This window comes from Chryseobacterium luquanense (genome assembly GCF_026460945.1).
GTDB lineage: Bacteria > Bacteroidota > Bacteroidia > Flavobacteriales > Weeksellaceae > Chryseobacterium > Chryseobacterium luquanense.
In genome coordinates this window covers 346,028-771,752 of record NZ_JAOVZV010000001.1, presented here as the reverse complement: position 1 = coordinate 771,752, position 425,725 = coordinate 346,028, and the positions used below count along the sequence as shown (strand labels likewise).

Annotated in this window: 365 protein-coding genes, 2 tRNA genes, 2 pseudogenes and 1 CRISPR repeat array (1 of these 370 only partly in view); of the genes and pseudogenes, 233 read left to right on the top strand and 136 right to left on the bottom strand. The window is 33.4% G+C overall.

The window, feature by feature from the left end:
• The first annotated feature begins 149 nt into the window (after nucleotides 1-149).
• The 4 genes from OEA66_RS03500 (at nucleotide 150) to OEA66_RS03485 (ending at nucleotide 5,034) form a co-directional block, all read left to right on the top strand.
• On the top strand, nucleotides 150-1,505 hold the full coding sequence (locus OEA66_RS03500; protein WP_267280058.1) for an AAA family ATPase: 1,356 nt from the start codon (nucleotides 150-152) through the stop codon (nucleotides 1,503-1,505).
• A 417-nt stretch (nucleotides 1,506-1,922) separates the two neighbouring features.
• A complete protein-coding gene (locus tag OEA66_RS03495) occupies nucleotides 1,923-2,882 on the top strand; it encodes a T9SS type A sorting domain-containing protein (RefSeq protein ID WP_267280057.1) in 960 nt (319 codons plus the stop codon).
• Between the two features lie 236 nt (nucleotides 2,883-3,118).
• On the top strand, nucleotides 3,119-4,231 hold the full coding sequence (gene prfB, locus OEA66_RS03490) for a peptide chain release factor 2 (protein ID WP_267280056.1): 1,113 nt from the start codon (nucleotides 3,119-3,121) through the stop codon (nucleotides 4,229-4,231).
• A gap of 86 nt (nucleotides 4,232-4,317) precedes the next feature.
• The gene (locus tag OEA66_RS03485; protein WP_267280055.1) at nucleotides 4,318-5,034 is read left to right on the top strand and encodes a DedA family protein; all 717 of its coding nucleotides are present in this window, start codon (nucleotides 4,318-4,320) and stop codon (nucleotides 5,032-5,034) included.
• 163 nt (nucleotides 5,035-5,197) lie between these two features.
• Here OEA66_RS03485 and OEA66_RS03480 read toward each other — a convergent pair whose 3' ends face one another.
• Together OEA66_RS03480 and OEA66_RS03475 are read right to left on the bottom strand one after the other, a co-directional pair.
• A complete protein-coding gene (locus OEA66_RS03480) occupies nucleotides 5,198-6,064 on the bottom strand; it encodes an alpha/beta hydrolase (protein WP_267280054.1) in 867 nt (288 codons plus the stop codon).
• A 192-nt stretch (nucleotides 6,065-6,256) separates the two neighbouring features.
• Nucleotides 6,257-6,661 (bottom strand): hypothetical protein, encoded by a 405-nt coding sequence (locus tag OEA66_RS03475; RefSeq protein ID WP_267280053.1) that lies wholly within the window; start codon nucleotides 6,659-6,661, stop codon nucleotides 6,257-6,259.
• Nucleotides 6,662-6,885: 224 nt separating this feature from the next.
• On the opposite strand from OEA66_RS03475, the gene OEA66_RS03470 reads away from it, so the two are divergent.
• The gene (locus tag OEA66_RS03470) at nucleotides 6,886-7,794 is read left to right on the top strand and encodes a DUF808 family protein (RefSeq protein ID WP_267280052.1); all 909 of its coding nucleotides are present in this window, start codon (nucleotides 6,886-6,888) and stop codon (nucleotides 7,792-7,794) included.
• A gap of 53 nt (nucleotides 7,795-7,847) precedes the next feature.
• Here OEA66_RS03470 and OEA66_RS03465 read toward each other — a convergent pair whose 3' ends face one another.
• The gene (locus OEA66_RS03465) at nucleotides 7,848-10,325 is read right to left on the bottom strand and encodes an AAA family ATPase (protein WP_267280076.1); all 2,478 of its coding nucleotides are present in this window, start codon (nucleotides 10,323-10,325) and stop codon (nucleotides 7,848-7,850) included.
• A 19-nt stretch (nucleotides 10,326-10,344) separates the two neighbouring features.
• A complete protein-coding gene (locus tag OEA66_RS03460; protein ID WP_267280051.1) occupies nucleotides 10,345-11,409 on the bottom strand; it encodes a PKD domain-containing protein in 1,065 nt (354 codons plus the stop codon).
• Between the two features lie 123 nt (nucleotides 11,410-11,532).
• Between OEA66_RS03460 and OEA66_RS03455 the strand changes: the two genes are divergently transcribed.
• The 26 genes from OEA66_RS03455 (at nucleotide 11,533) to OEA66_RS03335 (ending at nucleotide 36,397) form a co-directional block, all read left to right on the top strand.
• Nucleotides 11,533-12,183: a C40 family peptidase gene (locus OEA66_RS03455; protein ID WP_267280050.1), complete on the top strand. Its 651-nt coding sequence runs from the start codon at nucleotides 11,533-11,535 to the stop codon at nucleotides 12,181-12,183.
• Nucleotides 12,184-12,185: 2 nt separating this feature from the next.
• On the top strand, nucleotides 12,186-13,121 hold the full coding sequence (locus OEA66_RS03450; protein WP_267280049.1) for a type VI secretion system baseplate subunit TssG: 936 nt from the start codon (nucleotides 12,186-12,188) through the stop codon (nucleotides 13,119-13,121).
• A 44-nt stretch (nucleotides 13,122-13,165) separates the two neighbouring features.
• Complete coding sequence (locus OEA66_RS03445; RefSeq protein ID WP_267280048.1) at nucleotides 13,166-14,089, top strand: TssN family type VI secretion system protein; 924 nt, start codon at nucleotides 13,166-13,168, stop codon at nucleotides 14,087-14,089.
• A 26-nt stretch (nucleotides 14,090-14,115) separates the two neighbouring features.
• Nucleotides 14,116-14,544, top strand: a complete 429-nt coding sequence (locus OEA66_RS03440) for a DUF3592 domain-containing protein (RefSeq protein ID WP_267280047.1) — start codon at nucleotides 14,116-14,118, stop codon at nucleotides 14,542-14,544.
• A gap of 66 nt (nucleotides 14,545-14,610) precedes the next feature.
• Nucleotides 14,611-15,771 (top strand): hypothetical protein, encoded by a 1,161-nt coding sequence (locus tag OEA66_RS03435; protein ID WP_267280046.1) that lies wholly within the window; start codon nucleotides 14,611-14,613, stop codon nucleotides 15,769-15,771.
• 34 nt (nucleotides 15,772-15,805) lie between these two features.
• On the top strand, nucleotides 15,806-16,318 hold the full coding sequence (tssO, locus tag OEA66_RS03430; RefSeq protein WP_267280045.1) for a type VI secretion system TssO: 513 nt from the start codon (nucleotides 15,806-15,808) through the stop codon (nucleotides 16,316-16,318).
• Between the two features lie 7 nt (nucleotides 16,319-16,325).
• Complete coding sequence (locus OEA66_RS03425) at nucleotides 16,326-16,895, top strand: hypothetical protein (RefSeq protein WP_267280044.1); 570 nt, start codon at nucleotides 16,326-16,328, stop codon at nucleotides 16,893-16,895.
• On the top strand, nucleotides 16,892-17,581 hold the full coding sequence (locus OEA66_RS03420) for a hypothetical protein (RefSeq protein ID WP_267280043.1): 690 nt from the start codon (nucleotides 16,892-16,894) through the stop codon (nucleotides 17,579-17,581). Before OEA66_RS03425 ends, OEA66_RS03420 begins: the two co-directional genes overlap by 4 nt.
• A 32-nt stretch (nucleotides 17,582-17,613) precedes the next feature.
• Nucleotides 17,614-18,015 (top strand): GPW/gp25 family protein, encoded by a 402-nt coding sequence (locus OEA66_RS03415; protein WP_267280042.1) that lies wholly within the window; start codon nucleotides 17,614-17,616, stop codon nucleotides 18,013-18,015.
• Between the two features lie 15 nt (nucleotides 18,016-18,030).
• The gene (locus OEA66_RS03410) at nucleotides 18,031-19,857 is read left to right on the top strand and encodes a type VI secretion system baseplate subunit TssF (protein WP_267280041.1); all 1,827 of its coding nucleotides are present in this window, start codon (nucleotides 18,031-18,033) and stop codon (nucleotides 19,855-19,857) included.
• Between the two features lie 68 nt (nucleotides 19,858-19,925).
• Nucleotides 19,926-20,390 carry a hypothetical protein gene (locus tag OEA66_RS03405; protein WP_267280040.1) on the top strand — a complete coding sequence of 155 codons (465 nt, stop codon included), beginning with the start codon at nucleotides 19,926-19,928 and terminating at the stop codon, nucleotides 20,388-20,390.
• 11 nt (nucleotides 20,391-20,401) lie between these two features.
• Nucleotides 20,402-21,769: a DUF5458 family protein gene (locus OEA66_RS03400; protein WP_267280039.1), complete on the top strand. Its 1,368-nt coding sequence runs from the start codon at nucleotides 20,402-20,404 to the stop codon at nucleotides 21,767-21,769.
• A 523-nt stretch (nucleotides 21,770-22,292) separates the two neighbouring features.
• Nucleotides 22,293-22,679 carry a type VI secretion system tube protein TssD gene (gene tssD / locus OEA66_RS03395; protein WP_267280038.1) on the top strand — a complete coding sequence of 129 codons (387 nt, stop codon included), beginning with the start codon at nucleotides 22,293-22,295 and terminating at the stop codon, nucleotides 22,677-22,679.
• A 180-nt stretch (nucleotides 22,680-22,859) separates the two neighbouring features.
• Entirely contained in the window at nucleotides 22,860-23,255 is a 396-nt protein-coding gene (gene tssD / locus OEA66_RS03390; protein WP_267280037.1) for a type VI secretion system tube protein TssD, read from the top strand.
• Between the two features lie 116 nt (nucleotides 23,256-23,371).
• Entirely contained in the window at nucleotides 23,372-23,758 is a 387-nt protein-coding gene (gene tssD / locus OEA66_RS03385) for a type VI secretion system tube protein TssD (RefSeq protein ID WP_267280036.1), read from the top strand.
• 85 nt (nucleotides 23,759-23,843) lie between these two features.
• On the top strand, nucleotides 23,844-25,775 hold the full coding sequence (locus OEA66_RS03380; RefSeq protein ID WP_267280035.1) for a type VI secretion system Vgr family protein: 1,932 nt from the start codon (nucleotides 23,844-23,846) through the stop codon (nucleotides 25,773-25,775).
• 2 nt (nucleotides 25,776-25,777) lie between these two features.
• Complete coding sequence (locus tag OEA66_RS03375; protein ID WP_267280034.1) at nucleotides 25,778-27,283, top strand: hypothetical protein; 1,506 nt, start codon at nucleotides 25,778-25,780, stop codon at nucleotides 27,281-27,283.
• A gap of 91 nt (nucleotides 27,284-27,374) precedes the next feature.
• A complete protein-coding gene (locus tag OEA66_RS03370; RefSeq protein WP_267280033.1) occupies nucleotides 27,375-28,379 on the top strand; it encodes a hypothetical protein in 1,005 nt (334 codons plus the stop codon).
• A gap of 111 nt (nucleotides 28,380-28,490) precedes the next feature.
• Nucleotides 28,491-29,495, top strand: coding sequence for a hypothetical protein (locus OEA66_RS03365; RefSeq protein ID WP_267280032.1), 1,005 nt, complete (start codon nucleotides 28,491-28,493; stop codon nucleotides 29,493-29,495).
• Between the two features lie 36 nt (nucleotides 29,496-29,531).
• Nucleotides 29,532-30,008: a DUF4280 domain-containing protein gene (locus tag OEA66_RS03360; RefSeq protein WP_267280031.1), complete on the top strand. Its 477-nt coding sequence runs from the start codon at nucleotides 29,532-29,534 to the stop codon at nucleotides 30,006-30,008.
• Between the two features lie 2 nt (nucleotides 30,009-30,010).
• A complete protein-coding gene (locus OEA66_RS03355; RefSeq protein ID WP_267280030.1) occupies nucleotides 30,011-32,893 on the top strand; it encodes a hypothetical protein in 2,883 nt (960 codons plus the stop codon).
• Complete coding sequence (locus OEA66_RS03350) at nucleotides 32,880-33,827, top strand: hypothetical protein (RefSeq protein ID WP_267280029.1); 948 nt, start codon at nucleotides 32,880-32,882, stop codon at nucleotides 33,825-33,827. Before OEA66_RS03355 ends, OEA66_RS03350 begins: the two co-directional genes overlap by 14 nt.
• Nucleotide 33,828: 1 nt before the next feature.
• Entirely contained in the window at nucleotides 33,829-34,758 is a 930-nt protein-coding gene (locus OEA66_RS03345) for a hypothetical protein (protein ID WP_267280028.1), read from the top strand.
• Nucleotides 34,759-34,846: 88 nt separating this feature from the next.
• Entirely contained in the window at nucleotides 34,847-35,005 is a 159-nt protein-coding gene (locus OEA66_RS03340) for a hypothetical protein (protein ID WP_267280027.1), read from the top strand.
• A gap of 104 nt (nucleotides 35,006-35,109) precedes the next feature.
• Entirely contained in the window at nucleotides 35,110-35,262 is a 153-nt protein-coding gene (locus OEA66_RS20495; RefSeq protein ID WP_375379283.1) for a transposase, read from the top strand.
• Nucleotides 35,263-35,476: 214 nt separating this feature from the next.
• Nucleotides 35,477-36,397, top strand: a complete 921-nt coding sequence (locus OEA66_RS03335; protein ID WP_267280026.1) for an acyltransferase family protein — start codon at nucleotides 35,477-35,479, stop codon at nucleotides 36,395-36,397.
• On the opposite strand, the gene OEA66_RS03330 is transcribed toward OEA66_RS03335, so the two are convergent.
• From OEA66_RS03330 to proS, 7 genes are all read right to left on the bottom strand, one after another.
• A complete protein-coding gene (locus OEA66_RS03330; protein ID WP_267280025.1) occupies nucleotides 36,398-37,411 on the bottom strand; it encodes a glycoside hydrolase family 43 protein in 1,014 nt (337 codons plus the stop codon).
• 44 nt (nucleotides 37,412-37,455) lie between these two features.
• Entirely contained in the window at nucleotides 37,456-37,806 is a 351-nt protein-coding gene (locus tag OEA66_RS03325; protein ID WP_267280024.1) for a prevent-host-death protein, read from the bottom strand.
• A 104-nt stretch (nucleotides 37,807-37,910) separates the two neighbouring features.
• The gene (dnaJ, locus tag OEA66_RS03320) at nucleotides 37,911-39,032 is read right to left on the bottom strand and encodes a molecular chaperone DnaJ (RefSeq protein ID WP_267280023.1); all 1,122 of its coding nucleotides are present in this window, start codon (nucleotides 39,030-39,032) and stop codon (nucleotides 37,911-37,913) included.
• Nucleotides 39,033-39,111: 79 nt separating this feature from the next.
• Nucleotides 39,112-39,648 carry a nucleotide exchange factor GrpE gene (locus tag OEA66_RS03315; RefSeq protein ID WP_267280022.1) on the bottom strand — a complete coding sequence of 179 codons (537 nt, stop codon included), beginning with the start codon at nucleotides 39,646-39,648 and terminating at the stop codon, nucleotides 39,112-39,114.
• Nucleotides 39,649-39,977: 329 nt separating this feature from the next.
• The gene (locus OEA66_RS03310) at nucleotides 39,978-41,300 is read right to left on the bottom strand and encodes an Nramp family divalent metal transporter (protein WP_267280021.1); all 1,323 of its coding nucleotides are present in this window, start codon (nucleotides 41,298-41,300) and stop codon (nucleotides 39,978-39,980) included.
• Nucleotides 41,301-41,422: 122 nt separating this feature from the next.
• Entirely contained in the window at nucleotides 41,423-42,721 is a 1,299-nt protein-coding gene (locus tag OEA66_RS03305; protein ID WP_267280020.1) for an OmpA family protein, read from the bottom strand.
• A gap of 125 nt (nucleotides 42,722-42,846) precedes the next feature.
• Nucleotides 42,847-44,322 carry a proline--tRNA ligase gene (gene proS / locus OEA66_RS03300; RefSeq protein ID WP_267280019.1) on the bottom strand — a complete coding sequence of 492 codons (1,476 nt, stop codon included), beginning with the start codon at nucleotides 44,320-44,322 and terminating at the stop codon, nucleotides 42,847-42,849.
• Between the two features lie 146 nt (nucleotides 44,323-44,468).
• On the opposite strand from proS, the gene OEA66_RS20440 reads away from it, so the two are divergent.
• Both OEA66_RS20440 and OEA66_RS03290 read left to right on the top strand, forming a co-directional pair.
• Entirely contained in the window at nucleotides 44,469-45,584 is a 1,116-nt protein-coding gene (locus OEA66_RS20440) for a prolyl-tRNA synthetase (protein ID WP_311136910.1), read from the top strand.
• A gap of 28 nt (nucleotides 45,585-45,612) precedes the next feature.
• Nucleotides 45,613-47,040, top strand: coding sequence for an OmpP1/FadL family transporter (locus OEA66_RS03290; RefSeq protein WP_267280018.1), 1,428 nt, complete (start codon nucleotides 45,613-45,615; stop codon nucleotides 47,038-47,040).
• Nucleotides 47,041-47,121: 81 nt separating this feature from the next.
• On the opposite strand, the gene OEA66_RS03285 is transcribed toward OEA66_RS03290, so the two are convergent.
• The gene (locus tag OEA66_RS03285) at nucleotides 47,122-47,838 is read right to left on the bottom strand and encodes a ZIP family metal transporter (RefSeq protein ID WP_267280017.1); all 717 of its coding nucleotides are present in this window, start codon (nucleotides 47,836-47,838) and stop codon (nucleotides 47,122-47,124) included.
• Between the two features lie 262 nt (nucleotides 47,839-48,100).
• Nucleotides 48,101-48,826 carry a class I SAM-dependent DNA methyltransferase gene (locus OEA66_RS03280; protein ID WP_267280016.1) on the bottom strand — a complete coding sequence of 242 codons (726 nt, stop codon included), beginning with the start codon at nucleotides 48,824-48,826 and terminating at the stop codon, nucleotides 48,101-48,103.
• Between the two features lie 122 nt (nucleotides 48,827-48,948).
• Between OEA66_RS03280 and OEA66_RS03275 the strand changes: the two genes are divergently transcribed.
• The 3 genes from OEA66_RS03275 (at nucleotide 48,949) to OEA66_RS03265 (ending at nucleotide 51,597) form a co-directional block, all read left to right on the top strand.
• Nucleotides 48,949-50,118 carry a THUMP domain-containing class I SAM-dependent RNA methyltransferase gene (locus OEA66_RS03275; RefSeq protein ID WP_267280015.1) on the top strand — a complete coding sequence of 390 codons (1,170 nt, stop codon included), beginning with the start codon at nucleotides 48,949-48,951 and terminating at the stop codon, nucleotides 50,116-50,118.
• A 3-nt stretch (nucleotides 50,119-50,121) separates the two neighbouring features.
• Nucleotides 50,122-50,520, top strand: coding sequence for a branched-chain amino acid ABC transporter substrate-binding protein (locus tag OEA66_RS03270; protein WP_267280014.1), 399 nt, complete (start codon nucleotides 50,122-50,124; stop codon nucleotides 50,518-50,520).
• 72 nt (nucleotides 50,521-50,592) lie between these two features.
• Complete coding sequence (locus OEA66_RS03265) at nucleotides 50,593-51,597, top strand: glycosyltransferase family 2 protein (RefSeq protein ID WP_267280013.1); 1,005 nt, start codon at nucleotides 50,593-50,595, stop codon at nucleotides 51,595-51,597.
• A 192-nt stretch (nucleotides 51,598-51,789) separates the two neighbouring features.
• Here OEA66_RS03265 and OEA66_RS03260 read toward each other — a convergent pair whose 3' ends face one another.
• Nucleotides 51,790-53,019: an aminotransferase class I/II-fold pyridoxal phosphate-dependent enzyme gene (locus tag OEA66_RS03260; RefSeq protein WP_267280012.1), complete on the bottom strand. Its 1,230-nt coding sequence runs from the start codon at nucleotides 53,017-53,019 to the stop codon at nucleotides 51,790-51,792.
• Between the two features lie 146 nt (nucleotides 53,020-53,165).
• Between OEA66_RS03260 and OEA66_RS03255 the strand changes: the two genes are divergently transcribed.
• Entirely contained in the window at nucleotides 53,166-53,624 is a 459-nt protein-coding gene (locus OEA66_RS03255) for an Lrp/AsnC family transcriptional regulator (protein WP_267280011.1), read from the top strand.
• A gap of 166 nt (nucleotides 53,625-53,790) precedes the next feature.
• Here the strand turns inward: OEA66_RS03255 and OEA66_RS03250 are convergent, their stop codons facing one another.
• On the bottom strand, nucleotides 53,791-54,822 hold the full coding sequence (locus OEA66_RS03250) for a bestrophin family protein (protein WP_267280010.1): 1,032 nt from the start codon (nucleotides 54,820-54,822) through the stop codon (nucleotides 53,791-53,793).
• 92 nt (nucleotides 54,823-54,914) lie between these two features.
• Complete coding sequence (locus OEA66_RS03245) at nucleotides 54,915-56,987, bottom strand: alpha-ketoacid dehydrogenase subunit alpha/beta (protein ID WP_267280009.1); 2,073 nt, start codon at nucleotides 56,985-56,987, stop codon at nucleotides 54,915-54,917.
• 226 nt (nucleotides 56,988-57,213) lie between these two features.
• On the opposite strand from OEA66_RS03245, the gene dnaE reads away from it, so the two are divergent.
• From dnaE to OEA66_RS03230, 3 genes are all read left to right on the top strand, one after another.
• Nucleotides 57,214-61,884, top strand: a complete 4,671-nt coding sequence (gene dnaE, locus OEA66_RS03240; RefSeq protein WP_267280008.1) for a DNA polymerase III subunit alpha — start codon at nucleotides 57,214-57,216, stop codon at nucleotides 61,882-61,884.
• Nucleotides 61,885-62,209: 325 nt separating this feature from the next.
• Entirely contained in the window at nucleotides 62,210-65,761 is a 3,552-nt protein-coding gene (locus tag OEA66_RS03235) for a T9SS type A sorting domain-containing protein (RefSeq protein ID WP_267280007.1), read from the top strand.
• 318 nt (nucleotides 65,762-66,079) lie between these two features.
• Complete coding sequence (locus OEA66_RS03230; RefSeq protein WP_267280006.1) at nucleotides 66,080-68,380, top strand: fibronectin type III domain-containing protein; 2,301 nt, start codon at nucleotides 66,080-66,082, stop codon at nucleotides 68,378-68,380.
• A 134-nt stretch (nucleotides 68,381-68,514) separates the two neighbouring features.
• Here the strand turns inward: OEA66_RS03230 and OEA66_RS03225 are convergent, their stop codons facing one another.
• A complete protein-coding gene (locus OEA66_RS03225) occupies nucleotides 68,515-68,676 on the bottom strand; it encodes a hypothetical protein (protein ID WP_267280005.1) in 162 nt (53 codons plus the stop codon).
• Between the two features lie 44 nt (nucleotides 68,677-68,720).
• Nucleotides 68,721-69,548 carry an ion transporter gene (locus tag OEA66_RS03220; protein WP_267280004.1) on the bottom strand — a complete coding sequence of 276 codons (828 nt, stop codon included), beginning with the start codon at nucleotides 69,546-69,548 and terminating at the stop codon, nucleotides 68,721-68,723.
• Nucleotides 69,549-69,606: 58 nt separating this feature from the next.
• On the opposite strand from OEA66_RS03220, the gene OEA66_RS03215 reads away from it, so the two are divergent.
• On the top strand, nucleotides 69,607-70,704 hold the full coding sequence (locus OEA66_RS03215) for a Nif3-like dinuclear metal center hexameric protein (RefSeq protein ID WP_267280003.1): 1,098 nt from the start codon (nucleotides 69,607-69,609) through the stop codon (nucleotides 70,702-70,704).
• A gap of 2 nt (nucleotides 70,705-70,706) precedes the next feature.
• Complete coding sequence (locus tag OEA66_RS03210) at nucleotides 70,707-71,483, top strand: zinc ribbon domain-containing protein (protein ID WP_267280002.1); 777 nt, start codon at nucleotides 70,707-70,709, stop codon at nucleotides 71,481-71,483.
• 266 nt (nucleotides 71,484-71,749) lie between these two features.
• Here OEA66_RS03210 and OEA66_RS03205 read toward each other — a convergent pair whose 3' ends face one another.
• Complete coding sequence (locus OEA66_RS03205; RefSeq protein ID WP_267280001.1) at nucleotides 71,750-73,528, bottom strand: AMP-dependent synthetase/ligase; 1,779 nt, start codon at nucleotides 73,526-73,528, stop codon at nucleotides 71,750-71,752.
• Between the two features lie 240 nt (nucleotides 73,529-73,768).
• Here OEA66_RS03205 and OEA66_RS03200 point away from each other — a divergent pair, with 240 nt between their 5' ends.
• Both OEA66_RS03200 and OEA66_RS03195 read left to right on the top strand, forming a co-directional pair.
• Nucleotides 73,769-74,908 (top strand): acyl-CoA dehydrogenase family protein, encoded by a 1,140-nt coding sequence (locus OEA66_RS03200; RefSeq protein WP_267265009.1) that lies wholly within the window; start codon nucleotides 73,769-73,771, stop codon nucleotides 74,906-74,908.
• 24 nt (nucleotides 74,909-74,932) lie between these two features.
• A complete protein-coding gene (locus OEA66_RS03195) occupies nucleotides 74,933-75,298 on the top strand; it encodes a hypothetical protein (RefSeq protein WP_267265010.1) in 366 nt (121 codons plus the stop codon).
• Nucleotides 75,299-75,438: 140 nt separating this feature from the next.
• Here the strand turns inward: OEA66_RS03195 and OEA66_RS03190 are convergent, their stop codons facing one another.
• Complete coding sequence (locus OEA66_RS03190; protein WP_267280000.1) at nucleotides 75,439-76,317, bottom strand: DUF4349 domain-containing protein; 879 nt, start codon at nucleotides 76,315-76,317, stop codon at nucleotides 75,439-75,441.
• A gap of 434 nt (nucleotides 76,318-76,751) precedes the next feature.
• Between OEA66_RS03190 and OEA66_RS03185 the strand changes: the two genes are divergently transcribed.
• Nucleotides 76,752-79,049, top strand: coding sequence for a reprolysin-like metallopeptidase (locus OEA66_RS03185; protein ID WP_267279999.1), 2,298 nt, complete (start codon nucleotides 76,752-76,754; stop codon nucleotides 79,047-79,049).
• A gap of 187 nt (nucleotides 79,050-79,236) precedes the next feature.
• Here OEA66_RS03185 and OEA66_RS03180 read toward each other — a convergent pair whose 3' ends face one another.
• A complete protein-coding gene (locus tag OEA66_RS03180) occupies nucleotides 79,237-80,832 on the bottom strand; it encodes a peptide chain release factor 3 (RefSeq protein WP_267279998.1) in 1,596 nt (531 codons plus the stop codon).
• A 245-nt stretch (nucleotides 80,833-81,077) separates the two neighbouring features.
• On the bottom strand, nucleotides 81,078-82,274 hold the full coding sequence (locus OEA66_RS03175) for an MFS transporter (RefSeq protein ID WP_267279997.1): 1,197 nt from the start codon (nucleotides 82,272-82,274) through the stop codon (nucleotides 81,078-81,080).
• A gap of 193 nt (nucleotides 82,275-82,467) precedes the next feature.
• Between OEA66_RS03175 and OEA66_RS03170 the strand changes: the two genes are divergently transcribed.
• The 8 genes from OEA66_RS03170 to OEA66_RS03135 all read left to right on the top strand — a co-directional run bounded on the left by OEA66_RS03170 (nucleotide 82,468) and on the right by OEA66_RS03135 (nucleotide 95,227).
• Entirely contained in the window at nucleotides 82,468-83,298 is an 831-nt protein-coding gene (locus OEA66_RS03170) for a CPBP family intramembrane glutamic endopeptidase (RefSeq protein WP_267279996.1), read from the top strand.
• Between the two features lie 83 nt (nucleotides 83,299-83,381).
• The gene (rdgB, locus tag OEA66_RS03165) at nucleotides 83,382-83,951 is read left to right on the top strand and encodes an RdgB/HAM1 family non-canonical purine NTP pyrophosphatase (protein WP_267279995.1); all 570 of its coding nucleotides are present in this window, start codon (nucleotides 83,382-83,384) and stop codon (nucleotides 83,949-83,951) included.
• A 120-nt stretch (nucleotides 83,952-84,071) separates the two neighbouring features.
• Nucleotides 84,072-84,986 carry a ribonuclease Z gene (locus OEA66_RS03160; protein ID WP_267279994.1) on the top strand — a complete coding sequence of 305 codons (915 nt, stop codon included), beginning with the start codon at nucleotides 84,072-84,074 and terminating at the stop codon, nucleotides 84,984-84,986.
• Nucleotides 84,987-85,113: 127 nt separating this feature from the next.
• A complete protein-coding gene (locus OEA66_RS03155) occupies nucleotides 85,114-85,887 on the top strand; it encodes a TIGR02757 family protein (protein ID WP_267279993.1) in 774 nt (257 codons plus the stop codon).
• A gap of 11 nt (nucleotides 85,888-85,898) precedes the next feature.
• Complete coding sequence (locus OEA66_RS03150) at nucleotides 85,899-86,429, top strand: DUF1003 domain-containing protein (protein WP_267279992.1); 531 nt, start codon at nucleotides 85,899-85,901, stop codon at nucleotides 86,427-86,429.
• A gap of 169 nt (nucleotides 86,430-86,598) precedes the next feature.
• Entirely contained in the window at nucleotides 86,599-88,977 is a 2,379-nt protein-coding gene (locus tag OEA66_RS03145; protein ID WP_267279991.1) for a choice-of-anchor L domain-containing protein, read from the top strand.
• Between the two features lie 266 nt (nucleotides 88,978-89,243).
• Nucleotides 89,244-92,753: a choice-of-anchor L domain-containing protein gene (locus tag OEA66_RS03140; RefSeq protein WP_267279990.1), complete on the top strand. Its 3,510-nt coding sequence runs from the start codon at nucleotides 89,244-89,246 to the stop codon at nucleotides 92,751-92,753.
• A gap of 125 nt (nucleotides 92,754-92,878) precedes the next feature.
• Nucleotides 92,879-95,227 carry a choice-of-anchor L domain-containing protein gene (locus tag OEA66_RS03135; RefSeq protein ID WP_267279989.1) on the top strand — a complete coding sequence of 783 codons (2,349 nt, stop codon included), beginning with the start codon at nucleotides 92,879-92,881 and terminating at the stop codon, nucleotides 95,225-95,227.
• Between the two features lie 53 nt (nucleotides 95,228-95,280).
• Here the strand turns inward: OEA66_RS03135 and rsmA are convergent, their stop codons facing one another.
• Nucleotides 95,281-96,051, bottom strand: coding sequence for a 16S rRNA (adenine(1518)-N(6)/adenine(1519)-N(6))-dimethyltransferase RsmA (rsmA, locus tag OEA66_RS03130; protein ID WP_267279988.1), 771 nt, complete (start codon nucleotides 96,049-96,051; stop codon nucleotides 95,281-95,283).
• A gap of 91 nt (nucleotides 96,052-96,142) precedes the next feature.
• On the opposite strand from rsmA, the gene OEA66_RS03125 reads away from it, so the two are divergent.
• From OEA66_RS03125 to OEA66_RS03075, 11 genes are all read left to right on the top strand, one after another.
• Complete coding sequence (locus OEA66_RS03125) at nucleotides 96,143-97,039, top strand: cell division protein FtsX (protein WP_267279987.1); 897 nt, start codon at nucleotides 96,143-96,145, stop codon at nucleotides 97,037-97,039.
• A gap of 2 nt (nucleotides 97,040-97,041) precedes the next feature.
• Nucleotides 97,042-97,338, top strand: coding sequence for a DUF3098 domain-containing protein (locus tag OEA66_RS03120; RefSeq protein WP_267279986.1), 297 nt, complete (start codon nucleotides 97,042-97,044; stop codon nucleotides 97,336-97,338).
• 97 nt (nucleotides 97,339-97,435) lie between these two features.
• Nucleotides 97,436-98,254 (top strand): undecaprenyl-diphosphate phosphatase, encoded by an 819-nt coding sequence (locus OEA66_RS03115; protein ID WP_267279985.1) that lies wholly within the window; start codon nucleotides 97,436-97,438, stop codon nucleotides 98,252-98,254.
• A gap of 180 nt (nucleotides 98,255-98,434) precedes the next feature.
• A complete protein-coding gene (gene truB / locus OEA66_RS03110) occupies nucleotides 98,435-99,136 on the top strand; it encodes a tRNA pseudouridine(55) synthase TruB (protein ID WP_267279984.1) in 702 nt (233 codons plus the stop codon).
• Between the two features lie 76 nt (nucleotides 99,137-99,212).
• Complete coding sequence (locus tag OEA66_RS03105) at nucleotides 99,213-99,722, top strand: hypothetical protein (RefSeq protein WP_267279983.1); 510 nt, start codon at nucleotides 99,213-99,215, stop codon at nucleotides 99,720-99,722.
• Nucleotides 99,722-100,444: a 23S rRNA pseudouridine(2604) synthase RluF gene (gene rluF, locus OEA66_RS03100; protein WP_267279982.1), complete on the top strand. Its 723-nt coding sequence runs from the start codon at nucleotides 99,722-99,724 to the stop codon at nucleotides 100,442-100,444. The genes OEA66_RS03105 and rluF overlap by 1 nt, the downstream gene beginning before the upstream one ends.
• A gap of 421 nt (nucleotides 100,445-100,865) precedes the next feature.
• Nucleotides 100,866-102,665, top strand: coding sequence for a 30S ribosomal protein S1 (rpsA, locus tag OEA66_RS03095; protein WP_267279981.1), 1,800 nt, complete (start codon nucleotides 100,866-100,868; stop codon nucleotides 102,663-102,665).
• A gap of 170 nt (nucleotides 102,666-102,835) precedes the next feature.
• Nucleotides 102,836-105,439, top strand: coding sequence for a T9SS-dependent M36 family metallopeptidase (locus OEA66_RS03090; RefSeq protein ID WP_267279980.1), 2,604 nt, complete (start codon nucleotides 102,836-102,838; stop codon nucleotides 105,437-105,439).
• Nucleotides 105,440-105,565: 126 nt separating this feature from the next.
• Complete coding sequence (locus tag OEA66_RS03085) at nucleotides 105,566-108,175, top strand: T9SS-dependent M36 family metallopeptidase (RefSeq protein ID WP_267279979.1); 2,610 nt, start codon at nucleotides 105,566-105,568, stop codon at nucleotides 108,173-108,175.
• Nucleotides 108,176-108,294: 119 nt separating this feature from the next.
• Nucleotides 108,295-109,278 (top strand): EamA family transporter, encoded by a 984-nt coding sequence (locus OEA66_RS03080; protein WP_267279978.1) that lies wholly within the window; start codon nucleotides 108,295-108,297, stop codon nucleotides 109,276-109,278.
• Nucleotides 109,279-109,491: 213 nt separating this feature from the next.
• Nucleotides 109,492-110,487, top strand: coding sequence for an alpha/beta fold hydrolase (locus OEA66_RS03075; protein WP_267279977.1), 996 nt, complete (start codon nucleotides 109,492-109,494; stop codon nucleotides 110,485-110,487).
• Nucleotides 110,488-110,711: 224 nt separating this feature from the next.
• Here OEA66_RS03075 and rplS read toward each other — a convergent pair whose 3' ends face one another.
• Nucleotides 110,712-111,065 (bottom strand): 50S ribosomal protein L19, encoded by a 354-nt coding sequence (rplS, locus tag OEA66_RS03070; protein ID WP_267265038.1) that lies wholly within the window; start codon nucleotides 111,063-111,065, stop codon nucleotides 110,712-110,714.
• A 463-nt stretch (nucleotides 111,066-111,528) separates the two neighbouring features.
• Here rplS and OEA66_RS03065 point away from each other — a divergent pair, with 463 nt between their 5' ends.
• Nucleotides 111,529-112,230, top strand: a complete 702-nt coding sequence (locus OEA66_RS03065) for a CoA transferase subunit A (RefSeq protein WP_267279976.1) — start codon at nucleotides 111,529-111,531, stop codon at nucleotides 112,228-112,230.
• A gap of 117 nt (nucleotides 112,231-112,347) precedes the next feature.
• On the opposite strand, the gene OEA66_RS03060 is transcribed toward OEA66_RS03065, so the two are convergent.
• Both OEA66_RS03060 and OEA66_RS03055 read right to left on the bottom strand, forming a co-directional pair.
• Complete coding sequence (locus OEA66_RS03060; protein ID WP_267279975.1) at nucleotides 112,348-113,028, bottom strand: DUF3575 domain-containing protein; 681 nt, start codon at nucleotides 113,026-113,028, stop codon at nucleotides 112,348-112,350.
• A 173-nt stretch (nucleotides 113,029-113,201) separates the two neighbouring features.
• The gene (locus tag OEA66_RS03055; RefSeq protein ID WP_267279974.1) at nucleotides 113,202-115,007 is read right to left on the bottom strand and encodes an ABC transporter ATP-binding protein; all 1,806 of its coding nucleotides are present in this window, start codon (nucleotides 115,005-115,007) and stop codon (nucleotides 113,202-113,204) included.
• A gap of 122 nt (nucleotides 115,008-115,129) precedes the next feature.
• Between OEA66_RS03055 and OEA66_RS03050 the strand changes: the two genes are divergently transcribed.
• Nucleotides 115,130-115,783 carry a CoA transferase subunit B gene (locus tag OEA66_RS03050; RefSeq protein WP_267279973.1) on the top strand — a complete coding sequence of 218 codons (654 nt, stop codon included), beginning with the start codon at nucleotides 115,130-115,132 and terminating at the stop codon, nucleotides 115,781-115,783.
• 267 nt (nucleotides 115,784-116,050) lie between these two features.
• On the opposite strand, the gene OEA66_RS03045 is transcribed toward OEA66_RS03050, so the two are convergent.
• Nucleotides 116,051-116,860, bottom strand: a complete 810-nt coding sequence (locus OEA66_RS03045; protein WP_375379289.1) for a DUF4197 domain-containing protein — start codon at nucleotides 116,858-116,860, stop codon at nucleotides 116,051-116,053.
• A gap of 105 nt (nucleotides 116,861-116,965) precedes the next feature.
• On the opposite strand from OEA66_RS03045, the gene OEA66_RS03040 reads away from it, so the two are divergent.
• From OEA66_RS03040 to OEA66_RS03020, 5 genes are all read left to right on the top strand, one after another.
• The gene (locus OEA66_RS03040; protein WP_267279971.1) at nucleotides 116,966-119,206 is read left to right on the top strand and encodes a glycoside hydrolase family 20 protein; all 2,241 of its coding nucleotides are present in this window, start codon (nucleotides 116,966-116,968) and stop codon (nucleotides 119,204-119,206) included.
• 59 nt (nucleotides 119,207-119,265) lie between these two features.
• A complete protein-coding gene (locus OEA66_RS03035; RefSeq protein ID WP_267279970.1) occupies nucleotides 119,266-120,261 on the top strand; it encodes an isoaspartyl peptidase/L-asparaginase family protein in 996 nt (331 codons plus the stop codon).
• Nucleotides 120,262-120,356: 95 nt separating this feature from the next.
• The gene (locus tag OEA66_RS03030) at nucleotides 120,357-121,019 is read left to right on the top strand and encodes a copper homeostasis protein CutC (protein ID WP_267279969.1); all 663 of its coding nucleotides are present in this window, start codon (nucleotides 120,357-120,359) and stop codon (nucleotides 121,017-121,019) included.
• Between the two features lie 9 nt (nucleotides 121,020-121,028).
• The gene (locus OEA66_RS03025; RefSeq protein ID WP_311136909.1) at nucleotides 121,029-123,512 is read left to right on the top strand and encodes a beta-mannosidase; all 2,484 of its coding nucleotides are present in this window, start codon (nucleotides 121,029-121,031) and stop codon (nucleotides 123,510-123,512) included.
• Nucleotides 123,513-123,733: 221 nt separating this feature from the next.
• On the top strand, nucleotides 123,734-124,231 hold the full coding sequence (locus OEA66_RS03020; RefSeq protein WP_267279968.1) for a DinB family protein: 498 nt from the start codon (nucleotides 123,734-123,736) through the stop codon (nucleotides 124,229-124,231).
• Nucleotides 124,232-124,449: 218 nt separating this feature from the next.
• On the opposite strand, the gene OEA66_RS03015 is transcribed toward OEA66_RS03020, so the two are convergent.
• The 6 genes and pseudogenes from OEA66_RS03015 to lptB all read right to left on the bottom strand — a co-directional run.
• On the bottom strand, nucleotides 124,450-125,550 hold the full coding sequence (locus OEA66_RS03015; RefSeq protein WP_267279967.1) for a hypothetical protein: 1,101 nt from the start codon (nucleotides 125,548-125,550) through the stop codon (nucleotides 124,450-124,452).
• Complete coding sequence (locus OEA66_RS03010; protein WP_267279966.1) at nucleotides 125,551-126,504, bottom strand: helix-turn-helix transcriptional regulator; 954 nt, start codon at nucleotides 126,502-126,504, stop codon at nucleotides 125,551-125,553.
• Nucleotides 126,505-126,909 (bottom strand): peptidoglycan DD-metalloendopeptidase family protein, encoded by a 405-nt coding sequence (locus OEA66_RS03005; protein WP_267279965.1) that lies wholly within the window; start codon nucleotides 126,907-126,909, stop codon nucleotides 126,505-126,507. It lies immediately after the preceding gene.
• 25 nt (nucleotides 126,910-126,934) lie between these two features.
• A complete protein-coding gene (locus OEA66_RS03000) occupies nucleotides 126,935-128,665 on the bottom strand; it encodes an ABC transporter ATP-binding protein (protein WP_267280074.1) in 1,731 nt (576 codons plus the stop codon).
• 166 nt (nucleotides 128,666-128,831) lie between these two features.
• The gene (locus OEA66_RS02995; RefSeq protein WP_267279964.1) at nucleotides 128,832-129,413 is read right to left on the bottom strand and encodes a hypothetical protein; all 582 of its coding nucleotides are present in this window, start codon (nucleotides 129,411-129,413) and stop codon (nucleotides 128,832-128,834) included.
• A 359-nt stretch (nucleotides 129,414-129,772) separates the two neighbouring features.
• A pseudogene (lptB, locus tag OEA66_RS02990) lies at nucleotides 129,773-130,498 on the bottom strand (LPS export ABC transporter ATP-binding protein); the annotation flags it as partial.
• A 159-nt stretch (nucleotides 130,499-130,657) separates the two neighbouring features.
• Between lptB and priA the strand changes: the two are divergent.
• The 5 genes from priA (at nucleotide 130,658) to OEA66_RS02965 (ending at nucleotide 138,413) form a co-directional block, all read left to right on the top strand.
• On the top strand, nucleotides 130,658-133,105 hold the full coding sequence (gene priA, locus OEA66_RS02985) for a replication restart helicase PriA (protein WP_267279962.1): 2,448 nt from the start codon (nucleotides 130,658-130,660) through the stop codon (nucleotides 133,103-133,105).
• A gap of 159 nt (nucleotides 133,106-133,264) precedes the next feature.
• Nucleotides 133,265-134,734: a D-alanyl-D-alanine carboxypeptidase/D-alanyl-D-alanine endopeptidase gene (gene dacB, locus OEA66_RS02980; protein ID WP_267279961.1), complete on the top strand. Its 1,470-nt coding sequence runs from the start codon at nucleotides 133,265-133,267 to the stop codon at nucleotides 134,732-134,734.
• A 79-nt stretch (nucleotides 134,735-134,813) separates the two neighbouring features.
• Complete coding sequence (locus OEA66_RS02975; protein ID WP_267279960.1) at nucleotides 134,814-136,736, top strand: M1 family aminopeptidase; 1,923 nt, start codon at nucleotides 134,814-134,816, stop codon at nucleotides 136,734-136,736.
• 60 nt (nucleotides 136,737-136,796) lie between these two features.
• Nucleotides 136,797-137,207 (top strand): hypothetical protein, encoded by a 411-nt coding sequence (locus OEA66_RS02970; protein ID WP_267279959.1) that lies wholly within the window; start codon nucleotides 136,797-136,799, stop codon nucleotides 137,205-137,207.
• A 291-nt stretch (nucleotides 137,208-137,498) separates the two neighbouring features.
• Nucleotides 137,499-138,413, top strand: coding sequence for a T9SS type A sorting domain-containing protein (locus OEA66_RS02965; RefSeq protein ID WP_267279958.1), 915 nt, complete (start codon nucleotides 137,499-137,501; stop codon nucleotides 138,411-138,413).
• Between the two features lie 47 nt (nucleotides 138,414-138,460).
• Here OEA66_RS02965 and OEA66_RS02960 read toward each other — a convergent pair whose 3' ends face one another.
• Nucleotides 138,461-139,330, bottom strand: a complete 870-nt coding sequence (locus tag OEA66_RS02960; RefSeq protein WP_267279957.1) for a cupin-like domain-containing protein — start codon at nucleotides 139,328-139,330, stop codon at nucleotides 138,461-138,463.
• Nucleotides 139,331-139,492: 162 nt separating this feature from the next.
• Between OEA66_RS02960 and kbl the strand changes: the two genes are divergently transcribed.
• The 5 genes from kbl to gldG all read left to right on the top strand — a co-directional run bounded on the left by kbl (nucleotide 139,493) and on the right by gldG (nucleotide 144,426).
• Nucleotides 139,493-140,689, top strand: a complete 1,197-nt coding sequence (gene kbl, locus OEA66_RS02955) for a glycine C-acetyltransferase (protein ID WP_267279956.1) — start codon at nucleotides 139,493-139,495, stop codon at nucleotides 140,687-140,689.
• Between the two features lie 132 nt (nucleotides 140,690-140,821).
• On the top strand, nucleotides 140,822-141,199 hold the full coding sequence (locus OEA66_RS02950; protein WP_267279955.1) for a hypothetical protein: 378 nt from the start codon (nucleotides 140,822-140,824) through the stop codon (nucleotides 141,197-141,199).
• A 184-nt stretch (nucleotides 141,200-141,383) separates the two neighbouring features.
• On the top strand, nucleotides 141,384-141,932 hold the full coding sequence (locus tag OEA66_RS02945) for a CopD family protein (RefSeq protein WP_267279954.1): 549 nt from the start codon (nucleotides 141,384-141,386) through the stop codon (nucleotides 141,930-141,932).
• A gap of 93 nt (nucleotides 141,933-142,025) precedes the next feature.
• A complete protein-coding gene (locus OEA66_RS02940; protein ID WP_267279953.1) occupies nucleotides 142,026-142,754 on the top strand; it encodes an ABC transporter permease in 729 nt (242 codons plus the stop codon).
• Between the two features lie 4 nt (nucleotides 142,755-142,758).
• Entirely contained in the window at nucleotides 142,759-144,426 is a 1,668-nt protein-coding gene (gene gldG / locus OEA66_RS02935) for a gliding motility-associated ABC transporter substrate-binding protein GldG (RefSeq protein ID WP_267279952.1), read from the top strand.
• A 403-nt stretch (nucleotides 144,427-144,829) separates the two neighbouring features.
• Here gldG and OEA66_RS02930 read toward each other — a convergent pair whose 3' ends face one another.
• On the bottom strand, nucleotides 144,830-145,498 hold the full coding sequence (locus OEA66_RS02930) for a TlpA family protein disulfide reductase (protein ID WP_267279951.1): 669 nt from the start codon (nucleotides 145,496-145,498) through the stop codon (nucleotides 144,830-144,832).
• Nucleotides 145,499-145,814: 316 nt separating this feature from the next.
• Here OEA66_RS02930 and OEA66_RS02925 point away from each other — a divergent pair, with 316 nt between their 5' ends.
• Nucleotides 145,815-146,489 (top strand): YceI family protein, encoded by a 675-nt coding sequence (locus OEA66_RS02925; RefSeq protein ID WP_267279950.1) that lies wholly within the window; start codon nucleotides 145,815-145,817, stop codon nucleotides 146,487-146,489.
• 121 nt (nucleotides 146,490-146,610) lie between these two features.
• On the opposite strand, the gene OEA66_RS02920 is transcribed toward OEA66_RS02925, so the two are convergent.
• The 8 genes from OEA66_RS02920 to OEA66_RS02885 all read right to left on the bottom strand — a co-directional run bounded on the left by OEA66_RS02920 (nucleotide 146,611) and on the right by OEA66_RS02885 (nucleotide 152,986).
• Nucleotides 146,611-147,249: an ATP-binding cassette domain-containing protein gene (locus tag OEA66_RS02920; RefSeq protein ID WP_267279949.1), complete on the bottom strand. Its 639-nt coding sequence runs from the start codon at nucleotides 147,247-147,249 to the stop codon at nucleotides 146,611-146,613.
• The gene (locus OEA66_RS02915; protein ID WP_267279948.1) at nucleotides 147,236-148,147 is read right to left on the bottom strand and encodes a hypothetical protein; all 912 of its coding nucleotides are present in this window, start codon (nucleotides 148,145-148,147) and stop codon (nucleotides 147,236-147,238) included. Before OEA66_RS02915 ends, OEA66_RS02920 begins: the two co-directional genes overlap by 14 nt.
• 170 nt (nucleotides 148,148-148,317) lie before the next feature.
• Entirely contained in the window at nucleotides 148,318-149,055 is a 738-nt protein-coding gene (locus OEA66_RS02910) for an SDR family oxidoreductase (protein ID WP_267279947.1), read from the bottom strand.
• Between the two features lie 111 nt (nucleotides 149,056-149,166).
• A complete protein-coding gene (locus OEA66_RS02905) occupies nucleotides 149,167-149,739 on the bottom strand; it encodes a Crp/Fnr family transcriptional regulator (protein WP_267279946.1) in 573 nt (190 codons plus the stop codon).
• A gap of 87 nt (nucleotides 149,740-149,826) precedes the next feature.
• The gene (locus OEA66_RS02900; protein ID WP_267279945.1) at nucleotides 149,827-150,642 is read right to left on the bottom strand and encodes a DUF2314 domain-containing protein; all 816 of its coding nucleotides are present in this window, start codon (nucleotides 150,640-150,642) and stop codon (nucleotides 149,827-149,829) included.
• 161 nt (nucleotides 150,643-150,803) lie between these two features.
• Nucleotides 150,804-151,727 (bottom strand): tetratricopeptide repeat protein, encoded by a 924-nt coding sequence (locus tag OEA66_RS02895; protein WP_267279944.1) that lies wholly within the window; start codon nucleotides 151,725-151,727, stop codon nucleotides 150,804-150,806.
• A gap of 106 nt (nucleotides 151,728-151,833) precedes the next feature.
• Complete coding sequence (locus OEA66_RS02890) at nucleotides 151,834-152,523, bottom strand: hypothetical protein (RefSeq protein WP_267279943.1); 690 nt, start codon at nucleotides 152,521-152,523, stop codon at nucleotides 151,834-151,836.
• 34 nt (nucleotides 152,524-152,557) lie between these two features.
• Nucleotides 152,558-152,986 carry a DUF4268 domain-containing protein gene (locus tag OEA66_RS02885; protein ID WP_267279942.1) on the bottom strand — a complete coding sequence of 143 codons (429 nt, stop codon included), beginning with the start codon at nucleotides 152,984-152,986 and terminating at the stop codon, nucleotides 152,558-152,560.
• A 162-nt stretch (nucleotides 152,987-153,148) separates the two neighbouring features.
• Between OEA66_RS02885 and OEA66_RS02880 the strand changes: the two genes are divergently transcribed.
• From OEA66_RS02880 to OEA66_RS02855, 6 genes are all read left to right on the top strand, one after another.
• On the top strand, nucleotides 153,149-153,556 hold the full coding sequence (locus OEA66_RS02880; protein ID WP_267279941.1) for an RrF2 family transcriptional regulator: 408 nt from the start codon (nucleotides 153,149-153,151) through the stop codon (nucleotides 153,554-153,556).
• 87 nt (nucleotides 153,557-153,643) lie between these two features.
• The gene (locus OEA66_RS02875; protein ID WP_267279940.1) at nucleotides 153,644-154,336 is read left to right on the top strand and encodes a phosphoadenylyl-sulfate reductase; all 693 of its coding nucleotides are present in this window, start codon (nucleotides 153,644-153,646) and stop codon (nucleotides 154,334-154,336) included.
• A gap of 25 nt (nucleotides 154,337-154,361) precedes the next feature.
• Nucleotides 154,362-155,270: a sulfate adenylyltransferase subunit CysD gene (cysD, locus tag OEA66_RS02870; protein ID WP_267279939.1), complete on the top strand. Its 909-nt coding sequence runs from the start codon at nucleotides 154,362-154,364 to the stop codon at nucleotides 155,268-155,270.
• A 136-nt stretch (nucleotides 155,271-155,406) separates the two neighbouring features.
• On the top strand, nucleotides 155,407-156,648 hold the full coding sequence (locus OEA66_RS02865; protein ID WP_267279938.1) for a sulfate adenylyltransferase subunit 1: 1,242 nt from the start codon (nucleotides 155,407-155,409) through the stop codon (nucleotides 156,646-156,648).
• A gap of 21 nt (nucleotides 156,649-156,669) precedes the next feature.
• On the top strand, nucleotides 156,670-157,554 hold the full coding sequence (locus OEA66_RS02860; RefSeq protein ID WP_267279937.1) for a sulfite exporter TauE/SafE family protein: 885 nt from the start codon (nucleotides 156,670-156,672) through the stop codon (nucleotides 157,552-157,554).
• Between the two features lie 84 nt (nucleotides 157,555-157,638).
• Complete coding sequence (locus OEA66_RS02855) at nucleotides 157,639-157,929, top strand: putative quinol monooxygenase (RefSeq protein ID WP_267279936.1); 291 nt, start codon at nucleotides 157,639-157,641, stop codon at nucleotides 157,927-157,929.
• Nucleotides 157,930-158,119: 190 nt separating this feature from the next.
• Here OEA66_RS02855 and OEA66_RS02850 read toward each other — a convergent pair whose 3' ends face one another.
• Complete coding sequence (locus OEA66_RS02850) at nucleotides 158,120-159,394, bottom strand: T9SS type A sorting domain-containing protein (protein WP_267279935.1); 1,275 nt, start codon at nucleotides 159,392-159,394, stop codon at nucleotides 158,120-158,122.
• 197 nt (nucleotides 159,395-159,591) lie between these two features.
• Nucleotides 159,592-160,872, bottom strand: coding sequence for a T9SS type A sorting domain-containing protein (locus OEA66_RS02845; protein WP_267279934.1), 1,281 nt, complete (start codon nucleotides 160,870-160,872; stop codon nucleotides 159,592-159,594).
• Nucleotides 160,873-161,125: 253 nt separating this feature from the next.
• Between OEA66_RS02845 and OEA66_RS02840 the strand changes: the two genes are divergently transcribed.
• From OEA66_RS02840 to OEA66_RS02800, 9 genes are all read left to right on the top strand, one after another.
• Nucleotides 161,126-163,261, top strand: coding sequence for a TonB-dependent receptor plug domain-containing protein (locus OEA66_RS02840; protein WP_267279933.1), 2,136 nt, complete (start codon nucleotides 161,126-161,128; stop codon nucleotides 163,259-163,261).
• A gap of 11 nt (nucleotides 163,262-163,272) precedes the next feature.
• Nucleotides 163,273-164,358 (top strand): HmuY family protein, encoded by a 1,086-nt coding sequence (locus OEA66_RS02835; RefSeq protein ID WP_267279932.1) that lies wholly within the window; start codon nucleotides 163,273-163,275, stop codon nucleotides 164,356-164,358.
• A gap of 29 nt (nucleotides 164,359-164,387) precedes the next feature.
• Nucleotides 164,388-165,266 carry a heme/hemin ABC transporter substrate-binding protein gene (locus OEA66_RS02830; RefSeq protein ID WP_267279931.1) on the top strand — a complete coding sequence of 293 codons (879 nt, stop codon included), beginning with the start codon at nucleotides 164,388-164,390 and terminating at the stop codon, nucleotides 165,264-165,266.
• Nucleotides 165,250-166,290: a FecCD family ABC transporter permease gene (locus OEA66_RS02825; RefSeq protein WP_267279930.1), complete on the top strand. Its 1,041-nt coding sequence runs from the start codon at nucleotides 165,250-165,252 to the stop codon at nucleotides 166,288-166,290. The genes OEA66_RS02830 and OEA66_RS02825 overlap by 17 nt, the downstream gene beginning before the upstream one ends.
• The gene (locus tag OEA66_RS02820) at nucleotides 166,290-167,060 is read left to right on the top strand and encodes a heme ABC transporter ATP-binding protein (protein ID WP_267279929.1); all 771 of its coding nucleotides are present in this window, start codon (nucleotides 166,290-166,292) and stop codon (nucleotides 167,058-167,060) included. Before OEA66_RS02825 ends, OEA66_RS02820 begins: the two co-directional genes overlap by 1 nt.
• The gene (locus OEA66_RS02815; RefSeq protein WP_267279928.1) at nucleotides 167,061-167,711 is read left to right on the top strand and encodes a class I SAM-dependent methyltransferase; all 651 of its coding nucleotides are present in this window, start codon (nucleotides 167,061-167,063) and stop codon (nucleotides 167,709-167,711) included. It begins immediately after the preceding gene.
• Nucleotides 167,712-167,716: 5 nt separating this feature from the next.
• Complete coding sequence (locus tag OEA66_RS02810) at nucleotides 167,717-168,745, top strand: hemin-degrading factor (RefSeq protein ID WP_267279927.1); 1,029 nt, start codon at nucleotides 167,717-167,719, stop codon at nucleotides 168,743-168,745.
• Between the two features lie 417 nt (nucleotides 168,746-169,162).
• Nucleotides 169,163-170,035, top strand: coding sequence for a ChaN family lipoprotein (locus OEA66_RS02805; RefSeq protein WP_267279926.1), 873 nt, complete (start codon nucleotides 169,163-169,165; stop codon nucleotides 170,033-170,035).
• 220 nt (nucleotides 170,036-170,255) lie between these two features.
• Nucleotides 170,256-170,885, top strand: a complete 630-nt coding sequence (locus tag OEA66_RS02800; RefSeq protein ID WP_267279925.1) for a peptide deformylase — start codon at nucleotides 170,256-170,258, stop codon at nucleotides 170,883-170,885.
• Nucleotides 170,886-170,913: 28 nt separating this feature from the next.
• On the opposite strand, the gene OEA66_RS02795 is transcribed toward OEA66_RS02800, so the two are convergent.
• The gene (locus OEA66_RS02795) at nucleotides 170,914-171,366 is read right to left on the bottom strand and encodes a hypothetical protein (RefSeq protein ID WP_267279924.1); all 453 of its coding nucleotides are present in this window, start codon (nucleotides 171,364-171,366) and stop codon (nucleotides 170,914-170,916) included.
• A 547-nt stretch (nucleotides 171,367-171,913) separates the two neighbouring features.
• Between OEA66_RS02795 and pheT the strand changes: the two genes are divergently transcribed.
• From pheT to OEA66_RS02780, 3 genes are all read left to right on the top strand, one after another.
• The gene (gene pheT, locus OEA66_RS02790; RefSeq protein WP_267279923.1) at nucleotides 171,914-174,316 is read left to right on the top strand and encodes a phenylalanine--tRNA ligase subunit beta; all 2,403 of its coding nucleotides are present in this window, start codon (nucleotides 171,914-171,916) and stop codon (nucleotides 174,314-174,316) included.
• A 72-nt stretch (nucleotides 174,317-174,388) separates the two neighbouring features.
• Nucleotides 174,389-175,465: a hypothetical protein gene (locus tag OEA66_RS02785; protein ID WP_267279922.1), complete on the top strand. Its 1,077-nt coding sequence runs from the start codon at nucleotides 174,389-174,391 to the stop codon at nucleotides 175,463-175,465.
• An 84-nt stretch (nucleotides 175,466-175,549) separates the two neighbouring features.
• Nucleotides 175,550-175,960 (top strand): META domain-containing protein, encoded by a 411-nt coding sequence (locus tag OEA66_RS02780; RefSeq protein ID WP_267279921.1) that lies wholly within the window; start codon nucleotides 175,550-175,552, stop codon nucleotides 175,958-175,960.
• A 53-nt stretch (nucleotides 175,961-176,013) separates the two neighbouring features.
• Here the strand turns inward: OEA66_RS02780 and OEA66_RS02775 are convergent, their stop codons facing one another.
• The 7 genes from OEA66_RS02775 to OEA66_RS02745 all read right to left on the bottom strand — a co-directional run bounded on the left by OEA66_RS02775 (nucleotide 176,014) and on the right by OEA66_RS02745 (nucleotide 181,441).
• A complete protein-coding gene (locus OEA66_RS02775) occupies nucleotides 176,014-176,253 on the bottom strand; it encodes a DUF8828 family protein (RefSeq protein ID WP_007845674.1) in 240 nt (79 codons plus the stop codon).
• A gap of 39 nt (nucleotides 176,254-176,292) precedes the next feature.
• A complete protein-coding gene (locus tag OEA66_RS02770) occupies nucleotides 176,293-177,576 on the bottom strand; it encodes a hypothetical protein (RefSeq protein WP_267279920.1) in 1,284 nt (427 codons plus the stop codon).
• Nucleotides 177,577-177,690: 114 nt separating this feature from the next.
• Nucleotides 177,691-178,581, bottom strand: coding sequence for a 3-hydroxybutyryl-CoA dehydrogenase (locus OEA66_RS02765; RefSeq protein WP_267280073.1), 891 nt, complete (start codon nucleotides 178,579-178,581; stop codon nucleotides 177,691-177,693).
• Entirely contained in the window at nucleotides 178,581-179,006 is a 426-nt protein-coding gene (locus OEA66_RS02760) for a hypothetical protein (RefSeq protein ID WP_267279919.1), read from the bottom strand. The genes OEA66_RS02765 and OEA66_RS02760 overlap by 1 nt, the downstream gene beginning before the upstream one ends.
• Before the next feature lie 30 nt (nucleotides 179,007-179,036).
• Nucleotides 179,037-179,915 carry a CGA/CIA family class A beta-lactamase gene (gene bla-A, locus OEA66_RS02755; protein ID WP_267279918.1) on the bottom strand — a complete coding sequence of 293 codons (879 nt, stop codon included), beginning with the start codon at nucleotides 179,913-179,915 and terminating at the stop codon, nucleotides 179,037-179,039.
• A 66-nt stretch (nucleotides 179,916-179,981) separates the two neighbouring features.
• Nucleotides 179,982-180,422: a DUF5362 family protein gene (locus OEA66_RS02750; protein ID WP_267279917.1), complete on the bottom strand. Its 441-nt coding sequence runs from the start codon at nucleotides 180,420-180,422 to the stop codon at nucleotides 179,982-179,984.
• 56 nt (nucleotides 180,423-180,478) lie between these two features.
• Complete coding sequence (locus tag OEA66_RS02745) at nucleotides 180,479-181,441, bottom strand: Gfo/Idh/MocA family protein (protein ID WP_267279916.1); 963 nt, start codon at nucleotides 181,439-181,441, stop codon at nucleotides 180,479-180,481.
• A 121-nt stretch (nucleotides 181,442-181,562) separates the two neighbouring features.
• Between OEA66_RS02745 and OEA66_RS02740 the strand changes: the two genes are divergently transcribed.
• The 6 genes from OEA66_RS02740 to OEA66_RS02715 all read left to right on the top strand — a co-directional run bounded on the left by OEA66_RS02740 (nucleotide 181,563) and on the right by OEA66_RS02715 (nucleotide 187,421).
• Nucleotides 181,563-182,213 carry a protein-L-isoaspartate(D-aspartate) O-methyltransferase gene (locus tag OEA66_RS02740; protein WP_267279915.1) on the top strand — a complete coding sequence of 217 codons (651 nt, stop codon included), beginning with the start codon at nucleotides 181,563-181,565 and terminating at the stop codon, nucleotides 182,211-182,213.
• 361 nt (nucleotides 182,214-182,574) lie between these two features.
• Nucleotides 182,575-182,970 (top strand): DUF1801 domain-containing protein, encoded by a 396-nt coding sequence (locus OEA66_RS02735; protein WP_267279914.1) that lies wholly within the window; start codon nucleotides 182,575-182,577, stop codon nucleotides 182,968-182,970.
• Between the two features lie 129 nt (nucleotides 182,971-183,099).
• Nucleotides 183,100-184,074: a 2-hydroxyacid dehydrogenase gene (locus tag OEA66_RS02730; RefSeq protein WP_267279913.1), complete on the top strand. Its 975-nt coding sequence runs from the start codon at nucleotides 183,100-183,102 to the stop codon at nucleotides 184,072-184,074.
• 146 nt (nucleotides 184,075-184,220) lie between these two features.
• A complete protein-coding gene (locus OEA66_RS02725) occupies nucleotides 184,221-184,520 on the top strand; it encodes a hypothetical protein (RefSeq protein WP_267279912.1) in 300 nt (99 codons plus the stop codon).
• 230 nt (nucleotides 184,521-184,750) lie between these two features.
• A complete protein-coding gene (locus OEA66_RS02720) occupies nucleotides 184,751-186,745 on the top strand; it encodes a S9 family peptidase (protein WP_267279911.1) in 1,995 nt (664 codons plus the stop codon).
• A 184-nt stretch (nucleotides 186,746-186,929) separates the two neighbouring features.
• Nucleotides 186,930-187,421 carry a DNA-deoxyinosine glycosylase gene (locus OEA66_RS02715; RefSeq protein ID WP_267279910.1) on the top strand — a complete coding sequence of 164 codons (492 nt, stop codon included), beginning with the start codon at nucleotides 186,930-186,932 and terminating at the stop codon, nucleotides 187,419-187,421.
• 38 nt (nucleotides 187,422-187,459) lie between these two features.
• Here the strand turns inward: OEA66_RS02715 and OEA66_RS02710 are convergent, their stop codons facing one another.
• Nucleotides 187,460-188,152: an AIM24 family protein gene (locus OEA66_RS02710; RefSeq protein WP_267279909.1), complete on the bottom strand. Its 693-nt coding sequence runs from the start codon at nucleotides 188,150-188,152 to the stop codon at nucleotides 187,460-187,462.
• A 197-nt stretch (nucleotides 188,153-188,349) separates the two neighbouring features.
• Here OEA66_RS02710 and queA point away from each other — a divergent pair, with 197 nt between their 5' ends.
• From queA to OEA66_RS02670, 8 genes are all read left to right on the top strand, one after another.
• Nucleotides 188,350-189,399: a tRNA preQ1(34) S-adenosylmethionine ribosyltransferase-isomerase QueA gene (gene queA, locus OEA66_RS02705; protein ID WP_267279908.1), complete on the top strand. Its 1,050-nt coding sequence runs from the start codon at nucleotides 188,350-188,352 to the stop codon at nucleotides 189,397-189,399.
• Between the two features lie 91 nt (nucleotides 189,400-189,490).
• Nucleotides 189,491-190,525, top strand: coding sequence for a dual-specificity RNA methyltransferase RlmN (gene rlmN, locus OEA66_RS02700; protein WP_267279907.1), 1,035 nt, complete (start codon nucleotides 189,491-189,493; stop codon nucleotides 190,523-190,525).
• 137 nt (nucleotides 190,526-190,662) lie between these two features.
• Nucleotides 190,663-190,953: a hypothetical protein gene (locus tag OEA66_RS02695; protein WP_267265115.1), complete on the top strand. Its 291-nt coding sequence runs from the start codon at nucleotides 190,663-190,665 to the stop codon at nucleotides 190,951-190,953.
• Between the two features lie 69 nt (nucleotides 190,954-191,022).
• Nucleotides 191,023-191,901, top strand: coding sequence for a YjiK family protein (locus OEA66_RS02690; RefSeq protein WP_267279906.1), 879 nt, complete (start codon nucleotides 191,023-191,025; stop codon nucleotides 191,899-191,901).
• Nucleotides 191,902-191,973: 72 nt separating this feature from the next.
• On the top strand, nucleotides 191,974-192,951 hold the full coding sequence (locus tag OEA66_RS02685; RefSeq protein ID WP_267279905.1) for a polyprenyl synthetase family protein: 978 nt from the start codon (nucleotides 191,974-191,976) through the stop codon (nucleotides 192,949-192,951).
• A gap of 725 nt (nucleotides 192,952-193,676) precedes the next feature.
• Nucleotides 193,677-196,109: an alpha-ketoacid dehydrogenase subunit alpha/beta gene (locus OEA66_RS02680; protein ID WP_267279904.1), complete on the top strand. Its 2,433-nt coding sequence runs from the start codon at nucleotides 193,677-193,679 to the stop codon at nucleotides 196,107-196,109.
• A 99-nt stretch (nucleotides 196,110-196,208) separates the two neighbouring features.
• Nucleotides 196,209-196,697 carry a toxin-antitoxin system YwqK family antitoxin gene (locus OEA66_RS02675; RefSeq protein ID WP_267279903.1) on the top strand — a complete coding sequence of 163 codons (489 nt, stop codon included), beginning with the start codon at nucleotides 196,209-196,211 and terminating at the stop codon, nucleotides 196,695-196,697.
• 20 nt (nucleotides 196,698-196,717) lie between these two features.
• The gene (locus tag OEA66_RS02670; RefSeq protein ID WP_267279902.1) at nucleotides 196,718-197,101 is read left to right on the top strand and encodes a hypothetical protein; all 384 of its coding nucleotides are present in this window, start codon (nucleotides 196,718-196,720) and stop codon (nucleotides 197,099-197,101) included.
• Here OEA66_RS02670 and OEA66_RS02665 read toward each other — a convergent pair.
• Nucleotides 197,098-197,487 carry a winged helix-turn-helix transcriptional regulator gene (locus tag OEA66_RS02665; protein WP_267279901.1) on the bottom strand — a complete coding sequence of 130 codons (390 nt, stop codon included), beginning with the start codon at nucleotides 197,485-197,487 and terminating at the stop codon, nucleotides 197,098-197,100. The genes OEA66_RS02670 and OEA66_RS02665 overlap by 4 nt on opposite strands.
• Nucleotides 197,488-197,808: 321 nt before the next feature.
• On the opposite strand from OEA66_RS02665, the gene OEA66_RS02660 reads away from it, so the two are divergent.
• Complete coding sequence (locus tag OEA66_RS02660) at nucleotides 197,809-198,870, top strand: NADH:flavin oxidoreductase (protein ID WP_267279900.1); 1,062 nt, start codon at nucleotides 197,809-197,811, stop codon at nucleotides 198,868-198,870.
• A gap of 455 nt (nucleotides 198,871-199,325) precedes the next feature.
• Here OEA66_RS02660 and OEA66_RS02655 read toward each other — a convergent pair whose 3' ends face one another.
• On the bottom strand, nucleotides 199,326-200,528 hold the full coding sequence (locus OEA66_RS02655; RefSeq protein ID WP_267279899.1) for a C1 family peptidase: 1,203 nt from the start codon (nucleotides 200,526-200,528) through the stop codon (nucleotides 199,326-199,328).
• A gap of 369 nt (nucleotides 200,529-200,897) precedes the next feature.
• Between OEA66_RS02655 and OEA66_RS02650 the strand changes: the two genes are divergently transcribed.
• The 20 genes from OEA66_RS02650 (at nucleotide 200,898) to OEA66_RS02555 (ending at nucleotide 227,395) form a co-directional block, all read left to right on the top strand.
• Nucleotides 200,898-201,416, top strand: coding sequence for an RNA polymerase sigma factor (locus OEA66_RS02650; RefSeq protein ID WP_267279898.1), 519 nt, complete (start codon nucleotides 200,898-200,900; stop codon nucleotides 201,414-201,416).
• Nucleotides 201,417-201,427: 11 nt separating this feature from the next.
• Nucleotides 201,428-203,965 (top strand): vWA domain-containing protein, encoded by a 2,538-nt coding sequence (locus OEA66_RS02645; RefSeq protein WP_267279897.1) that lies wholly within the window; start codon nucleotides 201,428-201,430, stop codon nucleotides 203,963-203,965.
• Between the two features lie 66 nt (nucleotides 203,966-204,031).
• Nucleotides 204,032-206,797: a hypothetical protein gene (locus OEA66_RS02640; protein WP_267279896.1), complete on the top strand. Its 2,766-nt coding sequence runs from the start codon at nucleotides 204,032-204,034 to the stop codon at nucleotides 206,795-206,797.
• A gap of 3 nt (nucleotides 206,798-206,800) precedes the next feature.
• Entirely contained in the window at nucleotides 206,801-211,339 is a 4,539-nt protein-coding gene (locus OEA66_RS02635) for a TonB-dependent receptor plug domain-containing protein (protein ID WP_267279895.1), read from the top strand.
• Between the two features lie 46 nt (nucleotides 211,340-211,385).
• Nucleotides 211,386-212,972 (top strand): vWA domain-containing protein, encoded by a 1,587-nt coding sequence (locus OEA66_RS02630; RefSeq protein WP_311136908.1) that lies wholly within the window; start codon nucleotides 211,386-211,388, stop codon nucleotides 212,970-212,972.
• A 118-nt stretch (nucleotides 212,973-213,090) separates the two neighbouring features.
• On the top strand, nucleotides 213,091-213,594 hold the full coding sequence (locus OEA66_RS02625) for a GbsR/MarR family transcriptional regulator (protein ID WP_267279894.1): 504 nt from the start codon (nucleotides 213,091-213,093) through the stop codon (nucleotides 213,592-213,594).
• A 90-nt stretch (nucleotides 213,595-213,684) separates the two neighbouring features.
• A complete protein-coding gene (locus OEA66_RS02620) occupies nucleotides 213,685-214,047 on the top strand; it encodes a hypothetical protein (protein ID WP_267279893.1) in 363 nt (120 codons plus the stop codon).
• A gap of 64 nt (nucleotides 214,048-214,111) precedes the next feature.
• Nucleotides 214,112-214,456 carry a hypothetical protein gene (locus tag OEA66_RS02615; RefSeq protein WP_267279892.1) on the top strand — a complete coding sequence of 115 codons (345 nt, stop codon included), beginning with the start codon at nucleotides 214,112-214,114 and terminating at the stop codon, nucleotides 214,454-214,456.
• A gap of 6 nt (nucleotides 214,457-214,462) precedes the next feature.
• Complete coding sequence (locus tag OEA66_RS02610) at nucleotides 214,463-214,864, top strand: hypothetical protein (RefSeq protein ID WP_267279891.1); 402 nt, start codon at nucleotides 214,463-214,465, stop codon at nucleotides 214,862-214,864.
• Nucleotides 214,865-214,965: 101 nt separating this feature from the next.
• The gene (locus tag OEA66_RS02605; RefSeq protein WP_267279890.1) at nucleotides 214,966-215,355 is read left to right on the top strand and encodes a hypothetical protein; all 390 of its coding nucleotides are present in this window, start codon (nucleotides 214,966-214,968) and stop codon (nucleotides 215,353-215,355) included.
• Nucleotides 215,356-215,372: 17 nt separating this feature from the next.
• Nucleotides 215,373-216,185: a DCC1-like thiol-disulfide oxidoreductase family protein gene (locus tag OEA66_RS02600; protein ID WP_267279889.1), complete on the top strand. Its 813-nt coding sequence runs from the start codon at nucleotides 215,373-215,375 to the stop codon at nucleotides 216,183-216,185.
• Nucleotides 216,186-216,277: 92 nt separating this feature from the next.
• Nucleotides 216,278-216,727: an SRPBCC family protein gene (locus OEA66_RS02595; RefSeq protein ID WP_267279888.1), complete on the top strand. Its 450-nt coding sequence runs from the start codon at nucleotides 216,278-216,280 to the stop codon at nucleotides 216,725-216,727.
• Nucleotides 216,728-216,780: 53 nt separating this feature from the next.
• The gene (locus OEA66_RS02590; protein ID WP_267279887.1) at nucleotides 216,781-217,512 is read left to right on the top strand and encodes a YqjF family protein; all 732 of its coding nucleotides are present in this window, start codon (nucleotides 216,781-216,783) and stop codon (nucleotides 217,510-217,512) included.
• A gap of 467 nt (nucleotides 217,513-217,979) precedes the next feature.
• Nucleotides 217,980-219,422 carry an alpha-L-fucosidase gene (locus OEA66_RS02585; protein ID WP_267279886.1) on the top strand — a complete coding sequence of 481 codons (1,443 nt, stop codon included), beginning with the start codon at nucleotides 217,980-217,982 and terminating at the stop codon, nucleotides 219,420-219,422.
• Complete coding sequence (locus OEA66_RS02580; protein ID WP_267279885.1) at nucleotides 219,422-222,079, top strand: beta-glucosidase; 2,658 nt, start codon at nucleotides 219,422-219,424, stop codon at nucleotides 222,077-222,079. The genes OEA66_RS02585 and OEA66_RS02580 overlap by 1 nt, the downstream gene beginning before the upstream one ends.
• Nucleotides 222,080-222,313: 234 nt before the next feature.
• Complete coding sequence (locus OEA66_RS02575) at nucleotides 222,314-223,624, top strand: PQQ-dependent sugar dehydrogenase (protein WP_267279884.1); 1,311 nt, start codon at nucleotides 222,314-222,316, stop codon at nucleotides 223,622-223,624.
• A gap of 121 nt (nucleotides 223,625-223,745) precedes the next feature.
• Nucleotides 223,746-224,018, top strand: a complete 273-nt coding sequence (locus OEA66_RS02570) for a hypothetical protein (RefSeq protein ID WP_267279883.1) — start codon at nucleotides 223,746-223,748, stop codon at nucleotides 224,016-224,018.
• 176 nt (nucleotides 224,019-224,194) lie between these two features.
• Nucleotides 224,195-225,583, top strand: a complete 1,389-nt coding sequence (gene lpdA / locus OEA66_RS02565; RefSeq protein ID WP_267279882.1) for a dihydrolipoyl dehydrogenase — start codon at nucleotides 224,195-224,197, stop codon at nucleotides 225,581-225,583.
• Between the two features lie 275 nt (nucleotides 225,584-225,858).
• Nucleotides 225,859-226,473 carry a PH domain-containing protein gene (locus OEA66_RS02560; RefSeq protein WP_267279881.1) on the top strand — a complete coding sequence of 205 codons (615 nt, stop codon included), beginning with the start codon at nucleotides 225,859-225,861 and terminating at the stop codon, nucleotides 226,471-226,473.
• A gap of 115 nt (nucleotides 226,474-226,588) precedes the next feature.
• Nucleotides 226,589-227,395 carry a patatin-like phospholipase family protein gene (locus OEA66_RS02555; protein ID WP_267279880.1) on the top strand — a complete coding sequence of 269 codons (807 nt, stop codon included), beginning with the start codon at nucleotides 226,589-226,591 and terminating at the stop codon, nucleotides 227,393-227,395.
• 287 nt (nucleotides 227,396-227,682) lie between these two features.
• Here OEA66_RS02555 and ade read toward each other — a convergent pair whose 3' ends face one another.
• The 5 genes from ade to OEA66_RS02530 all read right to left on the bottom strand — a co-directional run bounded on the left by ade (nucleotide 227,683) and on the right by OEA66_RS02530 (nucleotide 231,791).
• Nucleotides 227,683-229,311: an adenine deaminase gene (gene ade / locus OEA66_RS02550; RefSeq protein WP_267279879.1), complete on the bottom strand. Its 1,629-nt coding sequence runs from the start codon at nucleotides 229,309-229,311 to the stop codon at nucleotides 227,683-227,685.
• Nucleotides 229,312-229,381: 70 nt separating this feature from the next.
• Nucleotides 229,382-229,816: a hypothetical protein gene (locus OEA66_RS02545; protein ID WP_267279878.1), complete on the bottom strand. Its 435-nt coding sequence runs from the start codon at nucleotides 229,814-229,816 to the stop codon at nucleotides 229,382-229,384.
• A 66-nt stretch (nucleotides 229,817-229,882) separates the two neighbouring features.
• The gene (locus OEA66_RS02540) at nucleotides 229,883-230,371 is read right to left on the bottom strand and encodes a hypothetical protein (protein WP_267279877.1); all 489 of its coding nucleotides are present in this window, start codon (nucleotides 230,369-230,371) and stop codon (nucleotides 229,883-229,885) included.
• A gap of 23 nt (nucleotides 230,372-230,394) precedes the next feature.
• Nucleotides 230,395-231,114: an ABC transporter ATP-binding protein gene (locus OEA66_RS02535; RefSeq protein WP_267279876.1), complete on the bottom strand. Its 720-nt coding sequence runs from the start codon at nucleotides 231,112-231,114 to the stop codon at nucleotides 230,395-230,397.
• An 83-nt stretch (nucleotides 231,115-231,197) separates the two neighbouring features.
• Nucleotides 231,198-231,791 (bottom strand): hypothetical protein, encoded by a 594-nt coding sequence (locus OEA66_RS02530; protein ID WP_267279875.1) that lies wholly within the window; start codon nucleotides 231,789-231,791, stop codon nucleotides 231,198-231,200.
• 620 nt (nucleotides 231,792-232,411) lie between these two features.
• Between OEA66_RS02530 and OEA66_RS02525 the strand changes: the two genes are divergently transcribed.
• Both OEA66_RS02525 and OEA66_RS02520 read left to right on the top strand, forming a co-directional pair.
• On the top strand, nucleotides 232,412-232,555 hold the full coding sequence (locus OEA66_RS02525; RefSeq protein ID WP_267279874.1) for a hypothetical protein: 144 nt from the start codon (nucleotides 232,412-232,414) through the stop codon (nucleotides 232,553-232,555).
• A gap of 246 nt (nucleotides 232,556-232,801) precedes the next feature.
• Nucleotides 232,802-233,404, top strand: coding sequence for a hypothetical protein (locus OEA66_RS02520; protein WP_267279873.1), 603 nt, complete (start codon nucleotides 232,802-232,804; stop codon nucleotides 233,402-233,404).
• A gap of 152 nt (nucleotides 233,405-233,556) precedes the next feature.
• Here OEA66_RS02520 and OEA66_RS02515 read toward each other — a convergent pair whose 3' ends face one another.
• Nucleotides 233,557-234,132: a YciE/YciF ferroxidase family protein gene (locus tag OEA66_RS02515; protein ID WP_267279872.1), complete on the bottom strand. Its 576-nt coding sequence runs from the start codon at nucleotides 234,130-234,132 to the stop codon at nucleotides 233,557-233,559.
• 343 nt (nucleotides 234,133-234,475) lie between these two features.
• Between OEA66_RS02515 and OEA66_RS02510 the strand changes: the two genes are divergently transcribed.
• Nucleotides 234,476-235,228 carry an SDR family oxidoreductase gene (locus OEA66_RS02510; RefSeq protein WP_267279871.1) on the top strand — a complete coding sequence of 251 codons (753 nt, stop codon included), beginning with the start codon at nucleotides 234,476-234,478 and terminating at the stop codon, nucleotides 235,226-235,228.
• A gap of 76 nt (nucleotides 235,229-235,304) precedes the next feature.
• Here OEA66_RS02510 and OEA66_RS02505 read toward each other — a convergent pair whose 3' ends face one another.
• A complete protein-coding gene (locus OEA66_RS02505) occupies nucleotides 235,305-235,535 on the bottom strand; it encodes a hypothetical protein (RefSeq protein ID WP_267279870.1) in 231 nt (76 codons plus the stop codon).
• A gap of 23 nt (nucleotides 235,536-235,558) precedes the next feature.
• Complete coding sequence (locus tag OEA66_RS02500; RefSeq protein ID WP_267279869.1) at nucleotides 235,559-236,023, bottom strand: PA2169 family four-helix-bundle protein; 465 nt, start codon at nucleotides 236,021-236,023, stop codon at nucleotides 235,559-235,561.
• 395 nt (nucleotides 236,024-236,418) lie between these two features.
• On the opposite strand from OEA66_RS02500, the gene OEA66_RS02495 reads away from it, so the two are divergent.
• A complete protein-coding gene (locus OEA66_RS02495; protein WP_267279868.1) occupies nucleotides 236,419-236,982 on the top strand; it encodes a Crp/Fnr family transcriptional regulator in 564 nt (187 codons plus the stop codon).
• 142 nt (nucleotides 236,983-237,124) lie between these two features.
• Here OEA66_RS02495 and OEA66_RS02490 read toward each other — a convergent pair whose 3' ends face one another.
• The gene (locus tag OEA66_RS02490) at nucleotides 237,125-237,532 is read right to left on the bottom strand and encodes a hypothetical protein (protein WP_267279867.1); all 408 of its coding nucleotides are present in this window, start codon (nucleotides 237,530-237,532) and stop codon (nucleotides 237,125-237,127) included.
• Between the two features lie 26 nt (nucleotides 237,533-237,558).
• Nucleotides 237,559-238,827, bottom strand: a complete 1,269-nt coding sequence (locus OEA66_RS02485) for an NAD(P)/FAD-dependent oxidoreductase (RefSeq protein ID WP_267279866.1) — start codon at nucleotides 238,825-238,827, stop codon at nucleotides 237,559-237,561.
• A gap of 393 nt (nucleotides 238,828-239,220) precedes the next feature.
• On the opposite strand from OEA66_RS02485, the gene OEA66_RS02480 reads away from it, so the two are divergent.
• Together OEA66_RS02480 and OEA66_RS02475 are read left to right on the top strand one after the other, a co-directional pair.
• Nucleotides 239,221-241,362 (top strand): catalase, encoded by a 2,142-nt coding sequence (locus OEA66_RS02480; protein WP_267279865.1) that lies wholly within the window; start codon nucleotides 239,221-239,223, stop codon nucleotides 241,360-241,362.
• Between the two features lie 30 nt (nucleotides 241,363-241,392).
• A complete protein-coding gene (locus tag OEA66_RS02475; protein WP_267279864.1) occupies nucleotides 241,393-242,559 on the top strand; it encodes a zinc-dependent alcohol dehydrogenase in 1,167 nt (388 codons plus the stop codon).
• Nucleotides 242,560-242,645: 86 nt separating this feature from the next.
• Here the strand turns inward: OEA66_RS02475 and OEA66_RS02470 are convergent, their stop codons facing one another.
• Nucleotides 242,646-244,736 (bottom strand): TonB-dependent receptor domain-containing protein, encoded by a 2,091-nt coding sequence (locus tag OEA66_RS02470; protein ID WP_267279863.1) that lies wholly within the window; start codon nucleotides 244,734-244,736, stop codon nucleotides 242,646-242,648.
• A gap of 570 nt (nucleotides 244,737-245,306) precedes the next feature.
• Here OEA66_RS02470 and OEA66_RS02465 point away from each other — a divergent pair.
• Complete coding sequence (locus OEA66_RS02465) at nucleotides 245,307-245,498, top strand: cold-shock protein (RefSeq protein WP_267279862.1); 192 nt, start codon at nucleotides 245,307-245,309, stop codon at nucleotides 245,496-245,498.
• Between the two features lie 190 nt (nucleotides 245,499-245,688).
• On the opposite strand, the gene OEA66_RS02460 is transcribed toward OEA66_RS02465, so the two are convergent.
• The 13 genes from OEA66_RS02460 to OEA66_RS02400 form a co-directional block, all read right to left on the bottom strand.
• A complete protein-coding gene (locus OEA66_RS02460; RefSeq protein WP_267279861.1) occupies nucleotides 245,689-246,510 on the bottom strand; it encodes an alpha/beta fold hydrolase in 822 nt (273 codons plus the stop codon).
• Nucleotides 246,511-246,760: 250 nt separating this feature from the next.
• Nucleotides 246,761-247,276 (bottom strand): DsbA family protein, encoded by a 516-nt coding sequence (locus OEA66_RS02455; protein ID WP_267279860.1) that lies wholly within the window; start codon nucleotides 247,274-247,276, stop codon nucleotides 246,761-246,763.
• A 3-nt stretch (nucleotides 247,277-247,279) separates the two neighbouring features.
• Complete coding sequence (locus OEA66_RS02450; protein ID WP_267279859.1) at nucleotides 247,280-247,741, bottom strand: redoxin domain-containing protein; 462 nt, start codon at nucleotides 247,739-247,741, stop codon at nucleotides 247,280-247,282.
• A 4-nt stretch (nucleotides 247,742-247,745) separates the two neighbouring features.
• A complete protein-coding gene (locus tag OEA66_RS02445) occupies nucleotides 247,746-248,447 on the bottom strand; it encodes a YoaK family protein (RefSeq protein WP_267279858.1) in 702 nt (233 codons plus the stop codon).
• A 25-nt stretch (nucleotides 248,448-248,472) separates the two neighbouring features.
• Nucleotides 248,473-249,519, bottom strand: coding sequence for a cupin domain-containing protein (locus OEA66_RS02440; protein WP_267279857.1), 1,047 nt, complete (start codon nucleotides 249,517-249,519; stop codon nucleotides 248,473-248,475).
• Between the two features lie 296 nt (nucleotides 249,520-249,815).
• Nucleotides 249,816-250,784, bottom strand: a complete 969-nt coding sequence (locus tag OEA66_RS02435; protein ID WP_267279856.1) for an NAD(P)H-quinone oxidoreductase — start codon at nucleotides 250,782-250,784, stop codon at nucleotides 249,816-249,818.
• Nucleotides 250,785-250,812: 28 nt separating this feature from the next.
• On the bottom strand, nucleotides 250,813-251,256 hold the full coding sequence (locus tag OEA66_RS02430; RefSeq protein ID WP_267279855.1) for a lipocalin-like domain-containing protein: 444 nt from the start codon (nucleotides 251,254-251,256) through the stop codon (nucleotides 250,813-250,815).
• A 51-nt stretch (nucleotides 251,257-251,307) separates the two neighbouring features.
• A complete protein-coding gene (locus OEA66_RS02425) occupies nucleotides 251,308-251,865 on the bottom strand; it encodes a hypothetical protein (protein WP_034974811.1) in 558 nt (185 codons plus the stop codon).
• Between the two features lie 551 nt (nucleotides 251,866-252,416).
• Entirely contained in the window at nucleotides 252,417-252,968 is a 552-nt protein-coding gene (locus OEA66_RS02420) for a putative antibiotic biosynthesis monooxygenase (protein ID WP_267279854.1), read from the bottom strand.
• A gap of 23 nt (nucleotides 252,969-252,991) precedes the next feature.
• Complete coding sequence (locus tag OEA66_RS02415; RefSeq protein ID WP_267279853.1) at nucleotides 252,992-255,205, bottom strand: hybrid sensor histidine kinase/response regulator; 2,214 nt, start codon at nucleotides 255,203-255,205, stop codon at nucleotides 252,992-252,994.
• Between the two features lie 333 nt (nucleotides 255,206-255,538).
• Complete coding sequence (locus tag OEA66_RS02410) at nucleotides 255,539-256,234, bottom strand: LytR/AlgR family response regulator transcription factor (RefSeq protein WP_267279852.1); 696 nt, start codon at nucleotides 256,232-256,234, stop codon at nucleotides 255,539-255,541.
• Between the two features lie 154 nt (nucleotides 256,235-256,388).
• Nucleotides 256,389-256,862, bottom strand: a complete 474-nt coding sequence (locus OEA66_RS02405) for a Dps family protein (protein WP_267279851.1) — start codon at nucleotides 256,860-256,862, stop codon at nucleotides 256,389-256,391.
• Between the two features lie 240 nt (nucleotides 256,863-257,102).
• Nucleotides 257,103-257,999, bottom strand: a complete 897-nt coding sequence (locus tag OEA66_RS02400) for a helix-turn-helix domain-containing protein (protein WP_267279850.1) — start codon at nucleotides 257,997-257,999, stop codon at nucleotides 257,103-257,105.
• A 185-nt stretch (nucleotides 258,000-258,184) separates the two neighbouring features.
• Here OEA66_RS02400 and OEA66_RS02395 point away from each other — a divergent pair, with 185 nt between their 5' ends.
• From OEA66_RS02395 to OEA66_RS02335, 13 genes are all read left to right on the top strand, one after another.
• Nucleotides 258,185-259,036, top strand: a complete 852-nt coding sequence (locus OEA66_RS02395; RefSeq protein ID WP_267279849.1) for an aldo/keto reductase — start codon at nucleotides 258,185-258,187, stop codon at nucleotides 259,034-259,036.
• A gap of 26 nt (nucleotides 259,037-259,062) precedes the next feature.
• A complete protein-coding gene (locus OEA66_RS02390; protein ID WP_267279848.1) occupies nucleotides 259,063-260,199 on the top strand; it encodes an aldo/keto reductase in 1,137 nt (378 codons plus the stop codon).
• A gap of 26 nt (nucleotides 260,200-260,225) precedes the next feature.
• Nucleotides 260,226-260,642 carry a cupin domain-containing protein gene (locus OEA66_RS02385; RefSeq protein ID WP_267279847.1) on the top strand — a complete coding sequence of 139 codons (417 nt, stop codon included), beginning with the start codon at nucleotides 260,226-260,228 and terminating at the stop codon, nucleotides 260,640-260,642.
• A gap of 73 nt (nucleotides 260,643-260,715) precedes the next feature.
• Complete coding sequence (locus OEA66_RS02380; protein ID WP_267279846.1) at nucleotides 260,716-261,381, top strand: carboxymuconolactone decarboxylase family protein; 666 nt, start codon at nucleotides 260,716-260,718, stop codon at nucleotides 261,379-261,381.
• 51 nt (nucleotides 261,382-261,432) lie between these two features.
• On the top strand, nucleotides 261,433-262,071 hold the full coding sequence (locus OEA66_RS02375; RefSeq protein WP_267279845.1) for an NAD(P)H-binding protein: 639 nt from the start codon (nucleotides 261,433-261,435) through the stop codon (nucleotides 262,069-262,071).
• 10 nt (nucleotides 262,072-262,081) lie between these two features.
• Nucleotides 262,082-262,540, top strand: a complete 459-nt coding sequence (locus OEA66_RS02370; protein WP_267279844.1) for a cupin domain-containing protein — start codon at nucleotides 262,082-262,084, stop codon at nucleotides 262,538-262,540.
• 29 nt (nucleotides 262,541-262,569) lie between these two features.
• Nucleotides 262,570-263,553, top strand: a complete 984-nt coding sequence (locus tag OEA66_RS02365; RefSeq protein ID WP_267279843.1) for an aldo/keto reductase — start codon at nucleotides 262,570-262,572, stop codon at nucleotides 263,551-263,553.
• A gap of 21 nt (nucleotides 263,554-263,574) precedes the next feature.
• Nucleotides 263,575-264,048: a nuclear transport factor 2 family protein gene (locus OEA66_RS02360; RefSeq protein ID WP_267279842.1), complete on the top strand. Its 474-nt coding sequence runs from the start codon at nucleotides 263,575-263,577 to the stop codon at nucleotides 264,046-264,048.
• A 2-nt stretch (nucleotides 264,049-264,050) separates the two neighbouring features.
• Nucleotides 264,051-265,127: an alpha/beta hydrolase gene (locus tag OEA66_RS02355; RefSeq protein WP_267279841.1), complete on the top strand. Its 1,077-nt coding sequence runs from the start codon at nucleotides 264,051-264,053 to the stop codon at nucleotides 265,125-265,127.
• Between the two features lie 260 nt (nucleotides 265,128-265,387).
• Nucleotides 265,388-266,008 carry a flavodoxin gene (locus OEA66_RS02350; protein WP_267279840.1) on the top strand — a complete coding sequence of 207 codons (621 nt, stop codon included), beginning with the start codon at nucleotides 265,388-265,390 and terminating at the stop codon, nucleotides 266,006-266,008.
• A 27-nt stretch (nucleotides 266,009-266,035) separates the two neighbouring features.
• A complete protein-coding gene (locus OEA66_RS02345; RefSeq protein WP_267279839.1) occupies nucleotides 266,036-266,779 on the top strand; it encodes a carboxymuconolactone decarboxylase family protein in 744 nt (247 codons plus the stop codon).
• 16 nt (nucleotides 266,780-266,795) lie between these two features.
• Nucleotides 266,796-267,278 (top strand): cupin domain-containing protein, encoded by a 483-nt coding sequence (locus OEA66_RS02340; protein WP_267279838.1) that lies wholly within the window; start codon nucleotides 266,796-266,798, stop codon nucleotides 267,276-267,278.
• 638 nt (nucleotides 267,279-267,916) lie between these two features.
• Nucleotides 267,917-270,670 carry a fibronectin type III domain-containing protein gene (locus tag OEA66_RS02335; protein WP_267279837.1) on the top strand — a complete coding sequence of 918 codons (2,754 nt, stop codon included), beginning with the start codon at nucleotides 267,917-267,919 and terminating at the stop codon, nucleotides 270,668-270,670.
• A 109-nt stretch (nucleotides 270,671-270,779) separates the two neighbouring features.
• Here OEA66_RS02335 and OEA66_RS02330 read toward each other — a convergent pair whose 3' ends face one another.
• From OEA66_RS02330 to OEA66_RS02315, 4 genes are all read right to left on the bottom strand, one after another.
• The gene (locus tag OEA66_RS02330) at nucleotides 270,780-273,287 is read right to left on the bottom strand and encodes a hypothetical protein (RefSeq protein WP_267279836.1); all 2,508 of its coding nucleotides are present in this window, start codon (nucleotides 273,285-273,287) and stop codon (nucleotides 270,780-270,782) included.
• A 141-nt stretch (nucleotides 273,288-273,428) separates the two neighbouring features.
• The gene (locus tag OEA66_RS02325) at nucleotides 273,429-273,794 is read right to left on the bottom strand and encodes a response regulator transcription factor (RefSeq protein ID WP_267265177.1); all 366 of its coding nucleotides are present in this window, start codon (nucleotides 273,792-273,794) and stop codon (nucleotides 273,429-273,431) included.
• On the bottom strand, nucleotides 273,787-275,295 hold the full coding sequence (locus tag OEA66_RS02320) for a sensor histidine kinase (RefSeq protein WP_267279835.1): 1,509 nt from the start codon (nucleotides 275,293-275,295) through the stop codon (nucleotides 273,787-273,789). The genes OEA66_RS02325 and OEA66_RS02320 overlap by 8 nt, the downstream gene beginning before the upstream one ends.
• Before the next feature lie 205 nt (nucleotides 275,296-275,500).
• The gene (locus tag OEA66_RS02315; RefSeq protein ID WP_267279834.1) at nucleotides 275,501-277,627 is read right to left on the bottom strand and encodes an ATP-binding protein; all 2,127 of its coding nucleotides are present in this window, start codon (nucleotides 277,625-277,627) and stop codon (nucleotides 275,501-275,503) included.
• A 255-nt stretch (nucleotides 277,628-277,882) separates the two neighbouring features.
• On the opposite strand from OEA66_RS02315, the gene OEA66_RS02310 reads away from it, so the two are divergent.
• Together OEA66_RS02310 and OEA66_RS02305 are read left to right on the top strand one after the other, a co-directional pair.
• Nucleotides 277,883-278,452 carry a CinA family protein gene (locus OEA66_RS02310; RefSeq protein ID WP_267279833.1) on the top strand — a complete coding sequence of 190 codons (570 nt, stop codon included), beginning with the start codon at nucleotides 277,883-277,885 and terminating at the stop codon, nucleotides 278,450-278,452.
• 273 nt (nucleotides 278,453-278,725) lie between these two features.
• Entirely contained in the window at nucleotides 278,726-279,220 is a 495-nt protein-coding gene (locus OEA66_RS02305; protein ID WP_267279832.1) for a phosphatase PAP2 family protein, read from the top strand.
• A gap of 174 nt (nucleotides 279,221-279,394) precedes the next feature.
• On the opposite strand, the gene OEA66_RS02300 is transcribed toward OEA66_RS02305, so the two are convergent.
• Nucleotides 279,395-280,525 (bottom strand): serine hydrolase domain-containing protein, encoded by a 1,131-nt coding sequence (locus OEA66_RS02300; protein ID WP_267279831.1) that lies wholly within the window; start codon nucleotides 280,523-280,525, stop codon nucleotides 279,395-279,397.
• A gap of 103 nt (nucleotides 280,526-280,628) precedes the next feature.
• On the opposite strand from OEA66_RS02300, the gene OEA66_RS02295 reads away from it, so the two are divergent.
• From OEA66_RS02295 to OEA66_RS02285, 3 genes are all read left to right on the top strand, one after another.
• Nucleotides 280,629-280,910, top strand: coding sequence for a hypothetical protein (locus OEA66_RS02295; RefSeq protein ID WP_267279830.1), 282 nt, complete (start codon nucleotides 280,629-280,631; stop codon nucleotides 280,908-280,910).
• Between the two features lie 146 nt (nucleotides 280,911-281,056).
• Complete coding sequence (locus OEA66_RS02290; protein WP_267279829.1) at nucleotides 281,057-283,057, top strand: PAS domain-containing sensor histidine kinase; 2,001 nt, start codon at nucleotides 281,057-281,059, stop codon at nucleotides 283,055-283,057.
• A gap of 112 nt (nucleotides 283,058-283,169) precedes the next feature.
• Entirely contained in the window at nucleotides 283,170-283,355 is a 186-nt protein-coding gene (locus OEA66_RS02285) for a hypothetical protein (RefSeq protein ID WP_267279828.1), read from the top strand.
• Nucleotides 283,356-283,549: 194 nt separating this feature from the next.
• Here OEA66_RS02285 and OEA66_RS02280 read toward each other — a convergent pair whose 3' ends face one another.
• On the bottom strand, nucleotides 283,550-285,337 hold the full coding sequence (locus tag OEA66_RS02280; protein WP_267279827.1) for an FAD/NAD(P)-binding protein: 1,788 nt from the start codon (nucleotides 285,335-285,337) through the stop codon (nucleotides 283,550-283,552).
• Between the two features lie 233 nt (nucleotides 285,338-285,570).
• On the opposite strand from OEA66_RS02280, the gene OEA66_RS02275 reads away from it, so the two are divergent.
• From OEA66_RS02275 to OEA66_RS02260, 4 genes are all read left to right on the top strand, one after another.
• Entirely contained in the window at nucleotides 285,571-286,023 is a 453-nt protein-coding gene (locus OEA66_RS02275; RefSeq protein ID WP_267279826.1) for a ferritin-like domain-containing protein, read from the top strand.
• Between the two features lie 231 nt (nucleotides 286,024-286,254).
• On the top strand, nucleotides 286,255-286,494 hold the full coding sequence (locus tag OEA66_RS02270; protein WP_267279825.1) for a hypothetical protein: 240 nt from the start codon (nucleotides 286,255-286,257) through the stop codon (nucleotides 286,492-286,494).
• A 268-nt stretch (nucleotides 286,495-286,762) separates the two neighbouring features.
• Nucleotides 286,763-288,229: an OmpA family protein gene (locus tag OEA66_RS02265; RefSeq protein ID WP_267279824.1), complete on the top strand. Its 1,467-nt coding sequence runs from the start codon at nucleotides 286,763-286,765 to the stop codon at nucleotides 288,227-288,229.
• 178 nt (nucleotides 288,230-288,407) lie between these two features.
• Nucleotides 288,408-288,776, top strand: a complete 369-nt coding sequence (locus OEA66_RS02260; RefSeq protein ID WP_267279823.1) for a response regulator — start codon at nucleotides 288,408-288,410, stop codon at nucleotides 288,774-288,776.
• On the opposite strand, the gene OEA66_RS02255 is transcribed toward OEA66_RS02260, so the two are convergent.
• Nucleotides 288,773-290,107, bottom strand: coding sequence for an alpha-amylase family glycosyl hydrolase (locus OEA66_RS02255; protein ID WP_267279822.1), 1,335 nt, complete (start codon nucleotides 290,105-290,107; stop codon nucleotides 288,773-288,775). The two genes, OEA66_RS02260 and OEA66_RS02255, sit on opposite strands and share 4 nt — an antisense overlap.
• A gap of 240 nt (nucleotides 290,108-290,347) precedes the next feature.
• Here OEA66_RS02255 and OEA66_RS02250 point away from each other — a divergent pair, with 240 nt between their 5' ends.
• A complete protein-coding gene (locus OEA66_RS02250; RefSeq protein WP_267279821.1) occupies nucleotides 290,348-291,118 on the top strand; it encodes a glycosyltransferase family 32 protein in 771 nt (256 codons plus the stop codon).
• A gap of 223 nt (nucleotides 291,119-291,341) precedes the next feature.
• Here OEA66_RS02250 and OEA66_RS02245 read toward each other — a convergent pair.
• Nucleotides 291,342-291,415 (bottom strand) — tRNA-Arg (locus OEA66_RS02245).
• Between the two features lie 48 nt (nucleotides 291,416-291,463).
• Between OEA66_RS02245 and OEA66_RS02240 the strand changes: the two genes are divergently transcribed.
• The 3 genes from OEA66_RS02240 (at nucleotide 291,464) to OEA66_RS02230 (ending at nucleotide 295,438) form a co-directional block, all read left to right on the top strand.
• Nucleotides 291,464-292,510: an ABC transporter substrate-binding protein gene (locus OEA66_RS02240; RefSeq protein ID WP_267279820.1), complete on the top strand. Its 1,047-nt coding sequence runs from the start codon at nucleotides 291,464-291,466 to the stop codon at nucleotides 292,508-292,510.
• Between the two features lie 236 nt (nucleotides 292,511-292,746).
• Complete coding sequence (gene mtgA, locus OEA66_RS02235; RefSeq protein WP_267279819.1) at nucleotides 292,747-293,391, top strand: monofunctional biosynthetic peptidoglycan transglycosylase; 645 nt, start codon at nucleotides 292,747-292,749, stop codon at nucleotides 293,389-293,391.
• 13 nt (nucleotides 293,392-293,404) lie between these two features.
• Nucleotides 293,405-295,438 carry a transporter-like protein gene (locus OEA66_RS02230; protein ID WP_267279818.1) on the top strand — a complete coding sequence of 678 codons (2,034 nt, stop codon included), beginning with the start codon at nucleotides 293,405-293,407 and terminating at the stop codon, nucleotides 295,436-295,438.
• Here the strand turns inward: OEA66_RS02230 and OEA66_RS02225 are convergent.
• From OEA66_RS02225 to OEA66_RS02215, 3 genes are read right to left on the bottom strand one after another with little or no spacing between them, the layout of a single operon-like run.
• Nucleotides 295,416-295,712 (bottom strand): hypothetical protein, encoded by a 297-nt coding sequence (locus OEA66_RS02225; RefSeq protein WP_267279817.1) that lies wholly within the window; start codon nucleotides 295,710-295,712, stop codon nucleotides 295,416-295,418. The two genes, OEA66_RS02230 and OEA66_RS02225, sit on opposite strands and share 23 nt — an antisense overlap.
• 4 nt (nucleotides 295,713-295,716) lie before the next feature.
• Nucleotides 295,717-296,796, bottom strand: coding sequence for a DNA replication/repair protein RecF (gene recF, locus OEA66_RS02220; protein ID WP_267279816.1), 1,080 nt, complete (start codon nucleotides 296,794-296,796; stop codon nucleotides 295,717-295,719).
• 3 nt (nucleotides 296,797-296,799) lie between these two features.
• Nucleotides 296,800-297,555 carry a UbiA prenyltransferase family protein gene (locus OEA66_RS02215; protein WP_267279815.1) on the bottom strand — a complete coding sequence of 252 codons (756 nt, stop codon included), beginning with the start codon at nucleotides 297,553-297,555 and terminating at the stop codon, nucleotides 296,800-296,802.
• A gap of 18 nt (nucleotides 297,556-297,573) precedes the next feature.
• On the opposite strand from OEA66_RS02215, the gene OEA66_RS02210 reads away from it, so the two are divergent.
• The 15 genes and pseudogenes from OEA66_RS02210 (at nucleotide 297,574) to OEA66_RS02140 (ending at nucleotide 313,352) form a co-directional block, all read left to right on the top strand.
• Nucleotides 297,574-303,552 (top strand): alpha-2-macroglobulin family protein, encoded by a 5,979-nt coding sequence (locus OEA66_RS02210; protein WP_267279814.1) that lies wholly within the window; start codon nucleotides 297,574-297,576, stop codon nucleotides 303,550-303,552.
• 41 nt (nucleotides 303,553-303,593) lie between these two features.
• On the top strand, nucleotides 303,594-304,082 hold the full coding sequence (eco, locus tag OEA66_RS02205; RefSeq protein WP_267279813.1) for a serine protease inhibitor ecotin: 489 nt from the start codon (nucleotides 303,594-303,596) through the stop codon (nucleotides 304,080-304,082).
• Nucleotides 304,083-304,242: 160 nt separating this feature from the next.
• On the top strand, nucleotides 304,243-304,698 hold the full coding sequence (locus OEA66_RS02200) for a DUF1569 domain-containing protein (RefSeq protein WP_267265243.1): 456 nt from the start codon (nucleotides 304,243-304,245) through the stop codon (nucleotides 304,696-304,698).
• 1 nt (nucleotide 304,699) lies between these two features.
• A complete protein-coding gene (locus tag OEA66_RS02195; RefSeq protein WP_267279812.1) occupies nucleotides 304,700-305,227 on the top strand; it encodes a hypothetical protein in 528 nt (175 codons plus the stop codon).
• A 6-nt stretch (nucleotides 305,228-305,233) separates the two neighbouring features.
• Nucleotides 305,234-305,704 (top strand): hypothetical protein, encoded by a 471-nt coding sequence (locus tag OEA66_RS02190; protein WP_267279811.1) that lies wholly within the window; start codon nucleotides 305,234-305,236, stop codon nucleotides 305,702-305,704.
• 2 nt (nucleotides 305,705-305,706) lie between these two features.
• The gene (locus OEA66_RS02185; protein WP_267279810.1) at nucleotides 305,707-306,105 is read left to right on the top strand and encodes a hypothetical protein; all 399 of its coding nucleotides are present in this window, start codon (nucleotides 305,707-305,709) and stop codon (nucleotides 306,103-306,105) included.
• Nucleotides 306,106-306,116: 11 nt separating this feature from the next.
• A pseudogene (locus OEA66_RS02180) lies at nucleotides 306,117-306,486 on the top strand (VOC family protein).
• A gap of 76 nt (nucleotides 306,487-306,562) precedes the next feature.
• Complete coding sequence (locus OEA66_RS02175; RefSeq protein WP_267279809.1) at nucleotides 306,563-307,012, top strand: VOC family protein; 450 nt, start codon at nucleotides 306,563-306,565, stop codon at nucleotides 307,010-307,012.
• Between the two features lie 250 nt (nucleotides 307,013-307,262).
• Entirely contained in the window at nucleotides 307,263-307,655 is a 393-nt protein-coding gene (locus OEA66_RS02170; protein ID WP_267279808.1) for a DUF1398 domain-containing protein, read from the top strand.
• Between the two features lie 106 nt (nucleotides 307,656-307,761).
• Entirely contained in the window at nucleotides 307,762-308,436 is a 675-nt protein-coding gene (locus tag OEA66_RS02165) for a DUF2490 domain-containing protein (RefSeq protein ID WP_267279807.1), read from the top strand.
• A 104-nt stretch (nucleotides 308,437-308,540) separates the two neighbouring features.
• Entirely contained in the window at nucleotides 308,541-310,151 is a 1,611-nt protein-coding gene (locus OEA66_RS02160) for a Na+/H+ antiporter (protein WP_267279806.1), read from the top strand.
• A 106-nt stretch (nucleotides 310,152-310,257) separates the two neighbouring features.
• Nucleotides 310,258-311,280: a glutaminyl-peptide cyclotransferase gene (locus OEA66_RS02155; protein ID WP_267279805.1), complete on the top strand. Its 1,023-nt coding sequence runs from the start codon at nucleotides 310,258-310,260 to the stop codon at nucleotides 311,278-311,280.
• A 91-nt stretch (nucleotides 311,281-311,371) separates the two neighbouring features.
• Nucleotides 311,372-312,277, top strand: a complete 906-nt coding sequence (locus tag OEA66_RS02150; RefSeq protein ID WP_267279804.1) for a hypothetical protein — start codon at nucleotides 311,372-311,374, stop codon at nucleotides 312,275-312,277.
• Nucleotides 312,278-312,310: 33 nt separating this feature from the next.
• Entirely contained in the window at nucleotides 312,311-312,925 is a 615-nt protein-coding gene (locus OEA66_RS02145; protein ID WP_267279803.1) for a deoxynucleoside kinase, read from the top strand.
• Nucleotides 312,926-313,001: 76 nt separating this feature from the next.
• Nucleotides 313,002-313,352 carry an ArsC/Spx/MgsR family protein gene (locus OEA66_RS02140; RefSeq protein ID WP_267279802.1) on the top strand — a complete coding sequence of 117 codons (351 nt, stop codon included), beginning with the start codon at nucleotides 313,002-313,004 and terminating at the stop codon, nucleotides 313,350-313,352.
• A 78-nt stretch (nucleotides 313,353-313,430) separates the two neighbouring features.
• Here OEA66_RS02140 and OEA66_RS02135 read toward each other — a convergent pair whose 3' ends face one another.
• Nucleotides 313,431-313,736: a DUF493 family protein gene (locus tag OEA66_RS02135; protein ID WP_267265655.1), complete on the bottom strand. Its 306-nt coding sequence runs from the start codon at nucleotides 313,734-313,736 to the stop codon at nucleotides 313,431-313,433.
• Nucleotides 313,737-313,775: 39 nt separating this feature from the next.
• On the bottom strand, nucleotides 313,776-314,453 hold the full coding sequence (locus OEA66_RS02130) for a DUF4197 family protein (RefSeq protein ID WP_267279801.1): 678 nt from the start codon (nucleotides 314,451-314,453) through the stop codon (nucleotides 313,776-313,778).
• Nucleotides 314,454-314,895: 442 nt separating this feature from the next.
• Here OEA66_RS02130 and OEA66_RS02125 point away from each other — a divergent pair, with 442 nt between their 5' ends.
• From OEA66_RS02125 to OEA66_RS02080, 10 genes are all read left to right on the top strand, one after another.
• On the top strand, nucleotides 314,896-317,718 hold the full coding sequence (locus OEA66_RS02125; RefSeq protein WP_267279800.1) for a SusC/RagA family TonB-linked outer membrane protein: 2,823 nt from the start codon (nucleotides 314,896-314,898) through the stop codon (nucleotides 317,716-317,718).
• A 10-nt stretch (nucleotides 317,719-317,728) separates the two neighbouring features.
• Nucleotides 317,729-319,150 carry a RagB/SusD family nutrient uptake outer membrane protein gene (locus tag OEA66_RS02120; protein ID WP_267265658.1) on the top strand — a complete coding sequence of 474 codons (1,422 nt, stop codon included), beginning with the start codon at nucleotides 317,729-317,731 and terminating at the stop codon, nucleotides 319,148-319,150.
• Between the two features lie 70 nt (nucleotides 319,151-319,220).
• Complete coding sequence (locus tag OEA66_RS02115; RefSeq protein ID WP_267279799.1) at nucleotides 319,221-320,606, top strand: glucoamylase family protein; 1,386 nt, start codon at nucleotides 319,221-319,223, stop codon at nucleotides 320,604-320,606.
• Between the two features lie 229 nt (nucleotides 320,607-320,835).
• Nucleotides 320,836-321,537, top strand: a complete 702-nt coding sequence (locus OEA66_RS02110) for a carboxylesterase family protein (protein ID WP_267279798.1) — start codon at nucleotides 320,836-320,838, stop codon at nucleotides 321,535-321,537.
• A gap of 46 nt (nucleotides 321,538-321,583) precedes the next feature.
• Complete coding sequence (bglX, locus tag OEA66_RS02105) at nucleotides 321,584-323,911, top strand: beta-glucosidase BglX (RefSeq protein WP_267279797.1); 2,328 nt, start codon at nucleotides 321,584-321,586, stop codon at nucleotides 323,909-323,911.
• 381 nt (nucleotides 323,912-324,292) lie between these two features.
• The gene (locus tag OEA66_RS02100) at nucleotides 324,293-324,679 is read left to right on the top strand and encodes a hypothetical protein (protein WP_267279796.1); all 387 of its coding nucleotides are present in this window, start codon (nucleotides 324,293-324,295) and stop codon (nucleotides 324,677-324,679) included.
• Between the two features lie 403 nt (nucleotides 324,680-325,082).
• The gene (locus OEA66_RS02095; RefSeq protein ID WP_267279795.1) at nucleotides 325,083-325,637 is read left to right on the top strand and encodes an RNA polymerase sigma factor; all 555 of its coding nucleotides are present in this window, start codon (nucleotides 325,083-325,085) and stop codon (nucleotides 325,635-325,637) included.
• 11 nt (nucleotides 325,638-325,648) lie between these two features.
• Nucleotides 325,649-325,996, top strand: coding sequence for a hypothetical protein (locus OEA66_RS02090; protein ID WP_267279794.1), 348 nt, complete (start codon nucleotides 325,649-325,651; stop codon nucleotides 325,994-325,996).
• 89 nt (nucleotides 325,997-326,085) lie between these two features.
• Nucleotides 326,086-326,358, top strand: a complete 273-nt coding sequence (locus OEA66_RS02085) for a hypothetical protein (protein WP_267279793.1) — start codon at nucleotides 326,086-326,088, stop codon at nucleotides 326,356-326,358.
• 201 nt (nucleotides 326,359-326,559) lie between these two features.
• The gene (locus tag OEA66_RS02080; protein ID WP_267279792.1) at nucleotides 326,560-327,207 is read left to right on the top strand and encodes a DnaJ domain-containing protein; all 648 of its coding nucleotides are present in this window, start codon (nucleotides 326,560-326,562) and stop codon (nucleotides 327,205-327,207) included.
• Between the two features lie 40 nt (nucleotides 327,208-327,247).
• Here OEA66_RS02080 and OEA66_RS02075 read toward each other — a convergent pair whose 3' ends face one another.
• Complete coding sequence (locus OEA66_RS02075; RefSeq protein WP_267279791.1) at nucleotides 327,248-327,403, bottom strand: hypothetical protein; 156 nt, start codon at nucleotides 327,401-327,403, stop codon at nucleotides 327,248-327,250.
• A 237-nt stretch (nucleotides 327,404-327,640) separates the two neighbouring features.
• Between OEA66_RS02075 and gcvP the strand changes: the two genes are divergently transcribed.
• Nucleotides 327,641-330,499 (top strand): aminomethyl-transferring glycine dehydrogenase, encoded by a 2,859-nt coding sequence (gene gcvP, locus OEA66_RS02070; RefSeq protein WP_267279790.1) that lies wholly within the window; start codon nucleotides 327,641-327,643, stop codon nucleotides 330,497-330,499.
• Between the two features lie 229 nt (nucleotides 330,500-330,728).
• Here gcvP and OEA66_RS02065 read toward each other — a convergent pair whose 3' ends face one another.
• The 16 genes from OEA66_RS02065 to OEA66_RS01990 form a co-directional block, all read right to left on the bottom strand.
• Nucleotides 330,729-331,664 (bottom strand): eCIS core domain-containing protein, encoded by a 936-nt coding sequence (locus OEA66_RS02065; protein ID WP_267279789.1) that lies wholly within the window; start codon nucleotides 331,662-331,664, stop codon nucleotides 330,729-330,731.
• Between the two features lie 215 nt (nucleotides 331,665-331,879).
• Nucleotides 331,880-332,152 (bottom strand): zinc finger domain-containing protein, encoded by a 273-nt coding sequence (locus OEA66_RS02060; RefSeq protein WP_267279788.1) that lies wholly within the window; start codon nucleotides 332,150-332,152, stop codon nucleotides 331,880-331,882.
• A 10-nt stretch (nucleotides 332,153-332,162) separates the two neighbouring features.
• A complete protein-coding gene (locus OEA66_RS02055; protein ID WP_267279787.1) occupies nucleotides 332,163-332,882 on the bottom strand; it encodes a hypothetical protein in 720 nt (239 codons plus the stop codon).
• A gap of 289 nt (nucleotides 332,883-333,171) precedes the next feature.
• Nucleotides 333,172-333,948 carry a LuxR C-terminal-related transcriptional regulator gene (locus OEA66_RS02050; protein WP_267279786.1) on the bottom strand — a complete coding sequence of 259 codons (777 nt, stop codon included), beginning with the start codon at nucleotides 333,946-333,948 and terminating at the stop codon, nucleotides 333,172-333,174.
• A 264-nt stretch (nucleotides 333,949-334,212) separates the two neighbouring features.
• Nucleotides 334,213-334,926, bottom strand: coding sequence for an ankyrin repeat domain-containing protein (locus OEA66_RS02045; RefSeq protein ID WP_267279785.1), 714 nt, complete (start codon nucleotides 334,924-334,926; stop codon nucleotides 334,213-334,215).
• Nucleotides 334,927-334,990: 64 nt separating this feature from the next.
• Nucleotides 334,991-336,085: a TlpA disulfide reductase family protein gene (locus OEA66_RS02040; RefSeq protein ID WP_267279784.1), complete on the bottom strand. Its 1,095-nt coding sequence runs from the start codon at nucleotides 336,083-336,085 to the stop codon at nucleotides 334,991-334,993.
• A 170-nt stretch (nucleotides 336,086-336,255) separates the two neighbouring features.
• The gene (lipB, locus tag OEA66_RS02035) at nucleotides 336,256-336,987 is read right to left on the bottom strand and encodes a lipoyl(octanoyl) transferase LipB (protein ID WP_267279783.1); all 732 of its coding nucleotides are present in this window, start codon (nucleotides 336,985-336,987) and stop codon (nucleotides 336,256-336,258) included.
• Nucleotides 336,988-337,019: 32 nt separating this feature from the next.
• Nucleotides 337,020-337,754: a tryptophan synthase subunit alpha gene (trpA, locus tag OEA66_RS02030; protein WP_267279782.1), complete on the bottom strand. Its 735-nt coding sequence runs from the start codon at nucleotides 337,752-337,754 to the stop codon at nucleotides 337,020-337,022.
• A 70-nt stretch (nucleotides 337,755-337,824) separates the two neighbouring features.
• Complete coding sequence (gene trpB / locus OEA66_RS02025) at nucleotides 337,825-339,015, bottom strand: tryptophan synthase subunit beta (protein ID WP_267279781.1); 1,191 nt, start codon at nucleotides 339,013-339,015, stop codon at nucleotides 337,825-337,827.
• Nucleotides 339,016-339,046: 31 nt separating this feature from the next.
• Complete coding sequence (locus tag OEA66_RS02020; protein ID WP_267279780.1) at nucleotides 339,047-339,721, bottom strand: phosphoribosylanthranilate isomerase; 675 nt, start codon at nucleotides 339,719-339,721, stop codon at nucleotides 339,047-339,049.
• An 18-nt stretch (nucleotides 339,722-339,739) separates the two neighbouring features.
• A complete protein-coding gene (trpC, locus tag OEA66_RS02015) occupies nucleotides 339,740-340,519 on the bottom strand; it encodes an indole-3-glycerol phosphate synthase TrpC (RefSeq protein ID WP_267279779.1) in 780 nt (259 codons plus the stop codon).
• Nucleotides 340,520-340,529: 10 nt separating this feature from the next.
• On the bottom strand, nucleotides 340,530-340,913 hold the full coding sequence (locus tag OEA66_RS02010; RefSeq protein ID WP_267279778.1) for a hypothetical protein: 384 nt from the start codon (nucleotides 340,911-340,913) through the stop codon (nucleotides 340,530-340,532).
• A 1-nt stretch (nucleotide 340,914) separates the two neighbouring features.
• Nucleotides 340,915-341,904, bottom strand: coding sequence for an anthranilate phosphoribosyltransferase (trpD, locus tag OEA66_RS02005; protein WP_267279777.1), 990 nt, complete (start codon nucleotides 341,902-341,904; stop codon nucleotides 340,915-340,917).
• 84 nt (nucleotides 341,905-341,988) lie between these two features.
• Nucleotides 341,989-342,657: an endonuclease/exonuclease/phosphatase family protein gene (locus tag OEA66_RS02000; RefSeq protein ID WP_267279776.1), complete on the bottom strand. Its 669-nt coding sequence runs from the start codon at nucleotides 342,655-342,657 to the stop codon at nucleotides 341,989-341,991.
• A 6-nt stretch (nucleotides 342,658-342,663) separates the two neighbouring features.
• The gene (locus OEA66_RS01995) at nucleotides 342,664-343,230 is read right to left on the bottom strand and encodes an anthranilate synthase component II (RefSeq protein WP_267280072.1); all 567 of its coding nucleotides are present in this window, start codon (nucleotides 343,228-343,230) and stop codon (nucleotides 342,664-342,666) included.
• A 228-nt stretch (nucleotides 343,231-343,458) separates the two neighbouring features.
• Nucleotides 343,459-344,877 carry an anthranilate synthase component I family protein gene (locus tag OEA66_RS01990; RefSeq protein ID WP_267279775.1) on the bottom strand — a complete coding sequence of 473 codons (1,419 nt, stop codon included), beginning with the start codon at nucleotides 344,875-344,877 and terminating at the stop codon, nucleotides 343,459-343,461.
• Nucleotides 344,878-345,211: 334 nt separating this feature from the next.
• On the opposite strand from OEA66_RS01990, the gene OEA66_RS01985 reads away from it, so the two are divergent.
• From OEA66_RS01985 to OEA66_RS01965, 5 genes are all read left to right on the top strand, one after another.
• Nucleotides 345,212-345,421: a hypothetical protein gene (locus tag OEA66_RS01985; RefSeq protein ID WP_267279774.1), complete on the top strand. Its 210-nt coding sequence runs from the start codon at nucleotides 345,212-345,214 to the stop codon at nucleotides 345,419-345,421.
• The gene (locus OEA66_RS01980) at nucleotides 345,421-345,789 is read left to right on the top strand and encodes a c-type cytochrome (protein WP_267279773.1); all 369 of its coding nucleotides are present in this window, start codon (nucleotides 345,421-345,423) and stop codon (nucleotides 345,787-345,789) included. Before OEA66_RS01985 ends, OEA66_RS01980 begins: the two co-directional genes overlap by 1 nt.
• Entirely contained in the window at nucleotides 345,790-346,716 is a 927-nt protein-coding gene (gene rlmF, locus OEA66_RS01975; protein WP_267279772.1) for a 23S rRNA (adenine(1618)-N(6))-methyltransferase RlmF, read from the top strand.
• A gap of 333 nt (nucleotides 346,717-347,049) precedes the next feature.
• On the top strand, nucleotides 347,050-348,747 hold the full coding sequence (lysS, locus tag OEA66_RS01970; RefSeq protein WP_267279771.1) for a lysine--tRNA ligase: 1,698 nt from the start codon (nucleotides 347,050-347,052) through the stop codon (nucleotides 348,745-348,747).
• A gap of 114 nt (nucleotides 348,748-348,861) precedes the next feature.
• Nucleotides 348,862-349,680, top strand: coding sequence for an OmpA family protein (locus OEA66_RS01965; RefSeq protein ID WP_267279770.1), 819 nt, complete (start codon nucleotides 348,862-348,864; stop codon nucleotides 349,678-349,680).
• A gap of 5 nt (nucleotides 349,681-349,685) precedes the next feature.
• Here OEA66_RS01965 and OEA66_RS01960 read toward each other — a convergent pair whose 3' ends face one another.
• Both OEA66_RS01960 and OEA66_RS01955 read right to left on the bottom strand, forming a co-directional pair.
• Complete coding sequence (locus OEA66_RS01960) at nucleotides 349,686-350,696, bottom strand: cytochrome d ubiquinol oxidase subunit II (protein WP_267279769.1); 1,011 nt, start codon at nucleotides 350,694-350,696, stop codon at nucleotides 349,686-349,688.
• Entirely contained in the window at nucleotides 350,693-352,036 is a 1,344-nt protein-coding gene (locus OEA66_RS01955) for a cytochrome ubiquinol oxidase subunit I (protein ID WP_267279768.1), read from the bottom strand. The genes OEA66_RS01960 and OEA66_RS01955 overlap by 4 nt, the downstream gene beginning before the upstream one ends.
• Before the next feature lie 230 nt (nucleotides 352,037-352,266).
• On the opposite strand from OEA66_RS01955, the gene gyrB reads away from it, so the two are divergent.
• The 5 genes from gyrB to OEA66_RS01930 all read left to right on the top strand — a co-directional run bounded on the left by gyrB (nucleotide 352,267) and on the right by OEA66_RS01930 (nucleotide 359,968).
• On the top strand, nucleotides 352,267-354,201 hold the full coding sequence (gyrB, locus tag OEA66_RS01950) for a DNA topoisomerase (ATP-hydrolyzing) subunit B (protein WP_267279767.1): 1,935 nt from the start codon (nucleotides 352,267-352,269) through the stop codon (nucleotides 354,199-354,201).
• 136 nt (nucleotides 354,202-354,337) lie between these two features.
• Complete coding sequence (locus tag OEA66_RS01945; RefSeq protein WP_267279766.1) at nucleotides 354,338-356,233, top strand: DUF3858 domain-containing protein; 1,896 nt, start codon at nucleotides 354,338-354,340, stop codon at nucleotides 356,231-356,233.
• Nucleotides 356,234-358,171 carry a DUF3858 domain-containing protein gene (locus tag OEA66_RS01940; protein WP_267279765.1) on the top strand — a complete coding sequence of 646 codons (1,938 nt, stop codon included), beginning with the start codon at nucleotides 356,234-356,236 and terminating at the stop codon, nucleotides 358,169-358,171.
• A 76-nt stretch (nucleotides 358,172-358,247) separates the two neighbouring features.
• Nucleotides 358,248-359,072 (top strand): PdaC/RsiV family protein, encoded by an 825-nt coding sequence (locus OEA66_RS01935; protein ID WP_267279764.1) that lies wholly within the window; start codon nucleotides 358,248-358,250, stop codon nucleotides 359,070-359,072.
• 44 nt (nucleotides 359,073-359,116) lie between these two features.
• Nucleotides 359,117-359,968, top strand: a complete 852-nt coding sequence (locus OEA66_RS01930) for a diacylglycerol/lipid kinase family protein (protein ID WP_267280071.1) — start codon at nucleotides 359,117-359,119, stop codon at nucleotides 359,966-359,968.
• Nucleotides 359,969-360,119: 151 nt separating this feature from the next.
• Here OEA66_RS01930 and OEA66_RS01925 read toward each other — a convergent pair whose 3' ends face one another.
• On the bottom strand, nucleotides 360,120-361,400 hold the full coding sequence (locus OEA66_RS01925) for a dicarboxylate/amino acid:cation symporter (RefSeq protein ID WP_267279763.1): 1,281 nt from the start codon (nucleotides 361,398-361,400) through the stop codon (nucleotides 360,120-360,122).
• Nucleotides 361,401-361,725: 325 nt separating this feature from the next.
• On the opposite strand from OEA66_RS01925, the gene OEA66_RS01920 reads away from it, so the two are divergent.
• Nucleotides 361,726-362,691, top strand: coding sequence for an NAD-dependent epimerase/dehydratase family protein (locus OEA66_RS01920; protein WP_267279762.1), 966 nt, complete (start codon nucleotides 361,726-361,728; stop codon nucleotides 362,689-362,691).
• An 84-nt stretch (nucleotides 362,692-362,775) separates the two neighbouring features.
• Nucleotides 362,776-363,528 (top strand): polysaccharide deacetylase family protein, encoded by a 753-nt coding sequence (locus OEA66_RS01915; RefSeq protein ID WP_267279761.1) that lies wholly within the window; start codon nucleotides 362,776-362,778, stop codon nucleotides 363,526-363,528.
• Between the two features lie 67 nt (nucleotides 363,529-363,595).
• Here the strand turns inward: OEA66_RS01915 and OEA66_RS01910 are convergent, their stop codons facing one another.
• Together OEA66_RS01910 and OEA66_RS01905 are read right to left on the bottom strand one after the other, a co-directional pair.
• A complete protein-coding gene (locus tag OEA66_RS01910; RefSeq protein ID WP_267279760.1) occupies nucleotides 363,596-364,801 on the bottom strand; it encodes a metallophosphoesterase in 1,206 nt (401 codons plus the stop codon).
• Nucleotides 364,802-364,874: 73 nt separating this feature from the next.
• On the bottom strand, nucleotides 364,875-365,942 hold the full coding sequence (locus OEA66_RS01905) for a 3-oxoacyl-ACP synthase III family protein (RefSeq protein WP_267279759.1): 1,068 nt from the start codon (nucleotides 365,940-365,942) through the stop codon (nucleotides 364,875-364,877).
• 100 nt (nucleotides 365,943-366,042) lie between these two features.
• On the opposite strand from OEA66_RS01905, the gene OEA66_RS01900 reads away from it, so the two are divergent.
• The 6 genes from OEA66_RS01900 (at nucleotide 366,043) to rny (ending at nucleotide 370,655) form a co-directional block, all read left to right on the top strand.
• Nucleotides 366,043-366,612, top strand: coding sequence for a hypothetical protein (locus OEA66_RS01900; protein WP_267279758.1), 570 nt, complete (start codon nucleotides 366,043-366,045; stop codon nucleotides 366,610-366,612).
• A 3-nt stretch (nucleotides 366,613-366,615) separates the two neighbouring features.
• Nucleotides 366,616-367,347 carry a bifunctional demethylmenaquinone methyltransferase/2-methoxy-6-polyprenyl-1,4-benzoquinol methylase UbiE gene (ubiE, locus tag OEA66_RS01895; RefSeq protein ID WP_267279757.1) on the top strand — a complete coding sequence of 244 codons (732 nt, stop codon included), beginning with the start codon at nucleotides 366,616-366,618 and terminating at the stop codon, nucleotides 367,345-367,347.
• Nucleotides 367,348-367,350: 3 nt separating this feature from the next.
• On the top strand, nucleotides 367,351-368,133 hold the full coding sequence (porT, locus tag OEA66_RS01890) for a type IX secretion/gliding motility protein PorT/SprT (protein ID WP_267279756.1): 783 nt from the start codon (nucleotides 367,351-367,353) through the stop codon (nucleotides 368,131-368,133).
• A gap of 137 nt (nucleotides 368,134-368,270) precedes the next feature.
• A complete protein-coding gene (locus tag OEA66_RS01885) occupies nucleotides 368,271-368,573 on the top strand; it encodes a hypothetical protein (protein WP_267279755.1) in 303 nt (100 codons plus the stop codon).
• Complete coding sequence (locus tag OEA66_RS01880) at nucleotides 368,573-368,860, top strand: cell division protein ZapA (RefSeq protein WP_267279754.1); 288 nt, start codon at nucleotides 368,573-368,575, stop codon at nucleotides 368,858-368,860. The genes OEA66_RS01885 and OEA66_RS01880 overlap by 1 nt, the downstream gene beginning before the upstream one ends.
• Before the next feature lie 226 nt (nucleotides 368,861-369,086).
• Complete coding sequence (gene rny / locus OEA66_RS01875) at nucleotides 369,087-370,655, top strand: ribonuclease Y (protein ID WP_267279753.1); 1,569 nt, start codon at nucleotides 369,087-369,089, stop codon at nucleotides 370,653-370,655.
• Between the two features lie 129 nt (nucleotides 370,656-370,784).
• On the opposite strand, the gene OEA66_RS01870 is transcribed toward rny, so the two are convergent.
• Both OEA66_RS01870 and OEA66_RS01865 read right to left on the bottom strand, forming a co-directional pair.
• Nucleotides 370,785-371,654, bottom strand: coding sequence for a sugar phosphate isomerase/epimerase family protein (locus OEA66_RS01870; protein WP_267279752.1), 870 nt, complete (start codon nucleotides 371,652-371,654; stop codon nucleotides 370,785-370,787).
• 4 nt (nucleotides 371,655-371,658) lie between these two features.
• Entirely contained in the window at nucleotides 371,659-372,126 is a 468-nt protein-coding gene (locus tag OEA66_RS01865; RefSeq protein ID WP_267279751.1) for an acyl-CoA thioesterase, read from the bottom strand.
• A gap of 115 nt (nucleotides 372,127-372,241) precedes the next feature.
• Here OEA66_RS01865 and OEA66_RS01860 point away from each other — a divergent pair, with 115 nt between their 5' ends.
• Nucleotides 372,242-372,595: an arsenate reductase family protein gene (locus OEA66_RS01860; RefSeq protein WP_267279750.1), complete on the top strand. Its 354-nt coding sequence runs from the start codon at nucleotides 372,242-372,244 to the stop codon at nucleotides 372,593-372,595.
• A gap of 220 nt (nucleotides 372,596-372,815) precedes the next feature.
• Complete coding sequence (locus OEA66_RS01855) at nucleotides 372,816-372,983, top strand: hypothetical protein (RefSeq protein ID WP_267279749.1); 168 nt, start codon at nucleotides 372,816-372,818, stop codon at nucleotides 372,981-372,983.
• Between the two features lie 334 nt (nucleotides 372,984-373,317).
• Here OEA66_RS01855 and gcvT read toward each other — a convergent pair whose 3' ends face one another.
• The 3 genes from gcvT to idi are packed head-to-tail and all read right to left on the bottom strand — an operon-like array spanning nucleotide 373,318 to nucleotide 375,403.
• Nucleotides 373,318-374,394, bottom strand: coding sequence for a glycine cleavage system aminomethyltransferase GcvT (gene gcvT / locus OEA66_RS01850; RefSeq protein ID WP_267279748.1), 1,077 nt, complete (start codon nucleotides 374,392-374,394; stop codon nucleotides 373,318-373,320).
• Between the two features lie 14 nt (nucleotides 374,395-374,408).
• On the bottom strand, nucleotides 374,409-374,885 hold the full coding sequence (locus OEA66_RS01845; RefSeq protein WP_267279747.1) for a hypothetical protein: 477 nt from the start codon (nucleotides 374,883-374,885) through the stop codon (nucleotides 374,409-374,411).
• Nucleotides 374,886-374,893: 8 nt separating this feature from the next.
• Complete coding sequence (gene idi / locus OEA66_RS01840; RefSeq protein WP_267279746.1) at nucleotides 374,894-375,403, bottom strand: isopentenyl-diphosphate Delta-isomerase; 510 nt, start codon at nucleotides 375,401-375,403, stop codon at nucleotides 374,894-374,896.
• A 239-nt stretch (nucleotides 375,404-375,642) separates the two neighbouring features.
• Here idi and OEA66_RS01835 point away from each other — a divergent pair, with 239 nt between their 5' ends.
• Entirely contained in the window at nucleotides 375,643-376,044 is a 402-nt protein-coding gene (locus OEA66_RS01835) for an LNS2 domain-containing protein (protein ID WP_179474488.1), read from the top strand.
• Between the two features lie 99 nt (nucleotides 376,045-376,143).
• Nucleotides 376,144-377,103: a D-2-hydroxyacid dehydrogenase gene (locus tag OEA66_RS01830; RefSeq protein WP_267279745.1), complete on the top strand. Its 960-nt coding sequence runs from the start codon at nucleotides 376,144-376,146 to the stop codon at nucleotides 377,101-377,103.
• 50 nt (nucleotides 377,104-377,153) lie between these two features.
• Here OEA66_RS01830 and mscL read toward each other — a convergent pair whose 3' ends face one another.
• Complete coding sequence (mscL, locus tag OEA66_RS01825; RefSeq protein WP_267265720.1) at nucleotides 377,154-377,543, bottom strand: large conductance mechanosensitive channel protein MscL; 390 nt, start codon at nucleotides 377,541-377,543, stop codon at nucleotides 377,154-377,156.
• Between the two features lie 134 nt (nucleotides 377,544-377,677).
• Here mscL and OEA66_RS01820 point away from each other — a divergent pair, with 134 nt between their 5' ends.
• Entirely contained in the window at nucleotides 377,678-379,192 is a 1,515-nt protein-coding gene (locus tag OEA66_RS01820) for an NAD(P)H-hydrate dehydratase (RefSeq protein WP_267279744.1), read from the top strand.
• Nucleotides 379,193-379,218: 26 nt separating this feature from the next.
• Here OEA66_RS01820 and lgt read toward each other — a convergent pair whose 3' ends face one another.
• The gene (lgt, locus tag OEA66_RS01815; RefSeq protein WP_267279743.1) at nucleotides 379,219-380,490 is read right to left on the bottom strand and encodes a prolipoprotein diacylglyceryl transferase; all 1,272 of its coding nucleotides are present in this window, start codon (nucleotides 380,488-380,490) and stop codon (nucleotides 379,219-379,221) included.
• A gap of 26 nt (nucleotides 380,491-380,516) precedes the next feature.
• A complete protein-coding gene (gene yidD, locus OEA66_RS01810; RefSeq protein WP_267279742.1) occupies nucleotides 380,517-380,759 on the bottom strand; it encodes a membrane protein insertion efficiency factor YidD in 243 nt (80 codons plus the stop codon).
• 178 nt (nucleotides 380,760-380,937) lie between these two features.
• Between yidD and OEA66_RS01805 the strand changes: the two genes are divergently transcribed.
• On the top strand, nucleotides 380,938-382,215 hold the full coding sequence (locus OEA66_RS01805) for a replication-associated recombination protein A (RefSeq protein WP_267279741.1): 1,278 nt from the start codon (nucleotides 380,938-380,940) through the stop codon (nucleotides 382,213-382,215).
• A 54-nt stretch (nucleotides 382,216-382,269) separates the two neighbouring features.
• Here OEA66_RS01805 and OEA66_RS01800 read toward each other — a convergent pair whose 3' ends face one another.
• The 3 genes from OEA66_RS01800 to OEA66_RS01790 all read right to left on the bottom strand — a co-directional run bounded on the left by OEA66_RS01800 (nucleotide 382,270) and on the right by OEA66_RS01790 (nucleotide 385,506).
• Nucleotides 382,270-382,707: a hypothetical protein gene (locus OEA66_RS01800; protein WP_267279740.1), complete on the bottom strand. Its 438-nt coding sequence runs from the start codon at nucleotides 382,705-382,707 to the stop codon at nucleotides 382,270-382,272.
• 114 nt (nucleotides 382,708-382,821) lie between these two features.
• On the bottom strand, nucleotides 382,822-385,023 hold the full coding sequence (locus OEA66_RS01795) for a DUF2339 domain-containing protein (protein WP_267279739.1): 2,202 nt from the start codon (nucleotides 385,021-385,023) through the stop codon (nucleotides 382,822-382,824).
• A 63-nt stretch (nucleotides 385,024-385,086) separates the two neighbouring features.
• A complete protein-coding gene (locus tag OEA66_RS01790; RefSeq protein ID WP_267279738.1) occupies nucleotides 385,087-385,506 on the bottom strand; it encodes an acyl-CoA thioesterase in 420 nt (139 codons plus the stop codon).
• A gap of 135 nt (nucleotides 385,507-385,641) precedes the next feature.
• Here OEA66_RS01790 and dnaA point away from each other — a divergent pair, with 135 nt between their 5' ends.
• The 4 genes from dnaA (at nucleotide 385,642) to OEA66_RS01770 (ending at nucleotide 388,940) form a co-directional block, all read left to right on the top strand.
• Nucleotides 385,642-387,096: a chromosomal replication initiator protein DnaA gene (gene dnaA / locus OEA66_RS01785; RefSeq protein ID WP_267279737.1), complete on the top strand. Its 1,455-nt coding sequence runs from the start codon at nucleotides 385,642-385,644 to the stop codon at nucleotides 387,094-387,096.
• A gap of 104 nt (nucleotides 387,097-387,200) precedes the next feature.
• Entirely contained in the window at nucleotides 387,201-387,671 is a 471-nt protein-coding gene (locus OEA66_RS01780) for a low molecular weight protein-tyrosine-phosphatase (protein WP_267279736.1), read from the top strand.
• A 24-nt stretch (nucleotides 387,672-387,695) separates the two neighbouring features.
• On the top strand, nucleotides 387,696-388,394 hold the full coding sequence (locus OEA66_RS01775; RefSeq protein WP_267279735.1) for an SAM-dependent methyltransferase: 699 nt from the start codon (nucleotides 387,696-387,698) through the stop codon (nucleotides 388,392-388,394).
• Nucleotides 388,395-388,562: 168 nt separating this feature from the next.
• Entirely contained in the window at nucleotides 388,563-388,940 is a 378-nt protein-coding gene (locus tag OEA66_RS01770) for a hypothetical protein (RefSeq protein WP_267279734.1), read from the top strand.
• A gap of 65 nt (nucleotides 388,941-389,005) precedes the next feature.
• On the opposite strand, the gene OEA66_RS01765 is transcribed toward OEA66_RS01770, so the two are convergent.
• Nucleotides 389,006-389,884: a DUF4349 domain-containing protein gene (locus OEA66_RS01765; protein ID WP_267279733.1), complete on the bottom strand. Its 879-nt coding sequence runs from the start codon at nucleotides 389,882-389,884 to the stop codon at nucleotides 389,006-389,008.
• 69 nt (nucleotides 389,885-389,953) lie between these two features.
• Here OEA66_RS01765 and OEA66_RS01760 point away from each other — a divergent pair, with 69 nt between their 5' ends.
• Nucleotides 389,954-391,021, top strand: coding sequence for a DUF2891 domain-containing protein (locus OEA66_RS01760; RefSeq protein WP_267279732.1), 1,068 nt, complete (start codon nucleotides 389,954-389,956; stop codon nucleotides 391,019-391,021).
• Between the two features lie 56 nt (nucleotides 391,022-391,077).
• Here the strand turns inward: OEA66_RS01760 and OEA66_RS01755 are convergent, their stop codons facing one another.
• Nucleotides 391,078-391,629: a ferritin gene (locus tag OEA66_RS01755; RefSeq protein ID WP_267279731.1), complete on the bottom strand. Its 552-nt coding sequence runs from the start codon at nucleotides 391,627-391,629 to the stop codon at nucleotides 391,078-391,080.
• Between the two features lie 219 nt (nucleotides 391,630-391,848).
• Nucleotides 391,849-392,553: a class I SAM-dependent methyltransferase gene (locus tag OEA66_RS01750; RefSeq protein WP_267279730.1), complete on the bottom strand. Its 705-nt coding sequence runs from the start codon at nucleotides 392,551-392,553 to the stop codon at nucleotides 391,849-391,851.
• A 97-nt stretch (nucleotides 392,554-392,650) separates the two neighbouring features.
• Here OEA66_RS01750 and OEA66_RS01745 point away from each other — a divergent pair, with 97 nt between their 5' ends.
• The 4 genes from OEA66_RS01745 to OEA66_RS01730 all read left to right on the top strand — a co-directional run bounded on the left by OEA66_RS01745 (nucleotide 392,651) and on the right by OEA66_RS01730 (nucleotide 396,955).
• Nucleotides 392,651-393,157: a DUF6438 domain-containing protein gene (locus OEA66_RS01745; RefSeq protein ID WP_267279729.1), complete on the top strand. Its 507-nt coding sequence runs from the start codon at nucleotides 392,651-392,653 to the stop codon at nucleotides 393,155-393,157.
• Nucleotides 393,158-393,263: 106 nt separating this feature from the next.
• Nucleotides 393,264-394,406, top strand: a complete 1,143-nt coding sequence (locus OEA66_RS01740; RefSeq protein ID WP_267279728.1) for a vWA domain-containing protein — start codon at nucleotides 393,264-393,266, stop codon at nucleotides 394,404-394,406.
• Nucleotides 394,407-394,736: 330 nt separating this feature from the next.
• On the top strand, nucleotides 394,737-396,191 hold the full coding sequence (locus OEA66_RS01735) for a sigma 54-interacting transcriptional regulator (RefSeq protein ID WP_267279727.1): 1,455 nt from the start codon (nucleotides 394,737-394,739) through the stop codon (nucleotides 396,189-396,191).
• A 206-nt stretch (nucleotides 396,192-396,397) separates the two neighbouring features.
• Nucleotides 396,398-396,955, top strand: coding sequence for a DUF4956 domain-containing protein (locus OEA66_RS01730; protein ID WP_267279726.1), 558 nt, complete (start codon nucleotides 396,398-396,400; stop codon nucleotides 396,953-396,955).
• A 40-nt stretch (nucleotides 396,956-396,995) separates the two neighbouring features.
• On the opposite strand, the gene OEA66_RS01725 is transcribed toward OEA66_RS01730, so the two are convergent.
• From OEA66_RS01725 to OEA66_RS01705, 5 genes are all read right to left on the bottom strand, one after another.
• Complete coding sequence (locus OEA66_RS01725; protein ID WP_267279725.1) at nucleotides 396,996-398,879, bottom strand: PEP/pyruvate-binding domain-containing protein; 1,884 nt, start codon at nucleotides 398,877-398,879, stop codon at nucleotides 396,996-396,998.
• A 283-nt stretch (nucleotides 398,880-399,162) separates the two neighbouring features.
• Complete coding sequence (locus OEA66_RS01720) at nucleotides 399,163-400,752, bottom strand: MFS transporter (protein WP_267279724.1); 1,590 nt, start codon at nucleotides 400,750-400,752, stop codon at nucleotides 399,163-399,165.
• Nucleotides 400,753-400,860: 108 nt separating this feature from the next.
• Complete coding sequence (locus tag OEA66_RS01715) at nucleotides 400,861-401,982, bottom strand: HlyD family secretion protein (protein ID WP_267279723.1); 1,122 nt, start codon at nucleotides 401,980-401,982, stop codon at nucleotides 400,861-400,863.
• Nucleotides 401,983-402,110: 128 nt separating this feature from the next.
• The gene (locus OEA66_RS01710) at nucleotides 402,111-403,421 is read right to left on the bottom strand and encodes a TolC family protein (RefSeq protein WP_267279722.1); all 1,311 of its coding nucleotides are present in this window, start codon (nucleotides 403,419-403,421) and stop codon (nucleotides 402,111-402,113) included.
• Nucleotides 403,422-403,513: 92 nt separating this feature from the next.
• Complete coding sequence (locus OEA66_RS01705) at nucleotides 403,514-404,356, bottom strand: helix-turn-helix domain-containing protein (protein ID WP_267279721.1); 843 nt, start codon at nucleotides 404,354-404,356, stop codon at nucleotides 403,514-403,516.
• 370 nt (nucleotides 404,357-404,726) lie between these two features.
• Between OEA66_RS01705 and OEA66_RS01700 the strand changes: the two genes are divergently transcribed.
• The 4 genes from OEA66_RS01700 (at nucleotide 404,727) to cas2 (ending at nucleotide 410,561) form a co-directional block, all read left to right on the top strand.
• Nucleotides 404,727-404,801: transfer RNA gene (locus OEA66_RS01700), tRNA-Ile, on the top strand.
• A gap of 191 nt (nucleotides 404,802-404,992) precedes the next feature.
• Nucleotides 404,993-409,258 (top strand): type II CRISPR RNA-guided endonuclease Cas9, encoded by a 4,266-nt coding sequence (gene cas9 / locus OEA66_RS01695; RefSeq protein ID WP_267280070.1) that lies wholly within the window; start codon nucleotides 404,993-404,995, stop codon nucleotides 409,256-409,258.
• A gap of 19 nt (nucleotides 409,259-409,277) precedes the next feature.
• Complete coding sequence (gene cas1, locus OEA66_RS01690; protein ID WP_267279720.1) at nucleotides 409,278-410,171, top strand: type II CRISPR-associated endonuclease Cas1; 894 nt, start codon at nucleotides 409,278-409,280, stop codon at nucleotides 410,169-410,171.
• A gap of 51 nt (nucleotides 410,172-410,222) precedes the next feature.
• Nucleotides 410,223-410,561, top strand: a complete 339-nt coding sequence (gene cas2, locus OEA66_RS01685; RefSeq protein ID WP_232705642.1) for a CRISPR-associated endonuclease Cas2 — start codon at nucleotides 410,223-410,225, stop codon at nucleotides 410,559-410,561.
• A 57-nt stretch (nucleotides 410,562-410,618) separates the two neighbouring features.
• Nucleotides 410,619-417,981: a CRISPR direct-repeat array (repeat unit 47 nt; unit sequence GTTGTGTTGTATCCCAAAGATACTTAAAAATGAAAGCAATTCACAAC).
• A 76-nt stretch (nucleotides 417,982-418,057) separates the two neighbouring features.
• On the opposite strand, the gene OEA66_RS01680 is transcribed toward cas2, so the two are convergent.
• Nucleotides 418,058-420,469, bottom strand: a complete 2,412-nt coding sequence (locus OEA66_RS01680) for a hypothetical protein (protein WP_267279719.1) — start codon at nucleotides 420,467-420,469, stop codon at nucleotides 418,058-418,060.
• Nucleotides 420,470-420,802: 333 nt separating this feature from the next.
• Here OEA66_RS01680 and typA point away from each other — a divergent pair, with 333 nt between their 5' ends.
• On the top strand, nucleotides 420,803-422,611 hold the full coding sequence (gene typA, locus OEA66_RS01675; RefSeq protein WP_267265748.1) for a translational GTPase TypA: 1,809 nt from the start codon (nucleotides 420,803-420,805) through the stop codon (nucleotides 422,609-422,611).
• 179 nt (nucleotides 422,612-422,790) lie between these two features.
• Nucleotides 422,791-424,395, top strand: coding sequence for a glycoside hydrolase family 10-like protein (locus OEA66_RS01670; RefSeq protein WP_267279718.1), 1,605 nt, complete (start codon nucleotides 422,791-422,793; stop codon nucleotides 424,393-424,395).
• 64 nt (nucleotides 424,396-424,459) lie between these two features.
• Here OEA66_RS01670 and metG read toward each other — a convergent pair whose 3' ends face one another.
• Nucleotides 424,460-425,725, bottom strand: partial view of a methionine--tRNA ligase gene (gene metG, locus OEA66_RS01665; protein ID WP_267279717.1) — the 3' portion only. Its footprint extends 771 nt past the window's final position; only the last 1,266 of its 2,037 coding nucleotides appear in the window; its start codon lies off the right edge, out of view — the gene reads right to left on this strand; the stop codon is at nucleotides 424,460-424,462.

Below are 425,725 nucleotides of genomic sequence, written 5' to 3'. Positions count from 1 at the left end.
AATGAATTATGAATTATGAATTATGAATTATGAATTATGAATTAGTTTTGTCTAACTTCTAACTTCTAACTTCTAACTTCTAACTTCTAACTTCTAACTTCTGTCCCAGCTTTCAAAAAAATCATTAAATTTGAATTAAAGATGTTTGTATGAAGTTAATCCAGCTTGCAAAAGAATTGAATGTTTCCGCAGAAGCTATCAAACAGTTTATTCAGGATTTTGATCTTGATTTGATTGATTGTATTTCGACCAATTTTGAAGTAAAAGAAGATTTTGAAAAATTTGCCCGCGAAAATGTAGATTTTCTGAAGCAGTATGAAGAAGATTTAGATGAAAACAAAACCGTCGAGCAAATCGCAGAAACAATAAATCAGCCTAAAGATAAAATTGAAAAAGCCATTGAAGAAAACCCGTCAAATATTTTTGATAACGGATTTTTCCGTTCATCGATTTCAAGTTACGGAATTGATCAGAAATTAGGTGGCAACTACAAATTCGTTTACAATTATTTTGGCAATAAAACCAAATTACAGCAAAGAGATTTTATCGGTTACCGAGATTTGTTCTTTTATATTTCAAGTGTTTTGGAACCGTTTTTAAATCCTCAACAAATCAAAGATTGGGGAATCAACAGACCTGCAGGAATTATTTTATATGGACCTCCCGGAAGCGGAAAGATTTTTTGGGCAAACAAAATTGCTGAAATCATTAGTTATAAATTTAAAGAAGTCAAAAAACATTATCTCGGAACTTCTTTTGTGGATGGAAATGAAACCAACTTCAACGATTTTCTGGTGAAAATGATGAAAGAAGATAAAGTTTTGCTTTTCTTAGAAGATTTTGACGAAATTATGATGGCAAGAAAAGCTGAAAATGATGTTGCTTCCTGTAATCTTGAATCTCAGGAAGTAATTCTCCATTACATTTCAAAGTTTGAAAGCGAAGAAGTATTAATGGTTGGTTCAGCAAATACTGTTGCAGATATTGACGAAGAAATTCTTGCACCCGGAAGATTTGATGTTCTGGTTCCTGTTTTCCCGCCAAATGCATCAGAAAGGTCAGAGATTATTTTGTATTCTATGACTAAAAATCTCGATAAAGATTCACTCCTTTTCAAAATTCTTAAAAACAATAAAGCAGATAAAATTCCTTTCTGGAATAATATTGCCTCAAAAATGAAAGTTTTCAGCAATACCATGTTGATTGATTTTACTCAAAGTTTAAAAAAGCGTATTAAAAATCGTTATCAAAGAGTGAAAAATGAGAAAATGGTTATCGATGAGGTTCTTTTGAACGGAGCCTTAAGAGATGCTGCTGCGAAATTGACTGAAGAATATCTTACTCAGATTGCCCAATTTTTGAATGATGTCATTATTAATAATCTTGATGATTTCCAAATGAGAATTCATGCTTTAAAATCTGAACTGGAAACTTATCAGGCAGTTGAAACACCGAGAAGAGAAATTGGTTTTCAACATAATGATGAACACGAAAATAAGAAATAGATTCTCGTTTTAATTAAGAAATTATAGACTTCCATTACTGTTTGATTAAAAAATAGTAATGGATTTTTTTTGTTTTAAATCTTAAATAATCTGGAACATCGAACTTTCAATTTAATATCATTTTCTTTCGTAAATATTGTTAAATTATTACTTTTTGATTATTGTAAATTTTTCACAGTATTTCTGTATTCTGTAAATTTTCTGTTTTTATTTTAAGTTTTTGCTGTCATAAATTATAGTTAACTGTTTAGATGTTGCTTTTGTATCAATTCTATAAGCGGTGAGTATGTGTTGAGTATGTACTTTCTACGCTCAGAGTAGTGCTTTTCAGAGGTCATCTAATATATTTGTTGAGGTTTTGATTCTAAAAGAAGCTTAACTTATTCTAAAAACTAATCTACATTAAAATAAAAAATTATGAAAAGAAAGCTACTCTCTTTAGGGGTTATTTTAACTTTAGCTCAGTTGAATGCACAAACTTATCAATCATTAACGGTTACGGGATTTAATGCAGATGTTATTGCAAACGGAGTGGGTCCGTCTTTGAATTCAACAACAATGAGTTTAGATAAAGACACCGATAATTTCGCATATATGTCTAGAGATTTTAAAGTAAATTCTTCGGCTACAGCTTTAACTTACGGATTACCGGAAAATGGTTTGATTACTTCTGCGGTAGCAACAACAAGCGGATTGACTTATCAAATGGCTTCTTATTCAGGAAATAATTCTTTGAGACTTCCCAATGCGAATGATGCAGGTACGCTAACTTTTGCAACACCAAAAGCTGCCAATAATCTTTACGTTTTGGCGGTGAGCGGAAGCGGAGATTCAACGGGTGATATTACCGTTAATTTTCAGGATGGAACCACACAGGTTTTTTCCAGTACAAATTTTCAGGATTGGTATGGTGGAACTAATGCAGCAATTCAAGGGATTGGTAGAATCAACAGAGCTACCAATGTATTAGATGCAGCAGGTGGTACAAATCCAAGAATTTATCAGATTACATTGGCGATAAGTACGGCAAATCAAAGTAAACTGATTACTTCGGTTACCGTTAAAAAAACATCTACGGCAGCAACCGTCATTAATGTATTTGGAATTTCTGCGCAGGTTGCTAATTTATCTGTTTCTGATGCAAAAAAAGTTAAAGAAAAATCGGTTTACCCTAATCCGTTCTCAAGTGAGTTGAATTTGGCGAATGTTTCAGAGGTAAGTTCAATCGAAATTTTAGATTTTTCAGGAAAATCAATTAAAACTAATATTCAGCCTGAATCAAAATTAGATCTTTCGTCTTTAGATAAAGGAAATTATATTTTGGTACTAAAAAATAAAAACGGAACATTAACATCTCAAAAAGTTGTTAAAAAATAAGATAGAGTTTTTTTCACTTTGATTATTATATAATTTACAAGCAATCATTGTGCAATAAGCCGGTTTTAATTAATCGGCTTGTTTCTTTTTAATAGCCCTACATTTTTTAAGATTTTAATAAATTTTAAAATGAGGTTACTAGTTTGAAATTTATTTCCAGCAATTACTATTACTTATTACACATTACCAATTACTCATGATTTTATCCGTAAATTTGCTTTTCAAATTTTTTAGTTTTGATTAACAACGACCATATAAAAGAAGTTCAGTCCAGGATTGAAGATTTACACAGATATCTTCAGATTGACAAAAAAAAGATAGAGATTTCAAACGATGATGAAAAAACTGCGGCTCCTGAATTTTGGGATAATCCTAAAACAGCAGAAGTTTTCCTGAAACAGCTTCGCTCCAAGAAAAAATGGGTAGAAGAATATGAGGAAATCAATACTCAGTTTGAAGATTTGCAGGTTTTATTAGAATTTGCCAAGGAAGATCCCGATTCAGAAAAAGAATTAGACGAAACTTTCCCGCAATTGCTAGAAAAAATCGAAAATCTTGAGTTTAAAAACATGCTTTCCAACGAAGGTGATGAGCTTTCGGCAGTTCTGCAAATTACAGCAGGAGCAGGAGGAACAGAAAGTTGCGATTGGGCTGCAATGTTGATGAGAATGTACACCATGTGGGCAGAAAAGCAAGGATATAAAATTAAAGAACTTAATTATCAGGAAGGTGAAGTTGCAGGAGTGAAGACAGTGACTTTAGAAATTGATGGTGAATATGCTTTCGGTTATCTTAAAGGTGAAAACGGTGTTCACAGATTGGTAAGGATTTCTCCTTTCGATTCTAATGCAAAACGTCACACGAGTTTCGTTTCGGTCTATGTTTATCCTTTGGTGGATGATACGATTGAAATTAACATCAATCCTGCCGATATTTCATTTGAAACGATGCGAAGTTCCGGAGCAGGTGGGCAAAACGTAAATAAGGTGGAAACAGCGGTTCGTCTTCGTCACGCTCCGACAGGAATTATCATCGAAAACTCAGAATCCCGTTCTCAGCTTCAGAATAAGGAAAAAGCAATGCAGCTTTTGAAATCCAGATTATACGAAATGGAATTAGAAGAACGTCTGAAAGCAAGAAACGAAATTGAAGCCGGTAAAATGAAAATAGAGTGGGGAAGCCAGATTCGTAATTACGTAATGCATCCTTACAAATTGGTGAAAGATGTGCGTTCGGCTCACGAAACTTCAGATGTTGATGCGGTAATGAACGGAAATCTTACTCCTTTCTTAAAAGCGTATCTTATGGCGGATGGAACTGCGGTTTCAGATGACGATTTAGATTTATAAAAATCATGTTTACATTTAAGTTAAAATATGCTAATATATTTCCTTTTAAAAGGTATTAAGCTTACTTTTGCGTCATAGCTATATATATGGAAGACATTAATACTTGGAGAGATTTATTAAACCCCGAACTTTATATTAAGATGGGTGGGTTTTGGCTGATTTTATTCATCGTTTTTGCCGAAACTGGTTTATTTGTAGGGTTTTTCCTTCCGGGAGATTCACTGCTTTTCGTATCAGGAATTTATGCTGTAGACATCATAAAAGAAACTTTTGGTTCTACAGGGAGTGACTTTTTAGATACAACTATTTTGGCGACTGCCGTTGCTATTGCTGCTATTGTGGGTAATCAGGTAGGGTATTGGTTTGGAAGAAAAACGGGGCCGGCTTTATATAACAAAAAAGATACAATGCTTTTCAAGAAGAAATATTTGTATCAGGCGCATGACTTTTTTGAAAAAAACGGTGCTTTAGCAATTATCATGGCGAGATTTTTACCTGTTGTAAGAACTTTTATGCCGATTGTTGCTGGGATTGTGAAGATGGATAGAAAACAGTTCGTAAGAGATAATGTTATTGGAGGCGTACTTTGGTCATTTATCTTAATTTTTGCTGGTCATTATCTTGATAAATTATTCATGGATCAGTTCGGAATTAATCTGAAAGAAAAGTTAGAATTCATTATCATTATTATCGTATTGGTTACAACAGTTCCTGTAATACTTAAATTTGTTTTTGGTGCACCAAAAGAAAACCCGAAACTAGAAGATGAAGTTTTGGATGACTTAATTGACAAAGAAAAATAATCAACTTAAAATAATAGAAATAACCTGCATTTTGCGGGTTATTTTTTTGATTTGAATGAGTTTTATCTCATGCAGATTTTACAAATTCAACAGATTTATTTCAGGGTAAATTATCTGTTAAATCCCTTAATCGGCGAGGAAAATTCCAATTGAGTGATTTAATTCAATTCTTTATCCACTCCAAAATATTTGGATAAATAATGCTGTCTCTTTTTTTCTTATTGAAAAATCTAGGAGCATGACCGGTTTTATCCATAAAAACCAATTTATGCGGAATATTCATTTTCGTTAAAACAGAATCTAAAGCCAAACCTTGTTTTTGATTGACTAAAAAATCCTGGTTTCCCTGAAACAAAAGTGTCGGAACATTGGTAACATTGGCAATCGGACTTGCTTTTTGAAAATCTTCAGATAAATTTTTACGGTGAAATTTAGCTCCAACCATTTTTTGAACGGTTCCCGAAGTATATTTTGAGTAAAATGAATTCAGGTATTCCTGAGAATAAAAATCTGTCGGACCGCTCAAAGAAATTATCTTTTTTATTTTATCAGGATTTTGATAGCCGTAAAGTAATGCTAAATGTCCTCCTGCACTTTCACCGAGTAAAATGTAATTATTGGGAAGCAATTCAGATTTTTCTGAGAGAGAATTGAATTTTTCAATCGCAGAGTTGATGTCTTCAAGCTGTTCTTTATACGTTAAATGCTTTGAAACCAGTCTGTAATTTATATTAATGCTCGGAATCTGATTTTTAAAAAGCATTTTTTGAATTTGAATCATATGTTCTTTACGCCCGTATTTCCAGGCGCCACCGTGAACAATCAAAACAACAGGTGAATCTTGCGGATAATCTGAAGGAAGAAATACATCCATTTTCTGACGTTTGTGTTCGCCATATTTCAGATTGTAAATTTTCTGTTCGTTATTTGTTCCCACCCAAATTTTAAATTTTCGGGTATTACAAGAGTTTAAAACCAAGCCAATTAACCCTAAAACAAAGAAATGGTAATTGCGAATCAGCTTTTTCATAGAGTAAAGGTAAGGAGAAAATGATTTTAATGATAATCTAAAGATATGATTTTTACTGTCTGTTTAATTTTTTAGACGAAATTTCAAAATAATTATTGAGACGGAGACATGACGAAGCGATGACGGAGAAACCTCGAAAGAAAATCGGCTTCAAAACCAAAAAATATGCTGACTGTTTAATTTTCAATCTGACTAATTCATTTTAACAAAATGATTTTTGTGGTCTGTAAGATATTCTTTCGGAAAGTAAATCCAGCCCGACATATATTCACAATCTATATTTACCAAAGTCTGTTTGATGATTTTATTATTTTCCTTTAAAACAATTGAATATCCGTAACCACAAGGTTGTATGCCTGATTTATATTTGAAAATCCATTGTTTTTGAATTTTAATTAAAGTCTCAGGATCATCAATATAAAAGTTTTTAAAATCGTCTATAATTTTGCCTTCAATTTGGTGACCTTCAAGTCTATATTTTCCTGATTTTAAATCATAATTTTCAAAAAATAATATAGGTTCTGCCAATTTTTCTTTGCAACTTGAAAATAGTACAAGTGCAATTAGCGTAATTAAAATTTTCGGAAATATTTTCATTAAAATAAATTTAAGCAAAAACTTTTTAAGATTGTTCGCAATTTGTCATCAGTAAGAAGGCTTGTGTTTCTATGTTAAGTTTACGCCTTTGTATAACTTTAGAAACATTCATAATTTTAAATTCTTTGTTTGACTTTGCGTTAAATTAAAGATTGGTTTATAATCCCAAATTAAATCTATATTTTTGTAAGACTTAACATTTATTAAAAAAATATTAAAACACTATGGCTTCTGGTTTTTTTGCGATTTTAGATGATATCGCTGCTTTGATGGATGATGTAGCAGTCACGAGTAAAATTGCGACTCAAAAAACAGCAGGAATTTTGGGTGATGACCTTGCCGTAAATGCTGAAAAAGCAACAGGTTTTCTTTCTTCAAGAGAAATTCCCGTATTAATGAAAATTATGAAAGGGTCGTTTATCAATAAACTGATTATTGTTCCTTTTGTTTTTCTGCTGGAATGGCTGTATTCGCCTGCAATAAAGATTATTTTAATCATTGGTGGGTTTTATCTTGCTTATGAAGGCGTCGAAAAAATTGTCGAATTTTTGTTTCACAGAGATAAGAAGGGGCATGAAGTTATCAAAGAATCTGATGATGTAGTTGAAGAGGGTGAAGTGGCTGAAAAAGCTAAAGTAAAATCTGCAGTGACCACCGATTTTATTTTGTCTCTTGAAATTGTAATTATTGCATTAGCTGCAGCAAAAGATGGCTACGAAGCATTAAAATCACAATTTAATCCTTTTCTTGTAGAGATTGTTACTGTTTCAATTGTTTCAATTATCGCAACAGTCGGTGTTTACGGAATTGTAGCATTAATTGTAAGAATGGATGATGCTGGTTTTAAATTAATCAAAAAAAGCAACGATAAAGGCTTCTTTGGAAAACTGGGACATTTGCTTGTAAAGGCACTTCCTTGGGTAATAAAATCTTTAGGAATTATCGGAACAATTGCATTGATTTTGGTAGCAGGAGGGATTTTTGATCATAACATCAATCAGCTTCATCACGCTTTACCAACTTGGCACGAAACGTTGAAACAGGTTTTGTTTGGTTTGGCAGGGGGATTAATTGCTTTGTTTGTAATTACTGGTGGAAAGAAAGTTTATTCATTAGCACAAAGAAATAAATAAACAGACACTTCCATTTATTAAATTAGATAAGTGGAAGTGTATTTTATCAAAAACTATTCATTGGTTTTTCTCCAAATCAATTCTCCTTCAGCAATTGAAACTTCAATATCATCACCATCTTTAAATTCTCCCGAAACAATTTTTTTGGCCAAAGGTCTTCTCAATCTTCCTCGTATAACACCTTTTAATGGTCTTGCTCCATATTTAATATCATAACCTTCGAGTGATAAAAATTCTTTTGCTTCCTGAGCAATATTTAAATTAATATTTAGTCCTTTTGCTAAATCCAGCAATTCTTTTTTCAAGTGAATCTCAAATATTTTCAGTGCATTATCTTTACTAATTGGTGCAAAAGGAATGGTTTCTGTCAATCGTCCCAAAAATTCCGGACGGAAAAAACGACTCATCATTTCCAATAATTTAGAAGATTGTGGGATTTCTCCATTTCCAAAAGATTCAACAATAAATTCTGAACCGATATTTGAAGTAAATAAAATAATAGCGTTAGAAAAATCACCTTCTTTTCCTAATCTATCATGTAATTTTCCTTCATCCATAATTTGAAGGAAAACATCAAAAACCGATGTGTGAGCTTTTTCAATTTCATCAAAAAGAACAATAGAGTAGGGTTTTTGTCTGATTTTATTGACCAAAAGTCCGCCTTCTTCATAACCGACATATCCTGGAGGAGCACCATATAACAAAGCTGCAGAATGCTCTTCTTTGAATTCCGACATATCAAAACGGATAATGGCATTTTCATCCTGAAAAAGAAATTCTGCTAAAGATTTTGCTAATTCTGTTTTTCCGGTTCCGGTTGGTCCTAAAAAGAAAAATGAACCTATGGGTTGTCCTGCCTTGCTTAATCCTGAACGGGTTTCTAATACGGCTTCTGATACAATCGTAATGGCGTGATCTTGCCCGACAACTCTTTTAGCCAAAACATCTTCCATCTCATTAAGTCTTTGTTTTTCCTCTTCTTTCAGCTTTCCTGTTGGAATATTTGTTTTTTGAGAGATAATCAAAGCTAAATCGAAATCGGTAATATTTGTTCTTTTTTCCTGAGCAATTTTCTCAGTTTTTTCGATAAGATTTCTTGCAAATGCTAAAAGTTCGTCTGTATTTTCAAATTCGGGAAGCTCATTTTCTTCCTGATTGCTGTCTGCAGTACTAATCAGATATTTCGTTTTTTCTACCAAATCTTTCAAAAGCCAGTCTGCGTGCATCTTTCTTTCATCTTCAGAATAATTATTGGTATTGTCTTCAAGATGAATAATTCTTGTAACGAGATGATTTCTTTCCTTTAAAAAAGATTCTCCTGCAGTTTTCAAAACCGACATTGTGTGGTCAATCAGATCAATCGCAGAAGCGGGAAGACTTTTTTCCTTCATATATCTTTGGGAAAGTCTGATTGCTTCTTTCATTGTTTGATCATCAATGCTTATTTTGTGGTGAATCTGGTAATCTTCCAAAGTCTGTTTCAGCATTCTGAAATGAATTTCATCTGTGCTTTCTTCTAACTTTAGAAGCTCAAACATTCCCGCAAGACCTTGTTCTTTTTCAATTTTTTTGGTAAATTCTTCTATTGTGGAGGTTGCAATCAATGTAAGACCATTGGAAAGCTCACTCTTTAAAAGGTTAATAATCCCGGAATCTGAACCGTGACTTCCAAATAATGAATGAAATTCTTCTATGATCAAAACCGATTTAGGAATAGCTTTGAGTTCATGAGCAATATTTTTGATGCGGTCTTCAATTTCACCTTTGTAAGAAGCTCCGGCAATAAGTGCTCCCATATCAAGCTCGAAAATTTCTAATCCGCCCAAGATATCAGGAATTTGTTTCAATAAAACTTTTTGTACAAAACCTTCAATCAATGCAGTTTTTCCAACTCCGTGATCTCCGATTACAAGAACATTTTGTTTGCTGTACCGACATAAGATTTCGGTAATTTTATTGATTTCCGTATCTCTTCCGACTAATAATTCTTTCTTGTTTTTTTTCTTGATTTTATCTTTCGTATTGATGCAGTATTTCTGAATAAAACCTTTGTTAGTTTTTTTTGCAGGTTCAGCTGTCCCAATCATATTTTCTTCTCCAAATGAGGATATGTCTTTTAATAATTCATTTCTGGTTACGGGAAATGTCTTCATCTGATCAAAGCTAAAAGCTACACCGGGAGAGCTGATTGCAGTCATTACAGCAAAAAGTGAGATATCCTGCTCATCCAACATTTCTCTTATTTGATCTGCTTCAGCAAAAATTTCATCAATAATCTCATCAGGTTCGCAAGAATATTTGTTTGGAGATTTTGGCAATTCCTCGATACGGACTTCTGCCCATTCTTCTAAGTAAAAAACATCAACTCCGAGATTTTCCAAATGTTTCAACAAGGATAAATCTCTGTTGAGCATCGCTTTTAATAAGTGTGCTCCTGTAAAATATGCATTTAAATTTTCTCGACCAATTTTTTGAGCTATATTGAGGGCTTTAGTTACCTCAGAACTGTAGGTAATTTCTTCTTGATTCATCATAATGTATTTTGTGTTTTTATTCTTTTACCCAAATCATCATTTTTTTAACCTTATATTGAATATTCAAATTTTGGATGCAATTTTTTTGGTCTTTATTGATTCTGAGTGCGTTAATTTTTATTTTTTTTCCTGAAATCAGCTGACAAAACTGATCAAAAGGAACTAATTTTTTATCATTAACAACTACAGGAATATCAAATCTTCCGCAGAGGTAATCTTTAAAATCATCTTTTGTTTTGAGCTGTGCAGCAACCTGATTTAGTAATAATTGGAACTGTTCATTAGAAATTTCGGGAACTTTATTTTCAGCAGCAATAGAATCTTTCTTAGATTTTGATTTCGGAGATACCGGAATATACTGTAACATATCTACCAAAGGGTCTTTTTGGGCACTTCCTACGGGAAGAGAAAAAGCAACATGAGGTCTTTCAAATTCATAAGATTTCATATCGATTTTTTGTTTTGCAATAATGGTTTTTGGTGCAACATAAATCGTTTTTACGGCAGTATGTTCCACGTCGCCATTTACAATAAGCGTGATTTTCTTTTCACCCACAGATTTAAATTTATAAGATGGATTTCTTTCTAAGGCATCCGTTCCTCCATTTTCACCAAAACTCCATTCCCAAGATTCTCCGTCTTCTTTAAAAGCATCAAAACTAATTGATTCTCCTACTGTGACAACATTCGGACTAATAATCGTGGGTAAATATCCTTTTTGTTGACTTATACTTGAAATAGTAATCAGTTTTTCATGAACGCAGTTACCATTAATTTTTAATTTAACAATATATTCTCCTGGTTTCATATACTTATGAAAGGTTCTTTGTCTTCTATCCCTAGTTGTACCATCTCCAAAATCCCAATCCCATGATTTTGCACCTTCGGTATTATCGTAGAATTCTACAACCCGATTTATCATAAATTCATCAGAATGAATAATAAACTTTGCGTTCTCGCAATCAACATGACGAGTATACTGGTAGAAGAGTACTATTAAACTTAGTAGTAAAAGAATTCCCAGACTTATGTAAACCTTGGGATCGACGTTTGAAAATAAATTAATCTTGATTTTTTTCATTTTGTTTTTGTGTTCCTCGCAAATATATCTATGATTTTTTTGATAGACAAATTTTTTTTTACAATAAAAATAATTTTTGTATTACTTTTTTAAATATATTTGTCAAACACAAATGATTTAATAATGATCTCGCAACGGCAATTTTACAAATCAGCAGCATTTTCTCTATCTCTGCTTTTTATATGCTCCTGTACCAGCAAACAGTATATTCAAGAGATTCCGTATAATTTTTCGGCTGAAGCGTACAACCAGAATACAGAAGATGTAAAGAATAGTTTTGTTTCTAAATATTCCCATGTAGATGATAATGTTGAAAAATTAAGTGACGAAGAACTTCGCCTTAAAGAGAAATATTCGATAATTATGGAAGTCATGCCAAAGGAAGTTGACAATTATAAACTCTACTCCTACATCGATCGATGGATAGGAACTCCGTATAAAAAACAAACTTTAGAAGAAAAAAAAGGTGTTGATTGCTCTTACTTTGTACAATCTTTATACAGTGATGTGTATGGCGAAACTTTTCAGAAAACTCCGGACGGAATTTTTCGTTCAAAATCAATTCAGTTATTTACAGGAAGAAATTTTTTGAAAGAAGGCGATATTCTGTTTTTCAGATATGATAAAATGCATCCTATCTCGGATGTTGGAATTTATTTAAATAATGACAGAATATTAGCTTGTACATCTGATGGTTTAAACATCTATGATTTTAATAATGAATACTTTCAGCTCAGATATGTTGCTGCAGGAAGATTAAAACCAAAGAATTAACGATGGAAAAACTTAATAATCTTGCGAAACATATTACTTCTCTGAAAAATGACATCAGAGCCGAAGTTATTATTAATAATCTGTTGAAAAATAAAGATATAGATGAATCGCAGTATGTAGTTTTCAAACAAGGTCAGTTTTCAAGAGCATTTAGGTATGATGTCTTAGATTCTGGGATTGTGGACTACGATCTTGATGCAGATCAATTTTTGACAATACTGCTTTCACGTGATAGTTTGTACGATATGCTTCCTGAAAGTCTAAACCATGAAGCAAGAAATGATGCTCCGGGAAAAGATGTTGATGGAATGATTAAAGAACATCAGATTCAAAAAAAGCAACAAAAAGCAGCAAGACAGTTTTTTCAGCCTTTTGAAAATGAAATATTTAGCTACGGAGTTGAAATTGAAGGATTTGAACAGGATTTTTTATCCGATTTGAATAATTTTTTAGTACCTGAAATGTTTTATGATTTTTGGGGAATCAGCAGAGATCTTCCGCCTTTATTGGTGTCGAAATTTATCAGAATACTTCCTTATGCTTATAAAATAGTAGGGAATATAGATTTAGCTTGCCAAATTCTTTCATCTTTAATAGAAGAAAAAGTAAGTACAAATACCAAAGCTTATCAAAAATATATGGATGAAGAACAAAGTATATTACTTGGAAACACCAGGTTGGGATTGGAGCTTATAACGGGGAATAGTTATGATGATTATTCCAGCCATTTTAATCTTCAGATTGGTCCATTGGTCAATTCAGGGTTTTCAGAATTTATTCATGATGGTGCAATGAAAAAATTTGTAGATCTATTTTATGAATATTTTTTTCCAATCGAAGTAGAGATAGAAACGACAATTTTGCTTCCGGAAGAAAAACAGGAATTCGAATTTAGTGCACAGCAGTACTCAATATTAGGCTATAATACACGTATATGACACAGTTGAAAAAATATTTTATTAATTTATTTGAACCCAAAATATTGGCAGCTATTCTTATTTTTTTAGCGATCAGTATTATTCTTACGATGGTCTTTTCACAAAAAGTCCCGGACTTTAAGCAGAAATATAAGGGTAAATTTTATACGTACATATTTTCAGTAGTATTTATTTACTCAATTATTGCGTTTTTAGGGTTTAATAAACTTTTCCAGGACAATAATCTTTATGAATTTGTTTTTTATCAGGCTTGTTCGTTGATAATGGGGATTATACATTGCTCGATGTACAGAACTTATTTCAAAAAATTTGGAGGAAATAAAAGCGGAACAGAATATCTTTTTGCAGCGGTAACGGTGATGTATTCAACAATTCCTTTCACGCTAATTTTTACTTTTTTAAATGGAATTGACTTCTCATTTTTAATGTTGGGACATTTTCTGGTATTCTTCATTCCCACATTTTTGAATGATACGTTTAATAAGGCCATGGCAATTCCTCCTAAAATATATAAAACATGGCAGTTTCCGGAAAATTATAAAGAATTGGCGGGAGTTAGCGACGAGGAAATGAGAGATTTAGTAGTCTTTACTTTTTTAATGGATAAAGACCGTTATGCAAAAAAATATAGTGTTTATCGCGCAAAAGGACCAACAAGAGTTGATTTTGGAAGGCTATTTTACAACTTCGTTATCGATTACAATGAGAGACATTCTGAAGATCAGATAGAAATTGAAGGATCAAACGGACTTTACAGTTGGGTTTTCTTTCTTCAGCCGAAATGGTATGAATCTACAAAATATATAGATCCAGACTACACGCTTTACATGAATGGAATTGAAGAAAATAGTGTGGTTTTTTGTATGAGATCTGATGAACTGAAGCTTACGGAAGATAGGATTGTCAGTGAAGTTCCTGATTTTGAATATAACAAAGAAAAAGATAACGAACGGGCTACAACAGAATAAATAAAATCCCAAAAAATAAATATAAAATGAATAAAGGTTTATTATCAATAGGATTAATTCTTTTAGGTATAGCTGTGTATATGGGGTACAATAAGTACACATTTTTAGAAAATGCTATTACAACAAAAGCAACTGTCATTTCTTACAGAACTACATCTGAGAAAGAAACGAAGAAAAACGGTAACAAAAGAACAACAAAAAATACTACTTATTACTACCCTAAATTCGAATTTAAAGATCTACAAAATCGAACTACACAAGTAGAGTCAAATGTAGGACATGGAAATTCAAAACCATATTCGGTTGGTAGTCAGGTTGAAATTGTCTACTCAAAAGAAAATCCGCAAGATGCCAAAATTAATAGCTTTTTAAACCAATGGCTTTTTACAACAATTGTTGGAGGACTTTCTCTACTTCTTTTAGTTATAGCTTTTACATTTCAAAGAAAAAACTAAAATTTTTATATTTAAAGAGTAGATCCAAAATTTTATAAATCAAATTTAAAAGAATATATAAACACAATGATAGAAAAGATAAACCACTTCCCCGTAAACTGGATAGACGGGATGAAGATCAATAAAAACCATTTTGCGGATGTTCAGGATTTTGTAAGTGATTCTGTAAGAGATGCTGTCGGAATCCATACATCAATGATTAACTACGGATTACTGCCTGTGAATGATTCTATTAAACTGAGTCTCATAATTGATAACCACAAATTACTGAGAATAAAAGTTGAAGAATGTCACGCAATCACTCCAAGCGGGGCAAGGATAGACATAGGGGCCGGAAGTTCAGAAGCCATTAATTTATCAATTCCATATCCGGAGGCGGCCTATGAAATAAAAGATAATGAAAGTGTGGTTTTGATGGCTTGTCTTTCTGTAAATCATTTTAAAAGAACACCTTTTGGCGAACCCGATCCTGAAGAAAACCCACCAAGATATCCTTACACACAACCAGAATATTCACTAAATCTTGTTCCTCAAAATGAACTTAAAAATACTTTAGGATTTGGTACAGGTTATTTAACGATTGGGAAAATATTGGTCAATGCAGGTGAATCAAGAATTGATGAAGATTATATTTCGCCTTGTATGAGTATTACAAGTTCAAAAAAATTACAGGATCTATATGTGGAAATCGACCGCTTTTATGGACAGATTGAACTTTATGCCGTACAGATTGAACAGAAAATCCACGTTAAAAAACAGAACAATTCTCTGGCTATAATGATGGGATTGATGGCTGATAAAACACTTAATTATCTTGGTCAGGAAATCAACAGATTCAGATGGCTTTCTCCACATACACCGCCTGCCAATATGTTGCTTTCTGTTGTTGCTTTGGCAAGAGTGCTGAAAAATTTTATCGACGCACGCTCAGGTGCCGGAAAGGAAGAACTTCTCAATTATTTTGCCGAATGGTGTAATGTAAGCCAAGGCTATTTTGAAACTATTTTTACAGATGTCATCAATACTGATTACAACCATAATCATATGGATGTAACGATTGCAAAAGTGAAGATTTTTATGAAAACGCTGGAAGATCTGTACTCAGTTCTCAACAGATTGGATTACATCGGCAAAAAACGCGACGGAAGCATATTCGTCTCCGAAAATACAGATGACAGGGATTCTGTCATTCACGCTAAACGAAGCAGAACTTTTCTTGCAGATTAAAACTTAGTTAAAAACACAAATATTACTCAATCATATGGAAGTCCTTAATAAAAAAGAACGCTCAAGAGCATTTTCCTTTTTCATCCTGTTTTTCGTCATTACCGTAATTGTTTTGCTTGTGGCCGTATTTTTCAATGCCTATTTTCCTTTCAAAGAAAACAGTTTGCTGAAAGCTGAAAACAGCAAAATGAAAAAAGAAATGGAAACTCAGGATAAGTTTTCTTTCCAGTTAGAAAAAGTAAAAGCATCTGTAGATTCAATCGGGGTTCCCGGGCAGAATGATTTTTTTAATGAAAAATTATCATTGTCAATTTTAGCGGATATGTACAAACAGCTTCCGAAAGATACCCTGAAGAATAAAATAATGTACAATAATACGATTATGACATTCAAAGATTTGGTTGATGCTAAAAAACAAATTAAGCAATTATCCGGAAATCAAATGACAATGGACAGTTTGAGTACCATCAATAAAACGCTGAAAGCGGAATATGATAAAATAAGAACAGACCTTGATGTTTGTAGACAATTATATCAGGCTCAATAATCGAAAAATGAAAAAATCGATATTCATATTTATTATTTTTCTTATTGGCTTTTTCCCGGCAAATGCTCAGGAGAAAATAGTTTCAGATAGCTTAGAAGCGGTTCCAAGTTACGATTGCGGAATTGTGCAGACAAAGCAGAAACTCGATAAAAAACAGTTTGCAAGTACACCTGCTTTACATCTCAGAGTGAACAACAGCGACTATGTTTATGCTACGCTGCAATTGGGAAAAAGAAAAAATAAAGTCTTTATGTACATTCAGGTTTTAGATAAAAATGTGTGTGTGAAAAAAGATAAGGTGTTAGATATTTTCTTTAAAACAGGGGAAGTTGTAACCTATAAAAACGGTTTTTCTTTGAATTGCGAAGGCTTTTTCGCAAAACAGCTTAGCAAAAAGGAGTTTGAAAAGTTAAGGCTAAACGATATTGACCTGATTAAATTATATACTTATAAAAAGAACTACGAACTGTATGTAAGTGAAGTTCAAAATCTGGATATTGATAATCAATTAGATTGTTTGTTGGCTTATAAAATTAAGAAAACTGACGAAGTAAAAATTAAAAAAGAGAAAAAATGAGCCCGCTTCCGGAACTTAATTTAAATCTTGGAATAAGCAAAAACTCTTCTTCAGAAAATGAAAGAGATGAAATTATTGTGCGAACAGATTCCGGACTTCGTAAGCATACCATATCAATGATTATTTCGGATCAGGAAGTCGGAAAAGTTCATTTGAAAATAAACAATAGAGAAATTGAAGTTCCTACGTATAAACTAACTGTTACAGACGACAAAACCAATGAAACAGAAGCTTATCAGGTAACACGAGATACCTTAAGCTTTGTGAAGACAACAACAAAGAAAGGTTTTTTATCATTTTTAGGAATTAAGCGTTTTGATAAAACTTCTTTTTTATATGAAAACATAGCTTATGAACCACTTTGGGAAAGTGTTGAAAAGTTTGATATTTCCAGACATCGCAGACTTGATCAGGATAAACTTACATATCAGCTTTCCGGAAATGGACAAAACGTAATGCTTTACTCAGGTAATATCAATGAATTTGAAAAACCGGATCTAGTCACTCAATATTTTATCATTGTCGATAATAATGATGGTAAAAGTTTTATCGGGGATATTTTATACCGCGAGAAGTTTCTGAAACTGACACCAAAAGTAGAGTTGCAGATTATCAGAAGAAGTAATGTGGCGAAGAATTTTGAATATGACGATAAAGGTAATATTAAAAGAACAATTTATTTTTAGAAATAATGAGAGGCATATATTATAAAATACCAATGGATTTTGAGGCAATTGTCAATAAAAAAGATGCCGACAAAATTTCTATCGACAATTCCATTAGCCAGCATATTTTTTTGATTTCTACAACGGCTTTGGGAGAATGTAAGTTTGATGAAACTTTTGGAACGGAGATCTGGGAAATGGATTTTGATCTGCTTAAAACCGACAACAGTTTAAAAGAGTTCATTGTCAGTTCTATGAAAAGATCGATCGTGATGCACGAAAAAAGACTTTTGCTCGAGGATGTGGAAGTCTCTGTGAAAGACCACAACCTGGGAACCATTGGAAAAAGAAGAATGAAGAAGAGAGTCGTAATCTCTGTAAAAGGTCAGGTTTTGGAAACCAACAGACCTTTTCTTTTTCAGAACTCATTTTTTGTAGGACCTCTTTCCTATTAAAACACAAAAACACAAATGAATCAAGAAAGAATTAAAGATAGAATACTGAGAAGAGCCGCAAGACTTTGGGGATATAATGAGCTGGAGGCAGAAACTTCATTTGACCCAATTGTAAGCCTGCTTCTCTCTGCAACAGCTTCTGAGCTTGAAAAGTTAGGTTTTGAGCTCGAAAGTTCACGTTCTAGAATTATAGAAAGGATTCTTGAAATTATGTTTCCGGAAGAGGTTTCGGGAGTTATTCCTTCACGATCTTTGATTCAGGTTTTTCCTTTGGAAAATCAGTCGAAAATATCTTTGTACAGTCATTTTAAGACCAGTAAACGTATTCATAATGTATTCAATCCAAGTGAGAGCGGAAGCAAAGATATTTTCTTTTGTCCCACTATTGAAGCTAAGTTAACCACGGCAAAAGTAGAATATATTGCCTACGGAAATATTTTAAACCGTATAGAAAGCTTCTTTTTTACAGATTTATTAACGAAATCTGATTATCATATTCCTTCAGGAGAAATGTGGGTAGGAATTCGCTGCAAGGAAAAGACAGATATTGAAAATCTGATGTTTCATATCGATATCAATAACAATTATCAAAAAGAACTGTTTTTTTATTATTTAAAGCAGGCAAAAATTTATTTCGGAGAAAAAGAATTTTCATTACAGGAAGGGTATAATGTAGATCAAGAAAGCATTAATCTTGAAAATATTATTACAAAGAATTATTCCGATCTGGAGCATATTTATAAAGATGTCAATCAATATTATTTCTCAAACTTTTTCACATTAAAAGAGAAGTTATCTTATGCGGATAAACCTGAAAAAGAAGAGCTTTTTGAAAATTATTTTAAAGGAAATAAACTTTCGGAAGACGACGACATTATTTGGCTGAAGTTCAAATTTTCTGAAGCCGTTGTAAGCGATGTTTTGACAAATGTGAGCATTACGCTAAACTGTATTCCTGTTGTTAATATTCACAATATATCCTTATATAATAGAGTTACGGGGAGACTAAATATTATTCCGATCCAGTCTGATGATTATTTTTTGGATCTCGATTATGTTTCGGATGACAGAGGACGAAGGTTTGATGTGAAAAATTATGCTGCTGAAAGTAATGGTGTTTCTGCGGTTTTAAGGAAAGGCGGAGTCTCACGATTTGATCAGCGCAGCGCTTCTGAACTGCTGCAATATCTTTTGGAATTAATAAAAGACGAAACCGCTGCTTTTTCAGGAATCGGTGGAGATTCTGCAAAGGAAACATTAAGGCAGATTAACCAAAATGTTGCGGCATTGCACCAACTGGCGAAAGAGAAAAGTTTTTCACAAGCCAATAACCCATATTTAGTAATAACTGCAGATTCGCAGGATTCTGAAATCGCCTGTAATATTTCGTATTGGCTCACAACAGCAGAGGAAGGGAATGAGATAAAACCAGCTACAGTTTTATCAGTTGAAGGTCCCAATACTGTGATGCTGGATAAAACAGCAGTAATGATTAAATCATCCACCGGCGGCAGAAAGAGTTTGTCTCCACAAGATAAAATTTTAGAATACAGAAATTCATTGCTGACAAGAGGTAGAATTGTGACGGTGGCAGATATAAGAATTTTTGGATTAAATCATTTTAAAAATACCATTAAGAATGTTGAGGTTTCTAAAGGAACTAAAAAAGAAGTTTCTTTAAAAGGAGGTTTTAGCAGAACCATTGACATTTTTTTAGTCAGAAACCCTGATGTGAAAGACTCAATTAGAGATTCGGAATGGGAATATTTATGTGAGAGCTTTTTACTTAAATTAAAAAATTCATCGGCAAATATATATCCATACAGGATTTTTGAAAAATAAAAATGTGGCTTAAAATAGTTTTAAGTCATTAATTAAACACAATTATTAACCCTTTAAAAAAAACACTTATGTTGACAAACAAAGGAATTGGTGGGAATGAAGTTCCACTGGACGCTAGTGAGGCAATTTTTGAAATCCCTCAAAACAGAACGCTTTTAGCACAAAAACTTACGGCAGAAGATCCTGTAAAACCAGAATTGGTAGAAGGTCTTACTACTATTGATAAAGTTTTTGAGCATTTCAAACCTGAAATAAAAGTAGATTTTGAAGACGCGCAAGGATCTGTGAAAATGGAAAACTTAAAATTCAAAAATCTCGGTGATTTCGGTACGAAAGGAATTACAGGACAAAGTGGATTTTTGAGTGGACTGGAAACAGAGAAAGATCAGTATCAGAAAATCATTAAACAATTAAAAACCAATAAAATCCTAAAAGCAGCACTTGAAGATCCGGATGCTAAAAAAGGATTGGTAGATACTCTTCAGTCTTTAATTAAAGAGTTGGAAAGCAATAATACAACAAACAACAACTAAAAACACAAACTATGGCAAAGCAAGAAGAATCAGTACAGGCAAATGTTGCTCCCGTACTTGAGCAAAAAAGAGGAACTGCATCACTGGAAAGCAGCCTTAATAAATTAGCAAGATATGGCGGTTTCGATTTATTGGAAACCTCTATTGAAGGCGTACAAAACATCAATCCAGACAGAAAAGCGAGAAGAAAAATCTTCCTTACAGAATTAGGTAAAGAAAAAGAAAGAGAAACGCTGAAGAAAACTCTTGAACTTTGGGCAAATGTAATCAGCAACAACGAATCTTTAACAGATATGGTGGCTAACTGCGAAGATCAGAGAAAATCATCTGAAGATTTGCTTTCTAAAAATTTATCAAAAGCTGTTGATATCACAAGAGAATTGGAAGCCAATTACAGAACGGCTGCTTTATTTTATAAGAATACAGAATCTGATAAAGTGAAAAACATCACGATTGTCAATGCAAATCTGGAGCAATTGAAAGATCTTGACAATACAAGATTTATCGATACCATCCACGCAGAACTTTCAGACAATTATGATAGACTGGATCTTAAAAGCAACTATGGAATCTTAGTTATTCCAGGATATTTGGGATCAAATAAAGTAGTTGAAAAATGGGCAAAACTGGCGCACGAAAACAAAGTAATGTTGGTTACCGATTTTGAACATCTGGATGAACCGGATGATGTAATGGAAATGTTTGATCAGGCTTATTTGACTGGTGGAGACGTTTACAGAGCCAATGTTTTGATGACTTGCAACTGGTTGGTAGGAAGAGGAAGATTTGAAGATATTAATGAAACTGAAGATCTATTCATTCCGCCTTCCGCAGCTCTTGCAGGAAAAATCTATCAAACGTTGATGTCTCAGGTAACTGCAGGTAAAAAGTTTGGAGGAATCAATGAAGCGGATGGTGTGAAATTCGATCTGAAGAAAAGCGAAATCGCAAATCTTGAAAATCTAGGCTTGATCCCAATGGTAAACGAGTACGGAAAAGTGATGGCATTCTCTGGTAAGACTTTGTTCAACGGAGATAATTTAGGACTTCAGACCTATTCTGTTGTAAGAGTTTTCGATTATGTGACTAAAGTTTTGATGGATTTCTTAAACAGAAGAGCATTTGAAAACTTTACAGCGGTGACAAGAAAAGAAATTATGAACCAGATTGTTCGTTTTCTTGACGGAATTACAGGTCCGGGTAAATTGATCGAGAATTTTGAGATCAGAAAATTCGAGCAGGATCCTGTACAGAAAGACAGAATACATCTGGATATTCATATGAAACCATATTTCCCTGCAAAGAATTTCCTTATCAAGATGGATGGTCATAAAGGAGACGACGGCAATGAGTGGGATACAGAATATGAGCAGAAGTAAATTTTAGTAATTATAATGTTGAACGTGGGAATTTATTCCCACGTTTTTTGTTTAGCATTACCTATGTAAGCTGGAAAAAAACACATTTTTATTAATTCAGCAATATTGTTTTATTAAAGATTAATTCTAAATCAAATCTTCACGTTCTGGATATTATTTATTTTACTTGGTTTATTCATAAAAAAATATTGTTGTTGGCAATTACGATAGATATAATTATTGATATATTATTTGCAAATAAATTGTATTATAAATGATTTATTACACATATTAATAAATTATGTAATTATTATTTATTTTGGCTTTATATTGCTTAATTTAATATTAATTGAATTTATTTATTGTGAAATAATTAAAAAAAATGTTATTAATTTATGTATTTTGTTAAATTAAATTTATAGATTTGACGAAGATATATTCCCTAGTTGGTTATTGTAAAACTATATATTTTTAAAATTTCAGAGGGTATATTTCCATCATTGGTATTATTACATATTACATATTTAACCAAAATATATTTATTATGTCATTTAAAGCAAAATTCAAAGCCGCCGGTATCGAGCGCAACATCTTAGCTGTAGATTTCGGAATGCTACAGGAAACCGACCCAACGGGAAGACCATCTTCCGTAACGAGAGGCGGTAAAATACATTTAACAGTTGAAGGGACAGGAGCCACTGATCTTTTTGAGTGGATGACCAATTCATTCGAAAGAAAGGACGGCAGTGTTGTCTTTATCAAAAGAGACAGCGATGCTACATTGAAGGAGCTGAAGTTCAAAGAAGCTTATATTGTGAAATACAAAGAAGACTTTGACTCTACTGGAGAAAATCCTTTGACAGAAAGCTTCGTGCTTACTGCAAAAGAAATCGAAATGGGCAATGCCTCTCACAAAAACGAGTGGGTGTAATTACCTGCTGTTTTAAAACCAATTTTTTTTCATCAGTTTCAATTAATCTAAGAGCGCTATTTGTAAAAATACAGATAAAGGCAGCACCATTTATAAATAATGTTTGTCAGGATTATATTATTTGAAAAGATGATAAAAACAATTATTTAAACATTAAACACATTTAAAAAAAGAAAATTTATGTCATTTAAAGCAAAATTCAAAGTAGCAGGAAAAGAATTTACTGCACTTAACGTAAGCTACGGCTTATTCCAGGAAACGGACGCAACCGGAAGACCGTCAACAGTAACAAGAGGCGGTAAGATCGATATCGTTGTAGAAGGGACAAACTCAACAGAACTTTTCGAATGGATGACCAACTCGTTCGAGAGAAAAGACGGAAGCGTTGTTTTTTATAAAAGAGACAGCGATGCAACCTTAAAGGAATTGAAATTCACGGAAGGCTATCTGGTAAAACACAAAGAAAATTTTGATTCTACAGGAGATAATCCGTTAACGGAAACCTTTACAATCTCGGCAAGAAAAATTGAAATGGGAACAGGCGCCTACGAAAACGAGTGGCCGGGATCTTTATAAATCAAAGCGAATGGGCAATATTATATTGCCCATTTTTTATCTTTCTCAACTTGTAGTGGATGGATAAGTAATTATAATTCACATCAAGCAACAACCATTAATCAATAACTACAGCTATGTCTTTTTTATCAAAATTAGAATTAGACGGTAACACGTATAATATTTTAGAATGTAAATACAGCTTTACCCAGGCAACCGACGGGACAGGAAAGCCGCAGGGAATGCCTCAGGGCGGAGAAATCTTCATCCGTATCGAAAGCACAGGAAATCCCGAACTTCTGGGATGGATGCTCGATCATAACCAGACTAAGAACGGAAAAATCACTTTTTTCAGAAGAGATGCAATGAGCAAGCTTCAGGAGCTTGATTTTGAAAAAGCATACTGCGTGAAATTCACTGAACATTTTAATTCTGTGAATGCAGAACCTTTGCAGATCGAGATGCACCTTATCGCCAGGAAATTTGATGTGAACGGTGCGATTCACGAGAAAACCTGGAAGTAATACACTTTCCACAAGCTTTTTAGATTAAATAAAATCCTTTGAAGCTTATTTAAAAAACACAAAATCCAAATAAATATAGATAATTATGTCCTATTTAGATGATGAAAACGGTTTCGGCGGGAATTCAGGGAGCAATATGCGACTGAATCATCCCGATGATCTCAAAAAATATTTTTCTTCCAAAACGTTCAAAGATTTTCTGGCCGATAAAACCAGTCCTCTGGTCTATTGTACTTTAAGTCTTGACGGAAAACCTTTTTTGGATAAATCGGGTTTTTCAATCAACCTGAACCAGCATACGAATGATCACGACAACTTTACCATTACCGTTCCGGATGATGCTTTGGATGGTTTTCAGGGCTATATTATGGAAAATTCCAAAAATATTCTGGGCAAAAACCTTACGATCAACCTTCATCGTTTCGGGGATGTGAGACAGGTTTTCAACGGCGTTGTTGCGAATGTGAAAAATAAGAAAGAAAACGGCTACGGAAAGCTCTACATCAGCGGTTACGCTCCAAGTATTCTTCTTGAAAACGGAAAAGACTGCCAGAGTTTTGAGAATAAAACACTGGATCAGATCATCAAATCGGCAACATCAGAATATCCCGAAAGCTGTAAAGTATTGGTAGAAAATCCGAACACGAAATATGCTTTACCATATACCGTACAATATAAAGAATCGGATTATCAGTTTATCAAAAGACTGGCAACGCGCTACGGAGAATATTTTTACTACAACGGTCAGAGTATGGTCTTTGGTAATAAAGTACAGCCAATCGTTAATCTTGAAGAAAATATCGATCTCATAGAAGTAGAGGTTGAGATGAATATCAAACCGCAGGATTTCAGTTATTCTGTTTTTGATGTGCAGGGCGGAAACAAAGCAGATAAAAACTCTGCATCGGCGCAGATTCAGTACAAAGAAAATCCTTTTCAGGCAATTGCGATTACGGCATCTAAAAACGTGTACAAGAAGAAGCCCGAAATGCTTTTCAACCACACCGGAATCTCCGACAGCACCGACCGCGAGCTGAAGGAAGCGGTAAGAAAGGAAAGGGAAAACAGGGAGAATCTGGTGACGGTAAAAGGAAAAAGCAAAGACCCCGAACTCAAGATCGGCGGCAGGGCAAAACTGATCGACATCAACGGCAGGGCGATGGAAACCTACCGCATCACAGAGATCAAACATTATCATGATGGTAATACCTATTATAATGAATTTGTGGGGATTCCGGATCTCTTCAATGCCCCTTATCAGGATGAGGAGGCGGTTGCTTTTGGAGAAAAACAATCTGCAAGAGTTATAGACAATAATGATCCTTCGGGAATGGGAAGAGTTCGTGTTCAGTATCCTTGGCAGGAAAAGAAGGGAGAGAAATCGCCCTGGATACGACTGGTACAGCCACATTCGGGAAGCGGGAAAGGTTTTCATTTTATTCCCGAGATTGGTGAGGAAGTGTTGGTAGATTTTGAAAGTGGGAATGCGGAGAAGCCGTTTGTGGTGGGGACCCAGTACAACGGGAGCGAGACCAGTGGTTACGGCACTTCTGATAATAGTATCAAAGCAATCCATACGAGAAGCGGGCATATTTTGAAGTTCACGGAAGATGAAAGTATTATCTTAACTGACAAAAGTGGTAATGAAATGATTTTCGATACCGTTGGGAGTAATATTACTGTTACCGCCCCTGAGACGATGACTTTTAATTGTAAGAATATGAACATCAATGTTGGGCAGAGTATGACAACAAATGTTGGGCGAAATCAAAATAATATAGTAGGAATGAATCAGGTAGAAAGTATTGGCATGATGAAGAATCTTTCTGTAGGAGCAAACTTTATGACAAATATTGTGGGAAGTTTAATGGAATTTGTAAAAGGAAATAGAGAAACCAAGGCAAAAGAAGTAAAAGAAAATTCTAAAAGAAGAGAGATTGTTTCTCAAGAAAACAATAACATCCATTCTCAAAAGAATTTCAACAATAATAGTGGAGACAACTCTAAAATGCACTGATTATGTCTATTGTACGGATTACAAAAGGTGAATATATCACAGAGATAGAAAAAGGCTGGACGGTCTATACTGATGAATTTGAAGCTTATGCAGGACAGTTTAGCCATTTTACAGCAGCAAACGGAACTAGTTTTGGAAATCCTGAAAAAGACGAAGCTAAAGAAACCAAATACTTTAAAGACGCTTGGTGGTCATCAGATCTAGAAGGCAAACAAAGAATAGTAGAAGGAAATGTAGGGCAAAAAGTGTACTTCCATATAGAGACGCAAAATATTCCGGACAAAGATACCAAAACAGGATTTGATTCTGAAATCAGTATCCAGTTATATGACTATGATGAAGACAAGTTTCATGATCCTATAAGTGTTATTGCATCCAATAAGGCCCGTATTGTTTCTATGAAAGTTGAGAAAAATAAAGCCGTTTTGGATCTTCTGCTTTCTCCGGGATTAGAGATAGTGGAAGAAATAGAAAAAGATGATGATGTAAGATTATTCTTCAATTGCACCTATCATGAAGATATCGAGATCCCTCTGCCAAAAGAAAAACCAGACTATCTTTTGGTAAAAACCTGCGATAAAAAAGTAATACAAAGCTATGAAAGTATTGGCTATGGCAGATGCGAATTTTATCAGTATAGGTACAATGACTTTATGCGCAGGCATGAGAAATGCGGGCATGTACCACCTGACTATTACTATGGCCCGATGATAAAGATAAATGAAGATACGGAGAAATTCTATGATTATTATGCCCTTAATAATGAAATGAAAAACCCTGTGGGGATGACCGTTGCAAGAATAAAAACAGAAGACAGGCTGGGTGTAGACGGAAAACCTTTGGTAGGATACAGCTATGGTTTTAAATATTGTGTAAGATTTACACATGTGCTGAATCCAAAGTTATCCGACCAAGGAAAAAATTGGTTAACAAAAGCAAGATTTGATTTGCAAAAATTAATGGAAATTGGTTTAATTAAATATCAATATGAGGCTATCTATGACAAAATCACAGAAAGTATGGAAAGTACGTTTAACAAAAATTTTGAACCGACTACAGAAGAAGTTATTGCAGCGGGAAATGGCGGTAAGGAAAAAGCAAAAGAATCAAAAAAAGAAAAATACTATAAAAATATAGAACTCTTCAATCAGCGTTTTCAGGAATTTGCTTTTGCTACGCATCCCGATGTTTATAATCCAAAAGCAATGTCTGAGTTACCACTAAAAGATTTAGCATTGATATCTTTGTCACCGGATTTCAAAGAATGGATGGGTGAAGGAGCATACGGCACCTGGATGCAGGCAGCCATTGTAGCCGGTAATATGGATTATAGAGAATTGCTTGTAACCAATATGGAACATTACAGCCAACCGGAAAATTCGGGTTGGATGGATGCTTGGGAAGTAGCCAAAGAAGCCGGGGGAAAAATAAAAGATGAAGTGGTAGATATTATGCTGTTGGACGACATAGAAAAATTCATACGAGAAAACCGCATCACACATGACTAATCTACGATACAAAATAAGCAGACTCTTAATAGGCGCATTATGCATTATAACATCCCTCTCTGCCTGCTCACAACAACGAAAAGACAGTAATATGAAATGGACAGCAAAATATGATTTTTTTGATTTATATAAGGTAAAAGTGAATGGAGGATCTTTTAATCCCGGTAGTGCAATTCGCTTAACCAAAATAGAGATTCCCTATGAGAATACAATTATACTAGGAGGATCAAAAGATGAAAATTCTTTCGACCCCACAAAAACAGGAGATATTGCAGTCTTATTTGCCAGCAAGGACAGAGGGAAAAATTATCAGGAAATAATAATAGGAGAAAAAGATATGGATTATATGGAGTCTAAAGGTGATTATACCCTGATAAAAGCATATACAATGGATAGTGTAGCTGTCAAACACTATAAAATACTATTATTGAATAATAAGACTTTTGAGCTACAAAAAGTAGATGAATATGTAAGACCAGCAAATCTTTCTGACTATTATTATAGTGATTTTGATGGGAAATATATTGTGCTCGAAAACTACGGTACGTTTACGATCGTTAATCTTCTCAATCGAAAAGAAGAATATAAAATACCTACCAATAAAATTGGAGATTATTTTTTTTACACAGGCAATGGCAGAATAGTTTACAAAAAAGACAATGAAATCCGAGAGTACAATGCAATCACACAAGAGGACAAACTACTCAATAAGCTTAAAAATAAGTATGATTATTTTTTCTATATAGATAATCAATTGACTTTACAAAATAAAATATTTGATGACGGCGATAAATTTCAATATGATATTTATGACATCAACGAAAATCCTTTGTATACAAAGACTCCAGAAAACAAATATTTTTACCGTTACAAAAACTTTGTCTGTGATTACCGTAAACTAGGAGCAAAACCAGAGATCCATTATTCTTATGACTATGGCAAAACCTGGAAAGTACATCATGTAACAGATTTTACGATTCTTCAAAATGTTTTTGGATTTTATAAGGATGAATTTTTGGTAACAGAAGGTATCTTCTGGCATTTTGATTCTCCGGAAAGTGGCGGACGTGTAATGGTTGGCGAATTTGTAAAATGATTAATAAAATCATATATAGAAAGTATCTAGTATAACTTTTACTATCGATTTTAAAAACACTTTGAAACTCAAAATATAGATATAGTTGATTTTTTTAAATAATTAAAATATATGAAAGAGTTTGATGCTCCTAAATTGATTAAACTACAAAAAAATAACACATTATTTTTAGACCTTAATGGTTTGAACGAACGAACGTATGGAGTATCTGTAAAGTATTATAATCACATGGAAGATAAACCCTATAAAAGAGTAGATTACAATAGTACCGTTTACATTAACAAACATTCTGAGGGATGGCTTGTCGACGTTCAGAAAGAAAATATTTTTTTTAATCGGCACGAACCTGATTCAGTAAGTGAAACCATAAGCAGTTTGATAAGCAAAACAATTTATCCTGCTCAAACTCATATTAATAAATCAGGAATACCCTATAAGGGAATTACCAATCATAATCAAATTTTAAATAGATGGGAAAGAAATAAATCTGCAATAAAAAACAAATATTCTGGCAATGCCATAGAATCATTTATTACTTCTGTAGACAAGAAAATTTCTAACAAGATATATTTTGAAAAATCTATGCAATATGATATGTTTTGGAATCTGTTGTTCCACCCCAAACATTTATCATATCCTGAAAATCTTAGTTTCAAAACAAATTTGTTTCTCGCAATTTTGCCGTATCAACATCCAATTGAATTTACAGGTGTCCAGACCTTGCGTACTGAAATTACTGATAACGATTCTATATTGGTAGATTTTATATCTGATGAAGTAAATGCCATTGATCATTTCATTCCTGAAAATTCAGACTCTGCATTAAAATATTTGATGAGGCTAAGAGTTTACTTTGATTTAGATTTTTACTATTTTTTTCCTATGGATACCCGTGCTTATTTTGAGGTTTTATCGAAAGATAAAAACGGTGTGGAAACAATTGTTAAAAAAATACAATTTACCCAATACCAAATAAATACCGATGATAATAAAATAGAACCAAGTAAACCAAAAGGTATGTTTGAGGTAACAGGTAATGAGAATAAAAGTCAATTTAAACCTCCAAAAAAGAAAAAAACTTTTATGGATTTTATATATGACATATTAGGAGGATAACACACTCTTGAATCAAATCAAAAAAACACAATTCTCATGGCATTAAAAGAAAAAGTAGTTCATGGTGCATTATGCAAATGCAAATTTGGAACAACTCCCGATAAATTGGTAGTTCTTACCCACAAAAAATGGTATGCAAATGATCCGGAAGGATCGAAAAAATTGATTGCAACGAACAAAGATATTGGACTCCCATTCGAGAAGAAGACATTTGGATCATGTGCGAAAATGAATAATAATCCATGTGTTCCCAGTATTACTAAGTGGGATGGATATTATGAAAAGGAAAAATATGACCCACCAGGAGGATATGTTCTTTTGGAGGACAGTAAAGCAACCTGTGCGGTGGGTGGACCACAATGTGTTGAAATCTTAATGAGCGGACAAATAGCACAACCAACATCTCGGAATTTTGAGAATGCTGATGAGGACTTGTTGTCTCATATCATGCCTGTTGTAAACATGAAAGATTTTGAAAAAAAAGATCCCTATGAATTTTTAAATGCTAAATAGTTATGGAAAAAGGAATTATTAGTTGTGGTTTAAAAATAAATGATATCTATGATAGGGATATAAAAATAGGTGACGTCATTTATATTGAACGAAGGAAAAATTATGAGTTCTATCTTACACCAGATAAAAAGTATTTTGATACAAAAAATATCAATTTGTCTTCTCTGATTGCCGATGCAAAATGGACTTATATCATGAATTCATTTTTTGACACAGCTCTTAAAAAGAAAAAAGGCGAGTTATATAATGAGTGGGGAACTTTTAATCATAGTAGAGGTGAAACCAGTATTCCTTATTTGGGTATTGGGAATCAATATAAATTAGGAAATTCGATTTCATTTTTTTTTAATGAATCAACTAACTTATGGTTAGGAACTGCATATAGAGTTGAAGTTTTTAATCAAATTCCTAATGATGGCCTCCATTTTTCCATTATTACGTATGTAGATAAATATCTTAGATATGCATTTTTTGAAGCACCATCAAAAGAAATTACACTGCAGGATAATGAAATAAGTGATGGCTTATCTCAATATGATACACAAATATATGTGCAAGTTTCATTACATCGTTTTGGAATTAGTAAACTTGATCCTAATGCAAATCCAAAGGATTATAATATAGAGCTTTATTTATGTGATGGTGAAGGAAATATTTTAGAAAAAGATCCTTTTTTAACAGAATCTCTTTCAAAATATGTTAAATTAACTGGTGAAGACAACCTCAATAATGATTTTAGAATTTTTTTTACCATAAAAGAGGAATGGAGAGAGAACTATCATTATGGGAAAGAACCAAAAAAATATTCATTAGAAGTTCGTATTCTTCAGATAGGAGATAATAAATACTACGCATTCAACATTGCTAAAAAGAATTATTCAATTATGGGTAATTCGGGAAATGATGAACATAATATAACATATCTTACACAAAATTTCTTTTTAGTAAAAAAGTCCATTTATGAGATTTTTCTCCTTAATCAAGCTGAAATCACTCATATGATACAATACATTGGAGATATTAATTATACGATAAAAGAATATGATCCTTGTGGGTATTCAAGCATTGAGATTGTTGAAAAAGGAAAAGATCCTGTTGAGATTTTTAACGAAGACAAATTGCAATCAGGTGGAGATAAAACTGAAAATTTTTATGATATAATATTAGGCCATGTCTCAGATAAAGAAATAAAAATCATTGCAAAAGGCTTAAAAAATAAAGCTGGATGCCAAAGTGTTCTTTTAAAGAAAGGAAATCACGGTGATATTCATAACGTATTCCCTACAAAACATGTTTATAGTTCACTATTACCAAAAAAACCTGATTTGCCAGAGCAAAAAAATTATGCTTCAGAAGTAGACGAGCTTTATGTTGATCATAAAAGAATGGAGCCTATACAAATAGGTCCCCGTCCTCAAATTCCGAAAAAAGAAAATAACTACGAGGGAAAACATCAAGATGGTGGAGAATACAAATATAAAATCGATGAATCACAAACATCTCCAACTCAAGATTTCGATCCGGTAATAGCATCCGAAGTTCATTTTGCTGATGTTCAAAATTGGATCGAGGGGACAAATTACAGTTTAGATGAATCAGGGGTTTTCACCATTAATAAGCTTAATTACACATATATTAAAACTTTTGACACCCAACTTGCTTCGTATTTGGGCTATGACAAAAGAAGTTTATTAGATGCTGCTGCAGATAAACTTTGGGCATTCAGGTATTTTTTCCTTTACAAAGAGTTTGCACAAATTTATTTTGTACCGGTATCAACTTGTAGATATCCTAACCAACTTGCGAAAATAAGAGTTTTTCCAGATATAAAGTGGGAGGTTTTTGTGCTTATAGTACCTACAGAATCTGCCGTTTATGAAGCCGGAGAAATGAGATTTAGTCCACAGCTAAGCGATATTGACAAAAAGAAAGCTGGTGCTTATAAAAGCAAAAATCCTAATTTAATAGATTATAAAGTAGAATTACATGTTAAATCTGCTTTGAAGGGAGAAGTAACAGATTTGAGTGTAGGACTTGAGCAAAAATTATCACAATATTTAGGTGCTCTCAGTACTGTAAAGAATACTTTAGATAAAATTTCCCATAAAAATAGTGTAGTAAATGGAGCTGGTGATATGGCAAAAACAATGGTTGCTAAAGTAGGTGTTAAGGCAGTTTCTGCTGTCTTCATAGATTTTAGTTTACCGTCATTACATGTCGGAGGCAATTGGCACTTTGGTGTTCCGGTAAGCGAAAAAGATGTAAAGGTGATAGGAGGTATTGATATTGCTTTAAGACCCCTTTTCAAAGGGAAAGGGGGATTAGATTTGATTGCAGCAGCTCATTACATTCCCTATGTTGGGCAGATACTTCTTGCTATAGATGCAATAAAGGATCTGAGCGAATTGGTTATTACTGCATTTACACCATTAGATGTAAGTGCCAAACTTTGGTTTAATGCATATGCCTTTGGACAGGTTGATCTAAAGCTCAGTATGGATTTTGCCAATTCTTCCAATAATACTTTAGAACCTAAAGTGACCTTAGGAATAGGAGCGGAATTGGGTTTAAAAATCGAGGCCTATGTTAAAAAAATTATTTTTAATGATGGTGTAGGCGATCGTTCTACGGTAGCAGGTGTAGGAGCAGAACTTTCCGGGAAAGGCGAAGCAGGGCTTGAGTTTAAAGCAAGCTATAAAGAAAATACCAAATATACAACCATTGAAGGCTCTATCTCTTTTACAGGAGTTACATTAGAAGTAGTGGGGAAATTGGAACTTAATGGTGAAGGTGATAGAAAAGGTAAACCACCAACTCCAAAGGGAAAAATGCCGTTGATAGACCGTATTGATGATTTTAAAAAATTCTCACATGAATTCAAATAAAAACAGAATGTATAAACTTTTACTAACCCTAATTTTAATTTTAGGCATAACTAATGGCTGTGCCCAATCACCAAAAGAAAATGCAAAAGAAATGAATGACTATTATAAGCAAATAACCAACGAAATTAATTTTCCGAAGCCTACTCCTTTTTATACCCTGCAAATCAATAAGCAGGATTGCAGAGTTTTAATTCGGATCAATGATATACCATTAGCGTATACATTTTTCGAAGATGAAGCTGAAAGCCAGCTTTTACCTATTAATACAAGAATTCCTGAATCCGGTGAACAAGAGGTTACTATTGAAGTATATCCTAAAAGCAACCAGCAAACTATAAGCGATAAAGCCCATGTTAATATTAAACTGATTTATGCAGCAGGAAGAGATATTTCCATGCAGCAATACGAAATGAAACAGGAATTTGATTTACCTGAAGCATTAGGCGATCAGAAATTACCTAAATATATTATTAAAGGCAGTTTTCGGGCAGATGTTCCATGGGATTTCAGTAAAGATATCGCTACAGCCAAAGACCTGTCTAAAGTACCCGATATAGAAAAAAAGGTGTTAGATAAATACAAACAATTGAGTTACGATATTTTCAAAAAACCGGTAGAATTTATTAAAGAAAGCAAAAATTCGCTGTTGAAAAATTGGAATTATAATTATTTCACAAAAAAGGAAAATATGGCTACTGGTCCTACTAGTGAAATGTATGATTTTAGTTTAAAGGATAGGGAAATGGATCCCATTGAAAATTACGAGATCAATTTTTACTGTAATAATCGTTTGGTTACTTTACGAAACAAAAACGATAAATCTTCTATTATTCGAATTAATTATATGGAAGAAGGCTATACTGAAAAAAGCTCTTCGGGTAGATTTATAATACTCTATATACCGGAGGGAAGTAATGAGTTTAAAATTTTCTAAAATGATTTTTGAAAAAAATGTTTTATTAGTTTTTTGTATATTTTTCTTTCATAGCTGTGCCCAATCACCAAAAGAAAACGCGAAAGAAATGAACGAATATTACGACCAAATAACCAACGAAATTAAATTTCCGAAGCCGACACCTTTCTATACCCTGCAAATCAATAAGCAGGATTGCAGAGTTTTAATTCGGATCAATGATATACCATTAGCGTATACTTTTTTTGAAGATGAAGCTGAAAGCCAGCTTCTTCCCATTAATGATATTCTTGCAAAATCTGGAGAGCAAATAGTTACTATTGAGGTATATCCTAAAAGCAACCAGCAAACTATAAGCGATAAAGCCCATGTTAATATTAAACTGATTTATGCAGCAGGAAGAGATATTTCCATGCAGCAATACGAAATGAAACAGGAATTTGATTTACCTGAAGCATTAGGCGATCAGAAATTACCTAAATATATTATTAAAGGCAGTTTTCGGGCAGATGTTCCTTGGGATTTCAGTAAAGATATCGCTACAGCCAAAGACCTGTCTAAAGTACCCGATATAGAAAAAAAGGTGGTAGATAAATACAAACAATTGAGTTACGATATTTTCAAAAAACCGGTAGAATTTATTAAAGAAAGCAAAAAATCGCTGTTGAAAAATTGGAATTATAATTATTTCACAAAAAAGGAAAATATGGCTACTGGTCCTACTAGTGAAATGTATGATTTTAGTTTAAAGGATAGGGAAATGGATCCCATTGAAAATTACGAGATCAATTTTTACTGTAATAATCGTTTGGTTACTTTACGAAATAAAAACGATAAATCTTCTTTACTTGAAATAAATTATATGGAAGAAGGTTATACTGAAAAAAGTTCTTCCTATAGATTTGTAATACTCTATATACCAGAAGGAAGTAATGAGTTTAAAATTTTCTAAAATGATTTTTGAAAAAAATGTTTTTTTCGTTTGTTTAATATTTTTCTTTCATAGCTGTGCCCAATCACCAAAAGAAAACGCAAAAGAAATGAATGACTATTACGACCAAATAACCAACGAAATTAAATTTCCGAAGCCTACTCCTTTCTATACCTTGCAAATCAATAAGCAGGATTGCAGGGTTTTGATTCGGATTAATGATATACCATTAAAGAAAGTAAAAACAAAACTACAGCTCATCCATTAAAATATGCTGATTCGGCAGATGAAATAGAATAATGGATTATACTCAGACAGTGGAGTTGCCAACTTTGTAAGAACACAATTTTTATAATTTTTAACTTTAAGAGTATGAAAAAGATCAGAAAAAATTACAGTTTAGAGTTTAAGATCCAAGCAGTATCTTTAAGTGAACAGCGAGGCAATGTATCCTTAGTAGCTCAAAAATTAGGAGTTTGCAAAGAAAGTTTAATCAATTGGAGAAAGATTCACAAAGAAGATTAGAGGAGAAAATATAGAAGGAGAGCAAATAAGAATACCAAAAATTACTACGCCAAAATCTACAGTGAGGATGATGACAAATTGTTAGATGGGAAAGATATAAAGTCAGAGCTTTTATGAGGATTATAACGAATACAATTTAATTATTTATTTTTGCAAAAATTAACGCAGCAGATTACCATTTAGTTTGTTTGAATAATTTCATTTTAAGTAAATTATGGGTAGAAATTTATCGATTGATATTTTAAAAATTATACTGGCATTATTTGTCGTATTTCTGCACATGAATTTCCTCAAAGAAACTTATCCGATGATGAGTTTCCTGTTGGTTAATGGTATTTTCAGAATTGCAGTTCCTGTTTTTTTAGTCATTACTGGATTCTATTTTTTTCATATTGATACCACAAAGAAACTTCAAAAATTGCTTTTCAGGACGTTTTTATTGTATGCAATCTGGATGCTGATTTATATTTCGTATTGGAAAGATAACGAACAGGTTTGGCTTACTGTAATTTTTGGGTACCATCATTTGTGGTATTTAATTGGAACGTTGTTTTCTGGAATTATTTTATTTCTTTTAAGAAATCAGAAAGTGATTTTGTTGTCAGTTTTGGTTTTTATTTTTTTCGGAATAGGGTATATCATTCAGGTTTTGGGAAATTTACACCACTTAAACTCAGAATCAGATTCACTTTTGAATGATTATCTTTTGTATCGAAATTTTCTTTTCGTATGCTTCCCGTTTTTAACGATTGGCTTTCTGATCAATAAACTGAAAATTAATTTTGAAAAATATAAATATTCTTACGTACTGGTTGTTTTTTCAGTTGTAATGGTTATTGCGGAATCTTATTTCAATTACAAAATGATAAGTTCAGAAAGTACAGATATTCTGTTTTCTTTACTTTTTGTAAGCCCAATTCTCTTTTTATATGGTCAGAAAATCTATATTAAAACACAGTCGAAAATTTGGGCAAGTCTTTCAACCGCCATTTATGTTGTGCATCCGTTGATTATGAAATCTGATTTTTATAAAGAAATAAGTTCGGAATATAAAATTCTACTCTTTTTTTTAATTTTAATTCCTGTAAGTCTCTTATTGGTTTTTTTAAACCAAAAACTGAAATATTTACTGTAATTAATCTTGCCCGTTCATGGTTTGAATCAAACCATTCTCGTCATATTTTAATTCTCTGATTTTCAAACTTCTCAGATAACTTTTTCCACCTGATTTTTTTGAATCGTGATAAAAAAGATACCATTTTGTATCAATTTTTACGATACTGTGATGCGTTGTCCAGCCAATAACGGGAGTCAGAATTTCTCCTTTAAAAGTAAACGGACCATACGGATTTTCTCCGATGGCATAAACCAATTTATGAGTTTCTCCGGTAGAGTAGGAAAGGTAATATTTGTTGTTGTATTGATGAACCCAAACTCCTTCAAAAAAACGACGATGCTGGTCTCCGGATTTTAGCTGATTGCCATTTTCATCTAAGATTAAAACATCTTTTGGTGCTTCGGCAAGTTCTTTCATATTATCTTTTAATCGGGCAATTTTTGGAAGTAAAGCATTTTCTTCCTTTTGAAGTTCAGGATAATTTGTAGAATATTGATTGTTCCTGTAATGCTGAAGTTGCCCGCCTTTTAAACCGCCAAAATAAATATAATATTTTCCTTTGTCGTCTAAAACTGTCGGATCTATGCTATATGTTCCTAAGATGGGATTTTTTTCAGCTTTAAAAGGACCTGTTGGATTTTTACTTATCGCAACTCCTATTTTAAACAAATCATTTTTATCTTTTGCCGGAAAATACAAGTAATATTTATTACCCTTTTTTACCGCATCGGGAGCCCAAAGCTGTTGTTTTGCCCAACGAATATCTTCTAGCTTTAAAGCAATTCCATTATCTATTGCTTTTTCGTTCACATTATCCAATGTGAGAACATGATAATCTTTCATATTGAAATGTGCACCGTTTGCTGCATCTTTCACATCAGTCTGAATATCGTGTGACGGATAAATATAAATTTTCCCGTCAAAAACATGAGCAGAAGGATCTGCAAAGTAAAGTTCGTCGAATAAATACTTCGGATTTTCTTGTGCGTAACCGATTGCACATATCAATGAAAGGACAAAAGCTTTTCGCATAAAAAATTTTTTCGTAATTAATTGTACGAAAATAGAGAAAATTTCTAGTTTAGCTCATAGTTTACGATAACTAATCTCAAAATAAAATGTACAAGATCCTGCTCTGCATCTCTTCTGCTGATTAATTTGTTTTTATAGTCGTAAGACTTGAAAACTTTTAGTAATCTTTGGTAAATCTCAAGATCTTCATCTTTAATTCTGATTTTTACGTGTCCGTCTTTTCTATTAATAATTTGATTATCTAAAGTTCTTACTCTAAATAAAACATCGCATAACAATGGTTTCACACCACAATATCTTTCCACAATATTTACTTTAAAGGCATCAAAAGTGATGGCATGGAAAATCAGTTTAGGTTGTGAGTCAGGTGTACGCAGTTCAAGCTTATAATTCATGGCTGTATATTTACAATATCCTTTTCAGGAAAATGTCAAATTTTAAATCGATGTAAATTTAAAAATAAAAAGAGACTTTAAAAAGCCTCTTTTCAAGTATTTTTTTAATTAAATAAATCTTTTACTTTGTCAAAGAAAGTTTTTTCTTTTCCAGACGGTTCTGCAACCATTTCTCCGCTGCTCATCTGTTTTTCAAAAAAGTCTTTTTGATCTTTCGTAAGTTTTTGCGGTGTCCATACATTGATGTGGATAAACATATCGCCTTTTCCGTAGCTGTCGATGCTTGGTAAACCTTTTCCGGCTAATCTCAGAATTTTTCCGGATTGAGTTCCCGGATCAACGGTAATTTTCACCTTTCCGCCAACGGTAGGAATTTCTTTTTTCGTTCCTAAAGCTGCTTCAGCAAAAGAAATATACAATTCCTGATGAAGATTATCGCCTTCTCTCTTTATAGTTTTATCAACTTCTTCTTCTACAATCACCAAAAGATCTCCGGGAACGCCGCCAAAAGGTGCGTCGTTACCTTTTCCTCTTACATTAAGCTGGATTCCGTCTCTTGCTCCTGCAGGAATATTAATAGTGATTTCTTCTTCGTCTTTTATTAAACCTTGTGCATTGGCTCCTGCAGGAATTTTATCGGCAACTTTTCCGATTCCCTGACAAGTTCCACAAGTGGTTTGAGTCTGCATCTGTCCGAACATAGTGTTCATCACTTTCATCTGAACACCGGCTCCGTTACACGTAGGGCAGGTTTTTGAAGTGGCACCTTCTGCCATCTTCATTTTTTTTACTTTAAGAGTTTTTTGGCTTCCGTTCACCATCTCTTCAAGATTCAGCTTGATTCTGATTCTTAAATTAGAACCTTTTACTTGCTGACGACCACCGCCGCCACCGCCAAATCCTCCGAAACCGCCTCCACCGAAAATATCGCCAAACTGGCTGAAAATATCTTCCATGTTCATACCGCCTCCGAAACCACCGCCTCCGAAGCCTCCGTTTCCGCCAACTCCTGCGTGACCGTATTGGTCGTAGCGGGCTTTTTTATTGTCGTCACTTAAAACTTCGTAAGCTTCTGCAGCTTCTTTAAATTTTTCTTCGGCTTCCTTATCTCCCGGATTTTTATCTGGGTGATATTTAATTGCCATTTTTCGGTATGCTTTCTTTATTTCGTCGGCACTCGCAGATTTGCTTACCTCAAGAACCTCGTAATAATCTCTTTTTGACATAATTTAATATGAGTAATTAGTAATGAATAATCAGTAATATCAAAAATTGCTTATTACCGATTATTTATTGCTTATGTTTTTAGTTTCCTGTTACAACTTTTGCAAAACGAATTACTTTTTCACCTAAAGTATATCCTGTTTCGATAACATCTACTATTTTACCTTTCAAATCTTCAGAAGGTGAAGGGATTTGAGTAATCGCCTCGTGGAAATCTACATTAAAGCTGTCTCCTGCACGTACCTCCATTATTTTTAATCCTTTTTCGGTCAGTTTGTTTTTAAATTTGTTGTAGATTAATTCAACACCTTGAAGATCAGATTCGTTACCGTTTTTAGCAATTTCTTTGATAGCTCTTTCAAAATCATCCAAAACTCCCAACATAGAAACCATCATATCCTGATTAGCATACGTGAAGAATTCCATTTTCTCTTTTGAAGTTCTTTTTTTATAGTTTTCAAACTCTGCGTACAGTCTGATGTAACGGTCTTTTTCTACTGCCAAAAGTTCTTCCGGAGTAGGTATTTCTGTCACATTTTCCTGAACGGTTTCTTCAGTTTGAGCAGTATTTTCTTCTTGTTTATTGATGTTTTCTTCGTTGATATCCTGATTTTCCATATTTCAATAACTATTTAGAAGTTGTTTGTCAAACATTCTGCCAAAGAAAAAAGAATGACATTTAGGCAGATTTAATAACGTTTTTTTTAGGAGCTTTTTCCCGCTTTCCATTACAATCTTTTTTTGCAAAAAAGGATTTTCATTGCAATCGGGGCTAAGGTTGCAGCCTTCTTTTCAAAATATTTGAAAAATACCCACGAAGTTTGTCACCCCAAAGGATGTAAATGAATTATTAGAGATCGAAGAGATTTTTGTGCTATTGGTGAAAAATTACTGTCATTTGTGTTTAAAGAAATAAATTGCTTCATTGTTATATTCTTCACAATGATTTATTCTCCAAAAAATGTTTGGTACAATAAATATAGATTCAAAACAATAATCACCATCGTAATCACCCAGACGCAGATTTTTAAGAATGCTTTGTTGGCAAATTCGCCCATTTTAGCTTTGTCATTGGTAAACATAACTAAAGGAACTACCGCAAAACTTAGTTGCATCGATAAAATAACCTGACTTAAAACTAAAAGATCCGTTGTACCTTGTTCGCCATAGATAATAGTCACTATCAATGCCGGAATTACCGCAATTAATCTTGTAATCAGTCTTCTAAGCCAAGGTTTCAGGCGGATATTCAGAAAGCCTTCCATTACGATTTGTCCGGCAAGAGTTCCTGTTAAAGTAGAATTTTGTCCGGAAGCTAAAAGTGCAATCGCAAATGCAATACTTGCCATGGAAGCTCCCAAAATGGGTGTCAACATTTTGTATGCATCATGAATATCTGCAATGTGTTGATTTCCTGTAGTGTGAAAAGTTGCGGCAGCTAAAATTAAGATGGCTGCATTAATGAAAAATGCTAACAACAAAGAAACTGTACTGTCTAAAGTGGCAAACTTTATCGCTTCTTTTTTTCCTTCACGATCTCTCGTGTAATTGCGAGTTTGCACAATGCTGCTGTGAAGATATAGATTATGTGGCATGACGGTGGCTCCCAAAATTCCGATTCCGATGTAAAGCATTGCAGGGTTTGTAATAATTTCTTTTTGTGGAATTAAACCTCCTAAAATAGCGTTGATTTCAGGTTTTGAAATAATCACTTCATATCCAAAACAAACAAGAATAATAAACATGAGTCCGGCAACAATACTTTCAATCCATCTAAAACCTTTTGCCTGAAGCAATAAAATGATTAATACATCAATCGTTGTAATCACAATTCCCCAAGTTAAAGGAATTCCAAAAAGTAAATTTAATGCGATAGCAGAACCAATTACTTCCGCCAAATCACAGGCAGCAATGGCAATTTCACAAAAGATCCAAAGAATAAAATTAGTAGTCGGCTTAAAGTGATCTCTGCAAGCTTGAGCTAAATCTCTTTCTGCAACTACGCCTAATTTCACAGAAAGATGCTGCAAAACCATTGCGAAAATATTAGAAATAAGAATTACCGAAAGCAGTGTGTAACCAAATTGTGCTCCTCCTGCAATATCGGTTGCCCAGTTTCCAGGATCCATATAACCCACTGCAACCATCAGTCCAGGACCTGCAAATGCAAGATATTTCCGCCAAAAGCCTGAACCTTTAGGGATGGAAATTGAGGAAAATACCTCTGGTAATGAATGTGATGTTTTGTCTTTTCGCCAAGCGTTTTTCATATTAAAACCTGTCATTGTTAGAAATGACTAACAAATTTAATTAAATAAATGAAATGGAAATCTATTTTACCAAAAAATCCCGGAAATATTTCCGGGATTTAATTATTTGTTTTTAAATCAGATTATTTTGCAAATCTTACAGACATTTTTCTGTCAACAGCTCTTTCGCCATTTGAAGCAGAAGCATCTACTTTTGCAAATTCGCTTCCGTATCCGTCAGCGGCAATAACTTGTGCTCCGACACCTTGTTTTCCTAACCAATCTTTGATGAAATTGGCTCTGTCTGCAGAAAGTTTTTTGTTTTTAGCTTCGTCACCTGTTTTATCTGTGTAACCACCGATTTTAATTTTTGAATCTGGAAAAGCTTTTAAGATAGCTACCAAATTTTGTAATTGTCCTTCAGAACCAGCTTCCAAAGTATTTGCGCTTCCAATTTTAAAATTTACATGATCGAAATCGTACCATTTGGTTTTTAAAGCATCATCGTTGGCTGCGTTTTTATACCCGTCAGTTTTCAGGAAAGTAATCATTTGATCTTCCATTCCACCTTTGTAGCCTTTTAGTGCAGCTCCATTTAAATCGATGTCTTCGTCAACTTTTGTTATAGATGCCGTTGTGTTTGAGTCCATCGGCATTGATGAAGAGTCTTCAGAAACGTTTAAAGAATCGTTTGTAACTGTCGTTGTAGTAGTTGTTTCTTTTTTATTGCACTGCTTCCATAAAAAGTAAGATGCTGCAATTAATAATAATATAGGAAGAAGCCATTTCCAGATTGATCCGCCTTCTGAAGAAGTTGCTCGGTCAGGGAAAGTTCCGCCATCTGTAACACTTCTTGTTACTTCAACTTTTGGTTCTTCGTGAGTTACGGGTTTTATTTCGTCCTGGTCATTGTCAAATTTGTAACCTTTTGCCCAATCTCCGACATTTAAAGATGCTAAAGAAAGACCTGCAGGTAAAAGTGTAGATACAATTCCTTTTTGATCATTTAATAATGAAGAAATTCCTGTTTTGTCTAAATTATGATCTGCGGCATATTGTCCTACAGAACCTACTGTTGCTCCTGTCACTAAATTTAATAATGAAGCTGAAGAGTTATTGCTGATTCCTGCATAAGTAGCAATCGCATTGACAATCCCGTTTAACTTATCACCAAAAATAGAAGTTAATAATCCTGAAATAAAAGAATTATTAGAAGTTGAATCAAATAAATTCCCCAAAATGCCTTGTGAGGATGCATTTGAAATAGAATCCAAGACCGAAGGCTTGTCAGAATTGTTGGCTAATCCACCTACAATTACCGGAAGTAAACCAGAAATGGCTTTAGAAACTCCGGCTTCACTTTCTCCAAGTTGCGATGCAGCCTGAGAAACAAATGCAGAACCAAGCTGCCCTTTGATAAGATCAATGATGTTTAATGACATATTATATTATTTTTAATTAATGTTATCTAAAATTAAACAAAAATCCTTCCAAATATTATTTTTTTCAAAAAAAATCTGCAAAAACTTCTAAATTTTTGCAGATTTAATAATTATTATGTTAAATGTTAGTAAGCTTTCGCAAATAATACCCTTCTTTTTGATGGTTTTCCTGAAATTAAAGATATGCCTTCTTCAATGTCATCATCCAAAGGTATACATCTGATTGTTGCTTTAGTTTCTTCCTTTATTTGCTCTTCTTCTTCAGTAGTTCCGTCCCAATGAGCGTAGATAAATCCTGGTTTTTCTTCTAAAACCTTTTTGAATTCATCATAAGAATCTACTTTTGTAAAGTTATTTTTTCTAAACTGGAAAGCTTTCGTGTACATATCCTGTTGAATAGTTTTCAATAAATCTTCGATGTAAGAATCCAATCCTTCCAAAGAACGGGTTTCTTTTGTAAGATTATCTCTTCTGGCAATTTCTACAGATTTATTTTCTAAATCTCTTGGTCCCATTGCAATTCTCAACGGAACTCCTTTCAACTCATATTCAGCGAATTTCCAGCCAGGTTTGTTTTGAGTGTCATTGTCAAATTTTACTGAAATGCCTTTTAGTTTTAATTTGTTCTGAATGTCTAAAGCAACTTCACTAATTTGGTTTAATTGCTCTTCTCCTTTAAAAATAGGAACAATCACAACCTGAATAGGTGCTAAAGTTGGAGGAAGAACCAATCCGAAATCGTCAGAATGGGTCATGATCAAAGCTCCCATCAAACGAGTTGAAGTTCCCCAAGAAGTTGCCCAAGCGTGCTCAATTTTACCTTCTTTGTTAGTAAACTTTACATCAAATGCTTTTGCGAAATTCTGCCCCAGAAAGTGGGAAGTTCCTGCCTGAAGTGCTTTTCCATCTTGCATTAAAGCTTCAATACAATAGGTTTCATCTGCTCCTGCAAATCTTTCTGATGGAGTTTTTAAACCTTGTACAACCGGCATTGCCATAAAGTTTTCTGCAAAATCAGCATATACATTATTCATTTTTTCTGCTTCTTCAACAGCTTCGTCTTTTGTAGCATGTGCCGTGTGACCTTCCTGCCATAAAAATTCTGAAGTTCTAAGGAAAAGACGAGTTCTCATTTCCCAACGAACAACATTTGCCCATTGATTAATAAGAATAGGTAAATCTCTGTATGATTGAATCCATCCTTTATAAGTATTCCAGATAATTGCTTCGGAAGTCGGACGAACAATAAGCTCTTCTTCTAGTTTAGCTTCCGGATCTACAATTAATTTTCCTGGGTTATCTGGATCATTTTTTAGTCTGTAATGCGTTACTACAGCACATTCTTTAGCAAAACCTTCAGCATTTTTCTCTTCTGCTTCAAACAAACTTTTGGGTACAAAAAGTGGAAAGTAAGCATTTACGTGACCGGTTTCTTTGAACTTTCTGTCCATCTCATCGCGCATTTTCTCCCAGATTGCATATCCATATGGTTTAATAACCATAGAACCTCTTACGCCGGAGTTTTCAGCTAAATCTGCTTTTACAACCAATTCATTATACCATTTGCTGTAATCTTCGCTTCTTGAAGTTAATTTTGCCATTAATTTTTTTTTAATATTTTAACTTTTCTAAAATTATGTAATCTAAAAATAAAAATCTATTTTTGATAGATTTTTGCTGCCAATAAATTGGTATATTTTTGGTACAAGATGCAAATATAATTTAATTTAAAAATTTATACATTATCATGAAAAGAAATATACATAAAAATTTATTTGGAATGCTAAAATCAAAAGGTGTTTTGGCGATTTCAAGTGGATTATTGTTAATGTCTTGTGGTGCACAAATGGGTGGATATAGCGAGACGGATGGGGTGTATTACGACCCAAATAAAGATACTTTACCAGAAGGTGTAATCATTAATGGTAACGAAGGGAATAGAGTAGGAGAATATTATGATTATTATCAAGATGATTCTAACTTAATTCAAAATTCACAGATTAACTCAGCAGAGCAAGATAATCGTTACAATAACTGGTCAAATAACGACTGGAATAGTAACGCAACAGATTCTGATTGGGGAAGTTTTGCAGGAAGTCAAACCAATTACTATGATAATTCATGGGGTTGGGGAATGGGCTCGCCTTGGGGATGGGGCGGCGGTTTTGGTCCCTACTGGGGTTCTGGTTGGGGAATGGGAATGTCCTTCGGCTGGGGTAACTCTTGGGGATGGGGCGGCTACAATCCTTACTGGGGAATGGGCTGGAACTACGGTTGGAATAATTGGGGAGGCTACAATCCTTACTGGGGCGGTTACTACGGAAATCCTTATTGGGGATATGGTGGAGCTGGTTACTGGGGTGGATACAACAGAGTTCCTTATGCAAGAAGTGGGGCGAATGGAAGAATAAGTGGATTTAAAAATAATGCATCAGCATACAGAAGAGCTGAAGTAGCTTCAGGATTCAGAAATAATAATGGATCAGGTTTTAGAAACGGTTCTTCAAACAGTAACGGATTCCGAAATGGATCAAACAACGGCGGTTTCAGACAAGGAAATGCTAATGGCGGTTTCAGAAACGGTCAAGGAGGATTCCGTAATCCAAATATGAATAATGGTACAAGACCGAATATGAACAATAACGGAGTAAGACCGTCAAGACCAAATTATAACTATAATCAGCAGCAACAATCTCCTCCTAGAAGAAATGATAGCTACAGACCAAGTGATAATGGCGGTTTCAGATCAGGCGGATTTAATTCTGGAAGCAGCGGCGGCGGTTTCAGAGGCGGTTCTTCTGGCGGCGGCGGTGGAATGAGATCCGGCGGCGGAGGCGGCGGTTTCAGATCTGGTGGTAGATAATTTAAACTTAATAACTATTTAAAAAATAATGTTAAAAAAATCTCTAGTATTAATGGGTGTTACTGCAGCGTTTTATCTGCAGGCTCAAGATATATCGGTTATAAGAAATTCAATTGATGTATATTCTAATACCCCAATGACAGGTTCGTCTAAGTTTAATGCGATGGCAGGTTCAAACGGAGCTTTGGGTGGAGATGCGACAGCGCTTCTTACTAACCCTGCAGGTTTGGGAGTTGCAATTGCAGGAGACGCTTCTGTGACTTTAGCTGTTGGCGGAAATAAAAATACAAGTTCATTAGCCAGTTCGTCTGTTAATTATAATATCAATAAAGTAAATATTGGCAATTTAGGCGGTGTGGCAACCTTTCAACTGATGTCAGAAAGTCCGTGGAAGTTTGTAACGCTTGGTGCCAATTTATCAACTCAGTCTATTGAAAACTACGTTGAATCTCCAGGAAACGGAAATGTTTCTATTGCAAAAGATCTTGTAGATAATAGTGGAAATCCTGTTATAGGTAATCTATCTTATTTAGGTCATGCTTACAACAGATACGGAACTCAGACTAAATTTAACTTAGGAGTTGGTGCAAATTACAACAATGCTTTATATGTTGGGGCAAGTGTTAATATGCATTATGTTGATTTGGAGCAGTATGACAGTGCTAAATTTGGTTTGAATTTAGACAATACGGCTTATTCATTCGACAAGCAATACACGCCTTATTCTGAAAAATCAAATGGTTTCTCTGCAAGTGTGGGTGTAATTGGGAAAATTACTAAACAATTTAGATTAGGAGCTTCAATTGAATCGCCAACTTGGTGGTCTTTAGATAGAATTTACACCGATTATTATACAGGAACCGACGGTTACATCTATGCTGATAGCTTCGTTGAAGACAGAAGATTTCAGTCTCCGATGAAAGCGACTTTAAGTGGAGCTTTTGTGCCGACTAAAAACTTTGCAATCAACGTAGATTATACTTTGGGATTAACAAAGCCTAGATATAAAGTTCAAGGAGATGCAGAAAGCGAGCTAAATTCTTTCTTCAGCGATTCTTACAAAAACTTGTCTGAAATTAAAGTCGGAGCAGAATATAGAATCAAAGCTATCAGATTAAGAGGTGGTTATTCTTACGCTTCAAGTCCGTTTGATGCAATGACAATAAGTGCTTACTCAAACAACGGTCAAACTGGAGATGTAAATTACAGTAATTTGATTTTAGGAGATAGAAACACAATTGGGGCAGGTATCGGATATGATTTTGGTAAATTCTACATCGATGCAGCATATCAAAATATTACTTCAGAATATAAAAATCCTTTCTTGAGTGGAAACGAAAGCTTTGGAACAGGATATTATTCAGGAGATTTTGATGTAGCAACTCCATATTCAGTAGTTTCAGATGTTAAAAATGTTAGAAACAATTTCTTCTTAACAGTTGGATGGAAATTCTAAATTAACATCATTAAAACATAAAAAAGGCTTCGGGAAATTTTCTCGAAGCCTTTTGTTTATATTTAAATTTTGATAATAAATTTAATGATGATGTCCTACATGAGAATGATCGTGAAATAAATGCATCATCAATGCCAATGAAACACCCAAAATAACCAGTCCTATTTTTGACCAGTCGATATTGTGATTTTTATTACTTTCAAAAATAATTACAGATGAAATATGAAGGAAAATTCCACCTACAATCGCTAAGAAATAAGGTTGCCAAGCTGGATTAAAATAGTTTCCTAAAAGCATTCCGAAAGGTGAAGCTAACGCAAATAAGGCTACAATTAAAATCGATGGATAAGATACTTTTGAATTTGTTCGGTTAAATAAAAATGCCCCCAAAATAAAAGAAATTGGAAGATTATGAAATAAAATTCCCAACAAATAAGGCGAAAACGGATCTGTTTCATTAGCCAAAGGAATTCCTTCAATAAATGCGTGAATAAAAAGCCCAACCATCAAAGCCATCGGAAGAATATTACTTTCTCCATGATGATGAAAATGTCCGTGCTCAAAACCTTTCGTTAAAGCTTCAAGAATCATTTGCAATAAAACTCCGCCAATGACGAAAATTCCAAGATTGCCGATATCTGAAGTGTAAACCTGCGGGAAAACTTCATTCAAGCAAATGGTAATTAAAAATCCCGCACTTAAAATCAATAAATTTTTGGAGAACTTTTCTTTCTGCCCAAAATATTTTCCAAGCAAAACTCCGGCAACGACGCTTAATATAAGTAAAATGAAAATCATATTAAATAAAAGGTAATAGTAAACAATAAAGGACAATCAATAAATTTAAAACCGTAAAAGCTATGTGGATTTTATAGCTGTATTTATCTTTGAAAAGATTCTTAATAAAAATTAAAATAATACCAATAAATAGCAATATAACGGAAATAATTAACGGCAATGGAGGTGTATCACTATCTGTAAATCCAAACTTTATTCCAGAAAATATAGAGCCTAATGTTAAAACTATAATAACTATATTAATCTTCATTGAAAGAATTAGTTATTTCTTCTTAAATAAATTGATACAACGTAATGAAGTATCTTTATTGAAATCATTCAGTTGATAATCTCCCCAAATTTTAATTCTTTCAAAACCGCTTTCTTCAGCATAATTTTTAATGGCATCCAAAGTATGAAGTTTTACTTTTTCAAAATAATGATGAGATTTTCCATCGGCCTCAAACGTAATATCTTTTACAATATGTCTGCCTTCGATTTTTTTTGAAATTTTAAAATCAATTTCTCCTCTGGTAATAGTAGTTTCAGGAACTAATGTATTTCTCACAAACTCTTCATTCAGATAATCTAAAACGAAATATCCATCTTTTTTTAAAGCATTACAAACCGATTGGAAAACTTTTCTGTCATCATCTTCATTGTCAAAATATCCGAAACTCGTAAAAAGATTAAAAACAGCATCTACAGGATCATAATCAATAGGATTTCTCATGTCATGAACATTAAAAATCAAAGTCTGATTTTCAAACTGTTTATTGTGTTCGATACTTTGTCTTGAAAGATCCAAACCAAGCACGTCATAACCTAATTTATTAAGAAAAACCGAGTGTCTTCCTTTTCCACAAGCCAAATCTATGATTTTTGCCGATTGAGGAAGCTGTAACTCTGAAGTCAGTTTTGTAATAAAATTTTCAGCTTCTGTATAGTCTCTGTTGCTGTACAATAAATGATAATAAGGGGTATCAAACCAAGATTCAAACCATTCCATACTGCAAAAATAGTGTTTTTAGTTGATGGTAAGTAGTGGTTGGTTGATGGTTTTTATCACATCCGATGATTTCTGTCAACTATAAACTGACAACCAATAACTAAAATGACTATTTTTGCAAAATGGATACAGAAAATCTTAAAATTCAGATAAAAACATTCTTCGGATTAGAACCAATTCTTGCTGAGGAAGTTAAAAAATTAGGTGGTAGAAATGTTGAGCTTAAAAACCGCGCAGTAAATTGTGAGGGAGATTTAGGCTTTCTATATAAAGTAAATTTTTCAGCTAGAACAGCTTTGAAAGTTTTGGTTCCGATTGAGGAGTTCAAAGCGTATAATGAAAGTAAATATTACGATAAACTTTTCAAATTTGAGTGGGATCAGTTTATGGATGTTGATCAGACTTTTGCGATTGATTCTACTGTGAATTCTGAAAGATTCAGCCATTCTCAGTTTATGACTTTCAAAATGAAAGATGCAATCGTAGATTATTTTCAAAATAAATATGGTAAAAGACCAAGTATAGAAACGAAATCTCCGGATATTAAATTTCACTTACATATTGATAGAGAATTGGTGACAATTTCTTTAGATTCTTCAGGTGATGCTTTATTTAAAAGAGGGTACAGAAAAGAGCAGGGTGAAGCTCCGATTAATGAAGTTTTGGCAAGCGGAATGTTGCAATTGGCAGGTTGGGACGGAAAAGGAAATTTCCTTGATCCAATGTGCGGTTCGGGAACGCTTTTAATTGAAGCGGCAATGATTGCTTTGGATCTTCCGGCACAGACTTTCAGAAGAAGATTTGGTTTCCAAAATTGGAACAACTATGATTCTGATTTATTTTCTAAAATAAAAGAAGTAAGAATTAATCGTGTAAGAGAATTTACAGGTAAAATTGTAGGTTATGACATTGATGGAAGAATGTTGAATGCTGCAGCAGCAAACATAGAATCTGCAGAAATGGAAGACATTATCGAAGTGAGAAGAGAAAATTTCTTCGATACCAAAAAAGATTTATTCCCGTTGCTGATGGTTTTCAATCCGCCTTATGATGAGAGAATTTCTATCAATGATGATGATTTTTACAAGAAAATAGGAGATACTTTTAAAACAAGCTATCCGAACACTTTAGCATGGTTAATTTCTTCAGATTTGGAAGCTGTAAAGAAAATCGGACTTCGTCCTTCAAGAAAAATAAAACTTTTCAACGGAAAATTAGAAACAAGATTTTTGCAGTACGAAATGTATGAAGGAACGAAAAAAGTGCATAAATTAGAGGAAAACAAAAAATAAAATATGCCTTTTGACTTTTTTGACGGATTAGAAATTCTTATAGAATTTTTAGATTTCGGATTTTCTTCAAAATCTTCTTCGGATACTGAAAAGACTAGTAAATATTCAAAAAAATCAAAATACACAACAGAATTATGGAGTGGAAGCTTTCTTGTGATTGCTTCCATTCTTTATTTTATGGTATTTAAAAATCCTTTACCCGAAGAAAATTATATACAGACTTTACTAATTTGTATTCTTGTGGGTTTTGTAATTTCTTTTATTGCATTTTTCAGCCTTTATCATCTAGGGCTTTTTTACTTTAAAAATTTGTCTAAACTTTTATTGTTCAGTTTTTCTTTAATTTTATTTATTATCTCAGTGGTTTTTATTGTTTATTTTAAATTCATCATTTCCATCTAAATTAAAATCATAAATTGTTTTAAAATATATTGAGATTCCTTTTCAAATCTTTAATTTTGAAAAATTTTCAATTTGAAACCTACTATTTCCATCGTTGTTGCCATATTTAATCGAAAAGATGAGCTTTTTGAACTTCTCAATTCACTCAATGCTCAAACTGATAAAGATTTTGAAGTAATCATTGTTGATGATGGTTCTTTAATTGATTTGAACCCAACTATTCACAATTTTGAGAAAATTTTAAATATAAAATACTTCAAAAAAACGAATTCAGGTCCCGGTTTGTCGAGAAATTACGGTGCAAAAAGAGCTTCGAATGACTGGTTGGTTTTTGTAGACAGCGATGTGATTGTTGAGAATGATTATATTGAAAATATTAAAAATGGTATTCTTTCCATTCCTTGTGATGCATTTGGCGGGGCAGATAAAGCACATAGAGGTTTTAATCTGATGCAAAAAGCAATTTCCTATTCTATGACTTCCGTTTTTACAACTGGTGGAATTAGAGGAAATAAAAAAGCGGTTTCAAAATTTCAACCCAGAAGTTTCAATATGGGTGTTAAAAAAGAAGTTTTCGAAAAAGTTGGTGGTTTTTCAGAAATGAGAATCGGTGAAGATCCGGATTTGTCTATGACACTTTGGGAAAATGGTTTCACAACAGCTTTTTTTGATACAATTGCCGTTTATCATAAAAGAAGAGTCGACTTTGGAAAATTCTCAAAACAGGTTTATCAATTCGGTTGTGCGAGACCCATTCTAAATCAAAGACATCCAAATTATGTGAAGATTTCTTTTGCATTCCCGACATTGTTTCTTTTGGGCTACGTTTTAGGATTTATTGAATATTTTATCTTAGGAAAAGGTTTTGTTCTGTCGCTTTTCGGGTTATACACCTTCATGGTTTTACTTCATGCGTTAATTGTGACTAAAAATATTGCAATCGCCGGAATGGCAGTTATTTCAACATACATTCAAATGTTTTCTTACGGTTACGGATTTTTAAAATCCTGGATTTTATTGAATATTTTAAAAATGAAACCGGAGAATGCATTTCCAACACATTTTCACAAAGTTTAATTTTACCATAAAGCTTTTTTAAATTTCAAGCATTAATTTTAAAAGAACACAATAATTTTAAAAATCTAGAATTTTCATTTTGGGAACTTTTGAAATGTTTTAAAATATAACCAAAAAATATTTTTTGTGACTTTTGCGGTAAAGCAAAAAATAATAAAAGCTGTCGAAAGTCAACAGCTTTTATAACAATAATTAGGATATGGATGAAATGGTTTCATGGTTTAGAACGCCTGTTTTGAGCATGCATTCTTTCATCTTTTCGTATGTTCGTTCGATATCGTGATCGAGACCGATTGAGAATCTTATTAATCCGTCTGAAATTCCCATTGCTTCACGTTCTTCTTCAGGAATTTCTGATGAGGTTGAGCTTCCGGAGCATGAGAATAATGTTTTGTAAAAGCCTAAACTTACAGCTAAATAACCCAGGTTTTCCTGTTGCATCATTTCCATCAATTCGTTGGCTTTATCTGTGGTTCCTGCGTCTAAAGTTAATAATCCGCCAAATCCGTATTCCTCATGCATCATACTTTTCATTAAATCATGATTTTTATGAGATTTTAAACCTGGATAAGAAACTTTTAAACCGTCTTCCTCAAATCTTTGTGCAAGAAACATGGCATTGTAACTGTGCTGTTTCATTCTAATATGAAGCGTTCTTAAATTTTTAAGAATACTTGCTGAACGGAAACTGTCCATTGTAGGACCAAGAAGCATACAAGCTCCGTTATTGACGTTTTTGGTGTCGTTGATAAATTCCTGGCTTCCGCAATAAACTCCGCCCACTGTATCGCTGCTGCCATTAATAAATTTAGTTAAACTATGAATGACAATATCTGCTCCCAAAAGAGTCGGCGATATAGAAAGCGGAGAAAAAGTATTGTCTACAATCAGTTTTAAATTGTGTTTTTTACAGATTTCAGAAAGTTTTCTCAGGTCTGCAACTTCCAAAAGCGGATTGCTCACACTTTCACAATATATAATTTTTGTATTTTCGTTAATCGCATTTTCGATAGATTCAAAATTATTGATATCTACAAACGAAGTTTCAATTTGAAATGGCGGAAGAAAATTTTTCAGGAAAGCATAGGTTCCACCGTAAATTGTTCTGCTTGAAATAATATGATCACCTGATTTGCAAACCTGCATCAAAACAGAAGTAATGGCGCCCATTCCGGAAGCGGTAACGTTTGCGGCTTCGGTGTTTTCCATTTTTGCCAAAGCTTCGGAAAGATAAAGATTCATTGGTGACGAATGTCTTGAGTACAGATAACAACCTTCTGCATTGCCTTCAAACGTATCAAACATTGTTTTTGCTGAAAGAAAAGTGTAGGTTGAGCTGTCTGAAATCGACGGATTTACTCCTCCGAATTCTCCGAAATATTGAAGATCCTGTATCTCATTTGCCGCGTTGAATCGATTCATATTTTTTTTGTTTTAAAAATGAATCTTTCTGATATTTGTTACAACTGAAATTTAATTATTTAGAAAATAAAACTATTTAAATTGATTTTGATAGAATAAAAGTTGGGTATATTTGTTTTAAGCTAAATTTTACTAAAATATTTTCTATGCAATTTGACGAAATCGACAAAAAACTGCTTCAATATCTACAGGAAGACTGTAAACAAACTACCAAAGAACTCTCTTATAAGCTCGGGCTTTCTGTAACGGCAGTTTATGAACGCATAAAAAAACTCGAAAACTCGGGCGTAATTTCAAAATATGTTGCGTTGGTTGATAAAACAAAAATTGACAAAAAGTTTCTTATTTTATGTCATGTAAAACTCATTCAGCACAAAAAAGAATATTTGATGCAGTTTGAAAAAGAAGTTTTGAACTTAAAAGAAGTTACAGAATGTTTCCACGTAAGTGGTGATTACGATTATATTTTAAAAATCTGCTTAAAAGACATGGATGATTACAGGAATTTTATGGTTACCAAGTTGACCACTCTGCAACATATTGCGAGTACACACAGTTCTTTCACGATTTCTGAAGTGAAAAATACGACGGAGATTATTTTATGATTTTGTATTTATTTGACTACATCGATCCACTGTGTTAGTTTTGGGCAGCTTTTTCCGCCTTCCGCTCCCAATCTTTTTTGGTTATTTCGACAAGCTCAATCGCCAAAAAAGGATTTCCGCTCAAGTCGTGCTGCGAAATGATTCCAAACAGGGAAATTTCAGATAATTATACTAAAACGCCATTTTTTGAAGTAATTACGTCAGGTAAATCGGTTTCTCCTACCATTTGTAAAAGATCAATTTCAATTGCTCGACAAATCGATAACATCGGAATATCAAACATCAATCCTTCAAAAGGGTTTTCAGAATAATCACCTACTAATTCCATGATAATATAAATCCAGCCAATCGTAATACAAAACGGTATTGAAGCCCAGATTCCCCAATCTCCTAATTTTGCAAATTCACTCACCAATCCAAGTGGAAGCAACATAATAAAGATGATATTAAACACAAAAGCCGTACTCGCAAACTGTCTCGGTAAAGGAAATTTCTTAATTCTTTCAGCTTGTCCTTGTAAAGTATAAAACTCATTCAGACAATCCTGCAACTGAATTTGATTGAACTCTGAAATAGCATTCATATTTTTCAGCTCATTCACATCTTTTGACTGTTGAGCAATAAGATAAGTCGCAAAATTCTTATAATGAGATTGCAATTCTACTTCTTCTTCAGATAAATATTTATTGAGAAAAATAGGCGTTCTGCCATAATCAGGAAACCCCGCTTTGATCAATCTATTACGCTTATGATCGATATTTTTGAAATGTTCTTCCTCCACTTTAATATGTTCCCATTCCGCCGGAATCAAAAGCTGATCACGGAATTGATATAACCATGCAATGTGACGGAAAACAATTTTTTTGCGTCGGTCTTCAAAGTCAAATTCTCCTACATTTTCATCTGCGGTATCAAAAGAATACACCATTGAACCAAGCATTCTGCTGGAATTAACGATTCCACCCCAGATTTTTCTTGCTTCCCAAAGTCTATCGTAAGCTTGATTGTTTTTAAAACCAACCAAAAAAGCTTCCGCCGTACCAATCAATGCTACAGGAACCCAAGGAATAATCATCCAATCCCAATGAAAAATATGGAAAAGAATTGCAATCAAGGTACACCAAAAAGTAATTAAAATAAGATGAAATCCGGATAAGTTGAGAACCTGTTTGTAATTGACGTATTTGGTCGTGATCATTTTAAAAATAAAATTTGTAAAACCAAGTTAGCAAAAAGTGTACAAAAAAGCCTCTAAAAATATTTAGAGGCTTAATTTATTTTTTATCTGAATTAATATTTCAGCATTTCTTCGATTTTTGAAGCTAATTTCTCAGCATTTGGAAGCATTTCTTTTTCAAGAACTAAATTAATAGGAACTGCCGGAGTATCCAATGAACCAATCGTTTCTACCGGAGCATCAAGATATTTAAAGCAATGCTTTGAAATTCTATGTGCAAAGGCTTCTGCGAAAGAATTATTCAATTGTTCTTCTGTTAAAACAATACATTTTCCGTGTGCTTTTACTCTTTCAAAAACCAATTCTTCATCCAAAGGAATAATAGTTCTTAAATCAATAACTTCAACTCTTCCATTAAAGTTTTTCACAGCTTCTTTAGCCCAGTAAACGCCCATTCCATACGTTACAACCACTAAAGTTCTGCCTTTTTCGGTTTCATTTTTATCAGCTTCGATGATTACTTTTCCTTTTCCGAAAGGTAAAATGTAATCTTCCGCAGGTTCGATCGTTTTGGCATCTTCAGTTCCCGGAACTTTACTCCAATACAAACCTTTGTGCTCCAGCATCACCACCGGATTTGGATCGTAGTAAGCTGCTTTTAATAAACCTTTAAAATCTGCAGCGTTACTTGGGTAAGCGATTTTAATTCCTTTAATATTTGCTAAAATACTTTCAACACTTCCACTGTGATAAGGACCGCCGCCGCCGTAAGCTCCAATTGGAACACGGATAATATTGCTTACAGGGAATTTTCCCTGACTTAAATAACTAGATTTTGAAATCTCTGTAATCAACTGATTGATTCCCGGATAAATATAATCTGCAAACTGAACTTCAACGATTGGTTTTAAACCAACTGCACTCATTCCAGTTGTAGAACCAATAATGTAAGCTTCCTGAATGGCTGTATTGAAAACTCTTTTGCTTCCGAATTTCTTTCCTAAAGTCACCGTCTCACGGAAAACCCCACCAATTCTTTCACCGACATCCTGTCCGTACAACAAAGCTTCTGGATGTTTCCACATAATCTCCTGAACAGCGTGAATTGCAGCATCAACCATTACGATTTTTTCACCACCTTCAGGTTCACGCGTTCCCACTTCTTCCGTAATCGGAGTCGGTGCGAAAATATGTTGCATTACAGTTTCAGGCTTCGGATCTTCCGCTTTCTGAGCTCTTTCGAATGCTTCTTCTGCTTCTAATCTTGCCTTCTTTGTAATTTGTTTTAATAATTCTTCATCTACGCCAGATTCAAGCAAATGATTTCTAAGAATATTTCCTGGATCTTTTGCTCTGTGTTTTGCTAAATCTTCCTCATCTCTGTAAAATTCTCTTCTAACTCCAGATGTGTGATGACCAATTAAAACCGTTTTAGCACAAACAACCAAAGGTTTTCTTTCAGTTCGAACAAAATCAACGGCTTTCTTCATCGCTTCAAAACTTTCCACGAAATCGGTTCCGTCAACTCTCATTCTGCCTAAACCTTCAAAACCTGCCACAAAATCATACGCATCTACGGTTCTTGCTTCTTCTTTTGTAACAGAAATTCCCCATTCATTGTCCTGAACTAAGAAAATTATAGGTAATTGATGTAATGCAGAAAACTGAAGTGCTTCACTCACTTCACCTTCCGTTACAGAATTGTCTCCAAGACTACAGATTACAACCGGATTGTTCTCAAACTGCTGTAAATTAAAATCTTCAATATATTTAATTCCCTGAGCAACTCCAGCTGTTGGAATAGTCTGCATTCCTGTAGCTGAACTTTGATGGATAATTTTTGGTTTGTCTTCATCTCTGCTCGATGGATGAGAATAATACGATCTTCCTCCTGAAAAAGGATCATCAGCTTTTGCCAACAATTGCAACATCAATTGATAAGGCTCAAAACCAATTCCCAAAAGAATGCTTTCGTCTCTGTAATAAGGAGAAACCCAGTCTTCTTTCTTTAACTGATAAGCCGTTGCCAACTGAATTGCTTCATGACCGCGTGATGTGCTATGAACATATTTGCAAACATTTCTGTTTTCTTCGTAAATATCTGCCATCGCTTTGGCAAGCATCATGTGGTTATAAGCTTTTAATAAAATGTCCTGAGAAACTTTTTCGTGAAGTGTATTTTCCATAGAAAGCAAATATACATAAAATTAGAAATCCGAACAATTGTTAGTTTACCGAATTATAGTGTTGATTTTTAAATTGATAAGGTTGAATTGATGATTTTTAAACAATTTTTAAACCTCCAAAATGTCGTTTGGTTTTGGTCTAAATTTAACAGAAAACAGATTTTAAATCATAAAAAAATAGCCTAACTTTACATTCTTTTTTAATCTAAAAACTCGAAAAAGTTACATGTATTTAGTTTTTGACACAGAAACCACGGGTTTACCAAAGAATTTCAACGCACCGCTTTCAGATTCAGATAATTGGCCAAGAATGGTTCAGATTGCGTGGCAGTTGCATGATGATGACGGAACTTTATTAGAAAATCATGACTATATTATAAAACCTGAAGGATATGATATTCCCTTTAATGCCGCAAGAATTCACGGGATTACAACGAAAATTGCCAACGAAGAAGGTCGTGATTTAGAAGAAATTTTAAATGAATTTGCCAAAGTTTTAGAAAGAGTAAGAGTCGTTTCCGGTCATAATGTTGAATTTGATTACAACATCGTCGGAGCAGAATTTTACAGAAAAAATATAAAAGACAATCTTCAGGAAAAACCCAAAGCCGATACGATGATTTTGGGAACAGATTATTGTCAGCTTGCAGGTGGAAGAGGAGGAAAATACAAGTCCCCGAAGCTGGAAGAATTATACGAAAAATTGTACGGTCATAAGTTTGACGAAGCGCACAACGCTGCTGCCGACGTAAATGCAACGGCTCAGGTTTTCTTTGAAATGATGCGTATTGGGATTATTCCTGCTGAGGTTTTGAAAACTTCGGAAGATCAATTGGCATATTTTAAAACGCTTCATCCAAATCCGATTAAGCCTTTCAATATTATTATCAGAAGGCAGGTTGCAGATTTTAATAATAAGAAAAAGCAATCTGATGTCGGGAGTATCGATGATATTGATTTAGGAAGATATTTCAATTTTGATAATAAAAGTGTTTTTTCAACATTAACGGCAACTTCGAGCATTAATGATTTAATTAAAAAAGCAACAGACGAAAATTTCCCAGCTGTCGGAATGGTCGATTTGGGAAATATGATGGGTGCTTTTAAATTTGTTTCTGCGGTTGAAGGAGCAAATGGTGATCGTGCAAAAAAGCATAAAGAATATGTAGCAAAAAAGCAGGAAGCTGAAGAAAACGGAACAGAATTTAATGAGGAAGAACCTGTTTTTGAGCCATTAATTCCTGTTGTAGGTTGTGAATTTTATATTTCAGACCGTTACGAGCAGAAACAGTTTACCAAAGATGATCCCGACAGAAGAACGCAGGTTGTTTTGTTGGCGAAGGACTTTAACGGTTATAAAAATTTAGCAAAACTTTCAAGCATTGGTTTCCTCAAAGGATTTTATTTCGGAGTTCCTAGGATAAGCCGTGAAGTGATTGCTGAATATAAAGAAGGATTAATTGCCATGACTTCCGGAATCAACGGAGATATTCCCGATGCAATTTTAAATACCGGTGAACAAAAAGGGGAGGAGCTTTTTAAATGGTGGAAAGATACTTTTGAAGACGATTTTTATGTTCAGATTCAAAACCATAAACTGCCTGAAGAAGAGCATTTGAATGATGTTTTGTTGCATTTTGCAGACAAATATAATGTTAAGCTTTTAGCGCAAAATCAAACGTATTACACCAGTAAAGACGATTCTAATATTCAGGATATTGTAAGCTGCATTAAAGATGGGGAAAAGCTGACAACGCCTGTTGGAAAAGGCTTTGGAAAGAGGAGAGGATTGGCTACTGGAGAATATTATATCAAAAATTCTCATGAAATTAAGGAAGCATTTTTGGCATATCCCGATGCTTTTGATGCATATGAAGAATTTACTGCAAAATTTAAACCTTATACTTTAAAAAGAGACGTTTTACTACCAAAATTTGATATTCCGGCTGAGTTTATTCATGCTGAAGACGAAATTGATGGTGGAAAACGTGGTGAGATGGCATATTTAACCCATTTGACTTACGAAGGAGCGAAAAAAAGATATGCTGATACAGGAATTACTCCGGCAATTAAAGAACGTCTTGACTTTGAACTTGAAGTCGTTGCAAATACGGGTTATCCCGGTTACTTTTTGATTGTACAGGATTTCTGTAATGAAGCTCGAAAAATGGGCGTTTGGGTTGGTCCAGGTCGTGGTTCTGCAGCAGGTTCTGCCGTGGCGTATTGCACGGGAATTACCAATGTTGATCCAATAAAATACGATTTACTATTTGAGAGATTTCTTAATCCGGAAAGGGTTTCAATGCCTGATATTGATATTGATTTTGATGACGAAGGTCGAGATAAAATTATCAAATGGGTAGTCGAAAAATATGGTAAAAATCAGGTGGCACAGATTATTACTTACTCAGTTTTGGGTGGAAAATCTGCAATTAAAGATGCCGGAAGGGTTTTAGATTTACCTATTCCAGATACCAATAATATTGCAAAACTTATTCCGCCAAGTCCGGGAATGAATATTGCAAAAGCTTTATCGAAATATGATAAACTAAAACCTGAAGAACAAATGCTTGTCGATGAGATGAAGTATGTTCTTAATACTCCGGATGATGCCCGTCACGATGTTTTGTCGAGTGCGAAAAAGATGGAGGGCTGCATCCGAAATACTGGAATTCACGCTTGTGGGGTAATTATTACACCAGAAGATGTGAGTAATATTATTCCTGTAACAATTGCGGCGAAAGATGCCGATATTTTAGTGTCTCAGTTTGATAACTCGGTCGCAGAAAGTGCTGGTCTTCTGAAGATGGACTTTTTGGGTCTAAGAACTTTGACGATCATTAAAGATGCTTTAAAAATAGTTAAAGCTAGACATGGACTTGATATTGACCCCGATGCAATTCCTTTGGATGATGCTAAAACGTATCAGTTATTTAAAGAAGGAAGAACGGTTGGGATTTTCCAGTATGAAAGTCCGGGAATGCAAAAATACATGCGTGAACTAAAGCCTACAGTTTTTGCCGATTTGATTGCAATGAACGCCTTGTACAGACCGGGGCCAATTAAATATATTCCAAACTTTATTAATAGAAAGCACGGTATCGAAGAAATTGTCTATGATTTACCCGAAACCGAAGAGTATTTAAAGGAAACTTACGGAATTACTGTTTATCAGGAGCAGGTAATGCTTTTGTCTCAAAAATTGGCCAATTTCACAAAAGGTGAAGCCGATACTTTGAGAAAAGCTATGGGTAAAAAGCAGATTGAGGTTCTGAATAAAATGTACCCGAAATTCATCGAAGGCGGAAGAAAAAATAACCTCGATGAAGGTCCTTTAGAAAAAATTTGGAACGACTGGAAAGCTTTTGCTGAATATGCTTTTAATAAATCTCACTCCACTTGTTATGCGTTTATTGCGTATCAAACAGCTTATTTAAAAGCCAATTATCCGGCAGAATATATGGCGAGTGTGATGAGTAACAACATCAACAATACCGAATCGATCACCATGTTTATGGAAGATTGTAAAAGTATTGGGGTTGATGTTTTGGGACCAGATGTGAATGAATCTCAATATAAATTCTCGGTAAACGAAAAAGGACAAATCCGTTTTGGTTTGGGAGCTATCAAAGGAATTGGTGAAGGTCCGAGTGAAGGTATCACAAAAGAAAGAGCAAACGGAAGATTTAAAAATATTTATGATTTCTTCGAAAGAATTTTACCTTCTCAGATGAATAAAAGAGTGGCGGAAAGTTTGGTCGTAGCAGGCGCTTTCGATGAATTGGATTCTTTCCACAGAGGTCAGTATTTCGATATCGATATGGCTGGAAGAACGAATTTAGAAAGATTAATTCGTTACGGACAAAGTTTTCAGGAAAGTAAAAACGAAATGGAACATTCTCTTTTTGCTGATTTTGCAGAAGAAGTTCAGATTGAGCAACCCAAATTGGCACCTTGTGTAGAGTGGCCAAATATGCATAAATTAAATAAAGAAAAAGAAACCATTGGATTTTATCTTTCGGCGCATCCGCTTGATGAATTTAAGTTTCAATACCAGTTTATGCAGGGAAGTTTGTCTAAAAAAGCAGTTTTGGAAAAAGACGAAGAAGCGAAAATAATTACTGATGAAGTTCCGATTTTAGAAAAAGATTCTGTGGATGAGGTGGCAGATTTAATTGAAATTGTTTCTGATGATATTGTTGCAGGTGAAGAAGAGGAAATTATCGAGGAAGTTGTAAAAAAAGCGGAACCAAAAGGTGTTTTCGGGTTTTTAAATCTTGATGAGGTTGATGCTTATAAAGAACAGGCTTTTGCCAATAAACAAGAAGAACTGTTTGAAGAAAAGAAAAAAGACTGGAAAACTTTACAGAAAGAACGAGAAAACGGTGGTGGCGGAAAAGAATATACCGTTGCCGGTTTAATCACAGAATATGTGGTTAAAGATGGTTTCCGAAGCGGTGAAAAAGTTGCTTTTCTAACTTTGGAAGATTATTCAGGTTCATATTCATTTAGATTAGGTGATCGAGATTATATGAAATTAAAGGATAAGCTTGAAGTACAGCGTTTTGTAATCTTAAAAATAAAATTTGCTCAGGTAAAAGACGGAAGGGTTTTTGTGAATGTTGTGGATGTTATTGAACTTCAGGAGGCATTCGAGAAATTTGCCAAAAGTATTTCATTAATAATGGATGTGATGGATTTTCGACCCGAGGATTTAAGTTTTTTCAGAAATATTTTAAATGAAAACCAAGGAAATCAGAAATTTAAATTTTACATCAAAAATATTGATGATGATACTCATATTGAAGTTCAATCGATGAAGCACTCTGTCAATTTGAATGGTGATTTGATTAAAAATATACAACTGCTTAATAAATATGAGTTTTATTTAAATTAATTTTCTTTAAATATCTTGAAAAAGTACAAAATCGCAATCCATATTATTGGTTGCGATTTTTTACTCTTTGAATTTTGGCAATAGTTTAAATTATAGGGTTAAAATTTATTGTTAAATAGAAATAATTTATATTATGTAATTGATTGATATATTGATATTTGATTGTATTTAATTGTTGTCGGGTTTAAAAATAATTAAATGTTTGTTTAATAATATGTCATTATTTTAACTTCATTGTTGGTATGTTTTCAAAATATTAACAATTTTTTTGAATTTGATTGTTAATATTTATTAATTTAGCCCTCTAATTTTAATTTAACTGAGTATGAAAAAACTAAATTTTTTGTTTCTGCTTTTGATGAGCGTGTTTGCTTGTCAATTGTATTGGGGACAAACTTATACGGTCCCCGTATGTAGTGGAACCGTAGCCACGAATGGTTACGGAACACTAAACAGTAATGCAACGGCTAATTCTAAAAGTCGTGGAGCTTTTATTATTGCAAGTTCACAATTGGTTGGAATTGCAGATGGTACAATTACTTCAACTTACTTAAAAAGACTTGCTTCGTCTGGAAGTATGAATAATGGTGCTACTTTTAAAATTTATCTAAAAAATACGACAGCTACAGATTTTGGTTCTGCTGCTTTAGATTGGGCAACTGCAATCACTGGAGCTACTTTGGTGTATGACTCAAATCCTCAAACTGCAATTGGAAGTACTGCTGGTTTCAAAGAGTTTGCTCATTCTACCAACTTTGTTTATACAGCCGGGAGCAATCTTGCTGTCTTTACAGAATATGTACAGACAACTGCTCAAGCTACAACTATCGATTGGGAGTATGAATATACAGGACCTTGTATAAATACTTCTAATAGTAATACAACCAAATATGTTACAACAACAGGTACATTTGGTGCTACTCTTACTTCTTCAGATTATAGAAGACCGCATATTGCATTTAATGCAACGGTTCCGCCTCCTACAACGGTTCCTGGATGTACTACAGTTTCTGCGCCTGCTGCTGCTGCAACCGGTGTTTCTGTAACTCCTACAATTACTTGGGCTCCAAATCCTATAACTAATAGTTATAAAATAAATATAGGTACAACCCCAGGAGGTACTGATGTAATGAATGGTGTAGATGTTGGAAATGTTACAACATATACTATTCCTGCTGCTACTCCTTTAAATTTCTCAACTCAATATTACTACACGGTGATTCCTGTTAATGCAATTGGATCTGCGGTTGGTTGTTCTGAGAGATCTTTTACAACTTTAGCAATACCTTGTCCTTCAATTGGTACTCCGGCAGCAGCGGCTACAGGGGTTTCTCATATGCCTACCATTACATGGACTGCTATTTCAGGTGTATCAGGTTATAGAATAAGAGTCGGTACTTCTGCTGGTGCGGGTAATATTCTTTCAAATGTTGATTTGGGTAACGTTACATCTTATACATTTGCTACTGCTTTGAATCCAAGTACTCAGTATTTCTATTTGATTACAGCTTATCAAGGAGCAAGTGTTTCTACAGGATGTACAGAAAGAAGCTTTACAACTGGAGTAACTCCTCCTCCTGCAAATGATAACTGTTCTGGTGCTATTGCACTAACTGTTAATCCTGACTTGTTGTGTGGTGTTAAAACTCCAGGGAATACTTTAGGAGCTACTCTGTCTATGGCAGCAACTCCTTGTTCTGGGAATCCTGATGATGATGTTTGGTTTTCATTTATAGCAACCTCTACAGTGCATAATATTAGTTTGACTAATGTTGTAGCTACAGGAACAAGTACTTCTATAGATATGTATTTTAATGTACTGAGCGGAGCATGTGGTGCTATGACTAGTGTACTTTGTAGCGATCCGGATTCTAGTAATGTAACTGGTTTGACTATAGGACAAAAGTATTATGTAAGAGTATATAATTATGCTGGTGCGGGAGCAAATAATAGCTTTAATATTTGTGTTGGAACTCCGCCACCACCACCAGTGAATGATAATTGTTCAGGTGCTGTAACATTAACTGTAAATCCTGATTATCTATGTGGTGCAACCACTACAGGAACAACAGTAAGTGCTACACAAAGTACAGAAACTGCACCAACTTGTGGAGCAACTGGAGTTAATGATGATGTATGGTATAAATTTACTGCAACTAATGCATTGCACAGAATATCGCTTACAAATGTTTCCGCATCAACTGATATGGCAATGGCTATATATAGCGGTGCTTGTGGAAGTCTTGTTCAAGTTATGTGTAGTGATCCTGATACAATGGATGTGACGGGTTTAACTCCTGGAAATAGTTATTTTGTTAGAGTTTGGACATATACCGCTACAATTACAACTACGGCTACATTTAGCATTTGTGTTGGAACTCCACCACCACCACCGGCAAATGATAATTGTTCAGGTGCTGTAACATTAACTGTAAATCCTGATTATTTATGTGGTGTTTCAACAGCTGGAAATACACAAAGTGCAACAGCATCTACAGAAACAGCGCCAACATGTGGAGCAACTGGTACAAATGATGATGTTTGGTATAAATTTACAGCAACAAATGTTGCACACAGAATTACACTATCTAATGTATCCGGATCAACAGATATGGCAATGGCTGCTTACAGTGGTGCTTGCGGAAGTTTAGTGCAAGTTGCATGTAGTGATCCAAATACAATGGATTTAACAGGATTAACTGTTGGTCAAGAGTATAAAATAAGAGTATGGACGTTCACAGCAACGGCAACAACTGTAGCAACATTTAGTATTTGTGTAGGAACACTTCCTGCACCTCCTGTAAATGATGACTGTTCTGCTGCAATAACTTTGACAGTAAATCCTGATTTATCGTGTGGTGTTACAACTGCTGGAAATACACAAAGTGCAACAGCATCTACAGAAACAGCACCAACTTGTGGAGCAACTGGTACAAATGATGATGTTTGGTTTAAATTTACTGCAACTAGTGCAGCACATACTGTTGTTCTTTCAAATGTATCTGGTTCAACTGATATGGCAATGGCTGCTTACAGTGGAGCTTGTGGAAGTTTAGTGCAGGTTATGTGTAGTGATCCTAACACAATGAACTTAACTGGATTAACTGTTGGTCAAGAGTATAAAATAAGAGTATGGACCTTCACAGCAACGGCAACAACTGTTGCTAGTTTCAATATTTGCGTTGGAACACCACCTGCACCACCTGCTAATGATGCGTGCTCTGGAGCTATTGCTTTGGTTCCTGGTGCTAATTTCGCTCAGAATGTAATTACTACTACAAATGTTGGGGCTACAACAGATGGTAGTACAACGTGTCAAACAAGTAGAACTAATAATGTTTGGTATTCTGTGGTTGTTCCTGCTTCAGGAAGTATAACTGTAGAAACTGCTTCTGCTTCAGGATCAGGATTTATTGATTCTATATTATCTGCACATTCTGGAACATGTGGTGCTTTAGTTAATGTTGATTGTAACGATGACGTTAGTGCTGGTACTAATAACTTCTCAAAAATATCGCTAACAGGACAAACACCTGGTGCTGTATTGTACTTTAGTGTTTGGAGATATTCTTCAGGTGTTGGAGTTGATGGAACTTTCCAAATTTCAGCTTACGACGCTAGTTTATCAACTACAGAAACAGTTAAAGTTAAAAGTAATATTAAAGCTTATCCAAACCCATTTGTCGATGTCTTGAATATTTCAGATGTTTCGAATGTGAAATCTATCTTTGTAATGGATATCTCTGGTAAATTGGTTAAAACTTTCGATAAGCCAGAATCTACACTTCAATTGAGAGAATTAAATTCAGGGATGTATTTGGTTGTTCTTAATATGAAAGATGGTTCTAAGCAAACTATTAAAGTAATTAAGAAATAATCTTTAAAATTTGATTTATAAGATAGCGACCATTTGGTCGCTATTTTTTTTGATATACTAAGCTTATTATGAAGTTTTTTTTCTTAAAGAATGAAATTAATAAATGTCTTAATAAACGATTATAATTATCAATATTTTTTCAATCATAAAATATTTAACATTTTATAACATGTTTTTTAGTGTGTAATTTCAATAATTCATTATGTATTTTATTGTGTTTGAATGTTTTTATTGAATTTTATATAAATATTTATTTAAAATACTATTATATTTTTGTTAAAAAGTATTAAATTTATTTTCTAATTTTAATTTATAAGTATGAAAAAAGTTTTATTAATGTGTCAATTATTTCTTGGCACTTTACTCATGGCTCAAGTCTCTTATACACAAGACTGGACTGCCACAGGGTTAAATAGCTGGACTTCCGCATCTGAAGGAGGATCGTTTTCACGAAATGCAACAGCTTCGCAAATTTGTGGCACCGCTGGAGGAACTATTCGTAGTGAACAGTATTACGGAACATCGGGCCAATTTACTTCTCCCGGTTTGACAGGAAATAATCAAGGTTTAATTACAATGGCGTTTGATTATAAAATTACTGATTATTTTGCCAGTACTACTGGAGCTGCAATTGGTACTATAGGAATGATAAAAGTAGAATATGCTTCTGCTGCAACTGGCCCTTGGATAACTGCATATACTATAGATGCTACTAATCATGTTGTTGCTAATACTTGCTCAACAAAAACAATTACTTTTAATCCCGGAGCAGGAAGTTTGTATGTCAGGTTCAATGTAACATCGAATTCTTCGGCAGATAATTATTATTATTTTGATAATGTAGCAATTTCTCAAGGTGCTGCACCTACTTGTTTATTACCCAGTGCAGTAACAGGAGCAAACGTAACAACAGCTACAGCAGATATTTCTTGGACAGCCCCTACAACAGTTCCAGCGAGTGGATATGAGCTTTACTATAGTACTAGTGCAACTCCTCCTACATCAACAACTCCTCCAACTTATACAGGTATTACTGGAACTACAAGAGCATTGTCTGCACTTGCTGCTAATACACAATATTATGTATGGGTAAGATCAAACTGTACTACAACAGATAAAAGTTTATGGTCAAACATGTATACTTTTACAACACCTTGTACTTCCACAAATGTTTCTTATACTTTAGATTTTGAAAATGTTACAACTCCTGCATTGCCTAATTGTACATTAGTTGTCAACAATGGAACAGGAAATGCATGGAAAACAGGAGTTGCTCCAGCAGGCTTTACGGGCAACGTTCTTAATTATTCTTATAATAGTACTAATCCGGCCAACACATGGTTCTTTACTCAAGGCGTTAATCTTACTGCTGGAACAAGTTATAGAATCAAATATAAATATGCTAATGCAACCGGAACGACGCAATATGCAGAAAAAATGAAAGTTGCTTATGGTACTTCTGCAGCAAGTGCAGCAATGACAAATACATTGGCAGATTATCCGAATATTATTACAAATGGAGTTGCTACTTATGATTTTAAAGATTTTACTCCAACAGTTACTGGTGTTTATTATTTCGGTTTTCAAGCTTATTCTGCACTTGATATGAACCAATTGTATGTGGATGATATCAATATAGATGTTACACCTCTATGTACCGAGCCAACAGCAGTTGTTATTTCAAATATTACTACTAATAGTGCTTCCGTAGCTTGGACTGCTCCTGCACCAGCTCCAGCAAGTGGTTATCAAGTTTATTACAGTACAACTAATACTGTACCTACAGCTACAACAACACCTACGCTAAGTGTTACTACAACAAGTACTCCTTTAACTCCTCTAGCTCCGGCAACAACTTACTACGTATGGGTAAGAGCTAATTGTGGATCTAGCCAATCTGTTTGGACGTCAATAGCTACATTTACAACATTAGCTTTGCCACCGGCAAATGATAATTGTTCTGGCGCAATAGCACTTACACCAGGTGGAAATTTTGCTCAAAATGCAGCTACCGGAACTACAATCGGTGCTACAATGACAACTGATGCAACTGCAACGACTGCTTGTCAAACAACAAGATATGCAGATACTTGGTATTCAGTAGTTGTTCCTGCAAGTGGAAATATTTCTATTGAAACAAGAGGAGTTACTGGTTCTCCTGTAACTGATACTGTTTTAGGGGTTTATTCTGGTGCTTGTGGATCTTTGGTTTCTGTTGGTTGTGATGATGATAGTTCTACCGATGGTAATTTCTCACTATTATCATTAACAGGTCAGATTCCAGGTTCGACTTTATTAATTGGTGTCTGGAATTATAGTCAGTCAAATAATGGTACTTTCCAAATTGCAGCTTATGATGCTAGTTTAGCAACTTCAGAAGCCGTTAAAACTAAGAATGATATCAAAGCTTATCCAAATCCATTTGTTGATGTCTTGAATATTTCAGATGTTTCAAATGTGAAATCTATCTACGTGATGGATGTTTCGGGTAAATTGATTAAAACTTTTGATAAGCCAGAAACTGCACTTCAATTAAGAGAATTAAATTCAGGAATGTATTTAGTTGTTCTTAATATGAAGGACGGTTCTAAGCAAACTATCAAAGCAATTAAAAAATAATTTATTTTAAATTTCTTTTTTAAGAGACTGATCAATTGATCAGTCTCTTTTTTTTATTTAAATTTTAATGAAAATATTTTCAACAAAAAAGACTCCCCATTTTTGGAAAGTCTTATTTTTACGTACAAAGAATTTTATTTATCTATTGGTACTGGTTTTATTTCTCCTGTATTCATGAGATCAAAAACTGTAGGGAAGAACATGACGAGAATAAAATAAATAATAATCATTAATATCACCAACCCAAATAATATCAATACTAAGCTATTGGGTCTGTTTTTCTTTTGTGGTTCCATGATTTTGTCGATTTTGGTTAATAGATCAATTTGTATAAAATTTACTAAGCCAATTTCTTGCCACACTGTTTACAATACCGTGCATCATCGTCAATATCTTCATTTCCACAACGATCACAGATTAATTCTAGATTCTGTCTTTTGTTTCTCATTTCGGCAGTCACAATTCCGGTAGGAACAGCAATAATAGAATAACCAGCCAACATTAAAATAACCGCAAAAAATTTTCCCATTGGAGTTATTGGCGAAACATCTCCATATCCTACAGTTGTAACTGTTACAACTGCCCAATAAATAGACTGTGGAATCGTTTCAAAGCCAGGTCTTCCGCCTTCTACCATAAACATTAATGAGCCAACGATAACAGAGAAAATTATTAAAAATAAAAGGAAAATATAAATCTTTCTTGAACTGTTCTTTAAAGCTCTCACAATTACAGTTCCGTCATTCATAAAGTCTAAAAGGTTGAAAACCCTGAAAACTCTCAGCATTCTCAACATTCTGAAAATCAGAAAATATTTAGTAACAGGAAAAAAGAAGCTCAGATAAAAAGGAACTAATGAAAGAAAATCAATAATTCCGAAAAAACTAAAGATGTAGTGCTTTTTGTTTTTTAAAACCGCAATTCTAGACCAATATTCCGCTGTGAAAAAAACTGAAATAACCCATTCGGAAACAATAAAATAAACATGAAATTTTTTATCGAGTTTCGGCACACTCTCCATCATAATGATAAAAGTACTTACCAAAATGAGCGATAAAAGGATAACGTCAAACAGTTTTCCGAGTTTGGTGTCGGAGCGGTAAATGATTCGGTACAAAAATCTTTTCCAGAGTTTATCTCCGGGAACAAGATTGTGCTCTCTTTCCATGAGTGTTTTTATTTTTAGTAAAATTATAACTAATTTCGTAACAAACTTACAGAATAAAATGACAATAAAAGAAGTAATTTCTATCATAGAAGGGCAAATTGCGATGCCTCAAGCTGAAGATTTTGATAACGTCGGACTTTTGTGTGGAGTTCAAGATCGTAACGTAAGCGGAGTTTTGTTTTGTCATGATGCTTTAGAAAATGTTATCGACGAAGCGATTACTCGAAACTGTAATCTGGTAGTTTGTTTTCATCCGATTATTTTTTCAGGTTTAAAATCTCTTACCGGGAAAAATTATGTTGAAAGAGCGGTTTTAAAAGCTATCGAAAATAAAGTGGCGATTTATGCCATTCACACTGCTTTTGATAATGATTATTTTGGTGTCAATGCTGGAATTTGTAATCAATTGGGTTTAAAAAATCAAAAAATACTTCAGCCCAAAAAAAATAATCTGAAACAACTTACAGTTTATGTTCCGAACGAATATTCTGAACAGCTAAAAGAAGCACTTTTCTCAGCTGGAGCTGGAAATATTGGTTTTTATGATGAATGCAGTTTTAAAATCGAAGGAAATGGAACTTTCAGACCGGTTGAAGGCTCAAATCCTTTTTCGGGTCAACAGAATGTGAGAGAAAATGCCGGAGAAAGCATGATTTCTGTAATTTTTGAATCATTTAAACAAAATCAGATTATTGATGCGATGAAAGAAGCGCATCCTTATGAAGAAGTTGCACATCAGATTTATTCATTAGACAATGAAAATCAATATTCAGGTTTGGGAATGTATGGTGAATTTGACGAAGAAATGGATGAAAAATATTTTTTGAGATTTATTAAAGATAAATTTAATATCGAAATTATTAAACATTCAGATTTCACCAATAAAAAAATAAAAAGAGTAGGAGTTTTGGGAGGTTCTGGAGCAAGCGGAATCAAATCTGCTTTGGCTAAAAAATGTGACGCTTATATCACCGGAGATCTCAAATATCACGATTATTTTCTGGCAGAATCTAAAATGTTGATTTGTGATGTAGGTCATTATGAATCAGAACAATGGGTTGCTCAACAATTATTTGAAATTTTGTCGCAAAAAATTAGTACATTTGCAATCTTAAAATCTAGTGAAAAAACAAACCCAGTAAATTATTTCCTTTAGATATGGCGAATATAACCGAAATTTCAGTTGAAGAAAAATTAAGAGCTTTATATGATTTACAGATCATAGATTCAAGACTAGACGAGATCCGTAACACAAGAGGAGAATTGCCAATCGAAGTTGAAGATCTTGAAATCGAGATTGAAGGTCTTGAAACAAGAGCTGAAAAATTTCATGCAGATATTAAAGAGCAGAACGACCAGATCAATACAAAAAACGAGGTGATCAACCACGCAAAAACATTGATCGAAAAATACAAATCTCAGCAAGATAGCGTAAGAAACAATAAAGAATTTGAAGCTTTAGGAAAAGAGATGGAATATCAGGAACTTGAAATTCAACTTTCTGAAAAAAGAATCAAAGAATTTGGAGCTAAAATCTCTCACAAAGAAGAAACTTTGAATGAATTGACTACAAAAATCGACGATTTGAAGAATCACCTTAAATTCAAAAAAGAAGAATTGGAAGGTTTAATTTCTGAAACTCAAAAAGAAGAAGAATATTTAATCGAAAAATCTAAGGAATTTGCTTCTAAAATTGATGCAAGATTATTGGCTTCTTACAACAGAATCAGAACAAGTTCTTCTACAGGTTTAGCGGTTGTAGGTCTTGAAAGAGGTGCTCCAAAAGGATCATTCTTCACAATTCCACCACAAAAGCAAATGGAGATTGCTCAGAGAAAGAAAATTATTATTGATGAGCATTCAGGGAAAATCCTTGTTGATGACGAATTGGTAATGGAAGAAAATGAAAAAATGAAATCTGTAATTAAATTTTAATTACCCATTTCTTAAAATATTAAAAGCTGTCTCAATTTTGGGACAGCTTTTTATTTAATCGCAAGAACCAGTGTTACGCCTATAAGTTTGTCGAAGTAATGCAATCTTACAAAATGATCTATTTAGATTCCCCTCCTCTGGAGGGTTGGCGAAAATTTCAAAGAAATTTTTGACGGGGTGGTTTTATTAATAGATAGCTTAAAAATCATAAAAACTAAAATATATTAAAAAAAAGCCGTTTCTAATCAGAAACGGCTTCATATTATTTACTCATGATGCTCGTACATCTTATTATAAAGATCAATAAATTTCTCTTTAATCGCTTTTCTTTTCAGCTTTAAAGTTGGCGTTAAAAGTCCGGCCTCAATTCCCCAAACTTCAGGTGTCAATTCAATTTTTTTGATTTTTTCCCAATTTCCAAGATGTTCGTTGATGTTGTCAATTTCTTTTTCGATTCTTTCTTTTAGTTCAGGGCTCTTTGCAATTTCAGCATGAGTTGTTCCGATATTTAAATTATTTCTCATCGCCCAGCTTTTAGCAAATTCAAAATCGGGCTGAACCAAAGCAGTCGGCATTTTTTCACCGTCGCCTACAACCATAATTTGTTCGATAAACTTCGACGCTTTTGCTAAATTTTCAATCGTTTGCGGGGCAATATATTTTCCTCCGGAAGTTTTAAACATTTCCTTTTTACGATCGGTAATCTGTAGGAAACCTTCGCTGTCGATGTGACCGATGTCTCCGGTTTTGAAAAATCCGTCTTCTGTGAACGTTTCTTTTGTTTGTTCTTCATTTTTAAAATAACTTTTAAAAACAGAAGGTCCTTTTACAGTAATTTCTCCGTCTTGTTGAATTTTCACGGTTAAATTATCCAAAGGATGTCCTACAGTTCCCACTTTCATTTTTCCGAAAGAGTTTACCGAAATTACAGGAGAAGTTTCCGTTAAACCATAACCTTCCAGAATAGGAATTCCTGCGTTTTGGAACATTAAATTTAATCTTGTTGATAAAGCCGCCGATCCGGAAACCAAAGTGATAATTTCACCTCCCAAACCTTCTCTCCATTTTTTAAAAACCAATTTATCGGCAATAATTTCCATTAAACCTGATGGTTTTGAAACTTCTTTCTTTTTCTGAATTAAATTTAAAGCCCAGAAAAATATTTTTTGTTTGAAACCACCTGCGTTAGAACCGGTATTATAAATTTTATCGTAAACTTTTTCAACCAAACGAGGAACAACGCTCATATAATGAGGTTTTACTTCTTTCACGTTTTCACCCATTTTTTCAATACTTTCAGCGAAATAAATTGAAAAACCATTGTACTGAAAAAGATAAAATAACATTCTTTCAAAAATATGGCAAATCGGTAAGAAGCTTAAAACTCTCGTATCTTTATAATCTAAACTTTTTTTCTTCGGAATTCTAGGAATTGAGCCTAAAACATTCGAAACAATATTTTCATGAGTTAACATCACGCCTTTAGGTTTTCCTGTTGTTCCTGAAGTGTAAATTAACGTCGCTAAATCTTCTGTATTAATCGATTTTGAAAGATCTTCAACTTCAATCTGAGTGGAATCGTCTTCACCCAAATCAAGAATTTCTTTCCAATTTGCAGCACCTGTAATATTATCAAATGTGAAAACCCCTTGAAGACTTGAAACATTGTGTTTAATCTTCATGACTTTAGCCAAAAGCTCTTTATCAGAGACAAAACAGTATTTAATTTCAGCATTATTAAAGATAAACTCGTAATCTTCGGGCGAAATACTTGGGTAAACCGGAACAGAAACCACACCAATTTGTGAAAGGCCAAGATCCATTATTGCCCATTCTGTACGTGAATTGGTAGTGATTAAAGCAATTTTATCACCGGGTTTTATACCTAGTTTTAAAAGTCCTCTTGAAATCTTATTTCCTTGATTTACAAATTCTTGCGTCGACGTTTTTTGCCATTCTCCCTGATATTTTGTAACAAACATATCACTTTTAGGTAAATGTTGTAAAGCGTAGTGAGGTATATCGAATAATCTTTTGATTGACATAATTTTCAAATATATAGTTAGGATTTTAAATATAAGGATTTTTTTTAACTGTGAAAATTACTTCTAATTGATTAAGAATTACTAAAATGTATGCCATAATATATTTAATAATTCAAAGTATGTTTATTTCTAATGAATATTTAAAAAAGCCCAGGAAACCTTGATTAAGTCCTAATGAATGAATATATTTTCAGATTTGCTCAAAAAGTGTAAATTAGCCTCCATATAATAGAAAAATTTATGGACTTTAATTTATCAGAAGAACAGCTGATGATTCAGCAGGCAGCGAGAGATTTTGCTCAAACGGAACTATTACCTGAAGTTATTGAAAGAGACCGTGATCAGAAATTCCCGACTGAACAAGTAAAGAAAATGGGAGAAATGGGGCTTTTAGGAATGATGGTTGACCCAAAATACGGAGGTGCAGGTATGGATAGTGTTTCTTACGTTTTAGCAATGGAAGAAATTGCTAAAATTGACGCTTCTGCGGCTGTTGTAATGTCTGTAAATAACTCTTTGGTTTGTGCAGGTCTTGAAAAATTTGCTTCTGAAGAACAAAAAGTAAAATATCTTACACCTCTTGCAAGTGGAAAAGTAATCGGAGCTTTCGCTTTGTCTGAGCCTGAAGCTGGTTCTGATGCGACATCTCAGCAAACTACTGCGGAAGATAAAGGAGACTACTATTTATTAAATGGTATTAAAAACTGGATTACAAATGGTGGAACTGCATCTTATTATATCGTAATTGCACAAACTAATCCTGAGAAAAAACATAAAGGAATTAACGCTTTCATCGTTGAAAGAGGTTGGGAAGGTTTCGAAATCGGAACTAAAGAAGATAAATTAGGAATCAGAGGAAGTGATACACATTCTTTACTTTTCAATAACGTAAAAGTGCCGAAAGAGAACAGAATTGGTGAAGACGGTTTCGGATTTAATTTTGCAATGGCTGTTTTGAATGGAGGTAGAATTGGTATAGCTTCTCAGGCTTTAGGTATCGCTTCAGGAGCTTATGAATTGGCTTTAAAATATGCTAAAACAAGAAAAGCATTCAGAACTGAAATCATCAATCACCAAGCAATTGCTTTCAAATTGGCAGATATGGCAACTCAGATTACGGCTGCAAGAATGCTTTGCTTTAAGGCTGCTTGTGAAAAAGATGCCGGAAAAGATATTTCTGAAAGTGGAGCTATGGCAAAATTATACGCTTCTCAGGTTGCAATGGATACTACGATTGAAGCTGTACAAATTCACGGTGGATACGGATATGTGAAAGAATATCACGTAGAAAGAATGATGAGAGATGCGAAAATCACTCAGATTTATGAAGGAACTTCTGAAATCCAGAAAATTGTGATTTCGAGAAGTATCTCAAAATAATTTAAAAACATTAAAACACTATTTATGAAAAAGCCTTTGTGGATTACCGTTGGAGTAGTTTTACTTCTTATTGGAGTTTTTATCTGGTATAAATTTTTCTTCGTTTTCGGAGAAGGAGTGAAGTCAGGTTATTTAAATTATGCCATTAATAAAGGTTATATTTTTAAAACTTATGAAGGCAAATTAATTCAGGAAGGTTTTGGAAAAGGAAAGACTGGAACCATTACAAGCTATGAGTTTGAGTTTTCTGTTTCTGACCCCGAAGTTTTTAAGCAATTGGAACTCAATAGTGGAAAAACTTTTGACCTCCATTATAAAGAATACAACGGAACACTCCCTTGGAGAGGTAACACAAAATATGTTGTAGATAAAATAGTGAACATGAAATAACAAGAAAGGCTCTCAATTGAGAGCCTATTCTTTTACACTAAACCACAAATATTAATATTATGAGCTGATAAAATTAGTAGAAAAATCTATTGCTCAATAAAATCTTACCTTAAAATTTAATTAAAAATATAATTGGATTATTAATTTGAATTATTTTCTGACTGTTTATGAGCTTTCTTTTTATAGAAATAATATCCGATTCCTGCAATTACAAACAAAGGCCAAAGCGGAAGAATAAACAGGAAAATAGAAGTAATGACTTTCCAACCTGAAGAAACTGCAGCGAAAGATTTTCCACCAAAAGTTTCGGGCTCACTTTTTACTAATGCATTTTCTGAAGTTCCGTAAAGTGTGATTTCTAGATCGCACATCGTATTGTTTACGAAATCTTGTCCGTTCACATCAATTGATTTATTTTCTACATCCCCGATGTTAAAGCTTAAATCATCCATCAGATAATCAAACTTCTGAATCGGAACTTTCACTTTAATGTAAGCGATTTTTCGGTCGTCGTTATTCAGGGAAATATTTTCACTTTTTACGAATCCGTCGTATTTTTTTACCAATTCTTTTACGGTTTCTTTAGAAACTTCTGCATCGTTTACATTGAGTTCTAAAACTCCGGTTTTCGACATTCTATCTTTAGAAACAGGTTCTTCATTTTTAGGCTTGTCTTTGTAAATGATTTTTGTTTCTTTAATAATTTTTGGAGCAGGAACATTTACGACTATTTTTTCGGCATTTTTTTTCAGAGAATCTTTCTTTTCCAATTTTGATTCCAATTTCATATTGGAAATTTTTTCTGAAAGTGAATCTATATTTTTGGAAGTGGTCTCCATTCTTTGTACTGCTTCACTTTTTGTTTTTTCAAAATCCTTAATTCTGATATTAGCAGAATCAAAAACCGCATTTGCTTCATCATTGATTGAATTAATTTTCTCATCAACATTTGAAACGGTACTATCTGCGCTATTTATAGCATTTTCTAATTGAGATGTTGCTGCTTCACCTTTTTGCACATTACGAAAGTGCTCGACACTGCAACTAATAAAATGAACTTTTTCATAAGATTATTTTTTTGTTGAAGTAAAATTAGGTGCGAAATTTTTGTAAAGATTGTAAAAGAAATGTACGATTTTAGTAAATTTTTATTTAATTGAAAATCAGTTGATTGTAAAATTTGAAAAATTGTTTTACAAAGATTTTAGTTAAATGTTAAAAATGTTAAAAGAAAATTATCATTGGAAATATAATAATATTTACCTTTGCTTTTTGAGACATTCATAATGAAAAGTCGTTGTTTCTTAGTATTGATGTTTTATTATTTGTTATAAATCAAATACTCATACTTTTAAATGATGATTTTAATTTATTGAATATAGAGAATCAGTATAAAAATATTGAGGTTAAAAATTTATAATGTTTAATTAGATATAAAAAAAGAAAAGATTATATGAAAAAACAACTACTAGTGATGGGTGTGTTTTTTATTTCCAATATTTTTTTGGCACAAACCAAACAACTTTGGAAAGAGACATCTCCAAGAAATACTTCAGAAGTATTTGAGAATAAAACAGATATTATGCATCCCAAAGTTTATAACCTTGATTTTTCAGGTTTAAAGAATGCTTTGGTAAAAACGACAAATAGTTTTACAAAATCGAATACAGTTATATCTTTTCCAAATTCTGAAGGTGTTTTTGAAAATTTTAAAGTAAGAGAAAACTCTAACTTTGATCCAGAACTAGCTGCGAAATATCCTGACATTAAATCTTATATTGGTGAAAGTTTGGAAGATTCAAGCAATACTGTTTATTTCAGCGTTTCACCTTTGGGACTTTCTTCAATGGAACTTTATGGAAACAAATCTGCCGTTTTTATTGAGCCATACACTAAAGATCTTTCAACGTATGTTGTTTATAAAAAATCAGATAAGAAGCAGAGCTTAGATAAATTTGAATGTACAGTTCTTGATGTTGCTCAAAAAGGTCTTGATGATTCTAATCTTACTGCAAGACCAAATGCCGATGATGGTAAATTGAGAACTTTCAGATTGGCATTATCTTGTAATGGAGAATACACCACCTATTTTGGAGGAACAGTAGCCGGTGCATTAGCTGCAATGAATAATACAATGACTCGTGTAAATGGGATTTTTGAAAAAGATTTTTCTGCGAGAATGGTACTGATTGCAAATAATACTAGCGTTATTTATACAAATGCAGCTACAGATCCTTACACAACAATGGCGAATTGGAATACACAGTTACAAAATAACTTAACTGCTACAATTGGAGAAGCAAATTATGATATAGGACATTTATTTGGTTCTACCGGAGGTGGTGGAAATGCAGGTTGTATTGGTTGCGTATGTACAAACGGTACAAAAGGTCGCGGATATACTTCCCCTGCAAATGGTATTCCGTCTGGAGATACATTTGATATCGATTATGTAGCTCACGAAATGGGACATCAATTTGGTGGAAACCATACATTTTCGAATGCTAATGAAGGAACAGGAGTAAATGTGGAGCCAGGTGGCGGTTCTACGATTATGGCTTACGCTGGTATTACTAATTATAATGTTCAAATGAATTCAGATCCATTTTTTCATGCAGTAAGTATTCAGCAGATTACCAATAATATTAAAACAAAAACATGTCCTGTAGTTACAGATACAGGAAATGCAATTCCTACAGCTGATGCCGGCGCAGATTATATTATTCCGAGAGGAACTCCATTTGTGCTTACAGGAACTGGTACTGATGGAAACTCAGATCCTCTAACTTATATTTGGGAACAGATGGATAATGCTTCTACTTCTCAAACTAATGCTAATTCAGTTGCTACAGCGACGAAAGCTTCGGGTCCAACTTTCAGATCTTACACTCCTCAAACAGTTCCATTCAGATATTTCCCGCCATTAGCAGCAATACTTACAGGAGCAACTACAACCTCAAGTCCTCTTGGTACGGCTTCACCTATTGTTGTAGAAGCTCTGTCAAATGTGGCAAGAACATATAACTTTAGATTCACCACTCGTGATAATAGAGCGGGAGGTTCTGGGAATAATTCAGATGACATGGTAGTAACTGTAAATGCAGGAGCGGGTCCATTTACTGTAACATCTCAAAATACAGCAGGAATTATTTGGAGTGAAGGACAAGTGCAAAACATTACTTGGAATGTTGCAAATACCACTGCAGCTCCTGTAAGCACACCAAATGTAACAATTCTATTATCATCAGATGGTGGTCTTACTTTCCCAACGGTATTAGTTGCGAGTACGCCAAATAATGGTAGTTATAGTTATACAGTTCCAGGAGGTCTTGGGAATATCGCCAATGCAAGAATTATGGTTAAAGCGGTGAATAATATATTTTTAAATGTAAACCTACAGAATTTTACAATTAATTCTTCTGTAGTAGTAACTCCTCCAGTTGTAGTACCACCAGTTCGTGTTTTCCAAGGTTTAATGATTTATCCTGTTCCATCAAATGACGGTTATGTTTACATTAAAGCAGATTTCCCTTCTAAGGTAGATGATAAAGGAGAACCAGCGCCTTATAAAGTGACTTACGAAATTTATGCTATGGATGGAAAATTAGTTGTTCCTCAAAAAACGCGCCATATTTTTAGAGAGCATTTGGAGCAAATTAACTTAAAACATGTTCCTACAGAAACTTATATGATTCATGTAACTGTAGACGGAGAAAAAATTGTTAAAAAGCTTTTGATGCTTCATAAATAATTTTATTACCTAAATTTTAATAAAAAAAACCGTTCTTTTGAACGGTTTTTTTTATTGTAAAATAATCTCTCTCTCGTTGAGAATAGATGATTTCAAATAATTAAAATAATTCAAAAATATCATATTTAAAGAATGAAAAAATCCGCAAATTTTTCTGCGGATTATATTTTAAAATTTAAAAGTTCAATTAAGCATTTTGAAACTCACTAATAAAATGTAGTTTCACATTCGGAAATTTCTCTTGCGTCATGTGAATTGTAAAAGAAGAATCAGCCAGGAAAACCAATTGATTGTATTTGTCTCTTGCTAAAAATCTCTGCTTTAATCTTGCAAATTCTCTGAATTCTTCAGATTTTTCATCCGCTTCAACCCAACAGGCCTTATGCATAGAAAGTGGTTCATAAGTACATTTTGCTCCATATTCATGTTCCAAACGATATTGAATAACTTCATACTGAAGTGCACCCACTGTTCCGATGATTTTTCTGTTGTTCATTTCAAGCGTAAACAACTGGGCAACTCCCTCATCCATCAACTGATCAATACCTTTTGCCAACTGTTTTGCCTTCAAAGGATCGTTATTATTAATATATCTGAAATGTTCCGGAGAGAAACTCGGAATTCCTTTGAAACTCAATTTTTCTCCACCCGTTAAGGTATCACCAATCCTGAAACTTCCTGTATCATGAAGTCCGACAATATCTCCAGGGAAACTTTCGTCAACAACTTCTTTTTTATCTGCAAAGAATGCATTTGGAGAAGAGAATTTCATTTTTTTGCCCTCTCTTACCAATAAATAATTTTCGTTTCTTTTAAATGTTCCTGAAACAATTTTCACAAAAGCCAAACGGTCTCTGTGTTTAGGATCCATATTGGCGTGGATTTTAAAAACAAATCCTGTAAAAGCGCTTTCTTCAGGCTTTACCAAACGTGTGTCGCTTTCTTTTGGTTGAGGCATCGGAGCAATATCAATAAATGCATTTAGCAATTCACGAACTCCAAAATTATTCAAGGCTGAACCGAAGAAAACAGGCTGTAGTTCTCCATTCATATAGTCGTCACGGTTAAATTCAGGATAAACAGATTGGATTAATTCTAATTCATCTCTTAAATTTTTTGCCGGTTTTTCACCGATTACTTCATCAATTTTAGAATCATTGATATCATCAAACTTAATAGAATCACCAACTTTTTGCTTTTTCTCCTCTAAAAATAACTGAATATTGTCTTCCCAGATATTATAAATTCCCTGAAAATCACTTCCCATACCAATTGGTAAAGAGAGCGGACAAACTCTTAAACCTAATTTCTGCTCAACTTCATCCAGCAAATCAAATGCATCTTTACCTTCACGGTCAAGTTTATTTATGAAAACCAACATCGGGATGTTTCTCATTCTGCAGACTTTTACCAATTTTTCAGTCTGTTCCTCAACTCCTTTTGCAACGTCAATTACAACGATTACAGAGTCAACAGCAGTTAAAGTTCTGTACGTATCTTCAGCGAAATCTTTGTGACCGGGAGTATCCAAAATATTAATTTTATGATCTCTGTATTCAAAAGCTAACACAGATGTTGCCACGGAGATACCTCTCTGTCTTTCAATTTCCATGAAATCGGAGGTGGCTCCTTTTTTTATTTTATTGGATTTTACCGCACCCGCTTCTTGAATCGCACCTCCAAAAAGTAGTAACTTTTCAGTGAGAGTTGTTTTTCCGGCATCGGGGTGAGAGATAATTCCGAAGGTTTTTCTTTTTTCTATTTCTTTGATTAAGTCTGACATATCGTAGTTTGAATTTGCAAAAATCGTGAATTTAATCGGATTCTGAAAATTGGATTTTAAATTGAAATAGTTAATTTTTTACCACAAAAGTCACAAAAGATTTTACAGCATATTACTTTGAAGTTTTAATGTAGAATTACAAGCTCGCAAAAGTTGTAGGAAAAAAATCTATGTGAATCTGTGAAATCTGCGGGAGTGAGTCCCATTAGTTTAAAAATCAAAGATGTTTTGTGTAAATTTAAAACTTATTCCTCAATCTTATTCAAATTTGTCTTTCTTTTCAGGAAATATGCAAGACCTAAACCAATAAAAACCATTGCGGCACTGAAAGGAAAGATAAACTGCATTCCGAAAAAATCGGCAACACTTCCGATAATAGGTCCTGCAACGCCTAAGGAAATATCAATAAAAAGTCCGTAACCAGCTAAAGCAGAGCCCTGATTTGAGGGCGAGACGCTTTTAATTGCCATTACTCCTAAAGCTGGAAAAATCAATGAAAATCCTAAGCCTGTTATTCCTGCTCCAATTAATGCCATTTGTGCATTCGTCGCAAAAGCAATGACTAATAATCCAATGGTTTCTACTAAAAGACAGGCGATGGCAACTTTAATTCCGCCATAATTATTAATAACGTTGCTGAATACCAATCTTCCGGCAACAAATAATCCACCGAAAACACTTAGACATAAAGCTCCATTACTCCAATGAAAATGATTATAGTACAAAGTGATGAAGGTAGAAATACTTGCGAAACCAATTCCACCTAAAGCCAAACAAACACCAAATGGAGCAACTTTACCTAAAACTTTCCAAAAAGATTGTGTTTCTTTCTGACTGATATTGGTTTTGTTTTCCTTTGTTTTAGCAAATAAAAACCCGATAATTCCTAAAATAATGGAGAGAATTCCGATTCCGTATAAACTGAATTTTTGTTCGATAATAATTCCTAAAGATGCACCGATTGCCAAAGCTCCATAACACGCAACTCCGTTATATGAAATGATTTTTGCGGTATGTTTTTCACCTAAAGCCATAATTGCCCAATTGATAGGACTTGCTCCAACCAAACCTTCTGCGCAACCTGTCAAAAGTCTTGTTATAATCAAAAATGTGAGACTTAGAATGGGTGAGAATTTAAAATAATAAGCCAAAATCAAGAAAATTCCGGTTAAAGAAAATCCTATCATGCTTAATAAAACTGCGGGTTTCGGACCTTTTCCGTCAATCATTTTTCCTGAATAAGCTCTTAGAAAAAAGGTAGAGATATATTGTAAACTTATCACCATTCCTGCAATCAAAAGACTGAAACCTAAACTTTTATTAATGAAAATAGGAAGTACAGAAAGCGATAATCCGATGATAAAATATCCTACAAAAGTAAAACAGACATAAGTTATTAATTGTAAATTGAGATTTTTGGGCTGGCTTAATGAAGTATCCATGTTAACTTGAAAAATTAAGCTGCAAAGATAGTTTGATTAAACTTCATAATGAAGCAATTATGATAGATAAAAGGAATTAGGCAGAATTTATAAAATAATAATTTACTGGAAATTTCTTGAGACTGAATTTCTCCCTTCCAATTTTCTTTTAAAAACATTTATCTTTGTTTCACAAAATTTTTAAATCATTAAAATGGAAAAAAGCAGATACCCTAAATTCACATTTACCTGGCTTGGTGGTCTTGTTTTATTTGTAGGGCTAATTGCAGGAACAATGTTGGTTTCTTTTTTTAATGTTTTTTGGATGTTTGTTTTTAAAGAAGATTTACAACAGAAAGATTGGTTTTTTATGCTTGCCAACGCAGCTGGATTTCTTGCGGCTATTGCTGCATTTGATTTTTTGATTGTGAGACCTTCTACAAAAATGAAGTTGAATTTCAACTTTTCTCCAACCAATTTTTACACCTATCTTTTGATTTTTCCAATGATGTTGGGGATGATGTTCATTGGAGAATTTATCACTTCACAAATCCCTACGACTGGTCCTTTTTTCGGAAAATATTATGAGTTTTTTACTGATTTGATGAATCAGATGACGAATAATCCTGTTGTAATGGTCATTACTGCGGTAGTTATGGCACCAATTTTTGAAGAAATTATTTTCAGAGGAATTATTCAGAAAGGTTTGATTAATAAAGGAGTGAAACCTTTGAAAGCGATATTTTTTGCATCAGTTGTCTTCGGTTTGGTTCATGGAAATCCGTGGCAGTTTGTAGGAGCGGTTTTATTGGGAACAGTTTTAGGATTGGTTTATTATAAAACAAAATCACTTCTTTTACCGATGCTTTTGCATGGATTTAACAATCTTTGTTCGTCGATCTTAATATTTTACGCAAAAACAGAAAGCTTTGCAGACTCTTTTAAAGTTTCAGAATACATCATACTGGCTATCGGAATTTTACTTTTTTCTTCATTTTATTATTTATTTATGAAGAAATATAAAGTACATTACTCTGAGATTTAACTAAATACTATATTACTAACGCTTTTACAAATTTCACAATAATTAAATTGTGTTTTTTGGGTTTTACAAAAAATAAATAAAAAATGGAATTACTGGTTGCAACACACAATTTGCATAAAAAAGAAGAAATACAACAGATTTTAGGAGACGAATTTATTGTAAAAAGTCTTGCTGATTACGATCTTCATGACGAGATTGTTGAAGATGGAGATTCTTTCAATGCCAATGCTTTGATTAAAGCTAAATATTGTTTTGAGAAAACAGGAATTCCAAGTCTTGGAGACGACAGTGGTTTGGTCGTGGAATCTTTAGACGGAAGACCTGGAATTTTTTCGGCGCGTTATGCTGGTAATCACGATTTTGCTAAAAATATTGAAAAAGTTTTAAGTGAAATGGAAAATGTGGAAAACAGAAAAGCATATTTCATCACTGTTTTATGTTATTATGACGAAAACGGAGCAAAATATTTCGACGGCAGAGCTTACGGAAATTTGCTGAAAGAAAATAAAGGTCATCAAGGTTTTGGGTATGACCCAATTTTTGTTCCCGAAGGTTATGAGATGACTTTTGCAGAGATGAATCCCGAAGACAAGAATAAAATAAGCCATAGAAAACAAGCTTTGGATTTGTTTTTGGATTTTTTGAAAAAGTAGATTAAGATTGAGGTTTAGGTTAAGACTTTTGAGCTATTATTTTCATTCTTAATCTAAGCCTCAACCTAATTCTCAACTTTAACCTCAATTATTGTACATTTGCTATAATAAACTATTGATTTGAGTACTTATTTAACGATATTAGGCTTTAATTCAGCAATACCAACAATTAATACTTCACCAACAGCGCAACTTCTAGAGATGGAAGAGCGATGTTTTTTGATTGATTGTGGGGAAGGAACGCAGGTTCAACTGAGAAAAGCGAAGGCAAGATTTTCAAAAATCAATCATATTTTTATCTCGCATCTTCATGGCGACCATTGTTTTGGTTTGCCTGGATTGATTGCATCTTTCAGGCTTTTGGGAAGAGAAGTTCCTTTGCATGTTTATGGGCCGAAGGGAATAAAAAAAATGCTGGAAACTATTTTTACGATGACAGAAACGCATCGCGGTTTTGAAGTGGTTTATCATGAATTAGACAAAGATTATTCAGAGAAAATTTATGAAGACAATAGAGTAGAAGTGTTTACAATTCCGCTTGATCACAGGATTTATTGTAACGGGTATCTTTTTAAAGAAAAGCCGAAGGAACGTCATATTAACATGGAAGAAGTTTCAAAATATGATGAAATTGAAACCTGCGATTACCATAATTTGAAAGCCGGAAAAGATTTTGTTTTGAGTGACGGATATGTTTTAAACAACGAAATTTTAACGACAACTCCTGCGCCTTCAGTTTCTTATGCTTTTTGCAGCGATACAAGATATTTGGAATCTGTGATTCCTATCATTAAGAATGTTACTGTTTTGTATCATGAATCTACATTTTTGCATGATTTAAAAGAAATGGCGGATTATACGGGTCATACCACTGCTTTGGAAGCTGCAACGATTGCTAAAAAAGCTGAGGTTGAGAAACTTATTTTAGGACATTTTTCTAATCGTTATGGAGATTTAACCGTTTTTACCGATGAAGCAAGGCAGATTTTCCCGAATACATTTTTGCCTAAAGCTTTGGAAGCGGTGAAAATTTAAATTTCGAATGAACAATTTTAAAAGTATAAGACAGTTTAGTTTTAAGTAGGATTTAGAATCAGATAAATTTAAACTGTTCAGAATCTCAATGGTTAAATTTTTTTAATTCTTAAATGTTGATTAAATAATGAAGTTAAATTTTTCTGAATTAAAAGATTTTCTTGACGAAAAAGCTGATATTTATAATAATCTTGAGTTTATTCAGGATGACCCTATTCAGATTCCGCATCGTTTTTCTTTAAAACAGGATATTGAGATTGCCGGTTTTTTGGCAGCGACAATTTCATGGGGAAATAGAAAATCAATTATTAAATCTGCTGAAAAAATGCTCGATATTATGGGCAATTCTCCGTATGATTTTGTAATGAATTATTCTGAGAAAGATTTAGAGTTTATTAAAGATAAAAATATTCACAGAACTTTTAACGGAGAAGATTTTTCTTATTTTATCAAGCAATTTCATAAGATTTATACTGAAAATCAAAGTCTTGAAGATTTGTTTTTAGTTATCAATGATGAAAGCAATTTTCAGCATTCCATTGAAAGATTCAGACAGAAGTTTTTAGGAATTGAAAAACACAGAACACATAAACATGTGAGTTCGCCTTATAAAAATTCATCTTCAAAAAGAATCATAATGTTTTTGAGGTGGATGATCAGAAATGATAATCGTGGCGTAGATTTTGGAATTTGGGAAAACATCAATCCAAAATATTTATCAATCCCCTTGGATGTTCATACCGGAAATATTTCAAGAAAATTAGGACTGATTTCCAGAACTCAAAATGATTGGAAAACAGTTGAAGAATTAGATCTAATTATAAGAAAATTTGACGAAAACGATCCTGCAAAATATGATTTTGCTTTGTTTGGATTGGGAGTAACGAAAGAATTATTTTAAACAAGAAAATAATGAAAACACCGCACGAAAAAATAGAATTTTTAGAGAAAATAGCCGATGGAATTACATCATGGATTGGTTCGATTCCGTCATTGATTTTGCATACCTTATTTTTTTTGACATCATTTCTGTTACCCGCATTAGGATTGATTGATTTTGATAAAATGTTGCTGGTTTTGACCACAGTTTTGTCTTTAGAAGCAATTTATCTCTCGATTCTTATCCAAATGTCTGTGAATAAAAGTCATGAGAAAATTGAAGATATTCAGGAAGATATTGAGGACATTCAAGAGGATATTGAGGAGATCAGCGAAGATATAGAAGAAATTTCTGAAGATTTGGAAGAAATTAGTGAAGATATTGAAGATATTCAGGAAGATATTGAAGAAATTAATGATGAGGATGACGAAGAAGATCACAATGAAAGAGCTAAAAAGACAATTTTGAAAAGCAATGTGAATTCTAATAAAAATGAAATTAAGTTTCTAAAGGATAAAATTGCAGAACTTCAGCATAAAATTGATGAAATGAAAAAAGATTAAAAAAAATATCTACAGACTGCCGCTTTGGCGGTCTTTTTATTTACTGAGATTAGAAATGAATTAAAATTTCATTAGAATTTAAATAAAATAGAATATTACTGCCAATAATATCCTCTATAGTGCGTTTTAAATCATTTAAAAGTAGTATTTTTGGGCAAACAATTACAAAATGTTAAAATATAGACTAAAAAATTATCTTTTTCTTTTTGCAGTATTTTTTGTTTCGGCCTCTATTTCTGCCCAACAAAGAAAACCACCAAAAAATTTAGTAAATGCTACAAATAAAAAAGCAGGTGTATTCATTGATGTTAATGCTGCAGGATATGTTCCTTCTACATACACTGCGGAACAATTGGTGAAAAATGTTTTAATTAATAGTGGAACCAGTTGTGGTGTACCCAATGTAAGTAATGTAACTGTAACGCCTAATCAGGCAGCTACAAATAATGATAGATTTTGGGGGTATTTTCATAAAGGAACAACAAACTTTCCGTTTACAGATGGAATTGTTTTAACAACGGGATATGCACGGCAAGCAGGAAATGTTGCGTCAGGAGCAAGTGCAATAGTAACTGGAGCAGGACAAAATGATGCAGATCTTTTGGCGGCTGTACCAAATCCAAATCCACAATATAATTATAACGATAATGTAATGTTGGAGTTCGATTTCGTACCTAACTCCAGCCAGGTAAAGTTTAATTATCTTTTTGCATCAGAAGAATATACAGGTAATTATCCATGTGAATATTCTGATGCGTTTGCACTTTTAATAAAACCTGTTTCTGGTGGACCTTATGTAAATGTTGCTGTACTTCCGGGAGGTGCGGGTCCTGTGAGTATGACAAATATTCACGGCAGTGTTAGAGATGATGGTGGTCTACTTCCTTGTCCAGCGATTAATGAACAATATTTTGCAGGTTACAATGCCTCAACTAATATTGTTACAAACTATAATGGAAGAACGGTTCCTTTGCAGGCAGTTGCTACTGTAACACCCGGAGTTGCTTATCATTTTAAAATGGTATTGTCAGATTACCGAGATACAGGTTTTGATTCTGCTGTATTCATTGAAGGAGGCTCTTTTGATATAGGTATTAAATTAGTAGACGGAAATGGCGTTCAATTACCATCAAGTCTAAATGTATGTGACAATGTCCCACAAACTTTAGTTGCTCAGGTAAACGGTATTACTGGGGCTACTTATCAATGGTATAAAGACGGTATAGTTATTCCAAATGCCACATCAGTAAGTTATGTTGCAACTACTCCTGGCGTTTATGAAGTTAAAGTTTCCGTTCCTGGGAGTACTTGTCCGGCATCTGCGACTATTACAATTATTGGAGGTACAAGTCCCGTTGCACAAGATGCTACCTTGAAAATTTGTACTACACCAAGCTTATCAACTTTTAATTTAAATTCTACAAAACCATCTATTAGTACAACTGCCGGTGCGGTATTTCGTTTTTATGTGAATTTAGCTGATGCTCAAGCTCAGAATAATAACTATATTCCTGAAGCTAGTTTAGCATCTTATAATGGAACCAATGGGCAGGTTTTACATGTTGTGGTTTCAAACGGAGGATTCTGTAGTAAGCGGGTTACTTTAACTTTAAATAAAGAAGAAACTCCTGTCGCTACACTTACAGCTTCTAGATTAAAGATATGTGTTGGGGAATCTGTGATATTGACAGCTGGTGGCGGTATTACGTATCAGTGGAATGACACGGCTGTTTCTACTCCAATTCGTACATTATCACCTACCCAAACTACAACTTATACGGTTTATGCAATCGGAGCTCAGGGATGTAAATCTTTGCAACCGGCAACTGTAGTTGTAGAAGTAGTTCCGGCAATTACATCTAATCTTTCAGGAGGATTTATTTGTGAAAGTGATAGAATGACATTGAATGCCGGAGCGGGACCAAATTATACTTATTCTTGGAGTAACGGTGCGACAACACAAACTATTGTCGCTGCAGCTGCGGGACTTTATTATGTAGATATCAGCAATGGTGTTTGTACTAAAAGATATACTACAGAAGTTAAGCAGGCTCTTATCCCTGAAATCGTAAATGTTGATTATAATCAAAGCGGTACATTAGTAATTACGGCTAACAATCTTGCAAGTGGAGTACTGGAATATTCAGTTGATAACGGATTAACTTGGCAAGGTTCTAATGTATTTAATAATATTCCTAATAACACAATAGTTTCTATCAGAGTAAGAGTGAAAACTACAAGTTGTGTAGGATTCTTAGAATATTTCACTTTTGTAATGCAAAACGTTATTACTCCAAACGGGGATAATGTAAATGATATGATTGATTTCAGAGGTGTAAGTGAATATAAACAATTCCAGGCTTCTATTTCTGACCGTTATGGTAGAGTGGTTTATAAAGCTGAGAAAATAAGACCTTATTGGGACGGATATTTCCAGGGTAAAAAATTACCTACAGCCTCTTACTGGTATCAGGTAACATTCGAAGATCCAGCAAGTAAAAAACTAGTTGTAAAAACAGGGTGGATTTTACTGAAAAACTTTGAATAACAATAATTAAATTTTATAAAAAGACCGATTTTTTTCGGTCTTTTTTGTTTTTATACTCTACGAAACTGAAAATCTGAATTTTATATAATTGTGTTAAAACTAATGTAATTGAATTTTGCTTAAATTTTGAATAAAAAAAATAGTATTTTTGTTGAAAATAGTTTAAAATGTTAAATAGTAGATTACAAAATTTACTTCCGATTTTGATTTTGCTGCTTCTAAGCAATTTTACTTTGTCACAACAGCGGGCAAATGCTAAAAGTGCTATGAAACCAACAAGTCAAAGCATGAAGGTAGGGGCATTTATTGATGTTAATACACCAACGTATGTTGAATCTTCCTATAGTGTAACACAATTGGTGAAAGATGTTCTTATTGCAGGAGGTTCTACTTGTTCTACTGCAAACGTTTCAAATGTATTGGTTTCCCCAAATCTTTCAACTGGTGATGCAACAAGAACATGGGGATTTTTTAATAAGGGAACTACCAATTTTCCTTTTGCGAAAGGTATTGTACTTACAACAGGACATGCCAATAAATCAGGGAATAATTTTCAAGCAGGACAGTTAAGTGATGGAGTTATCACGCAAGGAGACCCAGATTTAGCGGCAGCTTTAGGAATATCAAATAATTTATTGAAAGATGCAACTTATATAGAATTTGATTTCGTTCCTACCTCAACTGAGGTTACATTTAGATATTTATTTGCTTCTGAAGAGTATGAGTCGAATTATCCATGTCAATTTGGAGATGGGTTTGCTTTGCTTTTGAAACCAAATACACCAGGTTCAACCTACACAAACTTAGCAGTTTTACCGGCTGGTGCAGGACCTGTAAGTGTTAGCAATATTCGGCCGGCAAATCAATTCAATGGTAATCCATTAAATTGCGGAGCCCTTAATGCTGCTTATTTTGGAGGATATAATACAAGTTCGATAGAAACTAATTTTAGTGGACGTACAGTTCCGTTAACGGCGAAAGCGACTGTCGTTCCTGGGCAATCTTATCATTTTAAAATGGTTTTAGCGGATTATGATGATCCAGCTTATGATTCAGGAGTGTTTTTAGAGGCAGGTTCATTTGATATCGGTGTACAGATTTTAGGACCTGCAGGAGTTCAGCTTCCTGCCTCAATAAATGTTTGTGATAATGCACCTCAAACTTTTACCGCTTCTACACAAGTTCCTGGAGCGACTTATGTTTGGTATTTAAATAACGGAGTTATCCCTGGAGCAACTTCAGCTTCTTATACAGCAACTTTGCCGGGAGTTTATAAAGTAGAAGTATTAATTCCTGGAAACTCTTGCCCCGGAACAGCGACAGTGACTATCGTTGGTGGAACTTCACCGACAGTTCAAAATGCGACACTTACAAGTTGTTACGCAGCAGGAAATGTTAATTTTAATTTGACGACCGCTCAAAATGCAATAAGTACGACTCCTGGAGTAACGTTTTCTTATTACGTGAATCAAGCGGATGCTAATGCAGGAAATACAAGTACTATTGCAGCTCCTACAACTTATTCAAGTGCAGGAGGTCAAACAATATATGTTTTAGTTAAAAATGGGTTTTGTTCAAAAGTTGCACAGTTGCAATTGGTAAAAGCTCCACCAATAACAGCGACTATTGCCGCTCCAGCTTCTTTGACATGTACAAATCCTCAGATTACGTTAAATGCTTCTGCGTCGGTTTATCCAACAGGTTCTACATTTGCATGGACTACAGTGGGTGGGAATATCGTTTCAGGCGGAAATACATTAAACCCTGTAGTGAATACAGCAGGAACTTATACTTTAACTATCACAAATACTTATCAACCAGGAAATATAGTCTGTACAGCTACTTCCGATGTAAATGTTGTTGGAAACAGTACCCCGCCTACAACCGGGCTTACTGCAAGTAAAATATTGATTTGCTCAGGAGAAACTGTTACTCTTACTGCTTCAGGAGGAGGAACGTACACGTGGACAGGTCTTACAGGTACTGGAAATACCCAAACTGTAACACCAACAGCAACTACAACTTATACGGTTATAGCAACCGGAGCAAATGGTTGTATCTCAAGTGCTCCTGCAACAATTACAATTGAAGTGTCACAACCAATAACTTTACAGAATGCTACTCTTCTAAAATGTTATCAGCAAGGAGGCATTACTTATGATTTAACATCTGCTCAATCTCAGATTACCTCTGTAGGAACTGCAACTTTTGCTTATTACATCAATCAGGCAGATGCAAACGCAGGGAATACAAGTACAATTGGTGCTCCTACAACTTTTTCAAGCGCAGGAAATCAAACAATTTATGTACTTGTAAAAAATGGAGGCTGTAGCTATGTTGTAACTTTACAATTGCAGACAACCGCTGCAACAAATTTAACAATAGCAGCTCCTCAAACGATTACGTGTTCTGTTCCACAGATAACTCTTAATGCTTCCGCATCAACAATTCCAACGGGATCGACAATTTTGTGGACAACAACCGGAGGAACGATTGTTTCAGGAGCTAATACTTTAAATCCTGTTGTAAATGCAGGAGGAACTTATACTCTAACTGTAACAAACGTAACACAACCAGGAAATTTGACATGTACTTTTACAGCTTCTGTAACTGTAGTGCAGGATAAAGTTTTACCAGTTGCAAATTTAGCTTCCACATTCCAGCAAATCTGTCCTGGAGAATCTGTTACATTAACGGCTTCGGGTGGTGCAACTTACAATTGGGGAAATGGTCTTACCGGAAATGGTGCAACTCAAGTAGTTTCTCCGGCAAATAATACAACATACACGGTTTTTGCTGTAGGAGCAAATGGGTGTATTTCTGCTAATCCTGCCTCTATTACTATCGTTGTGGGACCGCCGACTGCTTCTGTTGTTGCTTCTAAATTAAAAATTTGTGCAGGTGAATCAGCTACATTAACGGCGAGCGGAGGATTTACTTACAATTGGGTAGGTCTTACAGGAACAGGTAATACACAAATAGTAACACCGAATGTAACTACAACTTATCAGGTTTTTGCATTAGGTGGAAACGGATGTGTATCGACAACACCTGCGACAATTACAATAGAAGTTGTTCCTGCAATTGTTTCTTCTTTAAAAGATGTGAATGTTTGTGCGGGAGATCCTGCAACATTAGATGCCGGAGCAGGGCCAAACTATACGTATGTTTGGAGTACAGGTGCAACTACACAAACTATTACTACCAATGTTCCGGGGTCTTATTCTGTCACAATAAGCAACGGAACTTGCTCTAGACTGTTTACAGCACAAATTATTAATCCTGATTTACCACAATTTACCAATGTAGTTTTTGATAAAGATATTCTTACTATTTCTACTACAAATCCTTCTGGAGGGGTATTAGAATATTCAATTGATGGCGGTGTTACTTGGCAGGCTTCAAATATATTTTACAGTGTGATGAAAAATACCAATTATAGTTTGGTAGTGAGAGTAGTTGGTGCAAAATGTGGAACTTCATTGCAGTTTTTCACATTCTTGATGAGCAATGCAATTACTCCAAATAATGACGGTGTAAATGATTATATTGACTTTTCTGGAATTAGCAATTACAAAAATTTTGCAGCATCAATTTTTGACAGATATGGAGCCGAATTATTTAAAGCAGATAAGTCAAATATAATGTGGAATGGTTCTCTTAAAGGGATTAATTTACCTACAGGAACTTATTGGTATAGAGTTCAATGGGAAAACCCGGCAAGTAAAAAACTTGAATTGAAATCAGGATGGATACTTCTTAAAAATAGAAATTAATATTTATGATATTTTCTAAAACACGCTTTTCGATTTGAAAGGCGTGTTTTTTTATTATGTTAAAAAGAGAATTATTGATGGAGTATATTTAAAAAACTTTTAAATTTGTTGAAACAAATATTATTATGAAGCGATATTTACTGCTGTATTCATTATTTTTACTCACCACCAATGTTTTTTATGCTCAACAAATTCAATCAAGAAAACCGATTAGAGAAACTAATTTAGCTTCAAAAAAAGCAGGAGCTTATATTGATGTAAATGTTCCTCCATATCCTGCAAGTAATTATACACCTACACAATTAGTTACAGATGTATTGGTAGGTACTTCCGGTTCTTGCGGAACTCCTAATATTTCTAATGTAACAGTGAGCCCAAATCAACCTGTTACAAATAACAACAGATTTTGGGGCTATTTCAATAAAACAACTTCAACTTTTCCTTTTGAAGAAGGGATTATATTAACGACAGGATGGGCAAGAAAGGCAGGTAATGCTCTTGAACCTATTACTTTAAGTGATGGTAATGGTGGAGGAAGTGATGCAGATCTTATCGCAGCTATTGGTGTAAGTACTCAAATTAGTAATGCTGCTATTTTAGAATTTGATTTTGTACCGACAAGTTCACAGATGAAATTCAGATATATTTTTGCTTCTGAGGAATATGAAGGTATTTATCCTTGTCCGCCACTTCAATATGATGATGCTTTTGCTTTATTATTAAAACCTAATACACCGGGTTCTACTTATACGAATTTAGCAATTCTACCGGGAGGTGCAGGACCCGTTTCTGTACCCAATATTTTACCGGCAAGTTTTTCTTGTGGACCAATAAATGCTCAATATTTTGGCTCATTATCTCCCAATGCAACCAATTATAACGGTACTACAGCACCTCTTACTGCTGAAGCGACTGTAATTCCCGGGCAATCTTATCATATTAAGATGGTTGTAGCTGATGCAAGAGACAGTAGCTATGGTTCTGCAGTGTTTTTGGAAGCTGGTTCTTTTGATATTGGAGTAAACTTATTAGATCCTGCAGGGGCTCAATTGCCTGCTGAAATTAATGTATGTGATAATGTACCTCAAGTGATAACGGCATCTACAAGTGGACCAAATTTAAATTACCAATGGTATTTAAATGGAGCTGTAATTCCTAATGCTACTACAAATACAATTACAGCAATACAACCGGGAGATTACAAAATTGAAGTAAGTGTTCCCGGAAATCCTTGTCCTGGGTCGGCAAGTATAAAAATTAATGGAGGTACAACTCCTTTAGCGCAAAATGCTACTTATTTGCTTTGTAGTACTCCGGATGTTACAACTTTTAACTTAAACGGTGCTAAACCATTAATCAGCCCAACGACAACAGCTACATTCCGTTTTTATGAAAACTTGGCAGATGCACAGGCTTTAAATAACAGTTATATCGCAAATATTTCAGATTACAACGGGACAAACGGTCAGATTCTTTATGTACAAGTTTCAGACGGTGGATTCTGTAGTAAATTAATCGAACTCAAATTAGAGAGAGAAGTTACTCCTATTGCAGGTCTTACTTCAAACAGAATAAGAGTTTGTGCAGGTGAAAGTGTAATTTTAAAAGCTACAGGTGGAGTTACTTACGAATGGGTAAATTTCATGGGAAGTGGCGATACACAAACAATACCGGTTTATCAGACAACCACTTTTCAGGTTTATGCTATAGGAGCTAAAGGATGTAGATCTTTTCAGCCTGCAAATGTTACGGTAGAAGTAATTCCGGCAATTACCACTCCTCTATTGGATGTTGAGATGTGTATTGGCGATACTATTGTTCTAGACGCTGGAGCAGCAACAGGTACCGATTATTTATGGAGTACTGGTGCAACTACTCAGACAATTACTGCCACTGAGCTTGGTGTTTACAAAGTTCTTATTAAAAATGCAATTTGCGAAAAAGAATTTACGGTAACCGTTACTGCGGCTGCTTCTCCATATATTACTAACTTAAACTACGAGAATAATACATTAACAGTTACTGCAGAAAATCCTCCTATTAATCATATTCCCGGAGTACTTCAATATTCTATTGATGGTGGAGTTCAATGGCAAGAATCCAATGTTTTCACAGGTCTTTTAGATAATACAAATTATATAGTGAGAGTAAGAATTAAAGGGACAACTTGTTATGGCTCAATAGAATTTTTTACTTTACAAATTAATAACGTTATCACTCCGAATAATGATGGTGTAAATGATGTTTTAGATTTAACATCTTTAGGAGCATTCAAAAACTTTACAGGTTCCATTTATGATAGATACGGTGTTGAGATGTTCAGATTTACTAAAGAAACACCAATCTGGAACGGAACTGTAGGTGGAAAAAGATTACCAACTGCAACGTATTGGTACAAATTCAATTTTGAATACAATAAATCTAAAACTCAGATGAGCAGATCGGGTTGGATTATGTTGAAAAACAGGGAATAATTCTCTATATGAAATAAGAAAAATGCCTTTCAGATTTGAAAGGCATTTTTTATTTATTGATTTTCTTTCCAAAGTTGAGTGAAAGAAATAAAATCTGATACGCTGAGTTCTTCAGCTCTTTTATCTAAAAATTCGTGCGTTTTCAAAGCTTCAGGAATATTTAGAACTTTCAAGGCATTCGATAATTTTTTTCTCCTTTGATTAAATCCTGCTTTTACGATTTGCTTAAAAAGAATTTCATTTCCTGCTAAACCTTCTTTCGGATTTCTTGTAAGTCTGATTACTCCCGATTTTACTTTCGGTGGTGGATTAAAAACATTTTCATGAACGGTGAAAAGATATTTTACATCATAATAAGCCTGAATTAAAACCGTCAATATTCCGTAGTCTTTTGTTCTTGGAATGGCGGCAGTTCTTTCCGCAACTTCTTTTTGGAACATTCCTACCATTTCAGGAATCTGTTTATAATGATCAACAATTTTAAATAGAATCTGTGATGAAATATTGTATGGGAAATTTCCTATAATTGCGATCTGTTCATTTTCTAAACCAGCAAAATCATGCTTCAGAAAATCTCCTACAAAAGTTTCTTCAGTGATTTTTTCGTAATTCTGTTTCAGATATTCAATCGATTCATTATCAATCTCTGCAAGAAATATTTTTTGCTCTTTTTCAATTAAATATTTGGTAAGAACTCCCATTCCGGGACCTACTTCAAGTACGTTTTCATAATTTTCAAAACTTAGTCCGTCAACTATTTTTTTTGCGATATTTTCATCTGTCAAAAAGTGTTGACCGAGATGTTTTTTTGCTTTTACACTCAATGTTTTTTATGATTTTGTTAACAATGATTTTCTATAATTCGTTCCAAATTTCGGAAGATTTTTTCTAATTTAGCCAAAAATTTTAATATTAATGGCTAAATCTGTAGAAGAGTTTAATAAGAAAAGACTTCGGTCCAGCAATATTACAGTCGTGGTAAGTATCGCTTTAGTACTATTTTTGTTAGGATTAATGGGGCTTATTTTAATCAATGCTCAGAAATATTCTGACTATTTAAAAGAGCAATTAGTCGTAAATGCTTATTTCGATGAAAACTACGATGTTAAAGATTCTGCTAAAATAGCAAAACAGGAAGCAGTTGCCGTTGAAGTTATTAAAGCGATGCCGTCGGTAAAACGAACTAAATATATTTCTAAAAAAATGGCTACAGCCGAGGCGAAAAAAAGCTTGGGGATTGATACGGAAGCACTTTTCGAAGAAGATATTTACCCTGCATCTGTAGAAGTTGCTCTTAAAGCAGAATACACAGATTCTACTAAAATTGCAAGTGTTTTAAAAGAGATTAAAGCTGTTCCCGGAATTATAGATGTAAAAAACGATACAGATTCACAGAAAATTTATAATAATTTAAATAAAATCTTAAAATGGATTTTAGCATTCTGTGTATTATTTTTAGTTCTTGCTATTGTTTTAATCAACAACTCAATCAGACTAAAGGTGTTCTCAAAAAGATTTATCATCAAAACAATGCAGCTGGTTGGTGCAAAAAGAAGATTTATTTTAACACCATTTATAAAAGAAGCTCTTATTTTAGGGATTTTAGGTGCTTTAATCGGTCTTTTGGCGCTTTTCGGAATTTGGTATTATTTTACAACTACTATAAAAACACCTTTCGTACAAGATACAAATCAATACATTTGGCTGGTTGTTTCTATCTTTGGATTGGGAATTTTCATTACAATACTAAGTACAATAATTGCAACTTGGAGATTCTTGAGATCTAATGTTGACGATTTATATTATTCTTAAAAATGAGCAAAAAAACAAATAAATTTTCGGCATCAGATTATGGTAACGAAACAAAAGTGTCTGAGGAAAGCAATTTTTATTTCGGTAAAGAGAATTTTAAATGGATGCTGATTGGTCTTGCATGTATCATTGTCGGTTTTCTTTTGATGATGGGACCCGATGCAAACACAGTTGACGGAAAATTAGATCCAAATGTTTGGAATGACGATATTTTTTCCATCAGAAGAATCAGAATTGCACCGTTGCTTGTTGTAATTGGCTTCGTGATTGAAGTGTACGCAATTTTAAAAAGAAAATAGAATTACAATTTTTATTTAAAGATTAAGAAATTTGGGAATTTAGACAGTGTTGCTAAATCTCTGGATTTCTTAGTCTTTTTAATTTTTATTACATAAAATGGATTTAATTAAAGCAATAATTATTGCAATCATAGAAGGTCTTACAGAATATCTACCTATTTCTTCAACCGCTCACATGGGTTTTACCGCAAGTTTGATGGGGTTGGAAGAAACAGAATTTCTTAAAATGTTTCAGGTTTCTATACAGTTTGGGGCAATTTTATCGGTCGTTGTAGCCTATTGGAAAAAGTTTTTTGATCTTAAAAACCTTCAGTTTTATTATAAATTGGCATTTGCTGTAATTCCTGCTTTGGTTTTAGGGTATATTTTTGATGATATGATTGAAGATGTTTTAGGAAATCAGATTGCAATATCCTCAGTTTTAGTTTTAGGTGGAGTGGTTTTACTTTTTGCAGATAAATGGTTTAAAAATCCTGTTATCAATGACGAAAAAGATTTATCAATCAAAAAAGCAATCACTATTGGTTTTTGGCAATGTCTTGCAATGATGCCGGGAACGAGTAGAAGTGCAGCTTCTATTATTGGTGGAATGACGCAAGGATTAAGTAGAAAAGCAGCCGCAGAATTTTCATTCTTTCTGGCAGTTCCTACAATGTTGGCGGTAACGGTGTATTCAGTTTTTGTAAAAACTTGGGGTAAAGGAACACCAAACGAAAGCAAAGGCTACGAAATGATTCTTGAATCTCAGGATCATATCACCATTTTTATTGTTGGAAATATCGTTGCATTTATCGTAGCGCTTATTGCTATCAAAGCATTCATCGGAGTTTTAAATAAATATGGCTTCAAACCTTGGGGATGGTACCGTATTTTTGTGGGGATTGCTTTGTTGATATATTTTTATTGGTTTAAATAACAAATACCAATTACATTTTGGGCAGCTATTTCCGTCTTCCACTCCCACTTTTTTACCTTCGCTTCGCTACGGCAAAAAGAGCTCCGTTCAAGCCGGGCTGCAATCTGGTGTATCATAAAAATATTTGTAATTAATTAAAACTCCAATCATCCAAACTCTAAAAACTCTCCAACCCAAACAATGACAGCTGAAGAACTACAGTCAGGACACATATTTTTATTAGACAAACCTCTGGATTGGACTTCTTTTCAGGCAGTCAATAAAATGAAATATAAACTAAAGCGCGAATTTGATCTTCCGAAAAAATTCAAAATCGGTCACGCCGGAACTTTAGATCCGAGAGCGACAGGATTATTAATTGTCTGCACAGGAAAATTCACCAAAAAAATTCCTGAAATTCAGGATGCTCCCAAAGAATACTGGACGGAAATTAAAATCGGAGTTCAAACCGAATCTTACGACACCGAAAAACCTGAGATTCTTCATCAGGATTTTTCAAATGTCACTGAAGAAGATGTGAAAAATGCTTTAGATAAATTTTTGGGTGAAATAGATCAGAAACCACCCATTTTTTCTGCCATTAAAATTGATGGAGCAAGAGCTTACAATTTGGCGAGAGCAGGAGAGGAAGTTGAAATGAAATCCAGAAAAACTACGATTCATTATATTAAAGATGTCGAAATTAATTTTCCATTAATAAGTTTTACCGTTGGATGTTCAAAAGGAACTTACATCAGAAGTTTAGCACACGATATTGGTCAGGAATTGAATGTTGGAGCATATCTTACGCAGTTGAGAAGAACAAAAATCGGCGATTATAAAATCGAAGATGGTACTTCTGAATTTTTAAATAATGAATATAGATTTGAGAATTATGGTTAAAAATTTATTATTGATTTCATTTTTCTCACTTTCAATAAAAGGCTTTTCTCAGGTAGATAATTCCCAAAAACCAAAAATGAATTTTTATCTAAATCCGACTTTAAATGTTGGATACAATTTAGGAAATCAGATTAAAGACAATCAAAATAAAGATTCACAATATTATCAACAATATATTTCGCCCTACCTGCCAAATAAACTGACGTATGGAATGTCGGTCGTTGGTGGTTACAATTTTCTTTCTAATTTTGCAATTGGTACAGGTTTGAAATACAGCTATATTGATCCTAATTTTCATATGTTATATTGGTTGATTCAGCCAAAATTTATTTTCAATCCGGGAGATGAAGCTTTTTTTATTGATGTTACTTATGGAAAGCAGTTTAATAAATCAGCTGTTTCCAATTCTGATTTTTGGAGTTTGAAGGCAGGTCTTCAGGTTTCTTATTCAAAAAGATTAAGTCAGGAAGGAGGTTTGGTTTTAGAAGGATTTCAACTTGGAAATTCAAGTGCAGTATTTATAGGATTAAGTTATGGAATCATCGTTTTTAGTAATAAGAATTATACAGTAGAAGGAATAGACTAATGGAAAAAACACGTATTAATAAATATCTTTCAGAAGTTGGTTATTGCTCAAGAAGAGCTGCAGATAAGCTTTTGGAAGAAGGCAGAATAAAAATCAACGGTCAGATTCCTGAGCTTGGAACAAAAGTTTCAGATGATGATATAGTGGAAGTTGACGGAAAACCCATTCGTGAATCGGAAGACAAGCCTATTTATATTGCTTTTAATAAACCTGTTGGGATTGTTTGTACTACTGATACAAAACGTGAAATCGATAATATTATAGAATATATTAATCATCCGAAAAGAATTTTCCCGATTGGCAGATTAGATAAACCGAGCGAAGGTCTGATTTTATTAACCAATGACGGTGATATTGTAAACAAAATTCTTCGAGGTAAAAATAACCACGAAAAAGAATATTTGGTGAGAGTAGATAAACCTCTCAATTCAAAGTTTCTTGAAAAAATGCGTAATGGTGTCCCGATTTTAGATACAGTTACCAAAAAATGTGAGGTGGAACGAATTGATGATATGACTTTCCGTATTGTATTAACACAGGGATTGAACAGACAAATTCGTAGAATGTGTGAATTTCTTGGTTATGAGGTTATAAAGTTGAAGCGTATCAGAATAATGAATATTAAACTTGATTTACCTGTTGGAAAATGGCGAGATTTGACAGATAATGAACTTTCAGAGCTTAATAAGTTACTCGATGGCTCTTCTAAAACGTTTGATTAAGAAATTTTAAATTGAATGACAAAAAAATAATGATTTTACTTTTGGAATAGCAATAATTGGAGCATTGCTAGATACTTGTAACTTTTTTATTTATTGGATAGCGATTTCTTACAGCACATCCAATTCGTCTCCGATATAATATAGTCTTTAAATTAATTTAATTTTAAAATTTAAATATTTTCAGAAAACGTGTGCAAATTTGATTTGTCTTTTTTGGAATGATTTGAAAAAGAACAAGTTGAAATAAGACGGATAGTATAAAAAAGTATTGTCATAATTAAATTTTTTCGTACTTTTGCAGTCACTTTTGTGAACGTACTTTCGGCGAAGTAAAACATTATCAATTAACAACTTCCATATTTTTCAGGATTCACAGCAAAGCCAAAGTCTGTAAGAATTGGAATACAAATTTTATTAGAAAATGTCAAAAGAGACAAATTCAGCAGAGGTTATTCTTAACCAAAACGTAGCACCAGAACAATTTGATTGGGATTCTTTCGAATCAGGTCTTGATGCAGATGCGAGAAAAGAAAAAAGTGATCTTGAAGAAATCTATAACGGATCTCTTAGCAGCTTAAATGATAATGATGTTATCATTGGTAAAGTTGTAAGATTAACTGACAAAGAAGCTATCGTAGACATTGATTTCAAATCTGAAGGTGTTATTTCTCTTAACGAATTCCGTTACAACCCAGGCCTAAAAGTAGGTGATGATGTTGAAGTAATGGTTGACAGAAGAGAAGACAAAACAGGACAGTTACAGTTATCTCACAGAAAAGCTAGAACACTTAAAGCTTGGGATAGAGTAAACGAACTTCACGAAACTGGAGAAATCGTTAACGGTTTTGTTAAATCTAGAACTAAAGGAGGTATGATCGTTGACGTACACGGAATCGAAGCATTCTTACCAGGTTCTCAAATCGACGTTAAGCCAATTAAAGATTACGATCAGTTCGTAGGTAAAACTATGGAGTTCAAAGTTGTGAAAATCAACCCTGAGTTCAAAAACGTAGTGGTATCTCACAAAGCATTGATCGAAGCAGATATCGAAGGTCAGAAAAAAGAAATCATCGCTCAGCTTGAAAAAGGTCAGGTTCTTGAAGGTACTGTTAAGAATATTACTTCTTACGGTGTATTCATTGACTTAGGAGGTGTTGATGGATTGATCCACATTACAGACCTTTCTTGGTCTAGAGTGAACCATCCATCTGAAATCCTTGAAGACGGACAGACTGTAAAAGTTGTTATCCTTGATTTTGATGACGAGAAAACAAGAATCCAGTTAGGTATGAAGCAATTAGAAGCTCATCCTTGGGATGCTCTTTCTGCTGACATGAAAGTTGGTGATAAAGTAAAAGGAAAAGTAGTAGTTCTTGCTGACTATGGTGCATTCGTTGAGATTGCTCCAGGTGTGGAAGGATTAATTCACGTTTCTGAAATGTCTTGGTCTACTCACTTGAGAAGCGCAGGAGATTTCGTAAAAGTAGGTGACGAAGTGGAAGCTGAAGTACTTACTCTTGACAGAGAAGACAGAAAAATCTCTTTAGGTATGAAACAATTATCTAAAGATCCATGGGAAAATATCGAAGCTAAGTATCCAGTAGGTTCTCAACATGTTGGAACTGTAAGAAACTTTACAAACTTTGGTGTATTCGTAGAATTGGAAGAAGGTATCGATGGATTAATCTATATTTCTGATCTTTCTTGGACTAAGAAAATCAAGCATCCATCAGAATTCTGTGCAGTTGGTGATAAATTAGATGTTGTAGTTCTAGAATTAGACATCCAGGCTAGAAGATTATCTCTAGGTCACAAACAACTTCAAGAAAACCCATGGGATAAATTTGAAACTAAATATGCTGAAGGAACTGTACACGCTGGAAAAGCTGTAGAAGTACACGATAAAGGTGCTTCTGTACAATTCGAAGATGCTGAAGTTGAAGCTTTCTGCCCATCAAGATTATTAGAGAAGGAAGACGGATCTAAAATCAAAAAAGGTGAAGATGCTCAATTTAAAGTAATCGAATTCAACAAAGAATTCAAAAGAGTAGTAGTATCTCATACTGGTATTTTTAGAGACGAAGAGAAGAAAAACGTAAGAGAATCTTCTAACAACAATAGATCTAACAATACATCTTCTTCAAACAACGAAGAAAGATCGACTCTTGGAGATATCGATGCTTTAGCAGAATTGAAAAAGAAAATGGAAGGAGGTAAATAATCCACCAATCATTTCTATCTATAAGAACCACTCGAAAGAGTGGTTTTTTTTGCTTTAATATTTAGATAAAATCACTTTACTTTTTGGGTTTGATGCATTTTATGAATAATTTAAAAATAATATACTTTCATTATTGTTTTAATTGTACATTTGCGCCTTTAAAAGTGAAAATGAAAAAAGTAATTCTACCACTAGTTATTGCAATTTTAGCAGTAATACCTTCGAAATCGTTTGCTCAATCTAACGAAACTCTCATTAAAAATTATATTTCTCAAAATAAATTACAAGAATACAAAAAATCAGATCTTAATCAATTCGTTATTGATAATGTAGATTCTTCAAAATCATTAAATGGTGATATAGTCAAAACTCAGCAAACTTATAAAGGGTATCCAATTTATAATGCAGTTTCTACAGCTTTGATTAAAGAAGGAAAGGTTACTTACTACACAGATAATTTCATTAAAGATTATACAACTTCAAGTGACACAACTGTATCTTTAAATAAGAAAACAGCACTTGATAAAATAGCTGCTGATTTAGGCAATACTCAAATCTCCAATATTCCAATTATGGAGTTTTTTGAGAAAGGAGAAAATAAACATCTTGCAGCAAAACAAAGATTAGTTTACGCTTCAGATGATCAGGGAAATCTGAAATTTGCGTATGAGTTTTTAATTCATGAGCCAAAAACTTCCAATCATTGGGATTACCTTATTGATGCAAAATCTGGAGAAGTAATCAGTAAAGTTAATATGAATTTATCATGTAACTTTCATGAAGGAGCATACAGCAGAGATTCTCAAAATTTGAGTAATTTTTTACCTCAAAATAAAGAATATTATAATGTGAACAAAAACAGTCTGGTTTTATCAGCAGATAATGCTTCATACAATGTTTTTGCTTTGCCAACTGAAGCGCCAACTTTTGCCGCAAGAAGTATTGTTACAAATCCTTGGATTCTTGCTTCTTCTCCGGAAGGATGGCATTCAAACGGAACTACCCATTACACAATTACGAGAGGAAACAATGTCTATGCATACGATGATAAAGACGATGATGAAAACACTTTCGGAACATCTCCTGATGGAGGGGCAGTAAGAAATTTTAATTTTCCTTACGATGCAAATACAAAAGCTATAAATAATTTATCGGCTTCTACCACCAATTTGTTTTATATAAGCAATATGGTACATGACATCTTTTACAAATTTGGATTTACAGAATCTGCCAAAAATTTTCAAAGTAATAATTTCGGAAATGGTGGATTAGATGATGACGAAGTTTTCGCACAGTCTCAAGATGGAGGAGGTTACAATAATGCTAATTTTGCGCCTTACCCGGATAATTACAATCCAGTGATGCAGATGTATCTTTGGTTAGCTTCAAATAAAGTTTTATTCTATAATGCACCAACAGATGCAGTTCCGCGTAATGTTGTTGGAGCTGAAGCACAATTCGGTCCTGGTCTTAATGACGTTGGGATTACAGGTGATGTAAAATTTGCAAGCAACACCAATGGTTGTACTGCTTTTCCTGCAGGAGAATTTGCCGGAAAAATTGGTTTAATCGAAAGAGGAGGAGGTGCAAGTTGTACTTTTTCAGTAAAAGTGAAAAATGCTCAGAATGCAGGTGCAACAGGTGTAATTGTTTATAATGATACGGCCAACGGTTCTTCTCTTGGAACAATGGGTGGAACAGATGCTACAATTACAATTCCATCAATTTTGATTACGAATACTGAAGGAGAATATATTAAAACAAAATTATCATCAAATATCAACGTTAATGTGGATTTAAGACTTGATGCTAAATATGACGGAAGTTATGATAATGGTATTGTTACCCACGAATATGGTCACGGTATTTCAAATAGATTAACGGGTACTGGTTCTAATTGTTTAAATTCAAATTTGAGTAAAGAGCAGATGGGAGAAGGTTGGTCAGATTTCTTTGCTTTAATGTTGACCAATAAACCTGGAGATAACGCTTCTGTACCAAGAGGAATGGGAACTTATGCTGCAGGACAAGCAATTACTGGAGTTGGAATCAGACCTGCAAAATATTCTCCGGATTTTGCCATAAATTCTTATACTTACGGAAATACAAACGGAATGCAGTACAATAACGGTTCTGCAATAGTTCCGAATGTGCATTCCATCGGTTTCGTTTGGGCAACCATGCTTTGGGATTTAAATTGGCAATATGTTGCTAAATATGGATATGCTTCAGATGTGACTTCAGGTACAACAAGCGGAAGTGCAAGAGTTTTACAATTAGTAACAGATGCATTGAAATTACAGGCTTGTAACCCAACTTTTGTTGAAGGAAGAACTGCTATTTTAGCCGCAGAATTAGCTAAGACAGGAGGAACCGATAGATGTATGATTTGGAGAACTTTTGCAAAAAGAGGTCTTGGAGTAAATGCTTCGGCTGGGCTTAAAACCAATATCAATGATCAGGTAGAAGATTTCACTGTTCCTTCAGATTGTTTTCTTGCCACTTCTGAGACAGATAATGTGAAAAATGTTGGAATCTCAATCTACCCAAATCCTGCTAAAAATGAGTTTTACATCAATTTCCCAAGTAATACTTTAGGTAAAGTGAATGTTGAAATCTATGATATGTCAGGAAAATTAATTTCATCAGAAAGTAAAGTTTCTCCGGATGCTAAAAAAGCAATTTCTACAGATAAATTAATCAACGGAACTTACCTTGTAAAAGTAAAAGGTTTAGGAATTGATACCACTTCAAAAGTTATCATTAGCAAATAATTTCTTTTGAATAAATAATAATTGAGACTGTTTCATGTGAAGCAGTCTTTTTGTATTTAATGTGATAATATTTAAGGTAAATCAAATTCGATTTCTTATTTTTATACAGTAATAAGAACTAAAATCATGATTAATAATTTTACTTTTAAAATAAAAAATAGAAATGTTCAGATTCTGTTTGCCCTTTTTGTTTTATTACCCTGTTCTTTTTTTTCTCAGGATAACAAAAGATTAATTAAAAACTATATTTCTACTAAACACGTCCAAGATTTTAAAAAAGCCGATTTAATAGATCTTGATATTGATAATGTTGATTATTCTGAATCTTTAAAAGGAGAAATAGTAAAAATTAAACAAAAATTTAAAAATTATCCAGTTTATAATGCGGTCGGAACGGTTTTGATTAAAAATGGTAAAATCGAATATTATTCAGATTCATTTATTAAAAACTATGATTCTTCAGGTTCAGAAATTGGAACAATTAATAAGGAAAAAGCGCTTCAAAATATAGCTTTAGCTTTAAAAAATAATGAAATAGCAAACTTTCAAATTTTGGGAAGTACTTCTCCTACATCTGGTCAGAAAAATTTTGTCAAGCAAAAATTAACATTTGTTGAGGTAAATTCCAATTTAAAATTGGCTTATGAATTTTCTTTTCAGGAACCAAAATCTTCAAATTATTGGAATATTTTAGTGGATGCGAATTCTGGTGAAATTATTTCTAAGGAAAATTTAAATTTATCATGTAATTTTCATTCTGATGCTTATTTAGGTGAATATACAGTTGATATTTTAAGACCTCAAAATATTCAGAAAAATTCTTTAAAATTAGCTGATAACGCAAGTTACAATGTTTTTCCTTTACCAATTGAAGCACCAACATTTGGAAGTCGTTCCACCGTTTCAAATCCATGGATTTTAACCTCATCTCCCGAAGGATGGCATTCAACGGGAAATACAAGCTATACAATTACACGTGGAAATAATGTTTTTGCTTACGAAGATGCAGCAAATTTAGATCAACCAGGATTTTCTCCAGATGGTGGTGCAAATAGAAATTTTGATTTCCCTTTCTCGATTAATGGAACTCCGGCTTTTAACAGAAGTGCAGCCATTACCAATTTATTCTACATAAATAATAAGGTTCACGATATTTTCTACAAATTCGGATTTACAGAATCTGCAAGAAATTTTCAGCAAAATAATTTTGGAAAAGGTGGAGTAGGAAACGATTATGTTTTAGCAGAATCTCAGGATGGAGGCGGTTTGAATAATGCCAATTTCACCACACCTTCAGATGGAAACAGACCTTTAATGCAAATGTATCTTTGGTCTACAATTAATAGATATTTCTTTTATAATGCACCAATCGCAGCAATTCCGAGAGTTCCACAGGCGAGCCCGGCACAGTTTGGACCGCAACTTAATGGAACCGGAGTTACAGGAGATGTTGCTTTAGCTTCAGTAGTTGATGGTTGCTCAGCTTTACCTTCCGGATCTTTAACCGGAAAAATTGGATTGGTGGAAAGAGGAGGTAACGCAAACTGTACATTCGCTCTAAAAGTGAAAAATGCTCAAAATGCTGGAGCAGTAGCCGCAATCATTTATAATAATGCGACTGCTTCAAATTTTCCATCTTCAATGGGAGGAACAGATACGACAATTACAATCCCATCAGTTTTAATAACAAATAGTGAAGGTGAATATATCAAAACACAACTCAATAATTCATTAACGGTAAATGTTACTTTGAAAAGTGACCCTGCAACTGCAGTTACACCCGATGGAAGTTTTGATAACGGAATTATCACTCATGAGTACGGACACGGAATTTCAAACAGATTGACCGGAAATGGCTACACTTGTCTTTTAAAATCTGCAAGTAAGGAGCAAATGGGAGAAGGATGGTCAGATTTTTTTGCCTTAATGCTTACGAACAAACCGGGAGATAATGCTTCTGTACCTAGAAGTATCGGAAGTTATGCAAGTGGACAATCAACAAACGGAGCCGGATTCAGACCTGCAAAATATTCTCCGGATTTTTCAGTTAATAATTACACTTACGGAGATACAAACGGAATGGAAATCGATGAAGATGGCGAAATCGTTCCCGATGTACATAGAATAGGATTTGTTTGGGGATCAATGCTTTGGGATCTTCATTGGCAATATGCTGCAAAATACGGATATTCTTCAGATGTGACTTCAAGTACAGACAGCGGAAGTGCAAGAGTTTTACAATTGGTAACGGATGCATTGAAATTACAGGCTTGTAACCCAACGTTTATTGACGGGCGAAATGCTATTTTGTCTGCTGAAATGTTGACAACGAAAGGCGAAAACCGTTGTATGATTTGGAAAACTTTTGCTAAAAGAGGTTTAGGGCTAAATGCTTTGCCGGGAAATAAAATGAATATCAATGATCAGGTGGAAGATTTTACAATACCTAAAGATTGTACAGATGGAAATTCAAATATTCAACCCAATAAAAGTCTAGTATCAATTTATCCTAATCCTGCAAAAGATGAATTTTTTATTTATTTGAAAGATTTTACGATTGGAAGTCTTCATTTACAGATTTATGATATGTCAGGAAAATTAGTTCTTTCAGAAAATAGATCTTCACAGGATTCAAGAATTCCTGTCTCAACAAAAGACTTTGAAAACGGAGTATATGTTGTAAAATTACACGGCATCGGAATTGATTCCAGCACAAAAATTATTGTTAAAAAATAGATTCAAAAACTTTAAAAAATTACAATCACTTTAGAATTTTCTGAAGTGATTTTTGTTAATATACACCTGTCTGATTTTTAAAATAATAAGTTGTAACTTTGCCGGCCGCGAAAAAAATTATGAAGAAGAAAAATATTTTAAAAGGAGTATTATTTGTTGGCTTTGGTGCAAGTATTTACGGAATGCTCGCAACTTTCGTTAAAATGTCTTACAAAGATGGTTTTACCACTTCGGAAGTTACAACAGCTCAATTTGCATTAGGCTTAGTCGGACTATTAATTCTGAATTTCGTTCAGACCATTACCTCAAAAAAGAAATTATCATCACCGAGCCGTAAAGAATTCAGAATGCTTTTGATGGCAGGAACTTCTTTGGGATGCACAAGTTTGTTTTATTACATTGCAGTACAGTATATCGCTGTTTCTATTGCAATTGTTCTGTTGATGCAGTCGGTTTGGTTTAGTGTTGTTGTGGAAAGTTTTATCACTAAAAAATTTCCGAATGCTAAAAAAGTAGTTGCCACTTTAATTGTTTTATTAGGAACCGTTTTGGCAACTAATCTGATTAACTTAGAAGTAAAATTAGATTGGCACGGAATCTTTTGGGGACTTTTAGCAGCAGCTTCATTTACGATGACCATGTTTACATCAAATACTTTGGCAACACATTTACCGGTTCTCAGAAAAAGTATCATCATGTTAACTGGAGGATCAGTAATTGTTTTAGCGTTTTTGTTTTTCGCTCAGATCGGACCATTGTACTCTGAAAGTTTAAGATCATTTTACTTAAATTTTACTGAAAATACAGAACATATAAGACCTTTTGATTACTCCATTTTTTGGACGTATGGTTTTATTTTGGCATTGTTTGGAACAATTATCCCACCGATTCTATTTAATTTAGGCTTTCCAAATACAGGTTTGGGATTAGGGAGTATAATCTCATCTTTAGAACTTCCAGTTTCGGTTACAATGGCTTTTGTTTTATTAAGTGAAAAAGTAATCTTCATTCAATGGATTGGTATTATTTTAATTTTAATGGCAATTGTCCTGATGAATTTACCTTCCAAAAAGGAGAAACTTATTCCCGAAACCATTTCTTAAAACGAACATTAAAATTTAATTTGAAAAACTTTGTCAGCTTTTATAAGTGAAACGGCTTTGTGTAGCTTAAAAACAGTTAGCTGTTAAAAAAAAAAAAATTGCGATCGTTGCGTTAAAAACCGGAGAGCAGTAATCATAATTAAATTATAAATAACTTCCAAAACCGTTTCTTTTGAATCGGTTTTTTTAATTTTATGTCTAAATTCAATCTTCATGACCAAATTAAAAAATATTCTCACAGGAATTTCTCTTACAATTACATCAACTTTAGCTTTTTCGCAGATAAAACCTTTAGATGCTACACTTTCCAATTATCAATATCCTTTTGAAGTTCACTTTTTAGAATTAAATTCTCAAAAACAAAATCTAAAAATGGCCTATATGGATGTTGTTCCAAAAAAATCAAATGGAAAAACCATCATGCTTCTTCACGGAAAAAATTTCAATGGCGCATATTGGGAAAAAACAGCAAAAGATCTTTCAGATAAAGGTTTCAGAGTCATTATTCCCGATCAGATTGGCTTCGGGAAATCATCAAAACCTCAGAGTTATCAGTTTTCATTTGCGCAATTGGCTGATAATACGAAAGCAATTTTAGAGGAGTTGAAAATCAATAAAGTCATTGTTTTAGGACATTCAATGGGTGGAATGGTCGCTACAAGATTCACATTGATGTATCCTGAAACTGTCGAAAAATTAATTTTGGAAAACCCGATCGGATTAGAAGATTACAAAACCTTAGCAAAATATCAAACAGTTGATGAAGCGTATCAATCTGAATTAAAAAATACCGCTGAAACTTACAAAAATTATCAGTTAAAATTCTATTATGATAACAAATGGAAATCAGAATATCAACCATGGTTAGATTTAATTGCAGGCTGGACTTTACATAAAGATTATCCACAAGTTGCTTGGAACGCAGCGTTAACAAGTGATATTATTTTTAATCAGCCAGTTGTTTATGAATTTAAAAATATTAAAACTCCGACTTTACTCATCATCGGAACAAGAGACAGAACTGCAATCGGAAAAGACCGTGCTCCAAAAGAAATTCAGCCAACAATGGGACAATATCAGGAGCTTGGCAAGAAAACCCAAAGAGAAATTGCAGGTTCAAAATTAGTAGAATTAGAAAATGTAGGTCATCTTCCACATATCGAAGTCTATGATAAATTTTGGAATGCTTTGTATGATTTTATTAAATAAGCTGGAAATGAGGTGTTGGATGTTTACAATATTGAAAACAAAAACCCAAATTTAAACTTATCATGTTTTATGCACTCTTAAATATTCCCCTCCATTGGGAGAGTGGCGAAAATTTCAAAGAAATTTTTGACGGTGTGGTTAAAAAGGTTGATTGATAAAAATATCAAAATAAAAAGAGGCTCTCTAAAATAGAAAGCCTCTTTTCGTATGTGTTGTTGTCTGAATTACTTCTTGTAAGGAACGTCTTTAATTCTAGCCTTTTTACCTCTAAGATCTCTGAAGTAATAGATTCTAGATCTTCTAACTTTACCTCTTCTGTCAACTTCAATTTTTTGTAAAGCTGGCATATTGATAGGGAAAACTCTTTCTACACCTACATCACCAGACATTTTTCTGATGGTGAAAGTTTTTGTAGAACCAGTACCTCTCAATTGGATAACTGTTCCTTTAAAGAACTGAGTTCTAGTCTTTTGTCCTTCCTTAATTTCGTAATAAACAGTGATTGTATCACCAGCTTTGAATTCAGGGAATTCTTTTTTTGTAATGTACTTGTCTTGTACGTACTTTAATAAATCCATTATTAATAATATAAAAAATGTTTAGGCTAAGCAACTTACACGGACATCGTCAGAGGTTGAATAACAGATTGCAAAAATACGATTAAAAATTAATTTAGCAAATATTTATTATTAAATATTTACAGAAAATCAATATTTGTAAATTGCTCATTACCCATCACTTATATTTTGTGGGTGTGTCCCTCGCTCGGTCATTCTGCTCCGCTCCATTTCCTCACTCGGGTCGGGCTGTCCGCTGTATCTTTTTCGCAACGGCATTTCCCAATCGAAAAAAGGATGCCGCCTCCATCCCTCACGCGATTTAGTGTTTTAAATTTTTAGCCGTAGTTTTCCAGTCATGAACTTTTGGTTTTTTTTTGTTTGACTTCTTCGAATCTTTAATTTCAAAATAAAAGAACAGAATAAATTATTCTCAATTTAAAAGAAAAACACTAATTTAAGACCTTCAAATTTTATACTTAAAATGATCGATAAAAGAGTAAAAAATGCAGCTGAAGCAATCGAAGGAATCAAAGACGGAATGACCTTAATGTTAGGTGGGTTCGGATTGTGTGGAATTCCGGAAAATTCAATCAATGCTTTGGTAGATAGCGATGTAAAAGACCTAACTTGTATTTCAAACAACGCAGGAGTAGACGATTTCGGTTTGGGATTATTGCTTCACAAAAGACAAATCAAGAAAATGATTTCTTCTTACGTTGGTGAAAATGCTGAGTTTGAAAGACAAATGCTTTCAGGAGAATTGGATGTAGAACTGACGCCACAAGGAACTTTAGCAGAAAAATGCAGAGCTGCACAAGCAGGAATTCCTGCTTTTTATACACCTGCAGGTTTTGGAACTGAAGTCGCAGAAGGAAAGGAAGTAAAAGATTTCAAAGGAAAACCACATATTTTGGAGCACGCTTATGAAGCAGATTATTCAATCGTAAAAGCTTGGAAAGGTGACCATGCTGGAAATTTAATTTTCAAAGGATCTGCAAGAAATTTCAATCATCCAATGGCAGGAGCAGGGAAAATTACGATTGCTGAAGTAGAAGAATTGGTAGAACCAGGAGAATTAGACCCAAACCAGATTCATATCCCAGGAATTATGATTCAGAGAATTTTCCAGGGAGAAAAATTTGAAAAAAGAATTGAGCAGAGAACGGTTAGAAAAAAAGACTGATTTTTTCATTTCTAAAAATATAATACCCCGAAATTCAACTTTCGGGGTAATTTTATTTAATTATTTTATTACGAAGAAGTAGGAATCTCTGTTTTCAATCATGTAAACTTCCATCTTCTATAATCTATATCCAACTCTAAGTCCAAAGCAAAAGTTAAAGTAATTACCCGATTTTTTTTCCATATTCAATTCTCTGAAAAACGGAACTAAGCCTGTTCCCACAATTTCATGTTTAGACTCATTGTAATCAATAGCTGTATTTTCTACCTTTCTGTTCATTAATCCTAAACCTATATAAGGTTCAAGAACAATTTTTTTGGATACTGAAATCTGATTTCCGAACAGCACATTAAAACCTTTCGCCTTTCTTTTAAATCCGAAATTATCGGTGTATTTTACATCGGCATTATTTAAAGGAGAATAATCTACAATATCTGTACTTTGATTTTCACGATAAAATAATTGTAATCCTACATAAAATTCAGTCCTTTTAGATTCAATTCTTGAATTGAGCAGTTTAAATAAATATACTCGACCTTCAAGATTGGTTTTGAAACCTCGTGATTTTAATATAATAGTATCTGCTTTGCTAAATTCATAAAGCTGATATCCAATTTCACCATTCACACTGAAATAAGGATTTATTTTTCTTTCAGCAGAAATCATTACTGTGGGATAAGAGACAGCATCCACTAATTGCGTAGCATTAAGCTTTAAAATCCACTTGCTTTCCTTTGATTCCTGCGCAAAAATCAAAGTTGAAATCGTTAAAATAATAACAGATAGAAGTTTTTTCATCCAAATCAATTTAAGTTTTAAAACGATTTAAAATTACTAATAAAATCACCCTGTTTTGTATTATTAAAAAAAATGATTGAAAATATTTAGAAATCAAAATCTTATTTGAACTTTTTACCGAAATATTTTCAATTTAAAAATCAAAGAAACTTTTGTGCGTTTTGTGGTAAAAATCAAATCAAAGGTAATTCTGCAGTCTTTCTTTCTCCGATTTGCTGTCTCCACATCGCATAATACAGTCCTTTTTCTTCGATTAATTGTAGATGAGAACCCGTTTCAATTACTTGTCCGCGTTCTAAAACAAAAATTCGATCGGCATGCATAATTGTACTTAATCTGTGCGCAATCAAAACAGTAATCTGCTCTTTTTCTCTTGAAATTTCTTTAATGGTTGTCGTAATTTCTTCTTCCGTAATACTGTCCAAAGCTGAAGTTGCTTCATCGAAAATTAGCAAATGTGGTTTTCTTAATAAAGCTCTTGCAATGGCAATTCTCTGTTTTTCACCACCGCTTAATTTTAATCCACCTTCTCCAATGACGGTCTCAATTCCTTTTTCAGCACGTTCTAAAAGAGCGGTGCAGCTCGATTTTTTTAAAGCTAATTGTAAATCTTCTTCAGTCGCAGAAGGATTTACAAATAAAAGATTTTCTCGTATTGTTCCTGCAAAAAGTTGAGTGTCTTGTGTTACAAAGCCTATCTGATTTCTCAATTCATCAAAATCAAATTCCTTTCCGTCAATATTATTGTAAAGAATAGAACCTTCCTGCGGTCTGTATAAACCGACTAGCAATTTCACCAGTGTACTTTTTCCTGATCCACTTGGTCCTACAAAAGCAATCGTTTCGCCATTTTTTACATGAAATGAAATGGAATTTAGAGCTTTATAATGCGCACTTTGATGTTGAAAAGAAACTTTTTCAAATTTTAAATCTTCAATAGCTCCGATTTTCTTTGGAGTCAAAGGTTTTGGTTCCACTTCTTTTTTCATCACGCAGTCGAAATTCTGAAGTGATGCTTCAGCTTCACGATAAGAAATAATGATGTTCCCGATTTCCTGCATTGGTCCGAAAATAAAGAATCCGTAAAACATTAACGATAGATATTGTCCCGGCGTTACAATGTTTTTAAAAATCAATAATAATAAAGTGAAGGTGATTACTTGTTGTAGAAAATTAACTAAAGTTCCCTGTACAAAGCTTAGCGAACGAATACTTTTCACTTTTCTCAACTCCAAATTCAGGATTTTATAAGTATTATTATTCAAACGCTCAACTTCCTGATTGGTCAATCCTAAACTTTTTACAATTTCAATATTTCTAAGACTTTCAGTGGTGCTTCCTGCTAAAGTTGTCGTTTCTGCAACAATATTTTTCTGAATTGTTTTAATTCTCTTACTCAATAAATTGGTTACAACGGCAATAAGAATAATTCCGACTACATAAACCGGCATAATCGACCAGTGTAAACGGATGGCATAAACTGAAACGAAAATAATGCTCACCAGAATTCCGAAAAAGACATTAATGAAATTGTTGATAAATTTCACAGAATCCTCACGCACTTTAGTTAAAATTGAAAGCGTTTCGCCACTTCTCTGGTCTTCAAATTCCTGAAAAGGTAATCTCATAGAATGCTGTAGACCATCAGTGAATATTTTAGCCCCAAATTTTTGAATGATCACACTTACCACATAATCCTGAAAAGCTTTGGCGATACGGCTAATCATGGCGGTTCCAATTAATAATGTTAAAAAGTAAAAAACTCCGTGGTAAATATCTGTTCCGTACAAATATTCATTTAGAGTTCTTGGAATAAGTTTTTCTTTATCGAAATGATTGGGCTGATTGACCAATTTATCCAGTATATTTCCTGTAATCGCAGGTGCGAAAAGTGAAAAAACCTGATTGATAGAAGCTAACAACAACGAAGCGAAGATTAGCCATTTATATGGTTTTAAATAATTTAATAGAATTTTCATTTGTAAAATTAAAAGCGCACAAATTTACGACAAATTGAGTAGTAAAATTTATCATAGGATAAGAAAAGAAACTATTTCGTAATTCTGGAAAAATGGTTAATTTGGCGGGATAAGATTATACTATGTTAACGAAAGAACAAATTGCACAAAGAATTTCCAGAGAAGTAAAAGATGGCTACTATGTAAACTTAGGAATCGGAATCCCAACATTGGTGGCAAATTATGTTCCCGACAATCTTTCGGTAGAATTCCAGAGTGAAAACGGAGTTTTGGGAATGGGACCATTTCCTTTTGAGGGAGAGGAAGATGCAGACGTCATCAATGCCGGAAAACAGACGATTACGATTTTGGAAGGTGGTTCGTTTTTCGATTCTGCGTTCAGTTTTGGGATGATCAGAAGCCAGAAAGTTGATTTGACCATTCTTGGTGCCATGGAAGTTTCAGAAAACGGTGATATTGCCAACTGGAAAATTCCAGGAAAAATGGTGAAAGGAATGGGAGGGGCAATGGATTTGGTAGCTTCAGCTGAAAATATTATCGTTGCAATGATGCATGTCAACAAAGCTGGAGAAAGTAAAATCCTTAAAAAATGCTCACTTCCTCTTACAGGAATTAACTGTGTGAAAAAAGTAGTGACTGAATTAGCGGTCTTAGATGTAACTCCAGCTGGTTTCAAACTTGTTGAAAGAGCTCCCGGAGTTTCGGTAGAACATATTATCAAATCAACGGAAGCAGATTTAATCATCGATGGAGAAATTCCGGAGATGCAGTTCTAAATAAAGCAAAAACCTTGTCTAATGGACAAGGTTTTTTATTGAAAACTTTTTTTATTTTACGACCTGAAAACTTTTAGCGTTAAGCAAATTGAAAGAAGAAGGCCACTGAGAAAAGTTTTATGTTCGAAGTGCGGCAAAAAATATGTTTTAAAAACTACCTGTGAATCCGCACAAGTTTAAACTTTTCAGCGCTGGCTCAATTTGTAGCGTCAAAAAGTTTTAAGTCTTGATTTTTTTGTTTCTTTTTTCATCAAGGAAAAAAGAAATTTACTTCCCATCCTGCGCCCCAAAAACCTTCTGCAGAATACTCGTGGTTCTCATCACAGAATTATTTCTGATGCCGCTTTCTTTTTCTGCTACCATTTTAAAAACGCCATTAATAGTCTCGTTGGTCACATATTCATTTAAATCTGTGGAAACGGCTTGTCCGGTCAGCGTATTATATTTAGAAATCAAATTATTCCAGACTTTATCGGCGCCCACTTTTCCTAATGAAGCCTTTACTTTGGGCTGAAAAGCGGTGAATAATTGAGTTTGGGTTTTACTCTGTAAATAATTGGTTGCAGAATTGTCGCCACCCAACAGGATATTTTTGGCATCAGTAATCGTCATCGAGGTAATGGCCTTGGTGAAAATAGGAGCTGATTCAGTCACTGCATCTTCGGCAGCTCTGTTCAATAATTTTACGCCCTGATCCGCTAAACTTCCCAATCCGAAAGCACGGAGTTTGGTATCAATCACTCTTAATTTTTCGGGCATTAAAATTTTTACTGCTTCATTTTTAAGGAAACCGTCCTGTACAGCGAGCTTTTTCACGCCTTCATTTACACCCAAATTTAAAGCTTCCTTTAAACCAGATGAAATTTGAGTTGAAGTCAGACTTCCCAAATTGACTGAAGAAGTATTTTTTGTTGGAGTTTGCTGAGTTGTTGCAGGTGAAGTGGTTGTGTTGGTTTTAGGATTGTTTAAATCAACACCTGTCTGGTTTTTAACCGTAGATTTAATTATATCTAAAATCTGTGCCTGTGCAGAAACCGAAAACAATAATCCGGCTGCCAAAAGAAAAGTTTTTTTCATCATTTAATTTTATACAAAATTAGATGTTTCAAAGCTGAAATAGTTAAATGATAGACTGAATTTTTCAGAAAAGAATTATATTCGCTAAAATCTAAACTCAACCAGATGCTGCGTATTCTTTCGGCCTTTTCTTTATTGATTTCAATGTGTTTTTTTTCTCAAACAAAACTGAATTTAATTCCTTATCCGCAAAAAGTGGAGTTTCAAAATGGAGAATTTGTTATTCCGACATCATTTAATTTAAGTAATAATCTTCCTGTAAACGAGACAGAATATTTAAAAAATAAATTAAAATTAAAATTCAGTAACGCAAAAAATCAGGATGCGCATTTGTTGTATTCTAAATTAGAAAATCAATCAAAACCTAATAACGAGGCGTATTCAATTGAAATTTCTTCCAAACAGATCCATATAAAGTCCTACACAGATCAGGGGTGTTTTTTAGCGATTCAAACTCTAATTCAGTTATTTGAAACGCAGAAAAACGGAAAAATTCCTGCAATGAAAATTGAAGATTCTCCAAAATTCGCGTGGCGCGGAATGCACCTCGATGTTTGCCGTCATTTTTTCACAATAGAAGAAGTTAAACAGTATATCGATTATTTGGCAATGTACAAACTCAACACTTTTCACTGGCATTTAACCGACGATCAGGGCTGGAGAATTGAGATTAAAAAATATCCGAAACTTACTCAAATCGGTTCAAAACGTAAAGAATCCATGATTGGAGCTTACGTTGATGATACTTTTGACGGCAAACCTTACGGACCGTATTTTTATACTCAGGATCAAATTAAAGAAGTTGTAAAATATGCTCAGGATAGACACATAACGGTCGTTCCGGAGATTGAAATGCCGGGTCACGCTTTGGCTGCACTTTCTGCTTATCCTGAACTGGCTTGTACCAAAGGACCTTTTGAAGCAGCGACAAAATGGGGCGTTTTTGATGATGTTTTCTGTCCGAAAGATGAAACGTTTACTTTTTTGGAAAATGTTTTGGATGAGGTGATTCAGCTTTTTCCTTCGCAATATATTCACATCGGTGGTGACGAATGTCCGAAAACGAGGTGGAAGGAATGTGCGCACTGTCAGGCATTAATTAAGAAAAATAATCTGAAAGACGAGCATGGACTTCAAAGTTATTTCATTCATAGAATTGAAAAGTATGTGAACTCAAAAGGCAGGAAAATCATCGGCTGGGATGAGATTCTGGAAGGTGGATTGGCACCAAATGCTGCAGTAATGAGCTGGACTGGCATTAAAGGTGGAATTGAAGCCGCAAAAACCAATCATTTTGCTGTGATGACGCCGGGTGCATATTGCTATTTTGACCATTATCAGGGCGATCCGCAGACCGAACCCAATGCGTTCGGAGGTTTTACGCCTTTGGATAAAGTGTATTCGTACAAGCCGATTCCTGCCGAATTAAATGCCGAACAGTCGAAATATATCCTGGGAGTTCAGGCAAATTTATGGACGGAATATATTCTGGATTTCAAACAGGTTCAGTACATGATCTTCCCAAGATTATTTGCACTTTCCGAAGTAGGATGGGGAACTTCAAAACCGGAAAATTATAAGGAATTTGAAAATAGGGTGGTGGAGCATTTTAAAATTTTAGATAAAATGAACATTAACTATGCAAAAAGTATTTACAACATTTCAGGAAAGGTAATTCCTGCTAGCAAAGGTGTTTCTTACGAACTTTCAACTTCACAAAATCCCAGCGGAATTAAATTTACGACAGATGGAAGTGAGCCAACATCAAATTCTTCAACCTACCAAAATCCGATTCCGGCTTCAAAAGCGATGAACATTAAATCTGCTTATTTTGAAAATGATGAATTAAAATCAGCGGTTTCTTCTCAGAATTTTTCTACTTCAAAAACGACCGGAAAAAAAATCACTTTAGAACATCAGCCCAGCGAAAATTATTCTTTTGGCGGAGCTTTCACCTTAGTTGACGGAATTATCGGTAACGTAAAGCAGTTGGGAAAAACATGGCTTGGTTTTCAGGGAAAAGATGTGGTTGCGACAATTGATTTAGGTGAGAAAACAAATTTTTCGGAAGTTTACTTTAATACATTAGACAACAAAGGAAGCTGGATTCATCTGGCAAAATCAGCGACTGTCTCCATATCGGATGACGGTAAAAATTTTAGAACCATTAAAGAAATCGGAAAAGAAGAAATTCTTTCCACAAAAGGAAAAATCAATATTAAACTCGGAAATCAGAATGCAAAGTTTATTAAAATTAAAGTAGAAAACGCAGGAATTATTCCCGCAGGAAATCCAGGAGCAGATTCAAAAGCATGGCTTTTCGTCGATGAAATCGGAGCGAGATAATTCAAGATTTAAAATTTAATATTCAAGATTAACCTTAACATTAGCCTCAACCTAAAAATATGAATTCACGAAGAAAATTTTTAAAAACCACAGGAATATTATCATCTGCACTGCTGCTCAATCCACTGGATTTAATTGCAAAAGAAGTTCCTGAAAATGAAAATACGTTGGTCAATAAACCCATCGTTCTTTCAACCTGGGATTTTGGTTTAAAAGCCAACGAAGAAGCATGGAAGATCTTAGGGAAAGGTGGAAGAGCTTTGGATGCGGTTGAAAAAGGCGTGCGTCTGGTTGAAAATGATCCGAACGAAAGAAGTGTTGGCTACGGCGGCCGCCCTGACAGAGATGGAAGAGTGACGCTGGATGCCTGCATTATGGATGAAAATTACAACATTGGTTCGGTGGCGTGTCTGGAAAATATTAAAAATCCAATTTCTGTAGCAAGAATGGTTATGGAAAAAACACCTCACGTGATGTTGGTTGGCGACGGAGCTTTCCAGTTTGCCATTTCACAAGGTTTTAAAAAAGAAAATATTCTCACAGCAGAATCCGAAAAAGAGTGGAAAGAATGGCTGAAAGACAGCAAATACAAACCCATCGTCAACATCGAAAATCACGACACGATTGGAATGATCGCATTGGATGCTCAGGGAAATCTTTCCGGAGCCTGTACAACGAGCGGAATGGCTTTCAAAATGCACGGCAGAGTAGGTGATTCGCCGATTATCGGTGCAGGTCTGTTCGTTGATAATGAAGTTGGTGCTGCAACGGCAACTGGTCATGGCGAGGAAGTGATCAGGACGGTCGGAACTCATCTCGTTGTGGAACTGATGCGACAGGGAAGAAATCCGCAACAGGCTTGTAAAGAAGCAGTTGAAAGGATTTTGAAAATTACACACCGAAGAAATAAAAATTTAAAAGATATTCAGGTGGGCTTTATTGCCATTAATAAAAAAGGGGAATACGGTTCATATTGTATTCAGGACGGATTTAATTTTGCCGTTCACGACCAGAAAGGAAACCGTTTGGAGAAACCTGAATTTGCTTTAAAGTAAGGAAAGAGCCAAGTGAAAGATTCTGATCATAAACTCGAATCCCGAATCCCGAACCCCGAATTTCAAATTTCAAACATCAAATCTCAAATCAACCTATGTTTTTAGAAATCGCCACTTTCGATATCACATCCGCTGAAATCGCCTTAAATTCCGTTGCAGACAGAATTGAATTCTGTGCAGACATCAATTCCGGAGGAATTACGCCCGACCTTGAAGAATTAAGGTATTTAAAAGAAAAATATTCCAAACCGATTCATGTGATGATTCGCCCTGTAGGTGGCGGTTTTATGTACAGCGATTCAGAATTTATACAGATGCAAAGGGATATTATTGAATTTTCGAAAGCCAAAGCTGATGGTTTTGTTTTCGGTATTTTAGATGAAAATCAGGAAATTGATTATGAAAAAAACAGATTGTTGGTTGATCTGGCAAATGGCAAACCTTGCGTTTTTCACCGGGCCATCGACCGGACAAAAAATATTTTTGAATCTGCAGAAAAACTGGTTGAACTAGGTTTCAAAGAAATCCTCACTTCAGGTGGAGAAAATTCTGCCATGGAAGGGAAGGAGAATTTAAAAAAACTTATTGAGAATTGTGGCAATGACATTAAAATCTTAATCGGTGGCGGCGTTCGTTCCAATAATATTTCGGAGTTGAAAAACGTGACGGGTGGGAAATATTTTCATTCTTCAGCCGTGTTGCCGTATGAATCTTTTGCCAATGCGGAGGAGATTAAAAATTTAAAATCAAACATCTAAATTTTCGCCTTGAAAAATCTGTTTTCATACATCTTAGCTCTTTTTTACACAGTTGGTTTTTCGCAATCTTCAGAGCGAAACTTATCCTTAGAAAAATGGAATTTTAAAAATGCAAAAGATCAAAATTGGCTTCCAGCAAAAATTCCCGGAGTTGTGCACTTGGATTTGATGGATAACAAAATTATTCCTGATCCCTACAAAGATGAAAATGAGAAAAAAGTTCAATGGGTTGAAAATGAAGATTGGGATTATCAAACCAATTTTAAAGTTTCTTCAAAAGAATTAGAGAATAAGAATATCGATTTGATTTTTTATGGATTGGATACGTTTTCTGAAATTTATTTGAACGGAAAATTATTAAAAAAAACGGATAATATGTTCCGAAAATGGGAAATTCCTGTCAAAACATATTTAAAAGTTGGAGATAATTTGTTACAAATCAAATTTAAATCAGCGGTAAGTGTAGGAAAAGAATTAGCGAAAAAAGTTCCTTTCACTACACCGGAATCACCACGAAGTTTTATCAGAAAAGCGCAATATCAGTTCGGTTGGGATTGGGGTCCGAGATTAGTAACAGCAGGAGTTTGGAAAGATGTAAAATTAAATTTCTGGAATCAAGCTAAACTTGAAAATGTAAAAATTGAACAGAAAGTTTTAACAAAGCAAAAAGCAGAATTAAATATTTATACAGGAATTCTTGCTGATAAAGAAGGTAGATATTCCGTTTTAATTAATAACCAAATCAAAAATATTCAATTAAAAAAAGGAAAAAATACAATTCAGATTCCTTTTACAATTCGTAATCCCAAACTTTGGCAACCGAATGGATGGGGCGATCCGAACTTATATAATTTGAAAATTTCATTACAGAAAGAATCAAAAACTTTAGTAGAAAAGACAGAAAGAATTGGTTTAAGAACCATCGAATTAATTCAGGAAAAAGATGAAAAAGGAAAGTCTTTTTATTTTAAAGTTAATGGAAATCCAATGTATGCGAAAGGAACTAACTGGATTCCATCCGACAGTTTTACACCTATAATTACCAAAGAAAAATACCAAAAACTAATAAAAGATTCCAAAGAAGCGAATATGAATATGATTCGTGTTTGGGGCGGAGGAATTTACGAAGATGACGAATTTTATAATGCATGCGACGAAAACGGGATTTTGGTTTGGCAGGATTTTATGTTTGCGGGGAGTTTTTATCCTGCTGATGAAAATTTTCAGAAAAATGTAGAATTCGAAGTTAAAGATCAGGTTGAAAGGCTACAAAATCATGCTTCGATCGCTTTATGGTGCGGGAACAATGAAATTGATGAAGCGATTGTCAATTGGGGATATCAAAAACAATTTAAATATTCAAAAGAAGATTCTCTGCAGGTTTGGAAAGATTACAAGAAAATTTTCCATGAAGTAATTCCAAATGCAATTAAAAAATACGCGTCCAATGACAAGCAGATTTATTGGGAAAGTTCACCATCAATCGGATGGGGACACAAAGAGAGTTTAACGGAAGGTGATTCTCATTATTGGGGAGTTTGGTGGGGTGAACAACCTTTTGAAATTTATAATGAAAAAGTTCCGAGATTTGCTTCAGAATATGGTTTTCAGGGAATGCCGACTTTGGAAACTACAAAATCGATGTTTTCAGAAAAACCTGATTTTAGCTTACGAAACGGAACGATAAAAGCGCACGAAAAGCATTCCAAAGGTTGGGAAATTATCGATTTGTATATGAAAAGGGACTATAAAATTCCTACAGATTTTGTGAAATATAATTATGTTTCTCAATTACTCCAGGCTCGAGGAATGCAGATTGCCGTTGAAGTGCACCGACGTGCAAAACCTTATAATATGGGAACGTTGTATTGGCAGTTAAATGACTGTTGGCCGGTTGTTTCGTGGTCGTCAATAGATTATTTGGGGAACTGGAAAGCGTTACATTATCAGATTAAAAGAAGTTTTGAAAATCAGGTAATTTTAACGGAAGAAAAGGATGGGATTTTAAATTTTTATGGAATTAATGATGGTTTGAAAAATTTTGAAGATGTGACTCTGGAGATGGAAGTAAATAATTTCAAAGGTGAAAATATTCTTACAGCAGTTTCTAATCAAAAGCAAAAATTAGAGGATATTATAAAGTTTGACTCATCATCAGTCGCCGAATTGGTGGGTGATTCAGATAAAAATGAATTGTTTTTGAATTTAATTCTTAGAGGAAAAGATGAAAAAATCTTGGCTGAAACTAATTACTTCTTCGCAAAACCAAAAGATTTAAAACTGACCAAACCCAATATCAAAATCAAAAAAATCTCTTCCATAGAAATCGAAATCTCCACCGACGTTCTGGCAAAAGATGTTTATTTATTGGGAGATACTCATTTTAGCGATAATTTTTTCGATTTGCTTCCGAAATCTTCCAAAATAATTAAACTTTCAAAACCTTTAAAAAATGTTGAGGTAATGAGTCTTTGGGACACGATTAATGAATAAAAAAGACCGATTCAAAAATAATCGGCCTAATTCAAAATTTATCTACCTCTACATATTTACAATGAAAACATTTGTGTATAGGATATCCATCTAACGTGAAAATTATTTAATTATTTTAAAAATATTTAAATAATTTTTATATACCAAAAACCTACTGACAAACTGTTGTCATTGTCTCGTCTTACCTTTGTCTTAACATTAACAAATAAAGCAAAAACGTTATGACAACTACAGAAACAACAACGACACAGTTTATCTCTTCAGCACAATTATTAGAGCATTGGCAAGGACACAGAAACCTGACAAGAAGAGTGATTGAAATGTTTCCAGAAAAAGAATTATTCGAGTTTTCAATTGGCGGAATGAGACCGTTTGCAAAATTAGCCGTTGAATTAATCAGCATTGCAGGTCCGGCTTTAAAAGGAATCGTTGAGGGGCAAATGGAAGAGTTTTCTGAGGAAGCTTTTCAGCCAAAAACGAAGGAAGAAATTCTGGCAAAGTGGGATTCTGAAACGGAAGTGATCAATCATTATTTTAATCAGATTTCAGAAGAAAGATTTCAGGAAACGTTCAACTTATTTGGTCAGTACGAGTTTCCGGTGTATCAGAACATTCTGTATTTTGTGGATAACGAAGTGCATCACCGTGGACAAGGTTATGTTTATCTGAGAGCTTTGGGCATGGAGCCACCTTTCTTTTGGGAAAGATTTAGTCTCTAATTAAATTTAAAAAAAGCTTTCGGAATTCTTCTGAAAGCTTTTTAGTTAAAAGTTTACATTATCGTCACTTCGAGTAGATTTTGCAAAAATCATATCGAGAAGTTTTTGTCTGATATCTTTTCTATTATAAATATATTTTCCCAAGAGTTCACGAGTTCTCGATACATTTTTCTCCATTTCATTTCGAAAAAATACTCGAACTGACGAACTGAAAATAATTAGTCAGTTAATACAGATTGGAAAAATTTTCTGATATTTTCTTTCAGTTTAATAAAAACTTCTGAAGTTCCGAATTCTTTATTGTCATAGCCAATCGGGAATCCTTTTTCAACATATTCGTTGTTTTTATTTAAAGTTAATACCTGAAAATCTTTGTTGACTTCACCTAATTGATTGGTGTGAATGTCTAAAAATTTCACTTGAGCATTTTTAGAAAAATCAAGCTTTTTAAAATCAATAGTTTTTACTTCTTTTTTGAGGTCTGAACGAAAAGTAAGATTCATATTTTTGACATCAATCACCGTTTGCCATTCTCCCGCATGAATTGAATTTAAAATATTCCATGCGTAGGCAACCGGCTTCAGATCATATTTGTAGTTTTGTAACATATAATAAGCACGATTGTAACGGTCTTCCCATTTTCCCTTTTGTGTAAAATCAAACTTTTCTTTACCGCCCAAAAAATCAAATTTCTGAGCAGTTCGAAAATCTTTTTTGTACTGATTGTTGCATAAAAGCGGCATTGGCATTTCTTTATCCGTGAGCACTTTGTATTTTCCGTCAAGCAAAGCGATGGTTGCGGAATTGCCTTTGGCATCAGTTACAAAAAAATGGCTTCCGGCTGCATTGGGCCACCAATCGATATTTGGACCGTCATTCAAATGATCCACAACTTCTTTTACGGTTTTGTAATTATCCAGTTGATATTGAATCCACTGTGCCCAAAACATATTCGGCTGTTTCGGATTAAAAACTTTTGAGGTTTCTTCAAGATACAGTTCAACAAGAAAAAGTCCTTTTTCATTGACTCCATAACACGGAAAATCATATCCTAAAAGATTAAAAGTGACCGAACCGTATTTTGAACTCCATTGTTTTTTTGAATTTAAATGATCGGTCGTCAGATTTTCCCAGCTGATATTTCTTTTCTGAACATTTCTTTTGTTGACGACGATCATTCCGGGCATCGTTTTCCAGTTTTCATTAAAACCAACCACGCAATAATCTTTTCCTTTCAGTAAAAATGTTGAGCAGGCATAAATAGAAATAGTGCAAGTAATGAAAATTAAAAGTAAGCTTCGTAAAAATAGGGTTTTCATTTATTTAAAATCTTTTGCAATTTTAGTAATTAAATTGTTCATTTTAGTCTTCAATAATTCCGGTTCTAAAATAGTGGCGTAGTCTGCATAAGTAATCAGCCAGCGCGGAAATCCTTCGTCAATCCATTCGGTTTCAAAGGTCATTTCGATACCATTTTCGGTTTCTTTTTCTTCAATCAATCCGTAATAGCTTTTAGAATTAATTAAATATCCCATGATTTTTTTATCGACTAATAATTTTACTTTGGTAGTTGTTTTTGAGGCAACTCTTCGGTGGTCATTGATTTTTCCGTATTCCTGTGAAAAAGAAGTTTCTGTTTTGGAAATTTTCAATATTCTGTCGACTCTGAACTGCCTGAAATCTTTTCTTAACGTACAAAAAGCCATAATGTACCAATAAGTAAATTCATAAAAGATCCCAACCGCTTCAATGGTTCGATTTGAAACTTGTCCGTCAACACTTTGATATTCAATCGAAAGCTGTTTCTTCTCGGCAATACTTTCTAAAATAATAGGGATAACGTTTTTGATAGAATCATCTGATTTCGGACTGTAATCAAAAATATCAATCTGATTTTCAATATTCTGAATTAAATTTTTATCCGAATGTCTTAAAACTGAACGCAGCTTTTCCATTGCTGTTTTATAATGGTTTCCCAAACTTTCATGCGAAAATTTCTGCATCAGTTTTTCAGCCGTGATAAAGCTTAAAACTTCTTCCTTGGTGAACATCACAGGCGGAAGTTTGTAGCCTTCCATCAGAGAATAACCGCTTCCCGCTTCACCCACAATAGGAATTCCAGCGTTTTCCAGAGTTTTTATGTCACGGTAAATTGTTCTTACGCTCACTTCAAATTTTTCGGCCAAATCCTGAGCTCTTACAATCGGTTTTGACTGTAGTTGGGTGAGAATTGCGGTGACGCGATCGAGCTTTTTTAGGTAATGGTCGTTCATTTAATCAGGCTTGATGCATTTTAAATCAACTTTAATTGATTGATCTTTTTTCCAGAATTGAAAATCCATTATATAAGAAGCATAATATTCGTCGTAATTAGCCAATCCCAGCAATTGATCTTTTTCTATTGTATCATTCACTTTTAATTCAGTTTTAGATAAATTTGAATAAATAAAAAAATTCTCCATATCATTTTTTAAAATCAGAGAATAATCTGAGTCTGACTTAATAATCTTCACAACTTTTCCATTAGAAATACTTATAACCTGACTGTTTTCTGCGCTTATTCTGTCTCTAGTTTCATCTGGATGTTCATAAGGACGAAAATTTGGTTTTGGTTTTAACAAAATAAATGTTCCGGATTTTAAAGGACATGGTAATTGTGAAAAGATTAAACAATTCACAGATAAAATTAATATAAATAGAATTCTAATTTTCATCTTTATAGCTTTTCACTAATCTATCCAGATTCAAACTCCTCGCTGAAGCATCAAAAATTTCTCGGTAAGTTCCATTCATTTGTACTAGTTCATCATGTGTTCCACTTTCAACGACATGACCTTTTTTCATTACATAAATTTTATCTGAATCTAAAATCTGAGAGAGAGAATGTGAAATAATCACCACCGTTCGTCCTTCTTTGATTGCGTCTAAAGAGTTTTTAATCTGTTCCGTAGCAATCGCATCCAAACTTGCCGTCGGCTCATCAAGGAAAATAATCGGTGGATTTTTCAAAAATAATCTTGCAATCGCAATTCGCTGTTGTTGTCCACCCGAAAGTTGGGTTGCATCATGTTGATATTTTTCAGGCAGATCTAAAATCTGTTCGTGGAGATATGCTTTTTTAGCGGCTTCCTCTATTTCCTCAAAACTCGCATTCATATTTCCGTAGCGAATATTGTCTTCAATACTACCCTGGAAAATATGATTTTTCTGTAATACCAAACCTAAATCGTCTCTTAAAAAAGTATTGTTGTAATTTTTTAAATCAACTTTATCTAAAATAATTTCGCCTGAATCGGGAAGATAAAATTTACACAAAAGATTGATAATTGTTGACTTACCGGCTCCGCTTAATCCTACTAAAGCGGTAGTTTTACCGTTTTCAAAAGTCATCGAAACGTTGTTGAGTGCTTTTGTTCCATTTGGATAGGTAAAATTGACGTTTTTTAATTCAAAATTTCCCTGAATTTTATTTTCTACGAAAGTTCCGTTGGGCTCAGTTTCATTTTCGGCATTTAAAATATCAAAATAACCTTCCGCATAAATCATCGCATCATTCATATCATCATAAATTCTGTGAAGCTGTCTGATTGGTGATGAAACATTATTGAAAAGCATGATGTGGAGCATAATTGCACCTATGGTCATCTTTTGATCTAAAACCAAATAAACCGTCAGAAGAATAATTAAAACAACCCCAAACTGCTCGATAAAAGTTTTTAAACCGTCGTAGATAAAACTCGTTTTTCGGGTAAACATTTGGCTGTCCATCAACTGCATTTGCAAATCATACTGTTTTTTACCTTCAAATTTTTCACGGACAAAACTTTTAATCACCATAATGGAATTGATTAAATTTAAAAGTCCGGAAGTTTTTTGTTCGCGTTGATTTCTTAAGGTTCGTCTTACTCCTCCCAATTTTTTTGCTTGTAATGAACTGATATAAAAATAAATAGGGACAATAATCGTTGAAACTATTCCTACATAAACGTTTTGCAAATACATAATAATCAGAGCGATAAATGCATTTGAAAATAGCGGAAGCATATCGATGAAGAAGTTTTGAACGAGTCTTGTCAAACTTTCAATTCCACGGTCGATTCTTGTCTGTAGTTTTCCTGAGGCGTGGTTTTCATCATTAAAATAAGCAACTCTATACGTCAAAATCTTGTCAATTGCAGATTGTGCCAAAACCGAACTTACATTAATTCTTATTTTTTCACCATAAAATTTCTGCCCGAAATTGATGAAAATATTTAACAGTTCTTTTCCCAATAAAATAACCGAGATGAGAATTAAAATATGAATTCCTTCATGCATCGGATTTGGTAAATGAGTCAGCTTTGTCACTTCATCCACCGTATATTTTAGAACTAAAGGATTGACTTGCGCTGCTAAAGCACCGAGAAAAGTCAGAGACAAAGTTCCGTAAATCATTGGTCGGTAAGGCTTTATAAACGGAATCAGCTGTCTGTAAATTCCGAATAAAGTCACTGTTCTGTTAAAAGGTTTTGCCATGAATTGGTTTTAAAAGAAAAACGTACCGTTTCTGAGAGAAAAAGGTACGTTTTATTATATTTTTCAGCAAATAATTTGCTTTAAATTATGTTTTTAAACTTCCATCATTATTAATATACTTAAATTGATGACTTTCATTAATAATTTTTCCTCCAGATTCTTTGAAAGTACCAAACATTCCAACCCAATCTTCTTCATCAACTTCTTTTGGAGTGTCCCATCTGATTATTCCGAAAGAACAATCATTTCCTTTATCAAGAATTAATCCATATTCATTATCCAATGAAACCTTAGTTCCAGGAATAAAATCATCATCTAATTTCCAGGTAGTTGTAATATTAAAAATCTGAGAACCTATTTCAATTCCTTTAGACCCAGTAAAATCATTCCATTCTTTATGTGGTTTAAACCAATTCCAAACCTTTGTAATATCTGCAATATTGTCTCCTTCAATTTCACAAATTTCCTCAATAAAAATATTCTTAAACTTTAAGAATTTTACGTCTGAATTTGTTAAAGCAAGTTCTTCAATTAAATCCTCAGCTTGATGTAATAATGTAAATAGGTTTTTGAGTTGATACTTTTCAACATATTCAATTTTAGAAAGACCATTCGTTTTAGAATAAATGGTAATTTTATTTTTATTAAATATATTTTTAAAAAACATTTCTTTCAAGAGTTAATTAAATTTTATCCCTCAAAAACATAGGTCGTCAAATAATGCAATTCAGGTTTGCTTGCTGCTTTAGAATCTGCTTGTGCCTGTTCCAAAGAATAAATTGAATTGATTTCCTTTTTCTGGAAAACAAAAGAGTTATTAGCATTTTTATCAACAACATCATTGAAAATATGCTGGATTTCTGAATTTCCCAATGATGAAAAACTAATATCTTCAAAACCATACATCAATCTCAAATCATCAAACTGGGCAAAATTCTCATCTACAAAGCCTTGGAATTGAGACTTAGATTCAAAATTTCCTGCCCAAATATTATAAGCATAACTTTTCTTACTTGGCTTATCGAAAATACTTTGGTAAACAAAATTTTCTCCCAAATATGCTTCTCTTACCTGCGGATCATTTGCCAATTCTTCGGGAAGACCTTCTTTCAGAATCTTTCCTTCAAACATGATGTACGTTTTGTTGGTAATCGCCAAAGTCTGCTGTACGTTATGATCGGTAATCAGAATTCCAATGTTTTTATCGGTCAAACTTCTTACAATTTTTTGAATATCTTCAACGGCAATCGGGTCAACTCCAGCAAAAGGTTCATCCAAAAGAATAAAACTTGGGTCTGTTGCCAAACATCTTGCAATCTCGGTTCTACGTCTTTCACCTCCGGAAAGCAAATCTCCTCGGTTTTTACGAACGTGTTGCAAAGAAAATTCCTCAATCAGTTCGTCACATTTTATTTGTTGTTCTCTTTTTGAAAGTTTAGTCAGCTGTAAAACGCCCATGATGTTCTCTTCTACAGAAAGTTTTCTGAAAATAGAAGCTTCCTGAGCAAGATAACCGATGCCTTTTTGGGCACGACGATACATCGCATCGGAAGTAATTTCCTGTTTGTCGAGGAAAATTTTTCCTGAAGTAGGCTTTACCAAACCTACGATCATATAAAATGAAGTGGTTTTTCCGGCTCCATTCGGACCAAGTAAACCTACAATTTCTCCCTGTTGAACCTGTACAGAAACGCCTTTTACAACTTTTTTGGGACCGTATTCTTTGATTAAGTTTTCTCCTCGTAAAATCATAAAGGCAAAGATAAAGTTTTTTTGAATTAGAAATTTATTAGGAATGTCTGACTTATTTAATTTATGAATATTTAATACAATTTTTAATTATTAAAAAACCAAGACAACTTTTTTGTGTTTAAATAAAGAAAAATCTAATTTTACACTTTAATTATTCCCTTGCAATACGCTCAAATTATTTTACCGCTCAATCTGAAAGGAACTTTTACTTATAAAGTTCCCGAAGAATTATTTCCAACAATCCAACCAGGAATGCGAGTTTTGGTTCAATTTGGAGGAAAAAAAATCTATACGGGAATTGTTTTTGAGTTGCATGATGAAGAACCTACGCAGTTTATTCCGAAGGAAGTCATCAGTATTTTAGATGAACAGCCGATTTTGCCACCACAACAAATTAAGTTCTGGAAATGGCTTTCAGATTATTATCTCTGCAATTTGGGTGAAATTTATCGCTTTGCTTTTCCATCTTCTTTAAAACTCGAAAGCGAAACTTATCTTAAATTAAAACCAAACGTTACTGTTGAATTTGAGAATCTTGATGTTAACGAAATGTATCTGATTCAGGCATTGGAAGTGCGACAGTTGATTAATTTAACGGATATTGAAGCATTTATTCCGAAAAAGGATATTATTAAAACGATTAATTCACTGATTGATTTGCAATATATTGAAATCGATGAAAAAATTGCTGAAAAATACAAAGCAAAAGAAGTTGCTTATGTAAAAATCAACGATGAGGTTTTAAATAATAACAATCTTACCGAAATTCTTTTAAGTTTAAAAAGAGCTCAGAAACAGAAAGATCTTTTCCTTCATATTTTAGAAAAACAGACCGAAAATCCTGATCTGCATATTAAAAAATCAGAATTATTTGAAGATGGATATTTTGCAAGCTCTCATTTTAAATCTTTGGCAGATAAAAATCTGGTTGAAGAATATTATATGCAAAAAGACCGAATCGAAAGTTATGATGGCGAAATTGAAGAGGTTGAAGAGCTTACAGAGGTTCAGAAAGCTGCAAAAATTGAAGTGGATGAAGCGTTTGAAGAAGGCAGAAATGTTTTATTTCACGGTGTCACTTCATCAGGAAAAACACATATTTATTTAGAGAAAATTGAAGAATGTATTTGTGAAGGGAAAAATGTTCTGTTTTTGCTTCCTGAAATTTCTTTAACGAAACAAATTACCCAAAGATTAGAAAAAAAATACGGCCGACAGCTCGGATTTTATCATCAGAAATTGACCGATTTTGAAAAGGTTGAAATTTGGAGAAGAATTAAAAATAATGATATCAAAATCCTTATTGCGACGAGAAATTCTTTGTTTTTGCCGTATCAGAATTTAGGCTTAATTGTAGTGGATGAAGAGCATGATTCGGGGTATAAACCGAGAGAAGTTTCTCCGTTTTTCAATGCAAAAGATTCGGCTTTGGTTTTGGCTAATTTTTATGGAGCCAATGTGATTTTAGGTTCGGCAACACCTTCTGTTGAAAGCTATTATTTAGCCCGAAAAGAGAAGATGAAATATATTTTTTTAAATGAAAGATTCGGAAATGTAAAACTTCCTGAATTTGAATTGATTAATTTTAAAGAAGCGCAGGATTCTAAAAAAGTTTCCGGAAATTTTTCTTTGAAATTAATTGATGAGATTAAAAAAACTTTAGAAGAAAAAAATCAGACGATGATTCTTCACAACCGTCGTGGTTACGCCAGTGTTTTGGAATGTGAATCTTGTGGATATGTGAATTACTGCTCAAATTGTGATGTTGTAATGACTTATCATAAAGCCGCAAACGAAATGAAATGCCATTATTGCGGACAACGAGCGTCGAAGCCAAAAGCTTGCCCGAAATGTTTTTCAGAAAATTTGAACGAAAGAGGTGTAGGAGTTGAGCAAATTCATGAAGAAATTTCTAAAATTTTCCCTGACAATGAAGTGGACAGAATGGATGTTGATTCCATGCGTAAGAAATTCGCCTACGAAAAATTATATGAAAAAATTGAAGACAGAGAAACCGATATTATAGTCGGAACTCAGATGATTTCCAAAGGCCTGGATTTTGATCATATTGAGTTGGTTGCGATTCCAAAAGCTGATTCGATGCTGTATGTACAGGATTTTAGAGCTGAGGAAAGAGCGTATCAGCTGATTACACAGGTTTCTGGAAGAGCAGGAAGAGTTTCCGGTAAAGGCAGAATTTTAATTCAGACTTTTAATCCGGATCATTCTGTTTTTCAGTTAATTAAAATGAATAATATTTCTAAAATTTATAAATATTTTCTCACAGAACGACAAAAATTCAATTATCCGCCTTTCACAAAATTAATTATGATTGAACTGAAACACAGAAGAGATGAAAAAGTGGATCGCGCTTCTCAGTTTTTAGGTTCGATTTTAAGAAAATACCTTCCCGAAGATTGTATATTAGGTCCTGAAAGAGCGCAAATTGCGAGATTGAATAACTTATATCAATTTCAGATTTTGCTAAAGCTTCCACGAGGTAAAAACTATGAGAAATTTAAGAACTTGGTTTTATTAAGTTTAAAAGAATTTGATGAAATCACTGCTTATCAAAGCATTAAAAAAGACATATTTGTGGATTTTTAACAAACTTTAACAAACTTTATGCTGTTTTATAACAGTCTACTGAACTACCATACAACAATAATTTCTACATTTGACCGTTGATTATATGTTTGGAACTAAACTAATGATTTAACTAATCGTTTTTTATACTATCAAAAATATAACAAAAAGAAAAATTAGATGGTAAATTTCAGAAAATATATTTCAGGTATTACGGTCTTGACTGCTGGTTTTCTCCTTGCTCAATCGACCGTTTCTACAGTTCTTTACTCTCAGAATTATGACAATCAAAAAAGTAGCTTAAACCTTCCTTCGCCGGCTGCGTACGTGGAGAAAGCTATTTTGTCGCCCAAAGAACTTGTAGATATCAGTGTAAACACAATGATGGCAGATCCTGTGCTGAAAAACGCAACTTGGGGATTTGTAGTTTACGACCCGAAAACGAAGAAGGTGATTTCTTCGTATAACGAAAATACTCCGCTTGTTCCTGCTTCTACAACCAAACTGTTAACCACCGAAACTGCAATGAGCATGTTGGGTGAAAACTACCGTTGGATGACGCAATTGGAATATTCTGGGGAAATCGACGAAAATGGGGTTTTAAACGGTAATCTATATATTGTAGGAAGTGGCGACCCGAGTTTGGGAACCAACAAAGCAGGAGCTTGGTCTTACAAAGATATCGTTTCAGATTTTGCAGGCGGAATTGCACGTGAAGGCATCAAAAAGGTAAATGGTGATATTATTATTCAGACAGCGCTTTTCAAAAGTAACATTTCGAGACTTCCGGAAAATGTTGTGTGGCTAGAAAACAATAATTACTATCTTCCTGTTGGTACAACCCGTGAAATTAATCCGGCAAATGAAAAACTGATCGTTAAAAAATCAATGAATTCTGCTGCAGATAAGAAGTATTTTTATGTTTCGCCTTATGTCAATCAAATGGTGTATGCTGAAAAATACGACGGGAACGGAACTTTAACCACAAAATTACCGGATGCACCTGCTTTTTTAGCAAATTCATTTAAAGCAAGTTTGGTGAAAAGTGGAGTAGCCGTTAGCGGAAAAGTAACTCCTAAATTGACAGAATCTTCGCCGGAAGCAAGAAAAATGATTGCTGCGTACAAATCTCCGACTTTGGGTGATATTATTTATTACACAAACCAAAGAAGTGATAATTCTTTAGCAGAAGCTTTATTAAAAACTGTTGGTTACTTCAAAATGGGGGATCAAACTTCAGAATCGGGTAGATTGGTAGTAAATAATCATCTGAAAGATATTGCTTTTGATTTGGAAGGTTTAAATTATATGGATGGAAGCGGTTTGTCGAGAAGCAATCATGTAACTCCAATTTCTCAAGTGAAGTTTTTGACTTCTTTGATGGATGAAAAACATTACAAAACTTATTTTAATTCTTTACCAATCGGCGGACAATCCGGAACGTTGAAAAGTATGTTTGTTACAGAAGGAAACGGACAAGTTTTTGCTAAAACAGGAACTTTAAATAAAGTAAAAACTTTAGCAGGGTATTTAAAAACCAACTCAGGAAGAACGCTTTGTTTTTCTTTAATGGTTAATAATTATTCAGGATCTGTTGGTCAGGTAAAAAGCAAAATGGAAGCGATTTTGAAACCGGCTTTAGATTTATAAAAAAATTTAATTTCATATAGAAACCTTTTAATCTCCGATTGAAAGGTTTTTTTTATCTTTATTCCCTAATTATCTGACTATGAGAAATGTTTACCTTTTGTGTTTAAGCATCTTTGCTTTTCATACTTTTTCTGCTCAATATAAAAATGAGAATGTAGAAAAAAAAGGTTTAATCAAAAAAGAAATGAAATCTTATGCAGCAAAAATGGCTGCAGGAAATATCAATCCCAATACGTTAAACTATGATTTACAGTATCAAAGAATGGATATTTCAATTGATCCGGCTGTTTATAATATTTCTGGTTCTGTGACATCGCATTTCAAACCCAATCAGGCAATGAGCAGTATTTATTTTGATTTAAATAATAACATGAATGTCTCCCAGGTCAATTATCATGGTCAGAATCTTACCTTTCAGCAACTTTCAACCAAAGAAATAAAAATTAATTTTACGACAGCTTTGGCTGCCAATGTTTTAGATTCTCTTACAATTCAGTATAACGGAGCTCCTTCTACAGCAAATAATTCTTTTTTTACAAATATTCAAAGTGGAACGGCAGTTCTTGCTACTTTAAATGAACCTTATGGTGCACAAGATTGGTTTCCAACAAAGCAAAGTTTGAACGATAAGATTGAAAGATTTGATATAAAAGTGACAACCCCAGCTCAGTACAGCGTTGCTTCAAACGGAAGATTAATGTCGGAAACTATTTTAGGAAACGGGCAAAAACGTACTTTTTGGAGAACGCAATATCCAGTCACCGCATATTTAGTAGCACTTTCAATTACTAATTTTGTAAAGTTAAATGACACAATGGGAACTCCGCCATTTCCGTTTGTCAATTATTTATATCCTTCTACAAATGCAGATGCTGGAAGTATGGCAAATATTGAGTGGACAAAAACCGTTATGAATACTTTTGAAACCTATTTTGGAGCTTATCCTTTCCGAAATGAAAAGTATGGGCACATGGAATTTACAGCAGGTGGTGGAATGGAGCATCAAACAATGTCTTCAATGGGAGATTGGAGCAAACAACTAATTGCGCATGAATTAGCACATCAATGGTTTGGTGATAAAGTGACTTGCGGAGCATGGAACGATATTTGGCTGAATGAAGGTTTTGCCACGTTTGGAGAGCACGTTGCTTATGAAAAGTTGATCATGACTAATGCTGAATTTCTAAATTATCTTCTCGGTGAAAAAAATTATATAACAAGTGATACACAAGGAAGTGTATACGTTGCAGACAGTAATTTAGGAAATATAGGTTCTATTTTTAATGGTAGGTTAACATATTCAAAAGGCGGATATGTGGTAAGAATGATGAAATGGATTTTAGGTGATACCCTATTTTATCAGGCTTTAAAAGATTACCATGCAAGACCGAATTTAGCTTATAATTATGTAAGAACTTCAGATTTAAATACTTCATTTTTAACATCTACAGGAACAAATTTTACAGAATTTTTCAACGATTGGATTTATGGTCAAGGTTATCCGACTTATGATATCCGATGGAAACAAACTGGTAATCAGGTCACTTTTAAAGCGTCTCAAACACAAAGTCATTCCTCAGTAAGTTTCTTCGAGATGCCATTACCAATTAAAGTAACCGGAACTGGTGGACAAACTGCTTTTTTTGCTCTAAATAACACTTCAAACAATCAATATTTTAACGAAACTGTGAGTTTTCCGATTGCAAGTGTTCAGTTTAATTATGAATATCAGATTTTGGAGAAAAATTCTACGGTTACACAAGATAATAATTTAAGCACAACAGGTTTTAATATTCAGGAATTTAGTATTTATCCCAATCCTGCAAAAAATGAATTGTTTATTTCAGGATTAAAAAAAGAAGCCGATTATCAGATATTCACAGCCGACGGAAGACTGGTGAAAAAAGGAAAAGCGAATCAAAAGATTGATATAGCTGTTTTTGAAAAAGGAGTTTACTTTATTATGATAAATAATTCAAACTTAAAATTTGTAAAAGAATAAAAAATAATTATTGTATTGATTTTCAGTGTATATTTGTTTATAAACAAAAAAATGACAAATATGAAATCTAAAACTTTATTCTTTTTTCAACTTGTTTTAATTACTGTATTGATGTTGAGTTTAACATCATGTGAATCTAAAGAATCAGACAATCCTTTGTTGGATACACAATGGAGCGGTCTTGCGAAAATCCCTCAGGAAACGGAAGTTGTTCTGAAGTTTTCTAAAGATAAATTAGATGTTTTACTTGGAGATAAAATTATTGAGAATATGAATTATAGCCTCAATAACGGTGAAATTACTATCGTGAAAAATTCTGGAGGTACACCCTGCAATGCAGGAACTACAGGGAAATATAAGTATGAAATTATAGGAGAAAATCTTGTGATGACATTCATTTCCGATGAATGTACAGCCCGAATAAAATCTCTACAAGGCGTTGTCTACAAGAAAACTGACGTGAAAAAATAACTATAAAGTCATTTGTAATTTTAAAGCTTTCATTTGTGAAAGCTTTTTTTATTAAATTCTATTGCTTTCCCCTAAAAAGATAAAGAGTTTTCACAAGTTTTGTTTCTCAGTATCGTGAAATTAAATTCAAAAAAATTTTCACCAGACGTTGATGATGTGATTGGTATATTTTGCAAATTTTGAATATTAACTAAATATAAAAAGAAATATTTAAAAAATTGAAAATAAGGTATTAATTTTGCAGCTTCGTAAAATTATAAGTCGTTGATTCATTAATTGTTAAATATTTCCATGAGAAAAAATCTATTTACTTTAATGGCATTTATGTCGTTTGGAGCGTTTTATTTTAAAGCGCAGATGCAAAAAATCTCCTTTGAAAGCACAGAAGGATATATTGTTGGAAATCTTGGAGGTCAACAAGGTTGGACAGTTTGGGGTGGACTTCCCTCAGCAAATGCACAGGTTGTTAATTCAAATCCAACAGATGGAGCTCGATCTTTCAACATGATTAGTAATGAAACTGTTCAGGATTTTTGTGGAATTGAAAAAAATATTACAAGTTTAGTGACGAGTAGCGATGTTGAGATTTCTTTTGATTATAGTTTTTCAGATCTTGAATTTTCAGATTACGAAATTGCAATTTATAACAATGCATTGATTTCTGATTATACTGCTGCTTTGAGAATCGATTATCTTACAGGAGTTTTGAGTTATAGAAATGCAACAGGGTTTGTTGACGGACCGGTTCTTACAGAAAATCAATGGTATAATTTAAAAATTGTTATTAAGCAGTCTATCAATACTTTGCAGTATTTTATGAATGGGGTACAAATTTATTCAGGATCTTTAGGAACTAATAAAAACGTACAGGTTATTGATTTCGTTTATGATGATTTCGGTTCCGGTTTCAGAGTTGATAATATTCAGATTAATAATTTAGCAGTCCTTTCAACTGCAGAAGTTGGAAAAAAAGAATTGATAAAAATTTATCCTAATCCTACATCTGAAAAATTAAATATTAAAACAGATGGAAATATAAATTCAATTACAATTTTTGATGCTAAAGGAGGTCTAATCAAAAAATTTCATGAACACGGAATTTCCAATGGGAAAATTTTGAATGTTTCAGACTTATTGACGGGTGTTTATATGATTAAAGTCAAAACTTCTACTTCAGAATTTACCAAGAAATTTATCAAGAAGTAGATTGCTTAAAATCAAACATAGACCTTTCAGAATTCTGGAAGGTTTTTTTATTGATATATTTTCTTGATTGCTCTCTCAGCTCTTTTATTGGCAATTTTAACCTTGTAATTAAACCATTTTTCTTTAAAAACTCTTCTCATCACATTATCAAAATGTCGGATGATCACTAAGTTTTTAAAACCTCTCCATTTCTCTAACAAACTTGAAGGTAAAGCACGAACAGAAACAGAGTAACCTTCCGTTTCGTATTGAATATAATGCCACCAACCGGAAGGAATATAAAGTGTTTCTCCAGGCTTAATCACAGCTTCATAACCATTTAAAAATTTTAAAGCCGGATATTTTTCATAATCCGCTTCCTGAAGATTAACCAGACTGTGAAAATTGTAAGGAAGTTTATACATCAAATCCGACTGTTCCCATGGAAAAAGCCATATTCTTTTAATTCCCTGAAATTGTGTGATAAAAACATGAGACATATCAATGTCAATATGATTTCTCGTAATTGAACCTTTTCCACCAAAAAACATAAAAGGAAGCCATTTTAAAACTTTTCCCTTCGTTACATCTTTATAGTGAAGATCATTTTTAAGTTCAGGTTTTATACTTAAAAGATTGAATAAAAATAAACGATATTCAGTTGTTTTTGTACTGATTAAATCTAAATATTCTGAAAAAGTAGTTTCTGCTACAGGCTTACTTGCCACACGATCAATCGATTCAAGCTCACTTCCATAAACATTTACTTTAGTTTCGCCTGCGATTTGTTTAAAATATTCATAATTCCATTTTTCAAAAGCCGGACTGTCCTGCTCAACAAAGTCTTTTAGAATAATTGGTTTACAGGCTTTCATGTGATTTGAAGTAAATTCTTCTGAACTGATATTCTGAGTGCTTTTTACCTGTGTTAATTTCATTACAATTAATTTAGAATCGTCAAATATAATAATTATCCTACAAAATTAGTAGACTATTGGTTCTGAATTTTAATTTTTCACTGATTAAAAAACAATAAAAATTTTGAAACTTATTTTGTTTAATGGGTTTTTATTAAATTAGCGCAACTAAATTTAATTATAATGATCTCCGGAAAATATCTTGAAAATCTACAGAACGAACTGAAAAACATCAAAAACGACGGACTTTTTAAAAAAGAAAGAATCATCACTTCTCAGCAAAGTGCAGAGATTGAAGCTAATGGAAAAAAGCTTTTAAACTTTTGTGCCAATAATTATTTGGGATTGTCAAATCACCCTGAAGTAATGAAAGCTTCGCAGGAAATGATTGGTTCTCACGGTTACGGAATGTCTTCTGTACGTTTTATCTGTGGAACTCAGGATATTCACAAACAACTGGAAGAAAAAATTGCTGAATTTTTAGGTCTTGAAGATACTATTTTATACGCTGCTTGTTTTGATGCAAATGGTGGTGTTTTCGAACCTTTATTTACGGAAGAAGATGCGATTATTTCTGATGAATTGAATCATGCTTCCATTATTGACGGAGTTCGTCTTTGTAAAGCAGCAAGATATCGTTACAAAAACAATAATATGGCAGATTTGGAAGCTCAATTAATCGCTGCTTCCGAAAAAAATCACCGTTTCAAAATCATCGTTACAGACGGAGTTTTCTCAATGGACGGAATTGTTGCAGACCTAAAAGGGGTTTGTGATTTAGCCGATAAATACGATGCTTTGGTAATGGTTGATGATTCTCATGCAACTGGTTTCATCGGAAAAACCGGTCGTGGAACTCACGAAGCAAACGAAGTGATGGGTAGAGTAGATATTATCACTTCTACTTTAGGAAAAGCTTTGGGTGGTGCTTTAGGCGGATTCACGTCAGGTAAAAAAGAAATCATCGATATGTTGAGACAACGTTCTAGACCATATTTATTTTCAAATTCACTGGCTCCGGGAATTGTTGGTGCAGCTTTGAAAGTATTAGAAATGATTTCAGACGACACTTCACTTCGTGATACGGTAATGGAAAATGCAGAATATTACAGAACGGAAATGAAAGCAAAAGGTTTTGATATTCCAGATGGTGACGCTGCAATCGTACCTGTCATGTTGTATGACGCAAAATTGGCGCAAAAAATGGCAGAAAAACTAATGGATGAAGGAATTTATGTAATTGGTTTCTTCTATCCTGTGGTTCCTAAAGAGAAAGCAAGAATCAGGGTACAGCTTTCTGCGGCTCATACGAGAGAACATTTAGATAAGGCAATTGTTGCTTTTGAAAAAGTTGGAAAAGAATTAGGAGTGATTTCTTAAAAAAATAAATCGTTCTACAATTGTAGAATAAAAACAGAATTTCTATATTTACAGAAATTCTGTTTTTTTATGCTTAAAAACTTATTGCTTACAATATTCTCAATATTTATTTTTGTTTCATGTACAACTGAAATGAATCAATACATTAAAATTGATTCTAAAACTCAAAAACGCCATGGGAAATGGAAGGAAGAATATTCTTCAGATCAAGGAATTTTAATAGCAATAGGAAAATATAGAAAAGGTGAAAAAGTAGGAGTCTGGAAAACCACTTTTCAGGATAAACTCTATCAGAAAGATAAAATCAGAAAAACGGTTACTAAAACAAAACTGTATTCCTCCAATGGTAAAATCATGGAAAAAGGACAATCGAGACTTGATATTTCAGATGTTCAGAGACATTGGTATTATTTCGGAGATTGGAAATATTACGACGAAAACGGAAAACTGAAGTATATTAAAAAATACGCTGATGGAAAGAAGATTGATAGTATTTCTTTTACTCAATAAGAACAAATTTAGTTTGTTTTCGTTTTTTCTCCTGCAATGGCTTTAGTTAAAATTTAAATTAAACTTGAATATAATTTAAATTTCATAAATAAAAACGATTAATGTTGTATGAATCGTTGATTGACTTACTATTTTGCATTTAGTTCATCAACAAAATCATTATCTTTGCACACAAATTTTTACGATGCTTTATACCATCATCAAGGCGTTGCACATTATTTTTATGGTCAGTTATTTTGCGGGAATTTTTTATCTCGTAAGAATTTTCGTGTACTATAAAGATACCGATGCTTTTTCGGATGAAAAAAAGTCGATTCTGAGAGAACAATATATCTTTATGGCTCGAAGATTATGGAATATCATCACCGTTCCTGCCGGAATTATTATGGCTGTTTGCGGCTTAGTAATGATATTTCTGAATACCGGTTTAATGAAAATGCCATGGTTTCATTTAAAACTGACTTTCCTTATCGGATTGGCAATTTACCATTATTGGTGCTGGAAAAAAGTCAAACATTTAACCCAACTCAACGGAAATACTTTAGAAACTGCCAATTTAAAACTGAGACAGGCAAACGAAATCGCCACATTTATTTTATTTTTGGTGGTTTTTACTGTCATATTAAAATATCAGGTCATTGAATATTGGTGGCAATTAATTACCGGATTTTTCGTTCTGGTATTTTTAATCATGATGACCGTAAAATTGGTAAATAAGAATAAGAAAAAATAATGAATAGATAATAGTAAATTGTGAAATAGTCAATCGTCAATTTATCGAATAAACTAAGTCCTAAAACCTATTACCTAAACCCTAAATAAAACTATGATTGCAATATTTAAAAAAGAACTTTGGAGTTATTTCGGTAACTGGAGCGCATGGATTATCATTGCAGCGTTCAGTCTGATAATGACTTTATTTCTGTTTTTTTTCGAGAATGATTCTAATATTTTCGACATCGGATTGGCTTCTTTACAGAGCTACTTTGTTTTGGTACCTTGGTTACTGATGTTTATTATTCCGGCTTTGTCGATGAAAACTTTTGCGGAAGAACAACAAACAGGAACTTTAAACTGGTTGTTTTCTCAACCTCTGAAAGTTTCAGATCTAGTTTCAGGGAAATTTCTTTCAGTCTGGGTTGTCGGAATTTTATGTCTGATTCCTTCATTGATTTATTTCTACACAATTTACGTTTTGGGAGTTCCGGAAGGAAATATTGATATGGGAATGACTTTCGGAAGTTATTTTGGCTTAATTATTCTGATTGCGGCCTTTTCAGGTGTTGGAATTTTAGCATCTTCGCTTTCTCAGAATCAGATTATGGCTTATCTTTTAGGCGTTTTCATGTGTTTCATCATGTATTTCGGTATTGAGCAATTGGCAAGTTATAAATTGTTGGGCGGAGCAGATTTTATTTTACAGAATATTGGTTTTTATCAGCATTTCTTAGGCTTTACAAGAGGTCTTATCGATTTTAAAGATGTTGCCTATTTTGTTTTTATTATCGGTCTTACCTTGACATTGTCTAATCATTTTATCAATAAAAAGAAGTAAAAACATGAAGAAGATTAACTTAAAATCTCCATTTGCCATTTTATTGATCGGAACTTTTGTTCTTGCATTGGTTCTTGCGTTTTCGGGCATCAGATTAGATTTAACCAAAGAAAAAAGATATACCCTTTCAGACAGTACCATCAAAGTTTTAGAATCGATTAAAAAACCTTTGACGGTTGATGTTTACTTGGAAGGAGATTTTCCGGCAAGCTTTAAACAGCTTCAGAGTGAGACTAAATTTATGCTCGAAGAATTCAGAAAAATCAATCCGAAAATTGATTTTAAATTCATCGATCCTATGAAAACCAAAATGTCTCAGGATACTTTGATGGCAATGGGAATGCAGCCTTCGGTTCTTCCGGATTTTAAAGACGGAAAAGTTACCCAGATCTATTTGTTTCCTTATGCAGTCGTAAAATATAATGGTGGAGGAATTTCTATTCCTTTGGTTGTACAGCAGTCGAATATTAATGCAGATGAACAATTAAGAAAATCTATTGAGAATTTGGAATATAATTTAGTTTCAAATATTAAAGCTGTCGCTACGAATAAGAGAAAGAAAGTAGGAATTCTGGTTAATCAGGACGAGTTGAATCCTACGGAATTTGAAAGCTTCATGAGATTGGCTACAGAAAACTACGACGCAGGTCCGATTGTTCCAAAAAATAATGTGGAAATTACTCAGGCAGATTTACCATTATTGAAACAAATGAGCGCTTTGGTGATCGCAAAACCAAGAAAGGCTTTTACAGATGGCGAAAAAGTAATTTTGGATCAGTACATCATGAACGGAGGAAAAACGCTTTGGATGATTGATGCAGTTAACGCTGAAATGGATACTTTGACAAAGTCTAAAAAAGTAATGCCATTTCCTGTTGATATTAACATGACGGATTTCTTTTTTAATTATGGTTTAAGAATCAATCCTGCTTTGGTAAAAGATGTGAAAAAATATGCGCTTTTAAAACTGGTAACCGGTGAGGTAGGAGGAAATGCACAATATACAAGTCTTCCGTGGCCTTATTTTCCCTTGGGAATTGCAGAGCATGACCATCCGATTACAAAAAACATCAATCCTGTAAAATTTGAGTTTCCCACATCTATTGATACTTTAGGTGGAAGAAAATTTAAAACCAATGTTTTATTTGAGTCAAGTGAAAGAACTTTACTAAAGCAGGTTCCAAACTATGTTGAGCTGAAAGAAATTGCAAGTGTAGACAGTTTGGGGCAAATGGAAAAACCAAGCACACCGAAGATTTTTGCTGTTGCCTTGGAAGGTAAATTTAATTCTGCTTATGCTTCGAGAATTGAAAGAAAATCTTATCCGGGATTCAAAGCTTCAAGCCCTGAAAACAAAATGATCGTAATTGCAGATGGTGACGTCGGAAGAAATAAAGTCATCAAAGGACAGGCTTTACCTTTAGGAGTTGATATGTTGACAGAAGAACAATTTGGGAACGAACAATTCTTAAGAAATGCTTTAGATTATCTTCTTGACGACAGTAATCTGATGGAGCTGAGAAACAGAAACATCGAAGAACGTCTTCTCGATCGTAAAAGAATCACCGATGAAAGAACAAACTGGCAATACGTGAATTTGTTGCTTCCTTTAGCAATTATCGGACTTTTAGGAGGACTGTTCTTCTGGTTAAGAAAAAAGAAATTTGGATAGAATATAGAAAAAGAGAAACTGTGAGGTTTCTCTTTTTTTGTTATTCTTGTATTGAATATGAATAAGTTTAAAAATTAAATAAAAAATAAAATCATTATTGAAAACCATATCCACACTAAAATAACGGGAGTATTTAACAACAATAAAATGTAATATTTCTTTCGATTCTCATTGATTTTTGGAATAATAAAGGCAATATTTAAAATTGTTAAAAAGATTGAAATGCCGTGGAAAACAAAAACTGTCATTACAGAAAATGCCCAAATGTTATGTAATTCTCCATATCGGTAAGAATTTGTAACTACTTTAGGTAAAAGAAAAGCACAAACCAAAATTAGATTTGATATAATTGTAAAAAGTTTGATATTGTATTTTATTTCCATCAATGTTATTACTGATGATTTTATAACAATCCCTCAAAAATAACCTCAATATCTTGAGTTTCACCTGTAACCTCTCCGAAAACAAATTTTATAATTCCGTTTTTATCTAAAATAAGACTTGTAGGAAACGCTGAAATATTCAGTCCATCAATCTGCTTTTTAGAATCTGCAATATGCTGGAAATTAAATGGTTGCTGTTTGGTAAACTCATCAATCGTTTTTTTATCATTAAAAGAAATTGTGATGAAATTTGCTTTCCCTTTAAATTTTTCTTTTAGTTCGTTTAATAAAGGAATTTCTTCTATACAAGGTGGACATCTTGTAAACCAGAAATTGATAAAAGTAGGTTTTCCGCTAAGAAAATTTTTGTCGAAATTTTTCTGTTTTTCATTTACAAATTTTTCAATCTGAAATCTTGTCCCTATATATTTCTTAGTTTCTGCATAAGGATCAAAACCATCGGGAGTGGTAGAAAGCGCACCAAGTCTTACAAAATGAATAATTGAATCTTCTGTCTTTTTTGTTTTAAGAAGAAGTTCTTCTAGTTTTCCTTTTTTATAAATAGATTCTTTTGCTTGGGTATATTTAATTTCATCGACAGGTTTACCACCATTTATTTTGTAGTATATTTTTTGCGAAAAAGAGTTTAGACTTAGAGTAAGGAGAAAGATAATTTGTAATTTTTTCATTAAAATGTTTTGGGTATTAATTGCCTTTCAACAAATATAAACAAATCCCAATTAAAATCACCTTACAAAGAAAAATCACAATCTTAGAAACTCCGTCAATTCTACCAAAATGATTTAAGATTCCGAACAATTCCAAGGAATTAATTATTATTAAACTACAATTTCCAAAAGTTTTTTATAATTTTAGTCTTTTCTTATCCTATGTTAATCATTAAACCTTCAATTTTTCGGAGGTTTGCAGAGTCAAAACAATAAAATAAAAGTTTTGAGGTTTTATTGAGACAACAAACAATAATAATATTAAATACTTTAAAAAATGAAGAAAATTGGCGTAATCGCTTTGGCAAGTTTAGGTTTACTTCTTGCATCATGTGGTGATAAAAAAGAAGCTGCAACTGCAGGTCAGGAACAAACTGTAGCAGAAAAGCAAGGGAATGTTTTTGCTGTTGATACTACAGCTTCTAAAGTAAACTGGAAAGCTTTCCACAAAGGAGGTTTTGCTCCACGTTGGGGAACTTTAGCAGTTTCTACAGGAGAATTATCTGTTGCTGATAATCAATTGGCTTCAGGAGAATTTGTGATTGACATGAAGTCTCTAAAAGTAGATCCAGCTTCAGTTACTGAAAAAGACAAAAAATACACAGATCTTGAAGGTCACCTTAAAAATGCTGACTTCTTTGATGTTGAAAAACATCCAACTGCTGATTTCAAAATCACTAAAGTTGAAGATTTAGCTGCAGGTGCTCAAAATGCTGTAGAAGGTGCTAACAAAACAGTAAGCGGAAATCTTACGCTTCTTGGAAAAACAATGAATGTTTCTTTCCCTGCAAAAGTTGACATCGTAGAAAAATCTGCAACTTTAAAGGCTCAATTCACTGTAAACCGTGCTGATTGGGGAATTAAATTCGGAACTGACGAAACTGATCCTGCTGAATGGATGATCAGCAAAGATATCGAAATCGCTATCGATGTAAAAGCTGACCAAAAGTAATCTGAAACAGTCATACATATAAAGACATCTGTAGAAATGCAGATGTCTTTTTGTTTTAAAATGAAAGAGTAAACAGTTCCAAAGATAGGATTTGGTGCTATCAAAAATTATAAATAAATATTTAAACAAATTTAAAATGATTCAAACTTTCAAAATCAGATTTTTCAAATGTATTGGTGATAATACCATTTTCTAAAGTAACAATGTGGTCGCAGGTGTGAAAAAGAGTTTCGATAATATGTGAACTGATAATAACCAATTTATTGTTTTGTTTCAATTCTCTGATAATATCATACAATAAATGAACGCCTTCAAAATCAACTCCGTTAAAAGGTTCGTCTAAAATATTAACCAGTTTATCGAGCATTAACATTCCTATCAAAGCGAGTTTCTTTTTCATTCCGCTGGAATAATATTGCACATATTTCTCCAAAGGAAGTTGAAATTTTTCGGCTAATTCTATGGTTTTTGTAAGTTTATCATTTGAGAAATAAGATAAATATTCTCTCCCTGTGATGTATGGATAGAAATAATTTTCTGTTTCGAGATAAGAAATATTTTCACGAAGAATTTTTTTGCTTTGCCACAAAATTTCTCCACTATATTTCTGACCTTGATAAAGCGATTCAAAAAATGTGGTTTTTCCGGCACCGTTTTTCCCGAGAATACCTAAAATTTTTCCTTCTTCAATTTCTAAATTTAAACCCTGAAGAACATTTTTATCTTTAAAACTGACCGACAGATTTTTAATTTCCAACATAGTTTTTAATATTTTGCTGTGCTTCTTTGATATTTAAATGAATGATAATAAATGCTGGAATAATCAACATGCTGTAAACGAAATATTCTATAAAAACTACAATACTAAAGTAATTGGCCTTTTCTTGATGATGATAAAGCTTATATTTCCTCGTGAGAATCAGCAAAAAGTAAAGATTCATAAAGAAGATATAGTAGAGAAGATACAGACTTTCGTTAAAATTGATTATTAAAAACGCAATATAAGTTGGTGAAAGAAGCGTATTAAAAAAAACAATATTTTTATAGATTTTATCTTTAAAATTGATCTTTTTAAAATAAACTTCGAGCATTTCTTTGTTCTCGTTATCTTCATAAACATGAGATAAATAATCCATCAAAAAAATTCCGCACAAAATCAAACTGGCTTGATGATATGCCGAAGCAATCACTACAAGATACGTCAGAATAAACATCCAAGTATTTTTGCGAAGATAACTTTTCCACTCGAAAAGATCATTGGAAATAAAGTTCCATTGCAAAGTAGGAAAAGGTTTGGACTTTGGCTGTAAAAAACAGAGTAAAATAATCGCAAAAAACATCATCAAACCGAATTTTTCAATTTTATAATTGATGTTTGCCATTAGAAAAAGCGCGTAGATAAATGCAGATTCTAAAAAAATAATCAGTCTCCAATGATTGATAAATATTTTATTTAAAAACGGAATATCTTTTCTGTTAATATGAAAAACCAAAGCAATGGAGAAATAGAGTAGCGGATAAAAAATAGATTGCGGAAATTTAACTATCATCAACATTCCGAAAACCAGAAAAATCGGCAAGCTGACTTTAGGATTATAATTAAAAATCCTGAAACTCTGATTAAACCTGAATTGAAAGTGTTTATAAATTTTTTGCAATGAATTTTCTTTAATATAAAATAAGAAGAGTAGTTTTATCTAAATCTGTTATTCGCCTCGATTTAAGCTTTCAAAGATAGAAAAAGCTGTTTTAAATATCACCTATTAAGGAAAATTTAAGAAAAAAGAGAAACTTGGAAGTCTCTCTTGATTTTTTTAGAATTTAAAAATTACCACGGACTGATTCCCGATTCATCTTCTATATCATTGCTAAAAAACTGTCCGGTTGGAGCATTTTCATCGGTTAAAGTGTGTTTAATAATGAATGAAGCTGCACTTTCCACAGAACCGGGACCACTGTGATGATTAAAATCTGTTGCCGTGTAACCTGGATCAATCACGTTTACTTTAAAAGGCAATTCTCTCAATTCATAAGCTAAAACAATTGTATAAGCATTCAGTGATGATTTTGAAGTACCGTAAGCTGCTCCTTTTACATGATAATATTTCCAGTTTGGGTCACTATGTAAAGTTAAGGAACCTAATCCTGAAGTAATATTACTGATTCTAGGGCTGTCAGATTTTTTAAGTAAATCTAAAAAAACCTGCGTCACACTGATTGCTCCAAAGAAATTGGTATTAAAAACCTCCTGAATGTCTTTTACAGAAGTTTCTGAGGCAGTTTGTGGGTTGATGCCTAAAATTCCGGCATTATTAATGAGAATATCCAGTTTTCCTTGCTCATTTTCGATAATTTTTTTAGCCTTAAAAATAGATTCCGGATTCGTCACATCAATTTCTATAGCTTTGATATTTTGAAATCCTTTTTCATGTAATTCTTTTACGACTTCTTCGCCTTTTGAAAGATTTCGGCTTCCCAAATAAACGAATAAACCTTTTTCTGAAAGTTGTTTTGCAGTTTCCAAACCAATACTTCTGTTGGCTCCTGTTATTAATACTGTTTGCATTTTGTTTGTTTTAATTAATGGTGTAAAATTCCGTCAATAAAACAACGTGACATTTGCCATTTGGCAAAAAGAGAAATTAATTTTAGTTGATTGGATTTAAAATAATATTATTTATAAAGTAATATTCTTTCTGATTCTGCTTAGAGAAGATTGCGTTACTCCCAAATACGAAGCAACATACGAAAGAGGAATTCTGTTAAAAGCTGTAGGATAAATTTCAAGAAACTTTAAATAACGGGTTGTTGCATCTTCTGATACAAGCGGACTTCTTCTTTCTACTTTTTGTATTAAAGCTCGGGAAATGATTTTGTGTACAATGGCATCAAAACCAACGATAGTTTGTAAAAGTTCGAGCCAGTCTTTTCTTTCAAAAACAATCATTTTACAATCTGTGACCGCCTGAACGTAAGCACTCGAACAGATTTGATTATCGAAACTTTCTAAATCTACCACCAAATTATTTTCTTCAATGAAATACTTTGTAATCTCTTCACTTTGATTGTTATAATAGCAAACCCTGAGAATTCCATCAACCAGAAAGCCAACTTGTTTTGCTATTTTTCCAGCTTCTGAAAAATATTCTTCTTTCGAAATATTGATTTCAATAGTCTTGCTAGAAATAAAATCGATTTGCTGCTGGTTGAGGTTTCCAAATTTTAAAATAAAATCAAATAATTCTTTCATGAATGCAATTTAGCTAAAGAAATTTTCACGGCATTTGTCATTTGGTAAAAAATATAAAGAGAAACCCGAAAGTTTCTCTTTGTAAAATTAATTTTCCAAAACAGGAATGAGATGTTCCCAATTGAGCTGTTTGGCATAATCTAAAGCTGTTTTTCCGTTGTTGTTTTTTAAATTTTTATCGGCACCGGCTTCAAGCAAAACTTCTACCGAGCTTAGATTTCCTGCAATTGTTTCTCTGTGAAGAAGCGTAAAGCCGTTTTCATCAATATTGGTGAGTTCCGCTGGATAATCATTTAGAAATTTTACAAAATCTTCTTTCATATTCTTGCTCATCGGATGTTCGATGAGGTTCTCCGGCTTTTCTTTTTGTTCATTGACAACTTCAATTTCATTAAAATCTCCAAAATCGAGTTGCCACGCTTCATCATGTTCTTTTCTTTCAGATTCCGACATATCTGCACGCATTTTTTGAATGGTAAATCCGCCATACGCTTTTGGAATTGGTTCTGAAGATGATGAAAATAATTTTGAAAGCCCGGTTGGTTTTTTCTGCATCGGAGTGATGGCAAAAAGCCAGTCGCTGATTTCGTTTAGAGGTATTTCGAAATAATCTCTGGGTTGTATTGTGGTCAGATCATTGGGTTCGTTGATGAGATATCCGCTCACAGTGTCGCCATCAAAGTAAATATCATTCATCCACATGTGTTCTACGATTTGTTCTCCATCGGGATTTTTTTCAGAAAAAGAAGCTTTTACACAGGCAAGATTCAATCCGGGAATAATTCTTCTTTGCTCCCAAGAAAGTTCTCGCCAGAAATATTTGAAGTTTTCCTGTGCTTTTTTGTATGCTGCAATCATTTTAGGGTCTTTTCCGTCCGTAAAAATAAATGAGTTGTTTTCCATTGTATCTTAAACATTTTGTGATTTAATTTTAAATCAATATCATAATGTATTCTGCTGAAACCTTGATGAATAAGTAGATATTGATATTTTTGGTGTAACTAAAATACGGAAAATATTTAAACAAGAGTTTAAATTGTATTATGTTTATTGAAAATTAACAATTATAAATTTTCCAAATCTTTCAGAAGATTCTCAGGATTGTATTGATAATCTTTTGGAAGTTCTGAGCCATAAAGAAAATGCTCAAAATATAACGGAGGCAAACCTACAGACTTTCTTCTTTTATCAAGATTTTTTATGTCAAAGTAGGTTGTGTTGTGGTTTATATTTCCTAAAGTTTGCAATGTGTAAAGAGATCCTTTATTTGTTTTGTTTGTAAAATCATTCATAGAGCTGTCAAATTCATCAAAGTCAACAAAAAAATCTTTATTAACATTATCTTTTTTAATTTCGTTCTCCAAATAAGGTTTAAAAAAATCCCAAACAAATTTTTGATCATCTGTATATCCTCGATGATGCCACAATAGCATCCACGCACGAGATTCCCAACCATATTTTTTAGTAAGTTCCATTAGTTTAATAATATTCATGGAATCTGTTTCTTTAGATAATTTGCCAAAAACTTTATCTTCCTTTCTTATGAGTTGATCTGTGGCAATCAAATTTTGAATCTCCATATAAGCTGCCGGATTTTTAAGCTCTCTGTAGTATTGATTTTCCAAATCATTATATTGAGCCAAAACTTCCTTCATTTCTTTAGAATCTTTGTAGGGTTTAAGACTTTCAAAATCTTTTAAAAAATCTAAAGGAGCTAGTTGTTTGGTGATACTTTGGGTAAGTAATTCTTTGGCAGTTTTGTTATTTTTTAATTTAAAAGATATGGATGCTGCTTCTAAATACACATCGCTAATCGGGACTTTAGGATTAATTTTAATGGCTTTCAAGTAATATTCTAAAGTTTTTTGATCATTTTTTTGATGAGCGTAATATTCTGCTAAGTAGATTTGCTTTTGTGATTTGAATACGTTTTGAGCTGAAGCTAAAGGAAATACCAATAGAATAAATAGTAAGATAATTTTTTTCATAAGTGTGTTTTTGTTTTAAAAGTACGAGAGTTTTCTTTTATTACCATATTTTTGACAAAAAACTTCAGTTATGTATGGTTTTTCAAAGATTTGTAAATTAATATTTTTAGTAATAAACAATTGATCTTTCTGTAAGCAAAAATTTACCATCCACTTTATCAGTTCGTTCAATCCAGTTGTTATTTTTATCAAACTTTGTATATATAAATGAAGATTTTATTGAATAGACAGTGTCATTTGCATAAGAATTATCTGTGGTCTTAATTAGGTTTTCACGATCATCATACTCCAAAGATTTTTCATAAAGTATTTTATTATCATTACTAAAAACTTTTAAACTTGTTTGATGTCCTTTTTTATTAATTGTATTGAAAACTTTTTTTACTAGTTTGTTATCAATATAACATTCGATTTCTCCACCATAAAAATCTAAAAGATATTTTTTTATTACCCAGTTTTCCGTAGTCTTTTCTTCAATGTTATCTATGGTAGAACTAACAATTTTCCCATTATTATATTTAGGAGTTGATTTAAATTTTAATACGTCGTTTTCATCATAAATATTATAAATTAATTCATTACCCGTCGTTGAAAATTCGAATTTATGGTACAAGCCTTCTTGTTTTTTTGTATTATGTATTGAATCAATTTTAAATGATTTAATAGTAATTTCTTTTACTTTGCCAATTAAGTTATGTGAAGTCCAACCAGTAAATTTATTGTTTAAACTATCTTTTTTTGACTGACAATTTAAAGCTAAAAAACAGCTAAATAATAATATTAGAGAGATTTTCATTTATATATTGATTAACTTAATTTATATATCCTTTTTAAACATCCTTTATAAAATCCTCATATTCATAATAAAACCTTTCAAAACCATCCATTTTTTCTACGAAAAATTCAAAAGCTTCCCTCCAGGTATTTTTATTAAAAACAGAAACGCCTTCTTTTTCTACCCAGATCCGGCTGATGACTTTTCCGTTTTCCAGAGTGTAAAATTCTTCTTTATGAAAATCGCCAATGTAGTCTTTCAAAATATCTTCTAGCGACCAGATTTTGTTATAATAAGCGTCTCTGAAGACTTCATCTTTCATCTCAATATCCAACGAGACTTCTGCTTTTTTCTTATCTGCATAAAATTTAAATGAAAAATCCTTGACTTTGGTATCATACAAAATCCATTTTCTCGGAAACGATTTCCCGAAAGCCGTCCAAAACTCTTTCTTTAATTGCTGTGCTTCTTCTTTACTGAACATAGGACAAATATAGTTGTTTTGGCTGGAAGCTGGATGTTAGAAGCTGAATGTACTACGTAGATATTTCTATTTTTAATCGTTAAATTGTAAGTTTTAAACCTCCAGCACCCATCTCTCAACATCTAGCCCCATCATCCAACTTTTTTTCCTATTTTTGCTGTAATGCTGTCAAAAAAATCTCAATATGCTTTTAAGGCGCTTTCATATCTCGTAGAAAAGAGAAATGAAGGCCCGGTTTTGATTTCTGAAATTGCGGAGTACAAAAAAATTCCGTTAAAATTTCTTGAAAATATATTATTGCAGCTCAAAAAATCTGACGTTTTAGACAGCAAAAAAGGCAAAGGTGGGGGCTATTTCCTCAAAGAAAGTCCTGAAAAAGTGAATCTGGCTAAAATTATTCGTCTTGTTAATGGCCCAATCGCAATGCTTCCTTGCGTAAGTCTTAATTTTTATGAAAAATGTGATAATTGCAATGAAGATCACTGCAGTTTACACGATGTGTTGATTGAAGTGAGAGATGCCTCACTCAAAATTTTGGAAGAGAAAACCTTGCTCGATTTAATTGATTAAATAAATCATAAATTTTAAATTCACAAGTCTACTTATTTGGTAGGATAATATTTTTGTTGGATATTTGCTGGTATCAAACAGAAATTGATGTTTTCAAAAGAAGATCTACATACTTTACAGCAACTCACTTTAGAAGACGGATTACAGTTTATTTCGTCTAAAATCTCAGAAGGAATTGTTTTCTCCACTTCACTTGGTCAGGAAGATCAGGTGATTACAGATGCGATATTTAAAAATAATTTACCGATAAAAGTTTTCACTTTAGATACCGGAAGACTTTTTTATGAGCACTACGATTTGCTTTCACAAAACAATTCGCGTTACAAAAAGAAAACTGACGTTTTCTTTCCAGAATCTGCCGATGTTGAAAAATATGCCGTAGAAAAAGGAATCAATGCTTTTTATCATTCTGTAGAAAATAGAAAGGAATGCTGTTTCATACGGAAAGTAAAACCTTTGAACCGTGCTTTGGAAAATGCCAAAGTATGGATTACCGGACTTCGTGCCGAACAGTCGGAAAACCGTGAAAATATGCCGATTCTGGAATGGGACGAGGAAAGAATTTTATACAAATATAATCCGCTGATCAACTGGACGTATCAGGATGTCTTAGATTATTTGGAACAGAATAACGTTCAGGAACTGTCTCTTCATAAAAAAGGTTTTATCAGTGTCGGCTGTCAACCTTGCACAAGAGCCATTGAGGAAGGCGAAAATCCCAGAGCCGGACGTTGGTGGTGGGAAAATTCACAAAAAGAATGCGGTCTGCATTCAAACTAATTCAAATTTAATCTTTCAAATTATAATGAGTGACTATCAACTAAATTATCTTGAGCAACTGGAGGCGGAAAGCATTTACATCATGCGTGAAATTGCGGCTCAGTTTGAAAAACCTGCTTTGCTTTTCAGCGGCGGAAAAGATTCGATTACACTGGTTCATCTGGCTAAGAAAGCATTTGCCCCGATGAAAATTCCGTTTCCATTCGTGCATATTGATACGGGACACAATTTTCCGGAAGCACTGCAGTTCAGAGATTATTTTGCCGAAAGTCTTGGAGCTGAACTAATTGTAAGAAAAGTTGAAGACACGATTAAAGCTAAAAATTTAACCGAACCGAAAGGAAAATTTGCTTCAAGAAACTGGCTTCAGACACATACTTTATTAGATACAATTGAAGAATTTCAGTTTGATGCCTGCATCGGCGGAGCGAGAAGAGATGAAGAGAAAGCAAGAGCAAAAGAACGTTTTTTCTCAGTTCGTGATGAATTCGGACAGTGGGATCCAAAATTGCAGCGTCCCGAATTGTGGAATATCTACAACGGAAGAATCAACAAAGGTGAAAACGTAAGGGTTTTCCCAATTTCAAACTGGACGGAGCTCGATGTCTGGAATTATATTAAAAAAGAAAATATTCAGCTTCCATCAATTTACTTTGCTCATAATCGTGATGTGATCGAGTATGACGGACAGTTAATTGCGGTTTCAGATTTTATTCAGATTGATGAAAATGATCAGATTAAAAATAAAAAAGTGCGCTACAGAACCGTCGGAGATATGACCTGTACAGCCGCAGTTGAAAGTTCAGCCGAAACGTTGGATGAAGTAGTAAACGAAATTACCGCTTCCCGAATTTCCGAACGTGGCGAAACCCGAATCGACGACAAAGTAACGGAAGCCGCAATGGAAGACAGAAAAAAGGGAGGATATTTTTAAATAGGTAATGAGCAATGAGTAATAGGCAATGCCAAAAAACTGCGTATTTCACTCAATGCTTAACATTAAAATATTCAAAAAATGAACGGTTTGAAAAATTACTTATTAACAATCACTCATTACTAATAAAATAAACGTGGACATACTAAGATTTATAACAGCAGGGAGTGTAGACGACGGCAAAAGTACGCTGATCGGAAGACTTCTCTACGACAGCAAAAATATACTGATTGACCAGCTTGAAGCATTGGAGAAACAGTCAAAAAATAAAAACGAAAACGGAGTTGACCTTGCCATTCTTACCGACGGTTTGAGAGCCGAAAGAGAGCAGGGAATCACGATTGACGTTGCTTACCGCTATTTTTCTACACCGAAAAGAAAATTTATCATTGCCGATGCGCCGGGACATATTCAGTACACAAGAAATATGATTACAGGAGCTTCGAACTCGCAATTGATTGTCATTCTGATTGATGCAAGGCAAGGAGTGATTGAGCAGACAAGAAGACATTCTATCATCGCTTCATTATTGAAAATGAAAAATGTGGTGGTTGCCATCAATAAGATGGATTTGGTGGATTATTCTGAAGAGATTTATAATGACATCAAAGCTCAATACGATTTAGTTGCAAAAAAACTGAAGCTCGAAAACGTGAACTATTTTCCGATTTCAGCTTTTAACGGAGATAATATTGTGTCTAAATCTGAGAAAACCGGTTGGTATCAAGGTTCTACACTTTTAGATTTTCTGGAAAATGTGGAGATTAACCAGAATCAGGAACAGGAAAACCCGAGATTTCAGGTACAATACGTGATCCGTCCGCAAACGGATGAACTGCATGATTACAGAGGTTATGCAGGCGAAGTAATTTCAGGAATTTACAGAAAAGGAGATGATATTACGGTGCTTCCACAAAATATTCAGACTAAAATTTCAAGAATTGAAAATGGTGGAAAAGAAGTGGATTTTGTGTTTACCAATCAGCCAGCCGTGATTCATGTGGAAGATGATATCGACATTAGCAGAGGTGATTTTTTAGTGAAAACCGACCTCCAGCCGAAAGTTGAAAATGAGATGGAAGCCGTTGTTTGCTGGCTCGACAAAAAAGAACTGAACGAGGGTAACAAATATTTTATTCAGCACAAAAGTAAAACCGTGAAAGCTATTGTGAAAGAAATAGAATATAAAATTGATGTCAATACACTTGAGCAGATGCCTGTAACAGACAGCATCAGGCTAAATGAAGTTGTAAAAGTGAGATTAAAAACAGCATCACCTTTGGTTTTCGACAGTTTTGAAGAAAGCAGGTCAACAGGAAATGCCATTCTGATTGATGAAACAAGCAATTCAACCGTTGGTGCAGTGATGATTTTATAGTTCTTTAAAACACTTGATGATATGGTAATTTCCCAGAAAATTCAGTTCAGACTCAATGTACTTTTGATTACGGTAGTCGTTTTGGTTATTGCATTTGTTTCAATGTACAGTTTAGGATATTTGGATGAACTTGAAATTATTCTTGCCAAAGACAATCATATTTTTTACTGGATGCTTTTGGTAGGTGTTTTTGCTGAATTTGTTGCAGGATCTATGGGAATGGGATATGGTGTGATTTGCACAACCACACTTTTATTTCTTGGAATTCCTCCTCATGCGGTGAGCGCAAGTATTCATTCTGCCGAAAGTTTTACTACGGCAGCGGGAAGTATCAGTCATATTCGATTGAAAAACGTGAGCAAAAGTCTGGTTAAAAAATTGGCTGTTCCTGCGATAATTGGAGCAATAATTGGAGCCGTTTCACTCACATATTTAGGAGAATATTATTCAAAAATTACCAAAACAGTTATTTCCTTTTACACGTTGTATCTAGGTTTTAAAATTTTCTTGAATGCTTTTAACCCTAAACAAAATAAATCTTTAAAGAAAAAAACAAACCTTACGCGATTGGGAGTAATCGGTGGTTTTATAGATTCATTTGCCGGTGGAGGATGGGGGCCTTTGGTTACAGGAACTTTAATTAAAAATTCTTTTACGCCAAGATTTGCTGTGGGAAGCTCAACGGTAGCCAAATTTATTTTAACAATTACCGCAGCAGTAACTTTCTTCTTCACGCTAGGAATCCAGCACTGGAATATTATTCTCGGACTTTTGATTGGTGGAATTATTACTGCACCATTTTCTGCGATGCTTACTGCAAAACTTCCCGTGAAAAATATGTTTATCATCATTGGAGCTTTGGTTATTGTGATGAGCTCGATTACTATTTTTAAATCAATTTTTTAGAATGCTTTTTTGTGAAAAATTTAGGATAATTGGTTTTAAATTAAAATCAAAAAATAATTTACATTTACAGCCTAAAAATAACACATGAATTTACATATCGTTGCGCTTTTCAGATTCAAAGAAAATCATTTGATGGAAGCGGTGGAATTATTTCAAACTTTGGTAAGAGAAACAAGAAAAGAAACCGGTTGTCTGCAATACGATCTTATAGAAGATAATGAAAATAAAGGAACTTTTTTTCTTATTGAGTTGTGGGAAAGTGTAGAACATCATAATGCTCACAACGGAACCGATCATCTTTTCGAATTTAGAAAAAATGCTTCTAAAATATCTGAAGAATCAGCACAAGTTTATAAAGGTTTTAAGATTTATTAAATTTGTTAGAAGCTAGAAGCCACAAAAGTCAAAAGGCAGTTTCATCATTTTGAAACTGCCTTTTTATTAGAAAAAATAGAAAGTATTAATTTTAAAAGTGAATTGTTAATTAGCTTTGCTGTCAATGGTGAATTTTAAAAATTGACAATTGACTATTCACTGCGAAGCAAACTCACATTTTCACGTTGTCTTATTTCACAATAAGTTTTTTTGTTTCCGTTTTACCTCCAAAAGAAATTTTAACTAAATAATTTCCTGATGGAAGATGAGATAAGTTCATCTCTTGTTTATAGAAACCCGTTTGATTGCTTAGTTCTGCATTATAAACTTTTTTACCAGTAAGATCATAAACTTCAACGCTGCCTTTGTTATTTGCTTTTTCTTTTACATCAAATAAAACCGTCACTTTTTTATCAGCAGTTGTCGGGTTTGGATAAATTCCGAAAGTTGCTTTTTTGCTTACTTCAGTGACATCTAAAGTAGAAGTGATGTTTTTATATTTAAAATACATATTTCCTGTATTGGCACCTTCATTTGAAATGAAATACATTCTATAATATTCCGAACCTTGTTTAATGTAATAAACAACATCATTATAGAATCCTGAAGTTGGTTTCCAAGAATGTCCGATAGCTGTAATATTACTTGAAAATGCTGTAGAAGCAGGAAGAGTAGAAGTTGCTGTTGCCTGAATTTCTGGTTGTACTTTTGCGACACTCACTGTCGGGCTTTGTAGAACTCCAGACATTTGATACATCATGATATTCATGTAGAAAGTGTAGTACCTTGTGAACATTAAGTCCCAGTTTGCTTTTGGTGGTTCTAAATTTTCAACTTTTGCTCCTGTAGTGAATGAGAAATAATTAAAATAAGCATCATCTGTACCGTTTGCTAAAGTCTTTGTTTGTGTTGCTTCCCAAGTTGATGTAGTTGCATTCCATTTGGAATATTTAAATGTATATCCACCAAAATAATCTTCTATCATGAATTTGATATATTCACCGGTAGAAAGATATTTAAGAACAAAAATTACAGTTCCTGTAATATGATGATTCGATTGATAAACTCCCCATCCTGAACTTGCAGAACCTTGTTCGAAAGCTCCATTATGAAGAGAAGTAGAATTGTCAGGATTATATTTCGGAGCTCCCCAAGAAGCAATATTAGCAATATTTATGTTATCCCAATTTGATGCAGAATTTGAAGCTTCATAAACTTCAATTTTTTTATCATCATTAACTCTAGATCCGAAATCATAAGTTGAATTTCTATAGAAAGCAATATCCCAAGTATTGGCAGGTTGAGATACAATATTGTTGGCACTTAAATCAAAGAATACTCTGTTCTGGTATTGGTTTCCCATCGACATATTTACCGTAGTATACCCGTTTGAATCTGTTTGTGCTAATACAGTTTGCTGTACTGAAAGTGCAAAAAGAGAAGCAAAAAATAATTTTGTTTTCATAACCTTATTCCTTATTTAGAATTGTTCTACAAAACTATGTAATTATTTTTAATAATTCTAAATAAAAACAAGATAAATATCATGTTTTGTCAATTTTTTTATTAAAATTTATCCGCAATTGATTGTTATTCATTTTGTTAATAAAAAAGGTTGACTACAATTTATAGTCAACCCTTCAGAATATATTTTAAAATCAATTATTTCTTGATAAATTTTGAATGAGATACTGTTTTGTTATCATCTTCTGAAGTAAAGATATATAAGCCAGTAGCTAAAGAAGAAACATCAAATCTGTTATTGTTAACAGCTCCTTGTGCAACTAAATTTCCTGATGCAGAATAAACTTTTACAGATTTCACATTAGATTTACCTACAAACTGAATTTCATTATTTGTATTAATAACAAAATTTAAAGTGTTTGTATTAGTTTTTATATCTGATGTTCCTAAAGAAGAAAGTACATCATAAATAACATCATCCACATAAACCGCAGAGTGGTTTGCAGCTCCTACAAATCTCCAAGCAACATATTGCTTAGTAGAAGTAGGGACATCTAAAGTAATAATCTGTGGTGTAGAAGAGGTTGTAATAGTTACCGGAGCTCCTAGAGAAGTGAAAGATGCCATATCTGTAGGGCTTGTTACCATACCTGCCTCAAGAGTAGAACTTCCGTTAGCTGCAGCAGATACTCCAATAGTAAATCTAAGTTTTTTACTTCCGTCCGGAGCTACAATTCTTGGAGCAATAAGATACGCAGTTGTATTTGGTGTATTTGCTGAATAAAACTGAGCAGAATTACTTCCATTATTAGCTGCTATATATACATTATGAGGCATTGTCGCAATAACTTTATTCCATCCGTTTTGAGGTAATGCAGATGACCCTGCTGTAAACGCATTAAAGTTTTCATTAATTGTTCCCACTGGAGTTGTATCATAAACCACGTCATCAAAATCTGCTGCAGTATGAGGAACCCCTGGGATTGCGTTAACTGTTCTAAAAGCTAAGTAACTTGATGTTGAGCTTGGAACAGGAATTGTAACTGTTTGAAATGTAGTAGAAGTTACATTTAGTTCTGTACCCAGTGGAACAAAAGTAGACATATCGGTAGGGCTTGATACTAAACCAGCTTGTACCAATACAGCTGCACCAGATACATTTTTACGAGTTTTGAATGTTAAAGTTTTATTTCCTGTGGGCGCAACAATCTGTGGAGAAACCAAATATAATGGTGTTCCTGAGTTGGCTCCAGAATAAGCAGAAACATATTTGTCTGAAGCGTCACCTGTTACTGCATATACTACCATCATTGGAGGAGGAGCTCCTACTCCTGCAGGTAAAACTGCAGACCAACCTCCTTGAGGAAAAGTAGTATTTCCTGCTGTGAAACTATTAAAATTTTGGTCTATTGAAGCCACTTGTGCGTTTGCAGTTACTGCTGAAAATAACAAAGCTCCTAAAAGTAGTTTTAATTTCATTTTTCTATTTTTTAATATTTTACAAAATTAAGTTAATTATTTTTAATTATTCTAAATTAAATAATGACATTTGTCTTGTTTTAGAATAAGTGATAATTGCGGAACAAAGAACAAATATTATATTAAGCTCGAATTATCATTATCAAATTTTTAATAATCCTATCAATTATGCTTAAAATCATGTTGCAAAAATAGTTATTTATTTTTAACTATTCTAAATAAAGCGCTATATTTGTCGCAAAATTTTGAGTTTATGAAGAAGAAAGTGCTTTCTGTTGTGTCTTTATCCGCTATTTTTTGGATTAATGCACAGGAAAAAGATTCTCTCAATCAGAAGAAAATAGAAGAAGTTGTCATTACCGGACAATATATGCAGCAATCAATCAACAAATCAATTTATAAGGTTGAGGTGATTGATGCGCAGCAAATCAAAAATATGGCTGTGACTACGGCAGCCGAAGTTCTTAACCAAAATCTTAATATATTAATCGAACCCAATAGCGGAAACGGTGATTCTAGTGCAAGAATTATGGGTTTAGGCTCTTCTTACACGAAAGTACTGATTGATAATATTCCTGTAGTTGGTGATCAAGGAATGGGGAACCAAATCGATTTAAGTAAAATCAATGTAAATAATATAGAGCGTATAGAGATTGTAAAAGGTGCAATGGGTGTAGAATATGGTAATAATGCAGTTGCAGGTGTAATCAATATTATTACAAAGAAAAATTACTCCAAAAAGGTTACAGCACTTTTATCATTACAGGAAGAAACAGTAGGAAAAGATTATGACTGGTTCAAAAAAGGTAACGGAAGACATATTCAGGCTTTAAATTTAGGTTTTAAACTTTCAGATAATTGGTCTTTAACTGCCGATATTAATCATAACGATTTTCAAGGTTATAAAGGTGATTTAAATGGATATAAATATTTTAATTTAAATAACGATTTAAAAAGAGGATATGAATGGCTTCCAAAAGATCAACTCACGGGAAATGCTGCAATTCGTTATTCTAAAAAAAATACTTCATTCTTTTATAAAGTGAATTTTCTTACGGAAGAAATCAATTTTAGAGATCCTAGAATCACAGATTATCCTTTAGGAGGGGGTGAAAGAACTTTTGTTTCAGAAGACAAAGATTATTTTACAAAAAGATGGATTCACCAGTTTAATATTCAAACTAAATTGGGTTCAAGAATCAATTATTTAGGTGATTTTTCTTATCAGACTCAAGAAAGAAAGTCTCAAAATTATATTTATGATGTTCCCAATAGAAATGAAATTTCAAGAGACGAAAAAAATACCTATTATGAAACCAAAGTATTTTACTCTCGAGGAATGTTCAGTAATTTCTTAGATAACGAAAAAATCAATTTTCAGTTGGGATATGAGCTTGACAATACCAGTGGATTTGCTGGGTCATCAACTTTTCAATTTAATAATAATGGACTTAATATAGAGAGATCTATCTTCAATTACGCCAACTTCCTTTCTGCAGAATGGAAATTAGACGATAAGTTTTCATTACGTCCAGGAGTGAGAATGGCACTAAGCGATAAATTTGATTCACAATATAACTACTCTTTAACGGCAAGGTATAATACAACTTCAAGATCTGATGTAAGAGCTGTTTTTGGGTCTTCAAACAGATTTCCTACTTATGAAGAACTATACACATATGTAGTAGACAATAATCACGATATCCGAGGAAATGAAAATCTAAAACCGGAAACCGGTTATTCTTTCGGACTATTTTATGATTACAATATGCCTGCTGTGAACGCTTGGAAATTTAATGTAAGCTTATCAGCAATGTACCTTGATGTAAAAAACAGAATAGAAAATGTAGTAGTAAATAATCAACCTTTGAGATTATCTTATTTGAACATTAATAATTATAAATCACTTGTATTTGGTGGAGGTTTAACGGTTAAAAAAAATAATTTCTCTTTAAATGCGGGTGTTTCTGTAATGGGGATTTCTCAGGAGTTGATTTCAGGAGCTGTAATTTCACCTAATGACTATAATTTCTACACCGAAGCAAATCTTGCGGCCAATTATACATTAGATAAAACAAAAACTCTATTCGCATTATATTATAAATATACTGGAGTTAGAAAACAGTTTACACAAAAATTTGAACAAAATCCTGGTGCCACACCAGAGTATATCTTAGGTGAGGTTGGTGACTTTAATATGTTGAATTTTACACTTACACAACCATTCTTCAATAATCATTTAGAATTAAGTTTAGGAATAAAGAATATTTTTGATGTTTCATCGGTTAGAAATACAATCAATTCCGGAGGAGCTCATAATGCAGGTGCAGATATGCAAAATCTATTCTACGGAAGAAGCTACTTTGCTCGTTTAAATTATAATTTTTAATAAGAATTAAAATGAAAAAAATACTTTTTTGCCTTTTAGTAGGCGCTTCATTTATTTCACAGTCTTGTATCAACGATAACGAAGATGCTGTAGCTGTACCACCTGTAGAAGGTTCTATCATCGATGCAAACGTTGGCGGTGCTACACAGCCGAACCAGGTTTGGTATGATTTGAGTAAAAAGGAAGAGGTTTTAACTAAAAGAACTGATTGGGATTTGGCATTTTATTCAGGAAACGAGTTTAAAGTAATTTTAAACTCATCTATTATGATGGCTGCTGGAAAAATTGTTGGGGCTACTAATATTGATGCTGTGACTGAATCAAGTGTGACTGCGCTAAAAGACCAAGTACAGGTCGCTAATTTTAATGAAGCTAATGTAGCTTATATTGATGATGTGAAAGGTAATTTTCCATCTGGCTATACTGCTATTGAAGGTATTAAAGTTAATGATGCAGAGAACGGTATTTATTTAGTTAATCTAGGAAAAGAAATATACAATGGATCGGTTCCTGTAGGTTCAGTTGCTACAGGAGGTGATAACAGAGGTTGGATGAAAGTTCAGGTTGTAAGAGCTGGTGCAGGTTATACCGTAAAATATGCAGAATTGAATGCTACAACGCACAAAGAACTTACAGTTTATAAAAACACAGCTTACAATTATAATTTTGTAAGTTTAAAGAATAACAAAGAAGTTTTTATTCAACCTGAAAAGAAAAACTGGGATCTTTGCTTTACAGTATTTACCAATATCATTACAGGAGCAGGAAGCTACATTTACGCAGACTTTGTAAACAATAATAATGTTGGTGGGGTAGGTGCTTATGAAGTGGTAATTCCTTCTCCAGCTTCAGGAATTGAAGCGTATAACAATTTTAAAGTGGAAAGTATTGAGCAGTCTAAATTTATCTACAACGATCATAGAGTTATAGGTTCAAATTGGAGAAATCCTGTCGGTACAAATGGGCTTGAAGTTTTTGGTGACCGTTTCTATGTAATTAAAGATGCAGACGGATATTACTTTAAATTAAGATTTACAAGAATTACAAGTATTTCTGGTGAAAGAGGTTTCCCACAGTTTGAGTACAAACCTTTATAATTGTAAAATAAATCAGATAAAAAATAAAAATGAAAAAATTCATACTTGTAGCCTCTGTTTTAATGGCAGTCTATTCTTGCCAAAAAGAAGTACAAAAACCTACAGAAAAAGGAAATGAACTTGTGGCAGAAGCTCCAAAATCAAACCATAAAATAGTAACATTAAACGGCGGAATTACAGAAATCGTTGCCGCTTTAGGTCACGAAAAAGAAATCGTTGCAACAGATGTTACCAGTACATATCCTGAATCTTTAAAGAAATCTTCAGAAAATTTAGGTCATGTGAGATCAATTACAATTGAGCCAATTATGGCAGTTTCTCCGACTTTGATTTTAGCTTCAGATAAAGATATTAATCCTGAATTGATGGGTAAAATCAAAGCTTCAGGAATTAAAACTGAAACTTTTAAACAAGATTATACCGTTGAAGGAACCAAAAAATTAATTGCTGATGTTGCAAAAGCAATTGGGAATACAGATTATCAGAAATTAAACGATAAAATTGATGCTGACATCAAGCAGGTTCAGCCAATTGCTAAAAAACCAAAAGTATTATTCATTTATTCTAGAGGGAATATGATGATGGTTTCAGGTAAAAATACACCAATGGCAGCAATGATTGCTCTTGCAGGAGGTGAAAATGCAGTGAATGATTTTGAAGATTTCAAGCCATTAACTCCGGAAGCAGTTGTAAAAGCAAATCCAGATGTTTTATTTTTCTTCTCTAGCGGATTGGAAAGCTCAGGTGGAATCGAAGGTGCTTTAAAAATGCCGGGAGTTTCACAAACCAACGCCGGAAAAAACAAAAAAGTAATTGCTATGGACGGAGGTCTGATTTCAGGTTTCGGACCAAGAGTAGGAGAGGCTGCAGTTTCATTAAACAAACTTTTAATTGAAAACGCAAAGTAAATTATATTTATACATTACATTAAGTTCCATACTGCTTTTTCTTATAGCAGTATGGTCTATTAATACAGGGGTATATGATTTTGGCGGAAAATCTGCCTTCGAAGTTTTAGGAAAAGTAATAAAGGGAGATACCGATTTATCTTTAAGCGACAAATATATCGTTTGGGAGGTGAGAGCGTCCAGAATTGTAATGGCAATCATTATTGGAAGTATGCTTTCGGTTTCGGGAACAAGTTTGCAGGGTTTATTCAGAAATCCTTTGGCGACAGGAGATTTGATTGGGCTTACTGCGGGAGCGACTTTAATGGCAGCAATTACGATTGTTTTAGGAGGATATTTCAGAGAGTACCTTCCTGAAGCAGTACAATTTTCGCTTGTCGGGATTGCCGCTTTCGTAGGTTCGCTTTTAGCAATGATGCTGGTGTACAAAATTTCTACAAGCGATGGTAAAACCAATGTGGTAATGATGCTTTTATCGGGTGTTGCTATTACCGCGATCGGTTTTTCAATCGTAGGGTTTCTTATTTTTATTTCTAAAGATGACCAATTGAGAGATTTAACGTTCTGGAACATGGGAAGTTTAGCCGCTGCAACATGGACGAAGAATATTATCTTAACCGTCATTTTAATTATTTCCTATTCAATTCTTTTACCTAAAGGAAAGGCCTTAAACGCAATGATGTTGGGCGAAAAAGATGCACAGCATTTAGGAATTAATGTGGAAAGATTAAAAAAACAAATCGTCATCATCGTATCATTAATGATTGGAAGTTGCGTTGCATTTTCCGGAACGATCGGTTTTGTTGGGTTGATTGTACCTTATATTTTAAGGCTTTTATTTAAATCAAATTACAATTTTATTTTGCCGTTATCAGCTATTTTCGGAAGTATTTTATTATTGACAGCCGATACGATTAGCAGAAGTATTGTTGAGCCTTCAGAATTACCCATCGGAATTTTAACGGCAATGATGGGAGCACCTATTTTCATTGCTATTTTGTTGAAATTTAAAAAGTCAATCTAATGATTAAGGCAAAACAAATCAGTTATAAATTTAAAGACTTTCATATTCTTAATGAGGTGGATGTTTCTTTAGGTTTCGGTGAATTTTTAGCCATTGTCGGTCCAAACGGAGCAGGAAAATCGAGTCTTTTAAGTGTTTTGGCGAATGAAGTGAAAACCAATCACAATATTTTATTTAAAGATAAAAACATCAGAGACTGGAAAATTGCCGAACTTTCTAAACATAAAGCGAAGTTTTCTCAGCACAACTCAAACGATATTCCTTTGGAAGTGAAAGATGTCGTGATGATGGGACGTTATCCTTATTTTGATTCTCAGCCGAAAAAGGAAGATCATGAAGCGATGAACAAAATGATGTACGAAACCGATGTTTATCATCTGAAAGACAGAGAATACAATACTTTGTCGGGTGGTGAAAAACAGCGTGTTCACTTATCGAGAGTTTTGGCTCAGTTGGATAATGAGGTTACTCAGAAATTGCTTTTTCTGGATGAACCTTTAAATAATTTAGATATAAAACATCAATACAAAGCTTTGGAAATCATCAAAAATTTCACAAAGAATGAAAATTCGGCGGTTGTAGTTTTGCATGATTTGAATCTTGCAGCTCAATATGCAGATAAAATTTTATTAATGAAATCGGGCCAGGTTTCTGCTTATGGAACTCCGGAAGAGGTTTTCACTGCTGAAAATATCACCACAGCGTACAACTTTCCTTGTACAATTTGCGACCATCCGATTACTAAAAACCCAATGATTATTTTTGGATAAATGGAAGAAAAAGATTTAAAAATATTAGCTCAAAACCTTGGTAATCCGCAAGGTGAAAAGGGTATTGAGATTGGTGAAATGATGAATGCCACCAATATCGGAATGACCTTAGAAAGCATCCACACCTTATTGATTGAGGATGAAGAACGTATTCTGGAAATTGGTCACGGAAATGCAGCCCACGTCAAAAGCCTTTTGCATTTAGCTCAAAATATACACTATACCGGAATTGATATTTCTGAAACGATGCATAATGAAGCCAAAAGATTAAATAAAGAATTTAAAAATCAGGCTGAATTTGTTTTGTATGAAGGAACGAAACTTCCCTTTGAAGATAAAACTTTCGATAAAATATTTACCGTAAACACTGCTTATTTTTGGAAAGAACCTGTTGAATATTTAAATGAAATTTACAGAGTTCTAAAAGATAACGGAACATTTGTTCTCACTTTTGGGCAGAGGGATTTTATGGAAACTCTACCTTTCACCCAATTTAATTTTACGCTTTATAATTCAGATGAAATGGAAGAAACAGTTTCTAAAAGTCATTTTAAAAGAATGAAAATCTCTGAAAAAGAAGAACAGGTAAAAAGTAAAGCAGGTAACGAAACCGTCACAAGATTATATACAGTTTTAACCATAAAAAAATAAATAAAATGAATACAATAGTTAACGACTTGAAAGAAAAATGGGAAGCTCTGAAAGTAGAAAACCCACATTTGAGAATAAGAAATGCCGCTGAACAATTAGGAGTAAGTGAAGCAGAATTATTATTAACTAACGTAGGAGAAGGAGTTACTGTTTTAAAACCTGAATTTGCCAACATCTTAACAGAAGTTGAAAAATTAGGAAAAGTAATGGCCTTGACAAGAAACGACGAATGTGTTCACGAAAGAAAAGGAACGTACTTAAATGGAGATTTCAGCAGTCCTCATGCACAGCTTTTCGTAGGTGAAGATATCGACTTAAGAATCTTCCAAAATCATTGGAATTTTGCTTTTGCGGTAGTTGAAGGTGACAGAAAAAGCCTTCAGTTTTTCGGTAAAGACGGTTTAGCACTTCACAAAATATATTTAACCAAAGACAGTAATGTTGAAGCTTTCGATCCTATCGTAGTTCAATTTACAGCTGAAAATCAAGCTGAAGCTTTTGAATTTGAAGCGGTTGCTCCAAAAGCCCCTGAAAAAGCAGATTCAGAAATTGATGCGGAAGGTTTCAAAAAAGCTTGGACAGAATTAAAAGACACGCATGATTTCTTTATGATGACCAGAAAATTCGGTGTTTCAAGAACACAGGCTCTGAGATTGGCTCCTGAAGGTTATACTCAAAAAATCGATTCTTCAAAAGTAGTAAATGTTTTAGAAGAAGCTTCTGAAAAGAGTTTACCAATCATGGTTTTTGTCGGAAATAGAGGAATTATCCAGATTCACACGGGTGAAGTGAAAAAAACAATGTGGCACCAACAATGGTTTAATGTGATGGATCCTGATTTCAATTTGCATTTAGATGTAACAAAAATCGCTGAAGTCTGGATCGTGAAAAAACCAACGGAGGACGGAGAAGTAACAGCAATTGAAGTATTTAACAAAGAAGGAGAATTCATTGTACAGCTTTTCGGAAAAAGAAAACCGGGAATTCCTGAACTTCAGGAATGGAAAGATTTGGTAGCAAATCTTGAAGCATAATAATTAAATGATTTGATGAAGACCGTTTTGTTTGTAGATTCAAAGCGGTCTTTTTTGTATATTAACACTAATTGCACAAATATTTTTCACAAATAACACAAATTTGTAAATTTCCAATTGTTTGATAGTATTATTATTGTGTTGGAAAACGCAAAGGCGCAAGAGTTTTTCTAAATTTAAGTTTTAATGCGCAAAGATTTTATCGAAGATAAAATTTAAAACTGCATATTTACTTAATTTGATTAATGAATTACTTGCTGAAAATCTTTGATTTTCTTGCGCCTTAAAAAAATAATAAACATTAAAAACAACTTTGCGCCTTTGCGAAAAACCAACAAGTTTTTAATTCGATTAAAATTTGTGATATTTGTGAAAACCATTCATGTTATTCGTGTTTAAAAAAATCAAAATTTAAAAATGAAAAATATATTTATAGCCATATTAGTTTTCGGTTTTTCTGTCATCAATGCACAGAATTTTAAACCTTATCAGTTTTATAACAAAAAAGGTAAAACCGTTAAAACAGAAAAATTGGTAAAGCAACTTGCAGATTATGACGTTGTTTTCTTTGGTGAACTTCACAATAATTCGATTGTTCACTGGCTACAGTTAAAGGTAACAGAAGGTTTATACAGTCAGAAAAATAAACAGATTACTTTGGGTGCTGAAATGTTTGAAAGAGATAATCAGCCACAGTTGAATAAATATCTTGCAGGAAAAATTGAATCAAAAAGCTTGAAAGATTCTGTCCGTCTTTGGAATAATTACACCACAGATTACAAACCTTTGGTTGATTTTGCTAAAGACAAAAACCTGAACTTTATTGCAACCAATGTTCCGAGAAAATATGCTTCACAAACCGCAAAAGAAGGTTTGGAATCATTAAATAAATTAAGTGAAAGAGAAAAATCTTATATCGCTCAATTGCCGATTAATGTTACCTTAGATACTCCCGGTTATCCTGAAATGAAAAAAATGATGGGTGATCATGCAGAAGGAACCAAAGTGATGAATTTTATTTCTGCTCAGGCAATAAAAGATGCTACAATGGCTGAATCTATTCTGAAAAATCTGCAACCCGGAAAAACATTTATCCATTACAACGGAAATTTTCACAGTAAGGAATTTGGTGGCATTTATTGGTACATCAAACAGAAAAATCCCAACCTGAAAATGGCAGTTATCTCTGTTTTTGAATCTGAAGATGCTGAATTAAAAGTTCCCGAGAAAGAATATATCCCAACAGATTTTAACCTGATTATTCCGGCGGATATGACGAAAACTTATTAGGAAAAGAGCCCTAGAAAAAAATAAAAGAACCAATTTTAATTTCACGCAGATTACGGAAATTTTGCAGATTTTTTTATCTGCTTGATTTGCTCAATTTACTTTAAAAAACATTTTGTATTCAATAGAAACGGGCTTTAGCCCGTTTTTTTATTCGAAAAAGATTCATTGGCTTTAGCCAAAACTTAAAAACATCTTTATCTTTGTTCAACATTCTATAAAAATGAAAAAAATCTCTTTACTCTTCATATTCTTAATCGTTTTCATTAACGCTCAAAAATTGACGAAATCTGAAATTTCTTTGATTAATCAGGGCGACATCAATACTGCATTACCGATTTATCAGACAACAGATTCTCATCAACATACAACTTTATTAAATGTTTCAACAGAAATTGATCCAAAAGATCCTACTACAGCAACTTTAGTTAAAAGAATGAAAGAATCGCTTCTATCAACTGACGGTGGAGTAGGAATTGCCGCCCCGCAAGTCGGAATCAACAGAAAAGTAATTTGGGTACAGCGTTTTGATAAACAAGGTGAACCGTTAGAATATTTCTTAAATCCAGTAATTACTTGGAGATCAGAATTGCAGAATCTCGGTCCGGAAGGTGATTTGTCGATTCCCGAATTTAGAGATCAGTTTTACAGAAGTAAAGTGATTCAACTGGAATATGTCGATTTAAAAGGACAGAAATTTTCAGAAATGGTAGAAGGTTTTACAGCCGTTATTTTCCAGCACGAAATCGACCACCTTTTCGGAATTTTAATTTCAGATAAAAAGAAAAAAGAGGAAAATGATGAGTATCTGAAAGTGGATGCTTTCAAGAAAAGTGATGCAGTGGGGCGATAAGTATAAAACCACTACATAAGGCTTTGTTTTACCATTTTATATTTTCTGAGTATGGTTTGTCAAAGTATTCTTTGAAGTCTCGTATCTTCGATAAAGTTAATGGTTGTGTAAATTTATTTACGTCAAATGAAATTTGCCAAATTTCAGAATTTTCTGACCAAGGATCTGTTAAAATTTGAGCAGTGTAGGCATCAATATATTTTAAATCAAATATTTGTTTAAAGTCACCTACTAATCTCAAAGTATTGTCAACTAAGGTTTTTAGTATCAAAACATTCCCACCGATTAAACACCAATCATTGTTTTCTCCTACAATACTGCAAGACGGGTCTTCGAGAAATTCAAAAATACAAAATTCTTCTTTTGTTAATTTATTAATGCAATATGCAGTTTCATAAACATGTCCAACAATCATTGCTGCATTTTCAAAAAGTTTCTTGAAGTTTGGATCGTCCTTGATATATTCTTTGTATTGACGCATTATCAAAATAGTTTTAAAAATTCATCTTTTCTCATTGGTCAAAGTTATTTTACTTTAATTTCAAAGGTAAAACAATCCATTGAATTTCAAATCTTAAATATGCAGTTTTGGCAAACTACTTTAGCTGCAAGATTTCCCAATTTGGGATAAGTCAACACTTTTTGTAGAGACGTTTTCCCAAGACAAGATACTGTAAAATTTTTTTCGGGGAAGGTTTCCCAAGTTGGGACGAAGCAAACCTATTGTTGGGGAGACTTTCCCAATTTGGGACGATATTCAAAAAAAGTGCAGTAAGCTCATCAATTCATCAAAGATAAAATCTTTGCGCCTTTGAATAAAATTCCAAATAAACTTATTTAATTGAGGTTTGTCCAATAATAGTTTTTCCTCAATCCAAATAAGCTTTTATATGATTTTTTTAACCTTTTTGGATTTCGGTATTTCTTAAAAAAACACGACATTTGTAGACGTAAAATTCAGGTGTGTTTTATTGTTGTTTATAATGATGAATACAGAACCTGAAGATTAAATCTAAAAATTTCTACGAATGAAAATATCAAGCAACTGGCTGAAAGACTACATCAAAACAGAACTGAAAACAGAGAGAATCGGCGAATTTCTTACGGATATCGGTCTTGAAGTTGAGGGAATAGAAAAGTTTGAAAGTGTAAAAGGAAGTCTTGAAGGCATCGTTGTAGGAAAAGTTTTGACGTGTGAGAAACATCCGAACGCTGATAAATTAAACAAAACTACTGTAGACGTAGGAAACGGAAAAGTTTTAAACATCGTTTGCGGAGCTCCGAATGTTGCAGAAGGACAAACAGTTCCTGTTGCTGTAGTTGGGACTAAAATTTATGCTAAAGACGGAAGTTTTTTCGAAATTAAAGAAGCTAAAATCAGAGGTGAGGTTTCTCAGGGAATGATCTGCGCTGAAGACGAGTTGGGTTTAAGCGACGACCACGGCGGAATCATGGTGTTAGACGAAACCAAATATGAAGTCGGGAAAAACTTTGCAGATTTTTTTGAATTGACAAATGACGAAGTTCTTGAAATTGGTTTAACTCCCAACAGAACTGATGCAATGTCTCATTACGGTGTTGCAAGAGATCTTCACGCTTTTCTTTCTACTAACCAACAAAAATCTGATTTCCAAAAAGTTTCTTCTGTTGCTTTAAACAACGAAGGTTCTAATAGCTTCACACTTGAAGTTGAAAATACAGAATTAACGCCAAGATACATTGGTGCTGTAATCGAAAACGTAAAAGTTGCAGATTCTCCGTCTTGGTTAAAAGACAGATTGAAAGCAATCGGTTTAAGCCCAATTAACAATATTGTAGATATTACAAACTATATTCTTCACGGTTTAGGTCAGCCGCTTCACGCTTTTGATGCAGATAAGATTGCAGACAAAAAAGTAAAAGTTGGGACCGTTGCTGAAGGAACAAAATTCACGACTTTAGATGGTGTTGAAAGAACGTTGAACGGTTCTGAAATCATTATTAAAGACGGTCAGGATAACCCGATGTGTATTGCCGGAGTTTTTGGTGGTGCCAATTCTGGAGTTTCTGCTGATACGAAAACTATTTTCCTGGAAAGTGCTTATTTTAATCCGGTTGCGGTAAGAAAAGGAGCAAAATTCCATGGTTTAAATACAGACGCTTCTTTCAGATTTGAAAGAGGAGTTGACCCGAATATTACAAGAACTGCCATTACTCACGCGATCAAATTGATTGAAGAATTGGCAGAAGGAAAGTTGGTAGGGGATTTATTGGAAGAATATCCTAAGAAAATTGAAGACAATTACGTCATCATCAGATTTTCAAAAATCGAACAGATTTTAGGGACAAAAATTCACAGAGAAAAGGTAAAAGAAATTTTAAAAGCACTTGAAATTCAGGTTTTAAATGAAATTCAGAATGGTTTTGAAATCTCTGTTCCGGCTTACAGAGCAGATGTAACGCGAGAAATTGATGTGATTGAAGAGATTTTAAGAATCTACGGTTACAATAAAATTGATGCTCCGCAAAAAATATCTTTTACGCCCGTAAAATTAAGTGCAAATGATCAGGATGAATTGGAAAATTCTTGGGCGAGAACTTTACAGAGTTTAGGTTTCAACGAAGTAATGAACAATTCTTTGACTTCTGTAAAAGATGAAACGGATGCTGTAAAATTATTAAACCCATTAAGCGGAGATTTGGCATTTATGAGAAAGTCTTTATTGGAAGGCCTTTTGCAGAATGCAGTGTACAATATCAACAGGAAAAATCAGGATATTAAGTTCTTTGAGTTTGGTAAAATTTATCATAAAAAAGAGGTTTACGAAGAAAGAAAACAGCTTGCTATCTTAGTTTCAGGAAGAAATGTTGCCGAAAACTGGTTGCAGCCAAAATCTGCAACAGATTTCTATAACTTGAAAGCATATGTGAAAGTTTTGTTGGAAAGATTGGCAATTAATTATAAAGAAATTGCTTTGGACGACGAAAGATTTTCCGATGCAATTGCTTACGAAACTGAAGGTGAAACTTTAGTGAGAATCGGAAAAGTGGCTCCTCAAATGTTGAAAGATTTCGATGTAGACCAAGAATGTTTCTATGCGGAAATCGAGTTGGAATTTGCTCAGAAATTGCGTTCTAAGAATGAATTGAAATTTAAAGATATTCCTAAATTCAACAAAATAAGAAGAGATTTAGCATTATTGATTGATAAAAATATTACATATCAGGAATTGTATCAAACGGCTAAAAAGAACAAATCTCCTTTCATTAAAAATATTAATCTTTTTGATGTGTATGAAGGGAAAAATCTTCCGGAAGGTAAGAAGTCTTACGCAATGAGTTTTGAATTATTAAACGAAGAAAAAACTTTGGAAGAGAAAGAAATTTCTCACGTAATGGATTCTTTAATTAAATCTTTCCAAAAAGAGTTTAACGCAGAATTGAGAGGATAAGAAAATATTTTTTTCACACAATAGAACGGGCATTTGTCCGTTTTTTTTGTTTTAAGCTAATACCAAGATTATATGAAATCATTTACTGTACTTATTTTTCTGCTTCTTTTCGCTGCTTCCCATTCCCAAAATCGTGAACTTACTAATAAGAAATTAATAAGTTATTTTGAGGCTATAAATTCGGCTGAAGATAAAATTGTGACAAATGATTTAGATAGTTCTGATTTTTATTATCGAAAGGCTTTTAAAAGCTTTAATGAACCTCATGCGAATGATCTGTACAATCACATGATAGTTCTATTGAATAAAAAGGATTATGAAAATGCTTTTAAACATTATCATTCTTTGAATTGTATGAATTACAAATTTGAAGATAAATTTCTTTCAGTGAATTTTCCAAACCATGAAAATTATAAGAAACTGAAATGCACAAATAAGTTTGATGAGGATTACAGAAAACAACTGGATGAATTGTTTGCCACTGACCAGCATTACAGAAAACTTTCCGGTGGAAATTATGCGAAATATAAAAAAGAGATTACCAAGAATGACAGTATTACAAGTACAAAACTTTTGCAGTTAATTCAGAAAAAAGGATTTCCCAATGAATACAATTTAGGATTAAGTTCTGCGAACTTGGTGTTTTTCCAAAATTTTTATTTTATCTGGCATCAGTTAGCAACTAATTTGTACAGCCCGCAAGTTGTCAATTTTTCAGATGAAATTATACAAGCTTTAAACAAAGGAAAAATTACTCCTGAAAATGCGGCATTTCTTTTAGATTTAAATAATGGAAAAGATAGTTATACATCAAAACATTTTGACATTATGCAGTTCTTTAAAAATGATGGAAATCCTGAAAGACCACATGATAATATAGAAAAAATGTTGGAAAAAGCAGATTGCTGCTACGTACATGAATGGTTTTATCCTGAGAAAAGGAATGCAAAAGGAAATACTTTGGTAGAAAATATTAACGAAAAGCGAAAAAGTATTGGAATGAGCACTTTAGACCAAAACCTTAGAAAAAAAGTATTCTTATTAGTGAGTAGTGATTATAAAATGGGACATGCAAATCTTATTGGGTTTAATTTTAAAAAAGATGAAGATGCCGAGAATTTTAAAAAGCATTTCATCAAGATTAAATAATTAAAAGTGAATTTAACATAAAAATTGTTTTTAGAATGTCACTATTAATAATTTCCGTAAATTTGGATTAAATCAAAAAGTAACATGAAAAATATAGTTTTAGGAATATTCGCAATGGCTCTTGTTGCATCGTGCGGAACAATGCAAACTTCGTCATCATCTAAAGTTGGTAAAGCGCAACCATCGATTGCCAATACAAAATGGACTTTAGCAGATAACGTAAAAGGGCAAGCTCCTACATTGAATATCGAAGGCTCAAAAGTAAACGGAAATGCAGGTTGTAACAGATATTTCGGTTCAGTGGTAATGGAAACAGCTTCAGGACAGTTTACACCTTCAGGAATGGGATCTACAAAAATGGCTTGTGATAATATGAGTGTAGAGAAAAACTTCCTAGATATGATGCAAAAAGCCAATAAATATGTTGTTTCAGGAACTACTTTAGAATTATATCAGGATAATTTATTGCTATTAAAATTCAATAAATCTGAATAAAATATAAATAAAAAGGAACTCAAACTGAGTTCCTTTTTTTATGAGTAATTTTCTTATTCTTCCTCTTCTTCGTCGTACTTAGCCAACTCTTCGTCGCACCATTTGAAAGCTGCTTCCACTACTTTTGTAGCTTCGTCTGCCATAGTTTCTTCGTCGTCACCTTCCAAATCATCAAGCCATTCTACTTCCTCTTCTTCAACATTTAAGATGAATCTTGGATATTCTGTATGAACTACGAATAAATCTTCAGGAAATTCCGAATTGTCTGCTAATAAAAACTTTGGTAATTTCATTTTTTTATTGTTTTAACTTTAAAATCAAAGATAATAAAATTATTGGTATTTGTTCTTGTCGAGCTTAATTTTTTGTAAAACTTTATGTGGCGTTAACGTTGATTTTTTTAAGGTGTCTTCTGCTTTAAAAGTGAAATCAATATCTGAATTTACAGTACCAATCAATTCAGAAATCTGAACATTTTCTAGGTCTTCAAGATCTTTCACATAAAATTTTAAAGGAACTTTATCCAGTTTTTCAGTTCTTAAATAATTTGAAATTTCTTTTCTGTTTTGAAGATAATTTCCTTTTGAAAGCCAAGTAAAAGCGAATCCTGTTAAAAGACTTAAAGCTCCGATAAGATAAATTTTTGTTCCGAAAATATTAAATAATTTTTTAAAATAAACCAACCAAATAGGAAAGGTAAAAGGACATAATAAACGATACCCTAAAGCATCTGTTGAATAGAAATATTGGATTAAAAACGAGCATACAATTCCCGAAAAACCAATTAGAATCATATATTTTTCGGTTTCTGAAAGTTTTGTTCTGATAAACAGGAAAGCAATTAGTAAAATATTGAAAAATCCAATTCCGTAAATTCCCCAATTGATGATTCCGCCTCCCGGATTTGAGATGTGTACAAAAGGATTAAAACTTGTTGCTAAACCTTGTTCAAATTCCGTAAGCAAAAGTGATGTTGGTTTTAAGCCTATTTCCAAAAAATCATCAACATAATTTTTATTAAAATAATCAATGAATAGAAATTTATAGAAAATAATATAGAATCCGGCGAAAATAGCAGATAAAACAAATGTTTTTCCATAATTTTTTTTAAAACTCAGTAAACCAAATAATCCTGTAGCTCCGATAATAAAAAGTGCGCTGTATCGAATATTAAAAATTAAAATTAAACCCAGCGATAAATAAAGAAGTGCTTTTTTATTTGTAAGTCTTTCTTTTATAATCAAATGAGCAATGTATAATAGAATAAATATAGAAAATAGGGTTAAAGTCTCACTGAATGTTGCCGCAAAAACACTCACAAAACCAAATAGGGAACAGGTAGTAATAACTTCCCGTAAATAAAAGTTTGTTTTTTTTGCAATTAAAATAATAAGTAAAAATGAAAAAATGCCTACCAGTTTACTGCTCCAAAATTCATCTAAACCGAAGAAAGTAAAAAATTTAATGCTCAGAATGTATCCTAAAGGCGTAATCGTGTTATCGATTTCCGGGAAAATATGAGCTGATCTCATGAATCTTAGTCCATCGGGAGTTACACGCCCTTTTTCATTCAGTAAAAAACGCAAAATGGTCATCACTAAAGTAATGATGACCATTGTTATTTGGATATATTTTTCTTTAAATTTTAACAAGATGAAAGTTATTAGGTTATAGTTACAGGTTTGATACCCAAATTTATAATTTATAACTCACAACTCATAATTTAAAATCTATTTTGCAAACATTTTCGCTACTTTCTCTGCTTTTTTATTTTCAGAATAATCGTAGAAACCTTCTCCTGATTTCACGCCTAATTTTCCGGCCATTACCATATTTACCAATAGTGGATTTGGTGCATATTTAGGATTTTTAAAACCGTCATACATTACATTTAGAATTGCTAAACAAACGTCTAGACCAATAAAATCTGCCAATTGAAGCGGTCCCATCGGATGAGCCATTCCTAATTTCATAACTGTATCGATTTCTTCAACTCCTGCAACTCCATTGTAAAGTGTTTCGATAGATTCGTTAATCATTGGCATCAAAATTCTGTTTGCTACAAAACCCGGATAATCGTTTACTTCAACCGGAACTTTTCCTAACGTTTTGCTCATTTCGTAGATTGAGTCAAAAGTTTCTTTTGAAGTAGAATATCCTTTGATGATTTCTACCAGTTTCATGATGGGAACGGGGTTCATAAAGTGCATTCCGATTACTTTATCTGCTCTTTTTGTTGCTGCAGCAATTTTAGTAATAGAAATTGAAGAAGTATTGGTTGATAAAATGCAGTTTTCAGGAGCAAATTCATCCATTTGAGCGAAAATTTTCAGCTTCAAATCTTGATTTTCTGTTGCAGCTTCTACCACCAAATCTGCGTTTGTTACTGCATCTTTCAGTTGTGTAAAAGTGGTGATATTTCCTAAAGTTTCTGCTTTTTGTTCTTCTGTAAGATTTCCTTTTGCAATAATTCTGTCAAGGTTGGTTGTAATCGTTTTCAAACCTCTGTCTAAAGCCTCCTGAGAAACATCTACCAAGTTTACACTAAAACCGCTTTGTGCGAAAGTATGTGCAATACCATTTCCCATGGTTCCGGCTCCGATAACGACAATGTTTTTGATCATTTTAATTTTTCTTTTTTATTATATACAGTTAGATTATTTATTTTTTTTAAATCTTCCTTTTTTACAAACTCTGTACTTTGGAAATTTACTGTTCCGTCACTGCTTTGGTTTCTCGTATTATTTTGTGAATTTACGGCAGCTTCAAGACCGGTTACAAACTTTTTTTTCTTACTTTTCGATAAAGTGTCAATTCCTATATATAATCTGAATTCGCCTTCTCTTCCCAAACCAGATTGTCTGAAAACTTCAATTTCTTTTCCTTTGTTTTTGGTTTTAAAAGCTTCGATATAATTCATTACCGGAGCTGTTGAAGGGGTACCGCAACAAATACTGTTGTAACTAATTTCATAGAAGTTTTCACTTTTTTGTGCATAAAAAAATACGCAGCTAAAAACTCCCAGAGTTAAAAATATCTTTTTCATTTTGATGGTTTTAAAATTAAGCTTTAAATTTTACTTATTAAAATAATCCCAGACAATCTTTGAAATGTCTGAAATGATCTTACAATTCACTTCATCTGTTTCCGTAGAATTGTTTACAAATACTGCTATTGCATAATGTTTGCCATTCGGTAAAGTAACAATACCCATATCGTTTTCGGCGACGGTTAAATCATTGTCATATTTCCCTGAAGATCCCGTTTTGTGAGCTACAGGTGTGCTTTTCGGAAGTTGCTCAACCAATTTATTAGTCCCTGTTTTTGTTCCGAGCATAATTTTCATTAAATAATCAGTGGATTTTTTTGAAAGAAGTTTTCCGTCATAAAAGGTTTTTAGAAGATTTACGGCAGATTCTGTTGTGCTGTAATTTTTATATTGATTTTTCCAATCTTTATGCATCTCGTCTTCATTTACTTTTATCTGAAAACCTTTCACACCTTTAGAATCCATAAATTTCTGAACGGTTTTTGTTCCGCCAATCATTTTTAATAATTTGTCGCATCCGTTGTTATCACTCAATGCAACGGTGTAATCGATGATTTCACCTAAAGTCAATTCAATATCTCCGGTTGGATATTTTTCTTTTATCGGCGACCAAGTTTTTGACAATAATTCAGATTCTTTTAAGACTACTTTTTGGTATAAAGATAATTTTCCCTGATCGACCAAATCTAAAACTGCAGCTGCAATATGAAATTTAAAAACACTTAAAGTCGGAAGTTTTCTGTCTGCATTTCTATTATATTTAAATCCATTTTCAAAACTGAGTACAGAAATTCCTACTGTAGCTTTTTTGTTCAAAAGAACTACATTGATTTTATCGTGTACACTCAATTTTTGTCCAAAACTAAATGTCGAAATTAAAAAAAAGAGCAAAATTATTTTTTTCATAATATTTTGTTTAAAAAAATCCTTCTTAAGCAAGAAGGATGTATATTCAAATATAAAAATTTTAATCTATAGGTAACTGCCAAAACCAGTAATGATTGTGCCAATAATCAAAAGTATGTATAGCCCAAATAAAACGATGGTAAGGATTCCAATAAATTTATAGTGAGATTTCAAATACTCAAATGACTTGGTGAGGTTAGCCTGATTATTTGTACGCAAAGCTTCTTTCATATTAGATGAAAATCTGTACAAGAAATTAATTGGTAAATAATAAAATGCTGCAAGTGCAAAATAAAACAACGAGATTAATGTTCCGCCACTAAAAGGTCCCATACTTACGGATGAACCAATTATCAAAACAAAAATTGCCACCAAAACCATTAAACCAATACCAATGTAGCCTAAAATTGCTAAAAATGTTGCCCATCTTGCTGTTTCTGTCAGAAAAAGTTTAGAAGTATTGTCGATTCTCAGCTCTTCAAACTCTTCGAAAGGAGATTTTTCCATTATTTATATTTTTGGCAAAATAATTAAAATTATCGGAATAGATTGATTATTATTTTTTAGCTGATTAATTCCATAATTTTCAAAGCCACTTTCAACGCTTCAGTTCCGTCTTCCAAAGAAACTTCTACATTTTTTACTTCAATAATAGCATCTGCAAAAGAATTTAATTCATCTAAAATCGCATTATTCGGCTGGATACTCGGATATTCAAATAAAATCTGATTTTTTTCTCCTTCTGCATTTTCAATAATCATATCAAATGGAGTAGGGTTTTCAGGCGCATCTTTCATTCGGATTACTTCTGCTTTTTTATCTAAAAAATCAACAGAAACATAAGCGTCTTTTTGGAAAAAACGACTTTTTCTCATTGCTTTCATAGATATTCTTGAAGTCGTTAAATTGGCAACACAACCATTTTCAAATTCAATTCTTGCATTGGTAATATCTGGAGTTTTGCTTACTACACAAACTCCACTTGCATGAATGTTTTTCACTGGCGATTTTACGACGCTCAATAAAATATCAAGATCATGAATCATTAAATCTAAAACTACAGAAACATCAGTTCCTCGAGGATTAAATTCTGCCAAACGGTGAATCTCAATAAACATCGGATTCTGAATGTAATCTTTTGCTCCTATAAACGCAGGGTTATATCTTTCAACATGACCAACTTGCGCTTTAATACCGTTTTCACGACATTTTTTTAGAATTTCTTCAGCCTGCTCAAGAGTTTGGGTAACGGGTTTTTCAATGAAAAAATGAAGACCTTTTTCAATGGCTTTTAAAGCATAATCGTAATGATAAAGTGTCGGAGTTACAATATCCAACATTTCAATCTGATCTAATAATTCATCAAAATTCTCAAAATATTTATATCCGAATTCAGCTTCCAGTTTTCTGCCATTTTCTGCATCTTTATCATGAAAACCAATAAATTCGTATTTATCAGACTGATTCAGAAGTCTTAAATGTATTTTTCCCAAATGTCCGGCGCCAACCAAACCTGCTTTTAACATAGCTTTTTAATTTTGGTAAAGATAATAATTTTAGGTATTAAGAAATAGATGATAGTTTTTAGGTTGATAAATATTGATTGTTTTTTTACTTTTGTAGAAACTACTATTAAACCAGCTGATAATGCATGATTCGTTTGTACATAAAGGGAAAAGGAAAAATTTGGTTGAATATCTCAGACACAGAATCGGGATTTCAGATGAAAATGTACTTGCTGCAATTAATGAAGTTCCGAGACATCTCTTTATAGAAAGTATTTTTGAAGATTATGCCTATGAAGATCGGGCTTTTCCTATTTTGGCGCATCAAACGATTTCGCATCCATCAACTGTTGCAGAGCAGTCTGAACTTTTACAGGTAAAAGAAGGAGAAAAAGTATTGGAAATAGGAACTGGTTGCGGTTATCAGACTGCAGTTTTATTAGCCATGAAAGCTTTGGTTTTTACTGTTGAAAGACAAAAAGATCTTTTCGATTTTTCTAAAAAGAAGTTACGAGAAATGCATTTGTATCCAAAATTTCAAAGTTTTGGAGATGGTTTTGCCGGACTTCCTACTTTTGCTCCTTTCGATAAAATTATTGTGACTTGTGGAGCTTCGGTTTTACCGACAGAATTATTAAAACAGTTAAAAGTAGGCGGAAAAATGGTAATTCCTTTAGGTCCGACTGATCAACAGGTTTTATATAGATTTACAAAAATTTCTCCTACCGAAATTGAAAAGGAAGAATTTGGGGCATATAAATTTGTTCCGATGTTAAATAATACGAATCAGTAATTATTACAGTTTCTGGTAACTTATAGCAAAGTCTGAATGCAATGAAGCAAGAAAAAAAGAATGCACTAAAGTCAATAATATTTTATGTAATAGCGATATTGACGATAGTTGTAATAAACGCTTCAGGAAAATTTAAATCTGGACCTTGTACTCCAAACTTAGATGTCTTATCAGTTTTTGTCGTTGTTGCATTAAATTTTATTTTATTGATTATTAATATAATAAAATCATTCGTGATGAAAAAGCAGACAAGACTTTCGATTGTTGTACATTGTGTTGCGCTACTAATTTGGGTTATTGTATTTAATTGTAAAATGATCTGAATTATTAATATTATCAATTTAAAATCACATTAAATAATATGATAAATCCCGATATTCTTGATTATAATGAAAAGCAATCAGATTCAGATAAAGAAATCTGTACTTTTCTTTCTAAGTTAATTGATGCAGAACTTAATGATGCAGAAAATAAAATCTGGCATGCTCATCCTGTTTGGTTTTTAGATGGAAACCCAATTGTTGGTTACAGTAAACAGAAAAAAGGAATTCGCCTGATGTTTTGGAGTGGGAAATCTTTTAACGAAGAACAATTGAATATAGAAGGTGAAAAATTTCAGGATGCTTCGGTATTTTATAATGATTTCAATGGAATTAATAAAGCTGATATTCAACGTTGGCTCAAAAAATCCGAAGAAATTCAATGGGATTATAAAAATATTGTGAAGAGGAAAGGTGAGTTAATCAGATTAAAATGATAAATCGAGACTGTTTCGGAATGAAAATTGAACATTAGTTTAAATGAATTCAAAAATATCATCTAATAATAATTAATACAAACCTCATTTTAAAAACAGTGAGGTTTTTTAATTTTAAAAAATAAAATAATGAAAGTTTTTATAAATAAAAGAATTCCCGAAATAGGAATTACAATGCTGAAAGAAGCAGGTTTAGAAATTACAATTCCGGAAACTGATGATTTATCATATGAAAAATGGCTTCAATACTGCAAAAACACAGATGTTATTCTTAATGTAGGACACAATAAATACAATCAGAATTTTTTTGAAGAATGTCCAAACGTAAAAGCGATTGCTTTGTTCAGTGTTGGTTTTGATCATGTTGATATTAAAGAAGCTACAAAAAGAAATATTCCGATTGGAAATACACCCGATGTTTTGAGTCGGGCTACTTCCGATGTCGCATTTTTATTGATGCAATCGGTTGCGAGACGAGCAAGTTTTTATTTTCAGAAAGTAAAAGATAACGATTGGGGGAGTTTCGATCCGATGTATGAGCTTGGTCAGGAATTATACGGTAAAACCTTGGGTGTTTTCGGTTTAGGAAGAATTGGTTTTGAAATGGCTGAAAAGTGTAAAAAAGCTTTCGGAATGAATATTATTTACCACAACAGAAACCATAATGAAGAAGCGGAAAAAGAACTCGACGCAACATATGTTGCTTTTGACGAATTAATAGAGCAGTCGGATGTTTTGAGTATTCATGCAAATTTTAAACCTGAACAAAGTAATTTGTTTGACGCTTCTGTTTTCAAAAAAATGAAAAAGAATGCAATTTTTGTAAATACAGCGAGAGGAGGTTTTCACAATCAGAAAGATTTGTATGAAGCTTTAGTTTCAGGGCAAATTTGGGGAGCAGGTTTAGATGTTACCAATCCGGAACCAATCGAAGAGAATGATCCTATTTTGAAATTATCAAATGTTTGTGTTTTACCACATATTGGTTCAGCAACCGTTGAAGCAAGAAACGGAATGGCAAAATTGGCAGCAGAAAATTTAATTGCTTTTTCAAAAGGAGAAAAAATGCCGCGCATCGCAAATCCTGAAGTCTACGAGATTTAAATAAATTCAAGATTCTAAGTTTTCGCTTTACAGAATAAAAATTGTAAACTTAATCTCTTCAACTTGGTTCTTTTAACTTTTTCCTTGGCTCTTTTAAAAATTGGACTCATTTTTGTCTTTAATAGATCAACATTAAATACAATATTATGACACCAGAAGATAACAAAAACGAACAAGACAGAAAACTGGAGGAAATGGATTATAATCCGAGTGAAGATATTTTCAACAAAGAAGAACACATTCCTTTGGATGGTGATGGAAACCCAATTACAAATCCGAATCATGTGAACGACGGAATGCCTTATGGTTTGGATGTTCCAGGAGCTGAAGATGATGATAATTTCGAACAAATCACCGATCAGCTTCCCGATGAAGAAAATAATCTTTACAGCAGAAGCGATAACGAAGATGACCACGAAGAAGAAAATGACGACATCGTCTCTTAAATATAATCCCGCAATTTCAAGCGGGATTTTTTATGCTTAAATTTCAAATATTTCTTCTGAATTTAATACAGCATTGTTTGGAATTGCAGAATTTAATAGGATTATAATGCAAAAACTATTTTCTAAATTCATTCGCTGGTTTTATATTAAATATTAACTTTGGCAATCTTTTAATTAAATAAGAATTAATGAATATTGTATGTTCTGAAATTCTTTTAAAATAAAACTATATGAAATTAAAACACAGTCTGCTTGCTTTGGCAGCACCTCTTTTAATGAATGCACAACAAGTAATGACTCCCGAAATTCTCTGGACTTTGAAAAAAGTTGGTGTTCAGGCAGTTTCTCCAGATCAATCATCTCTTATTTATAAGATCGGACAAACCGACTTGAAAACTGAGAAAACGAAAAACGAAAACTATTTCTTAAACGTTATCAATAATCAAGCTTCAAAAATTGATTTAGGTAAAAAAGCTTTGATTCAGTGGGATAAAAACGGAATTTATGCTCAGGAAGGCGAAAAGATTTTCCTGTCAAAAGACAGCGGGAAAACCTGGGCAGAATTTTACACCATTGGGGAAGCTGATAACATTGTAATTTCTCCGGACGGAAAGAAAATTGCTTTCAGTAAGCAGGTTTTGGTTGAAAAATTAATGGGGAAAGATAAATATGCTGATACTCCGAAAACTACGGCGCAAATTTATACAGATTTGAATCACAGACATTGGGATTATTTTAATGAAGGGAAATATAATCACGTTTTTATAGTTGAAACTTCTGCTAATGTGAGTTCTGCTAAAGATTTGTTGGAAGGGAAAGCCTGGGATTCTCCACAAAGACCTTTCGGTGGAGCTGAAGATTTTGTTTTCAGCCCGGATTCTACGCAACTTTTATATGTTACGAAACCTAAAAGTGGAAAAGAATACTCTACAAGTACAAACACGGATATTTTTGCTTACAATTTAGCTTCAGGAATAACAAAAAACTTAACTGAATCTAATAAAGGGTATGATGTTAATCCAAAATTCAGTCCGGACGGACAGTCTTTGGTGTGGCAAAGTATGGAAAGAGATGGTTATGAAGCTGATAAAAACGACATCAAACTGATGGACTGGAAATCAGGTAAAACTTCAAATCTTACAAAAGCTTGGGACGAATCTGTCACTGGCGATGTTTTCTGGAGTGGAGATTCAAAATCAATTTACTTTACAGCGGCTTTTAGGGGTACAAAGCAATTATTTTCTTTAAATCCTAAAGATTCAAAAGTTCAGCAGATAACAAAAGGTGACTTTGATATTAATGAAATCTTTGCAGACCAGAAAAGCTCGCTTTTAGTTTCAAAAACAGATATCAACCACGCATCAGAAATATTTTCTGTCAATCTTAAAAGCGGAGAATTAAAACAAATTACTGATGCGAACAAAGATTTTTACACTAAACTTTCTCAAGGAAAGTCTGAGCTGAAAATGGTGAAAACTTCAGACGGAAAAGAAATGGGCGTATGGTTTCACTATCCACCAAATTTTGATCCGAATAAAAAATATCCAACATTGGTTTATTGCCAAGGAGGACCGCAATCTGCATTAACACAATTCTTCAGCGTAAGATGGAATTTTTCTTTAATGGCAGCAAACGGATATATCATTGTTGCACCAAACAGGAGAGGAATGCCAGGTTGGGGAACAAAATGGAACGAACAAATATCAAAAGATTGGGGCGGACAACCAATCAGAGATTATTTAGCAGCAACAGATTTCGCAAAAACTTTACCTTATGTTGACGGTGAAAGAGTAGCGGCAGTTGGAGCAAGTTACGGAGGTTACAGTGTATTTATGTTGGCTGGAGTTCATGAAAACAGATTCAAAACTTTCATCGCTCACGATGGATTATTTGACATGAAATCTTGGTATCTAACAACTGAAGAACTCTGGTTTGCAAATTGGGATTTGGGTTCTCCATGGGAAAAACCTCTTCCAAAAGCTTATACAGAATTTAATCCAAGTAATTTTGTTGATAAATGGAACAAGCCCATCATGATTTTCCAAGGTGGAATTGATTTCAGAGTTGGTTATGAGCAAGGCCAGGAAGCTTTTCAGGCTGCGAAACTGAGAGGTTTGAAATCAAAATTAGTTTATTTTCCAAACGAAAATCATTGGGTTCTTCATCCACAAAACGGTTTGGTTTGGCAGAGAGAATTTTTTGATTGGCTGAAAGAAACGTTATAAATTAACCCCACACAAGAATTCCTCTCCGTTGGAGGGGTGGCGAAAATTTCAAAGAAATTTTTGACGGGGTGGTTAAAATATTTTCAAAGATTAAAATGTTTAATAATTATAAAAACGAGCGGGCTTTAGCCCGCTTTTTGTCTTCAATATGATATGCTTTAGCCAAAATTTATATATTTGAATTATGCAAAATCGTATTTCTTCATTTTCTCCAATTATTGATGATAATTCTAAAATTTTAATTTTAGGTTCGATTCCCGGAGTAAAATCTTTGGAAAAACAACAGTATTACGGGCATCCACAAAACAAATTCTGGAAAATTATTTTTGAGTTATTCAATGAAGAGTTTACGGAAGATTATACTGAAAGAATTGCTGTTTTAAAGAAAAACCATCTTGCACTTTGGGATGTTATTGATTCCTGCGAAAGAAAAGGAAGTTTAGATTCTGAAATTAAAAATGAAGAAGCCAATCAGATTGAAGAGCTTTTAAAACAACATCCGAATATTAAAGCAATCTTTTGTAATGGTGGAAAGTCTTATAAAAACTTACAGAAATTATTAGGCAAAAACTTTAGAATTCCTATTTACTTATTACCATCAACAAGTCCGCTTCATACGATTTCTTTTGAAAGGAAACTTGAAGATTGGAAAAAGATTTTGCATTACACAAAATAAAAAAGCAGCTCCTTAAAGCTGCATTACAATAATAAAAATTACTTCTCAACTCTATAAACCTCCTCATAAGGCTGTATCAAAACCCAGCCGTTCCCGGAAAACTTCATCTGAAATTCTTCACCGCTTCCTCTTCCAATCAAGCTTTTAAATGATACATTGGTTTTCAGTTCGGGGCTCAAATTTCCAGACCATGCCACCGTTGCATTTGGATCAGTGAAAACCGGTGCATCCGGTGTTACCAATAAAGTTAGAGGTTCTCCGTGAGTTGTAATCGCAATGTGTCCCGTTCCGGAAAGTTTTACCTGAAATAATCCGCCTGACATAACGCCTGCAATACTTTTCAGCATCGTAATGTCACTTTTTATACTTTGCTCGTGTGCTAAAACATCATTTCCATTTACACAGACGGTTTCGCTATTTAAATATAAAATTCGAACCTTTTTTCCTTCGTCTGCAACGTAGAGTTTTCCGGTTCCTTCCGCTTTCATCAGTTTAGAACCTTCTCCACTGATTGCTTTTTTTAATAAATTTCCCAAACCGCCTGAAAGCATTCCCTGTCTTTCAAAATTGATATTTCCGATATAACCAACCATACTTCCGGTTTTTGTCCAGACCGCCTGATTATTTAGGTTAATTTCTAAAAGTGCAGGTTTTTCAAGTTCGAAATAATCTCTTTCTAGAGGATTTTCTTTTGTTTCATTCACAAAAGATTCAATAGAATATTTACTCATAGTGTATATTTTTGTTTAGCCAAAATAGTCATTTTTTTAATTGAAATGAATTAAAAATAATAAAATTCACGCTTGTAACTACCGTGAATAAAGAGGAGTGAAATAAACACTTGACAAAGGGGTATAGAATGTTGTATATTTGCAATCCGAAAAATTACATCCGTAATTTTTATAATTTTTAAACCGTAATTTAAAAAATGAAGACATCCGATTTTAATTTTGACCTTCCTGAAGAATTGTTGGCAGAGCACCCATCTGAACATAGAGATGAGTCTAGATTGATGGTTCTTGATAGAAAAAATCAAACTATAGAGCATAAAACATTTAAAGATGTTGTAGATTACTTTGACGAGAAAGATCTTTTCATCTTCAACAATACTAAAGTTTTCCCGGCACGTCTTTACGGAAATAAAGAAAAAACAGGAGCTAAAATTGAAGTTTTCTTGTTGAGAGAGCTAGATAAAGAAACTCGCGTTTGGGACGTTTTGGTAGATCCTGCAAGAAAAATCAGAATTGGTAACAAATTATTCTTTACCGAAGACGAATCTTTGGTAGCGGAAGTTATCGATAACACAACTTCAAGAGGTAGAACTTTAAGATTCTTATTTGATGGACCCTATGAAGAATTTAGATCTAAATTAAAAGAATTAGGAGAAACTCCACTTCCAAAATATATCAAAAGAGAGGTAGAACCTGAAGATGCTGAAAGATATCAGACCATTTATGCAAAAGTAGAAGGAGCTGTAGCGGCACCAACTGCAGGTTTGCATTTCTCTAAGCATTTGATGAAAAGATTAGAGATCAAAGGGATCGATTTCGCTGAGGTTACTCTTCACGTTGGTTTAGGAACTTTTAACCCGATTGAAGTTGAAGATCTTTCTAAGCACAAAATGGAATCTGAAGAAATCATCATAGACGAGAAAAATGCTGAGATCATCAACAAGGCTGTTCAAGAAAACAGAAGAGTTTGTGCAGTAGGAACAACTACGATGAGAGCGATTGAAACTTCAGTTTCTTCAAACAAAAAAATCTCTGCTATTAATGGTTGGACGAATAAATTTATTTATCCGCCTCACGATTTCGGAGTTGCCAATACGATGATTACCAATTTTCACACGCCAAAATCAACATTAATGATGATGATTGCAGCTTTTGCTGGAAAAGATTTCTTAATGCAAGCATATGAAGAAGCTGTAAGAGAGAAGTATAAATTTTATTCTTACGGTGACGCAATGCTTATTATATAATTAATTTAAATTAGATTATAAATTTTAGATTCAATCCCAACTTTTGTGAAGGGTTTAAATCTAAAATTTATAATTTAAAATCTACAATATTTTGAGAGATATCAGAACTCTATCACTCGACCAGCTTAAAGATTACTTTGGTACTATTGGTGAAAAACCTTTTCGTGCCAAACAGGTCTATGACTGGATCTGGAGTAAAAATCTTCATTCATTTGAAGAGATGACGAATCTTTCAAAAGATTTGAGAGAAAATCTTATTCGTGACTTTATCATGAATCCGGCAGCAGTAGATCAATTTCAGAAATCTACAGACGGAACGATAAAAAACGGCGTAAAACTTCACGACGGATTGATGGTAGAATCTGTATTAATTCCTACAGAAACCAGAACGACAGCGTGTGTTTCGTCACAGGTGGGTTGTTCGTTAAACTGTGAATTTTGTGCTACAGCAAAGCTCAAAAGAATGAGAAATCTTGAAGTGGCAGAAATTGTAGATCAAGTTGCTTTAATTGATAAGCAAAGTAAGGAATATTATAACCGTCCGCTTACCAACATCGTTTTTATGGGAATGGGTGAGCCGATGATGAATTATAAAAATGTTGTTGAAGCCATCAAAAAAATCACTCAACCGGAAGGTTTGGGAATGTCACCGAGAAGAATTACTGTTTCTACATCGGGAATTCCAAAGATGATAAAAATGTTGGCAGATGATGAATTGCGTGTAAAACTTGCATTATCTCTACATTCTGCGGTAGAATCTACCCGAAACGAAATCATGCCGTTTTCAGATAAATTCCCTTTAACGGATATTATGGATGCGCTTCAATACTGGTATAAAAAAACAGGTTCAACCATAACTTTTGAATATTGTGTTTGGAAAGGTATTAATGATAAGGATGAAGATATTAAAGCTTTAATTAAATATTGCCGACAGGTTCCTTCTAAAGTGAATTTAATCCAATACAACCCGATTGGTGAAGGTAAATTTGATCACAGAAGTATAGCTGCTGAAGAAAAGTATGTTCGTGAACTCGAAAAAGCCGGAATTACAGTTATGGTAAGAAAAAGCCGTGGTGGAGACATCGATGCAGCTTGTGGACAATTGGCGAATAAAATAGTGGAATAATGGTCATATTCTGGACTATTATTTTCTATTCAAATATCTTCTTAGCCATCTTTTCAATACTATATCTTTTTTATGAAAAAATAAAAAAGAAAGAGGGATTCAAAGGTTTTTTTCTGATATCGTTTTCACTTTTTATCATGTTTTTTTCGCAGGACAGATTATGTAATTCCATTTTAAATGAAATTATTTCTGATTTAAAAAGCGGAAGATTGGTTTTGGAAAACAATAATATTTTAACCAATCAAAATGTTTATAATTTGCAAATTGCTTCTCGAAAGCATAATTATTCTAAAAAAACTTACGCTGTGACGGTTTTGCCTTCGAAGGATGATTTGATTATAAAAAAAGATTTTTCGAACGACAAATATTGGGTGTTTTATAGTAAGTACTACTATAGCAGAAGCCATGCAATTGGTTTTGTTGAGTAATTGTGTTCTATAATTATAAATTTTAGATTAGTTATTATAATAGGTTTATAATCAAATTCTTTTTATTCTATGAGGAAGTTTTTTCTGCTATTTATTCTCTGTTTCTCTATTATTTCTAATGCTCAACAGGCAGAAATTTTTAAGCTTAAAAAATTCAGAGTTGCTGTTTTAAACGATTCCATTCAGGAGACTTCCGGGCTCAATTTTTTTGATGGAAAACTTTATACCTTCAACGACAGCGGAAATCCGGCAGAATTATATGAAATCGACAAAACTTCAGGAAAAATTCTAAATACTTTAAAAACAAATGCTGAAAACAAAGATTGGGAAGCTTTGGCTAATGATCGCGAAAATTTTTACATTGGAGATTTGGGAAATAATGCGGGAACAAGAAGAGATTTAAAAATCTATAAAATTCCTTTTCAGAATAATCAGTTGGTCAACGACTCTTTAAAAACAATTTCTTTTTTCTATCCCGAACAAAACGATTTTATACCAAAAAATATCAGCACAGATTTCGATTTAGAATCAATGATTTATTTAAACGGAAAAATCCATATTTTCACCAAAGAATGGGCTTCAAAATCGACAACTCATTACACCTTAGATCCCAATAATTTTGCAAATCAGGCGGCACATAAAGTAGAAACTTACAAAACAGGTTTTGTGGTCACAGATTCTTATTATTACGAAAAGAAACTTTACATTGTAGGTTATACCAAAAAAACTGAAGTTTTTTTAGATATTTTTAATGAAACAGAATCTGGAATTTTCTTTAAAGAAACCCCAAAACATTTTTATTTAGGAAGCGCATTAACTATCGGGCAAATTGAAGGAATTGCTGTAGATGAAAAAGGAATCTATATTTCCGGAGAAAAATTCTATTCACCGATTAAGAAAACAAAGCCATTTTTTTATTTTATTCCTAAAGATAAACTCAGACTTTAATTTCTGTTAAAATTGACGGAAAAAAATTATCTTTGTGAGAATTAATAAATACTCACCCATCATTCTTACTTAGTGGCAAACATTGTAGAAGAAATCAAGCAGCCGATCAATGAGGAAATGAAACTTTTTGAACAGAAGTTTTATGAATCAATGCAAAGCAAAGTCGCTTTACTCGATAAAGTTACCCGATTTATTGTTACGACAAAAGGGAAGCAGATGCGTCCGATGTTTGTATTTTTGTGTGCAAAACTGATTGGAGAAGTCAACGAAAAAACATATCGTGGGGCATCAATGATTGAGCTGATTCACACGGCAACGTTGGTTCATGATGATGTTGTGGATGAGAGTTTTAAAAGGCGTAATTTCTTTTCAATCAATGCTTTGTGGAAAAATAAAATTGCTGTTTTAGTTGGTGATTTTTTACTTTCAAAAGCGGTTTTACTTTCTACAGATCATAAAGATTACGATTTGCTTTCTGTGATTTCCCGAACTATAAGAGAAATGTCTGAAGGTGAACTTCTTCAATTGGAGAAAGCCAGAAAACTGGATATTACTGAAGACGTTTATTACGAAATTATCCGTCAGAAAACGGCTACTTTAATTGCAGCTTGTTGTGAAATTGGAGCTCTTTCTAATAATGCGGATGAAAATTTAGCTAAGAAAATGATGCAGTTCGGAACGTACACCGGAATGGCTTTTCAAATCAAAGATGATTTATTCGATTATTTAAGTTCAAATGTCATCGGAAAACCGGTTGGAATCGATATAAAAGAACAGAAAATGACGCTGCCTTTAATTCATACTTTAAAAATTGCCAGTGAAACCGACAGAAAATATTATTTCAATACTATAAAACGTTATAACAACGACCAGAAGCGTGTAAAAGAACTCATTGCTTTTGTGAAAAGTTCAGGCGGTTTAGATTACGCAATTACGGTCATGAAAGATTTCCAGCAAAAAGCAAAAGATATTTTGAATGAATTCCCGGACTCACAAGTCAGAAAATCTTTGCACACGATGTTGGATTATGTAATTGAAAGAAAATTCTAAATTGGCTTAAAATCAATTCTATTTGTTTGTTTAATTCTCGCAGATTTGGCTGATTGTCCAGATTTAAAAACAAAATAAATCAGCGTCTCTGCAAAATCAGCGAGAGAATAATCTAACATTAAGAGTATTAAATCTTGAAGGTTTTTAAGAATCAATAAAAATTGAATTAAACATACTGCTTAATTTAGCTTGCTGAATCTTAAAAAAAATCTATATCAATTTAATCCTTAAAAACTTCACTATCTTAATGATCAAAATTTTGCAAAGATATTTTTATTAGATAGAATCATTCTAATCCAAAATCATCGTTGTTATCATAATCACAGACAACACAATACAAAATAAAGCGATTAAAAATAAATAATCCGCAATACGTTCGTACCTATTTTCGAACTTTTCTTTGCCAGTTCTAATTGCCATAAATGAAAAGAAACAGCTACACGCAAAAAATACGCACGCAATCCCTGCAAACTCGTCCAAATAAGTGTTGTGACTTACTTTCGTTATCTTTAAAGAAGTAATAATCAGCATAGAAAAACCCAGCAAATTACTGGAAGCATTCAATATATGGGGCGACTTTTTTTCCATTTTTCAATATTATGTAAAATTAAGACAGATTAATCTTGATTATCGAATTTTTAAAAAAGATTATTAAAAATTAAAATTAATATAAAAAGTGTATATTAGCAAAATACTTCAACCTAAAAAATATTTAATATTTGGCTATGCAGACAACCTATATTGAAACTCAACAAATATCCTTTCAGGACTTTAAAAATCAGATACTTGAAGACTATAAATTAGGAAGAATTTCTCGTGAAATGTCTTATTTGGGCAGAAGAGAAGTGCTTACAGGAAAAGCTAAGTTCGGGATCTTTGGTGACGGTAAAGAGTTGCCACAGTTGGCGATGGCGAAAGTTTTCAAAAATGGAGATTTCCGTTCGGGATATTACAGAGACCAGACTTTTGCATTGGCGGTTGATGCCCTATCTGTTGAAAGTTTTTTTGCACAATTGTATGCTGATACAAGTGTTGAAAGAGAGCCTGCTTCTGCGGGAAGACAGATGAATGGTCACTTTGCAACAAGAAGTTTGAATGAAGACGGAAGCTGGAAAGATTTAACGGCTCAGAAAAATATTTCGTCAGATATTTCTCCTACTGCAGGACAAATGCCGAGATTGTTAGGATTAGCACAAGCTTCAAAAATATATAAATCTGTAAAATTTGACGGTTCTGAAAAGTTCTCAAAAGAAGGTAACGAAATTGCTTTCGGAACAATCGGTGATGCTTCTACGGCAGAAGGCCATTTCTGGGAAACATTGAATGCTGCTTGTGCACTTCAGGTTCCAATGATTGTTTCTATTTGGGATGATGGTTACGGAATTTCGGTTCCTACAATGAAACAAAGAGCAAAAGCTGATATTTCTGAAATGTTGAGCGGTTTCCAAAGAAAAGAAGGAGAAAACCAAGGTTGTGAAATTATTCAGGTAAAAGCTTGGGATTACCCCGCTTTATTGGATGCGTATGCGAGAGCAGAACATTTTGCAAGAACAGAATCTGTTCCTGTGGTTGTGCACGTAATTGAAGTAACACAGCCACAAGGTCACTCAACTTCAGGTTCACACGAGAGATATAAAAACGAAGAGCGTTTATCTTGGGAAGCAGATTTCGACGGATTGGTAAAATTCAGAGAATGGATTTTGAATTATTCAATCGAAATTGAAGGAAAAGAAGAAATTATTGCTTCTGTTGAAGAGTTGAATGCAATTGATGAAGAAGCAAAGAAAAAAGTAAAAAACGGGCAAAAATCAGCTTGGGAAAATTATCAGAAAACGATTACAGAATTGGCTTTCGGAGTTTTACCTTTAGTTGAAAATTTAAAAAGCCAGAATTCTGAGATTGAAACGTACATCAATCAATATAATAAGTTGGTTTCTAAAGCAAAGAAAGATGTTTTCCATTTGGTAAGAAAATCTTTGTTGGCAACGAGAGGTACAAATTCTTCTGAAAGAAGTCAGTTGATGCAGAAATACAACGAGATTTTTGAGGTTGAAAAAGATAATTATTCTTCTCATCTCTATTCTCAGTCTCAGTGGAAAGCTGAAAATGTAAAAGAAATTAAGCCTGTTTATTCTGATGCTTCGGAAGATGTTGACGGCAGAGTGGTTATCAGAAATAATTTCGATAAAATATTTACAAAATACCCTGAAACTTTGGTCTTTGGTGAAGATGCCGGAAATATCGGTGATGTGAACCAGGGTCTTGAAGGAATGCAGGAAAAGTATGGCGAACTTCGTGTTGCCGATACCGGAATCCGTGAAGCTACAATTCTCGGTCAAGGAATCGGGATGGCAATGAGAGGTTTAAGACCAATTGCGGAAATTCAGTATTTAGATTATATTTTGTACTGTCTACAGGGAATGAGCGATGATTTGGCAACTGTTCAGTACAGAACAAAAGGTGGACAAAAAGCTCCTGTAATCATCAGAACGAGAGGTCATAGGCTGGAAGGAGTTTGGCATTCAGGTTCTCCGATGGCTGGAATTTTAAATCTTTCTAAAGGTATTATGGTGTTAGTGCCGAGAAATTTAACGAAAGCTGCAGGATTCTACAATACAATGCTTCAAAGCGACGATCCCGCTGTGATTGTTGAATGTCTGAACGGTTACCGATTAAAAGAAAAACAGCCAGATAACTTAGGTGAATTTACAGTTCCTGTAGGAGAAATTGAGATTACAAAAAAAGGAAAAGATGTGACTTTGGTAACATACGGTTCGACCTGGAGAATTGTAATGGAAGCTGCAAACGAATTAGAAAAATTAGGAATTTCTGCGGAAGTTATTGATGTTCAGTCGTTAATTCCTTTCGATTTAACGCATGAAATTGCTGAATCGGTGAAGAAAACAAACAGATTGGTAGTAATCGACGAAGACGTGGAAGGTGGAACTTCAGCGTTTATTCTTCAGCAGATTTTAGAGAAACAAAAAGCGTTCAGATTCTTAGATTCAGATCCATTGACGATTGCTGCAAATGATCACAGACCAGCGTATGCAAGTGATGGAGATTATTTCTCTAAACCTTCTTCAGATGATATGGTGGAAAGAATTTATGCATTATTTAACGAGACAAATCCTCAGAAATATCCTGCGATATTTTAATTGATTTTTTAGATAAATTTTGAAACCGCTTTCTTTTTGGGAAGCGGTTTTTTTGTTGAAATAATAAAATTTAATATACCTTTAAATTTAAAATAAACCATGACGAAGATAATTTTAACGTTGATTTTTGCTATTAGTACTTTTACAACTTTTAATTCTCAGAATATAAATTTAGATGAGTATGAAATCTACATTGGCGATACTTTAGTTGCTAAATCTGATTTTGTTAAATTTAGTAATACCCTAACGGAAGAACGTTCAAAAAAGCTTCAATTTAAACCTATAAGTGACGGAGCTAAAAAAGCATATTTTTTTAATGGAAAACTATCTTCTAACGGTACAATTAAAAACTTAAAGGAAAACGGATTTTGGGAATATTATCATTCAAACGGAAAAAAAGCTCGTGAAGGTGAATTTGTAGATGGAAAGCCAAATGGAACTCACAAGTATTGGTATGAAACTGGAGATTTAAGAGCGATTGGAAATTGGAAAAATGGAGTTTATGATGGGAAATGGGAGATTTACCAACGGGGTAAACCGGATAAACTTATTCAGATTTATCAAGAAGGAAAATTAATAAGTAAATAAATTTAAAAACGTCACAAATAATGAAAATTACAAAGCTCGTCGCCCTTTCTAACTATCAAGAAAAAAATAGTTTTATATGCTTAATTCTTTTACTAATTATTATAAGTTGTAAGGATGAAAGAAAAGCTGTTTTGTTAGCAGACCGTGAAGCTCCTATAGGATGGATATATTTAGAAATGTTTGATGATAAAACTTTTAATTTTATATCCAAAGGAGGTTTAAGGGGTGATGATATTTATTCGGGAAATTTCAATATAAAAAGTGATACTGTATACTTTAAGTATAAAGATTCAATTCCACAGGTGGGTTCAAAAGCTATAATTCAGAAGGGTTATGTGAGTTATATTAACGGAAGTTATCCCGAAAGTGTTCAGATTAAACTTAATATACTACAGGAATATTAAACAACCATCTTTTTCTTTTCCTTCTTTTCCAAAAGAGTCTTACAATCCTTAGCTTTTTCAGGGTCATACACATGATATTTCGTTTCCCATTCTTCCAATTGATATAAAATAGGTAAAAGCGCCAAACCTTTTTCTGTCAAAGAATATTCTACTCTTGGTGGAAGTTCTTTATACTCTTCACGGATGACCAAACCGTCGGCTTCCATTTCTCGTAATTGATCGGTCAAAACTTTTCTGGAAATCACATTAATTCGTACGGCAAGTTCGCCAAAACGTAATTTACGGTCTTTGATAACCAAAACAATAATTGGTTTCCATTTGCTACCTAAAGCTGACATTGCTTTGCCAAGAGGACAGCTGTACTGCATTAATTCGTTTTGTTTCATTGTAATTTTTTTTAAAACTAATTGACATTTAACCATAAAAGCTTTATGGTGTAAAAATTTTCAAGTTCAATTTTTCAAAGTTAAAGCTCACAAAAACAAAAATCTCTGATTTTTAAAACTTATGTTTTCTTATTTAAGTTTAGTTTTTAAGCTTAGAAATTTACAGTTAATCTTTTGTGCCTTTTGTGGTTGAAATTATTCCGTTACTTTCAGGTTACTAATGTAAGTTACTGCAAAGTTACCACTATTTTCCTATTGAAAGATACAAAAACGAACTATTATTAGTTACTTTGTGTAACAATTATAAAAAATACTTTAAAAATGAGTACAGAATCATTATTTAAACCTTTTCAATACAAGAATTTAACACTAAAAAATAGAATCGTAATGGCTCCGATGACGAGAGCGCAATCTGATAACGGAGTTCCGACTCAGCAAATTGCAGACTATTACGCAAGACGAGCGGCTTCCGAAGTTGGATTGATTCTTTCTGAAGGAACGGTAATCAACAGACCAGGTTCAAAAAATATACAAAATATCCCTGATTTTTACGGAACAGAAGCATTAAATGGCTGGAAAAATGTTATCGATGCAGTTCATCAAAATGGTGGAAAAATGGGACCGCAGATTTGGCATGTTGGAGATACAAGAAGTTCAGCAGATTATCCTTTGGTTGACATGGAAAAAGCGTCCACAATGACTTTGGAGGATATTCAGGATACGATTGCTCAGTTTGCGGCATCGGCAAAATCAGCCAAAGATTTAGGATTTGATGTTTTAGAAATTCACGGAGCTCATGGCTATTTGATTGATCAGTTTTTCTGGGAGGTAACCAACACAAGAACCGATGAATATGGAGGAAAAACTTTAAAAGAAAGAAGCAAATTTGCTGTTGATGTCGTAAAAGCAATAAGAGCTGCAGTGGGTGAAGATTTTACGATTATTATTCGTCTTTCTCAATGGAAACAGCAGGATTATAAAAGCAGATTAGCGGTAAACCCTAATGAAATGGAAGATTGGTTGTTGCCTTTAAAAGAAGCAGGAGTTGATATTTTCCACTGTTCACAAAGACGTTTTTGGGAACCGGAATTTGAAGGGTCTGATTTAAATTTTGCAGGTTGGGCGAAAAAAATTACAGGTCAACCGACAATTACCGTGGGTTCCGTAGGTTTGAACGGTGATTTCATGGCAGCTTTTGCAGGAGAAGGTTCTGAAAAAGCAGATTTGAAAGAATTGATAAGAAGGCTTGATCGTGAAGATTTTGATTTGGTTGCAGTTGGTCGTGCTTTGTTGAGCGATTATCAATGGGCAAAGAAAATAAAAGATGGAAGGGTAGAAGAGCTTGCCAACTTTGAAGGTTCAAGCTTAGGCGTTCTTTACTAAAAGCATAGTGAATTGCTGTTTGTTTCGTGGTCAATTTTATTATTTAAACTTTATTTCCATTATTCACCTGCGGAGTAAAATGGACAGTTCACTTTTAATTACACATAATTTTACCTAATATTTTTTTTGATTTTAGAGAAACCGTTTTCAAATTTGAGAACGGTTTTTTATTAAATCGAATTTTTTTTAACGCAAGGTTCACAAAGATTTTTTGAATTTATTGAGAATATTTTTCGTTCGCAAAGGCGTTTTACTCAGCAAAGAAATTCTAACCTTAGTTAAACAAAGTGCCTTTGCGAACGGAAGATATAGGGCAAGTGATAACATAAATCCTTGCAAACTTTGCGTTTAAAACAAAACAAAACAAAACAAAACAAAACCGCCTGAATAAAATTCAGACGGCCTATTAACAAGTTTAAATATCTAATTGTCACCTAGACAATCATGATTTCTTTTTACAAACCAATACTTTTCGTTGGTTTCAATTGTTTTCTGATGTTTTTCGGAATTGCATTTTTGTGAACTAAAATTGCAGTCGATTTATACTCAACATACGGTCTTGTCACATACAAATATCCTTCAAAATCGTTGGTTACACCCCAAGAATTTTTCACCATATAATATTCTTTTCCAGACTGATCTTTTGCCAATCCTACGATGTGCATTCCGTGGTCATCAGTTGTAGAAAGGTTATTCAATGCTTTCTGACGCATATCTTCCGTAATGGCTTTATCTTTTTTCGGCTCTGTGAACAAAGTTCCGCTGTTGCTTTTGTTGATTTGATCTAAATCTGTATCAGGAACATAAGCAACTCCGTTTTTATAAGAGAAATAAGGCTCAGAAACATCGGTTGCCCAACCTACAGAATATCCTTTGTTTACAGCATTATCAATAATTGCAGTAAGGTCTTTCATCGGAACATTCCAGTCAGAATCGTGGCTCCAGTTATCAGGAATAGGAACTACAAATTTCTGATAATAGGGATAATCTTTGTATGAAGAAATTTCAACATAATCTTCAGGATTTATACCTACTACTTCTTTAGCAAAAGTTTTCGGAGTATAATTTTTTCCTTCATACGTAAAGTTTGCGGGAACTTTTCCTAAATATTCATCCAAAATAACATCCACAGAATCCATCCAGTTGTCTGAAAGTTTTCCTTTCGAAGAAGCTTCAACCAAACTGTCTAAAACAGGCTTCAGTTTTCCCTGCATTTCTTTAAAATTATTTAAAGTCTGGCCTGCTTTCAAACCTGTATAAACATCTTGTGGAACCGCACCGTATTTTTTGTACATATTCACCACGTCATGAAGCTCTCCACCATCTCCCCAACTGATGGCTCCGCTGTTTAAAACATATAATTTTGCTTTATCATGATAAGAATTTCTTGCCGTAAAGATTTCAGCCAAATCAACTGGTTTTTTACCCATTCTCTGCATTTCAGACTCAAGGAAAGAGTTTCCCGAATAACTCCAGCAAGTTCCAGATGAACCTTGGTTTTTTACCGAAGTTGCACCTACATCCTTCAAAGTAGTAAACTGGAAATTGGCATTTTGAGACTGATTGTTCTTCAACTTGTTGATCAGGTCATCCTGAGCAAACATCATACTTCCTGCGCATAAAACAAAAAGTAATGACGCAAATCTTTTGTTTTTCATAAGTAACGAATCTATTTGTTTTAAAGATAATTCTAAATTTCAAAAGTTAATTGAATGAAATTTCATCAGCTTTAAATTATACTCTAAATAGTCTGCAATGTTAAGCATATGTTACAAGATTTAATGTTAAAAAAGGGTTAAAATTGAGTGGGAGGATTTTTTGGAAATTTGAGTAGTAGGGTTTTTTAGTTTTATACCAACTTTGCTAGTTTATTTCAGGATTAGATTTTTAAAATTAAATTTAAATCTACCAATTATCAACCAAAAGCTATCAACCACTTAAAGTATTTCATTATTTTTAAAAAAAAGTTTACAATGTTTCCAACCTGCGAGAAATTTCCTGCATCTATAAGAGTATAAAGCCTGACTATGGAAAAAGAATTACTGATAGAATGTCAACGGAACGACCGCAACGCACAGCGGAAAGTCTATGAGAAAATGGCGGGCAAACTGTACTCAGTCTGCAAACGTTATTTGAAAAATGACGAAGACATCGAGGAAGTATTAGCCGATACGTTCTATAAAATCTTTACAAAACTTAATCAACTGCAAAATCATGATATTTTCGAAGCCTGGGCAAAGAAAATTGCAGTAAATGAGTGTTTGCAGAAATTGAGAAGCATGAAAGCACTTGAAATTTCTTTGGATGAAGATTTTGTAGAATCTACGGGTTCACCAACCGACAGTATCTCTTTCGAAAAAGATATTTTGAAACTCCTGAATTTCCTTCCGGAAGGTTGCAGAGCGATTTTTAATCTGTTTGCGATTGAAGGGTATCCTCACAAAGAGATTGCAACGATGCTTTCCATCAGTGAAGGAACTTCAAAATCCCAGCTGAATTTTGCGAGAAAGAAACTTCAGGAACTCCTGGTTAATCACAACATTTAAACTTTACAACAATGGAAAACAATCACGATATAGATAAAAAATTCAATGAGGCTTCTCAATCTTTGGAAGAACCTGCGACTTTTCCGGGGTTTGACAAAGTTTGGGCGAAAGTTGAAGAAAAATTAGATATAAAAGAAAATAAAAAGAAAATCGTTCCCATCTGGTTTAAATATGGAATAGCAGCGAGTTTGATTATTGGTTTGGGAGCTTTTTATTTTATTAATAAGAATGATGTTTCTGAAATTAATAAATCAGTAATTGCTCAGAATGGAGTTTCGCCTAAAATAAATTCAAGCATTCAAGCAATTGACAGTACAGTAAAATCTAATATTGAGAAGGAAATTGATGGAATACAACAAATACAGAATCAACGAATTTTGGCTTATGAAGATGCAAAAAGTATTAATCATAGCGATGATTTAAAAACCGATTTTGATTTGAATGAAAATTTAATTATTAAGAAAAACGAAAATATTGATATTAAACCACTAAAAATCAACAGCGTAGTTCCTTATGTTGCCGTTGATAGCGGTTATAAAGTTAAGAATATTGAAGACGTTGTTGTTTTGGGATATAGTAAAAATAAAATAAGAGAAAAATCTTCATCAACTACTTTAAATGCTCAAAAATTAGAGAATCGTCCAAATTCAGGATTTTTAAATTCATTACAAGGAAATGCACATGGATTGGCAATAAACTCATCATCTGGTTCTCCTAGCTCTGGACGGATAGACTATAATAATGTAAGAAATGAATTTAAACAAAACAATAATATTTCACAAGCTTTAATCGGAACCGTTTCTGGTTTGCAAATAGCGCCAAATCCTGGAATTCCGGGTTCTTCTAAACAAATTGCAATTAGAGGAATCAGCAGTTTAAATGCAAGTAATCAACCTTTGTATGTTGTTAATGGCGTACCTCAAAGTGGAGATGTATTTAAAAAGATTGATCCAAACTCTATTAGGAGTATTGAAATTCTGAAAGACGCTTCCGCAACAGCAATGTATGGAAGTAGAGGAGGAAACGGAGTTATTGTCATTAAAACCAAAAAACTTTCCCGAAAAGAAAGAAAAGCATTTGAAAAACTACAAAAAGTTCAGGATAGTATTAATGTTTCAAAACAAATTCAAAAACAAAATGCTGAAGAATATGATGCTTTTGTTGAAAATCCTTTTGAGCTGACGAAAAATCAATCAGTTTCAACATTTTCAATTGATGTGGATAAAGCGGCCTATTCCAACATCCGAAGAATGATTAATAATGGAGAATACGTGAATAAAAATGCCGTTCGAATCGAGGAAATGATTAATTATTTTAAGTATGATTACCCTCAACCGAAAAATAACCAACCTTTTTCTATTAATACAGAATACAACGATTCTCCGTGGAATAAACAACATAAATTACTGAAAATAGGATTACAAGGAAAAGAAGTTCCGACAGATAAACTTCCGAATTCTAACTTTGTTTTTCTGATTGATGTTTCAGGTTCGATGGATGAGCCAAATAAATTACCTTTATTAAAATCTTCTTTTAAAGTTCTTCTGGATCAGTTAAGACCGACCGACAAAGTAGGAATTGTAGTTTACGCCGGAAGTGCCGGAATGGTATTATCACCAACTTCAGCACAAGAAAAAAGCAAAATTATAGAAGCTTTGGATCGACTTCAGGCAGGTGGAAGTACAGCGGGTGGACAAGGAATTGAATTAGCTTACAAATTGGCTCAGGAAAACTTCATCAAAAATGGTAATAACCGTGTAATAATCGCAACAGATGGAGATTTCAACGTTGGAGCATCTTCTACAGGCGATCTTCAAACCTTGATTGAAGAAAAAAGAAAATCTGGCGTTTTTCTGACGTGTTTAGGTTTCGGAATGGGTAATTTTAAAGACAATCGCATGGAAACTTTAGCGAATAAAGGCAACGGAAATTACGCCTACATCGATAATCTGCAGGAAGCCAATAAGTTTCTCGGAAAAGAATTTGCCGGAAATATGTATGCAATTGCAAAAGATGTGAAAATTCAGATTGAATTTAATGCTAAATACGTGAAATCGTATCGTTTGATTGGTTACGAAAACAGAAAATTAAAGAATGAAGATTTCAACAACGATAGAATTGATGCGGGAGAATTGGGAAGCGGTCACACGGTTACAGCTTTATATGAAGTGATTCCAACTGATGTGAAATCTGAATTTTTACCGAAAGAAAATGATTTAAAATATACTAAAAACACAGATGATGAAAATTTTAATGACGAACTGGCAACCGTAAAGTTTAGATATAAAAAACCTGATGGTGATCAAAGTTCGGAAATAGTTCAGGTTGTTAAAAATACCAATCAATTTTTTTCATCCTCAAGTGATGATTTCAAATTTGCTTCTTCTGTAGCTTGGTTTGGTTTGGTCTTGAGAAATTCAGATTTAATTAAAAATAAAGATTTGAAAGAAATAGAAAATTTAGCTAAAAAAGGAAGAGGAAAAGATGATGAAGGTTACAGAGCGGAATTTGTAAGATTGGTAGAAACCTACAAATCGACACAAAAATAGCAATCATAAAAAGAAATTTCTTCGGAGATTTCTTTTTTTTCTCTATTTTTAGACATATTATAAAGGATGAAAAAAGTTTATCTGTTATTGCCTGTATTTGCGGTGCAGTTTGTCTTTGCGCAGGATTCTCAGCGTTATTATTCGGGAACGTTTTTTAATGAAAAGAAAAAGCCTCAGAATTTTCTGAAAATTTTCAACAAAAACACAGGAGTCTATGAATTGACTGATGAAAAAGGTTATGCAATTATCGCTGCAAAAGAATACGACACTTTAGTTTGGAATAACGGGAAAAATATTGAAGTTGTTCGGGGAGTTTATGAGTTAAAATATCTTTTAGAAAGACAAATTTCTAAAGAAACGGTTAAAGATATTAATTCCAACGATTATGAAAGCCTGCTTGAGAAACCTATAAATGATCAATTCAGTATAGAAAATTCTTACGATTCTTTAAGGAAAAATTCAAATCGCAGTTTTTCTGCGGTAAGAAAACTAAAACTAAAATCAGATTCTTTATATAAAATTAAAAGTCAGCCCAGAAAATATCTTGTTTTTAACGGAAGTTTCAGCACTTCATTAGACATCAAAAACAGAAACAGAATTCCACAAACTCAGAGTCGCTATGTACAAGGAAGATCAGAAAATGGTTCGCTCGTTTGGAAAGGTCCTGAAACTAATGAAATGTTCAGTTTTGGTCCGGATATTTCATCTTTAGGTTTCAACGGGCAAACTTATGAATATGATGTCAACGGACAATTAGTAGGTTTATCTAATGCAATTTCTCCTGCAAAAGCTTACAGCAATAATCTTTTTAAAACAACGGTTGGCTACAGCAATCAGCTGAATCTGAATGCAATTATCAAGAATGGCGGCTACAACGATGATATTCGACTTTCTTTTACTATTGGTCAGCAAAAAGATCAGATGTATTTCGTGGATCAATATGACATTGTCAATTCTTTTAAGACTAAATTCAGTACAAAAATTCTAAAGTTTGATGTCAATGCAGGATTTAATTACGAAGAAAATAAAGCGACCAATACCAATAGAATAGGACTTTTTAACAGAGCGTATCAAAATTCACTTTTGACTCCGGTTTCTTTTTCCAATCAGCAGAATGCTTATCTGAGTAACGGTTTGCAGAGAAGTTACAGTTTGTATGCAGACAATCCTTATTTTCTTTTTGATAATAAAAATAAATATAATTACACTGACAATATCCGCCAGTTTAATTTTGATGTAAGCAAAAACTGGGATGATTTTAAACTGAATATCAGTCAGTCTTATGATAATCAGGATATTATGCATCTTGATGTTTACAAGCCTTCAACCAATGGTTTTATCAATGGATTGTACAATAGAAGAGATCAAAAAAACGAGTTTTATAATTCCAATATTTTGACGACTTATGAAACGAGAGATCATGATCTGAAAAATAAGTTTAGTTTAAATCATATTCTCAATGACAGAAAAGTAAGCATTAATCACAGTTCAAACCGAAATTATATTTATCAGAGAACTTCACAGGATTATATTTTCAATTATAATTTGGATTACGATGATTATGATGATATAGAATTTGGAGTAAATGTTGGAAATTCATTTTACACTTCAAATACCTCATCAAAAAATGCTTATTGGCTTCCGAAAGCGAATGGATATTTCACTTTCAAAAATTTATTTAACAATTACGGAAGCAAACTTCAGCTTCTTGGAGCTTACACGCAGTTGGCGGCAGAACCGGAGATAGCAAAGTCATATTCCTCTTATGCCACAACCCGGTTTTCTGCCCAGAATTTTCATCAATACTTTCCATTAAATGAAGTAGAGACATTTAAAAATCTTTCAAATATTACTATTAAAGAATGGAAAACAGGTTTTAAATTAATGCTTAATCGAAAAATAGATTTAAGTGCAGAATATTTCAACCGAAGAATTTATGATGACATTTTTCCGGTTTTTGAAGGACAGAATTTAGTTTTAAAAAATCTTGCAGATCACACATATAAAGGATATGAAGTAAATTTTAATTACGATAGAATAATTAGCAACCAAAATTTTTCTTTAAGCAGTAGAGCTTCATTTTTTAAATACAGAGATATTGTTGACCGTGTAAATTCAGGTTACAATAATCTGATAATTTCCGGTTTTAATGATATTTATAAAAGATTATCAGAGGGTCAGGTTTTAGGTGCAGTAATGGGAAGTTATTTTGAAAGAAATGCAGAAGGAAAGGTGATTATCGATGATTATGGATATCTCGTGAAAGCTTCTGGAATGAAATTGATTGCAGATCCCACTCCGGATTTTGTGATGAAATTTTCCCATAATCTTACCTATAAAATGTTTGCTTTAGACATCAATTGGGAATGGAAAAAAGGCGGACAGCTATGGAACGGAACTCAGGCTGTTCTCGATTATTACGGTCGTTCCCAAACTTCAGCGGATGAAAGAAATATTAGAAATTATGTTTTTGAGGGTGTCAATTCTAATGGAAATGTCAACCAAACTCCGGTAGATTTTTACAATCCGAATCAATCAGTTGCCGAAAATCGTTGGTCGAGATATGGTTTTCTGGGTGTTGCGGAAAATTATGTTGAAAAAGCAGATTACATCAGAATTAATGATATTACACTTTCAGCTTATTTCGATATCGGAAAATTAAGAAGAGCTTTAGGTGTAAGCTTTTATGTGAATAATATTTTCCTTTGGCAGGCAAACAGTGGGGTAGACTCTAACCAGAATTTTTACGATTTTGATAACAGCCGAGGTTTAGATTTTTTCAATCTGCCATCTTTTAAAACTTACGGTTGCACAGTTTCTTTTAAATTTTAAACAATGAACTTCAGATTTTTATTCAATATAGCTTTTGTTTTCACTCTGTTTTCATGCCTGTTTTTTAATGGACAGACTAAATTTAGTGATTTTAAAAAAGAGAAAACTTACATACAGACCAACCATGTTTTTTATAAACCTGGAGAGGAAATGTTTTTCAAAATATTTATTGTTCAGGCAGAAAATAATCTTCCGGCCAATCAAAGCAGAACTGTGAATGTAGAATTGGTTGATCCAAGCGGAGCTATTGTAAAGAAAAACAAATATGCAATAAAAAATGGTCACGCAGAAGGAGCTTTCAGTTTCTCAGAAGATATGAAAGGCGGAATTTATAAAATCAGAGCTTTTACAGCCTGGATGCAAAATGAAAAAGGAAAAAATGTTTTTGAGAAAGAAATTACCCTCCAAAAAATAGTTTCCCCAAGAATTTTAATGAAACTTGATTTTCCTAAAAAAGGCTATGGAGCAGGAGATGAGGTTCTGGCTGATTTCTCGATGAGAAGTTTAAGTAATCTTCCGATTCCTTTTTATGAAGCATTTTTTATAGTAACCCATGAGGGAGAAAAAATTTCCGAAGGTTCGCTGATTACCGATAAAGAAGGAAAACATTTAATAAAATTTAAACTTCCTGAAGTGCTGAAATCTGCGGATGCTTTATTGAGTATCAAAGTCAATTACGATGGTTTTACAGAGTCTATTTCTAGAAATATTCCGATTGTTCTTAATAATTTAGATTTAAAATTCATGCCTGAAGGCGGAACTTTCATTAACGGAATCGAACAAAATGTTGCTTTTAAAGTTTTGGACGAATTTGAAAAACCGGTTGATGCAGTTTTGGAAATTTACAATAATAATCATCAGAAATTGACAGAAGTTTCAGCCTATAATTTCGGCATGGGAAGTTTTCTTTTTACTCCGAAAAAAGGTGAAACCTATTATGCGAAGGTTTTGAAACCTCAAAACATCAGTAAAATCTACCAACTTCCTGTTGCTACAGATGTAGGAATTGTTTTAAATGCTAAAAAAGAAAATCAAAAAATCATTCTGAGTATTATTTCGACCTCAGAAAAGAACGTGGGAATCTTAGGAAACTTCCGTGGAAAAGAGGTTTATTCTAAGATGATGCGCTTGAAACGAGGTTTAAATCAAATTGAGATTTCAGAGAAAGAGTTTCCCATCGGAATTTGCAGATTTACAGTCACAGAAAATAATATTCCTCTGGCAGAAAGAATTGTATTTGTAAATGAAAATAAGCAGCTAAAGGTAAAAATTACTCCAATTAAGAAAAATTATTTGCCAAGAGAAAAAGTAATTGTGAATGTAGAAACCACCGATGAAAACAATCAACCTATTCCTGCAAACCTTTCCATGAGTGTCGTTGATGATAAATTATGGACGTATGCCGATGATAAACAAAACCACATCCTTTCATGGCTTTTATTGGATTCTGAGTTGAGAGGGAAAATAGAAAGACCTCAGTTTTATTTTGATAAAAAAGAAGTGAAAGCAACGAAAAGTTTAGACTTAGTCATGCTGACCAACGGTTACCGATATTTTGAAATGAATGTGGATGTTGAAAAATCCGGAAACTACAAATATCTTCCGGAAAAAATCAACCCAATTTATGGTATCGTAGAGGATGAAAACAAAAAACCGGTAAAAGCAGAAGTGTATCTGGTCGAAAATTATTCAAAAATAAAAAAGCAAGTGACCTCAGAAAATGGATTGTTTTATTTTTCAGATTTAGATGGAGAATATCAATATGACGTGATTGCAAAATCTTTAGAAAAAAAACAAAAAGTAAATATAAGGATGCTTTCTTATCAACTGAATATTAATCCTTTGATAAAGCAATCTTTAGAAAATATTAATGTTGATGAAATTATAAAAGATGCAGAGGTAAAAGATAAGAAGCCGTCAATTTCTCAGGAAATTGAGAGTTTGTTAAAAACTTTACCATCAATAAGAAAATCAGATTCTAGTAAGGTTGAAAAGAGTATTGAAGAAGTTGTGGTTGTAGGTCTTAAATCTATGACCAAAGAAGCTGTTTTCTCTACAATTAAAGATTTTGATAGAAGACCTAATGCCCCGCTAATGACAATCGCACAAGGACAACTTGCAGGTGTTAACATAGCTACAGGTACTGGACAGCCTGGTTCAAAACCTACTGTTGTGATTAGAGGATTTAGTACAACTAGTGTTCATGTTGAACCGCTTTATATTATTGATGGTTTTCCAACAAATAGTAATGCATTCCGCTCAATAAATCCTAATGATGTTAATAGCATGACAGTTCTTAAAGATGCTGAAGCAACTTCAATGTATGGTAATAGGGGCGCAAATGGTGTTATTATTATTGATACAAATAAACGAAAGAACTCAAACATAAAATTCGACATCACTCCCGAAACTTATTTTGCCGTAAAAAATATTCCCGGAGACAGTTTGACGATTTACGGTGAATTTTATCGTTATGATGGCTACAGAAAATTTTCCTATCCAGTTTATAAAACGACCAACACTTCATATCGTCATGATTACCGAGAAACTTTATATTGGAATCCCATTGTAGAAACCGACAAGAACGGAAAAGCTCAGGTAGAATTCTATCAGTCGGATGCCAATTCATCGTTCAGAATTATGACTGAAGGAATCTCTGCAAATGGCTTGATTGGTAGAGATGAAACTACATATGCTGCACAAAGTCTGATTTCAATCGATGCTAAAATTCCGCAATATTTAACACGTACAGATCAAATGATGATTCCAGTGGTGATTAAAAATAATTCAGCGGAAACGAAAACTTTAACGCTGAATGTCATTGTTCCGAACCATATAAAATTGATGAAAGCGGATAGTTTAATTACCTTAAAACCTTTAGAATCGGGAAGATTATTTGTTACGATGCAGACTGATAAATTAATCAATTCTAACATTCAGTTTACCGTTAAATCATATGAATTCAGGGAAACAATGATTTTACCTTTAAAAGTTGAGGAAAAAGGCTTTCCTCATCATTTCTCGATTGTAAATAACAAACCGGAAAATACAAAGATCAATCTTCCTGAATATGTAAACGGGAGTTTTGAAGCATCTTATTATGTTTATGAAAACTCAGCGTTACAAATGTTTGAGGATATTGAGAAATTAAAGCGTGAACCTTACGGTTGTTTCGAGCAGCTTTCCTCTACGGTTTATCCGAACGTTTTTATTTTGAATTATTTAAAAACGACTAACAAAATCAATTCGGGAACGGAATTTACTGTTTTAAAAAACATGAAAAAAGGATTTGAAAAAATGCTTTCATATAAAAACAAAGATGGCGGATTCTCGTATTTCAACGGAAATGAGTCTGATGTTGCTTTGTCCGCTTTTGCTCTGCTTCAATTCAGAGATTTAAAGAAATATATAAATGTTGATGCAAAATTGGTTCAGAATCTTTCCTCATTTATCCTGTCAAAGAAAAATTCTAACGGGCTTTTTGAAGTGAGAAGAAGTTATGAATCTCAATCGGCTTATTCTGAATATTACTGGTCTAGAAATATGTATGTTCTCTATGCTTTATCGAAGCTTGGTTTTAAAAATGAAATTCAGGATACTTACGAAACCAGCTTGAAAAGAGCAATCGCAACGAGGGATTCTTATCAGTTGGCTTTAATGGCGAATGCTTCTTCTAATCTTGGAAAATATGAGGATTACAATAACTTAATTTCGATTTTGAATGATCAATACAAGAATGAGAATGTAAAAACCAAGACAACATTTACAGGTTCAGGTGGAATTTCTGCCAATGCAGAAACGCTTTCGTTGTATATGATGGCATTGCAAAAAAATGATAAAATTAATCAGTTGGAAATTGCAAAAGTTGCAGATGAATTGATTAATTATAACGGATATTACGGATTTGGTTCTACACAAGCTACAACGGTTGCTTTAGAAGCATTGTCAGATTTCTTCGCTAAAAATGAAAAATTATTTGGAATTGATAAACCGGAAATTAAAATTAATAATGCCAAAGTATCACAAAATATGATGATTTCTTCAGCTTTCAGGAAAGGTGAAAACGAATTAAACGTTGAGTATTTATGTGACAGAGGTTTACCATACAAACTAGATTATCAATATTATACTTTAGAAGCTCCGAAAAGTGAAAATATTCCGGTGACTTTAGAAACAAAACTGAAGTCTGAAATTTCAAAAGTAGGAGAGACTAACAGAATGACAGTGACGGTAAAAAATAAAATCAACGGAGATTTACCAATGACAACTGCGAAAATAGGAATTCCTGCGGGTCTTACTTTACAAAATGCTTTGCTGAAAGATATGATCGATAAAAAGCAGGTTTCTTATTACGAAATATTTGATAACTATCTGGTTTTGTACTGGGAACACTTTGATGTGAATGAGACGAAAACAATTAATTTAGATTTAAAAGTAGAATTTGCCGGAGAGTATACAGGTAAAGCCAGTAATGTGTATCTTTATTATATGCCGGAAGTTAAGTTTTGGAATGAAGAAGTAAAAGCTGTAATAGAACCTTAAAGTTTAGACTAAAATTCTATATTTAGAACCAATAAAATCACATCGTATGAATAAAATTATTATAACAATTCTATCATTAACAATCATTGTTAGTTGTCAAAAGAAAAAAGAAGATGTTATTTCTTCAATGGATATGATATCTGAAGCTCCGATGGTGGCTAAAGAAATGAAAATTGATGAAACTGGTCAAGATAATCAGCTAACAAATACTGAAATAGATAATGACGATGAAGAGTACGCATCTCTTGTCGAAAATCCTTTTGAGCTTACGAAAAGTCAGCCTGTTTCTACTTTTTCTATTGATGTAGATAATGCATCGTATTCCAACATCAGAAGAATGATTAATGAAGGTGGAAAAGTTGATAAAAATGCAGTGAGAATCGAAGAAATGGTCAATTATTTTAAATATGATTATCCGCAGCCACAAACTCAGCATCCGTTTTCAATTAATACGGAATACAGCGATTCACCTTGGAATCCAAAACATAAATTATTGAAAATCGGACTTCAGGGAAAAAATGTTCCTATCAATAACTTACCACCTTCTAACATCATTTTTCTTATCGATACTTCGGGGTCGATGAGTGACGATAATAAATTACCATTGCTGAAGGAGTCTTTAAAAATACTTTTGAACCAATTGAGTTCTAAAGATAAAGTAGGAATTGTTGCCTATGCAGGAAGTGCAGGTGTTATTCTCCCTTCTACACCGGCTTCAGAAAAAGGTAAAATTCTTGAGGCTTTTGACAAACTTGAAGCTGGCGGAAGTACTGCAGGAGGGGAAGGAATTGAACTCGCTTATAAATTATCAAAAGAAAATTTCATAAAAGGTGGAAACAATAGAGTAGTTCTGGCAACGGATGGAGATTTTAATGTAGGTACATCTTCCGAAGCCAATCTCCAATCTTTGATTGAGGAAAAGAGGAAATCTGGAATTTATCTGACGTGTCTTGGTTACGGAATGGGAAATTATAAAGACAATAAACTCGAAACTCTGGCCGATAAAGGCAACGGAAATTATGGCTATATCGATAATTTGCAGGAAGCCAATAAGTTTTTGGGAAAAGAGTTTGCGGGAAATATTTACACTATTGCCAAAGATGTAAAAATTCAGATTGAGTTTAATCCTAAATACGTCAAATCTTACCGTCTGATTGGTTATGAAAACCGAAAACTGAGAAATGAAGATTTCGAAAATGATCAGATTGATGCCGGAGAATTGGGAAGTGGTCACACGGTAACAGCTTTGTATGAAATCATTCCATCAGATGTTAATTCTGAATTTGTACCGAAAGAAACGAAAATGAAATATTCTAAAGCTAATAATTCTACGGGTTTCGGGGAAGAAATGGCGACTGTAAAATTCAGATACAAAAAACCGGACAGTAATAAGAGCACGGAAATTAGTCAGATCATTAAAAATTCAGATTACAGAATGGCTACAGCAAGTCATGATTTTAAATTTGCAACGTCTGTTGCTTGGTTCGGATTGGTTTTAAGAGACTCGAAACTGATTACTAAAAAAGGACTTAACGAAATCGAAAGTATGGCAAAACAGGGAATTGGCAGAGATGATCAAGGTTACAGATCGGAGTTTATCAAGCTCGTTCAGAAATATAAATCAATAAACTAATAGATTAAAAACAGACATTTAGTTAGCTCTCTGTTTTATTTAAAAATAAACTTTCAAATATTATTGAAAATTCAAAAACTATCATTATATTTGTAATAGAAATTTAAACAAAACCAAAATGCAACTTTCAGAAGCCAAAGAAAAATACATCCAAACTTGGGGGACCTTTGCAACCAATTGGGGAATCAACCGGACGATGGCGCAGGTTCACGCTTTACTTTTAGCAGAAGGAAGACCTTTATCAACCGATGAGGTGATGGATTTGCTGGAAGTTTCCAGAGGGAATGCCAACATGAATCTTAGGGCATTGATTGACTGGGGAATTGTAAAAAAAGAATTTGTAAAAGGCGACCGCAAAGAATATTTCGTAGCAGAAAAAGATGTGTGGTATCTGTTTAAACAAATAACGAAAGAGAGAAGAAAGAGAGAAATAGAACCGGTAATTTCTTTCCTTGAAGAACTTAAAAATATTGAAGATAAAGATTCTGAAGGAGCAAAAGAATTTATCAAACTGATGGAAGATTTCAGTTCTGTGACAGGAAAGATTAATAATATTATGGATCTTGCCATAAAAAGTGACGACCATTGGTTGGTCGGAAAGATTACCAATTTATTAAAGTAGAAAGGACTTCAAAACTCCTTTTTTATTTCAATTGAAGTTTCAAAAATTATTGAAAGTATAATAAAATAGAATAACTAAAAAATAGAAGCCATGAAACTGAATATTTTAAAAGTAGAAGTGATTTTTCAAACAATTTTAAGTCTAGTAAGTCTTTTTTACATTCTCGTAGATTACAGCAAACATGATCAGGCATCAGACTTTTTTATCGCACTCTTTTTTATTGGTGTTGCCAATCTTTTAGGTTTTTTGATTAGAATAAGTACAATTGCTAGCAAATTTCACCGATATTACTTCTTCGGAGTAATCTTGTTTTTCATTTCATTGTATGCTTTATCTTGTCTTAGTATCAATTCTGATGTTGATTTTGTAATGTATTTTATGGGAACAGGAGGAGTACTTTTCAATATTTATTATTTGGCTTACGGATTTTACATCATCAAAAATTATAAGTAGAAAAAAAAAAAAATTTTATTTCATTCAAAGTTTCAAAAATTATTGAAAATACAATATTTATAAAATGTTTAATATTATTTCATATCTGTTATTTCTCGGAATCAGTTCTTATATCACAGTTGATGTGGGAAGAAGATGTTTCAATTCAGGGAAAATTTATTTGGAATATCTGATCAAAGACAAAGATTTTTGCTTAACCGTTAACAGAATTCTCCTTGGAAGTTATTATCTCGTCAATCTCGGTTACATCGCCCTTAATCTAAGTTTTTGGAACAAAATTTCAACTCTTGAAGAACTTCTTATCACCGTTTCCACAAGAATTGGAATCATCATTTTAATTCTCTGTGCATTGCATTTTACCAATATTACTGCGCTTTATCTTCTAAGAAAAAAATTAACAATAAAATAAATTATCATGACAGCAACTATCCTTACCCAAACGTACAATTTTTCAGCGTACATGATTTACCTGCCAATCGTAATCACCCTCACCGTGCTGGTTTCACAGTTTCTGTTTAAAAATTCCAAAACCTTTATGATTGATATTTTTCATCAGAAACAGGACATTGCAATGGCAACCAACTCACTTTTCAAAATTGGTTTCTATCTTTTAAACATCGGTTTTGCCCTCTGTATCATCGAGTTTTTCCAAATCGAAACGGTAGAACGGCTGGTCGTAGCATTAAGTAAAAAAATCGGCGGATTCTCTATTTATTTAGGAGTGATGATGCTTTTAAACCTGTTGCTTTTCTTAAAAGGCCGTAAACACGCTATGAATAAAGACAAAAGTCAGACCGAAGAAACTTCTCAACTGTAATCTTAAAATTTAAATATTATGAAAAATCTGATCGTTCATCTGTTCCTTATTTTTTATTTCGGAGGAAACACGAAAAGAATCAACTTTTAAAATTGAATACCATGAAAACGTTTATTAAATACGATTATTACATCCAGATCTTTGTTTTTATATGTTTTATTATACTTCTTATACTTGATATTGTTGCTCTTCAAAAAGGGTATAGTGTCATCGGATATTTTGTGATTGCGGCATTTCACACAATAAGCTTTATTATTAGAATTTTTTTGAAAAATTATTCTAAAAGCATCACTTTTAAAACTTATGCAATTACCAGTCTTACAGTTCTTATCTCGTTATTATTGATTACTATCTTCAAAGATGTGGAATGGCTCAACAATTTTCTGGGATTCATTTTATTATTTGGAATTCCTCTGACACCGTTTTTAGCAATTTGTTATCTAATTATTGTTCATACAGATTATGAGAAATTTTCAACGGTGAACGGTTAATTTTTAAAACTAAAAAGATGAAAACACTTAAAAACCACACCCTCATCTATGACAGCCAATGCCCGATGTGCAACCTCTATTCAAAAGGTTTCATCAGATCCGGAATGTTGGATGAAAACGGCAGAGAAGCGTTCACTGAATTAACTTTCGATACCAAAAATATCATCGATTTCAACCGTGCAAAAAACGAAATTGCATTTGTCAATTACAAAGATAAAAATGTGATTTACGGTTTAGACAGTTTGCTTTTGATTATTGGGAATTCATTTCCATTATTAGAGAAAATTGCCAGAATAAAACCTCTGCACTGGTTTTTTAAAAAGCTGTATTCTTTTGTGTCTTACAACAGAAAACAGATTATGCCTTCTGCAAAAGACAATTCGGCAGACGCTTGTGTTCCTGATTTTAATTTGAAATATAGATTGGCTTACATAGCTTTTGTTGTGCTTTTTTCATCCTATATTTTAAGTATTTTCACCGCTCGTTTAGGTTTAAATTTAAATCGGAATTTCGCAAGAGAATTTATAATTTGTCTGGGTCAAATCTTTTGGCAAACCGTATTTTTAAAATGGTATTTAAAAGAAAAATTATGGGATTATCTTGGAAATATGATGACCGTTTCCTTAATCGGGACGTTGCTTTTAATTCCTTCATTATTTTTAAACTTAAACTCAGTTTTATCAATCCTCTATTTTGGAATCGTTATATTCATCATGTTCTTGGAACATATCAGAAGATGTAAAATATTAAACTTAAATTTCCTTCCAATAATTTCATGGATGATTTTCAGAATTACGGTTTTGGCAATTTTAATTTACTTAAATTACTAAAATTAAGTCCCAACGGAACGGCTTAAAAAATGATAGGACGCAATCCTATCAAACAATTTTCAATATTATTTCATTTCTCTAAAATTAAAACAATGTCCACAATTCATTTGGAAACCTTAATCAAAGCCGATATTCACAAAGTTTTCGATATGGCAAGAGATATCGATCTCCACCAAAAATCCACTTTCAAAACCGGAGAAGTCGCCATCGCAGGTCGAACTTCAGGCTTGATTGAATTGGGCGAAACGGTAACCTGGAGGGCAAAACATTTAGGAGTTGTACAAACCCACACATCAAAAATTACAGCAATGGAAAAGCCGTATCATTTTACAGATATTATGCTGAAAGGAACTTTTAAATCCTTTAAACATCAGCATATTTTCAGGCAGGACGGCAAAAACACAGTGATGGCAGACATTTTAGAATTTGAATCTCCCTTTGGAATTATCGGTAAATTGTTTAATTATTTTTTTCTCAAAAATTATATGACTAAATTTCTCATCGAACGCAATAAATTAATCAAAATCACCGCTGAACAATAAATCTCAAATCTCAAATCTCAAATCTCAAATCTCAAATCTCAAATCCAAACGCAATGAAATTCCTCCAGGCCGAATGGCGAAAATTAGCCATCATCAACTACGAAATAGATCCCGAAATTCTCACAAAATACCTTCCCAAAGGCACCGAAATCGATTTTTATAAAGATAAATGTTACGTAAGTCTGGTAGGATTTATGTTTCTCAATACAAAACTTCTTGGATTGCCGATTCCTTTTCACAGAAACTTTGAAGAGGTTAACCTGAGATTTTATGTGAAGAAAAAAGAAGGAAATGAGTGGAAGAGAGGTGTAGTTTTCATCAAAGAAATTGTGCCGAAATATGCCTTGAGTATAGTTGCCAATTCGGTTTACAAAGAAAATTACAAGACCATGAAAATGAAAAACCAGATGCATTACAGCGAAGATGATCTGATTGTAAAATACTCATGGAAAGACAAAGACTGGTACTCCATGGAAATCACTGCCGAAAGCACCTTCCGAACGATGGAAGACGAGTCTGAATTTGAATTTATCACAGAGCACTATTGGGGTTTTACCAAAAGAGGCAGCAAAACTTCAGAATACGAAGTCTGCCACCCTAAATGGGAATGGTATATGGTGAAAAACCACCAGCTTGAAATAGATTTCAAACAGGTCTACGGAAAAGATTTCGAATGTCTCAATCATCAGAAACCACTGTCAGTAATGCTTGCTGAAGGCTCAGAAATTGAAGTAAGAATGAAGAAGTATCTAGTTGAAAAGATACAAGAGCCAGGTAAAAAGTAAAATAGAGCCAAGTGAAATGACCTGATTTTATGTCAACTTGCATTAAGTCAAAACAATGGTGTTTGTGCTTACAATCAACATAGATTATATCCAAACAGCGGTGGTTGCATTCAATGTAAATTTACATTTAATTAAAACAAGGGTGTTTGTCCTTAAAATCATTTTACATTAAGTCCAAACAAGTGTGTTTGTATTCAAATACATTTGACATAGAGTCCAAACAGGTATGTTTGTATTAAAAATCAATTTACATAATGTCTGAACAAGGGTGTTTGTATTCAAAATCATTTCAATATAAAAATATCTCAACAGTCCCCACAGAAAATCTCAGATTTTCAATCTCATGTGCTCTAAAATATTCTCAATCATTTAAACTTAAAACTAATGTGACTGTGTGTCAAAAAACTTTATGTCTTTTGTGGTAGAAAATTTCCGGTTAAATATTATTTTAGCAAAAACTAAACTTCATGTTCACCAAACCAAAAACGAAAACTCTTTTTCTCTCATCATTACTACTTTCATCCACTTTTTTCTCACAGGCTCACAATGTTTCAGAAGGCTACCAAAAAACTACAGATCCGCTTGTTATTCAGAATCTTGAAAACTGGCAGGATTTAAAATTCGGACTCTTCATGCATTGGGGAACTTACAGCCAATGGGGAATTGTGGAAAGCTGGAGTCTTTGTCCGGAGGATGAATCGTGGACACAAAGAAAACCTGAACATGGAAAATCGTACAATGAATACGTAGAAAATTATGAAAATCTGCAGAAAACATTTAATCCGACTCAGTTTAATCCACAAAAATGGGCAGATGCGGCGAAAAAGGCGGGAATGAAATATGTAGTTTTTACGACCAAGCACCACGATGGTTTTGCGATGTTTGATACCAAAGAATCTGATTATAAAATAACTTCTTCAAAAACTCCTTTTTCCAAAAATCCCAAGGCGGATGTGACGAAGGAAATCTTCAGTACATTCAGAAAAGATGGCTTTAAAATAGGAGCTTATTTTTCAAAACCTGACTGGCATTCTGACGATTACTGGTGGCCGTATTTTCCACCGAAAGACCGGAATGTAAATTATGATCCGAAAAAGTATCCTGAAAGATGGAACAGTTTTAAAAATTTCACCTTCAATCAGCTCAACGAAATCACATCCAATTACGGTAAAATAGATATTCTCTGGCTGGATGGAGGCTGGGTTCGTCCGTTTCACACCATCGACCAAAGTGTAGAATGGCAAAGGACCATCAAGGTCGAACAGGACATCGACATGGATAAAATCGGAACAATGGCACGAAAAAATCAACCCGGAATTATCGTTGTAGACCGCACGGTTCCCGGAAAGTGGGAAAATTATGTAACTCCTGAGCAGGCTGTTCCTGAAAAGGCACTTTCAATTCCGTGGGAAAGCTGCATCACGATGGGTGACTCTTTTTCTTACGTTCCGAATGACAATTACAAATCTTCTCAGAAAATTATTGAAACTTTGGTGAAAATCATTTCAAGAGGCGGAAATTACTTGATGAACATTGCTCCCGGGCCCAACGGAGATTACGATGCCATCGTTTACGAAAGATTAAAAGAAATTTCTGCTTGGATGGATGATAATCAGTCGGCGGTTTTTACGACTAGAGCGGTCGCACCGTATCACGTCGGAAATTTTTATTATACCCAAAGCAAAGATGGTAAAACGGTGAATGTTTTTCATTTGGATGAGAAAGCAAACTATCAGTCTCCGTCAACTTTAAGCTTTATAATTCCTGATCATTTTAAATCAAAATCTTTGAAAGTTTTAGGTTTAAAAAACAAAATTCAATGGAAAAAATCGGGTAATACAATTGAAATTCAATTGCCTGAAGACCGTAAAAAATTGAACCATGCAACCGTAATTGAAATATCGCAATAATGAAGTTTAAATTAAAATTAATTGGAATTTCATTGTTGAGTTCTGTTTTCATATCGGCTCAAAAACCGCTGTACAAAGATTCAAAACAACCGGTAGAAACAAGAGTTCAGGATTTACTGAAACGCATGACCCCCGAAGAAAAATTCTGGCAATGCTTCATGATTCCCGGTGATTTGGACAACGTTCCAAAAGATCAGTATTCTCATGGAATTTTCGGATTGCAGGTGAGTGCAGGAAATCAGGGCGGTGGAGTTGCCGGACAGTTGTTAAAATACAATGCGAACGAAGACGCAGAAAGACTGGCAAAAAAGATCAACGCCATTCAAAAATATTTCGTTGAAGAATCCCGACTGGGAATTCCAATTATTCCATTTGATGAAGCTTTACACGGACTGATGCGGGAAGGAGCAACTGCTTTTCCACAGGCAATCGGTTTGTCGGCGACCTTCAATCCTGATTTGATGAAAGAAGTTTCGACGGCGATTGCTAAAGAATCAAAACTGAGGGGAATCCGTCAGATACTGACTCCCGTGGTGAATCTTGCGAGTGATGTACGGTGGGGAAGGACAGAGGAAACGTATGGTGAAGATCCGTTTTTAACTTCCGTGATGGGCGTGAATTTCGTCAGTTCATTTGAAAATCAGGGAATAATTACGACTCCGAAACATTTTTTAGCGAATGTCGGTGAGGGCGGAAGAGATTCTTATCCGATTCACTGGAGCAAAAGATATCTGGAGGAAACTCATTTGGTTCCGTTTCAGAAAGCCTTTCAACAGGGAAAAAGCCGTTCGGTGATGACTTCCTATAACCTGTTGGATGGTAGACCTTCAACCGCCAATCACTGGTTGTTGACTGAAAAATTAAAAAAAGAATGGGATTTCAAAGGCTTCATCATCAGTGATGCCAGTGCGGTCGGTGGTGCAAACGTTCTGCATTTTACGGCAAAAGATTACGACGATGCTTCTGCACAGGCGGTGAGTGCAGGACTTGATGTGATTTTCCAGACAGAATATCAGCATTATAAATTGTTTATTCCGCCATTTTTAGACGGAAGAATTTCAAAGGAAAGAATTAATGATGCGGTGGCAAGAGTCTTAAGAGCAAAGTTTGAGCTCGGTCTTTTTGAAAATCCTTATGTTTCTCAAAAAGATATTGATGAATTAAAGAAGATCAATCACAAACCTTTGGCGGAAAAAACAGCGGTCGAATCTTTTGTTTTGCTTCAGAACAATCATCAGACGCTTCCAATTTCAGAAAAGATAAAAAAGATTTTAATTGTTGGGACTGACGCTGTGGATGCGAGACTGGGCGGTTATTCCGGACCCGGGAATAAAAAGGTGAGTATTTTGGATGGCATTAAAAATTTCGTTAAAAATAAAAATGTTGAGATCACCTACTCAAAAGGAATAGATTGGAATTTACAGAATTTTGCAACCGTTCCTGCAGAATTTTTATCTTCAGAAAATGAAAAAGGTTTGAAAGGATTTTACTTTTCCAATCCTGATTTAAAAGGAAATCCCACATTTGAAAAGCAGGATGAACAGATCAATTTCAAATGGACTTTATATTCTCCAAATCCTGAAAAACTGCAGCCGGATCATTACAGCGTTCGCTGGACAGGAAAACTGGAAGCGCCGGAATCAGGAAAATATAAATTAGGACTTCGTGGAAATGACGGTTTCAGACTGTATTTAAATGGAAAACTGTTCATCGACAATTGGGAAAAGCTGAGTTATTCAACCAAAACATTTGATTTAGATTTAGTTAAAGGTCAGAAATATGATATCACCATTGAATTCCATGAAAACAGAGGTGAAGCGAACATCGAATTGGTCTGGAATTATGGTTTAAACAATTACCAAAAAGATTTTGATGAGGCTTTAAAACTTGCTCAAAATTCAGATTACATCATTGTGACAGCCGGAATTCATGAAGGTGAATTTCAGGATCGTTCTTCACTGAGTCTGCCCGGAAATCAGGAAGATTTCATTAATGAAGTTTCCAAATTAAATAAACCGACAACCGTAGTTTTGGTGGGCGGTTCTGCCATAAAAACTACAGAATGGAAGGATAAAGTAGGAGCCATTTTGGACGTTTGGTATCTCGGTGAAGAAGGCGGAAACGCTGTGGCAAAAGTGCTTTTCGGAACAGAAAATCCTTCAGGAAAATTGCCCATCACGTTTCCGGTTGAGGAGGGTCAGCTTCCTTTGACGTATAATCACCATCCAACGGGTCGCGGAAATGATTACCACGATTTAAGCGGGGAGCCGTTGTATCCATTTGGATTTGGCCTGAGTTATACCACTTTTGAAATCTCTGAGTTACGCTTAAATAAATTGAAATATAAAGAAAACGAGACGGTCATTGCCAAGGTCAAAGTTAAAAATACAGGTACAAAAGCAGGAAGCGAGGTAGTTCAGCTTTATGTAAAAGATTTGCTGGCGTCTGTTTCAAGACCTGTTCTGGAACTGAAAGGTTTTCAGAAAGTATATTTAAAATCCGGTGAAATGAGAGAAATTTCAATTGAAATTCCGGTAAAAGAGTTGCAGTTTTTAGATGAGAAAATGAACTGGATTGTGGAAAAGGGAGCGTACAGAATTATGGTCGGAAATTCATCAAAAAATCTTCCTCTTAAGCAGAATATTGAGGTCGAATAATGTTCTGGATTAAATCTGATGATTAGCTGTAATGATAAAAAAATAGTATTTCCTGATTAAGTTTACGCCTTTGTATATCTTAACAACGACCTATATTTAAAATTCTTTGTCTGACTTTGCGTTAAATAAATAATTATATAAGAATCTAATCCACCAATGTGCAACCGTTTTCTTTTTAGGGAACGGTTTTTGCAATTTTTGAGGCAAAATATTTAACACATCACATCATTATTTATGAAAAAATATCTTCTACCGGCAGTTGCAGTGCTGTTTTTCAGCTGTAAAGAAAATAAAAATCAGAATATTTCAGAAACCGAGGTCGTTACCAAAACAGATACTTTAAAACTTCCGGCACCTGATGAGAAAGGTGCCAAAAATAAATTCAGTAACGTCATCGGATGGCCTGCAGGAAAGGCTCCGACAGCTCCTGAAGGATTTACAGTGACCCGTTTTGCCGAAAATATTAAAAGTCCGAGAAACATGATTCAGGCTGCAAATGGCGATATTTTTGTCGTACTTTCCAATTCCGAACGTACGAAAACTGAGAAAATTAAAAATGATATCAGTGGAAAAAGCGATGCTGAAGTCGGAGGAAAATCAGCCAACCGTATTATTTTATACAGAGATGCCAACAAAGACGGAGTGGCAGAATCATCGTCTGTTTTTCTGGATAATCTGAATCAGCCATACGGAATGCTGATTATTAAAGATAAATTTTATGTCGCCAACACCGATGGGCTATGGGTATATCCGTATAAAGATGGTGATACGAAAATTACCCAGGCCGGAAAGAAAATCGTTGATTTACCTGCCGGAGGTTACAACAATCACTGGACGAGAAATCTAATAGCCAATAAAGATCAGTCTAAAATATATATTTCCGTTGGTTCCGGAAGTAACGTCGGTGAAAACGGGATGGAATATGAAGTGAGAAGAGCCAATATTCTTGAGGTCAATCCTGACGGAAGCGGAGAAAAAATCTACGGAGCCGGACTTCGGAATCCTGTCGGAATGAGCTGGAATCCTTCCACCGGAGAGCTTTGGACCGTTGTAAATGAAAGAGATGAATTGGGTGACGAGCTCGTTCCTGATTATCTGACGAGTGTGAAAAGAGATCAGTTTTACGGCTGGCCATACGCTTACTTTGGAAAGAATGAAGATCCGAGAAGAAAAGGAGAGAAACCTGATTTAGTTGCGAAAACCATTGTTCCGGATGTTCCTTTGGGATCGCACACGGCATCATTAGGACTTACTTTCTACACTGGAAATCAGTTTCCTGAGAAATATAAAAACGGCGCATTTATCGGACAGCATGGATCTTGGAACCGCTCATCTTTAGTTGGTTATCAGGTAGCTTTTGTGCCTTTTGCCAATGGAAAAGCTTCAGGACCCTATCAGCCATTTTTAACCGGATTTATAGCTAATGAAAAGAAAGGCGACGTGTACGGAAGACCTGTAGGTGTTTTGCAAATTGCCGACGGATCTCTTTTGGTTGCTGATGATGTCAGCGGAATTGTGTGGAGAGTGGCACATTCTAAAAAGTAAAAGTTTGTGTCAATACCAATTTCATTCAAAAAATTTACATCAAATTTTGTGGTATGAAATATGTAATATCTAGCTTATAACCCATTGAAATTGTACAATTTCAATTACAAAGTTAAACGTCATGAAAAAGTTATTGATATCAGCCATTCTTTTACTAGGATTATCGTTCAATGCTTATGGTCAGAAACGTCCGCCGAGACCGCCTGCACCGTCACATCCGTCAAAAAATCAATTGACAAACAGCAAAGCGAGTGAATTGGATAAACGGTACCGAACAGAAAAGAAGATGATTATGAATCATCCGGTGGCTACTAAGAAAATGAAAAATGAACAGCTGAGAGCCTTAAATCTGAGATATCAGAATGAAAAAAAACTGCTGAGAGCTGCAAGATAATCTTCGGGAGTAATCCTTTAAATGAATTAAAAATATAAAAAAGAGAATGCGAAAGTGTTCTCTTTTTTGCATTATAATAAAAATCATATGACTTTTTTCAAAGCGTGGTCATATCCATCTGTTTAGACATACAAATCCAATATTTTTCCTTAAATTCGCATAAAAATTTTAAGCTAATGAATTACGATATTATTGTCATCGGTAGTGGTCCTGGTGGATATGTTACAGCAATCAGAGCAGCACAGTTGGGTTTTAAAACTGCAATTATCGAGAAAGAAAATTTAGGAGGAATCTGCCTTAACTGGGGATGTATTCCTACAAAAGCTTTATTGAAGTCAGCTCAGGTTTTTCATTACATCAATCACGCTGAAGATTATGGTTTAAACAAAGTGGAAGCGAGTTTTGAGTTTCCTAATGTAATCCAGAGAAGCCGTGGTGTTGCCTCTAAAATGAGCAAAGGGATTGAGTTCTTGATGAAAAAGAACAAAATCGACGTAATTCTTGGTACTGCAAAAGTACAGAAAGGTAAAAAAGTTTCTGTAACCGATAAAGACGGAAAAGTAACTGAATATTCTGGAACCAACATTATCCTTGCTACAGGAGCGCGTTCAAGAGAATTGCCAAACCTTCCACAAGACGGTAAAAAAGTAATCGGATACAGACAGGCATTATCTCTTCCTGAGCAGCCAAAATCTATGATTGTTGTAGGTTCTGGAGCTATCGGTGTTGAGTTTGCTGATTTTTATAACACAATGGGTACGAAAGTAACTGTTGTTGAATTCTTACCAAACATCGTTCCTGTGGAAGATGAAGAAATCTCAAAACACTTAGAGAAATCTTTGAAGAAAACAGGTATCGAAATTATGACCAACGCATCTGTTGAAAGCGTAGACACAAGCGGAAACGGTGTGAAAGCGACTGTAAAAACAGAAAAGGGAAATATCACTCTTGAAGCTGATATCCTGTTATCAGCTGTGGGAATCGCTGCAAACATCGAGAATATCGGTCTTGAAGAAGTGGGCATTCAGACAGATAAAGGAAGAGTTTTGGTAAACGAATGGTACGAAACTTCAGTTCCTGGTTACTATGCAATCGGAGATATTATCCCAACTCAGGCTTTGGCACACGTTGCTTCTGCTGAAGGTATTACTTGTGTAGAAAAAATAAAAGGAATGCACGTTGAGAAAATCGACTATGGCAATATTCCTGGATGTACGTACTGTCACCCTGAAGTGGCTTCTGTTGGTCTTACAGAGAAACAGGCTAAAGAAAAAGGGTATGAAATCAAAGTGGGTAAATTTCCTCTTTCTGCAAGTGGAAAAGCGACTGCCAACGGAAATACTGACGGTTTCATCAAAGTAATTTTCGATGCTAAATATGGCGAATGGTTAGGTTGTCACATGATTGGCGAAGGTGTAACTGATATGGTTGCTGAAGCAGTTGTTGCAAGAAAACTTGAAACTACAGGTCACGAAATCATCAAATCTATTCACCCGCATCCAACGGTTTCTGAAGCGATTATGGAAGCTGCTGCAGCTGCTTATGGTGAAGTGATTCACATTTAATTAGAAATTTTATTCTAAATATTCTAAACCACAGATTCGTCTGTGGTTTTCCTTTTTTTATCTAAATATTCATTTTATACCTTAATCAAAAAATCTTTTTGGTCTTGGTAAAGTGTCAACGTCTTTGAGATCCTTAAAAACGTTTAGATAAGAAAAAAAAAAGTGCGCTCTGTGTTCAAATCATGTATGGTCATTAAAATTTTTCTAACGTCATATTTTATTTCAGTTATTTTCTTAATTTTAGTCACTTAATAAAATACAGATTAAAATAAATTATGTTTAAAAAATTAGCTGCCGAAGCTCTGGGACTGGGAGATATAGGTAAAATCATTCCTGCTCAGGATTATGACAAAGTAGATTCCGATGATTATATTTTGTCGGAAGATAACGAGAAAATTTTCTTTTTAATCAAATCCCGAAGAGACGAATACTGTTTTACCAACAGAGCGTTGATTCACATCGATGGTGCAAGTGCCATCGACAGAAAAAGAATTTTAAGAAGGTATGAATACTACCAGTTTCCTTTTTCGAATGTGACTTTGCAAACTGCGGGAACCATCGATCTCGATGCTGAAATTGCATTTAACATTGGAAATGTGCCGTTGATTATCAGCGTTGCGAAAGGTCAGATCGATCAGTTGAAAGATTTATACAAAGCACTTCTGGCGATTCAGCAGGAAGTTCATCATAATCATTCACTGTTGAACTTTTCCAATGACAGTATTTCGAAAGCGATTGGAAGTGTTGCCTCTGGAAAGCAGGAAAATGTATCTAAAAGTCAGGAACTAAGAGCAATCAATGAATATATTTTTGCATGGAACACGAACAGTTTCGATCGTTACAATCAAAAAGATTTTTCTAAAATTTTTGAGAAGTATATTAACAATTAGCATATTATATACAAAACCACAGTTTTTTTCTGTGGTTTTTTTAATATTAAAGAATTAACAAAATATTTAGACTTCTTAAATATGATGTTTAAGGATGTTTTCATACATTTATTCAATGAACTTTGAAAAAACGGGATTGGTTTTATCGGGTGGCGGTACTAAAGGTATTGCTCATGCAGGAGTACTAAAATTCTTAAGCGAACAGAATATTGATGTCGATATTTTGGCTTGTTGCAGTGCAGGTTCAATCGTTGGATGTCTTTATGCGATTGGCAAAAAACCAGAGGAGATTTTAGATTTCTTTCAGTCTGTATACTTTTTCAATTGGAAACATTTTGCATTCAATCAACCAGGCTTAGTGTCATCCGTGATTTTTAATAATTATCTCAAACCCATTTTCCGTGATATGAAAATTGGAGATTTAGATAAAGAAATTAAAATTGTTGCTACGGAATTAGTCGGCGGAACAGAGAAGATTTTTGATAAAGATTTTCTGGTAACCGATGCAATCATTGCATCCTGTTCAATTCCGGGAATTACTACGCCTTATATTTTAGGAGAAGAAATGTTCTGCGACGGTGGAGTTCTGAATAATTTTCCGGCAGATATTATCCGTGATGATTGTGATAAACTGATTGGCGTTTTTGTCTCGCCTCCTCATAATATTAAAATCAACGATTTAAAGTCGATTAAAGCGATTGTTTCCAGATCTTATGATTTGCTTTCATACCGTATCGAAAAGATTAAATTTGAGCATTGTGACTGGTTAATATCTTCGCAAGATTTATCGAGTTATGGAACTTTTGAGCGTAAAAAAGACCGTTTAGAACAAATTTTCAATATCGGTTATCGTGCCGCTAAAGATAGTTTTAATGAAAGCCAATTTTACGCAGCATTGAAAAATGAAAAACGAATTGTTTAAAATATTTTTATTGGTAAATCGCAAAGAAGCAATTTTTAACAACTATACTTTTTAAGACGCAAGGATTTTATCTTCGATAAAATTTAATTAGCAAAATGAATTTGTGATATTAACTTAGCCTCAATCTTTAATTTAAGACTAAGTTTTCGATATGCTGGTCGTCCCTTCGAGTAGATTTTTGAAAAAAAATCATATCGAGAAGTTCAATTTAATTAAAAGTTCTCGATACATTTTTCTTCATTTTATTGCGAAAAACACTCGAACTGACGAAAGATTTAAAGTATCCTTTATCTAATAAAAACATCCGTAAACTCGAAATTTTTACCATTAAAAAGACCTTTATCGCTTAATTTCAATTCTGGAATTACCAAAAGTGCCATGAAAGATAAGCTCATATAAGGCGCTCTCAATTGGCTTCCCAGTTCTTTGGCTCGTTGATCTAATTTAATATATAATTCCGCAACTTCTTCGGCAGGAAGATTAGTCATAATTCCTGCAATTGGTAATTCTAAAACCAATTCTTCGGTTTCTGTAGCAAGAGAAATTCCACCTTTTGCTTTGATAATGGCGTTTACAGCTTTGCAAATATCATCGTCATTCGTTCCTACAACGACAATGTTATGACAGTCATGGGCAACACAAGAAGCGATGGCTCCGTTTTTTAGACCTATATTTTTAATAAAAGCAGTTGCTATTGGTGCATCATTATATCGATTGACAACGGCGATTTTTAGAATATCCTCTTCAATATTTGATTCGGTAAAACCATCGATATCCAGTGTTTTTGCTTGGATTTCGTGAGTAATTAATTGTCCGTCAAGAGCTTCTATCACACGAATAGTATCACTTTCACTTTTAATTTTAAAATCAAAAGGTTGTTTTAAACTGCAATTAAAATTGTTTACAATTATAGCTTCAACAGATTGAATAAAGGATTTGCCATTTTCTGCAACCAATTCTCCGTTAATGTAAGTTTTTAAAATGTTAAAATTTTCTATGTTATCAATTTGAATAAAATCAGCATTATCGCCAACTTGTAATAATCCAATTGATAAATTATAGTGTTGTACTACATTGTAAGATGCAGCTCGTAAAATATCATATAAATTATAACCAGCTTTCAAAGCACGTTTCACATGATCATTAATGTGAGATTCAATCAAATTATCAGGGTGTTTGTCATCACAACAAAACATAATCTGCTCCGGAAAATCTTTCAACAAAGGAATTAAAGTTTCGAAATTCTTTGCTGCACTTCCTTCCCGGATCATAATTTTCACTCCATGTTTCAGTTTTTCAAGAGCTTCTGTATGACCAAAACATTCGTGGTCTGTAGTAATTCCTGCATCAAAATACATTTTCATTCCTTCACCCATCAATCCGGGAGCGTGACCGTCAATTGGCTTGTTGTGCTTTTTGGCAAAAGCTATTTTCTTCAGAACTTCCTCATCTTTATAAATTACACCCGGAAAATTCATCATTTCAGCTAAATAAACAATTTCATTTCTGCTTAATAATTTATCGATGTCATCAGAATCAATTACAGCTCCCGCTGTTTCAAATTGTGTGGCAGGAACACAAGATGGAGCACCAAAATAAAAATGAAAAGGAACTTTTTTCGCATTATCAATCATATAATTTACGCCTTCAATACCTAAAACATTGGCAATCTCGTGTGGATCTGAAATTGTTCCAACAGTTCCGTGTTTTACAGCAATTTTGGCAAACTCAGATGGAATAAGCATACTGCTTTCAATGTGTACATGAGCATCGACAAAACCTGGTAGAATATAAGTGTCTAAAGTTTCATCGATTCTTTTTACAGAAGCAATTTTTTTATTTGAAACAATTATTTCTGCAGGAAAAGTTTCTCTTGAAATAATGTCTATTAAATTGGATTTAAGTGTAAATTCCATGATGTTTTATGATAAATAAAAAATTCCTAATCGTGAAATTAGGAATTATTATTTAATTTTTTGTTTTAAATTAATTTTTAACGACCTGTGCGTCTTGGCTTACCAATGTTTCACCATTTCCATCAATTACGACTAAAGTATAAGGTGCTTTTTTGGCGGAAGCAGTCAGATAATTTCTCCAAACCTGATATAATGTACCATTATTGTTGAATTCAAAATAGTAATTACCTCCAGATCCGTCAGGAATTAATTCTCCGTCACTGATAATCATGCTTGGTTTTGAGGTAATTTTTGTGTTAGCTCCCCAAGATTGATACAGATAATTTCCGTTTGGTTGTTTATCGATTCTTACTTTGAATTTTTTAGTTTTGATGATAACAGTTTTTGGAACATTTTGAAAATATCCGGTTCCGTTATCGTTTTTAGGATTTGGTTTTAAATCGTTTGCTGAAATCAATGAAAACTGAGCAATACATAAAGTTCCTAATAATAATTTCTTAATCATTTTGATTTGTTTTTAAAATTATAAAATGGGAATCAAATTTAAAGCCAATAAACGATCTCAATTTTTTTATTTAAATATTTCTTTGAACTCATTGATGTAAGAAAATTTTTCGTAACCTAAATGGTTGAAATTATTTTGAATATAGTCTTTTATTTTCAAATAATTTCGATGATATGATTGAGATACATTAATTACTTTGTTTTCTTTGCTATATAAAAAAATAAATTCGTAAGTCCCGCCATTATCACTTTGATGACTATATTTCCAACCCTCAATTTCTGAATGAACATATTTTTTAGTTATAAGCCCAAAGAATTGCTTAACGGTAATTTCTTTATTTTTAAATATTACAATTGTACATTTTGTCCTGAACTCCAGAAAAAGTAGTAATAAAAATGAAGATATCATTATTGTAGGAACAAAAATTTTCACAAAGATTTTATCATTGTAATGTGGAGAAATAAAGAAATCAGGAAGAATAAAAATAATTGCACATAAAATTGCTATTAATACTATAGGTAATAGAAAAGCTTTAAAAGTAAATTTTGTTTTCATGTTTACAAAACAATACTCTTTATTTAATCAAGAATCTGAACTTCAAAATCCTGTGTATAATGTGCAAAAGCTTCTTCCAAACTATTAAATTTACCTTTAAATTCTTCAATTGCGCAATCTTGTAAAATATTTCCTTTATGAATCAGAATTACTCTCGAGCACAATGCTTCAACTTCCTGCATAATGTGCGTAGAAAGCAATACCGTTTTAGCTTTGCCAATTTCTTTCACCACATTTCTGATTTCCAGAATCTGATTCGGATCTAATCCGTTTGTTGGTTCATCCAAAATCAACAAATCCGGTTGATGAATAATCGCTTGAGCTAAACCAACTCTTTGCTTGTAACCTTTAGACAGTTGTCCTATTTTCTTTGATTTTTCAGGAGTAATTCCTACTAATTCAATTACTTCATCGACTCTTGATTCAGAAATTTTATGAATATTAGCAACGAATTGAAGATATTCTTTCACATACATTTCAAGATACAAAGGATTGTTTTCAGGAAGAAAACCTATTTTCTTTTTGCTCTCAATTTCGTTTTCGGTAATGCTTTTTCCGTTGAAAATAATCTTGCCTTCATCAATTTTCAAGGCACCGACAATAGATTTCATTAAAGTAGATTTTCCGGCTCCGTTCGGACCCAAAAGACCAATGATTTCGTTTTTGTCGATTGTGATATTGATGTCGTTAAGAGCAGTCTGCTCACCAAATTTCTTTGTTAAATTAATTACCTGAAGAGACATAGTACAATGAAATATTTTGACAAAAATAGAAATAAAAAAACTCATTCGGTAAAATGAGTTGATATATCTTTAAAAATGGAAATTTATTTTCTTTTTTTCGTTGGTTTTACAGGAGTTTTTGTTGTTGGTACGGCATTGTTTTGTTGAACAGTATTCGCTTGAGTCTGTACTGTATTATTATTACTTATAGGATTTGCCGAAGTCTGTTTTGCAGCTACTTTATAAAGTCCTGCTTTTGGAGTTCCGATTCCGAAAATTTTATCAATTTGTTTTTTGTTTAAAAACTGAGATTTCCCAACGTATTTTTTATTTTTGTTGATGTACTGAATAATCTGAACAGTCGGTTGTCCGTAGTTTTTCTCGTATTGAAGCTCAATAATATCGTTTGGAAGTTCTAAAGAAATATTTCCGCTCGGAGCATCAATAAAACCATCTGTAATCATCTTATAAAGTTCGTGTACATCCCCGTTTATATCATTAAATGAAAATGATCTGAATGTATTAAGATTACTTGTATTAATGTCCTGATAATTAAAAGTAAACTTATTTTCTTTCTTGTATAAGCCCACAGAATTATCTTTTCCGATTTCTATTAATGTTTCGTTTTTTAGAACCTTAATCTGTGAAAATGCAGTGATTCCCAAAAAGCAGGTAAGGAGTAAAATTATCTTTCTCATGTGACTTTTAAATTTAATATTTTGGTTGGTATTGCTAATTTACAGAAAAATAACAAACACTATTCCCTTTTCTTTTGGCAAAAATAATATTTTTTTTTAATTTAAATTTTTGATTATTATGCAATTCTTAATATCTATGATTATAAAAGTTGTTTCATAAATGGTTTTATTTTATCAACTTAAGTACGTTTTCTTTATATGAATTATAAATTGCATTAAGTTATAAGGAAGATTTTCAATGAGTTAAAATAATTAATTATTCTGTTTTTTCTGCTTAAACTTTATCATTATATTATCTTTTCTAAAATTTGCTCGTGTTGTTAAGATTAGAGTTGTTTTGTTTTTTCAAACATAACTGCTTGATGAGTAGTGAGATCTTGTGTTGTTTGGAATGTTTGAATTTTAATAATTATTTAATATTAAATAATTTTAAGATGCTAAAATGACACATACATTTAGCAATAATAAAATTTTAAGCTACAGATTTAATTTCCATAATTTTACAGAAACTGATTCCCATTATGAAGAATCTGTTTCCATATCTAAAGATTGCGAATATCATCAAAGACATTAGGAAACTGTTCCTAATTTGGAATTGATTTCAAAATTGGAAACAGGCGGTGTTATCACGACTTCAAAAGGAAAGATTATGGTTTTGCATCCAGGTTTTAGCTGCAGTTTCTGGTATGAATGAAGACCATGTCTGTGCTTCTGTGCACACAACTTTGGTTTCTTATTGGGCAAAACAATTTGCAAAAAGTTAGTTCAAAGCATTTCAATATTCTCAAAGAACAAGCGAAATTTTTTGTCGATTAATTAATGATAGAGTGATGTTGGGTGGAAAAGCTGTGCTGTATACATCTTTTTAATAAAATATTAAAAGACATCATTGTAGTAGAATGATGTCTTTCTTTTATGTATTTAGTAATTTAAAGATGAAAATTTGCTTAAATTACAGTGTTTTATCAAGGTAAATCAGAAAAACCAACAAATCACTTAAATAAATTATTATGAAGCCAAAAAACATAATAGGAGTTCCTAAACATATAAAAGGAAGCTTTCATGATACCGAAAGCAAAAAAGAGATCGAAAATTCCAGTGATCTTGATTTGAAATTTACTACTCTGAAAAAACGCTTTTTATCAATTAACCAATGGCGGGATTACTGTAAGGAAAGTACGACTGATTTCCGGCTTTGCGATTCTACAGGAAAAAATGTAGAACGTTTACCTCAAATTGGAGATTACATCAGAATAGATATTCCCGGACCGGGCGGAAGTGAAGGAAGATCGTTTGATTGGGTTCAGATTATATCGATTGATCTTGCAAATCCTGATATGGTTATCATTCAATGTAGACCTTCAAAAAATCCTATAAAAGGAAACACAAGAAAAATTGCTCATTTTTATTCTAATAATGCAACCTCAACGTTTATTATTTCAAAAGTAAAAGATGGTATAAAAGCCGGAATCTATGGAAGAAATGAATATCCCAATTTAAAAGCGGGATTTTTTAATTCAATCAGAAATATAACGATTGCGGTTGGAGGAATGCTCGGTTTCTCAAAAATACAATGGAAATGTCTTGCTAAAGGACTCGTAGATTTTAAATAAATTTATCCTTGTTTACATAAGAATAAACCAATATTTTAGTGTAAATTAAAACTATAGTTTACAAAGGCTTTTAAAATAAGTATTATAATTTTTAAGCATAAGTAGAGCAAAAAAAAAGACCCGCTATCGGATCTTTCTAACTAACTTAATGATTAATCATTAATAGCTTTTGAATTGAGATTAGTATCTGCAATTTTCGTGAGCAGATTATTACAGTTTTTTTCTTCATCTAAAGTAGAAAGTAGATATTTCAGACAATCTTTTTCTTTTAAAACTTTTGCATAAGCCGCTAAAGTACCATAAGTCGCAATTTCATAATGCTCAACCTTCTGTGCTGCTGCAATAATTCCTGCATCACGTACTGCACCTGGCTTTGTTTCTTCTATAATGCTTTTGCCTTCTTCTAAAAGTCCTTCCATTGCATCACATTTTTTCGCCTGTGCCCGCTTTTTTAAAGCTTTAAAACATCCTTCTAATCTTCTTACATGTTCCTTAGTTTCTTCCAAATGATCTGCTATTGCAGTTTTCAATTTGGGTTCTGTTGCATTTTTATGCATTTTGGGTAATGCTTTTGCAAGTGCCTTTTCTGCCCAATAAATATCTTTTAATCCGTCTTCAAATAAATCGCTCAGATTTTTTGCGGCATCTTTTTTGGCAGGAGTTTTAGAAGTTGTTTTTGGTGCTTTTGCAGTTGTACTTTTTTTAACGGGTGCATTTTTTGTAGCCATTATATTTTGTTTAATTGGTTTATAACTATAAAAATTACAATTTTCAGACCATCAACGATAAAACTATCAAGATGTGGTATTTAATCTTTTTTTTAATGTTTAAAATGATTACAAGCATAATACAAAAAATTATAAATTTCTAAATTGGATAACATTTAAAACAAGGGAAATACTTCCTCGTTTATTTACTAAATATAATTTATGGAACGCGATTTACATTCTCGTACAGAACTTCAAAATACTCAGATTTACATTCTGAATTTATTTTGCAATGTTTCAAAACTCATTTGGAGAAAAGTCAATAATTATTAAGAAATTTATATCAAACCATACAAATAGAACTATGAATAAATTGAAACTTGGAGGCAAAACAGCCCTCATTACAGGAGCAGGTAGTGGAATTGGTAAAGCTGTAGCTCTGCTTTTTGCCGAAGAAGGGGCAAATATTGCCATTATTTACCACAGTGACGATGAGGAAGCTGAGAAAACTAAAAAAGAAATTCTTACGTTTGGAAGCGAATGTATTATTATGAAAGGTGATATCAACGATAATGATTTTTGCGAAAAATCCACAAAAAAGGTTGTTGAAAAATTCGGAGCAATTGATATTTTAGTTAATAATGCAGGAACGCAAACTCCACAAGATGATATTTTAAATTTAAAAGAAGAAGATATTCGTAACACCTTCAACTCGAATATTATCGGAATGATTTTGATTACTAAAGCTGTTTTTCCCCATTTAAAAGAAGGAAGCAGTATTATAAATACAACTTCTGCGGTTGCTTATCAAGGTCACGAAGAACTTTTGGATTATTCTGCTACAAAAGGGGCAATTGTTTCTTTCACAAGATCATTGGCATTGCAGTCAAAATCAAAAGGAATCCGGGTAAATGCAGTCGCACCAGGTCCTGTTGCAACACCGTTAACGAAAGAAACTTTCGATGAAGAAGAGGAAAATGAAAACAAACCACCTTTACAGAGAAATGCTTCTACTGAAGAAATTGCACCGAGCTATCTATTTCTTGCAACAGAAGCTTCTGCACAAATTACGGGACAGGTTTTACATCCAAATGGCGGAATTATTGTCAACGGTTAAAATCAAAATTTAATTTATAATTCCTACATAAAAAAACGGTAAGTTGATTCTTACCGTTTTTCTTATAATTAAGTTTCTAATTTTCTTCTTCCTTATTAAAACTCACCACTTCAAAAAGTCCGTCAGATGAATACTTTTTACAGCTTTCATCATCAAATTTTTCGGGATTCTCAAGGAAATCATCGATGAATTTTTTACTTTCATCAGTATTGGCGGGAGCAATAACGAGATGAAACATTTTTAGAACAGACTCATCTGCATTTTTCAATGATTCTTTTTTATGCTGTACAGCTTCTTGGTAGTTCATACAATTTGGTTTTAAGTAAATAGTTAATCTTCTTTGCTCTTGTAATGTTCAATATTACTAAACTGATGATAAGAAATTCTCAGGCTGTGAAGCTGATCGGCGATTACTGATGAGCTTTCAGAACATAAATCTCCGCTTTTTAAAGCTTCTTCATAAGCATCAATGGCATGTTTTTCTCCAAAAACTACATTTTGTAAAGTTTCCTGATCATTGTTTGTCACTGGGAGAGAATTTTTAATATCAATCCAAGCTCTGTGGAGACTTCCTGCAACAGAACCGCTGTCTGAAGGATTTCCACCTCGTTCTGTAATCAGATTGATGATTTCATTTTTCATAATTTTTGACTGTGAAATCATCTTGTCATATTCTCCTTTTAAATCAGAATAACTTTCCCAGACTTTTCCTTCCACACTTTCGAAACCTCGAATTCTGTCATTGGTAATCTGTAATAAATCATTCAATACCGATATTGTTTTTGAATTTTCCATAATACTTTTTTAGTAAAGATTAAACAACAAATATGCCCTCATAAAACATTGTGGTATGTAGAATAGATTTTAAATAAAAAAATTGCCTGCAAAACAGGCAATTTAAAATCATAATAATATGTGATATGTAGTGGTGTTTTACAATTTATCCAATTACTATGCCGCACATAAAAGATGTGGTATCTATTGTTGAAAATAAATTTCTTACCTAATTTTTTTAAAACTAAATATTACGTTTATGTTACTAATCATAAACTTTTGTAATGAATAAGTCTACTTTTACGCTGAACAAATCGCAATAGTGGAAATGTAGTTTTACTTTAATAAGATTTAGTTTATCAACTTATTACAATTTCAAATTTTTATGGTAATTGACGAAGATATTCTTCTTAAAAATGGAGCGGAAATTAACGAACAAAGCGGGAGAAATTATTTTTTATGAAGGCTCGATGCCAAAATATTATTTTCAAATTCGATCAGGACTCGTTAAGCTCAATACATACAGAGACGATGGATCAGAATTTATTCACAGTTTACCTTCTGCAGGACATTGTTTTTCAGAAACATTTCTTCATCATGAAGTTCCGTATTGTATCAATGCCGAATGTCTGAACGATTCTTTAATTATCAAGCAGGGAAAATCTGATTTTATGACAATGCTTGATCAAAATAAAGATTTAATGCAAAATCTTCTTCATCATAATGCTGAAAGAATGTTTTATCGTCATAAAATGCTTACTGCAATGTCTATCAATGCTCCATCTCATCGAGTTTATAAGGTGCTTGAATTTCTGAAAACTCATCACAAAATTACAGAACCATTCAAATTTGTTGTGCCTTTTTCAAGACAGCAGATTGCAAATCTTACAGGATTGAGAGTAGAAACAGTAATCAGAACGGTGAAAAAATTAGAGCAGGAAAATTTAGTTAGAATCTGTGATGGAAGAATCTGTCTTTAAAATAAAAATGCTTCTATGATTCAACGCATATAAAATAAAGTTATTGAATACTTACATTTACAATGATGTAAAGACATATCATCCATATAGTTAGGCTTTATGTCAAAAAAATGATTTCCCTCTGATTTGCAGAGGGAAATTTTTATTTGATTTTATCGTAAATAAACTTGGTGACTAAAGCTCCGAAGAGGTAGTAACCGACTGTCATTACTTTCTTTTTATTGTTTTCGGCAACCGGTTTGTCATTCAAACCCATTTTTTGTGGCAAAACAATAGCTCCGATTCCGGCTGCAAGTCCGCTTGTGAAATCGTGATTTGTGGCGGTTGTTCCGTAGTAAATAGCATTGCTTACAACATCTCCGGCTAATGTTGCGGCATACAATTTATCAGGATCTGAGATTTCAAGAGCCGTAGAATCTGTCATTTTTTTTAAAGCTTCTTCACCCACTTCATTAATGTGGGGAACGTTGTCAAAATTTTTTCTTACAATTTCGTGGAGTAGATTAAGTGCAATTGCACCCCCTAAACCCGCTAACATTTTTTTAAGCATAATATTTATTTTTAAAGATTTGATATTTATTTTTCCTGACTGTTTTTTGTTGGCTGTAAAATCATTCGTATTGATGGATTATTAGTGATAAACAATCTGAACCATTCTAAAGCCAGTCTGATTCTGTTTCTGAAACCTGTTAATGGAATAATATGGATAAACAACCACGTTAACCAAGCAAAGAATCCTGTGTAAGAAAATTTGGGTAAATCAACTACTGCTTTGTATTTTGCAATAATTGCCATACTTCCTTTATCCTTATAAACAAATGGTTGCATCGTATTTCCATTTTGATTTCGTTGAATATTTTTAGCGGCTAATTTTGCCTGTTGAATAGCAACTTGCGCCAATTGAGGATGGCCTTTTGGAAAATTTTTATCAGTTAATTGCAGACAAATATCTCCTAATGCCCAAATATTTTCAAAACCTAAAACCCTGTTAAATTCGTCCACTAAAAGTCTTCTTCCTTTTCCGATAGAGGTTTCGGGAATTCCGATAACTTCCCGTCCGATTACTCCGGAAGTCCAGATCAGTGTTTCGGTCTTAATTTTTTTTCCGTCTGATAACATCACATTTCCGTCGATATAATCTTTTACTGAAACATTCAGCAAAATATTAACTCCCAATTTTTTTAAATTTTCATAAGCTGTTTTTTTAGCAGCGTCACTCATAGGAGCAAGTAAAGATGGAAGCGCATCTACGAGATAAAGATGAGAAAGATTCATTTTAATTTCAGGATATTCCTTTTCAGCAACATAAACTCCCATCTCTGCAATCATTCCTGCCAATTCAACTCCAGTTGGTCCGCCTCCTGCAATCACAATATTTTGTAATATTTTTGCTTTTTCAACATCTTCATTTCTAGAAGCTTTCTCTAAATTCAATAGCAAATGATTTTTTAGATATAAAGCTTCGTGAATAGTCTTCATTGGAAGGGCACATTTTTGTACATTTTCCATTCCGAAAAAATTGGTTTCAGTTCCCAGAGCAATAATGGCATGGTCATACTCTAAATTGCCTGTATCAGTTTCAATAATCTGACGATTGGCATCAATTTTCAAAAAACTGCCCATGTGAAAATGTACATTAGGATAATCAGAAAATAATTTTCGAAATGGAAAACTAATATGAGACGGCTCTATAAATGCAGTTGCAACCTGATAAATCAGAGGCGGAAAAAAATGGTAATTATTTCGGTCAACCAAAGTAATGTGAAAGTCTTCTGATTTTCCTAAAGTTTTGATAAAATTAATACCAGCGAAACCTCCTCCTACAATTACAATATGTTTTTTCATTACAGGATATTTTGATTTGGTGTATCATACTCCCTTCAAGAATAAGACCACAGTAATCAGTTTTTTAAACTTATGCCTTTGTGTGGTACATTTTGTAATGAATGATTTTAAGACGTATGATTCTGGTCATAACGGAAGTGAAATTTAAACGTCTATATTTGGTTAAACCAATCATTATAAATTTAAAATTATGAAAACTTATACTCTAATGACTATTGTCGCAGGTATACTTCTATGAGCAGATAAATTCTTCTAGAACACAATTTTTATTATACTTCTGCGCCTCATTTTATTCATTTAAAAAGCTTATTTCTTGTTAATGGGGCGCATTTTTTTTAGATTTTGGATAAAATATTCAATTTCCGGATCACTAATTTAAATCAAGCAATTAATATGGATAAGAACAGACCACAAAATGAAAAATTAGATCAGTTAAATTACTATAAAACTGATAATTCAGATGAAAAACTCACCACAAACCAAGGACTTAAAATTAATAACAATCAGGATTCTCTAAAAGATGGAGAACGTGGAGCCTCGCTTCTGGAAGATTTTATTTTAAGGGAAAAAATTACGCATTTTGATCACGAAAGAATTCCGGAAAGAATTGTTCATGCTCGTGGATCAGGAGCTCATGGGGTTTTTAAACTTCACAAAAGTATGGAAAAATATACCCGTGCTAAATTTTTGTCTGAAGCAGGTAAAGAAACGCCTGTTTTTGTAAGATTTTCTACGGTTGCGGGAAGCAGAGGGAGTACAGACTTGGCAAGAGATGTAAGAGGCTTTGCGATTAAATTTTACACGGAAGAAGGGAACTATGATCTTGTAGCGAATAATATGCCTGTTTTTTTTATTCAGGATGCGATGAAATTTCCGGATTTAGTTCATGCAGTAAAACCAGAACCGGATAACGAAATTCCTCAGGCTGCTTCTGCACACGATACTTTTTGGGATTTTATTTCATTAATGCCAGAAAGTATGCACATGATAATGTGGTTGATGAGCGATCGCGCAATTCCTAGAAGTTATCGTATGATGGAAGGTTTTGGAGTTCATTCATTCAGATTTATCAACAGTGAAGGCTCTGCTTTCTTTGTGAAATTTCATTTAAAACCAAAATTGGGAGTTCATTCTGTAGCTTGGCCGGAAGCACAGAAAATTTCAGGAGCTGATCCTGATTTCCACAGAAGAGATCTTTGGGAAGCTATTGAAAACGGTGCTTTCCCGGAATGGGATTTTGGAGTACAGATTGTTCCCGAAGAAAACGAGCACGATTTCGATTTTGACCTTTTAGACCCAACCAAAATTATTCCTGAAGAATTAGTTCCTGTAGAAACTTTCGGAACTTTAACTTTAAACAGAAATCCTGACAACTTTTTCGCTGAAACAGAGCAGATTGCGTTTCATCCGGGGCATATCGTTCCGGGAATAGATTTTACGAATGATCCATTGTTACAGGGAAGATTATTTTCTTATACCGATACCCAATTATCAAGATTAGGTTCGCCAAATTTCCATGAAATTCCGATTAACAGATCAGTTCCTACGGTTCATAACAATCAGCGTGACGGTCATATGAGACAGCAAATTGCGAAAGGAAAAGTAAGCTATGAGCCAAATTCTATTGGTGGCGGTTGTCCGTTTCAGGCGATGATGAAAGATGGCGGATTTGCTTCTTATGGAGAAAAAATAAGCGGAAATAAGATCAGAGCAAGAAGCAAATCTTTTGTAGATCATTATTCTCAGGCAAAATTGTTTTATAACAGCCAATCGAATCCTGAAAAAATTCACCTTCAAAAAGCTTTAATATTTGAATTAACAAAAGTTACCATTCATGCAATCAGAGAAAGAGTAGTGGGTCAGCTTAATTTCGTTAATCAAGAATTGGCTCAAATTGTTGCCCAAAAATTGGGTGTTGAAGTAAAAACGCTTGCACAACCAAACGGAAGTATTCCTGCAGATGCAGATCCTGCAACGTTACAAAGTGAGGAGCGTGAACCAAAAATTAAGGTTTCAGATGCTTTAAGCATGAAAAACACAGCTAAAAATTCGATAGAATCAAGAATAATTGCTGTACTTGTTGCAGATGGATGCGACGGGAAAAGAGTAAGTGAGTTCCTTAATAAAATTGAAAAAGAGGGCGGAGTCATTCAGTTTGTTGCTCTGGAAATTGCTCCAGTAAAAGCAGATGACGGATCGTTGATTGTTCCGTTACATTCTATTTCGAGCACAATGAGTGTATGTTTTGATGCAGTTTATGTAGCACCGGGAGAAAATTCGTCGAAAGAATGGCTTCAGCCTGACTATAAAAACAGCGTACTGGAGTTTGTAAATGAAGCATTCAGACATTGTAAAGCGATCTTCTTTGATGAAAATACAAAACCAATATTTGAGCAGACTGATATTTTTAAATTAAATCATAAAGATTATGCTGTAATTCTTGAGGAAAACAGCAATAGAGACGAAAACTTTATAAGTGCTGTAGCTTCACACCGTGCTTGGGAATTTGAAAAACAGAGAAACGGAATAAAATAAAATTAGACACAATCACAAAATATAATTATTATGAAAGCAGCAGTTTTTCATGCACCAGGTAAAATTACCTGTGATACCGTCGATGATCCTATTATTCAGGATGAAAATGACATCATTTTAAAAGTAACTTCTACCGCAATCTGCGGAAGTGATCTTCATATGTATTCAGGCGGGATTCCGCAACCCAGACCAATGGTTATGGGGCATGAATTTATGGGTGAAATTGTGGAAACAGGAAGAAATATAACCCATTTACATCAGGGCGACAGAGTGGTTGTGCCATTTCCTATCGCTTGTGGATGCTGTTATTTCTGCGAAAATGATCTTCCAGGTGGATGTGAAAATTCAAATCCTGAAAATTACGGTCCTGAAGGTGGAATTTTAACGGAAAAAGGAGGCGGAATGTTTGGTTACACCGATTTGTACGGAGGTTACAATGGCGGACAGGCCCAATATGTAAGAGTACCTTATGCAAATTTTGGACCCCGAAAAGTTCCTGATATTTTAACAGATGAACAGGCGTTATTTTTAACAGATATTTTCCCAACCGGCTACACCGGTGTAATGTGGGGCGAATTGAAAGGCGGAGAATCTGTGGCAATATTTGGAGCAGGACCAGTTGGTTCAATGTCTGTAAAGAGTGCAATCCTTCACAACGCCGGTAAAGTTATCATTGTTGATACTTTACAATATCGTTTAGATCAGATTAAAAAACTTACAGGTTGCGAAACAATTCTTTGGGAAGATGCAGAAAGTACGGTTGAAAAAATCAGAGAAATGACGAAGGGAAGAGGAGCAGATCTTTGTATCGATGCGGTAGGTTTTGAGCCTGAACGTAATTTTTTAGACCGGGCAAAAGCAGTTATTAATTTTGAAAAAGGTTCTATGAAAGTTCTTGAAGCCTGTATGAGTGCCGTAAGGAGAGGTGGAACTGTTTCTGTTTTAGGAGTTTATGCTGTAAACTATGATAATTTCAGACTCGGACAAATTTTTGACAAAGGAATTATTTTAAAAGCCGGACAAGCTCCTGTTCATGCCATCATCGATAAATTGATGAAACATGTTGAAAGCGGGGAAGTAAGACTGGATGATATTATTACGCACCGATTATCATTAAATGACGTAGCGAAAGGTTATGAAATTTTTGATAAAAAAGAAGACGGCTGCGTGAAAGTTGTTCTTGATCCTTGGATGTAACCAGTTGTTTTAGAACAAATAATAAAAAATAAGTCATGTATAAAATTATGCATGACTTATTTTATGTTTAAATTTTAGAAAAACTCTTAGAATGTCGCTGCAGGAGCAGTATCGTTATTCAGTTTTCGGTTGACTTCATTCTTTTTACCTTTAGCAAAATCGTAACCTATACCTAGAATAAACATATTTCTGTTGTTGTAAATATTGGTTGTACCGGTATAATTTACCAAACTTTCATCAAGCGTTTTTGTCTTGTATCTTGATGGCATTCCCATCCAATACATTCCTGTGGTGAACGTCCAATCTTTCATTTTGTAATTCGCAAAAATGTGGTTTTGGTTTTCGTTGGTGCTTAAAAATGCTCCACTTAAAGTGTAAACAGGGATATTAAACATATAAGAAAGACTCAGATTTTTATATTCTGAAGAAATGGTAAAATTGTTTCCGAAATAATTATTTTTAAGCAAATCTCCATTACTTGTTTTCACACGTTGCATTGTTGGGTAAATATTGGCTTTTATTACCAATAATCTGCTTCCGAAAGGTTTTACAGAACCTGTCAACTGAATTCCTGTACGTGAACTGAACTGCGCATTTTCGTAAGTTAACGCATATTGAGTATTGTTATTATACAAAACATACATACTGTTGATTGCATTGTCTACATAATTGTAAAAAAGATTGGCATTAAAATCAAAAAACTTATTGTTGTAAGCATAATTCAGATTATTATTCCAGGCTTTTTGTATTTTCAATAAAGGATTTCCTGTTGAGACAATATTAGGAACAATCTGATTAATATTCGGACTTAATGTAGCACTTCCGGGACTGTAAGGTGTATAACTGCTCGTTAAACGTAAGCTTTGATTTTTCTTCAGTTCATATCCTAAAATCAGTTTTGGGGTGATCGTCCAATCATCTTCTGTGGTTAATGCTGTTTTGTTGTGAATATTCGTTAAACCTAAACCTAAACGGTACATTAGTTTCTTGCTTTTCCCTGCAAATTCTGAATATAAATATTGGGTTAAATAATTGACAGAATAATCGAAATTTCCGGCTAAATTCTGGAGTGAATTGTTTACGTTATTGTTATCAATTCTATATCCTGAACTTAATTTTCCAGCCTTAAAATCATGAGTGTAAGCAACTTCACCTACAATGCTGTTTTGCTTAGCTTTTAAATTCATATCATTATCAAAAACGATATTTCCAGATCCGATTACCCATTCTTTATCAATTTGAAAACTTTCACTTGTATAAGACGAACCAACTACGTTAAAGCTTATTTCATCTTTTTTACCTAATTTCTTAGAGAAATATAAATCAAGTTTTGGCGGATTGTAATTTTCACCGCTGTATTGTGAAGTTCCGTGTAGTTCTGAAGAATTGTCTTTAGTGAAAATACTTTGTCCGTTTCCTTTGGAGAAATAATTAAAAATATTCATCGAAAATTTTGCCTGAAAAACATAATTATCCATCAAAGAATTGGTGTATCTCAAAGCAATATCCTGATACGTATATCCGAAATGATCTCTTTTGGTTTCGTTTGTGTTATAATGTGAATTTTGTAAGATGTAATCGTACACTCTGTTGGTTATGCGGTTATCATAGTCTCTGAAATTCATTCCATATTCAAGTCCGAAATTATTTCTTCTGTTCGTATAATTTGCGTAGGCTTGTCCGTTGATGAAACCTGTCGTCAAAGCTGTACTTGCCGAAATTCCCGCTGCAAAACCAACTTCAGGATTTCTCGTAATAATATTCACCACCGTATCTGCTCTTGTTGCCCATCGGGTAGGAGGATTGTCATAATATTCAACTCTTACAACGTTTTCCGGTCGAATACCTCTTGCTTGCAATTCTGTAGACTCAATTCCATTAATTAAAAGTAAAAATTTACCGCCTTTTATACTGGAAATACTGCTTGAGATAGGATCGAACTGAAGTTCTGGCAATGTTTGCAACAAATCATTTGCATATCTGGCTTTCTTTAAAGCTTCCTCATCGAAACTGTAAACCGCTTTATCAACAAATTGTTTTTTGCGTTGAGATTTGATTAGAACTTCCTGAATTTCTTTTGTATTGTGAACCGAATCTTTTACTGCTGTAGTAGTATTTTCCTGTGCAAAAGCTAAGCTGCCTATTACGAATAAGGCTAAACTTATTTGTTTTTTCATTGTAATTTCCTCCAAGTATTATTCGACGCCAAATTTAGAACAAGTTAACATTTTATCAAAAGAAATTTCACGTTATTTGGAATAATTTGTATGATTTAAACTTAAAAAATAACATAAACAAAAAATATGATCCAATTATCAGCTATAGATTATTATTGAATAAAATTTGGAAAGGCTATTAAAACCTACTTACAAACAGTCTTTTTAGATAAAATTTACCCAAACAATTGAAGGTGGAATTATTAAATTAATAAAATTTATATATAAAATTTAATAAAATAATTGCAGAATCCAAATATTTGATATATATTTGTAAAATAATAAGACGCTTGTCTGAGCATGATTAAAATTTAGATTATTTTATTTATTAATTATTGCTGAAAAGATTTGCTGAATTTTGTCATTAATATTTTAGGTGCTCTACCTTTTAAGAAGTTTGATTTTCACTCTTAAATTCTATTACATCCAATTTTTTCTTTCAAAAATTTATTATCGTTTTGATTTTGATCAAAGCTATGGATTTTTTAATCCTAACAAACAGAATACAATAATTTTTTTAATACATATACAATGCAACAAGGAACAGTAAAATTCTTTAACGAAACAAAAGGATTTGGTTTTATTACTCCATCTACAGGTGGTCAAGACATTTTCGTACACACTTCAGGTTTAGTAGACAATATTCGTGAAAATGATGTCGTAACATTCGATTTACAAAATGGGAACAAAGGTGTTAATGCAGTTAACGTTAAAATAGCGTAACTTCATTTAGTTAACACTTATGATATAGAAGAGCAGGTAATTTATTTATCTGCTCTTTTTTTATATTATTTCTGAGAGTTGCGTAGTATTATTTAAAAATTCCAATACAATAAGCATTTAAAAAAATGACCCCATTTAATCTGAAATGGGGTCATTTGGTTTTTTATGAACTTATTAAAACAGTCATATATTACGCCTCAATAAACTCCAAAAGGTCTTTATTAATCGTAGGGGCTTCCGTAGTCGGCATTCCGTGAGGGAAACCAGGATAGGTTTTTAAAGTTCCGTTTTTCAATAATTTAATTGATTTCAAAGCGGCATTTTGATAAGGCACAATCTGGTCATCTTCACCGTGAAGCACCAAAACCGGAATATCAACAGCTTTCAAATCTTCTCTGAAATCAGTCTCAGAAAACGCTTTGATTCCATCATAATGAGCCACGATTCCACCCATCATTCCTTGTCTCCACCAGTTTCTCTGTACGCCTTCTTTTACATCTGCACCTTCTCTGTTGTAGCCGTAGAAAGGGAAAGTCAAATCAATATAAAATTGCTGTCTGTTGTTCAAAGTCTGGTCTCTGATACCATCAAAAACCGACATCGGCACACCATCAGGATTTTCATCACTTGCTACCATAATTGGCGGAACAGCACTGATTAAAACTGCCTTTTTCGCTCTTCCATTCGCATATTTATTTACGTATCGGATAACTTCGCCACCACCAGTAGAGTGACCGATGTGAACTACATCTTTCAGGTCAAGGAATTCTACCAACTCCGCTGCGTCAGAAGCATATTGCTCGATCGTGTGGTTGTAAATATCCTGGCTGGAACGGCCGTGACCTCTTCTGTCGTGCGTCACCACTCTGTAACCTCTTTGCAGGAAGAAAATAACCTGTGCATCCCAATCATCTGATGATAAAGGCCATCCGTGGTGAAACATCAAAACTGGTCCTTCGCCTTGGTCTTTGTAAAAAATCTCTGTTCCGTCTTTTAATTTTAGTGTGCTCATAATTTAATTTTTTAAATGTTGTGATTAATTTATTTTAATATTTTGTTGTCTTAATTCTTTAGCAAATGTAGGATGCTTCAATTCGTTTCCCGTTAATCTAGTTTAATATCGTACATTTTTGATAATTTTTATTTTGGGCAGCTATTTCCGCCTTCCGTTCCCAATCTTTTTTGCTCGACGATTTCAGTTCAGTAGAACTCGAAGCCACGCAAAAAAGGATTTCCACTCAAGTCGGGCTGCAGATTCGTCTTCAGTTCACGTTTTCCCTTACCAATTCCAGAAGGTCTTCCGCGCCACCATCGAATTTCTTCCCATTCACAAAGAAAGAAGGAGTTCCGTTCACGCCGCTTACGATTCCGCTTTCAAAATCTGAATCAACTTTATCTGCCAATTCCGTACTTTCCAAATCTTTTTCAAATTGAGGAATGTTCAGTTTTAATTGTTCCGCCAATTTCATTAATAAGTTCTCATTCAAATCTCTTTGATTTTCATAAATCGCATCGTGCATCTCCCAGAATTTCCCTTGAAGATTGGCTGCTTCTGCTGCGATGGCCGCCGGTTTTGCATATTGGTGCATTTCAGACAATGGAAAGTTTCTGAAAACAAATTTAATTTGACTTCCAAATTCTTTCATCAATTCCTTCAGAACCGGATAAGCGGCGCCACAGTATGGACATTGATAATCGCCGTATTCTACAATAACGAGGTCGGCTTCTAAGTTGCCTTGTGCGTGGTCAGTATTGCTGACGTTTGGTTTTAGTGACATAATTTATTTTGTGTTAAGGTTTTCTAAAGCGTCTAAAATTCCGTCTGCACCAGGATTGATAGCCGTTGGTGACAAATAACTCCATTCGATGATGCCATCTTTGTTGATGACGAAAAGTGCACGTTTACATTCACCTTCTTCATCATCATAAACGCCGTAATGTTTTGCGATTTCGCCTTTAGCTTCGAAATCTGCGAGTAAAGGGAAGTGTAAATTTCTTGATTGTGCAAATGCCAAGTGACACCATTTGCTGTCCACGGAAATTCCGAAAATCTCCGCATCGTATTTCTTAAAAAACTTCAAAGTTTCATTGTACAAAGCCATCTGGTCGCTGCAAACCGGACTCCAGTCGGCAGGATAAAAAGCGAGGATGACATTCTTTCCTTTGAATTCTGAGAGTGTAATTTTCTGGTCTGGCGTTGCATACAAAGTAAAATCTGGGGCAACATCGTTTTTCTGTAACATAATATTAGTTTTTAGCGTTAATTCTTGAAATCAGTATTCCGCAAATCATTAGTAATAAAGCAGGAACCATCAAAGCCCATTTTCCAAAATAATCGAGTAGGAAAGGGGCGATAGACGCACCGGATAAAAATCCTATCCACAAAAGCAAAAGATGAACTGCGTTGGATTTATACGCTTCTTTTTCCATTTTATCATCGGTCATTGTTAGCATTGCGGTGTTTCTTGCTAGACTGTTCAAAGTTCCTGTCACGAAATCCGTATTTACCTTTTGGTTTCCTACTGAAGTCACAATCGTGTTCATCATTCCCATTGAAAATCCGACGCTTGCAATGGATAACAAATTATTGATATCATAAAAATAAGCAATAATTGAATAGAAAATGAGAATTCCGGAAACAAGATGAAAAGTTAATATTTGGTTCTTAATCCGCTTCCATAATGAAAGGCAGGTTCCAACGTAAATTCCTAATAAAAAACAACTTATGACTGTAACAGAGGTGATAATGATTCCAGATTTCCCCGTTGAAATGGCCGCTCCCAGTGAAGTGGTATTTCCACTCATAAAAGAAACGTAGGTTTTCCACTGAATCAATCCTGTTGAATCGATGTAGCCTGCAATCAAAGCTAAAAATATCGCCAATCTCTCTTGCATCTTAATCGAATCAGATGAAACGGAAGGGGTTGTTTTAATGACAGCATTATCCATTATTTAGAGAGATTTAGTTCTAATCTTATTTCTTAGGCTGAATAAAAACTTTCTCAGTCGGGAATTTTTCAATTTCGCCATCTTTCAAACCAAAATTAGTAATGACAACATCTTTTGGATTTCCGGCCAGCCATTCGCTCAAATCAATTGACTCATAATAACCACTGTTGAAACCAATCAGAATTCTACAAACCGTGTCGCCTGTATTTTTGATATAATGTCCGGCTCCCATTGGAACATAACCCACATCTCCAGCGTTGAACTGCTCTGTAACACAAGTAGATTCTGCAAGAAAAACCGACATTTCGGCCTGTCCTGAAATAAAATATTGCCATTCGTCCGCATTCGGATGCCAGTGCATTTCTCTCAACGCGCCTGGCTGTAATTCCAAAATAGAACCCGACATTGTACTGCTGATAGGGAATTCTTTGCTCGTTACCAATCTTTGCAAACCACCGCCCGGAACAATTCTCGGCTGTTGAGAATGCAATGGATAACGGTGGAAGCTCGTCAATTCGATATCATATTCATTCGGGCGAGCTTTTGCTACGAAAGACATCTCGTCAGGAACAATTCCCGCTGCGAAATACGCTTCTTTCTGAGGCAATGCGGCCACTTCTTCTAAAGTTAAATTTAAATTCTGAGCAACGATTTCAGGTGGAATTGATGAAACAAAATCAGTCACGCTGAACGTATGGTCTTCGGAAAAATTACCATTATCAAAAATCAAAATGAAATGACATTCCTCTATTCCTGTTGCCTGAATCGAGTGACCGTAACCTTTTGGAAAATACCAAACATCACCAGGTTCAAAATTATCAGTATAACTGTGTCCATCAGGATGGATAATCGTGGTACGAACCGTTCCTGAAATGACGTAAGCCCATTCCGCAGCATTGGCGTGCCAGTGCAATTCTCTCATACTTCCCGGTTGCAGTCTCATAGAAACACCCGCAATGCCGATAGACGCTGGAAAATCTTTTACAGAGGCACCTCTTGTAGTTCCACCGTCGTTGGTTCTTGGTTCTTTTTTCTCTAATTCGTATTTGAAACTTAATGATGCAATATTCATAATGATAAGTTTTTGTGATGAATGATAGTTTGTCTTTATTTCTACTGTAAAGCTACCTCGGAATTAAAGGATTTTGAAGTGCTTTTCGGTGAATGGGCAAAATGAATCGGTGGGAATTTTAAAATAATAGTTGGTGTCTTTAGAGTAAAGAAAATAGATAAGAGATAATAGACTTTCAATTCGAATTTTATTAATTGAAAAATTCGTAATGACTTGGGTTTTATTAATGAAAAATCCTTCACAATTTGTATTGAGAAGGATTAAAATTCGATTTAGATTATTATTAAACTATCACTTTATCTCACAAGAATAATCTTTCCTGTGTGAGAACCGTCTTCCAGCAATCGGTGAGCTTCTGCAGCTTCCGAGAAAGGAAATGTTTTATAAATGACAGGTTTGAATTTTTTAGATTCAATCAAAGGCCAGACATTTTTCTGAATCTCTTTGGCCAGTTGTCTTTTGAACTCGTATTCCCGGCTTCTCAAAGTACTTCCTGTAACGGTCAGACGCTTGGTCATCACTTTCCAAATATCAAGGTCTACACGACTGCCGCTTACCGCATTGATATGAACCAATCTGCCTTCAGGTTTCAGAATGTTGATGTTTTTTGCCAGATAATCACCGCCAATCATATCCAGAATGACGTCAACGCCTTCATCTTGAAGTTCGGCTTCAAAATTCTGAGTCTTATAATTAATGTAAGAATCGGCGCCGAGTTCAAGACAATTCTGGCCTTTTTCATCAGAACCGACTGTGACAATAACTTTTGAACCCAACGCGTGCGCAATCTGAATTCCTGTGATTCCAATCCCGCTGTTTCCGCCGTGGAGCAAAAGGGTTTCTCCGGGTTGAAGATTTCCTCTCTGAAAAACATTAGACCAAACTGTAAAGACTGTTTCCGGTAAGCTTGCCGCCTCAGCAAAACTTAAATCTGCAGGAACTGGTAAACATTGACCTTCTCTCACAGCGACATATTCTGCGTAACCGCCACCTGCCAACAATGCACAGACTTTGTCACCAACGGTAAAATCTACGACATCAGGTCCGCATTTTACAATGGTTCCGGCAACTTCCAATCCTGGAATTTCGGCGGAAGTTCCTTTGGGTGCAGGATAATTTCCTTCACGCTGAAAAACATCGGAACGGTTGAGCCCCGCTGCTTTCACTTCGATTAAGACTTCGTCTCCGGATATTTCGGGAGTAGGGTATTCCTGTAATTCCAATACGTCAGGACCTCCAGGTTTTGTAATAATGATTGCTTTCATTTTTTTTTAATTTTAATATCAGATTCTCTCAAACTCTTTTCCAGGTCAGTTGATGAGTCACCAATCGTGAATTGCTGGTGAATGGTTTCTCACTTTCTAGATGCAGAAAACCATCTTTAAAGATAATGATTCTATTCTGCGTTTGCCCCGTCCAGTTGGGAAAAAGGGAGATATACATCGTATGGCTCACCAACTGTTTTTCATCATCCGTTTTGAAAGGTCCCGAATACGCAAGATAGGTTGAGCCTTCCTGTGTATATTCTTTCGGTGTATCATTTGTCCAATGTTCCTGATGAAAGTTTTTCCGGTTCGTATCCATAATTTGTGCCGACATATAGCCGTCAGGATTATACATAATCAGACCTTTCGGATTTTTGCCCATCGGATGGGTAATTTTTCCGCCGTCGACAGGAACTTCGATGAGTTCTACCAAAGTCCAGGTTCCTATAAGTTTTTCAAAAAGTTTTTCCATAACTTTAAAATGAAATGAGCGTACCGAAATACGCCCATTATGTTTTTTGAATTAGAAAGGTTGATTGTATTTTCCGGTCAACGCTTTGTTTTCGATGCTTTTTGCAAAGTTGGGCGTTTCTTCGTGGTTGTGGGCATCAGAAGCGGCTTGTCTGGAAGCGGCTGCATCAGCAAGATTCACGTTGTGTTCTTTCAGATATTCGAACATTTCAGGAGTTGCAGTGGCGTGGATTTCGTTGGTGTACAAGGTTGTGTTATCATCGATTTTTGTAGCTTTCAGTTCCCATAAAACCTGAACTTTGGTACGGCCACCTTTGGTAATGGAATCTGAGATGGATAACATTCTGCAGTAATCCGGACGGTGTTCAACGGCAACATAATGCTGAACCATCAAAGCATCTCCGATGGTTTCGACGTTTAAAGAAACCGGTTCGCCATCATACGTAGTCGAAATGGCGGCTCCGATGTGTTGCGTAGAGCATCTCTGATATTCTGCATCAGGAAGATTTAATAACCAATCTGCAATATTTACTTTTTCGATTGGGGCATTGATAATCGCTGTAACGGTAGAGTGAGACAATGCGTTTTCTGGTGTTTGAATAATTTCCATAATGTTTTAATTTTAAGTGTTTAAATTATTTATTTGATAGTGTAAAGCTACTATCCACTGATTTCAAAATCAATTGAGATTCGATGAACAGGCAGAAAGTGTCGTTTGAAATTTGAAATAGAAAGTTGTTTCGTTACAAAACCCTCGATTTGCGACCGATATAAGAGTTGTTTTGTTTCCCGCAGACCGTGGGAGACTTCCGCCAAAGTTGTTTGGTTACAAAACCTTTGATTTGTGACCAAAGTAAAAGTCATTTGGTTACAAAACGGTCGTTTTGAGACTTCCGCCAAAGTTGTGCAGGTTGCAAAACGGTAGTCGTGAGCAATGGTAAAAGTTGTTTTGCCCTAAACAAGCTGTTTTGGAGAAAAAAAATGGGTTTTAATTTAAACTAGTTGTTTTGAGAAAATACAAGTTGAGTTTTAGTCTGTACAAGTTGTCTAGAGAGAATAAAAGTTGAGTTTTAGTCTAAATAGGTTGTTTGAAAAGGCATTAAAATAAAAAAATCCATCCCTGTTTTGTTTGAGACGGATTTTATACAAAATAGAATATTCTTATTTATAAAGCCACTTCCTAATCAACTTCGTGTAATTCGGCATCACTACATAAATCACTAGGAAAACCAGACAGCCTGTACTCATCAGCGTGTCAAAATACCGATTGGCAGGGATATTCATTAATCGTAAGGAAGGCAACAACAGCAATTGCATCAGCAATGATAAAGGATAAATGGCAGACCAGGTTGCCAGATATTGTTTCCATCGAACCGGAACTTTGTTGTCTGTTTTTTCGCCATAAAAGAGAAAATCAAGACCGGATTTGATTTCGTAATTGTCTTCTTTTGTGAATAATGGATGCGCTTTGTCAATCAGTTTTCTTCTGTTATCAGATTCCATCCAGTTTCTGAGATTTTCGATCGTATCAAAGCGAATGATGACGGTGTAAACAAACGTCAGATTCGGAATCGGGCGAACGATTTGCCAGTCGATAAAACCTTTGGCGCTTTTGGAAACGGGCAGAATTTCATCGAGCCATTTTTCGTATTCGGTTTGTTTGCCGTCGAGAACGTGATGGGTAATGACTACGGATGCGCCTTGGGTTTCCATTATGAAATTGGTTTTTAATTTATTTAATTATCGATGGTTTTCATAAATAATTTAGTTTCGAAGAAAGATTTCAGTAAAATATCTTTTACTTCTTCCAAAGCTTTTCCTGATGACGGATTTTCTTCTGTTGTTAATTCTAAAATATCTAATTTTTCCTCTAATAAAGTTAGCAAACCCATTATCGCAACACTCGATTTTAAATCGTGGGCTCTCAATTTCAGCAATTTAAAATCTTTATTTTCATAAGCCAGTTTCAATTCCTGCAAATGAGTCGGGACATTATCTAAAAACTGTTGCGTCACCGTTCTTTCAAAATCTTTGTCGCCATTGCTGATAGACTTCAAATAACTAAGGTCGATAAACTCATAATGAGAAGCAATTTCTTCGGTTTTTACTTCGATTTTTTCATTTTCCTTCAGACCGAAATTGGAGATTAATTTGAATAATTCTTCCTCTTTTATCGGTTTAGAAATGTATTCGTTCATTCCACGGCTCATACATCTTTCGCGTTCGCCAGCCAAAGCGTGTGCGGTCATTGCGATGATGGGCGTGCTTAGTTTCAGTTCTTCACGGATGGTCTGCGTGGCAACGTAACCGTCCATTTGTGGCATCTGAATATCCATTAAAACCAAATCGCAATCATTATTTCTGAGAAATTCTACAGCTTCCAGACCGTTGTTTGCAGTTTCAAAATCGATGTTCCATTGGGAAAGGAGATGTTTCATCAGACTTTGATTGATAGCGTTGTCATCCACGATTAACACTTTCAAAGGCGCATTTGTTTTATCTTTAAAATAATCGGTATCAATTTTAGGAATCACATGCAGCTGTTCTTTTGCAATTGTATAAGGAATGTAAAAATGAAAAGTTGTGCCTTTTCCCTGTTCGCTGATGACTTCGATATCGCCGTTTTGCAACTGAATCAGGCTTTTCACAATCGATAAACCAAGTCCGGTTCCGCCATAATTTCGGGTCGTTGAATCTTCGCCCTGATTGAATCTTTCAAAAACTTCAATGAGTTTTTCTTTATCAATTCCGATTCCGGTGTCAGAAACTTTAAAGCCGACAATGACTTCGTTTTCGGTCTGTTGTTTATTGTAAATTTCGACAGTAATATTTCCCTGATGCGTAAATTTAATGGCATTTCCGATGAGGTTGACCAAAATTTGCGTGAGTCTCGTGGCGTCGCCATTCAAAGTATCAGGAATAGAAGTATCGATTTTGCTGGAAATCGTCAAGCCTTTTTCTTTCGCCCGTTCTACGAAAAATGTTTCGACTGAATTCACCAATCCATTGATGCTGAAGATGCCTTTGGTAATGCGCATCATTCCGGCTTCGATTTTTGATAAATCTAAAATATCATTGATAATCGCCATCAGATTTTCTCCAGACCTTTGAATTGAGGAAACAAATTCTTTCGAAGTTTCATCCAAAGGTCTTTTCTGTAAAAGGTTGGTAAAGCCTAAAATTCCACTCAATGGCGTTCTGATTTCGTGGCTCATATTGGCGAGGAAATTTTCTTTGGTTTGCGCAGCTACTGAAGCTTTTTTCTCCGCAACATCCAATTCCTGAATCAGCAATCGCTGACGTTTGAACTGACGAAGAATGTGATAACCGACAATGGAACCGCTCAAAATCAAGAGAATCAATAGGGAAATATCATACAACCTCGCTTTTTGTCCCATCGCTTCAGTCTCTTTGCTGAGGTCAACCATATGAAGTTTTCGGCTTTCGTAGATTTTTGCAGTGATAGAAGTGATTTCATTTGAGATTTTTCTGGCTCTTGGATTGGCAATGGAAGTGTTGTCGTCCATATTTCCAAGGGTATGATAACGGTGCAGTAATTTGTCTTTTGTCGTCTTCTTTTCCATTGCAAGAACGCTCAATCTGTGAATCAATCTTTCTTCAACATCGTCTGAATTGTCTTTGGAAAGTGAATCGAGGAAGTTTTCTATCTGACTGATTTTTTGGTCAATTCCTTCCAGATGTGTGGTGTCATTGGTTGCAATTGAAGCTCTGATTCTGCTTTCCACGCCGAGAATATCACGGTCGATTTCACGCAGATGATTGCTGGAACGTAACTCGTTCAGAAGTCGGTTGTTATTTTGGATGAGTTCTTTGGTATTTTTAGCCGAATTGATTTGAACCGCTATCAACAGGAGAGAACCCGCAATAAATGTGAGGATGATGAAATAACTGAACCGTCTGTTTCCCATTACTGAGGATATTTTTTTCATAAATGTTTTTCTTTGTTTTTAACGCAAAGTCCGCAAAGATTTTTTTACTCTTATTGAAAATATTTTAGTTCGCAAGGGCGTTTCCACTCAGCAAAGATTAAAATATTAAGTTTGTCATTCCGTAGGAATCTCAACAAAGTATTTAAAAGAATAATTAAGATTCCTACGGAATGACAAAACTGTGTTTTTATGTTGATGTTTCTTTTACACTGAATCTGCAGCCCGACTTGAGCGGAAATCCTTTTTTGCTTGTTCTCAAGTTCTATTTAATCTGAAATCTTGTGCAAAAAAGATTGGGAGCGGAAGACGGAAATAGCTGCCCAAATTAAAATTTTAGAAAACATTCATCCTCGTGTTGAGTGCCTTTCGATAAGCATCTGCGACGGGAATGAATTTTCCGTTTATCATAATTCCGCCGTCCTGGAGTGTGTCTATCTTGCCAACCGAAACGATGTAAGAGCGATGAACTCTGATGAAATGGTCTTTCGGGAGACGTTCTTCCGCTGTTTTCATCTTGCCGTGGATGGCGAACATTTTTTCTCTTGTGTAAAACTTCACATAATCGCCCATTGCCTCGGCGTAAAAAATATCGTCGAGCTTCAAACGCCTAGTAATATTGGAATCTCTGACGAAAAGGAACTCATCTTTGGTGACTTCCACCTCTTCTTTTCTGCTTTCCAGAATCGATTGCGCTTTGCTGACGGCTTGTAAAAATCTTGCCGGCATCACGGGTTTCAGGATGTAATCTGCGATATTGAGTTCGAAAGCTTCGAGTGCGTAATCTTTGTTGGATGAAGTGAAAATAATGATAATGTCTTTCCCTGAAAGGTTTTTGGTGAGTTCGATTCCGGTCATTTCCGGCATTTCGATATCCAAAAATATCAAGTCAATCTGATTGTTCTGCAAATGGTTGTAAGCTTCAATAGCGTTGGAATATTCACTGACAATTGTCAGATTCGGAACTTGTTTTGCCAAATGCGCCAAAGTTGTTCTGGCGATATCATTGTCATCAACAATTAAAGCTTTCATAGGGATAGTTTATTATGGTTGACACAAATATAATTAAAACTACTAAGAATTTTTTTGCATAATTTTTTAGATTCTAATGCGAAATTTTTGAATGCCACGAATACACGAATAATATATTCTTTTAAATTAAATTAGTGCATTTGTGACAACGTATTTATCTGAAGTAAGAACGAATCATCCACGCCATTTCTTCGTGCGTTTCTATCAGGGTTGTGATGAAGTCGCTGGAACCGTAATCTTTGTATTTGTCTGCGAAAGGGGTGACGTTTCCTCTTAGAAAATCGATAATGCTTTCGTGGTCTTTTAGTAAATCTTTCATAAAGCCTAATCCGTCGTTGGTACGCTCGCTGTATTCGGTAAGATGTGTTAATTCAAGATAAGTTTTCATCGTTGCAGGTGCGTAATGACCTATTTTTCTTAGACGTTCTGCAACGCTGTCAATCAACTCGTCCAGCTGTTTGTACTGTTCTTCAAAGAAAATGTGGTTTGCGTGGAAATTGTCGCCAGTCACGTTCCAGTGGGCGTTTCTTGTTTTGATGTAAAGTACCGTTTCGTCAGCTAAAAGTTTTGCCAATTGTTCTGCTACAGCTTCTGTGTTTTGCTCTGTAAGTCCGATGTTTGTTTTCATAATTTTAAGATTTAAGTGGGAGCGGTATTGCTCTTTTTTCTGATGTAAAGTTCAGGATGAATCTTAAAAAAGTGATGATTTTTTCGGTGAATGGGCAAAATGGGTCGTTGGGATTGGTGAATTATAATCTGGAAAATATTTCTGAAGTTTATAATTTCTTAAAATAAAATGACTTTTTGACTAAGGCGGATTATCTTCAAACACTTTCATAGACGATTTATTTGATTGTCGTTCTTAAACTCAATTCAAGTTTCTATACTCAATAGGCGTATAACCAACTCTTTGCTTAAACAGTCTCGTCAGATGCTGAGGATATTTAAACCCTAAATCATAGGCAATCTGACTGATGGATTTATCAGCATCAAAAACCCTTTCTTTGGCAACATCAATGATTTTATTCTGAATATATTCCTGCGCCGTTTTCCCGGTTTCTTTTTTAATTAAATCTCCAAAATAGTTGGGAGACAGATTGAGTTCTTCTGCACAAAAAGCTACAGAAGGCAAACCAAAACTGTTGGGCTTTTCTGAATTGAAATAACTGTTCAATAATTCTTCAAATTTCTCCAGAATTCCTTTGTTGACATTTTCTCTCGTGATGAACTGTCTGTCGTAGAAACGCTCACAGTAATTGAGGAAAAGTTCGATGTTGGAAGCAATCAGTTTCTTGCTGTGTTTGTCCACAGACTGTTCGAGTTCTGACTGAATTTTAGCAAAACATTCCAAAACCAGTTGCTGTTCTTTCGAGGATAAATGTAACGCTTCATTATTTTGATAGCTGAAAAAGCCGTATTCCGAGATACTTTTGGCAAGTGGTGTTCCTTTAATCAAATCAGGATGAAAAACCAGTCCGTGACCCATTGGCTGATAAAAATCTACTTTATTTTCAACATCTACAACCTGTCCCGGAGAGACAAAAACCAATGTACCTTCTTGATAATCGTACGTTGCCCGACCATATTTCAAGTCACCACATTTTACATCCTTCAGAAAAATACAGTAGAGATTAAAATTCATTTTAGAACCTGTTCTCTTGTGAGCTTTAGAGAAATCAATAACGCTCACCAAAGGATGCAATGTCTCGTGATTATTAAATAGATTATAATCATTAACGGTTTCAAAATTAACGGAATTACTCATAGCAGTTTCATTTTCTGATACAAATCTAATTATAAAATCAATGTCTTCTCAGTGTAAAACTTCACATCTGTAATATTGGTAGGTAATACCGTAATCTGTCTACAAAAAGGTTCATCATAAGGGCGGAAATTTGCATAGGAAGTTGATTATCCGAATAATCAATTTTTTAAAATCAATTTAAAATTATGCAAAAAGTAATATTAAACAATGGTGTGGAAATGCCGATTTTAGGATTCGGTGTATTTCAGGTGCCGGATTTGGCAGAATGTGAAAAAGCAGTCCTTGAGGCTATTGAAACAGGATACAGATTAATTGATACAGCTTCATCTTACGGAAACGAAGAAGCAGTAGGAAATGCCATCAGTAAAAGCGGTGTTGCGAGAGAGGAATTATTTATCACCACAAAACTTTGGATTCAGGATGCAGGCTATGAAAATACGTTGAAAGCGTTTGAAAAATCACTCAATAAATTACAGCTGGAGTATCTTGATTTATATTTAATTCATCAGCCTTATGGAGATATTTTTGGTTCTTGGCGAGCGATGCAGGAACTGTATTTTCAGGGAAAAGTGAGAGCGATTGGCGTTTCCAATTTTCATCCTGACCGAATCGCAGATTTAATTGCGAATAGCGGGTTTACGCCGGCTGTCAATCAAATCGAAACGCATCCTTTCCATCAGCAGGTGGATACGCAGAAATTCCTTCAGGAAAACAATATTCAGATAGAATCTTGGGGACCATTCGCAGAAGGTAAAAATGATATTTTTAAAAACGAAACTTTAACATCAATTGCGGTTAAAAATAATAAATCTGTGGCTCAGATAATCCTGCGTTGGTTAACTCAAAGAGGTATTGTGGCGATTCCAAAATCAGTTCGAAAAGAAAGAATGGCGGAAAATTTTGACATTTTTGATTTTGAATTGTCCGCAGAAGAAATGCAGGCGATTTCAACTTTAGATACCAGTGCGAGTCTGTTTTTTGACCACAGAGACCCGAATATGGTCAAATGGCTGAGCGAAAGAAAACTGGATTTGTAAATTAATCAAGACTTAAAAACATTAAAATGGACAGAAGAGATATTTTAAAAACCCTTGGATTGGCAACGGTAGGAACCGCATTGTTACCCTTTGGGAATCTGGCAAAAGCTGCAACATCAGGTTTTGGTGCTAATGAAAATGGTTCGCTTCCCAGCCGTAGAAAATTGGGCAAATCTTTAGAGGTTTCAAGCATCGGGTTGGGTGTTCAGAATATGAGCCGGACTTATCAGACCACGATTCCAAACCGGAAAGAAATGCACAGAATTATTCAGAAAGCATTCGACAGCGGCGTGACACTTTTTGATACCGCAGAAGCTTACGGTCCTTTCGAATGTGAGAAAATTTTGGGAGAAGCAACTTCATCTTTTCGCGATAAAATTGTAATCGAAACCAAATACGGCTGGAACATCGACCAGGAAACCGGAAAACGTCTGCCCGGATTGAACAGCAAGCCTGAACATATCAAATTAGTGGTTGAAGGAATACTGAAGCGTCTAAAAACGGACCGAATCGACTTGTTATATCAGCACCGTGTTGACCCTGAAGTTCCGATTGAAGATGTGGTTGGTGCCATTCAAGATTTAATAAAAGAGGGAAAAGTTCTGTACTACGGACTTTCAGAACCTGGCGTAGAAACGGTGAGAAGAGCGCATAAAATACATCCTGTGACAGCCATTCAAAATGAATATTCATTGTTGTGGCGCGGACCGGAAAAGAAAATTATCCCGCTTTGCGAGGAATTGGGAATTGGTTTTGTTCCGTGGAGTCCGTTGGGTGTAGGTTTTTTGACCGGAGCTATTGATGAAAACACGCGTTTTGCACAAGGCGACATCCGTGGAAATGAAACCCGTTTTTCTCCGGAAAATATTCAGCAAAATTTAAAATTAGTCAAAGTTCTGAAAGACTGGAGCGTGAAAAAAGAGGCGACGCCTGCTCAGATCTCTTTGGCGTGGCTGCTTCATCAAAAACCGTGGATTGTACCCATTCCGGGAACAACTCAAATGTCAAATATGCTGGACAATATCGGAGCGGATAAAATCAAATTCAGCGATGCAGAATTTAAAGAATTCAATACGCAGATTGATGCTGTGAAAATCGAAGGCGAGAGATTACCGCCTTTCGTACAGCAGTTTTCTGATGTGGAAGCACCTTTGAAAAAGTAAATCAATCAAATAAAATAAAAAGTAAAATGGAAAAAAATATCCCAAAAATAAGCGCTTTCCCGACAGGAGAAAGTAATAGTGCATTCGAACAGTATTTTTCAGGGAAATCTTATCTGGCTCCACTGACAGTCAATAGCGATTTAAATGTACCGATGGCCAATGTGACTTTTGAGCCGGGTTGTCGCAACAACTGGCACACGCATACCGGCGGACAGATTCTCATTTGCGTGGGTGGTTCGGGATATTATCAGGAAAGAAATCAACCAGCCAGAAGATTGGAAGCGGGCGACATCGTGGAGATTCCGGCAGATGTAGAACATTGGCACGGTGCTGCGGCAGACAGCTGGTTTTCGCATATCGGCGTCACCTGTAATCCTCAAACCAATAAAAATATCTGGCTGGAAGCTGTAAGTGACGAAGAATATAGAGAAGCTGTAAAATAAAATTATCATTATGCACAAAAATCAATGGTTTAAATGGTTGATGTTACTAATTCTCTCATTTAATTTTAGTACAATGAACGCACAGAAAAATCAAGCAGATCACAACTTTTTAACTAACAAAGAAAAAAGTATCATCACCATTTCGTCAAATACGGCTCAGGGAAAATTACCTGAACTAAAAACGACTTTGAATAATGGTCTTGATGCAGGTTTAACAGTTAATGAAATCAAAGAAATACTCGTTCACACGTACGCTTACTGTGGTTTCCCAAGAAGCATCCGTGGCTTGCAGACTTTTATGGAAGTATTGGAAGAACGAAAAAACAGAGGTGTCAATGATATTGTAGGAAAAGAAGCTACGCCAATCTCCAATGGTGCCAGCAAATATGAACGTGGAAAGAAGATCTTGGGTCAGCTTTCCAAAACACCACAGCCAGCAAAACTTTCAGGTTATTCTGCTTTTGCACCTGCAATAGATACTTTTTTAAAAGAGCATTTGTTTGCTGATATTTTTGAAAGAGATGTTTTGACCTATGCCCAACGAGAGTTGGTCACCATTTCTGTGATTGCCGCAATTGGCGAGGCTGAACCGATGTTAGAAAGTCACTTGGGAATTTCACTCAATGTCGGCTGGTCACCGGCACAGCTGAAAGAATTTGCAGAAGTAATTTCTCCGACGATAAGTGATGCGAAAAGCAAATCAGCCAAGGCGGTTGTTGAAAAGGTTGTTTCAAAATAATTAATCTGAATTATTAAAATCAGATTGATTTTAATTTTAATCAAAATCAGAATGAAAATATTAATATTAGGTGCAGCAGGTCAGATTGGAAAGATGCTCACCAAAGATCTCTTGGATCAAACGGATAACGAATTGATATTATTTGCAAGAAAGGCTTCTCAAAGGTTACAGGTTAATTCAGGCAGAGTAACTATTGTTGATGGTGATTTTACCAATACCGGACTTCTTGAAGAGACAATGAAAAATGCAGATGCCATTTACCTGAATGATATGAACAGCAAAGACGGAGTCGCAGCAATTGCAAAAGCGATGAAAGTTACCGGAACCAAAAGAATTATTCTGGCCTCAATCCTTGGGATATATGATGAAGTTCCGGGTGAATTTGGAAAATGGAATGAAAGAATGGTTGGAACCAGAGGTATTCAGAATCATAAAGACAGCGTAACCTTATTTGAAATTCCTGAATTTGATTACACTATTTTAAGGTTGACGTGGCTTTATAACGAGGAAGGAAACCGAAACTATCAGCTTACACAGAAAGGACAGCCTTTTGAAGGAGCTCAGGTAAGCAGGCAGGCGGTTTCACAATTGGTCGTCGATATTTTAAAAGACGAGAGCGACAAGTATTTAAAGACCAGTCTGGGAGTCAGCGAACCAGATACCAATTGGGACAAACCTTCGTTTTACTAATCTAGATATTATGAAAAAAGTAATGACAGCTTTGGTATCAGCCATTTTTATGGTCAATGGATACTCACAGAACAAGCCTTCGAATTCGAAAGAACTTTTCCCGAAAGGAGAAAAAATAACAAACAATAATTTCACAGGAACGGCCTATCTCAAAATGCTTATAAATGCAGATAGTCTCAATACAACAACGATTGGCAACGTAAGTTTTGAACCCAAAGGCAGAACAAACTGGCATTTGCATCCGGGAGGACAGATACTTTTGGTTACCGATGGAATTGGCTATTATCAGGAAAAAGGCCAACCAAAGAAAATACTAAAGAAAGGCGACGTTATCAAATGTCCGCCCAATGTAGAGCACTGGCACGGCGCAAGTGCAAACGAGCATATGGTCCACATCGCAGTGTCTGACAATGACAAAGGTGCGGTGGTATGGTTGCAGCCTGTTACGGAAGAAGAATATTATAAATAAAATTTCACTGACTATATAAATAGAATATAATGCAAAAAAGAATATTAGGAAACCAGGGATTGGAAGTTTCGGCTTTAGGATTAGGATGTATGGGTTTGAGTTTCGGCTATGGACCTGCGACGGAAAAACAGGAAGCTATTAAATTAATTAGAACAGCATTTGAAAAGGGTGTTACTTTTTTCGACACGGCTGAATGTTACGGCCCATTTACCAATGAAGAATTGTTGGGCGAAGCTTTGCAACCTTTCCGAAATGAAGTGGTCATCGCTACGAAATTTGGTTTTCAGGATGGCGATTCCAGCAAAGGATTAGACAGCAGTCCGGCAAGAATCCGAAAAGTAGTAGAGGATTCTTTGAAAAGACTGAAGACAGATTATATCGACCTATTTTATCAGCACAGAGTAGACCCGAATATTGCAATGGAAGACGTGGCAGGAAAGGTAAAAGAATTGATTGACGAAGGAAAAGTAAAGCATTTCGGATTGTCGGAAGCCAGTGCCGAAAGCATTCGAAAAGCGCACGCCGTACAGCCTGTTTCGGCTTTGCAAAGTGAATATTCGATGTTTTTCCGTGATGCCGAGAAAGAAATTATCCCGACGCTGGAAGAACTGGGAATCGGTTTTGTGCCTTTCAGTCCGTTAGGAAAAGGATTTTTGACTGGAGCTATCAATGAAAGTACACAGTTTGAAAAGAATGATTTCAGAAATCTTGTCCCGAGATTTTCTGAGGAAAACAGAAAGGCAAATCAGGCTTTGGTTGATTTATTGAAAACGATTGCTGCAGAAAAAGAGGCAACACCCGCGCAGGTTGCTTTGGCTTGGCTGTTGGCGCAGAAACCGTTCATCACACCAATTCCGGGAACTACAAAACTGCACAGACTGGAGGAAAATGTCGGTGGAGCATCTTTAGAACTTTCTTCTGATGATTTATCTAAAATCGCGCAATCACTGAGCCAGATTGAAATCGTCGGGGAACGTTATCCACAGCATTTACAGTCGAGAGTTGGGAAATAATTTAATTTAAAATCAAAAAAAATGAAAGCATTAATTGTTGCATTAGTCATATCTGCAAGTTCTACCTACACGTTCGCACAGCAGGCAAAAGTGGAAAACGTCGTGAAAAAAGAGACAAAATCTGAACAGGAAATCATCCAGCTTTCCAAAGACAAATGGGATTGGATGTCTTCTAAAGATGCCGAAAAACTGGAGAAACTTTTTGACGAAAAATCAGTATTCGTGCATATGGGCGGTTCGTGGGGCAAAAAGCAGGAATTGGATGTCATCAAAAGTGGCGGAATCTGGTACAAGAAAGCCGACATCCACGAAACATCGGTAAACATTATTGAAAACACCGCTATTATTCTGACCAAAATGGATTTAGTGGCCGTGGTTGGTGGAAATGAAGTCACAAATCCGTTTATTGTAACGGAAGTATTTGTGAAAAAGAGCGGAACCTGGAAATTGGGTTCACTGTCATTCACCAAAACAATGACCCCGGAAAAGAAATAGAGATGAGAACTAAGGCGATACAATATTTAAGTTTAATTGGTTTAATAGTATTTTCAAATACCAATATTCAGGCTCAGAAAAATGCGAAGGAACCATTGATGATTGCAGAGCAGGGAAGTTTTGCGGTTGGAGGAACTGTTATCAAAAGTCCGGGAACATTTAATCCGCAAAAACCAACTGCTGAAGGACAGACTTTCAGAGGCGACCACGCTTATGTTTTTTATCAGATTCCTGTGAAAGCCCGAAAATATCCATTGGTAATGTGGCACGGAATCGGACAGTTTTCAAAAACCTGGGAGACAACTCCAGACGGAAGAGAAGGTTTTCAGAATATTTTTCTGCGCAGGGATTTTCCGGTTTACATTATGGACCAGCCGAGAAGAGGAAATGCGGGAAGAAGTACGGTAGCTTCTACAATTGAGCCGACTCCCGATGAGCAAAATTGGTTTAATGTTTTCCGTGTGGGATTATGGCCAAAATATTACGAAGGTGTACAGTTTGCCAAAGATTCTGCCACACTCAATCAATATTTCCGGTCTATGACACCAAATATTGGGACGATTGATATTAAGGTAAATGTTGATGCAGCTTCAGCACTATTCAATAAAATCGGAGCCGGAGTTTTGGTCACGCATTCTCATTCAGGTGGAATGGGTTGGCTGACCGCGATTAAAAACCAAAATGTAAAAGGTATCGTTTCGTACGAGCCGGGAAGTGGTTTCGTTTTTCCTGAGGGCGAATTACCAAAATCCATTGCAAGTTCTGCAGGTGCACTCGAAGCTTCTTCGGTTTCCAAAGAAGATTTTTTAAAGTTGACAAAAGTCCCGATTATCATTTATTACGGCGACAATATTCCTGAAAAGTATTCGGAAAATTCGGGAGCTGACGGTTGGAGAGCACGTTTGCAGATGGCGAGGTTGTGGCGAGATGCGGTCAATAAATATGGTGGCGATGTGACAGTCGTTCATCTTCCCGAGGTCGGTCTGAAAGGCAATACACATTTCCCTTTTTCTGATTTAAATAATATTCAGGTGGCTGATTTGATGAGCCAATGGCTGAAGGCTAAAAAATTAGATTAATAACCTGTTGGTCAGCTAGGAAGAACAGTTTATTAAAAATTTAAAACTTTGTATTTCTTATTGAAACGGAGTGCCTTTGTTTTACTTTGATTTAAAGCGGTTAGCTGACCTTTTTGTCTAACCTTGCGTTGAATTCAACACAAAACTAAACAAAAATATTGGCATCAGCATTCCAAATTTTATCGTAAACAAAGGCGTTTCCATTTATTAAAGTAAAACAAGTATAGACATCGTAACATTAATAAATTAAATTATTTGTAATGCAGAATTACATCATATTCATAATATCAGTTCTCTATTTTTTCTCCTGCTCTAAGGCACAGGAAACAATATCAGAAAAAGAATCATTAAAAGATAAAAAAGTGCTGATTTTTTATTTATCAAGAACCAAAAACACCAAAACCATTGCAGAAATCATTCAGAAAAATGTGGGTGGAGACTTGGTGGAACTGGAACTTCAAAATCCTTATCCCGAAAATTATAAAGCAATCGTTGACCAGGTTTCGAAAGAAAATGAATCCGCATTTTTGCCACCGCTGAAAACGAAGATTGAAAACATTGAGAAATATGACATCGTCTTCATCGGTTTTCCAACGTGGGGAATGAAACTGCCGCCACCAATGAAAAGTTTTCTGAAACAAAATGATTTAAAAGGCAAAACCATCATTCCGTTCAACACGAATGCAGGTTACGGAGTCGGAAGCAGTTTTGATACGGTTAAAGAACTAAGTCCGGAAAGTAAAGTTCTGGAAGGATTTAAAATGAAAGGCGGCGTAGAGCGTGACGGGATTTTGTTTGTAATGGAAGGCAAAAAGAAAACTGAGGCGGAAAAGAAAGTCAGAGAATGGCTGACCAAAATTGGTTTAAATAAAACGAAATAGTTAAAATTATATTTAAAGCAAAAGAAAATGAAGAGAATAAAATTGACAACCGTAATCGTTTTACTGACGGGAATTTCACTGTTTTTCAATACAATAAAAGCACAGCAAATGTCAACATCAAATTCAGAATTAAATTCAAAAGATAAAAGTATTATCACCATTTCATCCTTCACAGCGCATGGAAAACTGACTGAACTGAAAACAGCTTTAAATTCAGGTCTCGATGCTGGTTTGACCATTAACGAAATCAAAGAAATGATTGTTCACTCTTATGCTTACTGCGGTTTTCCGAGAAGCATTAGAGGTTTGCAGACTTTTATGGAAGTCTTGGAACAACGAAAAACTAAAGGCATCAGGGATAATGTAGGAGCTGAAGCTTCGCCGATTATTGATGAAAAGACCAAGTACGAAAGAGGTAAAAAGATATTGGAAGAACTTTCTGGTGCGCCGCAACCTGATAAACTTTCAGGATATTCAGCGTTTGCACCTGCGATTGATACTTTTTTAAAGGAACATCTGTTTGCAGATATTTTCGAAAGAGGTGTTTTGACATTTAAACAGAGAGAATTGGTGACCATTTCCATTATCACCGCCATTGGCGATGCGGACCCAATGTTGCAGTCGCATTTGGGACTTTCATTAAATGTCGGTTGGTCGCCCGAACAGTTGAATGAATTTGTTAATGTTATCACTCCGACCATCAGTAAGGAAAAATCAGCAGCGGCTGCCACGGTTCTGAAAGAAGTTTTAAAAACAAGAAAATCAAAATAAATTTAAAATTTTACAAATGAAAAAAGCATCATTTCTGACGTCTCTAAGTTTTGTGATTCTTATTTTTTCAAACAGTCAACTGAAGTCTCAAACTCAAAAAAATATGCAGACGGAATCTAAAACCCTGTTTGAAAAAGGCGAAAAAGTAAAGAGCGAAAATTTTACAGGAACCGCTTACCTGAAAATGTTGGTAACGAATGACCCTGAAAATCCAATTACCGTCGGCAACGTCACTTTCGAACCGGGCGCAAGAAACCGCTGGCACAAACATCCGGGAGGGCAGATTATATTGGTGACAGACGGCGTCGGCTACTATCAGGAAAGAGGACAGGCAAAGAAAATTCTGCGAAAAGGTAATGTCATCAAATGTCCGCCCAATGTGGAGCACTGGCACGGCGCAAGTATCGACAGTCATTTTTCTCATTTGGCCATTGGAAACAGTGATAAGGAGGCGGTGATTTGGTTGCTGCCTGTGAGGGATGAGGAGTATTTGAAATAATAAACTTTCTTAAATATCTCTCAATGTGTAATTGAAGATTTTTTATTTATCTGTTTTGCTGATACATTTAAAGTTTAAACAATCAAACTACTTTTTTTTGATTTCCCAATTTTTATCAAACTCTTTCAGCAAAGACTCATTTCGTTGAAAAATATCACAAATTAATGAATGGTTTTCTTTGTGATTTTTCCAAAATTCAATACTACTTTCTAAAACTGCAATTAATAAATCTTCTTCAGCAAAAATATTTTTATCTAATTTTTCAGTAGTAATTGAGATTAAATAATCTAAACCTATATTTTAACTAATCATAATCCTCAAATCTTCAATAAAAATCATCCAGAGGTTTTTTACGTAAATTGTTGCAGTTTACAATTAAATATGAATTTTCATCAGAATCTAATTCTTGCCAAATTTTTTTTCAACATTCTCTAATGTTTTTAAATTTATAGTTGTTTTCAATAATTAATTTCTATTGAGACTTAAATGTCTGGTTTGAAGTTTTTATTAAATATAAGTTAAGATTCAATTTGAACTGATTAGATAATGTAAATAATAGTTAACAGACCATTAATAGTGTGATAATAGGAAGTACATAGCTTTGCCGCATTAAAAATCTAATCCTATTATTCCATCTTATGAAACATTATTTACTTCTGCTTTGCTGCTTTGTAATACAAATCGGTTTTGGGCAAACGTTGGTTCCTTATCTGCAGAACCCAACTCCCAACTCGATGATTGTGAATTGGAAAACATCTTCCAATAACGAAACAACCGTTTATTACGGAACTTCTCCTACTAACCTCAGCGTTACTGTTACCGGAACCACTAATGTTTTTTCTGATACAGGGTACAGCAATAATTACTTTTATCATACGGCAAAAATTACGAATCTTCAGCCGAATACAAAATATTATTATAAAACCAAAACAGGAACCAACGAATCTGCTGTATATAATTTTCGTACACTTCCTCTTCCAGGGCAGCCTGTAACTGCAAATGGAAAAATCAGATTTCTGATTATGGGAGATAATCAAATCAAAAATGAACCCAGATATGACTCTCTAAATCTTCATGCTTACAAAAAAATTAAAGAAAGATTTGGTGCAACAAATGATCCTTCAGACAATATCGCTTTAACTTTTATGGTGGGAGATCAAGTGGACGTAGGAACACTTGACCATTATGAAAATGTTCACTTTAAGAAAAACCAAAAGCTTTCTCCTTATCTTCCCATTCAAACTACTGTGGGAAATCATGAAACCTATGGAACTTTAGGAATGAGCTCTTATTACGCGCACTTTTTTATTGATGAACTTAGCTACAAAAACATCAGCTCAGGAAACGAAAACTATTATGCACAACAGGCCGGAAATGTTTTATTTGTAAGCTTAAGTTCAGAACATACAGGTGCTGCGCAACAAACTTGGCTTCAACAGGTTCTTACTGCCGCTGCTACAGATAACACGGTACATTGGATTATTTCTTTAAGCCACAGACCTTATCAGGCTGAACAATATGTTGGTGATATTTCGACGTGGGTAAGAAATACAGCAGTACCAATGTTGACCACTTCAGACAAATATTTAATGCATGTTGGCGCTCACCATCATCTTTATCATAGAGGGCAGCTCAAAAATTCGCCAAATTATCAAATTATTTCTGGTGGAACAGCGTGGGATCAATATTGGGGAATGTCTAACGAGCAGGATTTTGATGACGTGCAAAAAACACTGACTGATTGGACGTATCAAATCATTGAAGTGGATGTTATCAACGGAAAAGTTGATGTTGAAAGCTACTCAATAGGAAGTATTTATAACCAAAAAAACAGTATTTTGGTTGACAGCTTCCACAGATATAAAAATTTAGCAAAACCTACAAAACCTACAGTTAACAATGTATTTACAGCACCAGTAACACTACCTTTGACTTTAAACGGAAGTGCTTTTTCAACTACAACTTCAGAACTTTTAAATACTTCTCAGTTCCTTATCAGTAAAACGGCAGATTTTTCTGTAATCGATAAAGAATTTTACCGTGATTATGAAAACTGGTTCGGAAAAGACGGTACAGGAAATCCCGATGTGACAAAGAATATAAATGCTGGAGTAGATCTCACAAAAGCAACTATTGCAGCGAATTCTATTACAAATGGAGTTTACTACGTGAAAGTACGTTACAGAGACAGAAATCTGGAGTGGAGTGATTGGAGTGATGTGAAATCTTTTCAGATAACTGGAAGTGTAGTTTCTAATCCTCAGTTGGTTTTAAATAAAACAGAATATCTTCAAAATGAAGCCATCCTTGCAACCTACACAGATGGTCCCGGAAACCAGCAGGATTGGATAGGAATTTACAAAAAAGGTCAAAATCCTACTGCAGTAACTTCTCAGACTTATAAGTATACTGACGGACAAACTTCAGGAACAGCCAATTTCAATACAGGTTTAGCGACGAAAGGACAGTATTTTGCAGGTTTTTTTGCTAATAATGGATACACGGAAATTACCGGTAGAAAAAATTTCTATATAGGACCAAAAGTTGTTCTGCAGACGACAGCAGATTCTTATCCTGTTGGTGGAACTGTTGTAGTAAATTATTCTAACGGACCCAATCTTACCAATGATTGGATCGGAATCTACAAAATGGGACAAGTACCGGGATCAGCAAACCCTTCCGCAGCTTGGAGTTATGTAACTACTGCAGCCGGAACAAAAAACTTTACGGGATTACCAAAAGGATATTATTATGCAACTTATCTTTTAGAAGACGGTTACACGCAAATAGGTGAGAAAGTTTTCTTTAAAGTAGGTGATATTGTTACAGATCTTTGGATCAACAAACCGGTTTACACTTTAGGAGAAAATATCACAGCATCCTGGACGGATTCTCCGGGAATCATCAAAGATTGGTTAGGAATTTATCCTCAAAGTGTGCAGGTGCCAAATGATCAATTTACATCATACACTTATTTTGACGGGGTTACACAAGGTACAAAAACGATTACCGGAAATGTAAACGGTGTTCCGACAACGACCGGAAATTATTATATGGTAATGTTTACCAATGATTCTTACACAGAAGTTTCCAATAGAGTTTCTTTTGAGGTAGTGGGTGCAACTTTATGCACAAACGAGACACACAATGCTACTGAGAAAAACGTAATTCTCTATCCGAACCCTGCAAAACCAGGACAGCCGACTTTCATTAAAAGTGATTATCCTATTGAAAAGATTCAGCTTTTATCAGCTGCCGGACAATTATTATACGAAACGAAAAATGTAAATGACCAAAAATTCTCTTTAGTAAACGAAAATTTACCGAAAGGTGTTTATTTTGTAAAAGTATATACCAGGAAATTATTTACTTTAAAGCTAATTGTAGAATAAAACTAAAATTATTTTATCTAAAAATCCAACCTGAGCAATTACAGGTTGGATTTTTTTTCTTAAAAATTTAATAAGTATTTTCTTTTGTGGAGAGCTAAATAGTATATTTTTAAATAAGATATTTCTTCAAACCCTCCATCAATCCTTGCCACAGCATACTGAAAAAACTTCTTTCCGGTTCTCTTTTCTTTTCGATAACTACGTGGTTGGGTTCACCAGTCGATTCGTCTTTTACAAACCAATTGGCAACTTTACTTAAAAGTTTTCTTTCATTTCCTTTTTTGTTGAGAAAATTGACATACATATCATTGTACTTGAAATAAAATTTTCCCGCAATTCCTGCATTGCTTCCGTAATAATCAAATTTCAGGTAATCAATATTTCCATCTAAAGTAATATTAAGATAAGGACGTACAAAAAGGTTTACATTTTCTGCAGAAAGCTTTTCAATATTACCTTTAATAGTAAATTTATCGGCAGGATCGGTTACGTCAAATTTCCAATTAACTTTCGTAGGAGCAGTTCCGTAAAAATCAAAAGATGCATCGGTATTTATTGTGGTTGGTCTGCCTTTAATCTTCGCATTATTTACATTAGAAATAGTTGCATTAAAGCGGTTAAAAGTCAGTTTTCCCGGAATATTGCTGTTCTCTGCATTTTCTTCATATTCCAGAATAGAATTTTTTAGATTAATCTTTTGAATGAATAAAGGAATTTTTACGTCACGAAGTTTTTTACTGAAAAGATATCGTACCGCAATATCATCCGGCGGAGCCAAATCATGATAAATATTACAGTTTAAACCATCGATATCGATGGTATTTAAATCTATGTTTTTATGTTCTTCAAAAATCGATTTACTGTCTTTTATATTTATTTTTTTCGCAGTAATGGTGTATAAATCTTCCTCTTTTGCAATCACTTTGCTAAACCCAGCTCGAGAATATTTTGGAAGATAATTAAAACTGTTGATTTCAGTCGTTTTACCATTATTTTTTACTTGACCTAATTTTAGCTTGTAGTATTTACCGGCATCCAAATAAATATTTTCTGCATTAATATCACTTTTTTGCGTGGTAAAAGGAAAACTGCTTTTTAGTAATTGAGTATTTGATATAATATGATCTAGTTTCACATCTAATGTTCCGATTGACATTTTATCCAAATTCTGAACTCTTTGCGAAATTTTTCCATTACTGATGTGCAAAAATCCTATATCAGCGGTAAATTCTGGTGGAGTAGTGGCTTTTTGTGTTTGTTTCTTTTTGTTGACTGCAGAAATAATTTTAATTTCAGGATTATCTACTTCAATTCCTCGAAATTTAACACTCAGTTTTTGCCCGATATATTTACTTTGGTTGTTCAGTATTTTGATTTGTTTTGTGTTGATGTTAAAAAGGTCTTTAGTAGAACTTTTTCCCAAAGCAATCATTTCAAATCCGTCAATAGTAATATTTGAATCTTTTGAAGAAATGTTTTTAATTTTAACAGCCTGAAGCGGATCTGCTTTAAAATAAATATTTTCAGCTTCAATATCATGTTTTGTAAATCGGAAAGGAATTTTTTCTTTTACCGTATTTTTATCAAAAACAATATCACTCAAATTAAAATTGAAATTGTCAACCGAAGCAGTTTTTTCTTTATTACTCTGAAAAACATTAATTTTTCCTTTCTTGAAATAGATATTTTTTAAACCTATTTTTAAATCAATTTCTTTTGGATTATCGGTTTTATCGACGATGTTTTTTCCTGTAGAATATACTTTTAAATCAGGATTTTCGAAAGTAATATTAGAAACAATCAACGAATCCTGACTCACGTTGAAGTCTTCAGCACTTAGATTTTGAGTAGAAAAATCAAACACATTTTTCGAATTGTATTGATTCGTAGGTTTTAAAGGTTGAAGATGAAATTGTAATAATTCCAGCTTTTTGTTTGCTGCATTTATTTTATCGGCTACAATTTCATAATTATCATTTACACCAATTTTCACCTCATCAGCATTTATTTTAAACTCTGAAAAAGCCAAAGGAATTTTAGATTTTTGATCACTCTGTTTAATCTCTTTTAACTGAACATTAATATTTTTACCTTTAAAAACAGGCTTTCCAATAAAGTTTTCTATGTCTGCGGAAACATTGTTAATGGTGACATTATTGATGTGCAAATCTAATTTTGAATTTTTAGATTCTTTATTTTTTTTAGGCTTTGCCAATTTTACTTTAATGTTGGAATCGGTGAGCAGGAAGCTTTCAGCATGATATTTTTTACTGAAAATAGCTTTCATAATAGCTACATCTGCGATATTAATGCTTTTTATTGTCCCATTTATTTGTGTGACCGAAGTGTCTTTAGGATTTTTAGTCGTGATTTTAAGATCAGATGCTTTAAGATTACCCTTTAATAAACTTAAATTAAACCCATTCAGCTCAACTTTGTAAGGTGTTTTGTCATTAATAAGATCGGGAAGTTTTTTTTGGAGATAATAATCCAAGGCAAATGGAAAAATGCAGACAATGGCGAAAAAAATTCCGACTGTCCAAAATATCTTTTTTTTGAGCGTTTTCTTTTTTACGGTTGAGTTTTTCATTTGGTTATTGGCTATTATTGAGGTCATTAACAAAACATATTCCAAAGTGATTTTGGTACTTGCGATTAAGCAGAGTAGCGTGAATTTAGGAATGCAAGAAAATTTACCCTATACAATTATAGGATTTTAAAATTTAGTATAATGAAAAATTGAAGTTTGAAAATATAATTAATTCATCAGCAATCCTTTAATTTTAGAAACAAGATCATCCAAATCAAACGGTTTTGCAACAAACGCATCTGCACCTGCATCGGAAGCGATATCACTGCCATCAACACTTGCAGATAAAACAATTACAGGAATATTTTTAATATCATCCATTTGACGAATTGTTTTCAACACTTGATCACCCGATAAAAGAGGCATCCATAAATCTAAAAGCAGAAGATCCGGAGAGTTTTCTTTTATATTATCGATAAGATCCGGACTGTTAATCTCCGTAAATACTGTAAAATCTTCCGTTTCCAGCAGCATCTGAATCACATCCAGTATTCCTTGGTCGTCATCACAGACCATTATTTTCTTATTATTCATTATCATTAGTTTTCATTATTGGAAGGGTAAAACTAAAAGTGGAACCTTGCCCCGGTTCGCTTTCTACCCAAAGTGTACCGTTGTGATTGGCAATAATTTCGTGAGAAATATAAAGACCAATTCCTAATCCGGGAAATTTTTTCTGTATGTTTCCGGCTCTGAAAAACCGATTAAATATTTTTGCTTTATCCTGATTATTGATGCCGACACCATAATCTTTGATTGATATTTTTACATAGCTTCCAACTTTATTGGCATAAATGTCAATGTTTTTGGAATTTGGTGAATATTTAACTGCATTTGAAATCAAGTTATTAATTACTTGTGTAACCTGCAGATCATCACCCATTATCGTAGTTTTTGTAATCCCTTCCAATTTAATATTATGCTTAGGATGAGAAATTGAGAGGGTTTCAATGGTATCTTTTAAAATTTTATCTATTTCGAAAGGTTCTTTATGAATTTCAATATTTCCTGATTGAATTTTTGAGGTATCAAGAAGTCCATTAATCAATTCGTTTAAACGGTCAACATGAATGGAAATCTTATCTAGAGTAGAAATATATCGCTCGGTAGAATTTTCCGGCATCATCCTTTGTAGAAGTTGCACCAAACCTTTTATTGTCGTTAAAGGAGTTTTCAATTCATGACTTGCGATTGAAAGGAAATCATCTTTTCGTCTGTCTAATTCTTTCTTATCTGTAATATCTTCAATAGCGATCAGAATTCGGTCTTTATATTGCCCTTCAAACTCAATTCTGTAAGCATTAAGCAACATAATCTTTCTTCCAATGAATGGGAAAGTATGCTCTACTTCATAATCAATTACAGGATTGTTTGTTGGTAATATTTTTGTCAGTAAATCTTTAAGAGAAGGAATATCCCATTGATGGTTTCCCAATTCGAAAAGCAGTTTCCCGACTGTATCTTCGTTGGTAACTTTAAATGAATTTAAAAAGTGTGTATTTGCACTTAAAACTTTATAGTCATTATCTAAAACCAAAAGACTTTCACGAACGGTTTGAATAATACTGGAAAGAAAAGCTTCTTTATCAACCAATTCTTTGGTTCTTAGCTTTATCTTTTTTTCAACCGAAAGTTTTTCTTCTCTAAGCTCATTTTCTGCACGCTTTCGTTCTGTAATGTCATTTTGTACACCAATAAAGTGAGTAACTTCATTATCGCTATTTCTTACGGGAGAAATGTAAAGTTCATTCCAAAAAAGAGTACCGTTTTTTTTGTAATTACGAATCTCAACTTTGCATTCTTTTTCTTGAGAAATGCAATCTTTGATGATTTGTCTTTCTTCCTGATTGCGATCTTCCTGCTGTAAAAAACGGCAATTGTGACCAATAATTTCGTTGTGAGAATACCCTGTAATGATTTCAAACGCTTTATTACAATAAATAATAGGATTATCAGGCTGAGTATTATCGGTGATGATAATCCCAGAATTGGCAGAATTTAAAGCCTGAAGATAAATTTCAATATTATTATGCATTACAATAAGCTGTTTTTGAGGTTTTTAAATCTTGTCTTCAAAATAACATTGAATGTTCATATTGAAAAGCATTTATGTGATAAACTTAGTTGTGATAACTGCTATACAACTATTATGCCTCGCTTATTTTTATAGCTGTTAAATCTTGATATTGTGATTGAAAATAGTATTCTGATTTAATATTCTATGATGATTTATAAAAAAATTATAATGGTAGTGTAAACCAAAAACTGCTTCCTTCACCAACAGTACTTTCTACTCCGATTTCTCCACCATGTTTTTTAATAATTTCTGATGAAATATAAAGACCTAATCCTAGTCCGGAATATTTTCTGCCTTCATGAGTAGCGCGGTAATAACGGTCGAAAAGGTAAGGTTGTACGGATGGATCAATTCCAGCTCCAAAATCCTTTACAGTTATTTTTACATTTTTCTCAATCTGTTCAATGATGAGGTGAATTTTTTCAGAATCTGCAGCATATTTTACAGCATTATTTACAAAATTTACCACAACTTGCTCAATCCTGTGTTCATCGGCTGTAACGTTTGTGGAAAGATCTCCATCAATGATTAATTTAAACTGACCATCAAGCCTGATGTCATTACAACAATCTTCAAGCATTTTTGAAATATTAAAGGTCTGTTTTTTTAACTGTAATTGATCTTCACTGATTCTGTGCATATTCAATAAATCATCAACCAGATTATTAAGCTTTTCCAAACTTTGAGAAGACTGATCGATCAGTCTGGGAATCATCTGATGATTCGGGTTTTCTTTTAATCTTGTTAACAATTGAATGGTTGCTTTCAGACTTGTAATTGGTGTTTTTAATTCATGACTTGCGATACCAAGAAAATCATCTTTTTGTGTTTCGTAATTTTTTCTTTTGGTAATATCTATTGCAATTCCGGTCATGCCAACTGCTACACCATTTGCGTCGTAACTTGGAAGTCCTGAAGAGTGAATCCAATGAATTGATTGGTCTTTCTTTTTAATTTTATATTCTGCGCTGTATGGTTCTCTGCTTTCTATCGACTGATTAATTTTATCATAAATTGGTTCTCGATATTCAGGCATAATGATGTTCATAATATCTTCAAATCGTAGATCTTCATCATCTTTCAGTCCATAAATAGTTCTGAAAATAGAAGAACCGGTCAATTCCTGATTTTGAATATTAAGATGATACGAACCCAATTGTCCTGCGTTCAAAGCAATTTCAAGTTGCTGATTCAAATCTTCGAGCTCTTTCTTTTTATTAATTCTTTCAGTTACCTCATTTGCAATTACAATAATGGCAATGGTTTCACCAGAATCATTTCTAAGGGGCTCATAAATAAAATCAAAAAAACAATCGCTGAGAATTCCTTCAACTTCCAATTTTACAGGTGCAGTATCTCCAATATATGTTTTTCCCGAAGTAAAAACATTGTCCAAAATTGAAAGATAAGGTTGACCTTTTAATTCAGGTAAGGCTTCAGCAAGAGGTAATCTTAAAACATCTGAAGTTTTTCCCCAAACCTTTAAAATCATTTCGTTGGCAACTTCTATAACCAAATCACGACCGGTAAGAATTCCGAATGCAATTGGTGCTTTGCTGATAAATGATTGCAAACGCTGCCGGCTTTTTTTAAGATCCTGATTTAATGATATCGTCAAATCAAATGATTTAGTCAGTTCAATATTTGTGGAATTCAGCATTTCATTGGTTGCTTCCATTTCAACATTGAATTCTGCTAAGTCCTGAACTGCTTTTTTTAGATTTTCTTGGGTGGTAATAAGTTGTCTATTAACTTGCTGAGCTTGCTCAATGGTTTCCAGAGATGATCTGCGAAGCTCAATCTGATCCATGGCTGTTTTTGCTAATCCTTCAAGAATTGCTCTTTCTGAATCACTAAATTCTCTTGGTTTTTGGTCTATTATACATAATGTGCCGATAAGGAATCCGTCATGAGTAATCAGCGGAGCTCCAGCATAAAATCGTAATCCGAAATCACCCATTACATTTGGATTTGCCTGCAGACAAGATTCTTTCAGAGCATCTTCAAAAACGGTAACATCTTTATCTAAAATAGCTAATGCACAAAGACTTTTCCCACGATTAGCTTTTTTTGCATTCCCCATTCCTATATTCGCTTTAAAAAATACAGATTCTGAATCTACAACAGATAAAAGTGAAATGGGAACATTAAAAATCTGAGCAGCAAGTTGCGCAATTCCGTCGAAGCTTTCCTCCGATGGAGTATCTGTTATTCTGTAACGCTGTAAAGCTTCCAGTCGCTGAACTTCATTTTCAGGAATGATGTTGATTCCAAAAGTATTTTCTATCATAGCAGGAATCCTAATAGATATAATATACTTCTTAGGAGTGTAAAGATAGTGCTTTATGCAATATAAATTAATTCTTCAATTATAATTTCAAATCACATAGCATAATTGTTTATGTTTTAATTATATAAAAAAAACAATTCGAGAAGTTAAATTTAAAAATGTATCAATTTGAATTTTAATAGGATAGAAATTGCCTGCTCATAACTCTTAATATTGGCTTAATATTAGATTGGCAATGTACAGAATATTATTACCATGATTTTAAAACATTCCAAAATTGACCTTACCATAGAGCATCTCAACGCTCGATCATTTGTGAATTTTTTGGTCGAATTGCAGAATTTATTAGATTATATTGGTGATAAATTACTTTCGTCCAGTCAATCTGTTTCTGTTGCGGAGAGTGTAACATCGGGGTTTCTGCAGTTTTCTTTTTCACAGATGAAAGATGCTTCAAAATTCTTCAAAGGAGGAATCACAGCTTATACATTGGAAGAAAAACTTTCACTTCTCAATATTGATGAAAAAGATGCAGCTGCCAATGATTGTGTCTCTTCAAATATAGCTGAAAATATGGCATTGGAAGTTGCTGAAATTTTTAAAAGTGATTGGTCGATAGGAGTTACAGGCTATGCAACACCTGTAGAAGATTCAAAAAATAAATTATTTGCGTATTTTGCCATATCATACAAAGGAAATATTATACTTTCTGAAAAACTTGATTTGCATTCGAGAACGATGTCTCTGAAAGCACAGCTGTATTACAGCGAATTTATTTTGGGCTGTCTTAAACTTGAATTAGATAAAACGTCCATTCAATCATAACCAATTTTAGTTTTAAAATTAAAAAATAATATAATTTCATCTTTTACGTTTTAAATTCTTCATCTTCTTTAATGTACATTAATGCAAAAAAATAATCTGAAAAAACATTCTTTCATCAATAATTTATACCGGAAAAATCTTATTTTTTTTATTCTTTTGTTCTGCATTTTTCTTTTGTTGACCTCTTTTGTAAAGAATGATTCTTTGCTTTCTTGGGATATTTATGTGTCCTCAGCTTTTCAAAAATATGAACATTCTGTTTTAGAAAATTTGATGAAGGGTTTAAGTTGGTTGGGTTATTCTCCGATAGCATTTTTACTGATCTGTTTGACCTCTCTTGTTTTCTTTATTATTAAAAGAAAAAGGGAAGCTTACTTGATTTTATCAACAATTCTTACCGGAGGAATCAGTTGGGTTTTAAAAATGTTGATTGACAGACCAAGACCGGGAACCGATTTTGTGAGAATAGTTCAGGAAACGCATTTCCAAAGTTTTCCAAGTGGTCATGTTCTATTTTATACGGTTTATTTCGGATTGCTTTCTGTAATTATCGGCTATAATAAAGCACTTAATCAAACGAAAAAAAGAGTTTTTATTTCTCTGATGGTTTTGATGCTTATATTGGGGGCAATGTCTAGAATATATCTCGGTGCACATTGGTTTACAGATGTGATGGGAGGTTTCATTGTAGGGTTACAATTTATTATTGTTGCAACCACATTGTATCTAAAGAAGGATGTAAAAATAGAAACTGGTTCATCTTATTAAAAAAAGAATTAATCACTTTAATTAAACAGATATAAAAAAATATTCTCAGCAAAAACGCTGAGAATATTTTGGTTCCCTTAAATAGCTATTTTTTAAAATAGTTCACTTCCTTAATTTCAATATTTGTGCCATTTTCTACAAATTTCTCAAATAGAGGTGGAAATTTTACATTTTTTAATACAAACCTTCCAGTTCATCTATAAGAACTTGTACTTGCAAAGGTCTTTTCTTTTCATCAACTTCTAATCTGTTGTAAAAACCTGTTTTCACGATAACCATATTTTTTTCAGGGAGAATAATAATGAATTGACCTAAAAAACCATAGAAAAATCGTGAAATCCTTGAAGTTTCATTATTCGCCCAAATTGTATAACAAAAAGCATCATTTTCTTTTGTTGGACTAAGCATTCTCTTGCAATAATCAGAATCTAGAAGTTGTTTGCCATTCCAGTTTCCATTTTGCAAAATCAATTGTCCGATTTTTGCCAGATCTCTTGTTGTTGCATGAATGCAGCAAAATGCTTTTTCCGTTCCTTTTTCGTCTGTGCTCCATTTTGCGGGAAACTCCATTCCCAAAGGAATCCATAATTTTTCAGAAAGATATGATGCTAGGCTTTTCCCAGTAATCTTTGTCAGAGCTAATCCTAAAAGTTGTGCGGAAACACTTTGATACTCATAATTAATTCCCGGCATTTTATTTATTTCTGTTTCGAAAGTTTGTTTTGCAAGATCTTCTACAAAATATTGTTTTGAATTTTCCGCAAACGGATGTCGATATTCCTCGTCCCAATCAAATCCGCCCTGCATTGTCATCAGATGACGAAAAGTGAGATGTTTACCAAATTTGCTTTCTTTATATTGAGGAAAAACGGAAGAAATTAATTCATTTTCAGAATCTAAAAAACCGTCATCAATAGCACAACCTACCAAAATAGAAAGAAAACCTTTTGACATTGAGAAAGAATTCATCAGTGAAGAATATTCGTGATTTTTCCAATATTGCTCATGAACCAGCATATTGTCTTTGATGATAATCAGTGAAGATGCTCTTGTTTTTTTAAGCTCATTTTCCAGTAGTTCTGAAATTTTTTTGGAATTATAGTCAATGCTTTTTTTCCAGGGTTGAGATTTGGAATTAGAAATAACATTAAAAGGAAATTTTTCTCCATCATCAATCGAAGGTGTTAATGGCCCTTTCTTTAAATTTATACCAATGGCTTTGAAGATATATCCATAACCTGACAGATAGATTATTCCTGCAATTGCTATGCTTCCCGCTATAGTTCCTAGAAATATTTTTTTCATATGTAATGAAGATTAATATTCAAAGCATGTGCCATTGGTTTTAAAGAAAAAGCGACTATTGAGATCATAATTGATTCATTTTATTATTGTAATTTTACCTACAATGAATATCAAATTAAAATCAACATCCGACGGTTTGATTTACGTAAAACAATCGGTGATTATTAACCTAAAGCGCCCTAATTCTCTTGAAGGAGCAAAAGCTTTAGGCAAACCGATTATCATCAATGTAAATCATATAGGATTTCTCAGTCATAATATTGATGGAAATGTAACTTTTTTCATGGCAAATGGTTTTGAAATATCAATGAATGTTTTTTACAGTGAAGCAGAAGAGGTTTTTAATAGTGCAAAAGCCGGTATTTCTTTAGAAATTGCTTTGTAGAATAAGAGTGTAAATGATTTTATTTTAAAAATTTATAGCATAAACTCCATTATTATTGCAAAATATTATAATAAAAATGGCTGAGTTAATGTTTTTGAGATTCTTTAAAAATATTAATAGTTATATTTGAGCAATTTTTTATATTTATGAATGCTCCTGACCTTGTACAGCCTGAGAAACTGTTATCAATATTGTTTTATAGTCCGAATGCTACGGCTGTTTATTCCGGTGCAGATATTAAAATTTTAAGTGTTAATCAGGCCATGCTTAAGTTTTGGGGGAAAGATAGATCTGTTGTTGGACAAACATTTGATATGGCGATTCCTGAATTATATGATCAGCCTTTTCTTGATATATTAAAAAATGTATGGAATTCGGGTGAAACTTTCGTAGCGAGAGATTTTCCGGCAGTTTTGGAAATTGATGGAAATCTGACGAAATTTTTTTTCGATTTTGAATATAAAGCTATTGCCGATGAAAACGGAAAGATAGAATATATTCTTCATACGGCTTTTGATGTTACAGAAAGAAAACAAGCCGAAACTCTAGTTGAAGAAAAATCTAAATCTGAGCAAAAACTCATCGATAATCTTTCTGCGCTTAATGAAGAATATATGGCAACCAACGATGATCTAGTTGCCAAACATGACGAACTTTTTACTTCTAATACAGAACTTGAATCAACAAGAAAAAATCTTTTAACTGCAAATTTTACCCTTGCTGAAAGTGAAGAACGCTTTAAAACATTAGTAGAAAAAGCTCCTGTTGCTATGGCTTCATTGAAAGGTGAAGATTTTAAGGTAGATATCGTTAATGAAATGGTTTTAAAAATCTGGAATAAAAACCGTTCCATTATTGGTCTTCCACTGGAAGAAGCTTTGCCGGAGCTTAAGGGGCAGCAATTTGGTGAAATTCTTAAAACAGTATATTCTACAGGTGAAGCTTATCACGGAATTGAAGATCTTGCATTGATTGCAGAAGAAGGGGTATTGGTTGAGCATTATCTAAATTTCGTTTATCAACCTATGTTTGATGAAAATGGCAAAAGTAAATCGATATTAATTGTCGCAAGTGATGTTACAGAGCAGGTTGCCGCAAGAAAATCATTGAGCGAAATCAATACAAGATTAGAAATCGCAATGAATGCAAGCGGATTGGGTTCTACAGAAGTTGAATTGGCAACCGGAATTATGCAGAGCACTACTCAGTTTAAATATAATTATGGGTATCTTTCTCATGAAGAATTTAATTATCCTGATCTTTTTGAAGCCATGCTTCCCGAATATCGTGAAAGTGTAAAAGCTTTGGTACAGGATGCAATTCGCACCAATGGAATTTATAAAGCAGAATATCCTGTAAAATGGCGAGATGGATCTATTCATTGGATTCAGGCTCATGGAAGACCAAGATATGATGAAAACGGCAATGCTAATCGAATGGTTGGTATGACTGCAGACATTACCGATAAAAAATTGGCAGAGCAGCGTAAAGACGACTTTCTAAGCGTGGCAAGTCATGAATTAAAAACTCCTTTGACTTCTGTAAAAGCATCTATTCAACTATTAAACCGAATTAAAGACCGTCCTTATTCTGAAACTCACGTAAAACTGATTGAACAATCTGATAAGAGCATCGAAAAAATGTGCATGCTTGTTGATGATCTTTTGAATATGAGTAGGATGGGGCAGGATCAGCTGAATCTTGAATGCAATACTTTTAATATTTATGAAATGTTAAATAGTAGTTGTAGTCATATAAGATTTTTAAACGAGTATGAAATTATTCTCAGCGGAGATAAAACTTTGGAGGTTTTTGCCGATCAACACCGAATTGATCAGGTTGTCGTTAATTTTGTGAACAACGCCATTAAATATGGGAAAGATTCTAAGCGAATCAATATTGAAACTGAAGCTGTTGGAGAATTTATTAAAGTTTCTGTAAAAGATTTTGGACAAGGAATTCCGGAATCTGCCATTCCCTTTGTTTTTGATCGATATTATCGTGCAGATCATCTCGGGAAATCTTATTCGGGTCTTGGTTTAGGGTTGTTTATCTGCTCTGAAATAATAAAAAAACATTCCGGAAAGATTGGTGTGGAAAGCAAAATAGGAGAGGGAAGTACTTTCTGGTTTATGCTTCCGAAATAATTAAAAAATCTACTTTATGATTGTAGTTTAGATTAAAATCTAAATCATTTATTTTATACCTTTCATCATATAAGGCACGTATCTTGATTAGGCATTTCCAAATAATATTATCATGAACGTTAAAAGAATTTTTGGAACTGTTCTTACAGTGTTGGGAATTGCTGCTCTTATTTATACAGGGTACGAAGTTATTAATAAAAGCGCTGCATATACGTCATTAGCAGTTATAGGAATTTTAGGTTTGATATTTTTTTCCTCGGGCATCAGTCTCGTTAAGAATACAAAAGATGAAAGTTAACCCTGTAAAATTAGAAAGTAGAAGTAACACAGATATTTTCAATGGAAAAAAGCAGAGTCAAATGTTACTTATTCTGCAATGAAAGAAATTTGAAAAAAGAAAAGGTATAGTTTTGAATTTATTAATCCTAAATTCAAATGATACATTGAAAAACAGGAACTGAATAATTTCAATTCCTGTTTTTTTTTTTGAATTTATAAAATTTGTCTTTCCTCAAGTATTTGATTTTGATTTTCTTGATTAAAAATTGGAAATTCTGATCTGTTAATTGCCATCATAATTCTTTCTGCGGCGGTATCACAAAAATCGAGCCCGGAATAATCAGGGTTTAATCCGCCAATAAAAGGGACTGCCATAATAAATAATCCATCAATAGGCTTATTGTACAAATCAAGCGACTGAAAATAATCGTTTATATTTAAACCCGGAACATTCAAATAATAATTATGTTGATCCGTAGATTTAATTACTTTTTCATCTTCATTAATAAACAGTTCTTCACCTTTTTGTTGGTTTTTAAAACGAAGATAAGCTGCACTTACCAAACTTTCATTTACTAAACTTTTAAAAGGTAAATCTTCCGGATTCATTTGTTGCTGTCCGATTGAATCAACAAACATTTCATAATGCTTCTTAATTTCATTGCCTTCTTTATCGGTATAAATGTAATCAGCTCCTCCTTGGATATTGGGTTCAACAGTACTTTCTTTATCAACTTCAATTAACGTAATAAGTCCAGCTTCATGAAGTGCCATCATTTCTTTATAAGAAGACTGTGGCAATGATGCAATAATTATCGTAATTAATGGCATTAAAGTAGATTTTAATCGGAGCATATCTTCTGCGGAGAAATGCTTTGCAGGATAATTCATCGCATAACTGAATGCTGCAAGTTTTTCTTTCCAGGTGATTGATTTTTTTCTGTTGATTGATTTTTCAGCTTCGTAATATTCAGCTTTAAAAAGTTCAAAACTGTCGACTTTTTCACGAAAATTCATCATTTTTTCTACAAATTTTTCAATAGTTAAATCTTTAATTGATTCATAGAAATCAGGATCTTTTTCTTTTAAAGGCTTTTTAAAATTAATTTCAAAAACATAATCAAGATCTACAAAACCTTTATGGCTTTCTTTGTATTCATCGATTTCCTGCAACGACATTGCCCATTTTAATGAATAAGAATCATCTTCAGAATGAAATCTCAGAGCAGGAAGAAAACCTCCTTTTGAGAATAAGTCTAAACGGAAATTTTCTGATGAATCATTAAGTTGATACATCAATTTATCGCCATCTTCAGTAAATTTACCATTCAGTCTTGCTAAAGTTTTTACGGCATCAATCGCTGTGAGTGAAGTTCCCCTTACTGCAACCGGAAAATTAGTCGCATCCTGAAATTTTGATGGTGGATAAGGTGAGTCATACCAACCTTTAACAGTTTCCTCGTATTTTTTTCGCCAAATATGACCAGTGCAAATCACAACTTTGTCAACCAAAAACTCTGTATCGTCTTCGCTATTTTCTGTAATAATCTTAAATTTTCTTTCTGAACTAAAATTCGGAAGAATATCTTTAACAGCAGTTTCTGTTTTGATAATCACGTTAATTCCTTTTTCTTCGGCAATATCAATCAACTGTTGAAATTGATCTTCAAGATAATCACCCAATAAAAGTCTAGGAATCACCAAATACGGATTTAGGTTTTCAGGATTTTTAAAATCATTAAACTTTTCGCTGGGATTTCTTCGGATAAAATCTTCAAAACTATCTACAAGTTTGGGTAATTCATTAGCTGAAACATTCGCTACATGTTCATTACACGATCCAAATTTACCATAAGGCATACCGACTCCAAGTCTGTCGTTTTTTTCGAAAATAAAAATGCTTTTCGGAAGGTTGCTGCTTTTTGTAATATGTTTTAAAAAAAGCAATGCTGCAGGACCACCGCCGATCACTGCAATATGTTGAGATATATTTTGATTCATACAATATTTTTTTTGATATAATTGAAATTCAAATAATGTTCCTTAAATGAATTCATGTATTGAAAAAATAATTATGTTTTTATGATTAAAAACATATTTGTGACCTGATTTGGATAATTCAAACCTTTTTAATCAAAAAAACAAAATATACCACACATTATATGTTTAGCATTATTTAACACTTTAATGGTATGGTGGTTGTAAGAAGTAAGGCTCACAACAAAAATATTATTATGCAAAACGAAAAAACAGTATCGGTATTAAACGATTTATTGAACATTACAAATGACAGAATTCAAGGATTTTCAAAAGTAGAAGACAAAGTTTGGGATACTTATTCGCCTGTAAAAGGAGATTACGATCAAATGGTAGCTCAATCTCAGGTAATGAAATCAGAACTTATTAATTTAATTACAGAAAGAGGCGGAGAACCGGATAATACTGGAAGTACTGCCGGAGCAATTCACCGAGGTTGGATTGATGTGAAAAATTCATTTTCAGGAGACAAAACAGGAGCTACTCTTGGAAATGTAGTATTCGGGGAAGAAGCGGCTATTGATGCCTATCAAGATGCTTTAGACAGCGGAGATCTTTGCCCGGAAAGTTCAAGAGTTGTAAGCGATCAGCTTCATCATTTAAAATCTTCATACAGTAAATTCAACAATTTAAATGAGTTGAAAAATTAATCTGATATCTATTTGAAATTTAATTCAGAAAACGATGATTATCGATCATTAATTACGAAATATAATCCTAGAAAGAAATTTTTAGGATTTTTTATTTTATAATATGATTTTTTTTATTGTGTTGATTTCGGGTTAATTATGAAAGTCTTTTTTAAATAAATTAAAATTATTTATTTCTAAACTTTTGATGGCACACCGATTGCAAAAAGGAATATACCAATAAAAAATATAATGGAATTAAGTGTTAATGCAGAGATTAAAAGTAATGATGTGGTAAAAGTAGTACTTGCACTTTTAGATAAAGACCTTCAGGAAATGATGAATTATTGCACTCAAAATAAATGGAAATTTGAAATGCTTAATTCTAATAATTTACAGCTTTTTGTGCCCTATAATTCGTTACATCTTCTGTTTTATTTGGGACATCAGATTTTGTCAGGAACAAATAATTCTGAATTGCAAAATTCGTAAGGCATTAAATGTTTTTAAACTAATATTTTAAAATTACTATTTTTAAGTTAAATACTGATTTGAATTTAAATTATTCTAGGAATCAGTATTTTAAGGTTTAAAAAATAAATTATTTTAGTTTAAATTGTTTATTTGGTACAGTAATTGAATATAGGAAGGCACAGCTGAAAACCCGCATTGAAAAGTGCATTGGGAAAATTAGATAAATATAAAACGGATTAAAATATTCTATTATTTATCATCAATTTGAAATAATTAAAATTTTTATATGAAAACAAAACTAGCAATTTTATCGCTCGCGATAGCGGTACCTTCATGTGTATTTGCACAAGATTCAATTAAGGTAAGTAACAATGGAGAATATCCAAATACATTCTCGTCAGGTTCAGCAAATGTAGAGCGTTTTACGCAGTCTTCTAAAAGATTTAACGACTGGTCAATTTCATTTGGTGCAGGAGTTCCTTTAATGCAGTATGCAGATCTTACATCATTAAAATTCGGTAAGGGTGCAGGAAAAAGTTTGGTAGGATACTCTGCTTATTTGAGTATTGATAAAGCAATTAGTCATACTTTCGGATTGAAGTTACAATATGACCGTGGAGAAACTCGTCAAGGTGCTTTTTATACTAGAGATGCAGCTCCTGCAAATGCTTCTGTAAACGGACAATATGGAGGTAGAACTCAATATGATGCTGTCTCTATTTTAGGAGATCTTAATTTAACAAATCTTTTCAGAAGAGTTGATAATAAATCTCCATACAGATGGGCATTGCACGGATATGCTGGTGTAGGAACTATTGGATACAGAGCTTATTTAAAAGACGAAACAGGTCAACGTTTGGTGACAGAAGTTAAACCAATCAGAGATGGTCTTTCATTTTTTGGACAAGGAGGTGCTGGTTTGAAATATAAAATCAACAGAAGATTAGATATTGAAGGAAGAGTAATGTATATCGTTACTACAGATGATACTTTTGACGGTGGAGACAGCGTGGTAAATATGAGAAAAGATAATAATTCAGATAATTTTATCAATGCTACTCTAGGTCTTTCAGTGAAATTAGGTAAACATGAATCTCACTTAATGTGGCATGATCCGCTTCAGGAAATTTATTACAGAACGGATGTTTTAGAATCTAAAATCAACGATGTAGAGGTTTGTAAAGCAGGTGATGCAGATAATGACGGAGTTTGTGATGATTGGGACAGACAGCTTGATACTCCTGCAGGAGCAAGAGTTGACGGATCTGGAGTTGCCTTGGATGTAGATATGGATGGAGTTATCGATCTTTATGATAAATGTGTAACAGTTCCTGGACCAGTAGAAAATAACGGTTGTCCGGTTGAATCTGCTCAAACTCCAAATTCAGGATCTGTTACAGAAGCTGAAACTAAATTAGACGGAATTGAATTTGAACTTAATTCAGACAAAATTTTATCGAATAATACACCAATTTTGAATAATGCGGTAGGCTACATCAATTCTTCAAATGGTTCTTATACTGTTGTAGGAGCTACTGATACGAGAGGAAGCGAGGCTTATAACCAAAAATTATCTCAAAACAGAGCTAATAATGTGAAAGATTATTTAATTAAAAACGGTGTAGAATCTACCAAGCTGGACGCACAGGGAAATGGAAAAAATGATTTAAAATATCCGGAATGTGATCCTGCATCAAAATGTCCGGAATGGAAAAATAAAGCAAATAGAAGAGTGTACTTTAAAGCAAAATAAATTGTACTATTTTATAGTGAGACCGTCATGTATGACGGTCTTTTTTTTGTTTCTATGATTTAATTACATCAAAAACTTTCTATAAATAATTTTTATTCAAAAAACATTATCCAAATCATAAAACAGAATCCTGTACAAATTTTATATTTGTTACCGTTTGCAGTAAATGAGAACGATTATGAAAAAGATTCTAATTTTTGATGACGATAAATCTATTCTCGAAGTCTTTACCATCATCTTTGCCGAAAACGGTTATGACGTTGAAATATCTGAAACTTCACACGATATTATTGAAAGAGTAGAAGCATTCAAACCAGATTTAATTTTAATGGATAATTGGATTCCTGAAATTGGTGGAATAGAAGCATTAAAACTTTTAAGAAATCATCAGGATTTCAAAAATATACCAGTGATTTATGTAAGCGCAAACAGTGATATTGCTTACTTGGCAAAAAAAGCTCAGGCAAACGATTACATTGCAAAACCTTTTGATCTTACAGAATTGGAAACTAAAGTTGAAAAATTTTTTTCACGAAGCCATAATTAATTATAATTACCAGTAAGATGCAGTATCGTATATTGCCATGCATCTAATGTTACAACCATTGTAGAATCAACATTCCTTTTTTTACCTGTAAATAGATTGGTGTAAATGCCTTGATCAAATGATGTGTCGAGTTGTACAATAAGCTGGTCTCTGGAGAGATTGATAATGGTTAAAACTTTATCACCATTTTTTTCTCGGACAAAAGAGATAACCTTATCCATTTTATCATTCATAATTCTTACCATTTCGCCACCGTATTGACCATTCCATAATGCCTGGTTTTTATGTTTTAGCTTAAAAAGCTTTGTGTAAAGTTTTGAAAATTCATGAGTCTTCCATTCAATGGGATCTTTTTCGAAAAATTCAAGTGAACGGTTTAATCCTGCTTCCTGACCGCTGTACACAAGTGGAATTCCGTCCATCATTACATTAAAAACAATTACAGCTTTTAAAGCATCACCAAAATTACTGTACTGATTACCTTCCCATGAATTTTTATCGTGATTATCTATAAAATTCATACGAATTCCTTCTTTTGGAAAAATTGAAACGTGCTCTGCCAAATAAGTTTCCGTCAATGTTTTTACACTTAATCCTTGTACTGAAATAAGATGCAGGATATTCCATAGTGTCCAATTGTAAGTTGAGTCGAATGCTTTTCTGTGAAGTTCTTTGTCTTCAGCTTCAGCAAGCATAAAAACGGGTTTTATAGCATCTAATTCTTCTCTTGCATTTTCCCAAAAATCAATCGGAACAAAGCTTGCAATATCACAACGGTAACCGTCAATATCAAATTCTTTTACCCAATATTTTAAAGCTTCAGTCATGTATTTTCTTAAAGCAGGATTTTTATAATCAAATTCTATAATATCGTCATAATCTCTCCATCGGGTAGATTGAAATGTGTTTTTTCTGGATTTCATGTACCAGTCAGGATGTTTTTCAACCAATTCGTTGTCCCAACTTGTATGGTTTGCTACCCAATCGATAATAACATACATTCCAGCATCATGAATTGCTTTTATGAGATTTTTAAAATCTTGTTCTAAACCAAATTCAGGATTGATTCCATAATAATCTTTTACAGAATAGTAACTTCCCAATGTTCCTTTACGATGAACTTCACCAATCGGATGAATCGGCATTAGCCAGATAATATCAATACCCATTTTTTTTAACCTTGAAAGCTGTTTATTGACCGCCTGAAAAGTTCCCTCTCTAGAAAACTGGCGTATATTCAGCTCATAAATTGTAGCATTTTTCACCCAGTCAGGAGTGGTAATTTTTACATAATTTTTTGGTTCGTATCGGGGATCGGTTATTTGTTTCATAAATAAAGGGAAAAGATTTTGCTGAAATAATATTGTGCAAGAAATAACTGTACCAATCAATTACTTAATTTAGTGTGATTGAATCTTTTTAATGATTTGCTTCTGTAATTATTTAATAAGAATCAAATTTCATTTAAAATTTAAATAATAGATTTAAAAAGACATTTAGGTTTAATTTTTGTAAATAATTGAACGTTGATGAGACGTTTGTCTTCTTAAAGAGATACCAAATAATATTTTATGATACCAAAAAAAATACATTATTGCTGGTTTGGCGGTAACGAAAAAGACGAATTGGCAAAACATTGCTTTGCAACATGGAGAAAAATTCATCCTGATTTCGAAATTATAGAATGGAACGAATCTAATGCTCCTGTTCAAGATAATAACTATGTAAAAGAGGCTTTTGAGCAGGGAAAATGGGCTTTTGTTTCAGATTATGTACGCTCCAAAGTGATGCTTGAGCATGGAGGAATATATATGGATACTGATATGGAATTGAAGCTTCCTTTAGACGAATTTCTAAACGAAAAAGCTGTATGTGGTTTTGAGGTCAAAGGCGTTCCTTACTCGGCATTTTGGATGGCAGAACCGGGACATCAGCTTTCAAAAGATTTCGTAGCTTATTACGATAAACAAGATGGTTTTGAAGAAAGAATCAATACGGATATTTTTTCTGAAATGCTTGAGAAAGATTATGGAGCAGACCGATTTTCAGATACCATTCAAAAGCTTAAACATGGAGTAACTTTATATCCTTCAGTTTATTTTTCTCAAGATTTACCAAAAAATTATGTGAGTCATCATTTCAACGGATCTTGGTTTGGTGGTGATGAAGAGAATACCCATAAAACTATGGTAAATATTTATGGTTTATTGGAAAGACTCGTGAATGAAAAGAATGCAGAAAAAGCCGTTCAAAGTATTATCAACGAGCACAAAATTATTGACGTGAAAAAAATATTAGATCTTTTACCAAAAGATAAAATTAGAGAATATTTGGAAAATTAATTTTCTTAATAACCCATTTCAAAGATAAACTCCAATATTTAAGTATTGGAGTTTGCTATTTAATAAAAAAGATTAGAAGAATTCAATATTAGAATTACAATTCGAACATTTTTAAGCGAGTAATAAGGTAATGTAGAGTTTGGTAGTTTATGAAGTAGAAATTTACAAATACTACATTTGAAAAATGGCACCAACTGTTTTTAGTTGATGCCATTTGGCTGTGTGACTTCGACAGGATTCAAACCTGTAACCTCCTGAGCCGTAATCAGGTGCGCTATTCAGTTGCGCCACGAAGCCGTTGTTTAAAGGTTTGCAAATATAGTACTTTTTTGCTTTCTTTGAAAGATGAAAGCAAAATTTTTACTGATAATCGCATTTTTATTTCTAATCAACTGTAAAAGAGAACAAAAAATATCATCTTCAGATTGGGAAAAGATCTCTGAAAGAGTACAGTTTAAAGATGATAACGGGAAATTAGACATAAAATCAGGAAATTTTAAGTATTATTTCGAAAAAAATAAAATTCCGTTTTCTAAAATCATCCTTTTAAATGCAAGTTTAATGGGCTATGTTTCGGAGCTTGGTGCAGAAAATTTGGTTATTGGAATTGCAAGTCCGGAGTATATTTATTCTGAAAAGATTCACAGCTTATTAAAATCAGGAAAAATTCAAAATGTAGGGAATGAACAAAAATATGATGTAGAAAAGATTATTGCAATGAAACCAGATGCGATTTTCACCAATTATATTGCAAGTTTTGATAATACCTATCAACTTTTAAAAAACAATAATATTAAGGTGATTTTTTTGGATGAATACATGGAGCAAAGCCCCATGGTAAAGACCTCTTACATTAAATTATTTGGAAAACTTTTAGGCAAAGAAAAAGAAGCTCAAACAAAATTTGATGAAATTCAGAAAAATTATAACGATTTGAAAAGTTTAGCTTTAAAATCAACTTCAAAACCATATGTTTTAGCTAATGAAATGTACGACGATGTATGGTATTTGCCGGGAGGAAAAACTTTTACAGCCAATTATGTTGCCGACGCCAATGCTAATTATATTTTAAAAGAGAATATAGAGGAAAAAGCTGTTACAATGAGCTTTGAAGAAGTTTTTGCAAAGTCAAAAAATATTCAATTCTGGATAAATGCGGGAAATCATATTTCGAAAAAAGAAATGTTGAGCATCAATCCTTTTTATGGGAAATTAGAAGTGTTTAACAAAGGAAAGATTTATGGAGTTTCTGGAAAAGAGAGACAAAAAGCCAACGATTTTTTTGAAAGTGGAGTAGTACGATCAGATTTGGTTTTAAAAGACTATATAAAGATTTTTCATCCCGAACTTTTACCGAATTATCAATTGACTTACATGAATGAATTGAAATAACAGTTTTTAAATTTTAAAATAGCCACTAATTCACGAATATAAATTTTTGAATTTTCTTTGTAGATTAAGCCCTACTATCAGTTTTAGCTATAAAAATTCGTGAATTTGTGATAAAAATTATAATTAATTTTCAAGCAGACAAGCATATATTGAAATTTAAGCTTATAGCAAAAGCCAATTGCCAAAAGCTATTTAACTCGCAGTATTTTTATATTTTTGCGTCAAGTTTTTAGCTTATGTGGAAAAAAATAAAACAGTTTATTTTTATAGTTCTAATTCTGAACGTAGTTTTCATTATTTGGGGAAGATTCTTCAATCCGCCCATCACGATTACTCAAATCGGTGGACTTTTCGAATATGGAAGATTACAACGAGACTATATTTCTTATGATGAAATGGGAAGTAATGTGAAAAAGGCGGTGATTGCTTCTGAAGATCAAAAGTTTTTTAATCATAATGGTTTCGATTATACGGCAATCGAAAAAGCCATGAAAAATAATGAAAAAGGGAAAAAAATAAGAGGCGGAAGTACAATTTCCCAGCAAACTGCAAAAAATATTTTCCTTTGGCAGGGTAGAAGTTGGGTCAGAAAAGGACTGGAAGCGATTTATACTTTCATTATCGAAAAAGTTTGGTCTAAAGATATTATTCTCGAAAGATATTTAAATTCCATCGAGATGGGACAGGGAGTTTTCGGTATTGAAGCGGCTTCACAATACTATTTTGGGAAATCTTCCAAAGATTTAAACACTTCGGAAGCAGCCTGGATTGCCGTAGTTTTACCAAATCCGAAAAAGTATGATCCTAAAAATCCTTCAGCATATTTAAGAAAGAAACATAGCTGGATTATGAGACAAATGAGGAATGTGAGTTTGAAATAGTATCTTTGCACCAATGAAGCTGCTGAATTCAAGTACAAAAAATTTCGAATCTGTTCTTAAAAAATATTTTTCTTTTAAGAATGAAACCACTTCGCTCGAACCTTTGACCGAGTTTTTAGAGGCAATAAAAAAGACAGATTTTAAAAATATTCTTGAGTTCCTTCAAACAAATCAGAATTCTGCGGATAATTTCAGACATTATCTCTACAATATTTTCTCGGATAGACCTTTTAATCTTTCTTTGACGGAGGCTAATATTCTTTCTGAAAACGCCTTCTTTCCAGAACTTAAAAAAAGGATTTTAAATAAAATTTTACCACCGGTTGAGCACGAAAATACGGTTTGGTATCTTATTGACAACATAAGTTTCAGCACTAAAAAAGATCTCGAATATCTTCACAATCTTCCCGAGAATGAGCTTGATGAGTTGATGAGTATTTTGGGAATTTCAGATTTTATTTTAAAACCTAAAGTAAAAAGCGAACTTATTTTTTCAATGAATATTCTTTCGTGGCGCGTTACCGGAATGGCTTTGGAAGTGGATGTTGTGAGAATGGCTCCTGAATACAGAAATTTTGACAACCCATTTTTAGCTTTACAAAATGAATTGGAAGCTTTAGCAGAGGATTTTAAGATTAATCCTGAAATTCAACTAAATTCCAAAGACAGCAGATATAAACAGATTAAGATTTATGCTGAACAATGTCAGGATTTTGTAAACATTGCCTTTAAAAACTCTTCAAAATACGGGATTTCCGGCAAGATTAATCAGTCACTTCTTAAAATCCGTCAACAAACACAGCGAATTTCTGAGATTGTAAATCTACTAATAATTGATCAGCATGAGGATGTAATTATTAAGTCTAAACAGTTGATTTTTAATGTTCTAAATTATAAATCTCATAAGAATAATATTTCCGATCTCATCAACGATAGTACGAGGTTGATTTCACATTTAATTACAAATCACACTGCAGAAACGGGCAGTCATTATATTACTTCAAGCCGTAAACAGTACATGAAAATGTTCTACAAAGCAAGCGGTGGAGGAATTATCGTTGGAGCATTATGTGTCTTGAAAATGCTGTATGGTTTTATGCCTGGAAGCGACTTTTTTCATGCATTTTTATACTCATTAAATTATGCAATGGGATTTGTGATGATTTACTTGATGGGATTTACTTTAGCAACAAAACAGCCTGCAATGACTGCTGCAACGATGACGAAGGTTTTATCTGAGCAGGAAAATACGAAAAGTAATTATACCGAATTTGCTGATTTGGTTTCGAAATTATTTAGAAGTCAGTTTATTGCTTTTGTAGGAAATGTTTTGCTTTCATTTCCGATAGCTTTGTTGATTATTTATGGTTTGGATGTTTTTTTCTCTCAGAATTTAGCCGTTGAAAAATCTGATAAGCTATTGAAAGATTTAGATCCTTTTAAATCTAAAGCAATTCTTCATGCGTGTATTGCCGGTTTTTATCTTTTTATTTCAGGGATTATTTCGGGTAATATCGGTAATAATTCTATTTTTTATCAAATTCCGGATCGAATTGCTAAAAATATTCCTATAAGAAGATTATTTGGAGCTCATTTTGCGAAAGGTCTTTCAAAATATTATGCTAAAAACTGGGCAGGAATTATATCTAATTTTTGGTTTGGAGTTTTTCTGGGAGCAACGGCGCCAATCGGGTTGTTTTTCGGTCTCGATTTAGATATTCGTCACATCACTTTTGCTGCCGGAAATTTTGCAATCGGTTTGTATGGAAAAGATTTTACTGTTGGTTCTTCAATATTTTGGACATCATTTATCACCGTTTTTGTTATCGGATTCTTCAACTTTTTGGTGAGTTTTAGTTTATCGATGTTTTTGGCTTTCCGTTCGAGAAAAATGAATTTCGGTGAAGTAAGAGAAATCTATCGTGCAATTTTCAGATATTTTTTAAGAAATCCTTTGAAATTTTTCCTTCCCTTACAATCTACTTTTGATTTGAAATCTAATAACTTAGTACAGAACTCAATTCCTACAAAATCTGAAGATCATTAAATTTTTCTTCTCCGAATTTATCCTGAAACTTTTTTAAATAAAAGCTTTTTCTCATATTGAAATCATTTTTCAGCAAAGGCGAATTGATTCTTATCTGAATGATTTTGTTGTCTAAATTTACACTGATAATCTCTTGAAAAAGGCTTTCGTCAAGATAATCCTCCAAAAAATCTTTTATCTCAAAAGCGATAAGTTTATGCTCAAAACCATGAATTCTGGCGAATGATTTTACTAATTCTGAGGATTGAAATTCTCGTTTTTTATTTCGTTTCATAGTCTTAAATCTCAAAAATTACACTTTCCTCGTTTATTCTTCTCACAACATTTTCCGTACGTTCTTTATGGGTATCAGTAATGAAAATCTGCCCAAAATTTTCCTGATTAACCAATTTGATTAGCTGTGCAACACGGATGTCATCCAATTTATCAAAAATATCATCCAATAAAAGAATAGGTGTTTTATTGGTCAATTCTTTTATCAAACTCATTTGAGCTAATTTCAGTGAAATCAAAAATGATTTTTGCTGTCCTTGCGAACCGATTTTTTTAATCAAAACAGAATCCATTTCAAAAAGTAGATCATCTTTGTGAATTCCTTTTGAAGTGTAGGTTAACATTCTGTCGCGTTCTAAACTCTGCGAAAGTAAGTTTTCAAATGTTTCTTCCAACAAATGAGATTCATAAATCACAGAAACACTTTCTTTTCCTCCCGAAATAATCTGATAAAAATTCTGAACTATCGGATTGAGTTTTGCAACAAATTCTCTTCTTTTTTCAAAAATTTTAGTTCCTGATTTTGTAATTGGGTCATCATAAATTTCCAAAGAATCTTTATCCCAAACTCTGTTTTTGGCGAAATATTTCAATAAAGCATTTCTTTGCTGAATTGTTTTCTGATATTGAATCAAATCATAAAGATAACCCGAATCAGTCTGAGAAATCATCGAATCTAAAAACTTTCTGCGGCTTTCCCCAGAATCTGAAATCAAGTTCGAATCGTAAGGAGAAATCATCACGCTTGGCAAATAACCAATATGATCTGCCATTCTATCGTAGCTTTTATCATTCTTTTTAATGATTTTTTTTGCTTCTTTTGGCTGAGAAATCTTCAAAGTGTCTTCGCTGTCTTCATTTTGGATTTCTGCATCAATTGTAAAAAAATCTTCTTCTATTTTAATATTATTAGCATCGGTATTTCCTAAAAAACTTTTGCCGACAGAAAGGTAGTGCAATGCATCGAGAATATTGGTTTTTCCAACGCCGTTGTTTCCTACAAAACAGTTGATTTGGGGTGAAAATTCAAACTTCTTTTCTGAATGATTTTTGAAATTGTATAAAGAAAGCTTCTTAATAATCATTTGTCAAAAATACTTCATTATTAGTAAAAATAAAAATGGCAAACCTGAGCAAGATTCAACCCAAAAAGAATAGTAAGAATCTTTGTTTGAATTTTCAGAAAAATAAATGAAGATGAAGGTTAAGATTGAGGTTAAGAAAAAGCTAACAGAAAATTTAGTTTTCAAATATAAAATCGACAGAATACATGCGATAAACACCAATAAATAAGTAAGATATTTTGTGTTTTGTACGCCAATTAATTTGGGGAAAGTCTGTACTGTATCGCTCTTCATATCACGAATGTCGAAAGGTAAAACCAATGCTGTGATAAAGAAAAAACTGATTAAAAAAATAGGTAAATCAAACTCTGGTAATGTTAACCAGCAATTCATTAATGCCCAAACTAAACCAACGTAAAAAACTTTCAGAAAAGGGATTTTACGGATGTATGTTTCCAGAAAAAAGCTATTGTAGAGTAAACCTAAAACGATAATAATAAACCATTTTAGTAACCGTATTTCATTATGATTAAAAATAATTAAAGCCGCTGAAATGAGTCCAGCAAAGAAATTAAGAATCAATATTCGATAGAAATATTTCGTTTTTTGATATTTTGTGTACAGATAACCGCTGAAATACGTTATGAAGATGAGAAAAACTGTTGGAAAACGGAATGTGTTTTGCTCAAGCATGAAAAAAACTGCAAAAAGTGTCCCCATTAAGGATACGTAAAGTTGGCTGTCTATGACAGATTTTTTCAGTACTTTTAAGAAATTCATTTATCAAAAATAACACTTATGCAAAGATTTTCCAAGATTTTGTTCCTCATCCTATTTCTGTCTAATTTTTCAGGGGTTTTTGCTCAGAAATATTACGATACCCAATGGGGGAAGATACATGAAAATTCTAAAAAAGGAACGTACAAATCTAATCTTCCCATTGTTTTAGAAATTCAAAAACAAGCTATGAAAGAAAATAATGCACTTCAATTGATCCGTTCTTTGAGAGCGGAATTCAGTTTGATCAATCAAACAACCGATGATGAAAAGAATGATTCTGCATCTAGGTTTTTTGTAAAACTTCGATCTGTAGAAAAACAATTGAAAGGTGATGACCAATTGGTTTATAAAGTTTTGCTTTCCGGTTTTTTGATGGATTATTACAACAATCATTCATGGGAAATTGATGGAAGAACAAACATAAATTCACAAGATGATGTTGCACAAATTGAAACTTGGAGCAAACTTGACTTTAAAAATTATTTAAACAAAAACTTTAAAGAATTAGACCAGCAGAATCAGGCAATGAAGAAAGTTGCTTTGGCAAAATATAAAGACGTTTTTTCGAACTCAGAAAACATCAGTTACTTCCCACGTTTGCAGGATTGGTATTCGCTGAAAAAAGTAAGTTTTCTGTCTTATAACGGTTTGTTTACAAAAAATGAATTAGCTGAAAACAGAAATACAATCAATAGTATTTTTGATGAGTTGGTTACTCAAAATGAAGGAAATACTAAGCTGTATTTTATGCATCAGAAATTATCTGAGAATTGCCAGTTTTCCCAATGTAAAGATAAATTGGAACAACTTCAAAGTTTAATGAAATCAAATATTGAAGGCGATTACAAGGTTTTGATTGCAGAAGAAATAGTAGATGAATTGGTTTTAAAAAATAAAGAAAAGGAAGCCATTCAATTTGCTAATTCTATAAAAAGTCAATATTCAAAATCTCCTTTTATTGATAATATTAAAAACAAGGAAAATCAGATTGTAAATCCTTTTTTAAGCATTAAATATGAGGAGCAAACCCAGCCAAATTTGCCGATTCATTTGGTTGCAGAATTTAAAAATGTGACCGAATTTTCTGTGAATATATATGAAGTGAAAGATAATTGGTTGTCGTTTATGCAATATTCAAAGAATTCTTACAATAATACTTTTTCAAAAGTGAAAAAGACTTTGGTCAGAAAAGAAGTTTTTCAATTAAATGATCCTAAAGATTATCAGCTTCATAAAACTTCATTAGAAATAAAGCCGCTTCCTTCTGGAATTTATGTTGCAGAATACCAGGTTCCAGGAGTAAAAAGTGATGAAAACGGAAGTCAGAATTTTTACTTTTTAGTATCAAATCATAAGATTATTTACCATAATAAAAGCGAAAACAACCAGCTTTTAAATGAATTAAAATTAGTCAGTTCCGAAAATGGAAAACCTGTTCTCAATGAAAATCTTTCATTTTATGAATTTCTTCAGAATGAAACTTTAAATAAAGTTGAAGGAAAAACAGATGGTAAAGGTATTTTTAAATTTCCTGCCACCGAAAGTAAACAATATTACAGAACGATTTTAGTGCAGCAGCCGAAAACTAATGATTTTCAAATAATGCAAATGTATGGTTATAACAATCGGGAAGAGTACAATCCGAACAAACAAACCAGAACCAAAGCCCAGGTTTTCACAGACAGAGCAATTTACAGACCCGGACAAACTGTGTATTTTAAGGTGATCAATACAAAAATTGATAAAGAAATTGAGGGAGTAGCTTCTGGTTTAAAACAAAAAATTACATTAAAAGATGCCAATAATCAGGAAGTCTCTGTTCAGAATTTTACGACCAATGATTTTGGTTCTTATCACGGAAGTTTTATTTTACCAAAAGGAAAATTGAACGGGAATTTTAATCTTTCAACAGATGGTGGAACGGATGGTTATAAAAATTTAAATGTAGAAGAATACAAACGTCCGAAATTTGAAGTGACTTTTGAGCCTGTAAAAGATGAATATAAGTATGGACAAATCATTGAGTTAAAAGGTAAAGCAATGATGTTTTCTGGTATCGCTTTAAGCAATACCAATGTGAATTATGAAATCAGAAAACAAAATATTCGCTGGAGATATTTTCCATGGTATCCGAATAATTACGAAAATGAAAACTCGATTCTTGGTGAAGCAAAAACCAATGAAAAAGGAGAGTTTACGATAAAATTAGACCTTAAAAAAAATGAAAGATTAGAAGGGATACAGATTGATAATTATCAAATCAATGCTTCTGTTACCGACATTAATGGTGAAACACAGACAGCCAATACAGATTTAAAAGTAGCGTCGGTTTCTCATTACATCAAAACGGATAATCTCAATAACATTTTTGCGGGTGAAAATGTGAAATTGAAAGTTGAAACTAAAAATTACAATGAACAAAATCTTAAAAAATCATATCAGATTAAATTATCAAAACTGGAAGCTCCACAAAGAATTTTCAGAAATAATTTTAAAGATGAAGTTCAAAATTTACCGAAGCTGTCAAAAGAAGAATTTATCAGCAAATTTCCACATGATTTATATGATAAAAATGATCAGTTAGAAAACTGGAAAGTATCATCTCTCATTTTAAATGGAGATAAACGAAACGCAGAGTCTTTAGACCTTGGAAAGCTGGATTCCGGAGACTATAAACTGGAATTATATAACATTGAAGGTAAAGACACTATAAAATCGACACAAAATTTCAAAGTTTGGGATAAAAAGGCATTACAAAATAATCAGAAAACTTTTCTTTCAGTTTTAGGTCCGAAAGATGAGGTTTTGAGAGGTGAAAAAGCTAAAATTTATGCTTATTCATCAGTTCCGAATGCTTTGGCGAATGTTTTTGTACAAAACGGTTTAGGAAAAACAGTTTCTGAAGTTTATGAGTTTAATAATGGAGTTTTAGAATATGAAATTGAAGTTCCGAAGGATAAAAATGTAAATAGTTTGAATATTCAGTTTCAGTTGGTTGCATTTAATGATGTTCAGACTGAAACAATCAATTTAAAAATTAAAAACTCAGAAGAAACTTTAAAAATTGAAACCTTTACTTTCAGAGATAAAGTAGAGCCAAATTCGAAAGAAAAATGGTCAATTAAAGTTTTAGGAAATGAAAAAGAGAAAGTAAGTGCAGAAGTATTGGCAAATATGTATGATATGTCTTTGGATAAGTTTGCCGTAAATATTTTTGATTGGCAGAAATTGTATAATCCTTATTCAATAGTTACATCTTACGGTGTAGCCCAAAATTTAGAAGAAAAATATTTCGATAAAGAATTTCCATATTTAATGACCAAGTATGTAGAAGTTCCTCAATTTAATTGGTTTGATAATTCAATTTTATTTAATTTTAAGCAAGGCAGAGGTGATTATAGTGGAAGTTATGATAAAATCGAGGTAATTCAAAATGTAGTTCCTGAACCAGTAAGAGCACCCAAAGTTGAGATGGCTTCTCCAAGAATGAGAAAAGAAGTTATGGTTAATGATGCAGCAATTGATATTATTGCTTCTGGAAGACAAGTGTCAAGGGAAATAACCAAATCATATGTTGATTATGATGGTATTAATGATAGTGAAAATATAAATAATGTTCCCGTCCGCCAAAATTTAAACGAAACCGCTTTCTTCTATCCAGATTTAAAAACCGATTCTGAAGGGAATGTAAGCTTTGAATTTACTTCTCCGGAAGCATTAACAAAATGGAAATTAATGTTCTTAGCTCATACAAAAGACGCAAGAGCAGCAACATTGGAAAAAGAAGTTGTGACGCAAAAAGAATTTTCTGTAACGCCAAATTACCCAAGATTTTTGAGAGAAGGGGACGAACTGAATTTACAGTCGAAACTTTCTAATTTGACAAGCAAAAAATTGAATGGTTCGGCTCAGTTACAGATTCTTGATGCATTTACTAATGAAGATATTTCAGATAAATTTGGGTTAAGTACATTGACTGCAGTTTCCGGTTATAATAAACAACAATCTTTTTCATTAGATGAAAACGGAAACTCAGCATTAACTTGGAAGATAAAAGTTCCAAATGATGTTTCATCAATTATCTTAAAAGTGGTTGCAAAAGCCGGTAAATATTCAGATGGTGAACAAAAAGCCGTTGCAATTCTTCCAAATAGAATGTTGGTTACAGATGCTCTTCCGATTTTTGTGAAAGAAGGTGAAACAAAAACTTTTGAACTGGAAAATCTTAAAAATGCTACTTCGACAACGATTTCTAACGTTTCAAATACTTTGGAATTAACAACGAATCCGATTTGGGAAATTATATTTGCGCTTCCAAGTTTGAAAAATGATCAGAACAATTCTGCAGATGTGATTTTCAATAAATGGTTTGCCGATGTTTTGGCCTCGGAAATTTTTAAAGCGAATCCTAAGATAAAAACAATATTCGAACAGTACCAGGATGCAGAAATGCTAAATTCAAATCTTGAAAAAAATCAAGAACTGAAACAGTTATTATTGGATGAAACTCCTTGGGTTCTGGAAAGTAGGAATGAAGTTGAACAAATGACAAAATTCGCCTTATTATTTGATGCAAATACCATGAAAAATTCAATCAATCAGGATTGGGATGATTTCAAAAAACTGCAAAATCCGGATGGCGGTTTTTCTTGGTATCAAGGTTATCCGAGTTCTTATGGAACGTCACTTTATATTCTTAAAAACTTAGGAAAAATAAACGTTTGGTTAAAAGATAATGTGAAAGATTACCAGTCTTCAGAACAAAAAGAATTGGTTACGAAATTGGTTCAATATGTTGACAATGAGATCAATAAATATTCGGATGTTAAAGAAAAAAACGTTTGGACAAACTGGACACTTGATTATCTTGATACCCGAAATTATTGGGAAAAACAATATCCGTTAAAAGCAAATGGTGCAACTTTGAAATCTTTGGTAAAACAAAAAGCGAAGACGGCAAAAATTACAGATTTTACATTCTTTGGGTTGCACAGAACTGCTTTGTTGATGAATGATTATGGTTTGAAAGATGTTTCAGATAAATTATTGAATTATTTAAAAGAAACTTCAGTAGATTCCAAAACTCAAGGTGTTTATTGGAAACAGAATCTTGATAATTGGGGTTGGTTCGGTTCAAAAGTGGTGAATCAGGCAGGAGCTTTGGAGGCTTTCAATAAATTAAAATCGAACGATCAGAAATTCATCGAAGACATGAAAATCTGGTTGATTACACAGAAGGAAGTTAATTCTTGGGGAAGCTCAAGAGGAACATCAGAAGTGATTTTTACAATTTTAAATTCAGGAAAGTCATGGACTTCGATTGAAAGTGAAGCATTTGATTTTAAATGGGGTGGAGAGCGCATTCCGAGGGTAAGTGTTGTTATTCATCATCCGGATTACGGTGATAAAACTCTCAGCCATATAAGTGGTTATCAAAAAATTACTAAAAACTCTGAAGAAATAGATAAAAATCTCGCTACTGTTACGGTTACAAAACCTGGTGCAGGAATTATTCAGGGAGGTTTATTCTGGCAATATTATGAAGATTTAGATAAAATAAAATCTTCTGAAAATTATATTTCGGTTACCAAAGAATTGTACAAGAAAATAAAAACGGTAAACGGTGAAGAATTACAAAAAATTTCTCCTGAAACTCCTTTAAAAGCAGGTGATAAAGTTACCGTAAGAATGATTTTAAACACAGATCGTGCAATGGAATTCATTCATGTCAAAGACATGAGAGCTGCTGGTTTTGAGCCTTTAGATGTAATCTCCGGTTATCAATGGAAAAATAATTTAGGGTATTATCAATCGACAAAAGATGCATCTACCAATTTCTATATTCAATCGATGCCGAAAGGGAAGTATGTTTTTGAATATGATTATGTAGCGAACGCATCTGGAAAATTCTCAAACGGGATTACAACTATTCAAAACTATTATGCACCGCAGATGAATGCTCATACAAAAGGCACCAATGTAGAAATTATGGAATAATTTTTGAGTTTAAGGAATTGATAATTTTTAATACATTAATTATGAAATTTTTAAAAGCTATATCTGTCGTTTTAATGATGTTCTTCATTGCGAATATTTCGGCTCAGAAGAAAAAAGAAAAGTTTGAAAAACTTCAGATTGAGATGTTTCCAAAAGCCAAAGAAGGATTTAAGCAAGTTTATATTCAGTTACCTGTTGCAAAAAACGAGAGTGATTTAAAAGTAGAATTTTTCGTTGGTGCAGATAAATTATTAGATTGTAATAAACATTTTTTAATAGGAAAAGTTACTGCTCAGGATTTACAAGGTTGGGGTTATAATTACTATGAAGTAGAATCCAACGGTGAAACGGGAGGAACTTTAATGGGTTGCCCGGATCAGAAAAAGACCAATAAATTTGTGTCTCTACAACCTGAAATCGTGAGATACAATAGTAAATTACCTTTAGTTTTTTATGTTCCTAAAGATTTGGAAGTGCGCTACAGAATTTTGCGTCCCGATGCTGCGATGAAAAAAGCAGTTCAGAAATAGATTTTAATTACCTTAAAATAATCAGCTCCTCACACATTTTTGTGGGGAGTTTTTTGTGGCAATTTGATAAAATAGCCATTCAATAATTCGCAATTATCAAAACAATTTTTAAAATCATCTGAAATAATATTATATTTGTTTCTATTCAATTTAATAAACTATGGAAAACGTATTTGACGCAAAAGATGCTCAGAATTATATCAATAGAATAAATAATCTTGTAGAAGAAACTCATGGTTTATGGGGTAGAATGACGGTTGACCAGATGTTGGCACACTGTTGCGTGTCTTACGAAATGGTGTATGAACCCGAAAAACATAAAAAACCGGGATCGATTGCCAAATTTATCCTGAAAAATTTTGTAAAACCAAAAGTAGTGAGTGAAAAAGCTTATCCGCACGATTCTCCCACTGCACCCCAGTTTTTAATTAAAGAAAGAAAAAATTTCGAAGAAGAAAAGAAAAGATTAATTGGCTATATTCAAAAAACGCAACAATTAGGTTCTCAGGCTTTTGATGGTAAAGAGTCGTTTTCTTTTGGAAAACTAAAATCTCATGAGTGGAATAATATGTTTGCAAAACATTTAAATCATCATTTAAGCCAGTTTGGAGTTTAGGATGACTAAAATATTATTTTTCTTTTTGCTGTTTCCGTTTTTCATTTTTTCTGCGCAGTCGAATGATTTTCCTTTGAAAAATGAAGATTTCAGTAAGATAATCAGTAATGCAGATTTAGGGTTTGACGGTAAAATCGGTGAAGGTAGTATTGATGTAAAATTTGTAAATATCTCCCGAGATGCAATAAAACCGGAAAAATATTTTGTAAAGGGGATTTATACATTAAATGGAAAAAAATTAACGTGTTCTGGAAAATTGACTTTCAATTATGTTTTTAATGTGAAAGACCGTCCAAATGAAATGTTGGTATTTGGTGATATTGAATTAAAGGGAACTCAGCCCGATGTCGATGATGGTTTCATGAAAGGCAAATTCCGGATTCAAACAATGAAAAATTCTAATGACAGAGGTAATCATTCTAACACTACATTTAAAGGAATTTGGACAAATTTAGAAAGCGGAAAAGAATCTGAAGTGTGGTTTAGCAATTTTTCCCATAATGATATTTCTAAAGTTATATTTAAATAATACACAATGAAAAAACTTTTATTACTTTTTATTCTCATTTCAAATTTTGCTTTTTCGCAAATGCCGAATATTTCTAATGCCTGGTTGAATAATTCAAAACCTTACGTAGGATCTATTGGAAATGACAAAGAAACCATCAAGCTCAAAATAGAAATTTCTGAGCAGGATAAGAAAAACGATCAGGAATATTTTGTTTCGGGATATTCTGTCGTGGAAAATAATTATTCGAAATTTGAAGGGAAGCTTAAAATCACCAAATACAAAGATTCTAAGAAAAAAGGAGTGGTTTATGGTGATTATGAATTGGTAGAAGAGAATAAAGGAAAGCATTCCGGAATTTTCAAAGGGAAGTTTGTTTATACTTTTAAATGGAATAAAACTTCAGAAAAAATTGAAAGCGAAAACATCGAATTAACGGGTAATTGGATGAGTTATGATAAAACTTTAGACTTTAAAACCAACTTGAAAAATCAATAATTATGTTAAGAAATATACTTGCTGTTTTTGCCGGAATTATCGCCGGATCTATCTGTATTTGGGGAGTTGAAACTCTTAATCATATTATACATCCTTTTCCTAAAGGAATGAAACCAGACAATATGGAAGGTTTTAAAAATTATATTGAAACTTTGCCATTTTTGGGGAAATTTATGGTTATTGTCGGATATGCTTTGGGAGCTCTGGTTTCAGGATTTATTGCTACAAAAGTTTCTAAAAGCGTGAAGGCAAACTCAGCGATAATTTGTGGCCTTATTTTCCTTTGCTTCACCATTTACAATATGTCGGTTTTGCCTACACCAGCTTGGTTTTGGGTTCTAGGAATCCTGGTTTGGGGATTGGTTTTGGTTGGATATAAATTAGCTTTAAAAAAACAATAAATATCTGATATATGAAATTAGGCGTTTTTTCATTAAGTTTAAGTGTAAAAGATTTAGCAAAATCTAAAGAGTTTTACGAAAAATTAGGCTTCAGTTCAATGGGTGGAAGTATGGAAAGTAATTATCATCATGAAAAATGGAAGCACTTTAATCGGTATTTTTCAAGCAATGTTTGACGGAAATATGCTGACTTTCAATCCGGGGTGGGATGAAAATGCGCAAAACCTGGAATCTTTTGATGATGTAAGAGAAATTCAGAAAAAACTCAAAGAAAGCGGAATCGAATTAGAAAAATCAGCAGATGAATCTACAACCGGGCCTGAACATATTTTTTTGAAAGATCCCGATGGAAATATGATTCTTATCGATCAACACAGGTAATTATGAGTAATTGGTAATGAGTAATAAAAATGCATCGCCGAAATCTCAAATTTAAATTCAAACTAAACTATATAATATGGCAACAGTAAATGTTTATCTTACATTCAATGGCAACTGCAAAGAAGCTTTTGATTTTTACAAATCGGTTTTCGGTGGAGAATATCCTTATATCGGAACTTTTGGTGAAATGCCACCACAAGACGGAAAAGAAATGTCTCAGGAAGATCAAGACAAAATTATGCATGTCTCACTTCCGATTTCAAAAGAAACAATTTTGATGGGAAGCGATACAGGTGGAGAATGGGCTTCAAGTCTTAAAATTGGAAATAATATTTCGGTTTCTATCAATACAGATTCAAAAGAAGAGGCTGACAAATTGTTCAACGGACTTTCAGAGGGTGGAAAAGTAACGATGCCTATGGAAGATACATTTTGGGGCGCTTATTTCGGAATGTTTACTGATAAGTTCGATATCAATTGGATGGTGAATTATGACGATCCTGCAAAAATGCAGCAACATCCTTAAGTTTTATATTCTAAATTTGAAACAATACAAAATAATAACCGGCAAAATTCTGTCGGTTATTATTTTATTATTAATTTGCTTAAATTAATTATTAAGAAACTAGTTTTCTTTGCTAAGTGAAATCGAAGATTCGACGAAGTCAAACGCCTTTGCGAACGAAAAATATTTTCAAACATTTTTTAAAAAAAACTTTGCGCTCTTTACGTTAAAAACATAATCTTAAAATATAACTTAAAAAAAACAAACAAAAATGAAATTTACAATTGATGAAATTAAAGCAGAACACCAGAAAGTAAAAAGTGGTGCAGATTTTCCAAAATACATTCAGGCAATAAAAAATCTTGGAGTATCACATTACAAAGCACTTGTTGCAGATGGAAACACAAAATATTTTGATGCTGAAAACAATTTTGCTGAAACAGGAGCTAAATATGAAGCTTTAAAAATTTCTGAAAACCTAAATCTTGAACAGTTTAAAACAAGGTTAAAACTTCACCAACAAGGCGGAACCGATTATATGACTTTCTGTAAAGACTGTGCAGAAAATGGAATAGAAGGCTGGAAGATGGATTTAAATGAGATGACTTGTACTTATTTTGATAAAAACGAAAATGATGTTTTAGAAGAAAAAGTTCCGTCATAAAATCATTAGGTTTAAATTAATAGCAAAAGAGATTTCTTTTGCTATTATAGATTTTTAGTATTAATTTTGTTAATTACGATAGTTAATATAAATTAATTAAATAAGAATGAAATTTTTTAAAAAGTTAGCTGTTTCTGTTTTATGTCTTGGAAGCATCCTTTCATTTGCTCAGGAAAATGATCTCGGAGCTTGGTATATGTATTTTGGAAATAATAAAATCAGCAAAAAACTAAATTTTCATAATGAAATTCAATACCGTAATTTTGATGGTATCGGAGATTTGGAGCAATTATTAATCCGTACGGGAATTGGATATGATTTGACGGAGAATAACAATAATGTTTTGTTGGGATATGGTTTTATTTTAAGCCAACCTTATGTAAAAGGTGAAAAAACTGAGAATATTGAGCATCGTATTTTCCAGCAGTATATAACAAAACAAAAATTTGGAAGATTCAATTTACAGCATCGTTACCGTTTGGACGAGCGTTTTTTACAAGATGATTTTAGGATGAGGTTTCGTTATTTATTAGGGTTGAATATTCCGATTAATAATAAGGAAATGTTGCCAAAAACATTATATGTTTCGGCTTATAATGAGATTTTCTTGAATCTTGATAGTCCGGTTTTCGATAGAAATCGGGTTTACGGAGCTTTAGGATTTGTCATTAATAAAAATATGAGAATTGAAGCGGGTTATATGAATCAGCTTCAGGAAAATAAAAACCGCGGACAAATACAAATTGGTTTTTACAACAATATTCCGTTTACGAGAAATTAAAGTAAAAAAGACTTTGATTCGGTCTTTAAAAGCAGAATCTATAAAGAGTTTTCAATACTCATAAAAACGATAACATTTTTTTTAACAACTAAATAATCACAACCATGATTCACGATTACGTAATTATTTCCATCGCTGTACTTTTATCGGTGATGATTTTGGTGATGGTAGGGCAGAAGCTCAAAGTAGCTTACCCGATTTTTCTTGTGATTGCAGGCTTGCTCGTGAGTTTTATTCCGGGGATGCCGCAAATAGAAATAGAGCCTGATCTTGTGTTTCTTATATTTCTTCCGCCTATTTTATTCGAAGCAGCTTGGTTTACTTCATGGCAGGATTTTCATAAATGGAGAAAACAGATTTTCTCGATGGCATTCGGATTGGTTTTTTTAACATCCATTGTTGTTGCTTATCTTTCTTCATCAATTATTCCGGGATTAACAGTTGCAATGGGATTTCTTTTGGGGGGTGTAAATTCTCCGCCTGATGCAGTTGCAGCGACTTCGGTTTTGAAAAATATGAAAATTCCTAAGAAAATCACGACTATTTTAGAGGGTGAAAGTTTAATTAATGATGCTTCAAGTTTAATTGTATTTAAATTTGCTTTAGCTGCGGTAATTTCAGGACAGTTTATCTTCCGTGAAGCGGTAACCGATTTCTTTACGATGGCGATTGGTGGTGTTGCTGTGGGAATTGGGGCTGGCTTGGTTTTCGGGAAATTTTTAAGATTAATTCCTTCCAATTCTAATATTGATACTGTTATTACTTTAATTGTTCCCTATGTAATGTATGTTGCGGCAGAACATTTTCATTTTTCCGGAGTTTTGGCGGTCGTTGCAGGAGGTTTATTAATGTCTTATAATTCCCATTGTTATCTGAGTCATACCTCAAGAATTCAGTCGGGTAATGTTTGGAGTGTTCTTATTTTCCTAATGAATACTATTATTTTCATTTTAATCGGTCTTGAATTACCAATTGTGGTTGCTGCAATGAAAGATTATACGATATCTGAAGGAATTTTATACAGTATTGTGATTGGAGGAGCAATTATTTTTACACGATTAGCATATAGTTACGCTATTGTGTATGTTCCAAGGCTTTTATCTAAAAAAATTCGTGAGGAAAACCCAAAACCCGATTGGAAAGAACCATTTATCATCAGTTTTGCGGCAATGAGAGGGGTGGTTTCTTTAGCAGCTGCGCTTTCAATTCCTGCTTATATCAGTCCTGGAGAAGCGTTTCCTCACAGAAATATTATTTTGTTTGTGACTTTTGTGATTATTTTGATAACACTAGTCGGACAAGGATTATTACTTTCGCCAATCTTAAAGTTCCTGAAAATTGATGATGCAGGAAGTGATCTTCCGGAAGAAAAGCAGGAAGCTATTTTAATGAAAAAATTAAAAGAAACTGCGCTTCAAAAATTAACCTCAGATTTTTCTGAATTATCTGAAAATAACAGTCTTGTAAGACATCAGATTTATAAATTGGAAAATGAAATGAAACTGATTGCTGATAAAGCACAATGTATGGGTTCGACCGTAGATTATGCTGCAGCAATGAACGAAAATAAAGATGTTTTAAGGCAAGTTATTCAAGCTCAGCGAAATGAACTTCACAAAATGAAACGTGAAAAAATATTTGATGATCACGTGATGAGAACCATTGAAATGCAGCTGGATTTTGATGAAGCTAAAATTACAGGTTTTGCCCATTAAAATACTCAAAAATGTCAATTTTAGTTAAATCAGTGTAATAGACCTGCGACAGATTAGCAGAGAGGAATAAAATTTGCTATTTTTGGGGAAATTTTAGAAATAAAAAATGAAAAATAGAATAATTGTAGGTTTTGCAGCTTTACTTTTGGTAATTTCTTGTAAAGACGACGGAAAAATATTGACTTCTCTCGCTGATTATAATTCTTCAATGGAAACTGCAGGTTATCATTTTGGTGATAAACTTGATCTTCCGAAGGACGTTTTAGATAATGCTGAAAGTATCACAATAAGTTTTGGTGAAAAAGAATCTAAAAGTCTTATCGTTGATCCGAAATATTTCATGTTGGGTGATAATGCAATTACTTTTAATATTAAAACTAAAAGTGGCGAAAATCTCTATCAAGACGCAACAATTAATGTATACAGCAAAGTTCCTGAGCAAAATTTTAATTATGAAATTGTTGCCGAATATCCACATGATCCGAAAAATTTTGTACAGGGTTTTCAGATTGACGGAAATACAATCTATGAAAGTGAAGGGCAATATGGCTCATCAAGATTAATAACTTACAAACTTGGAGATACAACTCCTATTAAAGAAACGAAGCAGGCGGATGATGTTTTTTCTGAGGGAAGTACAATTGCAGGAGATAAAGTATATCAGTTGACTTGGGAAAACAAAAAAGGATTTGTTTACGATAAAAATACTTTAAGCTTGCTTTCTGAATTTGCTTATCCGGATATGATGGTAAAAGGTTGGGGTTTAACGTATGACGGGAAAAACCTTATCGCTTCAGACGGGACTAAAAATCTTTACTTTTTAGATATAAAAGATCCTTCAAAAATGGTTAAATACATTTCTGTCGCTGGAAATACTTCAGTGTATGATCAGTTAAACGAATTGGAATATTACAAAGGATTTATCTATGCAAATGTTTGGCAGAAACCAATTATTCTAAAAATAAATCCTGCCAACGGAGAGGTTGTAGGGAAATTTGATTTTACAGATCTTACCAAACAAAATACAAAAGGAAGTGATGATGTATTAAACGGAATCGCTTTTAAAGGTGATAATATGTTGGTTACCGGAAAAAACTGGTCTAAAATTTATGAAGTTGCAGTTAAATAGTTAAAAACTGAAAGCAATTTCTTACTTAATAAAATAAAGATGTAAATTGGTGGCGTTCCTTCGGGAGCGCTATCTTGTTAAAATAGATTTTTTGAAAATATTCTCATTTTTTTTCTTTCTTGTTTTCTGTACTGTTTCGGCGCAGAAAGCCCTTCCTTTTGATTCTTTAAAACTAAAGGAAACGAGAGATATGTTTGCAGATGATTATGGAAATCTCTATTTATATCGAAACAAAGATTTTAGCTTTACGAAATACGATTCTTTAGGAAAACAGTTAGGGAAGATGATGTTCACCGTTCCTTTTCGGGTTCAGGGAGTTCAAAATCCTTTAAGTGTGGCACTTTTTTCGGAAAATGCTCAGGAAATGAAATTTGTAGATCAGAATCTCAATGAAATTCAGAAACTTGATTTCAGACAGAAATTTACTTTTATAAGACATGCTTATGCAGAAGATCTGCAGCAAATCTGGTTATTAGATGAAAGTACAAAACGTCTTCTTCAGTATAATTTCAGAAATGACACGACAATAAATTCATTTCCATTTGATGCCAACTTTGATGATTTAATTGATCTTTTAGTTTTCGAAAATAAGATTTATATCTTAACTAAAACGCAATTCAGAGTTTACAATTTAAAGTTTGAAAAACTTTTTGAAGCTTCTGTAGAAAACGGAAAACGTTTCAGAAGAGAGAATGAGATTATTTTAATTATCGCAAAAAACACCATTTTTAAATACATTCCGGAGAAAGAATTAACCAAAATTTTTGAAGATCCCGATGCTCAGATTGTGGATAAAAATTCGCTTGCATATTTTGAAGTGAAAGGCAACAAACTCTATCTTTACAGCCTTGAAAATATCGCAGATATTAAAAAAAATAAAGAAGCTGAAAACCAGAAAAAAGAACTCGAAGAATCCATCGAAAAATTGGAAGTTGAGAAGTCTGAGAAATCAGATATCATCAAATTGATGGATGAAATTGAAGACTTAGGTTTTTAGATTTAAATCATTTCAAAAATAAAGAGACAGAATATGCACATTGCAGTTACAGGAAATATTGGAGCAGGAAAAACGACGTTAACCAGAATGCTTGCGAAACATTACAATTGGGATGCACAGTTTGAAGATGTAGATCACAACCCGTATCTGGAAGACTTTTATGCAGATATGAGCAAATGGAGTTTTGCTTTGCAGATTTATTTCTTGGGGAGCAGATTTCGTCAGGTAAAAGAAATCCGAGAGAGTGGGAAAAATATTATTCAGGATCGTACAATCTATGAAGATGCCCATATTTTTGCTGAAAACCTGAATGATATGAAACTTCTGTCAGACAGAGATTTCAAAAACTATGCTTCGCTTTTTGATTTGATGAAAACCTTTGTTTCTGCGCCCGATTTATTAATTTATCTTAAATCTGATGTTCCTAATTTAGTAAAGAAAATTTACAAAAGAGGTCGTGAATATGAAGCGACAATCAGCATAGAATATCTTTCTAAATTAAATAAAAAATACGAAAAGTGGATTTCTAATTATACAGAAGGGAAATTACTGATTATTGAAGTTGATGACCTGGATTTTGTTGAAAAACCAGAAGATTTCGGCTTGATTTTAGAAAAGATTGAAACAGAATTAAACGGATTATTTTAATTTTTAGATTACCAAAATTTTTGGTTCTAAATTTGTTTACCAAATAATACATTCAATCTTTATAAATCAAATCAAAATGCTGGTAAAAGTTCTTCATAACGGAAATTGCTCAAAATCTAATGCTGTTTTGGAATATTTGGACGAAAACGGTGTTCCATTTGAAATTATCAATATTGTTGAAGATCCTTTAAGTGTTTTAGAATTAAAGACTTTATTGAAAAAGCTTAATCAAAGCGTTTTTCATATCATCAGAAAAGAAGAGAAATTATATCTTGAAAATTATGCAGGAAAAGATCATTCTGAAGAAGAATGGTTACAGATTTTATCAGAAAATCCTTCATTAATTCAGAGACCGATTTTAATTAAAGGTTCTGTTGCAATGTTAGGAAGACCAATTGAAAATGTGAAATTTTTTATCGAAAAATAGTTCTGAAAAGTCAGATTTATATAAAATAGAAAAGGTTAGTTTTAAAACTAACCTTTTTTTATTTACAATTTATTTTACTTAAAGCAAAATAACGTTTTCTATTCTTGCAACTTCCTGATAAATACGAACTACCTGATCTGCATCTAAAACAAAAGCGTTTATATTGCACGCTGTGTATTTTCCGTTTTTACTTTCACGGTTTCCCATCGTAAATTTTATACCGTCGAACACTTTATAAATTTCCGTCAGTTTTGCCTCATCAGTAGGAATGATAAATTTGAATAAATAATCTTCAGGAAAGTCATGGTGACCTTCCAGTTTCTCCTTTAATGATTTGTAAAATTCTTCAGGATTTGCATTTTCATTTCCTTGTAATATTTCCATTTTCTTCCTTAATAATATATAAATATAATGAAATTCGTCTTATTTTCCAAACGGAGCAAGTAATGACGCAGAATTTTGCTTTTCGTGGTCTTCAATAATATTGAACATCCCGTTTACAAGTTGTTCTGAAGCTAAAGTACTCAATCCACCTGCATTTACATTGGTTTTGTTACCTCCTAATAAACTTCCCAAAAGATTAGTTCCGGATAGGGCAGTATTAATTGTTTTCACAATCCCGTATTTATTAAGTTCCTGCTCAACTCTTGGTGCAATTGCTGCAACAAGCTGTGTTTGAGTTTTTTCTCTTAAAATTAATGTAGCTGTTCCTTTTTCTCCCTGAATAATTCTCGTTACATCTTGAGCATTCAAACTGTTAACTGCAGTTTCTAAAATAGGTTTTGAGATATTTACTGTATAAACAGCCGCTTCTGCAATATATTCTCTTTCTTTTTCAACGATTGACGGAGCAATTTTTTCCAACGTAGCATTGATATCACGAAGTTCTTTTGGTAAAGCTTTATCTACCAGATTATTTTGAAGGAAAGCTTCTTTATTTCCATAAATATTTGCTCCTTTATTAATTCCGCCAAGCAATACTCTCTTTATAACTGCTAAACCTAAATCTGATGTAGCTAAAGAAGTACACGATTGCATTGTAGTATTAATAATTACACCAGTTCCTAAAATAATAGCTGCTGCGATAATATATTTTTTCATTGTAATTTTTTATTCTTTCTAAACTTCGTCAAAGGTAATTACTTCTGTGGTTTGCAACAAAATTTTTCGAATGACAAAGAATAAATAGTAAAATTCACTAATTCTATACCAAATTGAAACATTTTTTTCTCTAAATCTTCAAAATCAGCCTTTGAATGCAATTTTTGGAGAAAATTATTGCTTCAAAGTGAGAAAATGGCTTTTTGAAATGTATGAAATAATTAAAAATTTGAGTGAATTTTAATAATAAGTTAACTGAATATGTCGGTTTCTTAACAAATAATTAAAATTAAACCATTTATAGAAATTTTTTTAACTAACTTTAACAAGATTCGTTTTTTTTTCTATTTTTGATTAATGTCTTCTTTTGAGAAAAAGACATTTTAAGATTTGATTATAAAAATCTTACCGACTTTGATTGTACAAGATAAAATTAAACTATATGAAACAAACTAATTTAAAGTATTCTTGTCTTATTGCTGTTCTATACTTCGGTATGAATGTCAACGGACAAGTTACTCCTCAAGATACTTTGCCAAAAGAGCAGAAGATTGAGGAGGTTGTTATGATTGGGTATGGAGCACAGAAAAAAGAAAACGTTACTGGAAGTATTGGGATTGTCTCCGCTAAAGATTTGGCAGATAAACCAAATGCAAACCCACTAAACTCAGTGCAAGGAAAATTGGCTGGGGTAAATATTGTGACATCTGGTACACCAGGTGGATCTCCTCGGGTAGATATTAGAGGGGTTGGATCTTTGTCTGGTAACACTGTTTTCATTGTTGATGGAATGTTAACGGAAGATATTTCTTTCCTTAATCCTCAGGATATCGAATCGATGAGTGTTTTGAAAGATCCTTCAAGTTTGGCAATTTTTGGAGCTAAAGCTGCAAATGGAGCTGTAATCATCAAAACTAAGAGTGGAAAAGGAAAACCTGTTTTTAATGTTAATTCTTATTTAGGTATTAAGAAGGTAACCAATATTCCTAAAATGGTAAATGCAGATCAATACGTTGAATTGTACAATGAAAAATTAATGAATGACAATGGTTCTTCTGCAGGATCTATCAGTAGAGCAAATTTCCCAGCTGATACCAACTGGTTCGAGGAAATTTTCCGTACCAGCATTATAAATTCAAATGATTTCTCTGCTTCAGGAAGTCTTGGTAAATTGAATTATTATGGTAGTGTTGGGTATCTGCAGGATGATGGTAATTTGGCTGCGGGGCAAGGAGTTAATTCAGGAAGTGGTTTTAATAGATTCAATACAAAATTGAATTTAAGTTATAAAATTACAGATAACATTACAATTGGAAATAATTTCTCTTACTCAAAAACAAGAACTGACGTTGCAAATAATCCTTTGTTAAATGCACGTAATTCTCCACCATTATTTGGACCTATGAATCCTGCAACAGGAAGTTATCAGTTTTTCAACGGCTATTCTATTGCAAATCCAAGAGCACAATTAGATCTTTACAGGTCACAGATAAGACAGGACAGAATGCTTAATAACGTTTTTATTGATATTAAGTTTTTAAAAGATTTTACTTTTAGAAGTAGTTACACAACTGATAACTATAGTCCAAGCCAATACGAATATACGCCTGCAATTACATATACTCCAAATGCAACTCTTTCGAACCTTATTACAAGGAATGTTCGTAATAGAAACTATGTTTGGGACAACACTATTAATTGGAAAAAAGATTTCGGAAATCATAATTTAGAATTGTTAGCTGGTTTTTCCAGAATTAGAGATTCCAGATCAGAAGATGTATGGATTGCTAAAAATGTAAACTATGACGGGACCAATGGCTCTTTAAATATTTTCAATGGTACTGATATATTTAATTATCACGATACTGCAGCGGCGGTTCAAGATGGTAGACCTGCAGCGACACAAGATCAACAAAGAATTGAATCTTTCTTTGGAAGAATCAATTATGATTATGAAGGTAAATATCTTTTAAATGCTTCTGTACGTAGAGATGCGAGTTCGCAAATATCAACAGACAGATATAAAACTTTTCCTGCCGTAAGTATTGGTTGGGTAGTTTCTAAAGAAGGTTTTATGAGTGAGCAGAATGTTTTTGATTTGTTGAAATTGAGAGCAAGTTGGGGTAAATTAGGTAACCCGAGAGTTAAAAGAGACTTTTCTCAGATTGTAACTAATATTGGTGGAGGTGCATACTATGGTAATACTGGATATCCGGCAGGAACGGTTGACAGAGTGATTGATTCGTCAATTGGTTGGGAAACAACAACAGGTTCAGATTTTGGTGTTGAGATGGCATTTTTAAACAATAAATTAAAAGTTGAGGGAACTTATTATAACAAAGAATCAAAAGATATAGTTTACGGAGTTAATCAAGCCACGATTTCCGGAGCTAGTAATCCATATGATTTTATCACTAATGCTTACTCTTTTAAAAATAAAGGTTTTGAAGTATCTGTAAATTATAATGCAAATCTTAGTGAAAATGTTAAACTTGGAGTTTATGGTAACTTCACAACTCTTAAAAATGAGATCACAAACGTTTATCAAGATTCATTCTTAGAAACAGGAGCTAGTTTATTCGGTAATTCAATTGTAAGATTGCAAGCTGGGCAAGCTGTTGGTTCTTACTATGGATACGAAGTTGCAGGCGTGTTCCAAACTGATGCTGAAGCGGCTGCATCTGGGCAGAACGGAGCAAAGGCAGGATGGTTTAAGTTTGCGGATCTTGATGGAAATGGAGTAATTGATACAAGAGATAAAACTTTCCTAGGTAGCCCCATCCCCAAAGGAACTTATGGATTTGGAATAAACTTGGCGGTTCATTCAATTGATTTTGGAATAGATTTCCAAGGTGTATTTGGTAATAAAATTTATAATTATAACCGTGAGCAACGTTATGGTAATGAAAGTTGGGATCTTGATATGTATAATAACAGATGGACGGGTGCAGGTACTTCCAACACCAATTCTATGATTACTTCAAACCAATCTATTATTTTACCTAGTAGCTTTTATGTAGAAGATGGTAGCTATTTTAGAATCAGAAATATTCAAATAGGATATAATTTACCTTCGTCAATTGCTCAATCTTTATCAGTTAAAAAACTGAGAATATATCTAAGTGCACAAAACCCATTAACAATTTTCAAATATAACGGATTCTCTCCTGAAATTATGAATTCTGATAGAGTACAAATGGGTATTGATAATAATATTTATCCAATTTCTGCTATTTATACAATGGGTATGAACTTAACATTTTAATTAAAAAGTCATGAAAAAAATATTTTTAACAATCTCAATACTTTCATTATTTGTTAGCTGTAATGATGATTTTGTTGATATCAAGCCGGAAGGAGTAGTAGTAGCAGAGGACTTCTTTAAAACAGAAGCTGATGCTATGAAAGCGACGAATGCTATATACAGCTTCCTAAGAAGTTGGGAAAATTCTGGTTTTCCTGCACAATATGTGTTTGGAGTAACTGGAGATGACGTTGAAAAAGGATCAAATCCTGGTGATGCATCTTTTATCAATGCATATAATAATTTTTCTTTTACAACAAGTGATGACGGAGTTAATGGATACTGGACTGGTCAATGGCAAGCTGTTCAAAGAACAAACCAGGTTATTACCAATGTTCCGAACATTCCTATGGATACAGCTCTTAAAACCAGATTGGTTGCTGAAGCTAAAATGTTGAGAGCTTATTTCTATTTTAATTTGGTAAGAATATATGGTGGCGTTCCTATTTTTGATGGGATACAAACTGATTATATTAATAAACCAAGAAATACTGCTGCAGAGGTATATGCATTTATTGTAAAGGATTTAACTGAAGCATCTGCAATTTTACCGCAAACATATCCTGCAGGTCAGGAAGGAAGAGTCACAAAGGGTGGTGCTCTGGGATTACTTTCAAAAGTTTATCTTTATATGAAAGACTACCAAAAAGCTTATGACGTTTCAAATCAAGTAAAAGGAATGGGATATTCTTTAGATCCTAGTTTTAATCACTTATTTAGACCAGCAGGTGAATTTGGAACTGAGTCAGTTTTCGAAGTTAATTGTGGTTGTTCTCCAGAATTTGGTGGTAGTCAGTATGCAGAAGTTCAAGGGGTAAGAAATCAGTACGGATGGGGTTTCTTTACACCAACTCAAGCATTAGAGAATGCATTTGAACCTGGTGATATCAGAAAACAATTTACCATTCTTAGAGAAGGTCAAACTACACCGGAAGGTGATCTTATCAAAAAAGGAGATCCACAAGCAGGTAACACTTGGAATTATAAAACTTACGTCCCTTCATCACTTAACAATAATGCGTGCGGATATGGATCTATTCAAAACATAAGAATCTTGAGATTTGCAGACATTCTTTTAATCAATGCCGAGGCGGCAAATGAGTTAGGAAATACTGCGGTTGCGATTACAAATATCAACTTAGTAAGAAATAGAGCTCAGCTTGCGAATACAACTGCAACTAATCAGTCTACTCTTAGAACTGCAATTTGGCAAGAGAGAAGGGTTGAATTGGCAATGGAAAATGATAGATTTCCAGATTTAGTAAGAACAGGTCAAGCTGGTACTTTCCTTGGTCCATTAGGATTTCAGACCGGTAAAAATGAATTGTTTCCAATACCTTTAAGAGCAATTACAGATAGTAAAGGTATTTTAACGCAGAACCCTGGTTATTAATAATCAAATATATTTAGAGGAGAATGAAAGTTCTCCTCTTCTTTTAGTATTTAAGTTTAAAAATGATACAATGAAAAGGATAATACTTTCAATCGCAGTGATATCATTACTTATTGTCTCGTGCAAAAATGCTCAAACAAACCAAAATATATCTCAGAATAAAACTGTAAAATCTAATATTTCTGACGAGCAATTGATGAACAAAGTTCAGAAAGATGCTCTAAAGTACTTTTGGGATTATGCAGAGCCAAACTCAATGTTGGGAAGAGAACGCTATCACGAAGACAATATCTATCCGGATAATGATAAACACGTTGTTACAACAGGTGGATCAGGATTTGGTTTAGCAACAATTTTAGTTGGAGTTGAAAGAGGTTTTGTTCCAAGAAAAGATGCGGTGAAACGACTGACTACAATGATGAACTTCCTGTCAACAGCTGATCGCCACAAAGGAGCATGGTCACATTGGATCAATGGAGAAACAGGAAAAACAGTTCCTTTCGGTAAAAAAGACAATGGAGGAGATTTGGTAGAAACAGCTTTTCTGACTTCAGGAATTTTAATGATTCGTGAATATTTTAAAAATGGAAATGCCGAAGAAAAAGCTCTGGCAAAAAAATGCGATGAACTTTGGAAAGGTATACAGTGGAACTGGTACACAAAAGGAGGCGAAAAAGTTTTATATTGGCATTGGTCACCCGAATATCAGTGGGAAATGAATTTTCCATTGCAAGGCTATAACGAATGCTTAATTACTTATATTTTAGCAGCTTCATCGCCAACGTATCCAATCGATGCCGAAACGTATTACAAAGGCTGGACAAGAAACGGAACCTATCTTTCAGACAAAGAAAAATACGGACTTCCAATGTACGTAAAGCACAACGGAGCCGAAGAATATGGTGGCCCATTATTTTGGGCGCACTATTCATACATCGGTTTAGACCCGACAAATTTATCTGATAAATTAATCAATAACTATTTCGATTTAAATAAAAATCAAGTCTTGATTGACTATAAATATTGCGTTGAAAACCCAAAAGGGTGGAAAGGTTACGGTCCAAATTATTGGGGATTAACCGCAGGTTACTCCAGAAATAAGGATGGAGGTGTCGGTTATGATGCTCATTTTCCACAAAACGATCATGGAGTCATTACTCCTACGGCGGCTTTGAGCAGTTTTCCCTATACTCCCAAAGAGTCTATGGATTTTCTGAGATTTATTTATACTCAAAAACCAGAATTCATCGGTTCTGCAGGACCTTACGATGCTACTTCCATCAATTATAATAATTGGACAACTCCAAGATATTTAGCAATCGATCAGGGAACAATAGCTCCGATGATTGAAAATTACAGAACAGGATTTTTATGGAAATTATTTATGAATGCTCCTGAAATTCAAAAAGGATTAAAAAAATTAAACTTCAAAACTGAAAAATATAATATCAAATAGTTTTTAGGAGCTTAATCCCGCTATCCGCTGTATCTTTTTTGTCATTGCGAACAAAGTGAAGCAATTGTTGAACTATTCCGAAATCGCAATAACAAAAAAGGATGTCGCTTCTATCGGGGCTAATTTTTTCATAGTTATAGTTACAAAGAAAGAATTATAAAGAATAGAATGCAATCCTATTAAACAATAATAAAAAAATCAAACGGCTTTAGCCAAAACCTAAAGAAATATGAGTTTTAAATTAAAATATCTGCCACTTTTGCTTCTTCCGTTATCATTGGGTATGAACGCTCAGGAAATCAAAGCAGAATTAAACAAAGAAGTCAAAAGACAGGAAAAGATTTCTTACATTCTGGATTTTCCTCAAAATGCAAAAGGAAATGTCCCTCTAATTGTATTTCTTCACGGATCGGGAGAAAGAGGAACTAATTTGGAGATCGTAAAAGCGCACAGTCCGTTTACTTACAAAAATTTAATAAAAGAACCTGTTGCAATTTTGGCACCTCAATGTCCGGAGAATATGTGGTGGGATACAGAAACAGTTTTTAATTTAATTAAAGAAATTCAGTCAAAATATAAAATTGATGCTTCCAGAATTTATCTTACCGGACTTTCAATGGGAGGTTGGGGAACGTTGAAACTGGCTATGGAACATCCTGAAATGTTTGCAGCAGTAGTTTCAGTTTGTGCTCCTACGGATCGTGTAATGTATGCGAATATACATCAATACAAGAATTTGAACATGAAAATTTTCCACGGCGGAATGGATGATGTTGTTTTACCGGAAAATGCACTTAATTTTTATCAGGCATTACATCCCGTAAATCCAAAAGCTGAATTAACAATTTTTCCGAATGACAACCATAATTCATGGGACTCTACTTATTCAAATCCTAAATTGTATGAATGGATATTGTCTAAAAGAAAATAACTCATTAAAAAACAAAAAGAAAATATAATTAAAAGAAGATAGATTTATGAAAAAGTTAATTGTAATTGCCACATTAGCCCTTGCTCCAATATTTTCGGCGCAGGAAATGGTAACGAAACCGGTTCAGTCTTATCAGACCGCCCAATACCAATCAAAGAAGAAAGCTTTTGTTGATGCTCTTTTAGCTAAAATGACCTTAGACGAAAAAATCGGACAGTTGAATTTACCTAGTTCTGGAGATTTCACGACTGGTTTAGCTAAAAGTTCAGACATCGGAAAAAAGGTTGAACAAGGTTTAGTTGGCGGACTTTTCAATATAAAAGGAGCTGATAAAATAAAAGCAGTACAAAAAGTTGCGGTAGAAAACAGCCGTCTGAAAATTCCAATGATTTTCGGAATGGATGTGATCCACGGTTACGAAACTACCTTCCCGATTCCATTGGGATTAGCAGCTTCATGGGATATGAATTTGGTTCAGCAATCAGCAAGAGTTGCAGCAAAAGAAGCAGCTGCAGACGGAATCAACTGGACGTTCTCGCCAATGGTAGATATTTCCCGCGAGCCAAGATGGGGAAGAGTTTCTGAAGGTTCAGGTGAAGATCCGTATTTAGGAAGTGAAATTTCTAAAAATATGGTGTACGGTTACCAAGGAAAAGATTTGGCAAACGGAACAAATATTTTAGCTTGTGTTAAGCATTTCGCATTATACGGAGCCGGCGAAGCCGGTAGAGATTACAACACTGTTGACATGAGCCACGTAAGAATGTTCAACGAATATTTCCCACCTTACAAAGCTGCGGTTGATGCGGGTGTAGCCTCTGTTATGGCTTCTTTTAACGAGGTTGACGGTGTTCCGGCGACCGGAAACAGATGGTTACAGACTGAAGTGTTGAGAAATCAATGGAAATTCAAAGGTTTTGTGGTTACAGATTATACAGGAATCAACGAAATGGTTGATCACGGAATGGGAGATCTTCAACAAGTTTCTGCTTTAGCACTTAAAGCGGGTGTTGATATGGATATGGTTGGAGAAGGATTTTTAACTACATTAAAAAAATCTTTATCTGAAGGAAAAGTGACGCAGGCTGAAATTGATATGGCAGCGAGAAGAATTCTTGAAGCAAAATATGATTTAGGTTTATTTGACAATCCTTACAAACACGGTGATGCAAAACTTGCTGCAAAAGAAGTTTATAGCATGGAAAACCGTAATATTGCGAGAACGGCTGCTGCTCAATCAATGGTTTTGATGAAAAACGAAAATCAGGTTTTACCATTGAAAAAATCAGGAACAGTTGCGGTGATTGGTCCATTGGTCAACAACTCAATGAATATGGCAGGAACATGGAGCGTAGCTACAAAACATGCGGTTTCTGTTAACTTGATGCAAGGTCTTCAGGCAAATTATGGTAAAGAGGTGAAATTCATTTCTGCGAAAGGTGCAAACATTGACTACGATGCAAAATTAGAAGATATTTACGCAGCTCATGGTAAAAAAACCGATAGAGATAACCGTTCAAAAGAAGCTTTATTAAAAGAAGCGGTTGACATTGCCAACAAAGCAGACGTTATCGTTTTGGCAATCGGAGAATCTGCTGAAATGAGCGGAGAATCTTCTTCAAGAACTGAAATCACAATTCCTCAATCTCAGGTTGATCTATTAAATGAATTAAAAAAGACGGGAAAACCTATCGCAATGGTACTTTTCACAGGTCGTCCATTAGCTTTAACGAATGTAAAAGATACACCGGATGCTATTTTAAATGCTTGGTTCCCTGGTTCAGAAGCTGGAAATGCAATTGCTGATGTTCTTTTCGGAAAAGTAAATCCTTCAGGAAAACTTCCGATGACGTTTCCAAGAAGTTTAGGGCAGATTCCTATCTATTACAATGCTAAAAATACAGGTCGACCATTAAGTCAGGAACTGACGGATAAATGTGAATATCAAAGATTCCGTTCAAACTATATGGATGAGTGTAACACACCGTTATATCCATTTGGTTACGGTTTGAGTTATTCTAAATTCAATTATTCTGATGTGACGGTTTCTAACACAAACCCGAAAGGAAATCAGACGGTTCAGGCTTCGGTTACCGTAACGAATTCAGGAAATTATGACGGGGCAGAAGTAGTTCAGCTTTACATCAGAGATTTAGTTGGAACGATTACAAGACCTGTAAAAGAATTAAAAGGTTTCCAAAAAGTAATGCTTAAAAAAGGTGAATCTAAAAAGGTTACTTTTGACATCACTCCTGAGCAATTGAAATTCTACAACGGAGATTTGAAATACGATTGGGAAGCTGGAGATTTTGATATCATGATCGGTACCAATTCTGAAGAAGTGAAACATTCAAAAATCAATTGGACGAAATAAATTCAAAAGCCATTCGAAAGAGTGGCTTTTTTTATGGGTGATAAATGATGAATAATAACTTGCGTCTGATTATACAATTGATGAAAGGTCTGTAAGTTGTTGGAAAATAACAAATTGTACTTGATTGTCTCTTCGAACTGGTTGATTGCCTCTTCGAAGCAGTTGATTTCTTCTTCGAACTCCTTGATCGGCATTTCGAAATGGTGGACTGTTTGTTCGAAGTACTTGATTACTCCTTCGAAGTGGTTGAGGTTTGTTTTGTACTTATTTTTTCTATCTTCGAATCAATTGTCTGATATTTCGAAACAATATTTAAATTAAATATCTAATTGTATTTTTTTGCATACTTTTTACGAAATTTACTCTAATCAAAAATTAAATATGAAAAAAATATTTTTATTATCAGTAATGCTCCTTTCTAGTTTTACGATTGCTCAAAAAGTGGGTGGAGATAAAGATGCTCACGGCTGTATTGGCTCTGCAGGTTACACCTATTCACAAATCAAAAATGATTGTTTAAGAATTTTTGAACAGAAAATTAAATTAAATGAAGTGAAACCAAAAGGAAGCTCAACTTCGATGACTGCTGTTATTTTTAGCAAAGACATGAAGAAAGCAGAGATTTTCCTTCCGGAACAAAATAAAGGAAGTTTAATTTTAACAAAACTTGGAAAAGGCAAAGCCTGGAAAAACGGAAACTATATTTTAGTTCCTTACAAAAAAACAGGTTATCAATTGAAGAAAGATAATGTCGTCATTTATCAATAAAAAAGAAACAGGAAGCCAACATTGACTTCCTGTTTTTTTTATCTAAAATAATCTAAATTTATCCAGTAACAACTTCTTCAGCATAAACCAAACCTTCGTAACAAGCATTGTAAATCGCTTTTAACTCATCTAAAGTAGGAACTCTAGGGTTGAAACCTGTACAAGGATCTATTAAAGCATTGTTTGCGATATAATCAAAGTTTTTGTCCCAATCTTCTCTTCGAATTCCAAATTCTTTTATAGAAACTTAAATTAATTCATCTGGATTTTTTTAAAAAAAGAATAACAAAAAACCTTATGGATAAAAGAAAATTTTAAAATTCAAAAAAATATTCTACATTTATTAAAGTAAAACAATCAGTACAGTCGTCCTAACAATATGGAGATTGTCGAAAAATTACCAATGCCAGAGAAGGAAAAGGAAAACATTATTTCTCAAACCGTAACGAATTACGGCGGAAAGTTAATGTCTTTTATTCGCCCTAAAGTAAAAAATACCGAAGATGCTGAAGATATTCTGCAGGAAGTTTGGTATCAGTTCAGCAGTTTGACCAATCTTTCGGAAATTGTAAACGTTGGAGGATGGTTATACCGAGTGACTTCGAACAAAATTATCGATAAATACCGCAAAAAGAAAACCGAAAATCTTGAGGATTTTGTGTACGAAGACGAAGATGGAGAATTTTCGATTAAAGATATTCTTTTGATGGACGATAGTGCCGGTCCCGAAGTGAAAATGTTTCAGAATGAAATTTGGAAAAAACTTTTTGAAGCTTTAGATGAACTTCCCGAAAAACAAAGATTGGTTTACACAGAAAACGAGCTAAACGATAAAACTTTACAGCAAATCGCAGATGAACAGGGAGAAAATATAAAAACTATCATTAGCCGAAAAAATTACGCAGTAAAGCATTTGAGAAGCAGATTGAAACAATTGTACGAAGATTTAAATAACTAGAAATAAATAAGATGAATAATAAATATAAAAAAAGTTGGGCTCTTTTAATTTTATGTCCGCCCTTGATTTTCCTTACCGTTGCGCTGATTGTAATGTGGCTTTGGAACTGTATTCTCCCCGAAATTATTGGTGTAAAAACAATTAATTATTGGCAGGCGATGGGAATTTTGGTGTTAAGTAAAATTCTTTTTGGAGGCTTTCACGGAAAATTCGGACAGGGAATGCGTGATATGAAAGAGAAACATATGAAACACAGAATGGAAGGAATGTCTGATGATGAAAAAGAAAAATTCAAAGAAGTTTGGAGACAGAAATGTGAAAGCGGATTCTTCAATCGAAACAAAAGAACAAACGAGTAGTTTAAAATTTTTATAAGTAGTAAAGTAAAAATTGAAACGAATTCGTCTCTATAAAAAACAAGAAGTAGTAAAATTTAAAATTTAAGAAAATGAAAAATTCAGTATTAAAAGGTATTTTAGGAGCTGTTGCTGTTGCAGGAGTTGCTGTAATTGCCAAAAAAGTAATCGAAAGAAAAAGATTCGTAAAAGGTATTTTTAATGAATACGGAATCAAAGAAAAATCTCCATTTGCATTGGCTGATAAAATAAGAGAAATGGATGAAGAGCAATATCAGGAATTGAAAGGAAAATTCAAAAAAGAATTTGCTTCAAGATGTTGCCACAAAAACTTCGACAAAAAAGAAGAATTTGCAGAAGCATAAAAATAGAAAGTAACTAAATTGAAATTGTTAATTCCGGCGCAATAAATGTGTCGGAATTTTTTTTGCTACTAGTGCATGAATTTTTTAATATATTCTGTTGAAATTTCATTTAACTTAAAAACGTTATCAATTAAATTCGTGCATTCGTGGCTAATTAATTTTTTGCCAACAATCTCAAATTCCTTATTTTTGTTAGCCTAAATGAAAGACTACTACTATTTTCTCGGAATTTCTCATGATGCTTCAGACGAAGACATCAAAAAATCTTACCGAAAGCTTTCATTAAAATACCATCCAGATAAAAACCAAAATGACGATTTTTTTGCCGACCGTTTCAAAGAAATTCAGGAAGCGTATGAAACCTTAAGTGATAAAGGACGAAGAATTACGTATGATCAGAATTTAGAAAGTCAGCAGAAAAGTTTCAGATATACGATTCCGCCTTCGATAAAAACTTTTTCGGCCAATAAAATTCATGCAAAAAAAGGAGAAGAAATTATTATTACTTGGCAAACTCAAAATGCTGATGTAGTGAAAGTTTTACCTTTTGGACTGGAAAAAGTGTATGGAGAAAGGATTTTTAAAATAACAGAATTTAAAAACGGGAAATTTCAATTGTTGCTTCATGCAACGAATTCGCTTTTACATAAAACCGTCGTTCAGGGAATTACAATAACGGAAGTTTTTGAATCTGATGGAGAAAAATTCAGAGACAAAGCGGAAGAATTGTTTAGACCACAACCTCGGACAGTGATTAACAGAAGGGGTTATCCCAAAATTATGCTGTTGATTTGGGGAATCATTATTTTGGCAATTCTAATTTATTTTTGGGTTAGTGATTTTATTTAAGATTTAAATAAAATCAAAAATTCATCAGCTCTTAAACTTACTAAGCCAACTTTTTATTTCCTGGGCATTTTTTGCAACGTTTTCCTTTTTTAAACTTTTTACAGCAAGATTTTTTGTCGCCACAAAACATTTCTTCAGTATTGAAGTTGAACGCAGGAGCCAATGGAGCAATTTTGAAAGGAATGATTATATTCATATTGCAAATATATTAATTTAGAATAAATATAATTAATAAAATTATTATTTTATTTGGATGCTGATTATTAGAGGTTTTGCAATCGATTTCGGAATGATTTCTCTTAATTTTAATTAAAAATATTTAACCAAATCTTGCTTTCAAAAGATTTAACATCCTATTAATATAGGTTGCGAATTTGCTCAAAAAAACGTAATTTTACGAATCTTTTTTTACATACAAAATCTAATATAAAAAATGAATACAGAACAGTTTGTGAACCGTCACATTTCCTTAAATGAAGCCGATAAACAGGCGATGTTGGAAAAAGTAGGCGTTTCAAGTATTGAAGAGTTAATTTCTCAAACCATTCCTGATTCCATCCGTTTAGCGAAAGATTTAGACATTTCAGAACCACTTTCAGAATACGAAATGATTCGTCATTCAAAGGAATTGGCAATGAAAAACGCTGATTTTACCAATTATATCGGTTTCGGATATCACAACACGCTTTTACCTGCGGCAATCAAAAGAAATATTTTTGAAAACCCAAGCTGGTACACTGCATACACGCCTTACCAAGCTGAAATTGCACAGGGAAGATTAGAGGCTTTGTTAAATTATCAAACCGTTATTTGCGATTTGACAGGTTTTGCTTTGGCAAATGCATCTTTGTTGGATGAATCTACAGCTGCAGCAGAAGCAATGCACATGTTCTTCAACAACAGAACGAAAGATCAGAAGAAAGCAGGAGCCAATAAATTCTTTATTTCAGATCTTGTTTTACCTCAGACTGTTTCAGTTTTAAAAACTAAAGCAGAAGGTTTAGAAATAGAAATCGTACAGGGAGATCACAAAACTCATCAGTTTGATGCTTCTTACTACGGTGTATTATTACAATATCCGGGTAAAAACGGAATTGTTTTAGACTATACAGAAGATATTGTAGAATATAAAAAATTAGATCTACAGGTTGTTTTAGCTTGTGATCCGATGGCTTTGGTTAAATTAAAATCTCCCGCTTCTATGGGCGCTGATTGTGCGGTTGGAACTTCACAGAGATTTGGTGTACCAATGGGTTACGGTGGTCCTCATGCAGCGTTTTTCTCTTGTAGAGAAGAGTACAAGAGAGATATTCCGGGTAGAATTATCGGGGTTTCTCAGGATGCTTACGGGAAACGTGCCTTGAGAATGGCTTTGCAAACTAGAGAGCAGCATATTAAGAGAGAAAGAGCGACGTCAAATATTTGTACAGCTCAGGTTCTTTTGGCAGTGATGGCTGGAATGTATGCTGTTTACCACGGTCCGAAAGGTTTAAATTTTATTGCTGATCAGATTCATTTTAAAGCCAATGCGCTTAAAAACGGTTTGATTACTTTAGGTTATGATGTAGCTCAGGAGCCAATCTTCGATACCGTAAAAGTTTTCATGAGCGAGGAAGATAAAACAAGACTTCAGAGAATGATGAAAGATCACAAGATCAATCTGAATTATTTCACAGAAGGTGTTGTAAGTATCGCTATTAATGAAAGTTCAACAGTTGAGAAGCTTGATGTTTTGATGACTTCATTCGGTTATTTTAAAGACAAGCAGGTTTCCAAATTAGAATTAAAAGAAGGATACAGCATTCCGGATGATTTGTTGAGAAAAGACGAAATCCTGACGGAAGAAGTATTTAATAAATACCATACTGAAACGGAATTGATGCGTTACATCAAGCGTTTGGAGAGAAAAGATCTTTCATTAACGCACTCAATGATTTCTTTGGGATCTTGTACGATGAAACTGAACGCAGCAACTCAAATGTTACCTCTTTCTTGGGGTGAGTGGGGAAGTGTACATCCATTTGTACCTGTAGAGCAGGCAAAAGGATATCAGGAAATGATTCGTGAACTTGAAAAAGATTTATCTGAAATCACTGGTTTTGCAGGAACTTCTCTTCAGCCAAACTCTGGTGCTCAAGGGGAATATGCGGGATTGATGGTCATCAGAGAATATCACAAATCAAGAGGTGAAGATCACAGAAATGTGGTATTGATTCCTCAATCTGCACACGGAACAAACCCGGCTTCTGCAGCAATGGCAGGAATGAAAATTGTGGTTGTTAAAAACTTAGAAAGCGGAGAAATTGACTTTGAAGATTTGAAAGCTAAAACAGAGCAACATTCTTCAAACCTTTCTTGTGTAATGATCACGTATCCGTCAACTTACGGATTCTTCGACGCAAACATTATCGAAATCACCAACTTGATTCATGAACATGGCGGACAAGTTTATATGGACGGTGCTAACATGAACGCTCAGGTAGGATTTACAAGTCCAGGAAACATCGGAGCAGACGTTTGTCACTTAAATCTTCATAAAACTTTCGCAATTCCTCACGGAGGTGGAGGTCCTGGAGTTGGTCCTATTTGCGTGGCTAAACATTTGGTTCCTTTCTTACCATCAAATGCAAACATCAAAGTTGGAACTAAAGATTCGATTGAAGGAATTTCTGCTGCGCCTTACGGTTCAGGTTTAATTCTTAATATTTCTTATTCTTACATTAAAATGTTAGGAACTGATGGATTGAAAAAAGCAACTGAGCATGCAATTTTAAATGCGAATTATTTAAAAGAAATTTTAGCAGAACATTTCCCGATTTTATATTCAAACGAAAACGGAAAAGTAGCTCACGAATGTATTGTAGATTTCAGACAGTTTAAAACTTTAGGAATTGAGGTAGCTGATGTTGCAAAAAGATTGATGGATTATGGTTTCCATGCTCCAACGGTATCTTTCCCGGTTGCCGGAACATTAATGATCGAGCCTACAGAATCTGAAAGCAAATCTGAAATTGACCGTTTTGCAGAAGCTTTAATTGCTATCAAGCAAGAAATTGACGAGATTGCAAATGGAGAAGCAGATCAAGCAAACAATGTATTGAAAAATGCACCTCATACAGAGCAAGTGGTTATTTCTGATTCTTGGGATAAACCATACAGCAGAGAAAAAGCAGCTTATCCTTTGGACTGGGTAAGAGAGCACAAATTCTTTGCTTCTGTATCAAGAGTTGACGAAGCTTACGGAGACAGAAACTTAGTTTGTACTTGTGAGCCGATCGAAGCTTATATGTAATTGAGTTTTTAGATATAGAAAATCCCTTTCAGTTTTGAAAGGGATTTTTTTTGACAGTGAGCTAAAAGTTAGAATATTTTACGAAGCTTACTTCGCAAGTTGGCAAAGTTGCAGGAATCGAAGCATAAAATTTCCGTTTTGGACAAATGCTCAATAGAATTACTATTGTTGAGTTTTGCAATTCAGCCCAACAATTACCAAATCGATGTTGGCAGAAGTTTTTGTCCTTTTAGTATTGATGTGCCGCTGTCACTCCAGTAATAATAAAACCAGGTGGTGATAACAAAGGTCCAGATTGTCCTGCTGGAAATAAGCAAGTCGGTTCATTACAAGGCATAGTTGTAACAAATCCGTCTGAAATTCTTTTCATAATTACTCCTGTTACCAATATTGAACAAGGACATTTATTACCTGTTGTATTATTTTGGTTATTTACCCAAATACAGTCTGTTGGTGGAATACTTAACTTTGCTTGTTTATTTACATTTTCCCAAGTTAATTGTGTTTGTCCAACTGTTGATGCAATATTGTATGTCCAACTTTGAGTATTTCCTTGGTTATAGGAATTAATATTTTGTATAATTCTACTAGCATTTTCGTTTGCTTGTCCTTCTAAACTGTTCCAATTTGTTGAATATACAAAAGCAAATGTTTCTACACCCATTTGGTCATACTGTAAAACGTGTGTCAGTTCGTGTGCCCAAAGTTCAACATTGGTAGTCAATTCTACACTTGAAAAACATATTACATTGTCAAGAGTAACTGCTCCTTCCTGATTTAACCAATTCTTTAACATACCATCAATGCTAATTCCATTTGCAGTTGTCCAGGATGTGCTTTCTAAAATATGTTGCGGAAAATATTTTGAAAGTTGTTGTTTTATGTTTTGCGGAATGGGTTGAGTTCCTCTATTTTGTGCTTGTCCTTTAGAAAATCTAATAGCAGAAGCTAAAATTGGAGCCGCAGGATTAAGCAATGTTTGTCCAACATCTTTTGGAAGGTTTTGTAGCATAGGAGGAATTGCAGTAACGTCAGGAGGTTTAATAGAAACAGTTCCGTTATTTAAATTAACATCGACACCTGTTATTCGTGACAGCCAACTTTGTCCAAAACAGATATTTGTAAATAACAAAATTATTGCTGTAGTAAAAATTAATCTTTTCATCTTTTTAATTTTTTAAAGTTATAATTCTAGTAGTTTTGAAAAAGTCTTTTGCTTAAGGTGATGTGTCTAAAATTTCTGCCAACGTTTTGGGGCTCCTTTGCGATGGTGGGCAATCGAAGCACAAATCTTCAATTTTGTACAAAAGTTGAACCGAAGTACTACCGAAGAACTTTGCAGTTTCGCCAACTATTTCAAAACCCTTGTTGGCAGAAGTATTAATCGGGGATTTCACCAGTACCATTGCATTTTGAGCAATTCAAATTACCTGCACCATTACAATTTCTACAAATTTTAGAAATTTCACCAGTCCCGTTACAATTAGAGCAACTAACTTGAATATATTCATCATCTTCATTTTTTTCATATACGTAACCTTTGCCATCGCAAATATCACACCTAAAGGTTTCAGAACCAGTTCCATTACAATCTGAACATCTTAATTGTCCCGCACCATTACAATCTGGACAAGTTTTTACATCTATAATCATATTTTTGTATTTAATATTTTTCAATTAATAATATCTCAACTGGGATTTCTTTAAATTCAATGTCGGAATAATAGCCGTTAAGATTAAAAGATCTTAATTCTGTGGATAAAATTGATGAAAGCTTTTTGCTTTTTTCGACAAATACCCATTCGTTTCCAAACTTTATTTTCACATCAGCTTCAAATACAACTGATCCAGAAAATTTTCGGGTTGCATTTGAATTTCTATACCCGGTCTTAATTTCAACTTTTTGTTTGGGTGGAATATTGAATGGCATTGAAATATCGAAAGTTTCTTCTTTAATTTCATTGATCGATTTGGAGTAAGTAGATGTTCTTACAGTTTTATATTCATATTGTTTACCTCCACCACCTTCGAAAATTAAGTATTTAATTTTAAAACTTATAGATCCAGAAATAGTATCAGAGTTTTGAATACTATCTGAAAATTCTGCTTTCCACCCAGTAATTTTTTTATAAGAATCCTTAATTGTTATAGATTGTGGGGTGTCTAATTGGTTTGTATAAGGCATTGTAATAATTCTTTCATTTTGCGGAAGAGTACTCATTTCTATCTTGTCGTCTAAAAGTAAATCAGAGTCTATGAAAATTAAATTTTCTAATGAAATACTTTCAAAATTAAGATTATCACCTGCATTAGGGTCTATTGGTTTCATTGGAACTGTAATCGCTCCAACACCTGTATTTGATACTGGCTTTTTTGATTTCATTTCTGTAAATTTAAACCACTCAACTTGCGGTATCAATTTTTTTACTTGATAATAGAGTTCATTTTTGATGTCTAATTCCATTTTATTTTCATTTAAGTTAAATAGTTCTGCCAACTCAAAAATATATGCGAAACAAACTTTTGCCAATCTTGCCGAAATAGGGTTGATATACGAAGGTCGGTTTCGTATTATTTATTTCATATATAATTTGTTTTTGGATATAAAATATTGTAAAGCTAATCAACCTTTAAAGCAAAAAAAATAGCTATTAATAGCTATTTTTCAATTATTATATCCATCCTTCTTTTATAGATTTGCTCAGTAACTCCAATGAAGTGTGAACTTCAGCCTTGCAAAGAATATTTTTCCGATGGTTGTTCACAGTATTCAGACTGATAAATAATTCTTCTGCAATGGTTTTGCTGTTTTTACCTTCAAGGATGCATTTCAGAATTTCTTTTTCTCTTTTGGTGAATATTTCGAAAGACTTAGATAATTTTTCTGTTATTTCTACATTATAATAAGACGGTTCGTCATCAAAACCGATAATAGAAAAACAAGGGATTCCCTCTTTTTTTATATGAGTAATATCTGTATGTAAAACAAGGCTTCTATAATAATTGTTCTCATCAAAATCTATGGGAATTATCTGATGAAGTAATCGCACATAATCATTATTTTTTGTTTTAATTCTGTAGTCATGCTGAAACTTATAGCAACCTCTTTTTTCTAAAGGTAAATCTTTTAAAAATTCGGTCAATTTATTTTCAAAATTTAAAAAATAAGGTTTATCATCTGTATGTATTTGATTAAGGAAAAAGAAAGCATTTATTTCGTTTGGTTCATAGCCTAAAACACTTTTGATATTTGGACTTATAAATTCAAGCTCCATTTGAGACACATTAAAAATCATATAGTAGTATTTACCAGCTTGAAAAATATTCAACAATTTTTTGTGTAATTCCAACGTCAATTCTAAATTCTTTGTGTAAAGTTTATCATTCAAAATTGCCTTTCCCCAAACTTCTGTAGCAGCTTGATATAAAGTTTTTTTTGGCTTTTCCATGGTTAATTTCAAATTTTATAGATTGAATTTAATGAATAATCAAAATTTTATAATGCTACTAAATTATTAACTGCTTTATAATAGTTAGATGTATTTAATTACAGTTGTAAGATTCATTATTTTGTAATATCAATAAAAACAAATGTACATTTTTTGTACAGAATGGGATTCAATATTTTTTTATAAAATAGAAAACCCCGCTATAATACGAGGTCTAGATTTTATAATTTTATTTTAAAACTTTACGTGTATCAGATAAAATTGTTATTGTAATAACTCTACAATTTCTCTGTAATTCTTCTCTTTTGCAATATCCAGAGCTGTTTTGCCACTATTATTTTTTATTGTTAAATCTGGTTTGTATTGAAGAAGAAATTTAACCGTTTCTAAATCACCATTTTGAACACAATATATTAAAGGAGTATCATTGTCTTTATCAACATTGTTGATGTTTGCGCCTTTGCTAATGAGATATTCTGATATATTGGTATAGCCTTTCCCGATTGAAGAAGCGAAAGGTGTTGCTTTGTCACTGGCTTTTACATCGATTTCAGCTTTATGTTCAACTAAAAGCTTTACAATATCTATTTTGTTATTTCTTACAGCAAATCGTAGAGCTGTCCAACCATTCACATCTTTATAATTAGGATTTGCATTATTCTTCAAAAGTATTTCAACGACTTTTGTAAATCCTTCTTGAGAAGCTATGTTTAGAGGGCTTTCTGTTGTTTGTAAAGGTTTATTGATGTCTGCTCCTTTTGAAATGAGCAGCTCAACAAGTTTTACATTTCCCGTTCCTGCTGCAGCATAGAGTGGTGTGATTTGATATTCTTTTGATAATTGATTCACATCTTCCTTTTCCAATAGTTTGCTCACTTTTTCAATATCTTCATCGGAAATTGCTTTAAATATTTTTTGTGAATGAACTGAGCTGAAGGCAAATAAAGATAATGTTACAACAATAGTTTTTATGTTCATTGGTATAAAGTTTTATTTGTTAAACAATTTGTAAAGCGTTTTTCATGATTAATGTACGAAACTATTATTTATTAAATATTTTAAGCATTTCCTTTTCGTCATACAAGCCTGTTGAGCTTGACAGGATTTTCATATCATTATCAACCAAAACTGAATAAGGAATTGCTCCGCTATATTTTAAAATTATTTTAAAATTTTCGCTCTCTTCTTTTGATAAGATAAGTTGTTTCCAGGTCATTTGCTCTTCATGTAATGCCTTTCTCCAATCCGATTCTTTTTCATCGATTGATATTGAGATTAATTCGATACCATTAATTTTATTTTCTGCAATAATTTTTTTCAAAATTGGAATCTCTTTCCTACAAGGTCCACACCAACTTGCCCAAAGAATAATGAGATGCTTTTTATACTTTTTATTTATAACTTCGGTTAATTTATATTTGGAATTTTTTAACTTGAGTATTTTATTGTTATTAATACTTTTCGAGTCTTTGATGTAATTTTGAAGTCCTTTAAACTGAGGATAATTTTGAACTGATTTATCAAATAAACTCAAGAATTTTTCAACTTGTGAAGAAGAAAATTGATATTTATTTTTCGAGATTTCAGATAATAAATGAAATGAATTAGGATATTTTTTAAGTAAATTTTCAATTTCCGAATATTGTGTGCTACTTTTTCGGCTAAATAAATCATAGTTTGTGTTCTGCAAAGCTTTAGTTTGTGCTCCTGCTTCAATTTTTTTTATTTCTACAGTTTTTATATTTTTTGGAAAAGGGGAGTTTTCACCAAAATCAACATATTCTAATGAGTCAGTTAATTTTACGAACTTATCAGAAAGGAAAAGAGAAGAAGTCCATTTTTCTTTGGCTTGGTTAAAGTATGAATTGGTTGGAAATTGAAATACTAATTTATTTCCCTCTAAATCATAAAACTCAATTCCCAAATAATGAGGAATTTCATCATCAAAAGTGTGTGTCAATTCAAATTTCCCATCTTTCACTTCTAAACTATCAAGTTTATTATTCCAAAGATCCTCATATAGAATTAATTTTCCATTTGGTAAATTAGGAATGTCTCCTGAAATAGTTGTTGAATTTTTTTTGCATGAAATAATAATCAAGATAAAGAAAAAGTAAAGTAGAAATTTTTTGTTCATAAATGGTTTTCTGAAATTAGATTTATAACTTCATCTCAAATCAAAAATGACAAAGCTATACTTTGCTAAAAGTAAATAAATATCTACTAAAAACCAATTTTATTTCAAAGTAGAATGAAAAAAATCTGCCTCAAAAGAAACAGATTTCATATCATTAATTATATTTTTTATTAAGCCTTTACTACCAATTCCGCTTCAAAAACATCCACAAAATGCTTTCTGATTTTTGCTTTGATGTCTTCCATTTCTTCGGGAGTCAATTCTCTTTCAAGCTCTCTTTTTAGGGAAGTAACCTGTTTATCTTTAATACCACAAGGAATAATGTATTCAAAATAACGCATATCGGTATTGATGTTTAAGGCAAAACCGTGAAGAGTTACCCAACGGGAAGCTTTAACGCCCATAGCACAGATTTTTCTCGCATACGGTTTTCCGACATCGAGCCAAACTCCGGTTTCTCCGGGAGAACGTTCGCCTTTCAAACCATAATCTGCAATCGTTCTGATGATCACTTCTTCCAGATTTCTCATGTATTTGTGAATGTCTGTAAAGAAATTTTCAAGGTCTAAAACGGGATAACCAACGATTTGCCCGTAACCATGATAGGTGATGTCACCGCCACGGTTTACTTTTACGAAAGTAGCGTCGATTTCTTTTAATTTATCAATTCCTGCGAGCATATTTTCTTCGTGTCCGCTTTTTCCTAACGTGTAAACATGAGGATGTTCCACCAAAAGAAAATGATTGGACGTTGTAATATGCTGTTCGGCAGGTAAATCTCTGTTTTTAATTTTGGTATCGATGATATCTTTCATCAGTTTTTCCTGATAATCCCAAGCGGGTTGATATTCTTTGATGCCTAAATCTTCAAACTTTACGACTTTATTCTGATGTGTATTCATTATTTACTTTGATGATACAAATTTACTAAATTTTACCCTTTGATGGAATGGATGAAATCTATTGCTTTTGTTTCCCAATCTCTATTTTGCTGAAGAATATTCACGAAGGCCGTTCCGATGATTCCGCCGTCTGCTTTTTCGGTAACGTTTTCAAAATCTTCTTTAGATTTGATTCCAAAACCAATCATTATCGGATTTTTTAACGGAAGTAAAGATAATCTGGAAAGGTAGTCTTCATTTTTTAAAACGGCTTGGTCATTTCCAGTGGTAGAAGACGAACTTACCGCATACAAAAATCCTGAACTTAAAGAATCGAGATATAAAATTCTTTCATCTGAAGTTTCGGGAGTGACCAAAAATGTAAAGTTGAGGTTGTATTGTTTTAAAATCTTCTGATAGTTTTTCTCAAATTCAATTGGCGGTAAATCCGGAATTATCAATCCTGAAACTCCACTTTCTGAACATTCTCTACAGAAATTTTCAAATCCGAAACTTAAAACCGGATTAATATATCCCATCAAAATAATCGGAATTCTGATTTCATCTTTAATAGATTTTAACTGAGAAAAAAGTTTTTCGATGGTCATGCCGTTCTTCAAAGCCAATTCGTGGGCTTGAGAAATAACGGGTCCATCAGCAACCGGATCGGAATACGGCATCCCAATTTCCATCATATCTGCTCCGGAATTTTGGATGAGTCTGATGATTTTTGTGGTATCTTCGAGTTGAGGAATTCCAGCAGTAAAGTATATATTAAGTTTTTTCATTTTATTTAGAAGTTAGAGATTAGATTTTAGAAACTAGGTTTTATTGCGTTGAAATACTAATTTCTAACTACTAACTACTAACTTCTAGTTTCTTTAAGTAAGTTTCCATATCCTTGTCACCACGACCACTCAAACAGATAACAACAATATCATCTTGATTAAATTCTTTTTTATCTAAAACTGCCAAAGCATGAGCACTTTCCAGAGCTGGAATAATTCCTTCGAGTTTCGTTAAATCAAAAGCAGATTGTAAAGCTTCATCATCATTAATACTGAAAAATTCTGCTCGTTTTTCTCTGAATAAATTCGAATGAAAAGGTCCAATTCCGGGATAATCCAAACCTGCGGAAATAGAGTGGGGTTCGATAACCTGTCCGTCTTTTGTCTGCATTACCAAACTTTTACTTCCATGCAAAACACCCAAAGTTCCCAGAAAAGTGGTTGCCGCAGATTTCCCTGAATCAACTCCAAAACCTCCTGCTTCAGCAGCAATTAATTGTACATTTTCGTCGTTTGCAAAATGATAGAAAGTTCCTGCAGCATTGCTTCCGCCACCAACACAGGCAATCACATAATCTGGATTTTCTCTTCCAATTTGTTCGAAAAGCTGTTTTTTAATTTCCTCTGAAATTACGCTTTGAAATCTCGCCACTAAATCAGGAAAAGGATGCGGGCCAACCACACTTCCAATCACATAATGAGTAGTTACGGGATTATTGATCCAATCTTTTAAAGCTTCATTTACAGCATCTTTCAAAGTTTTCGAGCCTGAAGTTGCAGGAACAACCTTCGCTCCTAACATCTTCATTCTTGCAACATTTGGAGCCTGTCTTTTGATATCGACTTCACCTATGTAAATAATGCATTCTAAACCTAAAAGTGCACAAGCTGTCGCTGTTGCAACACCATGTTGTCCGGCTCCGGTTTCGGCGATAATTCTGGTTTTCCCTAATCGTTTTGCCAATAAAACCTGCCCCAAAGCATTATTGATTTTGTGTGCTCCGGTGTGATTGAGATCTTCTCTTTTTAGATAAATATTGGTGTTGTATTTCTGACTTAAATTTTTTGCAAAATACAAAGGTGTTGCCCGGCCAACATAGTTTTTCAGTAAATCCTGATATTCATTTTGAAATTCTTCAGATTCAATGATTTGTAAATAGTTTTTCTCTAATTCTTCAACATTTGGATAGAGCATTTCTGGGATAAATGCTCCGCCAAATTCTCCGTAGTATCCGTTTTCGTCAGGGTTTTTGTAATTCATGATTTTGTATTTTGAGAGTCTTGTCAAGTTTCTAAATCTTAACAAGGTTTATTAATTCTTTTATTTTTTCTAAATCCTTAATTCCTGGGTTCAGTTCAAACTTTGAGTTAACATCCAGTGAAAAAGCTTGTCGGTTAATGATTGATAATTGATGGATGTTTTCCAAAGAAATTCCGCCACTCAGGAAATAGGGAAGTGGGATTTCTATTTCATTTAAAATATTCCAATCAAAGGTTTTTCCGGTTCCGCCGAAAGCTTTGCTATCTGTATCAAATAAGAGATAGTTGATAGTTGACAGGTTTTGGATGATGGTTTTTTGTAATTCATTTGTAGATTGATTTCCAATTCTGATGACTTTTATAATTTTTATTGTTGGATCAAGTTTTTGCCTTAAATCAATAATAAAACCATCCGTTTCGTCACCATGAAGCTGAATGAAATTTAAACCTGCTTGTTCTGTTATTTCAATGATTTTATTAATACTTTCATTCACAAAGACCCCAACTTTTCTATGGTGTGAAATTTTTGAGATTTCATCTAAATTTAAGTGATCCAAAACATATCTTGGAGATTTTTCATAAAAGATAAATCCTAGAAAATCAATTTTTAATGCCACTAATTCACGAATTTGGTTGAGTTGAGTTAATCCGCAAACTTTTAGTTTTGGTTGATAATTGTTGGTTGATGGTTTTTGGTTTTCAGACATTGTTTAATTGGTAAACTGTTAGATTTTTAGATTGGAAACAAATTCTTCAAATTTATTTCCGGGATTTTCGTGTTTCATAAAATATTCGCCCATCAGAAATCCGTTGAATCCTTTTTCTTTTAAATAATTGAAATCATTAATATTGTAAATTCCGCTTTCAGCAATGGATAGAACATCTTTTGGAAGTTGATTTTTCAAATTAACAGAATGTTGTAAATCAACCTTGAAATCTTTTAAGTTTCTATTATTAATTCCAACCAAATCTATTTCTAAATTGAAATGTTTTAATTCTGCTTCTGTATGAATTTCGAGTAAAACTTCCAACCCTAATTCATGAGAAAGTTGTGTGAATTCCTGAACTTGCTGAGGCGAAAGACACGCTGCAATTAACAAAACAACATCAGCTCCAATACTTTTTGCTTCATAAAACTGATATTCATCAATCATAAAATCTTTTCGCAGAATCGGAATATTAATGTGATTTCTAATACTTAAAATGTCTTCAAAACTTCCTCCAAAATAGTCTTTATCTGTTAAAATAGAAATTCCGCTTGCTCCAAATTGTTCGTAAGCTGAAACTACTTCTAAAGGTGGCACTTTATCATTTATAATTCCTTTTGATGGAGATTTCCGTTTAAATTCAGCAATAATTCCAGATTTTGATTTTATAGTTTCTTTTAATGAATTGGTTTTTCTTTCAAAAAATTCAGAATCTTTTAATTGTTGCAAAGAGATTTTTGATTTTGAATCTGAAATTTCTCGTTCTTTAGTTTCTATGATTTTGTCTAGGATATTCATTTTTCAAATTTTAATCATTTTCGGATAAGTTTATCTCAATAGTTTCGTCTGAATAATATATTCTAATTCCATTTTCAAAAAATTCATTTTTCTTAAAACGAATCGTTGAAAGTGCTTTGTAAGGAAGCTTAATAATCGAAAAAGAACTGGTGTTGATTAAAAAACTATTTCCTTCAGCAGGAATAAAAATGTATTCTGAATCTGGTGACTCAAATTGAAATTCATTTAAATTAAAATTTAATCTGTTCCATTTATTTTCAAAGTATTTATGAGACAAATTTTCTCCACAGATATATACTTCCGCAATGTGTAATTCTCTTCCGTTGTTGGGTTCATCATATCCAACAATTTTTAGTTCGATCTTTCTATTTTTAGATTGATAAGAAGTTTTCATTTTAAGCCAGAATCAATTGGTTTAAACTATTCAGTGCTTTTCCATCAAATAAGCTTTCTTTCGCCAAACTTAAACAATCCCTATAATTTCCAAATTTTTCGGTGTGATGTAAAGCTACAGCAGCATTTGCTAAAACCACTGCATTTTGTGATTCTGTGCCTTTTCCTTCCAAAATATTTCTGAAAATCTTGGCTGTTTCTTCAGGAGTATTTCCTGCTTTGATATCTTCAGAATGAATAGTTTTAAAACCTAAATCCTCAGCACAATAAATATTTTCTCCGCTTTTGGTAATGATTTTACTGTCACTTGTAAGACTGATTTCGTCGTAACCATCCATTCCGTGCACTAAAACGAAATCTCGGTTTTCTTTTTGTAATAAATATTGATAAATTCTGGCAATTTCGAGATTGTAAACACCAATCACAGAAAATTGAGGTTTCGCTGGATTCACCAATGGACCGAGAAGATTGAAAAAAGTTCTTAAGCCTAAAGATTTTCTTAATGCCACAACCGATTGCAAAGCTGGATGGAAATAAGGAGCGTGCAGAAAACAGATATTTGCCATTTCCAAATCTTCGTTAAGCTCTTCCGAAGTTTTTTTGAATTGATAGCCTAAAGCTTCCATAACATTAGATGATCCCGTGATTGTTGAAGCTCCGTAATTGCCGTGTTTTGCAACTTTTTGTCCGGTTCCTGCAACAACGAAACTTGCTAAAGTGGAAATATTGATCGTGTTTTTTCCGTCACCACCAGTTCCAACAATATCAATCGTGTCATTAGTGCTTAAATCTACAGAAACAGCCATTTGTAGTAAAGCCTCTCTGAAACCTTTGAGCTCATCTAATGTAATATTTCGCATCATAAAAATGCTTATAAATGCAGTAACTTCGGTTGCGTTAAATTTATTTTGAGCAATCTCAATCATAATCGCTTTCGCTTCCGATTTTGATAAGGTGTGATGATTGAAAAGGTATTGTAGGATTTCTTTCATGTTGGTAGTTGTTTTTGGTTGTTAATATTTGGTTGCTGGTTTCAATAGTTTTTTTTCTATCAAGCGTCAACCAAAATCTGGCAACTATTTTTGAATTTCACAAATAATCATGTTGTGGTCTGATATTTTGCGATCAATTTCTATCATTTTTGTTGATATTTTTTTGCCATTTAATAAATCTTTGCTCATAATTGTGTGAATTGCATTATTCTCATAATTTTCAGTTAGAATTTCCAAGTTTTGCAGTTCAAAAAAGGACTTGGTTTCATCGATAACTTTCGCACTTGGATATTTCCATCCTGAGAAAGAGATATTTAAATCTCCTGAAAAACAAAGATTTCCTTTTAAATTTTCTAAATCATTTTTTTGCTTTTCTAAATCATTTTCAAAATGTAAACCTTTACCACCAAAACTTCCGATTATACTTCCGTAAACTATTAATTCTCCAAAATTTGTTTCTACTAAACCACAAATACTTGTAAAAGAATCGTAAGTTTTAACTTCGTTTTTAAAAGGAAATTTCGAATATATTGAGACTCTGTTTTCACCTTCAAAATAATTTTGATTTTCATGAAAAGTTGGCAATGTTTCAGAATGCAGTTCGAAATATTGTTCTTCGAAATTCACACAACGATTGGTTTCTGTTAGAATTAGAAGGTCAGGATTTTCAACAGCAATTAAATCTTCGATAAATTTAATTTTTGAAATTTGATTTTTATTTGGTCTTTCAATATTCCAACTGATGATTTTCATAACTTATTAATTCACTAAAAAATTTTTAATAATCGTCTCTCCATCAGGCGTCAAAATACTCTCCGGATGATATTGAACACCGTGCACATCATAAGTTTTATGTTTCAAACTCATAATCATTCCCTTGCTGTCGGTACTTGTAATTTCAAGTTCTGAAGGGAAATCTTCGGGATTGACTGCCCAGCTGTGATATCTACCGACTTCCAAAGTTTGCGGTAAATCTTTGAAAAGTTTGTGTTCACTGGTTTGGACGGCTTCTGTCGCAACACCGTGGTAAATTTCGCTAAGATTAATCAGACTTCCGCCAAAAGCTTCGGCAATTGCCTGTTGACCAAGGCAAACTCCTAAAATGCTTTTTGTTGGAGCATATTTTTTAATTAAATCCAACAAGATTCCAGCTTCTTCAGGAATTCCCGGCCCGGGAGAGAGGATAATTTTATCGTATTTTTCGATTTCTTCAAGCGAAATTTGGTCGTTGCGTATAACGTCAACTTTTTGATTTAAAACTCTTTCAATTATTTGAACGAGATTGTAAGTAAAACTGTCGTAATTGTCAAAGACAAGAACTTTTATTTCGGTTTGATTATTTATTTCAGTTGTCATCTTTAATCTGATGTTTTGTTTTATATTTAAATATTGAAATGTAGACTAATTTGCGATCCGGCTTGATAATCATTTTTTATTGTTTAATTGAATCATCGAACCACTTCGTTAGGTTTGAGCAGAAATCCTTTTTTTTGCGTTGGAAAAGGAAGGCAAAAAAGATTGGGACCGGAAGACGGAATTTGTCGCATAAAAATTTTAAACCAAATTCTCTGCTTTTTCTACCGCCTTTTTCAAGGCATTTAATTTATTATTCACTTCTTGCAACTCACTTTCAGGATTTGATTTTGCCACCAATCCGGCTCCGGCTTGATAGTAAAGTGTATTGTTTTTGCTTAAAAAAGTACGAATCATAATCGCCTGATTGCATTCACCATTCAAACCAATCATTCCGATGCAGCCACCATAATATCCACGGGAATCTTTTTCGTATTCATTGATTAATTGTAGAGCTCTGTGTTTTGGCGCACCGCTTAAAGTTCCCTGTGGAAAGGTCGTTGCAACCATTTCAAAAGGGTTCGTGTTTTCTTCCAGTTCTGCTGTGACTTCGCTTACCATGTGAATAACGTGCGAGAAAAGTTGTATTTCTTTCAGTTTCGTTACTGTCACATTTTTCCCTAATTTTCCTAAATCATTTCTTGCCAAATCAACCAACATCGTGTGTTCGGCATTTTCTTTCGGGTCATTTTTTAAAGATTCTATAGACTGTAAATCGGTTTCAAAATCACCGGTTCTTTTGAAAGTTCCTGCAATCGGATGAATGATGGCCTTGTTTTCTTTAATAATGAGCTGACTTTCAGGACTTGAACCGAATAATTTGTAGTTTCCGTAATCAAAATAAAATAGATAGGGTGATGGGTTGATATTTCTTAAAGCCCGATACACATTAAATTCATCTCCCTGGAATTTCTGCTCGAATCTTCTGCTCAGTACTAACTGAAAAACATCGCCTCTCATACAGTGTTTTTGTGCAATTTCAACCAATTTTAAATATTCTTCATTGGTAGTATTGGAAGTTTCTTCAGCCGTTTTTTCAAATGGATAAACAACAGCATTTTTATTTTTAATTAAGTCTTCCAGCGTTCTGAATTCTGATTTTACACCCTCAATTTGATTTTCAATTAAATGCATTTCATCATTAAAATGGTTAATGGCAATTACGTATTGATACAATCTGTAACGCAAAATCGGAATTTCAACTTCTTTACTTTGAGGTTTAAATGTCACATCTTCAAAAAACTGAACCGCTTCAAAACTTGTATATCCAAAAAGTGATTGTGCAGTTTCTTCAATTTTGTCATGCGTTTTTTCGCAGGCAAATGTTTTGGAGAAATTGTTTAATAACTCAGGAATATTTATGTTTTCTAAAGATTTTTTTTCTGGATTCTGGTTGGGAAACTTGATTTCATATTCATTTAAATTTTTAATTTCAATTCCTGCAATAGCGTTAATCGCAATGAATGAAAAATTATTATCAATATTTTTAGAATCCGAACTTTCCAAAAGAATTGTATCTCGGAATTTGTCTCTAATTTGTAAATAAATATTCATTGGCGTTTGTAAATCGCCCAATGTTTTTTTAGATTTTGTTTTAATTTTTATAATGGAATTTGACATTTTTCTAATTTTTTAGAGATTTAGACATAAAAAAAAGACTTCAACGCAATCGTCAAAGTCTCTGTATGTTTTTCTATAATATTCTTGCTGTACATTAACAACATGACAATAGCATCAGACCCGACGAAGAGTTTGATTGCCACCACCAATTTTTGTTAATTGAATTAATCATGGGACAAATGTAGAAAAATTTTTAATATTGAAAACAAAAAATTTAAAAAAGATAAAATTTGTTTTTAGTTCTCTGGAATCAATTTAAATATGATTTAAAATAGTCTTAAGTCTCCTCATTAGAACTTTATTTTTTATATTTTTGTGACCAAATTAGAAAAAAATGAAAAAAGTATTAGCAATCGCATTCTTGGGAAGTTTAGTAGCAGTTAGCTGTTCAAAAAAGGCAGATAAATCTTTACAAGACAGCAACATTATGTTAGAAGAACCAGCTGCTACAGTTGTACCAGCAGATTCAACTAAAAAAGACTCTACACCAGCTCCGGCTGCAACTCCTGCACCTGCAACAACAGATTCTACGGCAACAAAATAATGAAAAAACTGTTTTTGACAGGAGTTTTAGGCTTGCTTATTATTTCCTGCTCCAAAAAAGAAAATTCAGAAGTTACATCAACAGATTCTACCGATACTTCTATACCTGTTAATACCAATATTTCAGGAAAAGATTTAATAGAAGCATCTGACTGTATGGCTTGTCATAATGCTGATGAAAGATTGATAGGGCCTTCTTATAAAGAAATTGCTGCCAAATATTCTGAAAAAGACATAGAAATTTTGGCTTCAAAAATCATTGACGGTGGAAGTGGCAACTGGGGAAGTGTTCCGATGCAACCACATCCACAAATTTCAAAAGAAGATGCCAAAAAAATGGTGGAATATATCCTTAAACAGAAGAAATAAATGTCTTCAGAAAAATCAACCCTACACCCAAGAAATCTGCATCGAAATTCCTACGATTTTGACTTGCTGATTTCTTGGGTGCCGGAATTGAAACATTATGTTTTCAAAAATGATTACGATACTTTAACCATTAATTTCAGCCTTCCGCAAGCTGTGAAATTGCTCAACAAAGCGTTGCTTCTGAAATATTACGGTGTCAAGAACTGGGATATTCCCGACGGAAATCTTTGTCCGCCAATTCCTGGTCGTGCAGATTATGTGCATTATTTGGCAGATTTATTAGCGGAAGAAAATGGTCAAATTCCAACAGGGAATTCAGTAAAAGGTTTAGATATCGGAACCGGAGCTAATTTGGTTTATCCTTTGATTGCGAATTCTTCGTACGGTTGGAAAATCTTGGGAACTGATATCAATAAAAATTCGATAGAAAATGCCTGGAATATTTTAGACCAAAATCCGGATTTTTCGCAAAGTATTCAACTGAAACTTCAAGGCGATTCTGATTTTATTTTTAAAAATATAATTTCTCCCGAAGATAAATTCACATTCTCCATGTGTAATCCGCCATTCCACGAATCCGAGGCAGAAGCAATGCTCGGAAATCGCAGGAAAAATAACAATCTTCGGAAAAAGAAAGTTCAAAATCCTAAACTTAATTTCGGTGGTCAACACTCCGAATTGTGGTGTGAAGGTGGTGAGATTGGATTCATCAGAAAGAAGATTGATGAAAGTATTTTGTTTTCTTCTCAGATTTTGTGGTTTACAAGTTTGGTTTCCAAAAAAGACAATCTTCATCAATTGATAACCCGTCTGAAAAACAGCAATGCTTTAGAAATTAAAACAATAGAGATGGCTCAAGGTCAGAAAATCAGTAGAATTTTAGCATGGACATTTATTCCAAAAGAAAATCGAAAAGATTGGTTTTAATTGTTGAATAATTTTTATTCGGGCAGCAATTTCCGCCTTCCACTCCCAATCTTTTTTGCAGACAATTTCGTTTCAAATAGATCTTATAGTTCAAGCAAAAAAGGATTTCCGTTCAAGTCGGGCTGCAATTTTGCCACAGTAAGATCAATATCTTCATTATTGTAACGATTCTATTTTTTTAACTTAAAAGAGAAATCCTCTCAACTTCAATTCAGTATAAAACTTTTGTGACTTTTGACTGCGTCGAATCTTCGATTTGTGGTTTAAGTAAAATTCAAGTTTCATAAACGCTTAAAATTCACTATTTTTGCAATTCGAAAAAATTGAATTATAATGCAATTATCAGAACAGGAAATCATTAGAAGAGAAAAGCTGAATAAGCTTGTTGAAATGGGAATCAACGCATTCCCGGCGGAAGAATACACAATTACAGATACTACAGAATCTATAAAACAGAATTTCGCAGAAAGTAAACAGGTGAAGATTGCGGGTAGATTGATGTCTCGCCGTATTCAGGGGAAAGCTTCTTTTGCTGAATTGCAGGATTCTACAGGAAGAATTCAGGTTTATTTCAACCGTGACGAAATCTGTACGGGAGAAGACAAAACTTTATACAACGAAGTTTACAAACACCTTTTAGATATCGGTGATATCATCGGAATCGAAGGAGAACTGTTCACAACTCAGGTTGGTGAAAAAACGGTTTTGGTGAAAAACTTTACCCTTTTAACGAAAACTTTAAGACCTCTTCCTCAGGCAAAAACTGACGAAAATGGAGTAGTGCACGATGCATTCAACGATGCAGAATTAAGATACAGACAGCGTTATGTAGATTTAACGGTAAATCCTCATGTGAAAGAAATTTTTGTGAAAAGAACAAAATTGTTCAACGCAATGAGAACTTTCTTCAATGAGGCAGGATATTTTGAGGTGGAAACTCCAATCTTGCAGTCGATTCCGGGTGGAGCTGCGGCAAGACCTTTTATGACACATCATAATGCTTTAGACATTCCTTTATATTTAAGAATTGCCAACGAATTGTATCTTAAAAAACTAATTGTTGGTGGTTTCGACGGTGTTTACGAATTCTCAAAAAACTTCAGAAATGAAGGCATGGATAGAACGCACAATCCTGAATTTACCGCAATGGAAATCTATGTAGCCTATAAAGATTACAATTGGATGATGGATTTCACCGAGAAATTACTGGAGTTCTGTGCAACTTCTGTAAACGGAGCTTCAGAATCTACTTTTGGCGAGCATACCATTAGCTGGAAAGCGCCTTATCCAAGAGTTTCTATGACTGAAGCAATCATAAAATATACAGGTTTTGATATTACAGGAAAGTCAGAACAAGAATTGTTTGATTTTGCAAAATCTATCGGAATCGAAGTGAATGAAACGATGGGTAAAGGGAAATTAATCGACGAAATTTTTGGTGAAAAATGTGAAGGAAACTTTATTCAGCCGACTTTTATTACTGATTATCCAATTGAAATGTCGCCTTTAACTAAAAAACACAGAAGTAAGGAAGGTTTGACGGAGCGTTTTGAATTAATGGTTTGCGGAAAAGAAATTGCAAATGCTTATTCAGAATTAAATGACCCGATTGACCAGAGAGAACGTTTTGAAGAGCAGTTGAAATTATCTGAAAAAGGTGATGATGAAGCAACAGGATTTATTGATGAAGATTTCCTGAGAGCTTTAGAATACGGAATGCCACCAACTTCTGGTTTAGGAATCGGAATGGACAGATTGATTATGTTTTTAACGAATAATCCGTCAATTCAGGAAGTGTTATTCTTCCCTCAGATGAAACCGGAAAAAACAACTCCGCAAATTGAATTGGGTGAAGATGAGCATTTAATTCTTGATATTTTGAAATCAGGCGAACAAATCGCTTTGGCTGAAGTGAAAACTTTAAGCAAATTATCCGGTAAAAAATGGGATAAAGCTTCAAAAACTTTGACGAAAGGAAACTTGGTGAAAGTTGAGAAAATTGATGACAATGTTTTGATGAAATTGGTGTAACTAAATTCTTCCAACAATAATTTATATCAAAAAATCCTGAAATTTTTCAGGATTTTCCTTTTTTCAATAACAATAAATCAGCATTTTTCCGTTGTGAATAAAACTCAAACACTTATGAAATATTTTCTTTTATTTTTGTTCATTTCATTAGGATTAAATGCGCAGACATTAACTTCTATTTATTTTACAAACAACAGTTCTGAACTAAACAAAGAATCGAAAATAAAACTCGACAGTTTAGCTCAGTTAAAATCAAAATTGACTTTCAGAATTTTTGGTAATGCAAATCCTTTAGGAAATGAAACTTTAAATAAAAAATTATCTGAAAACCGCGCAAAAAATGTCACGGATTATTTGAAACACAAAATCGGTGGAAATATTAATTTGGCAAGTTCTGTAGGATTGGGAATTACAAAACAGATTAATGATAACAGTTCTGAAAATTTATTAGCTAAAAACAGAAGAGTAGATATTTTTATTGAAAAGTTTTTCGATAAAGGTGAAAAGATTTCAAGAAGCGAATATCCTAGCTTTTTTGATGTGAAAATTGCTCAGATGAAAGTGAAAGATACTTTTTCTTTACCCAATGTAAACTTTATCGGTGGTCGTCATGCTTGGCTTTCAAAAGGTACTCCCAAACTGTTTATGCTTTTTGAGATTTTAAAGAAAAATCCGACACTTGAAGTTGAACTTCAGGGACATATTTGCTGTGATTATGAAAATTTTGATGGGGAAGATTTAGATTTAAAAACATTTAATCTGTCTTTTACCAGAGCCAATGCGATCCGAAATTTTTTAATTAAAATGGGAATCGAACCAAATCGCATTAAGGCTGAAGGTTTAGGACATCTCAATCCTGTTGTTTACCCTGAAATAACAGAAGAAGATATGAGTAAAAATCGACGTGTAGAAATTGTTGTAACTAAAAAATAAATTCGTCATGCTTTGTTTTTAGCTTTTGTAAATGAGAACATCAGATAAAATAAAAACGGTAAAATAAACAGAGAACCAAGGATTAAAGCCCATCCTAAAGCTGAAATTGTTTTCGGAGCAGCGATATGTTTTAATAAAGAAAGATGTTGCCCGTTTCCTAATAAAATAATATCGGGATTATGCTGATAAGTTGCCGCTACTAAAATCATAATGATCTGAAATCCTGCCAAAGCTCGAACTGGAAGCAATTTTTTGAAATGCATTGCTCTTAAAATTAATCCTAAAGAAACCGTTGCAAAAGCAAGCGACATAACGCCTAAAGGTTTTGAAAACACCCATTTTGTTAATGGAATATTTGAAAAATGAGCCGCCAAAAATACCAATAATCCTGTAATCACGACAAAAACCATCGTTTGATGTGACTTTTTAATCATTAAATTTAATTCTAATCGGTCGTTTGTTTCTTTCAAAGAAAAAATAGAAGCCAGATATGCGCAAAGTGACACTACAAAAAGTCCAACTGCCACTCCGAACCAATTGAGCCAACTGAAAATATATAAATCTAAAAAGGTCTTTGCGTCCGGATTGATAGATTGTGAAATCGTTGCAGCCGCTATTAATCCTAAGAAAAATGGGGTCAGTAAACTTGCATAATAGAAAATCTGAGTATATAAAACCTGCCAATTGTCTTTCACTGCATCATAATGTCTGAAAGTAAAGGCGGTTCCTCTTGCAATAATTCCTAAAAGCATTAAAACCAAAGGAATATGAAGATATGTTGATAGAGTTGTGTAAATTTCAGGAAAACCTACGAAAAGAATTACTATCGCAATAATCAGCCACATATGATTAGCTTCCCAAACGGGTGCGATGGATTCGTACATAATTTTTTCGGTGTGTTTTCTTGCCTTCTTTTTAGACATTAATTCTACAATTCCGGCTCCGAAATCTGCTCCGCCCAAAATCACATAAAGACATACGGAAAGCCATAGAAAACCAATTACCACGTAGATCATGATTTTTTGTTTTTGGAGTTAAATTGCGTATCGGTCGGGTCATACAATCTTGGAACCATCTGAATCTGTCTTCTTAAAAGGAACACGATAATTAATGATAAAGAAACAAAAATCGCTGTGAAAAAGTAGAAAGAATACTGAATTCCAGGCATTGGAGTTACAGCATCAGCAGTTCGCATTATTCCGTAAATAATCCAGGGTTGCCTGCCGACTTCTGTGACTGTCCAGCCAGCTTCCAAAGCAATATATCCGAAAGGTGTGGAAAAAATAAATGTTTTCAGCAGCCAGTTTTTGTTCAGCCATTCTTTTTTAAAAAAGTGTGCATATAAATAAATACTTCCAATAATAATCATTACAACACCAAAGAAAATCATAATCTGGAAAGCGTAATGTACAACGGCAACGGGCGGCCATTCATCTTTGGGAAAATCATTTAAACCTTTGATTTCTGCGTTAAAATCATTAGTGGCTAGAAAACTTAAAACTTTCGGGATTTTTAAAGCATAATTAATTTCGCCTTTTTCTTCATTAGGAATTCCACCAATCACAAAAGCAGCACCTTTTTCTGTTTCAAAATGAGCTTCCATTGCTGCTAATTTTATAGGTTGTCTTTCTGCGACAGATTTTGCGGCAACATCTCCGCTTAAAGGTGCTCCGAAAGCTCCAATCATTGCAAAACCTGCCGCAATTCTAAACGCTTTGGTGTGAAATTCAACATTCTTTTTTCTCATTATTAAAAAAGAATGAACTCCTGCAACGGCAAATCCTGTCGCACAAAAAGCAGCAACTGTCATGTGTAAAGCCTGCGGAAACCAAGCTTCATTAAACATCGCTTTAATAGGGTCGATATTCACATATTCTCCATTAATATAATCAAATCCGGTAGGTGAATTCATCCAGGCATTTGCAGCAACAACCAAAATTCCTGAAGCCAACCCGCTTAAACCCACTAAAAATCCGCAAAACCAATGAAACCATTTATTAAATTTATCCCAACCATAAAGGAAAAATCCAATGGCTATAGCTTCAATAAAAAAAGCAGTTCCTTCAAGAGAAAACGGCATTCCGAAAATGGGTCCTGCGTGTTTCATGAATCCGGGCCATAATAATCCTAATTCAAAAGAAAGCATCGTTCCTGAAACGGCTCCGGTAGCAAAAAGGATTGCAACTCCTTTGCTCCAGGCTTTTGTAAGCCCTTTATAAATTTCGTTTCCGGTTTTGAGGTATTTCCAATGTGCAAATGCCATGAGAAAAGGCATTACCATTCCAACGCACGCAAAGATGATGTGAAAACCTAAAGATAGCGCCATCTGTGCACGAGCTGCCATGAAATCGTCCATAATATCAATTTTTCAGTTTAAAGTTACGGATAAATTAAAGGCGAAGAATATGATTTAAAACATTAGAAATAATTCAAAAATCTGCTTTAACTTTATTCTTTTTATGTCTTAAATATTGACTCTGCTTTGAGTATAAATTCAGAGATTTTTAGAGGTATTTAACTTTCATAATTCGAAAAAAATCACGATATTTGTAAGTCTTTGCAATTAGCAAGATTTTAATATTTTATATGAGTCAAAAACAATATACAGCTAGTAGTATCCAGGCATTAGAAGGCATGGAGCACGTTCGATTAAGACCATCTATGTACATTGGGGATGTAGGAGTGAGAGGTCTTCATCATTTGGTTTATGAAGTAGTAGATAACTCAATTGATGAGGCATTGGCGGGACATTGTGATACTATTTTAGTTACGATACATAAAGGAGAGAGTATCTCTGTAAAAGATAATGGTAGAGGAATTCCTGTAGATTTCCATGAAAAGGAACAAAAATCTGCTCTTGAGGTTGTAATGACCAAAATCGGGGCAGGTGGAAAATTTGATAAAGATTCTTATAAAGTATCAGGAGGACTTCACGGTGTTGGGGTTTCTTGTGTAAATGCCCTTTCAACATTATTAATTGCTACAGTAAGCCGTGACGGTAAATTATACCAGCAGAAATATTCTGAAGGAAAAGCTTTAGCGGATGTTGCCGAAATAGGTACTACAGACGAAAGAGGAACTGAGGTTTTCTTCCAGCCGGATGGAACTATTTTTCAGGAATTGGTTTATAATTATGATACTCTTGCAGCGAGAATGCGTGAATTGTCTTTCTTAAATAAAGGAATTACAATTACTCTTGTTGATGAAAGAGAAGAAAATGAAGACGGATCTTTTGCTTTTGAAGTTTTCCATTCTGAGGGAGGTTTGAAAGAATTTGTAGAATTCATCGATGGAAACCGTGAATCTATCATGGAAAACGTTATTTTCATGGAAGGAGAGAGAGAAAATATTCCTATTGAAGTAGCTATGCGTTACAATACTTCATTCAGTGAAAACCTTCATTCTTATGTTAATAATATAAACACTCACGAAGGTGGTACTCACTTGGCTGGTTTTAGACGTGCTTTAACGAGAACGTTGAAAAAATATGCTGATGATTTGGGAATTCCTGCTAAAGAAAAAGTTGAAATTACCGGAGATGACTTCCGTGAAGGTTTAACGGCTGTTGTTTCTGTAAAGGTAATGGAACCCCAGTTTGAAGGACAGACTAAAACTAAATTAGGTAACTCTGAAGTTTCAGGAGCAGTTGATAAAATTGTTGGTGAAATGTTATCTAACTTCTTGGAAGAAAATCCAAACGAAGCAAAACTTATTGTACAGAAAGTTGTTTTAGCTGCAAAAGCAAGACAGGCTGCGAAAAAAGCTCGTGAAATGGTTCAGAGAAAATCTCCGATGGGAGGTTCTGGTTTACCTGGTAAATTATCTGACTGTTCATCAAAAGATCCTGCAGAATCTGAATTATTCTTAGTCGAGGGAGATTCGGCAGGTGGAACTGCAAAGCAGGGGAGAGACAGACATTTTCAGGCGATTCTTCCGTTAAGAGGTAAAATTTTGAATGTAGAGAAATCAATGCTTCACAAAGTTTATGATAACGAGGAAATTAAAAATATCTACACGGCACTTGGAGTTTCTGTAGGAACAGAGGAGGACAGTAAAGCTTTAAATCTTACCAAATTAAGATACCATAAAGTAGTGATTATGACCGATGCCGATATTGACGGTTCTCACATTTCCACATTGATTCTTACCTTCTTCTTTAGATTCATGAAAGAAATGATCGAAAACGGATATATTTATATTGCACAACCTCCTTTGTATTTATTAAAGAAAGGAAACAAGAAAATATATGCTTACAACGAAAAAGAGCGTGAAGAAATTACCTTAGAAATGTCTCCGGACGGAAAAGGTGTTGAAGTTCAGAGATATAAAGGTCTCGGGGAAATGAATCCTGAACAGCTTTGGGAAACAACTTTAAATCCTGAACATAGAATTTTGAAGCAGGTGACAATTGATAATGCTGTAGAGGCCGATTCTGTTTTCTCAATGTTGATGGGAGATGAAGTTCCACCGAGAAGAGAATTTATCGAGAAAAATGCAAAATATGCGAAGATTGATGTTTAATTAATCTCTCTAAAAATATTTAAAAGGCTCCATTATTTCTATGGAGTCTTTTTTTTTGCCTAATAAATCTCAGGATAATGAAAATTAATTAACATTTTATTAAGATTTTTTTTATTTTTGAGAAAAATTAATAACGATGATGAAAATATGGTGCATTGGGGCTCTTTCTTTAGCTTCATTTTACTATGCACAAACTTATCCGGTATCAGAAATCAGTGATATTTTAAAGAAAAATGCAAGCGCAGTAATAAGAAATGAAAGTACAGTTTTAGAGATTAATAAAATTGATGAAATTGTTTACAGAAACTCTTCTGCAATTACTGTGATAAATAAGGAGGCAGTTGGTTTTTCTATTCCTAAAATTTATTATGAAAAAGGAAATACGATTTCCAATATCAAGGTTACGGTTTATGATGAAAAAGGCGCAAAAGTAAAAAGCTATTCTAAAAGTGATTTTACAGATATTGCAGCCAATTCTCAAGGTTCGTTCTATTCTGATAATAGGATGATGTATTTATCTTATACACCGACTTCTTATCCTTATACTATTGAGTTTAGCTACGATCAAAAAGATCAAAATACAGTTTTTATTTCTGATTTCACACCATATAATGATTTTAACATTTCTTTGCAAAAAAGCAGTTTTAAAATCCTTAATAAATCTGGAATAAATTTACGATCAAAAACTTATGATTCACAATTTGGTTTTGCATCAGTGAAAGTTGTAGACGAAGATGGCAGCAAATTGTATTCTTATGAAAATGTTCCTGCAATTGATAATGAAGGCATGGTTCCTAATCCTCAAAAAATACTACCGAAAGTAAGTTTTTCTCTTGATCAATTTAATTTAGTCGGAAAAAAAGGAAGTATTACAACTTGGAAAGATTTCGGTTTGTGGTATTATAACAACCTTTTGACTCCAGTTTCTACATCAACGCCTCAAATCAAAGCTGAAATTGCATCACTTAATCTTTCGGGTTCTACTGAAGAAAAAGTGAAGAAAATTTATCAATATATGCAAAGCAAAACAAGATATGTTTTTGTAGCTTTGGGAATCGGAGGATGGCAACCCATGATGCCTGATGAAGTACAAAAGAAAGGTTATGGAGATTGTAAAGGCCTTACCAATTATATGAGAACGCTTTTGGATGAGGCTGGAATAAAATCTTATTATGCAATCATTAATTCGAATTCCTCTCCGATAAGTTTTGATACAGATTTTCCAAAAATGGCTGGAAATCATGTGATTTTGGTGATCCCAACTGAAAAAGGGAATATTTGGCTTGAAAATACATCTCAAGAAATTGCTTACAATCATTTGAGCTACAGTACAACAGACCGAAATGTTTTAGCGGTAAAACCTACCGGAATTGAGATTATGGAAACGCCAAGTTATTCTTCAAGTCAAAATAAAGAAAAACAGATTTTAAGCATTCAGCTAAATCCTGATAAAACTATCAGTGGAAACGGGAAATTTTCTTACACCGGAAATCAGTATGATTTCAATTTATCTTATTCGGGATTAAGTCAAACCGATAGAAATAAATCGATCAAAAACTCGCTTTCAACGTTAGATTTTGAAAAAGTTGAAATGTCTGATTTTAAAAATAACCGAGATTTAGCAACCATTGATTTTGATTTAAATTTTAAGGCAGTCAATTATTCAAAAATGGTGGGCTCAAGCTATATTTTCAGGGCAGTTCCTATTTACTCGAATGCGACTTACCATCAGGATGAAAATCGAAAACTTCCGTTTGAAAACCGTTTTTCTTTTGAAGATGAATATGAGATTATTTATAAACTTCCCGTAGGATACTTTATCGAAGAAATGCCTGAAAACGGAAATGTAGTTTCAGACTTTGGGACATATAAAATTTCGTTTGAGAAAAAAGATGACCAACTCATCGTGAAAAGGTTTTTCCAAATGAAAAAAGGACTTCATTCTAAAGATAAATACAATGATTATATCAGTTTCAGAAAAAAAATTATGAATGCTGATAATTCTAAAATTCTAATTTCTAAAAAATCATAAATGAGAAAAATATTTTTTGTATTATATTTCACAGTATCTACTGTTGCTGTATATGCACAAAAGCATGAATTTCTGAAAATGCCAAAGTTTGACATTGAAGATTTGAAAAAAACAAAATCTGAAATTGATGAAAAAGCTCCGGCAGAAACTTTATATCGTTCGATACATTATCATATTGATAATTCTACTGGTAATTACGTTAAAAAAGTAAAATACAGAATTAAAATTTATGATAAAGATAAAGCAGAAGATTGGATGAATCTGGAAATCTCGCTTTATGACAATAACCAGGGAAGCAGAGAAATGCTCAATTCAATAAAAGCTTATGTTTATAATCTCGAAGATGGTAAAATAGCCGAAACAAAGGTAGATAAAAGCTCGAAATTCAGATCTAAAGAAAACAAATATATTACCACCAATAAGTTTGCCTTTCCTAATATTAAAAATGGCTCTGTTATTGAATTTCAATACGAAATCACTTCACCTTTTTCTTATGAAATTCCTTTAACTTATATTGAAACGGATACCCCTTCGGAATATACCGAATATGTTTTTGAGTCACCCATCAATATGTCTTATAACATTGATTTTAGAGGTTCTCTGTCTCCGAAATATAAAAAGGTGGCAGAAGAAAATATTTATGGAGCTCAATACAAAACGTACAGATTTGCTTATGAGAATGTAAAGGGTTTTAAAAGAGAAAAATTTGTAAAAAACAACGATAATTACAGAACTCAGATCAGGGCAGAATTACATTCTACTTTTTTCAATAATGGTTTGAAAAATTACACATCAACCTGGGAAGATATCAGGAAAAAACTCTGGGAAGATGATGAGTTCGGAAATCAGTATAAAAAAGATAGATTGGTAAAAGAAATTATACCAAAAAATATTTCTGAGGAAAAAGATCAGCACAAGAAAGCGAATCTTTTACTTGATTTCGTTAAAAACAGTTATACATGGAATGAGCGTTACGGTTTTAGAACAGATAACGGAATCAAAGATTTAATTAAAAATAAAACTGGTAATACTGCAGACCTCAACTTACTTTTGTTAAATACTATGAGAAGTGAAGGAATTAAAGCATATCCTATTTTGATTTCTACTATCGGACATGGTTATGTAAATCTTACTTTCCCAAACTTGGGTAACTTCAATTATGTCATGGTATGTGCCGAAATTGATAAGAAAATATACCTTTATGATGCAACATCTAAACAGGCAAAAGAGGATCTTCTTCCTGCAAGAGTTTGGAACAATAATGGGCTGCTTCTGAGAGATGATAAAGCAGAACTTATTTCTCTTACGAATATTAAAGAAAGTTATAATAGTCATACAGTAAAAGCAAAAATAAATACTGATGGTACAGTTTCTGGTATTTATCAGGATCAGGATGAAGGAATGGGAGCCCTTAATGCAAAAGAGCGGTTTGATGAGAATCAGGATAAATATAAAAAAGAATATAAGGAAGTTTTTTCTGTTGATTTTGATAATATCAATTCAAGAACTTTAGATGGAGGGGAATTCCGTTCTACGATGAGCTTTAGTTCAAACAATATGATTGATAATTTAGGAAAAAGAAAAATCATCAATCCACTTTTATTTTTGCATCAGACAAAGAATGATTTTGATCAGGAAGAAGCAAGAAAATATATGATTGATTTTATCTCGCCAATGAGCAAAACTAAAGTTGTAGAAATAGAAATTCCTGAAGGATATGATATTGCTGAGTTACCAAAAAGTAAAAAAATCGTTACTGAAGATAAAGAAATCAGTTATTCTTACACTGTAGAGAAAAAAGATAACAAGATAATAACAGTTTCAGAATATACTATTGCCAGCGCAGATTATCCTAAAGAATATTATCCTGCCTTTAAACAAATCTGGAAAGTAATCTCAGATTCTGAAAGTCAGGTAATGAGTTTGATTAAAAAATAATCAGTTATTCTTAAAAAATATTTAAAACCATTCATTTTGTGAATGGTTTTTGCATTTCAACCAAAAATAAACAATTATGAAAAATGCATTTGTGTTAATTCTGTTTTCTGCCGCTTTTCTTTTGTCAGCTTGTAAAAAAACAGAAACAAAAACTATTGAAACCAAAATAGATGTCAAAAATCCTGAAAAATTTGTAGTAGATTCTATTAAAGTAAATGATTCCGTGAAGTTTAACGAAGTGCTTTCCGTGAATTATTCGGCAAAAATGCTGGTATTTCCAACTTTAAAAGATAAAGCATTGTTGGACAGTATTTATTATGATAAAAAAGGTATTGCAGACTATTCAAAAGCAGGCTTACAAAAGTTTTTAGATAAAGATAAAGCAGAATTTTTTTCTTCAGTGAAACAAGACAGCAAAGATTGGATTTCTGATATCGACCGTTCGCAAACTTGGGAATCGGGATCATTTATGAAGTTGATTTCACAAACTGACGATTTTCTTCAGATTGAATATTTATATACTTCCTACGAAGGTGGAGCGCACGGAAATTATTCTTTTAATACAAGAGTTTTCGATTTAAAAAACAATAGAAAATTAGATTTAAAAGATATTACAACAATGTCAAAAGAAAAATTGGAAGAGCTTTTAATGAAAAATATCAATAAAATTCCAAGTGGAACAACAGATTCTGATGGTGCAGTCAATAATTCCGAAATGATTTTGGTTGAGGTTATTCCAACCAACAAAGATTTTTACTTTGATGAAAAAAATCTTTATTTTCATTACAGCCCGTATGAAATTGCAGCTTTTGCAGCGGGAGATATAGTAATTCCTATTTCTTGGGAAGAACTGAAAGGAACAATTAATCCCGAATTCAAAAAGAGAATGAAAATTAACTAATATTAATGCTTCCAAATCAGGAAGCATTTTTTACTTTTGTGGTAATGGAAAAAGTAGCTTTTATCATCAATCCTTTTTCGGCAAAAAAAAATTATCTGCCTTTTCTAAACGAACTTAAAAATAAAGTGCAAAATCCTTTGTATTATATTTCTGAGTCAATTTTAGGAACTGAAGAATTTATCCAAACTCATTTTAACGATGTTGATTTTTTTGTAGCAATTGGCGGTGACGGTACAATTTCAACTGTTGCCAAAAGCTTAATTAATACCGACAAAATTTTAGCTATTTTCCCGGCAGGTTCCGGTAACGGTTTTTCCAATGAAACACAATTCAGCAAAAATTTGGATGAATTATTAGATAAACTAAAATCTAAAAAATCCCGTAAAATCGATACGTTTACAGTTAATGACAAGCTTTCAATCAATGTTTCCGGAACTGGTTTTGATGGAAAAGTTGTGAAAGAATTTGAGAAAACCAATCGTGGATTCAAAAATTACATCAAAGTTTCATTAAAGACTTTTTTTAATTATAAACCGATTAAGCTGAAATTTTTAGATGAAAATTATAAGCAGTACAACGGGAAATATTTAATGGTCAACATCGCAAACACCCGTCAATTCGGAAACAATGCTTACATCGCTCCAATGGCAAGTAAAAGTGACGGTTTGGTTGATATGGTTTTGGTGAAAAAGTTTCCACTGACCTATTCGCCGCTGTTTGCGTTCAGAATGTTTACGAAAAAACTGAAAGAAGATGATTACATTACTTATCTTCCTGTTTCTGAAATTGAATTTAAAGTAAATACCAAAAACTGGCATCTTGATGGAGAATTCAATAAAATAAAATCTCCGATTCATGTAAAAGTTCAGCCTTCAAGTCTGAATATTCTTATTTAAACTAATCATAGTGAAATATAAAAAGCCTTCCGTGAAGAAGGCTTAAAAAAACACAAATGATGAAAAAATTATTATTACGATAATAATCTATTACAAAATAAACGATTACAATTCTGAAATTTTATGGTTATAATCATAGAATTGAAATTTTCTAAACTTCCAGTTTTTCCTCAATCTTATTCGGATTTGCCAAACAATATTGAAGTTGTTCTTTATCCAGCTGTTTTTCCCAATTTGCTACAACAACTGTTGCTACAGAGTTTCCAATAACATTCGTTAAAGCACGACATTCACTCATAAATTTATCGATACCTAAAATTAAAGTCATTCCCGCAATCGGAATTTCAGGAACTACAGCCAAAGTTGCTGCTAAAGTTACAAATCCAGCTCCTGTAACTCCTGCTGCACCTTTTGAGCTCAACATGGCAACTAAAAGTAGCATCAATTGCTTTTCTATAGAAAGATCAATATTCAAAGCCTGCGCAATAAACAATGAGGCCAAAGTCATGTAAATATTGGTTCCGTCAAGATTAAAAGAATAACCAGTGGGAACAACTAAACCTACAATTGCTTTTGAACAGCCTGCTTTTTCCATCTTTTCCATAATCCCTGGAAGTGCAGATTCGGAAGAGCTCGTTCCTAAAACCAGCAAAAGTTCTTCTTTCAAATAATACATCAATTTGAAGATATTAAAACCATTGTACCAAGCAACCGATCCTAAAATCAAAACAACAAATAGAATGGAAGTAATATAAAAAGTTCCTACCAAAAAGATAAGATTGATTACCGAAGCTAAACCATATTTTCCAATGGTAAATGCCATTGCCCCGAAAGCTCCGACTGGAGCCAGTTTCATCAGCATATGAACAATTTTAAAAATTGGAGCAGCCAAAACCTGTAAAAATTCTGTTATTTTTCCACTCTTTTCTTTCGTTAAAACCAAAGCAACGCCCATCAAAATAGCAACCAAAAGTACCTGAAGAATATTTTCCCCAATCAAAGGACTGAAAAGAGTTTCAGGAATGATATTCATAATGAAACCTGTTAAAGTTGTATCATGAGCTTTTTGCTGATACTGTGAAACGTCTCCCGATAAACTTGCTGGATCAATGTTTAATCCCGTTCCAGGTTGTAATAAATTACCTACAATTAAGCCAATTATTAAAGCTAAAGTTGAGAATGTGAAGAAATAGATCATTGCTTTTACGGCAATTCGTCCTACTTTTTTTAAGTCTGTCATGTGAGCAATCCCTAAAGTAAGGGTGATGAAAATGACTGGAGCAATAATCATTTTAACCAATTTAATAAATCCGTCTCCTAAAGGTTTCATTTTTTCGCCTAATTCAGGGAAAAACTTTCCTAAAAGAATTCCTAATGTAATGGCGATGATTACCTGAAAGTATAATTGTTGGTAGATTTTTTTCTTTTTCAAAGCTGGAGTTTCTAAAATATTTCTGAAAAATACAGAAATTAAATAGAATTTTTTCAGGCTAATTTTATTTTGCTAAAACTAATCCTCACGCAGATTAAACGGATAAAGCAGATTTTATTGAATTAATCTGCATAATCTACTCAATCTGCGAGATATAAATTAAAAATTATTTCAGGTATTAATTTGAACTTTAGCAATTGAAAATGAGAGTGTTTTAAACTTAAAATCAAAAGATGATAAAAATTATATCCTAAATCACAATTTTGTTTTCTCATCGTAATCAAAATATTTACTTTTGCTTTCAATCAACTAATAATAAATAAAAATGGAGTCCTATACGGAAAAAATATTGATTACAGGTGCTTTAGGGCAGATTGGAACTGAACTTACAAACCGACTTGTTGAGATTCACGGAGCTGAAAATGTAGTTGCTTCAGGTCTTGACAGATACCAAAAAGGTCTTACTTCTGCAGGTTACTACGAAAGAATGGATGTTACCAATACACAGTTGGTAAGACAGGTGATTAAAGACTACGAAATTACTACGGTGTATCACTTGGCTTCACTTTTGTCCGGAACATCAGAAAAGCAGCCTATTTTCGCTTGGAAATTAAATCTTGAACCACTTCTTCATTTCTGTGAATTGGCTAAAGAAGGTTTACTTAAAAAGATTTTTTGGCCTAGTTCTATTGCTGTTTTTGGGAAAGGAATTCCAAAAGAAAATGTTGGCCAGGAGGTTGTTTTAAATCCTACAACAGTTTACGGAATTTCAAAAATGGCAGGTGAAAAATGGTGTGAGTATTATTTTGATAAGTATGGAGTAGATGTAAGAAGTATTCGTTATCCTGGTTTGATTTCATGGAAAACTCCTGCAGGTGGAGGAACAACAGATTATGCAGTTGAGATTTTTTACGAAGCAATTGAAGAAGGAAAATATACAAGTTTTATTTCTGAAAATACAGGAATGCCGATGTTGTATATGGACGATGCGATCAATGCAACTTTAAAATTAATGGATGCTCCAAAAGAGAATTTAACGGTTCGTTCTTCTTATAATTTGGGCGGAATGTCTTTCACTCCAAAAGAATTGGCACAAGAAATTAAGAACGAAATTCCTGAATTTGAAATTGATTATAAACCAGATTTCAGACAAGCAATTGCAGATTCTTGGCCTGCTTCGATTGATGATTCTGTTGCGAAAAAAGATTGGGGATTATCTTACGATTTCGGGATTACTGAAATGTCAAAAGATATGATCAAGAATCTTAAAGTAAAATTAAATAAGAATTAATTTACTTCAAGTATGGGTTTAATTAAATATTATTTTAACGATTGATTTTTAATTAATTATAAATTTTATCTAAATTTAAATTGAATGGTATTACTTACTTTTAACATTGTAAATATTGAAGCCGAAACTAAAAAAAGTACAGATATTTCTGATGAAGAAAGATTAAAAATTACTGAAAGTAATACAAAAGCGATTCTAAGAATTTTAGATATTCACGAAATAAAAGCAAGTTTTTTTATTGAGATTTCTATCGCAGAAAAACTTCAAAATCTATTAAAAGCAATTTCAGCTCAAGGGCATGAAATTGCTTTTTTTAATAAAGATTCCAATCTGGAAAAAATTGATGAAGTGAAAAAATCTGTTCAGAATTTTTTAGAAAAACAGATTAAAGGAATCCGACAAAAAAATCATCAGTTCTCATTAGAAGAATTAAAATCTATCGGTTTCAATTATATTTCAAATATTGACAATGCAGATATTTTATTTCCTTTTAAACGCTTAAAAAGAAGCTCAGAAATTATTGAAGAGAATGGATTGAGTATTGTTCCGGAAAGTATTTCTCCATACAGTCAGTTGCCGTATAATGATTTTGTTTTTCAGGCTTTGCCAATGCAGTATTATCAAAATATGGTTTTTGAAACATTGAAGAAGGATGACTTTGTTTTGGTCTATCTTGATTCGTGGCAATTTACCGATATGAACAAATATCAGTTTAAAATTCCGTTCTACAGAAGCTATAATTTGGGCAAAAAGATGGAAGATAAGCTTGAAGCTTTTTTATTTTGGATTAATGAAAAAGAATTGGCGACTTCAAGAATGAAAGATTATATTTTTTAGTTCCAAATTATAAGTTCAAAGTTCAAAGTTAATGTGCAACTTTGAACTTTAAACATTCATCATAATTTTAGGATAATTCCAAAAGTGTAATTTCAGGTAAAACACCCACTCTTCCTGGATAGCCTAAAACTCCGAAACCACGATTAACGTACAATAGTTTTCCTTCACTTTCATACAGATCTGCCCATTTTGGATATTTATACTGAACCGGAGACCATTTAATATTTTTTAAATCTAGACCAAACTGCATTCCGTGAGTATGACCGGAAAGTGTTAAAGAAATGTTTGCAGGATGCTTTTTAACAACGTAATCAAAATGAGTAGGGTCGTGGCTCATCAAAATTTTAGCGGCATTTTGTGGTACGTTTTCTAAGGCTTTATCAATTTGGCCAAACTGTGGAAAAGGTTTTAAGCCCCAGTTTTCTACTCCTAAAATGTATAATTTTTCGCCGTCTTTTTCAATGACTCTGTTTTCGTTTCTCAACATATCAAAACCGGCTTGCTTCTGATAATCAATTAAAGTATCAAGGTTGTTTTTCTTTTCATCAGGAGATTTCCATGTTACATAATCTCCATAATCGTGGTTTCCTAAAACAGAAAGTTTTCCATCTTTTGCAGTGATTTTTGAAAACAACGGAATGAAAGGTTTAAACTCATCCGAAACATTATTCACCATATCTCCTGTAAAGAGCACTAGGTCAGGTTTTTGTTCGTTAATTAAATCAATCGCATGAGCCAATTTATTAGGGTCATCGAAACTTCCACTATGGACGTCTGAAATCTGAATAATTTTATAACCTTTGAAGCTTTTCGGAAGATTGGCAATTTTTAATTTTACCTTTCTTACTTTGTGTCTGTATTTTCCGAAAGTAATTCCGTCAATAAACAAACCTGAAAGAACTCCGCCTAAACCTAATCCTACTAAACTTAAAAACTTACGTCTTTCTGGAAAGAAATTTTCAGTAGAACGTGTAAATCCTACCAAATAATTTCCCGTACGGAAAATGTCATCGATCAAAAGAAATAAAACAACAAATATTTTTGGAAGAATAAAAACTAAGAATAAAATACTGATTAAATGCGGTCTGTGTGAATCTCTGTCACTTCTTTGGAAATTCAGGACTTCGTAAGCGAATAAACCGTAAACTCCCAAATACACGATAACATAGCCTAATTTTATCCAAAAATTATCGGTCAACGTTCTTATTGCCTGATAAATATAGATTTCCATTAAAAGGAAAATTCCGGCAATAATTAAAAAATTTCTTTGCATAACTGAATTTTATAAAAAAAGCACAAAAGAAAATTACCCTTTGTGCTTCTATATCTTGTTAAATTATTTAAGTTTAAGGAAATTTATAAACGATAGCATTGATGTTCATTCCTGCTCCCACAGAAGTCATGACAATGTTACCTTTATCTTTAAACGAATGACCTTCCATTTTTCCTTTAATTATTAAATCAAACATTGTTGGAATTGTGGCAACAGAAGTATTTCCCAAATCCTGAACAGTCATGGGAGATACAGCATGGTCATAATCTTTTACATCATATAATTTGTGAAGTCTATCTATCATTGCATAATCCATCTTTGCATTTGCTTGGTGAATTAAAATTTTATCAATGTCTTCTATAGATAATCCTGCCTCATCAATTGTTTCTTTAATGGCAGTAGGAACATTTTTAAGAGCGTACTCATAAATTTTTCTTCCCAACATTCTTACATATAAACGTGTTTGATCTGCTTCTTTGTTGATAGATGGTCCGTTTGCAAGATAATTTAGTTCGATACCATTGTCACAGATAGTGTTGTGAGCGATAATTCCTACATTTTCCTGTTCAGTTGCTTTTACTATAACAGCTCCGGCTCCGTCTGCAAAAATCATTTTATTTCTATCGTAAGGATCGGTAACTCTGCTTAGAGTTTCGCCACCGATTACAAGAATTGTTTTAGCTACTTTTGCTTTAATTAAATTATCAGCCAAAATCATTGCTTCTACCCATCCCGGACATCCGAAAACCATATCATAAGTGATACATTTTCTATTTTTGATGCCTAATTTATTCTTAACTCTTGCTGCCATAGTTGGCATAAAATCAACATATCCATTTACAGTAACTTCACCAAAATTACTTGCATAAATAATATAATCAAGTTCCTCCTGATCTACATTTGCATCTGCAATAGCGATTTTTGCCGCCTCAAAACCGATTTGTGAGTTTGAAAGGTCTTCATCTATAAATCGCCTGTTTTCAATTTCAGTAATTTCTACAAATTTTGAAATAGTTTCTTCAGTAGGTTTGTCAATTTTAACACCATCTTCTGAATAAAACTCTGAATCCATGAAAAAGTCTCTTCCAATTACTCTATTCGGTAGGTAAGATCCGGAACCAATAATGATCGTATTCGGCATTCGTTTATGTAATTTTTTAAAGATGCAAAGTTAATAATTAATATTAATAAGAAAGAATTAAAAATATTATTAAATTTGCAAAAATTGTTTCTGACAATCTATGAAAAACAACCCGTCTTTAAAAGGTTTACTTATTGCCCTAGTGGTATTTATCGGTGCTTTTGCTATTTATAATTTCTTTTTGGCTAAAAAAAATTATTATTTGGTAGATAATCCTACTCCAAATACTTATTATTTTAAAATAAATAATGGTTCTGAAGGAATTATTTCGGCAGGACAGTTTGTGCAAGTAGACTTAAATAAAGGAAAAAACTCAATTAAAGTATTTGATCAAAATAAGAAAATGCTTTACGATTCTGCCTTTAAGGTAAAGAAAGTTCGTGGTCTTTTAAATATTGCTCACAAAGATTATTATATCAATGATCAATATTATGGGTACAATCTTAAAAAAGATTCATTACTTTTGGCGTTGGATAAGACTAAGATTGACGGAAAAGATTATTATGGCGGTGCGAAACATTTTAATAAACTGTATACAGATGACTTTTATTTTAATGTAGATGAAGATTATGATCAATTGATTAAAAATATTCAGAAAGTAGAATCCCGCTCAAAGATTTTCCGCAAAGAGGATTATCTTAATTATTATAAAGAATATTACAAGTTTTAAGTTTTGACAAAAGATATCAACCAAGTAACGCCCTACAATTCTGAATCTAGCAAAAAGAGTCAGGTAGAGGACATGTTCGACAATATTGCACCTAAATACGATTTGCTAAACCACGTATTATCTATGAAGATAGATGTACTCTGGAGGAATAAATTGGTAAAATGGATGAATTACGATAATCCCAAAGAAACACTGGATGTTGCTACAGGAACCGGAGATTTAGCCATTGCCGTTGAAAAAGGAACAGGTGCAAAGGTAGTTGGATTAGATTTATCGCAACAAATGTTAAATGTTGGCGTTATTAAAATAAAAAAACTTAATTTAGACGGCAAAATTTCTATGCAAAAGGGAGATGCAGAAAATTTACCTTTCGAGGACAATAGATTTGATGCTGTTTCCGTTGCTTTTGGAGTAAGGAATTTTGAAAATCTAAATAAAGGATTGTCAGAACTAAGAAGAGTTGTAAAAGAAAACAGAAGCGTTTATATTCTTGAGTTTTCGAAAGTAGAAGGGTTTTTAGGGCCATTTTATATGTTTTATTTTAAAAATATATTACCGGCAATCGGAAGATTGATTTCTAAAGATAATAGAGCATATACTTATCTTCCCGATTCTGTAAATGCATTTCCGTTTGGAGAAAAAATGAGACAAATTCTTTTAGATACAGGATTTAAAAAAGTAGAATACAAAAAACTAAGTTTAGGTATAGCCACAATTTATAAAGCAACAAAATAACCTATGAATAAATTTCTATTAAAAGCTCTGGTTTTAGCCTCAGTTAATATTGCATTCCTTGGAAATGCTCAATTTAGAACTCAAGACAGGATGGACAGGTTGGAAGACTTTGACCAGAAAAAAGTCAGTTGGGGGTTTTATTTGAATGCAAATATGATAGACTATAAAATTGTGCTTGATCCTCGATACGGAATGTATGAAAATCATAATTTAGTATCTTCAAAAGAAAGTACAAGCTTCGGAGCAGGTCTTATTGCAAAATTCAGAATGAATGATTACTTAGATGTAAGATTAGAACCGGGTTTGCAGTTTGCTCAAAGACAATTGACTTTCAATACTCAATCAAATGACATATATAGAGATGGAAGCTTAACAAATGCACCTTTTAATCCTATATTATTAACTGATAAAGATAGAAATAGAGATATTAAATCTACTTTGGTTGATATCCCTGTGCTTTTGGAATTTCACGGAGAAAGATGGTACAACTCTAGACCATATATTGCAGCGGGTGTGAATTATATTGTTAATTTACAGTCTAATTCAGGTTCTGTAGAGGATAATCAACAACAGACTTTCAGATCTACAACGCATAATTTTGCGTGGTCTGCAGAGATGGGTATTCAGTTTTACTTTAATAAATTTAAATTGACTCCGGCTGTAAGAGGAACGTTCTTTATGAATAACGAAATGGTAGCAGATAATGCTACAACGCCTCCTTATTGGTCTGCAGCAGTATCTACACTACAGACAAGAGCAATCATGTTTGTATTGAAATTTGAATAATATAATGAAAAATTAATATTAAAAGGAGTTGCTTGGCATCTCCTTTTTTGTTTTAATCAAAATATAGAGATAATAATTTTTATTAGTACCAATATTTTCCTATTTTTGCTAATAGTTAGAATATTTATAAACCTGAAATGCTTCAAGAATTAGAAAATAATTTTTCAGAATTAGAAAAAAAGATTTTGAATCTTCAAAAAAGTCATCAAAATTTATCTGAAATGTTTTCGGAATTAAATAAAGAGCATAACGAATTGAAGGTGAAATATGATGCGGAAAGAAAGAAAAATCAGGTATTAGCAGAAGAACAGAAAAATATAAAGCTTTATTCAGCAATATCAGGAAATCCTGAACACAACAGACTCATGAAAAACCATATCAACAGATTGGTAAAAGAAGTAGACTTTTGTATTGCACAGCTTCAAAACAGTGGATTATAATGGAGGTAAGGAGAATAACCATCAATATTGCAGGAAGAGTATATCCGCTGAATGTACCCGCAGCAGAAGAAGAAACTTTGCGTAAAGTAGGGAAGCAAATTGAAAATATGATTAAAGATTTTGAACAGAATTTTGATGTAAGAGATAAACAGGATGCTTTGGCAATGTGTGCCCTAAAATTAGGAACCAATGCAGAGGTTGTTGCTCTGAATCATGATAAAAATATAAAGTCAACCAACGAAAGACTAACAAAAATTAATCAGTCGTTGAACGATATAGGAAAATAGATTTTTTTTCCAAAGACCTGCCTACAGTAATTCTAACACATTAAAGGTAAACTCAACGCTAAACAATTAACGGACAAATGTCTATCGAATGGCGCGCCTGCTTGCAGGATTACAGACGATAGAAATCAGTTCAAATCGTGGAGATTAGGAGTTTACTCTATATCACTGGATTATTGTAGGCTTTTTTTATTTTATTTAAACAAGACAATTAAAACTAAATATATATATGACAACAGCCATAATAGTAGGCGTGATTTGTTTGGTTATAGGAGCTGTGATAGGGATGGTTTTCTCTAAAAGCTCACTAAATACAAAGGCTAAATTTATTATCGACGATGCTAAGAAAAATGCAGATAATTTATTAGAGAAAGCTAATTTACAGGCAGAATCTATAAAGAAAGAAAAAAATCTTCAGGCTAAAGAAAAATTCTTAGAACTAAAATCTCAGCACGATGCAGACATTCAGGTACGTGAAAAGAAAATGCAGGAAGCTGAGAAGAGAACTAAAGACAAAGAAAATAAACTAAATGATGAGCTTAGCAAAGCTGGGAAATTAGAAAAAGATCTTGACAGACAAATAGCTGATTACGCTAAGAAGAATGAAATTTTAGAGAAAAAGCAAAGTGACCTTGACTCAGCAACGGCTAGAAAAGTTGAAATGCTTGAGAAAATTTCAAACTACACAGCTGAAGAAGCTAAAGCAGAATTGGTAGAAACCATGAGAGCTGAAGCTAAAACCAGAGCTCAGGCGCACGTTCAGAGTATCATGGAAGAAGCTCAATTGAATGCTAAAAGTGAGGCGAGAAAAATCGTTATTCAGACTATTCAAAGAATCGGTACAGAACAGGCAATTGAAAATTCAGTTTCTGTTTTCAACATAGAATCTGACGAAGTAAAAGGTAGAATTATCGGTAGAGAAGGTAGAAATATCCGTGCTTTAGAAGCAGTTACGGGCGTAGAAATCATTGTTGATGATACTCCGGAAGCAATTCTTCTTTCATGTTTCGATCCTGTAAGAAGAGAGATTGCAAGATTATCACTTCACAGATTGGTAACAGACGGTAGAATTCACCCTGCAAGAATCGAAGAAGTTGTTGAAAAAACAAGAAAACAAATCGAAGAAGAAATCATCGAAGTGGGTAAAAGAACCATTATCGATCTTGGAATTCACGGATTGCACCCAGAATTGGTTAAAATCGTTGGTAGAATGAAATATCGTTCTTCTTATGGACAAAACCTTTTACAGCACTCAAGAGAAGTTGCCAATATTGCTGCAACAATGGCTGCTGAATTAGGACTAAACGTAAAATTAGCAAAAAGAGCAGGTCTTTTACACGATATCGGAAAAGTACCAGAACAGGAATCTGAACTTCCACACGCACTTTTGGGAATGCAATGGGCAGAGAAGTACGGTGAAAATCCAGAAGTTATTAATGCAATCGGAGCTCACCATGACGAAGTAGAAATGACTTCATTATTGTCACCGATTATTCAGGTTGCCGATGCGATTTCAGGAGCAAGACCGGGAGCAAGAAGACAGGTTTTAGAATCTTATATTCAAAGGCTAAAAGATCTTGAAGCTGCAGCATTAAGTTTTGAAGGAGTTTCTTCGGCATATGCAATTCAGGCAGGTAGAGAGCTAAGAGTAATGGTAGAAAGCAGCAGAATAAATGACGAAATGTCTTCTCAGCTTTCTTACGATATTTCTGAGAAAATTCAGAATGAACTGACTTATCCTGGACAAGTAAAAGTTACAGTAATCAGAGAAACAAGAACTGTAAACATCGCAAGATAATACTATTCTTAAATTATAAAAAAACCTTTCAATTAATTGAAAGGTTTTTTGTTTGTTCGAAATAAGTATAAGTCCCAAAGGGACGTTTTTCTAAAGGATAGGATGTAAATCCTATTAATAATTAGTTGTTTATCTAACGAAAAATCCATTTTCCTTAATATATTTTTTACTCATAGAAATACTCTCAAAAATATCTTTATCACTAGAATCCTGCTCCACAAACCAATGTTTTAAACCTGCTTTTTCTTTCGCTTCAAAAATTCTTTTAAAATCAATCATTCCATTACCAATCTCTGTAAATTCTTTCGTATCAGATTTCATATCCTTCACGTGCCACAAAGGAAATCTTTCGGGATATTTTTCAAAGTAAATTAATGGGTCTAAACCGGCTTTTGAAATCCAATATAGATCGAGTTCCATTTTTACTAAATCAGCTGATGTGTTTTTTAGAATGAAATCATAATAATTATTTTCCTCATTCATTTTTAGAAATTCAAAATCGTGATTGTGATAGGCTAATTGAATTCCGTTTTGCTTTGAAACTCTTGCTGCAGTTTCTAAAATTTCAGGAAGTTTACGGTAATTTTCAATGGTTCTTTCAGCTTCAGGAAGATAGGAGCAGACTGCATATTTTGACCCGATGAAATTAAGATCTTCTAAAGTTTTCTCCCAGTTTTGTAATAAAGTCCCGTTTTCTTTGTCTGTCACTCCAGTTCTGTGATGTGAACTGATTACTTGTAAACCGGTATTTTTAAGAATAGTTCGAAACTCAGATTTAGTTTTCCCGAAGAAAGTTCCATCATAACCATAAATTTCAAGATTTTTAAAACTTAATGCAGCCAGTTTTTCTAAAGTCTGTTCTACATTTTTAGAAATTGCATTTCGAACAGTGTATAATTGTATTCCCAAATTTTTTGTTGAAAGGCTTGTTCCTGAAACTCCACATGAAACACCGAGAAATCCCAGTGAAGAAAGGGTTAAAAAATCTTTTCGGTTCATCAATTTAAAGAAAAGGTTTCATTTCATCTTCAATCTGTGTTCTCAGTTCCATCAGACGTTTGGCATAAATTTCCTGCTGTTTTTCTTCATTAGTTTCAGGAATCCATTTAGGAACAGGTAATTTTTTACCGTTTTCATCAACTGCCACAAAAACAATAATGCAATGTGTTTTTTTATCAAAAATCGGTTGTTTAAGATTTCTTGAGAACACATTAATCGAAATATGCATACTCGATGAACCCGTATAGATGACTTGAGCCTCAACTTTTACGATCTCTCCAATTTTTATCGGTTCATAAAAACGGATTCCACCCACGTAAACCGTTACAGAATAATTTCCGCTCCATGTTGTTGCACACGCGTATCCAGCTTGATCAATCCATTTCATTACACTTCCTCCATGTACATTTCCACCATAATTGACATCAGAAGGTTCAGAAATAAACTGAAATGTAACAGGTTTGTTATCCATTATTTTAAATTTCAATAAAGGTATTTAATAATTTTTAAAACAGTATATTAAATAGTATTTTTGTAAATTGAAAACATCAGAGTTTTCATTTAACCATTAGAAATGTAAAACTTTAATGAAAAAAGTATTTTATCTTAATACGTGTGACACTTGCAGAAAAATAATAGGACAATTTAATCTTAAAGAATGGGAACTTAGAGAAATCAAAAAAGAACCTATAACGAAAGAGGAAATTGAAGCAATGTACGAACATACAAAGTCTTATGAAGCTTTGTTCAGCAAAAAATCAACTCAAATCAAATTGAGAGAATTAGATTTAAAAACATTGACGGAAGATGATTTTAAAGAATTGATTTTAGACCATTATACGTTCTTAAAACGTCCGGTTTTCCTTACCGGTAAAGAGATTTTTGTAGGAAGCGAAAAAGCTACTGTTACAAGCCTTAAAGATTATTTCAGAGGAGAATAGTAATTTCAACTCCTATAATTAATAAAAAACCTCACAGATTTTTGAATCTTGTGAGGCTTTTTTATGGCTCAAGAATTCTGCTGGAAACAAAACACAGTTGACAGAAGTTCCCAACAGGTTGCGTGAAACAAAACGCAGTTGACGGAAGTTCCAAACAGATTGCAGGACACAAAATGCAATTGAAAGAAGTTCACAACAGAGTGCGTGAAACAAAACGCAGTTGACGGAAGTTCCAATCAGATTGCAGGAAACAAAATGCAATAGAAAGAAGTTCCCAACAGATTGCGTGAAACAAAACGCAGTTGACGGAAGTTCCAAACAGATTGCAGGAAACAAAATGCAATTGAAAGAAGTTCCCAACAGATTGCGTGAAACAAAACGCAGTTGACGGAAGTTCCAAACAGATTGCGGGAGACAAAATGCAATTGACGGAAGTCTTAACCAAACTGTGTGAAACAAAACGCAATTGATAGAATTCAAAAAACATGTGTTTTATAACCAAACAACTTTTCAAAAAGTCTGAATCAATCGGATAAATATTATTTGGTTGACCGGATTTTAGCCCGGATAGAAGCGACATCCTTTTGTGTGGCGGATGAATTGCGAAACTTTGACAAGAAGTCGTAACACAAAAGATATAGTGGATAGCCGGATCAGCTTCTAAAAAATAACCGCTTCATCAAAATGATAAAGCGGTTTTTCTATAATTAAAAATTTTCTGCTTACACGAATGGCATTTTTACCACTTTTGCAGGAATATTTTTGTTTCTTACCTGAATGAAAATTTCAGTTCCCAGTTTGAAGTGAGGCTTGTCTACATAAGCGATTCCCAAACCGATTTTTTTCATTGGAGACTGGGTTCCAGAAGTTACTTTTCCAATTACATTTCCTTCTGCATCTACAACAGGGTAGTCATGTCTTGGAACGCCCTTATCTGTCAATTCAAAACCAACTAATTTTCTGGTAACGCCTACTTCTTTCTGTTTTGCGAAAATATCTTTAGACACAAAATCTTTGTCAAATTTTGTAATCCAACCTAAACCGGCTTCAATTGGAGAAGTAGTGTCGTCGATATCCATTCCGTAAAGACAGAAGCCTTTTTCAAGTCTCAAAGTGTCTCTTGCAGCCAATCCACAAGGAATAATTCCTTCTTCGGCACCTGCTTCGATAATAGCATCCCAAAGTTTTTCAGCAGATTCGTTGTTGAAATAAATTTCAAAACCACCGCTTCCTGTATAACCTGTATTAGAAATAATCACATCACTTACGCCTGCAACAGAACCAACGGTGAAGTTATAATAAGGAATTTCAGAAAGGTTAGTTTCCGTTAATTTTTGAAGAATTTCAGTAGCTTTCGGTCCCTGAACTGCCAATAAAGACATTTCGTCTGACGCATTCGTCATTTTTGCTCCGAAAGTATTGTATTTTGAAATGTGATTCCAATCTTTCTCAATATTTGAAGCATTTACAACAACAAAATATTTTTCATCTTCCATTTTGTAAACGATTAAATCATCTACGATTCCACCATCTTCATTAGGAAGGCAAGAATATTGCGCTTTTCCATTTTCTAAAACATCTACATTGTTTGTCGTTACAAACTGCAAAAGGTCTTTTGCACCCGCTCCTTCGATGAAAAACTGTCCCATGTGAGAAACGTCAAATAATCCCGCTTTTTCTCTTACGGCAAAGTGTTCTTCCGTTACTCCGGAATATTGTACAGGCATTTCAAATCCTGCAAAAGGTACTATTTTCGCTCCCAAAGAAACGTGTTTGTCGTACAATGCTGTTTTGTTCATGTTTACTATTATATTTATTTTTTAATTTTAAAACTTTCAAAAGCTTCGTTGAAAACTTTCATATAATTTCCGTTCCAGTGTTTTTCCTGGCAATTAATGCTTATCAGGAACATATCTGTGTTTTTCTGATATAATTTTGTAACCCAGAACAGCTTTTCTTTTTCATCAAAATACTCATATTCATATTCTGAATATCCTTTTTTGCTTCCTGTATTTTTTACTTTTTTCTCGTCATCCGAAGAATTGTACAGCGCCAAAATAAATTTCTTCACTTCGGTTTTTGGCAATTCCAAATCATGATACTCTGAAATGGTAATCGCTCCAATCTGATTAGTCGGGAAAATATTTACAATTCCCTCATCATTCGTTGCTTTCCAAGTATCGGGCACTGTGATTGAGTAATTTTCACTTTCATAAAGTTCACTTCCTAATTTCTGTGAAAATGAATAAATGCTCAGTAAAAATGTTACAATTAATAAAGTTTTTTTCATCGGTGTGTTTAAAAATGGTGTTTATATTCTTCCAAAATGATTTTAAACCATTCTGTAAATTGTTCTGGATGTTCAGAAATTTCTTTATCTAAATTATCGAGTGAAATGTAGCGAATTTCTTCCACTTCATTTTTATTTAAATTAAACTCTGAATTATATATTCCTGTGAAGACATGGTCAAGCTCATGCTCCCAAAGTCCCCCTCCAACATCTGCTTTATAAATAAAATGAAATTTTTCTGAAAGTTTGGCATCAATTCCGAGTTCTTCATTCAGCCTTCTTTTTGCACCTTCAAGATAAGTTTCTTCAATTCTCGGATGTGAACAAACTGCATTCGTCCATTGGTTTGGAGAATGATATTTCTCTGAAGTACGTTTCTGCAAAAGCATTTCTCCATTTTCGTTAAATAAAAAAACCGAAAAAGCACGGTGAAGCAAACCATTGATATGAGCCTGCTGTTTTTCCATTAAACCTAAAACATCATCTTCGGGATTTACTAAAACTACCAATTCTTCCATTCCTACAAATTTAAGTTTTAAACGTGATTTTGTAAAATAAATGTTTAGTTTTTTTAATATTTATGAAATGTTGGCTTTTTATTAAGTGAAAAATATTCGCTATAATTATGAAAAATGCAACAGAATCTTATAATTTATTAAGTTTAAAATTGATTTTGTGTTAAATTTTTAACATAAACTAAGATTAATACTTCTCTTTGAATCATAAAGTGTAACTTTGCACTTTAAAATTTTGAACGATGGAACTAGATTATATTGAGCATATCAGTCCGATTTTAAAGGATGGAGTAAAGAATTATCTGATCGATATCGACGGGACAATTACAGACGATGTTCCAAATGAAGAGCCGGAAAGAATGGTCACTTGTGAACCTTATCCCGATGCATTGGAAACAGTAAATAAATGGTATGATGAAGGTCACCAAATCTGTTTTTTTACTTCAAGAACGGAAAATCTGAAACAAATTACAATCGATTGGTTAGATAAACACGGTTTTAAATATCACAGTGTATTGTGTGGAAAACCAAGAGGCGGAAACTATCACTGGATCGACAATCATTTGGTAAGAGCAACACGCTACAAAGGAAAGTTTACTGATTTGGTTGAGAAGCAAGTAACCATTGAAGTTTTTAAAGATTAAAATCTAATATAAAGAGATTTAAAAATTAAACAACTAAAGTATAACACTTGAAATTCTTTAATTTTTAAATCTTTCAATTTTTAAATAGTAAAACATTTTATGAAAGTTTTAGCAAACGACGGTTTAGACCAGTCAGGAATTGATGCATTAACAGAAAAAGGATTTGAAGTAATCACTACAAAAGTTCCTCAGGAATTTCTTTTAGATTACATCAATGAGCACAAAATTCGTACAGTTTTAGTAAGAAGTGCGACGCAGGTAAGAAAAGATATTATTGATAATTGTCCGTCACTGGAAATCATCGGAAGAGGTGGAGTAGGAATGGATAATATCGATGTAGATTATGCAAGAGAAAAAGGAATCCACGTAATCAATACGCCTTCTGCTTCTTCAGAATCTGTTGCTGAATTGGTTTTTGCACATTTATTTTCCGGAGCAAGATTTTTGCAGGATTCCAACAGAAGAATGCCTTTAGTTGGAGATACCGAGTTTGCTTCACTTAAAAAAGCTTACGCTGCAGGAATTGAACTGAAAGGAAAAACCATCGGAATTATCGGAATGGGAAGAATCGGTCAGGAAGTTGCTAAAATCGCTTTAGGTCTTGGTATGAGGGTGATCGCTGCAGATAACATGATCGGAAAAGCGAGTATAAAAGTAACTTTTTATAACAATCAGTTCATCAATGTTGATATTGAAACTGAACCTTTGGATGCCGTTTTGAAGCATTCTGATTTCATTACACTTCACGTTCCCGCTCAGAAAGAAGGTTATATGATTGGAAAATCACAGTTTGAAATGATGAAAGATGGTGTTGCGATTGTAAACTGTTCAAGAGGTGGAGTAATTGATGAAACAGCTTTAATTGAAGCTTTGGATTCAGGAAAAGTACGTTTTGCAGGTCTTGATGTTTTCATCAACGAACCGACTCCGGCAAAAGAAATTATCACGCATTCTAAAATCTCTGTAACCCCGCATACAGGTGCTTCAACTTTGGAAGCTCAGGATAGAATCGGACTTTCTTTGGCTGAACAAATTTCAAGCATTTTTCAGATTCATTAATTTTGAATCTTTAAGAATAAAAAAACGCCGCAAATTTTGCGGCGTTTTTTTTATATATTGTTTTTTGTTTTCAACAAATCTCTGATTTCCATTAATAATTTCTGGTCTTCAGTTGGTCCTGCAGGAGCTTCAATAGGCGCTTCTTCTTTTTTACTCAAACTTGCAATTCCTTTAATTAGCATAAATAAAACAAATGCTACAATTAAGAAACTAATTACAGAAGATAAGAAATTTCCATATTTTACGCCGTTCCATGAAAGTTCTGCAATGTTTTTTACATTTGCTTTTTCCAAGGCCGGATTCAACAATAGAGGCGTAATAATATCATCTACAAATGATTTTACAATCGCACTGAAAGCTGCACCGATAATTACACCGACTGCCAAATCAACGACATTGCCTTTAAAAGCAAAATCTTTAAAATCTTTAATAAATCCCATAATTTATATTTTTAATTGTTTTACACAAAAGTATTATTTTAAAATAGTAATCTTAAAAGTTTTGGACACTTTTTTGGTTTAAATTATTAATATTTTTAAATAATTATGATTAAATTTAATAAAAATCGGAATTAATGAAAGTTTTTACGACAGAAAATATCAGAGCAACAGATAAATATACTATTGAGAATGAACCCATTTCTTCTGTAAATTTAATGGAAAGAGCGGCTTCAAGTTGTGTTGATTGGATTTCTACAAACAGTAAACATTATACAAAATTTGCCATTTTTTGTGGAAACGGAAATAATGGAGGTGATGGGTTCGCAATTGCAAGAATGCTGTATTTAAAAGGTTTTGATGTCGATGTTTTTATTAATAAAGAGAATTTGAAATTTTCTGATGATGCTTTAATAAATTTTAAAAGATTAAAAGATATTTCAGGAATTTCTGTGAAAGATTTCAGTGAAACTGAAAAGTACAATTTTGAAAAAACGGTTATTATTGATGCGCTTTTCGGAACAGGTTTATCAAGGAATTTAGATGGGATTTATAAAGATTTAATTGAAAATTTAAACATTAAAACCAATCCTAAAATCTCAATAGATATTCCCTCAGGAATGTTTGCAGATCAATTGAATGATGGGAATTCTGTTATTTTTAAAGCAAATTATACGCTGACTTTTCAGTTTTGGAAAAAGACATTTCTTCATCCTGAAACGGGTAAGTTTGCCGGAAAGATTATTGTTTTAGATATAAAGTTAAGTCAAGACTTTATTGAGAAAACTCAAACTGATGATTTTGTGATTGATGATGAATTGATTTTAAAAATCTTTAAGCCTCGTGACGATTTTGCTCACAAAGGAACTTACGGTAAATCGGTTATTGTCGGAGGAAGTTATGGAAAAATTGGAGCGGCCGTTTTAGCTACAAAATCAGCTTTGAAAAGTGGTTCAGGTTTGACATTTGTTTTGGCTCCGAATTGTGGTTATGAAATTCTTCAAAATACCTGTTCTGAAGCCATGTTTATAGAAGGCGGTGAAAAATTTATCACCCAAATTGATGAAATAGAAAATGCAGTTTACGGAATCGGTCCAGGTTTAGGAACTGATGAAGAAACAGAAAAAACTTTATTAAAATTTCTTGAAAATCATAGTTCTCCGTTAATTCTGGATGCAGATGCTTTAAATATTATTTCTAAAAACGAAAACGGTTTAAAATTAATTCCGAAAAAATCGATTATTACTCCACATCCGAAAGAATTTGAAAGACTTTTTGGAAAAACTGAAAATTCGATTGAAAGATTAAATTTGGCCAAGACAAAAGCAAAAGAATTAGAAATTTATATTGTTTTGAAAGACCATCACACTCAGGTTGTAACTCCAAAAGTAAAGGTTTTGTATAATATTACGGGTAATTCCGGTTTGGCAAAAGGCGGAAGTGGCGATGTTTTGACAGGAATTATTACCTCACTTTTAGCTCAAAAGTATTCATGGGAAGAAGCCGCAATTCTCGGAGTTTGGCTTCACGGAAAAGCCGCAGACTTAGCTTCAGAAAAGTATTCAAAAGAATCGATGCAAGCGACTGATGTTATTAATGAAATCGGAAACGTATTTCTTGATTTAAACAAAAAAGCCACAACATTGTTGTGACCTTTTGATTTTTATGTGAATTGAAATTATTCAGGTTTAGCATTTTCAGCTTCAGTAATTTTAAACTTTTTAGAATAAATCATGATGACAAATCCTGCAATCATAAATGGAATTGAAAGAATTTGACCAGTATTTAATCCTGCAAAAGAAATAAACTCGTCACCTTGAGGTTCTTTCAGGAATTCAACAAAGAATCTGATTGCCCAAAGAATGATGAAAAACAATCCGAATAACCATCCTTGCTGATATTTTTTGTTTGTTTTTCTGTATAAAACCCAAAGTAAAACAAATAATAAAACGTATCCAATTGCCTCGAATAACTGAGCCGGATAACGTGGAACTGTTACTCCATATTCGCTGCTTTGTTGTGGGAAAAGCAATGCAAATGGTGAGTTAGGATCAACAGGTTTACCGATAATTTCAGAATTGAAAAAATTACCCATTCTTACAAATGCGCCACCGATAGCTACCACAATTCCTAATCTGTCATATACCCAAAACGGATTTTTCTTGATGATTTTAAATGAATAATAAAGTGTTGTGAAAATCAATGCAATGGTAGCTCCATGACTTGCCAATCCTGAAAATCCTGTGAATTTTAAGCCATTTTTTGTACTAATTGGTAAGAAAACACTCCAGAAATCTTCTTTGAATAATTCAGGCTGATAAAAAATAACGTGTCCCATTCTTGCGCCTAAAATCGTTCCGATTAATGTCCAAGTAAAAAGCGGCTCAAGATATTTTTGATTTACATGATCAATGGTAAACATTTTTGTCATTAAAACATACCCTAAACCAAACGCACAAATAAACATTAAGCTATAAAAATGCAATGTGATAGGTCCTAAATTAATTCCTGAAACCGGATCCCAAATTTTATAAGGGGTTTCCAAAGAAACAGTTTCTGCAGAAGTGATCGGTGTTTGTGTTTTGATCACATATTTCAGAGTTTCAATATTATCTTCAGTAACCGTTGTATTTTCAATTAATTTAAAATCTTTATCAAAAAATTGATATTTTGCATTCTTATAATTGGCTAAAATCATTGAACTACTGATGAAATGCGATTTTTCAACATTAGATTTATTCAGAATTATCAAAGTGTTTGGGTTTTTATTAACCTGAGCAAAAGAGTCAAGCTCAGAAAGCTCTGAAGTTGCAAAAATCTTAACAGGAATATCTTTAGCATTAACTTTTAAAGTTCCGTCTGACAAACCATCTTTGTAATTCTGAGCAAAAATACATTGAGTAACCAATGCAAATACCACAAGATAAATTCGGAAGAAAATAGTATTCATTTTTATATTTTTAATTTGAATATTTTTTATTTTTTCGGAGGAACGGGATCATAGCCGCTTCCGCCCCAAGGATGACATTTTGAAATTCTTTTTACACCCAGCCAAAATCCTCTAAAAATACCGTGAACCTGCAGAGATTCTACCATGTAATGGGAACAAGTTGGCTCGTAACGGCAGTTTTTTGGAAGTAAAGGCGAGATAAACCATTGGTAAAATTTGATGAGAATTACCAAAGGTGATGTAATGATTTTATTAAATGAAAGTTTCAAAACATTGCAAAAGTAGGTTAAAAAATTGAAATTTAGTTTAATTTTGTTTCAAGTTTCGGGCAGGTGAAGACATGATTCATGAAATAAATTGATTGTTTTGTCGATTCTTTTTATTCAGATTATCTTAATCTCTTTTAATAAGTTTGAAACTATATTTTAACTTCAAATAAAAAAAATCTTGAATCATAATACTCCTTTAGCAGAAAGATTAAGACCGAAAACTTTAGATGAAGTTTTGGGACAGGAACATCTTACCGGGGAAAAAGGCACGATAAGAAAAATGCTGGAAAATGACAGCTTAAATTCTCTCATTCTTTGGGGACCTCCTGGAACAGGCAAAACTACTTTGGCAGAAATTATTTCAGAAAAATCAGGAAGAAAATTTTTTAAACTTTCTGCAGTTTCTTCAGGGGTAAAAGATGTGCGTGATGTAATTGAAGATGCAAAAAAACAAAATCTTTTTTCCGGAAAATCACCGATTCTTTTTATCGATGAAATTCACCGTTTTAATAAATCTCAACAAGATTCTTTGCTTCATGCTGTAGAAAAAGGCTGGGTGGTTTTAATTGGTGCTACAACTGAAAATCCGAGTTTTGAAGTGGTTTCGGCATTGCTTTCCCGAAGTCAGGTTTATATTTTGAAAGCTTTGAGTTATGATAAATTGGAAGAACTGATTGATATTGCATCAGAAAGATTTAATAAAGATGAAAATTCTCAATTTGTCATTAAAGAAAAAGAGGCTTTCATTCAATATTCAGGTGGAGATGGAAGGAAATTAATTAATTCTGTAGAATTGGTTTTGAATCAGTTTAAAAATTCTTCTACTAAAGAAATTACCAATGATGATGTAATGTCTGTTCTTCAGGAAACAATGGCGCTTTACGATAAAAATGGTGAACAACATTACGATATTATCTCTGCTTTCATTAAATCTATGCGTGGAAGTGATCCGAATGGAGCTGTGTATTGGTTGGCAAGAATGATTGCGGGTGGAGAAGATATTAAGTTTATCGCAAGAAGAATGTTGATTTTGGCTTCTGAGGACATTGGTTTGGCAAATCCGAATGCTTTGGTGATTGCAAATAATTGTTTTCAGGCGATTAACGTGATAGGAAATCCCGAAGCGAGAATTTTATTGAGTGAAACGGCAATTTATCTTGCGGTTTCTCCGAAAAGTAATTCTGCTTACATGGCGATTAATGAAGCATTAGCTTTTGTGAAGAAAACTGGAAATCTTCCGGTTCCGTTACATTTAAGAAATGCTCCGACAAAACTGATGAAAGATTTAGATTACGGAAAAGAATATAAATATGCACATTCTTACGATGGAAATTTTATAGATCAGGATTTTTTACCTGAAGAAATAAAAGATGTGAAATTTTATGAACCTGGAAATAATGCAACTGAAAAGAAAATCTACGATGAGCTCAAGAAAAAATGGTCTCATAAGTACTAAAAAAAAACGGCTGTTCAAATTTGAATAGCCGTTTTCAATATAATTTTTGTTAAATTATTTCTTGTTTGTAGTAATCACTAAAGATTTTCTGCCATCTACAGTTTCTACTTTCATGTCTGCAATAATGTCTGCAAAAATATTGATATCTGTATTTTTGAATTCATATCCTTCGATGAAAACAGGGGTATCTTGTGGAAGACCGTTTTGAGCATTAAATTTAGCTAAAGACATAAAGTCTAGCGTTCCGAAACTACTTTTGAAAGTAACTTCTGATAATCCGTTATCTGCTAAAAACTCATATTTTTTAAGATTTTGAGGCAGGTTTGCTTTTGTTTTATAAACATTTACCTTTTGTACATGTTCCTTGTTTGAGTCAAATAAAGCTACGGTTCCAACATTACCATTTGAAACAGCAAATTTTACGTTAGGATTTTTTTGAGCAAATAAAGTTGCGGAAGCGAAGATTAGTAAAGAATATAGAATTTTTTTCATAGTTAATAATATAAGTGTTAAAAACTTGATAAATATACTTACTTTTCACAAAATATCAATGAAAATTTAAAATTATTTATAAAATATTGATAGATAATGGTTTTTTATGCTGTTTTAAATATTATCATCATCAAAATCATCATTCTTTTCAACCAAATTTTTAAGCATATTTTTAAATTTTTGAAACATAAATGAGCTCAGCAATAAAATTATTCCTAAAATAATAAATGCGATGATTCTTGAGACATTATCCATTTGCCAAACATCGTAGAGATACAATTTGAGAATGGTAATTCCGAGTAAACTGAAACCAATTTTGTTAAGTTCAGAAATATCTTTTTTAATTCCGGAAAAAATAAATCCACAAGCTAAAACCGCCCAAATAATCGGTAAATACAAAATGCTGAAATGTTCTTCAAGCTGAATAAGATTTTCAATAGTTGTAGTATTTAAGAAAATATAAATTCGGTAAAATTCAAAACTAATGGTAAGAATAACGACAAAAGAAACAAGCCAGTAACCTATTTTTTCTTTCAAAAATTCTGTTTGAGTAATTATTTTTAAAATTAAATATAAAAGAGGCAAAAGATAAATCAAATGAACAAAGTAAAAATTGAAACCAATTTCATTTTTAATTACAGCATCAACAATTTGAGATGAACAAATATGTGCAATAAATAGAAAGAGCAAACCGTAAATTAAAGTATTAATTAAATTTTCGGATAAGTTTAATTTGTTTTTTGTAATTAATAATAAAGTTACCAACGAAATACTGTAGAGAAAGCTATAGGTAAGGATAATTATAAAATTTTCAGAAGAAAGCTGATAAATCAATTCAAATAAACCTGAAAAATAGATAATTCCAAAACATACGATTTTAAAGATATTTTCAAAAAATTCGGTGTCACTTTTTTCTTTGGATTCTTTTTTAAGTAAAATTAAATTAAAAATAACCGTCGAAATCACCACTAAACTTGTCAGAAATACAGGATTAAAAATGATGGTTAAATTTTTATTTCCATTAATATATTCTGCCCAAGTCATCATTTGAGATAAGATCACCAACGGAAAAAGGAAATAGAAAAATATTTTGAAAATATTATGATTGGTTTTTTTCCATATATATAATAGGAGAGAAGCTTCGATTGCCCAAACACTGGTTATTAAATGAGTTTTAAACTGTAATGCAATCGCTAAAGTTAAGAGACTGATGCTGATTCCTGCAAAAACTGAATAATTTCTCTCGAATTTCTTATTTTGATATTCTCTGAACATAAAAAATGCATTCGCCATCGCAAAAGTCAGCGGAAAAATACTTAAAGGCTCATATCTCAAAACGTTAAAGATGTAAACCAATCCGATGATGCTGGAGAAATTAATCAGAACCAACATTAAAATATCGAGCTTTGAAAGCTTATTTGTTTTAAAGTAATTCTGAAGTGCAAAAGCATAAAATATAATGTAAGTGACAATATAAAAGATAATGCTTGTAAGATCAGTTTTCTCAACCGTCCAAAAATAAAGATAGATTGCCGTGAAAATAAAAGCAATCCAGCCCACACTTTTCCAGCTTTTCAAATAAACAGTAATTAGCATTCCGATATTTAATAGTGATATATAAGTGAAAAGGAAAACATAATTGCTTTGTCCGGTACTTATCATTAAAGGCGCCAAAAAGCCTCCAAACAAAGAAAAAATGATGAGTGTTTCACTATTATATTGGTAAGAAAGGAAAATTGAAAGTAGTGTAATTGCACAAGTAATTAAAAATGCAATGTTTTGTGTAAATAAATTATACTCTCGAAATGCAATCGTTGTCGTAAAATAAAGCACAGCAATTCCTCCGCCTGTAATGATTGACGAAAATATGCTGTAATTTTTTCTGATAAAATGTGCTGTAACAATCAGAACCAATCCCGAAAGAAAACCAATTCCTGTTCTTGCGTTTTCGCCAATCCAGTTTTTATCGATGGCATATTTTACAAAATAACCGATTCCTAAAACCAAAGTGAAAACCCCGATGATTGTTAAAATATTCTGTTTTACAAAATCAAATAATGGAGTCAGCCAATCTTTTTCAGGCTCCGAATTGTCTTGAGTGGTTTCAGAAAGTATGTTTTCCTGAATTTCAACCTTCTCGTTTTGTAGATTTTCAGGTTTAATAGTTTCTGAGAAAGTATGGTGAGGTTGCTCAATATTTACTTTGTCTTTTGATAAATCGGAAATTTTCTGTTCCAGAATTTGAATTTTTCTGTTCAGATTTTGATAAATTAAAATTATCAATACGATTAATATGACAATTAAAGCATTAACCATTCATTTCATTTGTACCAAATATAGTGATTTGAAAGTTTAAGCCTTGAAGGTTTTCGAGTAGATTTAATTATTTTCTTCTTTCCAGTTTTTTTCTATTAATTTCATTAAAAAATCAGGACATTTTATAACTTTATTTGTTTCGGCATTCAAAAAGAAAAGGGTAGTGGAAGCTTCAGTGATTTTTACTTGATCTTCGTTGAAAATTTCATATTCAAATTCTATTCTCACTCCCGGAATTTTTCTCATAAAAGTGTGAATTTCTAATTTTTGGTCGTATAGTGCTGGTTTTAAATACTTAATTTTATAATCTGAAACCGGAAGCCAAATCCCCTGCTTTTCAATCTCGTCATAAGAGATTCCGATGCTGCGAAAAAGTTCCACGCGGCCCAATTCAAAATAGGTTGCGTAATTTCCGTAATAAACGTATTTCATGGGGTCTGTTTCTGCGTAACGTACTCTTAATGAGTGTTTTGAGTGTATCATTTTAAGCTTTGAATTATACATACAAATATATTTTTAAATAATCAATAAGCGAAATATTTTTTTTTAAAGATAAAAAACATGACCTTTGTCTTCCTCCTAAAAACGACTAACCAAAGAATAATCAGGGCATAAAAAATGGATGAAAATTTAATGATGATATGGCAGAAATGCCTTCAGTTTATGCGAGACAACCTCAATGCAGCTGAAGATAATTCTGATCTTAAAAAGCTTGAAAAATCTTTCGATTTACTATTTGACAAAGTACAGCCAATTTCGTTGGTTGACAATAATCTTACGTTGATGGTTCCGAGTGATTTTTACAAAGAATATATTGAAGATAACTATCTGTCATTGCTTTCTGCTGCCCTAAAGAAAAACATTGGCAAAGGCGTTAAACTTTGGTATTCGGTAATGGAAAATAAGCCAAGTGGTTTAGAAAAACCTGTTACCATGAACATGAAAGGGAAAACTGTTCCTACTCCGAAAGTTCAGGAGACAATGCCACAAGGTTTTTCCGGTAATATTGTAAATCCTTTTGTTGTTCCGGGAATCAAAAAAGTAAATATTGATTCTAATCTTAAAGCTGATTTTTCTTTTGATAATTATGTAGAAGGAGAAAGCAACAAATTTGCTTCTACGGTTGCAAGATCAATTGCAAAAAGACCTGGAGCAACAGCTTTCAACCCATTATTTTTATATGGAGGTTATGGTGTTGGTAAAACGCACTTAGGTCAGGCTGTAGGTTTGGAAGTAAAAAGCCAGTTTCCGGATAAAGTGGTTCTTTATTTATCTTCAGAGAAATTTATTCAACAATTTATTTCATCAGCAAAAGCCCACAAACAGACAGAATTTGCCAATTTTTATCAAATGGTAGATGTTCTGATTATTGATGATATTCAGTTTTTGTCTGGAAAATCTGCAACACAAGACAGTTTCTTCCATATTTTCGATTATTTACATCAAAACGGAAAGCAGATTATCCTTACTTCAGATAAAGCTCCGGTTGATATTATGGATATTCAGGACAGAATTGTTTCTCGTTTCAAATGGGGACTTTCTGCCGAAATCAAATCTCCGGATTTGAGTACACGTAAGCAAATTATCGTGGATAAATTAAGCAGAGACGGTATTGTTCTTACCGAAGATATGCTAGATTTCCTTGCAGCAGAAGTGAAAACAAACGTTAGAGAACTAATTGGTGTTATTAATTCTGTAATCGCCTATTCTACGATTTATAAATCAGATTTAAGTCTTGAATTATTAAAGGAAACAATCAGTAAAATTGCGGCAAATCAGAAAAAAGTCATCAATATTCCTTATATTCAGGATGTTGTTTGTGATTATTTCGGAATTAAAAGAGAGCAACTTTTATCGAAAACCAGAAAAAGAGAAATCGCTCTTCCTAGACAATTGGCAATGTATTTCGCAAAAGAATTTACCAACGCTACTTTTACCAAAATCGGTGAAGAAATGGGCGGTAAAGATCATTCAACTGTAATGTATGCTTGTGAAACGATTAAAGATGTTTCTAAAATTGATAAGGAAATAAAAAAATACGTAAAAGAATTGACAGAAAAAATCAAACATTAATTCTGTACAAAATAATTATAGAAAGGAGAATAGAATTATTCTCCTTTTTTTATTTAGATTTGTTTTAAAAGGAATTTTTAATTAAAATTTTAAATGATATTAAAATGAAAATCTTAATGGTTTGTCTAGGAAATATTTGCAGAAGTCCTTTAGCAGAAGGAATTATGAGGTCAAAACTTCCCGAGGATTTCTTTGTAGATTCTGCCGGAACAATTGATATGCACAAAGGAAATCAACCCGATAAAAGATCAGTAAAAACGGCGTTAAAATACGGAATAGATATTTCAAAACAGACTTCAAGACCCATTACCGCAGAAGATTTGACTCATTTCGATAAAATTTACTGTATGGATTTGAGTAATTTGGAAAATGTAATTTCTTTAGCTCAAAATGAGGAACAAAGAAGTAAAATTTCATTATTAATGGAAGCTGCAGATTTAAATCATGCTTCAAGAGAAGTTCCCGATCCTTATTGGGACGGAATTGATGGTTTCGAAAAAGTATATCATCAATTGGATGAAGCCTGCGAAAGAATTGCTGAAAAACTTCTCATTTCAAAAACTCAAAATTCATAATTTATAATTCATAACTCTTCAAATATGCTTTTTCTACTTCCCGCTTATCTTTCAGAAAATACTTCTATCAATCATTTTTCGCCTGTAATAAAAGATTATATCATGCAGACCGATTATTTTTTTGTTGAAAATGAAAAAACAGCAAGAAAAGTAATCAAATTTTTTGCTCCAGAGAAAAAACAGTCAGATTTGAAGCTTTTTCTTTTAGATAAATACACAGAGAATGCAGATATCAAAGAAGCTCAGGACAGAATGCTGAATGGTCAGGATTTTGGTTTGCTTTCAGAAGCGGGGCTTCCATGCATTGCTGATCCCGGAAATTTAATTGTAAAATGGTGTCACGAAAAAAATATCAGAGTGATGCCTATTTCAGGACCTTCATCTATTATTTTAGCTTTAATTTCAAGTGGTTTTAATGGTCAGGAATTTACTTTCAATGGTTACCTTCCTATAGAAAAAGGTGAGAAGAAAAAGAGGATTCAAAATCTGGAAAGCGAACTTCAGAAAACGGGCTATTCTCAGATTTTCATGGAAACACCTTACAGAAATAATGCGCTATTTGAGGATTTAATTAAATTTCTATCACCTAATGCAAAGCTTTGTATTGCAGCAAATATTAATGATCCTGAACACGAATTTATAAAAACAAAAACGATAAAAGACTGGCAAAAACAAAAGCCTGAATTGCATAAAGTCCCTGCTGTTTTCGTTTTAGGAAAATAATTTTAACCTTACGCAGATTCATCAAATTGAGGAGATTATTCGTGATATTTGTAAACTCATTATGAAATTAATGTTTTAAAAAATCCTTAATTTATTATTTAACAGCCATTAACAACTCTTTAGCATCATTCTTGTCATTACATACTTATAACATTAAAAATATTAAATATGTCTGACAAAAAATTAGCTGGTCTTTGGATCGATACTCAAAAAGCGGTAGTTGTAAAAAATCATGATGCACAAAATGCATTCAAATTTTTCTTATGCAGTCCGGTAAAAGCAATTATCCAACACGGGAACTCAAGTGAAAATGCGGGAAACAACGCTGAACAAACCAATAAAGTAAAATTCTTCAAAGAGGTAGAACATCTTCTTACAAATTCTGAAGAAGTGTTGATTACCGGTCCTGGAACGATTCAGGAGGAACTAAAAAAACATTTGCATGAAACTGCACAGTTTAAAGATTTAAAAATAACTTTAGAAACTTCGCAACAAATGTCTGATGAACAAGTTTTAGAAACTGTAAAGACGCATTTTAATGCTTAAATAAATGGTTTATTGCAATGAAACATCCGAATATTAAAAGTATTCGGATGTTTTGTTTTGCTATATTATTTTTTCAATCTGGTTTTTCGCCATTTCCTCCAAATTAAAATAATAATCGGAATTAATAAAAAGAAAGGCCAAAAAGAGATAATTCCAAGGAAAAAGGCTACAAAACTGTTCCAGCCTTCCGTAAATGAATCTCCAAATCGGCTTCCGAAACCAATGTTTGAAGTTGCCGAGCTTCTTACTTTTTCTTTATATAAAACTAGATTCAATGTGCTGTAATTTACACGGTCATCAATGAAGCGAAGTCTGCCTTCTGAAACGTCAATTTCATCTTCAAGCTCACGAATATTCTCCTGAATTTCCAACATGTCTTTCGTTGTTTTTGCACTTCGAAGCATATCGCGGTATTTTTCAAGATAAATTTTCTTGTTGTCTAATTTTATCGAAACATCGGTATATTCTTCCGTCACATCATCCGAAGAAATACTTTTAGATAAAACGGAACCTATTCCATTAGAGAAAGAATTAATTAAACCATCAAAATTTTTATGCGGAACCCGTATCGTTAAAAACAATCTTTCATCAATATCTGTATTAATAAAACGTTCTGTTTGGATATAAGCATTATTCTTTTTTACAATTTCATTGGTTTGATTTTTTGCTTTTCTAATATCTCCAACCTGAATTTCTATTTCACCATTTTTAATGATTTTCTTTGCAATGACATTATTTTCCGGTGCTGAAACTTTGGGTTCGGTATTTTCTTCTTTAGCAGAAACCATTGCACTTATTGGAACTTCCTGTTTTGGTGGAGGTGGAGGAGGAATTTTATCCTCAGAAATAACTTCCATTAGTTGAGTTTTTACTTCTTCCTGATTTTCAGATTTATTGCAATTAAACAGGATAAAGAGGGATAATGTAATAAATATTTTTTTCATAGATCAATTTTTGTGAGTTTGAGCAAAAACTATGCTTAAAAATCAGAATTACTTTTATATTTTTATGAAATGAAAAAGATTCTTTTAGTATTTTCGTTTTTACCTTATTTATTTTTCGCTCAGGAAACTCCTAAATTAACGGATGAAATGGCCATAAAACTTTCAGAAAAACCACTTCACTGCATCAATCAGGAATATCCAAATAAAACGGCACATATTATTAATAATGAAAATGAAGTAACTCTTAGCCCGAAAGATCTACATCCTAGTTTTTATGGCTGCTTTGATTGGCATAGCTCTGTTCATGGACATTGGATGTTAGTTCGTTTGTTAAAAACAAAGCCTAATTTATCGGTTGCAAAAGACATCGAAAATATTTTAGACAATTCATTTAAAAAAGAGAATTTACAGATTGAAGCAGATTATTTCACAAAATATCAGTTAACAACAACTTTTGAAAGAACTTACGGGTGGGCTTGGTTGCTGAAACTTGACGAAGAACTTACAACCTGGAATCACCCAAAAGCAAAAATATGGCATCAGAATTTAAAACCTTTAACTGATAAAATTCTTGCTTCATGGAAAACCTATTTACCAAAACAAACCTATCCAAACAGAACGGGAGTACATCCAAACACGGCTTTTGCAATGGTTTTTGCACTCGATTGGGCGAGAGCAACTGGTGATAAAGCATTTGAAAACGAGCTCATTGAGAAGGCAAAATATTTTTATTTAAGCAATACAAAAACGCCCGCATATCTTGAACCGGATGGTTCAGATTTCTTCTCGCCAAGTCTTGAAATAGCAGATTTAATGCGAAGAATTCTTCCTCAAAAAGAATTTGTAAAATGGCTTGACAATTTCTACGAAAAAAGAAGTCTTGAAAATATTTCTAAAATACCAGTAGTAAGTGATTTAAGCGATTATCAAACCGTTCATTTAGTTGGTTTGTCGTTCACAAAAGCTTGGTGTATGAAAGGAATTGCAAAGTCTCTTCCCGATAATCATCCTTTGAAAAAAGAATTCCAAAAAACAGCGACAATATTTTTAAATAGTGGACTTCCATTACTATTTCAGGGGAATTACGGCGGAGATCATTGGCTCGCAAGTTTTGCAGTATATGCTTTGGAAGATTAAAGCAAAAAAATCTGCCAAATTTTGACAGATTTTTAAGTAAATTTTTTGTGATTTTTTTATGGATTAGCTCCTGTAGCTTCCTGCGCTAAAGGAACATCATTTGGCGCTGAAGCCATTGCATTATCTAAAGTAAATAACGATTCGTCTGTAGCACGATCACCGCCCGCAATTTTTAACTTATCTATCAGGCTTGAAGCAAGAGTTTCTTCTTCAATCTGCTCCTGAACAAACCATTGCATAAAATTCCAGGTTGCCCAATCTTTTTCCTGCAAAGCGAGATCAACCAATGCATAAATAGATGTCGTGTTATCAACTTCATGTTGGAATACTCCATCAAAACAAGCTGTTAAATTTTCAGGATCTGCAGGTGGAGCAGGAATGGCATCAACTTTTGGTTTTCCACCCCTATTTAAAACATATTCCATAAATTTTATAGAATGATTTCTTTCTTCCTGCGAATGGCGGTATAAAAAATTAGCAATCCCACTGTAGCCTTTGTCATCGGCCCAAATTCCGTATGATAGAAATGTGTGTGAAGCGTGAATTTCTTTATTCATCTGATCGCTCAATGCTTTTTCCAGCGTAGGTGAAAGTCTGTTGGTATTCATAATTGTATATTTTAGTGTAATTATGATTATAGATACAAAAATGATTCCGTGAAAAGTTTTGATGATGAAATTTTAAAATTAATAAAATATAAAATTTTGTAAATCAAGTATTTAGGAGTGTAATTTATAGTTAGTCTAAAATAAAAAAAGCCAAAACTTCTTTAGAATTGACTTTTAATAAATTGTAATAATAATGACTTTAAATTTTGAAAACCAAATTTATTTTTTAGTCAGTTTAGCCAAATAGGAATCTTCATCCTGCAAAACTTTTTCTATTTTGAAACCGTTATTTTCTGCAGCATTCTTCAATGTATTAAAATCAAGATACAGCCATTTAATTGGATCTTCAGATTCGCCCTTATAATGAACTGTATAATCCAATTCACCATAATATCCTTCTGCCGGAATATAAACTCCGCCGTCTTCATCTTTATCAAACATATACAAAATATCTGTACTGTCAATCAGGATTTGTCCGTTTGTATTTAATAATAAATATAATTTTTCTAGATAAATATCAATCACGTTCAGGCTTTGAAAAATACCTGTTCCATTCATTAATAACAGAATAGTATCAAAAGTTTCTTCCGAAAAATGAAGCATATTTTCGGAAACAGCTTTTTTGATTCCTCTTGATTTACAAACTTTAATTGATTTTGGAGAAATATCTAATGCTGTAATGTCAAGTTTTTTTTCATTTTGAAGATATAAAGAATGCGAACCAGCTCCAGCTCCGATATCCAAAGTTTTTCCCTTAGATAATTTCAATGCTTTTTGTTCAATATCATTCATCTCTTCAAAATCTCTGAAAAGATACTCTACCGGAAGCTCATCGAGTTCGGAAATTGAAGTTTCGGTCTGAAGGTCTTCAGGATTTTCGTTGTGAAAATAATCCCAGATTGCGCTTCCCATTAAGTCTTTCATAAAGATAATTGTGGATGCAAAGATAAGGTGATTTTGTATTTAAGATAAATCATTATAAAATTATTTTTTTAATTTTATTATTTCAAAACTCAATCTGATGAAGAATACTTTATTATTTTTTTTTATTTTTTCAATTATTGGATGTACTCAAGAAAATCCCAAATTTGACAAACTGATATATAGAACTACGGGTTGTTTCGGAACTTGTCCTACTTACTATCTTGAAATTAATAATGATAGAACTTTCAAGTTGTTTGCTGAAACAGTTTTTAAGGAAGAAACTTCAATTTTCGATTTTGAATTAGATTCTGCAAAAATGGGATATTTTAAAGGTAGTTTAGACGAGGTCACTTATAACACATTAAATAAAAAAATACAGATGATATCCGAGCCAAATTACAAATATTATAAGGATGATGTAATCACTGACACTCCTACAGTTACATTGATTGTACAAAGAGGAGGAGATAAAACCTGTTATAATACATTTAATCCTACCAATGATTTTCAAAATAATGTTATTAACTTTTTAAATAATATATGTTCTGGAAAGGTGGAAAAAGGCGAAAAGTTTAATACTGATTATAAATTTGATTGTTTTTAAAAATAATCTTTTCAAATTAACATCATAAACACTTTCTATTTTTAAAACCGCTTAATTCCTTTAAAATTTCCCTAAATTGTCTTTCCTTAAAAACGAGATTTCTCTCATGACAGATAAACAATTTAATTTTCAACAGGGTTTCACATTCAGTAAATACGTTCCGGAAGAAACATCACATTTCGACAGGGTTTTTGATGTGTTTAAAGATTTGCTTACCCACACTTCCGGCGATATCGAAGAAGCTTTTGAGTGGCTCGATATGCTCGACAAAGAATATGATATTTTCACAGATGAATATACGTTGGAAGATTTTGAAGAAGACTTGAGAAAGCGTGGTTACATAAAAAAAGAAGATGATTCTGAAGACGGCAACACAGGAAACGGAAAAGGAAAAAATATTCTGACTGCCAAACTGGAAGCTGCCCTTCGGGAATTTGCTTTAGACCAAATTTTCGGTAAGCTTAAAAAAAGCGGTATCGGAAATCACCGAACCAATAAGACAGGCGTTGGAGATGAACGAGATGGAGAAAACCGAAATTTCCAATATGGAGACGATTTATCATCAGTGAATATGACTGAAAGTCTGAAAAACGCCCAAATCAACAACGGAATTTCTGATCTCAGAATGACTGAAGACGATCTTATCGTAGAAGAAACAAAACATAAAGCTCAGATGAGCACGGTTTTGATGATTGACATCAGTCACTCAATGATTCTCTACGGCGAAGACCGTATCACTCCTGCCAAAAAGGTAGCAATGGCTTTAGTGGAATTAATCAAACGAAAATATCCAAAAGATTCAATTGATATTATCGTATTTGGAAACGAAGCGTGGCCGATTAAAATTAAAGATTTGCCATATCTGCAAGTCGGACCTTATCACACAAACACCGTTGCCGGATTAGAATTAGCAATGGATATTCTTCGTAGAAAAAGAAACACGAATAAGCAGATTTTTATGATCACCGACGGAAAACCCAGTTGCCTGAAATTGCCTACTGGAGAATATTACATGAACAGCGTAGGTTTGGATGAAAAAATTGTTTCCGAATGTCTGAATAAAGCTGCACAAGCAAGAAAACTAAAAATCCCAATCACAACTTTTATGATTGCACAGGATCCTTATCTTCGCCAATTTGTGAATGCATTTACGGCTCAAAATAAAGGAAAAGCTTTCCTCACGGGACTTTCAGGTTTGGGACAAATGATTTTTGAGGATTACGAGAAAAACAGAATTAAGAGGATTTAGGAAGAGCCAAGGCAAAATTTTAATTTTAATTTAATAATAATTTGGGCAGCTTAATCCTCCTTCCACTCCCGCTTTTTTGCAAATTTCCCAAGGCTTTTCCCACCGCTGAAATTTACAAAAAGAGCTCCGTTCAAGTCGGGCTGCGAGATTCGTGTTCCAAACATAACTAGAATTAAAAGATCCCTTTGCTAAGTGAAACTGAAAATTCGACGAAGTCAAACGCCTTTACAAACGAAAAATAAAACATTTAGTAATAAAAAATCTTTGCCGACTTTGCGTTAAAATATTTTTTCACAAACACAATTCAAAACAAATACATCATTATAAAAAATGAAAAACGATACAACATTTAAAGAATTAAAACAATCAGGATATACCGATAAAACCATCAATCAGGAAATTCAGGCAAATTTAATTGCGAAAATTAAGGCTAAAGAACCTGTGTTTGAAGGACTTTGGGGTTATGAAGATTCTGTGGTTCCACAATTGAAAAAAGCAATTTTGGCGGGACATCATATCAATTTATTAGGTTTGCGCGGACAGGCAAAAACCAGAATCGCAAGAAGCATGGTCAACCTTTTGGACGAATACATGCCAATTGTAAAGGGTTCTGAAATTAACGACAGTCCGTTTCAGCCGATTTCAAAATATGCAAGAGATTTAATCGCTGAATTAGGTGATGAAACTCCTATTTCGTGGGTTCATCGTTCCGAACGTTTCTTCGAAAAACTTGCAACTCCGGATGTAAATGTTGCCGATTTAATTGGTGACATCGATCCAATCAAAGCTGCAACGTTGAAACTTCCTTACTCCGACGAGCGCGTTTTGCATTATGGAATGATTCCAAGAGCGAATCGTTCGATTTTTGTGTTGAACGAATTACCCGATTTGCAGGCAAGAATTCAGGTTTCTCTGTTTAATATTTTGCAGGAAGGTGATATTCAGATTCGTGGTTTTCAGTTGAGAATGCCTTTGGATATTCAGTTTGTGTTTACGGCAAACCCAGAGGATTATACCAACCGTGGAAGTATTGTGACACCTTTGAAAGATAGAATTGGGTCGCAAATTTTCACGCATTATCCGAAAACGATTGCGTTAGCAAAACAAATTACCGAGCAGGAAGCTTTGATTTCTGAAGAGGATAAATCGAAAATTCAGATTCCTGATTTAGCTAAAAATCTATTAGAAGAAGTTGCTTTTGCTGCAAGAGAAAGCGAATATGTAGACGCAAAAAGTGGAGTAAGTGCAAGATTAACAATCAGTGCGATGGAAAATCTGGTGGCTGCAGCAAAATTACGCTTAATAGAAACTGATGCCAAAAAAACTTCGGTTCGACTTTTAGATTTTATGTCAATTATTCCTTCAATCACAGGGAAAATTGAATTGGTCTATGAAGGAGAACAGGAAGGTGCAGATTATGTAGCGAAAATTCTGATTGACAAAGCTGTAATGACGCAATTTGAAAGTATTTTCCCACGCATTTCTAAGCTGGAAAAGGAGGGCATCAAAACACCTTATACAGATTTAATAAAATGGTTTAATAAAAATCATCTTGAACTGAATTACACCGACACTGACGAAGAATTTTTCACTAAATTAGAAAATGTGACGCCTTTAACAACTTTAATTGAAGAAAATGCCTCAGAACTGAGCAAAGAAGACAAAAACTTTTGCAAAGAGTTGGTTTTATGGGCGCTGACAATCAGTAAAAAGTTGGATAAATCTGAAAACCAGGCAACTTATACTTTTGATTCGGCAGATGTAAGACAATTATTTAGAAATTAATTTTATATAAATAATAATATTGGGAAACATAATGTGTAATTATGTTTCCTTTTTTATTTAGAATACTTTTTGGTCAGCTTGAGTAAAAAATTCTCAATACATTTTTCTTTCTTTTCGATACGGAAAAAACTCCGATTGACGAATTATATTTTTTCTAAAAATCATTCATTCTAAATTGTATATTTGTCAAAAATTAAAGCACAATTTTGGAACTACAGGAACTTTTTGAACGTTTAGCGATACTTTGCCTATCGATTTTCACCCTTTATTATTTTTCAAACAGAAACCGTAATATCAGATTACATCCGCTTCTGGGATTAATCAGTATCTGTACATTTTTTATGTGTATGGTTTTTACAAAAGCTGAATACAGTCTTGGTGTTGGCTTCGGCCTTTTTGCAGTCTTTTCAATTCTACGTTTCAGGACAGAAACTTTTACAATTCAAACGATTGTTTTTCTGTTTGTTTCAATTACGCTTTCCCTGTTAGACGGACTTTTACCCATTACAAATCTTGAAATTCTTTTAGGAATCAACATAACAATAGTTGCAATTTATTTAGTCTTAAATTATTTCGAGAAAAAATCTCCGATTGTTTCCGAGAAAAGTTCAATTGAGGTTATTTCTTCTTTAGACTTTTTACAATTGGAAGAGTCGGAACGAAAAAGAGTGCTTACCGAAAAAACTAAGCTAAAAAACTTCAGCTATAATATTAAAAGCATTAATCTGAATGATAATATTGTGATTTTGAAGCTTTCACATTAATGTTTTCACTAATTGATCAGAGAGAGATTCAAACAAAAAATCAATCCATATAAGCTCTTGCCTGCTTAATATACAACTGCTTTTGATCTCCTAAATATTTAAACTCGATATCTAAAGGGTAGCTTTTCTTTGCCATTTTTCTTTTCTGCCAAAGAAGATACATTTTGCGCTCCAAAACCGGAGAAATATCAAAAAGCTTTTTGATTTCAGTTTCCGTAAGAATCGGTTTCCCTTTATTTAAGCTTGATGTAGACCGGTAATCAACCACAAACGAGCCCAGATAATTGAAATTGTGACAGTAAAATTCATCGCAGGTTACACCAGGTTCAGGTTTTACGACAGATTCTTCACCCAATTGAACATTCACGGTAATTCCTGCATATTTATCACGGTACAAGTTTCTTGTCACCAAAACTCCGTTTGCCTTTTCATCAGGAAAAGAACGGTGCACCAAAACGCCCATTGCACAGCTTTCATGATTGATTCCAAATAAATCTCTTTCCTGAAACGCACGAAAATTCCAAAAACTTGACCATACATCCAAAATTGCTTTTTCTATCGTTTTATCGGCATCTCCGATGATGGCTGTTTTAGAATCGTACAATCCGGCTCCGTTAAATCCTTCCATATCTTCAGCGTTGGTGGAAGAACGGAATCTGAAATTCTTAAAATCACTTTGATTATTCAGTTTTTCTTCGATCATTTTCAGAAGTTCTGCATTAACTTTCGAGTTTTTAACAGTCTTTCTAAAAGCTTTTAGCTCTCTGTCAAGAAGTTTAACAGAATCTTTTGGAATCGCATACAAAGCATTAATTTTATCCTGAAAATGATTATCCTTAATATGCTGGTCAAAATAATAAAAAGGAATTGCAAAAGCATATTCAGGAGTTTTGTAAGATTTCATTTCCTTCTGAATCTGTTTTAAAAGTCCAAGATTTGTCGCTTTTGAACCAATTGCATCTACAATATTTAATGGAGTTGTTGTTTCCAAATCGACCAGATTTGTAACCGATAGATCTCTTTTTAAAACGATTTCTTTTACCGCTTTTTTAACTGGAATTACTTTTTGTGAAGCTTTTAATAAATAAGAATTTTCTTTGGTAATCAGTTCTACTTTTTTGCCTAAAAGATGGTTTACCGATTGTTTATCCCAAACTTTCGTATCCACATATACGGGAATATTTCTGTTTTTTGCGAGTAAAACCAGATGACTCAAAGGAGTTTGAAGCTCAGTGATAATAATCCCCTTTACGGTCGGAATAAATTCAGGAGTTGTATTGATGATGATGATTTCATCTGATTTTGGATTAAATTCTTCTTTCTTCTGCAAATCATACTTTTTCAAAATACCCACATTGGAAGCTTTCTCAATCGACTGTTCTGTAATTCTTTTAAAAATAAAATCGGAAAAAACAGTTGGAATTTTCAATTGGTTTTTTGAATTTAAATTAATGACATGAGGTGAATTCAGATAAAATTTCAGTTTATCCTTAAAAAACACATTCTTATTGACTTCCATGTAAAAGAAATTAATCAGTCCGGCATTCATTTCATCTGAAGCAGCAAGTTCCATCACCCAATCTTCAGAGTCAGCAAGATAATTGATGTTGGCAAGAAGATAGGTTCGATTGTTGGTCGGATTGTAAGACTCTTTATTAAATTCCCCAATTTCCTGATTGAATCCTAAAACCTGCAGACAAAAATCATAGTGATAAGTATATCTCGTACTATTAAAAAAGTACAATTTTTTAGCAGCATAATCGTAAACCACTTTCACAGATTTCATGTTGGTAAACTTATCGGTCAATGGTTTTCCGGCAAGATTCAGAAACTGTTGTTTTTTTGTGATAGAATGAACATAATTGTCCTGTGAATAAGCTAAAAGCGAAAATGTAAGAAATAAGAATACGAATATATTTTTCATGTCTTTGTGAAGATTAGGGAACAAATGTAGAGAATATCCTGAATGTGGCAAAGATTGACATTATTTTTGAATCAAAATACGAAATAAGAGCCTGGAATTTAAAAACATCTTCTATCCGAAACATTTCTGCTTAGCGCAAGAGGCTTTCGGATGACTATGGATCTTTCCTGCATTGTGCAGCAAACATTTAGTACTTCCCGAAAACTATTTGTAGAAATTTCATTTAAAAGCAAAGCCCCATTTTTAAAATAAAAAAGGGCTTCGCAAGTAAAAACAAGGTATTTTATATCGTAGAACCTACGCCGTCTTTCAGGCTTTCGGCTAATTTTTTTCTTTCTCGTAAACGCTTTCTTGCCACGACAGATTTTCCACTGAACAGTCTTGTGAGTTTTTCTAAAGTGAATTTCGGATAGCCAAAATGATGCGTCATCACAAATAGTAAAACTCCAAATCCGGCAAGTATGACATAGCCAAATATTCTCTTATTTGCTACAATCATTGCATTGAGCTGAATGGTTTTCAGGCTGAGATTAGGTTGCGCATTCATCGTCATTCCATCCATATACACCGCTAAATCTCCCAAACTTTCTATCTGAAACTGGTATTGTGTCCAAGAAAATAATGCAGAGAAAAATCCGGTCGTAACAAATGTTCTCCACAAAAGGAAAAGTCCGATAGCAGGAAGCATTTGGCTGATGTCTATTTTATCCAATGCGTAAAACCAAACCGAAATATACAGCGCACACATTCCGAATCCTTTTAAAAACATCGGCAGATACCAGCTTCCGTAATTGAATTCGAGCACCATAGAAAAATACATCATAATGCAATAAGCTACCATTGCAGAAAATCCTGCGAAGATGAAAAGCTTGAGTCTTTTTTCTTTTTTAAACCAATAAACGGCTAATACTCCTGCTGAAATGAGTCCTGGAATCATCATCATATTGAGTTTAGCATTCGTCAGTTGGTCATATCCTAAAACTCCGACCGTAAAGATATTTTGAAGTGAAGTGGTTGCCATAAACATTCCGAGACATAAGAGTAGGAAAAGCCCTACTTGAACGTTGTTTCGGGAGAAAATAGCAAATGAAAGATATGGTCTTTTTAAAGTATACTGACGGATTACCATTAAAGCGAAACTCACAAACGCCGCAATACTTGCGTTGATGATGTTATCTGAATTGAGCCAATCCTGCTGTTTCCCAAATGAAAAAACATACGCCGAAAACATAAATGTGGAAATAAACAAGAAAATACTCAGCCAGTCGATGTAATGTAAAGGGACTTTCAGGGCAAAATATTTGTCGTGCATTACAATCCAGCAAATTATTCCCACGACAAAGCATAAAATCGCCACAAAAATGAGGAACTGTCGCCAGTTGTACATCATAGAAAATTCTACCGAATAATAGTTTGCCACCTGAGTGATGACCAATATAAAAGTGTAGAAAACTCCATAAAAAATACCTCTTCCGCCCATCATCGCCATCAATGGCAGAAATACTTCAATGGTAATAAACGTTTTGCCGAAACCTAATATCAACGAAACAAAAACAATCACCATCGGATTGGACGTTGTTGCATTGATATAACTTAAAATTCCTAAAATCACAAGCAAAGCCACGACTTTGTCCCGTACTTTGAAACGCATTTTAGCTCTCAAAACGATAGGCATTGCTGCTCCCATTCCTACAGTGGTGGCATAGTTTGCCCACATATAATATTCACTCATCACTCCGGTTTCACCCACCATAAAGCTTAAACTTCCCGTATACACACCGCTCACCGGCATTGCGATAAGCGTAATCAGGAACAGCACAAAAAGCTGAAGCGGTTTCGGAACCCAATTGCTGAAAAGACCTTGGTTGTACATAATTTTTAGACTATAAGATGATAGACGGATAGAAGATAGACAATTGTTAGATTTTTTAGATGATGATTTCTGCAATTAAGACGAATCAAAAATCTATTATCTATCCGTCTATTCTCTATTTGTCTCTTTAATAGAAACATTCATATTCATCCCCGCACTCAGTTTTGCTACATCTTCTTTTTTGTTGGAAGATGTGAACTCGATTCTTACGGGAATTCTCTGCTGAACTTTGATGAAATTTCCTGTTGAGTTATCTGTCGGAACACTTGAATATCTTGAACCCGTTGCAGCAGAAACCGCAGTGACCGTTCCTTCAAATTGTTTTCCGCCTAAAGCATCGGCAGTCATCACTATTTTTTGTCCGATTTTGATATTCGGCATCTGACTTTCTAAAAAGTTAGCAGTTACCCATTTTTGGTTATTCAAAACAATGGTTCCCACCTGTTGTCCCGGCTGAATTAATTGTCCTTCAGAAATCATTCTTCTTCCCATTACTCCGTCGTAAGGGGCAGTGATTACCGTGTAAGAAAGATTGATTTTTGCCATATCCAAAGCAGATTTTGTTCTTTTAATTTCTGCATCGTTGATTCCTAATTTTGATTTCACTTCCGTTGTTGAAAGACTGGCGGATTGCTTTTGATTAACCAATGTTTCGTACGCTGCTTTTTGAGCATCATATTCAGTTTTCATCTGGTCAAATTGCTGTTTTGTCACAGCTTCCGAAGCCAATAGGTTTTTGTATCGGTTTAAGTTCTGTTCGGCATTCCAAAGTCTGGCTTTTGCTCCGGCAATATTAGATTCCATCACACTGACATTATTGGAGACCGTGTTTACAGAAGAGCCTGTTGCGGATTTTTGTGCTAAAGCATTTTGATAAGCTGCTTCCGCCTGACCAAGCTGAGTCAGAATTTCTCTGTCATCCAGAATTACCAGAGTATCGCCTTTTTTCACCTGTTGATGTTCGATGAATTTAATTTCCTTGATGTAAGCTGAAACTCTTGTATTAATCGGATTAATAAACTCTTCTACCTGAGCGGCTTCCGTGTAAGTTTTATCGCCAATGTGAAAGTACTGACGAACCAGCCAATACAATCCGAAACCAATTACCGCAAAAACGATAACGTTTGAAATGATGGCTCTGACTTTATTTTTCTTGTTCTCTTTCTTTTTTGCCACGGCAGAATTAGCCGCAGGTTGTGTATCTTGAGTATTTTGTTCCTTGTTTTCCATTGTTTTGTTTTATGCTGTTTTGAACACGAAATTCACAGAGTCTTTTTATTATTAAATGTTTTTTAAGTTTCACAAAGCTGTTTCACTTATGTAAGAATACTAAATTTTTAATTGTTGAATACTATTGATTAAAGCGTTCCCGTAGATTTCAAAAGATTATAATATTGATATAAAACATTGATTTCTGCATTGGCAAAATCGAGTTCCGACTGTAGTTTTTGGTTTTGCGCATCAATCATTTCAGCCTGAACAGCCAATTGATTAAGATATTTGGCTTCTGTGATTTTGTAGTTTTCATCGGCTAAATTTTTAGCATCATTCAGAATTTCTGCCTGCTGAATGGCTTCCTGATATTTTACATAAGCCGCATTAACAGTCATGTCTACATTTTGCTGAACTAAAGTCTTCGCATCATTCGCCTGATTTTTCTGGATTTCACCCAGCTTCACTCTTTCCTTAGTTTTATACAAATTATCGATGTTATAACTTAACGAAATTCCACCCTGCCATCCACTAGAATACATATCCAGCACTGGATTTCTTGTGGCAATCGGTCTTTGCAAACTGTATCCTCCAAAGCCGGAAAGGGTAGGCATTTTATCTGTTTTTATGATTTCAATATTTTTATCGGCAACAGCAATACTGGTTTCTGCAGATTTCATTTGAGGATTGCTGTCGTGAGCGAGATTTTGATAATAATCTACACCAATTCCAGTTTCTTTATTCTCTAAATTTTCTATCGGAACAATCTCTGTGTTGGCATTTAAACCTAAAGCTACATTCAGGTTATAATTGAGAATTTTTCTGTTGTTGGATAAGGTTAAAATATTTTGGTCTAAATTTTTAATTGCCAATTCCCCACGAATGACCTCATTGCGGGTTATCATTCCCTGTTTGTAGAAATCGTTGACGTTTTTTAACCGCTGTTGAGCCAGTTTTTTATTATTCTGAACCACCACTTCCTGATTTAAGATTCTATAAATATCCAAATAGTTAGAAATTACCAAAAACTTAACATCTTGCTGGTTCTTTTCTAAATCTAATGCTGATAATTGCTCACGAAGCCCGGCTAACTCAATCGATTTATTTACTAAACCTCCTTTAAAAATCAATTGCGTTGCCTGAACACCGTAAGTACTGCCATAGTGAGGCATCGGAATCGTTGTGGAGTTGGAAAAATCTTTGTCGATTGCCACAGCATTTCCCAAGTAGAATTGTGTGGTTGAAGCTGTGATCGTCGGAAGTTTCTGAAGTTTTGTGATATCAGTCTGCTGTTTCGCAATATCGATATTTTGTGCAGAAACTTTTAACTGATAGTGATTCTGAAGCGCCAGTTCGGCAACTTCATTCGCTGTCATCTGTTTTATTTCCTGTGAAAAAAACAGCGCAGGAAAAAGACCTACCAATATTGATAGTGCTGTTTTTATGTTCTTAACCATTGTACCTTGTTTTACAGATGCAAAGTTATGGTAAGAGCACAATCAAACAAATGTTTGAATTTTGGAAAAAGATGTTCAAATGTAGGATTTTATTACTGGTACTGTTGTCTGTATTGATTCGGGCTAACCTCCAAATGTTTCTTAAAAAAGTGCGAAAACGAATATTGGTCACTAAAACCGAGAACCGTAGAAATCTCTGATATAGGCATTTTAGATGAATTCAAATAGACCTTTGCTTCATTAATTACAATGGAAGCAATGATCTCACTTGCCGTCTTGCCTGTAATCGTTTTTACAACCGATGAAAGATGTCTGGTTGTAATCGACTGCCGTTCTGCATAGAACTCTACATTCCGGTTATTGAGATGATGATTAGACAAATCGTTAAGAAAGAGAAATACAATTTCTTCCTGTCTTGACATCTGGTTCATCGCACTGTTGTCTTCCTTAGAAATAATTCCTGCCATTTGGTAACAAAAAACAGAGAAAAGATGTTCAACAATCTCTTTTTTGTAAGTCATTTCAGTTTCAGAATCGAGAATATCTTTCAGAAAATTGACGCTTTTCCAAACCACATCCAAGTCGTCCTGAGAAAACGGAACCGCAACATTCATCTGCTGACGGAAATACCGGTACGTTATTAATCTGTTGAATTTCAAAGATAATGCAGAAATGAATTCACGTTTATAAGAAACCATCCTCGACTGGAAATCGTCGCTAATTGAAATTAGTTCATATACAGTTTGTGGGTCAGTTACTATAAAGGTATTTGCAGAAAGCTCAATATCATTAAGATGTTGTCGTAGTTTTATCGTTCCGCTTTTTATAAATAAGAATGCAGGATTATCCGGACGAAATGGTTTGTCTGTAGCGATTCTCTGGTGAATTGTTTCCTGAGTAAAAATCTCAACCCCGAATTGTTCTAAAGCAGTCATATTTTGCTTGGAAATTATTTAAAAATAAAAATACCCCGCAGGTAGGCGAGGCGCTAAATGTTTTCACAACGGAATAATCCTTATTGTGAATTGCTTTCGGATACAAATGTAGAAATTAATTATTTATATTGTTTACGGTTTTCCGTATTTTTATTAAATAATTTCTGTTTAATTTCAAGAATTTTCTTTAAAAAAACGTATAATTATCAGTGAGAGAACAGTTGGATTAAATTTTAAAGTAAACTTTTATGAAGAATTTTGAACAGTTGCCAAAAAAAATAAAAAATATTAATAAGTATTGTGATTTATAAAACATATAATCTATATTTGTAGAGGCAAAAAATAAAGCCATCAATGATAACTTTATTCTGGGGGTATAGCATAACGGCTAATGCAGCGGCCTTATAATTCGTACATACGGGTTCGAAACCCGTTACCTCCACCACAAAAGTAATGATTTATTTCCATATATTGATTATATGTTTAAATAAATCAGTTGTGAATTGCTTTCATTTTTTAGAGAGATTGCGAAAGTAATCTCTCTTTTTTATTCAAAATATGGAAAACCGTAAAATGGTTAGATTAAAATATTTTATTTTTATACTTTCTCAAAAAAACTAAATAGTTATGGCAAAGATTAGGAACATACTTGGGCTAGACCTTGGAACAACTTCTATTGGATTCGCTCATATTATAGAAGGTGACAATCCTGAGCAATCTTCTATTAAAAAAATTGGTGTTCGTGTAAATCCTTTGACGACAGATGAGCAAACCAATTTTGAAAAAGGAAAACCTGTTTCCGTAAATGCTGATAGAACACTGAAACGAGGCGCAAGGAGAAATCTGGACCGTTATCAAGACAGAAGGGAAAACTTAATTGACGCTTTGTTGAAAGCCAATATTATTACTAAAGAAACTGTTTTAGCAGAAAATGGAAAAAATACGACTCATTCAACCTACTTTTTCAGAGCAAAATCTGCTGTTGAGAAAGTGGAAAAAGAAGAGCTGGCAAAAATTTTTTTGGCAATTAATAAAAAAAGAGGTTATAAAAGCAGTCGTAAAGCTAAAAATGAAGACGAAGGGCAAATCATCGACGGAATGGCGATTGCAAAAATACTATATGAAGAAAACCTTACACCGGGTCAGTTGGCTTATCAATTATTAAAAGATGGTAAGAAGTATTTGCCGGATTTTTATCGTTCAGATTTGCAGTCTGAGTTTGATAAAGTTTGGAATTTTCAGAAACAATTTTATCCCGAAATTTTCACTGATGAGTTTTATAAAGAACTAAAAGGAAAAGGTCAGCGTGCAAGTTCTGCAATGTTTTGGACGAAATACGGATTTAATACTGCAGATAATAAAGCAAAATCGAGGGAAGAAAAAAAACTTCAAGCTTATTTGTGGAGAAGTGAAGCTATTAATAAACAATTAGAAAAAGAAGAAGTTGCGTTTGTGATTACTGAAATCAATAATAATCTCAATAATTCCAGCGGATATTTGGGTGCAATCAGCGATAGAAGCAAAGAGTTATATTTCAATAATCAAACAGTTGGGCAATATTTATATGAGCAATTAAAAGAAAACCCGCATACGAGATTGAAAAATCAGGTTTTTTATCGTCAGGATTATTTAGATGAATTTGAAAAAATTTGGGAAACACAAGCAAAATTTCATTCTGAATTAACAGAAAATTTAAAAACTGAAATTAGGGATATTGTTATTTTTTATCAACGAAAACTAAAGTCTCAAAAAGGTTTGGTGAGTTTTTGCGAATTTGAAAGTCAGGAAAAAATTATTAACGGACATAAGAAAACCATCGGTTTAAAAGTAGCGCCAAAATCATCGCCTTTATTTCAGGAATTTAAAATCTGGCAGGTTTTAAATAATGTTTTGATTAGAAAAAAGGGAAGTAGAAAAAGGGTCGCAAAAGATGCTTCTCCAATGTTGTTTGATGAGGAAAAAGAAATTTTTGTTTTGGATTTAGAAACTAAGCAGAAATTATTTGATGAATTAAATATCAAAGGAAATCTGAAATCTGCAAAAATTATAGAACTTTTAGGTCACAAATCTTCTGAATGGGAAATGAATTATTCAGAATTAGAAGGTAACAGAACCAATAAAACTTTTTATGATGCATATTTGAGAATTTTGGAATTGGAAGGTTATGATGAAGATTTATTAAAACTTCAGGGAAAAGATGATATCGATGTTTCAGAACTAAAAGCATCAGTTTCGGAACTAAAAGATATGATAAAACGAATTTTCGAAGTGTTGAATATAAACACAGAAATTCTGGAATTCGATGCTGAGTTGGATGGGAAATATTTTGAAAAACAGACTTCTTATCAGCTTTGGCATTTGTTATATTCATATCAAGAAGACGATTCCAAAACGGGAAATGATACTTTATTCAGGCTTTTAGAAGAAAAATTTGGGTTCAAAAAAGAACATTCTCAAATTTTGGCAAATGTTGCTTTTTCTGATGATTATGGGAATCTAAGCACGAAAGCAATGCGAAAAATTTATCCGCACATCAAAGAATTATCTTATGATAAAGCTTGTTTGCAGGCGGGTTACAGACATTCTGCTTCGTCTTTAACCAGGGAAGAAATTGCAACTCGTCCGTTGAAAGATAAATTAGAATTACTCAAAAAGAACAGTTTGAGAAATCCGGTTGTTGAAAAAATATTGAATCAATTAGTAAATGTTATCAACACCATTATTGAAACTAATAGTGAAAAAGATGAAGATGGGAACATAACTAAGTATTTCAAATTTGACGAAATCCGAATCGAACTTGCTCGTGAGTTGAAGAAAAATGCCAAAGAAAGGGCAGAAATGAGTGCAAATATCAATTCTTCTAAAACTGACAATGATAAAATAAGAGATATTATTAAAAAAGATTTTCCACGAGTTAAAAATCCAAGTAAAAATGATATTGTAAGATATAAATTGTATCAGGAATTGTCATATAATGCCTATAAAGATTTATACACCGATGAAAAAATCAATTATGAAAAGCTTTATAGCAAAGACTATGATATAGACCACATAATTCCTCAATCTAAAGTTTTTGATGATAGTTTTTCTAATAAAGTATTGGTTCCCAGATTTGCTAACCTAGCAAAAGGAAATAAAACAGCGAATGACTATATGTCAAATAAGTCAATAGAAATGTTTGAAAAATATACTTCTATCGTTGAGGCTTTATATAAAGAGAAAAAAATTACTAAAGCCAAATATCAAAAATTATTAAAACAGGAATCTGAAATTGGTGATGGTTTTATTGATAGAGATTTGCGTGACAGTCAATATATCGCCAAAAAAGCAAGGAATATTTTATATGAAATTTGCAGAGTTGTAACGCCAACTACAGGAAGTGTTACTGATAGATTAAGGGAAGATTGGGATTTAATCAACATTATGCAGGAACTTAATTTTGATAAATTCAAAGCTTTAGGTTTGACTGAGAAAATAGAAAAAAAGGACGGAAGTTTCAAAGAACGTATTGTTGACTGGAGCAAACGAAACGACCATCGTCATCACGCAATGGACGCATTGACGGTAGCTTTTACAAAACAAAGTCATATTCAATTTCTTAACTTTTTAAATGCCAGAAAAAATGAAAGTCATAAGGAGCATAACATCATTGTCAGTATTGAAGGAAAAGAAACTTCTTTGAAATACGACGATGATGGCAATAAAAGGAGAGTGTTTAATATGCCTATTCCAAATTTCAGAGAGCAAGCCAAAGAGCATCTTGAAAACGTTTTAGTTTCGCATAAAGCTAAGAACAAAGTGGTAACCAAAAATAAAAACAAAACCAAATCTAAAAACGGAGAAAGAACCAAAGTTGAACTTACACCAAGAGGACAGCTGCATAAAGAAACCGTTTATGGAAAATATCAGTATTACGTCAGTAAAGAAGAAAAAGTAAGTGCGAAATTTGATGAAGAAACCATTAAAAAAGTAGCAAACCCAGTTTATAAAAAGCTTTTGCTTGGAAGACTTTCTGAAAATGGAAACGACCCTAAAAAAGCTTTCGCGGGAAAAAATGTTTTGAATAAAAATCCAATTTATTTGAATGAGGAAAAAACAGAAACTCTTCCAGAAACTGTAAAATTGACTTGGCTGGAAGAAAATTACTCAATAAGAAAAGACGTAACACCAGAAAATTTTAAAGATTTAAAAACTATAGAAAAAATCTTAGATGAAGGTGTTAAACGAATTTTGCTCAACCGTTTAAAGGAATTTGGAAATGACCCTAAAAAAGCGTTTTCAGATTTAGAAAAAAATCCGATTTGGCTCAACCAAGAAAAAGGAATTGCTATCAAAAGAGTGACGATTTCTGGGGTGAAAAATGCTGAATTTCTGCATTACAAAAAAGACCATTTAGGGAATGAAATTTTAGATGATAACGGAAAGAAAATTCCGGTAGATTTTGTGAGCACAGGAAATAATCATCACGTGGCAATTTACCGAGATGAAAAAGGTAATTTGCAGGAAAGGGTAGTGTCTTTGTTTGATGCAGTTCAGTTAGTCAATGCAGGAGAACCAGTTATTGATAAAAATTACAATCAAGGTTTAGGTTGGCAATTTCTATTCACACTGAAGCAGAATGAATATTTTATTTTTCCTGATGAAAAAACAGGATTTAATCCGAAAGAAATTGATTTATTAGACCCGAAAAATAAAAAGAAGATAAGCCCGAATTTGTTTAGGGTGCAGAAATTGGCGACCAAAAACTATATGTTTAGACATCATTTGGAAACTAATGTTGATGAGTTATCTCAATTGAAAGATGTGGCTTATGTAAGTATTAGAAGTACAAATCCTTTAAGTAATATTACAAAGGTGCGACTTAATCATTTAGGTGATATCGTGAGTGTTGGAGAATATTAAAAATTATAAATCCCTTTATATGATAACCCGCTCCATCTACATCGGAAATCCCGCTTACCTCAAACTCAAAGATGAACAGATGTACATTATGGAACCTTCTTCCAATGAGATGAAAGGCAAGGTTCCTGTGGAAGATTTGGGTTTGTTGATGTTGGATCATTTTCAGATCACCATTTCCCATCAACTCATTCAAAAAATGATGGGGAACAATGTAGTTGTGGTCAGTTGCGACTCTCATCATTTACCTCACGGAATAATGCTTCCGTTTTACGGACACACCGAACATTCAGACCGTGTTAAAGACCAGTTAGAAGCCAGCGAACCGCTCAAAAAACAACTCTGGAAACAAACTATCGAATGCAAAATCGAAAATCAAAAAGAAGTATTGAGAAGGTTAGGAAATTATTTTGAACCAATGGTGGACTATCAAAGAAATGTGAAAAGTGGCGACATTACCAATATGGAAGGTATCGCCGCGCAACATTACTGGAAATATCTCATCAGTTTGGATTTCCTCAGACAGCGTTTTGGAGACTCGCCCAATCAATTCTTCAACTTTGGATATGCCGTTCTCAGAAGTATTGTAGCGAGGTCGATAGTAGAAACTGGTTTGCTTCCTGTACTTGGTATTTTTCACAAAAATAAATACAATCCTTATTGTCTTGCAGATGATTTGATGGAACCTTACCGTCCTTTTGTAGATTTGTTGGTAATGGATTGGTTGACTAAGAATCCGAATATTGAGGAGTTGACGAAAGAATTCAAATCACACATCCTGCAAATAGCAACCAAAGATGTGTTGATAGAAGGTAAAACAAGACCACTGTTGGTGGCGGTAAAAACAACAGCTACTTCGCTTTACAAATGCTACACAGGAGAAAAACGATTGATTTCTTATCCTGAGTTCAAATAAATGAACGCTTTAGTAATTGTACTTTTTACAACGTACATAATACAATAGAAAATGAATGCCGAAAGGTTTAACGCTTATCGAATTATGTGGGTTTTAGTATTATACGACTTGCCAACAGAGACCAAAGCCAATATGAAAGACGCGAACCGCTTCCGTAAGGCTTTGATGGATGATGGTTTCGCGCTATTCCAGTTTTCGATGTATATGCGCCATTGCCCTAGTCGCGAAAATGCTGAAGTTCATATCAAAAGAGTCAAATTTATGTTGCCAAAAGCAGGTAAGGTGGCAATAATGTGCATTACAGATAAGCAATTTGGTGATATTGAGATTTTCTTTGCCAGGAACAAAGAAGAACCGCCACCAACTTTCCAACAACTCGAATTGTTCTAAATTTAGAATCCTAAAAATAAAAATAATCTACTGAAAATCAGTAGATTATTTTTTGAGGTTGTGTTGTATCCCAAAGATACTTAAAAATGAAAGCAATTCACAACCTCAACCATCAACTCACTTTGTCCCCTTTTGTTGTGTTGTATCCCAAAGATACTTAAAAATGAAAGCAATTCACAACTCTAAATCTGGAACCTCCTCTCATAGATAAGTTGTGTTGTATCCCAAAGATACTTAAAAATGAAAGCAATTCACAACAGCAGCTCCAACAGCACTACCAGAACAGAAGTTGTGATGTATCCCAAAGATACTTAAAAATGAAAGCTATTCACAACTCTAAATCTGGAACCTCCTCTCATAGATAAGTTGTGTAGTATCCCACAGATACTTAAAAATGAAAGCAATTCACAACACGTTTCTTCTCAGAAAATAATCTGTTAGAGTTGTGTTGTATCCCAAAGATACTTAAAAATGAAAGCAATTCACAACAGCAGCTCCAACAGCACTACCAGAACAGAAGTTGTGTTGTATCCCAAAGATACTTAAAAATGAAAGCAATTCACAACAGCAGCTCCAACAGCACGACCAGAACAGAAGTTGTGTTGTATCCCACAGATACTTAAAAATGAAAGCAATTCACAACAGCAGCTCCAACAGCACGACCAGAACAGAAGTTGTGTTGTATCCCACAGATACTTAAAAATGAAAGCAATTCACAACACGTTTCTTCTCAGAAAATAATCTGTTAGAGTTGTGTTGTATCCCAAAGATACTTAAAAATGAAAGCAATTCACAACACGTTTCTTCTCAGAAAATAATCTTTTAGAGTTGTGTTGTATCCCAAAGATACTTAAAAATGAAAGCAATTCACAACAGCAGCTCCAACAGCACTACCAGACCAGAAGTTGTGTTGTATCCCACAGATACTTAAAAATGAAAGCAATTCACAACAGCAGCTCCAACAGCACTACCAGACCAGAAGTTGTGTTGTATCCCACAGATACTTAAAAATGAAAGCAATTCACAACACGTTACTTCTCAGAAAATAATCTTTTAGAGTTGTGTTGTATCCCAAAGATACTTAAAAATGAAAGCAATTCACAACAATAGTTGCTAAATCTGAAATTTGAATAATGTTGTGTTGTATCCCAAAGATACTTAAAAATGAAAGCAATTCACAACACGTTTCTACTCAGAAAATAATCTTTTAGTGTTGTGTTGTATCCCAAAGATACTTAAAAATGATAGCTATTCACAACAGTGGACATACAGGAGTCGTTGACAAAAGGGTTGTGTTGTATCCCAAAGATACTTAAAAATGATAGCTATTCACAACAGTGGACATACAGGAGTCGTTGACAAAAGGGTTGTGTTGTATCCCAAAGATACTTAAAAATGAAAGCAATTCACAACTGACGCCACTCCCTCAAACATAACTGCATTGTTGTGTTGTATCCCAAAGATACTTAAAAATGAAAGCAATTCACAACAGAGGACATACAGGAGTCGTGGACAAAAGGGTTGTGTTGTATCCCAAAGATACTTAAAAATGCAAGCAATTCACAACAGAGGACATACAGGAGTCGTGGACAAAAGGGTTGTGTTGTATCCCAAAGATACTTAAAAATGCAAGCAATTCACAACAGAGGACATACAGGAGTCGTGGACAAAAGGGTTGTGTTGTATCCCAAAGATACTTAAAAATGAAAGCAATTCACAACAGCAAAGATTAAAGAACTTAAAAAAGCGGAGTTGTGTTGTATCCCAAAGATACTTAAAAATGAAAGCAATTCACAACAGTGGACATACAGGAGTCGTGGACAAAAGGGTTGTGTTGTATCCCAAAGATACTTAAAAATGAAAGCAATTCACAACGACTTCTCTGGAATAGGTGATGCCGCCCAAGTTGTGTTGTATCCCAAAGATACTTAAAAATGAAAGCAATTCACAACAGTGGACCTACAGGAGTCGTGGACAAAAGGGTTGTGTTGTATCCCACAGATACTTAAAAATGACAGCAATTCACAACAGTGGACCTACAGGAGTCGTGGACAAAAGGGTTGTGTTGTATCCCATAGATACTTAAATATGAAAGCAATTCACAACATAATATCAAACAGTCTATTGCAGAAAGTGGTGGTGTTGTATCCCAAAGATACTTAAAAATGAAAGCAATTCACAACATAATATCAAACAGTCTATTGCAGAAAGTGGTTGTGTTGTATCCCAAAGATACTTAAAAATGAAAGCAATTCACAACCACAGAAGTGCGGTTAAACGCCTGGCACCCGTTGTGTTGTATCCCAAAGATACTTAAAAATGAAAGCAATTCACAACGAAAAAAAAATCAACCCAGGTAAGTGGATGGTTGTGTTGTATCCCACAGATACTTAAAAATGAAAGCAATTCACAACGAAAAAAAAATCAACCCAGGTAAGTGGATGGTTGTGTTGTATCCCACAGATACTTAAAAATGAAAGCAATTCACAACATATCTTTAACTATGCAATCTGACTCAGGTGGTGTGTTGTATCCCAAAGATACTTAAAAATGAAAGCAATTCACAACGAAAATAAAATCTACCCATGTAAGTGGATGGTTGTGTTGTATCCCAAAGATACTTAAAAATGAAAGCAATTCACAACAAATCTTTAACTATGCAATCTGACTCAGGTGGTGTGTTGTATCCCAAAGATACTTAAAAATGAAAGCAATTCTCAACAAATCTTTAACTATGCAATCTGACTCAGGTGGTGTGTTGTATCCCAAAGATACTTAAAAATGAAAGCAATTCTCAACAAATCTTTAACTATGCAATCTGACTCAGGTGGTGTGTTGTATCCCAAAGATACTTAAAAATGAAAGCAATTCACAACAAATCTTTAACTATGCAATCTGACTCAGGTGTTGTGTTGTATCCCAAAGATACTTAAAAATGAAAGCAATTCACAACAAATCTTTAACTATGCAATCTTACTCATGTGTTGTGTTGTTTCCCAAAGATACTTAAAAAAGAAAGCAATTCACAACAAATCTTTAACTATGCAATCTTACTCATGTGTTGTGTTGTTTCCCAAAGATACTTAAAAATTAAAGCAATTCACAACCACAGAAGTGCGGTTAATCGCCTGGCACCCGATGTGTTGTATCCCAAAGATACTTAAAAATGAAAGCAATTCACAACAAAGCACCTGCAGTTGAAGACGCTAAAGCTGTTGTGTTGTATCCCAAAGATACTTAAAAATGAAAGCAATTCACAACACGATGTCACGAGCGTACGGAGACAAGCTCGTTGAGTAGTATCCCAAAGATACTTAAAAATGAAAGCAATTCACAACAAATCCATTTATTTCTACCTCGTCTTCTATGTTGTGTTGTATCACAAAGATACTTAAAAATGAACGCAATTCACAACGATATGCTATATCTCCGCTACTTTGTTTAAGTTGTGTTGTATCCCAAAGATACTTAAAAATGAAAGCAATTCACAACACGATTTCACGAGCGTAAGGAGACACGCTGGTTGTGTTGTATCCCAAAGATACTTAAAAATGAAAGCAATTCACAACAAATCCATTTATTTCTACCTCGTCTTCAATGTTGTGTTGTATCCCAAAGATACTTAAAAATGAAAGCAATTCACAACGATATGCTATATCTCCGCTACTTTGTATAAGTTGTGTTGTATCCCAAAGATACTTAAAAATGAAAGCAATTCACAACAACACTCCAATCTTGAACTGTAAAATTATTGTTGTGTTGTATCCCAAAGATACTTGAAAATGAAAGCAATTCACAACACATCTTTTAATGTATTCTTTACGTTTTCAGTTGTGTTGTATCCCAAAGATACTTAAAAATGAAAGCAATTCACAACCAATTATCAATCCTAATAAATAAGTACTGTGTTGTGTTGTATCCCAAAGATACTTAAAAATGAAAGCAATACACAACAACACTCCAAACTTGAACTGTAAATTTATTGTTGTGTTGTATCCCAAAGATACTTGAAAATGAAAGCAAGTCACAACACATCTTTTAATGTATTCTTTACGTTTTCAGTTGTGTTGTATCCCAAAGATACTTAAAAATGAAAGCAATTCACAACTATTATATTCCATTTCCATAATCTAATCTTGTTGTGTTGTATCCCAAAGATACTTAAAAATGAAAGCAATTCACAACCAATTAGCAATCCTAATAAATAAGTACAGTGTTGTGTTGTATCCCAAAGATACTTAAAAATGAAAGCAATTCACAACCAATTAGCAATCCTAATAAATAAGTACAGTGTTGTGTTGTATCCCAAAGATACTTAAAAATGAAAGCAATTCACAACCAATTAGCAATCCTAATAAATAAGTACAGTGTTGTGTTGTATCCCAAAGATACTTAAAAATGAAAGCAATTCACAACCAATTAGCAATCCTAATAAATAAGTACAGTGTTGTGTTGTATCCCAAAGATACTTAAAAATGAAAGCAATTCACAACCAAAATATTTAACTACACTATCAGATACTTGGTGTGTTGTATCCCAAAGATACTTAAAAATGAAAGCAATTCACAACCAATTAGCAATCCTAATAAATAAGTACAGTGTTGTGTTGTATCCCAAAGATACTTACAAATGAAAGCAATTCACAACCAAAATATTTAACTACACTATCAGATACTTGGTGTGTTGTATCCCAAAGATACTTAAAAATGAAAGCAATTCACAACCAAAATATTTAACTACACTATCAGATACTTGTTGTGTTGTATCCCAAAGATACTTAAAAATGAAAGCAATTCACAACCAAAGTATTTAACTACACTATCAGATACTTGGTGTGTTGTATCCCAAAGATACTTATAAATGAAAGCAATTCACAACCAAAGTATTTAACTACACTATCAGATACTTGGTGTGTTGTATCCCAAAGATACTTATAAATGAAAGCAATTCACAACCAAAGTATTTAACTACACTATCAGATACTTGGTGTGTTGTATCCCAAAGATACTTAAAAATGAAAGCAATTCACAACAAACATTTTGGTTTGTTTTTTATTCTTAATGTTGTGTTGTATCCCAAAGATACTTAAAAATGAAAGCAATTCACAACCTTGGAGGACAAAGTTATTAATCAATTTTATGTTGTGTTGTATCCCAAAGATACTTAAAAATGAAAGCAATTCACAACCTCAACCTCAATGGCTGTATAAACAACCTTGTTGTGTTGTATCCCAAAGATACTTAAAAATGAAAGCAATTCACAACCATTACCCCAAGAGTCCGGAGCTTGGAAAGGTTGTGTTGTATCCCAAAGATACTTAAAAATGAAAGCAATTCACAACAAATCCATTCTCAGATAAAACATTTCTGAGGTTGTGTTGTATCCCAATGATACTTAAAAATGAAAGCACTTCACAACAAATCCATTCTCAGATAAAACATTTCTGAGGTTGTGTTGTATCCCAATGATACTTAAAAATGAAAGCAATTCTCAACTTCAGCTTACTTGTGTGTCGACTCCAATCGGGTGTGTTGTATCCCAAAGATACTTAAAAATGAAAGCAATTCACAACAAATCCATTCTCAGATAAAACATTTCTGAGGTTGTGTTGTATCCCAAAGATACTTAAAAATGAAAGCAATTCACAACTCTGACTAATTTTATCATTTCTGAGTGTAGGTTGTGTTGTATCCCATAGATACTTAAAAATGAAAGCAAATCACAACTCTGACTAATTTTATCATTTCTGAGTGTAGGTTGTGTTGTATCCCATAGATACTTAAAAATGAAAGCAATTCTCAACTTCAGCTTACTTGTGTGTCGACTCCAATCGGGTGTGTTGTATCCCAAAGATACTTAAAAATGAAAGCAATTCACAACTTCAGCTTACTTGTGTGGCGACTCCATTCGGTTGTGTTGTATCCCAAAGATACTTAAAAATGAAAGCAATTCACAACTCTGACTAATTTTATCATTTCTGAGTGTAGGTTGTGTTGTATCCCATAGATACTTAAAAATGAAAGCAAATCACAACTCTGACTAATTTTATCATTTCTGAGTGTAGGTTGTGTTGTATCCCATAGATACTTAAAAATGAAAGCAATTCACAACAAAACAGGAGATATTGAAAAAATCTCTCAAGTTGAGTTGTATCCCAAAGATACTTAAAAATGAAAGCAATTCACAACTCTGACTAATTTTATCATTTCTGATTGTAGGTTGTGTTGTATCCCAAAGATACTTAAAAATGAAAGCAATTCACAACAAAACAGGAGATTATGAAAAAATCTCTCAAGTTGTGTTGTATCCCAAAGAGACTTAAAAATGAAAGCAATACACAACAAAACAGGAGATTATGAAAAAATCTCTCAAGTTGTGTTGTATCCCAAAGAGACTTAAAAATGAAAGCAATACACAACAAAACAGGAGATTATGAAAAAATCTCTCAAGTTGAGTTGTATCCCAAAGATACTTAAAAATGAAAGCAATTCACAACAAAACAGGAGATTTTGAAAAAATCTCTCAAGTTGTGTTGTATCCCAAAGATACTTAAAAATGAAAGCAATTCACAACAAAACAGGAGATTTTGAAAAAATCTCTCAAGTTGTGTTGTATCCCAAAGATACTTAAAAATGAAAGCAATACACAACAAAACAGGAGATTTTGAAAAAATCTCTCAAGTTGTGTTGTATCCCAAAGATACTTAAAAATGAAAGCAATACACAACAAAACAGGAGATTTTGAAAAAATCTCTCAAGTTGTGTTGTATCCCAAAGATACTTAAAAATGAAAGCAATTCACAACAGATAGAGTAAAAGAGTTGGAAAAAACTCTGTTGTGTTGTATCCCAAAGATACTTAAAAATGAAAGCAATTCACAACAAAACACGAGATTTTGAAAAAATCTCTCAAGTGGTGTTGTATCCCACAGCTACTTAAAATTGAAAGCAATTCACAACAAAACACGAGATTTTGAAAAAATCTCTCAAGTGGTGTTGTATCCCACAGCTACTTAAAATTGAAAGCAATTCACAACAGATTATCAACCAGTGTCGTGCAGAAATTGGTTGTGTTGTATCCCAAAGATACTTAAAAATGAAAGCAATTCACAACTGGGTACGAGAAACCTTTATTGATGTTGGCGTTGTGTTGTATCCCAAAGATACTTAAAAATGAAAGCAATTCACAACTGGGTACGAGAAACCTTTATTGATGTTGGCGTTGTGCTGTATCCCAAAGATACTTAAAAATGATAGCAATTCTCAACTACATTATTGTTTCGTTCGATGAAGAACCCGTTGTGTTGTATCCCAAAGATACTTAAAAATGAAAGCAATTCACAACAACATTATTGTTTCGTACGAAGAAGAAACCGTTGTGTTGTATCCCAAAGATACTTAAAAATGAAAGCAATTTATAAAAATAGTAATGATCAAAAAAGTAAGTGGAAAATATTCTAAAATATTTTCCACTTATTAATAATATTTAAATCAAAATTTAAGGAACAATCTTATCATAATACACAGGCATATACTTTTCATTATCAGATCCGATAATAATAAATCTGAACTTCTTTGCCGTATCATTGTTGTAAAAATCAATTTTGGCAGGACTAGCTTCATTTTCTTCTACAAGGGGATTCCAATATAAAACTGAGCGATAATCATAACCGATTTTAGATAAATCAGAATTTCCATAATCTGAATCAGGAAATTTTTCAGACTCGTTATAACCTTCCATTACAAAAAAGTTAATATCGGTCATATTTGATAAAGAATTTCCTTTAGAGGTAGGTTGAGTATCACCTCGTTTAGTGTAAATAAGTACACCACCACTACCACCGCCACTCATACCAATGGCGCCATCTTTGATGATTTTTACCATGGCAATATTATCAGCCGATAATCCACTGAGCGCACTTGCATCAGTTAGCATTTCATCCAAATAAACATTTGCTTTTGTCTGACGTATATACGGAGTTGGAACTCCGTTTTCATAATTAATAGTTAATCCGGCTGCACGACCTTGAAGCCATTGAAGTATATTTTGAGAACTTGCGGCTGACTGATTATCATTCACCAAATCAAAAACAATTTCATTCATACTTCTATAAAGAGAACTGCTTAGTTTATTATTAAGATCTTCAGTAAGATTTTTCTTTTTTGCTTTAATCTTAACTTCTTCAATCAAAGTAACTTTTTCGTTGTACTCCTTTTTATATTTTCTCGCTTCAATCGTTCGTGTAATTTCTGATGATTGTGGAGTTTCAGGAGAAGATTTTCTATCAACAAGACTGAAATTTTCAATAGAAGGCAGTTCTTTTTTTAATGGAATAAAAGTATTTGTAGGACTTACATAAACATTGGTTCTGCTTTTAAGAGAGGCATTGGCTCCATTTAACTGATACGTGATTTTAATAGGTTTTTCAAAAATCATATTATCAAAAAAGAATTCTCCGTTACTGTCAGTTTCTACCTGAAAAACCTGATTTCCAGATTTATCACCTTCTACAAACATGATGAGGTCTTGCTGAGGTGCCGGTTTTGCGTTAACTGTAAGTTTTCCTTTGTAAGAAATGTATTTTGAAGGATTATTAATAATTGTTGGATATTTTCCTGAAATAATTTCTTTCCAGTCAAACATTTTCCACTGTTCGGAAATCAATAAAGCATCAAGAGCTTCTGTATTTCTTTTATCACTAAAATATTGTGCAGGACGGTCAATTTTAGACTTAATAACACTTGTAAGCCATAGAGAACTTAAAAAGTTTTCATCTTGTAATGATTTTTTGTCTTCAGGATCAAATACTGCGACCGAAAGGTTTGGAACACCTTTAGACTTTACATCAAATGAATTGAAACCTCTTTTTTCAGTGCTTAAAGTTTCAGATTTTACTTCCGGAACAGAAATATTCAGATTTTGAGGCATCACAAAACACATTCTGCTTGTCAAAACATTTTCTTTATCATCAAAAACAGTAATCTGCAAAACGCTATTAATGAGTTGGTTGGTTGGGATTGACTGAAATGCATCTTTAAGCTGATTTATTTTAGCCTTATAAACTATCTGTTCTCCGATATTGGCAACGACATTATAATAAGGAAGATTTCCACCAATATTTTGAATTTTATATCTAATATTATCTTTTTCACTAATCACTTGCAGACTGATTCCTGTTTCAGAAACTTTTGGAAGTGCAGCTGTGTTTTTAATGCCGTTATTGTCTGTAATGACAGCTTCGTAAACTCTATCTTTTTGTGGAGTCATTATAAAAACTCCCACATTTCCGTCTAATCCTTTGAAGGTTGAAATTTTCTTTTCAGGATTACTTTTTTCAACAATATAACCTTCCCATTGTGATGGTGGAGTTCCTTTAGAATGAAGTCTTACCGCAATTTTACTTGGAATATTTTGGATAAAAGAATTTCCTTCAGGATGTAATGTTGCTGACCATGAAGATGTTTTGTCTGCCACCAATTTTTTTGCTGAAGAAGGATTGTAAACCGGAATTTGTTTTAAATACTGAAAATCCTCACTCAGATTACTCATCATAGGAGTATAAGCACGAAAAAAATAAATATCTTCATTCAAATCTTCAGGAAGCTGAATACTGCCTTGTGCAAGACCATTAAAAACAGGAAATCTTCTTCTTAAAACCTGTTTTTTATTTCTGTCATATATTTCAATGAAAAAATTTGTTGATAAATCAGAAGTCGTAAAATTTCTGAAAATCATCGCATTAAACCAAACTGTTTCACCAGAAAGATATAAATCTTTATCGGTTAAAATATAAATATGTTCTTGTGAATAATTGTCGTTTAAAGTCTGAAGCGCTTTGTCAGCTGATTGTTGTGAAGAAAATTGGCTATTAAGAGCCAACAAAAAACAGAAAGTAATGATTCTTTTCATTGCCGTACTACATTTAGTATATGCAAATTAATAAAAAACTGATTACCTGATAAAATAATTGTGAGTTTTTATGATTTAACGATGACATCGATTTAAAAATTATAAACAAAATGTTCATTTTCATAAAATTTCCTTTTAATTATTTAAATTTTAATAATGATAAAATTCTATTTAGTCTTGAAAATAGTATGATAATAGGATTTAAATTAATGGTTTATATCTAAATATTAACGACTTTAAAGTAAACTTCTCATTATGAATTTGTTAATTAATAAATATTGATGATGATTAATTGATTAAAAATCACTAATTTCGCACCCGTAAAAATCATTCATGCAAAACATTAGAAATATTGCGATTATCGCACACGTTGACCACGGTAAAACTACCTTGGTTGATAAGATTATTCATGCTACAAACATTTTCAGAGAAAATCAGGAAAGTGGAGAATTAATAATGGATAATAACGATCTTGAAAGAGAAAGAGGTATCACCATTTTATCTAAGAATATTTCTGTTAACTATAAAGACGTTAAAATTAACGTAATCGACACTCCTGGTCACGCCGATTTCGGTGGTGAAGTAGAGCGTGTTTTGAAAATGGCAGACGGTGTTATCTTGTTGGTAGATGCATTTGAAGGACCAATGCCTCAGACAAGATTCGTATTGCAGAAAGCTTTAGAATTAGGTCTTAGACCTTTAGTTGTTATTAATAAAGTAGACAAACCAAACTGTCGTCCTGAAGAAGTTCATGACAAAGTGTTCGATTTGTTCTTTGCACTTGATGCTACTGAAGAGCAATTGGATTTCCCTACATTCTACGGTTCTTCTAAGCAAGGTTGGTTCAACACTTCATTAGAGCAAACAGAAGATATCTTCCCGTTATTGGATGGTATTTTACAATATGTTCCTGAGCCGAAAGTTGAAGAAGGTAATCTTCAGATGCAGATCGTTTCTCTTGATTTCTCTTCTTTCTTAGGAAGAATTGCAATTGGTAAAGTAATCCGTGGAAGTCTTAAAGAAAGCCAATGGATTGGTTTAGCACAAGCAGACGGAAAAATAGTAAAAGGAAAAATTAAAGAATTATACGTTTTTGAAGGTCTTGGAAAGAAAAAAGTAACCGAAGTATTAGCTGGAGATATCTGTGCGGTAGTAGGTTTTGATGCTTTCCAAATTGGAGATTCTTTCGTAGATATCGAAAATCCAGAGCCATTGCCAAGAACTTCAATTGATGAGCCAACGTTGAATATGACGTTCTCAATTAACAATTCACCTTTCTTCGGTAAAGACGGTAAATATGTTACTTCAAACCACCTGAAAGAAAGATTAACAAAAGAATTAGAGAAAAACTTAGCATTAAGAGTTCAACAGACTGATGATGCAAATACTTTCTTAGTATTCGGTAGAGGTATTCTTCACTTGTCAGTTTTAATTGAAACAATGAGAAGAGAAGGTTACGAAATGACTATCGGACAGCCGCAGGTTATCTTGAGAGAAGATGAAAACGGACAAAAATTAGAGCCTTACGAATCTTTGGTTGTTGATGTACCAGACGAATTTGCTTCTAGAGTAATCGACTTGGCAACCCAAAGAAAAGGTGATCTTCACATTATGGAAACTAAAGGTGAAATGCAGCACATGGAATTCGAAATTCCTTCAAGAGGTTTGATCGGATTGCGTTCTCAGATGTTAACGGCTACTGCAGGTGAAGCTATTATGGCACACCGTTTCACAGAATACAAGCCTTTCAAAGGAGCTATTCCTGGAAGAAGTAATGGGGTATTAATCTCTAAAACTCAAGGTCCAGCTACAGAATATTCTATTGCTAAACTTCAGGACAGAGGTAAGTTCTATGTTGATCCGGGCGAGGAGATTTATGCAGGTATGGTTATCGGTGAGCAAAACAAACCAGGTGACTTAGTTGTAAACATTGTTGAAGCGAAGCAATTGAACAACATGAGAGCTTCAGGTAAAGATAAAGATACAGGTGTTGCACCAAAGATCTTGTTCTCTCTTGAAGAGTGTATGGAATATATCCAGGCTGACGAAGCAATCGAGGTCACTCCAAACTTCATCCGTATGAGAAAGAAAGTGCTTTCTGAAGAAGAAAGAAAAAGAATCGAAAGAGGAGCAAAAGCTTAATCTAAAATTCTTACATATATCTAAGGCCTCGATTTTCGGGGCTTTTTTTATGAAAGTAATCATCATTTCTTAATCTTTTTTGTTTTAACTAAATTTTACAGTATAAGACTTTTAATATTATCTTTATATTATTAGTTTTGTCTTATAACAATTCAGAAATCCTTTTCCTGGAATTAAATATGAAAATCACTAAAATAAAATTAGTCTGTATATTAGGTTTGTTCGCATCATTCAGTACTTCGTGTGCGGTGAGAGAAAATACATCGAAAGCTAAACCTGTAAAAACAACGAAAACGTCAAAGAATATTGCCAAAGATCCAGATTCTAAAAATGTTCCGCCAATTTCAGCGATTCCTCTTGGCGAAGATTTTAAAGTAAATCTTCCTGCAATCAACCGTGAATTCCGTGGAGTTTGGATTGCGAGTGTTGCCAATATCAATTGGCCTTCGAGAAATAATCTTTCTGTAGAACAACAGAAAACGGAAGCAATTAATATGTTAAATATGCTTCAGGAAAATAATTTTAATGCGGTTATTTTCCAGGTACGTCCTTCTGCTGATGCTTTGTATACGAGTGAATTGGAACCTTGGTCATATTTTTTAACAGGAAAAACAGGTGAACCACCTTATCCGAATTATGACCCATTGCAATTTTGGATTGAAGAATCTCACAAGAGAGGCTTGGAGCTTCATGTTTGGTTAAATCCTTACAGAGCGCATCATTCAAATGGTGGAGCGGTTACCAATCAGTCGATGGCAAGTAAACTGTCGGATATTACGATTAAATTAAAAAACGGGATGTATTGGTTTGATCCTGCAGATCCGCGAACTCAAGGACATGTTTCGAATGTTGTGAAAGATATTGTGAAACGATATGATATTGATGCAGTTCATTTTGATGACTATTTTTATCCTTATGCAACATACAATCGAGGTGCAGATTTTCCAGACCATAAAAGTTGGGCGGCATATCAAAGCTCGGGCGGAACATTATCAAGAGCCGATTGGAGAAGAGATAATGTGAATAAATTTGTTGAAAGAATTTATAAGGAAATTCATGCTGAAAAGAACCATGTTAAATTCGGAATCAGTCCGTTTGGAATCTGGAAACCTGGTTATCCTGAAGGAGTCGTTGGCTCTTCGCAATATGACGAATTATTTGCTGATGCTAAATTATGGTTAAATAAAGGTTGGGTAGATTATTTTTCCCCTCAGTTATATTGGCCGATTGAATCGAAAGGGCAACCTTTTGCCTCATTATTAAACTGGTGGAAATCTGAAAATACAATGAATCGTCATCTTTGGCCAGGTTTAAATACTGTTGAAATAAAAACTTCCGACAGACCAACTGAAATTAAAAATCAGGTTGAATTATCAAGACAGATTTTGACGAATGATGCCGGAGAAGTTCATTGGAGTATTGCTGGGTTAACAAAAAATTCAAATATGCTTCCCACTTTGAAAAACGGACCTTATAAAGAAAAAGCTTTAACACCGAAAAGTCCTTGGATTAAAACGATTCCTTTAGAAAAACCAAGTTTATTTACCAATGATAACGGAAGTTTTTTACAAACAAGTTGGAGTTCGAAGAAAATCGGAAATGTATTTCAATGGGTACTTTTTACACAATATGATGGAATTTGGAACACAGAAATTCTAACTTTGGAAACGCTTTCAAAAGAAATTCCTAAGTTTAAAGACGGAAAAACGTTAAATGCAGTTGCGATCAAAGCAATAGATCGTTTAGGAAATGAAAGTGATTATATGGCGAAAAAAATTAAATAAAAGAATATTCAAGAACAAAAAAAGACGCAAATTTTGCGTCTTTTTATTTATGTGAAATTGAGAATTACCCAATCTCAATACCGTTCTCAACATTGCTGTCGTCCGGCGTCACAAAAGATAATTTTCCGTCGGCTTTTGTCGTCAACAACAACATTCCCTGAGATTCTATTCCTCTGATTTTTCTCGGAGCGAGATTTAATAAAATCATCACCTGTTTTCCGATTACTTCTTCTGCGGTAAAGCTTTCTGCAATCCCTGAAACTACAGTTCTCACATCAACACCTGTGTCAACAGTCAGTTTTAATAATTTATCTGCTTTTTCTACTTTTTCAGCTTCAATAATCGTTGCTGTTCTCAAGTCGATTTTTGTAAAATCATCAAACTGTATTTCGTCTTTCATGGGGTTGGCGTTAGGGTTTGTTTTTTTGTTGCTTTGTTTTGTGTTTTCTAATTTCTGGATTTGAAAATCAATCACATCATCTTCAATTTTTGAGAAAAGAAGAGACGATTCGTTGATCTGATGTCCAGTTTTAATTAAGATTTTTTCATTTTTAATGTCGCTCCAATTTAATTGTGAAACATTAAACATCTTCTGTAATTTTTCTGCACTAAAAGGTAAAAACGGTTCACAAATTTGTGCTAAACCAACTGCAATTTGTGCAGCGATGAAAAGTGAATTTGCCGCCTTCTCAGGATTGTCTTTAATGGTTTTCCAAGGTTCTTCAATTTGTAAATATTGATTTCCGAATCTTGCCAAATTCATCATTGAAGTCAAAGCATTTCTGAATTCGTAGTTTTCTAAAAAGGTTTCAACTTCTGTTGCTGCCTTTGTAATTTCGTTGAGTTCATCAGCATTTTCATTTCCTGCAGGAATAATTCCATTATAATATTTATGAATTAAAACCGCAACTCTGTTGATAAAGTTTCCGAAAATTCCCACTAACTCAGAATTGTTTTTTGTCTGGAAATCCTTCCACGTAAAGTTGTTATCCTTTGTTTCAGGAGCCGAAGAAAGCAATGCGTAACGCAAAACATCCTGCTGTCCCGGGAATTCTTCCACATATTCGTGTGCCCAAACTGCCCAGTTTCTTGAAGTTGAAATTTTATCGTTTTCAAGATTTAAAAATTCGAAAGCAGGAACATTTTTCGGCATAATGAAATCTCCGTGAGCCTTCATCATCGCAGGGAAAATAATACAGTGAAACACAATATTATCTTTTCCGATAAAATGTACCAAATCAGACTCTTCGCTTTGCCAATAATCTTTCCAGTCTTTTCCGTTTTTCGCTGCCCATTCTTTGGTGAAAGAAATATATCCAATTGGTGCATC

What these genes read in the sequence shown, in the direction of transcription:
- OEA66_RS02575 (WP_267279884.1), top strand. Translation starts at nt 222,314, where the DNA reads ATGAAAAAATATCTTCTACCGGCAGTTGCAGTGCTGTTTTTCAGCTGT.
- OEA66_RS03440 (WP_267280047.1), top strand. Translation starts at nt 14,116, where the DNA reads ATGAATAAAGGTTTATTATCAATAGGATTAATTCTTTTAGGTATAGCT.
- OEA66_RS02945 (WP_267279954.1), top strand. Translation starts at nt 141,384, where the DNA reads ATGCTTTATACCATCATCAAGGCGTTGCACATTATTTTTATGGTCAGT.
- OEA66_RS02745 (WP_267279916.1), bottom strand. Translation starts at nt 181,441, where the DNA reads ATGTTAAAAGCAGGTTTGGTTGGCGCCGGACATTTGGGAAAAATACAT.
- OEA66_RS02045 (WP_267279785.1), bottom strand. Translation starts at nt 334,926, where the DNA reads ATGAACATAAAAACTATTGTTGTAACATTATCTTTATTTGCCTTCAGC.
- mscL (WP_267265720.1), bottom strand. Translation starts at nt 377,543, where the DNA reads ATGGGATTTATTAAAGATTTTAAAGATTTTGCTTTTAAAGGCAATGTC.
- OEA66_RS03325 (WP_267280024.1), bottom strand. Translation starts at nt 37,806, where the DNA reads ATGAATTATAAGCTTGAACTGCGTACACCTGACTCACAACCTAAACTG.
- OEA66_RS02165 (WP_267279807.1), top strand. Translation starts at nt 307,762, where the DNA reads ATGAAATTTTTTAAAAAGTTAGCTGTTTCTGTTTTATGTCTTGGAAGC.
- OEA66_RS02940 (WP_267279953.1), top strand. Translation starts at nt 142,026, where the DNA reads ATGATTGCAATATTTAAAAAAGAACTTTGGAGTTATTTCGGTAACTGG.
- OEA66_RS02590 (WP_267279887.1), top strand. Translation starts at nt 216,781, where the DNA reads ATGAAATTCCTCCAGGCCGAATGGCGAAAATTAGCCATCATCAACTAC.
- OEA66_RS02860 (WP_267279937.1), top strand. Translation starts at nt 156,670, where the DNA reads ATGGTAATTTCCCAGAAAATTCAGTTCAGACTCAATGTACTTTTGATT.
- OEA66_RS02215 (WP_267279815.1), bottom strand. Translation starts at nt 297,555, where the DNA reads ATGAATTTCTTAAAAGTACTGAAAAAATCTGTCATAGACAGCCAACTT.
- OEA66_RS02000 (WP_267279776.1), bottom strand. Translation starts at nt 342,657, where the DNA reads ATGAAAATCATCAGTTGGAATATTGAAAGACCAAATAAAAATCAAATT.
- OEA66_RS02155 (WP_267279805.1), top strand. Translation starts at nt 310,258, where the DNA reads ATGAAAAATAGAATAATTGTAGGTTTTGCAGCTTTACTTTTGGTAATT.
- OEA66_RS01980 (WP_267279773.1), top strand. Translation starts at nt 345,421, where the DNA reads ATGAAAAAACTGTTTTTGACAGGAGTTTTAGGCTTGCTTATTATTTCC.
- OEA66_RS03105 (WP_267279983.1), top strand. Translation starts at nt 99,213, where the DNA reads ATGAATTTTTATCTAAATCCGACTTTAAATGTTGGATACAATTTAGGA.
- OEA66_RS01780 (WP_267279736.1), top strand. Translation starts at nt 387,201, where the DNA reads ATGAAAATCTTAATGGTTTGTCTAGGAAATATTTGCAGAAGTCCTTTA.
- OEA66_RS02385 (WP_267279847.1), top strand. Translation starts at nt 260,226, where the DNA reads ATGGAAAAAAATATCCCAAAAATAAGCGCTTTCCCGACAGGAGAAAGT.
- OEA66_RS02800 (WP_267279925.1), top strand. Translation starts at nt 170,256, where the DNA reads ATGAAAAAAATCTCTTTACTCTTCATATTCTTAATCGTTTTCATTAAC.
- OEA66_RS02315 (WP_267279834.1), bottom strand. Translation starts at nt 277,627, where the DNA reads ATGATAGAAAATACTTTTGGAATCAACATCATTCCTGAAAATGAAGTT.
- OEA66_RS02910 (WP_267279947.1), bottom strand. Translation starts at nt 149,055, where the DNA reads ATGCAAACAGTATTAATAACAGGAGCCAACAGAAGTATTGGTTTGGAA.
- OEA66_RS03235 (WP_267280007.1), top strand. Translation starts at nt 62,210, where the DNA reads ATGAAAAAACTAAATTTTTTGTTTCTGCTTTTGATGAGCGTGTTTGCT.
- OEA66_RS01965 (WP_267279770.1), top strand. Translation starts at nt 348,862, where the DNA reads ATGAAATATTTTCTTTTATTTTTGTTCATTTCATTAGGATTAAATGCG.
- OEA66_RS02095 (WP_267279795.1), top strand. Translation starts at nt 325,083, where the DNA reads ATGCCAGAGAAGGAAAAGGAAAACATTATTTCTCAAACCGTAACGAAT.
- OEA66_RS03135 (WP_267279989.1), top strand. Translation starts at nt 92,879, where the DNA reads ATGAAGCGATATTTACTGCTGTATTCATTATTTTTACTCACCACCAAT.
- OEA66_RS03435 (WP_267280046.1), top strand. Translation starts at nt 14,611, where the DNA reads ATGATAGAAAAGATAAACCACTTCCCCGTAAACTGGATAGACGGGATG.
- OEA66_RS03260 (WP_267280012.1), bottom strand. Translation starts at nt 53,019, where the DNA reads ATGAATCGATTCAACGCGGCAAATGAGATACAGGATCTTCAATATTTC.
- OEA66_RS02905 (WP_267279946.1), bottom strand. Translation starts at nt 149,739, where the DNA reads ATGAAAGAATTATTTGATTTTATTTTAAAATTTGGAAACCTCAACCAG.
- OEA66_RS02960 (WP_267279957.1), bottom strand. Translation starts at nt 139,330, where the DNA reads ATGAAATTAACACAGGTAAAAAGCACTCAGAATATCAGTTCAGAAGAA.
- OEA66_RS02820 (WP_267279929.1), top strand. Translation starts at nt 166,290, where the DNA reads ATGATTAAGGCAAAACAAATCAGTTATAAATTTAAAGACTTTCATATT.
- OEA66_RS02190 (WP_267279811.1), top strand. Translation starts at nt 305,234, where the DNA reads ATGAAAAAACTTTTATTACTTTTTATTCTCATTTCAAATTTTGCTTTT.
- OEA66_RS01900 (WP_267279758.1), top strand. Translation starts at nt 366,043, where the DNA reads ATGAAAAACAACCCGTCTTTAAAAGGTTTACTTATTGCCCTAGTGGTA.
- OEA66_RS02270 (WP_267279825.1), top strand. Translation starts at nt 286,255, where the DNA reads ATGGAATTAAGTGTTAATGCAGAGATTAAAAGTAATGATGTGGTAAAA.
- kbl (WP_267279956.1), top strand. Translation starts at nt 139,493, where the DNA reads ATGATCTCCGGAAAATATCTTGAAAATCTACAGAACGAACTGAAAAAC.
- OEA66_RS03500 (WP_267280058.1), top strand. Translation starts at nt 150, where the DNA reads ATGAAGTTAATCCAGCTTGCAAAAGAATTGAATGTTTCCGCAGAAGCT.
- OEA66_RS02280 (WP_267279827.1), bottom strand. Translation starts at nt 285,337, where the DNA reads ATGAATCAAAATATATCTCAACATATTGCAGTGATCGGCGGTGGTCCT.
- OEA66_RS02400 (WP_267279850.1), bottom strand. Translation starts at nt 257,999, where the DNA reads ATGAGTAATTCCGTTAATTTTGAAACCGTTAATGATTATAATCTATTT.
- OEA66_RS01750 (WP_267279730.1), bottom strand. Translation starts at nt 392,553, where the DNA reads ATGAAAGACTTAATGGGAAGCGCAATCTGGGATTATTTTCACAACGAA.
- OEA66_RS01715 (WP_267279723.1), bottom strand. Translation starts at nt 401,982, where the DNA reads ATGGAAAACAAGGAACAAAATACTCAAGATACACAACCTGCGGCTAAT.
- trpB (WP_267279781.1), bottom strand. Translation starts at nt 339,015, where the DNA reads ATGAATTACAAAAACCCTGACGAAAACGGATACTACGGAGAATTTGGC.
- OEA66_RS02855 (WP_267279936.1), top strand. Translation starts at nt 157,639, where the DNA reads ATGAATTTACATATCGTTGCGCTTTTCAGATTCAAAGAAAATCATTTG.
- OEA66_RS02835 (WP_267279932.1), top strand. Translation starts at nt 163,273, where the DNA reads ATGAAAAAAATACTTTTTTGCCTTTTAGTAGGCGCTTCATTTATTTCA.
- OEA66_RS01865 (WP_267279751.1), bottom strand. Translation starts at nt 372,126, where the DNA reads ATGGATAACAAACCTGTTACATTTCAGTTTATTTCTGAACCTTCTGAT.
- OEA66_RS03085 (WP_267279979.1), top strand. Translation starts at nt 105,566, where the DNA reads ATGATTAATAATTTTACTTTTAAAATAAAAAATAGAAATGTTCAGATT.
- OEA66_RS02615 (WP_267279892.1), top strand. Translation starts at nt 214,112, where the DNA reads ATGTTTAATATTATTTCATATCTGTTATTTCTCGGAATCAGTTCTTAT.
- OEA66_RS03370 (WP_267280033.1), top strand. Translation starts at nt 27,375, where the DNA reads ATGAAATGGACAGCAAAATATGATTTTTTTGATTTATATAAGGTAAAA.
- ade (WP_267279879.1), bottom strand. Translation starts at nt 229,311, where the DNA reads ATGGAATTTACACTTAAATCCAATTTAATAGACATTATTTCAAGAGAA.
- OEA66_RS03305 (WP_267280020.1), bottom strand. Translation starts at nt 42,721, where the DNA reads ATGTCATTAAACATCATTGATCTTATCAAAGGGCAGCTTGGTTCTGCA.
- rplS (WP_267265038.1), bottom strand. Translation starts at nt 111,065, where the DNA reads ATGGATTTATTAAAGTACGTACAAGACAAGTACATTACAAAAAAAGAA.
- bla-A (WP_267279918.1), bottom strand. Translation starts at nt 179,915, where the DNA reads ATGAAAAAAATAATTTTGCTCTTTTTTTTAATTTCGACATTTAGTTTT.
- OEA66_RS03210 (WP_267280002.1), top strand. Translation starts at nt 70,707, where the DNA reads ATGGCGAATATAACCGAAATTTCAGTTGAAGAAAAATTAAGAGCTTTA.
- OEA66_RS02320 (WP_267279835.1), bottom strand. Translation starts at nt 275,295, where the DNA reads ATGCATAATAATATTGAAATTTATCTTCAGGCTTTAAATTCTGCCAAT.
- OEA66_RS02580 (WP_267279885.1), top strand. Translation starts at nt 219,422, where the DNA reads ATGAAGTTTAAATTAAAATTAATTGGAATTTCATTGTTGAGTTCTGTT.
- OEA66_RS02595 (WP_267279888.1), top strand. Translation starts at nt 216,278, where the DNA reads ATGTCCACAATTCATTTGGAAACCTTAATCAAAGCCGATATTCACAAA.
- OEA66_RS03480 (WP_267280054.1), bottom strand. Translation starts at nt 6,064, where the DNA reads ATGAAAAAGCTGATTCGCAATTACCATTTCTTTGTTTTAGGGTTAATT.
- OEA66_RS02890 (WP_267279943.1), bottom strand. Translation starts at nt 152,523, where the DNA reads ATGAAAATCTCTCTAATATTATTATTTAGCTGTTTTTTAGCTTTAAAT.
- OEA66_RS02410 (WP_267279852.1), bottom strand. Translation starts at nt 256,234, where the DNA reads ATGAAAGCTTTAATTGTTGATGACAATGATATCGCCAGAACAACTTTG.
- cas1 (WP_267279720.1), top strand. Translation starts at nt 409,278, where the DNA reads ATGATAACCCGCTCCATCTACATCGGAAATCCCGCTTACCTCAAACTC.
- eco (WP_267279813.1), top strand. Translation starts at nt 303,594, where the DNA reads ATGAAATTTTTAAAAGCTATATCTGTCGTTTTAATGATGTTCTTCATT.
- OEA66_RS02050 (WP_267279786.1), bottom strand. Translation starts at nt 333,948, where the DNA reads ATGGAAAAGCCAAAAAAAACTTTATATCAAGCTGCTACAGAAGTTTGG.
- OEA66_RS03315 (WP_267280022.1), bottom strand. Translation starts at nt 39,648, where the DNA reads ATGGAAAATCAGGATATCAACGAAGAAAACATCAATAAACAAGAAGAA.
- OEA66_RS03485 (WP_267280055.1), top strand. Translation starts at nt 4,318, where the DNA reads ATGGAAGACATTAATACTTGGAGAGATTTATTAAACCCCGAACTTTAT.
- OEA66_RS03345 (WP_267280028.1), top strand. Translation starts at nt 33,829, where the DNA reads ATGATTTTTGAAAAAAATGTTTTATTAGTTTTTTGTATATTTTTCTTT.
- OEA66_RS03180 (WP_267279998.1), bottom strand. Translation starts at nt 80,832, where the DNA reads ATGTCAGACTTAATCAAAGAAATAGAAAAAAGAAAAACCTTCGGAATT.
- lysS (WP_267279771.1), top strand. Translation starts at nt 347,050, where the DNA reads ATGCAATTATCAGAACAGGAAATCATTAGAAGAGAAAAGCTGAATAAG.
- OEA66_RS01760 (WP_267279732.1), top strand. Translation starts at nt 389,954, where the DNA reads ATGAAAAAGATTCTTTTAGTATTTTCGTTTTTACCTTATTTATTTTTC.
- OEA66_RS02465 (WP_267279862.1), top strand. Translation starts at nt 245,307, where the DNA reads ATGCAACAAGGAACAGTAAAATTCTTTAACGAAACAAAAGGATTTGGT.
- OEA66_RS02120 (WP_267265658.1), top strand. Translation starts at nt 317,729, where the DNA reads ATGAAAAAAATATTTTTAACAATCTCAATACTTTCATTATTTGTTAGC.
- OEA66_RS02065 (WP_267279789.1), bottom strand. Translation starts at nt 331,664, where the DNA reads ATGAAAAGATTAATTTTTACTACAGCAATAATTTTGTTATTTACAAAT.
- OEA66_RS02265 (WP_267279824.1), top strand. Translation starts at nt 286,763, where the DNA reads ATGAAAACAAAACTAGCAATTTTATCGCTCGCGATAGCGGTACCTTCA.
- OEA66_RS03075 (WP_267279977.1), top strand. Translation starts at nt 109,492, where the DNA reads ATGACCAAATTAAAAAATATTCTCACAGGAATTTCTCTTACAATTACA.
- OEA66_RS02275 (WP_267279826.1), top strand. Translation starts at nt 285,571, where the DNA reads ATGCAAAACGAAAAAACAGTATCGGTATTAAACGATTTATTGAACATT.
- OEA66_RS02020 (WP_267279780.1), bottom strand. Translation starts at nt 339,721, where the DNA reads ATGTCTGAAAACCAAAAACCATCAACCAACAATTATCAACCAAAACTA.
- OEA66_RS02355 (WP_267279841.1), top strand. Translation starts at nt 264,051, where the DNA reads ATGAGAACTAAGGCGATACAATATTTAAGTTTAATTGGTTTAATAGTA.
- porT (WP_267279756.1), top strand. Translation starts at nt 367,351, where the DNA reads ATGAATAAATTTCTATTAAAAGCTCTGGTTTTAGCCTCAGTTAATATT.
- OEA66_RS02510 (WP_267279871.1), top strand. Translation starts at nt 234,476, where the DNA reads ATGAATAAATTGAAACTTGGAGGCAAAACAGCCCTCATTACAGGAGCA.
- OEA66_RS02250 (WP_267279821.1), top strand. Translation starts at nt 290,348, where the DNA reads ATGATACCAAAAAAAATACATTATTGCTGGTTTGGCGGTAACGAAAAA.
- OEA66_RS03420 (WP_267280043.1), top strand. Translation starts at nt 16,892, where the DNA reads ATGAGCCCGCTTCCGGAACTTAATTTAAATCTTGGAATAAGCAAAAAC.
- gcvT (WP_267279748.1), bottom strand. Translation starts at nt 374,394, where the DNA reads ATGAACAAAACAGCATTGTACGACAAACACGTTTCTTTGGGAGCGAAA.
- OEA66_RS01955 (WP_267279768.1), bottom strand. Translation starts at nt 352,036, where the DNA reads ATGGACGATTTCATGGCAGCTCGTGCACAGATGGCGCTATCTTTAGGT.
- OEA66_RS03465 (WP_267280076.1), bottom strand. Translation starts at nt 10,325, where the DNA reads ATGAATCAAGAAGAAATTACCTACAGTTCTGAGGTAACTAAAGCCCTC.
- truB (WP_267279984.1), top strand. Translation starts at nt 98,435, where the DNA reads ATGACAGCTGAAGAACTACAGTCAGGACACATATTTTTATTAGACAAA.
- OEA66_RS02900 (WP_267279945.1), bottom strand. Translation starts at nt 150,642, where the DNA reads ATGGAAAACAACTCATTTATTTTTACGGACGGAAAAGACCCTAAAATG.
- OEA66_RS01910 (WP_267279760.1), bottom strand. Translation starts at nt 364,801, where the DNA reads ATGCAAAGAAATTTTTTAATTATTGCCGGAATTTTCCTTTTAATGGAA.
- OEA66_RS01940 (WP_267279765.1), top strand. Translation starts at nt 356,234, where the DNA reads ATGAGAAAAATATTTTTTGTATTATATTTCACAGTATCTACTGTTGCT.
- OEA66_RS03200 (WP_267265009.1), top strand. Translation starts at nt 73,769, where the DNA reads ATGGACTTTAATTTATCAGAAGAACAGCTGATGATTCAGCAGGCAGCG.
- OEA66_RS02995 (WP_267279964.1), bottom strand. Translation starts at nt 129,413, where the DNA reads ATGTTTTTTAAAAATATATTTAATAAAAATAAAATTACCATTTATTCT.
- OEA66_RS02075 (WP_267279791.1), bottom strand. Translation starts at nt 327,403, where the DNA reads ATGAATATAATCATTCCTTTCAAAATTGCTCCATTGGCTCCTGCGTTC.
- OEA66_RS02655 (WP_267279899.1), bottom strand. Translation starts at nt 200,528, where the DNA reads ATGAAAAACAAAAGATTTGCGTCATTACTTTTTGTTTTATGCGCAGGA.
- OEA66_RS20495 (WP_375379283.1), top strand. Translation starts at nt 35,110, where the DNA reads ATGAAAAAGATCAGAAAAAATTACAGTTTAGAGTTTAAGATCCAAGCA.
- OEA66_RS02440 (WP_267279857.1), bottom strand. Translation starts at nt 249,519, where the DNA reads ATGAATATTGCATCATTAAGTTTCAAATACGAATTAGAGAAAAAAGAA.
- OEA66_RS03415 (WP_267280042.1), top strand. Translation starts at nt 17,614, where the DNA reads ATGGATTTTGAGGCAATTGTCAATAAAAAAGATGCCGACAAAATTTCT.
- OEA66_RS02365 (WP_267279843.1), top strand. Translation starts at nt 262,570, where the DNA reads ATGCAAAAAAGAATATTAGGAAACCAGGGATTGGAAGTTTCGGCTTTA.
- OEA66_RS02815 (WP_267279928.1), top strand. Translation starts at nt 167,061, where the DNA reads ATGGAAGAAAAAGATTTAAAAATATTAGCTCAAAACCTTGGTAATCCG.
- OEA66_RS01725 (WP_267279725.1), bottom strand. Translation starts at nt 398,879, where the DNA reads ATGAAAAATATATTCGTATTCTTATTTCTTACATTTTCGCTTTTAGCT.
- lpdA (WP_267279882.1), top strand. Translation starts at nt 224,195, where the DNA reads ATGAATTACGATATTATTGTCATCGGTAGTGGTCCTGGTGGATATGTT.
- OEA66_RS02635 (WP_267279895.1), top strand. Translation starts at nt 206,801, where the DNA reads ATGAACTTCAGATTTTTATTCAATATAGCTTTTGTTTTCACTCTGTTT.
- OEA66_RS01795 (WP_267279739.1), bottom strand. Translation starts at nt 385,023, where the DNA reads ATGGTTAATGCTTTAATTGTCATATTAATCGTATTGATAATTTTAATT.
- OEA66_RS02665 (WP_267279901.1), bottom strand. Translation starts at nt 197,487, where the DNA reads ATGAAACAAAACGAATTAATGCAGTACAGCTGTCCTCTTGGCAAAGCA.
- OEA66_RS03170 (WP_267279996.1), top strand. Translation starts at nt 82,468, where the DNA reads ATGGAAAAAAGCAGATACCCTAAATTCACATTTACCTGGCTTGGTGGT.
- OEA66_RS02390 (WP_267279848.1), top strand. Translation starts at nt 259,063, where the DNA reads ATGGACAGAAGAGATATTTTAAAAACCCTTGGATTGGCAACGGTAGGA.
- OEA66_RS03455 (WP_267280050.1), top strand. Translation starts at nt 11,533, where the DNA reads ATGATCTCGCAACGGCAATTTTACAAATCAGCAGCATTTTCTCTATCT.
- gyrB (WP_267279767.1), top strand. Translation starts at nt 352,267, where the DNA reads ATGAGTCAAAAACAATATACAGCTAGTAGTATCCAGGCATTAGAAGGC.
- OEA66_RS02115 (WP_267279799.1), top strand. Translation starts at nt 319,221, where the DNA reads ATGAAAAGGATAATACTTTCAATCGCAGTGATATCATTACTTATTGTC.
- OEA66_RS03245 (WP_267280009.1), bottom strand. Translation starts at nt 56,987, where the DNA reads ATGGAAAATACACTTCACGAAAAAGTTTCTCAGGACATTTTATTAAAA.
- OEA66_RS20440 (WP_311136910.1), top strand. Translation starts at nt 44,469, where the DNA reads ATGAAAAGAAATATACATAAAAATTTATTTGGAATGCTAAAATCAAAA.
- OEA66_RS02135 (WP_267265655.1), bottom strand. Translation starts at nt 313,736, where the DNA reads ATGGAAATATTACAAGGAAATGAAAATGCAAATCCTGAAGAATTTTAC.
- OEA66_RS03140 (WP_267279990.1), top strand. Translation starts at nt 89,244, where the DNA reads ATGAAACCAACAAGTCAAAGCATGAAGGTAGGGGCATTTATTGATGTT.
- OEA66_RS02200 (WP_267265243.1), top strand. Translation starts at nt 304,243, where the DNA reads ATGGAAAACGTATTTGACGCAAAAGATGCTCAGAATTATATCAATAGA.
- OEA66_RS03060 (WP_267279975.1), bottom strand. Translation starts at nt 113,028, where the DNA reads ATGAAAAAACTTCTATCTGTTATTATTTTAACGATTTCAACTTTGATT.
- OEA66_RS02545 (WP_267279878.1), bottom strand. Translation starts at nt 229,816, where the DNA reads ATGATTAAGAAATTATTATTAGGAACTTTATGTATTGCTCAGTTTTCA.
- OEA66_RS02895 (WP_267279944.1), bottom strand. Translation starts at nt 151,727, where the DNA reads ATGAAAAAAATTATCTTACTATTTATTCTATTGGTATTTCCTTTAGCT.
- OEA66_RS02600 (WP_267279889.1), top strand. Translation starts at nt 215,373, where the DNA reads ATGAAAACACTTAAAAACCACACCCTCATCTATGACAGCCAATGCCCG.
- OEA66_RS03335 (WP_267280026.1), top strand. Translation starts at nt 35,477, where the DNA reads ATGGGTAGAAATTTATCGATTGATATTTTAAAAATTATACTGGCATTA.
- OEA66_RS02110 (WP_267279798.1), top strand. Translation starts at nt 320,836, where the DNA reads ATGAGTTTTAAATTAAAATATCTGCCACTTTTGCTTCTTCCGTTATCA.
- OEA66_RS02455 (WP_267279860.1), bottom strand. Translation starts at nt 247,276, where the DNA reads ATGTCACTAAAACCAAACGTCAGCAATACTGACCACGCACAAGGCAAC.
- trpC (WP_267279779.1), bottom strand. Translation starts at nt 340,519, where the DNA reads ATGAATATCCTAGACAAAATCATAGAAACTAAAGAACGAGAAATTTCA.
- OEA66_RS02775 (WP_007845674.1), bottom strand. Translation starts at nt 176,253, where the DNA reads ATGAAATTACCAAAGTTTTTATTAGCAGACAATTCGGAATTTCCTGAA.
- OEA66_RS02885 (WP_267279942.1), bottom strand. Translation starts at nt 152,986, where the DNA reads ATGTTCAGTAAAGAAGAAGCACAGCAATTAAAGAAAGAGTTTTGGACG.
- OEA66_RS02480 (WP_267279865.1), top strand. Translation starts at nt 239,221, where the DNA reads ATGGATAAGAACAGACCACAAAATGAAAAATTAGATCAGTTAAATTAC.
- OEA66_RS02965 (WP_267279958.1), top strand. Translation starts at nt 137,499, where the DNA reads ATGAGAAAAAATCTATTTACTTTAATGGCATTTATGTCGTTTGGAGCG.
- OEA66_RS01775 (WP_267279735.1), top strand. Translation starts at nt 387,696, where the DNA reads ATGCTTTTTCTACTTCCCGCTTATCTTTCAGAAAATACTTCTATCAAT.
- queA (WP_267279908.1), top strand. Translation starts at nt 188,350, where the DNA reads ATGAAGACATCCGATTTTAATTTTGACCTTCCTGAAGAATTGTTGGCA.
- OEA66_RS02175 (WP_267279809.1), top strand. Translation starts at nt 306,563, where the DNA reads ATGGCAACAGTAAATGTTTATCTTACATTCAATGGCAACTGCAAAGAA.
- OEA66_RS03495 (WP_267280057.1), top strand. Translation starts at nt 1,923, where the DNA reads ATGAAAAGAAAGCTACTCTCTTTAGGGGTTATTTTAACTTTAGCTCAG.
- OEA66_RS03195 (WP_267265010.1), top strand. Translation starts at nt 74,933, where the DNA reads ATGAAAAAGCCTTTGTGGATTACCGTTGGAGTAGTTTTACTTCTTATT.
- OEA66_RS01935 (WP_267279764.1), top strand. Translation starts at nt 358,248, where the DNA reads ATGAAAAATGCATTTGTGTTAATTCTGTTTTCTGCCGCTTTTCTTTTG.
- OEA66_RS02785 (WP_267279922.1), top strand. Translation starts at nt 174,389, where the DNA reads ATGAAATCATTTACTGTACTTATTTTTCTGCTTCTTTTCGCTGCTTCC.
- OEA66_RS02735 (WP_267279914.1), top strand. Translation starts at nt 182,575, where the DNA reads ATGATAAATCCCGATATTCTTGATTATAATGAAAAGCAATCAGATTCA.
- OEA66_RS02690 (WP_267279906.1), top strand. Translation starts at nt 191,023, where the DNA reads ATGAGGAAGTTTTTTCTGCTATTTATTCTCTGTTTCTCTATTATTTCT.
- rdgB (WP_267279995.1), top strand. Translation starts at nt 83,382, where the DNA reads ATGGAATTACTGGTTGCAACACACAATTTGCATAAAAAAGAAGAAATA.
- rlmF (WP_267279772.1), top strand. Translation starts at nt 345,790, where the DNA reads ATGTCTTCAGAAAAATCAACCCTACACCCAAGAAATCTGCATCGAAAT.
- OEA66_RS02840 (WP_267279933.1), top strand. Translation starts at nt 161,126, where the DNA reads ATGAAGAAGAAAGTGCTTTCTGTTGTGTCTTTATCCGCTATTTTTTGG.
- rpsA (WP_267279981.1), top strand. Translation starts at nt 100,866, where the DNA reads ATGTCAAAAGAGACAAATTCAGCAGAGGTTATTCTTAACCAAAACGTA.
- OEA66_RS02770 (WP_267279920.1), bottom strand. Translation starts at nt 177,576, where the DNA reads ATGGTCATCATTACTTTAGTGATGACCATTTTGCGTTTTTTACTGAAT.
- OEA66_RS02060 (WP_267279788.1), bottom strand. Translation starts at nt 332,152, where the DNA reads ATGATTATAGATGTAAAAACTTGTCCAGATTGTAATGGTGCGGGACAA.
- OEA66_RS02450 (WP_267279859.1), bottom strand. Translation starts at nt 247,741, where the DNA reads ATGTTACAGAAAAACGATGTTGCCCCAGATTTTACTTTGTATGCAACG.
- dnaJ (WP_267280023.1), bottom strand. Translation starts at nt 39,032, where the DNA reads ATGTCAAAAAGAGATTATTACGAGGTTCTTGAGGTAAGCAAATCTGCG.
- OEA66_RS02505 (WP_267279870.1), bottom strand. Translation starts at nt 235,535, where the DNA reads ATGAACTACCAAGAAGCTGTACAGCATAAAAAAGAATCATTGAAAAAT.
- OEA66_RS03230 (WP_267280006.1), top strand. Translation starts at nt 66,080, where the DNA reads ATGAAAAAAGTTTTATTAATGTGTCAATTATTTCTTGGCACTTTACTC.
- OEA66_RS02710 (WP_267279909.1), bottom strand. Translation starts at nt 188,152, where the DNA reads ATGAGTAAATATTCTATTGAATCTTTTGTGAATGAAACAAAAGAAAAT.
- dnaA (WP_267279737.1), top strand. Translation starts at nt 385,642, where the DNA reads ATGGATGAAAATTTAATGATGATATGGCAGAAATGCCTTCAGTTTATG.
- OEA66_RS03310 (WP_267280021.1), bottom strand. Translation starts at nt 41,300, where the DNA reads ATGAAAAACGCTTGGCGAAAAGACAAAACATCACATTCATTACCAGAG.
- OEA66_RS02285 (WP_267279828.1), top strand. Translation starts at nt 283,170, where the DNA reads ATGAACGTTAAAAGAATTTTTGGAACTGTTCTTACAGTGTTGGGAATT.
- OEA66_RS02795 (WP_267279924.1), bottom strand. Translation starts at nt 171,366, where the DNA reads ATGCGTCAATACAAAGAATATATCAAGGACGATCCAAACTTCAAGAAA.
- OEA66_RS02080 (WP_267279792.1), top strand. Translation starts at nt 326,560, where the DNA reads ATGAAAGACTACTACTATTTTCTCGGAATTTCTCATGATGCTTCAGAC.
- OEA66_RS03405 (WP_267280040.1), top strand. Translation starts at nt 19,926, where the DNA reads ATGTTGACAAACAAAGGAATTGGTGGGAATGAAGTTCCACTGGACGCT.
- OEA66_RS02405 (WP_267279851.1), bottom strand. Translation starts at nt 256,862, where the DNA reads ATGAAAACAAACATCGGACTTACAGAGCAAAACACAGAAGCTGTAGCA.
- OEA66_RS03365 (WP_267280032.1), top strand. Translation starts at nt 28,491, where the DNA reads ATGAAAGAGTTTGATGCTCCTAAATTGATTAAACTACAAAAAAATAAC.
- OEA66_RS02420 (WP_267279854.1), bottom strand. Translation starts at nt 252,968, where the DNA reads ATGGAAACCCAAGGCGCATCCGTAGTCATTACCCATCACGTTCTCGAC.
- OEA66_RS02880 (WP_267279941.1), top strand. Translation starts at nt 153,149, where the DNA reads ATGCTGTCAAAAAAATCTCAATATGCTTTTAAGGCGCTTTCATATCTC.
- OEA66_RS02010 (WP_267279778.1), bottom strand. Translation starts at nt 340,913, where the DNA reads ATGAAAACTTCTTATCAATCTAAAAATAGAAAGATCGAACTAAAAATT.
- OEA66_RS01870 (WP_267279752.1), bottom strand. Translation starts at nt 371,654, where the DNA reads ATGAACCGAAAAGATTTTTTAACCCTTTCTTCACTGGGATTTCTCGGT.
- tssD (WP_267280038.1), top strand. Translation starts at nt 22,293, where the DNA reads ATGTCATTTAAAGCAAAATTCAAAGCCGCCGGTATCGAGCGCAACATC.
- OEA66_RS02970 (WP_267279959.1), top strand. Translation starts at nt 136,797, where the DNA reads ATGAAATCTAAAACTTTATTCTTTTTTCAACTTGTTTTAATTACTGTA.
- OEA66_RS02950 (WP_267279955.1), top strand. Translation starts at nt 140,822, where the DNA reads ATGAATCAATACATTAAAATTGATTCTAAAACTCAAAAACGCCATGGG.
- OEA66_RS03290 (WP_267280018.1), top strand. Translation starts at nt 45,613, where the DNA reads ATGTTAAAAAAATCTCTAGTATTAATGGGTGTTACTGCAGCGTTTTAT.
- OEA66_RS02845 (WP_267279934.1), bottom strand. Translation starts at nt 160,872, where the DNA reads ATGAAATTAAAACTACTTTTAGGAGCTTTGTTATTTTCAGCAGTAACT.
- OEA66_RS02350 (WP_267279840.1), top strand. Translation starts at nt 265,388, where the DNA reads ATGCAGAATTACATCATATTCATAATATCAGTTCTCTATTTTTTCTCC.
- OEA66_RS02560 (WP_267279881.1), top strand. Translation starts at nt 225,859, where the DNA reads ATGTTTAAAAAATTAGCTGCCGAAGCTCTGGGACTGGGAGATATAGGT.
- OEA66_RS02375 (WP_267279845.1), top strand. Translation starts at nt 261,433, where the DNA reads ATGAAAATATTAATATTAGGTGCAGCAGGTCAGATTGGAAAGATGCTC.
- OEA66_RS02170 (WP_267279808.1), top strand. Translation starts at nt 307,263, where the DNA reads ATGAAATTTACAATTGATGAAATTAAAGCAGAACACCAGAAAGTAAAA.
- OEA66_RS03015 (WP_267279967.1), bottom strand. Translation starts at nt 125,550, where the DNA reads ATGAAAACCCTATTTTTACGAAGCTTACTTTTAATTTTCATTACTTGC.
- OEA66_RS01945 (WP_267279766.1), top strand. Translation starts at nt 354,338, where the DNA reads ATGATGAAAATATGGTGCATTGGGGCTCTTTCTTTAGCTTCATTTTAC.
- OEA66_RS02650 (WP_267279898.1), top strand. Translation starts at nt 200,898, where the DNA reads ATGGAAAAAGAATTACTGATAGAATGTCAACGGAACGACCGCAACGCA.
- OEA66_RS02585 (WP_267279886.1), top strand. Translation starts at nt 217,980, where the DNA reads ATGTTCACCAAACCAAAAACGAAAACTCTTTTTCTCTCATCATTACTA.
- OEA66_RS02260 (WP_267279823.1), top strand. Translation starts at nt 288,408, where the DNA reads ATGAAAAAGATTCTAATTTTTGATGACGATAAATCTATTCTCGAAGTC.
- OEA66_RS02330 (WP_267279836.1), bottom strand. Translation starts at nt 273,287, where the DNA reads ATGACCTCAATAATAGCCAATAACCAAATGAAAAACTCAACCGTAAAA.
- OEA66_RS02570 (WP_267279883.1), top strand. Translation starts at nt 223,746, where the DNA reads ATGAAAAAGTTATTGATATCAGCCATTCTTTTACTAGGATTATCGTTC.
- recF (WP_267279816.1), bottom strand. Translation starts at nt 296,796, where the DNA reads ATGATTATTAAGAAGCTTTCTTTATACAATTTCAAAAATCATTCAGAA.
- OEA66_RS02620 (WP_267279893.1), top strand. Translation starts at nt 213,685, where the DNA reads ATGAAACTGAATATTTTAAAAGTAGAAGTGATTTTTCAAACAATTTTA.
- OEA66_RS01740 (WP_267279728.1), top strand. Translation starts at nt 393,264, where the DNA reads ATGACAGATAAACAATTTAATTTTCAACAGGGTTTCACATTCAGTAAA.
- OEA66_RS02325 (WP_267265177.1), bottom strand. Translation starts at nt 273,794, where the DNA reads ATGAATAATAAGAAAATAATGGTCTGTGATGACGACCAAGGAATACTG.
- OEA66_RS03450 (WP_267280049.1), top strand. Translation starts at nt 12,186, where the DNA reads ATGGAAAAACTTAATAATCTTGCGAAACATATTACTTCTCTGAAAAAT.
- OEA66_RS02515 (WP_267279872.1), bottom strand. Translation starts at nt 234,132, where the DNA reads ATGGCTACAAAAAATGCACCCGTTAAAAAAAGTACAACTGCAAAAGCA.
- OEA66_RS01930 (WP_267280071.1), top strand. Translation starts at nt 359,117, where the DNA reads ATGGAAAAAGTAGCTTTTATCATCAATCCTTTTTCGGCAAAAAAAAAT.
- OEA66_RS03355 (WP_267280030.1), top strand. Translation starts at nt 30,011, where the DNA reads ATGGAAAAAGGAATTATTAGTTGTGGTTTAAAAATAAATGATATCTAT.
- tssO (WP_267280045.1), top strand. Translation starts at nt 15,806, where the DNA reads ATGGAAGTCCTTAATAAAAAAGAACGCTCAAGAGCATTTTCCTTTTTC.
- OEA66_RS02435 (WP_267279856.1), bottom strand. Translation starts at nt 250,784, where the DNA reads ATGAAAGCAATCATTATTACAAAACCTGGAGGTCCTGACGTATTGGAA.
- OEA66_RS01710 (WP_267279722.1), bottom strand. Translation starts at nt 403,421, where the DNA reads ATGGTTAAGAACATAAAAACAGCACTATCAATATTGGTAGGTCTTTTT.
- cysD (WP_267279939.1), top strand. Translation starts at nt 154,362, where the DNA reads ATGAGTGACTATCAACTAAATTATCTTGAGCAACTGGAGGCGGAAAGC.
- OEA66_RS03225 (WP_267280005.1), bottom strand. Translation starts at nt 68,676, where the DNA reads ATGGAACCACAAAAGAAAAACAGACCCAATAGCTTAGTATTGATATTA.
- OEA66_RS03330 (WP_267280025.1), bottom strand. Translation starts at nt 37,411, where the DNA reads ATGCGAAAAGCTTTTGTCCTTTCATTGATATGTGCAATCGGTTACGCA.
- OEA66_RS02240 (WP_267279820.1), top strand. Translation starts at nt 291,464, where the DNA reads ATGAAAGCAAAATTTTTACTGATAATCGCATTTTTATTTCTAATCAAC.
- OEA66_RS03080 (WP_267279978.1), top strand. Translation starts at nt 108,295, where the DNA reads ATGAAGAAGAAAAATATTTTAAAAGGAGTATTATTTGTTGGCTTTGGT.
- OEA66_RS03040 (WP_267279971.1), top strand. Translation starts at nt 116,966, where the DNA reads ATGCTGCGTATTCTTTCGGCCTTTTCTTTATTGATTTCAATGTGTTTT.
- OEA66_RS02740 (WP_267279915.1), top strand. Translation starts at nt 181,563, where the DNA reads ATGCATGATTCGTTTGTACATAAAGGGAAAAGGAAAAATTTGGTTGAA.
- OEA66_RS02925 (WP_267279950.1), top strand. Translation starts at nt 145,815, where the DNA reads ATGAAGAAAATTGGCGTAATCGCTTTGGCAAGTTTAGGTTTACTTCTT.
- OEA66_RS02090 (WP_267279794.1), top strand. Translation starts at nt 325,649, where the DNA reads ATGAATAATAAATATAAAAAAAGTTGGGCTCTTTTAATTTTATGTCCG.
- OEA66_RS02695 (WP_267265115.1), top strand. Translation starts at nt 190,663, where the DNA reads ATGTTTTTTTCGCAGGACAGATTATGTAATTCCATTTTAAATGAAATT.
- OEA66_RS03120 (WP_267279986.1), top strand. Translation starts at nt 97,042, where the DNA reads ATGAGCAAAAAAACAAATAAATTTTCGGCATCAGATTATGGTAACGAA.
- OEA66_RS02805 (WP_267279926.1), top strand. Translation starts at nt 169,163, where the DNA reads ATGAAAAATATATTTATAGCCATATTAGTTTTCGGTTTTTCTGTCATC.
- OEA66_RS03350 (WP_267280029.1), top strand. Translation starts at nt 32,880, where the DNA reads ATGAATTCAAATAAAAACAGAATGTATAAACTTTTACTAACCCTAATT.
- OEA66_RS02725 (WP_267279912.1), top strand. Translation starts at nt 184,221, where the DNA reads ATGACACCAGAAGATAACAAAAACGAACAAGACAGAAAACTGGAGGAA.
- OEA66_RS03220 (WP_267280004.1), bottom strand. Translation starts at nt 69,548, where the DNA reads ATGGAAAGAGAGCACAATCTTGTTCCCGGAGATAAACTCTGGAAAAGA.
- OEA66_RS02530 (WP_267279875.1), bottom strand. Translation starts at nt 231,791, where the DNA reads ATGAGAAAGATAATTTTACTCCTTACCTGCTTTTTGGGAATCACTGCA.
- OEA66_RS02780 (WP_267279921.1), top strand. Translation starts at nt 175,550, where the DNA reads ATGAAAAATATAGTTTTAGGAATATTCGCAATGGCTCTTGTTGCATCG.
- rny (WP_267279753.1), top strand. Translation starts at nt 369,087, where the DNA reads ATGACAACAGCCATAATAGTAGGCGTGATTTGTTTGGTTATAGGAGCT.
- OEA66_RS01985 (WP_267279774.1), top strand. Translation starts at nt 345,212, where the DNA reads ATGAAAAAAGTATTAGCAATCGCATTCTTGGGAAGTTTAGTAGCAGTT.
- OEA66_RS03045 (WP_375379289.1), bottom strand. Translation starts at nt 116,860, where the DNA reads ATGAAAAAAACTTTTCTTTTGGCAGCCGGATTATTGTTTTCGGTTTCT.
- gcvP (WP_267279790.1), top strand. Translation starts at nt 327,641, where the DNA reads ATGAATACAGAACAGTTTGTGAACCGTCACATTTCCTTAAATGAAGCC.
- OEA66_RS02310 (WP_267279833.1), top strand. Translation starts at nt 277,883, where the DNA reads ATGATTTTAAAACATTCCAAAATTGACCTTACCATAGAGCATCTCAAC.
- OEA66_RS03205 (WP_267280001.1), bottom strand. Translation starts at nt 73,528, where the DNA reads ATGTCAATCAAAAGATTATTCGATATACCTCACTACGCTTTACAACAT.
- OEA66_RS02185 (WP_267279810.1), top strand. Translation starts at nt 305,707, where the DNA reads ATGTTAAGAAATATACTTGCTGTTTTTGCCGGAATTATCGCCGGATCT.
- OEA66_RS02810 (WP_267279927.1), top strand. Translation starts at nt 167,717, where the DNA reads ATGAATACAATAGTTAACGACTTGAAAGAAAAATGGGAAGCTCTGAAA.
- OEA66_RS01755 (WP_267279731.1), bottom strand. Translation starts at nt 391,629, where the DNA reads ATGAATACCAACAGACTTTCACCTACGCTGGAAAAAGCATTGAGCGAT.
- OEA66_RS03255 (WP_267280011.1), top strand. Translation starts at nt 53,166, where the DNA reads ATGCAATTTGACGAAATCGACAAAAAACTGCTTCAATATCTACAGGAA.
- OEA66_RS03090 (WP_267279980.1), top strand. Translation starts at nt 102,836, where the DNA reads ATGAAAAAAGTAATTCTACCACTAGTTATTGCAATTTTAGCAGTAATA.
- OEA66_RS02920 (WP_267279949.1), bottom strand. Translation starts at nt 147,249, where the DNA reads ATGTTGGAAATTAAAAATCTGTCGGTCAGTTTTAAAGATAAAAATGTT.
- OEA66_RS02490 (WP_267279867.1), bottom strand. Translation starts at nt 237,532, where the DNA reads ATGCTTAAAAAAATGTTAGCGGGTTTAGGGGGTGCAATTGCACTTAAT.
- cas2 (WP_232705642.1), top strand. Translation starts at nt 410,223, where the DNA reads ATGAATGCCGAAAGGTTTAACGCTTATCGAATTATGTGGGTTTTAGTA.
- OEA66_RS02495 (WP_267279868.1), top strand. Translation starts at nt 236,419, where the DNA reads ATGGAGCGGAAATTAACGAACAAAGCGGGAGAAATTATTTTTTATGAA.
- trpA (WP_267279782.1), bottom strand. Translation starts at nt 337,754, where the DNA reads ATGAAAAAACTTAATATATACTTTACTGCTGGAATTCCTCAACTCGAA.
- OEA66_RS01835 (WP_179474488.1), top strand. Translation starts at nt 375,643, where the DNA reads ATGGAACTAGATTATATTGAGCATATCAGTCCGATTTTAAAGGATGGA.
- OEA66_RS02485 (WP_267279866.1), bottom strand. Translation starts at nt 238,827, where the DNA reads ATGAAAAAACATATTGTAATTGTAGGAGGAGGTTTCGCTGGTATTAAT.
- OEA66_RS03155 (WP_267279993.1), top strand. Translation starts at nt 85,114, where the DNA reads ATGAAGTTAAATTTTTCTGAATTAAAAGATTTTCTTGACGAAAAAGCT.
- OEA66_RS03055 (WP_267279974.1), bottom strand. Translation starts at nt 115,007, where the DNA reads ATGAAAATTCTATTAAATTATTTAAAACCATATAAATGGCTAATCTTC.
- OEA66_RS02360 (WP_267279842.1), top strand. Translation starts at nt 263,575, where the DNA reads ATGAAAGCATTAATTGTTGCATTAGTCATATCTGCAAGTTCTACCTAC.
- OEA66_RS02670 (WP_267279902.1), top strand. Translation starts at nt 196,718, where the DNA reads ATGAAAATTACAAAGCTCGTCGCCCTTTCTAACTATCAAGAAAAAAAT.
- OEA66_RS03000 (WP_267280074.1), bottom strand. Translation starts at nt 128,665, where the DNA reads ATGATTTACGGAACTTTGTCTCTGACTTTTCTCGGTGCTTTAGCAGCG.
- OEA66_RS02645 (WP_267279897.1), top strand. Translation starts at nt 201,428, where the DNA reads ATGGAAAACAATCACGATATAGATAAAAAATTCAATGAGGCTTCTCAA.
- OEA66_RS01905 (WP_267279759.1), bottom strand. Translation starts at nt 365,942, where the DNA reads ATGCCGAATACGATCATTATTGGTTCCGGATCTTACCTACCGAATAGA.
- OEA66_RS03175 (WP_267279997.1), bottom strand. Translation starts at nt 82,274, where the DNA reads ATGGATACTTCATTAAGCCAGCCCAAAAATCTCAATTTACAATTAATA.
- OEA66_RS02100 (WP_267279796.1), top strand. Translation starts at nt 324,293, where the DNA reads ATGAAAAAAATATTTTTATTATCAGTAATGCTCCTTTCTAGTTTTACG.
- OEA66_RS02140 (WP_267279802.1), top strand. Translation starts at nt 313,002, where the DNA reads ATGCTGGTAAAAGTTCTTCATAACGGAAATTGCTCAAAATCTAATGCT.
- OEA66_RS02305 (WP_267279832.1), top strand. Translation starts at nt 278,726, where the DNA reads ATGAAGGGTTTAAGTTGGTTGGGTTATTCTCCGATAGCATTTTTACTG.
- dnaE (WP_267280008.1), top strand. Translation starts at nt 57,214, where the DNA reads ATGTATTTAGTTTTTGACACAGAAACCACGGGTTTACCAAAGAATTTC.
- OEA66_RS01720 (WP_267279724.1), bottom strand. Translation starts at nt 400,752, where the DNA reads ATGTACAACCAAGGTCTTTTCAGCAATTGGGTTCCGAAACCGCTTCAG.
- OEA66_RS01960 (WP_267279769.1), bottom strand. Translation starts at nt 350,696, where the DNA reads ATGATCTACGTGGTAATTGGTTTTCTATGGCTTTCCGTATGTCTTTAT.
- OEA66_RS02425 (WP_034974811.1), bottom strand. Translation starts at nt 251,865, where the DNA reads ATGGAAATTATTCAAACACCAGAAAACGCATTGTCTCACTCTACCGTT.
- OEA66_RS03125 (WP_267279987.1), top strand. Translation starts at nt 96,143, where the DNA reads ATGGCTAAATCTGTAGAAGAGTTTAATAAGAAAAGACTTCGGTCCAGC.
- OEA66_RS01920 (WP_267279762.1), top strand. Translation starts at nt 361,726, where the DNA reads ATGGAGTCCTATACGGAAAAAATATTGATTACAGGTGCTTTAGGGCAG.
- OEA66_RS03425 (WP_267280044.1), top strand. Translation starts at nt 16,326, where the DNA reads ATGAAAAAATCGATATTCATATTTATTATTTTTCTTATTGGCTTTTTC.
- OEA66_RS01705 (WP_267279721.1), bottom strand. Translation starts at nt 404,356, where the DNA reads ATGACTGCTTTAGAACAATTCGGGGTTGAGATTTTTACTCAGGAAACA.
- OEA66_RS02760 (WP_267279919.1), bottom strand. Translation starts at nt 179,006, where the DNA reads ATGAAAAAGATATTTTTAACTCTGGGAGTTTTTAGCTGCGTATTTTTT.
- OEA66_RS03470 (WP_267280052.1), top strand. Translation starts at nt 6,886, where the DNA reads ATGGCTTCTGGTTTTTTTGCGATTTTAGATGATATCGCTGCTTTGATG.
- OEA66_RS02340 (WP_267279838.1), top strand. Translation starts at nt 266,796, where the DNA reads ATGAAAAAAGCATCATTTCTGACGTCTCTAAGTTTTGTGATTCTTATT.
- OEA66_RS02850 (WP_267279935.1), bottom strand. Translation starts at nt 159,394, where the DNA reads ATGAAAACAAAATTATTTTTTGCTTCTCTTTTTGCACTTTCAGTACAG.
- OEA66_RS02750 (WP_267279917.1), bottom strand. Translation starts at nt 180,422, where the DNA reads ATGGAAAAATCTCCTTTCGAAGAGTTTGAAGAGCTGAGAATCGACAAT.
- OEA66_RS02975 (WP_267279960.1), top strand. Translation starts at nt 134,814, where the DNA reads ATGAGAAATGTTTACCTTTTGTGTTTAAGCATCTTTGCTTTTCATACT.
- OEA66_RS02445 (WP_267279858.1), bottom strand. Translation starts at nt 248,447, where the DNA reads ATGGATAATGCTGTCATTAAAACAACCCCTTCCGTTTCATCTGATTCG.
- OEA66_RS01800 (WP_267279740.1), bottom strand. Translation starts at nt 382,707, where the DNA reads ATGAAAAAAATTCTATATTCTTTACTAATCTTCGCTTCCGCAACTTTA.
- OEA66_RS02160 (WP_267279806.1), top strand. Translation starts at nt 308,541, where the DNA reads ATGATTCACGATTACGTAATTATTTCCATCGCTGTACTTTTATCGGTG.
- OEA66_RS01845 (WP_267279747.1), bottom strand. Translation starts at nt 374,885, where the DNA reads ATGAAAAAAACTTTATTAATTGTAACATTTTTACTGAGCATTTATTCA.
- OEA66_RS02875 (WP_267279940.1), top strand. Translation starts at nt 153,644, where the DNA reads ATGTTTTCAAAAGAAGATCTACATACTTTACAGCAACTCACTTTAGAA.
- OEA66_RS02130 (WP_267279801.1), bottom strand. Translation starts at nt 314,453, where the DNA reads ATGAAAAAATATATTATCGCAGCAGCTATTATTTTAGGAACTGGTGTA.
- OEA66_RS01745 (WP_267279729.1), top strand. Translation starts at nt 392,651, where the DNA reads ATGAAGAATACTTTATTATTTTTTTTTATTTTTTCAATTATTGGATGT.
- OEA66_RS01680 (WP_267279719.1), bottom strand. Translation starts at nt 420,469, where the DNA reads ATGAAAAGAATCATTACTTTCTGTTTTTTGTTGGCTCTTAATAGCCAA.
- OEA66_RS02605 (WP_267279890.1), top strand. Translation starts at nt 214,966, where the DNA reads ATGAAAACGTTTATTAAATACGATTATTACATCCAGATCTTTGTTTTT.
- OEA66_RS01915 (WP_267279761.1), top strand. Translation starts at nt 362,776, where the DNA reads ATGGTATTACTTACTTTTAACATTGTAAATATTGAAGCCGAAACTAAA.
- OEA66_RS01880 (WP_267279754.1), top strand. Translation starts at nt 368,573, where the DNA reads ATGGAGGTAAGGAGAATAACCATCAATATTGCAGGAAGAGTATATCCG.
- OEA66_RS01735 (WP_267279727.1), top strand. Translation starts at nt 394,737, where the DNA reads ATGAAAAACGATACAACATTTAAAGAATTAAAACAATCAGGATATACC.
- OEA66_RS03460 (WP_267280051.1), bottom strand. Translation starts at nt 11,409, where the DNA reads ATGAAAAAAATCAAGATTAATTTATTTTCAAACGTCGATCCCAAGGTT.
- trpD (WP_267279777.1), bottom strand. Translation starts at nt 341,904, where the DNA reads ATGAAAGAAATCCTACAATACCTTTTCAATCATCACACCTTATCAAAA.
- OEA66_RS02460 (WP_267279861.1), bottom strand. Translation starts at nt 246,510, where the DNA reads ATGAGCACACTAAAATTAAAAGACGGAACAGAGATTTTTTACAAAGAC.
- OEA66_RS03020 (WP_267279968.1), top strand. Translation starts at nt 123,734, where the DNA reads ATGACAACTACAGAAACAACAACGACACAGTTTATCTCTTCAGCACAA.
- OEA66_RS02730 (WP_267279913.1), top strand. Translation starts at nt 183,100, where the DNA reads ATGAAAGTTTTTATAAATAAAAGAATTCCCGAAATAGGAATTACAATG.
- OEA66_RS02395 (WP_267279849.1), top strand. Translation starts at nt 258,185, where the DNA reads ATGCAAAAAGTAATATTAAACAATGGTGTGGAAATGCCGATTTTAGGA.
- OEA66_RS02195 (WP_267279812.1), top strand. Translation starts at nt 304,700, where the DNA reads ATGACTAAAATATTATTTTTCTTTTTGCTGTTTCCGTTTTTCATTTTT.
- OEA66_RS01670 (WP_267279718.1), top strand. Translation starts at nt 422,791, where the DNA reads ATGAAAATCACTAAAATAAAATTAGTCTGTATATTAGGTTTGTTCGCA.
- OEA66_RS01765 (WP_267279733.1), bottom strand. Translation starts at nt 389,884, where the DNA reads ATGAAAAAAATATTTATTACATTATCCCTCTTTATCCTGTTTAATTGC.
- OEA66_RS02055 (WP_267279787.1), bottom strand. Translation starts at nt 332,882, where the DNA reads ATGAAATCAAAAAAGCCAGTATCAAATACAGGTGTTGGAGCGATTACA.
- OEA66_RS01790 (WP_267279738.1), bottom strand. Translation starts at nt 385,506, where the DNA reads ATGATACACTCAAAACACTCATTAAGAGTACGTTACGCAGAAACAGAC.
- OEA66_RS02225 (WP_267279817.1), bottom strand. Translation starts at nt 295,712, where the DNA reads ATGAAACGAAATAAAAAACGAGAATTTCAATCCTCAGAATTAGTAAAA.
- tssD (WP_267280036.1), top strand. Translation starts at nt 23,372, where the DNA reads ATGTCTTTTTTATCAAAATTAGAATTAGACGGTAACACGTATAATATT.
- OEA66_RS03410 (WP_267280041.1), top strand. Translation starts at nt 18,031, where the DNA reads ATGAATCAAGAAAGAATTAAAGATAGAATACTGAGAAGAGCCGCAAGA.
- OEA66_RS02295 (WP_267279830.1), top strand. Translation starts at nt 280,629, where the DNA reads ATGAATATCAAATTAAAATCAACATCCGACGGTTTGATTTACGTAAAA.
- OEA66_RS02040 (WP_267279784.1), bottom strand. Translation starts at nt 336,085, where the DNA reads ATGAACAAAAAATTTCTACTTTACTTTTTCTTTATCTTGATTATTATT.
- OEA66_RS02540 (WP_267279877.1), bottom strand. Translation starts at nt 230,371, where the DNA reads ATGAAAACAAAATTTACTTTTAAAGCTTTTCTATTACCTATAGTATTA.
- OEA66_RS02415 (WP_267279853.1), bottom strand. Translation starts at nt 255,205, where the DNA reads ATGAAAAAAATATCCTCAGTAATGGGAAACAGACGGTTCAGTTATTTC.
- OEA66_RS02720 (WP_267279911.1), top strand. Translation starts at nt 184,751, where the DNA reads ATGAAATTAAAACACAGTCTGCTTGCTTTGGCAGCACCTCTTTTAATG.
- OEA66_RS02230 (WP_267279818.1), top strand. Translation starts at nt 293,405, where the DNA reads ATGAAGCTGCTGAATTCAAGTACAAAAAATTTCGAATCTGTTCTTAAA.
- OEA66_RS03065 (WP_267279976.1), top strand. Translation starts at nt 111,529, where the DNA reads ATGATCGATAAAAGAGTAAAAAATGCAGCTGAAGCAATCGAAGGAATC.
- OEA66_RS02520 (WP_267279873.1), top strand. Translation starts at nt 232,802, where the DNA reads ATGAAGCCAAAAAACATAATAGGAGTTCCTAAACATATAAAAGGAAGC.
- lipB (WP_267279783.1), bottom strand. Translation starts at nt 336,987, where the DNA reads ATGAATACACATCAGAATAAAGTCGTAAAGTTTGAAGATTTAGGCATC.
- typA (WP_267265748.1), top strand. Translation starts at nt 420,803, where the DNA reads ATGCAAAACATTAGAAATATTGCGATTATCGCACACGTTGACCACGGT.
- OEA66_RS02930 (WP_267279951.1), bottom strand. Translation starts at nt 145,498, where the DNA reads ATGAAAAAATTACAAATTATCTTTCTCCTTACTCTAAGTCTAAACTCT.
- OEA66_RS03115 (WP_267279985.1), top strand. Translation starts at nt 97,436, where the DNA reads ATGGATTTAATTAAAGCAATAATTATTGCAATCATAGAAGGTCTTACA.
- OEA66_RS02335 (WP_267279837.1), top strand. Translation starts at nt 267,917, where the DNA reads ATGAAACATTATTTACTTCTGCTTTGCTGCTTTGTAATACAAATCGGT.
- bglX (WP_267279797.1), top strand. Translation starts at nt 321,584, where the DNA reads ATGAAAAAGTTAATTGTAATTGCCACATTAGCCCTTGCTCCAATATTT.
- OEA66_RS03400 (WP_267280039.1), top strand. Translation starts at nt 20,402, where the DNA reads ATGGCAAAGCAAGAAGAATCAGTACAGGCAAATGTTGCTCCCGTACTT.
- OEA66_RS03285 (WP_267280017.1), bottom strand. Translation starts at nt 47,838, where the DNA reads ATGATTTTCATTTTACTTATATTAAGCGTCGTTGCCGGAGTTTTGCTT.
- OEA66_RS02675 (WP_267279903.1), top strand. Translation starts at nt 196,209, where the DNA reads ATGACGAAGATAATTTTAACGTTGATTTTTGCTATTAGTACTTTTACA.
- OEA66_RS02500 (WP_267279869.1), bottom strand. Translation starts at nt 236,023, where the DNA reads ATGGAAAATTCAAAAACAATATCGGTATTGAATGATTTATTACAGATT.
- OEA66_RS02145 (WP_267279803.1), top strand. Translation starts at nt 312,311, where the DNA reads ATGCACATTGCAGTTACAGGAAATATTGGAGCAGGAAAAACGACGTTA.
- OEA66_RS02830 (WP_267279931.1), top strand. Translation starts at nt 164,388, where the DNA reads ATGAAAAAATTCATACTTGTAGCCTCTGTTTTAATGGCAGTCTATTCT.
- tssD (WP_267280037.1), top strand. Translation starts at nt 22,860, where the DNA reads ATGTCATTTAAAGCAAAATTCAAAGTAGCAGGAAAAGAATTTACTGCA.
- OEA66_RS03035 (WP_267279970.1), top strand. Translation starts at nt 119,266, where the DNA reads ATGAATTCACGAAGAAAATTTTTAAAAACCACAGGAATATTATCATCT.
- OEA66_RS03270 (WP_267280014.1), top strand. Translation starts at nt 50,122, where the DNA reads ATGCCTTTTGACTTTTTTGACGGATTAGAAATTCTTATAGAATTTTTA.
- pheT (WP_267279923.1), top strand. Translation starts at nt 171,914, where the DNA reads ATGAAAATATCAAGCAACTGGCTGAAAGACTACATCAAAACAGAACTG.
- OEA66_RS03215 (WP_267280003.1), top strand. Translation starts at nt 69,607, where the DNA reads ATGACAATAAAAGAAGTAATTTCTATCATAGAAGGGCAAATTGCGATG.
- OEA66_RS02535 (WP_267279876.1), bottom strand. Translation starts at nt 231,114, where the DNA reads ATGTCTCTTCAGGTAATTAATTTAACAAAGAAATTTGGTGAGCAGACT.
- OEA66_RS02085 (WP_267279793.1), top strand. Translation starts at nt 326,086, where the DNA reads ATGAAAAATTCAGTATTAAAAGGTATTTTAGGAGCTGTTGCTGTTGCA.
- OEA66_RS02255 (WP_267279822.1), bottom strand. Translation starts at nt 290,107, where the DNA reads ATGAAACAAATAACCGATCCCCGATACGAACCAAAAAATTATGTAAAA.
- OEA66_RS01820 (WP_267279744.1), top strand. Translation starts at nt 377,678, where the DNA reads ATGAAAGTTTTTACGACAGAAAATATCAGAGCAACAGATAAATATACT.
- OEA66_RS02380 (WP_267279846.1), top strand. Translation starts at nt 260,716, where the DNA reads ATGAACGCACAGAAAAATCAAGCAGATCACAACTTTTTAACTAACAAA.
- idi (WP_267279746.1), bottom strand. Translation starts at nt 375,403, where the DNA reads ATGGAAGAATTGGTAGTTTTAGTAAATCCCGAAGATGATGTTTTAGGT.
- OEA66_RS02210 (WP_267279814.1), top strand. Translation starts at nt 297,574, where the DNA reads ATGCAAAGATTTTCCAAGATTTTGTTCCTCATCCTATTTCTGTCTAAT.
- mtgA (WP_267279819.1), top strand. Translation starts at nt 292,747, where the DNA reads ATGTGGAAAAAAATAAAACAGTTTATTTTTATAGTTCTAATTCTGAAC.
- OEA66_RS01990 (WP_267279775.1), bottom strand. Translation starts at nt 344,877, where the DNA reads ATGTCAAATTCCATTATAAAAATTAAAACAAAATCTAAAAAAACATTG.
- OEA66_RS02680 (WP_267279904.1), top strand. Translation starts at nt 193,677, where the DNA reads ATGCAGACAACCTATATTGAAACTCAACAAATATCCTTTCAGGACTTT.
- OEA66_RS01770 (WP_267279734.1), top strand. Translation starts at nt 388,563, where the DNA reads ATGTCTGACAAAAAATTAGCTGGTCTTTGGATCGATACTCAAAAAGCG.
- OEA66_RS02715 (WP_267279910.1), top strand. Translation starts at nt 186,930, where the DNA reads ATGCAAAATCGTATTTCTTCATTTTCTCCAATTATTGATGATAATTCT.
- dacB (WP_267279961.1), top strand. Translation starts at nt 133,265, where the DNA reads ATGGTAAATTTCAGAAAATATATTTCAGGTATTACGGTCTTGACTGCT.
- OEA66_RS02290 (WP_267279829.1), top strand. Translation starts at nt 281,057, where the DNA reads ATGAATGCTCCTGACCTTGTACAGCCTGAGAAACTGTTATCAATATTG.
- OEA66_RS02610 (WP_267279891.1), top strand. Translation starts at nt 214,463, where the DNA reads ATGACAGCAACTATCCTTACCCAAACGTACAATTTTTCAGCGTACATG.
- OEA66_RS02300 (WP_267279831.1), bottom strand. Translation starts at nt 280,525, where the DNA reads ATGAAAAAAATATTTCTAGGAACTATAGCGGGAAGCATAGCAATTGCA.
- OEA66_RS02125 (WP_267279800.1), top strand. Translation starts at nt 314,896, where the DNA reads ATGAAACAAACTAATTTAAAGTATTCTTGTCTTATTGCTGTTCTATAC.
- OEA66_RS02470 (WP_267279863.1), bottom strand. Translation starts at nt 244,736, where the DNA reads ATGAAAAAACAAATAAGTTTAGCCTTATTCGTAATAGGCAGCTTAGCT.
- OEA66_RS02640 (WP_267279896.1), top strand. Translation starts at nt 204,032, where the DNA reads ATGAAAAAAGTTTATCTGTTATTGCCTGTATTTGCGGTGCAGTTTGTC.
- OEA66_RS03360 (WP_267280031.1), top strand. Translation starts at nt 29,532, where the DNA reads ATGGCATTAAAAGAAAAAGTAGTTCATGGTGCATTATGCAAATGCAAA.
- OEA66_RS03475 (WP_267280053.1), bottom strand. Translation starts at nt 6,661, where the DNA reads ATGAAAATATTTCCGAAAATTTTAATTACGCTAATTGCACTTGTACTA.
- OEA66_RS02660 (WP_267279900.1), top strand. Translation starts at nt 197,809, where the DNA reads ATGAGTACAGAATCATTATTTAAACCTTTTCAATACAAGAATTTAACA.
- proS (WP_267280019.1), bottom strand. Translation starts at nt 44,322, where the DNA reads ATGGCAAAATTAACTTCAAGAAGCGAAGATTACAGCAAATGGTATAAT.
- OEA66_RS03050 (WP_267279973.1), top strand. Translation starts at nt 115,130, where the DNA reads ATGTTAACGAAAGAACAAATTGCACAAAGAATTTCCAGAGAAGTAAAA.
- gldG (WP_267279952.1), top strand. Translation starts at nt 142,759, where the DNA reads ATGAAGAAGATTAACTTAAAATCTCCATTTGCCATTTTATTGATCGGA.
- OEA66_RS03010 (WP_267279966.1), bottom strand. Translation starts at nt 126,504, where the DNA reads ATGAACGACCATTACCTAAAAAAGCTCGATCGCGTCACCGCAATTCTC.
- lgt (WP_267279743.1), bottom strand. Translation starts at nt 380,490, where the DNA reads ATGAATACTATTTTCTTCCGAATTTATCTTGTGGTATTTGCATTGGTT.
- OEA66_RS03375 (WP_267280034.1), top strand. Translation starts at nt 25,778, where the DNA reads ATGTCTATTGTACGGATTACAAAAGGTGAATATATCACAGAGATAGAA.
- OEA66_RS01860 (WP_267279750.1), top strand. Translation starts at nt 372,242, where the DNA reads ATGAAAAAAGTATTTTATCTTAATACGTGTGACACTTGCAGAAAAATA.
- OEA66_RS01885 (WP_267279755.1), top strand. Translation starts at nt 368,271, where the DNA reads ATGCTTCAAGAATTAGAAAATAATTTTTCAGAATTAGAAAAAAAGATT.
- OEA66_RS02475 (WP_267279864.1), top strand. Translation starts at nt 241,393, where the DNA reads ATGAAAGCAGCAGTTTTTCATGCACCAGGTAAAATTACCTGTGATACC.
- OEA66_RS02430 (WP_267279855.1), bottom strand. Translation starts at nt 251,256, where the DNA reads ATGGAAAAACTTTTTGAAAAACTTATAGGAACCTGGACTTTGGTAGAA.
- OEA66_RS02345 (WP_267279839.1), top strand. Translation starts at nt 266,036, where the DNA reads ATGAAGAGAATAAAATTGACAACCGTAATCGTTTTACTGACGGGAATT.
- OEA66_RS03185 (WP_267279999.1), top strand. Translation starts at nt 76,752, where the DNA reads ATGAAAAAACAACTACTAGTGATGGGTGTGTTTTTTATTTCCAATATT.
- OEA66_RS02625 (WP_267279894.1), top strand. Translation starts at nt 213,091, where the DNA reads ATGCAACTTTCAGAAGCCAAAGAAAAATACATCCAAACTTGGGGGACC.
- OEA66_RS03145 (WP_267279991.1), top strand. Translation starts at nt 86,599, where the DNA reads ATGTTAAAATATAGACTAAAAAATTATCTTTTTCTTTTTGCAGTATTT.
- OEA66_RS02370 (WP_267279844.1), top strand. Translation starts at nt 262,082, where the DNA reads ATGAAAAAAGTAATGACAGCTTTGGTATCAGCCATTTTTATGGTCAAT.
- OEA66_RS03280 (WP_267280016.1), bottom strand. Translation starts at nt 48,826, where the DNA reads ATGGAATGGTTTGAATCTTGGTTTGATACCCCTTATTATCATTTATTG.
- OEA66_RS03380 (WP_267280035.1), top strand. Translation starts at nt 23,844, where the DNA reads ATGTCCTATTTAGATGATGAAAACGGTTTCGGCGGGAATTCAGGGAGC.
- OEA66_RS03150 (WP_267279992.1), top strand. Translation starts at nt 85,899, where the DNA reads ATGAAAACACCGCACGAAAAAATAGAATTTTTAGAGAAAATAGCCGAT.
- OEA66_RS03275 (WP_267280015.1), top strand. Translation starts at nt 48,949, where the DNA reads ATGGATACAGAAAATCTTAAAATTCAGATAAAAACATTCTTCGGATTA.
- OEA66_RS03250 (WP_267280010.1), bottom strand. Translation starts at nt 54,822, where the DNA reads ATGATCACGACCAAATACGTCAATTACAAACAGGTTCTCAACTTATCC.
- OEA66_RS02555 (WP_267279880.1), top strand. Translation starts at nt 226,589, where the DNA reads ATGAACTTTGAAAAAACGGGATTGGTTTTATCGGGTGGCGGTACTAAA.
- OEA66_RS03030 (WP_267279969.1), top strand. Translation starts at nt 120,357, where the DNA reads ATGTTTTTAGAAATCGCCACTTTCGATATCACATCCGCTGAAATCGCC.
- rluF (WP_267279982.1), top strand. Translation starts at nt 99,722, where the DNA reads ATGGAAAAAACACGTATTAATAAATATCTTTCAGAAGTTGGTTATTGC.
- OEA66_RS03340 (WP_267280027.1), top strand. Translation starts at nt 34,847, where the DNA reads ATGAATGACTATTACGACCAAATAACCAACGAAATTAAATTTCCGAAG.
- OEA66_RS02630 (WP_311136908.1), top strand. Translation starts at nt 211,386, where the DNA reads ATGAATAAAATTATTATAACAATTCTATCATTAACAATCATTGTTAGT.
- OEA66_RS01830 (WP_267279745.1), top strand. Translation starts at nt 376,144, where the DNA reads ATGAAAGTTTTAGCAAACGACGGTTTAGACCAGTCAGGAATTGATGCA.